The organism is Sphingobacteriales bacterium, from assembly GCA_016711285.1.
Lineage (GTDB): Bacteria > Bacteroidota > Bacteroidia > Chitinophagales > UBA2359 > JADJTG01.
This window is the reverse complement of record JADJTG010000014.1, coordinates 1-461,373: the sequence shown is the minus strand read 5'-3', so window position 1 is coordinate 461,373 and position 461,373 is coordinate 1. Positions and strand designations below refer to the sequence as shown.

Annotated in this window: 356 protein-coding genes, 2 tRNA genes, 35 pseudogenes and 1 CRISPR repeat array (1 of these 394 only partly in view); of the genes and pseudogenes, 214 read left to right on the top strand and 179 right to left on the bottom strand. The window is 41.0% G+C overall.

Annotated features, from left to right (window positions below; translation table 11 throughout):
• The 5 genes from IPL35_14645 to IPL35_14625 form a co-directional block, all read left to right on the top strand.
• Window positions 1–1,099, top strand: partial view of a DUF11 domain-containing protein gene (locus IPL35_14645; protein MBK8444565.1) — the 3' portion only. Its footprint begins 632 nt before the window's first position; only the last 1,099 of its 1,731 coding nucleotides appear in the window; the start codon falls outside the window, past its left edge; the stop codon is at window positions 1,097–1,099.
• 5 nt (window positions 1,100–1,104) lie between these two features.
• On the top strand, window positions 1,105–3,177 hold the full coding sequence (locus IPL35_14640) for a DUF11 domain-containing protein (GenBank protein ID MBK8444564.1): 2,073 nt from the start codon (window positions 1,105–1,107) through the stop codon (window positions 3,175–3,177).
• Between the two features lie 82 nt (window positions 3,178–3,259).
• On the top strand, window positions 3,260–3,613 hold the full coding sequence (locus tag IPL35_14635) for a hypothetical protein (GenBank protein MBK8444563.1): 354 nt from the start codon (window positions 3,260–3,262) through the stop codon (window positions 3,611–3,613).
• On the top strand, window positions 3,610–5,286 hold the full coding sequence (locus tag IPL35_14630; GenBank protein ID MBK8444562.1) for a DUF11 domain-containing protein: 1,677 nt from the start codon (window positions 3,610–3,612) through the stop codon (window positions 5,284–5,286). The genes IPL35_14635 and IPL35_14630 overlap by 4 nt, the downstream gene beginning before the upstream one ends.
• 826 nt (window positions 5,287–6,112) lie before the next feature.
• Window positions 6,113–8,542, top strand: coding sequence for a DUF4968 domain-containing protein (locus IPL35_14625; protein ID MBK8444561.1), 2,430 nt, complete (start codon window positions 6,113–6,115; stop codon window positions 8,540–8,542).
• Between the two features lie 78 nt (window positions 8,543–8,620).
• Here the strand turns inward: IPL35_14625 and rffA are convergent, their stop codons facing one another.
• Window positions 8,621–9,775 (bottom strand): dTDP-4-amino-4,6-dideoxygalactose transaminase, encoded by a 1,155-nt coding sequence (gene rffA / locus IPL35_14620; GenBank protein ID MBK8444560.1) that lies wholly within the window; start codon window positions 9,773–9,775, stop codon window positions 8,621–8,623.
• Between the two features lie 81 nt (window positions 9,776–9,856).
• On the bottom strand, window positions 9,857–10,771 hold the full coding sequence (locus tag IPL35_14615; GenBank protein ID MBK8444559.1) for a hypothetical protein: 915 nt from the start codon (window positions 10,769–10,771) through the stop codon (window positions 9,857–9,859).
• Between the two features lie 167 nt (window positions 10,772–10,938).
• Between IPL35_14615 and IPL35_14610 the strand changes: the two genes are divergently transcribed.
• The 4 genes from IPL35_14610 to tatC all read left to right on the top strand — a co-directional run bounded on the left by IPL35_14610 (window position 10,939) and on the right by tatC (window position 13,877).
• On the top strand, window positions 10,939–11,250 hold the full coding sequence (locus IPL35_14610; protein MBK8444558.1) for a hypothetical protein: 312 nt from the start codon (window positions 10,939–10,941) through the stop codon (window positions 11,248–11,250).
• A gap of 77 nt (window positions 11,251–11,327) precedes the next feature.
• Window positions 11,328–11,681: a hypothetical protein gene (locus tag IPL35_14605; GenBank protein ID MBK8444557.1), complete on the top strand. Its 354-nt coding sequence runs from the start codon at window positions 11,328–11,330 to the stop codon at window positions 11,679–11,681.
• A gap of 48 nt (window positions 11,682–11,729) precedes the next feature.
• Complete coding sequence (locus IPL35_14600) at window positions 11,730–12,863, top strand: glutathionylspermidine synthase family protein (protein ID MBK8444556.1); 1,134 nt, start codon at window positions 11,730–11,732, stop codon at window positions 12,861–12,863.
• 123 nt (window positions 12,864–12,986) lie between these two features.
• Window positions 12,987–13,877 carry a twin-arginine translocase subunit TatC gene (tatC, locus tag IPL35_14595; protein MBK8444555.1) on the top strand — a complete coding sequence of 297 codons (891 nt, stop codon included), beginning with the start codon at window positions 12,987–12,989 and terminating at the stop codon, window positions 13,875–13,877.
• A gap of 48 nt (window positions 13,878–13,925) precedes the next feature.
• On the opposite strand, the gene IPL35_14590 is transcribed toward tatC, so the two are convergent.
• A tRNA-Ile gene (locus IPL35_14590) sits at window positions 13,926–13,999 on the bottom strand.
• 220 nt (window positions 14,000–14,219) lie between these two features.
• Between IPL35_14590 and IPL35_14585 the strand changes: the two genes are divergently transcribed.
• Both IPL35_14585 and IPL35_14580 read left to right on the top strand, forming a co-directional pair.
• Window positions 14,220–14,861 carry a DedA family protein gene (locus IPL35_14585; protein ID MBK8444554.1) on the top strand — a complete coding sequence of 214 codons (642 nt, stop codon included), beginning with the start codon at window positions 14,220–14,222 and terminating at the stop codon, window positions 14,859–14,861.
• 43 nt (window positions 14,862–14,904) lie between these two features.
• Entirely contained in the window at window positions 14,905–15,693 is a 789-nt protein-coding gene (locus IPL35_14580; protein MBK8444553.1) for an enoyl-CoA hydratase/isomerase family protein, read from the top strand.
• 139 nt (window positions 15,694–15,832) lie between these two features.
• On the opposite strand, the gene IPL35_14575 is transcribed toward IPL35_14580, so the two are convergent.
• Window positions 15,833–16,915, bottom strand: coding sequence for a hypothetical protein (locus IPL35_14575; GenBank protein MBK8444552.1), 1,083 nt, complete (start codon window positions 16,913–16,915; stop codon window positions 15,833–15,835).
• A 698-nt stretch (window positions 16,916–17,613) separates the two neighbouring features.
• Here IPL35_14575 and IPL35_14570 point away from each other — a divergent pair.
• The 4 genes and pseudogenes from IPL35_14570 (at window position 17,614) to IPL35_14555 (ending at window position 22,127) form a co-directional block, all read left to right on the top strand.
• Window positions 17,614–18,353 (top strand): annotated as a pseudogene (locus IPL35_14570) (tRNA threonylcarbamoyladenosine dehydratase).
• A 615-nt stretch (window positions 18,354–18,968) separates the two neighbouring features.
• A complete protein-coding gene (locus tag IPL35_14565; protein ID MBK8444551.1) occupies window positions 18,969–19,550 on the top strand; it encodes a hypothetical protein in 582 nt (193 codons plus the stop codon).
• Window positions 19,547–21,373 carry a VCBS repeat-containing protein gene (locus IPL35_14560; protein MBK8444550.1) on the top strand — a complete coding sequence of 609 codons (1,827 nt, stop codon included), beginning with the start codon at window positions 19,547–19,549 and terminating at the stop codon, window positions 21,371–21,373. The genes IPL35_14565 and IPL35_14560 overlap by 4 nt, the downstream gene beginning before the upstream one ends.
• Window positions 21,374–21,410: 37 nt before the next feature.
• Window positions 21,411–22,127, top strand: a complete 717-nt coding sequence (locus IPL35_14555) for a hypothetical protein (GenBank protein ID MBK8444549.1) — start codon at window positions 21,411–21,413, stop codon at window positions 22,125–22,127.
• Window positions 22,128–22,134: 7 nt separating this feature from the next.
• Here the strand turns inward: IPL35_14555 and IPL35_14550 are convergent, their stop codons facing one another.
• Both IPL35_14550 and IPL35_14545 read right to left on the bottom strand, forming a co-directional pair.
• Window positions 22,135–23,472: a hypothetical protein gene (locus IPL35_14550; GenBank protein MBK8444548.1), complete on the bottom strand. Its 1,338-nt coding sequence runs from the start codon at window positions 23,470–23,472 to the stop codon at window positions 22,135–22,137.
• 73 nt (window positions 23,473–23,545) lie between these two features.
• On the bottom strand, window positions 23,546–24,553 hold the full coding sequence (locus tag IPL35_14545; GenBank protein MBK8444547.1) for a carboxypeptidase-like regulatory domain-containing protein: 1,008 nt from the start codon (window positions 24,551–24,553) through the stop codon (window positions 23,546–23,548).
• Between the two features lie 447 nt (window positions 24,554–25,000).
• Here IPL35_14545 and IPL35_14540 point away from each other — a divergent pair, with 447 nt between their 5' ends.
• The 4 genes from IPL35_14540 to IPL35_14525 all read left to right on the top strand — a co-directional run bounded on the left by IPL35_14540 (window position 25,001) and on the right by IPL35_14525 (window position 28,998).
• A complete protein-coding gene (locus tag IPL35_14540) occupies window positions 25,001–25,996 on the top strand; it encodes a hypothetical protein (protein MBK8444546.1) in 996 nt (331 codons plus the stop codon).
• A gap of 122 nt (window positions 25,997–26,118) precedes the next feature.
• Window positions 26,119–26,853, top strand: a complete 735-nt coding sequence (bshB1, locus tag IPL35_14535; GenBank protein MBK8444545.1) for a bacillithiol biosynthesis deacetylase BshB1 — start codon at window positions 26,119–26,121, stop codon at window positions 26,851–26,853.
• A gap of 125 nt (window positions 26,854–26,978) precedes the next feature.
• Window positions 26,979–27,950: an energy transducer TonB gene (locus tag IPL35_14530; GenBank protein ID MBK8444544.1), complete on the top strand. Its 972-nt coding sequence runs from the start codon at window positions 26,979–26,981 to the stop codon at window positions 27,948–27,950.
• Window positions 27,951–28,302: 352 nt separating this feature from the next.
• Window positions 28,303–28,998, top strand: a complete 696-nt coding sequence (locus tag IPL35_14525) for a PorT family protein (protein ID MBK8444543.1) — start codon at window positions 28,303–28,305, stop codon at window positions 28,996–28,998.
• 141 nt (window positions 28,999–29,139) lie between these two features.
• On the opposite strand, the gene IPL35_14520 is transcribed toward IPL35_14525, so the two are convergent.
• From IPL35_14520 to IPL35_14495, 6 genes are all read right to left on the bottom strand, one after another.
• A complete protein-coding gene (locus IPL35_14520; GenBank protein MBK8444542.1) occupies window positions 29,140–33,246 on the bottom strand; it encodes a gliding motility-associated C-terminal domain-containing protein in 4,107 nt (1,368 codons plus the stop codon).
• A 12-nt stretch (window positions 33,247–33,258) separates the two neighbouring features.
• On the bottom strand, window positions 33,259–35,514 hold the full coding sequence (locus IPL35_14515; GenBank protein MBK8444541.1) for a hypothetical protein: 2,256 nt from the start codon (window positions 35,512–35,514) through the stop codon (window positions 33,259–33,261).
• 73 nt (window positions 35,515–35,587) lie between these two features.
• Window positions 35,588–39,031: a hypothetical protein gene (locus IPL35_14510; GenBank protein ID MBK8444540.1), complete on the bottom strand. Its 3,444-nt coding sequence runs from the start codon at window positions 39,029–39,031 to the stop codon at window positions 35,588–35,590.
• A gap of 188 nt (window positions 39,032–39,219) precedes the next feature.
• Window positions 39,220–39,780 carry an HAD-IIIA family hydrolase gene (locus IPL35_14505; protein MBK8444539.1) on the bottom strand — a complete coding sequence of 187 codons (561 nt, stop codon included), beginning with the start codon at window positions 39,778–39,780 and terminating at the stop codon, window positions 39,220–39,222.
• 143 nt (window positions 39,781–39,923) lie between these two features.
• Entirely contained in the window at window positions 39,924–40,988 is a 1,065-nt protein-coding gene (gene aroB / locus IPL35_14500; GenBank protein ID MBK8444538.1) for a 3-dehydroquinate synthase, read from the bottom strand.
• Between the two features lie 5 nt (window positions 40,989–40,993).
• A complete protein-coding gene (locus IPL35_14495) occupies window positions 40,994–41,302 on the bottom strand; it encodes an antibiotic biosynthesis monooxygenase (protein MBK8444537.1) in 309 nt (102 codons plus the stop codon).
• 244 nt (window positions 41,303–41,546) lie between these two features.
• On the opposite strand from IPL35_14495, the gene IPL35_14490 reads away from it, so the two are divergent.
• A complete protein-coding gene (locus tag IPL35_14490; GenBank protein ID MBK8444536.1) occupies window positions 41,547–42,659 on the top strand; it encodes a glycosyltransferase family 4 protein in 1,113 nt (370 codons plus the stop codon).
• A 31-nt stretch (window positions 42,660–42,690) separates the two neighbouring features.
• On the opposite strand, the gene IPL35_14485 is transcribed toward IPL35_14490, so the two are convergent.
• Window positions 42,691–46,194 (bottom strand): gliding motility-associated C-terminal domain-containing protein, encoded by a 3,504-nt coding sequence (locus IPL35_14485; protein ID MBK8444535.1) that lies wholly within the window; start codon window positions 46,192–46,194, stop codon window positions 42,691–42,693.
• Window positions 46,195–46,587: 393 nt separating this feature from the next.
• On the opposite strand from IPL35_14485, the gene IPL35_14480 reads away from it, so the two are divergent.
• Complete coding sequence (locus IPL35_14480; protein MBK8444534.1) at window positions 46,588–47,619, top strand: lamin tail domain-containing protein; 1,032 nt, start codon at window positions 46,588–46,590, stop codon at window positions 47,617–47,619.
• 68 nt (window positions 47,620–47,687) lie between these two features.
• Here IPL35_14480 and IPL35_14475 read toward each other — a convergent pair whose 3' ends face one another.
• Complete coding sequence (locus IPL35_14475; protein MBK8444533.1) at window positions 47,688–49,313, bottom strand: ABC transporter substrate-binding protein; 1,626 nt, start codon at window positions 49,311–49,313, stop codon at window positions 47,688–47,690.
• A 551-nt stretch (window positions 49,314–49,864) separates the two neighbouring features.
• Here IPL35_14475 and crtI point away from each other — a divergent pair.
• The 4 genes from crtI to IPL35_14455 all read left to right on the top strand — a co-directional run bounded on the left by crtI (window position 49,865) and on the right by IPL35_14455 (window position 53,358).
• On the top strand, window positions 49,865–51,340 hold the full coding sequence (crtI, locus tag IPL35_14470; GenBank protein MBK8444532.1) for a phytoene desaturase: 1,476 nt from the start codon (window positions 49,865–49,867) through the stop codon (window positions 51,338–51,340).
• Complete coding sequence (locus IPL35_14465; protein ID MBK8444531.1) at window positions 51,324–52,160, top strand: phytoene/squalene synthase family protein; 837 nt, start codon at window positions 51,324–51,326, stop codon at window positions 52,158–52,160. The genes crtI and IPL35_14465 overlap by 17 nt, the downstream gene beginning before the upstream one ends.
• Window positions 52,161–52,209: 49 nt before the next feature.
• Window positions 52,210–52,674 carry a sterol desaturase family protein gene (locus IPL35_14460; GenBank protein MBK8444530.1) on the top strand — a complete coding sequence of 155 codons (465 nt, stop codon included), beginning with the start codon at window positions 52,210–52,212 and terminating at the stop codon, window positions 52,672–52,674.
• A 270-nt stretch (window positions 52,675–52,944) separates the two neighbouring features.
• Window positions 52,945–53,358: a lycopene cyclase domain-containing protein gene (locus tag IPL35_14455; protein MBK8444529.1), complete on the top strand. Its 414-nt coding sequence runs from the start codon at window positions 52,945–52,947 to the stop codon at window positions 53,356–53,358.
• A 65-nt stretch (window positions 53,359–53,423) separates the two neighbouring features.
• On the opposite strand, the gene IPL35_14450 is transcribed toward IPL35_14455, so the two are convergent.
• Window positions 53,424–54,605 carry a hypothetical protein gene (locus IPL35_14450; protein MBK8444528.1) on the bottom strand — a complete coding sequence of 394 codons (1,182 nt, stop codon included), beginning with the start codon at window positions 54,603–54,605 and terminating at the stop codon, window positions 53,424–53,426.
• A gap of 90 nt (window positions 54,606–54,695) precedes the next feature.
• On the opposite strand from IPL35_14450, the gene aroC reads away from it, so the two are divergent.
• The gene (gene aroC, locus IPL35_14445) at window positions 54,696–55,823 is read left to right on the top strand and encodes a chorismate synthase (protein ID MBK8444527.1); all 1,128 of its coding nucleotides are present in this window, start codon (window positions 54,696–54,698) and stop codon (window positions 55,821–55,823) included.
• 238 nt (window positions 55,824–56,061) lie between these two features.
• On the opposite strand, the gene IPL35_14440 is transcribed toward aroC, so the two are convergent.
• Entirely contained in the window at window positions 56,062–57,612 is a 1,551-nt protein-coding gene (locus tag IPL35_14440; protein MBK8444526.1) for an alpha-amylase, read from the bottom strand.
• Window positions 57,613–57,912: 300 nt separating this feature from the next.
• Here IPL35_14440 and IPL35_14435 point away from each other — a divergent pair, with 300 nt between their 5' ends.
• On the top strand, window positions 57,913–58,518 hold the full coding sequence (locus tag IPL35_14435; protein ID MBK8444525.1) for a bifunctional nuclease family protein: 606 nt from the start codon (window positions 57,913–57,915) through the stop codon (window positions 58,516–58,518).
• A 240-nt stretch (window positions 58,519–58,758) separates the two neighbouring features.
• Window positions 58,759–60,060, top strand: coding sequence for a NupC/NupG family nucleoside CNT transporter (locus tag IPL35_14430; GenBank protein MBK8444524.1), 1,302 nt, complete (start codon window positions 58,759–58,761; stop codon window positions 60,058–60,060).
• 49 nt (window positions 60,061–60,109) lie between these two features.
• On the opposite strand, the gene IPL35_14425 is transcribed toward IPL35_14430, so the two are convergent.
• Window positions 60,110–60,346, bottom strand: a complete 237-nt coding sequence (locus tag IPL35_14425) for a hypothetical protein (GenBank protein ID MBK8444523.1) — start codon at window positions 60,344–60,346, stop codon at window positions 60,110–60,112.
• Between the two features lie 617 nt (window positions 60,347–60,963).
• Complete coding sequence (locus IPL35_14420) at window positions 60,964–61,389, bottom strand: hypothetical protein (GenBank protein ID MBK8444522.1); 426 nt, start codon at window positions 61,387–61,389, stop codon at window positions 60,964–60,966.
• Between the two features lie 123 nt (window positions 61,390–61,512).
• Here IPL35_14420 and IPL35_14415 point away from each other — a divergent pair.
• Window positions 61,513–63,129, top strand: a pseudogene (locus tag IPL35_14415) (peptide chain release factor 3).
• Between the two features lie 85 nt (window positions 63,130–63,214).
• Here the strand turns inward: IPL35_14415 and IPL35_14410 are convergent.
• The 7 genes from IPL35_14410 to IPL35_14380 form a co-directional block, all read right to left on the bottom strand.
• Window positions 63,215–63,865: a hypothetical protein gene (locus IPL35_14410; GenBank protein ID MBK8444521.1), complete on the bottom strand. Its 651-nt coding sequence runs from the start codon at window positions 63,863–63,865 to the stop codon at window positions 63,215–63,217.
• Between the two features lie 243 nt (window positions 63,866–64,108).
• Entirely contained in the window at window positions 64,109–66,421 is a 2,313-nt protein-coding gene (locus tag IPL35_14405; protein MBK8444520.1) for a tetratricopeptide repeat protein, read from the bottom strand.
• The gene (locus IPL35_14400) at window positions 66,414–66,839 is read right to left on the bottom strand and encodes a hypothetical protein (GenBank protein ID MBK8444519.1); all 426 of its coding nucleotides are present in this window, start codon (window positions 66,837–66,839) and stop codon (window positions 66,414–66,416) included. Before IPL35_14400 ends, IPL35_14405 begins: the two co-directional genes overlap by 8 nt.
• 229 nt (window positions 66,840–67,068) lie before the next feature.
• Window positions 67,069–68,094 (bottom strand): uroporphyrinogen decarboxylase, encoded by a 1,026-nt coding sequence (hemE, locus tag IPL35_14395; protein MBK8444518.1) that lies wholly within the window; start codon window positions 68,092–68,094, stop codon window positions 67,069–67,071.
• 57 nt (window positions 68,095–68,151) lie between these two features.
• Window positions 68,152–69,180 (bottom strand): hypothetical protein, encoded by a 1,029-nt coding sequence (locus IPL35_14390; protein ID MBK8444517.1) that lies wholly within the window; start codon window positions 69,178–69,180, stop codon window positions 68,152–68,154.
• 67 nt (window positions 69,181–69,247) lie between these two features.
• Window positions 69,248–69,910: a hypothetical protein gene (locus IPL35_14385; GenBank protein ID MBK8444516.1), complete on the bottom strand. Its 663-nt coding sequence runs from the start codon at window positions 69,908–69,910 to the stop codon at window positions 69,248–69,250.
• A 101-nt stretch (window positions 69,911–70,011) separates the two neighbouring features.
• A complete protein-coding gene (locus tag IPL35_14380; protein MBK8444515.1) occupies window positions 70,012–71,949 on the bottom strand; it encodes an AAA family ATPase in 1,938 nt (645 codons plus the stop codon).
• A gap of 411 nt (window positions 71,950–72,360) precedes the next feature.
• Here IPL35_14380 and IPL35_14375 point away from each other — a divergent pair, with 411 nt between their 5' ends.
• Window positions 72,361–77,769: an alpha-2-macroglobulin family protein gene (locus IPL35_14375; GenBank protein MBK8444514.1), complete on the top strand. Its 5,409-nt coding sequence runs from the start codon at window positions 72,361–72,363 to the stop codon at window positions 77,767–77,769.
• A gap of 100 nt (window positions 77,770–77,869) precedes the next feature.
• On the opposite strand, the gene nhaD is transcribed toward IPL35_14375, so the two are convergent.
• The gene (gene nhaD, locus IPL35_14370; protein MBK8444513.1) at window positions 77,870–79,216 is read right to left on the bottom strand and encodes a sodium:proton antiporter NhaD; all 1,347 of its coding nucleotides are present in this window, start codon (window positions 79,214–79,216) and stop codon (window positions 77,870–77,872) included.
• Between the two features lie 474 nt (window positions 79,217–79,690).
• Here nhaD and gatB point away from each other — a divergent pair, with 474 nt between their 5' ends.
• The 3 genes and pseudogenes from gatB (at window position 79,691) to IPL35_14355 (ending at window position 83,608) form a co-directional block, all read left to right on the top strand.
• Window positions 79,691–81,136 carry an Asp-tRNA(Asn)/Glu-tRNA(Gln) amidotransferase subunit GatB gene (gatB, locus tag IPL35_14365; GenBank protein MBK8444512.1) on the top strand — a complete coding sequence of 482 codons (1,446 nt, stop codon included), beginning with the start codon at window positions 79,691–79,693 and terminating at the stop codon, window positions 81,134–81,136.
• A 96-nt stretch (window positions 81,137–81,232) separates the two neighbouring features.
• A complete protein-coding gene (locus IPL35_14360; GenBank protein ID MBK8444511.1) occupies window positions 81,233–82,270 on the top strand; it encodes an AhpC/TSA family protein in 1,038 nt (345 codons plus the stop codon).
• 55 nt (window positions 82,271–82,325) lie between these two features.
• Window positions 82,326–83,608, top strand: a pseudogene (locus IPL35_14355) (ABC transporter permease).
• 168 nt (window positions 83,609–83,776) lie between these two features.
• On the opposite strand, the gene IPL35_14350 reads toward IPL35_14355, so the two are convergent.
• Both IPL35_14350 and IPL35_14345 read right to left on the bottom strand, forming a co-directional pair.
• Entirely contained in the window at window positions 83,777–84,664 is an 888-nt protein-coding gene (locus tag IPL35_14350; protein ID MBK8444510.1) for an FKBP-type peptidyl-prolyl cis-trans isomerase, read from the bottom strand.
• A gap of 120 nt (window positions 84,665–84,784) precedes the next feature.
• A complete protein-coding gene (locus IPL35_14345) occupies window positions 84,785–85,819 on the bottom strand; it encodes a DHH family phosphoesterase (protein ID MBK8444509.1) in 1,035 nt (344 codons plus the stop codon).
• 190 nt (window positions 85,820–86,009) lie between these two features.
• Between IPL35_14345 and IPL35_14340 the strand changes: the two genes are divergently transcribed.
• The gene (locus tag IPL35_14340; protein ID MBK8444508.1) at window positions 86,010–86,429 is read left to right on the top strand and encodes a nucleoside-diphosphate kinase; all 420 of its coding nucleotides are present in this window, start codon (window positions 86,010–86,012) and stop codon (window positions 86,427–86,429) included.
• 289 nt (window positions 86,430–86,718) lie between these two features.
• On the opposite strand, the gene IPL35_14335 is transcribed toward IPL35_14340, so the two are convergent.
• The 7 genes from IPL35_14335 to IPL35_14305 form a co-directional block, all read right to left on the bottom strand.
• Window positions 86,719–87,549, bottom strand: a complete 831-nt coding sequence (locus IPL35_14335; protein ID MBK8444507.1) for a hypothetical protein — start codon at window positions 87,547–87,549, stop codon at window positions 86,719–86,721.
• Between the two features lie 37 nt (window positions 87,550–87,586).
• Complete coding sequence (locus IPL35_14330; protein MBK8444506.1) at window positions 87,587–88,006, bottom strand: hypothetical protein; 420 nt, start codon at window positions 88,004–88,006, stop codon at window positions 87,587–87,589.
• The gene (locus IPL35_14325; protein MBK8444505.1) at window positions 87,982–88,578 is read right to left on the bottom strand and encodes a hypothetical protein; all 597 of its coding nucleotides are present in this window, start codon (window positions 88,576–88,578) and stop codon (window positions 87,982–87,984) included. Before IPL35_14325 ends, IPL35_14330 begins: the two co-directional genes overlap by 25 nt.
• A gap of 516 nt (window positions 88,579–89,094) precedes the next feature.
• Window positions 89,095–89,625, bottom strand: a complete 531-nt coding sequence (locus IPL35_14320) for a hypothetical protein (GenBank protein MBK8444504.1) — start codon at window positions 89,623–89,625, stop codon at window positions 89,095–89,097.
• A gap of 176 nt (window positions 89,626–89,801) precedes the next feature.
• Window positions 89,802–90,788, bottom strand: a complete 987-nt coding sequence (locus IPL35_14315; GenBank protein MBK8444503.1) for a YitT family protein — start codon at window positions 90,786–90,788, stop codon at window positions 89,802–89,804.
• A 910-nt stretch (window positions 90,789–91,698) separates the two neighbouring features.
• A complete protein-coding gene (locus tag IPL35_14310) occupies window positions 91,699–93,924 on the bottom strand; it encodes a multicopper oxidase domain-containing protein (GenBank protein MBK8444502.1) in 2,226 nt (741 codons plus the stop codon).
• A 73-nt stretch (window positions 93,925–93,997) separates the two neighbouring features.
• Complete coding sequence (locus IPL35_14305) at window positions 93,998–94,864, bottom strand: DUF3347 domain-containing protein (protein MBK8444501.1); 867 nt, start codon at window positions 94,862–94,864, stop codon at window positions 93,998–94,000.
• A gap of 851 nt (window positions 94,865–95,715) precedes the next feature.
• Here IPL35_14305 and IPL35_14300 point away from each other — a divergent pair.
• The 5 genes and pseudogenes from IPL35_14300 (at window position 95,716) to IPL35_14280 (ending at window position 103,643) form a co-directional block, all read left to right on the top strand.
• Window positions 95,716–99,999, top strand: coding sequence for a choice-of-anchor L domain-containing protein (locus tag IPL35_14300; protein ID MBK8444500.1), 4,284 nt, complete (start codon window positions 95,716–95,718; stop codon window positions 99,997–99,999).
• A 331-nt stretch (window positions 100,000–100,330) separates the two neighbouring features.
• Window positions 100,331–100,843 (top strand): annotated as a pseudogene (locus IPL35_14295) (hypothetical protein).
• Window positions 100,834–101,298: pseudogene (locus tag IPL35_14290) on the top strand (hypothetical protein). The pseudogenes IPL35_14295 and IPL35_14290 overlap by 10 nt, the downstream one beginning before the upstream one ends.
• 145 nt (window positions 101,299–101,443) lie before the next feature.
• Window positions 101,444–102,745 (top strand): annotated as a pseudogene (locus IPL35_14285) (hypothetical protein).
• Complete coding sequence (locus IPL35_14280; GenBank protein MBK8444499.1) at window positions 102,723–103,643, top strand: hypothetical protein; 921 nt, start codon at window positions 102,723–102,725, stop codon at window positions 103,641–103,643. The pseudogene IPL35_14285 and the gene IPL35_14280 overlap by 23 nt, the downstream one beginning before the upstream one ends.
• 260 nt (window positions 103,644–103,903) lie before the next feature.
• Here IPL35_14280 and IPL35_14275 read toward each other — a convergent pair.
• The 3 genes and pseudogenes from IPL35_14275 to IPL35_14265 form a co-directional block, all read right to left on the bottom strand.
• Window positions 103,904–106,155, bottom strand: a pseudogene (locus tag IPL35_14275) (type I restriction enzyme HsdR N-terminal domain-containing protein).
• 228 nt (window positions 106,156–106,383) lie between these two features.
• A pseudogene (locus tag IPL35_14270) lies at window positions 106,384–107,288 on the bottom strand (DUF1016 family protein).
• 162 nt (window positions 107,289–107,450) lie between these two features.
• Entirely contained in the window at window positions 107,451–108,974 is a 1,524-nt protein-coding gene (locus IPL35_14265; GenBank protein MBK8444498.1) for a T9SS type A sorting domain-containing protein, read from the bottom strand.
• A 146-nt stretch (window positions 108,975–109,120) separates the two neighbouring features.
• Here IPL35_14265 and IPL35_14260 point away from each other — a divergent pair.
• Window positions 109,121–109,736 (top strand): annotated as a pseudogene (locus tag IPL35_14260) (TIGR04282 family arsenosugar biosynthesis glycosyltransferase).
• Window positions 109,737–109,803: 67 nt separating this feature from the next.
• Here the strand turns inward: IPL35_14260 and IPL35_14255 are convergent.
• Both IPL35_14255 and IPL35_14250 read right to left on the bottom strand, forming a co-directional pair.
• Window positions 109,804–110,169, bottom strand: a complete 366-nt coding sequence (locus IPL35_14255; GenBank protein ID MBK8444497.1) for a hypothetical protein — start codon at window positions 110,167–110,169, stop codon at window positions 109,804–109,806.
• Window positions 110,170–110,272: 103 nt separating this feature from the next.
• The gene (locus IPL35_14250; protein ID MBK8444496.1) at window positions 110,273–111,088 is read right to left on the bottom strand and encodes a hypothetical protein; all 816 of its coding nucleotides are present in this window, start codon (window positions 111,086–111,088) and stop codon (window positions 110,273–110,275) included.
• 246 nt (window positions 111,089–111,334) lie between these two features.
• On the opposite strand from IPL35_14250, the pseudogene IPL35_14245 reads away from it, so the two are divergent.
• Together IPL35_14245 and IPL35_14240 are read left to right on the top strand one after the other, a co-directional pair.
• A pseudogene (locus tag IPL35_14245) lies at window positions 111,335–112,811 on the top strand (magnesium chelatase).
• A 39-nt stretch (window positions 112,812–112,850) separates the two neighbouring features.
• Window positions 112,851–114,626, top strand: coding sequence for a hypothetical protein (locus tag IPL35_14240; protein ID MBK8444495.1), 1,776 nt, complete (start codon window positions 112,851–112,853; stop codon window positions 114,624–114,626).
• Window positions 114,627–114,980: 354 nt separating this feature from the next.
• Here IPL35_14240 and IPL35_14235 read toward each other — a convergent pair whose 3' ends face one another.
• The 5 genes and pseudogenes from IPL35_14235 to IPL35_14215 form a co-directional block, all read right to left on the bottom strand.
• The gene (locus IPL35_14235; GenBank protein MBK8444494.1) at window positions 114,981–115,601 is read right to left on the bottom strand and encodes a hypothetical protein; all 621 of its coding nucleotides are present in this window, start codon (window positions 115,599–115,601) and stop codon (window positions 114,981–114,983) included.
• 163 nt (window positions 115,602–115,764) lie between these two features.
• Window positions 115,765–117,395, bottom strand: a pseudogene (locus tag IPL35_14230) (thrombospondin type 3 repeat-containing protein).
• A gap of 1,426 nt (window positions 117,396–118,821) precedes the next feature.
• On the bottom strand, window positions 118,822–120,051 hold the full coding sequence (locus tag IPL35_14225) for a thrombospondin type 3 repeat-containing protein (protein MBK8444493.1): 1,230 nt from the start codon (window positions 120,049–120,051) through the stop codon (window positions 118,822–118,824).
• 1,542 nt (window positions 120,052–121,593) lie between these two features.
• Window positions 121,594–122,667 (bottom strand): glycosyltransferase family 9 protein, encoded by a 1,074-nt coding sequence (locus IPL35_14220; protein MBK8444492.1) that lies wholly within the window; start codon window positions 122,665–122,667, stop codon window positions 121,594–121,596.
• Window position 122,668: 1 nt separating this feature from the next.
• Complete coding sequence (locus IPL35_14215) at window positions 122,669–123,286, bottom strand: hypothetical protein (protein ID MBK8444491.1); 618 nt, start codon at window positions 123,284–123,286, stop codon at window positions 122,669–122,671.
• Between the two features lie 355 nt (window positions 123,287–123,641).
• On the opposite strand from IPL35_14215, the gene IPL35_14210 reads away from it, so the two are divergent.
• From IPL35_14210 to IPL35_14195, 4 genes are all read left to right on the top strand, one after another.
• The gene (locus IPL35_14210) at window positions 123,642–124,250 is read left to right on the top strand and encodes a hypothetical protein (protein ID MBK8444490.1); all 609 of its coding nucleotides are present in this window, start codon (window positions 123,642–123,644) and stop codon (window positions 124,248–124,250) included.
• Between the two features lie 7 nt (window positions 124,251–124,257).
• Entirely contained in the window at window positions 124,258–125,304 is a 1,047-nt protein-coding gene (locus IPL35_14205; GenBank protein MBK8444489.1) for a hypothetical protein, read from the top strand.
• A gap of 157 nt (window positions 125,305–125,461) precedes the next feature.
• A complete protein-coding gene (locus IPL35_14200) occupies window positions 125,462–126,631 on the top strand; it encodes a glycosyltransferase (GenBank protein ID MBK8444488.1) in 1,170 nt (389 codons plus the stop codon).
• A 31-nt stretch (window positions 126,632–126,662) separates the two neighbouring features.
• Complete coding sequence (locus IPL35_14195) at window positions 126,663–127,868, top strand: bifunctional 3,4-dihydroxy-2-butanone-4-phosphate synthase/GTP cyclohydrolase II (protein ID MBK8444487.1); 1,206 nt, start codon at window positions 126,663–126,665, stop codon at window positions 127,866–127,868.
• A 1,369-nt stretch (window positions 127,869–129,237) separates the two neighbouring features.
• Here the strand turns inward: IPL35_14195 and IPL35_14190 are convergent.
• From IPL35_14190 to IPL35_14175, 4 genes are all read right to left on the bottom strand, one after another.
• Window positions 129,238–129,906, bottom strand: a complete 669-nt coding sequence (locus IPL35_14190; protein ID MBK8444486.1) for an ATP-binding protein — start codon at window positions 129,904–129,906, stop codon at window positions 129,238–129,240.
• A gap of 123 nt (window positions 129,907–130,029) precedes the next feature.
• A complete protein-coding gene (locus IPL35_14185; GenBank protein MBK8444485.1) occupies window positions 130,030–131,580 on the bottom strand; it encodes a T9SS type A sorting domain-containing protein in 1,551 nt (516 codons plus the stop codon).
• A 331-nt stretch (window positions 131,581–131,911) separates the two neighbouring features.
• Window positions 131,912–133,429 (bottom strand): T9SS type A sorting domain-containing protein, encoded by a 1,518-nt coding sequence (locus IPL35_14180; GenBank protein ID MBK8444484.1) that lies wholly within the window; start codon window positions 133,427–133,429, stop codon window positions 131,912–131,914.
• Between the two features lie 226 nt (window positions 133,430–133,655).
• Window positions 133,656–134,798 carry an FAD-binding oxidoreductase gene (locus IPL35_14175; GenBank protein MBK8444483.1) on the bottom strand — a complete coding sequence of 381 codons (1,143 nt, stop codon included), beginning with the start codon at window positions 134,796–134,798 and terminating at the stop codon, window positions 133,656–133,658.
• Between the two features lie 265 nt (window positions 134,799–135,063).
• On the opposite strand from IPL35_14175, the gene IPL35_14170 reads away from it, so the two are divergent.
• Both IPL35_14170 and IPL35_14165 read left to right on the top strand, forming a co-directional pair.
• Window positions 135,064–136,107 (top strand): hypothetical protein, encoded by a 1,044-nt coding sequence (locus IPL35_14170; GenBank protein ID MBK8444482.1) that lies wholly within the window; start codon window positions 135,064–135,066, stop codon window positions 136,105–136,107.
• 280 nt (window positions 136,108–136,387) lie between these two features.
• Window positions 136,388–137,590 (top strand): hypothetical protein, encoded by a 1,203-nt coding sequence (locus tag IPL35_14165; GenBank protein MBK8444481.1) that lies wholly within the window; start codon window positions 136,388–136,390, stop codon window positions 137,588–137,590.
• A gap of 12 nt (window positions 137,591–137,602) precedes the next feature.
• Here the strand turns inward: IPL35_14165 and IPL35_14160 are convergent, their stop codons facing one another.
• The 11 genes and pseudogenes from IPL35_14160 to IPL35_14110 form a co-directional block, all read right to left on the bottom strand.
• Entirely contained in the window at window positions 137,603–138,172 is a 570-nt protein-coding gene (locus IPL35_14160; GenBank protein ID MBK8444480.1) for an aminoacyl-tRNA hydrolase, read from the bottom strand.
• Between the two features lie 69 nt (window positions 138,173–138,241).
• The gene (locus tag IPL35_14155) at window positions 138,242–138,676 is read right to left on the bottom strand and encodes a hotdog fold thioesterase (GenBank protein MBK8444479.1); all 435 of its coding nucleotides are present in this window, start codon (window positions 138,674–138,676) and stop codon (window positions 138,242–138,244) included.
• Window positions 138,677–138,733: 57 nt separating this feature from the next.
• Window positions 138,734–139,474 carry an ABC transporter permease gene (locus tag IPL35_14150; GenBank protein MBK8444478.1) on the bottom strand — a complete coding sequence of 247 codons (741 nt, stop codon included), beginning with the start codon at window positions 139,472–139,474 and terminating at the stop codon, window positions 138,734–138,736.
• A 231-nt stretch (window positions 139,475–139,705) separates the two neighbouring features.
• Complete coding sequence (locus IPL35_14145; GenBank protein MBK8444477.1) at window positions 139,706–140,221, bottom strand: hypothetical protein; 516 nt, start codon at window positions 140,219–140,221, stop codon at window positions 139,706–139,708.
• 116 nt (window positions 140,222–140,337) lie between these two features.
• A complete protein-coding gene (locus tag IPL35_14140) occupies window positions 140,338–141,315 on the bottom strand; it encodes a nitronate monooxygenase (GenBank protein MBK8444476.1) in 978 nt (325 codons plus the stop codon).
• 126 nt (window positions 141,316–141,441) lie between these two features.
• A complete protein-coding gene (locus tag IPL35_14135) occupies window positions 141,442–142,317 on the bottom strand; it encodes a metal ABC transporter permease (protein ID MBK8444475.1) in 876 nt (291 codons plus the stop codon).
• Window positions 142,318–142,349: 32 nt separating this feature from the next.
• A complete protein-coding gene (locus IPL35_14130) occupies window positions 142,350–142,991 on the bottom strand; it encodes a hypothetical protein (protein MBK8444474.1) in 642 nt (213 codons plus the stop codon).
• Window positions 142,992–143,003: 12 nt separating this feature from the next.
• Entirely contained in the window at window positions 143,004–143,720 is a 717-nt protein-coding gene (locus IPL35_14125; GenBank protein ID MBK8444473.1) for a pyridoxine 5'-phosphate synthase, read from the bottom strand.
• A gap of 249 nt (window positions 143,721–143,969) precedes the next feature.
• Window positions 143,970–146,042 (bottom strand): T9SS type A sorting domain-containing protein, encoded by a 2,073-nt coding sequence (locus IPL35_14120; GenBank protein MBK8444472.1) that lies wholly within the window; start codon window positions 146,040–146,042, stop codon window positions 143,970–143,972.
• Between the two features lie 350 nt (window positions 146,043–146,392).
• Window positions 146,393–146,639 (bottom strand): annotated as a pseudogene (locus tag IPL35_14115) (type B 50S ribosomal protein L31).
• A gap of 136 nt (window positions 146,640–146,775) precedes the next feature.
• Window positions 146,776–147,729: a homoserine kinase gene (locus tag IPL35_14110; GenBank protein MBK8444471.1), complete on the bottom strand. Its 954-nt coding sequence runs from the start codon at window positions 147,727–147,729 to the stop codon at window positions 146,776–146,778.
• A gap of 426 nt (window positions 147,730–148,155) precedes the next feature.
• On the opposite strand from IPL35_14110, the gene gyrA reads away from it, so the two are divergent.
• Complete coding sequence (gene gyrA / locus IPL35_14105) at window positions 148,156–150,753, top strand: DNA gyrase subunit A (GenBank protein MBK8444470.1); 2,598 nt, start codon at window positions 148,156–148,158, stop codon at window positions 150,751–150,753.
• Between the two features lie 166 nt (window positions 150,754–150,919).
• On the top strand, window positions 150,920–152,134 hold the full coding sequence (locus IPL35_14100; protein MBK8444469.1) for a tetratricopeptide repeat protein: 1,215 nt from the start codon (window positions 150,920–150,922) through the stop codon (window positions 152,132–152,134).
• Window positions 152,135–152,210: 76 nt separating this feature from the next.
• Here IPL35_14100 and IPL35_14095 read toward each other — a convergent pair whose 3' ends face one another.
• The 9 genes from IPL35_14095 to IPL35_14055 all read right to left on the bottom strand — a co-directional run bounded on the left by IPL35_14095 (window position 152,211) and on the right by IPL35_14055 (window position 159,849).
• The gene (locus tag IPL35_14095) at window positions 152,211–152,888 is read right to left on the bottom strand and encodes a hypothetical protein (GenBank protein MBK8444468.1); all 678 of its coding nucleotides are present in this window, start codon (window positions 152,886–152,888) and stop codon (window positions 152,211–152,213) included.
• A 62-nt stretch (window positions 152,889–152,950) separates the two neighbouring features.
• A complete protein-coding gene (locus tag IPL35_14090) occupies window positions 152,951–153,520 on the bottom strand; it encodes a hypothetical protein (protein ID MBK8444467.1) in 570 nt (189 codons plus the stop codon).
• A 146-nt stretch (window positions 153,521–153,666) separates the two neighbouring features.
• Window positions 153,667–154,332 (bottom strand): hypothetical protein, encoded by a 666-nt coding sequence (locus IPL35_14085; protein ID MBK8444466.1) that lies wholly within the window; start codon window positions 154,330–154,332, stop codon window positions 153,667–153,669.
• A 65-nt stretch (window positions 154,333–154,397) separates the two neighbouring features.
• Window positions 154,398–154,982 (bottom strand): hypothetical protein, encoded by a 585-nt coding sequence (locus IPL35_14080; GenBank protein ID MBK8444465.1) that lies wholly within the window; start codon window positions 154,980–154,982, stop codon window positions 154,398–154,400.
• A 152-nt stretch (window positions 154,983–155,134) separates the two neighbouring features.
• Window positions 155,135–155,812 carry a hypothetical protein gene (locus IPL35_14075; GenBank protein MBK8444464.1) on the bottom strand — a complete coding sequence of 226 codons (678 nt, stop codon included), beginning with the start codon at window positions 155,810–155,812 and terminating at the stop codon, window positions 155,135–155,137.
• Between the two features lie 68 nt (window positions 155,813–155,880).
• The gene (locus IPL35_14070) at window positions 155,881–156,459 is read right to left on the bottom strand and encodes a hypothetical protein (protein ID MBK8444463.1); all 579 of its coding nucleotides are present in this window, start codon (window positions 156,457–156,459) and stop codon (window positions 155,881–155,883) included.
• Between the two features lie 146 nt (window positions 156,460–156,605).
• The gene (locus IPL35_14065) at window positions 156,606–157,190 is read right to left on the bottom strand and encodes a hypothetical protein (GenBank protein ID MBK8444462.1); all 585 of its coding nucleotides are present in this window, start codon (window positions 157,188–157,190) and stop codon (window positions 156,606–156,608) included.
• A gap of 357 nt (window positions 157,191–157,547) precedes the next feature.
• On the bottom strand, window positions 157,548–158,216 hold the full coding sequence (locus IPL35_14060) for a hypothetical protein (protein MBK8444461.1): 669 nt from the start codon (window positions 158,214–158,216) through the stop codon (window positions 157,548–157,550).
• Between the two features lie 229 nt (window positions 158,217–158,445).
• Entirely contained in the window at window positions 158,446–159,849 is a 1,404-nt protein-coding gene (locus IPL35_14055) for an RNA methyltransferase (protein ID MBK8444460.1), read from the bottom strand.
• 201 nt (window positions 159,850–160,050) lie between these two features.
• On the opposite strand from IPL35_14055, the gene IPL35_14050 reads away from it, so the two are divergent.
• The 5 genes from IPL35_14050 to IPL35_14030 all read left to right on the top strand — a co-directional run bounded on the left by IPL35_14050 (window position 160,051) and on the right by IPL35_14030 (window position 163,706).
• On the top strand, window positions 160,051–161,220 hold the full coding sequence (locus IPL35_14050; protein ID MBK8444459.1) for a DUF11 domain-containing protein: 1,170 nt from the start codon (window positions 160,051–160,053) through the stop codon (window positions 161,218–161,220).
• A 92-nt stretch (window positions 161,221–161,312) separates the two neighbouring features.
• A complete protein-coding gene (locus IPL35_14045) occupies window positions 161,313–161,648 on the top strand; it encodes a hypothetical protein (GenBank protein ID MBK8444458.1) in 336 nt (111 codons plus the stop codon).
• Between the two features lie 54 nt (window positions 161,649–161,702).
• Window positions 161,703–162,119: a hypothetical protein gene (locus tag IPL35_14040; GenBank protein ID MBK8444457.1), complete on the top strand. Its 417-nt coding sequence runs from the start codon at window positions 161,703–161,705 to the stop codon at window positions 162,117–162,119.
• Window positions 162,120–162,159: 40 nt separating this feature from the next.
• Window positions 162,160–162,711, top strand: a complete 552-nt coding sequence (locus tag IPL35_14035) for a YceI family protein (protein MBK8444456.1) — start codon at window positions 162,160–162,162, stop codon at window positions 162,709–162,711.
• 116 nt (window positions 162,712–162,827) lie between these two features.
• Entirely contained in the window at window positions 162,828–163,706 is an 879-nt protein-coding gene (locus IPL35_14030) for a hypothetical protein (GenBank protein ID MBK8444455.1), read from the top strand.
• 93 nt (window positions 163,707–163,799) lie between these two features.
• Here IPL35_14030 and IPL35_14025 read toward each other — a convergent pair whose 3' ends face one another.
• A complete protein-coding gene (locus IPL35_14025) occupies window positions 163,800–166,259 on the bottom strand; it encodes a T9SS type A sorting domain-containing protein (protein ID MBK8444454.1) in 2,460 nt (819 codons plus the stop codon).
• 189 nt (window positions 166,260–166,448) lie between these two features.
• Here IPL35_14025 and typA point away from each other — a divergent pair, with 189 nt between their 5' ends.
• Window positions 166,449–168,287, top strand: coding sequence for a translational GTPase TypA (typA, locus tag IPL35_14020; GenBank protein MBK8444453.1), 1,839 nt, complete (start codon window positions 166,449–166,451; stop codon window positions 168,285–168,287).
• A 50-nt stretch (window positions 168,288–168,337) separates the two neighbouring features.
• Here typA and IPL35_14015 read toward each other — a convergent pair whose 3' ends face one another.
• Genes IPL35_14015 through IPL35_14005 form a run of 3 tightly spaced genes read right to left on the bottom strand, consistent with a single transcriptional unit; the run spans window position 168,338 to window position 170,801 of the window.
• Window positions 168,338–168,886 carry a DUF1003 domain-containing protein gene (locus IPL35_14015; GenBank protein ID MBK8444452.1) on the bottom strand — a complete coding sequence of 183 codons (549 nt, stop codon included), beginning with the start codon at window positions 168,884–168,886 and terminating at the stop codon, window positions 168,338–168,340.
• Between the two features lie 38 nt (window positions 168,887–168,924).
• Window positions 168,925–169,665, bottom strand: coding sequence for a sulfite exporter TauE/SafE family protein (locus tag IPL35_14010; GenBank protein MBK8444451.1), 741 nt, complete (start codon window positions 169,663–169,665; stop codon window positions 168,925–168,927).
• A gap of 35 nt (window positions 169,666–169,700) precedes the next feature.
• The gene (locus IPL35_14005) at window positions 169,701–170,801 is read right to left on the bottom strand and encodes a VIT1/CCC1 transporter family protein (protein ID MBK8444450.1); all 1,101 of its coding nucleotides are present in this window, start codon (window positions 170,799–170,801) and stop codon (window positions 169,701–169,703) included.
• A 128-nt stretch (window positions 170,802–170,929) separates the two neighbouring features.
• Here IPL35_14005 and IPL35_14000 point away from each other — a divergent pair.
• A pseudogene (locus tag IPL35_14000) lies at window positions 170,930–172,248 on the top strand (bifunctional folylpolyglutamate synthase/dihydrofolate synthase).
• A gap of 30 nt (window positions 172,249–172,278) precedes the next feature.
• Here the strand turns inward: IPL35_14000 and IPL35_13995 are convergent.
• The 5 genes and pseudogenes from IPL35_13995 to IPL35_13975 form a co-directional block, all read right to left on the bottom strand.
• Window positions 172,279–172,999 (bottom strand): annotated as a pseudogene (locus IPL35_13995) (glycosyltransferase family 2 protein).
• A 12-nt stretch (window positions 173,000–173,011) separates the two neighbouring features.
• Window positions 173,012–174,466 carry a glycosyltransferase family 39 protein gene (locus IPL35_13990; protein MBK8444449.1) on the bottom strand — a complete coding sequence of 485 codons (1,455 nt, stop codon included), beginning with the start codon at window positions 174,464–174,466 and terminating at the stop codon, window positions 173,012–173,014.
• A 57-nt stretch (window positions 174,467–174,523) separates the two neighbouring features.
• Window positions 174,524–174,964, bottom strand: a complete 441-nt coding sequence (locus IPL35_13985) for a hypothetical protein (GenBank protein ID MBK8444448.1) — start codon at window positions 174,962–174,964, stop codon at window positions 174,524–174,526.
• Between the two features lie 82 nt (window positions 174,965–175,046).
• Window positions 175,047–175,970: a hypothetical protein gene (locus IPL35_13980; protein MBK8444447.1), complete on the bottom strand. Its 924-nt coding sequence runs from the start codon at window positions 175,968–175,970 to the stop codon at window positions 175,047–175,049.
• Window positions 175,970–176,188, bottom strand: coding sequence for a hypothetical protein (locus IPL35_13975; GenBank protein ID MBK8444446.1), 219 nt, complete (start codon window positions 176,186–176,188; stop codon window positions 175,970–175,972). The genes IPL35_13980 and IPL35_13975 overlap by 1 nt, the downstream gene beginning before the upstream one ends.
• Window positions 176,189–176,567: 379 nt before the next feature.
• Here IPL35_13975 and queG point away from each other — a divergent pair, with 379 nt between their 5' ends.
• Both queG and IPL35_13965 read left to right on the top strand, forming a co-directional pair.
• Entirely contained in the window at window positions 176,568–177,512 is a 945-nt protein-coding gene (gene queG, locus IPL35_13970; protein ID MBK8444445.1) for a tRNA epoxyqueuosine(34) reductase QueG, read from the top strand.
• A 51-nt stretch (window positions 177,513–177,563) separates the two neighbouring features.
• Window positions 177,564–177,637, top strand: a tRNA-Met gene (locus IPL35_13965).
• Window positions 177,638–177,705: 68 nt separating this feature from the next.
• Here IPL35_13965 and lepB read toward each other — a convergent pair.
• From lepB to IPL35_13950, 3 genes are all read right to left on the bottom strand, one after another.
• Window positions 177,706–178,785: a signal peptidase I gene (lepB, locus tag IPL35_13960; GenBank protein MBK8444444.1), complete on the bottom strand. Its 1,080-nt coding sequence runs from the start codon at window positions 178,783–178,785 to the stop codon at window positions 177,706–177,708.
• 8 nt (window positions 178,786–178,793) lie between these two features.
• The gene (locus IPL35_13955) at window positions 178,794–180,005 is read right to left on the bottom strand and encodes a hypothetical protein (GenBank protein ID MBK8444443.1); all 1,212 of its coding nucleotides are present in this window, start codon (window positions 180,003–180,005) and stop codon (window positions 178,794–178,796) included.
• Between the two features lie 119 nt (window positions 180,006–180,124).
• On the bottom strand, window positions 180,125–180,394 hold the full coding sequence (locus IPL35_13950) for a gliding motility-associated C-terminal domain-containing protein (protein ID MBK8444442.1): 270 nt from the start codon (window positions 180,392–180,394) through the stop codon (window positions 180,125–180,127).
• Here IPL35_13950 and IPL35_13945 point away from each other — a divergent pair.
• Window positions 180,389–180,712 (top strand): hypothetical protein, encoded by a 324-nt coding sequence (locus IPL35_13945; GenBank protein MBK8444441.1) that lies wholly within the window; start codon window positions 180,389–180,391, stop codon window positions 180,710–180,712. The two genes, IPL35_13950 and IPL35_13945, sit on opposite strands and share 6 nt — an antisense overlap.
• A gap of 374 nt (window positions 180,713–181,086) precedes the next feature.
• Here the strand turns inward: IPL35_13945 and IPL35_13940 are convergent, their stop codons facing one another.
• Window positions 181,087–181,476 carry a PKD domain-containing protein gene (locus tag IPL35_13940; GenBank protein MBK8444440.1) on the bottom strand — a complete coding sequence of 130 codons (390 nt, stop codon included), beginning with the start codon at window positions 181,474–181,476 and terminating at the stop codon, window positions 181,087–181,089.
• 252 nt (window positions 181,477–181,728) lie between these two features.
• On the opposite strand from IPL35_13940, the gene IPL35_13935 reads away from it, so the two are divergent.
• The 5 genes from IPL35_13935 (at window position 181,729) to rsmG (ending at window position 186,357) form a co-directional block, all read left to right on the top strand.
• On the top strand, window positions 181,729–182,796 hold the full coding sequence (locus IPL35_13935; protein ID MBK8444439.1) for an alpha/beta hydrolase: 1,068 nt from the start codon (window positions 181,729–181,731) through the stop codon (window positions 182,794–182,796).
• A 98-nt stretch (window positions 182,797–182,894) separates the two neighbouring features.
• Window positions 182,895–183,632: a tRNA pseudouridine(55) synthase TruB gene (truB, locus tag IPL35_13930; GenBank protein MBK8444438.1), complete on the top strand. Its 738-nt coding sequence runs from the start codon at window positions 182,895–182,897 to the stop codon at window positions 183,630–183,632.
• Complete coding sequence (locus tag IPL35_13925) at window positions 183,633–184,568, top strand: bifunctional riboflavin kinase/FAD synthetase (protein MBK8444437.1); 936 nt, start codon at window positions 183,633–183,635, stop codon at window positions 184,566–184,568.
• A gap of 33 nt (window positions 184,569–184,601) precedes the next feature.
• Window positions 184,602–185,738: a glycosyltransferase gene (locus IPL35_13920; GenBank protein ID MBK8444436.1), complete on the top strand. Its 1,137-nt coding sequence runs from the start codon at window positions 184,602–184,604 to the stop codon at window positions 185,736–185,738.
• Window positions 185,731–186,357, top strand: a complete 627-nt coding sequence (gene rsmG, locus IPL35_13915) for a 16S rRNA (guanine(527)-N(7))-methyltransferase RsmG (GenBank protein ID MBK8444435.1) — start codon at window positions 185,731–185,733, stop codon at window positions 186,355–186,357. The genes IPL35_13920 and rsmG overlap by 8 nt, the downstream gene beginning before the upstream one ends.
• Window positions 186,358–186,363: 6 nt before the next feature.
• On the opposite strand, the gene IPL35_13910 is transcribed toward rsmG, so the two are convergent.
• The 3 genes from IPL35_13910 to IPL35_13900 form a co-directional block, all read right to left on the bottom strand.
• Window positions 186,364–187,251: an ABC transporter substrate-binding protein gene (locus tag IPL35_13910; GenBank protein ID MBK8444434.1), complete on the bottom strand. Its 888-nt coding sequence runs from the start codon at window positions 187,249–187,251 to the stop codon at window positions 186,364–186,366.
• Between the two features lie 151 nt (window positions 187,252–187,402).
• Complete coding sequence (locus IPL35_13905; protein MBK8444433.1) at window positions 187,403–187,891, bottom strand: ribonuclease H-like YkuK family protein; 489 nt, start codon at window positions 187,889–187,891, stop codon at window positions 187,403–187,405.
• A gap of 144 nt (window positions 187,892–188,035) precedes the next feature.
• Window positions 188,036–190,366, bottom strand: coding sequence for a TonB-dependent receptor (locus IPL35_13900; protein ID MBK8444432.1), 2,331 nt, complete (start codon window positions 190,364–190,366; stop codon window positions 188,036–188,038).
• A 415-nt stretch (window positions 190,367–190,781) separates the two neighbouring features.
• Between IPL35_13900 and IPL35_13895 the strand changes: the two genes are divergently transcribed.
• On the top strand, window positions 190,782–191,624 hold the full coding sequence (locus IPL35_13895; GenBank protein MBK8444431.1) for a T9SS type A sorting domain-containing protein: 843 nt from the start codon (window positions 190,782–190,784) through the stop codon (window positions 191,622–191,624).
• Between the two features lie 20 nt (window positions 191,625–191,644).
• Here the strand turns inward: IPL35_13895 and IPL35_13890 are convergent, their stop codons facing one another.
• Both IPL35_13890 and IPL35_13885 read right to left on the bottom strand, forming a co-directional pair.
• Window positions 191,645–192,820, bottom strand: a complete 1,176-nt coding sequence (locus IPL35_13890) for a HAMP domain-containing histidine kinase (protein ID MBK8444430.1) — start codon at window positions 192,818–192,820, stop codon at window positions 191,645–191,647.
• Between the two features lie 78 nt (window positions 192,821–192,898).
• A complete protein-coding gene (locus IPL35_13885) occupies window positions 192,899–193,366 on the bottom strand; it encodes an OsmC family protein (protein MBK8444429.1) in 468 nt (155 codons plus the stop codon).
• Between the two features lie 525 nt (window positions 193,367–193,891).
• On the opposite strand from IPL35_13885, the gene IPL35_13880 reads away from it, so the two are divergent.
• The gene (locus IPL35_13880; protein MBK8444428.1) at window positions 193,892–195,709 is read left to right on the top strand and encodes a DUF349 domain-containing protein; all 1,818 of its coding nucleotides are present in this window, start codon (window positions 193,892–193,894) and stop codon (window positions 195,707–195,709) included.
• Window positions 195,710–195,992: 283 nt separating this feature from the next.
• Entirely contained in the window at window positions 195,993–196,793 is an 801-nt protein-coding gene (locus IPL35_13875) for a mechanosensitive ion channel (GenBank protein MBK8444427.1), read from the top strand.
• 174 nt (window positions 196,794–196,967) lie between these two features.
• Here IPL35_13875 and IPL35_13870 read toward each other — a convergent pair whose 3' ends face one another.
• From IPL35_13870 to IPL35_13840, 7 genes are all read right to left on the bottom strand, one after another.
• Window positions 196,968–197,306, bottom strand: coding sequence for a hypothetical protein (locus IPL35_13870; GenBank protein ID MBK8444426.1), 339 nt, complete (start codon window positions 197,304–197,306; stop codon window positions 196,968–196,970).
• The gene (locus tag IPL35_13865) at window positions 197,249–197,554 is read right to left on the bottom strand and encodes a hypothetical protein (protein ID MBK8444425.1); all 306 of its coding nucleotides are present in this window, start codon (window positions 197,552–197,554) and stop codon (window positions 197,249–197,251) included. Before IPL35_13865 ends, IPL35_13870 begins: the two co-directional genes overlap by 58 nt.
• A gap of 30 nt (window positions 197,555–197,584) precedes the next feature.
• The gene (locus IPL35_13860) at window positions 197,585–198,370 is read right to left on the bottom strand and encodes a TerC family protein (protein ID MBK8444424.1); all 786 of its coding nucleotides are present in this window, start codon (window positions 198,368–198,370) and stop codon (window positions 197,585–197,587) included.
• Window positions 198,371–198,455: 85 nt separating this feature from the next.
• Entirely contained in the window at window positions 198,456–199,571 is a 1,116-nt protein-coding gene (locus tag IPL35_13855; protein MBK8444423.1) for an 8-amino-7-oxononanoate synthase, read from the bottom strand.
• 270 nt (window positions 199,572–199,841) lie between these two features.
• Window positions 199,842–202,571 (bottom strand): agmatine deiminase family protein, encoded by a 2,730-nt coding sequence (locus IPL35_13850; protein MBK8444422.1) that lies wholly within the window; start codon window positions 202,569–202,571, stop codon window positions 199,842–199,844.
• Between the two features lie 108 nt (window positions 202,572–202,679).
• Window positions 202,680–203,936: an imidazolonepropionase gene (locus IPL35_13845; GenBank protein ID MBK8444421.1), complete on the bottom strand. Its 1,257-nt coding sequence runs from the start codon at window positions 203,934–203,936 to the stop codon at window positions 202,680–202,682.
• A 100-nt stretch (window positions 203,937–204,036) separates the two neighbouring features.
• Window positions 204,037–205,203 (bottom strand): tetratricopeptide repeat protein, encoded by a 1,167-nt coding sequence (locus tag IPL35_13840; GenBank protein MBK8444420.1) that lies wholly within the window; start codon window positions 205,201–205,203, stop codon window positions 204,037–204,039.
• Window positions 205,204–205,628: 425 nt separating this feature from the next.
• Between IPL35_13840 and IPL35_13835 the strand changes: the two genes are divergently transcribed.
• Together IPL35_13835 and IPL35_13830 are read left to right on the top strand one after the other, a co-directional pair.
• On the top strand, window positions 205,629–206,084 hold the full coding sequence (locus tag IPL35_13835; protein MBK8444419.1) for a hypothetical protein: 456 nt from the start codon (window positions 205,629–205,631) through the stop codon (window positions 206,082–206,084).
• 118 nt (window positions 206,085–206,202) lie between these two features.
• Window positions 206,203–207,615: an OmpA family protein gene (locus tag IPL35_13830; GenBank protein MBK8444418.1), complete on the top strand. Its 1,413-nt coding sequence runs from the start codon at window positions 206,203–206,205 to the stop codon at window positions 207,613–207,615.
• 509 nt (window positions 207,616–208,124) lie between these two features.
• Here IPL35_13830 and IPL35_13825 read toward each other — a convergent pair.
• From IPL35_13825 to IPL35_13805, 5 genes are all read right to left on the bottom strand, one after another.
• Complete coding sequence (locus IPL35_13825) at window positions 208,125–209,531, bottom strand: efflux transporter outer membrane subunit (protein MBK8444417.1); 1,407 nt, start codon at window positions 209,529–209,531, stop codon at window positions 208,125–208,127.
• A gap of 16 nt (window positions 209,532–209,547) precedes the next feature.
• A complete protein-coding gene (locus tag IPL35_13820) occupies window positions 209,548–212,673 on the bottom strand; it encodes an efflux RND transporter permease subunit (GenBank protein MBK8444416.1) in 3,126 nt (1,041 codons plus the stop codon).
• Window positions 212,673–213,875, bottom strand: coding sequence for an efflux RND transporter periplasmic adaptor subunit (locus tag IPL35_13815; GenBank protein ID MBK8444415.1), 1,203 nt, complete (start codon window positions 213,873–213,875; stop codon window positions 212,673–212,675). Before IPL35_13815 ends, IPL35_13820 begins: the two co-directional genes overlap by 1 nt.
• Window positions 213,876–214,357: 482 nt before the next feature.
• Window positions 214,358–215,437, bottom strand: a complete 1,080-nt coding sequence (locus IPL35_13810; GenBank protein ID MBK8444414.1) for an alkene reductase — start codon at window positions 215,435–215,437, stop codon at window positions 214,358–214,360.
• Between the two features lie 19 nt (window positions 215,438–215,456).
• Entirely contained in the window at window positions 215,457–215,813 is a 357-nt protein-coding gene (locus IPL35_13805; protein ID MBK8444413.1) for a DoxX family protein, read from the bottom strand.
• Between the two features lie 99 nt (window positions 215,814–215,912).
• Between IPL35_13805 and IPL35_13800 the strand changes: the two are divergent.
• The 9 genes and pseudogenes from IPL35_13800 (at window position 215,913) to IPL35_13760 (ending at window position 227,478) form a co-directional block, all read left to right on the top strand.
• Window positions 215,913–216,264: pseudogene (locus IPL35_13800) on the top strand (helix-turn-helix transcriptional regulator).
• A 298-nt stretch (window positions 216,265–216,562) separates the two neighbouring features.
• A complete protein-coding gene (locus IPL35_13795) occupies window positions 216,563–217,192 on the top strand; it encodes a DUF4433 domain-containing protein (protein MBK8444412.1) in 630 nt (209 codons plus the stop codon).
• Window positions 217,189–218,223, top strand: coding sequence for a macro domain-containing protein (locus IPL35_13790; protein ID MBK8444411.1), 1,035 nt, complete (start codon window positions 217,189–217,191; stop codon window positions 218,221–218,223). The genes IPL35_13795 and IPL35_13790 overlap by 4 nt, the downstream gene beginning before the upstream one ends.
• A 142-nt stretch (window positions 218,224–218,365) precedes the next feature.
• Window positions 218,366–221,137, top strand: a complete 2,772-nt coding sequence (locus tag IPL35_13785; GenBank protein MBK8444410.1) for a class I SAM-dependent DNA methyltransferase — start codon at window positions 218,366–218,368, stop codon at window positions 221,135–221,137.
• Complete coding sequence (locus tag IPL35_13780) at window positions 221,134–221,277, top strand: hypothetical protein (protein MBK8444409.1); 144 nt, start codon at window positions 221,134–221,136, stop codon at window positions 221,275–221,277. Before IPL35_13785 ends, IPL35_13780 begins: the two co-directional genes overlap by 4 nt.
• Window positions 221,278–221,355: 78 nt before the next feature.
• Complete coding sequence (priA, locus tag IPL35_13775; protein MBK8444408.1) at window positions 221,356–223,812, top strand: primosomal protein N'; 2,457 nt, start codon at window positions 221,356–221,358, stop codon at window positions 223,810–223,812.
• A 664-nt stretch (window positions 223,813–224,476) separates the two neighbouring features.
• Window positions 224,477–226,081, top strand: a complete 1,605-nt coding sequence (locus IPL35_13770) for a CotH kinase family protein (protein ID MBK8444407.1) — start codon at window positions 224,477–224,479, stop codon at window positions 226,079–226,081.
• A gap of 198 nt (window positions 226,082–226,279) precedes the next feature.
• Window positions 226,280–227,113 (top strand): DUF1963 domain-containing protein, encoded by an 834-nt coding sequence (locus IPL35_13765; protein MBK8444406.1) that lies wholly within the window; start codon window positions 226,280–226,282, stop codon window positions 227,111–227,113.
• A 59-nt stretch (window positions 227,114–227,172) separates the two neighbouring features.
• A complete protein-coding gene (locus IPL35_13760; GenBank protein MBK8444405.1) occupies window positions 227,173–227,478 on the top strand; it encodes a hypothetical protein in 306 nt (101 codons plus the stop codon).
• Between the two features lie 175 nt (window positions 227,479–227,653).
• Here IPL35_13760 and IPL35_13755 read toward each other — a convergent pair whose 3' ends face one another.
• From IPL35_13755 to IPL35_13740, 4 genes are all read right to left on the bottom strand, one after another.
• Window positions 227,654–232,834 carry a gliding motility-associated C-terminal domain-containing protein gene (locus IPL35_13755; GenBank protein MBK8444404.1) on the bottom strand — a complete coding sequence of 1,727 codons (5,181 nt, stop codon included), beginning with the start codon at window positions 232,832–232,834 and terminating at the stop codon, window positions 227,654–227,656.
• 294 nt (window positions 232,835–233,128) lie between these two features.
• A complete protein-coding gene (locus tag IPL35_13750; protein MBK8444403.1) occupies window positions 233,129–233,473 on the bottom strand; it encodes a nucleotide pyrophosphohydrolase in 345 nt (114 codons plus the stop codon).
• A gap of 26 nt (window positions 233,474–233,499) precedes the next feature.
• A complete protein-coding gene (locus tag IPL35_13745) occupies window positions 233,500–233,952 on the bottom strand; it encodes a D-tyrosyl-tRNA(Tyr) deacylase (protein ID MBK8444402.1) in 453 nt (150 codons plus the stop codon).
• 110 nt (window positions 233,953–234,062) lie between these two features.
• The gene (locus IPL35_13740) at window positions 234,063–234,857 is read right to left on the bottom strand and encodes an amidohydrolase (protein MBK8444401.1); all 795 of its coding nucleotides are present in this window, start codon (window positions 234,855–234,857) and stop codon (window positions 234,063–234,065) included.
• A gap of 177 nt (window positions 234,858–235,034) precedes the next feature.
• Between IPL35_13740 and IPL35_13735 the strand changes: the two genes are divergently transcribed.
• A complete protein-coding gene (locus tag IPL35_13735) occupies window positions 235,035–236,729 on the top strand; it encodes an N-6 DNA methylase (GenBank protein ID MBK8444400.1) in 1,695 nt (564 codons plus the stop codon).
• A 50-nt stretch (window positions 236,730–236,779) separates the two neighbouring features.
• Window positions 236,780–237,700 carry a restriction endonuclease subunit S gene (locus tag IPL35_13730; GenBank protein MBK8444399.1) on the top strand — a complete coding sequence of 307 codons (921 nt, stop codon included), beginning with the start codon at window positions 236,780–236,782 and terminating at the stop codon, window positions 237,698–237,700.
• Window positions 237,701–237,747: 47 nt separating this feature from the next.
• On the opposite strand, the gene IPL35_13725 is transcribed toward IPL35_13730, so the two are convergent.
• The 3 genes from IPL35_13725 to nusB all read right to left on the bottom strand — a co-directional run bounded on the left by IPL35_13725 (window position 237,748) and on the right by nusB (window position 239,911).
• Window positions 237,748–238,554: a class I SAM-dependent methyltransferase gene (locus tag IPL35_13725; GenBank protein ID MBK8444398.1), complete on the bottom strand. Its 807-nt coding sequence runs from the start codon at window positions 238,552–238,554 to the stop codon at window positions 237,748–237,750.
• A gap of 27 nt (window positions 238,555–238,581) precedes the next feature.
• The gene (gene yajC, locus IPL35_13720; GenBank protein MBK8444397.1) at window positions 238,582–238,914 is read right to left on the bottom strand and encodes a preprotein translocase subunit YajC; all 333 of its coding nucleotides are present in this window, start codon (window positions 238,912–238,914) and stop codon (window positions 238,582–238,584) included.
• A 61-nt stretch (window positions 238,915–238,975) separates the two neighbouring features.
• Entirely contained in the window at window positions 238,976–239,911 is a 936-nt protein-coding gene (gene nusB / locus IPL35_13715; protein MBK8444396.1) for a transcription antitermination factor NusB, read from the bottom strand.
• Window positions 239,912–240,850: 939 nt separating this feature from the next.
• Here nusB and IPL35_13710 point away from each other — a divergent pair.
• A pseudogene (locus IPL35_13710) lies at window positions 240,851–241,159 on the top strand (transposase).
• Window positions 241,160–241,281: 122 nt separating this feature from the next.
• On the opposite strand, the gene IPL35_13705 reads toward IPL35_13710, so the two are convergent.
• The 3 genes from IPL35_13705 to IPL35_13695 form a co-directional block, all read right to left on the bottom strand.
• Window positions 241,282–241,740 (bottom strand): hypothetical protein, encoded by a 459-nt coding sequence (locus tag IPL35_13705; GenBank protein MBK8444395.1) that lies wholly within the window; start codon window positions 241,738–241,740, stop codon window positions 241,282–241,284.
• Window positions 241,741–241,822: 82 nt separating this feature from the next.
• The gene (locus tag IPL35_13700) at window positions 241,823–242,155 is read right to left on the bottom strand and encodes a hypothetical protein (protein ID MBK8444394.1); all 333 of its coding nucleotides are present in this window, start codon (window positions 242,153–242,155) and stop codon (window positions 241,823–241,825) included.
• A 372-nt stretch (window positions 242,156–242,527) separates the two neighbouring features.
• Window positions 242,528–243,499: a M23 family metallopeptidase gene (locus tag IPL35_13695; protein ID MBK8444393.1), complete on the bottom strand. Its 972-nt coding sequence runs from the start codon at window positions 243,497–243,499 to the stop codon at window positions 242,528–242,530.
• Window positions 243,500–243,667: 168 nt separating this feature from the next.
• Here IPL35_13695 and alaS point away from each other — a divergent pair, with 168 nt between their 5' ends.
• Window positions 243,668–246,283 (top strand): alanine--tRNA ligase, encoded by a 2,616-nt coding sequence (gene alaS, locus IPL35_13690; GenBank protein ID MBK8444392.1) that lies wholly within the window; start codon window positions 243,668–243,670, stop codon window positions 246,281–246,283.
• A 127-nt stretch (window positions 246,284–246,410) separates the two neighbouring features.
• Here alaS and IPL35_13685 read toward each other — a convergent pair whose 3' ends face one another.
• Window positions 246,411–246,914, bottom strand: a complete 504-nt coding sequence (locus IPL35_13685) for a DUF1761 domain-containing protein (GenBank protein MBK8444391.1) — start codon at window positions 246,912–246,914, stop codon at window positions 246,411–246,413.
• Between the two features lie 120 nt (window positions 246,915–247,034).
• Between IPL35_13685 and IPL35_13680 the strand changes: the two genes are divergently transcribed.
• Window positions 247,035–247,370, top strand: coding sequence for a MerR family transcriptional regulator (locus tag IPL35_13680; GenBank protein ID MBK8444390.1), 336 nt, complete (start codon window positions 247,035–247,037; stop codon window positions 247,368–247,370).
• Window positions 247,371–247,384: 14 nt separating this feature from the next.
• Here the strand turns inward: IPL35_13680 and IPL35_13675 are convergent, their stop codons facing one another.
• A complete protein-coding gene (locus IPL35_13675; protein ID MBK8444389.1) occupies window positions 247,385–248,560 on the bottom strand; it encodes a glycosyltransferase family 2 protein in 1,176 nt (391 codons plus the stop codon).
• Window positions 248,561–248,729: 169 nt separating this feature from the next.
• Here IPL35_13675 and IPL35_13670 point away from each other — a divergent pair, with 169 nt between their 5' ends.
• From IPL35_13670 to IPL35_13650, 5 genes are all read left to right on the top strand, one after another.
• Window positions 248,730–249,011, top strand: a complete 282-nt coding sequence (locus IPL35_13670; GenBank protein ID MBK8444388.1) for a hypothetical protein — start codon at window positions 248,730–248,732, stop codon at window positions 249,009–249,011.
• Window positions 249,012–249,326: 315 nt separating this feature from the next.
• Window positions 249,327–249,725 carry a response regulator gene (locus IPL35_13665; GenBank protein MBK8444387.1) on the top strand — a complete coding sequence of 133 codons (399 nt, stop codon included), beginning with the start codon at window positions 249,327–249,329 and terminating at the stop codon, window positions 249,723–249,725.
• Entirely contained in the window at window positions 249,718–250,905 is a 1,188-nt protein-coding gene (locus IPL35_13660) for a sugar transferase (protein ID MBK8444386.1), read from the top strand. The genes IPL35_13665 and IPL35_13660 overlap by 8 nt, the downstream gene beginning before the upstream one ends.
• A 27-nt stretch (window positions 250,906–250,932) precedes the next feature.
• Window positions 250,933–252,042, top strand: coding sequence for a glycosyltransferase family 2 protein (locus IPL35_13655; protein MBK8444385.1), 1,110 nt, complete (start codon window positions 250,933–250,935; stop codon window positions 252,040–252,042).
• Window positions 251,966–253,132 carry a glycosyltransferase gene (locus tag IPL35_13650; protein MBK8444384.1) on the top strand — a complete coding sequence of 389 codons (1,167 nt, stop codon included), beginning with the start codon at window positions 251,966–251,968 and terminating at the stop codon, window positions 253,130–253,132. The genes IPL35_13655 and IPL35_13650 overlap by 77 nt, the downstream gene beginning before the upstream one ends.
• A 113-nt stretch (window positions 253,133–253,245) precedes the next feature.
• On the opposite strand, the gene IPL35_13645 is transcribed toward IPL35_13650, so the two are convergent.
• From IPL35_13645 to polA, 5 genes are all read right to left on the bottom strand, one after another.
• Window positions 253,246–254,067 (bottom strand): hypothetical protein, encoded by an 822-nt coding sequence (locus IPL35_13645; GenBank protein MBK8444383.1) that lies wholly within the window; start codon window positions 254,065–254,067, stop codon window positions 253,246–253,248.
• Window positions 254,040–254,513, bottom strand: a complete 474-nt coding sequence (locus IPL35_13640) for a hypothetical protein (GenBank protein ID MBK8444382.1) — start codon at window positions 254,511–254,513, stop codon at window positions 254,040–254,042. The genes IPL35_13645 and IPL35_13640 overlap by 28 nt, the downstream gene beginning before the upstream one ends.
• 337 nt (window positions 254,514–254,850) lie before the next feature.
• Window positions 254,851–255,192 carry a hypothetical protein gene (locus IPL35_13635; GenBank protein MBK8444381.1) on the bottom strand — a complete coding sequence of 114 codons (342 nt, stop codon included), beginning with the start codon at window positions 255,190–255,192 and terminating at the stop codon, window positions 254,851–254,853.
• 27 nt (window positions 255,193–255,219) lie between these two features.
• Complete coding sequence (locus tag IPL35_13630; GenBank protein ID MBK8444380.1) at window positions 255,220–255,630, bottom strand: hypothetical protein; 411 nt, start codon at window positions 255,628–255,630, stop codon at window positions 255,220–255,222.
• Window positions 255,631–256,253: 623 nt separating this feature from the next.
• On the bottom strand, window positions 256,254–259,079 hold the full coding sequence (polA, locus tag IPL35_13625) for a DNA polymerase I (GenBank protein ID MBK8444379.1): 2,826 nt from the start codon (window positions 259,077–259,079) through the stop codon (window positions 256,254–256,256).
• A gap of 333 nt (window positions 259,080–259,412) precedes the next feature.
• On the opposite strand from polA, the gene paaZ reads away from it, so the two are divergent.
• Entirely contained in the window at window positions 259,413–261,464 is a 2,052-nt protein-coding gene (paaZ, locus tag IPL35_13620) for a phenylacetic acid degradation bifunctional protein PaaZ (protein MBK8444378.1), read from the top strand.
• Window positions 261,465–261,645: 181 nt separating this feature from the next.
• The gene (locus tag IPL35_13615) at window positions 261,646–262,053 is read left to right on the top strand and encodes a 6-carboxytetrahydropterin synthase (protein MBK8444377.1); all 408 of its coding nucleotides are present in this window, start codon (window positions 261,646–261,648) and stop codon (window positions 262,051–262,053) included.
• Window positions 262,054–262,135: 82 nt separating this feature from the next.
• Here IPL35_13615 and IPL35_13610 read toward each other — a convergent pair whose 3' ends face one another.
• Window positions 262,136–262,699 (bottom strand): hypothetical protein, encoded by a 564-nt coding sequence (locus tag IPL35_13610; protein ID MBK8444376.1) that lies wholly within the window; start codon window positions 262,697–262,699, stop codon window positions 262,136–262,138.
• A 297-nt stretch (window positions 262,700–262,996) separates the two neighbouring features.
• On the opposite strand from IPL35_13610, the gene IPL35_13605 reads away from it, so the two are divergent.
• Together IPL35_13605 and IPL35_13600 are read left to right on the top strand one after the other, a co-directional pair.
• A complete protein-coding gene (locus tag IPL35_13605; GenBank protein MBK8444375.1) occupies window positions 262,997–264,694 on the top strand; it encodes a DUF262 domain-containing protein in 1,698 nt (565 codons plus the stop codon).
• Between the two features lie 300 nt (window positions 264,695–264,994).
• Complete coding sequence (locus IPL35_13600) at window positions 264,995–265,339, top strand: protein-tyrosine-phosphatase (GenBank protein ID MBK8444374.1); 345 nt, start codon at window positions 264,995–264,997, stop codon at window positions 265,337–265,339.
• Window positions 265,340–265,386: 47 nt separating this feature from the next.
• Here the strand turns inward: IPL35_13600 and IPL35_13595 are convergent, their stop codons facing one another.
• Window positions 265,387–266,724 (bottom strand): hypothetical protein, encoded by a 1,338-nt coding sequence (locus IPL35_13595; GenBank protein ID MBK8444373.1) that lies wholly within the window; start codon window positions 266,722–266,724, stop codon window positions 265,387–265,389.
• A 149-nt stretch (window positions 266,725–266,873) separates the two neighbouring features.
• On the opposite strand from IPL35_13595, the gene IPL35_13590 reads away from it, so the two are divergent.
• The 3 genes from IPL35_13590 (at window position 266,874) to IPL35_13580 (ending at window position 270,258) form a co-directional block, all read left to right on the top strand.
• Window positions 266,874–267,869, top strand: a complete 996-nt coding sequence (locus tag IPL35_13590; protein ID MBK8444372.1) for an XdhC family protein — start codon at window positions 266,874–266,876, stop codon at window positions 267,867–267,869.
• A 226-nt stretch (window positions 267,870–268,095) separates the two neighbouring features.
• Window positions 268,096–268,404: a hypothetical protein gene (locus IPL35_13585; GenBank protein ID MBK8444371.1), complete on the top strand. Its 309-nt coding sequence runs from the start codon at window positions 268,096–268,098 to the stop codon at window positions 268,402–268,404.
• 144 nt (window positions 268,405–268,548) lie between these two features.
• Window positions 268,549–270,258, top strand: coding sequence for an AarF/ABC1/UbiB kinase family protein (locus IPL35_13580; GenBank protein MBK8444370.1), 1,710 nt, complete (start codon window positions 268,549–268,551; stop codon window positions 270,256–270,258).
• A 124-nt stretch (window positions 270,259–270,382) separates the two neighbouring features.
• Here the strand turns inward: IPL35_13580 and IPL35_13575 are convergent, their stop codons facing one another.
• Together IPL35_13575 and yidC are read right to left on the bottom strand one after the other, a co-directional pair.
• Window positions 270,383–273,115: a DUF5011 domain-containing protein gene (locus IPL35_13575; protein ID MBK8444369.1), complete on the bottom strand. Its 2,733-nt coding sequence runs from the start codon at window positions 273,113–273,115 to the stop codon at window positions 270,383–270,385.
• A 186-nt stretch (window positions 273,116–273,301) separates the two neighbouring features.
• The gene (yidC, locus tag IPL35_13570; GenBank protein ID MBK8444368.1) at window positions 273,302–275,113 is read right to left on the bottom strand and encodes a membrane protein insertase YidC; all 1,812 of its coding nucleotides are present in this window, start codon (window positions 275,111–275,113) and stop codon (window positions 273,302–273,304) included.
• A gap of 165 nt (window positions 275,114–275,278) precedes the next feature.
• Between yidC and IPL35_13565 the strand changes: the two genes are divergently transcribed.
• Complete coding sequence (locus IPL35_13565; protein ID MBK8444367.1) at window positions 275,279–275,806, top strand: GNAT family N-acetyltransferase; 528 nt, start codon at window positions 275,279–275,281, stop codon at window positions 275,804–275,806.
• Between the two features lie 78 nt (window positions 275,807–275,884).
• On the opposite strand, the gene IPL35_13560 is transcribed toward IPL35_13565, so the two are convergent.
• The 4 genes from IPL35_13560 to IPL35_13545 form a co-directional block, all read right to left on the bottom strand.
• Window positions 275,885–277,309: a Glu/Leu/Phe/Val dehydrogenase gene (locus tag IPL35_13560; GenBank protein ID MBK8444366.1), complete on the bottom strand. Its 1,425-nt coding sequence runs from the start codon at window positions 277,307–277,309 to the stop codon at window positions 275,885–275,887.
• Window positions 277,310–277,409: 100 nt separating this feature from the next.
• Window positions 277,410–277,715: a hypothetical protein gene (locus tag IPL35_13555; protein ID MBK8444365.1), complete on the bottom strand. Its 306-nt coding sequence runs from the start codon at window positions 277,713–277,715 to the stop codon at window positions 277,410–277,412.
• Window positions 277,712–278,404: a cytochrome c biogenesis protein CcsA gene (gene ccsA, locus IPL35_13550; GenBank protein ID MBK8444364.1), complete on the bottom strand. Its 693-nt coding sequence runs from the start codon at window positions 278,402–278,404 to the stop codon at window positions 277,712–277,714. Before ccsA ends, IPL35_13555 begins: the two co-directional genes overlap by 4 nt.
• A 188-nt stretch (window positions 278,405–278,592) precedes the next feature.
• Complete coding sequence (locus tag IPL35_13545; GenBank protein ID MBK8444363.1) at window positions 278,593–279,249, bottom strand: heme exporter protein CcmB; 657 nt, start codon at window positions 279,247–279,249, stop codon at window positions 278,593–278,595.
• A gap of 119 nt (window positions 279,250–279,368) precedes the next feature.
• On the opposite strand from IPL35_13545, the gene IPL35_13540 reads away from it, so the two are divergent.
• Complete coding sequence (locus IPL35_13540; protein ID MBK8444362.1) at window positions 279,369–280,415, top strand: tetratricopeptide repeat protein; 1,047 nt, start codon at window positions 279,369–279,371, stop codon at window positions 280,413–280,415.
• 18 nt (window positions 280,416–280,433) lie between these two features.
• On the opposite strand, the gene IPL35_13535 is transcribed toward IPL35_13540, so the two are convergent.
• From IPL35_13535 to IPL35_13425, 23 genes and pseudogenes are all read right to left on the bottom strand, one after another.
• A complete protein-coding gene (locus IPL35_13535; GenBank protein ID MBK8444361.1) occupies window positions 280,434–281,126 on the bottom strand; it encodes a DUF4159 domain-containing protein in 693 nt (230 codons plus the stop codon).
• Between the two features lie 136 nt (window positions 281,127–281,262).
• A complete protein-coding gene (locus IPL35_13530; GenBank protein ID MBK8444360.1) occupies window positions 281,263–282,762 on the bottom strand; it encodes a T9SS type A sorting domain-containing protein in 1,500 nt (499 codons plus the stop codon).
• 355 nt (window positions 282,763–283,117) lie between these two features.
• Window positions 283,118–284,188 carry a sensor histidine kinase gene (locus IPL35_13525; GenBank protein ID MBK8444359.1) on the bottom strand — a complete coding sequence of 357 codons (1,071 nt, stop codon included), beginning with the start codon at window positions 284,186–284,188 and terminating at the stop codon, window positions 283,118–283,120.
• Between the two features lie 202 nt (window positions 284,189–284,390).
• Window positions 284,391–284,528, bottom strand: a complete 138-nt coding sequence (locus IPL35_13520) for a hypothetical protein (protein MBK8444358.1) — start codon at window positions 284,526–284,528, stop codon at window positions 284,391–284,393.
• 7 nt (window positions 284,529–284,535) lie between these two features.
• The gene (locus IPL35_13515) at window positions 284,536–284,805 is read right to left on the bottom strand and encodes a hypothetical protein (protein ID MBK8444357.1); all 270 of its coding nucleotides are present in this window, start codon (window positions 284,803–284,805) and stop codon (window positions 284,536–284,538) included.
• Entirely contained in the window at window positions 284,759–285,181 is a 423-nt protein-coding gene (locus IPL35_13510; protein MBK8444356.1) for a hypothetical protein, read from the bottom strand. The genes IPL35_13515 and IPL35_13510 overlap by 47 nt, the downstream gene beginning before the upstream one ends.
• Window positions 285,182–285,305: 124 nt before the next feature.
• Window positions 285,306–286,235 (bottom strand): hypothetical protein, encoded by a 930-nt coding sequence (locus IPL35_13505; GenBank protein ID MBK8444355.1) that lies wholly within the window; start codon window positions 286,233–286,235, stop codon window positions 285,306–285,308.
• A gap of 33 nt (window positions 286,236–286,268) precedes the next feature.
• Entirely contained in the window at window positions 286,269–287,066 is a 798-nt protein-coding gene (locus tag IPL35_13500) for a SusD/RagB family nutrient-binding outer membrane lipoprotein (GenBank protein ID MBK8444354.1), read from the bottom strand.
• Entirely contained in the window at window positions 287,033–287,695 is a 663-nt protein-coding gene (locus tag IPL35_13495) for a SusD/RagB family nutrient-binding outer membrane lipoprotein (protein ID MBK8444353.1), read from the bottom strand. Before IPL35_13495 ends, IPL35_13500 begins: the two co-directional genes overlap by 34 nt.
• Before the next feature lie 20 nt (window positions 287,696–287,715).
• Window positions 287,716–287,931 carry a hypothetical protein gene (locus tag IPL35_13490; protein ID MBK8444352.1) on the bottom strand — a complete coding sequence of 72 codons (216 nt, stop codon included), beginning with the start codon at window positions 287,929–287,931 and terminating at the stop codon, window positions 287,716–287,718.
• Between the two features lie 153 nt (window positions 287,932–288,084).
• Window positions 288,085–288,270 (bottom strand): hypothetical protein, encoded by a 186-nt coding sequence (locus tag IPL35_13485; protein MBK8444351.1) that lies wholly within the window; start codon window positions 288,268–288,270, stop codon window positions 288,085–288,087.
• 144 nt (window positions 288,271–288,414) lie between these two features.
• Window positions 288,415–289,128: a TonB-dependent receptor gene (locus IPL35_13480; protein ID MBK8444350.1), complete on the bottom strand. Its 714-nt coding sequence runs from the start codon at window positions 289,126–289,128 to the stop codon at window positions 288,415–288,417.
• Entirely contained in the window at window positions 289,092–289,328 is a 237-nt protein-coding gene (locus IPL35_13475; GenBank protein MBK8444349.1) for a hypothetical protein, read from the bottom strand. Before IPL35_13475 ends, IPL35_13480 begins: the two co-directional genes overlap by 37 nt.
• On the bottom strand, window positions 289,325–290,056 hold the full coding sequence (locus tag IPL35_13470; protein MBK8444348.1) for a hypothetical protein: 732 nt from the start codon (window positions 290,054–290,056) through the stop codon (window positions 289,325–289,327). Before IPL35_13470 ends, IPL35_13475 begins: the two co-directional genes overlap by 4 nt.
• A gap of 37 nt (window positions 290,057–290,093) precedes the next feature.
• Window positions 290,094–290,339, bottom strand: coding sequence for a TonB-dependent receptor plug domain-containing protein (locus IPL35_13465; protein ID MBK8444347.1), 246 nt, complete (start codon window positions 290,337–290,339; stop codon window positions 290,094–290,096).
• Window positions 290,231–290,803: a carboxypeptidase-like regulatory domain-containing protein gene (locus IPL35_13460; protein MBK8444346.1), complete on the bottom strand. Its 573-nt coding sequence runs from the start codon at window positions 290,801–290,803 to the stop codon at window positions 290,231–290,233. The genes IPL35_13465 and IPL35_13460 overlap by 109 nt, the downstream gene beginning before the upstream one ends.
• Before the next feature lie 513 nt (window positions 290,804–291,316).
• Window positions 291,317–291,775 carry a DUF72 domain-containing protein gene (locus IPL35_13455; protein MBK8444345.1) on the bottom strand — a complete coding sequence of 153 codons (459 nt, stop codon included), beginning with the start codon at window positions 291,773–291,775 and terminating at the stop codon, window positions 291,317–291,319.
• A 347-nt stretch (window positions 291,776–292,122) separates the two neighbouring features.
• A pseudogene (locus IPL35_13450) lies at window positions 292,123–292,334 on the bottom strand (helix-turn-helix transcriptional regulator).
• 368 nt (window positions 292,335–292,702) lie between these two features.
• Window positions 292,703–293,068 (bottom strand): tetratricopeptide repeat protein, encoded by a 366-nt coding sequence (locus tag IPL35_13445; protein MBK8444344.1) that lies wholly within the window; start codon window positions 293,066–293,068, stop codon window positions 292,703–292,705.
• Window positions 293,059–293,319, bottom strand: coding sequence for a hypothetical protein (locus IPL35_13440; protein ID MBK8444343.1), 261 nt, complete (start codon window positions 293,317–293,319; stop codon window positions 293,059–293,061). Before IPL35_13440 ends, IPL35_13445 begins: the two co-directional genes overlap by 10 nt.
• Window positions 293,320–293,713: 394 nt before the next feature.
• The gene (locus IPL35_13435; protein ID MBK8444342.1) at window positions 293,714–293,959 is read right to left on the bottom strand and encodes a glycosyltransferase family 39 protein; all 246 of its coding nucleotides are present in this window, start codon (window positions 293,957–293,959) and stop codon (window positions 293,714–293,716) included.
• A gap of 250 nt (window positions 293,960–294,209) precedes the next feature.
• Window positions 294,210–294,374, bottom strand: a complete 165-nt coding sequence (locus tag IPL35_13430; GenBank protein ID MBK8444341.1) for a hypothetical protein — start codon at window positions 294,372–294,374, stop codon at window positions 294,210–294,212.
• Between the two features lie 191 nt (window positions 294,375–294,565).
• Window positions 294,566–295,567, bottom strand: a pseudogene (locus tag IPL35_13425) (NAD(P)/FAD-dependent oxidoreductase).
• 373 nt (window positions 295,568–295,940) lie between these two features.
• Between IPL35_13425 and IPL35_13420 the strand changes: the two are divergent.
• The 10 genes and pseudogenes from IPL35_13420 to IPL35_13375 all read left to right on the top strand — a co-directional run bounded on the left by IPL35_13420 (window position 295,941) and on the right by IPL35_13375 (window position 305,913).
• Window positions 295,941–296,797, top strand: a pseudogene (locus IPL35_13420) (PD-(D/E)XK nuclease family transposase).
• A 112-nt stretch (window positions 296,798–296,909) separates the two neighbouring features.
• Window positions 296,910–297,782, top strand: a pseudogene (locus tag IPL35_13415) (Rpn family recombination-promoting nuclease/putative transposase).
• A 31-nt stretch (window positions 297,783–297,813) separates the two neighbouring features.
• A pseudogene (locus IPL35_13410) lies at window positions 297,814–298,603 on the top strand (Rpn family recombination-promoting nuclease/putative transposase).
• 76 nt (window positions 298,604–298,679) lie between these two features.
• A pseudogene (locus IPL35_13405) lies at window positions 298,680–299,567 on the top strand (Rpn family recombination-promoting nuclease/putative transposase).
• A gap of 8 nt (window positions 299,568–299,575) precedes the next feature.
• Window positions 299,576–300,506: pseudogene (locus tag IPL35_13400) on the top strand (PD-(D/E)XK nuclease family transposase).
• Window positions 300,503–301,385: pseudogene (locus IPL35_13395) on the top strand (PD-(D/E)XK nuclease family transposase). Before IPL35_13400 ends, IPL35_13395 begins: the two co-directional pseudogenes overlap by 4 nt.
• 65 nt (window positions 301,386–301,450) lie before the next feature.
• Window positions 301,451–302,297 (top strand): annotated as a pseudogene (locus IPL35_13390) (metallophosphoesterase).
• A 301-nt stretch (window positions 302,298–302,598) separates the two neighbouring features.
• Window positions 302,599–303,111, top strand: a complete 513-nt coding sequence (gene xrtK, locus IPL35_13385) for an exosortase K (GenBank protein ID MBK8444340.1) — start codon at window positions 302,599–302,601, stop codon at window positions 303,109–303,111.
• Window positions 303,095–303,454 (top strand): hypothetical protein, encoded by a 360-nt coding sequence (locus IPL35_13380; GenBank protein MBK8444339.1) that lies wholly within the window; start codon window positions 303,095–303,097, stop codon window positions 303,452–303,454. The genes xrtK and IPL35_13380 overlap by 17 nt, the downstream gene beginning before the upstream one ends.
• Window positions 303,454–305,913, top strand: coding sequence for an MSEP-CTERM sorting domain-containing protein (locus IPL35_13375; protein ID MBK8444338.1), 2,460 nt, complete (start codon window positions 303,454–303,456; stop codon window positions 305,911–305,913). The genes IPL35_13380 and IPL35_13375 overlap by 1 nt, the downstream gene beginning before the upstream one ends.
• A 1,365-nt stretch (window positions 305,914–307,278) precedes the next feature.
• Here the strand turns inward: IPL35_13375 and IPL35_13370 are convergent.
• Window positions 307,279–308,313, bottom strand: coding sequence for a hypothetical protein (locus IPL35_13370; protein MBK8444337.1), 1,035 nt, complete (start codon window positions 308,311–308,313; stop codon window positions 307,279–307,281).
• Complete coding sequence (locus IPL35_13365) at window positions 308,247–309,212, bottom strand: hypothetical protein (protein MBK8444336.1); 966 nt, start codon at window positions 309,210–309,212, stop codon at window positions 308,247–308,249. The genes IPL35_13370 and IPL35_13365 overlap by 67 nt, the downstream gene beginning before the upstream one ends.
• 246 nt (window positions 309,213–309,458) lie before the next feature.
• Between IPL35_13365 and queA the strand changes: the two genes are divergently transcribed.
• Complete coding sequence (queA, locus tag IPL35_13360) at window positions 309,459–310,508, top strand: tRNA preQ1(34) S-adenosylmethionine ribosyltransferase-isomerase QueA (GenBank protein MBK8444335.1); 1,050 nt, start codon at window positions 309,459–309,461, stop codon at window positions 310,506–310,508.
• 85 nt (window positions 310,509–310,593) lie between these two features.
• On the opposite strand, the gene IPL35_13355 is transcribed toward queA, so the two are convergent.
• Window positions 310,594–312,012, bottom strand: coding sequence for a T9SS type A sorting domain-containing protein (locus IPL35_13355; GenBank protein ID MBK8444334.1), 1,419 nt, complete (start codon window positions 312,010–312,012; stop codon window positions 310,594–310,596).
• A gap of 509 nt (window positions 312,013–312,521) precedes the next feature.
• On the opposite strand from IPL35_13355, the gene IPL35_13350 reads away from it, so the two are divergent.
• On the top strand, window positions 312,522–313,769 hold the full coding sequence (locus IPL35_13350; protein ID MBK8444333.1) for a peptidase C1: 1,248 nt from the start codon (window positions 312,522–312,524) through the stop codon (window positions 313,767–313,769).
• Between the two features lie 876 nt (window positions 313,770–314,645).
• Here IPL35_13350 and IPL35_13345 read toward each other — a convergent pair.
• From IPL35_13345 to IPL35_13335, 3 genes are all read right to left on the bottom strand, one after another.
• Window positions 314,646–315,227 carry a threonylcarbamoyl-AMP synthase gene (locus IPL35_13345; protein MBK8444332.1) on the bottom strand — a complete coding sequence of 194 codons (582 nt, stop codon included), beginning with the start codon at window positions 315,225–315,227 and terminating at the stop codon, window positions 314,646–314,648.
• A gap of 84 nt (window positions 315,228–315,311) precedes the next feature.
• Window positions 315,312–315,458, bottom strand: a complete 147-nt coding sequence (locus tag IPL35_13340) for a hypothetical protein (GenBank protein ID MBK8444331.1) — start codon at window positions 315,456–315,458, stop codon at window positions 315,312–315,314.
• Complete coding sequence (locus IPL35_13335) at window positions 315,455–315,943, bottom strand: hypothetical protein (protein MBK8444330.1); 489 nt, start codon at window positions 315,941–315,943, stop codon at window positions 315,455–315,457. Before IPL35_13335 ends, IPL35_13340 begins: the two co-directional genes overlap by 4 nt.
• A 275-nt stretch (window positions 315,944–316,218) precedes the next feature.
• Here IPL35_13335 and IPL35_13330 point away from each other — a divergent pair, with 275 nt between their 5' ends.
• The 31 genes and pseudogenes from IPL35_13330 (at window position 316,219) to IPL35_13180 (ending at window position 348,962) form a co-directional block, all read left to right on the top strand.
• Window positions 316,219–316,677, top strand: coding sequence for a sigma-70 family RNA polymerase sigma factor (locus IPL35_13330; GenBank protein ID MBK8444329.1), 459 nt, complete (start codon window positions 316,219–316,221; stop codon window positions 316,675–316,677).
• The gene (locus IPL35_13325) at window positions 316,674–318,101 is read left to right on the top strand and encodes a hypothetical protein (GenBank protein MBK8444328.1); all 1,428 of its coding nucleotides are present in this window, start codon (window positions 316,674–316,676) and stop codon (window positions 318,099–318,101) included. Before IPL35_13330 ends, IPL35_13325 begins: the two co-directional genes overlap by 4 nt.
• Before the next feature lie 133 nt (window positions 318,102–318,234).
• Window positions 318,235–319,236, top strand: a complete 1,002-nt coding sequence (locus IPL35_13320; GenBank protein MBK8444327.1) for a hypothetical protein — start codon at window positions 318,235–318,237, stop codon at window positions 319,234–319,236.
• Window positions 319,237–319,397: 161 nt separating this feature from the next.
• Window positions 319,398–319,856 carry a type I restriction enzyme HsdR N-terminal domain-containing protein gene (locus IPL35_13315; protein ID MBK8444326.1) on the top strand — a complete coding sequence of 153 codons (459 nt, stop codon included), beginning with the start codon at window positions 319,398–319,400 and terminating at the stop codon, window positions 319,854–319,856.
• Window positions 319,857–319,989: 133 nt separating this feature from the next.
• Window positions 319,990–320,715 carry a 2-phosphosulfolactate phosphatase gene (locus tag IPL35_13310; GenBank protein ID MBK8444325.1) on the top strand — a complete coding sequence of 242 codons (726 nt, stop codon included), beginning with the start codon at window positions 319,990–319,992 and terminating at the stop codon, window positions 320,713–320,715.
• Window positions 320,716–320,873: 158 nt separating this feature from the next.
• Entirely contained in the window at window positions 320,874–322,550 is a 1,677-nt protein-coding gene (locus IPL35_13305; GenBank protein ID MBK8444324.1) for an amidinotransferase, read from the top strand.
• Window positions 322,551–322,806: 256 nt separating this feature from the next.
• Window positions 322,807–323,307 carry a hypothetical protein gene (locus IPL35_13300; GenBank protein ID MBK8444323.1) on the top strand — a complete coding sequence of 167 codons (501 nt, stop codon included), beginning with the start codon at window positions 322,807–322,809 and terminating at the stop codon, window positions 323,305–323,307.
• A gap of 88 nt (window positions 323,308–323,395) precedes the next feature.
• Window positions 323,396–323,983 (top strand): hypothetical protein, encoded by a 588-nt coding sequence (locus IPL35_13295; protein MBK8444322.1) that lies wholly within the window; start codon window positions 323,396–323,398, stop codon window positions 323,981–323,983.
• An 82-nt stretch (window positions 323,984–324,065) separates the two neighbouring features.
• A complete protein-coding gene (locus IPL35_13290) occupies window positions 324,066–324,626 on the top strand; it encodes a hypothetical protein (GenBank protein MBK8444321.1) in 561 nt (186 codons plus the stop codon).
• A gap of 210 nt (window positions 324,627–324,836) precedes the next feature.
• On the top strand, window positions 324,837–325,316 hold the full coding sequence (purE, locus tag IPL35_13285) for a 5-(carboxyamino)imidazole ribonucleotide mutase (GenBank protein ID MBK8444320.1): 480 nt from the start codon (window positions 324,837–324,839) through the stop codon (window positions 325,314–325,316).
• A 67-nt stretch (window positions 325,317–325,383) separates the two neighbouring features.
• Window positions 325,384–326,541, top strand: a complete 1,158-nt coding sequence (gene purK, locus IPL35_13280) for a 5-(carboxyamino)imidazole ribonucleotide synthase (protein ID MBK8444319.1) — start codon at window positions 325,384–325,386, stop codon at window positions 326,539–326,541.
• Window positions 326,542–326,565: 24 nt separating this feature from the next.
• Window positions 326,566–327,264 carry a phosphoribosylaminoimidazolesuccinocarboxamide synthase gene (locus IPL35_13275; GenBank protein MBK8444318.1) on the top strand — a complete coding sequence of 233 codons (699 nt, stop codon included), beginning with the start codon at window positions 326,566–326,568 and terminating at the stop codon, window positions 327,262–327,264.
• Between the two features lie 70 nt (window positions 327,265–327,334).
• Complete coding sequence (gene purS, locus IPL35_13270) at window positions 327,335–327,577, top strand: phosphoribosylformylglycinamidine synthase subunit PurS (GenBank protein ID MBK8444317.1); 243 nt, start codon at window positions 327,335–327,337, stop codon at window positions 327,575–327,577.
• The gene (gene purQ / locus IPL35_13265) at window positions 327,574–328,248 is read left to right on the top strand and encodes a phosphoribosylformylglycinamidine synthase subunit PurQ (GenBank protein ID MBK8444316.1); all 675 of its coding nucleotides are present in this window, start codon (window positions 327,574–327,576) and stop codon (window positions 328,246–328,248) included. The genes purS and purQ overlap by 4 nt, the downstream gene beginning before the upstream one ends.
• An 80-nt stretch (window positions 328,249–328,328) precedes the next feature.
• Window positions 328,329–330,588 (top strand): annotated as a pseudogene (gene purL, locus IPL35_13260) (phosphoribosylformylglycinamidine synthase subunit PurL).
• Window positions 330,589–330,658: 70 nt separating this feature from the next.
• Entirely contained in the window at window positions 330,659–332,083 is a 1,425-nt protein-coding gene (locus tag IPL35_13255; GenBank protein MBK8444315.1) for an amidophosphoribosyltransferase, read from the top strand.
• A gap of 99 nt (window positions 332,084–332,182) precedes the next feature.
• On the top strand, window positions 332,183–333,208 hold the full coding sequence (locus tag IPL35_13250) for a phosphoribosylformylglycinamidine cyclo-ligase (protein ID MBK8444314.1): 1,026 nt from the start codon (window positions 332,183–332,185) through the stop codon (window positions 333,206–333,208).
• A gap of 3 nt (window positions 333,209–333,211) precedes the next feature.
• Window positions 333,212–333,824 (top strand): annotated as a pseudogene (purN, locus tag IPL35_13245) (phosphoribosylglycinamide formyltransferase).
• 13 nt (window positions 333,825–333,837) lie between these two features.
• Complete coding sequence (purH, locus tag IPL35_13240) at window positions 333,838–335,364, top strand: bifunctional phosphoribosylaminoimidazolecarboxamide formyltransferase/IMP cyclohydrolase (GenBank protein MBK8444313.1); 1,527 nt, start codon at window positions 333,838–333,840, stop codon at window positions 335,362–335,364.
• A 28-nt stretch (window positions 335,365–335,392) separates the two neighbouring features.
• A complete protein-coding gene (gene purD, locus IPL35_13235) occupies window positions 335,393–336,667 on the top strand; it encodes a phosphoribosylamine--glycine ligase (protein MBK8444312.1) in 1,275 nt (424 codons plus the stop codon).
• 38 nt (window positions 336,668–336,705) lie between these two features.
• Complete coding sequence (gene guaA / locus IPL35_13230; protein ID MBK8444311.1) at window positions 336,706–338,217, top strand: glutamine-hydrolyzing GMP synthase; 1,512 nt, start codon at window positions 336,706–336,708, stop codon at window positions 338,215–338,217.
• Between the two features lie 111 nt (window positions 338,218–338,328).
• Window positions 338,329–339,786 carry an IMP dehydrogenase gene (guaB, locus tag IPL35_13225; GenBank protein ID MBK8444310.1) on the top strand — a complete coding sequence of 486 codons (1,458 nt, stop codon included), beginning with the start codon at window positions 338,329–338,331 and terminating at the stop codon, window positions 339,784–339,786.
• Between the two features lie 28 nt (window positions 339,787–339,814).
• Window positions 339,815–341,266, top strand: coding sequence for an adenylosuccinate lyase (locus tag IPL35_13220; GenBank protein ID MBK8444309.1), 1,452 nt, complete (start codon window positions 339,815–339,817; stop codon window positions 341,264–341,266).
• Between the two features lie 691 nt (window positions 341,267–341,957).
• On the top strand, window positions 341,958–343,244 hold the full coding sequence (locus tag IPL35_13215; protein ID MBK8444308.1) for an adenylosuccinate synthase: 1,287 nt from the start codon (window positions 341,958–341,960) through the stop codon (window positions 343,242–343,244).
• Between the two features lie 224 nt (window positions 343,245–343,468).
• Window positions 343,469–343,867: a hypothetical protein gene (locus IPL35_13210; GenBank protein MBK8444307.1), complete on the top strand. Its 399-nt coding sequence runs from the start codon at window positions 343,469–343,471 to the stop codon at window positions 343,865–343,867.
• Entirely contained in the window at window positions 343,756–344,835 is a 1,080-nt protein-coding gene (locus tag IPL35_13205; protein MBK8444306.1) for a hypothetical protein, read from the top strand. The genes IPL35_13210 and IPL35_13205 overlap by 112 nt, the downstream gene beginning before the upstream one ends.
• A 12-nt stretch (window positions 344,836–344,847) precedes the next feature.
• Window positions 344,848–345,402 (top strand): hypothetical protein, encoded by a 555-nt coding sequence (locus IPL35_13200; GenBank protein ID MBK8444305.1) that lies wholly within the window; start codon window positions 344,848–344,850, stop codon window positions 345,400–345,402.
• A 21-nt stretch (window positions 345,403–345,423) separates the two neighbouring features.
• Window positions 345,424–345,981 (top strand): hypothetical protein, encoded by a 558-nt coding sequence (locus IPL35_13195; GenBank protein MBK8444304.1) that lies wholly within the window; start codon window positions 345,424–345,426, stop codon window positions 345,979–345,981.
• Between the two features lie 11 nt (window positions 345,982–345,992).
• Complete coding sequence (locus IPL35_13190) at window positions 345,993–347,978, top strand: T9SS type A sorting domain-containing protein (GenBank protein ID MBK8444303.1); 1,986 nt, start codon at window positions 345,993–345,995, stop codon at window positions 347,976–347,978.
• A gap of 4 nt (window positions 347,979–347,982) precedes the next feature.
• Window positions 347,983–348,150, top strand: a complete 168-nt coding sequence (locus IPL35_13185; GenBank protein MBK8444302.1) for a hypothetical protein — start codon at window positions 347,983–347,985, stop codon at window positions 348,148–348,150.
• Complete coding sequence (locus IPL35_13180; GenBank protein ID MBK8444301.1) at window positions 348,147–348,962, top strand: gliding motility-associated C-terminal domain-containing protein; 816 nt, start codon at window positions 348,147–348,149, stop codon at window positions 348,960–348,962. The genes IPL35_13185 and IPL35_13180 overlap by 4 nt, the downstream gene beginning before the upstream one ends.
• A 37-nt stretch (window positions 348,963–348,999) precedes the next feature.
• On the opposite strand, the gene IPL35_13175 is transcribed toward IPL35_13180, so the two are convergent.
• From IPL35_13175 to IPL35_13150, 6 genes are all read right to left on the bottom strand, one after another.
• Complete coding sequence (locus IPL35_13175) at window positions 349,000–349,455, bottom strand: hypothetical protein (GenBank protein MBK8444300.1); 456 nt, start codon at window positions 349,453–349,455, stop codon at window positions 349,000–349,002.
• Window positions 349,452–349,739 carry a hypothetical protein gene (locus IPL35_13170; GenBank protein MBK8444299.1) on the bottom strand — a complete coding sequence of 96 codons (288 nt, stop codon included), beginning with the start codon at window positions 349,737–349,739 and terminating at the stop codon, window positions 349,452–349,454. The genes IPL35_13175 and IPL35_13170 overlap by 4 nt, the downstream gene beginning before the upstream one ends.
• 122 nt (window positions 349,740–349,861) lie before the next feature.
• Complete coding sequence (locus IPL35_13165; protein ID MBK8444298.1) at window positions 349,862–350,479, bottom strand: class I SAM-dependent methyltransferase; 618 nt, start codon at window positions 350,477–350,479, stop codon at window positions 349,862–349,864.
• Between the two features lies 1 nt (window position 350,480).
• A complete protein-coding gene (locus IPL35_13160; protein MBK8444297.1) occupies window positions 350,481–351,428 on the bottom strand; it encodes a glycosyltransferase family 2 protein in 948 nt (315 codons plus the stop codon).
• A gap of 223 nt (window positions 351,429–351,651) precedes the next feature.
• A complete protein-coding gene (locus IPL35_13155) occupies window positions 351,652–354,300 on the bottom strand; it encodes a T9SS type A sorting domain-containing protein (GenBank protein MBK8444296.1) in 2,649 nt (882 codons plus the stop codon).
• A gap of 110 nt (window positions 354,301–354,410) precedes the next feature.
• A complete protein-coding gene (locus IPL35_13150) occupies window positions 354,411–355,286 on the bottom strand; it encodes a hydroxymethylglutaryl-CoA lyase (protein ID MBK8444295.1) in 876 nt (291 codons plus the stop codon).
• A 226-nt stretch (window positions 355,287–355,512) separates the two neighbouring features.
• Here IPL35_13150 and IPL35_13145 point away from each other — a divergent pair, with 226 nt between their 5' ends.
• From IPL35_13145 to IPL35_13080, 14 genes and pseudogenes are all read left to right on the top strand, one after another.
• Window positions 355,513–355,845: an MGMT family protein gene (locus tag IPL35_13145; protein MBK8444294.1), complete on the top strand. Its 333-nt coding sequence runs from the start codon at window positions 355,513–355,515 to the stop codon at window positions 355,843–355,845.
• Window positions 355,846–355,926: 81 nt separating this feature from the next.
• The gene (locus IPL35_13140; GenBank protein ID MBK8444293.1) at window positions 355,927–356,298 is read left to right on the top strand and encodes a hypothetical protein; all 372 of its coding nucleotides are present in this window, start codon (window positions 355,927–355,929) and stop codon (window positions 356,296–356,298) included.
• A 158-nt stretch (window positions 356,299–356,456) separates the two neighbouring features.
• Window positions 356,457–357,905 (top strand): L,D-transpeptidase family protein, encoded by a 1,449-nt coding sequence (locus tag IPL35_13135; GenBank protein ID MBK8444292.1) that lies wholly within the window; start codon window positions 356,457–356,459, stop codon window positions 357,903–357,905.
• 108 nt (window positions 357,906–358,013) lie between these two features.
• The gene (locus IPL35_13130) at window positions 358,014–359,165 is read left to right on the top strand and encodes a site-specific DNA-methyltransferase (GenBank protein MBK8444291.1); all 1,152 of its coding nucleotides are present in this window, start codon (window positions 358,014–358,016) and stop codon (window positions 359,163–359,165) included.
• A gap of 941 nt (window positions 359,166–360,106) precedes the next feature.
• Window positions 360,107–362,150: pseudogene (locus IPL35_13125) on the top strand (DUF87 domain-containing protein).
• A gap of 3 nt (window positions 362,151–362,153) precedes the next feature.
• Window positions 362,154–363,239 carry a NurA domain-containing protein gene (locus tag IPL35_13120; GenBank protein ID MBK8444290.1) on the top strand — a complete coding sequence of 362 codons (1,086 nt, stop codon included), beginning with the start codon at window positions 362,154–362,156 and terminating at the stop codon, window positions 363,237–363,239.
• 29 nt (window positions 363,240–363,268) lie between these two features.
• A complete protein-coding gene (locus IPL35_13115) occupies window positions 363,269–363,487 on the top strand; it encodes a hypothetical protein (GenBank protein ID MBK8444289.1) in 219 nt (72 codons plus the stop codon).
• A 324-nt stretch (window positions 363,488–363,811) separates the two neighbouring features.
• Window positions 363,812–366,412 (top strand): annotated as a pseudogene (gene mutS, locus IPL35_13110) (DNA mismatch repair protein MutS).
• A 380-nt stretch (window positions 366,413–366,792) separates the two neighbouring features.
• Window positions 366,793–368,299, top strand: a pseudogene (locus tag IPL35_13105) (F0F1 ATP synthase subunit beta).
• A gap of 243 nt (window positions 368,300–368,542) precedes the next feature.
• Window positions 368,543–368,895 (top strand): annotated as a pseudogene (locus IPL35_13100) (RNA-binding protein).
• Between the two features lie 101 nt (window positions 368,896–368,996).
• The gene (gene atpC / locus IPL35_13095; protein MBK8444288.1) at window positions 368,997–369,260 is read left to right on the top strand and encodes an ATP synthase F1 subunit epsilon; all 264 of its coding nucleotides are present in this window, start codon (window positions 368,997–368,999) and stop codon (window positions 369,258–369,260) included.
• Between the two features lie 158 nt (window positions 369,261–369,418).
• Complete coding sequence (locus IPL35_13090; GenBank protein MBK8444287.1) at window positions 369,419–370,597, top strand: aminotransferase class I/II-fold pyridoxal phosphate-dependent enzyme; 1,179 nt, start codon at window positions 369,419–369,421, stop codon at window positions 370,595–370,597.
• A gap of 1,593 nt (window positions 370,598–372,190) precedes the next feature.
• On the top strand, window positions 372,191–372,394 hold the full coding sequence (locus IPL35_13085) for a hypothetical protein (protein MBK8444286.1): 204 nt from the start codon (window positions 372,191–372,193) through the stop codon (window positions 372,392–372,394).
• A gap of 243 nt (window positions 372,395–372,637) precedes the next feature.
• Window positions 372,638–373,402 (top strand): DUF4145 domain-containing protein, encoded by a 765-nt coding sequence (locus IPL35_13080; protein ID MBK8444285.1) that lies wholly within the window; start codon window positions 372,638–372,640, stop codon window positions 373,400–373,402.
• Between the two features lie 38 nt (window positions 373,403–373,440).
• On the opposite strand, the gene IPL35_13075 is transcribed toward IPL35_13080, so the two are convergent.
• Window positions 373,441–373,782: an IS110 family transposase gene (locus IPL35_13075; protein MBK8444284.1), complete on the bottom strand. Its 342-nt coding sequence runs from the start codon at window positions 373,780–373,782 to the stop codon at window positions 373,441–373,443.
• 76 nt (window positions 373,783–373,858) lie between these two features.
• Between IPL35_13075 and IPL35_13070 the strand changes: the two genes are divergently transcribed.
• Window positions 373,859–374,731 carry a tetratricopeptide repeat protein gene (locus tag IPL35_13070; protein MBK8444283.1) on the top strand — a complete coding sequence of 291 codons (873 nt, stop codon included), beginning with the start codon at window positions 373,859–373,861 and terminating at the stop codon, window positions 374,729–374,731.
• A 293-nt stretch (window positions 374,732–375,024) separates the two neighbouring features.
• Here the strand turns inward: IPL35_13070 and IPL35_13065 are convergent, their stop codons facing one another.
• The gene (locus IPL35_13065) at window positions 375,025–377,415 is read right to left on the bottom strand and encodes a BamA/TamA family outer membrane protein (GenBank protein MBK8444282.1); all 2,391 of its coding nucleotides are present in this window, start codon (window positions 377,413–377,415) and stop codon (window positions 375,025–375,027) included.
• Between the two features lie 98 nt (window positions 377,416–377,513).
• Window positions 377,514–378,128: a YihA family ribosome biogenesis GTP-binding protein gene (locus tag IPL35_13060; GenBank protein ID MBK8444281.1), complete on the bottom strand. Its 615-nt coding sequence runs from the start codon at window positions 378,126–378,128 to the stop codon at window positions 377,514–377,516.
• A 38-nt stretch (window positions 378,129–378,166) separates the two neighbouring features.
• On the opposite strand from IPL35_13060, the gene ubiE reads away from it, so the two are divergent.
• The 5 genes from ubiE (at window position 378,167) to IPL35_13035 (ending at window position 382,408) form a co-directional block, all read left to right on the top strand.
• Window positions 378,167–378,940, top strand: coding sequence for a bifunctional demethylmenaquinone methyltransferase/2-methoxy-6-polyprenyl-1,4-benzoquinol methylase UbiE (gene ubiE, locus IPL35_13055; GenBank protein MBK8444280.1), 774 nt, complete (start codon window positions 378,167–378,169; stop codon window positions 378,938–378,940).
• An 11-nt stretch (window positions 378,941–378,951) separates the two neighbouring features.
• A complete protein-coding gene (locus IPL35_13050) occupies window positions 378,952–379,623 on the top strand; it encodes a PorT family protein (protein ID MBK8444279.1) in 672 nt (223 codons plus the stop codon).
• 169 nt (window positions 379,624–379,792) lie between these two features.
• A complete protein-coding gene (locus IPL35_13045) occupies window positions 379,793–380,299 on the top strand; it encodes a hypothetical protein (GenBank protein MBK8444278.1) in 507 nt (168 codons plus the stop codon).
• The gene (locus tag IPL35_13040) at window positions 380,296–381,045 is read left to right on the top strand and encodes a hypothetical protein (protein ID MBK8444277.1); all 750 of its coding nucleotides are present in this window, start codon (window positions 380,296–380,298) and stop codon (window positions 381,043–381,045) included. Before IPL35_13045 ends, IPL35_13040 begins: the two co-directional genes overlap by 4 nt.
• 238 nt (window positions 381,046–381,283) lie before the next feature.
• Window positions 381,284–382,408 (top strand): glycosyltransferase family 4 protein, encoded by a 1,125-nt coding sequence (locus tag IPL35_13035; protein MBK8444276.1) that lies wholly within the window; start codon window positions 381,284–381,286, stop codon window positions 382,406–382,408.
• Window positions 382,409–382,417: 9 nt separating this feature from the next.
• Here the strand turns inward: IPL35_13035 and IPL35_13030 are convergent, their stop codons facing one another.
• Window positions 382,418–382,969 (bottom strand): hypothetical protein, encoded by a 552-nt coding sequence (locus tag IPL35_13030; protein ID MBK8444275.1) that lies wholly within the window; start codon window positions 382,967–382,969, stop codon window positions 382,418–382,420.
• A gap of 109 nt (window positions 382,970–383,078) precedes the next feature.
• On the bottom strand, window positions 383,079–384,092 hold the full coding sequence (locus tag IPL35_13025) for a Gfo/Idh/MocA family oxidoreductase (GenBank protein ID MBK8444274.1): 1,014 nt from the start codon (window positions 384,090–384,092) through the stop codon (window positions 383,079–383,081).
• 242 nt (window positions 384,093–384,334) lie between these two features.
• Here IPL35_13025 and IPL35_13020 point away from each other — a divergent pair, with 242 nt between their 5' ends.
• Both IPL35_13020 and lptC read left to right on the top strand, forming a co-directional pair.
• A complete protein-coding gene (locus IPL35_13020; GenBank protein MBK8444273.1) occupies window positions 384,335–385,360 on the top strand; it encodes an MCE family protein in 1,026 nt (341 codons plus the stop codon).
• Window positions 385,361–385,540: 180 nt separating this feature from the next.
• Window positions 385,541–387,235, top strand: a complete 1,695-nt coding sequence (gene lptC, locus IPL35_13015) for an LPS export ABC transporter periplasmic protein LptC (protein ID MBK8444272.1) — start codon at window positions 385,541–385,543, stop codon at window positions 387,233–387,235.
• Window positions 387,236–387,324: 89 nt separating this feature from the next.
• Here lptC and IPL35_13010 read toward each other — a convergent pair whose 3' ends face one another.
• The 7 genes and pseudogenes from IPL35_13010 to thrS all read right to left on the bottom strand — a co-directional run bounded on the left by IPL35_13010 (window position 387,325) and on the right by thrS (window position 392,253).
• Entirely contained in the window at window positions 387,325–387,681 is a 357-nt protein-coding gene (locus IPL35_13010) for a hypothetical protein (protein ID MBK8444271.1), read from the bottom strand.
• 63 nt (window positions 387,682–387,744) lie between these two features.
• Window positions 387,745–388,089: a 50S ribosomal protein L20 gene (gene rplT, locus IPL35_13005; GenBank protein MBK8444270.1), complete on the bottom strand. Its 345-nt coding sequence runs from the start codon at window positions 388,087–388,089 to the stop codon at window positions 387,745–387,747.
• Between the two features lie 121 nt (window positions 388,090–388,210).
• Window positions 388,211–388,408, bottom strand: a complete 198-nt coding sequence (rpmI, locus tag IPL35_13000; protein MBK8444269.1) for a 50S ribosomal protein L35 — start codon at window positions 388,406–388,408, stop codon at window positions 388,211–388,213.
• Window positions 388,409–388,507: 99 nt separating this feature from the next.
• Window positions 388,508–389,050: a translation initiation factor IF-3 gene (locus IPL35_12995; protein MBK8444268.1), complete on the bottom strand. Its 543-nt coding sequence runs from the start codon at window positions 389,048–389,050 to the stop codon at window positions 388,508–388,510.
• Window positions 389,051–389,340: 290 nt separating this feature from the next.
• The gene (locus IPL35_12990) at window positions 389,341–389,931 is read right to left on the bottom strand and encodes a hypothetical protein (GenBank protein ID MBK8444267.1); all 591 of its coding nucleotides are present in this window, start codon (window positions 389,929–389,931) and stop codon (window positions 389,341–389,343) included.
• Window positions 389,844–390,317, bottom strand: coding sequence for a hypothetical protein (locus IPL35_12985; GenBank protein MBK8444266.1), 474 nt, complete (start codon window positions 390,315–390,317; stop codon window positions 389,844–389,846). Before IPL35_12985 ends, IPL35_12990 begins: the two co-directional genes overlap by 88 nt.
• 23 nt (window positions 390,318–390,340) lie before the next feature.
• Window positions 390,341–392,253, bottom strand: a pseudogene (gene thrS, locus IPL35_12980) (threonine--tRNA ligase).
• A gap of 287 nt (window positions 392,254–392,540) precedes the next feature.
• Here thrS and IPL35_12975 point away from each other — a divergent pair.
• The 7 genes from IPL35_12975 (at window position 392,541) to nth (ending at window position 404,374) form a co-directional block, all read left to right on the top strand.
• Complete coding sequence (locus IPL35_12975; GenBank protein ID MBK8444265.1) at window positions 392,541–393,482, top strand: hydroxyacid dehydrogenase; 942 nt, start codon at window positions 392,541–392,543, stop codon at window positions 393,480–393,482.
• Window positions 393,483–393,641: 159 nt separating this feature from the next.
• Window positions 393,642–397,427: a TonB-dependent receptor gene (locus IPL35_12970; protein MBK8444264.1), complete on the top strand. Its 3,786-nt coding sequence runs from the start codon at window positions 393,642–393,644 to the stop codon at window positions 397,425–397,427.
• Window positions 397,428–397,477: 50 nt separating this feature from the next.
• The gene (locus IPL35_12965; protein MBK8444263.1) at window positions 397,478–397,945 is read left to right on the top strand and encodes a hypothetical protein; all 468 of its coding nucleotides are present in this window, start codon (window positions 397,478–397,480) and stop codon (window positions 397,943–397,945) included.
• Window positions 397,927–401,613, top strand: a complete 3,687-nt coding sequence (locus tag IPL35_12960; GenBank protein ID MBK8444262.1) for a hypothetical protein — start codon at window positions 397,927–397,929, stop codon at window positions 401,611–401,613. The genes IPL35_12965 and IPL35_12960 overlap by 19 nt, the downstream gene beginning before the upstream one ends.
• Window positions 401,614–401,651: 38 nt before the next feature.
• The gene (locus tag IPL35_12955) at window positions 401,652–402,017 is read left to right on the top strand and encodes a hypothetical protein (protein MBK8444261.1); all 366 of its coding nucleotides are present in this window, start codon (window positions 401,652–401,654) and stop codon (window positions 402,015–402,017) included.
• Window positions 402,018–402,129: 112 nt separating this feature from the next.
• Entirely contained in the window at window positions 402,130–403,185 is a 1,056-nt protein-coding gene (locus IPL35_12950) for a PorV/PorQ family protein (GenBank protein MBK8444260.1), read from the top strand.
• A 553-nt stretch (window positions 403,186–403,738) separates the two neighbouring features.
• Window positions 403,739–404,374, top strand: a complete 636-nt coding sequence (gene nth, locus IPL35_12945; GenBank protein MBK8444259.1) for an endonuclease III — start codon at window positions 403,739–403,741, stop codon at window positions 404,372–404,374.
• A gap of 50 nt (window positions 404,375–404,424) precedes the next feature.
• On the opposite strand, the gene hemH is transcribed toward nth, so the two are convergent.
• Window positions 404,425–405,474: a ferrochelatase gene (hemH, locus tag IPL35_12940; protein ID MBK8444258.1), complete on the bottom strand. Its 1,050-nt coding sequence runs from the start codon at window positions 405,472–405,474 to the stop codon at window positions 404,425–404,427.
• Between the two features lie 115 nt (window positions 405,475–405,589).
• On the opposite strand from hemH, the gene IPL35_12935 reads away from it, so the two are divergent.
• The 22 genes from IPL35_12935 to IPL35_12830 all read left to right on the top strand — a co-directional run bounded on the left by IPL35_12935 (window position 405,590) and on the right by IPL35_12830 (window position 431,994).
• Window positions 405,590–406,888 (top strand): FAD-dependent oxidoreductase, encoded by a 1,299-nt coding sequence (locus IPL35_12935; protein MBK8444257.1) that lies wholly within the window; start codon window positions 405,590–405,592, stop codon window positions 406,886–406,888.
• A gap of 331 nt (window positions 406,889–407,219) precedes the next feature.
• Window positions 407,220–409,460: a hypothetical protein gene (locus IPL35_12930; protein MBK8444256.1), complete on the top strand. Its 2,241-nt coding sequence runs from the start codon at window positions 407,220–407,222 to the stop codon at window positions 409,458–409,460.
• Window positions 409,460–410,146: an acyltransferase gene (locus tag IPL35_12925; GenBank protein MBK8444255.1), complete on the top strand. Its 687-nt coding sequence runs from the start codon at window positions 409,460–409,462 to the stop codon at window positions 410,144–410,146. The genes IPL35_12930 and IPL35_12925 overlap by 1 nt, the downstream gene beginning before the upstream one ends.
• A complete protein-coding gene (locus IPL35_12920) occupies window positions 410,146–410,409 on the top strand; it encodes a hypothetical protein (protein ID MBK8444254.1) in 264 nt (87 codons plus the stop codon). The genes IPL35_12925 and IPL35_12920 overlap by 1 nt, the downstream gene beginning before the upstream one ends.
• Window positions 410,394–411,365 (top strand): glycosyltransferase, encoded by a 972-nt coding sequence (locus IPL35_12915; protein ID MBK8444253.1) that lies wholly within the window; start codon window positions 410,394–410,396, stop codon window positions 411,363–411,365. The genes IPL35_12920 and IPL35_12915 overlap by 16 nt, the downstream gene beginning before the upstream one ends.
• The gene (locus tag IPL35_12910; GenBank protein ID MBK8444252.1) at window positions 411,362–411,598 is read left to right on the top strand and encodes a hypothetical protein; all 237 of its coding nucleotides are present in this window, start codon (window positions 411,362–411,364) and stop codon (window positions 411,596–411,598) included. The genes IPL35_12915 and IPL35_12910 overlap by 4 nt, the downstream gene beginning before the upstream one ends.
• A 23-nt stretch (window positions 411,599–411,621) precedes the next feature.
• On the top strand, window positions 411,622–412,452 hold the full coding sequence (locus IPL35_12905) for a glycosyltransferase family 4 protein (GenBank protein ID MBK8444251.1): 831 nt from the start codon (window positions 411,622–411,624) through the stop codon (window positions 412,450–412,452).
• Window positions 412,453–412,582: 130 nt separating this feature from the next.
• Window positions 412,583–413,797 carry a DUF1972 domain-containing protein gene (locus tag IPL35_12900; GenBank protein MBK8444250.1) on the top strand — a complete coding sequence of 405 codons (1,215 nt, stop codon included), beginning with the start codon at window positions 412,583–412,585 and terminating at the stop codon, window positions 413,795–413,797.
• Between the two features lie 2 nt (window positions 413,798–413,799).
• Complete coding sequence (locus tag IPL35_12895) at window positions 413,800–414,876, top strand: undecaprenyl/decaprenyl-phosphate alpha-N-acetylglucosaminyl 1-phosphate transferase (protein ID MBK8444249.1); 1,077 nt, start codon at window positions 413,800–413,802, stop codon at window positions 414,874–414,876.
• Between the two features lie 75 nt (window positions 414,877–414,951).
• Window positions 414,952–416,307: a sigma-54-dependent Fis family transcriptional regulator gene (locus IPL35_12890; protein MBK8444248.1), complete on the top strand. Its 1,356-nt coding sequence runs from the start codon at window positions 414,952–414,954 to the stop codon at window positions 416,305–416,307.
• A gap of 12 nt (window positions 416,308–416,319) precedes the next feature.
• On the top strand, window positions 416,320–416,868 hold the full coding sequence (locus IPL35_12885) for a heme NO-binding domain-containing protein (protein MBK8444247.1): 549 nt from the start codon (window positions 416,320–416,322) through the stop codon (window positions 416,866–416,868).
• Window positions 416,856–420,194, top strand: a complete 3,339-nt coding sequence (locus IPL35_12880; GenBank protein MBK8444246.1) for a PAS domain S-box protein — start codon at window positions 416,856–416,858, stop codon at window positions 420,192–420,194. The genes IPL35_12885 and IPL35_12880 overlap by 13 nt, the downstream gene beginning before the upstream one ends.
• 146 nt (window positions 420,195–420,340) lie before the next feature.
• Entirely contained in the window at window positions 420,341–421,423 is a 1,083-nt protein-coding gene (locus IPL35_12875) for a VCBS repeat-containing protein (GenBank protein MBK8444245.1), read from the top strand.
• Window positions 421,424–421,987, top strand: coding sequence for a VCBS repeat-containing protein (locus IPL35_12870; protein MBK8444244.1), 564 nt, complete (start codon window positions 421,424–421,426; stop codon window positions 421,985–421,987).
• The gene (locus IPL35_12865) at window positions 421,953–423,788 is read left to right on the top strand and encodes an ASPIC/UnbV domain-containing protein (GenBank protein MBK8444243.1); all 1,836 of its coding nucleotides are present in this window, start codon (window positions 421,953–421,955) and stop codon (window positions 423,786–423,788) included. The genes IPL35_12870 and IPL35_12865 overlap by 35 nt, the downstream gene beginning before the upstream one ends.
• 1,231 nt (window positions 423,789–425,019) lie before the next feature.
• Complete coding sequence (locus IPL35_12860) at window positions 425,020–425,391, top strand: response regulator (GenBank protein ID MBK8444242.1); 372 nt, start codon at window positions 425,020–425,022, stop codon at window positions 425,389–425,391.
• A 4-nt stretch (window positions 425,392–425,395) separates the two neighbouring features.
• On the top strand, window positions 425,396–426,145 hold the full coding sequence (locus IPL35_12855) for a polysaccharide biosynthesis/export family protein (protein ID MBK8444241.1): 750 nt from the start codon (window positions 425,396–425,398) through the stop codon (window positions 426,143–426,145).
• A 29-nt stretch (window positions 426,146–426,174) separates the two neighbouring features.
• A complete protein-coding gene (locus IPL35_12850; protein MBK8444240.1) occupies window positions 426,175–428,370 on the top strand; it encodes a hypothetical protein in 2,196 nt (731 codons plus the stop codon).
• A 5-nt stretch (window positions 428,371–428,375) separates the two neighbouring features.
• Window positions 428,376–429,587: an oligosaccharide flippase family protein gene (locus tag IPL35_12845; GenBank protein ID MBK8444239.1), complete on the top strand. Its 1,212-nt coding sequence runs from the start codon at window positions 428,376–428,378 to the stop codon at window positions 429,585–429,587.
• Window positions 429,563–429,988: a glycosyltransferase gene (locus IPL35_12840; GenBank protein ID MBK8444238.1), complete on the top strand. Its 426-nt coding sequence runs from the start codon at window positions 429,563–429,565 to the stop codon at window positions 429,986–429,988. The genes IPL35_12845 and IPL35_12840 overlap by 25 nt, the downstream gene beginning before the upstream one ends.
• A 38-nt stretch (window positions 429,989–430,026) precedes the next feature.
• Window positions 430,027–430,680, top strand: a complete 654-nt coding sequence (locus tag IPL35_12835) for a glycosyltransferase family 4 protein (GenBank protein ID MBK8444237.1) — start codon at window positions 430,027–430,029, stop codon at window positions 430,678–430,680.
• A gap of 6 nt (window positions 430,681–430,686) precedes the next feature.
• A complete protein-coding gene (locus IPL35_12830; protein MBK8444236.1) occupies window positions 430,687–431,994 on the top strand; it encodes an O-antigen ligase family protein in 1,308 nt (435 codons plus the stop codon).
• 165 nt (window positions 431,995–432,159) lie between these two features.
• Here the strand turns inward: IPL35_12830 and recN are convergent, their stop codons facing one another.
• Window positions 432,160–433,782 carry a DNA repair protein RecN gene (gene recN, locus IPL35_12825; protein MBK8444235.1) on the bottom strand — a complete coding sequence of 541 codons (1,623 nt, stop codon included), beginning with the start codon at window positions 433,780–433,782 and terminating at the stop codon, window positions 432,160–432,162.
• Between the two features lie 344 nt (window positions 433,783–434,126).
• Here recN and IPL35_12820 point away from each other — a divergent pair, with 344 nt between their 5' ends.
• The 20 genes from IPL35_12820 to cmr6 all read left to right on the top strand — a co-directional run bounded on the left by IPL35_12820 (window position 434,127) and on the right by cmr6 (window position 456,395).
• Entirely contained in the window at window positions 434,127–435,185 is a 1,059-nt protein-coding gene (locus IPL35_12820) for a branched-chain amino acid aminotransferase (protein ID MBK8444234.1), read from the top strand.
• Window positions 435,186–435,656: 471 nt separating this feature from the next.
• A complete protein-coding gene (locus IPL35_12815; GenBank protein MBK8444233.1) occupies window positions 435,657–436,232 on the top strand; it encodes a DUF4468 domain-containing protein in 576 nt (191 codons plus the stop codon).
• Between the two features lie 512 nt (window positions 436,233–436,744).
• Complete coding sequence (locus IPL35_12810; protein MBK8444232.1) at window positions 436,745–438,076, top strand: oligosaccharide flippase family protein; 1,332 nt, start codon at window positions 436,745–436,747, stop codon at window positions 438,074–438,076.
• 32 nt (window positions 438,077–438,108) lie between these two features.
• On the top strand, window positions 438,109–439,368 hold the full coding sequence (locus IPL35_12805) for a glycosyltransferase (protein ID MBK8444231.1): 1,260 nt from the start codon (window positions 438,109–438,111) through the stop codon (window positions 439,366–439,368).
• A 261-nt stretch (window positions 439,369–439,629) separates the two neighbouring features.
• On the top strand, window positions 439,630–440,598 hold the full coding sequence (locus tag IPL35_12800) for a glycosyltransferase family 2 protein (protein MBK8444230.1): 969 nt from the start codon (window positions 439,630–439,632) through the stop codon (window positions 440,596–440,598).
• 23 nt (window positions 440,599–440,621) lie between these two features.
• Window positions 440,622–441,548 carry a glycosyltransferase gene (locus tag IPL35_12795; protein ID MBK8444229.1) on the top strand — a complete coding sequence of 309 codons (927 nt, stop codon included), beginning with the start codon at window positions 440,622–440,624 and terminating at the stop codon, window positions 441,546–441,548.
• A gap of 229 nt (window positions 441,549–441,777) precedes the next feature.
• Window positions 441,778–442,443 (top strand): hypothetical protein, encoded by a 666-nt coding sequence (locus IPL35_12790; GenBank protein ID MBK8444228.1) that lies wholly within the window; start codon window positions 441,778–441,780, stop codon window positions 442,441–442,443.
• Window positions 442,440–442,565, top strand: coding sequence for a hypothetical protein (locus tag IPL35_12785; GenBank protein ID MBK8444227.1), 126 nt, complete (start codon window positions 442,440–442,442; stop codon window positions 442,563–442,565). The genes IPL35_12790 and IPL35_12785 overlap by 4 nt, the downstream gene beginning before the upstream one ends.
• Window positions 442,566–442,800: 235 nt before the next feature.
• Window positions 442,801–444,083: direct repeats of the CRISPR family, unit length 35 nt; unit sequence GTTAGAAACTATCCAATTTTAGTGAGGATTGCGAC.
• Window positions 444,084–444,444: 361 nt separating this feature from the next.
• Window positions 444,445–446,118: a DUF4407 domain-containing protein gene (locus IPL35_12780; protein MBK8444226.1), complete on the top strand. Its 1,674-nt coding sequence runs from the start codon at window positions 444,445–444,447 to the stop codon at window positions 446,116–446,118.
• A gap of 133 nt (window positions 446,119–446,251) precedes the next feature.
• Window positions 446,252–446,779: a hypothetical protein gene (locus IPL35_12775; protein ID MBK8444225.1), complete on the top strand. Its 528-nt coding sequence runs from the start codon at window positions 446,252–446,254 to the stop codon at window positions 446,777–446,779.
• 71 nt (window positions 446,780–446,850) lie between these two features.
• Window positions 446,851–447,264 (top strand): hypothetical protein, encoded by a 414-nt coding sequence (locus IPL35_12770; GenBank protein ID MBK8444224.1) that lies wholly within the window; start codon window positions 446,851–446,853, stop codon window positions 447,262–447,264.
• A gap of 165 nt (window positions 447,265–447,429) precedes the next feature.
• Window positions 447,430–448,758: an NYN domain-containing protein gene (locus tag IPL35_12765; protein ID MBK8444223.1), complete on the top strand. Its 1,329-nt coding sequence runs from the start codon at window positions 447,430–447,432 to the stop codon at window positions 448,756–448,758.
• Window positions 448,759–448,827: 69 nt separating this feature from the next.
• Entirely contained in the window at window positions 448,828–450,357 is a 1,530-nt protein-coding gene (locus tag IPL35_12760; GenBank protein ID MBK8444222.1) for a hypothetical protein, read from the top strand.
• Window positions 450,358–450,609: 252 nt separating this feature from the next.
• Window positions 450,610–451,650 carry a hypothetical protein gene (locus IPL35_12755; GenBank protein ID MBK8444221.1) on the top strand — a complete coding sequence of 347 codons (1,041 nt, stop codon included), beginning with the start codon at window positions 450,610–450,612 and terminating at the stop codon, window positions 451,648–451,650.
• Window positions 451,651–451,656: 6 nt separating this feature from the next.
• Complete coding sequence (gene cas10 / locus IPL35_12750) at window positions 451,657–453,141, top strand: type III-B CRISPR-associated protein Cas10/Cmr2 (GenBank protein MBK8444220.1); 1,485 nt, start codon at window positions 451,657–451,659, stop codon at window positions 453,139–453,141.
• Window positions 453,113–453,481 (top strand): hypothetical protein, encoded by a 369-nt coding sequence (locus tag IPL35_12745; GenBank protein ID MBK8444219.1) that lies wholly within the window; start codon window positions 453,113–453,115, stop codon window positions 453,479–453,481. Before cas10 ends, IPL35_12745 begins: the two co-directional genes overlap by 29 nt.
• Window positions 453,468–454,208 (top strand): hypothetical protein, encoded by a 741-nt coding sequence (locus IPL35_12740; protein ID MBK8444218.1) that lies wholly within the window; start codon window positions 453,468–453,470, stop codon window positions 454,206–454,208. Before IPL35_12745 ends, IPL35_12740 begins: the two co-directional genes overlap by 14 nt.
• A gap of 13 nt (window positions 454,209–454,221) precedes the next feature.
• Window positions 454,222–455,028, top strand: a complete 807-nt coding sequence (gene cmr4 / locus IPL35_12735; GenBank protein ID MBK8444217.1) for a type III-B CRISPR module RAMP protein Cmr4 — start codon at window positions 454,222–454,224, stop codon at window positions 455,026–455,028.
• A gap of 3 nt (window positions 455,029–455,031) precedes the next feature.
• Window positions 455,032–455,433: a hypothetical protein gene (locus IPL35_12730; protein MBK8444216.1), complete on the top strand. Its 402-nt coding sequence runs from the start codon at window positions 455,032–455,034 to the stop codon at window positions 455,431–455,433.
• Window positions 455,430–456,395, top strand: coding sequence for a type III-B CRISPR module RAMP protein Cmr6 (cmr6, locus tag IPL35_12725; protein MBK8444215.1), 966 nt, complete (start codon window positions 455,430–455,432; stop codon window positions 456,393–456,395). The genes IPL35_12730 and cmr6 overlap by 4 nt, the downstream gene beginning before the upstream one ends.
• Before the next feature lie 67 nt (window positions 456,396–456,462).
• Here cmr6 and fsa read toward each other — a convergent pair.
• Window positions 456,463–457,122, bottom strand: a pseudogene (gene fsa / locus IPL35_12720) (fructose-6-phosphate aldolase).
• Window positions 457,123–457,189: 67 nt separating this feature from the next.
• Window positions 457,190–458,280 (bottom strand): annotated as a pseudogene (locus IPL35_12715) (M20/M25/M40 family metallo-hydrolase).
• Window positions 458,281–458,612: 332 nt separating this feature from the next.
• Between IPL35_12715 and rpsP the strand changes: the two are divergent.
• Window positions 458,613–459,124 (top strand): annotated as a pseudogene (gene rpsP / locus IPL35_12710) (30S ribosomal protein S16).
• Here the strand turns inward: rpsP and IPL35_12705 are convergent.
• From IPL35_12705 to IPL35_12690, 4 genes are read right to left on the bottom strand one after another with little or no spacing between them, the layout of a single operon-like run.
• Window positions 459,030–459,341: a hypothetical protein gene (locus IPL35_12705; protein ID MBK8444214.1), complete on the bottom strand. Its 312-nt coding sequence runs from the start codon at window positions 459,339–459,341 to the stop codon at window positions 459,030–459,032. The pseudogene rpsP and the gene IPL35_12705 overlap by 95 nt on opposite strands.
• 13 nt (window positions 459,342–459,354) lie before the next feature.
• A complete protein-coding gene (locus IPL35_12700) occupies window positions 459,355–459,843 on the bottom strand; it encodes a hypothetical protein (GenBank protein MBK8444213.1) in 489 nt (162 codons plus the stop codon).
• Complete coding sequence (locus IPL35_12695; protein MBK8444212.1) at window positions 459,840–460,136, bottom strand: hypothetical protein; 297 nt, start codon at window positions 460,134–460,136, stop codon at window positions 459,840–459,842. The genes IPL35_12700 and IPL35_12695 overlap by 4 nt, the downstream gene beginning before the upstream one ends.
• A 46-nt stretch (window positions 460,137–460,182) precedes the next feature.
• Entirely contained in the window at window positions 460,183–460,494 is a 312-nt protein-coding gene (locus IPL35_12690; protein ID MBK8444211.1) for a hypothetical protein, read from the bottom strand.
• Between the two features lie 418 nt (window positions 460,495–460,912).
• Between IPL35_12690 and IPL35_12685 the strand changes: the two genes are divergently transcribed.
• A complete protein-coding gene (locus IPL35_12685; GenBank protein MBK8444210.1) occupies window positions 460,913–461,191 on the top strand; it encodes a hypothetical protein in 279 nt (92 codons plus the stop codon).
• Window positions 461,192–461,373: the final 182 nt, after the last annotated feature.

Genomic DNA, 461,373 nt, shown 5'->3' with positions numbered 1-461,373 from the left:
TCCTACATTGGGTTGTACAGGTGCTGGTATTTGGATACATACTTCGGAGATTACAAGAGGAATAACAACCAATATTATTGGTGGATCCGTATCTGGAAATGGCTCTGGTTCATGTCCTGGTGCAGGTATATATTTTGATGTTTGGGGTGGTTCACATTTAGATATAGTAGGTACAAAATTCGTTGGAAATAGCGATTTAAGTATTTCAGGAAATGAAGGAAGTGCCATATTGATTTTCGATGCTGGTAGTGGTAATCCTACTTTTGATATTGATGATGCAATTTTTGATTCAAATACTAACTCTTCTAATGCCTACATAAAGGCAACAGCTGGTTCGCCAAGTGGAACAGTAGATAATTGTATTTTTAGGAACAATGCAGCTAGCATAGAAGCAGATGCTACTGTGACCTTTACAAGCAATATTTTTGAAAACAGCGGAACAGCCAATACAGGTACTTATGTTAGTAGTACAGTTGTCACTACCGGAGCAGGTGCTTCAACGAATACCACCGCTACTTTTAATTATTCGGGTACAACTTTAGCAAGCTGTAGTGCTGATTGTACTCCGGCTACTGGACCTGGTGTAGGTGCTACTATTACCACCGGTTGTACGGGTGAAGGCGGTATTCTGACTTCTACTTCTACCGGTCAATGGTATTACCAGCAAGGAACAACTGTAACGGCTATTTCAGGAGCTACGGGTACTACGGCAACAATTCCAACCGGACTGGCAGGAGAATATACCATTTTCTATCAAGATGTACCAACAGCGAATGGAACAGACCCTATTATTGGTTTTACGGTAGGCGCGGCTTGTCCGAGTTGCGACCTCCAACTCGTAAAAACAGTGAGCAATGCTACACCCAATGTGGGCGATGTAGTAACCTTTACCATTACCGTCAGCAATGGCGGCACTGCTGATGCCACAGGCATTTCAGTAGAAGATGTATTACCCAACGGCTATACCAATATTACGAATATTTCCGGTGCAGGAGTTTTATCAGGCAGCACCATTACTTGGAGTGGTTTGAGCATTGTTAATGGCAATAGTGCTGTATTAACTTTTGATGCTGAGGTAGTGACTCGGGTGCAGGGGTAAGCTATGTGAATATAGCAGAAGTAATCGCCTCTGACAGTACAGATCCCGACTCTACACCGAATAACAATACAGCTACTTCGGGGGCTATCGGCTCTGTTGAGGCAGATGGCACACAAGATACCACCCCCGGTGATGCTACGGGTGAAGATGATGTGGACGATGCTTTAGTTGCCCCTTTACAATCCGATTTGTCATTGGTAAAATCAGTATCGGCTACCTCTGTAAGTGCCGGCTCTACCATCACTTTTACCATAGCCCTTACCAACAACGGTCCTAGTGATGCTACCAATGTAGATATTCAAGATGTAGTGCCTACGGGTTATTCCAATATAACTGCTATTTCAAATGGCGGTGTTTTAACAGGCTCTACTATTGATTGGTCAAATTTATCTATTGCCAATGGTGCAACGCTCAATTTAACTTTTGATGCAGATGCACAAGCCAGTGGTGATTATGTTAATATCGCTGCTGTAACAGATGCCGACCAGTTTGACCCCGACTCTACTCCAAATAATGTCGCTGATACCGACAGTGACGGTAATATAGGTGCGGCTGCCGGCAATGCGAATGATACTGCCGATGCACAAGATGAGGACGATGCCGATGATGCAAGAATAATTATTGCCGTTAATGCTGACTTGCAGTTAGTAAAAACAGTAAGTACCGCCTCTGCCGCTCCGGGTGATGTTGTTACTTTTACCATTACCGTTTTTAATGGCGGAACAAGTGACGCTACGGGTGTTTCGGTAGAAGATGTAGTACCCAACGGCTATACCAATATTACGAATATTTCCGGTGCAGGAGTTTTATCAGGCAGCACCATTACTTGGAGTGGTTTGAGTATTGCTAATGGTAATAATACTGTATTAACTTTTGATGCTGAGGTAGCGGCTCCGAGCGCAGGAGTAAGCTATGGGAATATTGCAGAAGTAATCGCTTCTGACCAAACAGACCCCGACTCTACACCGAATAATAATACGGCTACTTCGGGAGCTATCGGCTCGGCAGATGCTGACGGCACACAAAATACCACAGCAGGTGATCCTGCCGGTGAAGATGATGTGGACGATGCCTTATTGGAAGTTCCTTTGATTAGCTTGGTAAAAGGCAGTTCATTAGATTTAGGAGCAGATAATTTGGCAACAGTGGGTGATATTATCACTTATACTTATACTGCTACAAATACGGGCAATGTGACATTGACAAGTGTAACATTGACAGAACAGGCGGCGAGTTTTACAGGCACAGGCAGCTTACCAACCCCTGCGTTCACGTCATCTACAATGGGTAGTGTTGCGGGTACTTTATTAGTGGGCGAAAGTGCCACTTATACCGCGACTTATGCCATTACTCAAGCAGATATAGATGCTACATTTGTAGATAACCAAGCGATGGTACAAGGAACATCTCCTGCCAGCGTAGTCGTTGATGATTTGTCGGATTCTAGCAATCCTGCCGATGCAAACGAAACAGGCACACCGAGCGACCCGAACGGCGATGATGCTACGAATACACCTATTCCTGCACCTGCCATATCATTGGTAAAAGGCAGTTCATTAGATTTGGGAGCGGATAATTTGGCAACAGTGGGTGATATTATCACTTATACCTATACTGCCACAAATACAGGCAATGTGACATTGACAAGTGTAACATTGACAGAACAGGCGGCGAGTTTTACAGGCACAGGCAGCTTACCAACACCTGCGTTCACGTCATCTACAATGGGTAGTGTTGCGGGTACTTTATTGGTGGGCGAAAGTGCCACATATACCGCGACTTATGCCATCACGCAAGCGGATATAGATGCTACATTTGTAGATAACCAAGCAATGGTACAAGGAACAGCCCCTGACAATACGGTAGTAGATGATTTGTCGGATTCGAGCAATCCTGCTGATGCAAACGAAACAGGCACACCGAGTGACCCGAACGGCGATGACCCTACCAATACGCCTATTTCTGCACCAGCCATATCATTGGTAAAAGGCAGTTCATTAGATTTAGGAGTGGATAATTTGGCAACAGTGGGCGATATTATCACTTATACCTATACTGCCACAAATACAGGCAAGTGACATTGACAAGTGAACATTGACAGAACAGGGGCGAGTTTACAGGCCAGGCAGCTTACCAACCCCTGCGTTCACGTCATCTACAATGGGTAGTATTGCGGGTACTTTATTGGTGGGCGAAAGTGCCACTTATACCGCGACTTATGCCATTACTCAAGCAGATATAGATGCTACATTTGTAAATAACCAAGCGATGGTAGAAGGAACATCTCCTGCCAGCGTAGTCGTTGATGATTTGTCGGATTCTAGCAATCCTGCCGATGCAAACGAAACAGGCACACCGAGCGACCCGAACGGCGATGACCCTACCAATACACCTATTCCGGCACCTGCCATATCATTGGTAAAAGGCAGTTCATTAGATTTGGGAGCGGATAATTTGGCAACAGTGGGTGATATTATCACTTATACCTATACTGCCACAAATACGGGCAAGTGACATTGACAAGTGTAACATTGACAGAACAGGCGGCAGTTTCAGGCCAGGCAGCTTACCAACCCTGCGTTCGTCATCTACAATGGGTAGTGTTGCGGGTACTTATTGGTGGGCGAAAGTGCCACTTATACCGCACTTATGCCATCACGCAAGCGGATATAGATGCTACATTTGTAGATAACCAAGCGATGGTAGAAGGAACAGCCCCTGATAATACGGTTGTAAATGATTTGTCGGATTCTAGCAATCCTGCTGATGTAAACGAAACAGGCACACCGAATGACCCGAACGGCGATGACCCTACCAATACGCCTATTTCTGCACCAGCCATATCATTGGTAAAAGGCAGTTCATTAGATTTAGGAGCAGATAATTTGGCAACAGTAGGCGATATTATCACTTATACTTATACTGCCACAAATACGGGCAATGTGACATTGACAAGTGTAACATTGACAGAACAGTTGGCGAGTTTTACAGGCACAGGCACTTTGCCAACCCCTGCGTTCACGTCATCTACAATGGGTAGTGTTGCGGGTACTTTATTGGTGGGCGAAAGTGCCACTTATACCGCCACTTATGCCATCACGCAAGCGGATATAGATGCTACATTTGTAGATAACCAAGCAATGGTAGAAGGAACAGCCCCTGACAATACGGTTGTAAATGATTTGTCGGATTCGAGCAACCCTGCCGATGTAAACGAAACAGGCACACCGAGTGACCCGAACGGCGACGATGCTACCAATACACCTATTCCTGCACCAGCCATATCATTGGTAAAAGGCAGTTCATTAGATTTGGGAGCGGATAATGCACCTAATGTAGGTGATATTATTACTTATACCTATACAGCAACGAATACGGGCAACGTGACATTGACAAGTGTAACATTGACAGAACAGGCGGCGAGTTTTACAGGCACAGGCACTTTGCCAACCCCTGCGTTCACGTCATCTACAATGGGTAGTGTTGCGGGTACTTTATTGGTGGGCGAAAGTGCCACATATACCGCGACTTATGCCATTACGCAAGCGGATATAGATGCTACATTTGTAGATAACCAAGCAATGGTAGAAGGAACAGCCCCTGACAATACGGTAGTAGATGATTTGTCGGATTCGAGCAATCCTGCTGATGTAAACGAAACAGGCACACCGAGCGACCCGAACGGCGACGATGCTACGAATACACCTATTCCTGCACCAGTAATGACGGCTACCAAAATTTCTACTTTTATTGATGCCAATGGTGACGGTGACTTGAATCCGGGCGAAACCGTAACTTATACCATTGTACTGACGAATAGCAGTAGTATTGCTGCGCTGAATGTCACTTTTGCAGATGCTATTCCAACCGGAACAACGTATGTAGCCAATAGCTCCACTACTACACAAGGAACTATTGACAACAATGCTACTGGTCCGGCGGCTACTTTGGGCGATGTGGCAGCAGGAGCGAGTGTTACGATTGCTTTTCAGGTTACTGTAAATATTCCGTTTACAAATCCTTCTAACGAAATTGTGAATCAGGGTATTTTTAGTGCAGATAACCATGATGATGTACCTACTGACGACCCAACTGACCCTACCAACCCTCCAGGTCCTAATGGCGACCCCACTATTGACCCTGTGTTGATAATTTGCAATGCCAATAGCGGAACTTGGAATAATTAAAAAACGATAAGTTTTTTTATATAACGTGTTTGTGTAAAAAAGGGCTGCAATTGCAGCCCTTTTTTTATTGCACTTGACTAAAAACAGTAATTGTTTTCAGGTAGGTATAATATCGGTCTCCAAAAATTGGAGCAATCATACTAAAATAATTTATTTGCTGCATATTCATTATAAGGGATATGCACTGAGGTTAGCACACCAAAAAAACACATACATTTTGTCTGATTTTAGTATTGATTTTATTATGTACGAAATTTTTTTCACAAAAAAACGAAAAATCTAAGAGCACCTATCTCTGGCAAAGCAGCACCTACCAAAAAGGTAAGAACACCTACCTGCGAGCAAGGTAGCACCTACCAAAAAGGTAGGAGAACCTACTAAAAAGGTAGGTTCTCCTACCTCTGAGCAAGGTAGCACCTACCAAAAAGGTAGGTGTACCTACCTCCGGCAAAGCATCACCTACTAAAAAGGTAGGTTCTCCTACCTCCGAGCAAGGTAGTACCTACCAAAAAGGTAGGTGTACCCACCTTCGGCAAAGCATCACCTACTAAAAAGGTAGGCGAACCTAAAAAGACGCTCATAACTAAAATAATTTATTAATGTATGTTTATTATACGAGTAGGTATATTAAGATTCTCATACCCAAAATGTACATATATTTTATCTGATTTCAGTATAAAACCTCCTGTTTATCAGATTTTTAGTGTACAACACATATAAGTTTTACTATTTTTCAGTACACTTTTGGCAAAGCCACAAAGATTTTGTTTTTTTGTTGCCGTAATAAAAGATCGTTTTTTTCTGTTCTTTTTAGTTTGCAATAAAAATGAAATCTTTCAACAAAAAACGTTTTTCCTCCAATGAAGCAGCCGGAGCAATTATTGCTTTTCACAAGCAGCCGCAGGGTGTGAGTGGCAGCACCGACAATGGCGTATATTTTGAAATCACCATTTACAGCGATGCCTGTATTCGCTTACAATATCGCCGGCAAGAGCCTCCTGCCGCCGCTTTTTCGTATGCCGTTGCAGGGCAGCCGCAACAACACACCATCTGGCAGCTCCGCGAAACCGCCACACACTATATCATCAGCACTGCACTACTGCAATTGCACCTGCAAAAAGAAGCCCTGCGCTGCACCTTTTATAATGCGGTAGGTACGCTGCTCAACGCCGATGACCCCGCTTTCGGGGTGTCGTGGATAGGCAACGAAGCCACCGTTTACAAAACCCTCCAACCGGAGGAGCGTTTTATCGGATTGGGCGAAAAAACAGGAAATCTGGATCGGCGCGGCTCTGCCTACACACACTGGAACACCGACTATTTCGCCTACCCCGAACACGCCGACCCTTTGTATGTCTCTATTCCTTTTTATATCGGTGTGCATCAAGGCACGCAATACGGCATTTTTGTTGATAAGTCTCAGCGTTCCGTTTTTAATTTTGGAGCATCTAATCACCGCTTCGCCTATTTTGCGGTGCAAGATGATGAAGTAGATTACTATTTTCTGCACGATAATGATGTAGCGGGCATTTTGCGTGCTTACTCCCAACTTACCGGAACTTTGCCTTTGCCGCCGCTTTGGGCTTTGGGTTTTCAGCAATGTCGTTACAGCTATTATCCCGACACAGAAGTGCTCACACTGGCACAAACATTCCGCGATAAGCAAATTCCTGCCGATGTGTTGTATTGCGATATTCATTATATGGACGCTTACAAAGTATTCACCTGGCATCAGCAATATTTTCCGCAGCCCAAAAAAATGATAGCTGCTTTGCGAAAACAAGGTTTTCATCTGACACTCATTTTAGACCCGGGCATAAAAACAGAAGAAGGCTATGAGCCTTACGAAAGCGGCTTGCAGGAAGATGTGTTTATTAAATACCCCGACCAAAGCAATTATTCGGCGAGTGTGTGGCCCGGTGTGTGCTATTTTCCCGATTTTACCAAACCCGACACGCGCCGTTGGTGGGGCAAGCGCGTGGGCAATTTGGTGCAACAAGGCTTGGATAGCTTTTGGAATGATATGAACGAACCCGCTTCGTGGGGGCAATGCACACCCGATTTGCTGGAATTTGATTATGAAGGTGAAGGTGCTACGCACAAGCAAGCGCGGAATATTTATGGTATGCAAATGGCGCGCGCCACTTATGAAGGAGCAGTACAACATCTTAAAGGAAAAAGACCTTTTGTGCTCACCCGCGCCGGTTTTGCGGGCATTCAACGCTATGCAGCCGTATGGACAGGCGACAATGTATCCAACGATGGGCACCTGCTTTTGGGGGTGCGCCTGCTGAATAGTTTGGGCTTGTCGGGGGTGGGCTTCTGCGGAGTGGACATTGGCGGTTTTTGCGGCGATGCCTCACCTGTATTGTTTTCGCGCTGGATTTCTATCGGTGCTTTTTCTCCTTTTTTCCGTTGCCACTCTATGATTAATTCCCGCGACTCCGAGCCTTGGAGTTTTGGCGAAGAAGCTGAAGAAATTGCCCGCAATTATATCGCGCTGCGCTATCGCCTGCTGCCGTATTTGTACAGCCTTTTTTACGAAGCCACACAAAGCGGGCTGCCGCCGATGCGCTCTTTGGCAATTACACATACCCACGATGAGCGCATTTATCAGGGCGATTTTCAACATCAGTTTATGTTCGGCAATTCCTTGCTGATATGCCCCTGCGACAGCCACCAACGTTTTACAAAAGTGTATTTGCCACAGGGCAGCGATTGGTACAGTTTGCACAGCGATGACTACTACACAGGCGGACAGGAAATGATTGTAGAAGCACCCGCCGAGCGTTTGCCGATTTTTGTAAAAGCAGGAGGTATGCTGTTGCTTCAGTCGGTGGTGCAATACACCGCCCAAAAGCCCGAAGACACTTTGGAAATACATGTGTACGATTCGGAGCAAAACAGCGATGATGAAATGCTGTATTATGAAGATGACGGCGAAACATATCAGTATCAAAAAAACGATGAATGTCTGATATGGAAAATAAAATGGAATACCGCCTCAAAAACACTATCTGTACAGGAAAAATTTGTAGGAAACTATACTTCAAAATTCACGAAAGCGAGAGTATATGTACATAGCCGCCAACAGAATATAACAGAAGTGATACACATCAACCGAAAAAAATACACCCTCTTGTCGGGTGATTACTGCTTTGTTCCGCCGGTTTCCAATTTTGACCCTTTCATTCACAACAATTCCAACGGAAATAAAATAGCGGTACGATATGCGGAATTTTCTTTAAAGGAATAAGCGTATTTTCAATATTATCGGATTAAAATAAGATTTTGAACGTCACCGGCGCGGTATTTTTACAAAAAAAACTTCTTTTTATTCGTAAAAAGTTTTGATGGCAGCGATTACCCATTTTTGCTCTTTTGCTTTTAATCCATAAAAAAGCGGCAAGCGCAACAAACGCTCCGAAAACATATCGCTGTAAGGTAAATAGGTAGGAGTGTTGCTGCTTTTTTGTTGTAAATAATAGGGTGAGCTGTGCAGCGATTGGTAATGAAAAACGGCGTGTATCTGCTGTGTTTTCAAATATTGAATAAGGGATTGCCTTTCCTGCACATCATTGCACAGCATATAAAACAGATGCCCGTTGAGTGTAGCGGGCGGTGTGGCTGCTTCGGCAAATTGTACCCCTTTGCGGCGCAAATCTTCCAAAGCTGTTGCATAATTGTTCCAAAGAGCGATGCGCCGAGCTTGTATGCTCTCCAAATGTTCCAACTGCCCCCATAAAAACGCCGCTATCAACTCCGAAGGCAAATAAGAAGAACCTATATCCACCCAAGTATATTTGTCGGTTTCGCCACGAAAAAAAGCGGCGCGGTTTGTTCCCTTTTCACGGATAATTTCGGCGCGTGCCACCAACTGCTCATCGTTGATAACCAATAAACCGCCTTCGCCGGCGATGATATTTTTGGTTTCGTGAAATGAAAAAGCTGCCAAATGCCCGAAACCGCCCAAAGGTTTTCCTTTATAAAAACTTTCAATGGCGTGTGCGGCATCTTCTATCAAATACAGCCGGTATTTTTGCGCCAATGCTTGCAGAGCTTCCATATCGCAAGCCACACCTCCATAATGCACCACTACAATAGCTTTGGTGCGTTCATTAATCAATGCCTCCGCCGATTGGGGGTCTATATTGGGATAGTGCGGCAGACAGTCGGCAAAACGAATGACCGCACCGCGCAGCACGAAAGCGTTGGCGGTGGACACAAACGTGAAAGACGGCATAATGATTTCATCGTCTGCCTGTATATCCAAGAGCAAAGCCGCCATTTCTAAGGCTGCCGTACAAGAGTGGGTGAGGAGGGTTTTGCGAAAATGATAGCGTTGCTCAAAAAAACTTTGACATTGTCTGCTGAAAAAACCATCGCCCGACAAATGCCGCCGCCGCACCGCTTCGCGGATATATTGCAATTCTTTTCCGATAATAAAAGGCTTATTGAAAGGAATTAAAGCAGGGACTGGATTTTTCATTAAAAAATTTTATCTTACAAAAAATATAAGAAGCAAAAATAAGCAAGGGAGTTGCAGCGCACAAAAATAATAAAAAAACGGCTATGGCTGCTCCAATATCGCTATGCCGAAGCCGCTTTTGCCGTATTGATTGCCGTTGTAGAGCATATAGCGACTGCCGCCCATATCAAATACGGAAGGATAACAAATCATTTCGCTGTCCCAAGCAGTTGCCTCCTGCGAAGGCGCAATACCGATGAGGCGGTCTTTGCGCTGCCACGTTTGTCCGTCTTCCGATTCGGCATAGCCGATGCGATACGAAGTGCCGCGCCACGAATACCACATACCATAGCGGTTGTTTTCAAATATCACCGAAGGGCGCGAAAAAGCGTGTGCTTTGGGGGAGGTTTTGAAGCAGGCGGCGGCGCGTTGCCATTGCAAACCATCGGCGGCGGTGGCGTATTTGATGGTATGCACCATATCATTAATAGTAGCACCCCAGCGCAAATGCGAGCCGTACCACATTTGCCAACTGCGGGTGGCAGGCTGATGCAGCACAAAAGGATACGATAAAGAATAGGCATCGGAGCGGTGGCGGTCTAAAATGGGACCTACTTCGGGGCGTTCGAAACGTTGGGCGGAGTCGTTCCATTCGGCATAGCCGATGCTGTTGCGGAAAGGCACATCGCGGCACAGATTCCACCCTAAATAATACAAACGCAACTGCGCCGCCGAATGAGTTACCACGCAACCCATTGAGCAGCCTCTGTCGTCAAATGCTCCCCACGCCTGCGGCGACAACACAGGGCGGCGCGAGCGGTGTAAGAGCTTAAAGTCGGCGGCGGCATCAAAATCGGCGTAATGAATATGCGAGCGTTGCTCCACATCGCGGGCACTGAAAAAAACACGCACCACGCGCTCCGACATCACAAAGGGAAACGGATTGGAGGCGTGCGAGTGCAGCCACTTATTGTCGGCATCAACGGAGAGCAAACGTTTGAGTTTTTTCCAGCGCATTGTTTTTTTTATAAATTTAAGAAGAAAACAACAAAAGCAGTTGATAAAAATAATTCAACCACATTTGAAACTAAATTTTATACAAAAAAGTTATCTATGTACATTTAGAGTTAGTTTTTTATAATTTACAATATCTTGATTTATATTTTTATAACCATATATTTTTAATGAAATTTTACAAATTATTCCGCTTTGCAGTGCCTACGGGTGTGCTGCTTTTTTGTGTACTTTTTTTATCTGCTTGCGGCAGGAAATCCAACGAAGATGTAGTAGCTGTGCCCAACAAAGATGGCTCTATTGAAACACTTTTCCATATAGAACACGCCAATGGCTACGATTTATTGACCACCACTTACAAAATTTGGGTCGCCGGTCAGTTGGATACCCAATACAAACGCACAGATACTTTGCGGCAATTGGGTACAGCTTCGGGCAGCAGCACCCCCAAAGATTATGAATTTTATATTACGGTGCAATAAACCTCACTCATTATTGCAACTTTTTAGGCTTTTATCAAGTTTTTGATTAACATAAAAAAATAGATGATTATACAACAATGAAAAAAAGTAAAATGATAACATTAGTGCTGTTGTCGGCGGTGATGGCTGCCGGCTGCAATCAGCAGGAAAAAACAGCACAACAACGTCCCAAAGTATATATGCGCTCCGACAGTACGGCGGCTTACAGTGGCACGCATCATTCTTCGCCCTTCGGATATTATCTGGCTTTTCGCAGTTTGAGTATGCTGATGGGCAACGGCGGCGGTATGGGCAACGGATATTACAGCAGGGGCATACCCGAAACGGCTAATGTAGGCACTAATGCCGCCAAAATGGGTGCAGTATCGCGCGGCGGTTTTGGACGCACTGCCGGCAGAAGCGGTTTTGGTAGCAGAGGCAGTGGTGCATAAATACAGGTTGATGGTTGATTTTCTTTTTTTTAAATCTAAAAACACACAATGAAACGTATTGCAATACGCCCGCGCCCGCAATGGCAGCAAAAGGTAGAAGATATAGGTTTTGGTTTTCATACGGGTTCTTTGCCCTATTGGACAGAAAACGCTTATTACGAATTTGAACCTTACGAAATAGATCTGCTCGAAGACGCTACGCAAGAATTGTGGGATTTGTGTTTAGAAGCAGTGCAGCGCGTTATTGACCAACAATTATACGACCGTTTTCAGATTCCTGCCGCTTTCCGACCCTATATAGAGCGCACTTGGAACAAAGATGCGCCGATGGTATATGGGCGTTTTGATTTGGCTTATAAAAACGGTGATATAAAACTCTTGGAATTTAATGCCGACACACCTACTTCGCTTTGCGAAGCCTCCATTGTACAGTGGTTTTGGCTGCAAGATATAGCACCACAAAAAGACCAGTTTAATTCCATTCACGAAAAACTCATAGAAACGTGGCAATATTGGAAGGATTTTCTGCACCGCGACACCCTCTATTTTTCGTGCATCAGCGAGCATCTCGAAGATTTTACTACCACCGAATACCTGCGCGATTGCGCCATACAAGCGGGTTTTGATACGCGCTTTATTTGGATTGAAGACATCGGCTGGGAGGCGCGGCAACAACATTTTTTGGATTTGGAAGGCAATGCCGTTAAAAACATTTTCAAATTATATCCTTGGGAATGGTTGATACAGGAGGAGTTTGGGAAAAATATTTTGCTCGACAGCCACGCCGCTTACTGGATAGAACCCGCCTGGAAAATGATTTTGTCCAACAAAGCCATTTTGCCGTTGTTGTGGGAAATGTTTCCCGACCACCCTTTTTTGCTACCCGCTTATCACGAGCCGAACCGCCTGCGGCAATATGCCAAAAAACCTGTTTTGTCGCGCGAGGGGGCGAATATCTCTTTGCACGCCGACAGCAGAATTTTGGAACAAAGCGAAGGCGACTACGGCAAAGAGGGCTACATTTATCAGCAGTTGTTTGAATTGCCTTGTTTCGACGGCAACTATCCGGTTATCGGCAGTTGGGTAGTGGGTGCAAAGGCGGCGGGCATCGGTATTCGGGAAAGCGATGGTTTGATAACCAACGACACTGCGCGTTTTGTGCCGCATTTAATCGATGTTTAATGTGGAGGCGGTGTCGCCTCCTTTTTTTATACCCCAATCATTAAAAATGTCCGGCGATTATTTTTGTGTATATTCTGAATATTCACAAAAGTTTTTGGAACTTTGCGGGCTGCAACTATTTTCATGAAACAGCCTTCTTTATTGAACCAACGCCGCGCCGCACTGCCCAAAGAGGAAAGCGACCAAGAAATGTCGTTTTTTGAGCATTTGGAGGAGTTGCGCTGGCATATTATCAGGGGTTTGGCAGCTATATTGGTGGCTACTATTGCGGCATTTTTGGCAAAATCTTTTGTTTTTGACACGCTCATTTTTGGACCGCTTTCCGACCAATTTTTTACTTATCGCGCTTTGTGTCGTTTGTCGGAGCTTTTGCATTTGGGCGATACTATTTGTATGAAACCCACCCCTTTCACCATCAGCAATTTTGAGATGGCTTCCCAATTTACGCTGCATATACAGGTGTCGGTACTGGCGGGTTTTATTGTTTCGTTTCCATATATTTTGTGGGAGTTGTGGCGATTTTTGCGCCCTGCCCTGCACCCCCACGAACGCCGCTACGCCGAAGGCTTGGTTTTTTATGCTTCGCTGCTGTTTTTTGTAGGAATTCTGTTTGGCTACTACATTATGTCTCCGTTTTCTATCAATTTTCTCGCCACCTACTCCGTCAGCGACAAAGTATCCAATCTCATCGGTTTGTCATCTTATATTTCCCTGCTCAGTACGGTGGTGTTATCGTCGGGCATTATGTTTGAGTTGCCGATGTTGGTGTATTTATTGTCAAAAGCCGGTATTTTAAGCCCCGATATCATGCGCGAATACCGCCGCCATGCGGTAGTGATTATTTTGATGATCTCTGCCATTATCACGCCGCCCGATGTAATGAGTCAGATTTTGGTGTTTATTCCGGTGTATGTGCTGTACGAGGTGAGTATTTTTATTTCGGCGCGCATTGCCGCCGAGCGAATGCGTCAAGAAGCATTGGAAGAGGAGGAATTCAGGCGTTTGCAACAATAAAAAAAGCATTTCGCCTGTTTTGCAGGGAAATGCTTTGAGAAAGGGCGGTGGTCCCACCTGGGCTCGAACCAGGGACCCTCTGATTATGAGTCAGATGCTCTAACCGACTGAGCTATAGGACCGGGCAAGGAAAAACACAGATGTTAAAAACACAACTGTTGCTCACTTGCAGGCACAAAAATAAGACGAAGTTTTTTAAAAGTCTTAAATTTGCTCAAAAAAATTTAGATAATTACTGAGAAGTAAATTTATTTTTATTTAAAAAATTAATTTATAATATTTTAAGAATTAAAATTATTTTATATTTAAAAATATTTCCGATCTTTTTGCATCTGCATTACTATAAAATATATCCAACAATTCATTGATTTTATCCTGCATCTCGACACTTACTTGGAGGCTATTATGCAAGAGTACCAATTACTCACTTACGCTATTTTGTGCCTCATTATCTTTTGCGAAACCGGCTTGGTAATTACTCCTTTTCTGCCCGGAGATTCTTTGTTGTTTGCTGCCGGAGCTATTGTTGCCAAAACAGGTATTTTAAATGTGTGGCTATTAATTGCTTTACTGATTGCGGCGGCTTTTTTGGGAGATAATGTCAATTATTTTTTCGGGCGCACTTTAGGCGAGCGGGTTTTTAAAAAAGATTATTGGTTTTTGAAAAAGAAATATTTGATAGATACCCAAAAATTTTATGAAAAGCACGGCGGCACTACTATTATTTTAGCGCGCTTTGTACCCATTATCCGCACTTTTGCGCCTTTTGTGGCAGGTGTAGGAAAAATGAGCTACGGAAAATACATCACTTATTGTATTTTGGGTGCTACCCTGTGGGTGACAGGACTTACTTCGGCGGGTTATTTTTTCGGCGGTATTCCCTTTGTAAAAGAAAACTTTGAAATAGTAGTGCTGGGTATTGTGGCTACTTCTTTAATTCCGGTGATTATTCAGGCGGGAAGAAAACTGCTTTCCAAAAAATAATTTCTTTTTCTTTTTTAAAAAAACACATCAAATTTATTATAAGATGAGCTACCAGTATATCATTGCAGAAAACGATGCGCAAGGTATTTTCACGATTACCATCAATCAGGAAAAAAAACTCAATGCACTTTCCGCACCTTTGCTCGCCGAGTTGTCGCAAGCCATCGACCACGCCCGCAACGATGCCGCCGTGAAAGCCCTTATCCTCACCGGAGCGGGCAATAAAGCCTTTGTTGCCGGAGCCGATATTACCGAATTTTTGGCTTTAGATGTAGCGGGCGGCAAAGCCTTGGCACAGCGCGGGCAAGATGAGGTTTTTTCTAAAATTGAGCAATTCCCGAAACCCGTCGTGGCGGCAGTAAACGGCTTCGCCTTGGGCGGCGGCTGCGAGTTGGCGATGGCTTGTCATTTGCGTATTGCTTCGCACAACGCCAAATTCGGACAGCCCGAAGTAAAATTGGGGCTTATTCCGGGATACGGCGGCACGCAGCGTTTGGTACAGCTCATCGGCAAAGGCAAAGCGATGGAACTCTTGCTCACCGCCGATATGATAGATGCCGCCGAAGCCCTGCGCTTGGGTTTGGTAAATGCGGTGGCGGCATCTTCCGAAGAACTCTTGCCCGCCTGCAAAAAGATGTTGGAAAAAATCATTGATAAAGCCCCGATTGCTTTGGCTCAAATCATTGATAGTGTCAATGCTCACTTTGATGTGAGCCGCGATGGTTTTGCCGCCGAAGTAGCAGCCTTTGGAAAATGTTTTGGTACGGCGGATTTTAAAGAAGGCGTGACGGCTTTCTTAGAAAAACGCCCTGCGGTGTTCAAAGGCGAATAAAAGTAGTAAAAAAGCAAAGTAATTCTCCTTTAACCTGCTCTCTAATTTTTTCAAATTTGATACACAAAAAACATATTTATTTTACAAAATAATTCATCAATCCCTTACTAATTGCCAGTGTTTTGTAGTTACAAAAAAACTACTTCTCTTGAAGACCACGAAAAAGGTATTCATTCGGCAAATAGTAGGCTTCGCAATTGCATGTTTTCCAAAAATTGCTATTATAGCTACTGAATTGAGGCAGGCTGCTTCTATTTGTGTATGAGTTGGTATTTACCGTATTGGTATAATTTACATCCTCTATAAACAACTCTTGCACTTGAAGTACCTTAGTGTGTTTCTTATCTTTATTATGCTTGTACAATATTTTATTAATAGATTTAAAATATAATAAGTCATCTATTTTATCAATTGCTGCTGCGTTATTTAGTCCGTTGTTTCTAAAAACTAAAATAAATTCTTTCCCTTGCGTGGTAACTTCCGTTTTTAGAGCCTTGCGCGTGGGATTTATATGATTGTCATTGATGCTAAATGTAATTGTGGCATCGGTAGTTTCTATTTTACCTATCAATTCTCCCTTTTGTGAAAAAATTTCTTTATTTCCATTCGCACCTTGTTTTAGGATTAGATTGTGCTTTTTTATGTAATTGAATGGCAGATAATATTCAGGTGGTTTTGGAATGTACGGAAGAAAAGTAATTCCGACACTTCTATGCGCCATAGACTCCTCTATTTTAGTATTTACAAATGATCTATGCTCTTTTTTTCTAAGATTATATTTATTTTTTCCTGTTTTAGATAGATATTCGACTTTACCATCCGAATAATACAACATGGAGTCGTTATTAGCTTGATAACTTCTATAACACGCATCAATTAGCGCAAATTTTTTCTTTTTTGAGTTTGTAGAGATAGAGGCTTCTGCCAGTTCATATATACGAGGTTCGAGATGTATCGTGTCATTCCCTGATAAGTCTCTTTTTACTTTAAATTCAGATTTATACGATACATGATGAAAAAACAAAGTATCAGTTGCCGCAAGGTTATTTATATCTATTTCCTCAATCCTCCCTGCTATATTGGATTCAACGAAAAAATATTTGTTGTTTGAAATTACCTGAACAAATGGAATAGGCTCGTTATTAATATCTGTGATAATAATTTGAGAATATATATCAAATGTATAAGAAAAAAATATGAATACAATAACAAAAGAACGCATAATTTTTAATAAAATTTAATGGATAAAATTAATAAAGGAGACAGGGTTTGTCTTCCTTATTAATAAATATTAATAAATTGGAACCACTACCAATAAATCAAACCTGCATTACACTAACATCCATCGCCAAATGACCAAAATAGTATCGTTATACATTCAAAACTATATGTTCATTGGGGAAATGAATTAGTTCTATAATTGCGAATTTAATCATATTATAGAGAACGTAACACAGCATTTTATCACAATAGGTAGCACAAATATAAAAAGTATATTTTTTAAAAAAATTAGGTTAAAAAATAAAATGTATGATGCATTATCGTGCTGCTATGATGAGGTGCTTATGCCTCTTTTGTTTTAGACGCATAAGTAAAACTTCGGATCTGTTCGCTGAATTGAGTAATAGTAATTTTTTTATAATTGATTATCTATATTTTATAAAATTTTGAAACATTTGATAGGTACTTCTATCACTTGATTAAAATTAGGTTGGATTATTTGATTATTTTTTAACTTTGTACTACCTCCTATTGCAGTACGAATAGGTAGAAAAATATGTTGCAAAAAATATTATACATACTAAAAACCAAAGAAAAAATGTTAAAATCAACAATATTGATGCTTGTGAACTTGTCGTTTTCTTGTAAAAAATTTAAAAACGGAGCAATAGGTCTTTGTCAACAAACATCTACAACCCCGTGAGTATAGCGTGGTTGCAGCGCACCGAACTGCTGATAGGAGCGGAGGCGATAGCAAAATTGCAACAAGCCCGCATCATGGTGGTGGGCTTGGGCGGTATCGGCAGTTATGCCGCCGAATTTTTGGGGCGTGCCGGCGTGGGCAAGCTCATTATTGTTGATGGCGATGTGGTGGAGCAAAGCAATATCAATCGGCAACTGCCCGCTTTGCACTCTACCATCGGGCAGAGCAAAGCCGCGCTGATGGCACAACGCCTTTCCGACATCAATCCTGCCGTAGCGTTGCAGGTGCTGGAGCATTTTATTACCCCCGACGACAGCTACGATTTAGTGCCGCCCGATACGCACTATGTATTGGACTGCATCGACAGCGTAAAACCCAAACTGCGCCTCATCAAAGCCTGTGTGCAAAAGCGTATTCCCATTATCAGTGCGATGGGAGCAGGCGGCAAAACCGACCCCGCCGCCGTGCAAGTGGCGTGGCTGCACCGCACCCGCGATTGCAAATTTGCCCAGCAGGTGCGCAAAGGACTAAAACGTGAAAAAGTGCCCTTGTGGAAAGTGCTCGCCGTATATTCCGATGAGCTGCAACCCCGCGAAGCCCTCCAAATGACAGAGGGCAACCGCTACAAAAAATCTTTTATGGCACTGTTTCCTATATGCCCGCCCTTTTTGGTTTGCGTATGGCTGCCGAAGCGATACGCCGTATTTTGCAAAAAGAGGAAGCAGAGCTTAGTTAGCGGTTTCTTTTATACTAAAATCAGATAAAACCAATAAACACAGTCAATCATTTATTTTGCTGATATTTTTAGAATACAGATTTGACGGATTGAGCGGTTTTTTTATGGATAAAAACCTGTGCTTATCTGCATCCGCTAAATCTATTTTATCTGCGTTCCACATAATTGATCATACAAAAGATGAAATAACCTGAGCTTACAGACGCTGCAAATACGTAGAGAATCAAGAATTTTAGTATCAATTTTCATTCAGCGTGGCTGATATCAGCAATAATATCATTACAGAATAGAAGATTTTTACACACTGTACCATTTAGATGTTTATTTGGTATTATACCATTAAAATGGCTATTTGGCATAGTTTTATAAAGAAGTTGTTTAGAGTTTCATAAATCAGGGAATAAGCGCAGAAAAAAAGGCATAATTAAAAAAATATACTCATTTTGTTAGACCTTTGTGGTTACTAAATCATAAAAAATCAACAAGCAAGCATTCTTTTCTGTTCCTAATTTTAGTTGGAATAGTGTGTTTCAACATTTCAATAATTGGTCAAAATTAGGTTGTTGGCGCAAGGCTTGGGTGAATTTACTCCGATCTAACTGCCAATTTTTAGATATGTCTAATGTTGAATTTGATGGCAGCCATACGCCCGTGAAGCGAGGCGGGCAAGCGGTGGGGTATCAGGGACGAAAAGCCTGCAAAACAAGCAATAGCTTGTATATGTCTGATAAACAGGGGGGTATGCTGGCAATGGCGAGTCCGCAAGAAGGACAACATCACGACTTATACCAAATAGAAGCCCTTTTTAAAGAAGTGTGTGCTATGTTAAAAGAGGCAGGTATCCAGTTAGAGAGGCTGTTTTTAAATGCAGACCCCGGATTTTTTAATAAAGCCTGCGAACAGGAAGGCATCATTGCCAATGTCAAACCCAACCCTAGCAATGGTACTAACAAAAACGAAGAACCCTATCAAGGCGGAACGCACATCTTTGATGAACAGCTTTATAAAAACACGTCGGTCATTGAACACGCAAACGCTTGGATGGACAGTTTTAAAGCCCTCTTAATCCGTTTTGAAACCTCCACCCGAAATTGGACTTCGCTTTCACTAATTGCTTTTATCGCTATTTTTATTCGCAAATTGATCAAAAAAATAAACTCTAAACAACTTCTTTTTAAAAAAACACTACTGTTATGAAATACACACCCTTTTTTACTGCAATTTCGCGGCTGTTAGCTGTATTCCTCTGCTCTTTTGTGGCAATACCTCATCATCTTCATTCGCAGGGACTTTTTGACGATTTCCAGTTTATTGCGCACGATTCTGATGTTAGTGTTCCTTTGCTTGTTGCCGATTTAGAAGGAGACGGCGATGCAGATTTTATTACTGCCACTGCTTTTTTCTTGGATACAGACTATTGGTGCAATATAGTTTGGTATGAAAATTTAGGAGCAGGTGTTTTTGGTACAATGAAAGAACTGTACTCATATCAGGGAGTACCGACCATAAGTATTAGCATTGCAGATATGGATAATGACGGAGATAATGACCTCCTATATAGCAGCGACAACATCTATTGGATAGCCCAATCTGGTTCGCAAGTTTTTGAAGAACTACATTATATAGAAACGGGTACTTATTTTAAAGAATTTTTGCCCATTGATATGGATAATGATAATGATATAGATATTATGCCCGTAAATACATCAGGCGTAAATATGATATGGTTTAGAAATAATCTTTCCGATAACTGGGAATTAGAAATAAAAAACACATTGATGAATCTCGGCAATCATTATATCACGCCTTGTGATTTTGACCAAGACGGCGATGTGGATTTTACTTGTATTGCCCAAACAATGGCAGGACCTGATCTCACTTATAAAAAGTTAATCTATAAAAATAATGGTGCTGGCTCATTGCAGGGCATATATGCAGGCGGCAGTAATTATTCTTATCAAGGGCTAATTTCTACTAATGGAGATATAGATAACGATGGATATACGGATTATATTTGTTCGCATCAGAGTGATGGAAAAATAACATGGCTGCAAAATAACGGATTGGGAAATTGCAATGAAGAAGCAGTTTTATTAATAGAAGCGGGTATAAAACCTATTGCTGCTTTGAGCGATTTAGACGGCGATGAAGATTTAGATTTGTTGCTTAAATCAAATGAGAAAGGCGTGATTTGGTTTCAAAATAAAAATGAAGGTAATTTTGAATGGGTAGAGGAAATCTTTGCGGAACCATTGCAATATATACATACCGTAGATTTGGATAATGATGGAGATAAAGAAGTTATCGGTCTGTATTGGAGCGATAACAACCCACAAATCGGAAATGGTATAGTGTGGTTTGATAATCTCAATACACAGCCTTCAGTAAAAGCATTTGCGTTTTACGACCACAATGCCAACGGGATAAAAGATGAAAATGATTTTTTTGTAGATAACCAACTGTTTACAATTACTCCTGCTGCTTTGGGTTTTTATTCCAATACTGCCGGTGTGAGTCAGTTTTATTTAGAAGAGGGCAACTATACATTGCACTATAATGTTCCCGAAGCATATCATTTAAGTAGCGATTCTACTGATTATCATTTTGAGGTGCTGCCGACAAACAACGCACCTTTGTATTATTATTTTGGTATCACTCCGAATGATACATCAAAATTTTCGCTATCTGCCTTTATTACAGCGTCACCTTTAATCTGTAATAATGAGGTCGCTTATCAAATTATTGTCCGAAACCAATCTGCTTTTCCTTTAGATTCTATCCTGTTGCAATGTAATTACGCTTCAGATTTAATTTTAAGTAGTTCCCTGCCTACAACAGATTCTATTGAAAATAATCAATTGTTTTGGGATGTTTCACAATTACTACCCTTTGAAAGCAAAAGCATTATTGTGAATTTTACTGCCCCTAATTTTAATGCTATGGGGGACACCTTACAAGTTTCTGCTATTCCGTATTTTGTCAATTATGATCAAAACCCCCTTTTAATAGCTCCGAAATAATAGAGGGAAACAGCGATATATATAAAGATATTGTTGTTTGTTCCTACGACCCCAACGACAATCGATTGCAACCACAGGGCAAGGAACAGAGCATTTTACTTTATTGGATGCCTGCCTAAAATATACCATTCGCTTTCAAAATACAGGAAATTTTACCGCAAAGAAGGTAATTATACGAGATACTCTCAGCTATTTATTGGATTGGAATACCTTTGAGCCGCTTACTGCTTCTCATGAATACAGAGTGGAAAGAGATCTGAATAATGGAATTATAAATTTTATATTTGATAATATAAATTTGCCTGACAGCAGTAGCAATGACATTGAAAGTCAAGGTTTCGTGTTTTTTAAAATTTGTCCCTTGGCAGATATACCTGAACATAGTATCGTCAATAATTCCGCCGCCATCTATTTTGATGAAAACCCACCTGTTATTACTAATACCACCAATAATCATTTTGTATCCTCCATTGTAGGTTTTCATTCTTTGCCTATAAACGAGGCTACATCATCAATTCAGGTGTATTTTAACTCCATTAATAAATATATCTACATCGCAGATTTGCCACAGGAAGAAAACTATTTCTATATTTTATACAATGCTATGGGAAAAATCGTACAAAAGGGTCAGTTGGAAAAATATCAGCAGCCGTGTATAGTGGATATAGCAAACTTGCCCACAGCATCTTATTATATTGCTATATATAACAAAAGCTATACTACTGCTTATTATTCAAAAATACTGAAATTTTGATTTTTCACTAATTCAAACTAAACATCAGCGAAATTTTGCCTGCTATATTACTTTTTTCATCGGCAAAATGATAGGCTCCGTAGCGATAAAAAATACCGCCGCCTATGCCAAAATAAGCCACATTGTAAAAATTGAAACGCAATAAATTGCGCATCATCAAACCCGCTTCAAAATAGCCTTTTTCTAAGGTTTTGAAATTAACATCTTCATCTAATACATGGTTGGCGGCATTGCTGAGTGTGCCGAAGGAAATGTTTTGGGATACCTCAATTTCGGGGCGAAAATATTTGCCTTTTACCAAGCGCGTTTCAAAATTGTGGGTGATGAAAATATTGACATAGCGGTCGGATAAAAACTCAAAAGTGCGCATCGTTTGGAAAGAACGCTCTACAAAAAATGGAATGGTAATACTAAAATTGCCGCGATTGAGAAACAAATTGCTGTAAGGTACGCTGCCGTTGATATAACCGCCTTCTATGTGCAGGCGCGTAATACCCAAATATTTGGAACGCAGTGTTTGAGCAATTGCCGCTTCGTATTTGTTATAGGCATATTCGCCCTCTAATACATCTTTTAAGCCCTGTGTGTAGGTAAAATACAAAATAGGATAGGGCGTGCCCAAAGATACGCGCTGCCCGAAAGACTCAATAAAATTTTCTTTGTAAGCATAGCGCAATTGCACCGCCACATCGGTAAAGTGGAAAATATTATCCAAATCCGGCTCGCCCAAATCTGGCTGAAAGCTATAATTATAAGTCGGTATTTTGCGGTTTTGGTTGAGGCTCAGGCGAGCAGTGGCGTATTTCATCAGCCGTATTTTGGTGGCTACTTCTTTTTCTTCTATCAAATCCAAATTGGCGGTGAGGTAATTGCGCAGGTCAATAATAGACCCCGGATAAGCCAGCGTAGTGCGGCTGGCGGCGGGGCGTACATCACTGCTGTAGCGTATTTCGCTTTGATAATCACCTTTTTTGTCCCACAGCCACAATACATTGCCGGCATATTTCCACGCTTTGTCACCAAAACCATATCCGGCTGCTGCTCCTACCGTGAATCGCTTAGAAATTTCTTCGTTGGTACGCAATCTTATTCCTAAGCGATACCCTTCATAGTCGTTTTTTCGTGCCAGATAATTCAAATCCAAATCCAATTTGCCCAAAGGAAAATAACCAAAACTCAGTTTCTGTCCGATTTTTGCCCACTTATCAAATCCGAATTTTTTATTCAGTGCGCCCATTACTTCGTAGGTCTTTTGCTCTTTGGCAGTGAGAGTATCGCGGCGGTGGTGTTTCCAGTAAGTATCATCTTTTTGTGCTGCTCCTTCTTCGAGTACCAAGGTTTCCAAATCAAATTTTTTGGCATCTAATACCGATTAATCTCTACTTTGCTGATGTAGCTGCGTGCGTTGATTTTCATTCCTACTTCTTTGCGGGGATATTTTCAAAAATCACCTCAAAGCCGATTTCTGAAGGAAACCAATAGCCTTGCTCAGTTTTTTGTTGTTTTTGATTCATACGCGCATACACCAAACTTTCGTCAGAAGGCTCGGCAATGATATTTTCTACGGCGTAGCCGTTGCTGTTGATGTATAAAATTCCTTTTAAGCCGTTGAAATTTTTGCCGCGCTGTGGTTCGTAAGTGAGGATATACACCGAATCGCCACTTTGTGTAAAGAGCGTATCTTCTATATTAAAAGCGTATTGTTTGGTGCTGCCCTTGCTGATGGGACTTACATAGTCTTTATCAATGAGCGAGATAAAATCGGTGTAGAGCGTAAATGGCTTGAAGCGCGAAGGAATAATGGCAAAAGCGGGGTCGTTGAAACCCGATACTTTATTGGCAATGACGGTTTCGAGGCGGTGGTCGGGAGCAATGAAGTCGTTGCGCGATACGCTCTCCATCACGAGCAAATGTCGCTCATCGGCGATTTGGCGGGCGCGTTGCACAAATTTTTTCCACAACTTGCTCTCGCGCTTGTGCGGGTCGTTGCCGATTTCTTCGGGAGCTTTGGGGATAAAATCGTAGGTGGTTTTGCTGTAATTTTCGTAGGAGTAAGAATGTAAACGCTCTTGCGGGTCGTTGATATCTTTGTTGCGCAGCACCCTTTTTATAATCAGATTGGCGGGATTGCCGCTGGGCACAATGACGATTTCCTGCAAATTCACTTCGCCGCTTTGTAGTTTGAAATCAATTACTTTTTGGCTCAAATTAATTGTGTCTAAGCGCACTTGCAGCATATTGTAACCGATAAAACTAAAAGTGAGCAATTGTACTCCGCTTGGGATCGCAAATTCTCCGTTGATGTCGGTGCTGGTGCCCACGGTGCGTTTTTCGTCAAATACTACCGTCACAAAAGGCAACAACTCGCCCGTTTCCAAATCAGAAACCCTGCCTTTGATAGCAGTGTTGGTATTTTGAGCCTCCACAGAAAATGTGCCGCATATCGCATACAAAACAACAAAAAAGCAGAAAAAGAACTTTTCTCATATAAAATTTTTAAAAAACAGCCGTAGCACGCAATAAAGTTTGAAAATGATTTTAGATAGACTATCTGAATAAAGAAAAATTTAAGATTGGATTAAAAATTTTATTTTCCGGCAAAAAATAACCTTTATCACAAAAAATACACTCTAATGATTCGCTTGTATTTTTTTAGATATTGTATTTTTTTAAAAAATCCCCGCCAAAGTTATAATAGATATGGCAAATAAAAAGCTAAAAAAGATGTTTAATAATGATATAAAATAAAAAATGTTAAAATTTCTAAAAAAATGCGAACTTTGACCTTGTATGTTCAACATTTTATGTTGGAGTAATCTATACAAAATCAACACAAAACCCTTTTAATTTAAAAACAACAATTCATTCTAAGTATGCAAACCGACAATTCAAAAAATCGCGTTTATTTAATCCTTATCGGTTTATTATTGCTGCTCAACAGCTTTTTGTTGTATAATTATTTTAAAACAAAAGCCCAAAAAACAGAATTGAGTCAGGCATTGGCAACTGTAGAAACCGAAAAAGCAGATTTACAAAAGCAATATGATGAAACCGTGCAGATTTTAGAAACCTATAAAATCAAAAATATTGAATTAGACAGTTCTTTGCTGTCGCTGCAAAGCACCATTGAAAATCAAAAAAATGAAATTGCCAAAATATTGAGCCGCTCTGGTTCTTCCAAAAAGGAATTGGAAGAAGCACGCGGTTTGATAGCTCAACTCAAAAATAGCAGCAGCAATTATATTCAGCAATTAGAGGAATTACGCAAAGAAAATACGGCTCTCAATGAGCAACTGACCGTAAAAGAAGAAGAACGTAAAACATTGATTAGTAAGCAAGAAGAGTTGGTGCAAGAAAAAACGACCCTTACGCAGGAAAAAGAGCAATTAAATCAGGAAAAAACAAAGGTAACACAAGAAAAAGAGCAACTTTCGCAGCGATTTAACCGCGCCGCTGTATTAGATGCCGAAAATGTGAAAGCCGTAGCCGTGAAATATCGCAACAGTGGCAAAGAAGTGGAAACCAAAAATACCAAAAAAGCCGAGCGTATCAAAGTATGCTTTGACTTGTTGCCCAATAAAGCCGCCGATGCCGGGCAAAAAGCGGTTTATTTGCGTATTTTAAGCCCCGAAGGTACAGTAGTTGCCGTTCAATCTTTAGGCTCGGGTACTTTTAAACTCGCCGAAAGCGGTCAGGAGCAGCAATACACCGCCAAGGGTTTGTTGGATTATAACCAAAGCCGCGAAAATTATTGTTTATTTTGGGAACAAGATATGCAATATGACGAAGGAACTTATAGTGCCGAAATTTATCACGAAGGTTTTAAAATTGGTTCTACTACTTTTGAACTCAAAGACGGATTGTTTTAAATAAAAAAACAGGATTTCAGCGAATAAGTAGTGTAGAGCGTCTATTCAAAGATAATATTTTATATCAAAACTTTGCCCGAATAGTCGCTATTTTGGCAAAGTTTTTCTTTTTATTAGAGCAGATGACAGAAAAAATAAAAAAATTAGATATGCTGGCATTTGCCGCCCACCCCGACGACACCGAACTCGCTTGTTGCGGCGTATTGATGGCAGAAATCGCTGCCGGTAAAAAAGTAGGCGTAGCCGATCTGACGCGCGGCGAGTTGGGTACGCGCGGCACAGCAGCCCTGCGCGATATAGAAGCCGCCGAAGCCGCTCGCATTGTGGGTTTGCATGTGCGCGAAAATCTGCAACTTGCCGACGGTTATTTTGAAAATACCGCCGACAATCGCCGCGTACTCATACAAGTGCTGCGCCGCTATCGTCCCGATATAGTACTCGCCAACGCCCTCAGCGACCGCCACCCCGACCATCGGCGCGGTGCACAAATAGTGGCAGATGCCTGTTTTTTTTCGGGTTTGCCCAAAATACCTACTTTTGATGCAAACGGCACACCACAAGCACCCTGGCGACCGCGTTTGGTATTGCATTATATTCAGGATTATTGGATAAAACCTGAAGTTGTTGTAGATATTTCGCCGTTTATGGAGCGAAAAATGCTGGCAATTCGCGCTTTTAAATCACAATTTTATGACCCTGCCTCCGGCGAACCGGAAACTTATATTTCTTCTCCGCAGTTCTTGGAAAATATCATTACCCGCGGTCGTGAACACGGACGCTCTTGTAATTTTGAGTATGCCGAAGGGTTTAATGTAACAAAAATAATGGGCGTAAAAAGCGTTTTTGATGTATATTAAGTCATTTTTTTGATATTTTATGTTAAAAAACAACCTTGAATAATGGCGGGCTAAACTAAATAATATATTTTTACGTTGAAGAAGATCATCATTAAAACGCAACGCCATTTAAAATAAAAAAAATTATGTCCGCCTATACTTATCCTATTCAGGAAGAAAATAATATATCCTTAGAGGCTTCTATCGGTACGATAATATTGCATAGTTTACTTTTGCTGACTTTCTTTTTTTTGTATTTGAGTTCTGAAACAAAATTGAAAGATGAACAGAAAAAAGACGAACAATTGATAACATTACAATTGCTTTCGTCTGGTGGCGGTAAAGGAATGGAAGGTGTAGTTACACAACCCGGTCAGGAGGGCAGCCGTGCCGACAATATCGGTTTTTCTGCTGCTGCCCCTGCCGCGAGCAGCAGTAATAGTGCCTCCAAACCCGCTGGAGCAAAACCCACCGCCTCCTCGGGCAAGGATAATATTCTGAACAGCGATGCCGATGAAGAAAGCCCCGTTATCAAAGGCGGCAACTCCGCTAAAAACAAACCCAAAGTAAGCGATAATAAATCGAATACCACGCGCCCTGCAAAAAACAACAACAATACATCAGCCTCTACCAATAATAATACGTCTAATAAACCACAGCAAATAGACAGTCGTTCGCTCTTCAGCAGCCGCAATGGTCAAAATACCGCAGGAAACGGCAACGGAAACAGCAACAGCGATGTAGATGCAGCAATGCGCGGCGGTGGCACTTCTAACCAAGGCGGTGGCATTGGAGCTAATAATCGTCCTTCCGGTGGCACAGGCAGCGACTATTATTCCGGCAAAGGTGTGAAAGTAGCTTTGGGCGGCAGAAAATTGGTGAGTATTCCGAATATCAACGACAATTCGCAGGTGGAGGGTATCGTAAATGTACTGATAAAAGTGGATAGAAGCGGCAAAGTATTGTCGGCGGAATATGTAACAAAAGGATCTTCTAAATCGGCAACTGTGCTGAAAGATAAAGCCTTAGATGCAGCCCGAAAAGCAAAATTTACACCCCTGGCAGATGCCCCCGAAATTCAAACAGGAACCATTACTTTTACATTTATGGTACAGTAATTTTTTAATGTTATTTATTATTCAGTTTTTTTATTACCTGAATAGTAAGTTCTAATATTAGTATGGGTTTGTTTTAGGTAAATTATAAAACAGCCGGAAAATCTATTGAAAAAACTCCCGCACTTGAATCATATATAGTGGTTTTTGTCGCAATCACCCACCATTTTATATACTTCTATTTTTTATAAAAAAGAAATATAAAGCAGTAAAATATACTTTATCCACTCCCGAAAAATGGACTATCCATTTGTCTGTTGAATAGTACCCCTGAAAAATTCTTAAATAAAATTAACATATTGCAGCAGCAACCACTGTATAAGCTATTGCGTATTTAAATTAAAATATTTTATTTATGAAACATCTATTTTATATCACAGGCGTAATTATCGCTTTTGTATGTCATTGTTCGGTTGCTTATGGCCAGGTTTCGGTGGGTGTGCACACGGGCATCAACAGCAGCAAAATGTTTATTAGAAGCGATGATGACCCGCAGACGGTTGAAAACACTTATTGGAAAACACGTTTTATGGTGGGTATTCCGATAGAAATTGCATTAAGCAAGCATTGGGCATTGCAGCCGGAGTTGAATTATGTGCAAAAAGGCTGGAATTTTAATGCCATGGATACTTTGGGTAATCATGCGGAGATAGACCTTCGCTTTGATTACTTAGAGTTGCCCCTTTTATTAAAATATACAAAACAATGGAAAAAAACACATTTCTATGCCTTTGGCGGTCCCTATTTTTCCTACACTAACCATATCAGAGCAAGTTTGAGTTCTGTTCTCGGAAATCCATCAGAGACAATAAAACCTAAGGATATTCATTTTTCTTCGTATGATGTAGGTTTTTATGCGGGGGTGGGTATCGGCAGAAAAATAGGTATCGGTACGTTGTCGGCAGAAATACGTTATGGACACAGTATTGCCAACATTATGCAGAAAGAATATTCAGACGGTACAAGCATGATGAACAGAAATTTTCAATTTTTAGTTTCTTATCGTATTCCTTTAGGGGTGGGTGTTTTTAAGAAAAACAATAAACAATAAATACTTTTTTTGAAGATTTTTGTATAACAGATATACTCAAATTCATTATCAATAATCAACAAAAACACAATAAAAAACGGTCAAAAAGTGGTTTTACCTTTTGACCGTTTTTTTATTTACAGTTCCTCGCTTTGTATGGCTTTAACGCAACAAAGTCACATTGCCGCGCATTACTTTTTTGTCTTCCTCTCCAAAATATTTGTATTCGGCTACATATACATACACTTCCATTTCCTGTGGCTCGCCATGGAAAGTGCCGTCCCAATAATCATCTAAACTATTGGTTTCAAATACTTTATTTCCCCAACGATTATATATCATCCAGTGAATTTCTACTACATTTTGGTGTATGGGGTGAAATACATCATTGATATTATCACCGTTGGGCGAAAAACCACTCGGGAAGAATAAATGCTGGTTGTCGTTTACAATTACTGTTACAGTTGCATCATCGGTGCAATTGTCGCCATCGCTACCCTGTACTAAAAAGGTGGTTGTAGCGTCCATTGTTACACTGATATTGGTGCCTGTGCCCAGCGAATTTCCGTTGGCATCAAACCATTCGTAGTCGTTAGCTCCGGCGGCACTCAGAATAATGGTTTCGCCGGCATTGACAATGTTGTTGGAGGCAGTGGCTGTCACTGTTGGCAGTGGCGTAATGGTGAGCGTCTGCGTAGCAGTATCAGCCGGACAATCAGGATTCTCATCTTCTACCACATACGACAAAACAAAATTGCCCGAAATATTATTGGGGTCTAAGATGCCGCTATTGATAGAGATTTGGTTACTGTTGATGAGCCAGTATCCGTTGGAATTGTCGGTGGTAAGTGCCGACAAATCAAAGGTGCTGCCCGCACAAAAAGCCGGTGGCGGCGTAAAAGCAGCAAAGGCATTGCAAGCGCAATCTTCTACAGTAAAAGTAACACTTTCGCTCACATTGCCACATTCAGCATTGATAACGGTATAAGTAAGTATAATGTCGGTGCCTTCTGCTACCCCGAAAGCATCTAATACTGTGCCGTTCAGCGTGCCTGCTGTACTGCTCCATGAGCCGCTGTTGTCATTTCCTGTCAAATACAACTGGCTCAAATCAAAGGTAGTATTGTTGCCACTGTTGCAAATGCTGCGCGGGTCGCTGTCTATGGCAATACCGGAACTTGCTACAACTTCCAAAGGCTGCATTTGTGCTATCGGCGGGCAATTGGACAAATCTACCGTGTAAGTAAAATTATAATTTCCGTCTAAACCTTCGGGGTCAAATTGTGTGCCGCCGATGATATTGCTGTTTCCGGCAGTGGTCGTCCACACGCCGCCCGCCGGACTTACGACATAATCGCCCAGATTAAACAAACCCTGCTCACTGCAAATAGGCGAAGGGAAAGGATTTAATATTACTTCTGAAGGGCATTGGGCGCAATTAATAATCAGCACTGAAATTTGTGTATTTGCCGAGCCGCAAATGCCTACTGCGGGCAAGGTATAGCGCAAAGTAATTTCGGTAATTGAAGTATCTATGCCATCAATATCCAAAATGTGAGAGGTGGCATCTAAATAACCCTGCAAACCCGGAGTCAGCACCGACCACGTTCCGCCTGCATCGCCCAATACCAAAGTATCCAATAGAATTTGGGTGTTGCCGTCTGCCGCATCGTTACACAAAATCTGTACATCTGTAACGACACTCGCATCGGGGTCGTTGAATACAATCAGTGGGGTAGTTCCGCTGAGTTCGGCACAGCCTCCCGCTGCCGGAATGGTATAAAAAATATCATAAGTGCCGTCTAAACCACTCAAATCAAAATTTTGCGGGTCGCTGATGAGGTTTGACGGATAGTTGTCGGTAGCCGGAAAAATTTCCCAAAAACCATTGGTAGCGACTCCGGTGGGCAGTTGTTGGGTTAAATCAATCGGGTCTTGGTCGTTGCAAAAACTCGGCAAATTTTCCAATAAAGGCGGGTCGCAACTGATTTCGCAGTTGATAGGAATTTCTACGTCAATGGTTGTTGTTTCACAAGAGCCGTTGGCGGGGGTGGTATAAAACAAAGTTACTTCTGTATCACTCACATTTGCAATACTCAATACATTGTTATTATCTATCGCACCTGCCGAACTTTGCCAAGTGCCGCCTTCATCGCCCAAAAGAATTAAATCCAAATCCAGCACGGAATTGCTGCTGTCGGGGTGGCTGCACAAAGAGCCGGGTACATTGCCAAAAAATGCTGTTGCGGGGCTATAAATATGAAAATCAATGGTGTCGGCAGCATCGGGGCAACTGCCCAAACCTTCTACGGAGTAGATAATTTGCATCACTTCATTTTCATTAGAGTTTGCCAATAGACTATTGACATTAAATGCCTGCGGGTTGGTAATAGAAGCACCGAAAGGTAAAATATACCACGAGCCGCCGTTGGTTGTACTGCCCGCCACTAATTGCTGGGTTAAATTAACGGGAGTATCATTGGTACAGAAAGTAGTATTAAAAGGAGTAAGTGCCACTTGTGGAGCCACGCCGATACCCACCGATATAGAAGTAGCACAATTATCATCAAGTGCATATATCAGTGTAAGTCCATTTACACCACTGATTCCGCTTACATCTAATACATTTCCGTTTAAATATGCTTCATATCCGGCATCGTCAACACTCCATGTACCTGTATTATCCGTACCTACCGCCAAAAGATTCTGCAAATTTAAAATGCTGCTTGGTGCTACATTACACAAAGGTGTAGTGAGCGGATTGAGTTGCGGTGCGGTGATGATTTCCATTTCTATGGTATCGCTCAATACAGGACAATTCGGAATACCGGTTAAAGTATATACTAATTCGTAAGTACCTGCATCTAAGCCACTTATATCAAAAGCCGAAGGAACGATAATTTGTGTATTGGCGGGCAATAAAGTCCACGCACCGCCCACCGTTCCGTTGATTTGCGTATTTAAGTTGATAGTGCCTACGCTGTTGCAAACAGGAGCATCAAAAGGCAATAAATCGGCGGTAGCTGTACATTCGCCAGTAGGCTCGCAATTATAAGGCACCCCATACGAAACCGCACAACTCATTGCATCTAAGGGATATTCAGTGTTGATGATATTGAATATTACTTGTCCGTCACCATCTGCATCTTCAGTATAAATAACGGGTTGTTGTAGTTCATATACATTTCCGCATTGCACCACTGCCGCCGATACCGTACAGCCATCGGCAGAATTAGAAATATCTAAAATTACATCGCCATCGGCTGCCGGATAACGTGTGATGCTCACCGTATCGCTGTTATATGGAACGGTGGGATTTTCAGCACAATAAACATTAAAAACAAAAGTCAGGGTTTCGGAAGCACAGCCGTTAATGGCAGGCGGCTGAAAATTGAGCTGGTTGGTAGTCGATACTACCGTTCCATTCTCATCTACCCACTCTACTGCAGCCAAATTAGTGTTGCTATTGAGTTGTGCCTGTAAATCAATTGCTTCGTTGTCGCATAAAATGGTGTCGCCGACAATAGCAGTTATTTCAGGGCAGTCTATTACCACCGGATTACAAGGAATGGTGAAAGGTAAAGTTGCGGAACAATCTAAATTTACACCATTCGCCAAAGTATTTACCACCACAATATTCACCGAACTGTCGCCTGCCTGCGTCACCGTAATCGGATTTTGAGAAGTAATACTGAAATAATTGCTGCAATTTTCTACTTCGGTTGTCAGCATACAGTCGCTGTTGCTCAGTATGGTGTTGAGGTCGGAAAGTTGTGCTATATCGTAGGAAAATACTTGAATACTATCTGTAAAGAAAGGTGTAGCAGGGTCGGTGGTGCAATATGCCGTTAAATAATAAGTGGTAAAATTATTGCCGTTGCAATTACTTTGGTTGCCGGCATTGATATTCATCGCACTTACATTTAGGGTAGCTGTTGTTCCCAAAATTGCACCACTTGCATCAATCCACTCCAAAGAAGCTAAATTCGCCGGATTATTGATGTTTGCCGATAGGATAACATCGCTGTTTTCGCAGGCGTGAGTGAGATTATCCAGAGTAATGATGGGGCACTGCGGCAAATTGCAGGTTAAGGTGGTATCTATATCAATAATACAGTTTGCTCCGTTGGAAACAGCAATTGTGTTCTGTATGGAAAAAGTGGCTGTCCAACTGCCGTCAGTACCCACCGCCACAGGATTAGTCCCGCTTATTGCAAAATTATTGCAAGTGCTCACTGCCTCCACGCTGCACCCTTCGGGCGAGGGCACAAAACTGATATATTAATCTTGTGGTATCGGGAAAAATACCATTTGAGTAGTGAGCACATCACTCGGCACAACAGCACCTTCGCAATATAGTTCGGCGGTGAGAGGGAGGATAAGCGGATCACAACCACTTACGGTTTCTGTCCAACTCAGTGTAAGAGTATTGCTCAATAGCTGTCCTTGCGCATTGAGCCAACGCACAGAATCGGGTGTCAATGCACCGGTGGGCGTGTCCAGCACCATATTCACTGTTATACTTTCTCCGCTACAAGCTACGCTGTCACTTGGGAACACCAAAGCATCAATGGTAGGGCAAGGCGCGGCAGGACAACTGTAATTTACATCAACTTGTATGGTATCACAGTTAAAAACTACTGCTCCCGACGATTCAAAATATACAGAATAGCTTACGGTGCCGCTTTCTCCGGCAGCTACCGAAACAGGCACACTGCTGATAGCCTGAATGCCGTAATTATCGCAGGAACTGCTCACAGACGGCGGCGCACAGTTTCCTTCGGTGATGGTCAATAAATCATTATCTACATCGGGCGCAATATAATAGGTGAGCGTTGCCGCCAAAATGGGCGAAGAACCAGCGCATTGCAAACCGGCATAAACACTAAGCGTATCTATTTCACAGCCGTTTTTGTCATACAATAAATTATAGGCGGCATCATTTACGATTTCGTTGCTCAGAGCCGCATTGCTGTACCAGCGAATGGTGTCATTGGCAGGAATTTGGTTTTGCGGGTCGCTGAATACCATTTGACTATTATATATCGTTAAATCCACATTGCCTGTATTTTCGCAAATTTGTGCTGTAAGCGATTGTACAGTTGCCGTGGGACAAGAGGCTGCCGGACAACTGTACGGAACAGTTACGCTGACGGTATCGCAGGTAAAAACAGCACCGCCGCCAAAATCATACACATAGCTGACGGCATAAGTGACGCTGCTATTTTCTCCGGCAGCTACCGTCACAGGCACGGGCGTAAGAGCTTCTATCACATAATTATCACAATTGGAAGTTAAAGAAGGCGGCGTACAATTGCCTTGTGTTTCAGTCCAATTGGCGGCAGTAGGCGAAGGAAAAACATAAAAAGTCCAGATGTCGGAAGGTATAGGACTGCTGTTGGTACATTGCACTCCGGCATATACCGAAACGGTATCTATTTCGCAGCCATTGCCGTTATAATTAAGAAAAAAGTTGAGTGGGTCGGAAATTTCTTGTGTCAAAACACTGTTCTGATACCAGCGCACAGTATCATTTACCGGAATTTGTTGGTCGGGATCGCTGATGATGATTAAATTTTCGTAGTTGCTTAAATTGACATTTGTTGTTTGACAAATATTAGCAGTACGCACCGCTTGGCTGGCAGTGGGGCAATTTTCAGAAGGGCAGGCATAATTAACCGCCACATTTTGTGAAAAACAATTTAAACCAGCGTCATCATCATACGTTACCGTGAAGTTTGCTGTTCCGCTTTGCCCTGCCAGTACATCGGTCGGCACATCGGCAGAAGGCGTAATAACATAGTGCGGGCAAGTAGAAGTGAGCGTAGGCGGTACTCCGCAAACGCCATCAACAGCTGTCACTAAACTATTGGAGAAGGGTGGGTAAATGCTGATAGTCAAAGTTCCTGCGGCGATGGGCGTATTTCCGGTGCATTGCAATCCGGCGTATAAAGTAATGGTTTGAGGATTACAGCCATCACCGCTATAAATAGCTTGATAAGTTCCTTCATCAATAGGTACACTCAAAGCGGCATCACTATACCAAGCAAAGGGGTCGGCAGGTACTTGATTATCGGGGTCGTCATAAACAACATTATTTTCTATGGTATTGAAATCAATGCTGTTGGCGGTGGCACAAAAATCTTCGGTAGCGGCTGCAGGAACGGAAACGGTGGGACAATTCTGGACAATCACACAATTGAAGTTTCCGTTTATCGTATTGGTACAAGAAGAAAAATCATCATTTTGCACGGTAAAACTGACAGCACTGTTATCGCCGTTGGTGGAGGAGGTTTGAGAATTAGCCCCTACAATACTAAAATTAGGGCAATCGGGTGTTGCAGTGACAGTGCAACCATTCGGGCTTAGGTTTAAAGTAGCAGTCGGCTGCGGGTAAATGCTGATAGTCAAAGTTCCTGCGGAGATGGGCGTATTTGCTGTACATTGCAATCCGGCATACAAAGTAATGCTTTGAGGATTACAGCCATCACCGTTATAAATAGCTTGATAAGTTCCTTCATCAATAGGTACACTCAAAGCGGCATCACTATACCAAGCAAAGGGTCGGCAGGTACTTGATTATCGGGGTCGTCATAAACAACATTATTTTCTATGGTATTGAAATCAATGCTGTTGGCGGTGGCACAAAATCTTCGGTAGCGGCTGCAGGAACGGAAACAGTGGGACAATTCTGGACAATCACACAATTGAAGTTTCCGTTTATCGTATTGGTACAAGAAGAAAAATCATCATTTTGCACGGTAAAACTGACCGCACTGTTATCGCCGTTGGTGGAGGTGGTTTGAGAATTAGCCCCTACAATACTAAAATTAGGGCAATCGGGTGTTGCAGTGACAGTGCAACCATTCGAACTTAAGTTTAAAGTAGCAGTCGGCTGCGGATACACCATTACAGATACTACATCAGCATTATAAATGACCGTAGGTGCTGTATTGCAATACAAATCAAAAGTATAGTTAAAAGATATGCCGTCACAGCCAATTACGTTGGGAGCAGGAGCCGTTCCTGTAAAATTTGTTCCACTCTGTGTAAGCGTAATAGTATTGCCTGCTCCATCAGTCAAATCTAAATGATGAAAGTTCGTCAGTGTTGAAATAGTTGCACTAAATGAAATAGAACCATTTTCGCACACTTGGGCAGTTGCGTTAGAGGCGTTAATTACAGGACAGGAGCAATCTTCTACTGTTATTTCTACCGTTGCAGACACATTGGTACAAGGAGCAACGGCGGAAGTAGTCGTAAAAGTAAAGGTGTAGTTGCCGGGAGTTACACCAAAGAAATCAAATAAAGCACCTGCATTCGCTGCTCCCGAATTATCGGTATCTGCCCAAGTGCCTGCCGGAACGGGTGTGCCTAATAAAGTATTCAGGTTTAAACCCGTAGTGCCTCCACCGTTGCAAACAGTGGCAGTGGGTGTAGTTACATTTACTTGCGGTGCTTCGTTAATAGCGACTTGTACTTGAGAAGTAGCATCAGTAACACAACTGCCACTGATAGTATAAGTAAAAGTATAATTCCCCGCACTTACATTATTGGGATTAAATGTTCCGGCTGCTGCTGAAAAACCACTTGCGGGCGTAGGTGATGCCGTCCAAGTTCCTCCCACACTTTCACCTGTGATATTATCTGCTAAAATAATATCCGTAGTGCTATTATTACATGCATTTAAAATGCCGTCTGTTCCGGCAGTTTGAGAAGCAGCAACAGCGACTTGAATTTCAAATTGCGTTTCGCAACCCGCCGGTACTGCACCCAAAATAGTATATCTTACTATAAAAGTACCCGTAGCACCATTGGCATTGAAAGTACTTCCGATAATGGAGGCAGCCGTTCCGGTAGGTGATACGATGCTCCAAGTGCCGCTCGTAGTGGTGGAAATAGTAGTAGCTAAAGCCAAGGTACCATCGGCGCAAATATCGTTAAAAGGCTCTAATATATCTACAATAGGGCAGGCGCAGTCATTAACTGTAAGTGTCATACTGACAGGCTTTGTGCTACACACCCCTGAAGGAGTAAACGTAAAAACGTAATTGCCCGCAGTAGCTCCGACAAAGGATACCGCATCTGGGTTGCTCAAGTTGATGGCAGAAGCACCCGAAGTCTGCGACCAAGTTCCGACAGTTCCGACAGGCTGTACATAGCTGCTCATAAAAAAGTTGTTTACTGTATTGCAAACGTCAGGTGGAGAGCCCAAAGTAGGCGCATCTACGGCAGTGATATTAACCTCAGTAAAGCATTGAGAATTTGTGTTATTGACAGAGTAATATCGAATCGTACCCACACCATTCGAAAATAAATTCGGATTATAAATTCCGGTCAGGTTGCCGCCTCCGGGTTCGGTAGGATTAACGACACCTGTTCCATACCAAGCTCCGCCGGCAGGTGTTGCCGTGAGCGTAATATTTCCCGCGTCTTCACAAACTTCTGTAGGGGCATTAATGACAATACTGCTCTGGTCTATTACTTCAATGGTTACGGTGCCGCCACAAGCACTGCAAGTACCCGAAAAACCTTCGTAAGTGTAATTCAAAGTAAAAGTGCCGACCCCTGTTCCGCCCGGGTGGGTATCTCCAGCACTCGGATTTACATCTAATAAATAATCACCGGCTGCATTTTGGTAGATATTAGGATTGCCGCTAAATCCTATCAATGAATTATTGTTGGGTGTAGTGACCAAATTAGATAAAATTACATTAACTGTATTATCACTCAGGCATACCGGCTCAGGGGTATTGAGTACAATCGTCGGATAAATATTTACATTGACAGCAAGGCGCGCGCTTTCGCAAGTGCCGTCATCATAAGCGGCGTATAGCGGCAATACATAAGGTACTATTCCGCTATTCAACTGACTGATAATGCTCGCTGATTGACCATTGAGCCACGATAAAATATTGGGATTTTCGCCACTGAAAGGAAGCGGTGAGCCACCGGTAGCAGCAGCATACCACACAATATCGCCACCAACCGCAGGAATATAAGCACCCGGATCTTGGCAAATGTTAAAAGTATTACTTGCGCTCAAACATACCAAAGCCGATTCGGGACTGTCGGGTACAGGCGGCGCATCAGGAAAATTGATAATCAGAGTATCTTTTACTTCTATCGGACACGAAGGCGGATAATTGACACTTGCCGTAATATAAAAGGTTTGTGGGCTGCCCGTAGTTTTGCTAAAAGTGTGCGTAGTAATATTATCGGCTTCGCCTATTGAGGTGTTGCCATCTCCAAAATCCCAATCTGTGCTGCTATAAACACCACAGGCATCATGTGTAAAAGTATAACTCATTTCCGTACAACTCACAATGGTTTCGTTATCGTGTATGATAGTGGTTCGCTGCGCATTGATACAACTCTCTTGTCCGGGATTAGGAGCACCCGGAGTTTCCAAAGCTGTTTGGTCTATTTGTGCCGTTTGATAGCCGCCGCCACTGCAATCTGTGGCATAAAAAGTTAAGCCGCTGGCACTGCCTGCACCCATAAAAGTACCGCCACTGGCATCACCCCAACTGATGGCACTTACCACGTTGCCCGAAGTGTCTAATACCTGTGCCATATCCCCTGCATTGCGCAATTCTACCAAACTTTCAGCACCTGCATCAGTGGCTTGTGCTTCAGTACCATAGGTGCAATCAGGCGGGGCGGGCAAATTAGGGTTTGCCAACATATAGCTGTACGGAAAAGATAAAATAAAATCGCTGGCATCGGTATCCAAACCTGCACTTGTTCCCAACATAATAAAAGTACCGCAAGGCACACAACTCGTTATATCGTTGTGCGGAAAGCGTAAATGTCCGAAAGCAATACCTTGTCCGGTTACACAATTAGTTTGTCCGCCATTATCGTCATAAATATAGCCGCCAATATCCATATATCCGCAACCCGAAGGGCAATTTACCAAAAGTTCTACAATATCCTCTCCGGTGGCTTGCATATTAATTACTTCATTTACTACAAGTTGTTGGGCAGAGAGCTGATGAAAAGAAAATATTATAGATACACAAAATAAAAATAGCAGGCGGCGCATCATCATAAAAAAATATATTTTAAAAGATAGGTTAAACACAATAAAGAATGGATACGAATATTTTGTAGAAAAAAACATTATCTGCGATATTATCACAGATACGTTCACTGTACGAAATGTTGATAAAACGAGCAAATATACGGTTTTTAATTATGGTATAAATGTCACTTTTTTGCATCATTACAAAATAGGAACTATTGATACGGATTAACGGACAAGGCATAATGCCACAAAGACTCAAATACAGCATCGGCGAGGGGCTGCGGCGTGGCGGGCGGAGTAGTTTGTATCCAAATGCTCTGCATACCCAAGTGTCTGGCAAATTGCAAATCGCGGAGGCTGTCGCCCACCATTGTGCTTTCTTCAAAGCGTATCGCCGGAAATTCGCGCTGTGCCAGCAAAGCCATTCCTATGTGGGGTTTTCGCAGTGCGGCGGTATCATTTTCGGCAAGGGCGGTAGCGGCATACACCGCATCTATCCGCACGCCGTTTTCCAGCAATTGGACACACATTCGCTCGTGAATATCATCAAGAGCCGCCTGACTCATCAGCCCTTTGCCCACACCCTGCTGATTGGTGACAACAATAATGCGCGGAAAAACCCAAGACAAACGTTGCAAAGCGGCGATGGTTTTTTCATAAAAATGAAATTCATTCCAGCTATGTACATAATATTGTGGCGGTTCTTTATTAATAACTCCATCGCGGTCAAGAAAAAGCGTGCGGGCATCATTGTTGTCTGTGCTGTGTGTCATTTATCGCAATTATAAATAAAGTTTTTCAGGGACATTTTTTTGATGCGAAAATAAAAAATAAAAATACAAAAATAAATTGTTATATGATTGTTCTTCAATAAAATAGATGTATGTAAAATGTATTAAATATAAAAAAATGTTATTTAAAAGTAAATTGCATTAAAGGTTTCAATAATAGTTTGCTCCGAAATGCAGCAATCCCATTGCGCTTTTCCCAATTTCTCCAACAAACAAAAATTGAAATACCCGTTTTTATTTTTTTTATCATTTTTCAATAAATCCAACAACTCGGTTTGGGCTGTTGCAGGCAGCGTGTATGTGCCAAACCGTTCCGAAATTTGCTGTTCGAGAGCGTGGCGCACCTCGGGCGAAAACTTCAACACGCGCTCCGATAAATACAACGCTCCGCGCATACCCGCTGCCACTGCTTCGCCGTGTAGCAGAGGGTCGGTATCGTGGCGCAACGAATAACTTTCAAGGGCGTGTCCAAAAGTATGTCCGAAATTGAGGCACTTACGCAATCCTTTTTCAAAAGGGTCGCGCTCCACAATGTTTTGCTTGATTTGTAGCGATTGCGGCAATATATAATCAATGTTTTTTTTCCAATCGCTGTGCAATAAAAAATCTAATTGCTGCGATGACGCAATCAGGGCGTGTTTCAGCATTTCGGCATATCCGTTTTGCCAATGTTTTTCAGGAAGCGTTTGCAAAAATTGTGTGTCAATACACACCGCCTGCGGATTTTGAAACAAGCCGATACTGTTTTTTATGCCGCCGAAATCAATGCCGGTTTTGCCGCCGATAGAGGCATCAGTTTGAGCCAGTAGGCTAGTGGGGATTTGAATAAACCGGATGCCTCGCTTATAAGTAGCTGCTGCAAATGCTCCCAAATCGCCAACTACGCCGCCACCGAGCAGTAGCAGCAAAGCCGAGCGGTCGGCGTGGTGCTGTAATAAATTTTCCCACACGATACGGCAGCTATCCAAAATTTTGTGTGCTTCGCCGGCGGGCATTACGATTACTTGGGCTTGCGGCAAAAGGGCTTGCAGGCGCGGAAAACAATGTTGATGCGTATGTGTGTCGCAGAGACAAAACACCGCAGTTGCCGTATGGAGGGCGAGCAAAGGCGGCAGCGTGTCGGCGATATTGCCGAAATACACCGAATAATCGGCGAGGGCGAGATGACTAATGGGGGGCGGGCGGCGCATTTTTTTTAGGCGGAATGGCTGTTGTCGAAAAATAGTTGTTGCACACTCCACGCTTGAGGCGGGGCGGCAAAATAGGTTTTGGTTTGTGCCCACACGCGCTCAAATAATTCCGAGCGGCGATAATTTTCCAAATCGGCGGCATTGCGCCAATGGCTGTAAGTAAAAAAAACAGTCGGCTCTTGAACATCTTGTAAAATGCTCAGGTGAATACAACCTTCAAAACCCTGAATAAGTGGCTTTGCCTGCTGCATCAACGCTAAAAAATCGGCGATGTCGGCAGCGCGAAACTGCATTTTTACAATTCTTGTCAGCATATAATATAAAATTTTAATACTCGGATTTTGAATGTAAATTAGGGATTTATTTGAAAAAACGAAAACAGCATCGTTTTGTAATATAAAATATCAGATTTTTAAATGCTTACAGATATGTGTTTTTAAGAATCATCTTCATTTTTTATACTAATCATCAATATTTTTATTAAAAAAATTAACAGCTTATCAGTAGTTTTGAGCCGCTATAATAAGCAAGAGTAATTGTTTTAATTTTTTTAATACGTTGAATCTCAAGGTTGTACATCTGTTATACAGTGGTTTGAGCGGAACAGCTTCGGTGGTATTTGCGATGATAGAAGCCGACACTGAGCGGCGCACAAACTGGCATATTATTTTTTATGGTATAGAGGATTTGAGTTTTGCATATCGGCAAAAATGCGAAGCCCTACATATTTCGTATCATTTTTTTAAGAAAGAAAAAATTGGTACTATTGACAGCAGCACGCAACAAAAAATATTCCAGACGCTGCAACAATTGCGTCCCTCGGTGTTGATGTTTCATGGCTCGGCTGTTTTTTTTGCTGCCGCTTGGTATCGCCGCCGCCACGCACCTTGCAAGCTGATAGGGGTGGAGCATCAAGCCAACGACCTCAAAAGGCGCAGCGACTGGTTTATTACTTTGATGATGTTGGCATTGAGCGATGCCGCCGTTTTTTTGAGCCGCGAACACGCCGACAATGTAGCGAAGCGTTTTCCGCGTTTGTATCGCAAATGCCGCACCGCCATTATTCCCAATGGAATTAATACCGATTTTTTTAAACCCGCCGCTTTGCTGTCTGCCCTTGTGCCGCCGCCGATAGTGTTGGGTATGCAGTGCCGCCTCACTTCGCTCAAAGATATTCCTACTATTTTCAAGGCTTTGCTGCTGCTGCGCAATGAAAACTACTACCCGCAGTTGCAGTTTCGTTTGGCGGGCGATGGCGATATGCGCGAAAGTTGGCAGCAAATGGCGGCAGACTGGGGCATCGGCGACAAGGTGGTATTTGAGGGGCTGCTGAATGAGGAGCAACTGCTGGTATTTTTGCAAAACCTCAGCATTTATGTACATTCCACCTTCGGCGAAACGATGAGCATTGCAATTATGCAAGCGCAGGCGGTGGCATTGCCCATAGTGGCGAGCCGCGTAAAAGGTGTCAGTAATGCCCTCAGCGAAGGCGAAACGGCTTTGTTGTTTGAACTGGGCAATGCCGCAGATTTAGCACAACAAATAGATCGTTTGGTAAAAAACGCAACTTTGCGCCGCACGCTCGGCGACCAAGCCCGCCGTCATGCCGAAATTCATCTTTCCTCCCAACAAATGCTGGCGGCATATCGGCATTTAATGAACGAATTATAAGTAAATAATTTTTTTAAAAAAAACTACTTTTTTATCGCATCAAAGTAATATTTCCTTTGCGGATTTCGGGTCTGCCGCGCGGCAATACGGCTTCCACCAAATACACATATACGTCCATTTCTTGCGGCTCGCCTTTATAAGTGCCGTCCCAGCCTGTTTCTAAATTGTCGGTTTCAAAAACTTTTTCACCCCAACGGTTAAAAATTTTCAATACCACACTTTCCAAACCGTAGCCCTGCATTTTGAGCGTATCGTTGAGCATATCGCCATTGGGACTAAAAGCATTTGGCACCCCCAAAGCATATTCATCGCTTACATACAAAGTATCGCAAAAAATATCTTCACATACACTGCCTGCTACATTTACTTTTAAGCACACTACATTGATGCCCACTTGTGTAAATTTATGAATTGGGCTGACTTGTACGGAGGTGTCGCCATCGCCAAAGTCCCAAAAAAAGATACCGTTGGCGGGAGTGCTTTTGTTGGTAAATTGTACTTCCTGATTGACATAAGCCGTATCGGGTACAAAAGTGAAAAAAGCAACCGGCGTAGGCGACACCAACAGTGATTGTTGTACGGTATCGGCGATATTGCAGGTGGTGGAGTCAATGGCGATGAGCTGAATGTTGTAAGTGCCTTCGTTTTCAAAAAAATGACTCACACTTTTTCCTTCCGCACTGCCGCCATCGCTGAAAGTCCACAAATATTGTTGCGCATCGTCCTGAGCAGTAAAAGTGGCATTGTAAGGAGCGCAGCCTTCAGTGGGCGACAAAAACGAAGCATCTGCCATCGGATTTTCGGGAATGGTGAAAGTATAAGCGGCTTCATCGCTGTTGAAACACGGAAAATCGGTGTTGATAACCAGCGAAGCGGTATAAGTGCCAGCCTCTGTGTAGGTATGAGCAGTGGAGTCGCGCTCAAAAGAAAAATTGCCGTCGCCGAAAGTCCAGTAAAGGGTAGGGTAAGAAGAAAGCGAATCCTGAGTGACAGATAAATTATCAAAATTTACGGTATAAGGGTCGCACTTCGCAGGCAACTGATAGCTAAAATCCGTTTGTATAACTTGCGAGCTGTCGGGTACAAATACTTGAGTGGTGATGGTGTCTGCAATGTTGCAAGCATTGGAATCAACGGCAATGAGTGTTACCAAAAAAGTATCGATACTGTTGTAAATATGGGTAGGTGCAACTTCGGTGGAGGTAGTGCCATCGCCCAAATCCCAGAAAAACTGCTGTCCGCGATTGCTCAGATTTTGAAACTGCACCGTAAAAGGCACACAGCCCGTAGGTTGTGGATTGACAAGTGCGGCGGCGTATATGATGTTAGGGTCAAAATTGATTTTTACTGCTCCCAAATTGCAGTTGTCGGAATTGTTGGTAACAGACCACGAGCCGGCAGTGGTCGGAAAATTATCCGTACCCGAACAGCCTGCACATACTGCCTGATAAATGATGCCTTCTTTATTAAAACGGCTCGTGCCGCCATCTACATGCTCGCCACTGCCACTGCCGCCGAAATAAGAGCCATAGAGGAGGTTTTTTGCATTTTCGTCTAACGAAATAAAATACATATCGCTGCCATCGGTGCTGTTTTGTGTGGCATCGCCGGAAAGCGGCATTCCTTGTGTAGTGCCTGTTTCGGGATTGTGGAATATATTGACCTCGCCGCCCCAGCCCGACACATATATCCGCAGACATTCATCTACCAAAAAAGCCGTAGGCGAAATATTGACATCAGTGCTGTTGCTGCTGCCGAAAGTGGTAGAAAAAAGTGTAGCAGTGAGGTTGGTGTTGAATTTATGAATAAATTGTTTGGCATTGGTGTTGCTGAAAACCGAACCGTAAGTGGAGGTTACCTGATAGCTGCCGCGCGTTTGACCAACCGTATAAATATTGTCTTCCTTATCAATTTCTACAAAATAAGCTTGGTCGTAAGCAGTAGTACCCAGAAAAGTGGAATTTAGTAAATTATTGCCATTGCCCGACAGCCGCACCAAAAAACCATCGGCTTGTCCGCCGTTGAAATTGGTATCAAATCCGCTGCTCATCGGAAAATTGCTGCTGCGCGTGCCGCCGCTCACATATACCGAGCCGTCATCGCCGATTTTTAAACCATAAGCAGCATCATCTTCGCTGCCACCCAGATAAGTGCACCACAACAAAGCACTTGCATCTGCATTGAACGCCGCCACTACCGCATCTTGCGCACCGCTTTTATTGCTTTGAAAGGAAAAAGGAGACGTAGGCAAATTATTGGAATTGCTGCAAGTGGCGATATAAATACGATTGTTGGCATCTACGATCACTTCGCCGCGCGAGCGGTCGCCGTAATTATATTCCAAACTCGTAGTGCCGGTGCTGTTCATACCATCGCGGTTGTTGCCGCCAAAGAGCGTAGAACCCACCAAATTATCGCCGTCTTCGCTGAAGATACTGATAAAAATATCGCTTCCCTGCGGATAATCGTAGCCGCCGTTTCCGAAAAAATCCTCAAAAATGGTAACAGGTGCGCCCGCATTAAAAGAAGCGTCATAAGCGGTGGCGGTGGTCGGAAAATTGTTGCTGCCGCTGGTGCCAAATACCACCAACTGCTCATTGTTGTTCACAATTAAGCTATGCGGCATTTCGCCTTCGCTGCCGCCCAAGTAAGTAGAGTACAAAAGCACCGAGCCATCGGAACTGAATTTGGAAATAGCCACATCAAAGCGGTCGCCGCCGGCATCGTTGGCACTGAGGTCGTAAGCACCGACAGTAGTGGGGTAGCCCGCCCCGAAAGCGATACCGCCTGCATACAAATCGCCATCGGCATCGTAGGTGGCGGTGAAGCCCCAGTTGTCGGCAACAGAGCCGGTAAAAGAAGAAAAAATAACTTGCGGGTCAATCACCAAAGGAAATTTTTTGTTGTATTTGCCCGCTATTTCAAAATTTACCACATTGCCGCGCAGCACAAAAGCACAGGGAACTTGTTTTTTTTCTCCTTTGATAACCTGATAAGCGACAGGCTCTTGCTCCACGATTTCATTCACCGAAGTCGTAATTTTGAGTTTGCCGTTTTCAATGCAAATATTGTCTATACCTTCATACAAAAGCTGAATATCGCGAAAATCGCCGCCTTTTTCTACGATAAAATCGTATTTAAGACCAGCACTGTTATTGTTGAAATAAATTTTTGCCTGAATATTTGGATATAAACGCTGATAAGCAACCTGCTCAAACAACGGAACACGGGTTGCCCAGTTTTCTTTGTTGTTTCCTTTAAAATAATTGTGATAAGTCGTCAGCGGCTGCTCTCCCTGAATATTGTTGCTGTTGCTGCCCAAAAAATGAAGGCGGTAGGCGTGTCCTTTTTGGGGTAAGGACTGATGCACAGGAGCGTGCATATCCACTGCCTCCATAAAATTAAATGTCCAACGATTTTTTTCTATAAATAAAGCCCCCTGCGGCACATCGGCGCGATACAGAATATCCGACCGCCATTGTCCTTGATTGGCAACAAAACAGGAAGTAGCAGCACTTGTATCCCAATTTCCCAACAACAAGATTTTCAAGCACCACAAGCAACAATATAGTAATAAATAACGGTGTAATTTATGGGCGTGCATGGAAGAATGAGTAGAGTAAAACAGTATTTTTTTAGATAACTAACGACAGAAATTTTTTTTTGGTATAAAAATAGTTGATTATAAATGAAATAAATAACCGTACTATTATTTTTTTACCTTTTGCGAAGTTACTGCTTTTTTGATACACCACAGTAGGCTTTTGTTGCACATCGCTCAGATGATTTAATATTTTTAACATTTTATTCAAATAATGATATTGTCATAAATCTGTTTTCATTCCGAAAATAATGTAACTTTGTCCTATTATTTTTTTAACATCAACATTTCTTAAAAAAGACATAGAAAAAAATTTTACTGAGTGCCTTGTGTTTTTGCTCAGGTATTGCCGCTTTCGGTCAGTGCAACGAGTTGTTTATTTCGGAGTATGTAGAGGGATATGGCAACAACCGCGCCTTGGAAATTTACAATCCCACCGCCAATCCGGTTGATTTGTCGCAATATTCCGTAGGGCGTTTCAGCAATGGTGCTACCGCTTTTACAGGTATTGCTATTCCGGCGGCTACTTTGGCTCCATATTCGGCATACACTATTGTACTTGATAAGCGCGATGCAGCCGGAACCGGTCTGGAAACTCCCATTTGGAACGGTTATCAAGCAATTGATGCCTGCTTAGACGAACTCACCAACGAGCCGATTCTTGATTCCAATGGCGATACCGTTTATTGTGTGCAATACGATACTTCCGGCGCACCTATCGTAGGTACGGTTTATACTGATTGGTTGGATTTGGAAGGCAGAGGCGATGCCTTTGTATGTCCGGTATATAATACCAACAATGCTATGTATTTTAATGGTGATGATGCCGTAGCTTTAATAAAAGGTACTACCGTAAATAACGATGGCAGCAACCTGTTAGATGTAGTGGGCGTAATCGGAATAGACCCGGGAGAGCAATGGGAAACTGCCGATGGCGTATGGCTCACCAAAGACAAAACTTTGCGCCGCAAAGACAATGTACAAAAAGGAAAACTGTATGTGGCATCAATAGGTGACAACTTCACTGGCGATGAATGGGAAATCTGGGACAAAAATACTTTCACAGGCTTGGGCGAACACGGCTGCACCTGCGACCCTAACTACACCGGTATTGACAATTTCACGAATATCGGCATTGCCATGAACCCGAATCCTGCAATGGACTTCGTGAACATCAGTGCGCCACAAATGATGCTTTCCGTACAGATTATCGGCACCAACGGGCAAGTAGTGATGAACCAAATACTCCATACACAACAGGCGCGTTTGGCATTGAACGATTTGAGTGCGGCTTTATATGTAATAAAAATTAATTTGGAAGACGGCAGAACTGCCACTCAAAAATTATTAGTGCGTTAATCGTTTTTTTTCTTGTTTATAAAAAAATGCGGCTGCCAACGACTCCGAGCGTTCAGCCGCATTTTTTATTACTTTTCTTCCAACTCTATATATTTCATATTCAGCAGATTGAAACCGTTGTCGGGCAATCTTTTTATTTTTTTGGATAAAAAACGCAATACTTCATCATAAAATAAAGGCACTACGGGAGCTTCATATACAATTAAACTATCCATTTTGCGATACAGGCGGCGGCGTATTGTATCGTTGGCTGCTTGCAGGGCTTGTTCGTACAAGGCATCAAAAGCGGCATTGTGAAAGCGGGTATAATTGGGCGGTGCGGGGTTTTTGCTGTAAAAAACGCTCATAAATGTTTCTTCATCGGGATAATCGCCAATCCACGAGGCGCGGAAAAAATTGCTTTCGCCTTTCGCCATTTTTTCGCGCAGATGGGCGGGCGGCAACAATTCAATATGGGTGGTGATACCCACATTAGCCCATTGTTTTTGCATATACACGCACAAATCGGCGTAAGAGGAAGTTGTTTCCAAAGTAATAGGTGGCACTTTGCCGCTGATTGCAGCATCGCGCACCAATTTTTTGGCACGCTCTGGCTGGTAGGTGTAGCCGCTCAACGTGCTGTCGTAGGCGGCGGTGGCATGCGGCAAAAAACCCTGCTCGGCGGCTCTGCCCACCTGATTGCGCAACACGCGCAGCATTTCGCGGCGGTCGATAGCGTAGTTGAGAGCCTGTCGCACCGCACGGATTTGTAGGGGGGAGTGGCTGCCGCTGTCCATTTTTATTCCTAAATATTCGGTGTTGAAATATGGCACGCGGCGCAGCAGAATTTTTTCTTTCCAGCGTTCCTGCAAATTGCCTTCGGGCGTGAGCAATTCATCTTTATAAGAAGCATCAATACCCGACAAATAATCCAAATCGCCTTCAATAAAGCGCAGATAAGCTGTTTTTTTGCTTTCGGTAAAAGAAAAACGAACAGCATCTATATGAGGTAGTGGTATTCCTGCTTTATCTTTTTCCCAGTAATCTTTATTTTTGAGCAAAATCAATGCTTCGTTTTCTTTCCACGCCCTGAAAGCAAATGCGCCGCTGCCAATAGGGTGATGGCGAAAATCTTTGCCGAAATATTGTACAGCTTTTTCGGAAACAATGGAGCAATATTGCATGGTGAGTATGCCTAAGATGGGGCGGAAGGGCTGCAGCAGGCGCAACTGAAAAGTGCTGTCGTTGAGAGCAGTAAAGGGCGCGATGCTGTCTGTTTTTCCGTTGAATACCCACGCACCCGGGGCGGCGAGTTCGGGGCTGATGAGCCGCTTGAAACTGAACACTACATCGTGGGCGGTGAGTACGCGCTCTTCGTCGCTGCCAAAAGCGGGGCAATCGTGAAAACGCACATCGCGGCGCAGGTGGAAGGTGTAAGTGCGCCCGTCTTCGCTGATGTCCCAGCTTTTTGCCACACAGGGTTGCACTTGCGCGTACTCGTCTAATTGCACCAAACCATTGAATACTTGCAGGGCGATATTCATGGTGTTGAGGTCTTTGGCAAAAGCGGGATCTAAGGAATATACGGCAGACGACAAATTCAGGCGAAACACTTTTTGGGGCAGTGGCTTGGCAGGCGCAGCAGGGCGGCACGCCGCAAAAAAAACAGTGAGCAAGCCCGTTGTAATACAAAAACAAAAAAAACGCCCGTACATTATTTTAAGATAGTACATAAAAAGTGTTGATGAAAAAGAGCTAAGTGCCTGACAGTTATATATTTAGATGCTTCGCGGCTTGACAAAGATAGCGTATTTTATCGCCCATATATTCAATAGAATTGCCATTGTTGTTCATTGCCCATATTATCTCCGTATCACCATCATTCAAAATAAAAATGCCGTGTATGATTATACATTATCACAATTATCACATTATGGGCAGTCCCGATCCCTACTACAATGATGATGTCCGTTTTTGTATCTCAAATATACAAGCATTTTTTGGGGAGATAATTTTTCTTTGCTACGCACCACACAAATTTTGTGTGCTGTCGTAAAAAAATAAAACGGCGTAAATTGTAAATGGTATTTGTTTATTCATAAAAAAAACAACAGCAAAATATACACAAACGCGTTGTACTCAGGGTATAAAAATAAATATTTTAAAACAGTGTTAAAAAAATAGAAAGATGAATAAAAACTTTTATTTCAAAACACTGTTTAGCAAGGAAAGTATTCCAATTCATCATTGTATTATCGTTTATTGAATGACTGCTTCCAAAGTCGCCATTATCGGCTCCGGTTTTTCTGCTTTATCTGCTGCCTGCTATTTGGCAAAAGCAGGATATACTGTGGAAATTTTTGAAAAAAACACACAATTCGGAGGGCGGGCGCGGCAGTTGAAAAAAGATGGCTTTACATTTGACATAGGACCCACTTTTTATTGGATGCCTGATGTATTTGATGACTTTTTTGCCGATTTTAGCAAAAAAACTTCAGATTATTACCAACTTCACCGCCTCAATCCTTCTTATGAAGTGTATTTCGGCGAGGGTGAGCAAATCCGTATTGCCGACAACCTGCCGGAGATTCAGGCAACTTTTGAAGCGAAAGAAAAAGGAAGCGCAGCCCGTTTGCAGCGGTTCTTGAGTCAGGCAAAAGACAATTATGATATTGCCATCAAAGATTTGGTGTATCAGCCCGGTGAGCATCTTTTTGAAATCATCAATACCAAAACTGCCGCAAAATTGGGGCTTTTTGTGCGCAGTGTTCAGGGGCAGGTGCGCTCGCAATTCCGTCATGAGCAATTAAGGAAGGTGTTGGAATTTCCGGTACTTTTTCTCGGCGCAAAACCCTCCGATACGCCCGCTTTTTACAATTTTATGAATTACGCCGACTTTGTGCTGGGCACTTGGCATCCGCAGGGTGGTATGTATCAGGTGGTAGAGGCTTTGTTGGCGTTGGCGCGTTCTTTGGGTGTAGTATTGCACGCAGATGCACCCGTTTCCAAAATAGCAACACAAAACCGCCGCGCGCTTGGTATTGAAAGTCAGGGGCATTTTTATCCTTGCGATATTGTATTGAGCGGAGCCGATTATCATCATACCGAACAATTATTGCCCGCCGATTTGCGGCAATATTCGGAGCAATATTGGAACAAAAGAACCTTTGCGCCTTCGGCTTTGCTGTTTTTTGTGGGATTTAGTGAAAAATTGCAAAATGTGGCGCATCATACCTTGTTTTTTGATACCGATTTTGAGGCGCACGCCGCCTGTATTTACGATACACCTGCCCCGCCTTCCGAGCCTCTGTTTTATGCGAGTTTTCCGAGTAAAAGCGATGCCACTTGTGCGCCGCCGCATCAAGAAGCAGGTATTTTTTTGATACCCTTAGCTCCTGCACTTCCCGATTCGGAGGCTTTGAGGCAGCAATATTTTGACAAAATAATGGAACGCCTGCAAGAAAAAACACAACAAAATGTACGCGACCTGATTTTGTTCAGCCAGTCGTATGGAGTCAATGATTTTGTACAGGATTATCATTCCTACAAAGGCAATGCTTACGGATTGGCGAATACTTTGTTGCAAACACATTTTTTACGACCAAAATTAAAAAGCAAAAAAGTAGAGAACCTATATTTTACCGGACAACTCACCGTGCCCGGACCAGGCGTGCCGCCAAGTTTGATTTCTGGAAAAATAGTCAGCGACCTTATTTGTAAATACCATGAAATCTTTGTTTGATACCTCCGGCTTGCAATGCTGTAAATTAGTGACACACACCTACAGCACCTCTTTTTCGTTGGGCATACGGCTGCTGCACCCCGATGTGCGTCCGGCTATTTATGCTATTTATGGTTTTGTGCGCTATGCCGACGAAATTGTGGATACTTTTTTGGAATACGAGCAGGCAACTTTGTTGGAAGAATTTGTGCAGGATTATCACAAAGCATTAGAGCGTGGTATCAGCCTCAATCCCATTCTCAATACATTTCAGGCAGTGGTGCAACAATACGGCTTATATCATTTGGTTGATTCTTTTTTGGAAAGTATGCGCATGGATTTGTATAAAAATGATTACCAAAGCAGTGAGGAATATGAGCGATATATTTACGGCTCGGCTGATGTGGTAGGGCTGATGTGTTTGAAGGCTTTTGTAAAAGGTGATGAGACTGCTTACCAACAGCTGCGTCCCTATGCGATGCGCTTGGGGTCGGCATTTCAGAAGGTGAATTTTTTGCGCGACATCAAAGATGATTACGAAATGCTGAGTCGTTCTTATTTTCCGAATTTACAACAAAACCAATTAGATGAACATAACAAAGCCGACATTATTCGCGATATAGAAAATGATTTTAAAGAAGCCTACAAAGGCATTATAAGATTGCCGGCGGAGGCGCGTTTGGGCGTATATGTGGCATATCGTTATTATTTAAAATTGCTGTATCAATTACAAAAAAAGCCTGCCCAACAAATCCTGCGGCAACGTGTTCGCGTTTCCAATCCCCATAAAATGCTCATTTTGTGCCATTCTTATTTGCGCTATAAAGCCAATTTTTTGTAACTTTAAACTTCTGTTTTTTTTTGAGTTGTAACCGAATTTTACATATATGATGGAGTATCTTCTTTATTTTTTTGTCACGTTGTTCACCTTTGTTGTGATGGAAGGCATTATTTGGTGTACGCATAAATATGTGATGCACGGTTTTTTGTGGTATTTGCACGAAGAACAACACAAACTCGGCTATCCGCCTATTTTTGAAAAAAATGATGCTTTTTTTATCATTTTCGCCATACCCAGTATTGTGTTGTTTTATTATGGCGTGCAGCCTTCGCTCAATTATTTGTTTTTTATCGGGCTTGGTATTTTGTGCTATGGCGCAGCTTATTTTTTAGTGCATGATGTGTTGATTCATCAGCGTTTCAAATGGTTTAAACGAATAAAAAACCCTTATTTGATTGGCTTGCGCAAAGCACACAAAGTGCATCATAAGCATTTGGATAAAGAAGACGGCGAATGTTTTGGTATGCTGAATGTGCCGCGCAAATATTTCAAACAAGCGCAGGGGATTTCGTGATAATGAAAGCATTTACCTACCTCGCCATTGATATAGCCTGTATTGTATTTCCGCTGCTGTTCAGTTTTCACCCGAAGTTTCCTTTTTATCGCCATTGGCGGCAGTTTTTTGCGGCAAATATGGCAGTGGCACTGTTTTTTTTGCTATGGGATATGCTTTTTACATACTTAGGTGTGTGGGGGTTTAATCCTGATTATTTGCTGGGTTGGTATGTATTCAATTTGCCCTTGGAAGAGGTGCTTTTTTTTGTATGTATTCCCTTATGCCTGTGTGTTCAGCTACTATGCCATCAGTCGCTTTGTGCCGATGCGTGCCGAATATTCGTGGCATCGTTGGGTGACAGCGGCTCTGTTGCTCATTACAGTGTTCGGGGCGATTCTATATTTTCCTAAACTTTACACCACGTCCACCTGTGTTTTGGTGGCTTTGCTGTTGTGGTGGGTATGGCGGCAACGCATCAATATGGGTGGTGTTTATCTGGCGTATTTGTTTGTATTTCCGTTTTTTCTGGCGAGCAACGGTATGCTCACCGGCTCCGGCTTGGAGGCTCCTGTCGTGTGGTACAACGATGTCGAAAACATCGGATTACGGCTGCGCACCATTCCCATAGAAGATACACTTTATGGTTTTTTAATGATAGCCCTGAATATTTTGCTGAGTTTTTATGATCATCTGAAAAAATAGAAAAATGTGAGATATTTAAAGAATCATTGCGTTGAAATTGCTGGAAGAATGTTTTTTTTATCATTTTATTGCTCCCCCCACAATACGCGCACTGCTCCCGAAGCATCGCTAAAAAACACTAAAAAATCGCTGCCACCTTCTTTGATACGGTGCTTTTTGCAAATTTGTTCGTTGGTGAGCGGCGCATTTTTTACAATAATATTCGCCTGTTGTATTGCCTGATTTTGTAATAGTTGCGGCAGTTCTTTATAAGTAAGGTGCATTTTTACATGCAAAACAATGCCCATAAAACCCTCCACCGGCGTTTCGCTGCTGTAAAGGTGCGTAAAAGGCGCAATTTTATGAATACCGTAGTGCCGTGCAATACCTCCGAAGTCGCCGCTTTTCATCAGTGCGGGAGCCGGAATATATGCAAATGCCGACAATTCACCGTAGGGCGGCGGCTCGTTGTTTCTCCATTGCAAAGGCACTTGTTTTCCTTCTAATGCCACCGCCCGCAAGCGTAGGGGAGTAGCAGCCTTGTCGTTTTGTTCAAAATCCAGCACAAACAGCAACTCGCGCACTTCCTGCTTCCATTGTATAATATGCACTTCGCAGGTGTGGGGCAGCAAAGAGAGTGCCTGTGAAATATCTAAAAAAGGGGCGGTTTTGAGCAACAAACGGCGGCAGCGTTGTTGCAATACAGGTAGCAGTAGCGGCACATTCGGCGAGCAATGCCGCAAATCCACCACGCGCTTGCCGGTATCATTGCGGCGGGCGGGGTCTAAATAAATACAATCCCATTGCAAAGAAGGGTGGGTTGTGAGAAAATCCTCTAAAGTGCTGTGATGTACGCCGATATGCGGAGTATTTAATATCGTTTTATTATACTCCAGCAATTCGCACAAAAAAGCATCTTGCTCTACATAATCAATATGGCTTGCTGTTTGCGCGGCATAATAAGCATCAATGCCCATACCGCCACTGCCGTCCAATACTTTTCCGTACAGCAAAGCACTTTTATAAGCTGCTGCTTTTTCGGAAGAGGCTTGCTCTGCCGATACTTTTTTAGGAAAAAGCAATTGCAGGTTTTCTGCCCAAGTTGGGAATTTTGCGGCAAATTTTTGTCGCAAATGAATCTGTTCGGCGATGAGTTGTTTGTGCGGCTGCATTTGCAGGGCAGCACTTAACAGGAGTTGGTGCGGCTCGGCGTGGCGATATTCTGCAATCAGGGGCAGCACTTGGCATAAGTCGGCGATGCTTGTCATTTATTTTGCTATCCAAGAGAGGAGGGCAAAAGTAAGCAAAAATACCGCTACATTTGTAGCGCAACACAACAAACGTTTATATTCAGCATCGTGTTCAATACATTTGGTACTCTTTTTCGCATCACTACTTTTGGCGAGTCGCACGGCGCGGGCATCGGTGTGGTGATAGACGGCTGTCCGGCGGGTTTGTATATAGATACAGATTTTTTGCAAGCCGAACTCAACCGCCGCCGCCCTGCTCAATCGGCATTGGTGAGCCAACGCAAAGAAAGCGACCGTTTTCAGATATTGGCAGGGATATATGAAGGAAAAAGTACGGGCGCGCCGCTTGCTTTTTTTATCGCCAACGAAAACGCCCGCCCGCAAGACTACGAACATCTGCAAGCGGCTTTTCGTCCTTCGCACGCCGATTTTACCTATCAGCACAAATATGGCATACGCGACCCGCGCGGCGGCGGACGCTCCTCTGCCCGCGAAACGGCGGCGCGTGTGCTGGGTGGTGCTGTTGCCAAATTATTGCTGAAAAATGCGGGTGTAGAGATAGCGGCGTGGGTGGCACAAGTGGGGGCATTGCACTACAATTTGAACGATGATTTGTGTTTGCCGCAGTCGGCTTCGGTGTGGCGCGATGCGCAGGGGCGGTGGAAGATGGGGGTGTTCAGGGCGGCAATAGCAAGTAATGCGGTGCGTTGCCCCGATGCGGAGCAGGCGGCGGCAATGGAGGCACTGATACGCGAAGTGCGCAAAGCGGGCGATACAGTGGGCGGGGTGGTGCAGTGTTTGGCGGCAAATGTTCCGGCAGGTTGGGGCGAGCCGATGTATGATAAGTTACAGGCGCGTTTGGCGGCGGCGATGTTGGGTATTCACGCAGTGAAAGGCTTTGATTATGGCAGCGGCTTTGCAGGGGCAGCGATGCGCGGCTCGCAACACAACGATATATTTGAAATGAAAGAAGGGCGGGTAACCACGCACAGCAATTTTTCGGGCGGGGTGCAAGGTGGTATCAGCAATGGGGCGGAGTTGCATTTTCGGGTGGCATTTAAGCCGGTGGCTACGCTGATGCGCCCGCAGCCCACTGTGAATACGGCGGGCGAAGCGATAATATTGGAGGGCAAAGGTAGGCACGACCCTTGTGTGTTGCCGCGAGCCGTGCCGGTGGTAGAGGCAATGACGGCGTTGGTATTGGCAGATTTTTATTTGCTGGCGAAACGGCAGTAGGTTTTTATACCAAAATAATTTTTACTGCTGTATATAGCAAAAAGACGAAACACAGATGAAACGGATTCAACAGATAATCGCCGATTTTTTATCGGTGAAAATTCGCTCAATTCGTTAAATCTGTGTTCAAAGATATAGCATTTCAGCAGTAAGATACGCAAGGTACACCTGCTTTTTATCTGATGTTAGTATAAAAATAATTGCTCTATTTTTTCTTTACTCTTTCTTTAAGTAACGCTCAACTTTTCAACAGTTTTTTGGCTTGCTCAATCCATTGTTCGTGTTCGGCTTTTTCGGTAATACCTTTTTCTTTCTTCTCTAATTCATTCCATTGCTGCTTTTTCATTTTTATTAAAGCATCTAAGGTCGTAATTCCGATTTCTTTCAGATAGGTATCATACACTTTTCCGATGCCTTTGATGTCGATGATTTGCAGCGTTTTGGGCTGTTTTGGTTTTGCCGTTTTGGGTTGGGTGGCTTGTTCGGTGGGTGGTGCGGCGGCGAGTTGTGTTCTTTTTTCGCGGTGAGCAGCGGCGCGGCGCACTTTTTCGGCGGCGGGCGGTGTTACGTCTGCTTCGGGGGCATTTTGCCAAGTGCCTCCTGCTTGTGTCTTTTTATCATTTACCGTAATCTCCAAATCTGCCAGCGCATTCATATAATAAATGTAGCCTTCGTATGCCGAAGAGTAGGGACTGAAATACTCATTGACAGTAGTGCCGCCCCAGGGTTTGGTGCAGATATAATAAAAGTGGTCGGAGGTTTGCAGCTTGCCCCACACGTGCAATAAATCCTGATCGCCGGAGGCTTTTACATCATACTCCATACTGTACAATTTGGTAAGGGCTTCGTCTTGCATGGCGTTGCCGTTCCACGAGGAGAGGTCGCGCTGGGCATCAGACCACGAAATGGGGTACAAAATATCATAAATGCCTTTTACACGGTAGTCGCTTGCCACTTCCGACACGGTTTTAAAATCCACATTGCCGTATTTGAGGGCGTGGCGCGGCAGCCACAGCAAGAAATCAAAAATACCGGTTTCTTTTTTCAGATGCTCGCCGATGGTTTCGTAATCCATAAAAATATTCACCACATCGCCTTGCGCTTCGGCGAGCCATTGGGCATATTTTTCGGCGGTGAGTGGGTGGTGCTGCCATTGGGTATCACAAAAACGGAAGCAAATATCGTCCGTGAGTTTGTGGTTGCGCAGGAGCAGCTTCACTTTTTCGGCTCCGGGAGCTTTGTAGAGCATATTCGGATTTCTGCCGTTCAGGTGCCAATCTACGCCTTCGGTGAGCACACCCACATAGCCCAAATCTTCGGCGAGGTTGGAGATACGGTTGGCATAAATAAGTTCGGTATTGCGCAGCACTTTGGGTTTGATGCCGAAATGCTCCATCATTTTATTTTCGTGCAATTTAATTTGGCGCACAAATTCATCAACGGAATACTCCGAAGCCAAAGAATGGTAGTACGTTTCGGCGCAGAGGTCAACGCCGCCACTCGCCACCAATTTTTTAAAAGACTCCAGCACATCGGGGCGGTGGTTTTCCATTTGCTCAATAAGAGTGCCGCTCAACGACAGCGAAAAACGAAATGCTCCGCCGTGTTCTTCAATCATCTGCAACATACGCTCGTTGAGGGGCAGGTAGCAGGTTTCGGAAACGACATCTAAATAATGTTTATTCAGATGGTCGTCTTCATAAAAATGGTCGTAGCCAATATCAAAAAAAGTATAAGGTTTGAGGCGATTGGGTTGGTGGGCACGAAAATGAAAACAAATGGAAGCCATAATAGCAGCGCAACTTTTTGTGGTTGAAATATGAATAGATAAAAGACGCTTTAAAAATAGGTGTTTTTTTATAAAATGCAATCGGTATCAAAAAATATTAAAAATTTAATGTGCCGAAATCTACTTGTCCTTGGGTGGCAGGCTGTTTTTGATGTTCAATTACCGTTCAAAATGGTGTATTAAGATGCAGCGTTGTTCTTTTTTAACAAGAAAATCTTTTTTATCCATCGTGCAGGATAGAGTATATAAAGAATACATGTAATTTTGTGGCAGTATGTCGCTTTAATTTGTTAATGCAGTATGGATACACAAAAAATAGAATTAGAAATTGACCGCCTTTCTCAAAGCCTTACGCAAATGCAGTCGTATGCGGTGGTATTGAGCGAAGTGGAAGGCAGGCGGCGTTTGCCGGTGGTCATTGGGGCTGCCGAAGCCCAGTCTATTGCTATGTCAATGGAAAAAATGTCGCCTTCGCGCCCTTTAACACACGACCTGATGAAAAATGTATTGCAGGAGTTTGGGATAGAACTCAAAGAAGTAATTATCAATAATTTGTTAGACGGCGTTTTTTACGCTCAATTGGTATGCAAAACCAACAATACCTTGCATTATATTGATTCGCGCACTTCCGATGCCTTGGCGTTGGCGGTTCGTTTTCGTTGTCCTATTTATACCTACGAGTCTATTTTGGAGTCGGCGGGTATTACCTTAGAAGGTCAGGGTATGGCAGAAGAAGCCCGCCCTGCCGCAGAAAGCAACCCGCGCAGCAGCATCGACGAGTCGCGTTTGGAGAGCCTCTCCGAAGACCGCCTGCAAGAACTCTTGGAAAAATACCTCAATGAAGAAGCCTACGAGCAAGCCGCCCGTGTGCGCGACGAACTCCACCGCCGCAAAGACGACCGTTGAGTATTTTTTTTACGACATTCAATACAAAATCCGCTAACTACAACTCCGGCACAGGCGCACTGCACCGGAGTTTTTTTTATCGTTTTTTTTAAAAAAACAGACTGTTTTTGCCGAACTGCCGACAATGCCGAGTCATAAAAAAACCTTTTTTTTCATTATTATACTACTAAGGGCTACAAATGCAAAATAAATAGCTATCTTTTGCCTTAAATTATAACATTTTATTTTTTTTAGTATATTATGATGGATATTTTACGCGGTTTTTTGGGCATTGGTGTGCTCACTGCTATTTGCTACTTATTCAGCAACAATCGCCGAGCCATTGACTGGAAATTGGTAGGAGTGGGATTAACGATGCAGTTGATTTTTGCTTTGCTGATTTTGAAAGTGGGTTTTGTACACGATATATTTGATTTTCTTTCGCGGACTTTCGTGAAGCTGATAGATGTATCGCATGCCGGCACCGACTTTTTGTTTGGCGAAATGGCGAAAGTAAAAGAACCTTGGCTGTATGTGTTTGCTATTCAGGTATTGCCGAGTATTATTTTCTTTTCGGCTTTGTCGTCTTTGCTGTATTATTTGGGCGTATTGCAAAAAATTGTATATTTCTTTGCGTGGCTCTTGAGCAAAACGATGAATCAGATTTCAGGCTCCGAGTCGGTATCTACTGCCGCCAATATCTTTTTGGGACAAACAGAAGCCCCTTTGATGATACGCCCTTATCTGAGTGCGCTCACACGCTCCGAAGTATTGTGCATTATGGTAGGCGGTATGGCAAATACTGCGGGCAGCGTATTGGCGGCGTATGTGGGTTTTTTGGGCGGTGCCGACCCCGCTTCGCGCAATTTTTTCGCCCTGCACATGTTGTCGCAATCTATTATGTCGGCACCCGCAGCCATTGTTGCTGCCAAAATATTATATCCCCAAACCGACAATGAGCAGGTGAATAAAGACCTGAGCATTTCAAAAGAAAAAATAGGCAACAACGTATTAGATGCCATTGCCAACGGCACCACAGACGGCTTGAAATTGGCGGTAAATGTGGCGGCGATGCTCATTGTATTTATTGCACTGATGGCGGTACTGAACTACTCAATGGAAAAAATCGGCTACTGGACACACCTCAACGACTGGATAGCTGCTATATCCGATGGTCGCTATCAGGTATTTAATCTCAAAACCATTTTCGGCTATCTGTTTGCTCCTTTGGCGTGGCTTATCGGGGTCAATAGTGTAGATATTTTATCAATGGGGCAGCTCTTGGGCGAAAAAACCATCATCAACGAATTTGTGGCGTATATGTCGCTGGGCAGTATGAAAGCCGCCAATACCATTGTAGAAGAAAAAACCTTGGTAATGGCAACTTATGCTTTGTGCGGCTTCGCCAATTTTTCGTCTATCGGTATTCAAATCGGCGGCATCGGCACTTTAGCCCCCAACCAGCGCGACAATCTTTCTTCCTTGGGCATCAAAGCACTGTTGGGCGGCACTATCGCTTGCTTATATACTGCCACCATTGCAGGTATGTTGTATATTTTGTAATGATAGCCCCTTCCTGATAATTTTTGACCAAATTGGTCAAATACTTCAATCAGGAGTGATAGTACAATCCTTTGCCACAGGCTTCAACGTGCCACAGATTAGGCTCTGACAAAGTCCCGACTTTGCCGGAAGGAGCAAATTGCAGGTGTATAGGAGCAAATTGCACCCTTTGACCCTCGGTGTTGGGGTGCATACCTGCAACGTCCTCGCTTTGACCTGCAATTTCCTCGCTTTGACCCTCGGCGTTGTGGGTGCATACCTGCAACGTCCTCGCTTTGACGTGCAATTTCCTCGCTTTGGCCCTCGGCGTTGTGGGTGCATACCTGCAACGTCCTCGCTTTGACCTGCAATTTCCTCGCTTTGACCCTCGGCGTTGTGGGTGCATACCTGCAACGTCCTCGGTTTGACCTGCAATTTCCTCCCTTTGACCTGCAACGTCCTCGCTTTGACCTGCAAGGTCCTCGCTTTGACCCTCGCCGCCCTCGCTTTTACCCTCGCCGTCCTCGCTTTGACCCTCGCCGCCCTCGCTTTGACCCTCGCCGTCCTCGCTTTGACCCTCGCCGTCCTCGCTTTGACCCTCGCCGTCCTCGCTTTTTACCCTCGCCGTCCTCGCTTTTTACCCTCGCCGTCCTCGCTTTTACCCTCGCCGTCCTCGCTTTGACCTGCAAGGTCCTCGCTTTGACCCTCGCTGTCCTCGCTTTTACCCTCGCCGTCCTCCCTTCAACCCTCGCCGTCCTCCCTTCAACCCTCGCCGCCCTCGCTTTTACCCTCGCCGCCCTCGCTTTTACCCTCGCCGCCCTCGCTTTTACCCTCGCCGCCCTCGCTTTTACCCTCGCCGCCCTCGCTTTTACCCTCGCCGCCCTCACTTTTACCCTCGCTGCCCTCACTTTACCCTCGCCGTCCTCACTTTACCCTCGCCGTCCTCACTTTTACCCTCGCTGTCCTCGCTTTTACCCTCGCCGTCCTCGCTTTTACCCTCGCTGTCCTCGCTTTTACCCTCGCCGTCCTCCCTTTGACCCTCGCCGTCCTCGCTTTGACCCTCGCCGTCCTCGCTTTGACCCTCGCCGTCCTCGCTTTGACCCTCGCCGTCCTCGCTTTTACCCCCGCCGTCCTCGCTTTTACCTCGCCGTCCTCGCTTTTACCCTCGCTGTCCTCGCTTTTACCCTCGCTGTCCTCGCTTTTACCCTCGCCGTCCTCGCTTTTACCCTCGCCGTCCTCGCTTTTACCCTCGCTGTCCTCGCTTTTACCCTCGCTGTCCTCGCTTTTACCCTCGCCGTCCTCCCTTTGACCCTCGCCGTCCTCCCTTTGACCCTCGGCGTTGGGGTGCATACCTGCAAATTGCACCTTCCTACCTGCAATTTGCTCTACATCTACTTTTTTTAAAGTATTTAGATTTTCGCTAACTAATACCTACCTTTGCGGCTTCATTTTTTTTATACCTCCGTACACAATATGTCGTCTTCTGCTACAAAGCTCTCTCAGGAAATCCAACGCCGCCGCACCTTCGGTATCATCAGCCACCCCGATGCCGGAAAAACCACCCTCACCGAAAAACTCCTCCTCTTTGGCGGTGCTATCCAAATTGCGGGCGCGGTGAAATCCAACAAAATCAAAAAATCCGCTACCTCCGACTTTATGGAAATTGAAAAACAACGCGGTATTTCGGTTTCTACTTCGGTGATGTCGTTTGAGTATCACGATGTGCTCGTGAATATTTTGGATACCCCCGGTCACAAAGATTTTGCCGAAGATACCTACCGCACCCTCACCGCCGTAGATAGCGTGATTTTGGTGATTGACTGCGTGAAGGGCGTGGAGGAGCAAACCGAAAAGCTGATGGAGGTGTGCCGCCTGCGCCAAACGCCCGTGATGGTATTCATCAATAAACTCGACCGCGAAGGTAGAGACCCTTTTGATTTGCTCGACGAATTAGAGAAAAACTCAATATCCGCGTGCAGCCTCTGAGCTGGCTATCGGTATTGGGGCTACTTTTAAAGGGGTGTATTTGCTCTACAACCAAACCCTCAATTTGTTTCGCGGAGGCACTACGCGATTGGTAGATGAGGAGGATATGCTGCGGATTCAAGACCTCGACAGCCCCGAATTGGAGCAGGTGATAGACAAACGCCTCGCCGAGCAACTGCGCGAAGATGTGCAGCTGATAGAGGGGGTATATGACCCCTTTGATGCCGAAGCCTACCGGAAGGGCAATCTGGCTCCTGTTTTTTTTGGCAGTGCGGTGAATAATTTCGGCGTACAGGAGCTTTTGGATACCTTCGTAGAACTCGCACCGCCGCCCCTCCACCGCGAAACCGACACCCGCGTAGTAGCTCCCGAAGAAACAAAATTCAGTGGTTTTATTTTTAAAATTCACGCCAACCTCGACCCCAAACACCGCGACCGTATCGCCTTTTTGCGTATCTGTTCGGGTACTTTTGAGCGCAACACTTTTTATTATCATGTGCGCTCAGACAAAGAAATGCGTTTCAGCAATCCGACCAGTTTTATGGCGCAGAGCAAAAATGTAATAGATGAGGCTTTTCCGGGTGATGTGGTGGGGCTGTACGATTCGGGCAATTTCAAAATCGGCGATACCCTCACCGAAGGGGAAAGAATGATGTATCGCGGTGTCCCGTCTTTTCGCCCGAAATTTTTAAAGAACTCATCAATACCAACCCGCTCAAGAGCAAACAACTCCAAAAGGGTATCGAGCAGCTCACTGATGAGGGTGTGGCGCAATTGTTTACTTCGGTGAAGGGAAGCAAAAAAATGGTGGGTACAGTGGGCGAGCTTCAATTTGATGTGATTAAATACCGCCTCGAACACGAATATGGTGCCGACTGCCGCTTTGAACACCTCAATATCGTGAAAGCCTACTGGCTCACCGGCGACAAGGCGCAGTTGGAGGAGTTTTTGCGCATAAAATCGCAATATGTGGCGATGGATAAAGACGGCTTATATGTGTATCTCGCGCCTTCGGCGTATATAATGCAGATGGAGCAGACGAATTTCCCCAAGCTCACTTTTCATCAAAACTCCGATTTTAAAATGGATTATCTCCAACTTTGACAAAGTTAAAAACAACTCCAAACTACTCGTCCAACTTTGTCAAAGTTCCGAAAACTTTGACAAAGTTAAAAGGCTAAAACTAACATTAAGAATATTCTATAATATAATTCTCAATAGCGTTAGCATCTGAATATTGTTCGTGAAAAGATACATATTGCTTTCTGTTTCCAAACCAATCTAATACCTCCTGACGTGCCAAACGGGTTGCTTTTTCTGCCAATAGACTTGAATAAGAAGAGTACTCATAATCTCTGAAATCTTTAACAAAACCGTGCTTTTGCGGATTAAAGTGGATATAATAAACAAGCCGTGTGAAATAAAAATCCGAATCAATTTCTTTTCGCTCAAAAGGAGTTTCCACCAAAGAGCCTGTTCTGCCCATTGTTTTATTGATACTTTGAGTAAAGCTGCTGAAAAGTCGGGCAAATTGTTTGCTTACAATAAAATCAGGGCTGTGTAATCCTTCAGAGGCTCTATTTTTTTGTGTACTTGTATTGGCAAAATTGGTTAGATAAAATGTTTGAAGTGATTTTTGGGGTTTTACACGAATCAGAAAATGGAAGTGATTTTTCAACAGGCAATAAGCAAAAGTATCTACAACCGGAGATAAATAAAGAGCATATTTACTTAAAAAGAAACGATAATTGCGCTCCTGCTTAAAAATATCCTCGCCGTTGATGCCCTTATTATAAATATGATAAAACCTTTCTGCCGCTAATGGTTTGTAATTATTCATATACAAATTTATTTTTTCATTTCCAACTTCAACCCGTCCAACTTTGTCAAAGTTCTGAAAACTTTGACAAAGTTAAAAATAACTTTTTAACTCCAAACTACCCCAGTTTCAACCCGTCCAACTTTGTCAAAGTACAAACTTTGACAAAGTTAAAAACAACTCCAAACTACTCGTCCAACTTTGACAAAGTTTTCAGAACTTTGTCAAAGTTAAAGTGCTGAACTGACGATTAGCAAAACTATTTTATTCGCCATTCAGCAGCTTTTCTATATCTACCCCATTGTATTGTAATACTCGTAGGGCAGTAATTGCATATTGTTGTACCCTATAGTGCTCCGGAAAATTTTGTGCAATTTCAATAGTTTTCCTTGCCAAAGCAATAGATTTTTCCTTGTTGGGAATGGACTGTAAATAAAAAATACTCAGGTTTATTACGGTCATTGCGACATCGGGCAAATACGCTGCGGGGTTCTCTTTGGCAAGGTATCTTCTTATCTGCAAGGCTTCTTCGTATTTTTCTTCTGCCTCTGCCAATTCATTTTTAGCCTGTTGTAAAGCCGCCAAATTGTTCAAAGTCATTGCGACATCGGGCAAATACGCTGCGGGGTTCGTTTGGGCAAGGTATCTTCTTATCTGCAAGGCTTCTTCGTAGTTTTTGAGTGCTGCCGCAAATTCATTTTTAGCCTTTTGTAAAGCCGCCAAATTGTTCAAAGTAGTAGCCATAGCGGGCAAGTAGGCTGCAAGGTTGGCTTCGGCAAGTACTCTATAAATCTGCAAGGCTTCTTCGTAGTTTTTGAGTGCCTCTGCCAATTCATTTTTAACCTGTTGTAAATTAGCCAAATTGTTCAAAGTCATTGCGACATCAGGCAAATATGCTGCGGGGTTCTCTTTAGCAAGTGCTCTTCTTATGTGCAAGGCTTCTTCGTAGTTTTTGAGTGCCGCTGCCAATTCATTTTTAACCTGTTGTAAATTAGCCAAATTGTTCAAAGTCCCAGCCACATAAGGCAAATACGCTGCGGGGTTCTCTTTGGCAAGTGCTCTATACATCTGCAAGGCTTCTTCGTAGTTTTTGAGTGCCGCTGCCAATTCATTTTTATCCGAATGTAAAACCGCCAAATTGTTCAAAGTAGTAGCGACATCAGGCAAATATGCTGCGGGATTCGCTTGGGCAAGGGTTCTTCTTATCTGCAAGGCTTCTTCGTATTTTTCGAGTGCCGCCGCCAATTCATTGTTAGTCTGTTGTAAAGTTGCCAAATTGTTCAAAGTATCCGCCACATTGGGTAAATAGGCTGCGGGGTTGGCTTTGGCAAGGGTTCTTCTTATCAGCAAGGCTTCTTCGTAGTTTTTGAGTGCTGCCGCAAATTCACTTTCAGCATATTGTAAAGCCGCTAAATTGTTCAAAGTAGTAGCTACATCAGGCAAGTAGGCTACGTGGTTGGCTTTAGCAAGATCTCTATAAATCTGCAAGGCTTCTTGTAAAATTGGTTCTGCTTGCTTGAAGTCATTTTTTACTCTGTGTAACTCGCCCAGATTGTTCAAAGTACCAGCCACGTATGGCAAATAGGCTGCGGGGTTGTCTTGGGCAAGGTATCTTCTTATCTGCAAGGCTTCTTCGTCTTTTTCGAGTGCCTCTGCAAATTCATTGTTATCCGAATGTAAAGCCGCCAAATTGTTCAAAGTAGTAGCCACATAAGGCAAATACGCTGCGGGGTTCTCTTTGGCAAGGCTTCTTCTTATCTGCAAGGCTTCTTCGTATTTTTCAAGTGCCGCCGCAAATTCATTTTTATCCGAATGTAAAACCGCCAAATTGTTCAAAGTAGCAGCCACATCGGGCAAATAGGCTGCGGGGTTCTCTTTGGCAAGTGCTCCATACATCTGCAAGGCTTCTTCGTACAAGGGCTGCGCTTCTTTGTAGGAATTGTGTTTTTGTAAAAAGTAAGCATAAGCAAATAGGTTTTCCACATTTTTATCTGCGCGTAGTGATTGCTCAAAATAAGTTATCGTTTTTTCGTATCTGTCGGGCAGGTTAAAATCGGTTGCCGTCAGGCTGGCGAGGATAAGATATTCATTGGCTTTATCTTGCAGGTTTTGTCGGTTTTCGCTTGCTTTTTGGTCTATTTGTTCTTTTTCGCGCAGCAAGTCGTCCAATTCTCTGCCCATTACTTCTGCATCAAAAACGGCGCGGGCTTTCTCAAATTCGCCCGCATTAAAATGCTGTTTCGCCAAGCGCAGGCGTTCCGTGTCGAGCGGTATGCGCTGGAAATCCTCCGCCAATTTGATGACCGATTTTTTGAGAGCCTCTAAATCTGCTTGTTTTTGGCTGCGCTTTTCATCTATGCGGAGTAGCTCTGCCGGAAAATCCGCATCATCGGGGTATCGCGCTATTTTGGCTGTAATCTTTTGGAATTGCTCGTCCAATTCTCTGATGTCCGCCTCAATAGCTTTGTACTGTGCAGCCTCTTTCAGGTTAATAACCGTGGTATCGCCTACAGTAACATTGCCGCCCGCATCAATACGGGCAGTCACGATATTTTTACTATTTTCTATTTTACTCATTTGGGGAGTGGGTATTGTTGTTATCACCAATCACAACATTTCCACCTGCGTGTATCGTGCCTGTCACTACATTTTTGCTGTTGATGATGTTGATGCTTTTGTCCGTCTTTGCCTTTTCTTGCAACTCCTCATACATCGCCTTCAAGTTTTTTTCATTTTCCGGTTGGTCTTCCAAATGCGAGGCAAGGGCGGTGGCTATCTGTTGCTGCTTAATAGGGCTGTCGGGGTTTTTCATCAAATCCTCAATAATTTTTTCATATTTATTGTCCTCCTTCAAAAACAAAGGGCGTATCCAATGTACGGCAGCATCTGTAAAATCCCCGAAAAAATCCTGTACAGATTGCTGCCCTTTGAGTTTTTTGGCAAGATAGCCCACCAAAGTTGTTATCATTACGTTGTTAGCTTCCATCACATTCATTGCTTTTTTATTTGTATCAAAAAAAATATGGTATATCTGCAAAGCTGCACTGTGAAGTGCAGCCCTGCATTGTACAAAGATAACAAAAAATTACGCAATTACTCCAACTTCACCCGCCCAACTTTGTCAAAGTTCGAACTTTGTCAAAGTTAAAAACAATCCCAAACTACCGCAGTTTCAACCCGTCCAACTTTGTCAAAGTTTTCAGAACTTTGACAAAGTTAAAAGGCTAAAAAGTCGTCTGCTGCACCGTATCCACAAAACATTTTACGGCATCTAAGGGAATATCAGGATACAAGCCGTGTCCCAGATTGGCGATATGGCGTGTGCCGCCGTAAGATTGCAGCATCTGTCGGGTCATTTTCTGCACCTCGTCCAAAGGGGCATACAAAGCGCAGGGGTCTAAATTTCCCTGCAAAACCACCCTGTCTCCCACCAAACGGCGGGTTTCGGCAATATCCATCGTCCAGTCCATACCAATAGCGGCGGCGGCGGTTTGTGCGAGGCTGCGGCGGGCGAAGTGGGCATCTTTCGAAAACAAAATCACCGGAGCCAAAGGAGCAAGGGCGGCGGCAATTTGGCGCAAATAGGGCATTGAAAAGGTTTCGTACAATTCCGGCGAAGCCACACCCGCCCACGAATCAAATATCTGAACGGCATCGGCTCCGGCGGCTACCTGCGCTTTGAGGTAGTTGATGCTGGAGTCGGTAATCATCTGCAAAAGCCGCTGCGCCGTTTGCGGCTCGCGATACAGCAGTGCCTTCGCTTTGGAAAAGGTTTTGGAGCCGCTGCCTTCTACCATATAGCAGTAAATGGTGAAAGGTGCGCCGCAAAAACCGAGTAGCGGCACACTGCCGTTGAGGGCGCGTTTGGTGAGGCGAATGGCTTCGAGGGTATAATCAACGGCATCGGCTTCGGCGATGTGCAAGGTGGCGAGGTCGGCGGCAGTAGCAATGGTACGCGGAAATTTGGGTCCTCGGCTTTCCACCATTTCGTAGGGCAAGCCCATTGCTTCGGGAATAACGAGAATATCGGAGAAGATAATAGCGGCATCAACGCCGAGTTCGTCCACCGGCTGCACGGTAACTTCGCAGGCGAGGTCGGGCGTGGTGAGGAGTTCTTTGAAACCACTGAGGCTTTGGCGCAAGGCGCGGTATTGTGGCAATACACGCCCCGCCTGACGCATCAACCACACCGGCACACGCTCGCAAGGCTCGCCGCGCAAAGTACGCAGCAGCAAATCATTTTTTAACATAAAAAATTACGCTGTGAAAAAAACAATATAAAAAAGACAAGGCACCTGCTTTGCCGCTTAAAAATCAAACAGCTTGGAATACTGATTGCCGCTGCTTTTGCCGTGCTGAATGGGCGCATCTAAATCCACTTCGGCACTGCTGGAATTGCCCTGCTGTACCAAGAGGTTTTTGTCGTTGCCCAATAACATGGAAACGCCTTCTTTTTCCCATTTTTCCAACATTTTCATACCTTCTTCTTCAAACACGCCGTTTTGCAAATCAATAGAATCCATAAAATTGCCACTCATTTCCATAAAACGCTCCATTTCACCTATTTTCATTCCTACATCATCGGCAATGGCTTCGAGGGCTTGGTCAAACATCTGGCGTTTGTCGCTATTGCCCGAAATAATATTGATGGCTGATTTCATGGCAGAGTGGCTGGCGCGTATCATGCTGCGCTCCTGTTTTTTCATTTCCACCTGATCTTTGATGTCTTCGAGTAAAATTTCGGAGTTTTCATACATTTTGCTCAACACCCGATACAAGACTTCCATTTTGCGGTAGAGGTCTTCGTAGCGCACATTGCTTTGTTGCAAACGACCGGCTTTGCGGGTTTTGAGTATCATCATACCCTGCTTGTCGGTTTCTTTGGCTTTGTTTGCCATTTGCAAATTGCTGTTGATTTGCAGTTTATTTTGGTTGATGAGGTCTTTGAGTTTGCGCATTTGCCCGCGCAAAGCACCGATTTGTTTATCCATCTTGCCCAAATTACTTTGTAAATCCTCTACATAAGTATTTAAAACGCCGATAGGGTCTATTTGGACAAACAAGCCCGTAATAAAGCGCATAATGCTTTTATAGACATAAAAAACGAGGTTGCGCATTTTGGGGTCAAGTATCATATACACCAAAGCCGCCAAAACCATCAGGATAACGGCGAGATAGAGGGTGTTGGTAGCCAGAGAAATAAGAATCGGCAAGGCTTTGTAGAGCAAATAACCGCCGCCCAGTGCCAGTCCTGCGGCAAAGAGCATACCTGTTTTACCTTCGGGGCGTTCCCAAAAAGATTTAGGTTTTAGATTGTCTGCGAAATCTTGGTTCATGATTGAGAATAAAGAAACGTATTAAAAAGTTGATAAATCGTTGAAAGGGCTTAAAAATAGCTGTTTTTTATGAAAGGTATTGTTTAATTTTTTGAATATCATTATCCATTTGCTGATAGATGTTTTGATAAGATACTTCAAAATTGTTTTTGGTTTGTGCCAGTTTTTGGGTTATGGAGGCGATGTACTGGTCTATTTCATCAACGGCACTTTGGTCGCGTTTCATTTCTTCGGTGAGGCGTTGAATGGTTTCTGCTTTCTGCTGTAAGGCTTGGCGCAAACGCTCCTGCTCCTGACGTTTGCCTTGTACGTCATTTTCGCTTTTGCCTTTGAGGGCTTCGTCAAAGGTGTTTTTTTCTCTTTCCAATATTTGCACATAGTAAGTAGCACTTTCGAGCAATTTGCTCAAGGATATGCCCATTGTAGAGGCGGTAGCGAAAGCACTGCGGTATTTGGTGGCTTCGTCCATCGGTAAGTTTGCCAAAGCCTGCAAAGATTTTTTGTATTCTAAATAGTCAAAACCGTCCAAATTATTGCTTTCGATGGCTTGGAGGAGCGTAGAAGTTATTTTTTCGTCTATTGTGCCGCCGCCCGCAACAGGCGATGCGTTCACTACCGGCGGCTTGGTGTCGTCTGGTTTGGCATCGGCAGTAGTAGGGTTGTCGGCAGTGGGTTTAGCTTCTGTATCATACACAAAAAGACGCTTTAATGCGTTGAGGTCAAATTTCATATTATGATTTTTATTTTTAAAAAAATTCCTTTTTTACATTATTGAATATGTAGTTTTGTATTTTTTGTAAATAGCAGATTTTCGTTTTAAAAACTTTTCTATTAACCCTGCGGCAATGTTTTTTGTTCCTGCTGCTCAAACATTCTTATTTTAGCTACTGCTGCTTTTGGTTCGGGAATATCAGGTTCTTCGAGGGTCATCAGAATTTCTTTGGTCATGTCGGCAATATTCACCACGCGGTCGGCTTGGCGTTGCACACATTCTTCAAATAAGTTGCGGGCTTCGCGGGCATTGCCGAAAGTTTTATGCGGAGTGCGTGCCAATTCATCAAAAATAAAAGACAGTTTTTCTTCGGCATCTGCCGACAAATGATAGTCGGATTTGCCGGCAAAGAGTTTAAAAATATCCATCAACTCCTGTGCAGTATAATGATTAAAGGAAAAAAAGCGGTTGAAGCGGCTTTTTAATCCCGGGTTGGAATTGATAAAAATCTGCATTTCGTCGGGGTAGCCCGCCACAATCACAATGAGGCGGTCGCGGTAGTCTTCCATGCGTTTGAGCAAAGCCTCCACCGCCTCCGATCCGAAATCGCGCTCATCATCGCCTCTATCCAATGCGTAGGCTTCATCAATAAACAACACGCCGTCTATGGCGGCTTTCACTACGGTATCTACTTTGAGAGCTGTTTGCCCTACATAGCCCGCTACCATACCGGCGCGGTCGGTTTCTACCAAATGTCCTTTTTGCAGCACGCCCAACTGCTTATAAATGCGCCCCAGCAAACGGGCGATAGTGGTTTTTCCGGTACCCGGAGGTCCCACAAATACCGTGTGCAGGGAGCGTGCTGCCGTACTCAGCCCCTGTTCGCTGCGTATTTTTTGCACTTTCAGGTAGTTTATCAGCGATTTAATATCCTCTTTAATGTGCTGCAAGCCGATTAATTCGTTCAGTTCCTTCATCACGGCATCCATAGAGTCGTTGTCGGGTACTTCGTTTTGGCGCACACCTTCTATTTTTTGTTTGGGATAGTGGGTTCGCTGCCATATTTCGGCGAGGGTTTTTTCTTCTTCGGCGGTGAGTGTGCCATCGGCTTTGGCGAGCAACTGCGCAAAGCGATACAGGCAGTCGGCGGCTTTTTCGGCAGCGGGGTGTTGCAAACGATTCAGCAATACGGGCAGCAGGTATTCTTTTTCATAATCTTTACTTACCTTAAAAATTTCGCTTTTTTGCACCACCTCTATATTTTGCTGAAATTTCGGATTCTGCACCATCGCATTGATGCGCTGCAAAGAGAGTTTTTCCGCCATATCGCTGCCCTCGTTGAGCCACTCAAACCAATATGCCAAAGCGAAAGGTTCTTTATAGGCGGCTACATTTTTTTCGGTACGCACTGCCGCCAAGTTCTTATAAATCTTGATGCTGTCGTGGAGCAAGACATGGCGTGAGCGATATTGCTCTGCCAACTCGCCGCTGCCTGCACTCACGCTTTGGAGGGCTGCCAAAAAATCCTTGTCGGCATCTAATTCGGCACATAAAGCCGCCGCCATTTCGCCTTCGGTACGCAGCAATTGCAGATAGGCTTCGTCAATGAGGGTGGCATCGGCTTGTTTTTGCAGGGTTTCGGCTTTTTGGATAAAATCGTTGAGGCGCGTATTTTCTTCCATAAATTTTTGCTCCGACACCGCACCGAATAGTTGAGCCAGATGCGTTTGGGTGACGGCAGGTAGAGTGGTAAACGAAGCGAATGTTTTTTCGTCAGTTATTTCGCCCAATTTTTCTAAGTACAAGCGTATTTCTTTGCCGTTTTCCTGATAGTAAAAATATTTATCGGTGAGCAAAAACCCTTTATTCTGTGTGCCTTCAATGGCGATATATGCCAAGATGATGGTTTCGGCAGAAAGTTGGAGCGAAGGAAAATCGGCGGAAAGACGCGGAATGAGGAGTAAAGGCAGGGCATCGCCTTTGAGCAGTTTTTTTTCGCCGAAATCCTCTTCGGTCAAATATTGTTTGATGAGTTTTTCAAATTGAAGCACTGTCATTGCGAAGTGATATATACTTTTTTTTTAAAAACGACATTGAAATAAAATCCGGTCGGTGTACAGTTGATTTTTTTTGTAAAAAAATACTCACACCCGAAGGCAAAGATAACGATAAATTTATCACATCTAAGATTACCCATACAGGTATTTTATTTTCTTGCAAGCGGTATATATTTCTGCTGTATTTTTAGAGCATTTTACATTTTTTTTGTTCAGATTTATGATGTTGCAGCGTTTTATGTTTAAAAAAAATACTTTTACACAGCAATCGTAAAACCTTTATCAATGATTAAATACATCTGTAAAAAATATGTATTATCTTTATAAAAAAATCATTGTACAACAGAAACCAATCCAAGGCATTATTCGTTATTTTTTTCAACGCTCAAATTTTCTAACCTCATTTTTCTTATGAAACCCTTCCATCTTTTGCTGTGTTTTCTCACTGCAAGTCTGTTTTTTTTTCCTGCCTGTAAACAACACCAAGAGCTGCGCATCGTTGCTACCAATTTCAAAAAAGAAATCAGCCCACAACAAAATCTGCGTTTTACCTTCAACCGCGATCTTGCCACCGAAGCGCAAATAGAAAAATGGGACAGCACCGCGTATATTCGCTTTGAGCCACAGGTAAAGGGTGCGTTTCGCTGGGTTTCTGCCAACGAGCTTATTTTTTCGCCCAACGAGGGTTTTCCCGCCTCCACCGATATTGTAGGCACTGCCACCTCCGAAATATTTAAAAACAGCGAAAAACCTTATAAATTGGGAAAAGAAAGCGTGGTGGAATTTCACACGCCTTATTTGCGCTTGGATAATGTGTATTTGCAATGGCGCAAATCAAAAACCGAACCCGGAGCAGTAGCACTGCAAGCGAATTTAGCCTTTAATTACCCGATGCAGCCCGCCGAAGTCGCCGACCATCTGGCTGCCCGCATCGACGACGACAAAATTCCCATTCAGGTTATCAGCGATAATACCAACAAACACATCGTATCCGAAATGCTCAACGCCGACCGGTCGAGCGAACAAGCCGCCGTGCGCATCGAGGTTGCCAAAGGCATCAAAACGCCCGAAGGTCATTACAGAAGTCCCGATAATTTCAGTGCCGAGTTGCCGCTACCCGACAAAAGCCGCATCGACATCAGCTCCATTTACACCGAACACGACGGTATCAACGGCACTTTGTATGTCGTCACTTCGCAGGAAATCAGCAACAGCGATTTGGCAGGTTTGGTGAGCGTCAGTCCCGAAGTGGAGATAAAAGTGCAGCCCTCCATCAACGGATTTACGGTAGAAAGCAACGAGTTTAGCCCGATGACGGACTATGAATTGCGTATCAATGGCAAATTACAGGGCGTGATAGGTGCGCCTTTGGGCAACGACTACAAAAACACGTTTAACTTTGGAAAACCCGAACCCACGCTGCGCTTTACCGAACAGGCGGCGATTTATATGAGCGCACAGGGAAACCGCAATTTGGATATAGATATTATTAATGTACCGAAAATAGTGGTTCAGGTAGTAAAAGTATTTGAAAACAATATTGCCGCTTTTATGCGCAACGGCGAATCATACGATTATTACAGTGCCAACGACTACGATTATTTTGATTTTTCTTACTATGATACGCAAAAATACGGTCAGAACATTTATACCGACACCATCAGCACCGAAAACCTGCCGCTGTATGGTTCGCGCCGCCTTTTACATTTGGATTTTAAAGACAAATTGCCTCAATGGGACGGTTTTTATGTCGTGCGCGTATCGTCTGCCGAACACCTTTGGATTACCGACTCCAAATTAGTTTCCATTTCCGACATCGGACTGATTGCCAAAGCCGACAAAAACAATGTGTATGTTTTTGCCAATTCCATCAAAACAGCCAAATCGCTGGCGGATATAGATGTTTCATTTATCAGCACCAACAACCAAAAACTAACGACCCTCAAAACCGACAGCAAGGGGATTGCAGTGCTGGAAGATGTGGATAAAAAATTCCCGGGTTTTAAAATAGGTATGATTACCGCCAAAAAAGGCGAAGATTACAATTTTTTGTGGTTTGACAATACATTGATAGATGTAGAACGCTTTGAATTAGGCGGAAAATACCCCAACGAAGCGGGCTACGATGCTTTTTTATACGGCGAACGCAACATCTACCGCCCGGGCGAAACGGTACATATAGCGGGCATTGTACGCGACGAAGCAAATCTTGAAAAAATTCCGGCGGATATGCCTGTAAAAATAAAATGGCTCAATCCGGCGGGCAAAGAAATTAAAACGTTGCGCAAAGTACTCAATCAGGAAGGTTCTTTTGATATAAATTTCGCACTGCCCGCCACCGCTGCCACCGGCACTTATCGCGCCGAGTTATACAGTGCCAACGACATTTTGCTCCATACCAAACCCATCAGCGTAGAAGAATTTATGCCGGAGCGCATCAGAGTAAATGTCAATCTGCCCCAAGAGTCGCTCACGATGGCAGACAGCCTCCTCGTTCAAATTGATGCTGCCAATTATTTCGGACCACCCGCCGCCAACAACAAATACGAAGTAGAGGTACAACTGAAACGCGGCAATTTTTCGCCCAAAGGCTACAAAAACTTTATTTTTAAAAACAATAACGAAAGCTATTTGGACAATCTGTTCAGCGAAGGTGCTTGCGATGCACAGGGCAAAGTACTCGAAACTTTTTCGTGGAAACCCGAATTGCAGGATATGGGCTTGCTGAAAGGAAAAGTGTATGCCACCGTATTTGACGAAAGTGCCCGCCCCGTACATCGTTCCAAAGAATTTGAACTTTATACACAAGATGTTTTTTACGGTATTGGCAATCTTGATTATTTCGCTGCCGTGCGCAAGCCGCTGCAAATTCCTCTGATAGCCCTCACCCCGCAGGGAAAACCCACCTCTGCCACCGCCGACCTGCAAGTAATTCGCTACGACTGGAAAAGCAGCGTAGAGCGCAATCAGCGCGGCAATTACAGCTACAACCCGCAGCGCGAAGAAGTGGTGGTGAGCAGCAAAGAAGTGCGCTTCGACGGCGACATTACCGCTGTGTCTTTTACGCCCGAAGTATCCGGCGAATACGAAGTGCGCATACAAAGAAAAGGAGCTAAAAATTATGTATCACAGCGTTTTTATGCTTACAGCTACGGCAATACCCTCAGCACATCTTTTGAAGTAAACCGCGAAGGAACGGTAGAAATAGAGCTGGATAAAGAAAAATATCAGGTGGGTGATGAAGTAAAAGCCTTGCTCAAAACGCCTTTCAGCGGAAAAATGTTGGTGACGGTGGAGCAAAACCGCGTATTGAAGCATTTTTATATAGAAACCGACAAAAAATCTGCCGAAATCAGTTTTGACCTCAGCGATGCCCACGCTCCGAATTGTTTTATCACCGCCACGCTGTTCAAACCGCATATCAACAACGACCTGCCCATGTTTGTGGCGCACGGCTATAAAAATCTCATTGTCAGCAATGCCGAGCAGCAACTTCCTTTGAGCATCAGCACTGCCACGCAAGCGCGCTCCAAACAAAAACACGCCATTGACATACAAACTGCGCCGCGCGCGCAGGTGAGTGTGGCAGTAGTAGATGAAGGTATTTTGGCTCTAAAAAACTACAAAACACCCGACCCTTTGGCATTTTTTGGTGCGCCGCGTGCTTTGGGCGTACAATCTTACGACCTTTACGCGCTGCTCTATCCCGAACTACGCGCCAATTTACTCAGTGGCGGTGACGGCTACGAGGCTGCCGATGCCGACAAACGCCTCAATCCTCTGAGCAACAAACGCATCAAACCGGTGTCGTTTTGGAGTGGGCTGCTCACCGCCGATGCTTCGGGGAAAATACATTATGAAATAGATGTTCCGCAATTTTCGGGCGAGGTGCGCGTGATGGCGGTAGCCGTAAAACAAAACCGCTACGCCGCCGCCGACACCGCCATCACCATCGCCGACCCTATTGTTATCAGCAGTGGTGCGCCGCGTGTGCTGGCTTTCGGCGACACGCTCCGCCTGCCTGTATCTTTGAGCAATACCACCGATAAAGCGACACAAGGCACAGCAAAAATCAGCGTAAAACCACCCCTGATGCTCTTGGGCGAAAGCAGCAAAACCGTGAGTATTCCGGCAAAAGGCAGCAGCAGCACCGAATTTTTGATTTATGCCCAAAACGGCGAAACGGCGGCGGGCAGTTTACAGGTAAGCGTGCAGGCTCTGGGCGAAACTTTTACCGAAAATATAGATTTGCCGGTGCGGGCAGCTACTTCTTTACAGAAAATTGCCGGAAATGGCGCACTGAAAGGAGGTACGCAGCAAAAAAATTCACTCAACACTACCTTTATCCCTGCCAGTGTAAGCGGAAAATTGCTCATCAGCCGCTTGCCTGTGGTAGAATTTGGCAAGCATTTGGAATATGTAGTAACCTATCCTTACGGTTGCGCCGAACAAACGCTGGCAAGTGCGTTTCCGCAAATTTATTATCCCGATTTGGCACAAAAGATATTGCGCAGCAGCAATGCCATCAACGACCCCAATCCGGCTTATAATGTACAGCAAGCGATTTATAAATTGCAAAATATGCAGTTGTATAGCGGAGCTATCAGCTATTGGCAGGGCGGCGAGCAACCCAACTGGTGGGTAACAGCACAAACCTTGCATTTTTGGTACGAAGCACAAAAAGCGGGCTTTGATGTAAGCCGCAACGCAATGGAAACGGCAAAATATTATCTACAAGAGCGTCTTTCCGAAAAAAGCACTCAAAAATACTATTACAACAACAATGAAGTACGCGATATTATGCCCAAAGAAGTGGCTTATTCTTTATTTGTATTGGCTTTGCTCAATGAGCCGAATATCGCCGAAATGAACGCACTGAAAGAAAATACGGAGAAATTGAGTTTAGACAGTCGCTATGTGCTGGCGGCTACTTATCGGTTGGTGGGCGATGTAAAAACCTACAAATCCCTTTTGCCCGAAGCCTTTGCCAGCGAGCAATCTGTGCCGCAGTTGGGAGGTGCTTTGTATTCGCCTACCCGCGATTTGGCGTTGGCTTTGTATGTGCTCGCCTACACCGACCCCACCGGAGCCGAAGCGGGCAGTCTTAGCCGCTTGCTTTCGCAAGAACTCAAAGACAAAGCCTATCTCAACACGCAGGAAATTACATTTAGTTTGCTGGCTTTGGGGCAAATGGCGCGGCTGAACAAAAACAATACGGCTACCGCCGATATTTACGCCAACGGCAAGAAAATAGCGCAATTTACAGGAGAAGATTTGGTACTGAATTACAGCGATATAAAAGCCAATCAGGTAGAAATTCGCAGCAACGGCAATGGTACTTTGTATTATTTCTGGGAAATGCAGGGATTGAGCAACAGCAACATCGTCCCCGAAGCCGACCGCAACCTGAAAATCGTAAAACATTATTACAATCGCTATGGTCAGCCGATAAATCCGTCACAACTGAAACAAAACGACTTGGTGGTGATAGGTTTGGAAGTGGTTTCTTTGCAAAGAGATGCCGTTCCGAATGTAGCCATTACCGATGTGCTGCCCGCTGCCTTTGAAGTAGAAAACCCCCGCCTCAGCGAGTTGCCCGCTTTGGAATGGGCAAAAAACAAAGCTACGCCCGAATCCTTTGATATTCGAGACGACCGCATTTTGTTTTTTGATACCGTCACCAAAGCACCGAAAGCCTATTATTATATGGCGCGGGTGGTATCAAAAGGAACTTTTGCAGCCGGAACTTACAGTGCCGATGCCATGTATAGCGGCGATTATTATTCCACACACGGTGGCGGCATCTTGCGCGTACAATAATGGAAGATATTAAATTTTTTCCATTATTTTAAAATCATTGTTGTTCGATGGTTCATCGGATTGTTGTTGTAGAACCAGAGTTCTACAACAACAATCACCATTAATGCGTCAGTGCATATTGCAGCAAATATACCGCAACGCCGGCAAAATAACCCGCCGCCGCCAACCAAGTAATATGGCGCAAATACCACATAAAATTGATGCGCTCCAAGCCCATCACGGCTACGCCCGCCGCCGAACCGATGATGAGCATACTGCCGCCTGTGCCGGCGCAATACGCCAAAAACTCCCAAAATTTGCCGTCCTGCATAAAATACATACTCGAAGGCACCACATCGTACATACCCATACAAGCCGCCACCAAAGGAACATTATCCAATACCGCCGACAACATACCTATCAATACCAGAATAATATCGTTGTTGCCCACCTGCTGCGCCAGCAATTCTGCCAACTCCTTGAGGGTTCTCACCGACTGCAAGGCTGCCACCGCCATCAATATTCCCAGAAAGAATAACACACTCGGCACATCTACGCGCTCCAAAGCGTGATAAATAGACACTTTCCTTTTATCCTCGTGTGGTTTTTTACGGTGTAAAATATCCACTGTCAGCCACAATACACCCAAACCGAGCATCATACCCATAGAAGGCGGCAGGTGTGTAATAGTTTTAAAAACAGGCACAAACAGCAAGGCGGATATACCTACAAAAAATACAATATAACGTTCAGTAATTGTAGTATGATAAGCGTTTGCGGTGTTTTTTAAATCCAAAGTACCGCGCATAAGTGGCTGAAAACTCATCAAAAATGCGGGCAATGCCATACAAGTCACACTGGGCAAAAACACCATTTTCATAATATTGAAACTAGTAATTTGTCCGCCAATCCATAACATCGTAGTCGTTACATCGCCGATAGGACTCCACGCACCGCCTGCATTAGCCGCGATAATAACCATAGAAGCATACAACAAACGCAAATAGCGGTCGCTGATTAATTTGCTCAACAGCGATACCATTACAATAGCGGTGGTAAGATTATCCAATACTGCCGACAAAAAAAACGTAAGAATAGAAATGATCCAAAGGAGCAGTGTTTTATTGCGCGTAGTAATCTGGTTGGTAATAACATAAAAACCATCGTGTATATCTACGGTTTCTACAATCGTCATTGCCCCCAAAAGAAAAAACAGAATATTGGCAATATCGTAAAAATGATGGACTAATTCGTGTTCAATGAAATGTTTCCAACCCTCTTTTTGTACCATTTCTATGGCTGCTGCCTCTTGTAAAGGAATAGAATGTCCAAAAACAGCTACAATTGCCCACAATAACATTCCGGTCAGCAAAGCCGAAGCGGTTTTATCTATTTTTATGTTGTGTTCAAAGGCAATACAACAATACCCAACAATAAAAATAATTACCAATAATGTAATAACTGACATCAAGTGTTTTTATTTTTATATTTAAAAATCATTGATAATGATATTTTTATAAAAAATAATTATATAAAAAAAAATAAATTATCAAAAAAACAAGGGACAAAGTTAAATAAATAAAATAACTTAAAAGGTAGTATTCAGTATTCATCGCTTTTGATCATTGCAACAAAATTAAGAACTGCCTCCCCATCTCAATAATATTATTTGGCATGATTTTAGCTTCATATATAGTGTTTTGGTTTTAATTGGTTTAGAAAAATGGTTTAGAAAAAAGTTAGCCCAACAACTTCGGTTGAGCAGAAATGTACAGTATTTGTGATAAATTCTGTGTTTTTCGCTTCAAACGCCGCCCTAATTAAAATAGAGCGGCGTTTTTTATGGTTTCTTGAAGATGAACATAAGGCGATTTTTGATTAATTTTATAAAAAAACACAGTACTTTTGCACTGCTTAATCCGCTACGCCGACTTATTGTTGTATGATAGAATTTGAAACGGTTATTGGTTTAGAAGTACATATTCAGCTTCAAACCCAACGGAAAATTTTTGCACCCGATGCCTATCGCTTTGGAGCTGCACCCAATACATTGAGCAGTGCTGTCACTGCCGCCCATCCGGGTACTTTACCTTTTCTCAATCGCCGCGCCGTAGAGTGTGCCGTGCGTTTGGGTACTGCGTTGCAATGCAGCATCAACCGCTATTCTTACTTCGAGCGCAAGCACTATTTTTATCCCGACCTGCCCAAAGGCTACCAAATTACACAAGACCGCCAGCCTATTTGTGTAGGTGGCGAGGTGCAAATCGGAGAAAAAAACGAAACTCCGCGCTCCATTCGTATTCATCATATCCACATGGAAGAAGATGCGGGCAAAAGCCTCCACGACCAACACGACACCGCTTCGTGGATAGACCTAAACCGCGCCGGCGTGCCTTTGCTGGAATTAGTAACCGAACCCGATCTGCGCTCCGGCGAAGAGGCGGCGCAATTTCTCGGCAACCTGCGCAAATTGGTGCTTCGACTGGGCATCAGCGATGCCAATATGGAAGAGGGCAGCCTGCGTTGCGATGCCAATATATCGGTGCGCCGCAAAGGAGATCCCGAATTGGGCAAAAGGGTAGAGGTGAAAAATATCAATTCGCTGCGTTTTTTGCGTAAAGCCATAGAATTTGAACAAACCCGCCAGATTGCTATGGTAGAACAAGGCGTAACGGTGGAGCGGCAAACACGCGGCTATGATGCCGACAAAAATATTACGTTTGCACAACGTTCTAAAGAGTTGGCGCACGACTACCGCTATTTTCCCGAACCCGACCTGCCGCCGGTTATCCTCGACGACGACCTCATCGCTGAATTTACCGCCGATATGCCGGAGTTGGAAGCACAGAGCAGCAGCCGTCTCATACAACAATACGGATTGGGCAACTACGAAGCCGCCCAACTCGCCGAAGATGTGTATTTGCTCCATTATTTTGAACAAACCGCCGCCGCCGACCCTGCTGTTTCGCCGAAAAGTGCGGCAAACTGGCTGCTCAATGCGGTGCGTGCCCTGCTCAACGACCAACAAATTGCGTGGCAGCATTGCCCTTTGTCGCCGCAACATCTGGCTCAGTTGATAGCACTCAGTGAAAGCGGAACTATCAATACCGCCGCCGCCAAAACTGTATTGCTGCCGCAGATGCTCCTGCAACCGCAACTTTCTGCCGAAAAATTAGCACAATCCCTTCATCTCATTATTGAAAATGATGATAACTTTGCAGCTGATTTGGCAGATGAGGTATTAAAAAAGTTTCCAAATGAAGTAAAAGCCTATCAAAACGGTAAAAAACAACTTTTTTCTATGTTTATGGGGCAACTCCTAAAAGCATCACAAGGAAAAATAACCGCAGAAATGGCAGTAAAATTGTTGGAAGCAAAACTTAAATAAAGTATATGATGCAATGTTTTTCTGTCATAATGTTTTTTTAAAACTGATACAATAATTACAACTCAAAAATCAATATCTAACACACAGCACAACAACATGAAATTAATTTATTCTGTCTGCTTATCTGCCATTATGGCCATTATCAGCTGCAATAACGAAATGCCTAAGGGCGGTTTTAAAATTTCGGGCGAAGCCAAAAATTACCCCGAAAACACCCAAGTCGTTTTGCAGGAAATTCGCGGCGCACAACCCGTAGCTTTAGACACTACCACTACCACCAAAGAAGGTACTTTTACTTTTAACGGCAAAGCCAAAGACAAAAGTTTTGCGAGGGTATTGGTAGGTGGCAACGATGCTTTTTTTATTTTGGACAATGCCAAAATCAACGTCAATATTGACCAATCAAATCCGCGTTTATACACCGTTGCGGGTACTTCCGAAAACTCAATATTGCAAAACCTGATGAACGATGTACGCACCAACAAAACAAACCGCGAATACATGACGCAGTTTTTGGATACTGTTAAAAGTCCGCTTTTGGCGTATTATGCGATGCAATTTTTCAATATTCAAGGAGATATGGCGGTGTATGAAAAAGTAGAACAACGCCTGAAAGCAGAAATGCCCAATTCCGAACTCACACAAACACTTTCTAAATTTATCACCGACAGCAAAGCGACGATAGCCGCCCAACAAGCCACCGAAGCCAGTACAGGCACCGGAGCTATGGCACAGGAAATCAAATTACCTTCGCCCGATGGCAAAGAGATGGCACTTTCGCAGTTGCGCGGCAAAGTGGTGTTGTTGGATTTTTGGGCAAGCTGGTGTGGTCCTTGCCGCAAAGAAAATCCCAATGTGGTAAACGCTTACAACAAATACAAAGACAAAGGTTTTGAAGTGTTCAGCGTATCGCTCGACAAAGACAAACAGCGTTGGATAGATGCCATTGAAAAAGACAAACTCGCTTGGAAATGGCATGTTAGCGACCTCCAATTTTGGAATTCTGCACCTGCCCGCGCTTATGGAGTTACTTCTATTCCGGCGAGTTTCCTGATTGACAAAGACGGAAAAATCATCGGCAAAAACTTGCGAGGTCCGCTATTAGATGCCAAACTAAAAGAGATTTTTGGATAATTAATTGTAATTACATCAAATATTTTTTTTGTTTGTAAGTTTGGCATTGTAATAAATGTCGGTAAAAAATTATAAGACTGTCATTCCTATTTTTAAACTTAAAGTTTTTCGCTTGAATTCTACCTCTTTTTATATTGCTCGGCGTATCGCCTTTGGCGGCAGGGCTTCTTTTTCTTCGTTTATCATCAAAATCGCTATTGCGGCAGTGGCTTTGTCTTTGGCGGTGATGATTATTTCAACGGCAATTATTGCGGGCTTTAAAAAGAAATCAGCGATAAAATATTCGGATTTTGGGGGCATATCCGCATCACCAATTTTCAGTCCAACACCTCTTTTGAAAATACCAGCCCGATAGACAAACGACAGGTTTTTTTTCCTTATAAAAACGACATTGAAGGCATTAAAAGTATCCAAACTTTTGCCACCAAACCCGCTATTTTAATGAGCGACACCAACATTGAAGGCATTATACTCAAAGGTGTGGGCAGCGATATGGACTGGAGTTTTTTTAAAAAATACCTCACCGAAGGCGATATTTTTGCCGTAAGCGATACCGGAAAAGTAAACAGCATTTTAATTTCGGATTATACTGCCCGCCGTTTGGGAGTAAAAAGCGGAGATATGTTGCTGGTAAATTTTGTGCAGGAGCAAATGCGCTACCGCAAGCTCAAAATATCGGGAATTTATAAAACGGGGCTGCAAGATTACGATATGCAATTTGCCTTGATTGACATCGGACATATACAACACATCAACGACTGGAACAGGGAGCAGGTGGGGGGCTTTTCGGTGTGGGTAAATAATGTGGACAGCATTGATGCCGTCAATGAACATTTGTATCACAATGTGCTGGGCGCATCGCTCAACAGCAACTCTATCCGCGACCTGCTGCCGAATATTTTTGATTGGATACAACTGCAACAAACCAATGAGCGCATTATATTGGCACTGATGATTTTGGTGGCTATTATCAATATGAGTTCCGCTTTGCTAATTCTGATATTAGAGCGCACGAATATGATTGGTATTTTAAAGGCGTTGGGGGCAGATAACCAAGAAATACGCCGGATTTTTCTTTATACCGCTGCACTGATTATCGGAAATGGCATGTTGCTGGGCAATGCTTTGGCTTTGTTGCTGTATTATATTCAGCAGTATTTCCATATCATCACCTTGCCCGAAGAGTCGTATTATCTGAGTGTGGTGCCTTTGCTCCTCGAATGGAAAACCCTCCTGCTGCTCAATGCAGGCACTTTTGCAATTTGCTGGGCTGCCCTTATATTGCCCACTTACTTGGCGAGTCGCATATCCGTCATCAAAGCTATTCGTTTTGAGTAGTTTGCTGAGAGGTAGCAAACAAACTAAAAATCCTTAGCAGAATTTTTTTAAGAAAACTCCGCTAAGGATTGAATCAAAACCGCTTTTAATCAAGCGATGTTTTTTTTGAAGTGTTGCTCGCCTTTATTGAATTGTTTTTTTTCTATCAAAAAGCGTTCAAAGCCAACTTTATTGTGCTGCTTTTTTAATATCAAGCAACTCTATATCAAATACCAACACCGAATTGGCAGGAATTCCCGGACGAGCCATAGCACCATACGCCAAATGCGAAGGAATAATAAAAGTACCTCTGCCTCCTTTGCCCATTAAAGGAATGGCATCTTCCCAACCCGGAATCACCATATTTTTACCCAAAATAAACTTAAAAGGCTCATTGCGCTTGTGCGAAGAGTCGAACTCGGTACCATCGAGCAAAGTGCCGCGATAATTAACATACACTTCTTCACCGTCTTTGGGTTTGTTGCCGCTGCCTTCGTTGCTGATATTATAAAACACGCCACGTTGTGTTTTTTGCATCGTCAATCCTCTGTTACCTGCATAATTGGCGATGGTTTCGGTTTCTTTTTTCACCAATTCGGGGTCTTTAGGAATGGTAGCTTGGCGCATTTTTTCGGTTTGAGCATCGCGATATTCGCTTTCACTTTTCACATCAACTAATTTGATGGTATATTTGAGTTTATCGCCTGTTTTTAGCGTAACCGGCAAGCGTTTGTCGCCGAAAATCAACTCGGCAGGCACTAAGAGCAAGGCACTGTCGCCCGCGCCCATATTCATCAGGGCTTCGTTCATAGCACCTCTGAACAATTTGTCGGTGAGCTTAAAAGCCATCGGTGAAGAGCGCGTAAAGGAGTTGAAAATCACCGAGTCGGCGGGTGTGGTGTATTTCATAAATACATAAATAAAATCATTGAACTGCGGCTTGCGCCCGCCCTGAGAAGTAAAAATAGTGTATTCCACGCCATTGGCGGCTTTTTGTTTGCCACTGCCGCCGCCATCTGTTTTACAAGCGATAAATGTTGCTACTAAGGTTAGTACTATAAAAGCAATTTTTTTCATACAATATGCGATGAATTAATATGTTTTTGTTTTTTAATTTAGATATTGTTAAAAATAGAATAAATCAACTTTGAATAGAAAGCGGCTGATATATTTTTTTCATACTACCGCCCTGATTTTTTATAAAGGAACGGGATCAGAAGTTTGCAATTGTTCAGCATACAAAGGCAGGAGGTCTTTAAATTTTTGCACCACTGCCTCCAACGACATCAATTTGCTGCGTCCGCCGGCGGCGTTGCGGTGTCCGCCGCCTTCAAAGTGGGTTCGTGCCATTTCATCTACCGAAAAATCGCCTTTGGAGCGTAGCGACAACTTCACCATACCTTCGTTTTCGGTGATGAGTGCCACCAAATAAATACCTTTGATGGAAAGCGGGAAATTGACCAAACCTTCGGTGTCGCCCACGCGATACTGAAAACGCCGGAACACCTCTGCCGGCAAGCTGATAATAGCGGTGCGGTATTCCCACAGCACTTCCATTCGCTCATCAATGGCGTAGCCCCACAAGCGCAGGCGGTCTTCGGAGTAGCTTTCGTAGATGTCGTCTGTGATTTGAAAAGCGTTTGCGCCGCATTTTACCAAAAAAGCCGCCGTTTCGTGTACTTTTGGCGTAATGGAGAATTTAAAACGTCCGGTGTCGGTGAGCAAACCGGCATACAAGCAGTGCGCTATATCGGTATCAACGGCATCGCGTGCGCCGAGCATATCCAAAAAATCAAGCACCAACTCGCAGGTAGAACTCGCCGAAGTATCGCTCAAAACAAAATCCATAGCGGCGGTATCGGGTTGCAGGTGGTGGTCGATGAGTACTTTGAGGGCTTTGCTCTGTGCCAAATACGACTCCATCGTATGTGTGCGATGAAAAGCGTTGTAATCCAAACAAAAAATGAGGTCGCTTTTTTCAATGAGCAATAAACTCTTTGCCAGATTTGCCCCAAATACCAGCACCTCGGTGGCGGCGGGCAGCGACTGCAAAAAATCGGGATATTCCGAAGGCACAATCACCTTTACATCGTGGGCGGCGGGGTGGTTTTTGAGAAAATGATACATTGCCAAAGAACTGCCCAGCGCATCGCCATCAGGGCGGTGGTGGGTAGTAATAACAATGCGCCGTGCCGTATTCAAATATTCCTGTAATGCAGTTATCTTCATCATTTTTTAGCAAACAAAAACACTATTTTTGTTAAAGTTGCGCAAAGATACGCTAACTTTGCCCAGCATTTCAAATCCGAAGCCATGATTTTGAGTATATCGGCATAAAAATGGCTTTGGGGGGCAAAAATGTTGTTTTTTGATAGAAATATTTTTATTTTTTAACACTTATATTGTATATTAAAAAAAAATTATGGCAGGTAACAGAACTTTTACGATGGTAAAACCCGATGCAGTACGCAACAACTACATCGGCGGTATTTTGGCGATGATGAACGAGGGCGGTTTTCGGATAGTGGCGATGAAATATCTGCGCCTGAGCAAAGAGCAGGCGGGAGCATTTTATGCCGTACACAAGGAGCGTCCTTTTTATGGCGAATTGGTGGAGTTTATGTCTTCGGGACCGATTGTGGCGGCGATTTTGGAAAAAGACAATGCCGTAGAAGATTTTCGCACGCTCATCGGAGCTACGAATCCGGCGCAGGCAGCAGAGGGCACTATCCGCAAAAAATACGCCACGAGCATCGGCGAAAATGCCGTACACGGCTCTGACTCTGACGAAAACGCCCGCATCGAAGGCGATTTCTTTTTTAGTAGTTTGGAGCGTTTTTAGGGCGGAGGAGAAATAGATATTTTTCTTTTGCCGCAACACGCAAAAAAGCCCGCCAACTGTGCAGTTGGCGGGCTTTTTGTGTTGGGTGTGTATTTGTTATATAAAAATGCAAATTGGGGTAGTATAATACCATTCAAATATCTATTTGTCATAGTTATTTTACAGATTCAATTCCATTCAAAGTGGCTTATATTATTGCTAATATCAGCAACATCGTTACAGAATAGAACCTTTTTATATTAGATATTTATTTGGTATAAATCGCAAATAAATGCTTATATATACTGTCCTAATTAGTTTTATTTTTGAAAACATTTCCCGTTGCGACACCTCCGATTGAAAAAATTGCTCTATCCGTCAATCCGTTAATTTTAGGTTGTGATTTAGAGGTTAAATATTTTCTTCCTTCAAAAAAAATAGCAAAGTCATTCAAATAGACTATCACTTTACCTCCAAAGCCAAAGAAATTCCGTTTTAGAGGGGTTATTGAATTTACAATTTCTTCAAACCCCCTGTCCCCATTTTCATTATCGTATATCCAGATGTAGTTTAGTTGAGGATTAAATGTGACACCCAATAATCCAAAATCTAAATTTGTCATATATCCGAATTGCCCCCCAATATTAATGTTAAAATTACGAAAACCTGTATTATTAGAGGGAGAGTTTCGGATTTGATATGGGGCGGTTGAAAAATCTATAAAATAAGATTTTACAAATTTTGCTAATTTTTCACTTCCAAATAAACTTAACTTATTATAGCGAAATCCTATCATTATTTGAAATTCATTATCAACAAATGCTATTTTTCTTATATCAAGGCTGTCTTCATTAACATAATTTGCTCCTATAAAAGGATTATATTTAAAAACCGTTGTCAAGGTTTGTAATCTTTCGTCTCTCCCTTTTATCCCCATAAGTGCAATATTCCAGTCTATTGATATTTGACCTGATGAGGAAGATTTTTCTGCAGTGAATTCATATAGATTTCCACCGCCTACACCAGATACAGCAAAGATATTAACCCGCGGGTCATAAAGCATTTTAGCATTTGAAATGTGCTGAGAATATACTTGTACTGTAATCAAAAAGATAATACAGAATGTAAAATATTTTTTCATTATGATATTTTGTATTAGATTAATTATAAATTTAACGTTATCTTTTTTTTCTTAACTTGGTTAACTCTGTAACTATATACTTGTTATTAATTTCCTTTATGATTTTTTTGCTCATTATTCCCCAATCTTCGTATTCAATAGAGATTATTTCTCCTGTATTTATTCCTTTTTTGTATACTTCATCGTAGTCATAACGAGTCATTTCTGTAGTAATTACAGTCGCAGAATAAATATTTTTCCATTCATCGTTTTTTATCGTATATAAATGCAAACAGTGCCAAGAACTTGTCATGTGTTCTCGTAAAAAAGAAATTTCATCTCCGCCATCTCCGTCTAAATCTCCTTCATTGATAAGTATAGACAATCCTAAAGGAGATTTTTTAATAAATAGTGTCTGGATTATGTTATCCGAAGAATTTAGTTTGGTATGAATTATATCTCCATAAGAATAAAGCATCTCAATATCTGGTTTTTTTTTCGGTATATTTTTTTACTTTCTGGTTCAAATAAAACTTCAGATAGCTTTTCTACTCTTCCATCACCGTTAAAGTCGCCTTGAATTGATAGCTCGCTAACAAATTTTCTTGCTAAAAAATAATCTGTTATTTCATCACTTTCGGTTATTATCTTTAATTTATTATCTGATTCTTTAAGAACGATATAGCTTGGGTATATTTTTGAAATCCCACTAATAGTAACTTCTTTTTCAAACTTGCATTCATAAATTCCAGGATTTTGTTCTGCTACATCAATTTTGTTTACATCAATTTTTTGAGAAAAGCTGTTGTTTTTTTTCATAAATAAGTTTTTATCTCTAATACAAGCGTTTTTATTTTTCCTCTCACCATAGTAAAGAACATTTTCACCATATAATTCCGATAGATTATCAAAATTCTTTTTATTTAAATTGTTATTCCATTCTATAATTATCTCTCTTGGTTCATTGATAACAGTTTCTCTGTTATTACATCCGAATACCATAAGCAGAATAATTAAAAAGCAGAGAATATTAAATTTTAGTTGTTCCATTTTTTTATTAATTAAGGGTTTAAACAGCACGATTTTGATTATTCCTTTTATTGCGATACTTTTGTATTGATTTTTTATTGCAAATAATTAAAAATAAATATTTTATAGCTGATAAATTGTGCAATTTTATCAATAAAAAGAAAATAAATTACATTAAACTTTGATAGTTTTATCCAAAATTTGACTACTTAAAAGTACTTTTGAGAGAGGCTTATTATATCTACTGAGTAATACACTCTATAAATATTCCTTTACTTTATTCGAAAGATTTTTTATGTAAATCATGCCAATTGTTTATCCGTTTTGCAAACATATATATATATCAAAAAAACAAACATTTTTCACCCAAAAAATCTGCATTTTTTCCCTCACCACGTCTTTTGAGCGCAAACTAACGCATTTATAAAATCGCAAACGAAAAATGGCGGCAGTAACGGTGCTTTCGGAACAATGACAAAAAAAAGCCTTGAACTGTGCAGTTCAAGGCTTTTTTTGGATAGTTGCTGTATTTGTTGTTTACGACAACAAATCGGTTTGGAGGGCGGTTTTTACTTTTTCCAAAAACGATTTCTCTCCATCGCTGAAGCGTGTGCCGCCGAAGCCCAAGAATCCGCCTTCGGAAGCGGCGTTGGCAACTTTATCGGCGAGCTGAATGATAAAGTTTTTGTAAGCGGTGGCGGTGGCGGCATCTTCTTTGCAGTCCAGCAATTCCTGAACTTTGCTCAAATCCTCAATGGCTACGGCTTGCAGGGCGGCAGCATCTTTGGCGTTGGCAGCTTGCAGGCGTGCTTTAATTTTTTCTTGCTGTGCCGACGCTTGTTCGCGGGCTTCGGAGAAACTGCTGATGACGGGCATCAAAGCGGCAATGAGGGCATTGTCGGCAAATTCGGAGCGCGCCGCCATCGCTGCCTGCGAACTGGCAAACGCCTCTTTCAAAGTGCCAAATAATCCTGAACCATCTGCACCAGACATCGCCGCACCTACCAACATAGGGGCTGTGGTGAGTAAATCCCACTCTTCTTTGCTATATTTTTCTTGTACTGACATAATAAAAACGAAATATTTATTTTTAAAAAAGTTAAACCAAACAGTATTGATGTTTTCGGGTCAAGTCATCAATCTTTTTTTATCTTGAACGGCTGTTTATAAACCCCAAAAGCACCAAAGGCGAGGCAAAGATAGGTAATTTTTCTGCGGTACTTGCACTGAGTTGCTGTTATTATTCAATGTTTGAGGGGTCTTTTTTTTATCATTCCGCCTTTGGTATCTATTACGCTGTTCATAACCACAAAAGCGGTCGGTTCAATTTTTTCAATTTCTGTATTCAGCTTACTGAGTTCAAGTCGTGTAATAACTGTATAAATAATATCCACTTCTTTGATTTCGCCACGTTTGCCATAGCCGCGCTTACCCCTGTAAATAGTTGCGCCGCGCCCCATAGTATGAATAATCATAAGGCGAATTTCTTCGCTGTGCGTTGCAACTATCATTACGCCGATATATTCTTCAATGCCTTCTACAATAAAATCGAGCGTTTTGGAAGCTGCCAAGTAAGTAATCATAGAGTATAAAGCTATCTCTATACTTAATAGATAAGTGGCAGCCAAAAAAATCAAAACGTTGATGACGATAATGATATCGCCAATCGTAGCTCCGAGTTTGCGACTTAAAAAAATGGCAAGCACCTCCGTTCCGTCAATCACCGAGCCTCCCCGAATGGCAAAGCCGATGCCCGCCCCCAAAAAGAACCCGCCAAAAACTGCCACCAATAATTTATCATCGGTTACATTCGGGAAATCCACCGTTGCCAGCACAATTGAAAGCCCGACGATGGAAAGTGTTGTTTTGACGGCAAACTCCCTACCCATTACATGATAGCCGAGTATGATAAACGGGATATTTACCACAATAATTAAAAGATAAAGGGGAATTTCCGTCAATGCGGAAATAAGCAAAGAAATGCCCGTTGCTCCGCCATCTATAAAATGGTTGGTTAAAAGAAAACCTTTAAAGCCAAATGAAGCAGAAAATATACCAATGGTAATGAGTAAAAAATCTTTGATATAACGCTTTAAGGCTATTGTAAATTCTCTGTAGGCTTTGGCAAGCTCAAAGTCAGAATAACGATGTTGCTCTTGATGATTGTTTTTTTCTTTGCGTTTATGTTTGAGAATGGTTTGAACGATTATTTGTGTCCAGAATGGATTCATATATATATAAACAGTTTGTTTTTACATTGATAAATAGGAGCTACAATATTTTTTTCGGCAAAACAGCAGCAATACCTTTCCGCCGTCAAAGAGCTGATTTTTCAAATTTAATTCATTTTTAATTATGAATTTTTTCCTGCTCCTCTTTTTTTACCAAACTGTTTTTTTTACAAGCAGGTTTCAAGTCACAAATGCAACTTTTTGATAAAAAATTATTAGGGCTGTCAAAATTAAACTTAAATTCAACAAATAAATGCAACTCAAGTAATGGACAAGAGAGAAATATTTTTTCAAAGATACGAAATACAAACATTAAAAGAAGCAAGTTTTTTACAAAAGGCAATAGAAAAAAACAGGGAAACACGCATCTGTTGTTAGCGGAGAGTTAGGCGCAACTGCGACCAAAGGAGCGGTTTGAACAAAGCGGAATTAGCGGGCAGAAATGTGCAAATACGCTATCGGAAAAGAAGCGCGGCAAAAGATAAAGGAGGATAAGTTTACGATAAAGTAAGCATTGAATACCGCCCGAAAATAGTGGATGAAAAATAAGAATAGGAGATATAGAAATTGATTTGGTGATAGGGAAAAATCATGAGAAAGCCGCCATACTAACAGCCAATGACAGAGTAACAGGAATGGCTGAAACCGCACTCCTAAATACCAAATTTTCTCAAGAAACCAACCGAAAAATAGTGAAAATATTAATAGATTGGAAACCCTTTTCTCAGACTCCTCAAACAATATTTTCCTAAACATTGCGATTTTAACCTAATCACTGAAAATGATATTAAAGATGAAGAAGACAAATTCAATAACAGACCAAGAAAAATATTCGGCTTTTTATCACCCAATTAATCATATTTGTATTTTTTATAATCTAATAATAAAATAAATTACATTCACCTGTATTTTAATAATTCAAGACCAAACCAAGCCCAAAGCCCATATCACTATCAAAATGAGCCCTAAAACCTGAATTTTTAGTTAAAATATAGCTGAGACCTACCATGTATTCCTGATCTGAATTTACCATAAATGCAGCTCTCAATCTTTCCGAAACAGGAATATCTTCCCGTTTTAATTGTATTCTTAAATTACCATCATGGTATAATTCTGTTTGTAGAATAACAAGCATTGGTAAAGTGTAGGCAATTCCTATGCTAAATTGAGTTCTATTGTCTTTGGTATTTTTTTGCCCAAAGAGGTTTTCTTCAAATTCGTTTTGTGTAATTTGACGATAACGCCAATCAAACCCAACAAAAGGCATTAACCATTGCATTTTTCCGATATATCTGCCAATATGAGTTTCACTTTCATAACCGTGCATTCTGTTGTACCCCAAACGCCATTCTGTACCAAAACTCCAACGTGTGTTTTGGATCATTTCCATACCATCATTTCCATTAGAGGCAAAATCATTTTGAGCCATAAAATGCAGTCGATTACTTTCTCTTTGTAATTGCTTATAAGCCCACGTTTTGTCGGGTAATAACGTGTTTATTGGTTGATTTTCATAACTAAATACACGATTCATACCTGCCATCATGTGATATAGAATATGACAATGAAAGAACCAATCGCCATCAAGATTGGCTTCAAACTCAATGGTATCAGATTCCATTGGCATAATATCCAAAACATTTTTTAGTGGCGCATATTCCCCCTTTCCATTTAAAATTCTAAAGTCATGCCCATGTAAGTGCATTGGATGACGCATCATTGAATTGTTGTAAAGTATAATTCTTACTATTTCTCCTTTTTTAATTAGAATTTTATCGGATTCGTAAAGTACTTTGTTGTTCAAGCTCCATACATAACGATTCATATTTCCGGTTAATTCAAATTTAAATTCTCTCAACGGTGCATCTGTAGAAAGTGAGGTTTTTAAAGGTGATTTCAGCATAGAATAATTGAGTGTTACTATATCTGCATTACTTGTGAAATGGTTTGAAGAAGTACTTTTTATTGCCTTTCTATGACCTGATATTTCAGGGTACATGACTGTATTCATATCCATTTTCTGCAGACTCATATTCATACCCATGTCATTCATTTTTCCATTCATTTTCATCATATTGTTCATCATTTTCATTCCCTCAAAATAGTGTAATCGAGGTAGCGGGTTTGCCAACTGTTTGATACCAGAACCTAAATAAATAGAAGCCGATTTGGTGCGATCTTCTGTGGTGGCTAACAATTCAAAGGACGTATTTTCTGTCGGGATTGTGAGGATAATATCGTAGGTTTCTGAAACACCTATTATCAACCTATCTACTTGCACAGGAAGTACGTCGTTTCCATCATTTGCAACTACTGTAATTTTGCCCCCGGCATAAGTGAGCCAAAAATAGGTAGAAGCTCCTCCATTAGAGACACGCAACCGCACGCTGTCTCCAGCTTGAAATTGCGACATCTGGCTTTCATTTTTACCGTTTATTAGGATTTTATCATAATAAATATCGCTCACATCCATTGCCAACAGGCGTTTCCACTCGTTGGTTAGTTTGGTTTTGAAATAACCTTCTTTTATGGCTTCTGAATAGCTTTGAGTAGCCCCTTTTTTGATTGCAAACCAATCTGTTGCATTATGCAACATTCTGTGTATATTTCTCAGGTTTATAGTCTGTCCATTCCTCAAAATAATGGGGATTGTAGGCAAATCGTCAATACCTTCTCTAAGATAAGGATCGTTTATTCTCTTTTTTAAAATTAAAGATCCATACATGCCTATTTGTTCTTGCAATCCGCTATGACTATGATACCAATGAGTTCCGTTTTGTTTAATAGGAAACCGATAAACATAGGCTGTATTTGGCGCAATAGGCATTTGTGTTAAATAAGGAACCCCATCTTCTTGGTTGGGCACAAACAGCCCATGCCAATGTAAGGAGGTGCTTTCTTTGAGCTGATTATATACATGAATTTCTGCTGTGTCACCTTCTGTAAAGGTAAGTGTAGGCATTGGTATTTGACCATTTACTGCAATGGCTTTTTTTGCCTTTCCGCTAAAATTGACGAGGGAGTCTCTTACATATAGATCATATCGTACTACCTTTTGGGCATATACATTCGATGCCAATAGCAGTAAAACGATTATCGGCAACACTTTTTTACCAATAGTTTTTTGATTATCCATTTTATTAATTTCATTTTCTTCAATATCTAAAATACCAGTATAATCCGTAAGATTATACTGGTATAATGTGAGGTTACTTAATGGTTTCTATTGTTTTGCCACAGGTAAGCATCTGCGAACCAAAGTATGGGTTTCTAATATTATTTTCCTTGCTCAACCAGTTTGCCCCTTTACCATCATTAGCCATTGGACAGTGTTGATAATAAACGGGATTTTCTAGATGGCTAACCTTGACCAAATCATAAAAAGACACCGATAAATTCATAAAAAATTTACGTTGATCTTCTATATTGGCAGTAGTTGAAATTTTTTCGATATTTGACTTTAGATTATCTAATACTTTCATAAAAACCCCATGTTCATCTACTGAAAGTTTCTCCATTTTTACTGTATTGACTGCTTTTAGCAGATCTTTCGCTTTCAATGAAGCTTCACTTTTATCTGTTTTTACCAGCGCATCTTTTAGTGCAAAATAGTTGTCAAAAACCGGTTTTAATTCGTTGACATCTTGTGTTGTTTCTGTCGGCTTATTTAGTATTTCATCGTGATTGTGTATAGAATACCCTTCCACGGTATTTTCTGCTTTCATCGTTTTTGTTTTTTTCTCACGGTCGTATTGGCAACATTCTGGAAGGTTGGCATACACATCATCAGGTGCAAGAAATTTTTCGCTGTCGTAACCTACCAATGCAATGCGTTTCAATATTTCATCTTGATTAATTTTACTTGTATCATAGGTAAGTGTAGCTATTTTGGTATCTTTATTCCAATCTACTTTTGCTATTTTCTTAATATTTCCTGCTTTTTCAATGGTTCTTTCGCACATTCCACAGTTACCATATATTTTTACATTTTCGGTAATAGGGTTTTTGATTTGTGCATTGCACGCTGTGAGGGATAGTAACAAGGCAATTACTATCAATATATTTGTTGATTTCATTTTATTATATTTGAGTTATTAAAATAATTGATTTCAAAGGTAAGTCAATGCTCTCGATTTGACAGATTTACGGCTGTCAAGGAAAAAAATCGGCCTATTTTGGGCGGTAACCAAATAAAGGTAAAACCCGATGAATGAAGGGTTTCTGGATAGAAAAAATTTAATTTACCTCGTATTATTTTTGCTTGTAAAAGTTGAGTAATAAGAGGAATTATAAAGTTAGAGAAATTCGTTGAGCAATGACAATTTGGATTTCCACCTTTACCATTACAGTCTTTTGTGCATTTATCACATTGCCTTTTTTCTTTATTACAGCAGTCTCTTTTCTCCACTTCGGAATCCGGTTGTTTGTGGCATAAAGTTTTAATGTTTTCAGATTTCGTACCACAAGCATAGGTTTTTTGGACAGGTATCAAAAAGAAACCCATTAGCGTAAAAATGACTATATAATAATAGAATCTTCTCACATTTTTGCAACGCAGAATTGTAAATTTTATTTTGTTGAGTATTAATAAACTGAAGTTTTTTTGATTTTTGATTTCAAAGGTGATGATTTTATCACAAAACTTGATTTGAAAAGGTTTATGTATCACACTATCTTGCAACTAAAATACTCATCACTAATTACAAGTGATTTTATGTGTCAGTACTTTATTTATAGTTGCCATATATCTTTATAATTGATATAGATCTGTGAATGTTATAAAAAAAGTAAAATTGCGTAAATATTATGTTTTGTGAAAAAATGTCACTTTATAAACAATTCTTGGTTTTGTAACAGTAATACAGGCAACTTTCAAAGTATTTGCCCTATCTTTATTTTTGATACCAAAAAATAAGCATTTACACACATGAAGTTTTCAAAACATCGCCACATCTTTGTTAGCCTCTTGGGGCTGTTGGTGGCATCAGCAATACCTGTTTGGTTGTGGGGCGGTAATAAACAATATGGTTATGAGATATGTAAAAACGGGGAATATTTATATTTTCAAACCGTGAGCAATGTAGCGGTAGCCGATGAAGATGAATATGTAGCAGGGCAATTATTTGTGCAGTGGAAAAATCAGGGAATTGCTCCTTTTGAGTTTCCTTTGCGCCAAACCAACGAAAGAGCAGAGCCTTTGCTCGCCATTTTCGACCGCTACGAAGTACAAAGCTGTCGTCAGGCTTTTCCGCGCCTCCGCAATTTGTCGTCTGTTTATAAAATACAGTTTTCCGCATCTACTCAGCATATGGCTGATTTTATCCGCGCTTTGGAGGCAAGCGGCTACTTTGAATATGTAGAGCGTGTACCGATGGCGCACACCAATTATACGCCCAACGATATTGCCACACAACAACAATGGTATTTTAATATGATTTCTGCTCCTGCTGCTTGGGATATTTCGCAGGGGAGTGCTGCCATTACAGTAGCCATTGTTGATGATGCCGTGCGCACCACCCACCAAGAACTCGCCCCCAATTTGTGGCAAAATACCGCCGAAATAGCGGGCAACGGCGCAGATGATGACGGCAACGGCTATATAGACGACAAAAGCGGCTGGGATGCTGCCGATAATGACGGCAACCCCAATCCGCCCGCTTCGGCGAGCAACAACAATTTTTCGCACGGCACACACTGCGCCGGCGTAGTGTCGGCACGCACGGATAACGGCTCCGGTATTGCAGCCTTGGGTTTTAATGTACGGCTAATGCCCATTAAATGCAGCCCCGATGCCTCCGCCACTCCCAACAATTTACCCAATGTTGCCGAGGGTATGGAATATGCAATTGCCAACGGTGCCGATGTTATCAATATGTCGTGGTCGTTTTATCCTTTTTCGCTCACTTTGCAGTTTTTGTGTCAGGAAGCGGAAAATGCGGGCATTGTGTTGGTAGGTGCTTCGGGTAACGATGGCACTATTGCCGTTACCTATCCGAGTGCGTACCCCACCGTATTAGGCGTTGGTGCTTCGGATAAATATAATGCCCGAGAAGCCTCGTCCAATTATGGTCCCGTCGTAAAAGCCTTCGCGCCGGGTGAAAATATATACAGTTGTTCGGCTACTTCCGATAATGCTTATACCGCATATAGCGGCACTTCGCCGGCAACTGCGATGGTATCGGCACTGGCGGCACTAATGCGCTCGCACGACCCCAACTTAACGCCCAAAAGAATCAGAAAGTGCATCACGGAAACACTCGACGAAATGAACAGCACTTATATACTCCCCGGACGTATCAATGCAGAAGAAGCACTGAAATGTTTAAATATCCCGCCCTTTGCTTTTTTTATGGCAGATAGCCTGACGGTAGAAAACATCACCATTTGTCCGGGAGCGAGCATCACTTTTCAGGATACTTCTTATGGACCTGATATTAATTCGTGGAACTGGACTTTTGCGGGCGGGCAGCCTGCCGTTTCCAATATTCCTAACCCAACTGTTACTTTCAATACTGCCGGAGATTATAACGTTACGCTCACCGTGAGCAATCCTTATGGCAGCGACAGCCAAACGCTCACCGTACATGTGGCGCAACCGAGTGCGGTGTTGAGCGGCGATACCATCATCATCAACGGAATGGGAACGGAGTTGCAGTTTACTTTTGACGGCACACCGCCTTATTCACTCACCTACAACAACGGAACTTCCAATATCACCATCAACGATATTACCGAAAATCCCTTTTTTCTGCCGCTTAATCCCACCATCACCGCCGCCGATGAAGAGTCGCAGGTATATCAATATACGCTTGTCAGTGCTTCCGATGCCTATTGCGATATGAATATAAGCGGCACGGCTACTGTTACCGTTTTGGATATAGACGCTTGTGTGGATTGCCCTTACGATTATGTGCAAAATACTTTTTTGGGCGGCGGTTGTGTGAGTGCTTTTAATGTCACTTACAAAGGTTCTTCGCAGGGCATAGGGCGTTTTGAAAAAAGCGGCAATTTGGATATAGGCTTTGATAAAGGAATTTATTTGGTGACAGGAAATGCCAATGAGTTGTTGGAAGGACCGAACCAAAGTGGCGGCACTTCGTTCAACGTGCCGCCGACGGGCAACAACTCCTGCTCGCCGGGGAATGCGGGTGCTGACGGTGATTTGGATTTGAACTTGTCGGTGGGTGCGGGTTTATGTACCAACGATGCCGCCGTTTTGGAATTTGATTTTATTCCTTCCACGCCCAATATCAAATTCAACTATGTATTTGCCTCCGAAGAGTATCCTGAATATGTGTGCAGTTCTTTTAATGATGTATTCGGATTTTTTATCAGTGGTCCGGGCATCAGCGGTCCTTATACCGACAATGCCGTTAATATCGCGCTCATTCCCGGCACCAATTTGCCGGTTACTATCAATAATGTAAATTCCTGGGCAAGCGTCAATGGCACACCTCCTGCGGGCAATTGTATAGATACTTATGACGATTTGCATGTACAACTGAATACAGGCGACCCGCAAAGCGAATTTGATGGTTTCACCGTTCCGCTCACGGCGCGTATTTTGGGGCTTACGCCTTGTCAGGTGTATCATATCAAAATAGCGGTAGCCGATGTGAGCGATGAAATTTTGGATTCGGGAGTATTTTTGGAAGCGAAAAGTTTTACAGACGAAGGCAATGCGCCCAATGTGGTAGCCAATGGTTTTTTTGACCAAGGCACTGGTTTATTCTCTACCTATGAAGGCTGCGAATCTGCTTTTTTTGAGTTTTCGCGCCCCGATTTGGAAGATGATGCCGAGCCGATGGAAATTCATTACAGCCTCGAAGGATTAGCCGAAAACGGTGTGGACTACGAACCTCTGTCGGGAACTATCGTCATTCCGGCGGGCGAAGCTACGGCTGTTTTGGAAATACACGCCCTGCAAGACACCGAAACCGAAGGCATTGAAGAAATTATATTAAATATTGATGATATTCAGTGTACTTGCTCTAATTTTCCGGTGTCGGTTATTTTGCTCATCATTGATAATGTGCTGGTAAATGCGGGTGAAGATGTAGAAATTTGCCAAGGCGAGAGCATACAACTCAATGCCACACCTGCCGACAACATCAGCTATATTTGGTCAAATACACCATACCTCAACGATTCTACTATTCATAATCCCGTTGCCACACCTGCGGTTACTACCACCTTCGGCGTACAATCGGTTGATGAACACGGCTGTATGGCTGAAGATAACATGACGGTATTTGTAGTACCGCCGCCTGCTTTGCCCGCCATTGTTACCGACACCACCATCTGCTCCGGCGAAGCCATTGAATACCAAATCAGTGCTTTGTCGCCGGTATGGGGTTATACTTATCAGTGGAGTCCTGCCACCGGCTTAGATGATGCCACTATCCCGAATCCCACCGTCACCTTAGATGCTTCGCGCACCTACACGCTCACCGTCACCAATGCGGCGGGCTGCGATACCACCATCACCGTCAACCTGAACGCCAGCAGTGTGGACGTGGAAACCGCTTTGCCGGATACTGCTTTTTGTGCGGGCAGCAGCTTAGTATTAAGCGGCGAAAACGGCTTTGCACGCTATGTGTGGAGCACGGGCGACACCACCCAAAGCATCACCATTGACGACATCGGCACTTACATACTCACCGTGTATGACGAAAACAACTGCGCCGATACAGCAGTGGCAGCAGTGACGCTTTATCCTTCGCCGGAGGTGAGTATCAACGGAACAGCGGAAATTAATTTGGGCGAAAGCACTACTTTGAGCACCAACAGCACCTATGCACAATATTTGTGGAATGATGGCTCTGCCAATCCCACTTTGGAGGTTTCGCAGGCGGGCACTTATCAGGTGATGGTATCCAATGAATTTGGGTGCAGCGATACGGCAGATTTTACGCTGAACGTAAAAATAGAAGCACCTTTTTATATCCCCACCGCCTTTTCGCCCAACAACGACCAAATGAACGATAATTTTCGTGTATTTGTAGATGCAGCCCGCATCAGCACCGTAGAGCTATATGTATATAACCGTTGGGGCAACCGCGTATTTGGCGAAAAAAGTGCTGCGCCCCTGTGGAACGGAACTTTTGAAGGCAAAGAAGCGGAGGTGGGCGTATATGTTTATTTTGGTACCGTAGAGCTCATCAACGGCGAGCGCATTGATTTCAAAGGAAACGTGACTTTGGTGCGTTGATGCAACTTCTATTTTGTCTGAACCTTGATTTTTGGGATTAGGGGATAGAACGGATTTTATTTTGTTTTTTTACAACTTCTATTTTGTCTGAACCTTGATTTTTAGGATTAGGGGATAGACAGGATTTTTATTTTGTTTTTTTCACAACTTCTATTTTGTCAGAACCTTGATTTTTGGGATTAAGGGATAGGCAGGATTTTTTTGTTGCCCACCACTTTGACAAAGTTCAAAAATTTGTCAAAGTTAAAAAGAGGTAAGTTAGCGGAGTTCAGAAGTAAGTTAGCGGAGTTCAGAAGTAAGTTAGCGGAGTTCAAGTAAGTTAGCGGAGTTCAGAAGTAAGTTAGCGGAGTTCAGAAGTAAGTTAGCGGAGTTCAGAAGTAAGTTAGCGGAGTTCAGAAGTAAGTTAGCGGAGTTCAGAAGTAAGTTAGCGGAGTTCAGAAGTAAGTTAGCGGAGTTCAGAAGTAAGTTAGCGGAGTTCAGAAGTAAGTTAGCGGAGTTCAGAAGTAAGTTAGCGGAGTTCAGAAGTAAGTTAGCGGAGTTCAGAAGTAAGTTAGCGGAGTTCAGAAGTAAGTTAGCGGAGTTCAGAAGTAAGTTAGCGGAGTTCAGAAGTAAGTTAGCGGAGTTCAGAAGTAAGTTAGCGGAGTTCAGAAGTAAGTTAGCGGAGTTCAGAAGTAAGTTAGCGGAGTTCAGAAGTAAGTTAGCGGAGTTCAGAAGTAAGTTAGCGGAGTTCAGAAGTAAGTTAGCGGAGTTCAGTAAGTTAGCGGAGTTCAGAAGTAAGTTAGCGGAGTTCAGAAGTAAGTTAGCGGAGTTCAGAAGTAAGTTAGCGGAGTTCAGAGTAAGTTAGCGGAGTTCAGAAGTAAGTTAGCGGAGTTCAGAAGTAAGTTAGCGGAGTTCAGAAGTAAGTTAGCGGAGTTCAGAAGTAAGTTAGCGGAGTTCAGAAGTAAGTTAGCGGAGTTCAGAAGTAAGTTAGCGGAGTTCAGAAGTAAGTTAGCGGAGTTCAGAAGTAAGTTAGCGGAGTTCAGAAGTAAGTTAGCGGAGTTCAGAAGTAAGTTAGCGGAGTTCAGAAGTAAGTTAGCGGAGTTCAGAAGTAAGTTAGCGGAGTTCAGAAGTAAGTTAGCGGAGTTCAGAAGTAAGTTAGCGGAGTTCAGAAGTAAGTTAGCGGAGTTCAGAAGTAAGTTAGCGGAGTTCAGAAGTAAGTTAGCGGAGTTCAGAAGTAAGTTAGCGGAGTTCAGAAGTAAGTTAGCGGAGTTCAGAAGTAAGTTAGCGGAGTTCAGTAAGTTTAGCGGAGTTCAGAAGTAAGTTAGCGGAGTTCAGAAGTAAGTTAGCGGAGTTCAGAAGTAAGTTAGCGGAGTTCAGAAGTAAGTTAGCGGAGTTCAGAAGTAAGTTAGCGGAGTTCAGAAGTAAGTTAGCGGAGTTCAGAAGTAAGTTAGCGGAGTTCAGAAGTAAGTTAGCGGAGTTCAGAAGTAAGTTAGCGGAGTTCAGAAGTAAGTTAGCGGAGTTCAGAAGTAAGTTAGCGGAGTTCAGAAGTAAGTTAGCGGAGTTCAGAAGTAAGTTAGCGGAGTTCAGAAGTAAGTTAGCGGAGTTCAGAAGTAAGTTAGCGGAGTTCAGAAGTAAGTTAGCGGAGTTCAGAAGTAAGTTAGCGGAGTTCAGAAGTAAGTTAGCGGAGTTCAGAAGTAAGTTAGCGGAGTTCAGAAGTAAGTTAGCGGAGTTCAGAAGTAAGTTAGCGGAGTTCAGAAGTAAGTTAGCGGAGTTCAGAGGTAAGTTAGCGGAGTTCAGAGGTAAGTTAGCGGAGTTCAGAGGTAAGTTAGCGGAGTTCAGAGGTAAGTTAGCGGAGTTCAGAGGTAAGTTAGCGGAGTTCAGAGGTAAGTTAGCGGAGTTCAGAGGTAAGTTAGCGGAGTTCAGAGGTAAGTTAGCGGAGTTCAGAGGTAAGTTAGCGGAGTTCAGAGGTAAGTTAGCGGAGTTCAGAGGTAAGTTAGCGGAGTTCAGAGGTAAGTTAGCGGAGTTCAGAGGTAAGTTAGCGGAGTTCAGAGGTAAGTTAGCGGAGTTCAGAGGTAAGTTAGCGGAGTTCAGAGGTAAGTTAGCGGAGTTCAGAGGTAAGTTAGCGGAGTTCAGAGGTAAGTTAGCGGAGTTCAGAGGTAAGTTAGCGGAGTTCAGAGGTAAGTTAGCGGAGTTCAGAGGTAAGTTAGCGGAGTTCAGAGGTAAGTTAGCGGAGTTCCGAGGTAAGTTAGCGGCGTTCAGAGGTAAGTTAGCGGAGTTCAGAGGTAAGTTAGCGGAGTTCAGAGGTAAGTTAGCGGAGTTCAGAGGTAAGTTAGCGGAGTTCAGAGGTAAGTTAGCGGAGTTCAGAGGTAAGTTAGCGGAGTTCAGAGGTAAGTTAGCGGAGTTCAGAGGTAAGTTAGCGGAGTTCAGAGGTAAGTTAGCGGAGTTCAGAGGTAAGTTAGCGGAGTTCAGAGGTAAGTTAGCGGAGTTCAGAGGTAAGTTAGCGGAGTTCAGAGGTAAGTTAGCGGAGTTCAGAGGTAAGTTAGCGGAGTTCAGAGGTAAGTTAGCGGAGTTCAGAGGTAAGTTAGCGGAGTTCAGAGGTAAGTTAGCGGAGTTCAGAGGTAAGTTAGCGGAGTTCAGAGGTAAGTTAGCGGAGTTCAGAGGTAAGTTAGCGGAGTTCAGAGGTAAGTTAGCGGAGTTCAGAGGTAAGTTAGCGGAGTTCAGAGGTGAGTTAGGGGAGTTCAGAGGTGTTAGCGGAGTTCAGAGGTAAGTTAGCGGAGTTCAGAGGTAAGTTAGCGGAGTTCAGAAGTCAGTTAGCGGAGTTCAGAAGTCAGTTAGCGGAGTTCAGAGGTAAGTTAGCGGAGTTCAGAGGTGAGTTAGCGGAGTTCAGAGGTGAGTTAGCGGAGTTCAGAGGTAAGTTAGCGGAGTTCAGAGGTGAGTTAGCGGAGTTCAGAGGTGAGTTAGCGGAGTTCAGAGGTGAGTTAGCGGAGTTCAGAGGTGAGTTAGCGGAGTTCAGAAGTGAGTTAGTCGAGTTCAGAAGTGAGTTAGTCGAGTTCAGAAGTGAGTTAGTCGAGTTCAGAAGTGAGTTAGTCGAGTTCAGAAGTGAGTTAGTCGAGTTCAGAAGTGAGTTAGTCGAGTTCAGAAGTGAGTTAGTCGAGTTCAGAAGTGAGTTAGTCGAGTTCAGAAGTGAGTTAGCGGAGTTTGGAAGTAAGTTAGCGGAGTTCAGAGGTAAGTTAGCGGAGTTCAGAGGTAAGTTAGCGGAGTTCAGAGGTAAGTTAGCGGAGTTCAGAGGTAAGTTAGCGGAGTTCAGAGGTAAGTTAGCGGAGTTCAGAGGTAAGTTAGCGGAGTTCAGAGGTAAGTTAGCGGAGTTCAGAGGTAAGTTAGCGGAGTTCAGAGGTAAGTTAGCGGAGTTTGGAAGTAAGTTAGCGGAGTTCAGAGGTAAGTTAGCGGAGTTCAGAGGTAAGTTAGCGGAGTTCAGAGGTAAGTTAGCGGAGTTCAGAGGTAAGTTAGCGGAGTTCAGAGGTAAGTTAGCGGAGTTCAGAGGTAAGTTAGCGGAGTTCAGAAGTAAGTTAGCGGAGTTCAGAAGTAAGTTAGCGGAGTTCAGAAGTGAGTTAGTCGAGTTCAGAGGAGAGTTAACCGAGTTCAGAGGTAGGGGGGTACTTATATAGGTGGGGGGGGTACCTAGGTAACTCCCCCCTCAGCTACCCCCTCCAACAACATTTATACATAGATGAGTTATTAATATTTGCCTTATAAATAAGGGGTTTTTACACTCCAACAGGCACTCAAAGTGCTTTTGTTCAAAAAATATCCGGTTTTATGTGGTTTTTTAGTGCCAAATAAAAAAGTAGCTCTTAAACGCCGTAGGTGTGATTTTTTTGTAAAAAACAATGCTCTAAATAAAGATAATATGCTGTTATCTTCTTTATCAGTTAAATAATACTGCTTGCCCCTCTTTTTTAAGTCGCCAACTATCTTGTCCAACACGTTCTGCAATATTCTCTAATACACTTAAAATAGTCTGACTTTCTGGTGTCGTTCCGTTTTTGAGAAGTGGTAAAATTGCTAAAACAATTTCATCAAAATGTGGACTTTTGTTTTCTCTTTCCATTCGTCTCAAATAGCTGATTAAATAATATTTTATCCGAAGCCTTACATCTATATGAGTTGCAAATTTTGTATTTTTCTTGATGGTAAATTTTTCTGTTTTTTCATCATAATCAAACTTGTCAAGTAGAATAGGTGTCAAGTCGGTATATTCTTTTTTCAGTAAGTCTAAGAAGCCAAGTTCTAAGCCTTTAATGATAAGCTCGTCATTGATTTGCTCTAAAGTCGCACCGTTATATTTTGCAATGATTCCTTCAATGGTTTGCATTACAATTTCTGCAATGTCTAACCCTAAGTTGGCTTTCATTATTGCTTTTGGATTGCGAACCTTACGGAAATTAATTATTAATTGTCCTGATAGAACTGTAAAAGGGTTTTGTCTTTTCTTGAAACTTGTCTGCCCGTTTTTTTGTGCAACAGCACCCGCATATTCAAAACCACAACTTTCTGCGGTGTCAATTATTAAGTGCCAAAACTCTGGGTCTTTATGAGCAAAAACAAATGAAAGCCAACGGTCATATTTTAGAACACGATACATTTCTTTAATGCTTTGTGCCATTAGTTGGTTGTATTCATGTTTGCTTTTATCGTGCGCTCCACCTTCTATTGCCTCGTCTTTAAAATCTTGCTCGGTAACTTCCAAGTCAAGCCAAGCGTTCCACATTGCAGATAAATCCAAATAAGGAATTTTCTTTCCATAAGGTGGGTCAGTATAGATATAGTCAACTGTTTCTTTTGGAATAAACTTTAGATTGGTTGCTGTGCCTTTTACAATTTGTGCATTTGAAATAGTTTTATTGTTAATAAAATATTCCATTTCTTTTTTTGCTTCTCTAACTTTTTTATATCTCAATTTAAAAAATTGCATAATATCTAAATTAACTGGTATTGGTGCTATCCTATATCTGTAATATCTAAAAGCAGCCGCATCACCACCACCGTCACCACGAGTTGAAGAAGAATGATAAGTTAAGTTGGCTTTTGTAACTAAACCAGAGAACATTAATAACAAAGTATTCCTAATATTTTCGTTGGACTGTTTGAGAATAATTGATTTAAGAAGTCCCAATTGTGCTGTTTGTTTGTCACTGAATAATTGGTCAACTGTTGACACATCAGAGCCTTTTGGCAAAGGAATTGGTTTGGGTCCTTCATATTTCTTTAGGGCTTTCTTTATTTCGTCATCTGTTTTGGGTTCCTTCTTTAAATATTCTTCTTTTACTTCATTAAATGCTTGAGTTAGGTCAGCTTGCTTTACTGGTGCAATAAGAGACTGAACCAAAAAAACAGCCATTGGATTTAGGTCAATGTTAATTGCACTTCGGCTGTTCATTAATGCTTCAATTGCAGTAATACCACTACCTCCAAAGGGGTCAAGCACTAAATCTCGGACTTACTAAAATTCTTGATGTATTCGGCAACTACATTCCAAGTTTGTTTGGTAAAATAACCGTGCACACCAAAATGTCTTTTGGCTTGTTGTTTTCTTACTGGAATTTCTTCAAGTAGTGGTCTATTGTTGTAATCAAATCCTGTTTTATAAGCAGTTTGAGGTTCATAGACAAAGTTTTTTCCAACCTGAAAACTCGTTGGTGCAAGCAGTAATTCTAAATTTTTCCAATGATTTTCAATGTTTTCTAATTCAAAAAACAGAACAGGTTTATCGGTGTCGGCTGTTCTGAAAACAGAAAATTCTACACCATTGCAAAGCGTAAAATAATTGCTTCTTATTTCGGGGTGTGTAGCATAGCTGTAAACTTGTTCAACATTGTCGTTATTAATTATTTTTTGGTTGGGTGCTTTTGCATCTAAAACCCAAGCAAAATTATTTTCAACTTTCAGGGCATAATCAGGCACGAGGTTTACTGGTCTTTTTTTACTGCCAATTTTCAAAAAAGGGTGTTGGAGTGTTTTGCTCCTGACTATATTTTCTTGTGTGTAGCCAAGTTCTCTTATTATTGGCAGGATTATCACCTCCCTGACACTATCTTCTTTAAAATCAGGGTCATCAGCAATTTTTTTAAAATCTAATTTTCCGAATAATTTCTCTTTTGTTATTGTTATATCTTTCATTGATAGCAAAGGTTTTAGTTTTTTAATTCATTCAATTTTCTTACATTTTCCGTTTCCGCAAATATCCACATATTTCCCCAAACAAAAAAAACACTTTTCTCACCGCCACACCTTTTGAGCGCAAACTAACGCACCTGCAAAGTCGCAAAGTGCGATTTTTATGCAAAATTATCAATACAACAAAAAAAACACAGCGCAAAAGCCTCGCCAGCTAATGGTTGGCTATTATTAGTTGCTAAAATATTTGTTGATTTTATCAGTAATCTCTTGGCTGCTCGGCAGCAGGTTTTGATACGGTTTGGGCAGTTTATCGGTGAGCGTATAAGTGGCAACACCAATAGGCAGTTGTGATGTTTTTAGCGAATACTCCACAATGGTTCTATTTTTTTCTTTGCAGATGATGATGCCAATGCTGTCGTTTTCATTTGGCAATTTGATTTTATCATTCAAAACAGAAAGATAGAATTCCATTTTTCCTTTGTACTCCGGCAAAAATTCGCCTACTTTGAGTTCAATGGCTACAAGACACCGCAACTGACGATGATACAACAAAAGGTCTATAAAATACTCTTTTTCATCTACTTCTAAGCGAAACTGATTGCCCATAAACGTGAATTGATGTCCCATTTCGAGCAAAAAATTTCTTATATTTTGAATGAGTGCATTTTCTAGTTCCCGTTCAGAGTGTTGCTCCGATAATTCCAAAAATCAAAAATATGAAGCACATTCTTCGTCCAACCGAATTTTTTAGTTGCCAAAATATAGAATTTGCGCTCAAGAGAATCATTGCATTTATTCAGAATGACAATCTGTTTGCTCCAACTAATTTCTCCAACCAATGGTTGGAGATTTATATCTGAATGATATTCAGTATAAAACTGTGCCATAAGCCATAAGTTGGTGGTAGAGAATCCGCCCACACCCGGAAATTCCTGTTGCAATTCTTTGGATAAAGCAGGAACAATGGCTTTGCCCCAGCTTTCAGCCTGTTTTTCGGCTATGGATTTACCAATTTCCCAGTATAAGTTGATAAGCAGCACATTCACTGCTTTCAGGGCTTCGTATTGAGCCTGTCTTACTTTTTGCTTAATTTCAGCAATAAAATCCGATTGCTGTATTTTTTCAATACTCATATTGCAAATGGTTATAAGTAATTAAAATGGTTTTTTATAAAAGTCGCAAAGTGCGATTTTTATAAAAATTATCAATACAACAAAAAAAACACAGCGCGAAAGCCTTGCTAGCCTCTGCGCTATGATTTTTTTCAAAAAAGCTCAAAAAAAACTCGCCCAATATCAACGGCTCCACATCAATTTGTGTCCGCCGCGCCAGCCATTATCGCTGCGCACCTCCACCCAATACAAGCCCGTCTGCAAATGCGACAAAGGCAACACCATATCTCTCGCTATGCCGATTTGCAGGAGGGTTTCATTTTCTTCATATACCACCCTGCCCTGTATATCCAATACTATCACCGCCACCCGCAAATTCTCTTTGTTGCTGAGAAGGTGCAAAGTAGGAAGCGTGCCGCCGACAGCCGGATTTGGAAACAGTTCGCTGCTGAATGGTCTGCCTGCTGTCGCCGCCGTCTGCCCTTGTTTGTTTACACAGCCGCCTATCTGTGCCGTAAAATCGCTGCCCTGCTGCGCCCAAAAATTCTGAATGAGTTGTATATAGGCTCCTGCATCGTAGAGTACTGTTGCACCACTGTTGATTTGCTGAGTAGAAGCAATATAATCCGAAACGGTATAAGTTTCATTATTGCCGCTTGCCACATTTCCGCTCAAATTCATATCCACCACACACAACGCAATTTCGCAGGCATCGCCGATGCCGGTTTGGTCGCTATCGAGTTGGTCGGCGTTGGCATCGAGCGGGCAGTTATCGCAATGCGCCAATACGCCGTCATTGTCGGTATCGCTCAAATCAATACCACAGGACACATCGGGCGAAGACCACGAAAAACCCGCATTGGTATTGGCATAATTCACCCAGTTTTGCCATGCTGTGCAATCATTTTGTAGATAAAATTGAAGCCAAGGCAATACCACATTCAGCGCAATCGTGTGCTGATTATCAATAGAAGTATAAGGTCCGTAGCCAAAGCAACTGAAACCTTCTCCAAAATAACAAGAGCCTGCCTCACCGGAACCATCGGTAAACTGACAATGCGTGCCGCCCACTATTTTCAAAAATGTTTTGCAAGCCGAAGCCGTTGCATTATACAAATTGCGCTGGTTGCTGGTATCTGCCACACAATCTTCCACACCTGCCACCACCAAAGAAGGCATCGCCACCGAAGGAGCTACGCTCAACGCCGTAGTGGGCGTGGTGTTGGGAGCTGCTGCCAACGTAAAAATACAATCTACATCGGGGGCAGTTGCCGCTGCCAGATAAGTGCAGCCGCCTCCCATAGAGTGTCCGCCGATAGCAGTTTTTCCGTTGATTTTACCAAAAAAAATAGAGGAAGCATCATTGCCTTTCGCTGTCACCAGCTCCGCGCTCACTTTCAGGTGGTCGGCAAATTGGGTATGGTTGGGCGAAGTGCCGGTATTGGAAGTAGGGAGAGCCACTATAAAACCTTTTGTCGCTAAAAAATCGCTCAAATACGAATACGCCGTAGCATTAATCGTAAAGCCGTGCCCGAAAGCTACCACCGGAAATTGCCCGTCAGCGACCGCTGTATTAGTACCCGCCGTTATCGCCGGATAATACACATTGGTTGTAAAAGTGCTGCCATCATTGCCGATAAAAGTAAAAGTAGTGCTGCCGATGGGATAATTTTGTGCCTGAAGCGCACCAAATTGTACTATTATCAAAAAAAATAGTGCAATTTTTGAAAAAAAACGAGTAAAAAGCTGCATTTTAAGAAAGATATGTTTTTTGAGGTTAAATACTAAAAAAGTGTCAATATTTATTTTTCAAAAATAATGATTATTTTAGAATAAGAATAAATTTTGCTGTTATGAAACGCCTGTTGATAATTTTTGTAAAAAATATGCGCTTGGGAGCAGTAAAAACGCGCTTGGCACAAGGCATCGGTGCGGAGGCAGCTTTGGAAGTGTATCGGTTTTTGCTCCGGCATACGGCAAATATCTGCGCCACTTTAGAAACAAGCATCAAAAAATGGGTGTATTATTCGGATAAAATAGAAAAAAACGACCTTTGGAACGATGCTGTATATGAAAAACATACCCAAAGCGGGGCAGATTTGGGGCAGCGTATGGAAAATGCGTTCAGAGAAGGCTTTGAAGCGGGATTTCAGGAAATTGTCATCATCGGCAGCGATACTTTTGAATTAAACACCGCCGTACTTGCTGCTGCTTTTAAACAACTGCAACAACACGATGCGGTGGTCGGTGCAGCGGCTGACGGCGGCTATTATCTTTTGGGAATCAAGGAGATGAACGCAGGGTTGTTTTGCAACAAACGCTGGAGCAGCGATGAGGTATTGGCGGCAACTTTGGGATTTGAGCGAAAAAAGTGTTACCCTGCTGCCTCTGCTTCACGACATTGACACCCCCGAAGACTGGCAACGGTATCAAATATTATCGGCTGCTTTGCCGCCGCCTTTATCATAAAAAAATGCCCCGCAAGAGCATTGCTTTCTTGCGGGACAAAAGGGTGTTTTTTTTACAGCACAAAAAACTACTTGCGTGGTGCTTTGTGTTCCTGACGTTTTTCTTTCATTTCGGCTTTGCGTTCTTCGCGCATCGCTTCAAACTTTTTAAATTGTTCGGGAGTCAGAATTTGTTTTAATTCGGCTTCAAATTTTTCTTTTACGGCTTGGCGATCGCTTTTGTCGCCTTCTTTGGCAGCGTGGCGGTCGTCTTTAAATTGTTGTTGCAAGGTACGCACTTGCTGTGCCTGTTCTTTGCTCAAACCCAATTCTTCTATCATCATTTGGATTCGTTTTTCGCCATCGGCACGCATAGCGCGTGTGGGGGCTTGTTGAGTTTGTGCCATCAAACTGCTGCTTATCATCAGCAGGAATACAAAAATTACTTTTTTCATAAAAAAATTGATACTGTGTTTTTTAAAATTTACAAATAAAATAATGTCTTTGCGAATAAAGGTAAGCTGTTTTTTATTGCGCTAAATAGATACTATCATATTTTTAGTTATCTATATCTTCTGTGTCGTCAAAATCCATTATCAAAAAACGATGCTTCAGTTGTTCAAATTTAAACATTTTTTCTTTGTCTGCATCTTGCATCATTTTTTTCAAGTCGCCTTTCCATTGTTGAATTTGAGGTTCTACTTCTTTGCGCAATCTTTCTATATCGGCATCGTATTTTTTCACCAACCCCGCACTTTCTTTCACCAAATCATCTTTTTGTTTTTTCAATTTTTCCATCGCCGCTTTGCGCTCGTCGGCATTTTTTAAATCTTTCAGTTGGCGGCGGCTTTGTTTCATTTGGTCGGCTTGGCGGCGAAGCTGCTCAATGAGTTGCTGGTCGCTTTTGGATATGTTGCGATTGAGTTTTTCGCGTTGAGTTTTTACGGTGGGCATCACATTTTTCTGTACATATTCGCGAATTTTTTTGCGCTGTTCGCGGGCTTCGGGGCTTTGGTGTTGTTCTTTGCGCTGTTCGCGTTTTTCTTTCATTTCAGCTTTGCGTTCTTCGCGCAGGCTTTGGTATTTTTCAAATTGCTGAGGGGTCAATATTTTCTTTAATTCAGTTTCATATTTGTCTTTCAGGGCTTGGCGGTCGCTTTTGTCGCCTTCTTTGGCTGCTTGGCGGTCGGTTTTAAGTTGTTGTTGCAGCGTGCGCATTTGCTGTGCCTGTTCTTTGTTCAAACCTAATTGTTTAATCAGGGTTTGAATTTGCTTTTCGCCATCGGCACGCATATCGTGTGCGGGGGCTTGTCGGTTTTGCGCCATTAAAACGGTACTTATCATCAGCAGGAGCGCGAAAATTACTTTCTTCATAAATAAAAATGATATTATGTTTTTAAAATAAAATAATGTTGTTTTGACTAACGACTCATCTTTAAGTTTATTGTGAAACATAAAAAAACAAAACAGAACGTTTTAAATATTTTATTCATAATCAGGTGATTATACTGCAAATATTATTGAATTAAAATTATATCATTTAAACAGGTGTTTCAGCAAACCTATCTCGTTTTTATTTGTTATGTTGTTCGTTGATATTCATTATCCATCACCTCTTTTATGAAACCTGATTTTAATACTTTGGGTGCGCTCAAAGCGAGTGGTTATCGTGCCAAGAGCATCAAACAAGAGCTACGCTCCAATTTGCTCGCCGCCCTTCAACATAAAAAAAACGTCTTTGAAGGTATCATCGGCTACGAACACAGCGTAATTCCTGATTTGGAACGCGCCATTTTGTCGCAGCACAATATATTATTACTCGGCTTGCGTGGGCAGGCAAAAACGCGCATCGCCCGAATGATGGTACATTTATTAGATGAATATGTGCCTTATGTGGCGGGCAGCGAATTGTACGAAGATCCCTTGCAGCCTCTTTTACACAGCACCCGCCAACTGCTCGAAGCACAAGGCGATGCCACTCCCATCGAGTGGCTGCACTGCAGCGAACGCTACAACGAAAAATTAGCCACACCCGATGTATCCGTTGCCGACCTCATCGGCGACATTGACCCCATCAAAGCTGCCAACTTACGTCTGTCTTATGCCGATGAGCGCGTTATTCACTACGGACTTATTCCGCGCTCCAACCGCAGCATTTTCGTTATCAACGAATTGCCCGATTTACAAGCGCGTATTCAAGTGTCTTTATTCAATATTTTGCAGGAAGGAGATATTCAAATTCGAGGTTTTAAAGTGCGTCTGCCTTTGGATATTCAATTTGTATTTACTGCCAATCCCGAAGATTATACCAATCGCGGCAATATAGTGACACCGCTCAAAGACCGCATTGAGAGCCAGATTCTTACCCATTATCCTGTTTCTATTGCGGTGGCGGCACGCATTACCCAACAAGAAGCACATACAATAGCACAAGAGGCGCAGGTAGCGGTAAATGAACGCCTCAAAACAGCTATTGAACAAATTGCTTTTGAAGCCCGCGACAATGAATATGTAGATGCCAAAAGCGGTGTGTCGGCGCGGTTGAGCATTTCGGCGATGGAAAATTTGTACAGTACCGCCGAGCGGCGAGCTTTGCTCAATAGCGAAACACATACACAAGCGCGGTGGAGCGATTTTTGGGGAATTGTTCCTGCTATTACCGGAAAAATAGAATTGGTGTATGAAGGCGAGCAGGAGGGGGCTTTTTTAGTGGCGCAAAGTTTAATCAACAGCAGTCTCAAAAAAACATTCCTCAGTTATTTTCCCGACCCCGAATTATTTAAAAAACGAAAAAAGAAGACCCTTACACGTCCATAGCGGCGTGGTTCGGCGAGGGAAATACCACAGAATTAATGGTGGACGACAGCCACACCGATTATGAAAAAAATTAAAAAACATAGGCGGTTTGCAAACATTCGTACAAAAACTGCACCCCGATACAAGCCTGCACGAGCAATATTTGTTGATGGAACTTTGCTTATTTGGAATGGCGGAATTTTCAAAAATCAATAAAAATATCGTACAGGGCGGCGTACAGTTCAAAGATTTATTGGACAGTATGATAAATTTGCAAAAAGATTTTAATTTTGAAGAATAAATAAAAACCCAAAAAATATTTACCGCTACGCTTGTGTGTGTGTTTCAATATATCAATATATGGATAATTGCTGTTATAGGGTGGCTCATCGGCTATCATCATATAACGGCGCAAAGTTGCAGTGTTGATATTCAGCTTTTTCCTAAAAAAAATACACCGCTGAGTATAAGTTTGCACCCTGTCGCCTTTTATGCTTATCCTGATATTTATTACACACTCGCCTTGCCCGAAGGCACAGATATTACCCGTTGGATTAAAAATATTGCGGCTTACGACAAGCGCGGCAATAAAGTAAAATATCGCCTTTTGGAAGGAAATACGCTGCTTTTTCCGAATACGCCCTCACCTTTGGATTCGGTATATTACGAAATTACGGGCGGCGAAGCAGCAATGACGGCAGCTTTTTATACCGAAAGAGAAAATGTGCTATTTGCTCACCCTTATTTTTTTGTCGGTTTTTTTCAGAATAATCCACAATTGGTGCAATACAATTTACACATTAAAGCACCGGCGGCGGCAACATCTTTTTTATTGGAGCGCAACTGCCGTCAGGGTTCTTTTGACGAAATTGCTCAGGAAAGCATCTGTTTTGCTCCTTTTGACAGCACCACTTTCCGCATTGACGACACACATTTTGAAATTCAGTCTTTTTGCAACGACCCTGCCCTCACCGCTATACGCCTGCAACGCATCATAGAACCTGCGCTCAAAGCCGTCAAAAAATTCGGCGGTGCGGCGGTAGCAGTGCCTTCGTATCGTTTTGTGGTGGTGCAATTACCCGCAGAGCAGGCAGCCAAAGGCGGCAGCGGAGCTTTGTCGTTTGCCGACAACAGCCTAATCGTAGTCCCCGAACTCCATAGCGGGCAAGCCGAAAAAATGTTGTTGCAACAAGTAGCTGCACACGAGTTTTTGCACAATTTTATTCCGCGCCGCCTCCGCAGCGATGCCCTCCGCAGCGATGTTCCTATTGTGCAGCACTCGCAGCATTGGTGGCTCTACGAAGGAGTAACGGAATACTTCAGTTGGTTGGCACTGTGGCAACAGGGGCTGTTGAGCGATGCGCAATTTGAGCAGATGCTGCGCCATAAATTGACCACTTACACCGAAATGCCCGAAGTGCCGCTACTGCGCTACGGCGAACAGCAAGCGGCGGGCGGCGATGCGGCGGCGCGAATGCCTTATTATTTTAAAGGAGCAATAGCAGCTTTTTGTATGGATATTGCACTGCGCGAAACCTCCGGCGGCAAACGCGGCTTACAACACTTACTTTTGGATTTTTGGCATGAAAGAAGTAAAAATGACAGTGTTGTTTATTTTTCGGAGCAATATTTTTTGGATACGCTGGCGCAACAACCCGCTATGGCAGCTTTACAAAAGCCATTGCTGTCAGAAATGCTTCTCAAATCAAAATCAACATTGCCTTACAATAATTTTTTGGAAAAAGTTGGCTGGAATTTTGTAGAAAACGGCAAAGCCACCGTTCATACTTTCGGAAATTTTGATATAGCAGAGGGGAAACGCTATTTTTATTGTACCGATGTAGGGCAAAACACCCTGAATTTGGAAGAAGCTGATGCACTGCTCTCTGTCAATGGCGAAGCTGTAAACGCCCGCAATTACGAACAAATATTGGAGCTGCTTCGTTATCCGCAGGCGGAACAAAGTGTGGAGTTGGAGGTGCTGCGAAAAGGAAAAACACAGCAATTGCGTGGTGTAGCCATGGAGATAGAAGTAAAAATAAACAACGCTCTCCTACAAACCGATAATTTTAGCGAGGCACAATTTCAACTGCGAAAATCCCTGTTAAAACCCTGATAATTATACCAAATAAATAGTAGGGTAGTGTTTTAACAGGGAAGCAAATTGCAGGTATATACCTACAAGTCCGAGCGTTTAAAACAAGCGGTTTAACCTTGATAGGGTTAAACCGCTTGTAAATACAATATTACCGCCACTAAAATAGAGGCGGCAAGATATTATATCGTGCCTAATAATATTTATAAAAGCACTAATTTATATCATTCAAATATCTATTTGGCATAGTTGTTTTACAGATTTAATTCCATTCAAAGTGGCTGATATTAGCAATAATATCAGCCGCATCATTACAAAATGGAAGACTTTATATACTGTGTCATTTAGATATTTATTTATTTGGTATTACTTATCTTATCTGATAACCGTAATTTTTAAGCAAAGGGAGGGGCAGGGAGTAGGACACGCTACGGGTACACAAGGGTCGTTGTCGTTAGGGTCGGTATCGCTGAGTACACCATCATTATCGTTGTCCACAATAGCGGCAGCCACCGTATAAGTTTGTGTTCCGCAAGTAGTAACCACCGTATTTACAATGTTGTTGCTTACAGCATTATTAAATGTCAAATCTCCGTTGTTATTCATCGTCCAAGTATTAGAGTTTACCAACTCAAATGTAACAGTTTGGTCGCTGGTAAAATTAATACTGAACAAAGCCGTACTGCTGCCGGTGGCAAAGTTTTGCACTGCGCCCACATCAGCCGAAGAAAACATTTTGTAATAATAACCATCGCCCCCGTCTATTGCCGGAATAGTGGAGAGATCTTCGCCCAAACTAAGTGCTGTGGACTCCGTGAATCCCGACCAAGCGACAGTAGCTGTAGTAGGGTAACGGATAGTAAACACAGTGCTGTTCCAAAAATTATTGGGAGGCGTAATATAATCCGCTTGGCTCAACAGATTAACTGTGAGTGTTTCATTTTCTAATGAGAGGCAGAAATCAGCTTGCGCTTGTAAGTTCAAATAGCTACTCATTAATAAAATTCCAGCGCATAAAAATCTTTTAATTGTATTCATATAATTGTTATTAAAATGTATAATTGAAAAAAAATGTTTTGCTTACATAAGTGTAAAATTTTTTAATCGCGCTTATATTGATGTTATTTAGATGTATAATTAAAAAATGTTTGCTTGTATATTATGGAAGTTGCTCTTGAATAATAGAGGTAGGGCTATATGAGGGATTTAGAGGGTTCATTAAGATATTATTACTGATGAGGTTTACTTCCGTTTGTGAGCCTGCCAAAACGACCTTTCCGTTTAAATCAACATCTTCTCTGGTATACCCCGTAACGGTATAAGTTTTGGAAAAAAAGGTGTTGCCGGGGGCAATCAATACTTTTGTAGAAATCGGATTTACATCGGTGTTACTGCCTGCCAGTACAAGTTTTTTGTCGCCGTTGGTATTGCCCGCCCTTAATGCAGTTTTATTGTTAGACAAAAGTCGTTGTGCTCCTTGCCCGTAGGTGAGAGTCTCAGGGTCGGTAAAATCAATATTTTGTGTAATATTACTGAGAGAAATGGCGGTAGCTGTCATAACTCCTAAATGATTCCGATGCCTCACCGCAACATAATAATCATCAGATATTACACTAAATATTATCGGCGTATTTCCATCAGTTTCTACTATATCACCATCGCGCTGCAAGAGCACTGCTTTTTTGTCAATAATAACAGAAGGGGTGTTTTTATCGCGTAATTCTACTAATATCCAATCCACTATGGCATCGCTGCCTGTTATATTTAAAATGCTGGTGTCTTCAATAATCTGATTGGCATTATAGTTGAACGGAGTTATATTATAAGGTTGTTGTAGTGGTAGTAATTCTAAGGTGCGAATATTATCGCGCATAAGTCCGGTAGATACAACATAAGCTCCTTGCAAAATTACTTTTGGACTAATACTGACATGGTAAGTATTGTTCGGTTGAGAGCTGCATGCATCGCCTATGCCGTCACCATCTGAGTCTGCTTGGTCATTGTTGGCGGTGTTGGGGCAGTTGTCACACGCATCGCCTATGCCGTCACCATCTGAGTCTGCTTGGTCGTTGTTGGCGATGTTGGGGCAGTTGTCGCACACATTTCCGAGTTATCGCCGTCAGTATTGGCTTGGTCATTGTTGGCGGTGTTGGGGCAATTGTCGCATACATTTCCGAGGTTATCACCGTCAGTATTGGCTTGGTCGTTGTTGGCGGTGTTGGGGCAATTGTCGCATACATTTCCGAGGTTATCACCGTCAGTATTGGCTTGGTCGTTGTTGGCGGTGTTGGGGCAGTTGTCACATATATTTCCGAGGTTGTCGCCGTCAGTATTGGCTTGGTCGTTGTTGGCGATGTTGGGGCAGTTGTCGCACACATTTCCGAGGTTGTCGCCGTCAGTATTGGCTTGGTCGTTGTTGGCGGTGTTGGGGCAGTTGTCACATATATTTCCGAGGTTGTCACCGTCAGCATTGGCTTGGTCGTTGTTGGCGGTATTGGGGCAGTTGTCGCATACATTTCCGAGGTTGTCGCCGTCAGCATTGGCTTGGTCGTTGTTGGCGGTGTTGGGGCAGTTGTCGCACACATTGCCTATGCCATCGCCATCATTATCGGCTTGCGAAGGGTTTGAAATTAAAGGGCAGTTGTCGGAATAGTCTGTTATACCATCATTATCAGCATCTGAAACACAATCATTTAAGCAGGTTGTCAGGTTCAATTTATTATTTACTGCTGTAATTGAAGCGGCAGACCAGTTGATGGAGGGGCTTGCCAAATTAAAACTCGGCGACATAATATAGCCACTGTTAGCACCGTCGTGAGTAACAGTAAAATTATGTCCATTTTCGTGAGAGGTATTATGGCGCACTGCTTGCAGGGTGGCTCCGAGTGTACTCGCAATATCTTCTGTCAAATTATATTTGCCCGATGTACTACAAATACCCGGGTTGGTAATTGCCAAACCCGTATAACTGGAGTTGCCATTATAGGTCAAGTTTCGCCCTGTCAAAAGTTGCCCAATATCATGTGTCTGCGTAAAACCCCCTTGTGAGGCCCACCCCGCAAAACTATTGGCAGCAAATGGAAATGCACCACCTGTCAGTAGTCCTGAAATATCTGTTGTACTTGACCATACAGAGGCAGTGGTGGTTTCAATAAAAAACTCTATCAATTGCCACTCTATGGCATAATTAAAAACGTCGTCAAAATCGCTGGCAACAAGATTATATATAGAAGCCACCCAATCTTGAACATTAGCAGTAGAAGCCGGAACTCCTTTATGATAATGATAGTACAAGGAATCGCAGGCAATAGCCACTTCTGCTACTTTACAACCCAATATGGCTTTTTCATTAGCAGCTAATTGCTCAATAACTTCTTTCTGTGCTTTTTCTGTTTCTTGAGATAAACAACTGATCGTATAATTTTTAATTACGTCTTGTTTGCGATATGTAATATATACATTGTCTGCTAATTTGTCATCAAACCGCTTTGCCGATTCTGTATAATATTCATCACCATTTTCTATCCAAGATGCTACTAACCAATTTTCTCCTATGCTAAAGCGCAATTTGTCGCTGCTATTACTTCTATAATGGTGAACTTGTTGTGATGGCAAATCTTCAATAATTCCCGTATTTGTTTTAATGCGAACAGTCGCTTGCGGACTGACAATAGAGACAGGAATTAATTGAGAGGCTAAGATATTTTTATCACCAATTGTAAAGGAGGTTATGTTTTTATTACTAAATGCCGAATACAACTGAGTAGTAGAGATACTATTTAATTGCACATTAACAAAACAATCACCTAATATACTACTGTCTTTTGAGAACGGATAAGGATAAGACGTATAATCCTGAGCCAACGTGCTTGTAAAACAAAGCAGTAAAACGATGCAATAATATTTGCTTTTCATACCCCATAGCATTTAATTGTTTATAAAAATTGTTAAGTTTGCATATATGCATATATCTTATAAAATCATTATATGCAAAATCAATACCAATTATATGAGTAAAAAAACTAAATGGTATAAAAACAGATATTATTTTTTATATTAAAGTATTGTTAGTCGGATTTAATTGTGATTTTTTTATTTATTTATTGGAGTAATTTGTGTTTTTATACATATTGTAATATAACTATAATTAAATGTGCCTGAGAATAAAAAAATAATTATTTAAAAAATTTTTTTTATTAATTGTTTTAATTTATTCTCAAGGAATTAAAATAGAGTAATATTTTAATACGTTTTGTCTGTTTTTTAATACAATCCATATAATTTGAGTACTTTGAATTGAGGGAAGCAATATTGATTGCTGTGTTGTATAGGGAATGATTTTTTCGTATAGTAAAGGTCGTTTCATGGTGTCATATATCCATAATTCATACAGTTCATCGGTGTTTAACTCATTGAAAATTAAATATTTATTATTGGTATATACGCTTGGAAACATAATATCCGTAGCTGCAAGCTCCGGCATTTCTGTATTTTTATTGCTGCTGCAGACTTGATAACCGACTAATACGTCACTCCCTGATTGTGCCCAAAAACCATCTGTAAGAAAAGTAAGATTCTCACTCAGAAGGCTCAATGTAGCTCCTGTATGAATTTTACTGTTGCAAGAAATCGTACCTATTGCTTCAATAAATACAATATCGTTACTAGCTATTGTAGTAGTAAGGGTTGTGTCGTTTATACAAGTACCTGTGTCGCACACATCACCTATTCCGTCATTATCACTGTCGGTTTGGTTGGTATTGGATAAAGAGGGGCAGTTATCGCAGACATCACCTATTCCGTCATTATCACTGTCGGTTTGGTTGGTATTGGATAAAGAGGGGCAGTTATCGCAGACATTGCCTATTCCGTCATTATCGCTGTCGGTTTGGTTGGTATTGGATAAAGAGGGGCAGTTATCACACACATCACCTATTCCGTCATTATCGCTGTCGGTTTGGTTGGTATTGGATAAAGAGGGGCAGTTGTCGCAGACATCACCTATTCCGTCATTATCGCTATCGGTTTGGTTGGTATTAGATAAAGAGGGGCAGTTGTCGCAGACATTGCCTATTCCGTCATTATCACTGTCGGTTTGGTTGGTATTAGATAAAGAGGGGCAGTTATCGCACACATCACCTATTCCGTCATTATCACTGTCGGTTTGGTTGGTATTGGATAAAGAGGGGCAGTTGTCGTTGGTATCTGCAACACCATCACCATCTGTGTCTGAAACACAAGTAGTCAGGCAAGTTACAGCTGCGAGTTTTGTATTAATAGCAGATACAGATGTAGAAGACCAGGTAGTGGAGGGCGAGGCAATATTAAAAGATGCTGACATAATAAATCCTGAACTTCCATCGTGTTGGGCGGTAAAGTTATGTCCAATTTCGTGCGAGGTGTTGTGACGTGCAGCATTAAGTGTCGCCGATATGGTATAGGGCATATCTTCTATGACGCTGTATTTGAAGTTGCTACATACTCCCGGGGCACTGAAAGCAAAACCTGTGACACCGGTAGAGCCGGAGGAGGTCAGATTACGGGAAGTCCACAATTGTCCCAAATCATTTGTTTGTGTAAATCCGGTAGGTGCCCACCCCGCGAAACTATTAGTCGGAAAAGGGTAGCTGCCGTTGCCATATAACAGAACAGCTACTTCTGTACTCGTTGTCCACGCCGAAGTAGCGGTGGTTTCCAAAAAATATTCTACAATATTAAATTCCAGTGTATAAGTAAAATCTGTATCATAGTCCGTTTCCACCAAATTAATCATCGCCACCAACCAGTTTTGAACATTGGTGCTACTTGCCGGCGAACCTTGGTGTTGTTGATAAAACCCATAATCACTGGCAAGAGCAATATCCACCACTTTGCAGCCGGAAGGCATCATTTGTTGTTTTTCTATAAAATATTGCTGACGCTGTTGTTGAGCTTCCACCGCACAATGTATCGTTTCCTTTGATACACTATATTGTGGTTCATACATTACATATAAGTTGTTATCTGCTTCTTTCAAATAATGCCAAAGTGGTTCTATGTAAAAAACCTTATCCTTCTGCTTTATTTTTCCGGCTAAAAAATTCTCATTCACTGTTAAGGTATAAGAGCCACTATTATCACTCAAGTCTCCGGCTATACAAACAGGGTGGGTGGGAGCATCTTCAATAATGCCGTTATCGGTGGACAATCGTACAACAGTACGTTCGTTTGTTATGTTTTTGTAAACAGGGTAAAAACGAATATTGGGTGTTTCTTCAAAACTTAGAGAAAAAACATCTGTCCTGTTCTTTTTTAAGGCTTCCAAAAAATCGCTAATATCCAACCGATACACCGAAGCGGTTTCAAAGTAATCTTTCAACCCGACCGGAAACTCCTCTTTTTGTGCTTTTATAAAATTATGTTCGGATACAGATTGAGCATAAATATGCAGATCTATACAGAACCAACCCAATAGAATAAAATAAATGTATTTCATAAAGACTCTTATATATAGTGAACAAAAATAATAATTGTCAAATATAAGAAATAAAAACAATAGATAAATTTTTGTAATAGGTTTTTGTATTAATAATTTAAAAACCCGACTAAAATATTTTTACAAAAAAATAGGGTTTATGAATACAAGCCTTTTTATATGATATGGTATAGAAAGATAGGCTTCCAAATACCAGTAAAAAATGTACCCACAAATAAAAACTTGTTATGGATATAAAAAATATTTCAGAAGAAGAGGAGGTAGCGTTGTTTAAATATTTGGCTTCTTTTTTTTAAGAATAAAAAATTTAATATATAACTTCTGAATACAAGATACCTGAAAATAACGTAAAAACCCACTCAAAGACGTTTTAATCGCCTTTTTTGCAAACAAGTATGAAAGGAGGGATAGAGGAAGAAAGTTAAAAAAACGATACTTTTGTTTTTAATAATTAAATATATTATGTTAATAAAAAATAACTAAAATTTATTTTTTATTTTTTTGTAAAATATATTATGTTAATATGTCTTTTACTATACAAAACACATCTTCTACGCTAATTCCTCCCATCATTTTAAAGTTTTTATTGTGTGTTTCCAAATCTGCCTCCGTTTTTTGGAAATTAAACATCGCCATTGTAAAATCAGTAGAGCTTATTAAAACCTTAGAGGTGTTTTTTAGTGGGCGGGTACGATGGTAATCTGTGGGTCCGTATAGCGCGATGAGCGGCACTGCAAGAGCATCAGCAATGTGCATTACACCGGAGTCGTGACAAATAACTAAATTAGAATAATATATAATATTTAAAAGTTCATTAAAATTTGTTTTCCCAACCAAATTTAATGTATTCTCCGGCAAGTCTTTTAAATAGGGTTGGAGCAGGTTCGCATCTCCGTTATCTCCAACTAATACCGTAAATATATTTTCCTCAGAAATCTTTTTTAGCAATTCAATGGTGCTTTGAGGATTCCACATCTTTGCTGTATAGTTTCCGTTAGCCGCCGCAGGTTGTATTATAATATATGTTTTGGGGCGCAACCCAAACAACGACGAGGGGGTGGAAGGTGAAGGCTGCAAATATAAGCGAGTTGTATAAGTGCGCTTGAAGTAAGCGGGATGTATAGCTTGAAGCAAATCATAATTCAGGTCTATCTCATGACGATGCCCTATCGTCGGCACCCATTTCGTAGCGGGCAATAAATGAATACCTGAAAAAAAAAACAATACCTTTTGTGTCAGAGAAATTTTTTCGGGATGATAATGTACTACTCTAAAAGGAATAAACATTAATAATGAACAAAACACACTTAAAGAAGAATAAGCATCAAATGGAAAAATTAAACAATCTATATTTAATTTATTTAAACTAAATATTAACTTTATTTTACTTAATTTAGATTTTTGATTAAAAAAAATTAATTTAAAATTAAAAAATTCATCATTTTCTAAATTATTTTTCAATAAAAAACCATCTTCAACCAATAAAAATAAATTGTTGTGGGGGTATGTTTTTTGGAGTGTGTATAAAAATGGTGTCTTTAAAATATAATTCCCTATGCCAGTGGGGCAGTAAATGGCAATATTCATCTCAGATGCTTTCTCTGCGATTTTGTTGATCTACAAACTGTAAAATCACATTCATCAAATCTTGATGAGCAGCAGACAAACGTTCTAAAGACTCTTTAAGGCTTCTTAAATCAATTGGATCTTTTAAATAAGATGAGGCATAATTCGCCGCTGCCCTTTCATAAGGAGCAGAGATATGGGAACCGTTTATGGAGGGTGTTGAAATATCTCTGTTAACTCCGGCAACAGATTTATGTATATTCATATTATAGGAAGCACCCTGTTTGGGAGGCGAGGCAGGAGGAGGAGGGAAGGCAGTTGAATGAGCATAATTTCCGCTATTATTATTCGGAGAATTAATATCAAAACTGCTATATCCGTAAGGAGTACCCATTGGTGCATTTTGAATGAATATATTACTTTCTCCTTTAAAAAAGAACCCTGGATTTACCGGAAATCTTGTAAAATACGTTGATAAAAATTCTAGTGGGATTGGTGTGTTATCATTTAATAATTGACTCAGAAATTGTGGCGTAATTCCCATGATTTCCGCAAATGCTTTTTTGTTCTTAAAAAGCGTTGTATTTTCGTTTAAATAGTCAAAGGATTCTTTAAACTTTTGTTTGATAACTTCTTTCATAATTACTTAAATTGTATAAAGGCAAAGATAAAGTTAAATTTTTATTTAGCAAAATTAATTTTTAATATTAATGCAAAATAAAGTAAAAATGAAATTTAGTATTTGATTAATACTAAACTTAATAAAAATATTTAACTTTATCAAGTTAATAAAAAGTGTTTAATTAATTGTATTTTTTAATCATCCATTTGCCTATTATTACTCAAAGGATAATTTGAATCCTATATAATAATGTATGTTGTTTATTTATTTGTTTATTTATTTGTTTATAAACAATTGATTTATAATTCATTATAGTATTTTAGTTTATATTTTAGTTTTATTTTAATTTTTAATTTATATTAAATTTAATAAAATGTATAAGCGTTTTTTTACTATTATTTTGCTTTTAAACTTATTTTTAAGTAAAAAAAACTTACTTTATGCTCAATTAACCCATCAAAAAACACAATTCTCTCATCAAGATACGCTACGAGGTTCGCTTTCTGCTTTGCGTTCTTGTTTTGATGTGAAATTTTATGATCTGAATATAGAGGTAAATTTTGAGCAAAGAAGTATTGATGGTTGGTGCAACATAGACTTTATACTATTAAAACCTACTCAGCAAATACAAATAGATTTATTTGCCAATATGCTGATAGATAGTATAAGGTATAATGAGCAACCTTTAGCTTTTATACGTGACGGAAATGCTACTATGATAAACTTTCCAATGCTCTTGTATCCAAAGCAAGCTGTAAATATTCAGGTTTTTTATCGAGGAAGTCCTATTATTGCTAAAAATGCCCCTTGGGACGGCGGCTTTGTATGGAGAAAAGATAAAAATAATCAGGATTGGCTCGGTATTGCTTGCCAAGGCACAGGAGCTAGTTTGTGGTGGCCTAATAAAGATCATTTGAGTGACGAACCCGACAGTATGCGTATAGCAGTTACAGTGCCAGGCGCATTTATCTGCTATTTGTAATGGTAATTTGCGGTCTATTACCCCGATTTCATCTACTCAAAAACGTTTTGAATGGTGGATTTCTTATCCTATTAATAATTATAATGTAACTTTGAATGTGGGAGATTATGCCCACTGGCAGGAGTCTTTTTATTCTGTTTCCGGAGATACTATTGCATTGGATTTTTACCCGCTCCGGCAAAATTTGTCCAAAGCACGCGAACATTTTAAACAAACTTTTGAAATTATCAAATGCTTAGAGGCGACCTGTGGTGCATATCCTTTTCCAAAAGATGGTTTTGCTTTGGTAGAAACCCCCTACTTGGGTATGGAACACCAAGGGGCTGTTGCTTACGGCAACAACTATCAAAAGGGGTATAGTGGTGTGGATTTGTGGGGATTGGGGCTGCCCGAAGATTTTATCATTCTGCACGAAACCGGACACGAGTGGTGGGGTAATAATGTAGGGTGCAGTGATATTGCAGACATGTGGATTCATGAAGCATTTTGTACCTATGCCGAAGGTTTATATATAGAGTGTAAATATGGATATTCGCTGGCTATGGATTACCTGAACGCTCAAAAAAAACGTATTTCCAATGACTCGCCCATATTGGGTGTTTATGGTGTAAACGAAGAAGGTAATGGAGATATGTATGTAAAAGGGGCTTTGTTTTTAAACACTTTGCGTCATATTATTAATAATGATGAACAATGGGATACACTGATAAAAGGGATTCAAACGGAATTTAGATTACAACAAATTGATTATAAAACGCTGTTGGATTATTTTAACCGCAAAACCGGACTTGATTTGAGCAAAATTTTTAAACAATATATAGAGTATCCTTTGCCGCCGCGTTTAGAAAAACGTATTATTAATAAATGTGAAGTTCAAGTGCGCTGGCATAGTGAAGTAAACGGTTTCAGTATGCCGCTTTTATATAATACATCGGATAATGGTCAGTGGAAAAGGGTAGAAGTAGGTACTGAATGGAAAACAATTGTTCTTGATAAGGAATCTGCAAAAAATATTAATTTTGCAGAAAAATTATTGTATTTTCTTTATCATTAATAAAAAAATGCTCAGTGCCTTGATGTTTAAAGTTGATTTTATTTTAAAGTAAATATATTATTATAAGTTATTGATAAATATTGTTTTATAATTATTTAAGTTAAGTTAAAATATAGTTTAATTGTTACCTTTAAAAGTACTTCAAATTACTAACAGAGTGCCTTATCCGCTCAATGATGGTGGCAATATTGCTACTTATTATATGAGTAAGTATCTCTCGCAAAGTGGTTGTGAATTGACGCTTTTTTGCCTGAATACCAAAAAACACTATCAATCTATAGAGCCGTTGCAAGCGTTGGCACAGGAAGTATATGATGTATATGTAGAAGCCCCTATTTCTGTTTTTGGTGCATTTGTGGGCTTGTTTCATAAGATGCCTTATGTTGCTAAACGCTTTTTTACGCCTGAAGCACAACATAAATTACAGCAAATTTTAGCAAAAAATATATTTGATATTGTTCAGTTAGAAGGTGTTTATTTAGCTTTATACCTGCCGCTTATACGAAAATATGCACCCCAATCTAAAATTGTACTGCGTGCACACAACATAGAGTATTTGATATGGAAGCGTTTGTATAACTCTGAAAAAAATTGGTTGCGCAGACAATATCTGTATTTAATTAGCAAGCATATTCAGCGTTTCGAGCAAGAAAACTTTCCTTTGTTTGATGGTATTATTGCGCTGAGTGAAGTAGATGCCGCCCTTATTCATCAAGTAGCCCCCGAAGTGCCTCTTTCCGTTATTCCTTTGGGTATTGACAATGAACAAATTATAGAACCTACAGAACATAGCCGCCACCATATTTGTTTTCTAGGTAGTTTGGAATGGGCTCCCAATGAAGAAGGCGTATTATGGTTTATTCATGAAGTTTGGTATAAAATATTGGAACAAATACCCGATGCACAGTTTGTAATTGCCGGTAAAAATCCGCCAGAGTCTTTGCGTTCCCTCTCAATAAAACAGGTAGAAATGCGTGGTGAAGTGCCTTCGGCGATAGAGTTTGTAAAAGATTTTGATATAATGATAGTGCCTTTGTTGTCAGGCTCCGGTATCCGCGTTAAAATTATAGAGGCGTTTGCTTGGGGAAAATGTGTCGTCAGTACAAATATCGGAGCTGAGGGATTATTAATTACGCCCGATAAACAATTGCTGTTGGCAGATACAGCAGTTGCCTTTGCACAGAAAACAGTGCAGGCATTAAAAGATAAAGAAAAAAGAAAACAAGTGGCATTAGCAGGACAACAATGGGTAAAAGACCATTATCAATGGTCTGAAATAATTAAAAAAGCAATTAAATTTTATAATGAAATAAAATGCAATAACTAATTGATAATCAATATTTTATATTGTTTTATTTATGAATAAATTAAATTCAATAGAAGCTGCTATAGCTGACATAAAGGCAGGTAAAATGATAATTGTGGTAGATGATGAAGATCGTGAAAATGAAGGCGATTTTGTAGCTGCTGCGGAAATGGCAACACCCAGACTTATTAATTTTATGGCTACGCACGGCAGAGGTTTGATTTGTGTGCCTTTGGAAGAAAGTCGTTGTGATGAATTAGACCTAAATTTGATGGTCTCACGAAATACAGCCCTTCATGAAACACCTTTTACAGTATCGGTGGACTTGTTGGGGCACGGTTGCACAACAGGTATTTCGGCGCACGACCGGGCTAAAACTGTATTGGCATTGGCGGATAAAAATACTCTAAAAGAGGATTTAGGCAAACCTGGACATATTTTTCCGCTTCGTGCCCGCAATGGAGGCGTGTTGCGTCGCACTGGTCACACTGAAGCGGCAGTAGATTTGGCGCGTTTAGCTGGACTAAAACCCGCTGGTATTCTTTGCGAAATCTTGAATGAAGATGGTACCATGGCGCGTTTGCCGCAGTTGTTGGAACTGGCAGAAAAGTACGATATGAAAATCATTTCTATCCGTGATTTAGTTGCTTATCGTTTGGCAGAAGAAAAACTGATTCATCGGGAGGTAGAAGTAAAAATGCCTACACAATGGGGCGATTTCCAGTTAATAGCTTATTCCGAAATTACAAGTGGTGCTTTGCATTTGGCATTGGTAAAGGGTTCGTGGACTCCTGATGAGGCGGTATTAGTTCGTGTGCATTCGTCTTGTGTGACGGGAGATATTTTAGGTTCTTTGCGCTGCGATTGCGGTGAGCAGCTACACAGAGCTATGCAACTTATCGAGCGCGAGGGCAAGGGAGTTATTGTCTATATGAATCAGGAGGGGCGAGGTATTGGTCTGTTAAATAAACTTCGCGCCTATCAATTACAGGAAAATGGCAGAGATACAGTAGAAGCCAATTTGGAGCTGGGCTTCAAAAAAGATCAGCGCGATTATGGAATCGGTGCACAAATTTTACGCGATTTAAAGGTGTCTAATATTCGTTTAATGACCAATAATCCGCGCAAAAGGGTAGGGCTGCTTGGATATGGGTTACAAATCGTTGAAAATGTACCCATCGAAGTATTGCCAAATCCCCACAACAAAGAATATTTGCTCACCAAAAGGGATAAACTCAATCACGAAATTTTAAAATAGTAAATTTATAACCCACTCATTTTTAATAATTTAGATAAGAGTGGGTTATTTTTTATTTATATAATTGTATATACAAATGTATATACAGTTATATAAATAAATGTTTGAATTAAAAAGATGAAAGATTATAAAACTGCTCGATTTTTATTTGTTTGATATGCCAGATTAAAATTTAAATCAACTTTTTAATAAATAAAATACCTGCAAGAAGAAGGCTCACTCTTATTTATATTTTATAAAAAATACTGCTTTTAAAAAAAACTAACACTTATAATTATAAAATCAAAACGCGAACCCAGATGAATGAAAGGGCACATTGTGAAGGACGAAATTTTTAATTCTTTATAGCTGCTCCAAAATAAACTCCATCTTCTTTCTTTTAGAAGTAATACCAAAAAATAATAGGATTTTTGTGTTTTAAGAGAATCAAATTTGTTAGATAGCTTTTTTGCGACTTTATACCTATAGGGAAGGGGGATTATCAATAATAACCTATAAATCTTAAAAGAAGGGAGTTTATGTGGATTTTTATTTCAAAATGCTTCCTTTTAATGTGTGGAATTTGCCAGAAAGACATCTTTTTTGGTTTTTTTGCTAAAAAATAAGTGGTTTTGTAAAAAGAAGTTTAAAAAAAAATGTTTGCATTTATATTTACTATGCAAAAATCTTTTAAAAAAGGCTATAATATGTTTTATATCATTAATATTGAACGATATAATATTGAACAAAATAAATACATAAGAGTATCCTGTTTTTTATGTATTTATCAAAAATAATCATTAATATTGAACTATATTGTAAGTGAACAAAAATCAAAACAAAAAATAACTCAACCTCGCAACACATAAGCTGTTGTCGAAAGCTGTCCTGTTTGGGTACATATTCTCGTGTTTTATTTTGAAAAGAAGGAAAGAGACAATTTCTGATTTTTGTACAGCTAACAAAAAATAGGAGAGATGTGAGAATATGCCATAATTTTAGATAGGAACGCAAAGTTTCTTATTTTAAAAAACTATATTCATATTGTTATGATATATAAAATACATTAGAGCTAACCATTGTTTGAAAAATAAAAATACCCTGCCCAAAAAGTAAACATATTTTATCTGATTTCGCATTAGTACTACAAGATTACAGAATATCTTATATCTTGCTAAGTTTGGGGCTTTCTAAAGAGGTGGTATTTCGTTTTATACGAGGAAAAGTTTAAACTTTTTGTTGATGCTTGCAATGCTTGAGCTTTATTATTCCCTTTTGATTGATAAAATCGCATATAAAATATTGATTTTTAATTATTTGTAATAAAAAACAATACGAAAATATCGTCATAAAAGGAATAAAATACTGACTCACATTTATGGGTGTCCCCTTACAAGGCAGGATAAAAAAAGGCATTATTAAGGACAAACTGCGGTGGGGTTTTGCTTTTGAGAACGAGCGCGCCTTCGAGCAGATAATCGGCTAACAAACGGAGTGCATTGCGCTCACTGGTTTTTGCCCATAGCTGAAACTGTTGTTGGTCAATGGGGGTATTATTGGAGAAATGTTGCGGTAAACTGCGCAGAGTTTGATAATATTCATTGCTGCGTACACCCGCATTGAGTTCGCCATTGAGGAGTAGCTCACGCACGAAATCAGGCGGCTCTACACATTTATCTTGTATGCGTATTAAAAGTTCTTCGTGCTGGTGATTTTTATCCAATACATAGTGAGGCTTTTTTTTGCTTTCAGCAATGCTTGTTATCAATATTTTTTTGTTTTGATAGATGATTTCCTCAAATTGTAAAGGAACTGCCGGACGACAGAATGTGGTGGCAGCACGCTCCAGTTCATATTTTTCGCCTTCTGTTTCTACGCCTACAATGTGTCCTTTATCTTCGATGCCCACTACAATCAATCCACCGCGACTGTTGGCAAAAGCTGCAATGGTTTTGGCTATTTTCCAGGGAGAGGCAATGGTAGTTTTAAAATCCAATTGTGTGCCTTCGCCTTTGCGCAGCCAACGCTGAATGAGTTGTATGCCTTTCATTAAAGACAAAGATAAAATTTTTGATTTTAATTGAGGAAAAGGAATTTTATATATTTTTAAAATACCTTTTGTTACAATAAAAAAACGCACGGCAAACAGCCGTGCGTTTTTGATAATCAAAATAAATAAATATTATTTTACCATCAATCTTACGCTCTCTTGACCGTAAGCTGACTGCATTTTTACCAAATACAAACCACTTGTCAATTCACCTGTATTGATTGATACTTGTGTGCCTGTAGTCTCACCTGTGAATAAAGTTTTCACCAAACGACCTTGCATATCAAACAATTCAACGCTTGCTTTGGTAGTTTGCGGTAAGCTGAATTGTACCCACGCCATATCAGCAACAGGGTTAGGCGATACGTTTAATGTGCTAATAGCAGCAATCGCATTTGATGAATGGCTTTTAGCCGCCTTAGAGCCAATTTTTCTGGGTATTTTTTTGTCATTTACTTTCTTTACATCTTTCAGTCCTTCCTGATAAGGAGTAGGACTCAGGAAATTACCCATTTTGGCAACAATACCGCCGGCACTGTCGCAAGCACCGATGAAAGCGGCAAAAGTACAGCCGCTTTTTGCCCAAAATCCGGCTAATAAATCTACAAAAATACCGGCTTCGTGGTCAATGTTTGCACCCGCTTCAATGGTATCGGTAGATTGGATAATATTATTGGCTACATAATCTAAAGTATAGCTTTCTATATAATTTAAAGCCATTGTATCGGGGCAGGTGCAAATGGAAGAAGGTAAGAAGCCGGCAACGTTGAGCATAGAATTAACTGAAGAGCAACCGCCAAAGCCGGTGCTTACATCGGTTACGGTAATGTCAATGATAGAGTCGGCAGTGGAGGTGGCAGCGTCATTCAATACCATCCAAAAAATAAAATAATCGCTGATAGTATCCACCGGCATACCATCTAACTGACGCAGATAACCGTTGTCAATAGAAACATCATAAGCTCCCACACAAGCAATATCGGTAGTGATAGCTACTGGAATAACTATCGAATTAGGAAAACCCAAATCGCCACCGCAGAAAAACGAAAAAGTAGTGTCTATAAAGGGAGTACCGATAGAATCGAACCCTATCCAATCTACCCAAATAAAATCACATTCGTTGAAACAGTCGCTATTGCAAGAGCAGTAGTTTTCGCCTACATTACAAGTAGCATCTCCACAAACGCCGCAGGCTACTCCGCTAATAGTAGTGAGCGTGGGTGTGCCATTGTCTGTTTGTACTACAGGAGCTGTACAATTTGAATTAGTACCTGTAGCTGTGTTGAAAATAAACCATACTGTACCCGTAACTGTTGCTGTAAAATTAATACCTAAGCCGCAGCAATTGCCCGATGCAATAACTGTACCGCCGGTTACTTGTCCGCCCGAAGCCGTGCCGCCTTGAATAACCGTAACAAAAGGTGCGCCACCCCAAGCTCCATTGCCACAAGTACCCGGAGCAGCTAGTTTAATGTTATAAGTACCACCGCTTACTACATCTGAATAATAGATTTCGTGGCACCAAGCCTGATAAGCGGCTTGTACTACTTGGGCATTACAACCCGCTTCGCTTATTGCGCCTTGATCGCTATATGGTCCGGCTGCATATTGTGTACATACTTGTGCCTGAAGCGCACTTATCCACCCAATATAAATGAATAAAAAAGAAAAAATTTTTCTCATGTTTTTTAGCATTTTTTATAATTAAAATGAATTCTAATAAATAATTTGCTTGTTATTATCAGAGTTTGTCTGTTTAAATATCACACATAAACACGCAATAATAAATATTTTATGATAATCAAAAAAATAAATTTTAAAAATGATTGTCAATTTTTGTTTTTTGTCATTTGTAAAAATTGCACACTATTGATTAACATTGTGTTGTGCTAAATCAAAGAGTATCTTTTTTTGTAAAATAGATCTGAAAAATAATACTTGTACTTGAAAAACTAAAATAAAAAAAAGCCCACAGCATTATGCTGTGGGCTTTTAAAAAAGAAGTTAGATTTTTTTATTTTACCATCAATCTTACGCTTTCTTGACCGTAAGCTGATTGCATTTTTACCAAATATAAACCACTTGTCAACTCGCTTGTATTGATTGATACTTGTGTGCCTGTAGTCTCGCCTGTGAATAAAGTTTTCACCAAACGACCTTGGACATCAAACAATTCAACGGTTGCTTTAGTAGCTTGCGGCAAGCTGAATTGTACCCACGCCATATCAGCAGCAGGGTTAGGCGACACGTTTAATGTACCTGCATTTAATTGTACCAAAGCAGAAGCTTTACCTACTAATTTAGCAACTTTTTTAGGTGTTTTCTTTTCAACTGTTGTGTAGTTGCGAACATTTTCATCATAAGCTTTTGGGGTTAAATAGTGAGCCATTTTAGCCACTACACCGCCGGCACTGTCGCAAGCACCGATGAAAGCAGCAAAAGTACAGCCGCTTTTTGCCCAAAATCCCGCCAATAAATCTACAAAAATACCGGCTTCGTGGTCAATGTTTGCACCCGCTTCAATGGTATCGGTAGATTGAATAATATTGTTGGCTACATAGTCTAATTCGGAAGTTTCTACATAGTTTAATACTAAAGTATCTGAGCAAAAACAAACAGAAGAAGGTATAAAGCCGGATACATTGAACATAGTATTGATAGTGCCACAGCCGCCAGGACCGTTGGTAACATCTGTTACGGTGATATCAACCAAAGTATCGGCAGTAGCCGTAGCTGCATCGTTTAATACTACCCAAAATATGGTGTAATCCGGTATAGTCGTTACAGTGCTGCCATCTAATTGGCGCAAAGTGCCCAAATCTGTAGATACATCGTATTCGGTTACACAAGCTAAAGTAGTAGAAATAGCTACCGGCATAATAACAGAGTTTGGAAATCCGAAATCTCCGCCACAATATAAACTTGGAATAGTGTCAAATGCAGGAGAGCCAGAGGCATAAGTAATATAATCTACATAAATAGTAGGGCAAGCGCAATCTGCATCGCAAGAGCAATAATCCTCACCGGCAGCACAAGTGGCATTACCGCATACATCACAAGAAACACCACTAATTGTAGTTACCGTAGGAGTTCCGTTATCCGTTGCTACAGCAGGTGCAGTACAAGAAGCATTCGTACCTGTAGTAGTATTTAAAATAAACCATACAGTTCCTGTAGCAGTAGGAGTAAAGTTTACACCCAAACCACAGCAAGGTCCATTTGCTATTACAGTACCACCTGTTACAGTACCACCTGAAGCTGTACCTCCTTGAATAACAGTAACGTGAGGAGGACCTCCCCAAGCAGTGCTGTTACAAGTACCAGGTGTACCCAACTTAAAATTATAAGTACCACCTGTAACAACAGCAGAATAATAAATTTCATGACACCAAGCCTGATAATCTGCAACAACAGTCTGTCCATTACAGCCTGCTATATCAATTGTACCCTGATTGGTATAAGGACCATATCCGGATGCGTATTGCGTACATACCTGCGATTGTGCGGTATTAAAACCGACAAAAGCAAGCATGAAAAAAAGAAAAATTTTTTTCATTTTTTAAATTTTTAAATTGAAGTGAAACAATTCGTTAGATAGTATTTGCTTGTTATTATCACGAATTGTAGGGCTTCGTTATTTATCACAAGGGTAAAGATAAACTATTAAATAGATTTTGCGGCATTTTATGTCTTAAAAAATACGTTAAAATATATATATTGTCGTAAATAAAAGACCTTTATTTATAGCCTTCTGAAAATCAATCTATTGCAAATGCTGCCAATTGTTGTCCTATGGCACTGCCTAAAGCTATACCCATACCGCCGCAACGAACTCCCACCGACATGAAGGGATTGATACGCTCACAAATGAAAGCCTTCGTATCTCCGAAAGCCATAATCCCTGCCCACCGACTTTCAATTTGAAAAGGTATTTGAGGTATAATAACGTTGTGTAATTTTTCTTCTAAATGTTGCATGATGTATTCTGTAGTCGCCAATTCGGTGGTGGCTTCGCCCTCAAAATCCAAATTGCGCCCGCCACCCAACAGTAAACGACCTTCGTAGTCGCGGAAATAATAAAAACCCTCGTCCATGTGGAAAGTGCCGCTCATCTTCAAATTTTTGATAGGCTTTGTCATCAGCACCTGCCCGCGCCCCGGGCGCAAATTGAGATGAGGCAGCAACTGCTGCGCAAAGGCATTTACACAAATTAATACCTGCCGTCCGGCTTTAAATTCAATATTTGGTGCGGCTGCCGATATAGGGTTGCGCACTTGCACGGCTACCGCTACTCCGAGGTTTTCCAAAGCGAGTACTTCGCTGCCGGTAAGCACCTGCACACCGAGCCTTTGCACATACCCCAGCAAACTGCGCATCATCAGTCCGGTGTCAATCTGCGACTCCAATGGATTCATCACCAAATGCCTGACAGCTTGCGCATTGAAACCGAATTCTGCAATTTTTTCGTCGCACAAATCAAATACTTTTTGCCCAAAAATATCCCGCAATTTTTTATTTATATCATCTATATGCTCCAACGCTGCTGCTGCTTGCTCATCAAGGAGTTCATAACCGCCCTTATTTTGCAAACCTATCGCTGCTACTCCTAAACGCTCTTGAAGTTGTTGCAGCCCCTGCCAACGCTGTGTTATAAGTTGTAAAGAAGCAGCTTCGCCCATTGTTTTGAAATCCGACAGAATTTCGGTGAGGCTGCCAAAACAAGCAAAACCCGCATTTTTGGTGCTGGCTCCGGAGGGCAATATACCGCGCTCCAATACCAATACGCTGCAATGGGGTAGTTGCTCTTTCAGGTTGGCGGCAGCCGATAAGCCCACAATGCCACTGCCTACAATAATAAAGTCGTATTTCAAAAAACTGTTCTGTTCCCAAAAGCTCAACATATCTTATAATTGTTATTTTGCTATTTATGGCATAAATTTACACCGAAGCCTTAAACATTGCTATATCTTTTGCTATTTTTGCTGCAAAATAAAACTGTCAGCAGTAAAATTTATTCCTATCAAAAACGTTATATGACTATCATCTTATATTCGGCAGCAAATTCCTTATTTTAAACTTTACACGCTGCAAACTGTCTTAATGAGCATTAAAGCGACAATAAAACTGCTTATTTATTATTAAAAATCTAATTTTATAAAAAATATTATGTTAAAAAAAATTCTTTTCATATTAACAATTTATTGGTGCGCCGCTACAGCAACGGCTCAAACTGAGGCAGAGAGTATTAAAAATATTACCCCCGAACATTTGGAGCAATTAAAAAAAGAGGAATTTTTATTGAATAAAAAATTTCAGGCAGCAATGAAGCACGAGTTGGAAGTAGAACGTGTAAGTGCCAATTATGATTTAATTCCAGAATTGGTAAAAGCACTGAAAACTGAAGGCTCTTTTTATTATCCGCTCTCCGGCTTGGAGGGTATGTCAATATTATATGCCCCCGACAATAAGTTTCGCATCTTTTCGTGGATGATACCACTCGGCGACCAGCAATTGGATATGATTGGTGTGGACAGCACCGACCGTAATCGCTTGGACGGAATACCCGACAACCGTATTTTGGAAAATGTAACCTACAAATATTTCGGAGCAATACAAATGAACAGCGATTCTCTCAAACTCATTCCTTTGTTCGACAAATCCGAAGAAATCAATCAGCCCGAAGATCAGGTGCTTTCCAACGAAAACTGGTACGGCTGCGTATATTATAAAATAGTAGAAAAAGAATTGCAGGGCGAAAAACATTATGCTTTGCTCGGCTGGGACGGCAATAATGGCAACAGCAACCGCAAAATTATGGAAATCCTGTACTTTGATGCCGATAAAAAACCGGTTTTTGGTGCACCCATCATTGAAGTAGTGCGCGACGATATGCCGCCGGTACTCAAACATCGTCTGTTTTTGCAATACAAAGAAACGGTAGGGGTCACGCTCAATTATTATCCGCAACAAGATCAGATAGTTTTTGATTTCTTGGCACCCGAAGACGAAAAAGCCAAAGGCAATTACGAATTTTATGTACCCGATGGCACTTATCAAGCCTTGCAGTTCAAGGGCGGCTTGTGGAAACACATAGACCGCGTATTTTTAGATACAATGCAGGAAACCCAACTCAATCCAAACCGTCCGGATCAGCTGGATAAGAATAAGAAGAATAAAAAACGAGTCAAATCTAAATATGCCATTGACTAATGGCAGTTCAATAGAAAAAAGATGGAGATATTTTTAAAAAAGCGTTGATAGGTTCTAAAAATCTATCAACGCTTTTTGTATAAATTGAAATAAATATCATACTTGTTATGGGCTAAAAACAATACCATAAAAAATTTTTTTATTAAAAAATAATATTACTTTTGTAGCCTTTATATCCTTTTGTTCTTGTTATGCAGGCTTCCGTTCCGCACCATATCATTTTGGCAGATATAACGATTTATTCAAAGCTCCCGATAGGCGCATCTTGTGGGAACATTCTTTGCAGGCATATCAAGAAAATCGTTATTTGGATTCCTATCGTTTCTTGTTGGAGTATTTGAATGATCCCGACATAAATAATGTTCAAATACAGCCAAGCAGCGATACGAATATCGTTCGTTTTTCTTTTCTTCAGGGCTCTAATATTATCGTGGGGTGGGCAAATCAGGTGCATATTGAAGCTCATTCTGTGTTGGCTGTTATGCCACAGTTGAATATACCCGTACTGCGTTTGCTCTTAGAGAGTAATTATAAACTGCAATTTACTCGCTTTGCTTTGCAGGATAATAATGAAATTGTATTGAAATTCAGTGCTGCCGTTATTGATACTCCCCCCGAAAAGTTGCAAACGGCATTGCGCGAACTTGCGGTGCAGGCGGACAAAAAAACGGATTTGTTTAAAGATAGTTTTGCAGCGTTGCAACATATCCAACAGGTAGAAAAAACACCCATCGGTGATGAGCAAAAAGAATTGCGCTATCAGTTTTTTTGCAGATGGATAGATGAGGCTCTTGCACAGGTCAATCAAATGGATACAGCTAAAAACGCTGCCGAAATTTCGTATCGGCTGCTGACTACTGCCTATCGTATTGATGTATTGCTGTTGCCCGAAGGAAAATTGATGGACGAAATGGAGCAGATACATGCTGCTTTCTTCAATATGCTGTCTGCCAGCGAAACCGAGCGCAATGCCAAAATTATGCAAATCTTTGAGCGACTCCGACTTACACCCAAAGAAAACATCATTAAGAATTTTTATACTACTGTTTCTACGTTTGGCGTATCCGGTGCTTTGTATATAGAAGATGTGGCCTCTTTATTACAACAGGAATTAAGCCTTGCCCAGCGTGCTTTTGATGCAAAAAACGAAGCATTGGCGCGTGTTATTTTGGAATATACCGCTTTGCACCTTTTGTTTTTGTATGCCCTGCCGCCCGTTATTACCGAGGTATTAAAGTTGGTAGTGGAACTGTTGAATTTTTCTTTTTTTAAAACGATGCAGCCTCCACAATATAACTTGGTTCAGGAAAATAACACACTTGATAAAGAAAAAATATTGAACCGCCTCGAAGCTATTAAAAAAACAGGTAGGGAACGCAAAGAAAAAGTATCTGTTCGTAAAGGTTCTTTAGCATTTGACAATACAATAAAGTTGGTAATATCTTTATTGTCGCAAATCAATGATTTATATAGTCCGTCTTAGATAACTCTTTTTTTATTGTTTTGTGTTATAAACATTCATAGCGCGGTCGATGCCGATACTCACGAAAGTTTCTACGGCGGTGATGCTTCTTTCTATATAATCCCCCAAATCGGCTTGTTCGCTTTTGTTCCAGCGGCTCAAGACATAGTCTGCCTGTCTGCCTTTGGGAAAATCATCACCGATGCCGAATTTTAAACGGGCATAATTTTGAGTTTGCAGCAATTCTTCTATACTCTTTAAGCCGTTGTGCCCACCGGCACTGCCATTTTTGCGCAGACGTAATTTGCCGAAAGGTAAAGCCAAATCATCGTGCAATACCAATATCTGCTCGTTTTCCAAAGAAAATTTTTCTTTCCAATAGCGCACCGCCTTGCCACTCAAATTCATATAAGTGGTAGGTTTGATAAGATGCAGGTATTTTCCTTTAAATTTCCACAGCGCATACAGGGCGTGCCTATCTAGCATAAAAGATAATTGCTCGCGGGCAGCAATGCTGTTCAATATATCAAAGCCGATATTATGACGGGTGTGTTCGTATTCATTGCCGATATTACCCAAACCGACTATTAAAAATTTTTCCATTGATGAAAAAAACGGATTGAAAATCTGTAAAAAACAGAGAACAATAACACAAAAATAATTTTATTTGTTTTATTGGGCTTGTTGCTCCACTACTGCTACCGTCAGGCGGCTGATACACAGGAGTTGTTCGTGTGAATTATAAATTTTAATGTCCCAAACGTGCGATTTTTTGCCGATATGAATGGCAGTGGCAACACCGCGTACTACACTGCCTTCGAGAGCAGGGCGCAAATGGTTGGCGTTGATTTCCATACCGAAACATTGTTGGGTTTTGAGGTCAATGCACATAGAGGAGGCGATGCTGCCGAGTGTTTCCGCCAATACCAAAGAAGCTCCTCCGTGCAATACGCGATAGGGCTGCACAGTACGCGCATCTACGGGCATCGTGCCTTCTAAAAAATCATCTCCCACTTCGGTAATCACAATACCAATATGCTCCGACATTGTCTGTTTGCCCATTTGGTTGAGTATCTCAGGCGTTGAGGGGGTTTTCCAAATTTTCATTTATATATAAATAATAATTAAATTAATGAGCTATTGGCTGTAAAAGGAGTTTTTTTATTATAACAACACCTGTGCTATTAAATAGTCGGCAATCAAAATCATAATGCTGCTATATACTACGGCACGAGTACTGGCATCGCCGATGGCTAAAGCACCGCCTTTTACATAATATCCCTGATAACAAGAAATAGAGGTGAGCAAAAAAGCAAAAACAATAGATTTTATGAGCATCATTGTTACATTAAAAGGCTCAAACCAAGAGTGCAAGCCGCGTATGTAGGTTTGCATTACGATGCCATTTGTGACACAGGCAAGCAAGCCGCCCATAATACCCAAAAAAGCCGAAATAATTACTAAAACAGGTGTGATAAATAAGGAGGCGATAATTTTGGGACCCACCAAATACCCGATGCTATTTACGCCCATAATATCTAAGGCATCAATTTGTTCCGAAATACGCATGCTTCCCAACTCCGAAGCCATATTAGACCCTACTTTTCCCGCTAATATCAAACACGAAAAAGTGGGAGCTAACTCTATAATCATGGAATCGCGCACAATGTAGCCCACATAATATTTGGGAATGGTATCTAATTGATAAGCAAATTGGAGTGCCGTAACTGCCCCGATAAACAAAGATACAATGGCAATAATCACCAAAGAACCCACACCGATATTGTTCATTTGCCGCAATGTTTCGCGCCAATACATAAACCATTTTTCGGGGCGCATCAGCATCGTGCGTAGCATCATTACATAGCGTCCGAAATGGTATAGAAATTTATAAACAAAAAGCATCTTTGTACAGGTGGATATTATTATTTTGAATGGAATGTTTTTTTCTGAGATAAAAAAAAATGCTGTTGGGGGCAATTTTTAGGATAACAAAGCAACAAAAATAATGTTTTGTCGGCAAATGTACTGTTTAAATTTTAAGCAAAGCAGCCACCTTCTGCCATTTATTTTGGTGAAGGTGGCTGCCAATAAAATTGTGTTTCAAAAGAGTTGCGCAGAGATAAACGGATAATCTTACTTTCCTTCGCGTTTCAGCGAGTTGGCGGGAGCGGCGGCGGGTTTTCCGGAAGGCGAAGCGGAGGGGAGGCGGCTGCCATTGATAGCCTGAAACGGATTGCTGCCCGTGCCCACACTGCCTTGTACCGAAAGGCTCGCTTCTTTGTTGCTGCGGTTCAGCGACAATTCAAGGCGACCTCTTTTATCCAAATGCGTCAGAATATTATCCAACTGACTCAAAGGCAATGCCAGATGAATCGTGCTATTTTTGTCAAAATCGGCATTGAGTTGTTTGCCCGCCAAACGCGCATTATCATTATAAAAAGACAATTCGCCTTTGCCATTGCCACTCAAAAAAATCTTCGCCAAAGGCTCTCCTTCGTTGGCTTGGCTGAGGGAGTAATATTCTATGGTATAACTTGTAGGTGTGAGGCTGACCACATCGCCGCGCACGGCAAAACTTTTAGTATCCTGCGCTGCTGCACTTATCAAAGGCAACATACAGAGTATAGCTATTGCAAGTATTTTTTTCATTGTTCTTCGTAGAATAATGTTGTTGTTATTTTTTTTAAAAATGAGATAAAACGTCACCGTTTTTTTTGAAACGGCTTTGCAAAGGTATTTACTTTTTTATTAAAATCATTATGTTATTATACGTTTGCTTTCATTTCTTGCACCAACCTTTCCACCACTTTTTGCAGCGGCTCTATGTTGTGTACATGCTCTATGGACGCTCCCGCCACCCATACATTTTTGTAGGTAGCACCGAAAGCCGCTTTTTCGAGGCTTTTCATACCGCGCATAAAGGTGAGCATTTTGGCGTATTTCTTTAAACTTTTGTGGCGGTTGAGTAAGGTTTCTAACCAGTTTTGTTTCGTGCCGATTTCTTTTACATAGTCGGTATTGATAACCGTGCAGGGCGTACCCGACAGTTTGGTCGTTATGGTGATGTCTTTGGCTTTGTAATCTACACAGGCTTGTTTGTAGGCTTGCGTAACAGGGGCTTCGTTGGTGGCAATAAAAATGCTGCCCATCGATACACCTGCTGCGCCCATTTTTATTTTTTCCATAATACCGCTGCCCGTTCCTACACCGCCCGCCGATATAACCGGAACATCAAAGTTCTTTTTCAGCAAGGGAATTAACTCCGCTGCTTTCATATTGCCCAAGTGTCCGCCCGCTTCCGAATTTACGGCAATGAGAGCATCGCAGCCTGCTTTTACTGCTTTTTCGGCGTGCTCGGCATTTACCACATCGCAAAATACCCGCATACCCTGCGGACGACAAGCGTCTATCACTTTTTGCGGATTGCCCAAAGAGGTAATAATAAAATCTACTTTATAATCTATGCAGGTTTGCAGCTGTTCGGGGTAGCGCGGGTTGGAAGGATTGGTGATGAGGTTGATGCCAAAGGGAGCATTGGAATATTGGCGCAACTCCTCCAACGCCTGCCGAAATTCGCGGTCGCTGCGATAATTAAGAGCCGGAATGGCTGCCGTGATACCCGCATCGGTGGCGGCTTTTACCATAGCGGTATTGGATATTAAAAACATCGGTGCTACAATAATCGGATATTGAATATTCAGCATATCGGTTAATGTTGTTCGGAAAGGTGCAGGTGTCGCCATATAGTGCCGTTATAAATCTGTTTTTTTTTATGAAGATAAAATAGTAAAAAGAGAAAAATTAAATATGGTGTATTTAAAGTGTTTATTTTTTTAAAAAAACTCAATTCGTTCATCAACAAAAAAACACTAGGTTTCTTCCGGCGAAACTACTTTTTTTGAGCGTGCAATATGATGAACTTGCAGCACGGCGGCAAATATAATTCCCATGACTACTGTAATGCTGCCCGCCACCGAAGTATCCCACATTTTGGCAAGTCCATATCCTGCCACCGCCGCTATGCTGCCCACGGCTATCGTTATCAGAAACATCAGCGATAATTTATTGGTGAGCAAATAAGCCGTTGCCGGCGGTATTGTCATAAAAGCTACTACCAAAATAGAACCCAGCAACTCAAACGACAACACTGTAGTTGCCGACACTGTACCCATCAGCAAATAATGCCACAAAGTAGTGTTAATACCGATAGAGCTTGCATATTCTGCATCAAAAGTAGTGATAAGTAACTCTTTATAGCCCATTTTGATAAAAATAATCAATGCCGCCAGCAAAGCACCCAAAATCCATACCGCACGCGGACCCATCACATTGCCCTCATATATCCACACATCTATTGGCACAAAAGTCAGTTCGCCGTTCAGTACGCAATCTTGGTCTAAATCCACTTGCCCCGCGAATAAAGACAATAATATAATGCCCACAGCAAATAAAAACGTAAACACCACTCCGATAGAAGCATCTTCTTGTATGCGCAGCCGGCGGTGCAAAAATTCAATCAGAAAAGTACACAACACACCAAATACCATTGCGCCCAGCATTGCCGAAAAAGAAGTGCGCGAGCCACTGACCAAATAGGCTATCACAATACCCGGCAGCACCGCATGCGAAATGGCATCGCCGCTCATCACCATACGGCGTAGCATCAGGTAGCAGCCCAACAAGCCGCAACAAGCCGCCGCTAATGCAGCACTGAGGATAATTAAAAAATCGTGTAAATAAGGCATGAGTTTCTATACTTCATCAAGAACAAAAATGCTTAATTTGTTGCAATTTCCGACATAATTTTTTCAAATTCTTCAAAATATTGCGCCACATGCAAACCATCAGCCAAACTGTGGTGCAACTGAACCGACACCGGCAGACACAAAACAGCAGTATCTGCGGTATTGCTGTGCAGTTTTCCGAAGGCTATTTTGGGTACAGTATCCTGTGCATCGCGGTAGGCGTGTTGCATAGACTGAAAAGCAATCCAGGGCAAAATGGTATAATGAATCATAGACATTACATCGCCATTTTCGTCAAAATTTGCTGCGGGCGTATGAAAAGCAGCCTTTTGTGCCACAAATTGCTCCAAAGAAGGCTGCCTGCTGAGGTGCGAAAAATAAAAACTGCCGTCATCGCGCAATTTCGTCAGTCCCGCATCTAAATAATCGTACTCTCTGATTTCGTTTCCTGCCACCCGTTGCCGAAAAGCCGCCACGCGCTCCGCACTTTTGTTGGAAGCATACACCAATGCCAAACTGAAAGGAAAATTTCTTTTTTTACAAAAATAATAAAAATCTCCGCACGCACCTGTGCCGTGATACTGAAAAAAAGGATTTTGATAAGTACTGAAAAACTCGAAGATAGCGCGGCGATGCCACTGTTGGCGGTCAATGACGATGTAAGGAATATTCATCGTAAGAAAAAACTAAACTAAACAGCGTTTGTACATTTGGATAGTATTTTCCAAGCCATAATACAGCGCATCGGCAATGAGTGCCTGTCCGATAGAAACCTCCAGCAAATGGGGCAGCTGTTGTTTTAGAAAACGCAAATTGCGCAAGTTGAGGTCGTGCCCCGCATTGATGCCCAAGCCGATATGCTCGGCGTGGCGGGCAGCTTCGCGATAGGGAGCTACGGCAATTTCGGACGATAGCGAATCATATTGTTCGGCGTAAGGACCGGTGTAAAACTCCACGCGGTCGGCTCCGGTGCTTTTGGCGGCATCTAAGAGGTGCGGGTCGGTTTCTATAAACAAAGACACCCGACAGCCGTAGCTGTGCAGTTCCGCTACACAATCTTTCAAAAATGCCTGCTGTGCGATGCTGTTCCAGCCAGCGTTGGAAGTGAGTACCTGCGGTGGGTCGGGCACCAAAGTAGCTTGCGCCGGACGCACCTCGCGCAACATATCTAAAAAAGCGCGATCGGGATAGCCCTCTATATTAAATTCTGTGTGCAGTACCGTTTTCAGGGCATACACATCGCTGCGGCGGATATGTCGTTCATCGGGTCGCGGGTGTACGGTGATGCCCTCTGCGCCAAAACGCTCACAATTCAGGGCGGCGGCGATTAAATCGGGTACATTTCCGCCCCGCGCATTGCGCAGCAAAGCTATTTTGTTGATATTTACACTTAAACGGGTCATTTTTTTCTTATTTAAGCATAAAATTAGAAATATCCACTAAAACCGGACAGTTTTTTTCGGAAACTGTTTATCGTTCAATGAAAAATAAAAAAACAAAATGGGTTGTTGTAAATATTTTGTAAATTGCGTATATTTGTAAGGTGGTGAAATTGGTGAGAGGTAGTAATCGTAGCTCGCTTTAATATTAACCGACTTAAAGCGTTTGATTTCTTTCTATATAGACGAAATAACGAAATATTCTTTAAATATTTATTTTTTGATAATTTTTACAGATTGACTGCCTTTCTCGGTACTTATCTTTAAAAGATATGTTGCCGATGTAAAATTTGAAATATCAATTTGATATTTTTCTTTATTTTCTTTTATTGTTTTTAATAATCTACCCTGTAAATCAAAAAATTCTATTTTGTAAATTTGTTTATTGAGCACATCAATATTTAAAATGTTATCAGATGGATTTGGATAAATTCTAAAATTACTATTTATTTCTACTTCATCAATTGAAAGGTAGGTAAATTGAATATAAGGAGATTGATTAAAACAACCATTATTATTAACGACATAATAATACAAGTCTGATGCTGTTGGATAGTAAATTTGGTTTGTAGCACCTGCTATTGGTTGAGTTGTACTACCACTATACCATTGACCTTGACCATCTAAATAGTTTGTAACTTTAAGGTAATTGTCTATTTGGAGAACTAAAGGTTGTGTTGGTTGCGGAATGGCTACATAATATATAAGATTAGAATTTATAAAAGTGTCCGATTGGCAATTTGTGGGATTGTTTTCTGTAATTTTACAAAACAAGGTTTCATAGTTTGTAGGATAAAAACTAAAAGAGGGAATAGTTGTAGTTGATATAGGTGATAGATTAATATACCAAGTGTAAGAAGGATTGTTGAAACCATTACTTGAAACTGTTGCTGTAGCTTGTGTTCCTTGACATACTGTTGTTGCACTTGATGTTAGATTTGCTGATAATTGTACGGTTGGATTAACACTAACGGTTATTGAATTGCTATTTACATTTTGAGAAAGTACACAAAAATCGCTTGAAGTTAATTTACAATAAACCACATCATTATTATTTGGCACGAATGAAAATGTGTTAGAATTAGAACCCACAATATTGTTGTTTACATACCATTGATAAGTAGCGGAGCTACCACCATTTGAAATATTAGTGGAAAAAGTAATAGTTTGTCCTTGACAAATGGTATTACTATTTGTTGAGATATTAATGCTCGGAGTAACTTGAGGAGGAGGTAAACCTCCTAATGAAGTTATCAAAGTGGGTCTTAAAATTAATAAGGCGTTTCTCATTCTATCTTTTTGACCTTGAGTAAATAATTGGTGACAAGCGTAACTCATATAGTTATATGAAAGCATACCAATAGGAGTATTAGTACAAACATTATTTTCATTAATATCACAGTTGTAATTTTCAATAACTGGTGCTGTATCACAGACCATATCTCCATCTGTACTGCAATTATTATTTATTGAACAAACACTATTATATGACCCCTCAAATGTGTGTCTTAAATCAAAAGCGTGTCCAAATTCGTGTGCTACTAAATAAGGATTTGAAATACTTACATCATTACTTTCTATAACTACACCATCAGCAAAGTTATAACCAGATATTGGATAAATTCCAAAACCAGCAATCCAACCTGTTATATTATTTACTAACCATAAATTCAAATAATCTCTATTGTCCCAAAATGCCATATTCGCTAAATCAAAGCGAGAAATGCCAGCGTCATTATCATTCCATTTAACGCCATAGGTAGCATAGGTTGTATCGGCAGAAGCATTTATTCTATTTATACCGTTAGTAGCAGTGCAATTTGGAGTTCTTTGTGCTAAAACAAACTGAATACCAATATCTAACCCACCACTTGACGTATCAGGATAATTTGGAAAAGTTGCCGAATATGCTTGGTTGAGCATAGTGATATAATTCTGAATTTGACTATCCGAAGGATTGTTAATAGTACCAATGGCTTCGCCAGTATGCACAACGTGTACAACAACAGGTATGGTATAAACTGTTGTATTGTTTGTATTTCTATTTGAAGCCAAAGACTGATACATTTTTTGTTGTGCTTCGTTATATTTACTGAAATACTTAACATCTGTATTTTTTAAATGATTATGAATTTCAGTTGAGGCACAAAATTGTGTTTGTGCTTTTACAAAAAAACTTATAAAAAACACTATAAAAGTTAATAACTCTTTTTTCATTAATCTAATATTATAAGTTGCATAATTTGGATAAAACGAAATGCCGTTAAGCCAAAAAAGTAGATTCAAGTGATAAATGCAACTTGTCTTTTGTTGATAATTAAATGTAAATGTACTTGATTCGGGGTTAAGAATCCCAATTTTTTTCTTGGTCTGTTGTTGCGTTTATTTCATATATATATGGAATATTTTTTCTAAAATTAGATAAAAGTCGTAATCTTTCGAAAAATACTGTCTTACAAGTCTATTAAAATTTTTATTTGCTCCTCTTTCCCAGCTGTGATAGGGCTTTGCAAAGAAGTAATCAATTTCTATAATTCATGAGTTTGAAATTTAAGCTACCAAAATAAAAAGAGCCTTTTTTACCAACATAGCAAAAAAGGCTCTTTAAGATGAATAAACCGGATAAAAACTTTTTTTTATTTTTTACCGTATTTTCTATTGAATTTGTCGATACGTCCTGCTGTATCAATAAATTGCATTTTTCCGTAAAGAAGGGTGCGAGGCACTCGAAATCTCCAATTTAATCAAAGGATATTCATTGCCGTCTTCCCATACGATGGTTTCTTTAGTATCCATCGTAGAGCGACCTAAAAAGGAATAATCGCACGAAATGTCCTTAAATATTACCGGACGATAACTTTTGGGGTGTGTATTCTTTTTCATTGTATAATTGCTTTTAAATTTTTGTATCAGAAAACAAACAGCCTACACGAAATATAGGCTGAAATGAGGGCGCAAAAATACACAAATTTGTGTATTTTACAAATTAATTTGCAATAAAGGTAGAAAAAACTGCTTGCTAAATATCCGATAGGGCGGGAGTCGGCAAAATATACGCCCCCTGCGTATTTACTTTTCCGTAATATATTTCGCTGTCAATACCCGTTTGTTCAAAAGCGTTTTGCATTGCTTCGGCGGCGCGTTGGGCAATGGCGGCATCATTGCACAAAGAAAAAACCGAAGGACCGCTGCCCGAAATGCCGCAGTGTAAAGCTCCTGCTGCAAGAGCCGCTTCCTTTACTGCGCCGAACCCGCGAATAAGCGGTGTGCGGTACGGCTCGGCGAGGCGGTCGTGGAGGCTGCTCGCCAACTGTGTGTAGTCAGCGCGGTGGAGAGCATCTACAAAAGCCGCAATATTTCCCATTTGTGCGAGGGTATCGTACATATTAATTTGCTGCGGAATGAGTTGGCGGGCGGTTTTGGTCAGCACCACCAAATCGGGGTGGGAGAGGGCATAATGCAACTGTTCGGGAGCGGGCAGACACACTATATCTAAAGGCTCGCAACTGCGTATCAGCACAATACCGCCGAGTAGCGCGGGAATGGCGTTGTCGCCGTGTACGCTGCCACTGGCAAAGGCTTCGGCTTCCAATACAAAAGGTATCAGTTCTTGTTTTGATAGGGGGGTGCCCAGCAAATGATTATAAGCCAAAGCAGCAGCTACGGCGGTGGCGGCACTGCTGCCCATACCACTGCCCAGCGGCATGTTTTTTTCTATGGCTATATCCACGCCGCGTTGCTCGCGGAGGAATTTTTGCATTGCCAGCACAGCGATGCTGCCCGTATTTTCTGCCGCCGCCCGCGAGAGCTTGCCGCCATCACCTTGCAGCGACACAATACGAACTTCGTTGGTGTTGCTGAAAGAAACCGAAACCACATCACCCGGAGCTTGCAGAGCCATACCCAAAATGTCAAAACCGCAAGTTACATTACCTACCGATGCCGGAGCAAAAGCACATACACGCATTGTCATGATAAATAATATTATGTTAATAATATAAAAATCTATGCTGCAAAGATAATAACTTATTGTATGGATAAAAAGACGGAACAAAGTTCTTTATTGCTAATCTTTAAATATATTTAAAAACAAATAATTAATAAATTCATTAATTTTGAACATACTTTAAAAATGAACAAAATATAAAAAAATTCTAAAAATCAAAAAACGGTATAGAAATTCAAAAGGAGGAGGGGAGAGGTATAAAATAAGAAAAATGAGGGCTTCATTTTTTAGACTATCTGTAAAAAGAACTTTTAAACATAATTCCTGTTCTTTTTCTGTAAGGGTTTTTACTTTAAAAGATGCCTGTGCTATTATTTTTCAAACTCTGCTCTGCTTCTTATTAGATAAAAAAACATTTTTTTTATATCTTTGACCTCCTAATTAATAAACTGAATGTCAGAAGATAAAATTATATCGGTCAATATAGAAGACGAAATGAAGTCCGCCTATATTGATTATTCTATGTCTGTAATTGTATCGCGTGCATTGCCCGATGTACGCGATGGCTTGAAGCCGGTGCATCGCCGCGTATTGTTCGGAATGAACGAACTTTCCGTATATCACAACCGCCCGCACAAAAAGTCGGCGCGTATTGTAGGGGAAATTTTGGGTAAATATCACCCACACGGCGATGCCTCCGTATATGATACAATGGTACGTATGGCACAGGACTGGTCTTTGCGCTATACGCTCGTGGACGGACAGGGAAACTTCGGCTCGGTGGATGGCGACAGCCCCGCCGCTATGCGTTATACCGAAGCCCGTCTCAGTCGCATCGCTGAAGAAATTTTATCAGACATAGACAAAGAAACAGTAGATTTTACGCTCAACTTCGACGACTCGCTCGAAGAACCCAGCGTACTCCCTTCGCGCCTCCCCAATTTGTTGGTAAACGGAGCTTCGGGTATCGCCGTAGGTATGGCTACCAATATGATGCCCCATAACCTCAACGAAATTATAAACGGCATCATCGCCTATATTGACAACGAAGATATATCGCTGATGGAATTGATGCGCCATATTCCGGCTCCTGATTTTCCGACCGGCGGCATTATTTTGGGTGTAGGTGAAATAGCAGAGGCTTACAAAACCGGTCGCGGTCGTGTGGTGCTGCGCGGAAAAGCCGAAATTGAAGAAACTGCCAACGGACGCTCGCGCATCGTAGTAACCGAAATTCCGTATCAGGTAAATAAGGCGCAACTCATTCAAAAAACAGCCGAACTCATCACCGACAAAAAAATAGAAGGTATCAGCGACCTGCGTGACGAAAGCGACCGCGAAGGTATGCGCATTGTGTATGAACTAAAACGCGATGCCGTGCCGAGTGTGGTGCTGAACCAACTGTATAGCTTTACTTCGCTGCAAACCTCTTATGGCATCAACAATATATGTTTGGTGAACGGCAGACCGCGTCAGTTGAGTTTGAAGGAACTTATTTCGTATTTCGTGGATTTTCGGCACGAAGTAGTGATGCGCCGCACCCAATACGAATTGCGTCAGGCTCTTGAAAGAGCACATATTTTGGAGGGTTTTTTGGTGGCTTTAGATGATTTAGATGAAGTAATAGAACTGATTCGCCGCTCGCGCACGCCCGACGAAGCCCGCGAAGCTTTGATGGCAAAGGCTTTTAATCCTACCGAATCTTTGGTATTGGAAATGATGAAAATAGAAGCCAAAGACATTTATTATTTGTCGGAAGCCCAAGCCAAAGCGATTTTGGAAATGCGTCTGCAACGCCTCACCGGATTGGAGCGCGATAAAATACGCAATGAGTATGCCGAGTTGTTGAACCTCATCTCCAATTTAAAAGATATATTGGAGCACCGCCACCTCCGCACCGAGATTATCAAAAAAGAATTGCTGGAACTCAAAAGCAACTACGGTGATGCTCGCCGCACGGAAATCAACTACGAAGATGGCGAAATCTCTATGGAAGATATTATTCCGAATGAGGAGGTAGCAATTACCATTTCGCATTTGGGCTATGTAAAACGTACCCTGCTCGCCGAATACCGCGAACAAAACCGAGGCGGCAAAGGCTCAAAGGGCAGCAACACGCGCGAAGAAGATTTTATTGAAAACATCTTTATTGCCAAAAATCACAACTACTTATTGCTGTTTACAGAGAAAGGACGTTGCTTTTGGATGAAAGCCTATCAGGTGCCGGAAGGTACAAAAATATCCAAAGGGCGCGCCATTCAAAATCTCATCAACCTACCGAATGATGATAAAGTGCTGGCATATATTAATGTAGAGAGCCTGAAAGAAGCGGCTTATTTGCAATCGCATTATATTATTTTCTGTACCAAAAACGGCATTATCAAAAAAACAAGTTTGGAGGATTACTCGCGTCCGCGCCAAAACGGTATCAATGCCATTGCTATCCGCGAAGACGACCGTCTCATCGAGTGCCGCATTACTGATGGCGACAGCGAAATTTTCTTGGCTTCTTCTTCGGGCAAAGCGGCGCGTTTTCACGAAGAAAAAGTGCGTGAAGTGGGCAGAAACAGCATCGGTGTGAAAGGTATGGAAATAGATTCCGACATAGAATCTATTATAGGAATGATTTGCATTGCACAAGCTGACAAAGATAAAACTACAGTGTTGGTGGTATCGGAACGCGGCTATGGAAAACGCTCCGAAGTAGAAGAATACCGCCTCACCAATCGCGGCGCAAAAGGCGTGAAAACTTTGAATGTAACTGAAAAAACAGGCAATTTGATAGCAATGAAAGATGTAACAGCAGGCGATGGCTTGATGATTATCAATAAATCAGGCTTGACAATACGCTTGGCAGTGGACAGTATTTCGGTGCAGGGCAGAGCCACACAGGGCGTGCGCCTCATCAGCTTGCGCGAAGGAGACGAAATAGCAAGCGTGACGCGCATCAAAAGAGGCAGCGATGACGAAGAAGGAGTAAATGAAGAGTTGAGCAACAGCGAAGTGCCACCGACCGAAGCAAACGATAACAATGATAACACCGAAGCATAAAGAATAAGTTGTTTTAAACAAAAATTTAATTATATAGTCAAAAGAAGGTTTGTATAAAATATAGTTATCTCTTTTATTTAATTTATTTTTTATCATTACCTCCATTTCTCTTATAAAGAAAAACTTGTTTTTCATCATTAAAAACACAAAACAATTTTAAAAAACAATGAAAAAAATAATCATTATTTGCTTTGCGTTGTTGATAAGCGGAGCGACTTTTGCCCAAAAAGGGAAAGTGCAAGATGCTTATCTGGCTTATCAGAATTATACGCAATATGGTTTTAATCAAAAGGATTTGATGAAGGCTTATGAGGCTATTGAAGCCGCCGCCGTTCACGAAGAATCAAAAGGAATGTCAAAAACGTGGATGTATCGCGGGTTGATATTTGCACAGTTGAGCAACTTTGAAGATAGTTTGGATATAGCCAAAGGAGCTACCGACAAAGCTTACGAATCATTTGTGAAGGTGGTGGAATTAGAAAAAGTCGACAAAAAGAAATCTAAAACAGACGAAGCCCTACAACAATTGTGCATTATGCAAAGCTCTTTGTACAACAAAGGCAGCCAGTTGTTTCAGAGTAAAAACTACAAAGCGGCATACGGCAACTTCAATAAATCCTTGGAAATCGGTAAAATGGAAGCCTGCAAAGCTCTGAACAAAGATTATGTGGCAGGAGCCGATACCTCCACTTTATACGCCGCCGGCTTGAGTGCTTTTAATGCTGATATGAACAAAGAAGCTGCTGCGATGATGGAGGAATTGGTAAATCTTAATTTTAAAGAATCCTCTATTTACACCATTTTATACGAAGTGTATAAAAAACAAGGAGCTGCCGACAAAGCCAAAGATATATTGGCAAAGGGACGCAAATTGTTTCCCAATGATAAATCTTTGATTATCAATGAAGTAAATGCCAGCTTAGGCGGTGATAACAAAGAAGATGCCATTAAGGTGATGGAAGAGGCGATAAAGGTAGATCCGCAAAATGCCACTTTGCAATTTGCTTTGGGCACTGCCTACGATGCCGCCAAAAACTACACCAAAGCCGCCGCCGCTTACACGCAAGCGATAGCCATTGACCCTAAATACTTTGATGCTTATTATAACTTAGGAACGGTGTATTTTAACCAAGCTGCCGAAAAAACGCAGGAAATGAACAAAAAAGATGCAGAAGGAAAATTGAGCGATGCCGAATACGAAAGCAGTAAAAAGACAGTAAATGACTTTTTCTCGCAGGCTTTGCCGCATTTTGAAAAAGCCCTCACGCTGCAAGCCAACGACTGTAATACGATGCAGGCTCTCAGCCAAATTTATGCTCGCATCAGTGCTATGGACAAAATAGCACCTTTGAAAGAAAAAATTGATGCCAATTGCAAATAGGGTAGAAGGTACTTTTGAACCAAATATCAAACGCCCCCTTTCATCAAATATATCGGTGAGAGGGGGCGTTTTTTATTTATTTTACCACGAAACAATAAGAGCCTGTTTCCCAGTAATCCAATAATTTTAGATTATCTATGCTATGAACATAAGCACTGTCAGGAGAGGCTAAAAACAAATGACGGTTATTATCTCCTCTGTTATTGGTGGAATAGCTTACATAAAGGGGCTGTTTATATCTACATTCTTCATCAATTTCAAATTCCATATCCCCATCGGAAATCAGAGACCCCATGAAAAAATGATATACGCCTTTCTGTTTAGGAATAACACCAAAACGCAAACGGTAGCGGTGTTCCGCTTCATAAAAACTAGGTTTAATATCATACATCACATCGCCGCTACTGAAATAAAAAGGGATCACTTGCCCAATAGATGCAAAGACATCTATTCCTAAACTGATGCCATCTACGTTATTCACATCTATTCTAAACGCTTGAACATATCCTTTAAAATCAAAGTCGTGCAGGTGCCATTTTTCGCCAATGTTGAAGATGTCGGGCAGGGTATCGGAAAAATCAGCATTGAACCAAAGTGTATCGCCCACTACCAAAGTATCGGGGGTGCCTTCGGTGTGGAAAGGTATTTCTATTTCATAGTAACCGTGGCAGTCATTGTCTTTGATGCGGCAACTACAATCGCTAAAAAAAAGGAATAGCGTGAAAAAACAAAATAGAATGATTTTAGTAACCATATTCTTGGAAAAGTTAAAACGGCGTGTTGGCAACTTAGCAAAACACGCCGTTAATACCAAACTTATTTTACCACGAAACAATAAGAGCCTTGTTGCCAATAATCATATCCGGGTGAATCTACTGCATAGATAAAAAGTGAATCCGGCGAATTTAATAATAAATAGCGATTATTATCACCATCATTATTGGTAGAACAATAAATTATCTCTTCTTTTCCTTTGCAATCTGTGTTTAATTGAAGTGGAGATACCAAATCTATAAAACTCCAAAAATTTATATAGAAAACTCCTTTTATTTTTGGAACCAAACCAAATTTTAGTTTATATCGGTGTTCCTTAAATAAATAACTAATATAATGATGAGTAATATTATTACTGAATAAAACAGAATTGACCTTACCTATACCATTTATAATGTCCATCGCATTATTTGGATGTTGTACAATTGACGTATCTATTTTAGATATAATAAAACCACATTGGAAATCAAAATTTTCTAAGTGTAAATAACTGTTTTCATTGGCAAAATCAGTGAGGGTATCCGAAAAATCGGCATAAAACCAAAGCGTATCGCCCACTGCCAAAGTGTCGGGGGTGCCTTCGGTATAAAAAGGCAAAGTGAGCTTATACACAGAAGGACAGTGCTTTATTTTAGTACAGCTTACCGCTATTAAAACACAAAAACATAAACCTATATAATAAATTTTAGTAACCATATTCTTGAAAAGTTAAAACGGCGTGTTGGCAACTTAGCAAAACACGCCGTTAATACCAAAACTTATTTTACTGCAAAACAATAAGAGCCTGTTTCCCAGTAATCCAATAATTTTAGATTATCTATACTATGAACATAAGCACTATCGGGTGAGGCTAAAAACAAATGGCGGTTATTATCTCCTCTGTTATTAGTAGAATAGCTGATAATAAATTGTTGTTTGTATCTACATTCCTCGTCTATATTATATCGGTCGCGATAGTGGTCATCAGAAACCATAGATCCCATAAAAAAATGATATACCCCTTTCTGCTTTGGAATAACACCAAAACGCAAACGGTAGCGATGTTCCGTTTCAGAAAAATCAAATTGAAAATTATAAGAAACTCCGCCATCATTAAAATAAAAAGGATTTATTTTTCCAAGTGCGACGATATGCTCCATTTCAAGATTAATATCGTTCACTAAAGCAGTATCTATTTTAAATAGAAAAAAATAGCCTTTAAAGTTAAAGTCGTGCATGTGCCACTTTTCGCCGATATTGATAACATCGGGCAGGGTATCCGAAAAATCGGCATTGAACCAAAGTGTATCGCCCACTGCCAAAGTGTCGGGGATACCTTCGGTGGAAAAGGGTAGTGCCACCTGATAGTGTTCGTGACAATCCGAATCTTTAAAGCAGGAAGCCAACAACAACAGCGATGATATTATGATTATTCTAATAGCCATATTCTTGAAAAAGTTAAAACGGCGTGTTGGCAACTTAGCAAAACACGCCGTTAATACCAAGTCTCTTATTTTGCCGCAAAACAATAAGACCCCTGTTTCCAGTAACCAACTCCTGACCCGTCCGGAGTTTCTATTGCATGGATAAAAAGTAAATCCGGCGAACCCAATAATAAATAGCGATTATTATCACCATCATTATTGGTAGAACAATAAATTAGCATTTCTTCATTTCCTTTACAATCAGTATTAAAGTCCAAATCATATCCAGTGTCAAGCCAACTAAAAAACCCTATATAAAAAACACCTTTTACCTTGGGAACCAAGCCAAATTTTAGCTTATACCGATGCTCTTGATACAAAAAAAAGATATTATTATAAACAAATCCATTGCTGAACAATACAGATTGAACAGTACCTATACCATTTATAATATCCATAGTATTGATGTTATTATGTTGCGCTACGGTAGAATCTATCTTGGATATTCCAAAACCACATTGGAAATCAAAATTTTCTAAGTGTAAATAACTGTTTTCATTGGCAAAATCAGTGAGGGTATCGGAAAAATCAGCATTGAACCAAAGTGTATCGCCCACTGCCAAAGTGTCGGGCGTGCCTTGGGTGTAAAGAGGCAAAGTTAGCTTATACACAGAAGGACAGTGCTTTATTTTAGTACAGCTTACCGCCATTGCCATTAAAACACAAAAACATAAACCTATATAATAAATTTTAGTAACCATATTCTTGAAAAAGTTAAAACGGCGTGTTGGCAACTTAGCAAAATACGCCGTTAATACCAAACTTATTTTACCACGAAACAATAAGAGCCTGTTTCCCAGTAATCCAATAATTTTAGATTATCTATGCTATGAACATAAGCACTGTCAGGAGAGGCTAAAAACAAATGACGGTTATTATCTCCTCTGTTATTGGTGGAATAGCTTACATAAAGGGGCTGTTTATATCTACATTCTTCATCAATTTCAAATTCCATATCTCCATCGGAAATCAGAGACCCCATTCTAAGATGATAGATACCTTTTTCTTTGGGGATAAGGCCAAAGCGCAGACGGTAGCGGTGTTCTGCTTCAGAAAAATCAAATTGCAACTGATAAGAAACTCCGCCATCATTAAAATAAAAAGGATTTATTTTTCCGAGTGCGACAGTGTATTCCAATGGAATATGGATATCGTGTGCCGAAGTTGTATCTATTTTAAGTAAGCCAAAGGATCCTTTAAAATCAAAGTCGTGCAGGTGCCATTTTTCGCCAATGTTGAAGATGTCGGGCAGAGTATCGGAAAAATCAGCATTGAACCAAAGTGTATCGCCCACTACCAAAGTATCGGGGGTGCCTTCGGTGTGGAAAGGTATTTCTATTTCATAGTAACCGTGGCAGTCATTGTCTTTGATGCGGCAACCACAATCGCTAAAAAAAAGGAACAGCGTGAAAAAACAAAATAGAATGATTTTAGTAGCCATATTCTTGGAAAAGTTAAAACGGAGTGTTGGCAACTTAGCAAAACACGCCGTTAATACCAAAACTTATTTTACTGCAAAACAATAAGACCCCTGTTGCCAGTAATCCTCACTCTTGAGATTATCAAAGCTATATGTATATAAAGAATCAGGCGAAGATAGAAATAAATAGCGATGATTATCTGCATTATTATTGGTGCTATAGTGAAAAAAACCGTTTCTTTCCCTCTACAACACGGGTCTATATTATAACGATCTGATATTGGCAAGATAAAACTTCCGAAAAACAAATGATAAGTTCCCTGCTCCTGGGGTACTACACCGAAACGTACAGCGTAGTGGTGTGTATCAGGGGAGAACTCTGCCTCAAAGTCATTAGAAATACTGCCCGTACTGTAATAAAAAGGAGAAACAGTTCCTTTAATAACCGCTATATCAAAATTACGGGCGGCATCTTTTACCGTATCTTTATCCAAACGAAAGATGCGAAAACTGCTCCTAAAATCAAAGTCGTGCATGTGCCATTTTTCGCCGATATTGATAACATCAGGCAGAGTATCGGAAAAATCGGCGTTGAACCAGAGCGTATCGCCCACTGCCAAAGTGTCGGGCGTGCCTTCGGTATAAAAAGGCAAAGTGAGCTTATACACAGAAGGACAGTGCTTTATTTTAGTACAGCTTACCGCTATTAAAACACAAAAACATAAACCTATATAATAAATTTTAGTAACCATATTCTTGAAAAAGTTAAAACGGCGTGTTGGCAACTTAGCAAAACACGCCGTTAATACCAAACTTATTTTACCACGAAACAATAAGACCCCTGTTTCCAGTAACCAACTCCTGACCCGTCCGGAGTTTCTATTGCCTGGATAAAAAGTGAATCCGGCGAACCCAATAATAAATAGCGATTATTGTCACCATCATTATTGGTAGAACAATAAATTAGCATCTCTTCTTTTCCTTTACAATCAGTATTCAATAGAAGTGGAGATACCAAATCTATTCTACTCCAAAAACTTATATGAAAAACACCTTTTACCTTGGGAACCAAGCCAAATTTTAGCTTATACCGATGCTCTTTATACCAAAAAAAGATATTATTATAGACAGTACCATTGCTGAACAACACAGATTGAATAGTACCTATACCATTTATAATATCTATAGTATTGATGTTATTATATTGTGCTATGGTAGAATCTATCTTTGATATTCCAAAAACACATTGAAAATCAAAATTTTCTAAGTGTAAATAACTGTTTTCATTGGCAAAATCAGTGAGGGTATCCGAAAAATCGGCGTTGAACCAGAGCGTATCGCCCACTGCCAAAGTATCAGGGATGCCTTGGGTGTAAAGAGGCAAAGTTAGCTTATACACAGAAGGACAGTGCTTTATTTTAGTACAGCTTACCGCTATTAAAACACAAAAACATAAACCTATATAATAAATTTTAAAACACAAAAACATAAACCTATATAATAAATTTTAAAACACAAAAACATAAACCTATATAATAAATTTTAAAACACAAAAACATAAACCTATATAATAAATTTTAAAACAAAAAAACATAAACCTATATAATAAATTTTAAAACACAAAAACATAAACCTATATAATAAATTTTAAAACACAAAAACATAAACCTATATAATAAATTTTAGTAGCCATATTCTTGAAAAAGTTAAAACGGCGTGTTGGCAACTTAGCAAAATACGCCGTTAATACCAAAACTTATTTTACCACGAAACAATAAGAGCCTGTTTCCCAGTAATCCAATAATTTTAGATTATCTATGCTATGAACATAAGCACTGTCAGGAGAGGCTAAAAACAAATGACGGTTATTATCTCCTCTGTTATTAGTAGAATAGCTAACCATAAGAGGTTGCTTGTATCTACATTCTTCGTCTATATGATATCCATTATTAAAATAGTAATCATCGGAAATCAGAGACCCCATTCTAAGATGATAGATACCTTTTTCTTTGGGGATAAGGCCAAAGCGCAAACGGTAGCGGTGTTCCGTTTCAGAAAAATCAAATTGCAACTGATAAGAAACTCCGCCATCATTAAAATAAAAAGGATTTATTTTTCCGAGTGCGACAGTGTATTCCAATGGAATATGGATATCGTGTGCCGGAGTTGTATCTATTTTAAATACCAAAAAATAGCCTTTAAAATCAAAGTCGTGCAGGTGCCATTTTTCGCCAATGTTGAAGATGTCGGGCAGGGTATCGGAAAAATCAGCATTGAACCAAAGTGTATCGCCCACTGCCAAAGTGTCGGGCATTCCTTCGGTGGAAAAGGGTAGTGCCACCTGATAGTGTTCGTGACAATCCGAATCTTTGAAGCAGGAAGCCAACAGCAACAGCGATGATATTATGATTATTCTAATAGCCATATTCTTGGAATACCAAACTTATTTTATCACAAAACTCATCATGTTGTAAAAATTTTTTTGATTAAAAAATTAAAACTATCGCTTCTAAAATTAAACTCTTTGCGTCAAAACTCCAAATTTTTAACACTTTAAGAGCAAGTCGGGAGCGTGGTATTGATAGATAAAAAACATTAACTTAACATAATGTTAATTATTTTACAAATTGATTTATAAAAACAAATACAGGTTTTTACTTTAAAATGCGCCAATTGGTAGGGTAATAATTGTTGTAGCGATTGGGCATTAGCTTTAGCCAGCCAAGCGGCAGTCCATTAAATTTTGCCAAAGTCCAGCCGAAATTTTGCGATACATTTTTTAATTCAAAATTTTCTTTTTTTAAATAAGATTGTGCATCTGATATATTTAATTCAATGCTTTGTAATTGATTGTTTATCATAGTATTTAAAGCCAATTCGTGAGATGGAATAAAATCTTTTCCTTTAAATTCGCCCAATAAAATATATTCGCTGCGCGGCATATTGGCGGTGCATATTTTCAAATTTTCATCGTGTAACGGAGTCACGGCAAATATTTGTCCGTTGGGCAACTTTAACCAATTCATCATATATAAAAAGGTGTCCTCTATCCAAGGTGTCAGCATTTCTTTTTCTTTGCTATTTAACATAATATTTTTACTTATTACATTTTTATTTCCTTTGTTTGTCGCTCCGTTTTCGCCCTTTGTTTTGCGAAAAACAGAACAATAAAAACCCTCGCCCGCCACACGATGCGGATAGCAATGATAGTGATAACTTTGCCGGAATTTTACCTCCTCCACCCCCCAATTCACTGCTAAGGATAAGCGCAACGACTCAAAACCTAAATCTAACAAAGCAACTGCATTTTCTTCGTTTTCGCGCTGATTATAAGTGCAGGTGCTGTATATCAAAATACCTCCTTTTTTGACCAAAGGCGCGGCAGCCTGCAAAATACTGCGCTGTCGGGCAGCACAAAACGCCACTGTTTGCGGCGACCATTCTTCCATCGCACTCGCCTGCTTACGAAAAAGCCCCTCGCCCGAACAAGGTGCATCTGCCAACACCACATCAAAACAGCCCCGCATCGCCGCGAAATCGCCCACTTGCTGCTGCGTAATAAAAACATTTTGCCGCCCCCAACGTGCTATATTCTGATACAAAGCTCCTACCCTGTTTTTGATGGCTTCGTTGGCGATGAGCGTACTGTGCGGGTGTATCGCCGAAGCCAATAAAGTAGTTTTCCCGCCGGGCGAAGCACACAAATCTAATACAGACAAAGGCGAACTACAGTCGCTGTGGTGTCGTATAATATGGTCAATGAGCATAGAGGAGGCTTCTTGCACATAATAGGCTCCGGCGTGCCAAAGTGGGTCGTGAGCAAAATTCGGACGCTGCGCCAAATAATAAGCCGACTCGCACCAAGGAACGGCAGCCGCCAAATCAAACAAAAGCGGCGCAACTTTCTGCGGGTTGAGGCGAATGCTCACCGACGAATCCTGCTCCATTACAGCCGCCAATTTCCTGCTCTCCTGCTCCCCTATTTGTTGTTGCATTTGCTCTAAAAAAGCCTTCGGAAGTGTTTTTAATGGGGAGTTTACCTGTTTTTTTTCTTGCAAAATATAGATATTTTAATAAAAAATATAAATTTGAATAAGTAAGATTAATAATTTTTTTTATAACCTTAGCTTCAATTTAGAGATATTTTTGTTCGTAAAATAACATTTTACAAAAACTTTCAATTACTTTCGCAAAAAAATGATGTTTAAACTTTATTTTTAATTGATTTTATCTCTACTTTATACTGAAAATCTAAAAAAATGAAAAAAACAATTGTTATTATTAGTGCCTTTTGTGTACTGTTTATATTAAGTATTGTGTCGGCGTGCAAGCACGACATACCTGAAATTGTGGATATTACGGACACTACGGATAATCCGATAGATACAACGGATAATCCCATTGATACTACCAATACCAACAACGACACACTTGCCATTGATTTGAAACTGACTAAAACTGTCAGCACAAGCACTGTCACTGTGGGGGATAATATTACCTATACTATTAGCATCAGCAACGAAGGCGATACCATCGCAACAGGCATCAAAGTAAAAGATGTGTTGCCCGCCGGACTCGATTATGTGTCTTCGGTGGCGAGCAATGGCACTTATAGCTCCCCTATCGGCGAGTGGTCAATAGGTACTTTGACAAATGGCAGCAATGCCTCTCTTTTAATTACTGCTAAAACTACTGCTGCAGGCACGGTGGTAAATACGGTTCAGGTAGTCGCCGCCGACCAGGAGGATAAAGACTCTACACCCAATAACAGTAGCAGCAGCGAAGACGACCAAGCCTCCGTATCGGTGGTAGTAAACTCGCCTGTGAATACAGACCCCTGCTCCCCCGATTCTGTGTATTTTTCACAACAAGTATTACCACTTCTGTTGGCAAACTGTGCTATGGACGCTTGCCACGATGCTGTTTCGCCAAAAGAAGGTGTGAATTTAACCACTTATGCCAAAGTAATGCAAACAGGCGGTGTCAATGATTTCAGCCCTTTGCAAAGTGAACTCTATGAAGTATTGGTGGAGGATAATCCAAATAATGTTATGCCCCCTCCGCCTTATGCTCCTCTGAGTGCCGACCAAATTCAGCTTATTTATAAATGGATAGCACAAGGTGCGCTCAACCTCACCTGTACCCCTGATACCGATACCTGCCCTACCGATAATATGAGTTTTTCTCAAGACATTGCGCCCATTTTATCATCTAATTGCGGAGCGTGCCATAGCACGGCAGCACACCTGGGTAATGTTATTTTAGATACTTACACGGGTGTAAAATCAAAAGTAGATGAAGGCTCTTTGTTGGGGGCAATTAAGCATCAAAGCGGATTTTCAGCAATGCCACCCAGCGGCACTATGTTGCCTGAATGTGATATTACCAAAATTGAAGCGTGGATTAATCAGGGCGCATTAAATAATTAGTATTTTTATTTATAATAAATTTATTTACAATAAAATATATGAATATTATTCGTTTTACAGCTTGTGTCTTATGCGCAATATTTTTTATTTCCTTGTCAGCTTGCTATTATGATGTAGAGGAGGAATTATATCCCGCAAATACTGATACTACCCAAAATTGCTACTCTGACACTGCTTCATACAGCACGCATGTAGCACCTGTTTTAGCAACTAATTGCTACGGTTGTCATGCTCAAAATTTGGCATTGGGTAATATTGTGGTGGATAGCTATGCCACTGTAAAAGCCTTAGTTGATAATGGCAAACTAAAAGGTTCGGTTAATCACGAAAGCGGATTTTCAGTAATGCCGCCTTCGGGTCAAAAATTAGGAAGTTGTGATTTGGAAAAAATCAACGACTGGATTGCAGGGGGTGCTTTGAATAATTAAAGAAAACTCAGAAAACATTTTTTTATTAATATTAAAAAATCAAAAGAAGAAAAGATGAAAAAAATTATTTTGATTTTGTTGCTGCTCGGAATTTTGGGCGGCACATATTACGGCTATGCCGAATTTAATCGCGAAGCTGTCGATGTGAGCAAAGCCGCTGCCGACCTCAACATCAGCTCTACTGATTTAGTGGCAGCCTACAGCAACGACGAAACCAAAGCTAATACCGACTATCTCAACAAAACCATTGCTGTGCAGGGAACAGTAAAAAATGTGAGCAAAGACGACAAAGGTGTGATTACTTTAGAACTCGGCGACCCTGCCGAAATCAGCAGCGTGAGTTGCCAGATGGACGAGCGGCACAATGAAAGCGCAGCCTCCATTAAACCCGGCGATAATGTAAAAGTCAAAGGCATTTGTACCGGAATGCTCACCGATGTAGTACTGGTACGCTGTGCTCTTGAAAAATAATTTTTCACCTCAAACAAAACAATTTAATCAATTATCTTTTATGAAACGCTTATTCTTGTTAAGCATTGCAATGATTTTTGCAGTAAACAGTGCACAAGCACAACGTTATTTTACCAAAAATGGCACTATTTCTTTCTTTTCCAAATCATCTGCCGAAAACATTGAGGCAGTAAATAAAAAAGTAAGTTGCGTGGTAGATGCCGCCACCGGAAAAATGGAATTTGGAGTATTGATGAAAGCCTTTGAATTCGAAAAAGCCCTGATGCAGGAGCATTTTAATGAAAATTATGTGGAAAGCGACAAATTTCCCAAAGCTACTTTCAAAGGTAAAATTTCCAATATTTCTTCGATAGATTTCCAAAAAGACGGCACTTATCCGGCTGTTATTTCGGGTCAGATGACGATGCACGGCGTTACGAAAGACATTAACGCCAAAGGTACTTTTACTATAAAAGGCGGTAAAGTGAGCGGCAATTCCGAATTTAATTTATTGTTGTCGGAATACGATATTCAAATTCCGGCTTTGGTGAAAGAAAATATTAGCAACAGCATAAAAATTACCGTAGATGTAGCCTTAGAAGCTGCGCCTTAGTTGCTATTGAATATGTTGTTCTGTTTTTTGTTTTTGTAATTATATATCTGCCCTTGTGCTTGGATAAGCGCAAGGGCTTTTTTTATTCATGCTTCTATTTATTTTTATTCATTTTTATGAAACACATTTTACTTGTTTTTACTTTATTAATTACTGCTTTTCAGGCAACTGCACAAGAGGAGGAAGATAGCTTGTTAGATGCCCTCGGACCCGATGAACCCGAAACCGAATATGTAATTTCTGCTTTCAAGTCGCCGCGTGTCATCAATGCCCACTCGATGGAAATGCTTCACAAAGGAGCTTTGGATTTCCGTATTTTGCATCGTTTTTCGGAGTTGAGCGGCGGTGCTTATGAGTTTTTTGGCTTAGATGGAGCTACTATTCGTTTGGGGTTGGACTATGGGATTTCCAAAAATTTCACGGTTGGCGTGGGGCGCAGCAGCTACCGCAAAGAAATAGACGCTTACGCTAAATACCGCCTTGCACACCAATCTAAAGGGAAGCGTGTGTTTCCGGTGTCCGTTATTCTTGTGTCGGGAATAACGTACAATACGCTCAAATGGTCAGAGCCGGAGCGCGAAAATTACTTCACTTCGCGTTTGGCGTATTATCATCAATTAATTGTAGGGCGCAAATTCAGCGATGCTTTTACGCTGCAACTCGCCCCTACCCTCGTGCACCGCAATCTTATCGCCGATACCGAAGACAAACACGATATTTATAGCTTAGGCATCGGAAGTCGCCTGCGCCTGAGTCGCCGCGTAGCCCTCACATTGGACTATTTTTATGTTGCCAACGGCTATGCGGAAAGCGTTTTTTATAATCCGCTTTCCATCGGTTTTGATATCGAAACCGGCGGTCACGTTTTTCAACTGCATTTCAGCAATACCTCCGGTATGAACGAAAGAGCCTTTATCACCGAAACCGCCAACGATTTCACCAAAGGCGACATTCATTTCGGATTTAATATTTCAAGGATTTTTCAAATAAATTAAAAAAACATATTGCCATAATAACAAAAGCGGCGGTCTTTTTCAGACCGCCGCTTTTGTTATTTAAACCGCATAAAAAACAATAGTTCATCACTACTATCTTGAAATCACTAACTTTTCGGTACGGCTGTCCTGCTCGCCTGTGTAGCGGAGGGCATAAATACCATTCGGCAAATCGGCAATAGAAATATTAAAAATGCGGCTGTCGGCATTTTTAACCTGCTTCATCAATTGCCCCGACATATTGTAAATCTCCAATACACCTGTTTCTTCTACCAAGATATTCAAATTATCCTGTGCCGGATTAGGATAAAATTGTAAGGTTTTTGTATTCGGTAGTATATAATTTATATTTTTTATTGTGTTGCGCTGTGTTTTTGCAACAGCAGAACAAGGCTGTATCACGGCATCAAATACTGAAAATGTATCGGCATTTACATAAAAATCAGGGAAAAAGTCTATGTAATTTCCGGCGTTATAAAGCACGGTGTAGGCAGTGCCGCTATATCCAAAATAAACGCTGTTGTAAGCATTGATGACAGAATCCACGCTGACAGTATAAGTGCTGTCGCTCAGATTATCAGAGGGGGTCATTAAATCTATTGTTATTTCGCAGGTAGAGGTCGGCGGGCAGGGCTGATAAGTACCGATGGGAAAAGGAAGAGTAGCCGTAGCGTTGGTTGTTTGAAAATCCAAAGCATTTTGCCCACTGTATGTCCAGTCGGCGGTATCAAAGGTAGCCGTTGGCGTTGCACAATCATTGCGATATGCCCAACCGTCCATATACAACCAAGGCAAGCCGGTAGCAGAAGCATAAGTTATATCGCCAAAAGTATCACTGACTGAGCCTTCACAAAATATTTCAATAGCATCATCACCATTTACGGCTACTGCACCACTGATATAATCAGGAGCAAAACCGAAAAAATCAGCAAAACCGAGGCTATCACTCGCCACATATATAAATGTACCTGCCGCCGCACTCACCGCTGGAAAAGTAAACTCTTGTCCATCGCTACCGCCGCCGTTGTTGGCACTGCCCAAACCGTAAAGGCTCAAATTAGCAATATTTTCTATCACATACAATTCTACAGCTTTGGGTACGCCGCCTGTAAGAGGACCATCAATGATACCTGTCATCAACAAAGGACAAGCAATAGTACCGCCGCCGGAAGATGTGCAAGGCGCGGGTGCGGTGAACAGATTAGAGATAGTAAGCGCACAAGTGGGGTCGGCACTAAATGAAGCACTTACACTGACAGACAAGCCATCGGCGGGCAAATTGGTGAGCGTGACAGTTTGCGGGCTTACGCCAATGGCAAAACTTTGTCCGTTCACTATCAGATTTCCGGTAGTGGGTGCATTGGAATATGATACTATAATATCCTGAGTGTAAGTGAGTGTAGTGCTGTCGCAAGCTCCGGTAGTACCTGCCGCCAAAGAAATAACACTACACACAGCCCCACTATTCGGATAAGTCACTGTAAAGTCGGCGTATATCGGATAATGGTCTGACATAGTGCGGAGTTCATTTTTTAAAGCGTTTGTACCATCTAATACATCACCGTTCATCGGCACACCTTCTTTTCCAAAAGGCGAATACGAATTGGCAACATAAGCAATGTCAGGAATTGAGCCGCCGCCATCTGCATTTTTAGCACTATTATCCATCCAGATAAAATCAAAACGGTCATCTAAGCCGCCGCCCGCACTACTGTTGCCATAGGTGCTGGGTGTATAGTTGGCAGAAATGGGTGATTGTGTAAATGCCGCCGTACAGCAGGAATTTTCACGCGTCCAGGGACCTATTACATCATTGAGATAATTATTGGGGTAATTGGTGGTATTAATGAATTGTCCGTAAGCGGGTTCATATACAGAAGAAGAGGAATTGGTGTAGTTGGCACTGTACATATTAAAATCGCCGCCCACAACAATATTGGCAGAAATGCCTAGATTGTTTTCTATATAATTCATCAAATCAATAGCTCCCACTTCGCGAATATAGGGGTTATCGGCACCGCCTGCTTTATCACCAGCTTTGAGGTGTACGCCGAAACAGTCCAAATAGGTTTTGATACCATGTATCGGCAAATTGGGGTCGTTGAAATAAAGTTTGTAGTGGGCGTGATTGCGCGGACTCAAATTGCCGGCGGCAGTAGTTGTAGTCGGCGGAATAATCGTAGAGGCTTCCAATGTGAGCAAAGCTGTGTTGTAGAAAAACATAATACCCAAATCGCCGCTGTTTTGCGCACTAAACATATTGGTGCGAGCATACGTTTTGCTGCTTTCGTTGTTGAGGCCGGCGAGCAAAGCATTTGCTTTGGTAGCGTCAAAACCTACAAACTCCTCCATAATAATAATATCAGGATTAATGGCGGTGGCAATCAACGAAAAATCGTGTATGCGTGCCGTATCATTTCCTAAAGTATTGTTATTGCTCGGATTAGGAAAATTGAGCAAATTATAGCTCATTACCCGAAAAGTGGCGTTTTGTGATTGCATCGCCATACTACAGAAGCATATCCATACTAATATGCCAAAAAATCTTTTCATACTCTTTTTTTCTTTATTTTATTAGGGGTTTTTAAAAACAAAAACCCTCAAATTTACGACATAGATTGTTCTTATTTTAAGTTTTTTTTTTTTTTTCACCAAAAAGAGTTTTACATTAAAAAAACTGCTACCTTTGCACGCCGAATTCAATACGGTAAATTTTTGTACCGTATTTACTCACAAAATATTATGCAACAGAATATCCGAAACATTGCCATCATTGCCCACGTTGACCACGGAAAAACGACTTTGGTGGATAAAATGCTCATTATGGGCAAACTTTTCAAAGACCACGAACAAGTCGGCGAACTGATTATGGACTCCAACGACTTGGAACGCGAGCGTGGCATTACTATCGTTTCCAAAAACGTTTCGGTTCGTTATAAAGAATATAAAATCAATATTATTGACACACCGGGTCACTCCGATTTCGGTGGGGAGGTGGAGCGTGTACTCAATTTGGCTGACGGCGTTATTTTGCTCGTCGATGCCTTTGAAGGACCGATGCCACAAACCCGTTTTGTATTGTCAAAGGCTTTGGCTTTGGGCAAAAAACCGATAGTAGTGATTAATAAAGTAGATAAAGAAAATTGCGCCCCCGACGAAGTACACGAAAAAGTATTTGATTTGATGTGTACTTTAGATGCTACCGAAGACCAATTGGATTTTCCCTGCTTATACGGCTCTGCCAAACAAGGTTGGATGAATCATTATTGGAAACAAAAAACAGACACTATTGCTCCGCTTTTAGATACCATTATTGAGCATATTCCTGCTCCGAAAGTGTCGGAAGGAACTACTCTAATGCAAATTACTTCTTTGGATTATTCCAATTATATCGGTCGTATTGCGGTGGGGCGTTTGTTCAGAGGTTTGCTCAAAGAACGCCAACAAGTGTTACTCATCAAAAGAGATGGTGCACAACAACGCTGCCAAATCAAGGAATTGTATGTTTTTGAAGGTTTTGGCAAAAAGAAAGTAGAGCAAGTGGAGGCGGGTGAGATTTGTGCATTGGTAGGTTTGGATAATTTTGAAATCGGCGATACCATCAGCGATATTGAAAATCCGGAAGCAATGGCTCCTATTTCTATTGATGAGCCTACGATGAGTATGACTTTTACCATCAACGATTCGCCGTTTTTTGGTAAAGAAGGAAAATTTGTGACTTCGCGCCATATTAAAGAGCGTTTGGATAAAGAATTGGAGCGTAATTTGGCGATGCGTGTGCTTCAAACCGATAGCGCAGACCGTTTTCAGGTATTTGGGCGTGGTGTATTGCACCTTTCTATTTTGATAGAAACTATGCGCCGTGAGGGCTACGAACTCCAAGTAGGACAACCGCAGGTTATCATTAAAGAAATAAAAGGTGTAAGATGTGAGCCGATGGAAGAACTCACAGTGGACGTACCCGAAATGTATGCCGGCAAAGTGATTGATACAGTTACGCGCCGCAAAGGAGAGATGCTCAATATGTTGCTCAAAGGCGACCGCAATATTCTGGAATTTGTTATTCCTTCGCGCGGTATCATCGGCTTGCGCAGCGATTTGCTCAACCTCACTGCCGGCGAAGCTGTGATGTCGCACCGTTTTCAGTCTTTTGAACCCTACAAGGGCGAAATAGAAAAACGAATCAACGGCTCAATGATTTCAAAAGAAACAGGTGATGCCATTGCTTATTCTATGGATAAACTCCAAGACAAAGGTACTTTCTTTATTCACAATGGCGAACCAGTTTATACCGGACAAGTGGTCGGCGAAAACAACCGCCCGGGCGATTTGGTAGTAAATTTGTGCATTACCAAAAAACTCACCAACGTGCGAGCTTCGGGCAGCGATGATAAAGTGCGCCTTGCTCCGCCCAAAAAACATACTTTGGAGGAGGCTTTGGAGTATATTCAAGATGACGAACTTGTGGAAGTAACGCCTACCTCATTGCGCTTACGAAAAATTCACTTAGACGAAAATGAGCGCAAACGCGCTAAAAAAGTTGCCGGTATTGTTATATATGAGGAGGAAGTAGAGCAATAATAGCTTTTTAGTTGGAAAAATTAATAAAAAAGCCCTGAATATTAAAAATATCAGGGCTTTTTTATTAACAACAACTGTTCTTCTATTTCTTTTAGCAGTTCTAATTGCTGCGCCTGACTTTCAAACAGCACTTTGATTTGTTCCTGCAACAATAAATCTATTTTTTGATGCAAAGCTCTGATTTCTAATTCTGCTTTTAAATTAATAAGGTAATCGTTTTCGCTTTGTTTTCTGTCTTTTTCCTCTTGTCGGTTTTGGCTCATCATAATAATAGGTGCTTGCACTGCCGCAATACACGAAAGTATCAAATTCATTAAAATAAAAGGATAAGGGTCAAAGATGCTTTGCAAGGGTGAAATGGTATTGTACAATATCCAAAGCAGCAATACCATAAAAAAACTGATAATAAATCCCCAACTACCCCCAAATTTTGCTACTTTGTCCGAAATCAAGTCGCCTTTAGACAATATTTCTTTGGGAGGGTGCAATAAATTGTCCAAAATAAGTTTTTCATCATCAATCGTTTTATGAACAATTTTTCTCAATTTCTCTAATTGTTCACTTTCTGTTATTAACAGGTTTTTAATATCTTTATCCATTATTAATTATTTTTAGTAAAAAAACAATTTACTGCAAATCAATTTTTTATATATTTTATTAGTTGTACAATAGATGTAAAAACAATAATTATCAGTACCAAATAACGGAATACTATTTCGGAGGTATGCTGCAAAATAATTTTACCGATATAACTCCCTACTATGCTGATGCCAATAAGAAAAGGAATTAAAACCAAGTGTTCTTTTAAAAAATAACCGTTGCTCACATATATGATTGCTCTGCTGCTATCAACTCCCAAATCAATGAGGGCGGAGGTGGCAATAAATATATCTTTCGGCAACTGAAAAGCCGCCAGCGTAAGTCCCCGTATAGCTCCGCCCGTACCCACCAAACCCGCCAATAAACCCGACATCATTCCGCCTATATACAGGTTGGTATTGCTTTTTTTGAGTGTTTTATTAAAATTCAATAATAAATAGACAGAAAGCAATACCAATATCACATTCATCATCAGTTCTAAGGGGCGCGTGGGCAAAAATGCGGTGAGCCAAGCTCCTACTATCACAAACAATACCGCCGGTATGCCCAATTTAAGGACAATATCGCGGTGTATGCCCTGCCGAAATAAAATAATTTTTGATAAATTACTAAAAACGTGGAATACTGCCGTAATGCCCAGCACTGTTTTGAAATCAAAGAACATCGCTGCCACCGGAACAAATAAAATAGAAGAGCCAAAGCCCGATACCGTACCGATAATTTCGGATACAAGTGCCAGCAGGATAAAAAGGTAATATTCCTGAAGTATTTCCACCATTTTCTTTGATATAAATATGGTATAATAAAAAAGAATTAGCCTGCAATGGAAACGCCTATCATTCTGCCAATACCGAAAGTGATAGCTGCCGCTACCAAGCCGAACAATACCTGCCGGAAGCCGGAATACCAAATGCTTTTTCCGGTGAATAAAGTGATGGCAGCACCGATACCGAATAAGCCCAAAGCACTCAGGGAAGCACTGGTCAATACGGCTTTCATACCGCCTGCAAAGAAAAACGGAATAACAGGAATGATAGCTCCTACCGCAAACAGCACAAAAGAAGTAATAGCGGCTTCCATTGCCGAGCCTTGCAGCTCCTCTGTATTAATTCCTAATTCTTCTTGTATCAATACCTGATGCGCTTTTTCTTTGTCGTTGATGATATTTTTAGCCATTTGGCGGGCACTTATTTCATCTATACCTTTTGCCATATATATTAATGCCAGTTCTCTTTCTTCGCCTTCAGGATTATTTTCTAATTCTTCCAACTCCAATTGCATTTGGTTTTCCGAAAGTTCCTGCGAACTCTTTACCGAAATCCACTCGCCCAAAGCCATCGACAAAGCCCCTGCCAGCAAACCCGCCAATCCGGTGAGCAATACTTCTTTTTGCCCGCTGCTTGCTCCTGCAATCCCCATCACCAAACTAAAATTTGATACTAAACCGTCATTACCACCCAAAACCGCCGCACGCAGCGCATTGCCGCCTACGGAGCGATGCCTTTTTTCAAAGCGTACCAGCGTACTGCCCGCTATATCTTTGTGGTTGGCTAAAATGTTTTGCAAAATGCTCACATGCGCCGTATCGGATAAAGAAATATCGCTGTTATAGGTTTTACGCGCACGCAAAACAGAAGATGACAGGCTTTTTTCGGTGTCCATCAATACTCCCAAAATATAATCATTGCCGAAAATTTTACCGATTTGTTTTAATATTTTTGCCCTGCCGGAGGGTGTCGGCATCTTTGAAATATCTATATTGTTCTTTTTCAGAAAAGCTATCGCGTGACTGTTTTCAATGTCACTCATCTCATTAAAAACTTTGGCTACATGCGGGTCATTTTCGGCTTCGGCGAGTGTTTTATACAAAAAACTTGCATCTACTTCGGTCTGTATTTGTTGTAAGTTGCTCATTAAAATAAAAAAATGTTTTTATTTGCTTTTGACAATTCGGTAAAGATATTCAATACTCTATATACAACATTATTTATCTGTTTTTTTATTCAAAAACCACCATTTGTTTTTTTTAAACATAAAAGATTATGGCAGTTGCTTTGCTTTCTTATTCCGATGTTTTGGCTTATCTCTACGCTCAATTGCCGATGTACCACCGTATTGGAGCAGCGGCATACAAAAAAGATTTGACCAATACCCGCGCTCTTTGTACTATACTTGGCGAGCCGCAGCAGTATTTTCCGACCATTCACGTTGCTGGCACTAATGGCAAAGGTTCTGTTTCGCACGCTGTTGCTTCCATGTTGCAGGCGGCGGGCTACAAAGTGGGGCTTTATATTTCGCCGCATTATTTAGATTTTCGCGAGCGCATCAAAATCAATGGCGAATATATCAGCGAAGCGGAGGTAGTGGATTTTGTGCAGCAATATCGCCTTCAGTTTGAAGCCATCGCGCCTTCTTTTTTTGAACTCACCGTAGCAATGGCTTTTGAGCATTTTCGCCGCCACGCCGTAGAGGTAGCGGTGATAGAAACCGGTTTGGGCGGGCGACTCGACTCTACCAACGTCATTACGCCTTTGTTGTCGGTGATTACCAATATCAGCTACGACCACCAGAATATGCTCGGCAATACATTGTCCGAAATAGCTGCCGAAAAAGCGGGCATCATCAAGGCGGGTGTGCCGGTGCTGATAGGCGAGCGACAAGCTGAAACCGAAGTTGTTTTTGTGCGCACTGCCGCCGAAAAAAATGCCCCTCTCCTTTTTGCTGATGAATGTATTGAAATCGTCAATATACAACACGATTTGTCGGCAATGGAGTTGTTTTTTTATGATAAAAAAGAAAAAAACAGAGCCTCCGCACCCTCCGCAGCGATTTGTCGGCTTCGTACCAACAAAAAAACCTCCGCACTACTTTGGCGGCGGTGCATTTATTAAAACCCCACTTTCCGAAATTGTCGTGGCGGGCGGTTAAAAACGGTTTGGCGCGCATCAAACGGAATACAAAACTGATAGGCAGGTGGCAGATGCTGGCAAAAAAACCGCTCCTTATCGCCGACAGTGCACACAATGAAGGAGGTATGGCGGAATTATTGAAACAAGTGGCGCAATTGGATTTTGAGCAATGGCACTGGGTGTATGGCTGTGTGAAGGATAAAGATGTGGCGGGTATTTTGAAGCTGTTGCCCGCACAGGCGCGCTATTATTTTTGCAAACCCGACATTCCGCGCGGTTTGGAGGCAGAACACTTGGCGGCGGCGGCACAGCAAGCGGGCTTGGAGGGCGAAGCCTACACTTCGGTGCAGGCGGCATTGGCGGCGGCACAACAGGCAGCAAAGCCGGAAGATTTTATTTTAGTGGCGGGAAGTATTTTTGTGGTGGCGGAGGTGCTGAGTATAGATTTTTAGATTTTTTTAAAAACATTTACCTCTAAAAAGTCAGCGTTTGAGCATACCATATTTCAAAATGCAGTATAAAGCACGAAAACCATCTTTCCAACCTATTTTTTTGCCTTCGGCGTAGGTGCGTCCATAGTACGAAATGCCCACTTCGTAGATACGAATGTTTGGAATACGCGCCATTTTTGCTGTGACTTCCGGTTCAAAACCGAAGCGTTTTTCTTTAAAACGGATAGACTGGATAATTTCGGTGCGGAACATTTTGTAGCAAGTTTCCATGTCGGTAAGGTTGAGGTTGATGAACATATTTAAAAAACCTGTAAGAAACTTATTGCCGATAGTATGCCAAAAAAACAAAATACGGTGCGGTTTGCCACCCATAAAACGCGAGCCATACACCACATCAGCGAAGCCGCTCAAAATAGGTTTGAGGAGGATATTATATTCTTGGGGGTCGTATTCTAAGTCAGCATCTTGAATGATGAGGATTTCGCCGCTTGCCCTTGGCAATGCCGCTATGCAAGGCAGCCCCTTTTCCTTGATTGCGCTCGTGTTGAAGATATACTAAATTCAAATCGGGATAAGTACGGCTATATGCTTTTACTACCATTTCTGTATTATCCTGCGAAGCATCATTCACTACAATCAGTTCCTTTTTCAACTCACCAATTAAAACAACCTCACGCACTTTGTCTAAAATAGTGGTTATTGTGGCGGCTTCGTTGTAGGCAGGAATGATAATAGAGAGCGTTTTGAACATAGTTTTTATAGATTAATTTTGTTGTAGTTGCTTCTTTATGATATGCAAATAAGGGTATTTTTTTACATATTCAGGCAAAATATATGGGCTATGGTCTTCAAAAGCAGCAATTTTGATACCTTTTTCAGCCAATTTGTTCATATCTTCCTCCGAAATCCACCAATGATACGCACTCAAACCTTCATTATAAAACATCACATCAGTATGTTCATATTCCGGCACATTCATCACTATATTTACATCTGCGGGAAGTTCTTTTTTCAAATTTTGATAAATGGCTTTATTGTGAAGACGAACTTGCATTTGTGGGTTATTTTGGCGATAATTCCACATATCAAAAGGGCGTAATGAAAAAAATAAAGCTATAATAAATGTATATGCCGCCAATATCTTCATATTTTTATGGATAAAAAATTGCAGTATTTCATTGAGCACTAATGCAATAAAAAGCATACCCAAAGGAGCTATTACAAAAAAATAGCTGGGCAGCTTTGTTTTTACTAACAACGAGAAAAACAAAAAAATAAGCGTAAAATAAAATAATACTGAATTAGATAAAGTGCGATTAAAAATGGAGCGTTGATACAGTAGCAGCAACATACCCGGAAAAATCAGCAGCCATAAGTGTTGCCCAAAATAGAGATGAAAGTTATCAAAATAAAATTTAACAGAACCTTCGTGTCCTTCTACTGCGTGCCAAATATGTTGAGTGTTATAAGTAAATTCGTGCTGTGCCTCTTGTGGAAATGCCGAATATATATATATCTGCCAAGGCAGAAAAATAAGCACGCAAATCAAAAGAGCCGCCAATAAGTGCAATAGCTGTTTTTTGTTTTGGTGATGATACCAATCAAACAAAACTTTGATGCCCCAGCCCGAAAATACCAACAATCCCGTGAGCCACTTATTTAAAATAGCACACCCTGCAAAAAAACCGATGAACATTGCCCATTGGAGAGTATTGCGGCGGAGGTATTCGCTGTATGCCCAAATACTCGCCAACACATAAAAACCGAAAGCCACATCATTATGCTCCATTCCGTGATAACCCGAAATCAACTCTAAATGGTAATTGGAAAACCCCAACAGCGCGGCGGCAATGAGTGCAGTGCTTCGTTTGTAGGTAGTCAAAAGAGTAATGCGATACAAAAAAAACACCATCACCGTACCCATCAAAGCACTGGGTAGTCGCATTGCCCACTCCGAAACCCCAAAAATTTTCATACTCAATGCCATTTGCCATAAAAAAAGCGGTTGTTTGTGTAACCAAATATGATTACAACACCACGCTGTATAATCATAGCCCACCGCAGGCAAAGCATTGAGCATTGGCTTAAAAGGATGTACCATCATATTTTTTGCTACCAACGCATGAAAACGCTCGTCCCAGCTATGTAAGAAAGGGTCTAAATGAATAGCAAAGATACGCAGTATAAAACTGATCAACAACAGCACTAATACTATCAAATTTTTTCTTATGGATATACCCATAAAACGGCATAAAGTATAAATAAAGAAGAAGAATTACTCGTCAAAAGTAATAATTTTTAAATTGTCCATATACAAATCTTTACTTCCGCCGTACCGCTCTAATTGCACACACAAGCGGTTCCATTCTTTTTGTGGTATTTTTGCATCAAAATAAAGTGTTTTTTGACTGCCATCATCTAAAAAACGATGTGTTTTAATCCAGTTAGCTTGTATTTCTGTAGAATCCTGATAAAATTTCATCAGAAATAACACCTGCTGCCAGCTATCCCATTCTTTAGAAGGGCAGTTAAAATCTGCCGACACGCGTACCCATTTTTTGATATGCTCGGCAGGCTCTATGCAATAGCGGGCAGTGCTTTTGAGGGTTTCGCTCACTTTAAGTTGCTGTTGATTGGCATAAAAAACGGCATTGGCAGTACTATCTTTATCAAAATTATTTTCGTACAATGTGTTGAGGCTTATCCCGAAATACATATTTATTATCCAATAGTTTTTTATCCTCCTCCGTTGCCTGCCATCTGCCCAACCCGCCAGTAGTAGGCTTTTGATAAATCCATTACCTGAAACCTGAACACTTCAAACCAATTTTTTGCTTTCGTATCCATTCCACCAAAGCACCCAAAGGAAACAAAAGCAAGGGATAATATTGCACCATTGCCCTGCCCGCCGTACCTCCATAATCCCAAACGTCCCAAGCTGTTACGATATAAAAAGCAAGCAATATAAACATATATATCATATAAGTATGAATACGGCGGCGATAAAACAGCAATAAACCTGCAAAGGGTAATATCATCATCGGACAAAAACGCCACCACCCGCAGCGGTAACTCAGCAAATAATCCTGAATATGCGGGTGCAACCAGCTAAATCCTTCTTTTTGGTAACTATATACCAAATATTCCCCTGTTATTGTTTTCCAATACAATATTTGTATGCCGACAACAACCATAACAGACACAGAAAACACTATAACCTTGAGATAATGTTGCTGTATAAATTTTAACCGCTCACCAAATTGTCGGAAATACACAATACCAAAAAGCAAAGGTATTAATACACTGATAATTTCTGTGGGTCGTATCAATGCAGCCAAACCACACAAAAGCCCCAATAGCGAAGCAAAATAAAAAGTGGGGTTTTGGTAAAATATATTGCATACATACAACAATAAAGCATAAATCAAAAATAAAGTATTATGCGTCATTGCTTGGTCAATAGAAGAATAATTCAGATAATTCGTACCGATCACCAATATTAATAATAAAATAGCCACACTTCTATCGTCAAAATAACGCAACAAAACTTTGCGCAGCACCCATAAGCCCAGTATTGCATATACAAACATACCTACTCCTATACAAATTTGATATGGAAACGAAAACCCATCTGCCGGATAGTGCTGCGAGTGACTTGCCCAATAATGCGCTACAAAAAACCAAGGCAGCATCGCTATTGCCTGTCCTGATGCGTATTTCATTACATGGTTACCAGATTATGCAAATAGGCTTGTTCGAAGGCAGGAGACGGATAGTATTTTTGAATAATATCATCACCAAAAGCACAATGGCGGAGGTCCTTATAAATAAAAATAGCGGGCAAATACATATAATAACCTGATACGTCCCAAGACAACGTGGCTTCTGTACGGCTTTGTTTCCATTTGGGATAAAAGAAAAAAGCTATATAGAACATCACGATATAACAAACAGTTAAACTAAATAGACTATATTTTTTCATAATTAATGTGTAAGGGTACAAATTTATTTATTTTCATTTAAATTAAGAAGGTTATGTTTTTGATTAAATCGCAAAAAATATGCTTATATAAATATAAATAACACACATAATAAATACATATAGTAAAATAATAATAAATTTATTTCAGCTACCCCACTGCTTATTATTTTTTAAAATTAACAAGCGCAATTTTTTGATAGTTAGAATTTTTTTGCATTTTGTTCATTTTTAAATTACGTTCAAAATTAATGAAATTAATAAATAAATAATATTTATCTATCTTGATTTATATTTGATTGTATTAAAAATCTATTTATTTGTGCAACACAGCGATTTTATACTCCAACAACGCAGCCAACTTATCAAAACTGAAGCCTATCGGTTGGGGTTTGAATTTGCAGGAATTTCGGAAGCCGGCTTTTTAGAAGAAGAAGCCCCACGCTTGGAGCGTTGGCTGCAACAGGGTATGCACGGAACAATGAATTATATGGAGCGATATTTTGATAAGCGTTTAGACCCGCGCTTATTGGTGGAGGGAGCGCGCTCGGTAATTTCGCTGTCGTATAATTATTATCCCGAACAGGTTTTATATCCTCATACTCAAAATGAATCGCCGCAAATTGCACGCTATGCCTACGGCGAAGATTATCACGATGTCGTCAAACTAAAACTAAAAGCATTACTGGATTTTATCCGAATACATATCGGCGAAATAAACGGCAGGGCTTTTGTAGATTCTGCCCCTGTATTGGAACACGCCTGGGCACGCAAAAGCGGATTAGGCTGGATAGGAAAAAACGCTTTGCTTATCCATAAAAACAGGGGATCTTATTATTTTTTGGCGGAACTTATCTGTGATTTGCCCTTGCAAGCCGATGGAGCAATTAAAGATTATTGCGGTACTTGCACACGTTGCATTGATGCCTGCCCCACACAAGCTATTACACCTTATTGGGTGGACGGCAGCCGCTGCATTTCGTATCTGACCATAGAATTAAAAGATGCTATTCCGGCGGAGTTTGGCGGCAAAACCGACAATTGGGTTTTTGGCTGCGATGTGTGTCAGGAAGTATGCCCCTGGAATCGCTTCGCCCGCCCACACAAAGAAGCTGCTTTTGCCCCTAATTCCGAATTACAACAGATGGGGTACAGCGACTGGGTAGAGCTTACAGCCGAGGTTTTTGGTCGCTTATTTAAAAAATCGGCGGTACGCCGTACCAAATTTGAGGGGCTGCAACGCAATATTTTATTCTGGCAACAGCATAAAAGAAAAAAATATTAAATAAAAGTTTTGTTTTTGAAAAAAGGATTTTAGTTTTGCACACGCAAACGAGGCGGGGTAGCTCAGCCGGTTAGAGCGCAGCACTCATAATGCTGAGGTCGGGAGTTCGAGCCTCCCCCCCGCTACTTTATTGTTTTGCTCAAAAAAAGGATTTTGAATCGGTAAAAAGGTTTAAAATCCTTTTTTTATTTTATTATTGTATGCGCTGCCCTACCCTATTCCACCGTATAGCCTGCGACTGGTAAAAAGTCTTGCCCTGCCTCAAGGACTGCACAATATGAGTGGCTTTGCCGATAAGGTGCGTTTCGGGTACAAAGCCCCAAAAGCGCGAATCAATAGAATTGTGGCGATTATCACCCATTACAAAATAATAATTATAACGGAAAGTATAATGTTGTGCCGGTGCATCATTCACATATACCTGCTCTCCTTCTATTTTTAAAGTATTGCCTTCGTGTTGTGTAATACAAGTGCGATAATAGATGGCGTTCAATGGTGTAAGTGCGATGCTCAGTCCTTTTTTTGGAACAATAAGTGGTCCGTAATAATCACTGTTCCACGAAAAATAGCGTGTATCCTGCGGATATACATCTTCTGTTGATACTCCTTTATCGCGTATGGATTTTTTTATCCACAATACCCCTTCGCTTTTTTGCAGCGAATCGGCTTGTTGCGGCTCTAAAGAAAACTGATAGAAATTGGGTAATCCCACTTTTCTGCCGCCTTCAAGTACGCCGCCTTTAGCTAAACCTTCCCAATGCTGCGGCGGAAAACTGCGGTGCGTCTGCATCAAATACTCAAATTGTCCGAAAGGCGGCAAAGGCTGTTCTTCGCCGTTTATCCACAAATGTGTACCCACAATTTCCAATGTATCGGCGGGCAAAGCCACACAGCGTTTCACAAAAGTTTCGCGGCAATCAATCGGGTTTTCGTGGTCTTTCGGATAATTAAATACCACCACATCATTGCGCTGAACCGAACTCCACGCCGGCAAACGCCAATAAGGAAGTTGCAACCACGACAAATAGGATTTTCCGCCTCCGGCAAAATGATGCTGATGAAAAGGTGAAGCCAAAGGTGTAAAGGGGAAACGCGCACCATATATTAATTTATTTACCAATACATAATCATTTGCCTGTAGAGTTTTACTCATAGATGAAGAAGGTATCCAATACACTTCAAACACAAATACTTTGCTGAATACGGACACTACCAATGCAATTATAACAGCATACAACCATTCACGAGCGTTTTTATAAAATGTTGGCGACATACAGAAATTTATATCTTCGCCTCAAAATTAGAAGTTTTATCCAATTTATACGGCTTTTTTACGTCATCACAGCAGTTTTTACTTTGATAAAAAGCAGCAAACAGTAAAAAAAACAGAGAAGTCGAGCGGTAACGTATCAAAGCACCTACATTGTCCACCATCATACCAATAATACAAAATGAAAGCAGCGCAAAGAGCAATAAGAATGCACGAAAGATTGTCCAGTGAGAGGAGCTTTTATAAAAACAATACAAAACAGCGATAAATAAAACGACATTTTCCAACTGTGTAAATATCATAAAAACACTCCAGCGAGATTGAAAAAATGGCAACAGCCATACATTATACAAAGCATTTATGTTCACCGCCCACCAATTATGATAGTCGCTGCTGAGGCGCAACAAATAAATATCAGTATGCCCCGCATAAGCCTCTACAAAAATCGCTTGTGTATTTATAATTTTTTGCAGAATAATATCGCTGAAAGGCAAATAAGGCAACAAAAACCAAATTAATACGGGCAGCAATACCATTATCCACTTGCTTTGCTTTTGATATGAAGCAAAAAAACAAAAGCGAGCAAGGACACAAGGTGAAAATGCTAAAAGCCATGCCACTAACAAATATACGCGCAACACATACAACAATGCTGCAAATAAAAAAAACAAGAGCCAAGTCCACAAAATACGTTTTTTCAAATACTGCAAAGCATAAAAATTCATTGCCGACAGCAGCAAAAAACAAACACCGTCTTTGTGCAGACCACTTGTCCAGAATATTACAGAAGGTACGCAGGCAATACCCAAAACAATCCATATATAACGTTTGTATTCATCAATTTCAAGGTATTCTTTGAGAAGATGCCACCAATAGATTACTCCCAAAAATGATACAAAAGCGGCAAATAGTGCGTGTACTTCATAGTAGCCGCCCGACAACAAACGATATGCAATATTTAAGCGCAGCATAAAATAATTGGAACTGTCGCGCCATACGCCAATACGGTCTATCAGATTAAGTATTTCTGTATCTTGCGTAACAACGCCATTAGCTCCTAACCACATCCGAAAAAAAAGCCGCCAGTTTCCATCGTGCAAAGTTTCAAAAATGGTATTGGCATTTTTCAAAAATTCCCAAGTATCTCCTCCTCCATAGTATTGTGCATGGAAATAGCCATATAATAAGGCGCAAAATACTTTTAGCGTAAAAAATGCTGCCAATACAACAAAATTAATTTGTGTGTCTAAAAAATGGCAAACGATAAATAATGAACAAGAATATTATATAATACAACACGAACAAATACAAGGCGGTAATATCCCAATCCATACGCTTGAATTTATCTTATTAAAGTGATATTGCCTTCGTAGGTTTGTGCCGTACCATCATCAAACTGGGCAGTGGCATAATACACATATACACCTGCTGCCGCAATAGTTCCATTGCTGTAAGTGCCGTCCCAAATAGCAGCAGCATCGCTGCTTTCGGCAACCTGCGTGCCCCAACGGTCAAATATAAAAACATGAAAAGCGGTGAGGCGGTGCGAAAATCCCTGAAACACATCGTTGAGATGGTCGTTGTTGGGTGTAAAAGCGTTCGGAAAATGCAAATAGGGCGTGAGTACGGAGGAGGAGGTGGTGGGGGCGGAGGAGGAGGCGGAGGCGGTGGTGGCACGGGTATATTCACCTCAATATTAAACACCACGTTGTCGCTGCAACCCCATTCGTTGCCAACCGCAAAGGTAACTGTAGTATCCGCTTGCGGACGGATAGTTTGTTGCCACACAGGTGTATTATCGGTGCTGATACTTTGTATCCAAGTAGAAAAAAAAGTAGTTCCGACAGCACTGCTCGCCGTACCGATGAGTGTAATGCTGTCGCCTTGCTCAATAGTGGCAGTAAGCGGCTGCGCTTGCACCTGCACCTGATCAATGCTCGTAAAAACAGTATCGTAATAATAACACAAGCCCGATTCGTATTGATAAACGATTTCCAATATTTCGCCTGCACCGTAGTCGCCGATGTGCAAAATATTGCTGCTGGTATCCCCATTCACCAAAAAAACTCCACCGTTAGGAAAAGCGTCTAATACAATTTCATCAGTAAGTGCATCTATACAATATACTTCGGCTATTGCATCTATATTTACTGCCACAGGCGTACATTGCTGCACAATACACATACTCGCCGACATACTGCTTGAACACCAATCCAAGGCAACCGCTTGTATTTGCAAAGCCACCTGATCACCGCTGCTTACACCAAACAGAGTATATTCACTTTCCTTGCTTTGTGTATTTTGCTAAGGATTTCCATTGACCGAATAACTGACCTCGTAATACATCGCATTGGCAATATCCGCGCACTCAAAAGTAATGCTGTTGAACCCCGAAAACCCACAACCCAAAAGCGGTGTTGCCAGCTTGGAAAAAACAATAACTTCGGTGCTGTCGGGGGCTGACACACAAGTATCGGCACTCACTGTTAAGATATAAGTACCCGCTTCGCTGACAATCGGATTTTGTTCGGCAGAAGTAAACCCGTTGGGACCTGTCCATAACCAATCCGTGATAGTGCCGCTAAAATTTGCTGCCCCTATCAACTGAATTTCATCACCTTCACAATAAGGACTATTATTGGAAGGAACGGCAATAGGAGCATTTTGACAAAAAATATTAAATATCCATATCAAAATAAAAAATATTGTCTTATCGGTATATCGGTAGAGTAGCATCGAGTTATCTGGATTGAAAACGCAAAAATACAAGATACTTTTGTTAATGAATAAATAAATTCAGTATAGCTTGGCAACAAAATTGCTACATTTTCTTAAAAACAGCTGTCAGTGTTGTGTGCAAAATATAAAAATGCTTGTACATCTCATTTGTCGCACATAAATTTGTAGTGAATTTATTATTTAATCTGCCTTTCAAAAAATTTTATTTTGGTTGTAGAATTATTTACACAAAAAGATGATGAACGTCCGGTATATTTAACCGGAGATTTCAACCATTGGCATACACGGGACGAGCGTTTTCGCATGAAACAAATTGCCAAAGGTCGTTATGCTTTTATTTTTGAAGAAAGCCAAGTTCCCAAATTCCCCCTTGAATATAAATACACCAAAGGCTCTTGGGAAGATGAAGAATTGGCAGAAAACGGACATACCCCGCACAACCGCACTTTAAACAAACACCTCCCCGTTGTGCAGGATTTTGTACCGCGCTGGCGCGGCAGCAAGTACGACTACAAAGTGGATTTGTTGCCGATTGTGGAGGTCATCAGCGATGATTTTGATATTCCAGAATTGCGCCGCAAACGCAGTATTGGTGTATTATTGCCACACGGCTACTACAAAAGCAAACGCAACTATCCGGTACTGTATTTACAAGATGGTCAAAACCTCATTGACCCCAACGCGCCCTACGGCTGCTGGAAAGTGGATCAGCAACTGGCACTGCTCGCCGAAAAAGGCTACGGTGACCTGATTGTGGTTGCCATTGATCACGGCGGCAAAGACCGTATCCGCGAGTATGTACCTTTCAATACAGAACGCTGGGGAATGGGCGAAGGCAAAAAATATGTAAATTTTCTTACCAATACCCTCAAACCCTATATTGACAAACGCTACCGCACCCTGCCCGACCGCCTCAATACCGGTGTGGGCGGCAGTTCTTTGGGCGGGCTTATTTCTATCTATGCCGGTTTGTTGTATCCCGATGTGTTCAGTAAGTTGATGATTTTTTCCCCTTCGCTGTGGCTGGCTTCCAAAATGGAACTTGAAGCGATGCATTACGACGAAAAATTACCCAGTAAAATATACCTTTACGGCGGAGTGAAAGAAAGTAATACAATGGTAGAACAACTTAAACACTTGAAAGTAACACTTGAAAAAAAACGCGTTGATACTGCTAAGTTAAATATCCGACTGGAAATTAATCAAAGAGGCTTGCATAATGAAGCCCGCTGGGGCAAAGAATTTCCCAAAGCTGTGAAATGGTTGTTTGGGTAAAGTATAAAGTATGAAGTAAGATTTATTCTTTATAAAAGATATTTCTATTGCTTATTATAAAATAATTGCTTCGTCATTTTTGACGTATTTTTGCAGCTATGTTTCCAATTTTTGACAAAAAAGATAATATTTCCGAAATACCTGATTTTGCCGCCGGCGTATTGCTGTTGGTAGATAAGCCTTTGGACTGGACTTCTTTTGATGTGGTAAATAAAATACGCTATCAAATGCCGCAGCGCAACATAAAAGTAGGACACGCCGGCACACTTGACCCCAAAGCCACCGGACTTTTGCTGATATGTACCGGAAAACTCACCAAACAAATAGATTTGCTGCAAGCCGAAGATAAGGAATATGAAGGCTCTTTTTGTTTGGGTGCTACAACTCCCTCTTACGACACCGAAACCGCCATTGATGCTACTTTTCCTTACGAAGATCTTTCTGAAGATATATTGCAGCGCACCACCTTACAATTTATCGGCGAGCAAAATCAATTACCTCCTTTGTACTCCGCCATTAAAGTCGGCGGCACAAAACTCTACGAAATTGCCCGCAAAGGAAAAGATATTGAGCGCAGCCCCCGCAAAGTATTCATACAAGATTTTAACATCACCAACAGCAAAAAATTACCCGAGGTAGATTTCTGTGTGCGCTGCTCCAAAGGCACTTATATCCGCAGCCTCGCCCACGATTTCGGTATCGCTCTCCACAGCGGAGCCTATCTGAGCCGCTTGGTGCGCACTCGCTCCGGCAATTTCAACCTCGCCGATGCTTGGCAATTACAGGAACTCGTTGCAATTTTGCAGCAATTCAAACAACAGCTACCAACTTCTTAAATGCTCATTCACCGCAGCCTCGCCCATTTACCTCCTTTTCGCAATGCCGTTCTTACCATCGGCACATTTGATGGCGTACATCGCGGGCATCAACGGCTGCTGCAACACATCCGCCTACAGGCACAACAAGCACAGGGCGAAAGTATTTTGCTCACTTTTCACCCGCACCCGCGCAGCGTGGTCAGTGCCGCACAAGATTTGAAACTGCTCAGTACATTGGAAGAAAAATGCGAACTCCTCTCCCATCAGCATTTAGACCACCTCGTCATCATTCCTTTTACACGCGAGTTTTCCGAGCAAAGCCCCGAAGCCTATATAGAAGATTTTTTGTGGAAAAATTTTAAACCCGCCCGCTTGGTGATCGGCTACGACCACCGCTTTGGAAAAAACCGCACAGGCAATCTGGAATTTTTAAAGCAATATAGCACAAACTTAGGTTTTACGGTTGAAGAAATTCCGGCAAAAACCATTGATAATATCACCGTCAGCTCTACACACATACGCCGCCTTTTGCAGCAAGAGGGAGATGTAAGCACCGCCGCCGACTATCTGGGCTACGATTATGCCCTGCGCGGTATTGTAGTAAAAGGAAAACAACTCGGCAGAAGCATTGGTTTTCCGACCGCCAATGTGTGGGTAGAGGACGAACTCAAACTCATTCCTGCCAATGGCGTATATGTAGTGGAAGTACAAGTGCGTATGCAACACTACCGCGCAGTACTCAATATTGGAACACGCCCCAGTATAGGCGAAGGCAATCCATTACAAATAGAAGCACATATCATTGATTTTGATAGCGATATATATGGAGAAAAAATAGAAATTATTTTCAAAAAACGCTTGCGCAATGAGCAAAAGTTTTCTTCTTTGGCGGCACTTACTGAGCAAATATCTCGCGACAAGGCGGCGGCTCTTGATTTTTTCTTCGGAGCATAAATAAAAAATCACCGCACCTATATAATGATAGCGTTGATGTACGGAGTGTTTGTATTTTCATTGTTGCTGCAAATCGCTTATTATCTATTTTTTGCATATCAATTTTATCGCCTAAAAACGCAACAAAACAAAAATAAGCACGTTAGTAATTTTGCGCTGCCGCTTTCTATCGTCATTTGTGCCAAAAATGCCGCTTCTTTATTACAAAAAAACCTGCCTTTCGTACTAGAGCAAATATATCCCGCCGACTGGGAGGTATTGGTAGTAGATGATGCCTCGCAAGATGAAACCGCCTTTATTTTAAAGGAATTTTCAAAAAAGTATCCACATTTGCACATTGTCCAAAGCGAAGAAAACACACATTTAAAAGGAAAAAAAAATGCACTTGCACAGGGAATTGCGGCAAGTAGTTATGATGCACTTTTACTCACCGATGCCGACTGTGTTCCGGCATCGCCGCAATGGGCTTTAAAAATAGTGCAACCTTTCCAGCAACAAGATATTAATTTAGTGCTGGGTTTCGCGCCTTATTCCGGCAAAAAATCGCTACTTACGGCGTGGGTGCATTACGAAACCCTCCTCACCGCCGTACAATATGGTGCTTGGGCAGCGGCGGGTATGCCCTATATGGGCGTAGGACGCAATATTGCTTACCGAAAAAGTTTTTTTTCGGAACTTATGCTGCAAAAATATCGGCAATTAGTTTCCGGCGATGATGATTTGCTCATCAGCAGCAGCGCAAAGGGAGCTAATACAGCACTCGTGAGTACCGCCGACAGTTTTTGCTACTCCCCTGCCCCACCCGACTTTGCAAGCTGGATACGGCAAAAACGGCGACATCTGAGTACCGCCACCCACTACACCACAGCGCAGCAAATACGTTTGGCGGCTTTTAGTTTTTCGCAATTTTTGTTCTATTTTTCAGCATTTTATATACTTTTAAATAATTCATATATTGAAAAATGGATAGCGGCAGCCGTCTTTTTTAAAATAATTTTCAGCGCAGCAATATTTTACGGCATCGTGCGGGTTTTTAAATTTCCGCCGCTTTCTTGTCTGCAATTCGCTTTTTTTGAAGTGGCGCATCTGCTGTATTATATATTTTTCGCGCCTTTTTATTTTTTAAACAAAAAAATGGTGAAATTTTGTTTTCTTGACGCTTATGGATAAAATATTACACTTCTTTCCGCAACTCAACAGTGCGCAGATAGCGCGTTTTGAGGCTTTGCTACCTCTATATAAGGAATGGAACGAAAAAATAAACGTGATTTCGCGCAACGATATTGATAATTTGTACCTCAAACACGTTTTACATTCGCTGGCGATAGCGAAAAAATTTCAGTTGGCGGCGGGTATGCAGGTTTTAGACATCGGCACGGGCGGCGGCTTTCCGGGTATTCCTTTGGCAATTTATTTTCCGCAGGTGCGCTTTACTTTAGCAGATTCCATTGCCAAAAAAATCCGCGTGACGGGGGCGGTGGCGCAGGCTTTGGAATTGGACAATGTGCAGGCGGTGGCTACCCGCGTGGAGCAATTACCCAAACAACAATACGACTGCATAACGAGCCGCGCCGTAGCTCCTTTGGCGCAGCTGTATGCGTGGAGCCGACACAGTTTGCGGCACTGCCCACAGTCGCCCAACGGCTGGATTTGTCTCAAAGGGGGCGACCTGAGTGCGGAAATTGCCGCCCTGCCGCCTTCGGTATATTTGCAGCAATACCCCCTCCGCCAACTCTTTGCGGGAGAGCCTTTTTTTGAAGAAAAGCAGGTGGTGTATTTCAGGGCGTAGTTTTCCTCACCCCACCAACTCCGTCAATGTGCTGCATAGGGTCTGGGGGGCTGCACTTCTGTCTATTATGCCTACTTTGCGGAGGCTGTGCAACACATTGAGTAGCATTTTGCGCGATACGCGATTGCTACTCGCCCACTCAGTTTGGTTGAACCACGTTTCGGCATCTGTATAACTCAACTGAAATCGCCACGCTATTTGCTCTATCGCCTGCGGGTCGCTCATAAAATCGAGGCATATCCGCGAAATAGTGTCCATAATGTCGGCAACAACATTTAGGTGCTGCTCCAATACCGCTTCGCGGGCTGCTACCACAAAACAAGGCCAAGGTGTAATACATTCGCCAATGCGCCGCACTGCTCCCGATTGAACAAAGGGCTGTGTCATAAATTTTTCCCACAAAAAAGCATCAGCAGTGCCGTTTTCCAAGGCGGCTATACCACCTTTGAGATTGCCTATCTCCAAAAATTGCTGCTCCTGCGGATTCCAGGCGTTGTTTTCGGCATAAATACAACTCATCAGATGCGAACCCGACAATTTGCGACTGATGGCATATATTTTCCCATTGAGTTCATCGGCGTGCTGATACGGCGATTGCGCCCCCGTATGAATGCCCCACACCAAAGGAGTTTTTACAAACAAACGCACAATTTTTGACGGATTGCCGCGCACCAAATCTGCCACGATGCCTTCGGTGAGCGCAACAGCGATATCCAAAGTGCCTTCCCGCAGGGCTTTGCACATAGCTCCGGTGCCGCCGCCGTACTCCTCCCACTCCACTTCGTAGGGTTTATTTTGAAAAATGCCGCGCTCCATTGCTATAAACCAAGGCATATTAAAATGTTCGGGTACGCCGCCGATGCGAATATTGATATTGTTGTTGGATTGGGACATGAATTTTTTTTTGAGAAAGAAACATAAAAATTTTAAAAACGTTGATGTTTTTTCAAAAAATCAGGCATAAATACAAAAAAAGATTTTCAGCAGACTTCGGCGGCAAAGTCTGTTGAAAATCTTTCGGGTATCATTTATCTCTTTTTTTTTATTATACCACCTTATTGGCACAGGACGAGCTTGCGAAAGCATCGGGTTTTGCTTTAAATGCAAAGCCCATTCCTAAAATATAACCCACCGCTTCGCTCAGTGCTTCGTTGGATTTGAACTGCGGATTGGTATTGATGTCAGCGTGGATTTCCATATCTACCTGGTAGGTATCAAATAAATCGCACAACTCATACGCCACACCAATAGAACGCGCCACTTCGGTGAGCATACGTTCTTTGAGGCTCATGTTCTGGCGCACGCTGTCGTTGCTGATAAACATAAAACCGCCTTTGCCTTTGCGCAAAAACACAATAACGGTGGCAAACTCTATTTCGTGGCTATACACCTGCGAGTCTGTACCGATACACACTTTGAGTTCGTTGCCTTTTTCGCGTTCTTCTTCCAAGGTTTTCTTGACGGCTTCTTTCAGGGGAGTCAGTATTCTTTCTCCGTTCAGCCGCCTCCACGATTTAACACTTTCTAATTCCATGTTATTGGCTTGTTTGTTTTAAAGTTGTTATAAAATAACCGCTATTGCGGAAAAATAGTTACAATAACAAACACATCTTATACTCTTTCTTTCAAACAAGCCTTTTTTCAGCGCGCTTTTAAACGCTCTGTTTATTTTGCGGTGCTAAAAATCGTAGGCGTATTTGATGGTAAAAGTGCGTGGTGCTTCTATCAGAGCAGGGCGCAGTGTATAACGATGATTGAAAAGATTATTCACCAATACAGATACTTTTGAATATTCGTTGAGTTGATAAGCAAGACGTATATCGGCTACGATGTCGCCTTTGGTGTAGGTTTTGCGATAATTATTTAATCCCGGAATGAGATTTTGGAATACAATATCTATGGCTTCCATAAAACTGTAGTAGCGCAGTGCGCCGCCCATTACCCAGCGTTTGTAGCTGCCTTCTATATCGGCTTTGGCTGTATGGCGAAAACGATATTTCAATACATTTTTGTCAGGGTTAGATGTGCTTTGTTTTACGGCATCATTGAAAGTTTTAAATTGCGGATTAAGATGAGTGTAACCCAACAATAGAGAAATGGGCACATTTCCGACTCTGCCTTGTCCCATCAAGGATACTTCAAAACCTGTAACGCGCGTATCACCTATATTAAGCGAGCGAAAGCCAATGCCGTCATCATATACTCCAAAAGTAAATTCCATCATATCCTGATACTCCGTATAAAATACAGAAGCATCTGCAATCCCTTTCCATTCACTGATTTGTATGCCTTGTTTTAATCCCAACTCGGCACTGTATCCGGTTTCGGAGTTAAGCGCAGGGCTGGAGAAAATATTGATTTGTCCGATATTTGTTTCTACAAACTTCTCGGCGATGGTCGGGAAGCGATACCCTTGACCAAAAGAAGCACGCAAATAGGTAGCAGCAGCCAAATGATAATTTGCACCTATCCGCACCACCGGTTTGGCTTCTTTATCTTTGGGTGCCTGAGAGTCGGGATTATTTTCGCTGTTTACGCCTGTTATGGCATTCATTTCGTAGCGCGTTCCCAAAGACACATTCCAGCGTTTCCATTTCCAGTCGGCTTGTGCATAAGCTCCCACATTTGACGACATCAGATTTACGTCAGAAGTGTAAAGCTCGGCATCTGTCCAAGTGTACATACCCACAAGACCCGCCGTCACTGTCCAAGTAGTATCCCAGTGTTTTTGCAGTTGCGTTTCGCCATAAAAAATATCGCTCAGGGTGCTTTGGTTGGTGTTGTTTTGCGAACTGCGGTGATAATAACGCCCCAATACTTTCAGACGCATATTGTATTCGGGCATTGTATAAATAAAGAAAGGGTCTAAGTTGAATTGCCGCCCTACGTTGATGTGGTTTTTGACAGACGACCACGAGATATAGTATTCGTCGGGAGTGACAGTATTGTCGGCACCGCCCCAAATGAAGAACGACACGCTTTTACTGGCTTGGGCGTTGAAATTAAGCCCCGCACTCATATAATCGGTAAAGCGGTAGCGGATATTTCCGTTGAGGCGGAGGCGGCGGCGCATTTCCTCACGTCTCCAGCTATCTTCCGTAAACACATTCGTGCCCACTACAAAATCCCATTTGCCACTTTTGCGCGCGTGCAGAAAATCAAAACCGGCGGAGGCGGGAAAACGCTTGTCGGGGTCGGAAACGGTAGTGTCGTTGGACAAGAAGGGAATATCGTTCAGATAAGGCAAACCGCTATATTTCCACCAAATATTATCGTGCTCTTTGGGATACTGCGAAACACTGTTGAAAATAGAAAATTTGGTAATGGGTTTATTGGTGGCGTAGCGGGTGCGTACATTAATAACGCCGTTGAGAGCCGAAGAACCGTACAATGCCGAAGCTGCCCCTTTGATAATTTCTACCTGTGAAATATTTTCCAAAGGAATATAACCCCAATCGGTATAGCCTGCATCGCCCGTTAAAATAGGCATATCATCTACCAACAACAACACGCGGCTGCCCGCCCCATACGAATAGCCACTGCCGCCACGAATATTTGCCTGCCCGTCTATAATATTCACGCCGGGTACTTTTTCCAAAGTCTGGTCAATAGCCGTGGCATTGGTATTTTCTATCAGATTCGGCTTCAGAATATCCATACTGACGGTTACTTCGCTGATGGGTTTTTCATTTTTGGTAGCACTCACCACCACCTCATTGATGGCTATACTTTCTTCTTCCAAATACACATTCAATTCCTTTCGCTCGCCGCCATCTACGCGCACGTCGTATAAAGCGGGTTTGTAACCGGTCATACTCACTTTCAAGGTGGTCTTGCCCGCCGGCAATTTGAGTTCGTAATAGCCGTTTTCGTCAGCAGAGGTGGCCAACATTTTTCCGGCAACTGTGGTAGCAATAGTAGTACCGATGAGCGTTTCATTGGAGTTTTTGTCGTAAACAATACCATACACCACAGCATCTTGCGCTTTTATACTACACCAACTAAGCAAACAAAATAAAAAAAAGGGTAACTTTGACAACATAAGAGCGTATTGCTTATATTTTTTTGATTTTGAAATTATTATATGTATTTTTGCAGTGTAAACAGCTACTTTATTTCAAATATTATTGCAAATAAGGCTTGGTCAGAAAAGGGTTATTTTTGAAAACTTTGCAAAATAGGTATTTTTTGAAAAACAAGTAAATTTTTACGATACAATATATATGATTTTTTATACACTTGCTATACGCAGTATATAGATTAATAAGTTTATAATTTTTATTAAAATCTGTACTAAGGATTTTAATATTGGTATATCAGATTTTTTTAACAAAAAAATGCACAAGGTGAGGTATGGAATAGTGTAATGACGGGGCATTTTTATATTTTTGTATAGTATTATGCAAAAACATCTACTCTCTTGTTTGTTATTTGTTTTATTGGAAACTTGGTGTAATCTGCTGTTGGCAAATACACATTGTCCGGCAGAAGCGGGTGTACCTACTGCTCCTTTTTACACGCATATTTGCAACGACGGCTCCGACAATGAAAAAATGTTGTTGCGTAATGAAATTGCGCTACAAAATTCCAATACTTCACTTTATACTTTCATTGTCAGCAATGATGCCAATGGCGACATTATAGGCACCAGTGATGATGGTATTTTTGATTTCAGCAATAAGGACAACGGAACACCTTATCCCGCCGGAGAATATTGTTTTACGGGATTTGCCTACAATCAAGATGAATTTTATCAGATGATAGAAAACCCCTATGTACAAGCCCTCAATCCCTGTATTGAAGGGCGTATGGCTTTTCAGGATTTTATCGCTTGTGTGCGTGACCACAAAGGAACGGACATTGTAGCATTAGACGACTTACTCAGAGAACTAAACCTTTATGCTGCCATAGCAAAAGTAGATTGGTGCTATGATGTAGTAGAAGACAGTGCAAAATATTGCTTGCAGGTGATTGATTGCGAACAACAAAATACAAGCATATCGCATACAAAAACACCTACCGTTGCTCCCACGGTTCAATTACTCGGCGACCAAAGTCATTTGCTCAATTTTTATACATCTTCGAGTCGTTTGGTGCGTATTCAGGTGAGTGATTTATCGGGGCGTGTATTACTCAAACAGTCTTTTGCATCGCTCGAAGGCAACAACCAACTCAATATTTTTACGGCGCAATGGGAAAGCGGTTTGTATGTTATTAATCTAGAAGCCAATCAGGAATCTCATTTTATGCGCTTATTGGTGCAATAAAAAAACGAATTGTTTTATTATTATGCGCTTACTTGTTTGGGCAATAAAATCCTGAACGAAGTACCTTTTCCCAAAGCAGATTGATGTACAAAAATTTTTCCGTCGTGGTATTCTTCTATAATACGCTTGGATAGCGAAAGCCCCAAACCCCAACCGCGTTTTTTACTGCTGTAACCCGGTTTAAATACCCGCTCAAATTCACTTTTAGAAATACCTTTTCCACTGTCTTTTACATCAATAACGGCGTGTTGGTCGGTTTCGCTCAATGTTACCGAAATAGAGCCTTCGCCGCTTTCCATCGCATCTAAGGCGTTTTTGAGGAGGTTTTCCAACACCCAGTCCAAAAGTGGCGCACTCGCCGGCACCTGAATATCGGAAATCTGCGTCAGGTTATTGGTCATGCGCACTTTTTGTGGAGCACGACGTTCCATATATCTGAATGTTTTGAGCAAAGAGGTGTTGAGCAGTGTGATTTCCATTTTGGGTTTTGAGCCTATTTTGGAAAAACGCTCGGCGATGAGTTCCAAACGGCTCACATCATTTGAAATTTCGGCGGCTATATCGCGGGTGCCGCGCTCGTCGCTCTCGGCAAGCACATCTGTCCACGCCGATAAAGACGACAAAGGTGTTCCGATTTGATGTGCTGTTTCGCGTGCCATACCCACCCACACCTGATTTTGCTCGGCTCGCTTCGCCGACATAAATGCAAAATAGGTAACTACTAAAAAAAGTGTAATAATGCCGAGTTGTACATAAGGATAAATCCGCAACTGCGACAATAATTCAGAATCTTTGTAGTATAAATATTGATGGGTGTTGCTGTCCAAAGCTATCGTCACCGGCTCGTAGGCTTTTTTCATCGAGCGCAATTCCTTTACCAGATAAGCATCATCTTCAATTTTTTTTTCGTCTAAGTTTCGCGTAAATTCACGCAGAACATTGCCCTGCTGGTCGGTGATAATGAGTGGCACAGTGGTATTGTTTTGAATAAAAGCAAACTCAAAACTCAAATCTGTATTCTCATTGGCTTGGATAATCTTTGAATACACCGTTCCTATCATTTCCACTTTTTTGCGCTCCTCCTGCGATAATTTGTTGGCGAGCTGATTATTATAAATAAGCGAAGCAATGACGATGAACAGGGCAAAAATCAATAAGCCGATACGCCAATAAAATTCCTGTCGGTAAATATTCATGCTGCTAAGATGCTGAAAAATCCGTAAAAAATTGTCGTTTTCAATCAATCAACGGAAAACCCAAAAGAATGTTTTTATTTATGCCACTTTTACTGTTGGGCGGTGCAATACCGGAAAATTTACAGAATTGGCAATAAAACACAGTTGGTGTGCTTTTTGGTGGAGTTCGAGGGCTTTTTCTGTCATATCGGCAGTGGCTACCACCACAAAAGGGTGTAGCGTAACTTCCGTAAAATGACCGCCGTTCGTGGCGGTTTCCTGCATAATGCCTGTCGCTGTATCTGCATACTCCAGCACCACCACTCCTGCTTCGGCACACAAGTGCAAATACCACAACAAATGACACGCCGACAAAGAAGCAACCAATAATTCTTCGGGGTTGTGTTTGGCAGCATCGCCGCGAAAGGCAGGGTCAGAAGAACCCAAAATATCCGTTTTATTATCAATAGAAATCGTATGACTTCTTTCATAATTGCGATAGCCGCTTGTTCCCGAACCCACATTACCTGTCCATTGAACAGTGGCTTGATAGTGATGCTTTTTCATATCAAAACAATATAAATTTATTTGCAATTAAATGAATTTGTATGTTTTAATCCATTTTAAAAAAAACAAACCGTTGAAGATGCATAAAATTTCACATCGCAAGCAAGTGTTTATAATTTTCATTATTTAATCTGATGCTGCAATATATCCACAAGATAAATGATAGCTTAAAATCTCGTGCAAATCAGGTATCTCTTTTTTTATAAAAAATTTTGAACTTGCGGAATTAGACTCATTATAGCCTAAAATCATACGGGTTTAAATAGTTTTTTTAAAAAATATTTTACCAAAATATAAAGTATTCTCTATACTTAAAACTTTAGTGTTAATCATCATTTGTTTGTGTTTGTTTTGTGCGTATATAATCACTTCAAATTGTTCAATATTAAAATATGTTCAATATTAATGATAAAAACATATTTTTTATTAATGAAGTTTTTTTTTGCATAAAATATTTTTTACCTAACTTCGCAACTCTTTACTTATTTTTTTCATCACCAACTATTTTTCCGACAACATTTTAGCATGAAGGAGCAACTGATTAGTCAATTAGAGCAACTATTGAAACAAGATGACCTAATTAAAATAGGACGCGAAGTGCGCCATTTACAAGGCAATTACCGCCGTTTACTGCGCGAAACAGCACCTGCCACACCCGCTGCCGCCGATGATAACAATGCCACAGACAGCATTGCCGGCACCGACGACGCACCGCCCGAAGCACTCAACATTGAAACAAGTGCGGAAAATCCTGCACCTGCTGCTGCTCCGAAAAAGACGGCATCTAAAGATATGTTAGATGAGCATTTTGATAATCTCATCAAAGAATATTATCAGAAAGTTGAAATTGCCCGCATCATCAGTGCTACCGAAGAACAAAAAAAATTATTGGCAAAACGCGAACTTCTCCACGAATTGCGCGGATTGGTACAGGAGGCAGAACAAGGAAGAGTAAATTTTGAACAAATGAAAGGACTGCGGCTGCGCTGGAATGAAATAGGGCGCGTTAATGCTCCCGAATACGCCGACACACAATCCGATTTTAATTTTTTGATGGACAAAATGACGCACCATATTCAGGTAATCCGTGAAATGCGCGACATTGACCACCAACGCAATTTAAACAACAAACAGCAAATTATTTCCGCTTTGCAAACTTTGTCTGCTTCGGAAATGCCTTTGCGCGATGTAGAGAAAGAACTCCGCCACTTACAAACACAATGGTACGAAAGTGGGCAAGTACCCATTGATAAAAAAGACGAAATCAATCAAAATTATCGTCATTATGTAGATGGCATTATGCAAAAAATTGACGGTCATTACAGCACCAAACGCGAAGAAATGGGCGATAATCTCAAAAAGAAAGTTGACCTCTGCGATGCCGTTCAAGCGATTTGCGAACGCCCCTTGGAAGGGCAGGAAGCGTGGAAACAAGCGACTGAAGAAATTCAAGCCCTGCAAACACAATGGAAAGAAATCGGCTACTCCACCAACAACGAAGAAGCGTGGGCAGCATTTCGCCAAGTATGCGACACTTTTTACAACAAACGCCGCGAACATTTCGGCGGTATTGACGAAATACGCCGCAACAGTGCCGAAATCAAAAAAACATTGTGCGAAAAAGCGGTGGCTTTGCAGCACAGCCAAGACTGGCAAGCTGCCGGCGACCAGTTTGTTCAACTACAAAAAGAATGGAAAGTTGCTGGTCCTGCGCCGCAAAAAGAGGAAAACGAATTGTGGCAGCGTTTCAGAACTGCCTGTGATGTGTTTTTCAATGCCCGCAAAGAACACAACGAAAGTGTTAGTGTAATTTATGAAGAAAATTTGGCTAAAAAATTGGCTCTGCTCGAGGAAATCAGCAATTACTCCGTTGAAGAAAATGCAGAAACCGCTTTTGACCGCCTCCGCGATTATAACGCTCAATGGAATGAAATCGGTTTTGTGCCTATTAAATCAAAAAAAGAAATAACAAAGCGTTTTCAAGATGTAATTGATGCTAAATTTACTATTGCCAAAGCTTTGCGCACCGGAGCGCGGGCACAACGCCTTGAAGAGCATCTGAACACGATGCGCCAAGACCGCAGCAGCTCACCATCGCAGGAGTATGAACGCCGCGGCAGTAGCCAACGCAATCCGATAGAACAAAAAATTCAGAGCTTGCGCGATGAAATCAGCAATTATGAAAATAATCTCGGATTTTTGAAAGACAACGGAAAACCCAACCCGATTCGCGAGCAAATACAACAAAATATTGAGCGCGCCCGCAACGAAATGAACATTTTGTATCAGCAAATGAACGCAAAAACAGAAAATAACAATACGCCGCCGGAGGCAGCTTTGTAATTTTTTTTACTTCTTTTTTTAAAAAACCGTTTTTGGGAAACACTCAAAAACGGTTTTTTTATTTTTTTTTGCCCCCCTCACTTCTATGTCTTATTCTATCTGTAAAAGTTTATTGCTCAATAGTTTATTGCTATTTGTCTTTGTATAAACCATTTTTTGTACAATTACCGCAATCCGTATTTTTTGTTACTTTTTTATCAAAGTGCCGTCATTAAAATAAAAACGCCTCAACAACAACAGCAATATTTTTTATTACATTATTTAATTTTTTAATCAAATTTTTATGAATTTCAACTTAGACAGTATTTTGCCATTGCTTATTTCTTATGGCGGTAAAATTTTATTAGCATTTTTATTGCTCTTTGTAGGTTTGCGCATTATTAAGTTCATTGTAAAGAGATTGCATAGCTACATGAACAAAAGACAAATTGACGAAACTTTACAGCCATTTTTAATTTCCATTGTTGATGTTTTATTGAAGGTTTCTCTTATTCTCGCTATTGCCTCTACTTTGGGCATACAAACTACTTCGTTTGTTGCTATTTTAGGAGCTGCGGGTTTGGCGGTAGGTTTGGCACTGCAAGGCAGCTTATCCAATTTCGCCGGCGGTGCTTTGCTGCTCATTTTCCGTCCCTTTAAAGTAGGCGATTATATCAAAGCACAGGGTGCAGAAGGTTTTGTGCGTGAAATTCAGGTATTTAATACTATTTTGGAAACAATGGACAATATCCGTATCGTGCAGCCCAATGGTGCTTTGGCAAATGGTCAGATGACAATTGTGTCGGCAAATGATAACATTCGTTTACAAATTCCCGTATCTATTAATTATGGTTCGGATATTCAAAAAGCAAGGGAAGCGATTTTAAACGCTATCAACAAAAATCCAATGGTAATGAAAAATCCGGCGGCTGATGTAGTAGTTAGCTCTTTGAGCGATACTTCTATACAATTGACGGTGCGCCCTTGGTGCAAACCCGGTGACGGACCAGCAGTAGGCGGTAATGTAGCCGAAGCTGCCCGCAAAGCCTTAGATGAAGCACATATCAACGCACCTATTCCGCAACGTGTCATTCATAATGCCTAAAAAAAATATAGCCTATGTTTTAAATTGTTTTTTTTTAATTGAAAAATAAATTTTAATACATAAAAATATAAAAGAAGAAGTTTTGTGTTAATGATTGAGTACCTCTGTTTAAAGGCAGTGTACAAAAAAGCCTCAATGTAAAAATTGAGGCTTTTATTTTTTCAGAAATTAAATTTACTGTTGGGTGCGCCGCGACATCAGCAACTTCCCTTTATAATCGTAGCGAGGGTCGGCACTGTCCGAAAAACTGCTTCCATCTTCACGAAACCACGAAAAACCCGCGCTCAAATCTAAGGTATTGCCGTTCCATCTGCCTTCGCAACTGTTGAGATTGAAGCCCACAGGGTGGTGGTCGTTGAAAGGACGCAACTGAAAATGAATTTCTTTGCCGTCAGCTTTATCCAAGCCGCCCCAGATTTCGCAAGAGTCTTTACGCCCTTTGGTGTCTATTACGGCTACACCATCAAAAAAAGTGGGGCTGCTGCGACTGCGTTTTTTGTGCGGTTTGCCCATTCTCTTCCAGCGTTTTCATCGCTGAGGGGTTCAAATATTTCCAAACTCACCTGATGAGCAACACCGTCCGCATCGGTGCAAGTACCCTGCCACGCTCCCACCAATAGCGGCTGTGCAGCGTCATTGCTGTAAGCCCAGGGGCGGCGCACGGTATCATATTGTTTTTGAGCATAAAAACAACCGTAGCGCGATACCAGCAAAAATGCTATTATCCCTGCCAGCAATCCGAGCGTTTTTCCTTTTTGCATATTTTTCTAAAAAATCCTGTATAAGTCTTTTTATTTTCCTTCTTCTTCATTGAAATCCTTGCCCACATATTTAGATTCTTCATCAAAAGTATCTACCAAATCCACCGGTTTTGAGGAAGAAGGACGCACCCGCATATTGATCATTTCTACGGCTAATCCGAAAAACATCGCAAAATAAGCATAACCTTTGGGTACTTCCTGATGCAAACTTTCGGCTACGAGCATCATTCCTATCATTATCAAAAACGATAATGCCAATATTTTGATGGTGGGGTGACGATTGATAAATTCGCTGATATATCCAGAAAATAGCAGCATAATAAACATAGAAATCACTACCGCCGTAATCATAATCGGCACATTATTGACCAATCCTACCGCCGTAAGTATGGAATCAAAAGAAAAAACAATATCAATAATAATAATCTGAAAAATAACCTGCCCCAAAGTAACCCGCTTGCCGTCTTTTGTCACCATAGGGTCGCCTTCGAGTTTTTGGTGTATTTCGGATACACTCTTTCCAATCAAAAACAAGCCCCCCGCCAATAATATCAAATCGCGCCCGCTCACACCAAATTCGCCCACATAAAACAAGGGTTGTTTCCAATGCGCCAACCAACTGATAAATGACAATAAAATAATCCGAAATACCAGCGCACACATTAATCCGATACTACGCCCTTTGGCTTGTAAATTTTTGGGTAAACGATGCGTAACAATGGATATAAATATGATATTGTCAATCCCCAAAACGATTTCTAAAAAGGTAAGTGTGAGTAAACTTACTAAATTGGTAGAAGTAAAAATTTGATCCATTCGTATATGTATGATTATATTTTTTTCAAGTCAAAAAACATTTTCATTTCCGCCTTAGTTCCAACATTCTATAAGGCTCTTTAGTTTAGTTCGGCAAATGTAGGTTTTTTATCAGATTTTTTATTTCTTCTTCGGAATTAAAACTGTGCAAACTAATGCGTAACCGCTCGCTGCCCTGTGGTACGGTGGGGTATAAAATAGGGCGCACATCAAAGCCCTGCTCCTGCAATGCGTGGGCAGCGGCGCGAGTGGCTTCGTTACCGCCGATAATGTGCGAAATAACCGCCGAATGAACGGCAATAGTGGGCATTTCACGCTGAAATAAATGAATATGTGCCTGTAATTGCTTGCGTGCTTTGTTTAATTCGGGCAGTAGCTCATAAGCCGTTTGTATATGTAATACCTGATGCAAAGGAACGGCGGTGGTATAGATAAAATTGCGACAATAATTAATTAAATATTGGCGTAAAAGTGCCGTGCCCACGATTGCTGCGCCACTGCTGCCCACCGCCTTGCCAAAAGTATGCACCCGCGCCCATACAGCATCTGCCAGCCCCTGCGCCTGTACCCAACCGGCTCCTGCCTCGCCGTAAATACCGTTGGTATGCGCTTCATCTATCACCAACCAAGCTCCGTATTGCTGTGCCAAAGCTACGAGGTCGTGCAGGGGTGCAAAATCTCCGTCCATAGAATACAAAGATTCGGCAACAATGTAAACCTGTCCGCCCTTCAATTTTTGCAACTGCTCTTTCAGTTGCTCCATATCGTTGTGACGAAAGGCGTGGGTATGTGCAAAACTCAGGCGCAAGCCATCACGGATAGAGGCGTGGCAGTATTCGTCGTACAGAATATGGTCGCCGCGCTGCGCCATACACGACATCAGTCCCACATTGGCCTCGAATCCAGAGGAAAAAAGCAAAGCCGCTTCGCTGCCGTGAAAAGCCGCCAATTGTGCTTCGAGGTGTTCGTGGAGACTGCTGTTGCCGCGCAACAAGCGCGAGCCGCCCGCGCCGTTGATGTGCGGGTATCGGTATAATTTTTCCAAAAAACGTGAGCGCAACAATTCGCTGCGTGCCAAGCCCAAATAATCATTAGAGGCAAAATCTGCCAGTGTATTTTCGGGTAGCAAACGCCGCAAAGAGGCATTTTCCGTTCTTTTTGCTAAAGCAGCAGCCAAATGCGGTGGATTGTTGTTCATCATTTTTTTAAAAAAAATTGTACTCTTTTCTGATTTTATCCTGAAGTAAGTCCGTATTTTCAGAAACTGCTTATTTTAAAAAATTTTCGTTCCTATTCAAAATATAAAATATTGAATGGATTTTATCAAAAAAATCTGTAGCACAAGATAAATGCACTACAGATTTTTTTGATATTTTCGCACAATATCAATATGTGTTCTTTTTTGTATTTATATATAAATAAATTTTAAAATCATTTTTTTTGCATAAAAATCAATTTTAATTTTTACTTTTTAAGGCACTATTACTTTTGTAGTTTGCATTACGCCACCCTGCTGCAACACACGACAAATATACAAACCAGAAGGCAAATTTATTTCGTCAAAAGAAAGCAGCGTATTGCCTAATGGCAGTAATTGTTGAGGCAATCGGCGCACTGTTTGTCCTTTTACATCAATTAAATCTATTTGTACTTGCTCCATATCGGCAACCTGATTGATAAGATGCAACAACAAGCGGTTTCCCTGCAAAGGATTGGGCGACAGTGCCAAGCGCAAAGCGGTATTTTCATTTACCTTCTCCATTGTTATAGTAGCGTTGTTATCGGATTTAGGTGTACAGCCGCCGATGTATGCGTGAAAATCACAACCGCTTACGGCTGTAAAACCGTCTTTTAAATCAATCCACTGCCCCGCACTGTATGTTACCATTGCTCCGGCGGCAATGCTGTTGGTGGCGGTAATGCTTTGTGCCGCCAAATGCTCCTCATTTCCGGCAATAGCAGCATTTAAAGTGAGGTCGTTCTCACAAGAAACGGGTGTTCCCGAAATAACAATATCATCAATATAAATCCAATTGCCGTAGCCGTTAATATTCTGAAACTGAATAGTTACCAATTGCCCGTCAAAAGCAGCTAAATTGATGGTTTCGGTTCGCCACTGGCTGCAAGCATTGGGCGAAAATGCAGAAGTGGTATTGGCGGCGGTATTGAGTGTGGCGCAACTTTTGTCGTATAAAGTTTGCGCACTGCCCGCGCAAGGAATTACATTTACTTTCAAGCGGTCGCAATAGGTAGTATTGTATCCGGCATACGCCACATCAAACTGCAACTGAGCATCCTGATAGCCGCTTAAATCCAGCGTAGCCGAAAAATAATCGTTCGCTCCCGAACTGTTGTAATCAAAATTATTGAGCGCAATAGTGCCGCTGCCGCAGGTGATATTGCCTTTCCACGCCCAAGTGATAGTACCCGAAGGATTGCTGATGCTCCAGTTATTGGTATTGGCGGTAAAATCATCGCTAAAAGGCTCTACACCACTCAATACACTCACGGCAGTACTGACGGTTTTTGTACTGCTGCCATTGGCATTAGTGGCAGTGAGCGAAGCACTGAATGTGCCCGAACTGCTGTATGTAACCACCGGATTGGGCAAAGTAGAAGTGGCGGGGGTGCCACCTGTAAACGTCCAATTCCAAGCGGTTGTGCCACAACTCGTTATTTCATTGAATTGTACTGTCGTACCCGGACACACCGAGGTCGCCGATTGCGAAAAATCTACGACAGGCACACCGCTTACATTTTCAATGGTATATTTAAAATAGCCGTTGGGTGCGGTGATAGGGCGCACCTGTGTTTTTCCCGAAACAGCGGTAGCCTCAATATAATAATACACCGAAGTACCCGCGCTTTGTGCCGGAATTTGCGCCTCCCAACGTGCTTCGGCAGCATCAACGAGCGTCATCGGGATAGCAGTATAAGTGCCTCCTGCTGTCGTTTTGTAATAAACATTTGCGCTGCTGATGCCGCTTTCGTGCTGAATAATAGCCTGTACGGTGCGGGCGGTGGTCTCGCAGGTATTATAAAGTCGGGCGGTAGCAATGCGCAAAGGGTCGTTGCTATGTACCACTTTGGTGATGCAGTGGAGTGCGCCGCTCGCCGAAATAATATTGTTGCAGTTGATACCCACTACATTATATCCTGGGAGTTCAGCTTGATAAGTAGCCAAAGCGTCAGCATCGGAAGCGTGATTGTAGATGGGAACCAAAATGGTTTTGTTTAAAAAAATAGAATTGGTGTAGGTACGATAATCGCCGCCCGCATTCGGATATTGCCCACTGGCATCGGGAGGCATCGGCACGCGCACAATGCGATACGGATTGCCAAAAGCAGTGGTGAAATTATTTTGGATATAATCAATATTGGCTTCTATCTGTGGTCCGTCAGAAATACCCGCCGGATACTCGCCAAATAAAATCGTTTCTTCGTCGAGCATCGCCATGTGCATATCAATATGATGAATACCATCGTAAGGCAGCACGTCCATTTTAATATAACGGTCAATGCCCATATACAGGTTTTTGATATTATCAATCTGGGCTTCGGTTTTGGTGGGGTTTTCATCTAAAATCAACTTGGATGAAAAAGCCGTTCCGCAGCCATCTGTTTGGAAATTGCCGCCGGTATCGGTGAGGTCGTAAGGGGCGGCGGTCATGCTGTAAATCGGAATATTGGCATAAGCGGCGATAGCATCGGGCAACACATCATCATCTGGGCGGGGGCGGTTGTAAATCCAATCTACGATATAAGGCGTACTTACATCATTGGCATACACGCTCCAGGGTCCGTAGTCGCGTATCCAAACACTATTAAAAGGCTCTTGCAAAAAATGCACATTGGCAAGGTTGATGCCCGCATTGGTAAGTTGTGTTTGTACAGTAGAAGGATTAGAGCAAATGATATATACGTCCATTTCGTTCACAGCGTATTGCACAATTTGTGTCAAAATATCTGTATAGCTCGTCCAAGTAATACAAAGTGCTTCACCTTCTTCCCATTCGGCGGGTGTGCGCACTGGTGCGGGCGGCGGTGTAGTAATTCCTTTTTGTCCAGCGATATTTGCTAGATAAGCAGGCATTTGTTGTGCTTCTTCGGGGGTGAGCGAAGCGGGTAAATTTTTATTTTGCGCCCTTGCCGCAGGCGACAACAACAAGCAGAGAATAAAGAGAATGTAATACTTTTTCATATTAAAATTAAAATAAGAATGAAAAAAAATAAAGCTATCAGACTTCAATTTTCAACAAATATACAAAATTATATATTTTATTGTTTTTAATATTGCATTTTTTATCATTTACCCCAACCATTCGCTGCCATTTATCAGCACACGGGCAATGGAGGTATCGCCGAAATTATAAGGCAAATATGCCAATGCTGGTATGGGCTTCGTGATGATTACATTACCGCGTTTGCCGCGTGCTATCGTGCCGCACTCGTGTTGTAGCTCCATCGCCGCCGCACCGTTGAGCGTAGCTGCATTAATGGCTTCTTCGGGCAGCATCTTCATTTTAATACAAGCCAGCGACACCACAAAATTCATATTTCCCGTAGGTGAAGTTCCCGGATTGAAATCACTCGCAATGGCGATCGGTACATTGGCTTCCATCAACTGGCGGGCGGGAGCATAGCTCAGTCCCAAAAAGAAAGCACAGGCGGGCAGCAAAGTAGCAAAAGTATCGCTGTTGGCAAGGGCAGCGATGGCAGCTTCGTCCATACATTCCAAATGGTCGGCAGAAATGGCGGCGTTTTCTACGGCTACTTGTACACCGCCTGTAATGCCGAGTTCGTTGGCATGGACTTTAGCTTTAAGACCATATCGGCGAGCGGCTTGCAAAATTTCGTTGCTTTCTTCGGGTGTAAAAAATCCTTTGTCGCAAAAAACATCACAATAATCGGCGAGTTGTTCGGCGGCAATCTGAGGCAGCATTTCTTCTATAATCAGACGAATATAGCCGTTTCGGTTATGGCGATAGGCTTGCGGAAAAGCGTGTGCGCCCAAAAAAGTGGCTTTCACCGGAATCGGTACAGCGGCTTTGAGGCGGCGAATCACACGCAACATTTTCAGTTCGGCATCGGTGCTGAGTCCGTAACCGCTTTTTATTTCAATAGCTCCCGTACCCAGAGCAATGAGGCGGCGCAAGCGGTGCAGAGCCTGTTCAAAAAGTTCGTCTTCGCTCATCGCTTGCAGCTTGCGTGCCGAATTGAGGATACCGCCACCCTTTGCCGCAATATCTTCGTAGCTCATACCCTGTATTTTATACACAAATTCCTCCTCGCGCGTGGCAGCAAACACAATATGCGTGTGCGAGTCGCACCAAGTGGGCAGCACATATCCGCCTTTTGCATCTATTACTGTGTAATAACTCGGCACTGTGGGGTATTGTTCCATACTGCCAAAATCAGCGATGTTGCCGTTTTCAATGAGCAAAAAAGCGTGGTCAATGGAGGGGAGTTGTTTCATTTCAGTGCCGCGCCGTGCCATTTCAAAAGGAGGGTTTTGCTCTACTTGCAGCAGACGGGCGATATTTTTAATAAAAACAGAAGATGACATATCAAATAAAAATATTGCTACAGTATTTTTTGGTAAAGTGGATAAATAAAAACGGGCAGGTTCTTGTTGCAGAACCTGCCCGTTTTTGTATTTTTTTCTATTAATGTTTGTGGTTGTCGTGTACTTCTTCGTGTTTATGTGCCGAAGAATCCGCCATCAGTGCCTCGTATTCCTGCATCAGGCGTTCTAAGCTGTCGGACTGCCCCCCCAAAGCCGACTGATCGGCGGGGTGCTGTTCTAACCACTGCTGATAGGCGGGCGAAGCGCGAAACGCCGAAAAGAGGGTGTCACCGGTATTTTCGAGCAAGTCGGCAGGATTATTACCGAAACGCTCCAAAATTTCGCCAAAAACAGCAGTTGCCTTATCATATTGCCCGCTTTCCATTTGTATTTGTGATTGTGTCCAATAAGCCTCTTCTATATCATCTTCCTTTGCAATAGCGGCTTGTATGGTTTTGTCAGCTTCATCGTATTTTTTCAGTTGCGATAATACCTGCGCTTTTAACACATCTAAATACGGGTCTTCGGGAATGGCGGTTTTCAGGGCTTCAATGGCGGTCATTGCTTTTTCGGGTTGTTCTTTCATAAAATAGATTTCTATGAGCTTCAACTGCAAAGCGTGGTCGTTCGGATAGCTTTTTTTATACACTTCAACGGCTGCATCAAGTGCCGAATCTGATACCATCTGTGCCAAATTCAGACGCATCGCCAAAATAATTTTATCATTTTGCACACTCGGCGGCAGCGAGTCGATGGCACGCAGGGCGGCATCTAATTTTTTGGCGGCGTGCAAGCCGGCGATATACTCTAATTTTGGAAAAGCCTCAATGATGGGGTGTGTAAAAGTAGAATCTTCATTGGCTAAATTGATAATGTACAAACGGCGCAAATTGCTGCTGAAGGTTTCGCTGCTCACATAGCCGTAAAAATCCGTAATTTGAAAATCCTTTTCGCCGGCGGGCTTAAAATTGAGTTCAAAATAATTTACGCCTTCATCCGACAGCAAACGATACATCGCAGTGGTGTCGTTCATCATACGGATAAATTTGTATTTGCCGCCGTTGTTGGCTCCGGTAATCACTTTGCCCAAGCTGAACTCCTGCTCCAAATCCTGACGAAAACCATCTTGATAATAAGCAGGAGCCGATAAACCGTCTGTTACTTTATGATACAAAGCATCAAGGGCTACATAGCTGTCAATGGTGGAGGCATCTTTGTTATTCATCAAATTTTCCAATTCTTTGGCAAATTCATCTGCTTTGTTCACTTTTGAACAAGAAAGTGCCGTTATCAACAATATACCTGCCACCAAAAAAACTTTTAAAAAAAAACGCATAAAATAAAGATATAAAATCAAGAAAATATAGTTTAAAAAAGGGATAATAATTCAACTACCGATTTTACTTTTTTTATTACAAATAAAATTATTTAACATATATATATTATTACAAAACATTAATTTGCAGTAAATATTTTTATAATTTATTTTTATTGTAAAGATAAATCAAAAAGGAAATAAATATTCGTATTCAAATATCCGATAAAAGAGTAATTATAAATAATTTTCTAAGTTTTTGTCAAAAAAACAGCGCAAAGGTACATATTTCAAAACCTTGAAGTAATTTTTTATTATGATTAAACACAAAACAATTAATTTTGTCTATCCTTAAATATTTTTTAAAAAATTATAACATGAAAAATTGTTTGATTTGGCTCTTTGCAGCAGTAATGACTTTGATAAGCATCAGCACTATACAGGCGCAAAACAATACGCAGCCGGTGCGTGCTACAGGTGCGGCGGCACACAAAGGTGTCGGTGTTCTCAGCGCACAAGAACGCGCCGAACGCTATGCCCAGCAACTGCACGCTATGGTAAACCTCAGCGAAACTCAAATAACAGAGGTAGCAAAAATTGGCGAAACCTTTGAAACCCAAATGGACGCATTGCGCCAAAGCGACCTCGCCTCCGATGAAAAAAGAACACGCGGTTTGGCTCTTTCGAATGAAAGAACAACTGCCGCCAAAAAAATCCTCACCGCCGAACAAATTGCCGCTTGGGACAAATGGGAGGCTGATTTGAAAGAAAAAAGAGATGCCCGTATCCGCGAATACAACGCAAAAAACCCGAATAATCCCGTTGGTAATTAAAGGCTAAATATTTTTTGTCCGGCAGCGTTATTCATATTTTATTATCCATTGTTGCTTATACTGATGCGGTATGAGTCGCTTTTTTTTTAAACTTACATTAAAAATATTTTTTCAGTCAATGCAAAAACCCCTTTCATTGCTTATCTTCTTTTGTGTTATTTCGTTTTCGCTTTCGGCGCAAAAGGTAGTGTTTGAAGCAGCTAAAAATTTACCCGGCAAACGTGTGAGCGACATTGCCTTAGAAAGCGGTCGCCGCTTGTGGGTTGCCACCGATAAAGGAGTTGCCTGCCTCACCGAAGGCGCAAAACCACTTTATTTTGTGGACTCCACCGATGCCGCCAAATTCAACGCCAATGTGATAGAAATAGACCGCTACAACCACAAATGGATAGGTACGCAAAAAGGTGAGGTGATAAAAATCAGCAATTTTAGTACCCAAACCTACCAAACCATGAGTGTTTTTGAATCCGACCCGCAGAGTATTGTCAGCTTGTCGGTAGATGAAGAGCAGGTATGGGCGGGTTCTTCGCAGGGCAAAATTGCGGGGTATAATTTTAGCAACCAGAGCAATGTGCCGATAGAAACTTTTTATGTAGGACCTATACACGCCCTATACGCCGAAGGTACGCAGTTGGAATTTGCGGCACGCGGCAACGGCTTGTTCAGAAGCGGAAAAAACTACAAGAACAGTAAATGGAAAGAATACGCCAACATCGCCGAAGCCTACGATATAAAAAAGCGCGGCAATACTTTTTGGGTATTAGGAAAAGATTACAGCGGCGGCACGCTGCTGCTTTCATCAGATGATTTGGAAGACTGGAAAAAACACGATGTATCTTGTTTGCAGGGCGAAAACACACGCCTGTATGAGATTGACTTTGATAATGTCGGTAATTTGTGGATAGGCAGCGGCGCGGGCGTATTGCAATACAATCCGGCTACGGGCAGCTGCAAAATGATTTCACAAAAAAATGTTCCTGCTTTTCCGATGCAAGCCGTACATTCTATCGTGTGGCAAAACGATTCGGTGGTGTGGATAGCATCGCCACAGCAGGGATTGTATCAGATGAAAGTACGCAGCTGGGAAGAGCCGGTGGTGGCGGCAGCGACAGAAATAGAAGAAGAAAAATCTATTCAGCGCAAAAAATCGCTTATTTCTATTAGTGATATTCGCTGCAATGATACTTTGGAGTTGTCTAAACTCATTTTTCGTCCCAACTCCACCGACTTCCTCAATCCGGCAGCCTCCGAAGAAACGCTGGATATTGTATATGAATACTTAGACCAACACCCTGACGAAAATTTGGAATTGTACGGACACACCAACAACCTCAGCGACAACACCGACTTTTTGATGCAGTTGTCGGAACAGCGTGTAGAAGCCGTTAAAAAATATTTGGTAACGAAAGGCATCAAAAAAGGTCGTATTACTACCCTGTCGTTTGGTGGCACCAAGCCCATCATCAGCGAAGGCACTGCCGCCATGCGCGAAATCAACAGGCGGGTAGAACTGATGGTGCGATGTAATTAACGACACCCAACAACAAACACCTTTTTGACAGATTTTTATAGCCCTGTAAGGTTTTTTCGGGAAACTTTACAGGGCTATTTGTTTCCCTTTGCCACCCCAATAAATCTGATACAGAAAACTTGTAAATATTTTGGAGTATTGCGTATATTTGTATTTTATTAAATTATATACGCAATCAAAGAAGAAAAGGCGGGATTTGCAAATAAATCAGTAGTTGTTGATGGACAACAAAGACTCACAACTACGCTAGTTTTTTTAATTGCGTTAAGGGGCACTGAAACCGACCCAATCAAACAGGATTTTATAAATCAGAATTATCTGACTAATAACTCATCTTCTTTTCAAGATAAACTTAAACGGTAATGGTTTTATTGCAACCGTTGATGTATTTTTGTGCAATAGCTATTGTATAGGATAATAGCGATAAATTCAATGACCTTGTTATCAGGTTTTTATCATCAGATATAATATAATGCTAAATCACCAACAGTTGATTAAAAAACACTACCTCAATTTGCTCCGCCGCCCAAAGCTCGATACAAATCTACAACAGCATTTAATTGCCCAAACTGTGCATTCAAATAACTCAACTGCGCATTAAGCTCATTCTCCTGTGAGCGGAGAACTTCCAGATAGTTCGCCAGCCCATAATTTACCAATTCCTGTGAATATTCTGTAGCCAACCGATAGGCATTATACTCCTGCTGCTTAAGTGACATTATTTCCGTTTGCGTTTGATATAATGCTAAAGCATTGGACACATCATTAGCTGCATTTAAAATAGATTTACGATACTGAATATAAGCAATTTGCTTATTGGCTAATGCAACTTCTTTTTGTGTTCTCAATTGCCGCCTATTCCAAATGGGTTGTGTAAGAGAAGCTATGGTATTAATAAAAAACGATTTCACACTAAGTATCCTATCAATATCAATGCTCTGCAAACCCGTATTGGCAGTAATTCTGAGTGAAGGATAAAAATTTGCTTCGGCTACGTTGGTGAGTTCAAAAGCATTAATCAAATCATATTCTGCGGCTCTTATATCTGGTCTGTTTTTTAATAAATCATAAGGCACGCCATACAGCAATTTATTATCAAACGATTGCTGGTCTAAACTTGCCCTTTCTAATTTATGTGGACTTTGATTTAGTAGAATGGACAAAGCATTTTCGCTAATAGTCCTTTGGTTGTTTATTGTAATTAATAGACTTTTGGCATTCAATAAAAGTGCTTCACTTTGTTTTACAGCAACTTCCGTTAATATGCCAGCTTCTTTCAATGCTTTGCTTATTTCTAAAGACTTGGTTCGGGTAGTAATTGTAGATTCCGTGATTTTATACTGTTCGTCCAGCACTAATAATTGATAATACAATTTTGCTACATTACTCACCAATAAAGATTGCTGTGCTTGAGTACTTGCAAAACTGCTTAATAAGGTAGCTTGTGAGGCTCTTTTGGCACTGCTAATTTTTCCCCATACATCTGCTTCCCAGCCTAATGAAAATGGGATGTTATATTGTACAAGATGCCTTCTTTCTCCGAATAACTGTCCAAACTGTGTATTTAGTGACTGTGAACTATACGAAACTTCCGGTGCTACAGTAACCGATGGGAAAAATTGTGATTTGGCTTGTTGATAATAGGCTTGACTTGTCTTAATTCTTTCTACAGCTATTTTTAAATCTAAATTCTCACTAAGTGCTACTTCTATATATTTTTTTAAAAAAGCATCATTAAAGAAATCACTCCAACCAATATCAGCAATAGTTCCAGAATCCTGCTGATACAGTTCCACTCTAAACATATCCGGCTGTACTAATTGTGCTTCATCTCGTGTATATTTTTTACTGACAAAGCACGATTGCAATACAACCGAAAACAATACAAAAAGTAATATTGATATTTTTTTATTCATTCGTCATTCTACTTTTTTATTGATCAAAATGTACAGGTTTTATTTTTTCTTGTAACCATTGGAATAATACAAACAACACTGGAATTACTATCAATCCTAAAATAGTTCCTACCAATAAGCCAACAGCAGCACCTGTACCGATACTTCTATTGCCTGCCGCTCCTATACCAGAGGCGAATACCAAAGGAAGCATACCAAAAATAAATGCAAAAGAAGTCATTAAGATAGGACGCAATCTGGCTTTAGCTGCATTGATAGCGGCTGTAATAATAGGCTCACCATGCCGCCTTCTTTGTACCGCAAATTCTACTATCAAGATGGCATTCTTGGCTAAGAGTCCTACGAGCATCACCAAGGCAATTTGAAAGTAAATATTATTTTCTAATCCGGCTAACCACTGACCCAAAAATGCCCCCATCACACCGAATGGTAATGATAAAATCACTGACAATGGCAACATATAACTTTCGTACTGTGCGGCTAAAATAAAATACACAAACAATACACTTAACATAAATATCAAAAGCGTTTGTGATCCTGCATTTATTTCTTCCCTTGTCAATCCTGTATAATCAATAGAGAAATCACTCGGCAAATTACTACTGGCAACTTCTTGAATGGCAGCAATAGCATTACCTGTACTGAAACCTTCAGCATTTGCTCCTGTAATTTTTACGGAAGTAAATAAGTTATATCGATTCACGGATTGAGGCCCATATACTTTCTTTAATGTTACAAATTGTGTAATTGGTGTCATTTGTCCGGTACGCGTTCTTATATACAATTCATTCAAACTCTGTGGGTCTTTTCTAGCATCTGGTAATGCTTGTACCATCACACGATATTGCTTTCCATATTTAGAAAAATCAGCAGCATAAACGCCACCAATGTATCCTTGCATAACTGATAATACTGTAGAAACGGACACTCCGGCACCTTCTGCTCTAGGTACATCTATTACCATTTCATATTGTGGAAAATTGGTGTTGAAAGAAGTCTGTGCAAATTCTATTTCAGGTCTTTGCATAAGCGCACCCATAAAAGATTGAGCAGTTTCATTGATTTTATCTATTTCATTGCCGGCTTTATCTAACAAAACAAATTCAAATCCTGCATTACTACCAAATCCGGGAACACTCGGTGGACTAAAGAATACAATCCTAGCATCTGCTATCGATCCTGCTACTCCAAATAGTTGTTTGGTAATATTTTCTACACTTTGATTGTTGTCGCCTTTACGGTCATCAAATGGGTCAAGTCGCAAAAATGCTAAACCATTATTGCTACCATTTCCGGAAAAGAAACTTCTACCAGTGGCAATAGTCATTGCTTTTACGCCTTTTATTTTAGAGGATTTTGCTTCTAATTCTTTTAATACGCCATAGGTTCTTTCCATTGATGCACCTGCGGGCAATTCCACATTTACAAATATTATTCCTCTATCTTCATTGGGTACGAAACCGGAAGGCATAGATTTATTAATAAAAAATATAGCCGCTAATGAAATGACAAACAATCCTATAACAATCCATTTTCTATTCACTAAGGTAGTAAATATTGCACCATACTTTTCTGTGATGGTTCCAAAAGCTGTGTTGAATTTGTAGAAGAATTTTTGCAATAAATTCTTCTTTTCATAATCACTATCGGTTTTATGATTTCTTAAAAATAAAGCACTCAACATCGGGCTTAAAGTCAATGCATTGACTGCAGAAATAACAATCGCCACTATCAGCGTAATACCAAACTGCTTATAAAAAACACCCGTCGGACCAGCAATAAAAGTCACCGGAATAAACACCGCTGCCATTACTAAAGTTATGGAAATAATCGCTCCGGAGATTTCGTGCATGGCACTGGTTGTAGCTTGGCGGCTGTCTTGTTTACTATGTTCTAATTTGGCATGAACCGCTTCCACTACTACAATGGCATCATCTACTACTATTCCTATCGCCAGTACTAATGCAAATAGCGTTAATAAGTTCAGTGAAAAACCGAATAGGTTTAAAAAGAAAAATGTACCAATAATAGAAACCGGAACCGCAATAGCCGGAATCAAAGTAGAACGGAAATCTTGCAAGAAAATGAATACCACTAAGAAGACTAAGAGAAATGCTTCTATTAAGGTTATTATTACTTTCGAAATGGAGGCTTCTAAGAATTCATTGGTATCAAAGTTGATGGTATAATTGATTCCTTCCGGCAAATCAAGATTTTTCAAAAAGTCTTTAATGTTATTATTAATTTCTCTGGCATTGGAACCCGGAGTCTGAAATATCCCCATACTTAATGCCGGATGACCTAAATTTTCCCCGACTCCTGCATAGGATAAAGCATCTAACTTCACATCAGCCACATCTTTCAATCGTAATAATTGTCCACTATTTAAGGAGCGAATGACGATATTACCATATTCTTCTTCTGTTGTGTATTTACCTTTATACCTTATGATATATTCGAAAGAGCTACCCACATTACTTCCAATTTGGCCGGCAGCAGCTTCTTTACTTTGTGCATTGATTGCATTGATGACATCACTTGGTTCCAATCCATAATTGGCTAATTTTTCTGGTTTTAACCAAATGCGCATGGCATAGGTTTTCCCTCCAAAAAGACTGGCATCGCCTACACCATTGATTCTTTTAATCTCCGGTACTACATTAATATCTATATAGTTTTGTAAAAAGACTTCATCATAATCTTTATTTGTCGTGTAAAAAGACATATACATCAAGGCACTGGTCTGTTGCTTTTGAGTAACTACTCCACTTCTGGTAACTTCTACAGGTAATAAAGGAGTGGCTCGAGCTACTCTATTTTGCACATTCACAGCAGCAATATCAGCATCTACACCTTGCTTAAAGAAAACTTCTATACTCGCTGAACCATTATTATTGGCAGATGATGTAATATATTCCATTCCCTCTACACCATTAATTTGTTCTTCGATAGGGATGATGACACTTTGAAGAACAGTCATCGCATTAGCACCCGAATAATTTGCAGAGACACGAACAGTAGGCGGAGCAATATCGGGATATTGCGTAATTGGCAAATTATTTAAGCCCAAAATACCCAATATCACTATTAGAATAGATATTACAGAAGAAAGTACCGGTCTTTCGATAAATTGTTTAATCATTAGAGTTTGGGCTTTAGATGATTAATAATACTGTCTGTGGTGGTTAATTGCGCTTTTACTTTCATGCCCGTTTTTAGTGTCCCTACTCCTTGTGCTGCTATTTTATCACCTACTTTTACGCCATCATTGATAATACCCATATTATTAGTTCTTGCAGTGACATTTACCTTTGTAGCCACTACAGAATCACTGACTATTTTATATAAAAACATATTTCCTTGTTGCTCATAAAGTGCTGACTCAGGCACTATCATTGCATTATTGAATTGCTTGGGTATTCGTATTTCTCCAGTATTTCCATTCGTTAAAATACCACTTGGATTGGGGAATGAAACCCTGAACTGAATGCTACCTGTTGTCGGATCTATCTGTCCTGTAACTGTTGTTATTTTCCCTTTTTCGGAATAAATACTTTCATTAGCTAAAAGCAATTCTACCATTGGAAGATTTCGTATTTTATCGCTGACACTTGTACCATCTATATTTCCCAAAAAATCTAAATACTCCGCTTCGTTCATAGAAAAATAAGCATACAATTCTCTGGTGTCTGAAATTTTAGTGATTGGCATAGGGTCAGACGGACCAACTAAAGCCCCTTTCCTGAAATTTATTTTACCCAATATACCGCTAATGGGTGCTTTAATAATAGAATAATCTACACTGGCTGCAGCACTTTTATAATTAGCTTGCGCTTGTTCATAAGCGGCATTTGCTTGACTCAACTGACCATTTGCTCTGAGAAGGTTCGCTTTAGCTGTTTCCAATTGCACATTGGAGATAATACCTTTATCTACTAAGGGTTGTAGCTTATCAACTTCTATACGGGCAGCATTTACATTGGCTTTAGAGGCTTCTATATTAGCACTTGCAGCAGTAATGCCAGACTTAGCAGCAGATGCATTGGGAGCAAGTACATTTGTTTCTAATCTGAAAAGTGCTTGTCCTTGATGAACCTGCTGACCTTCATCAACTAATACTTCCAAAATGTAGCCGTTTATTTTAGCACGGACATCATTGTTATTAGTTCCTTCTATCGTTGTTGGGAAATTTTGATAGGTGGTTATCGTTTTTTGAGTGACTTCTACAGCAGGAATAGACTTCGGCGGTTTTTGCTGTTCTCCTTTTTTACCACAAGCATTTAAGATAAGTATGAGAAGCAGGAAGTATGGGATTGATAAAATCCTTTTATTTAATATTGTCATAGAAAATTAATTAGAAAATCAGCATACAAAAGTTAATAAATAAGCAATTGCAAAGGTAAAATATTACAAACCATTTGTTGTCAGTTTAATTATAATTATACCCTTTCGAATAATAAATCCTTATAATTAAGAATTATGTAGTTGTTTTTTGCTACTGTTAAGCCGTACTCTTTTAAGGGTGCTTCACACTTGGTTACAATTTGTTTCTGGTAATAACTCAGATTAAAATCAATAAGCTGCTGTAAATCTTTCTTGATGATAATTTTGATTTTCTACCTCATCAGCAATTACTACTGCCAAGTCTTCTACAGACAAAATACTTCTATTATTCTCGTCTAAAACAGGATTGCCTTTGCCTGATTACGGTTTAACAATTTTTCAGCCTGCCACAAATATAAATAAAAAGGGCTAACGTTCAATTAAGCACGTAAGCCCCCATTACGCAAAACCGACGTCAGTGGTAGTATTTTATTTTGTGTCGGTTAGCTTAAAAATGGATAATCAATATACCCTTTTTCGCCACCACCAAACATTGTCGCTCTATCGGGTTGGTTTAAAGGTGCATTAAATTCAAAACGCTTTGGCAAATCTGGATTAGCCAAAAACGATACACCAAACGAAATTAGTTTAGCTATGCCTTTTTGTAATTCTACTTCTGCTGTTTCTTTATTGTAAGCTGTATTTGCAATAAGTTTATTCTTTGATAATTTCCCAAATAATTCAATTTCATCGTCTTTTGGATAATGAGCTAACAATGGAAACATTGGACTACGTTTCATAAGCTCAACAAATGCAAAATCCATTTTATTAAGCTCTTGTATTAAATAGGTAAATGTTTCAATTGGGTTATCTGAAATAATTCCTGCATACGGCTGCAAAGGAGAAATCTTAATACCAACTTTGTCGCCACCAATAGTATTAATCAATTCTTGCATCACTTCCAAAATAAAACGACTGCGATTTTCTACGCTTCCTCCGTATTCGTCAGTTCTTTGATTTGCGCTTTCTGCTAAAAATTGGTGGGGTAAATAGCCATTAGCTCCATGTAATTCCACCCCATCAAAACCTGCTTCAATTGCATTTTTAGCTGCTTGTCCGTAGTCTTTTACAATTTGTTTGATTTCTGATGTGGTTAATGCCTTTGGAGTTTCATATTCTTTTGGTCCTTGTGAAGTAAAGTGTTGCATACCACTTATGGCAATCGCCGATGGTGCTACTGGCAAAATTCCTTTTCTATCTATCGAATGCCCTACACGACCGGTATGCCAAAGTTGTGCATATATTAGCCCTCCTTTTTTATGAACGGCTTCTGTTACTTTTTTCCAAGCGTTTATTTGGTCTTGTGTATAAAGCCCTGGTGTCAATGGACTGCCGATTGCTTGTTCAGAAATATTTATGGCTTCTGTAAGAATAAGACCTGCACTGGCTCTTTGTTCATAATAAGTAATTGTTGATTTACCTACTACACCATTTATATTTGCTCTGCTTCTTGTCATAGCAGCCATTACCATTTTGTTTTTTAAGGTTTTATTACCTAATTGTATTGATTTTAATAATTCCATTTTATTTGTTTTTTTGTAATTAATCAATTAATCTACTTTTCAATTCTGGAAAACGTAATGCACTTGTAATCCAAATCAGAGCCTGAATTACAATAATGAAAACAAAGGGTTGGTGTGAAACAAATAATACAGCCATTGCACCGCCCATATATGCTATCATTAACAACGCACCAACCACACCTGTTCTTGGGAATAAAAATAATGCTGTGATTATCAGTTCTAATATTCCAAGACTAATCAAGTTTGAAATACCACCAACACCGTTAGCCATTTCTGCGTTTCCGCCCATCAGTTTAAAAATACCGCTTCCGATAAAAATAAATGATACTAAACCTGTTAGTATCCAAATGATAATATTCTTTGTTTTACTATTCATCTTTTTTTATAAATTTAAAAATCCTTTTGCAAAGATAAATAAGTTACTATATATTTGCTATTTATTACATAAAGAATAGTAGTTACAAAAAGAATAGCAATGAGCAATAAAAGTAAAAATCATAATGACGATTCTTGTAAAATGGCAAGAATGGCAATTCAAGATACGCTTGATATTGTAGGGGGAAAATGGAAGTTGGTCTTAATTTCTGTCTTACGAAATGGTAAAAGGAAATTCAACGAACTCTCAAAAGAAGTCAATATAAGCCCTCGAATTTTATCCAAGGAATTACAAGAATTGGAAGTGAATGGACTTGTCAGTAGAACAGTCTGCAATACTAAACCTGTTACCGTTGAATATGCTTTGACAGAATATAGTGAAACGCTTTCAAGTTGTATTAGCAATGCACAAATGGGGAATGGCTCACCGTAAAAAAGTTATTAAAAAGTAAAGAGTAATTTTCTGTGTCTCTAAAAAAACAACCGCTTGATAAAAACGGATAATAACACCTACGAGAATAATAAGAACGCCGACAGCAGTTTTGCAAAAAACAACTGATGACGGTTTGGAGTGTTCAACCAAAGTGCAGCACTCCCCACCTATTAATAAGAAAATAAATTTGAGAGAAAAAACAAAATCAGTTGTAAATATGCTTGTGAGTTGCTTATATTCGCCTGTCGGCGGTCAGGCTAAGAATAAACTAACAATAGCAAAATAAGAACAAACCAAACATTGAGAATATTTGTGCAATGCCAGATTTAAGTAAAACACGCTTGTTTAGAATGACTCATATTGAGAATATTCCGCATATTCTTCAAAATGGTATCACACATTCAGCTTCGGCAAATGCAAATCCTAATTTTGTTGCTATTGGGGATAATAGTTTGATTGCTACGCGTAATAGTTTTTTATTGAACAATGGCAAGTTGTTAGGAGATTACATTCCCTTTTATTTTGGGTATAGAACGCCAATGCTCTTTGTTATTCAAAAAGGTTTTAATATGGTTACGCCAACTCCCGCAGAAGACATTGTTTATTGTGTTAGTTCTGTTCAAAAAATGATAGATTTGAAATTGGATTTTGTTTTTACAGACGGTCACGCTATTGATGGTTTTACTTCTCAGTACACAAAGGGGGATATTCAAAATATTGATAGTCTAATAGACAAAAATGCTATCAATGCGAAATATTGGAAAGACGAAAATGACCTTGATATAAAACGTAGAAAAGAGGCAGAGTTTTTGGTTTTAGGAGATATTGTATGTGATGGGCTTCTAGGTTATGTCACTTACAATGAAATTGCAAAAAAACGGATAATTGACTTTGGAGCAGATGAATCCAAAGTAGTTGCTAAACCCGAATATTATTTTAAATTATGATACATTACAAAATAGGCAACCTATTAGAAAGCGAAGCTGATGCTTTGGTAAATACCGTAAATACAGTCGGTGTAATGGGAAAAGGCATTGCCTTACAGTTTAAAAATATGTTTCCCAACAACTTCAAACAATATGCCGATGCTTGTAAAAATAAAGAACTAACAATTGGGCAGTTATTAGTAACAGAAGAAAAATCACTATTATTAGGAAAGAAAATTATTATCAATTTCCCTACAAAAACTAATTGGCGATTGCCTTCTGAATATCAATATATTGAAGTGGGATTAAAGGCACTTGTAAACATTATCAAAGAAAAAAACATAAAATCAATAGCCATTCCACCACTTGGTGCAGGAAATGGAGGTTTAAATTGGAACAAAGTCAAGCAGATTTTGGAAAAATATTTGGCAGATATTGATTGCGATATCTATATCTATGAACCAAATGCTATGATACAAGAAGTCATAAAAAAAGAAAGAGTGAAATTAACACCAGCAAGAGCAATGCTACTCTCTGTATTGTATGATTTGGTTCGTAATGGTGAGTTTGTATCAGAGTTTGCCTCAGAAAAAATCGCTTATTTTCTCCAACGTTTTGGGGCGAAAGATGCTTTTAGGTTAGAGTTTCAACCAAATTTTTACGGACCCTATTCAGGCAAAGTAAAACACGTTTTGTATTATTTGAATGGAACTTATATAAAGGGGTACAGTTCAAAGGATAAAAAACCTTTTGAAGACTTGGAGTTAATTCCTGATGCTGAAAGTGATGTAAACCAGTTTTTAGATAAACCTGAAAATGAAAAATACAAAAATATTGTGAAAAAAACTAAATTGTTTTTGGCAGGATTTTATTCATCTTTTGCATTAGAATTGATTTCAACAGTAGATTATATTGTTTCGGAAAAGAAAGCCGATACAGAGGAAAAGATTATCAAAGAATTAGAAAGTTGGAGTGATAGAAAGAAAACATTATTTACCAACCCAAAATATATTCAAATAGCACTGAACAACTTAAATTCACATCTAAACTAAAAAAAGCCCGAACCGCCAACATTGCATTTGTGGCAAGGCGGGCAGAAGTGTTCGTATCAACTTACTACGCAATATCACGGGCGTATTATGGTGCTGGGGCAGGCACAAAATGACAAACAACCCATAACAAACATCAAAAAGAATGACTTTAAGCTGGAACGAAATAAAAGATAGAGCATTAAAATTCTCCAAAGAATGGGCGGACACTTCAAACGAAGAAGCAGATGCAAAACCATTTTTGGTGGAGTTCTTTAATGTGTTTGGTATTACGAGCAAACGTGTTTCTTCTTTTGAACACAGAGTAAAAAAACTAGACGACAAAGACGGTTACATTGACCTGCTTTGGAAAGGAATGATTTTAATTGAAATGAAAAGTCGCGGTAAAAACCTTGACAAAGCCTACCAACAAGCCAAAGACTATTTGCACGGACTGAAAGAACACGAACTACCGAAATTTATTCTGATTTCCGACTTTGAAAACTTCCGATTGTACGACCTCGAAACCTCCCCTGAACCCTCCACAGCAGGAGAATATATTGAATTTAAACTCAATGACCTTGTAACCCACGTTCAGCACTTCGGTTACCTTTTAGGGTATCAAAAAAAAATTTACAAAGAACAAGACCCCGCCAACATAAAAGCAGCCGAGTTGATGGGGAAACTGCACGACAGATTGGAAGAAATTGGCTACACAGGACACCCGTTAGAAGTTTACTTGGTTCGTATTTTGTTTTTATTGTTTGCCGAAGATACCACCATTTTCAACAAACAACAATTTCAAGACTATTTAGAACAACGAACAGCCGAAGACGGCAGCGACCTCGCAGCAAAATTGCAAGAACTTTTTCAGGTGCTCAACACACCCAAAGAAAAGCGTTTTAAAAATCTGGACGAGCAATTGGGCGGCTTTCCTTATGTAAACGGAAAATTGTTTGAAGAAATATTGCCTACCGCAAGTTTTGACCGCAATATGCGGCAAGCCTTATTAAATTGCTGTTATATTGATTGGAGCAAAATTTCGCCCGCTATTTTCGGCTCTATGTTTCAATGTGTAATGAACCCAAAAGAACGCCGAAACTTGGGCGCACACTATACCAGCGAAACCAACATTTTAAAACTTATCAAACCGCTTTTCTTGGACGAGCTTTGGAAAGAATTTGAAAACATAAAAGATAACAAAAACAAACTTCCTGAATTTCATAAAAAATTAAGCACACTCAAATTCCTAGACCCCGCTTGCGGTTGCGGAAACTTCTTGGTTATCACTTACCGCGAGTTGCGCCTCTTAGAGTTTGAAGTGTTGAAAGCTCTCAACAAATCAGGTCAAAAAGTTTTAGATGTCAGCCAAATTCTTTGGATAGATGTTGACCAATTTGCAGGTATTGAATACGAAGAATTTCCTGCCCGAATTGCCGAAGTTGCAATGTGGCTCATTGACCACCAAATGAATATGTTGGTGAGTAGTGAATTTGGACAATACTTTGTGCGTTTACCATTAAAAAAATCGGCAAATATTGTTCACGGAAATGCACTAAGAATTGATTGGGAAAACGTAGTTTCTAAAAACGACCTTTATTTTATTCTTGGAAATCCGCCATTCATAGGAAAGAAAGAACAAAAGCCCGAACAGAAAGCAGATATGGAAATGGTATTTGCAAATATTAAAGGGACAGGAGTTTTAGATTATGTAACAGCTTGGTATATAAAAGCGGCAAAATACATTCAAAACACAAAAATAAAAGTTGCTTTTGTTTCTACAAATTCAATTTGTCAAGGCGAACAAACAGGGTTGTTTTGGGGCTTAATGTTCAATAAATACAAAATCAAAATTCATTTTGCTCACCGAACTTTTAAATGGAGCAATGAAGCTAAAGGAAATGCAGCAGTATATTGTGTGATAATTGGCTTTGCCAACTACGATACTGCAAACAAGAGCATTTTTGAATATGAAGATATTAAAGGCGAAGCCCACGAAATAAAAGTAAAAAATATCAATCCTTTTTTAGTAGAAGGGAAAGACATTACAGTTGAGAACAGAAAATTTCCAATCTGTAAAGTTCCTGAAATGAATTATGGAAGTATGCCAATTGACGAAGGAAATTTAATTTTGACTGATGAAGAAAAAGAAGAAGCATTAAAAAATGAACCTCAAATTATAAGTGCAATTAAAAAATATACAGGTGGCGATGAGTTTATTAATAACAAAAAACGTTGGTGTTTATGGTTGCAGAATATTGAACCGTCTGTTTTAAAAAACTCTAAATTTATCCTTGATAGAATTGAAAAGACTAAGAAATTTAGATTAAGCAGTAATAGAGCAGCTACGAATAAACTTGCTGAAAAACCAATGCTTTTTGGAGAAATACGTCAGCCAGAAACCGAATTTCTGTTAATTCCAAAGGTTTCCTCTGAAAGAAGAAGATATATTCCTATTGGGTTTATTCAACCTGAAAATATTGTTAGCGGTACAGCACTAATAATTCCAAATGCAAATTTGTATTTGTTTGGAGTTTTAACTTCTTTAATGCACAATATTTGGATAAAATACATTTGTGGAAGAATGAAAAGTGATTTTAGATATTCCAAAGACATCGTTTACAATAACTTTCCTTGGCCAGAAAACCCAAGCGACAAACAAGTAAAAGCCATAGAAACAGCCGCACAAAAAGTATTAGATGCGAGGCTTCAATTCCCGAATAGTAGTTTGGCAGATTTATACGACCCTCTCACAATGCCGCCCGCCTTAGTAAAAGCACACAACGAATTGGACAAAGCCGTTGATTTGGCATACCGCCCGCAAGCATTTACGAGCGAAGCCAACCGAATGGAGTTTTTATTTGGATTGTACGAAAAATATACGGCAGACCTCTTTACAAAAGAGAAACCCCAAAAAACTAAAAAAACAACCGCTTGATAAAAACGGATAACAACACACCTACGAGAATAATAAGAACGCCGACAGCAGTTTTGCAAAAAACAACTGATGACGGTTTGGAGTGTTCAACCAAAGTGCAATGCCGCCGCCGCCCCAAAAAAAAACGGCTCAACTTTTGATATACCCCATCAATGCTGCATTTTTACCCTTTTTAAATCATTTTTAGGGTATTTTTGTTCATTAATTATCTTTTATCAATGTACGCCGAAATTATTTTACCGCTTGCTCTGCCGCAAATTTACACTTTTGCCGTTCCTGCCGCTTTGCAGTCGGCGGCACAGGTGGGGTGTAGGGCAGAAGTTCCTTTCGGCAAGCAAAAAGTATATGCAGGCCTCATCGCCCGCCTCTCGCCGCAATTACCCGAAGGCATCAAGCCCAAAGCCATATTGAGCATTTTAGACGAAAAGCCCCTCCTCCACCCCATTCACCTGCAACTGTGGCAGTGGATAGCCAACTACTATATGTGCTCGGTGGGCGAAGTGATGCACGCCGCCCTCCCCGCCGCCTTCAAATTGTCGGGCGAAAGCATCTTATCCGCTAATCCCCTTTTTTCGCACGACCTCAGCCTCCTGAGCGACGACGAATACCTCATCGCCGAAGCCTTGCAGCATCAAGCCGAACTCTCCCCCGAACAAATACGCAGCATTGTCAATAAAAAAAATATTTACCCGCTCATTCGCTCCTTGTTGGATAAAGGCGTGGTGTTGGTGAAAGAAGAATTGCAGGAACTCTACAAGCCCAAAACGGCAACTTTTGTGCGCCTGCAATCGCCTTACTCCCACGACGAAGAGGCACTGCGACAACTGTTTGACGAACTCGCCAAAGCTCCCAAACAATTAGAATTACTGATGGCTTACTGGCAACTCTCCAAAAGCAGCCAACAAAACGACATCGCCAAAAGCAAACTCCTCCAACGCACCGCCGCCTCCGATGCTTCGCTCAAATCTTTGGTAGAAAAAAAAGTATTTGCCCTCACAGAAAAAAAAGTGGACCGACTCGCCGATTCTATATCGGAAAATATCGCTCCTATCAGCTACGAACTCAACGACAGCCAGCAGCGTGCCCTGCAACTCTTACAGCAACATTTAGAAGAAAAAAACATCGCCCTGCTGCACGGTGTTACGTCAAGCGGAAAAACACAAGTATATATAGAATTGCTGCGCCGTACTATTGAGCAAGGCAAACAAGCCCTTTTTTTATTGCCCGAAATTGCACTAACAGCACAAATGATCAGCCGCCTGAAAAAAGTATTCGGCGACAAAGTGGGCATTTATCATTCCAAATTCAACGATGCCGAGCGCGTAGAAATCTGGAACAAAGTATTGAACAAAGAATATCAGATTGTTTTGGGCGCACGCTCGGCTTTGTTTTTGCCTTTTTCGGATTTGGGGCTGATAGTGGTGGACGAAGAACACGACAGTTCTTATAAGCAGTTTGACCCCGCACCGCGCTACCAAGCCCGCGATGTGGCGGTATATATGGGTACTTTGTTTCAATCAAAAGTGCTGCTGGGTTCGGCAAGCCCTTCCATTGAAAGCTACGCCAACGCCGCCTTCGGTCGCTATGGTTTGGTGGAAATGGCAGAACGCTACGGCGGTGTGCAGCCGCCCACTATTGAACTCATAGATTTGTCCTTGGCTTCGGTGCGGCAGCAAATGGTGTCTTTGTTCAGCAAGCCCCTTTTAGATGCCATTAAAGATACTTTGGCGAGCGAGGAGCAGGTGATTTTATTTAAAAACAGGCGCGGCTACGCTCCTTTTATTATGTGCAACGACTGCAACGCCGTACCCAAATGTGCGCGTTGCGATGTGAGCCTCACCTACCACAAAAACAGCCATATCCTCAAATGCCATTATTGCGGCTACCAAATTGCGGGCTTGTCGCAATGCCCCGATTGCGACTCTACCCATTTGCGCGAGCAGGGTTTTGGCACCGAAAAAATAGAAGACGAACTGCAATTGCTCCTGCCCGAAGTGCATTTGGGGCGTTTGGATTTTGATACGGCACAGAGCAAAACCGGTTTTTCAAAAATCATCAGCGACTTCGAGCAGAAAAAAACCCATATCTTGGTAGGTACGCAAATGGTGACAAAGGGCTTGGATTTTGATAATGTGGGATTGGTGGGTATTTTGAGTGCCGACCAACTCATTCATTTTCCGAATTTCAGGGCGGCAGAACGCGCCTTTCAGTTGATGCTTCAGGTGAGCGGCAGGGCAGGCAGGCGCGACAAACAGGGAAAGGTATTGATACAGACCACGCTACCCGCACACCCCTTATTTGAATACCTCCAAAGCGGCGATTTTAAGAATTTTTATATAGAAGAAGTGCGCCAACGCCAGCAATGGCATTATCCGCCCTATACCCGCCTCATCAATATTACCCTCAAACACAAAAACCGCGAACTGCTCAACGATGCTTCTTTTATTTTTGCGGAGGAGTTGCGCCGCGAACTCAAAGATGCCGTTTTGGGACCCATCTCGCCCCTCATCAGCCGTATCCGCAATTTTTATTTGCGCGAAATCACCCTCAAACTCCCCCGCGACCCGCACATCATTCGCACCGGAAAAGCGCACCTCCAAACCACCATGCAGCGCATGCAACAAGACCCCAAATACAAAAGCGTCATCACCCAATTGGATATAGACCCTATGTAATTTCGGACTGATTTTAAAGATAAAATACAGCATTTCTATATTTTTTTGTACTTTCGCGGCACTCCAAAACTACACTCTATGGTGCGCTGCTTGCTGTTGCTCCTGTACTTTGCAGGGTATTTTTCTGCCTGTGCTCAGGTGCAGTTGAATGAAATTTGCTTTCATAATTATTTTCTTTTTGCTGATCAGGACAAAGATTATCCTACTTGGTTAGAACTCTACAACAATAGTGCTGCTGTGGCAAATTTAGAGGGTTTTTATTTGAGCGATAATACCAAACAAGCGCGAAAATGGCGTATTCCCGATGTGCAAATGCAGCCTTACAGCTATCTTATTGTTTTTTTGTCGGGAAAAAACAAATTGGATTGTACCGAAAATAGTGGAATTCCCAACCGTTTTTTACATACCAATTTTAAAATTGATGAAAAAGATACCCTGCTCCTGAGCAATGCGGCGGGCGAAAAAACAGATGCTGTAGGCTTGCGCGAAGTGCGCTTTGGACACGCTTACGGCAGAGTAGGCGACAGCCGAACGATGGGCTGGGCTATTTTTGAAAACCCCACTCCCAAAAAATCCAACAACACCTCCCTGCCCTATCAGTGCTACACCAAAAGCCCCGAAATTATCGGCGAATCGGGGTTTTATCAAAAAAGAAATGTGGGTGATGATAGAGAGCGACCCCGAACAGGACGTGTATTATACCACCGACGGCAGCGAGCCTACCTCGCGCTCAAAACGCTATCAGGAGCCTGTCATTATCAACAGTTCTCAAATGATAAAAGCGGTGGCTTACAGCCGCACCTGCCTGCCCAGTGAAGTGGTGGAGCGCACTTATTTGTTTGAAAAAAAACCAAGCCTTCCGGTGGTGTTTTTAACCGGAAATGTCGGCGATTGGTTCAGCGTGGAGCGCGGCATCTACGAAAAAGGAATGTATGCCGAGCCGCAACCGCCGCACCACGGAGCTAATTTTTGGCAAGATTGGACAATTCCGGTATTTTTTGAGTGGTTGGATGAAAAAGGCGACCTGCGTTTTCATCAGAAAGCAGGAGCAAAAATTCACGGAGCCGGCTCACGGGCTTTTGATATGAAAAGTTTGCAAATAAAAGCACTCGGCGGTTTATACGGCAATAGGTTTAAATTTTCTTTTTTTCCGCAACAAGCCCAAAAATCGTACCGCAATGTATTGCTCAAAAATTCGGGGCAAAATTTTAAACTCTCACATCTCAATGACCCGCTTATACACGAACTCATCGCCCCGCTCGGAACGGTAGATGTACAGCAATATCGTCCGGTAGTGGTATATATCAACGGAAGATACTGGGGTATTCACGACCTGCGCGACAAAGCCGACAAGTATTATTTAGCCGAAAAATACGGCATAAAAGCCAAAAGTGTTGAAATAGTAGAAGGCTGCGGATTGGAAGCGGTAGATGGCACAACGGAGCATTTCAGGGCAATGCGCGATTATATTTTCAACAATGATTTATCGGCTTTGCAGCACTACGAGTGGGTAAAAGCACATTTGAATATTGAAAATTTTTGTGATTATATGATTACCAATCTGTATGTCGTGAACAAAGATTGGCATCAGTCGGGGAATGTGCGGGCGTGGCGCAGCCCCGAATATGACGGCGGCAGGTGGCATTTTTTTCTCACCGACTTGGATATTTCTATGGGGCATATCGGTATGGCTGGCGAAAACAACTTAATGGAAATATTCAATGCCAATTCGCCGCAAGCGAAAATGCTGAAAATGTTGCTTCAAAATCCCGATTTTAAAAAATATTTCACCCAACGCTTCAACGATTTGCTCAACAGCACCTTTGCGCCGGAGCACGTATTGGCGACATTGGAGCGGCTCGCGGCGCAGTTAGAACCCGAAATGCCGCGTCATTGCGGACGATGGGGTATGTCGGTGGTGGAATGGAAAGAAAAATATGTGGGCGAAATCGTCACTTTTGCCAAACTGCGCACCGCCATCATTCGCCGCTACCTGCGCGAACAACTCCTGTTGGGCAGCGAAATAAAAATGGTGAGCAGCGTAGAGCCTCCGGCTTCGGGCAGCATCGCCATCAACACCTATTTTCCGACCCAATATCCTTTTACAGGCATCTATTTCAGTGCTCAAAATATCGACCTCAACGCCTACCCTGCCGAGGGCTACCGCTTTGCTTATTGGGAGCTTGGCAACAGCCGCATCAAAGAAAGCTGCGTTTCTGTTCCGCTGCGCGACAGCTCGGTAGTAAAAGCGCATTTTGAAAAACAATAAAAAAATGCGATACCCACAGACGACTGCGGCGGCTCTGTGAAGTTTGTTTTATATGGTTTATTTTTTATACCAACTTGTAATAGTAGTGCATTTTTCTGCGGGTGATGTATATTTGTATTGATTTTGCGGCAATGTGGGTTTATTTATCAAACAAAATATATTCCTTATTATCAAAATGAAAATTGAAAAATTGAAAAATTGAAAAACGAGTATATAAAAGCACTCAAAGAATTGGAGTGGCAAACAGACTTCAAGAAAGTTGAGGCTTTATTAAAGCCTGCCATAAAAATAAATAAAAAGACTTCAATAGGAGGCAGTCAATTAGGTTTGTCAAGATTTGGAGGCACACCAGACCTGCCCCTCGGAATGGATTGGCCTACATTTGCGGGAAACTCGTTGATTTTTTTGGCGCAAATAAATTTGGAAGAAATTAAAATGTATGATATTGACAATGAGCTTCCTGATAAAGGAATTATATATTTTTTCATACACTCCGACAAACCCGATGCCGAAGAGCAAGTTGTTTCTGACAACAAAAAAAGATACAGGGTGCTTTACTCGGAAAACAATGAACTGAAAAATATTGACTTTCCGAAAGAATTTACCTCTGAATATCATTTTAAGCCGGTACGAATGGAGTTTCAATCTTTTTATACCTTCCCGTCAGGAGAAACTTTAGAAATAGAATCCTTAGAAGAGGAAGACCGAGATAATTCATATATTTTTAATGATGAATATGGTAATCATGAAGGTGAGCAGGTTTTAGGATATACAATGCCGATTCAGTACGATGTTACCTGGGATTGGGCATTTTCGTATTTAGACTTCAAAACGCATAAATCAAATGAGGCTGGTAATGCTAAAATAGATGCTATTCGTCCTGAATTTGTTACGCTTCTTCAAGTTTCTATGGAAAATTTCTATATAGGTTTTGATAGAATTGTAACCGCCATCGGCTATTTTGGAATTACAAAAGATGATTTAAAGAATAAAAATTTTGATAAGGCAATATTAGTTTTTCAAGATACCTAGTAATTACAGCGTATAATAGTGGTTCTGCTGCGGTCGGATACTGAACACTAAGTGCCATCGTGTGCAAACTTTTTAGCTTTGGCAAATTCATTTCTCTGGCACTTTTTGCTGGACTTGCAGGAGCCGGATTTTGGGGAATAAACGGACTTCTAATAGAGTCAGCAAGACTGAATATTAAAACAATTACTATTGTATTTCTGCTTTCAGGGCTTTCATTGCCAATTTGGATAATTTTGACGGAAAATATATTTTCAAAGACATTCACAAACGTTGAATTGGTTAAACAATCTGGGGCAATGTTGTTTTGGATGGCATTAACGACAATTGGAATGTGTTTATCAATCAACCTATCTAAAAAGAGGTAGTTAAAAGTTGCTATAAATCAAGCATTAAAAAAACTACTCGTCAAGGCTGACATCTTTGTAGAAATATAAAACCCTATCCTCCCAAATCCGTTTGTCTGCTCTAAAAAAAACGGGCATAAAGTTCAGTGAGAACTTTTATGCCCGTTTTTTTTATCATTTAAACACTTTTTTAATCTTAGCGCACCAAAGTAATATTTCCGCGTACTATTTTCTCTTTTCCGCTTTCATAATTCGCTTTGATATACAAAGTATAAACGCCCATTTCCGCATCTTTTCCCTCATAAGTACCGTCCCAGTAAAAATCCAACTGATCGTCTTCAAATACGATATTTCCCCAGCGATTGGCTATCAGCACCTGAATGCTGCTCACTTTATTGCTGCCGCTGATACGGAACACATCGTTCATATTATCGCCATTCGGTGAAAACGCACTCGGAACTTCAATATATTCTATTTCGGGAGCAATGGTCTGTGGACAATTGTAAGGGGTGCTTTCTGTTATTGAAAAACAATCGCCTGCATTATAAGTGATTTGCCAGTCGATGCTGCCACTATCGCCGGGCAATACCTGAGAAGGCACTGTGCTGAGTGGCGTAATGACATAATTGCTGCATAAGCCGCTAATGGTAGGCACATTACATTCGTTCACCGTTTCAATAATCTGCGAGCTGTTGTAATCAGGATATACTTGTACATCTATTGTTCCGGCGGCAACTGGTGTAGTGCCACACAATACCGCAACGTATAAAGTTAAATTCTGTATGTCGCAGGCATCGGAGTTGTCGGCACTGAAAGTAGCGGTGTTGAGTACCGTAGTAAGGGCTGCATTGCTGTACCAAGCTATGCCATTTGACAAATTGTCGGGGTCGTCAAAGGTAATTGATGCTTCGGCTGCCGCAAAATCTACCGTCTCGCCATTGCAAAGTGTTGTATCTACACTCGCAGCATTGGTAATTGTAGGGCAAGCAGAGCAATCTATCAATGATATTGTCAATGTTGCATCGTCAGAACAACCGTTATTGTCCACCGTATAAGTGTAAGTGCCCGCTGCATCGGAAGTGGGGTCAAAATTGCCGCTAATGGTAGTACCGACACCATTTGTCCATACACCTCCGCTATCAGGATTTCCCTGCATCAAATCAATCAATGCCACTGTATTGCCGTTAGAGCAGAGGTCTGCTGTACTGTTGTTTCCGGCAGAAGGTGGTGCAATAGCCGTACCCGCACAAGGCACACAAATAGTTCCGTCACTCAGCAATACAACCTCTTCATCATTTAATGTACAAGGATTATTATCATCACAAGGTTGCACCACAGTTTGTCTGCCCACACAGGAAGTAGGTGTACCTGCACAAGGGTTGCACACACTGCCGTCACACGTCAATATGGTTTCTTCGTCATTGATGGTATTGGCATCGTTGTCATTACAAGGTTGAGTGGTCGTTGCGCCTGCTGTGTTACAAGTAATCGGCGTTCCGGCACAAGGCACACAGACCGTTCCATCGCTCACCAATACGGTTTCTTCGTCATTATTGGTACAATCACTATTATCATCACAAGCCTGTACTACCGTGGGGCTGCCCGCACAGGAAGTCGGTGTACCCGCACAAGGGCTGCACACACTGCCGTCACACGTCAATATGGTTTCTTCATCATTGATGGTATTCGCATTGCCGTCATCGCAAGACTGTGTAGTCGTTGCACCTGCTGTGTTGCAAGTAATCGGCGTTCCGGCGCAAGGTATACATACTGTTCCATCGCTCACCAATACGGTTTCTTCGTCATTATTGGTACAATCACTATTATCATCACAAGCCTGTACTACCGTGGGGCTGCCCACACAGGAAGTTGGTGTACCCGCACAAGGGTTGCACACACTGCCGTCACAAGTCAATATGGTTTCTTCGTCATTGATGGTATTGGCATCGTTGTCGTTGCAAGGTTGTGTTGTTGTTGCACCTGCACTATTACACGTAATCGGCGTTCCGGCGCAAGGTACACATACTGTTCCATCGCTCACCAATACGGTTTCTTCGTCATTATTAGTACAATCGTCATTATCATCACAAGACTGCACTACCGTAGGACTGCCCGTACAAGAAGTTGGTGTGCCTGCACAAGGGCTACACACACTGCTGTCACACGTCAATATCGTTTCTTCGTCATTGATGGTATTGGCATCGTTGTCGTCGCAAGGTTGTGTTGTTGTTGCGCCTGCGCTATTGCAAGTAATCGGCGTTCCGGCGCAAGGTACACATACTGTTCCATCACTCACCAATACGGTTTCTTCGTCATTATTAGTACAATCGTCATTATCATCACAAGCCTGCACTACCGTAGGGCTGCCCGCACAGGAAGTAGGTGTACCCGCACAAGGGCTGCACACACTGCCGTCACAAGTCAATATGGTTTCTTCGTCATTGATGGTATTCGCATCGTTGTCGTTGCAAGGTTGTGTTGTTGTTGCACCTGCACTATTACAAGTAATCGGCGTTCCGGCACAAGGTGTACATACTATATTTGTTCCCTGAATTACTTCCTCGGTATCATTTGCGGTACAAGCACTGCCGTCATTGCAGGATTGTGCCACCAAAACAATACCTACACTGTTACAAGTAGCAGATGTTCCGGCGCAAGGGCTGCAAATAATACTATTATCACAAACCAATACTTCTACTTCATCATTTAAAGTGGCAGCATCGCCGTCATCGCAAGCCAGCATTTCGGTAGCACCGCCATTGGCACAGGTAATCGGGGTGCCTGCACAGGGTTCGCACACAATGCTTGTACCCTGAATAACACCTTGTATATCATTATTGGTGCAAGCATCATTATCATTACAAGGCTGATTGACAATAACAATACCCGGAGAAGCACAAGTGGCAGATGTTCCGGCACAAGGGCTACAAACAATGCTGTTATTACATACCAATACTTCTTCCTGATCATTGAGTGTGGCAGCATCGCCGTCATCGCAAGCCAGCATTTCGGTAGCACCGCCATTGGCACAGGTAATCGGGGTGCCTGCACAAGGTTCACACACAATGCTTGTACCCTGAATAATATCTTCCATATCATTGGTGGTGCAATCATCGCCGTCATCGCAGCTTTGTTGTACAATCACTACTCCTGCTCCACTGCAAGTAGCCGGTGTACCGGCACAGGGCGTACAAATTATTGTATTATCACATACCAGCACCTCGGCTTGGTCGTTGAGGGTGGCAGCATCATTGTCATTACAACTTACCATTTCGGTAGCACCGCCATTGGCGCAGGTAATCGGAGTACCCGCGCAGGGTACACACACAATGCTTGTACCCTGAATAATGCTTTCTTCGTCATTAGAAGTACAATCATCGCCATCATCACAACTCTGTTGCACAATCACTACACCCGGACTGCTACAAGTAGCGGCAGTTCCGGCACAAGGTGTACAAATAACGCTGTTATCACAGACCAATACCTCTACCTCATCATTTAAAGTAGCAGCATCACCATCATCGCAAGTAAGAATTTCGGTAGCACCGCCATTGGCGCAGGTAATCGGGGTGCCCGCGCAAGGCTCACAAATGGTAGTAGTGCCCTGAATAATTTGTTGTACGTCATTTTCGGTACAAGCATCGTTATCGTTGCAGGGTTGAGATACTAATGTTATTCCCGCACTGTTGCAGGTAGCAGAAGTACCCGCGCAAGGCGTACATATAATTGTATTATCGCACACCAATACTTCGGCTTCGTCATTTACGGTATTGGCATTGTTGTCATTACAAGCAATTAATTCGGTAGCACCGCCGTTGTCGCAGGTGGTGGGTTCGGTGGCGCAAGCGCAAACGGAACTATCCCAATATTCGTAACCGTTGGAGCAGTCATTATCAGAGCAGCCGCCAGCGGGTTCGGAAGGAATATTGCCGTCGCTTTCGCATACACAAATGGTACTGTTCCATATTTCTGCGCCGTTGCAGTTATCACCGTCATCGTTGCAGGTGATATCGGGTAAAGAATTAGGGTCAAGGGCACATTCGCACAATATACCATCGCCATCTATATCAAAAGTGCTGTCCCATACTTCTTCGCCATTCTCGCAGATATTATCACTACAACCGACGGCAGGTTCTTGCGGTATGGTGTTGGGGTCGGAAACACAAGCGCAATCTACTGTACCATTTCCGTCTAAATCGCCTGTGTTCTGGTCTTCATATACTTCTTCGCCATTACAATTATCGCCGTCATCTGCGCAGGCGGGCGGATAGGGAAAGGGAGCATTGACATTGGTACATTCGCAATCGCTGTTGAGTTGTTCTATACCATTTTGGCAATTCCCGTCATCTGCGCAGGGGTCTATCCATACTACCTGAATGGGGTAGGCATCATAGCAGCCTGATGTTCCCTGACTGACTGCATAATAAGTCAAGTTCAAACCGGGTCCCAAAGAAGGCGTAGGCGATACCAAAGTAGCAGCAGAAGGAGGCAATGCGCTGTAAAATTGTACTGCTCCGCCATCTGTCACCGATAATCCTGCATTATTCAAATCCACATTCGGGCTGACAGAACAATATTTCAAAGTGTCTTTTTGCGCCGTTATTTTGGGTTCTATATTACCACAAGGGCAAGTGTTGAAAGTATTGAAAATGGTAATGGTATAGGTATTAGACATATCCTGACAAGTACCCACTTGTCCCCAACCGCCTGTATCGCCGTCTTCGCTGATAGAGAAAGTAATATCGGTGGTAAAATCGGTAGGAACGGGAGAAAGCGGGCAAAAAGTGAGGGTAAATTGAAAGGCATTAGTGGTAAATGACGTATTACAACCACTGGTAGCCGGAAAACCCCAGTTGTCGGAAGGGTCGCCGTCCACATCAGAGCCTGCTATGGAAGTTCCACCGGTAGAACATTCGCCGGTAGCGGGGTCGTAGCTGCTGCCATCGTCACCGGGACCATCGTAATAATACCCTGCCCCCCCTGTATTACCGCTACAAATACCGGTTACGCCGTTGGGCATATAAATCCAATCGCCACTGGGTCCACTGTCTTCCGACCAGTTGGCGGCGGTGCTGGACGACCAGTTCAAGCCGTGTACCCACGCACAAGACGAGCCGCCGATAAAGGTAAAACGATAACCTACAGTTACAGTTACGGTACCCGAACTGGTAGCAATGATATTGAGGGGTTCGTTGTTGCTGATGGAGCCTGTTGATTGACCGATACCTGCTCCGTAGTTCGTGGGTTCTACATAACCGTTTTGAACCGAAACAATAGAAAGTGTAGCACCTTGCAGGTCGCAGTTTTGCGCTGTCATCTCTTTTGTACCCAAAAGCAACAGAACAAAAAACGACCAAAAGAAGTAAATAAATCTCATATTATAAGGGTGTGTTTTTGTTGAAAGGGCGATAGAATAGCTTGTTTGGCAAAATAAAGCGATAAAAATAATTATATTTTTAGATATACAGATACTTTGAAAAGCGACTTTATAAAAATAAGACAAAAAAAAAGTATGTTTTTGTCTTATAACCCATTCCAAAAATAAAAAAAATTAAATGACAAGTATTCGTCTAAAATTGCTTTATACTTAATAAGTTAATATAAATGATTAATAATCAGATACTTATATTCTTTCACAACTTATAACTGATTATTTACAGCTGCTTATTATTTATTTATCTGATAATTTCGGATTGTTGCGGTGTCTTTGGCGGTCTCTTTGGGTTTTCTTCTCCAAATTGCGTTGCAATGCCTCTGTTAAGTCTATTTTACATTGATTGGCGAGACATATCAACACAAAAAGCACATCTGCCATTTCATCGGGCAGGTTTTTTGCCTCGTCGCTGTTTTTAAATGATTGCTCGCCATAGATACGCGCCATCAGCCGCGCTACTTCGCCGACCTCTTCCATCAAAATGGCGGTATTGGTAAGCTCGTTGAAATAGCGCACTCCTATATTTTTTATCCACTCATCTACTTGTTGTTGGGCGGCGCGCAAAGTAAGTTCTTGGTGCATTTCAGTATTCATTGTACATTTTTTCTTTATTCTCTGTTTTTAGAATCCATCACAATTGTCACGGGACCGTCATTGAGCAATTTTACTTTCATATCTGCTCCAAATTCGCCGCAGGCTACGGGTTTTCCCAAATATTCAGCCACAGTTTTTTTAAACGCTTCGTATAAAGGAATGGCGGTAGCGGGTTTGGCGGCTTTGATGAAAGAAGGGCGATTGCCTTTTTGGGTGGAGGCGTGCAGCGTAAACTGACTGATGAGCAATATGTCGCCGCCGCTATCCTGTACAGAATGGTTCATTTTTCCTTCCTCATCGCCAAAAATACGCAACTGCACTATTTTTTTACTTAAATATTGAATGTCGGCTTCGGTGTCGGCTTCTTCAATGCCGAGCAATACCAACAGGCCTCCGGCAATTTCGCCTTTTATTTTTCCTTCAATGCTCACGGAGGCTTCGCTCACCCTTTGAATAACTGCTCGCATAATAAAAATGATGATGTGATGACGGGATTATTTTTAAAAAAACGGATGTAAAATGCTGTATTTTCTCAACACTTACAAGGATTGAAGGCTTTTTCACAACAAAATATGCTCTATTCGTCTGCTGCAATTGAAAAGGAATCGGCATCTTGCCACGCCGGAAACTCCTCCCGAAAACGCTGCAAAGCCGACCACGACAACTGCGCCTGTACGATGCTGCTCTGGTGCTGTGCTTCGGTGAGGGTATCGCCTCTGAAATCAATAATGGCACTGTCGCCGCTGTGATACACGCCCTTGCCGTCAGTGCCTACGCGATTGACGGCGCACACAAAAGTTTGGTTTTCGATGGCGCGGGCACGCAGCAGGGTGCGCCACGCAAAACGCCGCATCTGAGGCCAATTGGCTACATACAGCAGTAGATCGTAGGGATTGGCGGGTTGGCGACTCCACACCGGAAAACGCAAATCGTAGCATATTTGCGGGCAGATGCGCCAGCCTTTATAAGAAAAAACAACAGCTTGCGTGCCGGCGGTGTAGGTATGGTGTTCGTTGCCCATACGAAAAAGGTGGCGTTTGTTGTAGCTGTGGATATTTCCCTGTTCATCGCAAAAAACAAAGCGATTGTAAAATTTTCCGTTTTCGGCTATAATGAGGCTGCCGCACACGGCGCATTGTTTGGCGGCGGCTTGCGCTTGCAGCCATTGCAGCGACTCGCCCTGAAGTGTTTCGGCACAGGCGGCGGCGTTCATCGTGAAGCCGGTGGCAAACATTTCGGGCAAGATGATAATATCGGCTTCTTGTATTGCCTCTAATTGCAGCGTGAGGGCGGCGCGGTTGGCGGCGGCATTTTCCCAGTGCAAATCACTTTGCACCAAAGCCAAGCGCAGGTCCTTTGTTGTCGGGGGCATATCCATACCATTTTTTTTTAACAGGATAAAGATAGAAAAATTACCAAGATCTTCTATTTATTTTGATACACACCAATATTTATAATCAAAAACAAGAAAAATATTTGTGTCTATATAAAAGAAATAAAAAAATTTCTATTTTACTATATTTGCACAATAAAGAATGACATAATAATTATGCTAAAAATATTAGAAGAAAACGATAAAATATACAGCCATATACGTAAAAAATGGTTAGTTAAAAAGCCGGAAGAAGTTATAAGACAAAATTTTGTTTTACAACTTGTTAATAATTATGGATATTCACTTGAACAAATGTTGGAAGAAGAAAATTTGACAGGTCGGGGTTCAGCACAAGCACGAGCAGATATTGTTATTTATAGACATTTCAATGATATTAAACTCAATAATAATCCTTTAATTATTGTTGAATGTAAAGCTGAAAGTATTATTATTTTTGAAAAAGATTATTTACAAGGCGAATTATATGCACGTATCCATAATGCACCGTTTTTTGTAACTCACAATAATTTAGAAACGAGATTTTGGCGAGTAAAAAAAGATAAATCACCCGGATATAGAGAAGAAATTGAGAATATTCCAACCGCAAGAGCAAATGATAAAGAAATTGAAGAGTTATTTTCTAAACTAAAAGTTTTTAGACAGGGAGAGTTTAGAGATATTTTGAAATCTTGTCATAATATTATTCGTAATAATGAAAAGTTAGACCCAACTATTGCTTTTGACGAAATTGCGAAAATTTTATTTATGAAAGTTTACGCAGAAAGAAATTTAAAAGCAGAAAAAAGTCAAAATATTTTCAGTTTAGATTGGGTAGAAAAAGCAGAAGTTTATACAAAAAATTTTATTTCAAAAACTTTTGATGATACAAAAACAGAATTTGGAAAAAGTGCAATTTTTAAGCCCGACGAAAAAATTAATTTGAATAACACTACAATAAAAGCAATTATTCAAAAATTAGAAAAATACAATTTATCCGAAACATCGGTAGATACAAAAGGAATTGCCTTTGAAAGTTTTTTAAGTGATACTTTTTTGAGAGGAAAATTAGGTCAATTTTTCACACCACGTCCTGTTGTTGAGTTTATGGTTGAAATGATTAATCCACAAGAAAATCAAATAGTTTGCGACCCCGCTTGCGGTAGTGGCGGTTTTCTTATTAAATTTTTTCAAGATGTGCAACAAAAAATATATCAATCGTTAAACGATGAATATTTAAAGATTAAAACAGAAATTGAAAATAATAACAGTTTTTCGGAACAAGAAAAAGATGTTAAAATATTAGAATTATTTACGAAATTAGAGAAAAATAGTGATATAACGAACAAAGATACAAGAGTATTTAATTTAGCAAATAATTGTATTTTTGGAATTGACGCTAACGAACGTGCGGCAAGAACCGCAAAAATGAATATGATTATGCACGGAGACGGACACGGAGGCATACATCATGGCGATGGCTTTTTAAATATTAATGATGCAATTACGGATAATAAATTTGATGTAGTTTTAACAAATCCACCTTTTGGAATGAAAACTACTGATAAAGATATTTTAAAATTATTTCAATTACCTAAAAGCAATAGTATTACAACACAAGTTTTATTTTTAGAACGTTCCATTAATTTATTAAAAGAAAAAGGCAAATTAGCAATAGTTTTGCCAAACGGACTTTTTAATAACCCCAAAGAAGAATTTGTTAGAGAATTTACAGAAAATAATGGATATATATTAGCAACTGTTTCATTACCAAGAGAAACATTTTTGTCAAGTGATGCAGATGTAAACTGTTCTTTATTGTTTTTCAAAAATTCACAAAAGAAGAAGAAACAAATTGGCAAAACCTTTTAAAAATAAAACAAGAATTTGTTTACAACAGTCAACAAACTGAAAGACAAAAATTGAAAGACATCATAGAAATCAAAATTACTCAAAAAGAATATAATTCAAAAGATGAATTTAAACAAGCATCTGATGATTTAAAAACTCAAAAGAAAAATGCAGAAAAGCGAATAAAAGAATTAGATTTACTTGTATTGCAAGAAAGTAGAAAATTAGCAAAAGCTGATTTCAATTATCAAATTTTTATGTATGAAGCCGAAAAGGTTGGTATTACAGCAACAGGCGATGATTGTGAAAACGAATTGATTGAAGTAGCAAAAGTTTATAAACAATTTCTAAATAATGAAACTGTAAAACTTGAAAAAAGTGCAATTGTAGAATACAAAGATTTAACACGTTGGGACGCAAAAAATTATTTATACACATTAACATCTGTATATGAACTAAAAAAACTTAAGAATTATATATATGAACACAGCGAAAAAGTTAAATTATTTGATTTTCCTGATGAAAATTTTGATATTCTTGGAGTTACTAATCGTGAAGGAGTTTATCTTAATTTAACAGAAAAAGGAGAAACATTTAATCAACCATATAAAAAAGTAAGGGCAGGCGAATTGGTGTATAACTCTTATCGTGTTAATGTCGGCTCAATTGGAATTGTTGATGAAGAGTTTGATAATATGTATATTAGTCCGGCTTACGTAGTTTTTGGAGTAAAAGAAGGTTTATTAAATGAATATTTATATTTGGTGCTTTCGTCAGATTGGTTTAATCCGTTTTTACGTGCAGCAACATCTGGTTCAGTTCGTCAAAACTTAACATTTGACTTGCTTGGTGAATTAGAAATTCCATTACCGGATTTAGATAAGCAAAAAGAGATTGTAAATGAATGGATTAACTTAAAAGAACAGCAAAGAAAGTTAAAAGATACTATGTTTGATTTTAAAAACAATCTTTCAAAAACTATTTTAAAATAACTAATTGATAATGAATAAAAAATCAATCAATAACACTATAATAAAACTTATAACTTTTTGGCGGCAGCGATGGAAAACAACATCGGAATTTTATTATCCAAATGGCGGATTCTGTATTTTTTGGGTGCTGTTTCAATAGTATGCCTGAAGCAGTTGTAGGGCGAATAATCCAACTCGCCGAAGTGCTGAATTTCGAGTTGGCTGCGAATTAAGCTGCTGATGATTTCGGACAAGCTGTGATTCCACATGACATATTGCTGTGTGATATTGGCGGTGGGGTCGGCATAAGTTCCGCTCAGGGTTTCTACGATGGCTCCGGTGTTGAAATAGTTGTAGGCGATTTTTTCAAAATTATCGTCAAACATCCACACTACCGGATGAAAATCTACCAATACAAAGCGTCCGTCCGGTTTTAAACAAGTGGCGATAATAGTTGCCCATTTATCCAAATCGGGCAGCCAGCCGATTGTTCCATAACTTGTAAAAACAATATCAAAATTTTGTTGTGTTACATACTGCGGCAAATCGTAGAGGTTGCAGCAAATAAATTCGGCATCGGACTGTGTTTGCAGGGCGATTTCGCGGGCTTTAGCGATGGCTTTATCCGACAAATCCACCCCGACCACCCTTGCACCGAGCCGACTCAGCGAAATGGTATCCTGCCCGAAATGGCATTGCAGGTGCAAGATGCTTTTTCCTTTTATATCGCCGAGCAGGTTCAATTCTATGTCGTTCAAAGAGCTTTTTCCCTGCAAAAAAGCGGGGAGGTCGTAAAATTCAGAGGTTACATGAATGTCGGTTTTTTTGTTCCACGACCGGCGGTTGATGTCGATATAATCTTTTGGAGGCTTCATTTTTGTATGACCAATAATACCCACCAACTAAGAAGCCGCAGGCGTGATGCTGTCGTCTTTGGCGGCGACGGCTTTGCTGAGTTCTGCCGAAAGTGCCGATTTTTCCACCCGTATTTTGGTGCTTACATCTACTTGCAGCACGAGGGTTTGCTCATCTATTTGCTGTACTCTGCCGTGTATGCCGCCTGTTGTCACCACTTTATCACCTTTTTTGAGGTTATTCGTAAATGCTTGCTGCTCCTGCATACGCTTGCTTTGAGGGCGCAGAATAAAAAAATAAAACACAACAAATATGAGTAAAAAAGGGAGTATTTGAATCATTAAACCGCTCGCTCCGGCTTGTAATAAGAACAACAACATCATAAATATTTTTTATATAAAATTTTCAATAAAAAAGGTTACATTTATTCTTCTCTGTGCATCAGCGCAAACCGCGCCCCACTTTTTTTATTTTTCCTTCGCGCTCCAATTCTTTCATCAGCACGTCCAAAATACCGTTCAAAAAATCTTTACTTTTCGGAGTGCTGTATTCTTTTGAAATCTCCACATATTCGTTGATGGATACTTTGGAGGGAATTTCGGGAAAATACAACAATTCGGCGAGTGCTAATTTGAGCAAAATCGTATCTATTTTATTCACGCGCTCCTCCTCCCAGTTTTTATATTTGGGGCTGATGATTTTCTGAAGTGCCTCGTCGTTGAGTGCTACCTGATGAAATAAATGGAGCGTAAAATCTTCCGCTTCTTTGAAATTGAAAGGAAAAATATGCAAAGGACGCGGAAACCCTTCAAAAAATTCGTTGAGCGAAGTAGCAAATTTATTCACCACTACATCGCAGTCATCGTCCCAACAGGTAAAATGCTCGCTTATATTTTCCCAAAAGGTCTCATTTTCCAAAAAAGACCGCTTCAAAATCAGTTTAACGACTTTGTGATGCTCCTCAATGCTGGGATTTTTTTGGTTGATATAAGACACAAAACCCGTTTTGTCGGAAATTTCACCAAATAATTGCTTGATAAAATCGCGGTCGTACAAGCTGCCGAACGAATAAGTTTTAAGGGCTTTCTGATAGGCTTCGTGCTTGAGGATTGCCTCTATATACGGGTTCGCTGCCAGCAAATGCACCGGACGCAAATCGGCTTCGCTCTGCACATTGCGCGACTCCTGCGTGTGGTGATACTGCTGGGCGTAGCCTGCTATCTCGGTGAGCAAATGCAGCAGATATATATACTGTGCAAAAGTATCTCCCACACTTTTTTTAATAACATTGTCGTAAGTTCCCAAAGGAAGCGCGTTGATTTCGTAAGCATATAAAGCTTGGAGAGCTTTTACGCGCAATAGGCGGCGACTGTACATAAATTTTGAAAAGAACGAAAATATATTTTTGTGGTGAGCCGATATGTATCACCTTTTGCCAAAAAAAAGTAATTACCCGATTTGAAAAGTGCAACAAAAATAATGATATTTTTTTAAATACAATTATATATGTTTTTTTGTGTCGCGCCGCAGCACCTATATTTACCATATATAATGTTTCATAAACAACAATTTGCCGATAATTGTGAGGTGTCGGCAGGGAGTGTAAAATAAACCGTGCTAAGTAGATGAACTCAATTATTCCATTTCGGGTGATAGATATTAATATATATTTATAAGGTCATCAATATATTGTAAAATATTGACAATTTGAGTTTTAGTAAATATTTTTGTTTCATTAGTTCCTTGATATGTTGTTCAAATTTTTGTGAAGTAAGTGTCAATAGTTGGCTAAAACGATATAAAACAGCAGGTATATCAGGGCTTTTGATAAAAGAAGGGCGTGGTCGAAAGCCAAAAATAGATATAATAAAAGATAGAGCAACTATTCTTGAATTAGTAAAACAGCACCGCCAAAAAGTATCAACAGCTAAGTTGGAATGGCAATCGGCGACGGAAAAGCGGTAAGTGGAATTACTTTTAGGCGTTTTTTAAAAAGCTTGGGGCAAGATATAAGCAGATAAGAAAACGTTGTAAAAGTAAGCCTGAGTAGTAAATTTATAAGAGTAAGGTAGCAGACTTGCAAGAATTGGAAAGGCTGTCTGAGCAAGGTTTGATAACACTTTTCTATGGCGATGAAAGTCTCAGGTCAATAGTGAGGGCTACGTTCCTTATGGCTGGCAATTTCCTGATGAAACAGTAGCTGTTTGCGTTGAAAAAGGCTATAAAACTAATATTTTTGCACTCATCAGCCGAGCTAATGAGTGTCATTGGGCTATGACCGAGCAGAATATAGATAGTAGTTTTATTGTTCATCAATTAGATAATTTATCGTTCAAAATCAAAAAAAATACCTTTGTAGTATTGGATAATGAAAGTCCTCATCGCTCTAAACTATTTCAGAAAAATATGACTATATGGCAACAAAGGGGGCTTTTTATATTCTTTTTACCAACTTATTCGCCTCATCTAAATATGGTTGAAACAGTATGGCAAAAGTTAAAAACTGAGTGGCTGCTTCCAGAATATTATCTTGAAAAAGATTCCCTTTTTTATGCCAACAATAGGTGTATGGCTAATATTGGTAAGGTTTTAAATATCAATTTTAATCCGTTTAATGCAAACTAAATATGTTCAAGGACTTAGCAACAAATTATTTGTTTGAAATAATTTACAAACAATCACAGTTTTTGGAAATGACATATCCTGTTGCACCGCCGTTGTAAAAAATAATTTATTTAACTTTTGCCTTAGCTGATTCCTTGTAGGGGCAGAAAGTGAAAACAAGTATTTTGTTTTTTCAATATTTTTTCTGCATCACTACAGTACACCACATCGCAATCCATCTTTTTATAAACAATCACTTTGTCTATGCACTCCTTTTGTTTACCTACATAGAGCAAAGTTTGCATTTCTAAATCTGACATAGTGCTATTTAGGTTATAATTAACATTTTGGGCATATACTTCTCTTTCTACACAAGAATCGCTTGAATTTGGCTTATAGTGGAAAGGGTATTCAACGATATTCTCCAAAATTATATTATCATTAAGTTTTGTTTTATATTCCAGTGCATTACAAGAGCAATTTTCAAAAAAGCCACCAATTTCTAAGGATAAAAAAGCAAAAATTCCTAAAACCAGTCCGGCGAAAACAAAAAAAATGGCAAGTATAATTCCGTAAAACCGATTATGATTATAATTGGACATATGTTTTCTTGTATTAATTTTCTATATCAGCGAAAAAATATAAATCATATTCAATAACAACAAATTATTTGCTTGAAATAATTTACAAACAATCACAGTTTTTGGAAATGACATATCCTGTTGCACCGCCGTTGTAAAAAATAATTTCTTTAACTTTTGCCTCAGCTGATTCCTTGTAGGGGCAGAAGGTGAAAACTGCAAAAAGTGCCTCTTGTTTTAAACGTTCGCCATTGCGACAATATTTCATTTCTCCGTCAGAAAAAATTTTCTTATAGATATGCACTTCCTGTGGTTGTTGGGCAGGGTCTAATTTTAGATAACGTTGCAAACTAAATTCTAACCAAGTCATAATATTATTTTGATTAAAATTGGCATTTTTTGCATACATCTTTAGTTCTTTCCTAGCATAAATCATAGATAGAGGTTGCAATTCTATATTTGCAGAAGATTGCCCTGTATAAACTTCTCCCGTAAAATATTTACTGCAATCCTCCTAAAATGAGAATATAGAAGCAAAAATTGCGATTAGCCAATACATTAAAAATATTACAACAAAAATAATGTTTCTATATTTTTTCAATATCATCAGTTTTTTGAGTCAGAAAAATTGTTTAAATATTTAATTGTAATATAAAACATATACTACAAATATTACAGCTTTATTAGAGCATATAATCCGTATCTTTTGTTTTTTCATTTTCAGTATTTAAAAACAATAAAAAAGCGGCTTTGCACCTGATATGCAAAGCCGCTTTTTTCATATATAAAAAATTTATATTGCGTTTACTTAGTCAAAAGATTGATTGAACTTAGATGAAAGTTTAATCATAGTTTGATATTCAGCAGGGCTTAAATCGTTGTAGAAATACATTGCCGGATTTACAGGTTTACCGCCCTTCCACACTTCATAGTGCAGGTGCGGAGCAGTGGATAGTCCGGTATTTCCCACCTTTCCGATTAAGTCTCCGCGCGATATCGTTTGCCCTACTTTTACGTTCACGCTGCTCAGGTGGGCATACAAAGTTTTGAAATTATAACCGTGGTCAATCAGAATATGATTACCATAACCCGAACCCACATCGTTGATACTCACTACTTTTCCTTTGCCGGTGGCATATACCGGAGTGCCGGTAGGTGCGGAAAAATCCAAGCCGCTATGCATGCGGTGTGTTTTGTAAATGGGGTGGATACGAGTTCCAAAACCCGAAGCAATATGTTTGAGACTTTTATTGGAAATAGGCTGCACCGCCGGCATAGAGCGATACAAATCTTCGCGGTTTTTCAGGAGGGTAGCGACCTTGTCATACGACTTAGATTGTACATACACTTGTCGCTTGATTTTGTCTAAATTTTTGCGGGTAGAGAGCAACAAATCGCTGTTGCTAAATCCTTCGAGTTCGCTGTAAGGATTAGACCCCCCGATACCGGCTTCGCGTACCGAAGAAGGGATAGGTTCTGCTTCAAAAATAACGCGATAAAAATTATCGTCTCGGTCTTGTAATTCTGCCAATACTTTATTGGCTAATTTCATTTCTTTATTAATAAACTCATATTGCGACTGCAACAAAACAATTTCGCGTTTGAGTTTCTTTTCTTTCGGAGAATCTATAAATTCAAATGCCAGCACGACTATCAGGAAGGCAAATACCAACACGGCGCACAAGAAACCGAAGGCCTGCCAAAGCCGTGCAGATAAGGGTGTTTGTATTTTTTCATATTGTAGTGTGGAGGGATTATAAAAGTATTTTTCTTTTCTCATGACAAAACATTTTTTTTAGCTAATTTTGCATGCTCAAAAAGGATATTTTCGGCGATTTAAGCATAAAATTTGGTATAAAATTTGCCAAAAATTTCTTCCTTCAATCGCAAAAATATGAAAATATTCTAATAATCTAAAATTTTATTAAAAAAATATCTGATATTCTGTATGAATGCCCAAGAAGTACGCCGTGCTTTTTTACAATTTTTTGCCTCCAAACAACACGCTATTGTACCCTCCGCCCCTATTGTTGTCAAAAATGACCCTACTTTGATGTTCACCAACGCCGGAATGAACCAATTTAAGGACTTTTTTCTCGGAAATCAGGTGCCCACGCATCGCCGCATCGCCGATACCCAAAAGTGCTTGCGAGTTTCGGGCAAACACAACGACTTAGAAGAAGTAGGAGTGGATACTTATCACCACACTATGTTTGAAATGTTGGGCAATTGGTCTTTTGGCGATTATTTTAAAAAGGAGGCTTTGGAGTGGTCGTGGGAATTATTGACAGAAATTTACGGGCTTTCCAAAAACAGACTCTATGTGTCAGTATTCGGCGGCGACGAAAAAGACGGCTTGCCTCCCGACAACGAAGCCCGCGATATATGGCGCACAATGGTAGCCGAAGACCATATTTTATACGGCTCTAAAAAAGATAATTTTTGGGAAATGGGCGATACGGGTCCTTGTGGTCCCTGCTCCGAAATTCATATAGACCTGCGCTCCGATGCCGAACGTGCCGAAATATCCGGCAAAGATTTGGTAAACAACGACCACCCGCAAGTCATTGAAATTTGGAACAATGTATTTATACAATTTGAACGCCTGACTGACGGCTCTTTGTGCCCTCTGCCCGAAAAACACGTAGATACGGGTATGGGTTTTGAGCGTTTGGTGCGTGCCATTCAAGGCAAAAGCTCCAACTACGACACAGACGTATTTACGCCTTTGATTCAGAAAGTAGAGCAACTGACGGCTTTGCGCTATGGCATCAACGAAAAAACCGATATTGCCCTGCGCGTACTCAGCGACCACATTCGCGCCATTTCGCTCACCATTGCCGATGGGCAACTGCCCTCCAACACAGGAGCAGGCTATGTGATACGCCGTATTTTACGCCGCGCCGTGCGCTATTATTACAGCACGCTGCAATACAAAAAACCGTTGCTGCACGCAATGGTAGCTACGCTGGCAGAGCAGTGGAAAGATGTATTTCCCGAACTTTATCAGCAACGCGATTTTGTGGCAAAAGTAATTTTAGAAGAAGAAAATGCTTTCCTGCGTACTTTGGAAGCAGGATTGAAACGCTTCGAACTCTTGGCAAATCAGCCGCATATCAGTGGTGCGGAGGCTTTTGAACTCTACGACACTTTTGGTTTTCCTTTGGATTTGACACTCCTGATGGCTCGCGAAAGTGGTATTTTGGTAGATGAAAAAGGATTTGAGCAGGAAATGAACCGACAAAAAGAACGTTCGCGTGCTGCTACCGCTTTGGAAACGGGCGATTGGGTGGTATTTAATGCCGACAACGAAACTACTTTTGTAGGATACGAACAAAATGAATGTAAAACCGTATTGCTCAAATACCGCAAAGTAAATCTCAAAAAAACCGACTATTACCAATATGTGCTGCGCGAAACACCTTTTTATGCCGAAAGCGGCGGACAAGTGGGCGATATCGGTTATTTGTATTTTGAAGGGGAGCGCGTGGATATTATAGATACACAAAAAGAAAACAACCTCATTCTGCATCTCAGCACACAAAAGCCCGAAATTTTGAACGGCGAAGTACTGGCGGTTATAGACCAATCGCGCCGTGTTGCCACTGCCTCCAACCACAGTGCCACACACTTATTACACGCTGTATTGCGCAATACTTTGGGCACACACGTTCATCAAAAAGGCTCTTTGGTAGCTCCCGATTATCTGCGCTTCGATTTTTCGCATTTTAGCAAAGTGAGCGATGCCGAATTGCAGGAAATAGAGCAACAAATCAATGAAAAAATACGCGAAAATATTCCGGTACAAACCGACTATAAAAATCAGAAAGAAGCAATAGAAAGCGGAGCTATGGCACTTTTTGGCGAAAAATACGGCGATGTGGTGCGTGTAGTGACCATTGACCCCGAATTTTCGCGCGAGTTGTGCGGCGGTACGCATGTAGGAGCTACAGGAGCTATCGGTTTATTTAAGTTTTTATCGGAGTCATCTGTGGCGGCAGGTGTGCGCCGCATAGAAGCCGTCAGCGGAACAGCAGCCATGGAGTACGTCAATCAGCAGTTTGAACTGCTCCAATCGGTAAAAGAAACTTTGAAAAACCCGAAAGACACCCTCAAAGCTGTACAGCAGTTGAGCGAAGAAAACAATACTTTGAAAAAAGAATTGGAAAAATTGTATCAGGAAAAAACGCTGTCTGTAAAAAATACACTCAAAGCCAAAATACAACAAAAAGCAGGCTACAACTTGCTAATAGAGCAGCTTGATGTACCCAATGCCGACAGTGTAAAACAAATTGCTTTCGCACTCAAAAATGAAGTTCCGAATTTGGTGGCAATTTTTGGTGCTGTTACAGAGGGCAAAGCACATTTGACGGTGATGGTAGACGAAGCAGTATTGAGCCAATATCCCGAATGGAATGCCGCCACCGTTGTGCGCAATTTGGCAAAACACATCAGAGGCGGCGGCGGCGGTCAAAATTTCTACGCCACAGCCGGAGGCAGCTATCCCGAAGGATTGGCAGCCGCGCTCGAATCGGCACACGAATTATTTCAGGTGACCTTTTAAATAAATTGCCTTATTGCAAAAAAGCGGATAAACAGTGGGTTTATCCGCTTTTTTTATTTTGATATTTTTTTTCAGCAATTATATCCGCTTAAAAAAAACATACTACATATTATATATATACAGGCTTCTATCTTGACCATTGACAAATTACTCCGCCCATCAGAGCCAAAGTAATTGTCCAATAAGCTACATTTACAAAAATATAAGACCAGCCTTTGCGCTCAAATAAAGCATTAGTACCCAACACCGGCAATATTAAAATAATACCTGTCAATGCCCCATGTATAGCTCCATGTCTAAAAGTACGAAACTCGTTGGCGTATTTTTCAAAAGCCAAGCGTAAATTGTTAATTTCAGTACCAGCAGTGTTCATTTCGCTCTCGTAATTCATCAAAGTCTGATAAAAACCATACTGATGAATGACAATAGTGTGCAGGGCAAACGAAAGAAAGACACTCAATACAAGAGATACGCCAAATATTACTGCCATATTTCCTTGTTTCAAATCTTCTTCGCGCAATCCTGTAACACGCATCCACATGCCGCCCATTACTTTGGGATGATACCATATAAAACCCACCAAAGTAGGTATTAATGCGGCGAGCAACAACACAATAGGATTAGGTGTCATAACATTTATATTTTTTTTTGAAATTGTGAAAAAAAGGAAATTAAGTGTCTTAGCAAAAATAAGGTTTTATTTTTAATAAAACCATGCTATTTTTGTTTGCTAAAAAGCTAACACTCTATTATGCCGCTCAAAGATAAAGAAATAACGAAGTTGTACTATTCAATTGGTGAAGTTGCCGAATTGATGGGAGTAGCACCTTCCCAAATTCGTTTTTGGGAACGTGAATTTGATATTTTAAAACCCAAAAAAAACCGCAAAGGCAATCGTTTATTTGTAGAAGCGGATTTACAAAATCTAAAACTCATTTACCATCTGCTGAAAGAAAAAAGATATACTATTGACGGAGCAAAAAGTGAATTGAAGAGCAAAAAGCAAAAATTAATGGATAAAGTAGAAGTCGTAGATAAATTAGAGCAGATTCGGAATTTTTTAAAAGAAATCCGCGACACTTTATAAAAAAACACACCGCATTAATCGTTGCTGCGTTTTGCTTTTTCCCACAACACACTTTGATTTCCTTTTAAAAAACGAAAAAAGCCGCGCCACACGGCATAATTCATCAGGCAAAAATAATAGGGGATAAAAAATAGTTTAAATTTTATTTTTCTGTGTTCTAAAAATGCACCTGCTGCCGCAAAAAGATAAAAAACCACTTGTGCTGTCAGCAACAACGTAAAAAATGGTGCATAGCCACCGTGCCATACCATATATGCGTTGATAAAAAAGATAAAAGGCAATAAAAAAGGAGCTAAAGTCCAACGAAACAGCCGGTGCGAAATATATTGAAACGACAACACGCCATAGCGAAACGGATTGATGAGTGATTGGAGGCGCAAAGCCGTTTGCCAACCGCCCGCCGCAATACGCACTTTGCGCTTGAACTCCTCCGCCGAAGATGCCGAAGGCGGTTCAACGGCATAAGCGTCCGGCTCATACACCACCCGATAGCCACGCATCGCAATACCAATCGTAAGCACAAAATCCTCAATAATACTATCGGGCGGCACCGGCTGATACAAACTTGTGCGAATGGAAAACAGCTCTCCGGCAGCCCCCACCACAGTATTGAGGTCGGAGTCCCACTGTTTGAGTTTCGACTCATATTTCCAGTAAAAGCCCTCTCCTGCTCCGCTCGCATCATCTGCTTGTCGCTCACGAATACGTTTTTCGCCCGACACCGCCCCCACACCGGCATCGGCATAGTGGCGAGCCATCAGCACCAAAGCCTCTTTATTGAGCAAAGTATTGGCATCGGTAAATACCACAATTTCTGTTTCTGCATACTGCATTATTCGGTGTACGGCAGCGATTTTCCCTTTGCGCTGTGCTTCGTGAAACAAACGAATACGCGGATAACGCGCCACTATTTGTTCGGAGCCGTCCGTAGAGCCATCTGTAACAAAAAATATATGCAATAAATGTGCAGGATACTCCAACTCCAAACAGTTTTGGATTTTTTCTTCCATACAAGCCGCCTCATTATAAGCCGCCACAATGAGTGTGAGCGACGGCAGTTGCTGCTCGCTGTATCCTAAAACTGCCCCCCTCTGCTTGGGAAATAGTTTTACTAATATATATAATGCCACCCCATAACCAACAAATACATACACCACCAATGCAATAAAAAACAACAGTATCAGTACCATGTAACAATTCTTGAAGGAGGGCAAAAATAAGGAAAAATCATCGTCAATATTGACTTATTTATATTATTTCGGCATTCTATCTTTAATTATTTATCAATGTATAGTTTGGCATTTTTATTGCTGCAAAAAACGGAAACAATATCTATCTTATAAATAAAACGTATTTTATATGAAACAGTTAGACGAAGTAAAAGCTCTTTTTTTAAACTCTTTGCCGACCAATATCACTATTGAAGAAGCAGTAGAGATGAATTTATTGAAAGAGGAAACAATGCGAAATTTTTTGATTGTAAATGATATTTTCAAACGCTTGGAAAGCAGAGATGCCAGCTTCTACAATATTTTGTTTGAGTTAGAATCTAAGTATGAACTGTCAGTACGCCAATTAGCCCGTATTTACAATAAAAATCGCCATTTTTTAAAACGCACAGAAAGAAAGCAGCGCAATTAAAAAAATTAGGGAGTTACGGATAATATATTAGACATATAGTGTCCATTATATTTTAAAATAAGCAAAATTTTTTGTTACTTTTTGAGACCATATATGTCTTAATATACGGTAAAAAAGAAATAAACAATTTTGCTTATAACAGGTGGGGTGTATTTTTTAATAAACACTTGTGTATATTTTATTATTCACATTATTTATAAAAAAACATTTTATGCCTGTTTTTATAGCCAAATCATTATAATTCTACTAACTTTGCATCAAAAACACAGCTCTGTACAGTATAATATACATTGGTTTAGCAAAAACCCTTAAAGTATGCGTGAAGTAAAAAGTTCTATTTTATTACTGATGAAAGAAGCCGGATTGCTTCAGCTAACACAATATATACTAAACTCTAAGGGTTATGGAGTAACAGGATTTACTGTCTGCTATCAGGCGCATCAATGGCTGCATCAAGGAAATTTTCCCCGTCTTATCATTATGGATAGTCCGGTTACTTTCAAAGATGAGCCTGATTTTTTTAAAGGAGTTCGTTACAGTGGCATCTATTACAATGTGCCGATATTGGTATGTATGAGTCCGGAGGAGAATATCACGTTGGAACAGGATTTTAAAGACAGAACTACTGATTTTATCAGAAAACCCTTTAATCCTATGGTGTTGCTACAAAAAACAGAAGCGTTATTAACTAGAAACGAATACATATATGCATAACTCTACTACTATTACTACAACTCAGCCCAGTGCTATCAGGATTGAAGATGACGCACTCCAGCAGGTTCAACGCACCATTGTTTGCATCGGCTTGAACAACAGCGATTTGTGCAGTTCAGAGGTAGAAGGTTTGTTGCCTTTCGATTTTCATACTTTAAACAACCGTTTAAAAGTTTATTTTTGGATTGAAAACAAATTGAATACAGAAGAAGATCTGCCTTTTGCCATTATTTGCAGTTTAGATTTTTTGGAGCAAGATAATTTTAAATTGCTTCAAAAAGTAAAAGAAAATCCATTGGGTCGCCACATTCCATTTATTTTGGTAAGTACCCAAAAACGCAAGCAGGTGGATTTAAAATTTCTATTACGACAAGGAATAGATGATTTCTATATTCTTCCTTTGGAGTGGGAATTTTTCAATAAACGCATTGAATTTTTAAGCACCTTTAAGCAACTAGCTGTTTCGTTAAAATCATCTGTAAATACAGTTGCCTCTGCGATTTCCGTCACCAACACCGGAATATTACCGCAAAACAAGCGCACTCCCATACAAATAGGCAAACGTTTGTTTGATATAGTGGTGGCGAGTTCATTGATTTTAGTGCTTTCGCCCGTTTTATTGACAATAGCATTGTTGGTAAAATTAGACTCTCCGGGTCCTGTCATTTATCGCTCCAAACGCGCCGGACGCGACTATAAAGTGTTTGATTTTTATAAATTTCGCTCTATGCGTCAAGGAGCCGACAAAGAATTGAATCAACTCAATCACTTAAACGTGTATTATCAGGAAAATCAGGAAAAAAACAATTCAAAAATTTCTTTTCATAAATTCAACAATGACCCGCGAGTTACTCGCTTGGGCAGCTTTATTCGCCGCACCAGCATTGATGAGTTGCCGCAGTTGTTTAATGTGCTGAAAGGCGATATGAGCATCGTGGGCAACCGACCTTTGCCCTTGTACGAAGCCGAACAACTTACCACTGATTATTATGCCAAACGCTTTTTAGCTCCGGCAGGTATTACAGGTTTGTGGCAGATTTCAAAAGGGCGCAACGAAGGTATGAGTTCTGAAGAGCGTGTACAATTGGATATTGAATATGCCGAAAACTGGTCGTTCAGTACCGACTTAAAAGTGTTGTTGCATACTCCTTTGGCAGCCATACAAAAAAGTTCGGTGTAGTATTATTGTATATTTAGCCACCCTGATATGGAAATCGGAGATTCGAATTCTCAGCATACACCGCTTGTATCTATTATTACACTCAATTATAACAGTGCCGCACTTACTCTTCAGCTATTGGAGTCAGTGCGGCTCTATTGTTCAGTACCCTATGAAATAATTGTAGTGGACAATGCTTCGCGCCCGCACGAAATCCCCAGCGAATGTGAGCAATTTCCGCACACCACTTTGATTTTGAATGATGAAAACAAGGGATTTTCAGGCGGTAATAATGTAGGTATCAAAGCAGCAAAAGGTGAGTTTATTTTTTTGGTAAATAATGATACAGAATTTACGCCTCATTTGGTGGAGCGTTTGTTGGAAACCTTACAGCAAAATCCAAAAATCGGGGTGGTTTGTCCTTTAATCCGCTATTTTGAGCCACGTGATACCATTCAGTTTGTGGGATTTACGAAAGTGCATACCTTTACGGCTCGCAACGAAACACTGGGAAATATGGAAAAAGATGAAGGGCAATATCAGCAATTGCGCCTTTCGCCGTATGCACACGGAGCAGCAATGTTGTTGCCGCGCCACGTTGTAGATGAGGTAGGGTTGATGCCGGAAGATTATTTTTTGTATTATGAAGAGTTGGATTGGAGCGAGCAAATACGCCGCAAAGGTTATGAGATTGCAGTGAACCCGCAGGCAGTTATTTTTCACAAAGAATCGGCGAGTACGGGAAAAGAAAGTCCTTTAAAAACATATTATCTTACCCGCAACCGCATTTTATTTATGCGCCGCAATGCGCCTCTGCGGTATTTTGTATTATTTGCCTTGTTTTTTGCTTTTTTTACCGTCCCTAAATCATTGTTGCGCTATGCGGGCAAAAGACAACATTTACAAGCATTTACAGATGCCATCAAATGGCATTTTCCAAAGAAAACTCCTTTGATTATCGCCCTGTATCTTAGTTATTCTATTTTTTTCAGTACGCTTTTTTTTGATTTTGTTTCGCGCTGCTATGTGGTTCAATTTACTTTGTATTTTTTTGCTCGTATTCAATGTGATAATTATCGCTATGCTGCTATTTCCGTTTGTATGCGGAATGATAGCCGCCTTGCTGCCCAAACGCCGCTTGCCAAACAAAGAAAATAACAGCAGGGCTGATTTTGCGTGTATTATTACAGCCTATCAGCATTTGGACGGCTGCGAGGCATTGGTGCGTTCTTTATTACAACAACCATATCGCAATTTTCATATTTATTTAGTGGCAGATGCCTGCTCTGCCGCCGAGTGCGCGCAACTCAAAGCAGCTCTGCAACAGTATTCGGATTTTTTTACGCTCCTCTCCCCTCCTGCCCCACTCTCTTCAAAATTGCGTTCGCTGCGCTATGGCTTGCAGTCTTTTGTGCGTCTGCACAATTTCACGGTAGTTTTTGACCCCGACAACGAAGCTACACCCGACTTTTTAAACCAGCTCAACCGTTACATTTCGGCAGGCTACGGCGCGGTGCAAGGACGGCGTTGTGCAAAAAACTTAGACAGCAATATTGCAGGCAACGATGCCATCGGCGAAATTTATAAGAACCACATTGAACGCTATATCCCCTTCCAAATAGGCTCGTCGGCAACAATTGCGGGGTCGGGTATGGCAATACGCACAGAGTGGTTTGCGGCGTTTTTGCAACATTTGGAGCATCATTTGAGTTCGGAGGGAAAAATTATTCCGGCGGAGGATAAAATGCTGCAAAATTTTTTGGTACAACAGCAACACATCATCGCATACGCTCCCGAAGCCCTGCTCGCCGACGAAAAAATACGCCGCGCCGAACAAGTGCAACGACAACGCACCCGTTGGCTCTTTGCCTATTTTGAAAATATCCCCTACGCCTTGCGGCATTTTGTAGTGGGTTTTTTCACTTTCAATATCAACCGTTTTGTATTTGGTACTTTTTCTTTGATTTTGCCTTTATTTCTGTTGTTGTCGGCTGCTTTGTTGTTGTTGGTATTAAATATATGGTTGGCTCCTCAGTGGGCACTCGCTATGGCAGCAGCGATTGTAATTTTTGTGTTGAATATTTTTTATTCGCTGTGGTATTGGAATGCCTCCCGCAAAATCTGGTCATCGGTAACGGCATTACCCGTATTTATCGGTCGTCAGGCATTGGCTTTATTCCAAATAAAAAAGGCAAAAAAAGATTTTCTCACCACTCGCCACCAAAACGAAGACCCGACTGCGCTTTGATAAAAAAATAAGGTAGGGTTAAAAAGATCTACCCTACCTTACACATATTATACTTTATAAAAAACAGAATCTTGCTTATAATTGTATGAATAAGTGACATACGTATCTATCTATTATTCATTTTTCACTACTTTCAGTTGATAATCCCCTCTGCCATCTGGATAATAATGGATAATTTTCACATAATATTTCCCATTTTCAAGGTATAACTCTAATTTAGCATTTGTTCCGACACCGCTGTCATCATCTTGCCCTATCAGGTTTTCATTATTTTGCCCATTGCTATACACATATAGAATCACATCGGTAGTACCCAACGTTTCGAGACCATAAACACCCGAATTGGCTATATTCAGTTCAAACATATCTATTTCTTTGTTTTTACTGATACTTCCATTCAATACACTTCCTATTTCCACTTTGGGGTGCGGATGAAAAGGATAAATACTGCCAATAAATTCTTTATCTGTCACGGATAAATCAGTATTCCAATTTGTTGAAAAATTATCTGTGGTTAATCTCTTATCAATAGGATATAGCATAATAGACTGAGCGTCGAAAGCCGTAAAATTAGTTTCTCCTACAGAGTACATTTGAAAAACATTACTTTCCACTTGGCTTTCTGACCACCCCATATTATTAAGATAATACGATTTTACAGCTGCTTTGTTCCAATTAATATTAGCGACAGGGCTTTGATGCTCGTGAACAAGACCCAAAGCATGCCCAAACTCATGTAATACCACCCTATTAATTTCAACTATATCCGTATTATCCTTTAACCAACCAAAATTCATAGTAGGGTTGTTTTGAGAGATGTATGTAGCATTTTTTCCTATATGAGACCAAGAGCCTCTATCTGCCTTAAAAGAAATGCGAATATCTGATTGTGCAAAGTTGCCAAATTTTAAAAAATATTGGCGTATTTTGACCATTGATTAGCCGCACTGATTACCTTAGCCTGAAGACTTGCCGAACCGTCTAAAAATTTAACTTTCAAGGTATCTTTTTGCCAAAAATAACCTTTCAGAGCTACCGCAAAAATAATACTGTCTTTTGCGGCGATTTCTAGCGTATCAACATCTTTTAGAATAACTTTATATTTTCTTTTTTCATCAATCGCGAGATCCGGATAAATTTGCTTCAATTTATTTCCTTTTACCGACAAATCAATTTTTTTATTAAGAACAGGCAGAGTTACAGTATCCGCTAGAGGGGGCAAAGACGACAAAACAGCCTCTCCTCCTCCGGGCGGAGGAATAAATAGCTGCGTACACATTTTTATTGGTTCTTCCGAAGATTCGGTAGTTAGCGTTTTGGGAGAGTCTCCTTCTTCCTGAGTATTTTTACATTCAACAAATGAAAATAAAAATATCCCCACTAATAACGCTTTAAACAGCGGGTGTTCATTAATAAAAAAAGCATAATAAATACAGGTATTTTATGAGAGGATAATTATTGTAAAAATTAATCAACAGGGCAATTCTAATATTGCGTTAATGCCTTTTAGTAATCATAAAAAAGTGTTACAAATAGGGGAGTGAATAATTCTGTAAAATAAACTATCTATTTATTCAATTTTAGTGATTTAGGTTGTTTTTATCCTTTTTACATAGTTTATTATTTTACAGTCTCTTTGTTCCTCATTTACCCTGCTTGCGGCAATACCCGTTGTTGGCAGAAGTAATAATATCTTAAAAACCTCCATTATCTTATATTTAATGTGGAGATTGACGTTTTTCGACTCTGATTGACTTTACCCTATCATTCCAATCACTTTGTATCTCGGGTGTATTTTCATTTAAAGTAATTGGATCACCTTTTTGCCCAAATTCGTAATAAAGTTTAATGTAATAACCTGTACCGACTTTTAGAGAACTTATTGTATTAGGTCTTACTCCAAGTACTCTTCCATAAGTTCCCCAACGACCACCTGTTCTAAATGGCGGTTCATATGGCAAATCATAATCTCCCACATCGAAACGTTGAGAACGAACTCGGTGAAATATATTAACTGGTTGAACGGCTTCCTTATTATAGTGCCAATCTTCATAAAGCATAACACCTAACAAAATTACTTTCAGTATTTAATGGGGGTGTTGAATGCCGCCAAGACCTCCCTGTGTATATTGTATTGATATCGTTATTCTGAATTCAACCTCGTTGCCATCGTCATCTTTAATATATACTCTATGAAGTCCATTGTCATTAATGTCAAAACTTTTTTCTACAACAGCTTTGCCATCTCCAAAACGAAATCTTCCATCGTATTCAGTAGATTCTAATTTTAGTGTAAATTTATCTGTATCACTAAAAGGTCCAATTTGGTACGCCACAGCAGGAGGTCTCCACTCACTCCCATCTTCAGCATCATCTGGGGTGTTTACAATTGAGTATAGAGTGTTATTATAGTAAAGATGAAAACTATATTCTCCATCTTCTCCATCGCTGCGTATCACTTTAACGGAGTCTAAACTAAAAAATGCTTTGTAAGCCATAAAATATTCAAATTAAGGGTTATTACCTACCTTCAGATAAGCCGCTGTGTCGGTATGTATGTTCCGGCATTCAAAAAAACGATATGTAATAAATATGGGAGTTATAAAAAAGTATAGATAGATGATAGCCAATGATACATTTTGATTATTTGATTTTTATACCACAACAACACATTTTAATCAGGTACTTAGTTTTTTATCAATACTTTTTAGGAACTACCCACCTTTTTTAATATTACAAAATTAAATAATCAGCAACTTTAGACAAATTACACTTTTTTAAATTTTAATAATCAGATATATCTTATAAAAAATATTTTATTTTTTTTATAAATCTATATTGCATTAAAAATCAAGATATAAAGTACAAAAAATACTTACAAAAACATATCATTTTCATGATATATTAATTTTATACCTAATGAAATTTTATATAAAAAATCATAAAATTTAGAATATTTGTACTCGTTTGTAAAGTTTTACGGAGTATTTTTTAATAAAAAGGGGCTCAGGTATATTGAAAAAACTGTAAAGAGGAATTTGCACATAAAACAAAGCTACCTGCCTATCTTTAAAGAGCAGATAGGCAGCGCAATTTGTACTTAGTGATGTATCTATTTTTTTTAATGTGCCTCCAACCAATTATTACCGATACCGGTTTCTGCCACAATAGGTACAGACAAAGGCAGAGCTTGCTCCATTGCTTCTTTTACCAAAATGCGCACACTTTCTATTTCGTGACGCGGCACATCTAACAACAACTCATCGTGTACCTGCAAAATAAGCCGTGCCTGCGATTGACTTTGGAGCAGGGTTTCGTGTATGCGTATCATTGCTATTTTTATCATATCGGCGGCACTGCCTTGTATGGGCGCATTGATAGCGTTGCGCTCGGCAAATCCGCGCACCGTAAAATTGCGCGAGTGGAGGTCTTTCAGGTAGCGTCTTCTGCCCAAGATGGTTTCGGCGTAGCCACGCTGCCGCGCCTGCTCAATGGAGTGCTGCATATAGCTCTGTACGCCGGGATATTGTTTAAAATATTCTTCTATCAGCGTTTTGGCTTCGCCGCGCGGAATACCCAAACGCTGTGCCAAACCAAAAGCACTGATGCCATAGATGATGCCAAAATTGACCATTTTGGCTTTGCGCCGCAAGTCGGAACTTACGGCATCTAAGGCTACACCAAATACGCGGGCGGCGGTGGCGGTGTGTATATCCAAATGTTGATGAAAAGCTTCGAGCATTGCCGCATCTTGGCTCAATGCCGCCATCAGACGCAATTCTATTTGGGAGTAGTCGGCAGAGAGCAGCACAAAATCGCTGTTGCGGGGCACAAAGGCTTTGCGCACTTCGCGCCCTTCCTCGGTGCGTATGGGTATATTTTGCAAATTGGGATTGCTGGAAGAAAGGCGACCTGTGGAGGTAACAGCCTGATTGAAACTGCTGTGTACTCTGCCGGTGCGCGGGTGAATGAGGGCGGGCAGTGCATCTACATAGGTGCTCTTGAGTTTTTGCAAAGTGCGATAACGCAATACAGCAGCAGCCACCGGATAAGAAGTTGCCAATTCTTGTAGGGTTTCTTCGTCGGTAGCATATTGTCCGGTTTTTGTTTTTTTGCCCTCGCTCGGAATTTGCATTTTCTGAAACAATATTTCGCCCAATTGCTTTGGCGAATCCATATTAAACGAAACGCCAGCTTGTTCAAATATCTGCTCACGCACCTGCTGCAATTCATCATTGAGTACGGTAGAATAACGCTTCAGAAATTCTACATCAACAGCTACTCCTTCATATTCCATATCTGCCAACACGCGCACTATCGGCATCTCTATTTCTTGATACAATTGCTGCAAAGAGGCTGCCGGAACTTGCTTTTGTAAGTGCTGCAAAAGTTGTAAGGTAATATCGGCATCTTCGGCGGCGTATTCTTTAATCACTTCTTGCGGCACATCGCGCATACTCAATTGATTTTTACCTTTTTTTCCTATTAGATTTTCAATCGGTACGGGCTGATATTGCAGATAGTTTTCGGATAAAATATTGAGGTTATGGCGCATTTCGGGTTCTATCACATAATGCAAAATCATGGTATCCTCCAAATCGCCTTTTACTTCAATATTGTAATTTTTCAGCACCAATATATCGTATTTGATATTTTGCCCTACTTTTTTGATGTTTTCGTTTTCAAAAAAACCTTTAAATTGTTGCAGCAACGACAAAGCTGCGCTGCGCATTATGGGTACGGGTACATAGTAGGCTTCGCCGTTTTTCCACGAAAATGACAAACCCACCAATTCGGCGAGCAAAGCATCGGTGTGGGTGGTTTCGGTATCCATACTTACCAAAGGCTGCTCCACCAACTGCATTATCAAACGGCTGATTTGTGTGGGGCTGTCGATGAGGCAATAATCGTGTGGGGTGTTGTTGATGTTTTTTAGCAAAATGTTTGTTGCTATATTGCTGTTGGCGACAGCTATATCGGCGAATAGCGGTAATTGTCCGGCGGCGGGCGGCGGCACATCAGCGGCGGCGACTTCACCGCCTTTTCCGTTTTTAGATTTTGCAGCCGTGAGGTCTTTTTCGTCCAAAATGCGGCGGGCGAGGGTACGAAACTCCAACTCCGCAAATACCTCTTGCAATTCGCTTTTATTAACAGGCTCTATAATATACGAATCGGGGGCATATTCCACAGGGGCATCAATAACAATGGTCGCCAAACGTTTGGAAATGAGTGCCAATTCTTTGTTTTTTTCCACTTTTTCTTTCACACTGCCCTTGAGCAGGTGCGTATTGGCGAGTAAATTTTCTATATTTCCAAATTCTTTGAGCAATTTGACGGCGGTTTTTTCGCCCACACCCGGAATACCCGGAATATTGTCGGCACTATCACCCATTAAACCCAGCATATCTATCACCTGCGATACTCGCTCTATATCCCAGCGTTGGAGTATTTGCTCCACGCCCAAAATTTCGGAAGGATTGCCGCCGATGGCGGGTTTATAAATAAAAATGTGTTCACTCACTAATTGTCCGAAATCTTTGTCGGGAGTTACCATATACACATCAAAACCATCTTGCTCTGCTTTTTTGGCGAGTGTGCCGATAATATCATCTGCCTCGTAACCTGCTACTTCAATAAAAGGAATATTGAAACCCGCCACAATGCGGCGGATATAAGGGTAAGAAGCAATAATATCTTCGGGCGTGGCTTGGCGATTGGCTTTGTAAAATTCGTGTTCTACGGAACGAAAGCTGCCGCCCGGCGCATCGGCTACAACAGCAAGGTGAGTGGGTTTTTCTTTTTGCAATAAATCCATCAAAGCACTCGTAAACCCGCTTACCGCCGATACATTCATTCCTTTGGAATTCATAAGAGGATTGCGGCTAAAAGCAAAATAAGCCCGAAAGATAAGTGCGTAAGCGTCTAAAAGGTAGAGTGTTTTTTTCATTGACTATCCAGTGATACGTAAAAGATAAAAATAGAAGAAAATAACGTGCCAAGACATTTTGCAAATATCACTTTTTTAAAGTGATTTTAAAATTTATATTACAAGTACAGCGAAAAAAAAACAAATAACTATTTGGTAATAAGATATTTTAAAATCTTATGTCTGTATTTTTTTTCAGATATTAAAAAAATACCCGCTCTACAGGTTGCAGCTTTATTTGTAAAATTTAAAATATCATACCCTTCAATTCCTGCAAGGGGCGGCAAGCTATTTTTCATTCAACCACAAAAAATACTTACCTTTGTCCTGAACTTCTAAGTTGTATTTTCATCTATGCGCCAACTCCAAAATTATATCTGCGGACAATGGGTAAGCGGCAGCGGAAATGCCCAAACCCTCCACAATGCCATCAGTGGCGAAGCCATCGCCACTGCCTCTTCCAACGGCATCGACTTTGATGCTATGTTGCGCTATGCCCGCTCCACCGGCGGCAATGCTTTGCGCAAAATGACTTTTCAACAGCGAGGCTTGATGCTTAAAAGTTTAGCCCTTTATCTTTTTGAGCGCAAAGAAAAATATTATCCTGTCAGCTACCAAACCGGTGCTACACGCGGCGACAGTTGGGTAGATATTGAAGGCGGTATCGGCAATCTTTTTGCTTATGCCAGTTTGCGCCGCGAGTTTGGTGCTGCTGCTCATTATGTAGAAGGCGACCACGCCAAATTATCCAAGCAGGGTTCTTTTATCGGACAACATATTTTAGTGCCTAAGCGCGGTGTGGCAATCCATATCAACGCTTTTAACTTTCCGATTTGGGGTATGTTGGAAAAAATCGCCTGCAACTTGTTAGCCGGTGTGCCTGCTGTGGTAAAACCCGCCACCCTCACTTCTTTTCTCACCGAAACAATGGTACACGACATTGTAGCCTCCGGTATTTTGCCGGAAGGCGCACTGCAACTCATCTGCGGCTCGGCACGCAATTTATTGGATTTCGTGGACTCGCAAGATGTAGTCACCTTTACCGGCTCTGCTGATACCGGACGCAAGCTCAAATCGCACCCGCGCATCATTTCTGAGGCTGTACCTTTTAATATGGAAGCCGACAGCCTCAATTGTTCGGTACTCGGCAGCGATGTGCAGCCCGATATGCCCGAATTTGAGTTGTTTATCAAAGAAGTTCACCGCGAAATATTTACCAAATGTGGGCAAAAATGTACGGCGGTGCGCCGCATTTTAGTGCCTGCCCATTTGATGGAAGATGTACAAACTGCACTTTCGCAGCGTTTGGCAAAAACTGTTATCGGCAATCCCGAACTCAAAGAGGTGCGTATGGGTGCACTGGCGGGTATGGAGCAGCGCGAAGAGGTGCTTTCTAAAGTAAAATTGCTGGCGGAGTATCAGGATATTGTTTTTGGTGACCTACACGCCAATGCACAGGTGCTGGGGGCTGATGCCGAAAAAGGGGCATTTATGGCTCCGATACTGATGCGCAACGACCAACCCTTCCGACATACCGCCGTACATGAAATAGAAGCCTTTGGACCGGTGAGTACGCTTATTCCGTATAGCGGCAACGACGAAGCCATCGAATTGGCGCAAATGGGCAAAGGCTCTTTGTGCAGCTCCATTTGTACGGCAGACGACAACATCGCCCGCGATTATGTGTTGGGGGCGGCTACGCATCATGGTAGAATTTTGGTGCTCAACCGCGAAAGTGCCGCTGAAAGCACCGGACACGGCTCGCCGATGCCTTTGTTAGTGCATGGCGGACCCGGCAGAGCCGGCGGCGGCGAAGAGTTGGGCGGCAAACGCGGCGTGCTACATTATTTACAACGCTGTGCCGTGCAAGGCTCTCCTACTACGCTGACGGCGGTAAGCAGCATTTATCAGCAGGGTGGCAAACAATTTGAAACCCCTGTTCACCCTTTCCGCAAGCATTTTGAAGAATTGGAAATCGGCGAAACCCTCTTTACCCACAAACGCACCATCACCGAAGCGGATATTGTTAATTTTGCAAATGTGAGTTGGGATCATTTCTATGCCCACACCGACCACACTTCGCTCGAAGGCACCGTATTTGAAAAACCCGTAGCTCACGGCTATTTTATTTTGTCGGCGGCAGCAGGTTTGTTTGTTGATGCAAAAAAAGGACCCGTACTGTTGAATTACGGCTTGGAATCGTGTCGTTTTGTGAAGCCCATGTATGCCGGCAACACGATAGGCGTGAAATTGACGGTAAAAGAAAAAATAGACCAAGAGAAAAAAACAGCCGAAGATGTAGCCAAAGGAATCGTTAAATTTTTTGTGGAAGTATATGACGAAACCAACGAAACCGTAGCCATTGCTACCATTTTGACGATGATAAAAAAACTGAAGCAGGACTAAATATATGATACTTTTGACTTTTTGGAGGTTTTGAGCCTCCAAAAAGTTGCTCCTCTTGTATTTTTTAGGTTCTTTTTTAAATAATATGAGCCATCTTTAGCCATATATAAAACGTTTCTATAAAAAAAGAAGCACACACATAAAAACAAATTCTCTTTCAGCTTTATATTTTAAAACAACAATGGTTTATCTTACCCGCCGCGAGCGATTCAACGCCGCACACCGCTTATACAACGTAAAATGGAGCGAAGAAAAAAACCGCGCGGTTTTTGGCAAATGCGCCAATCATAATTTTCACGGACACAACTACGATTTGTATGTGACCGTAAAAGGCACCCCCGACCCCGATACGGGTTTTATCGTAAATGCGCACTGGCTCGGAAAAATCATCAAAGAACAAATCATTGAACCCTTAGACCACAGCAACCTCAACACTGATGTTCCTTTTCTGAAAGATATTTTTCCTTCTACCGAAAATGTAGTCATTGCTATTTGGAAACAACTCGTGCCACACCTCGAAGGCTGCCAACTGCACTGCATCAAATTGGTAGAAACCGAAAATATCTACGCCGAATATTACGGGGAATAAAAAATAGACGATTATTTGCTTTTGAACTTTGACAAAGTTGGGGTGCATACAACAAATGTAGCAGTACCTAACTTTGACAAAGTTAGGGTACGCACAACAAATGCGGCACCGCCCACGCAAAATGCGGCACTGCCCACGCAAAATGCGGCACTGCCCACGCAAAATGCGGCACCGCCCACGCAAAATGCGGCACCGCCCACGCAAAATGCGGCACTGCCCACGCAAAATGCGGCACCGCCCACGCAAAATGCGGCACCGCCCACGACAAATGCGGCACCGCCCACGACAAATGCAGCAGTGCCCACGCAAAATGCGGCACCGCCCACGCAAAATGCGGCACCGCCCACGCAAAATGCGGCACCGCCCACGCAAAATGCGGCACCGCCCACGCAAAATGCGGCACCGCCCACGCAAAATGCGGCACCGCCCACGACAAATGCCGCAGTGCCCACGACAAATGCAGCAGTGCCCACGACAAATGCAGCAGTGCCCACGACAAATGCAGCAGTGCCCACGACAAATGCAGCAGTGCCCACGACAAATGCAACAGTGCCCACGACAAATGCGGCACTGCCCACGACAAATGCAACAGTGCCCACGACAAATGCAACAGTGCCCACGACAAATGCAGCAGTGCCCACGACAAATGCAGCAGTGCCTGAGTATTAATAAAAAAATAAATTTGAGAAAAAAAACAAAATCAGTTATAAATATGCTTGCGAGTTGCGTATATTTACCTGTTGTAATTGGGGAAAACTTTAAAGAAGTTGAGTTCTGAAGCTAACTAAGAATAAAATTTTAGAAAATTAATCAAACAAATAAAGTATTGATTTTCAATAACAAATTTTACGTTAGATAGGATTTTAAAATGAGACAGAAATCAACAATATAAAATCTGTTTTATAACTTTGTTAGTTATAAAAAGAACTATCAACAGAATAATATGGCCGACAAAAATTTAATGACACCGAGTACAGCAAGTCTAAGTGGATTGCTTGGAAACGGGATAACATATAAAGTTCCTATTTTTCAGAGAGACTATTCTTGGAAAATTGATAATTGGACTGATCTGTGGGAAGATATTAAAATTCTTTTAAATACTGGAAAAGACCACTATATGGGGGCTGTTGTTCTTCAAAAAATTGGAGAAAAGCAGTTTTTAGTCATAGACGGACAGCAAAGATTTACAACACTAAGTGTTCTTGCATTAGCTGTCATTAAGAGAATTCAAGATCTAATTAATGGAGGTATTGAGCCAGAAGACAATGCAGAAAGAATAAACGAACTTAGAAGAGGATTTTTAGGGCAAAAAGATCCGGCCTCATTACATTATTCAAGTAAACTTTTTTTAAACGAAAATAACGACCCATTTTACCAAAGAAATTTATTGCAATTAATTTCACCACAAAATGAACGAACTTTAATTGACTCTGATCGTCTTTTATGGCAAGCATTTGACTTCTTTTATAAAAAAATAGGCGAACTTTTTCCAAATGCAACAGGTGCTGAATTAGCAACATTTCTCAGTAAATCAATTGGAGATAAGAATATGTTTATTAAAATTGAAGTAGAAGATGAACTTAGTGCTTATACTTTGTTTGAAACTTTAAATTATCGAGGAGTCGATCTTACTGTTACAGACCTCTTGAAAAACTACTTATTTTCTTTAATTACACCTTCAGACTTAAGAATCGCTAAGGACATCTGGAAAAAAGTAGCAACAAGTGTTGGCATTGAAAAATTTCCTATATTCTTGAGACATTTTTGGATTTCAAGAAAACGATTGGTAAGACAAGAGCAATTGTTCAAAACAATCAGAACAGAAATAAAAACGAATCAGCAAGTTTTTGCTTTACTCAACGATCTAGATAATTATTCGGAAACTTACTTGGCTCTGCAAGATCCTTTCAGTATTATATGGCAAGGTAATAGAGAAAGAATCAAACGTATTCGTGAAATGAAATTATTTGGCGTTAAACAACAATTACCTTTATTAATGGTAGCCAAAGAAAGGTTTACAGATCAAGAATTTGATAAAACATTAAAAGTAATTTCAATATTATCATTTCGTTACAACGTTGTAGGCAGTCGTCAAGCAAACAGAATGGAAGAATTATATAACTCAGTTTCACAAAAGATTTTTAATTCAACGCTAACAACTGCTCAAGGCGTATTCAATGAGATAAGAGAACTTTACATTTCTGATGCAGACTTTAGAAATGACTTTTCTACTCTCGAATTGTATTCTTATGGTAGAAGTAAAAAACTAGCAAGATATATGTTGTTTGAATTAGAAAATAATATGATGCAAGGAGGAAATAGAGACTATGAACTTGATCCTGCAACAATTGAACATATATTGCCTGAAAATGCTGGAGCAAATTGGGATCAAGATTTTCCTCAAACTATTCAAGCTAATTACATCTATAGATTAGGAAATTATACATTACTTGAAGATCATCTTAATAGGGATTGTGAGATATTAACATTTGATCAAAAGAAACCGTTTTATTCAAAAAGTCAATATCAAATGACTAAAGATATAAATTACAATGATTGGAATCCCACAATCTTGGATAATAGACAAAACGAATTAGCAAGAAAAGCAACATCAATTTGGCGTATTCCATATGCTGACTAAAAAACTGCCTATAACAAGGTATTAAATTATATACGCAATAATGTAAAATAGCGATGGGACACACACTATCCATATTTATTTTTGCCCAATTAATACCTAAAACAAATGCTATAATTAACTTTTTTAGCAATTTTATTATTTACATATCATTCAGGATACTAGGTAATTTTCGAAATTAAAAACGAAAAACAACAAAAGACCTCACTTACTACAATAATTTTGAAAATAAATAATAAAAAAATGGGAGATACCAAGATATAGTCCAACCGCTATATCTAATTTTAAAACAACAAAAAAACAATGACAAACAGGCCAAACATACTTGTAGTTTGTGGGCGAAATAAAAAGCGCAGCAGAACAGCCGAACACATTTTTAAAAATGATGCCCGTTTCAATATCCGTACAGCAGGACTCAGCCCAAAAAGTGAAAGAAAAATTTCTGAAAATGATTTAAATTGGGCTGACTTGGTTTTTGTAATGGAAACAAGTCAGCGAGCAAAAATTTGGGAACTCTACAAACATTTAGAACTCCCCAAAATTGAAATTTTAAACATTGCAGATGATTACGAATTTATGGACGAAGAACTTGTCGAAATGCTAACAGATAGAATTAATGAAACTTTGGAAATAGTATATAAAATTTGACAAAGGAACAAGTTCAACACTTGACAAGCAGTTTTTTTTAAAACAAATTAAAACCGATACCCGCGCCCTGCCATATTCCAGCGCAATGCCAAACTCACAAAGTTGCTGCTGAGGGTTTGTTTGGCGGTGTGTTGGCTGCGATGCCACAGCGTAAGGTCTATAAAAAAGTTGTGTTTGGGCATATACGTCATCACCAACTCGCCCATATCTATTTCGAATCTCACGCCTTGCCCGATATAATTACCTTTGCTTTCCAACAAATTACTCTCTGTAAAAATATCGCCGCCATCGTTGATAATCCCCCTGTTTTTGCCATACACAGCGTGCATCATTGTAAATTGTAGTTGCAAGCGATGATGCGGCATATAGCGCACAATACCGAGCCATTCTTTAAAATTAGTGCTCAAAGGGTGCGCCAAAGGTGCATTGTAGTGGCTGTAATTGGTGGCAGCATACAAACCGATATTGAATTTTTTGTGCAGATTGACACTTAAATAATGTGCCGCCAAAAATTTTTTCTCTTTTAAACCATCGCCGTAGCCGCTGAACTGCTGAATGAGCTGTGCATAAATATTGGTATATTGAAAAGCACCAATTTGTGTATTGATTTTGACAAAAGGGTAATTATTCGAAAAATCCGACAACAGCAAAGAGCGTTCTCCTTCGCCGATAAAATTTTTATCCTGTCCCATTTGCACCTGTATGTGGCGCGTCACCGGAAAAGTAATATAGCCGCCCGCCCCGAAAAAATCAACGCCGTCATTTTTAAAAGGCAAAAAACGCCCCTCGTAAGGCACGGCTATCTGCGAAAAAACACGGTCGTTGATATAAAGCGGATAACGCGCTTGATTTTCGGTAAAAAAAGCAGCGATGCCGATTTTGCCGTCAATACAAGCCCGCATTTCCGCGCCGCGCGTATTGATAAAAGGAACTTTGCCACTGCGAAGTCTTTCATAGCCGAGTTGCAAGTGCAGCAAAGGGTTTATTTTTAGGAAACTGCCACCCTTGGAAATACTAAAAAAATCCGCCTGATTTTGATAAAAACGCCGCAAAATAGGCTTTTTAGAGTCCACCGCCCCCGATTCGCTCCATTCGTTGCTGTCTTTGTAGAGGTAGCTGTGGTCGCGGCGGTCGGCGGCAGCAAAAGACAAATCTTCCGAAAATTGCCTCGCTTCGGCATACTGCACCACTGCCTGCCGCAAATATGGTTTCATGGCGGTGTGCAGCACCGTATCCATTTCGCCGCTTTGCAGTTGCAGGCGTTCGGTGATGATATAAGCGCGATGCCCCAAAGGATAATATACGCTTTGTGCCTGCAAAAAGGTATTAAAACAGCAAAGTGTGGCGGCAATGCAAAATGAAATAATATTACGAATTGTTTTCATCAATATTTCTTTAAAATTTCAAAAGAGAATAAACAATTTAGCTGCTTCAAAAATAAACACATTTTGCAACAAGCAACCCGCTATTGTTATTCACAATGATTACTTTTGAATTTATTTTGTTGTATTTCATTTAAAAAAAACAAAAAATAATGTCGGCAATACAAATCTGGGACTTTATTTATGAGCATTTACAGCGTGGCGAAGCTGTTTTTTTGTTGTGGGTACTCCAAAGCGAAGGCAGCTCACCCGGGCGGCAGGGTTTTAAAATGGCGGTAAGCAGTCGGCAATTGCAAGGCACTATCGGCGGCGGTATTATGGAATACAAATTGGCAGAAAAAGCGAGGGCTTTGCTCCAAACACCCGACAAACTCCCCACACAGCCTTTTCTGATGCAGCAATTCCACGACAAAGCGCAGCCCAAAAACCAATCGGGTATGATATGCTCCGGCAGCCAGACGCTTGCTTTTGTGCCGCTTACTGCCTCGCACCTGCCTTTGGTGGTGCAGTTGATACGCCCACATTTGCAGCACCCGCCGCATACAGCTTTACAACTTTCGCCGCAGGGCATTTCGTGGAGCAATGCCGCCACCCCCGAATTTGTTTATCATTCCGACAACGACTGGCATTATTGCGAGCCGCAGACTACGCCGATTGCCGTTCATATTATTGGGGCGGGGCATGTGGGCTTGGCACTATCGCAGGTGCTGCATTTTTTGGGGTTTTATGTAAAAATTTATGACGACCGCCCGCAACTCAACACGCTGGAGCAAAATACTTTCGCCCACGAAAAACACCACGTCAGCGACTATCGGCATATCAAAACCTATTTGAAGCACGTTGCACCCACTGATTTTGTAGTAGTAATGACACTCGGCTATCGCAGCGACAAGGTGGTATTGCAACAACTCCTCCCCCACGCTTATCGCTATTTGGGCGTATTGGGCAGCGAGAAAAAAATAGCGACTTTGCTTCAGGAACTGTCGGAAGAAGGCTACGATGCCGAACAGTTAGCGACTTTGTATGCCCCCATAGGTTTACCCATTTACAGCAGAAGCGCAGAAGAAATAGCCGTGAGCATCGCCGCACAAATCATACAAATCAACAATCGGCATTTGCCCACCGGACGCAGCTATTCAACACAGTAATTTCAAAAAAAATAAAAAGCAATTTTCTTTTTCATATTAAAAAGTTCAAAAATGATGTAATATAAAAGTGTCAGATTGACACTTTTATATTAAAAAAATAATTATGTGTTTTCGTGCAGTTGCCGTAACTTTGCAGTGTCAAAAGAAAACAAAAACAATTTTGACAACAATTGATTAAAGAATTATTTCATCATTAAAAAAATAAAAAAATACAATGGAAGAGTTAATGAAAAAAGTATTGTACACCGGCGTTGGTTTGGTGGCTTCTACTACCGAAAAATTACAAGCAGTAGTAAATGATTTGGTGGACAAAGATAAATTGCACCAAGAAGAAGGCAAACGCATCGTTGATGATTTCGTAAAAAGCACCGAAAGCAAAAAAGATGAGTTTGAAGGCAAAATGAAAGAATTGGTGAACAGCATCGTAAATAAAATGAATTTGGTGCGCCGCGAAGATTTCAACGACTTGTCAAAACGTTTGGAAGAGTTGGAAAGCAAAATGACCAAAGCTGCTAAAAGTGCTACTACTAAATAAGTACAGCTGATTATCAGTGTATAATAAAATGAAAAAGCGTATCGTTTTATACGATACGCTTTTTTTATGCTATTTAGATGATGAAATATATTGCATTTATGATGAGATAAGTAATATATCGGATAAAAAATTATTTTTGCTGATATGTCTTTGGGTCAAACGCTGAAAAACATCAGTCGTGTGCGCGAAATTATCAGAATTTTGCTCAAATACGGCTTTGAAAACGTGGTGGTAAATACGCCTCTGCGCAATTTTGTGTCGGAAAGTCGCCGCCTGCAATGGACACACCACGAGCGTCCGGTATTTGATTTTAGCAGTTGGGAGCGTATTCGTATGGTATTTGAAGAGTTGGGTCCTACTTATGTAAAATTGGGGCAAGTACTGAGCAATCGCTCCGATATTTTGCCCGAAGCTCTGATAGCGGAATTTCAGAAATTACAAAGTCATGTGCCGCCTTTTCCCGCCGACCAAGCCCGCAACATCATAGAAAGTGAGTTGGGCAAAAAAATAGAAGAAGTATTTGCTGATTTTCAAGATGTGCCCATCGGCTCGGCATCTATCGGGCAGGTGCATAAAGCCCGCTTGCGCAGTGGCGAGGCTGTGGTGATAAAAGTACAACGCCCAGGCATCGGCTCTATTGTTGAAAACGACCTCTCTATCCTCAACGAAATCGTCACACGCGGCGAAGCCTATTTTGAGCGTTTCGGCATTACCAACGTAGTAGCGTTGGTGGCGGCTTTTGAGCGTACCATGCAGCGCGAACTCAACTACAGCATAGAAGCGCGCAATATGGATAATTTCAGAAGTTACTACGCCAGCGAAAAAAAATTGCATGTGCCTTTGGTGTATCGCGATTTATCCACTGCCAAAATTTTGTGCATTGAGTTCATTAAAGGTTGCAAAATTACCGACACCGAACAACTCAAACAGTGGCATTTGGATACCGCCAAAGTAGCCGAACATGGTATGGCTTTGTATTTGTCGCAAATATTTGAACATGGTTATTTCCACGCCGACCCCCACCCGGGCAATGTATTGGTAGAGCCTAATGGCGTGATTTGTTTGATAGACTACGGCATGGTGGGCAAACTGAGCAAGCGCGAAAAATATGCTTTGGCGGATATTTTTATCGGCATAGCCCAGCAAGATGCCGTTAAGGTGGCAAACAGTTTGCGGCGTTTGGCGTATGACGACAATGTAAGCGACTTGCGCGTATTGGAAAAAGAAGTAGATGAAATTGTGGAAGATTATGCCCTGCTCAATGTACAGGAAAATAATCTGGCAGAACTCGCCCTGCGCCTACAAAAAGTGATTTATAAAAACAAATTGCAACTACCCGGCTCTATTTTTTTGATTTTGAGAGCTTTGGCAATTCTGGAAGGTATCGGCAAACAAATTCACCCTTATTTTAACATTTATGAATTTGTAAAACCCTACGGCATAAAATTGGTACTGGAACAATACTCACCCGAAAATATCAAAGAAAACCTATGGAGTCGCGTGAGTCAATACGATGCCCTGTTGCGCCGCCTGCCCAACGATATTACCGATATTTTGCGCAAAACCCGCAAAGGTGAACTCGCGTTTCATATCCACCATCAGGGGCATCAGCCCATTTTGCGCGAAGTTAATCGTATTGTCAATCGTTTGATTTTGGCAATGCTGGCAGCGGCTTTTGTGTTGGCTGCCGCCCTCACCTACCGCAGCGAAAACAGCACCCAGCAAGGCGGCATTGTGTCGCTGATGAACCATGTAATGTGGAGTTATTTGTTTTTGGGTATCGCTTTGGTGCTGTTCGTGTGGGTACTCCTTACAATTATGCGCAGTGGCTGGCGCACTTGGGACGATGAATAATGATTAGATTCACATATATACACCACTGCCTGCCACAGCAAACTATAAAACTAAAAAGCAAGAGCCGCCTTTTTTCAAAGGCGGCTCTTGCTTTTTTTTATTCTAAATGAATATGTGATAACGATTATTTAGTCATTACACTTTTCACAATAGAACCACTATCGGTATGAATATGCAAGAAATATTTGCCTTTCGCCAAATCAGTTAAATCAATACTGAAAGCAGCGTTGTTATTTACATTTTTCCGTGTAAAATTGCGAATATTTTTACCCATCATATCAATTACTTCTATGCTCACATCGCGAGTTTCTACATCTTGAATGTTGATTTCAAATACGCCATTGCTCGGATTAGGACCCACTTGAATATTTTGGTTGAGCAATAAATCGTTTAAGCCAATAAAAGGAGATTCGCAATCAACATCATAAGAGCAAGCAGCATTATTACCACCCGGACCTGCTACAACGATATTGCGGTCTTTAGTAGCTTCGTTGCCACTATTGTCGCTTACTTTATAAGTAAGTTTGTAGGTACCCGGAGTAGATTCACAAACTTCGCCTGTTACTACTACCTGTGCGGTTACGTTGCCGTCAATAGCATCAATAGCGGTATAGCCCGGCTCAGTAAATTCTGTATCACAAGTATGGAATATAGTAGCACCGCTTGTAAGCGTAATTACCGGAGCAGTGGTATCTACTACATTTACCACCTGTGTTACGGTAGTAGTGTTGCCGGCAGCATCTGTAACGGTATAAGTAATAGTATAAGTGCCTGCCTCTTCCAAATTTACATCTTCTACACCAGTTACTACTACATCTGCCGATACATCACCATCAACATTATCTATGGCAGTAAAGCCCGGAGCTACAAACTCTGCACCTACGGCTGCTTCAGCTTCAATAGTACCTCCGTCTTCCAGCGTAATTACCGGACCATCAGCATCTTCAGTAATGACCTCTACAGTACGCACTAAATCGGGAGCTTGGTTGCCTGCATTGTCTTCAACGTGATAAGTAAGTGTGTGAGTGCCGGGTACTGCGATATTTACCGTACCTTCTACGGTTACAAAATCAGAAGCAGGGCAACCCAAACCATCATAGCTATCTTCTACAGTTATACCCGGATCTACAAAAGAAGTATTTACCAAAACAGCCATATTAGCCGAACCATTCAAAGTGGCAACAGGAGCTTCGGTATCCAATGCTTGTACCGAAACGGTCAAAGTATCGTTTTTAGAGTTTCCGTCAGAGTCAGAAATCGTAAATATTTCTTCTTCATCAACAGAAGCTGCAGTATAAACAATTTCTCCGGCTACTTGGAGATATTCATCAGTCAAATCGCCATCAGGATAGTCGGTTACGCTCACAAAAGTAGATTCCAAATCAATAGCGCAATCAACTTTTGCATTCAGATTGAAAAGACGGAAAATCTGAGGGCAAGTGCTTAAAGCATTGGTAGGATTTACAATTGAACCAACAGGAACTGCTTGGTATATCATATCATTTATGTTAGATACGTTTCCTACTTCGTCATGACTTTCGAATAAAACAGTACCTGTAAAATTATCTTTTTGATACAGCAAGTGAACATTATCATCCACTCGGCGGGCGATAGCTCCATATACATCATCAGTAGTAGGGCTATTGGTTACATTAAGAGGACCCACCCAAGTCATACCGCCATCGTTTGATTTAATCATATAAATATCACGAAATGGCTCTCCTTGTGAATCCAAAGCACCATCAACTACCGCAGAATAAGAAAGATAAAGTACACCGTTGGCATCAATACCTGCACTTGGCATAGAAACCAAAGCATTGCGGTGTTGTGGGTTTGTCTCATCTTGATATTCACAATCGCCGGTAAAATCCTGCAACACAGTATTGCTGATAATTTCGGGTGCTTCCATGCTGCTGTTCCAATACATCATACCCTGTCCGGTAGAAGAGAAATACCTAGCACCTGCTGTTTCTCCTATTGTAGTTCCTTCTATCCACACACGGCGACCATACCAAACGTGGAGGGTTCCATTATCATCAATCAAATTTTCAAAAGCACCTTCTGAAGCTACCACAGGCAAAATTTCGCCGTTAGAGCCATCAGGGTTGTATGCAATATTACCATTATCTACTAATTGGAAGAAATCCCAGCTATCACCGCCATCTTCAGACCACCACACCACAGGTGAGTAGGTATGTGCTACGATAGCTACTTTATCGCCGTTGGCATCAAGTGCATAAGCATCGCCGCCGAAGATAGAGAACGTTTCAGGATTCATATTAGGCAATTGGAATGCCTCCCAAGTATTACCGTTGTCTTTGGAGCGCAAATAATTCAAACCGCCATTCACATCATAAATAGAAGCATTTAAGCGGCTGGCAATAACGTGAATGGTATTTCCTACCACTGCCGAGCGCGCCCAAGTGCCTCCTGCATCTAAGTTCACTCCTGCTGCATTATTCAAAGAAGTCGAAGTCCATTCAGAGGCTCCTGCATCTTTGTAGGTGAATACCAAACCACTTGCGCCGCTATGAGAAATAGCAAACAAACGACCCGAAGCGGTTTCTCCGATTGAAGGCCAGCCGGTGCGTTCATCTTCAAGGCGTTCTACAGGAAAAGCCCCCACAGTACCGTTTACAACCTGATTAAAAGCTGTTCCACGGCCAGGGTAAGTAGCATCATCTGAGGCAGGAGCAAAAGTCCAAGCTACGGATACAGTACCATTGCCATGATTAATGATGCGCTCCTCAATCGATTCATTAGTTTGCAGGTCATAAATGGTTTCTCCCACTTTAACCTGCCCGTTCATTGCCACTAAGGGCAAAAGCGAGAAAAGGGTAAAAAGTATTTTTTTCATTGTTAAAAAGAAAAGGATAAAATAAAATGAATAAATATTTGTCTTTTAAAAAAACTTGTAACGGCAAGATATACGCACTTAACGAGTATATCAAATAAAGGCTAAAATTAATACTTTTTTTTAAAAGATAGGGTGCGTTTGCAAAAAAATGACATTCATCACACCTGCAATTTACATCAAGTTCTTTTATTTTTTGTTGCTCTGCCGCTTTTGTTGCTCCTGTGCTTGCTCCATCATATCCTGAAGGCGTTTCTGAAAACCGGAGGTTTGTCGGGGTTTTTTCTGATTTTCAGCTAATTGTTTTTTGAGGTCGTCTTCTTTTACCACATATTTTTTCAGATACCATTGTTGTATCATATTCAATAAGTTAAACAATGTGTAATAATACGTCAATGCTGCCGGCAGACTGTTGAAAATGAACAACAAAAATATCGGCATAAAATACATCATTATTTTCATTTGCGCCGCCTGCTGCCCTACATTATCTTTCATACTTTGATACATAGAGAAATAAGTGAGCAATGCCATCAATACGGTAAACAAACTCAGGTGGTCGCCCAAAAACGGAATTTTAAAAGGAAAATTAATAATGGCATCATAGGAAGACAAATCTTTTACCCACAAAAAAGACTCTTGACGCAATTGAATGGAAGAAGGGAAAAAGTTGTACATCGCCAACAAAATAGGCAGCTGAAACAATTGCGGCAAACACCCACCCAAAGGATTTACACCTGCCGAGTTGTAAAGTTTCATTTGTTCCTGTTGTTGTTTTTGCATATCATCGGGGTATTTTTGCTTAATGGCTTCTAATTCGGGGCGCAATACGTTCATTTTTGCCATTGCTATATATGAGCGATAAGTAAATGGCATAATGATGATTTTGATAAATAGCGTGAGCAAAAAGATAATAATGCCGTAGTTGCTGAAGAATTTTTCGAACAAATTAAATACAGGAATGATGAGAAAGCGATTTACCCAGCCAAAAATGCTCCAGCCCAAATTTACCAAATGCTCCAAGCCTATGCCTTTGGAGCGCAAAGTCTGATAGTCGTTGGGACCGATATAAAACTGCATCGGCAGGGTAAAATTCGGAGTTGCCTCATAAGAAACATTCAACAATGTAGCAAAACTCTTAACCGTAAGGCTGTCGGGCGCATCGGCGGCAGGTGTTTGTACTTGCAGCGATTTGAGTTCAAAGTTGAGGGCATCGGCGGGGTTGGCATCTATGAGGGTTTGGTTGAAAAAACGCTGTTTGTGTGCCACCCATTGCACTGTTCCCACATTTTCTTTCAGGTCGTTGCCCGTGTAGCTCAAAGCCTCCACTTCTTCTTCCTTATCGCGGTAATAGGCCGATGTATGGGAACGCTCATCATCTAAAGTACGCTCTTGTTTCAACAACTTTTGATTCCATAATATTTGAATAGGCGCACCGGTACTCATACGGTTATTAAAGCCCACCAAGCGTGTATCGGCTTGCACAATATATTTATTTTTACCTAATTTATAACTTTGTTCTATATAAGAAATACTATCAGCATACAGGCGATATATTAAAGCGGTATCGTTTTTTTCGTGAAGGGTAAATAAGAAATCGTCAGACGAAAACTTATTATTGTTCACAAACATTTCAAAATGCCAGTCGTTGCTGCCTGCCTGTATCAATTGAAGGGGCTGTTTTGCAGCCGTTTTATAATTTTTGAGGGTGGCACTTTCCAACTGCGCCCCTTTGTTGGTAAAAGTAAGTTGCAGCAAGTCGTTTTCCAATACGGCAACAGCAGCTTTTGCGATGCTGTCTTGATGAAAACTCTGCAATAAAGCAGGAGCAGTAGAGGTGGCAGCAAGTGCCGCTGCTGTTGTTGGTGCAGCAACAGCTTGTGCAGTAGTATCGGTAGTAGCTGCGGAGGTGGGTTTTTCAGGTGGCTTGGCAGGGTTAAAATACTGAAACCCTATCAGAATGACCATAATCAAAAAAAACGCCGTGAGAGTATTTCTATCCATTCTTTAATTTGATGTACTATAAAAAAATTGCTGCAAAAGTATAAATTTTAAACACAATCGCCAAAAGTTGATAACAGTAGCAAGCAGAGATTATAAAAAACCTCTACCTATCAATAAAAAAATAAGCATATTTGTTGAAAAAAATAAATATTGTAAGATTTTTTTATGGACGATGAACGATACTTATCTTTTGAAACCGAGCGACTTTTGTTGCGTCCTACCCTGCCGGAAGATGCGCCACTTATCCTCGAAATGCTCAATACTCCCAAATGGTTAGAGTACATCGGCGACCGCCATGTACACAACCTGAACGAAGCAGAAGCCTATATACAAAAAAGAATGTTGCCGCAGCTACAACGTTCAGGCTATTCCAATTATACGCTCATTCTCAAACATACACACACCAAAATCGGGGTATGCGGCTTATACGACCGCGAAGGGCTGGAAGGTATTGATATAGGTTTTGCGCTGCTGCCGCAATACGAGCAACAAGGTTTTGCCTACGAAGCAACGAGCCGAATTTTGAGAGCTGCTTTTGAAAATTTCAATATTACTGTTGTTCAAGCCATCACTACTCACAACAACCACGCCTCTCAACGATTGTTGGAAAAGTTGGGTATGCAATGTATAGGCACTACACGCTTGCCCGATGATGATGAAGAATTATTATTGTACAAATTGATTTTAAAATAACAAAAGAACTGTCGCACACTATAATATAGCGTGCGACAGTTCTTTTGTTGTTCTTTTATAATTTTATACTCCTACCTACTATGGGAATACGCCCAAAGACATATAAGATTGTGCTACTTTATCAATGGCTACATAAAAAGCAGCAGTACGCAAATCTTTCGCTTGCGGGTTGTTTTTCCATACATCGCGGATAGAATGATAAGCATTTATCATTGTTTCTTCCAAACCGGAGTTCACCAAATCAATTTCATCAGCACCTTTGGTGAGGAACATTTTTTGTTCTTTTTCAATGTTTCTGCCAGTGAGTTTTTCTACTTCCGAAATAATTTTGTCGAAGGCGGTTTGTTGGAAGCGTTTGTCCATACGTCCGAAGCGTACATGCGAGAGGTTTTTAAGCCACTCAAAATAAGAAACAGTTACACCACCTGCATTCAGGTACATATCAGGAATCATAATTGCACCTTTCTGCAATAAAATAGCTTCGCCTTCGGGAGTTACGGGACCGTTTGCGCCCTCTGCAATGATTTTTGCTTTGATATTCGGTGCATTTTCGCCGTGAATTTGTTGTTCCAAAGCAGCAGGCAACAAAATATCGCACTGCATTTCGAGGGCTTCGCGGCGATCTTCAAAGTTTTTGGCTTTCGGATAATTCATAATACCGCCTTTGTTTTCTTTGCGATATTTTGCCAAATCTTCTACATCAATACCTTTTTCATTGTAAATAGCACCATCGTACTCAGCTACGGCAACGATAATAGCTCCTGCTTCCTGCAAAAACTTAGCTGCATAATAGCCCACATTTCCCAAACCCTGCACCACTACTTTTTTACCGTCCAAACCGGTGCTGAGTTTGAGTGCTTTCATATCTTCGGCGATATTGCAAGCCTCGCGCAAACCGTAGAAAATACCGCGTCCGGTGGCTTCGGTACGACCGCGCACACCGCCTTGCTCTACGGGTTTTCCGGTTACGCAACCGGCGGCATCTATATCTTCGGGGTGATACGACACATAGGTATCCAAAATCCAAGCCATTTCGCGCTCGCCCGTGCCGTAATCGGGGGCGGGTACATCTACTGCCGGTCCGATAAAACGTTTTCTAATTAACTCGGCAGTATAGCGGCGAGTGATGCGTTCCAATTCTTCTTCGGTATATTCGCGCGGGCTTATTTTTACACCGCCCTTGCCACCACCGAAAGGCACATCTACCAAAGCACATTTGTAGGTCATCAAAGCAGCCAAAGCCATTACTTCGTCTTGGTTTACTTTGGAGCTAAAGCGAATACCGCCTTTGCAGGGAGTTTTGTGGTGGCTGTGCTGCACACGATAGGCTTCTATCACCTGAATACCGCCGCGCATACGCACCGGAAAGCGCATTTGATATACGCTGTTACAGGATTTAATTTGTTGAAGCAGTCCGGGGTCATAGTTCATAATACCCGCTGCTTTGTCAAAGTACAATTCTACACTCTCAAAAAAAGAGTATTTCGATTTGGAGTTGCTCATGCAATGAGAATATTTTTTGTAATTAAATAAATATTTGATGTATTAGGGAATATATATTTATTATGCAGAGAGATACTGAAAAAAGGCAAGTTTCACTCATTTACCATTTATCAGGATTGTTTTTATTGTTTTTCAATTCTTTTTCTATTTGTTTCACCTGACTTTCTATAAAAAGCAAATACAGGGCTATTCCGACAAATAAAAGCAATAAAATAGCCACCACCACATAAATTTTGCCATTGCTGCGCATAATATCTGCCATTTCGGGCTGTTGTTTTAAAGCAGGAGCAGCAGTGGCAAGGCTATCGGCGGCGGAGGTTTGTGCAACGACATAAAGGGTATGCAACAATAATAAGGTACTAAAAATAAATTTTCGGAATGACCAATGTGAAGGTATCAACATCATATAATTTCTTTCATTTTATAGTTAATAAAAGTGAGTCTTGCCCGCAAAGAGGCAAGCCACAAACCTAAAAGTGTCCAGCCTATCACAGCCGGATAAAATACCAAACGCATCGTATAATCTAAATCATACACCACAAATCCACTGTTACCGCCGTTGGCAGGGTGTAATGAGTCGGTAAGGCGCGGCACTACAAACAACAAAGGCAGCATAGCAAAATAAGCGAATATATTATACACTGCCGATATTTTGGCGCGTTTTTCCAAATCAGGAACAGAACGGCGCAATACGTTATAAGCTAAATATATCAAAAGTGCTATCGCCGACATATTTTGTTTTACATCGCCATTCCACCAAGCCCCCCAAGTATATTTAGCCCATAACATACCCGTTGTAAGCCCCAAAATACCAAACAAAATGCCTACATTGGCTGTTTCGGAAGCCAATATATCTTCGGTAGCCTGAGAGCTGCGTAAAAAACGAATACTATGTACTAAGGAAAAAGTAAAAATGATAATCATACCGAACCACATAGGCACGTGGTAGTACAAATTTCTGATGGTTTCGTTCAAAATATCCAAACGCGGCGCAGATATTAGCAACCCCCCGATGATGCTATAACCTATCAACACGAGCGAGAGCCATTTCCAATAGCTTTTATAAAGAGGAGCGGGAAGCGAAGCAACAGCCATAAAAAGGAAGCAGAATAGTGTGTGATTAAAACGAATTACGGTTTATTAAAATAATTAAATAACAAACTATTAACAGCAAAACTGAAAAACGCCGTGGGGTTGCATTGTTTTTCAGCCATCTTTTTGTGTTCAATATCAAAGCCTTTGCTGCCATATAGTCATCTTTTTATAAAAAAATTTTCCGTTGATTAATCCCGCCAAAGATAAGGAAATAAGATAAATGATAGTGAAAATAAAATGACATTAATTGCCAAAAGTATAGATAAATTTTTACTATAATTCAGGTCAGTTTCAGGAGACACGGCTGCCGTACTCAAAGCAATCAACAATGACAACAAAGGAATAATAATAGGAAACGCCAAAATGGGCATCAGAATACTGCTGTTGCCGCCGGCTTTGGCAGCAATGGCAGCCACCAACGTAAAAGTAAGCGAAAAACTTAAAGCCCCCAAAGCAATTGCCGCCACAAATACCCACGGCTGCTGCACCGGAAATCCTAGAAACAGGCTGTAAACGCTCACACCCAAAGCCGCAATAGTACCCAGCAACAGTGTATTATAGACCATTTTGGAAATAATCACCGCTTCGGGGTGCAAAAGTGTATAATAATACAATTGGCGGGCGGCGTGTTCCTGCACAAAACTTTTAGCTACGGCATTAGCCGCCGCAAACAACAAAATAATCCAAAGTACGGTCATCCATGTGGTGGCTTTCATCTGCAAAAAAGCCATATATACCAAAAACACACTACTGCTCACATACAGCAACAAGCCGTTAAGTGCATAGCGTTGTCGCCACTCCAAACGAAAATCTTTGAGCAGCAATATCCATATTTCGTGTAGCAGCGTGCTTTGTAGCATAATAAGGGCAAAGGTAAAAAATGTTTTTCAGAAGTCCGTTAAACTTTGCATAACTTTGTATGTTGTAAAATATACAAAAAAAATTAAGCATTTAATTAAATAAAATGAAATTTTCTTTCGTATTATTGATAGCTGTTGTCTTGCAATGTGCTGCTTGCAAACAGAACTCCGACCCTGCCGCCCACACACCAAACAGCACCGCAGCCGACAGCACCGCAGCTATCGGTGATTCTGCGTTGCTGGCACAAATTCAACGACTGAATACGCAAATCGGAAAAGACAGCAGCAATGCCGAACTTTATTTTATGCGCGGTATGGCACAATGGGAAAATCGCCAATCTGCCGCCGCCCTCGCCGATATGAACAAAGCCATAAACTTAGATGCCACTGCCTCCAAATATTACCTCTCCGCCGCCGATATGCTCCTGCAAATGCGCGACCTCAACACCGCCAACACACTTTTGGAGCGCGGCTTACAACAGTCCCCCGACAAGCCCGAAAAAATCGCTTTTCAGTTGGCACGCAATTATTTTATCCTTAAACAATACGATGAAGCGATGGCAAAAATACATGCCATTCTCAAAGAAAAACCCGAATTTGCCGAAGCTCATTTCCTAAAAGCCTTGATTTACAAGGAAAAAGAAAACACAAACGCAGCCATTTCTGCTCTACAAGATGCAATCAGCATTGATAATAATTACTACGATGCTTATATGCAATTAGGCTTATTGTACAGCGAAAAGAACAACCCTTTGGCAATAAAATATTTTGACAACGCCTTAAAAACAGATACCGCCAGTACCGAAGCGCAGTACGGCAAGGCAATGTTTTATCAGCAACGCAAAGATTATAAACAAGCAAAAAAGATATACCGTTCTATGTTGCGCAGCAGCAGCCAGCACGAAAACGCACTTTACAATTTGGGTTATATTTTATTGGAAGAAGATTCGGTGGAGTTGGCTGAAAAACATTTTGAAATAGCCACCAAAGTAGCTCCTTCCTATGCTGCAGCTTATTATATGCGCGGCTTGTGCGCCGAAACACGCGGCGACACCCGCACAGCTTTGCAATACTACAAACAAGCCCTTACTTTCAAAAATGATTTAGAGCCGGCAGCCGAAGGCGTGAAGCGGTTAGATGTAAAAAATTAATTTTTTAATTAAAAAAAATTAATCGCCACTGCAAACATACTGAATAAGATTAGCTCCCATTTGTAAGGCTTTGAGGCGCACTTCTTTGGGGTCGTTGTGAACTTCGGGGTCTTCCCAACCATCGCCCAAATCACATTCGTAGCTGTAAAAAAGAGCCAGCCGACCCTCTATCAGAATACCGAAGCCCTGTGGTGTTTTGCCGTCGTGTTCGTGGATTTTGGGCAAGCCGTTGTTAAAATTAAATCGCTGATGATAAATCGGGTGCGAAAAAGGGATTTCTATCAACTCTTTATCGGGGAATATTTTTTTTATCGCCGCGCGCGCATATTTGTCCATTCCATAGTTGTCGTCTATATGCAAAAAACCACCCGCTTCTAAATAAGTGCGTAAATTTTCGGCTTCGGTGTCGGAAAATACCACATTTCCGTGTCCGGTCATGTGTACAAAAGGCAAATTGAACAATTCCGCACTACCCGGCTCAATCGTTACAATGTCGGTTTGGATATTACTGTTCAACTGTTCGTTGCAAAATACAACCAAATTGGGCAAACTGCTCGGATTGGCATACCAATCTCCGCCGCCGTTGTATTTGAGCAAACCTATTTTTACGGTGCTGGCTTTATTGTCGCCATCGCCGCCTGCCAAAACAGAAAAAGAGCATATCATCATCAAACCCAAAAGAAAGAGTCCGAAAAAGCGTGTTTTTATCATCAATCAAAGGAAAATTATTACTACTAAAAAAACACTGCAAATATGATGCAAAGTTTTGGGTTTTTGGTGTTAAAAAATACTAATCGCGTATCCGGCGAAAACAAGGTGTGCGGAGAGTGGCACAAATTATATTTTTTTATCTCACCACAGCCTTTGCTGTAAGCATTGTGCCGCGCTCGCCACGCAATTGCACCACATACAAGCCGCTGCCCCACTGCTCCGTTTGCAAGCGCACAACCTGATATCCTGCCCGCAGTTGTACGGTATAATGCATTAATATTCTGCCGTCTGCTGCTGTTACACAGAGCATTGCGTTTTCATCTTCGGGCAGCAAATAATGTAAAAACGTACCCTCTGATGCATCGGTAGGATTGGGACTGACGACCACAGCAGCACCAAAATTCATATCGGCATCATTATTATTGCCTGTTTTTCCGCCGCTGATATCGTCTTTATCGCCACACAATGGATTTTGAGGTATCCACTGCCCACCTGTAAAAATTGTATTCGTTGATGATACATTGGGAAAGTTTATCACAAAAGGCGGAAAAACGGGCGGTATGGGATTTTCTTCAAATACAATATCAAAAGATCCGCTCATCAATTTTTCTTCCTGCGTATTTGCCACCCGTGCGATAGCACGATAGTAGAGCCGAATGGTATCGGAGGCAGTTATTAACGTAGGGCGATGTATAATATAGGCATTTTCGCTATCGCTCCATTCAAATACTTCGCGAGCCTGTTGAAAAATCGGGTCACTACATTCATATAACATAGAAGGAAGTTCGTCAATTGCCATCATTTCTACCCACAGCAATTCATCGGCATCATCAGATAACAAAGCAGTTTTCAGCGCAGCGGCTTCTATCAGGTAGTCGTCATTCTGCAAAAGACTGGCTGGCAGTATATCAATACTAGCATCATATATTGTCGGCTCCCAATAAACGACATCGCAACTTCCATAGCCATCATAAGGAGTATATATATAACAGGTTAATATATCCCACATTCCCGAAAAACAATTTTGAGTATATATTTCAGGAAAAAAGCGTTTTAAATGATAGGTTGCTCCGCTGCAATGGTCAATCAGCAGGATATCGCCAAGAGGGAAAAAATCATAATTTTCCAATACAGCACTTACCGAATTATTTCCGTTGATATTTGGTACATCTATTGTAGTTGGGTCATAGCCGCCCTCCCAAGTAATGCTAAACCCTGCTGCACAATTATCTAAAAATGTAATATACATACTCCATTCATAGTCAGGTTGCATTATGATACTATCTACTTGGAAAGGAGCATCTGCTATCCACACATCAACTGTATCGCTGCTACCTGTTGTAGAATTGATAATAGAATAACAAATTTTATCCGGCAAAATAGCATTTTCGGGCAATGTGTAGGTAGGTATCCCTTCAAAATCACTCAAAAGCACACCGTTATCGCTTACAGGGCAAACTGAAAATGTATTGTACGAGTAGCCTTGATCATTTGACAATAATTGTTGCCGAATTTCGCTATCAAATACAATACCTTTTCTATCACGAAAAATATACAGTGTATCGTCGTTCGCCTGTGCTTGCAAGGCGGCAGATGCCCATAAGAGGCAACAACAAAAAATTAAAAGATTTTTCATAGGATTATATGTGTTTTTATTTTTTAAAAAATATAAATAAAGTGCGAAAATGGTTATTGTGTGCTGAACTCAAAGTAATTTTTTATTTTTTCTTTTATTATTTGGTGGTTTAATATTGTAAATTTTTCAGCATTGGGAATACGATAATGCTGTTATTTTTTTTATCCCTTATTAAAAACTATGATAAATATAACGCAATATTTTAATTCAACAAATAAAAAAATAAATCAATATTAAATAATGAGTGTTGATTACTCCCAAAATACAGCGATAAGTGCTACGCTCCTATTATGTTTTTATTTAATCAATTTTAGTTTGTTCACCACAAAAAATTATTCAACATTAATGACCTTTATTATTTATCAGATTTTTGAAGCATAAAGCCAAAAGTAGAACCTACTCCCAATTTGCTGCGCACCCGTATATGCTGTTGGTGAGCCTCTATAATATGCTTTACGATAGCCAGTCCCAATCCGGTGCCCCCCATCGCCCGCGAGCGGCTTTTATCCACACGATAAAAACGGTCGAACACATGGCTCAAATGCTCTTCACTGATACCGATACCGTCATCAGAAACTTCTATCAAAATATTAGAAGCCATATCATAAAAACCCACTTGCGTAATACCTCCGCCTGCCTTGCCATACTTAATGGAATTATCAATGAGATTGACGAGTACCTGACGTATTTTTTCTTTATCGGCGTGCACCCAATAATGCCCTTCGCAGCCTTTTTTTACAGATAGTTTTATTTTATTGGCATTGGCTTTTATATCCAACATTTCAAAGATTTCTTTGGTGAGCTGGCGAATATCAAAGCGTTGTTTTTCCAATTGATACACGCCGTTTTCGAGCAGGGATATATTTTCCAAATCTTCTATGATATGTATCATGCGCTCAATGTTGTTGTCGGCTTTCAGCAGGTAATCTATATTAATGGCGGGGTCGTGGAGTCCACCGTCAATGAGCGTTTGTACATAGCCCTGAATATTAAAGATGGGGGTTTTGAGTTCGTGCGATACATTGCCGAGAAATTGTTTGCGATAGTTTTCCATCTGTTCGAGGCGCACGATTTGTTCTTCTTTTTTCTCTGCCCATAGCACCACTTCCTCTTCTACTTTTTTATAAATATCCTCGTTCATATTGATATGTAATACGCGCTGTTTTTTGTCTTTATCGTATTTTACTTCGCTGATACTTTTGTAAATAAGTTTGATTTTGCGGTAAATAAATTCTTCGATAGCGGCACGAAATAGCAAAAAAGCCACAGCAAACACAAAAAAGGCGATACCAAAAACCGCCGGCACAGATAGTGCCTCATTGTTGAAAGCAAAGCGGTAAACAAGCAGCAGTATAAAACACAGTGCCGCTATCACGGCAGAAGTGCCTAATGCTACTTCGTTGGGTGTGGGATTTTTGTTGCTCATACTATGTAAGCAATGATTAATTTTTAATGATAAATAGTAAATATAATAACTAATTAAAAATCAATTTTTTATAAAAAAAGTATAAATAAACTCTACTCGGCACTTATTTTTATTTTTCACAAATATTATAACGAAAAAGCCTCTACAAAAAACATGTAGAGGCTTTTAAGTCATCAGTTTATTTATTATACCTTTTTATTTTCTATAAAGGAGTAATGGTATAAGAATTACCTCCGTTGGCAATAGTTACTTTAACAACAGGTTTAAAAGTATTACCTCCATCAGTATCAACATCTGGGTCGGCACTGGTAATAATATTCTCAGATGTTTGTTCGTACATTTGATTTTCAAACAAAGCCGGGTTGTGTAGCAGTGATTGAAATTGGAAATGCAATAGGGTCTCCACTGGTAGGGCGTATATTATTAATATATAGATTTGCCCAGAGATAGTAATCTCCGTCATCTAAACCCTCCAATGTTAAATGTTCAGGGCAGGCACCTGTAGCAGCACCATAAATACCCAAATCATTTTCTTCTACATCAAATACATAAATATCAATATCTACACTATCACACAATTCTGCGGCTGCTCCATCTACCATAACTTCGCCTCCCAATCAAAGTAAGGTCTAATTTGGGCTGTACAGCATTCAGCAATTCAACTGTAAATGACTGGCTTGTATAATTTACATTAGCAGTCCTATTATCACCTATTGAAAGAGTAAAAGTTTCTGTTTCCTCTATTTCATCATCTCCATAAATTTTAAGTTCACCTGCTGCAGAAGTACTATATGCAGGAATAACTATATCATGAGAGAAATCAAAATCAGTTCCTTCCTCTGCTGTACCACCCGTTTGCGATCTATCTATATGAATATCTGCTGCTTGTGGTTTATCTAAAGTAACTACAAAGTTAAATGTCGTATCTTGCTCTACGATAGAAGCAGGCGGATTGAAACTAAGCGTAGCTTTGGCATCACTGGCTTTAATGATACTATATCCGGTATAGTCCTCCTTTTTTTATCACAAGATGTAAATGCCAAAAACAAAAAAGTATAAATAAGGCAAATAGATTATTATATTTCATGGTATGATTATTTTTAAATTAGTAAAATAATTAATCAACGATCTTTTTCAATACCTCATAAAATTCACGCGGGCCTGAACCATCAATATAGTAACCATAGGAAAGATAAAGAATATCTTCTCCATTCACATCATCTAACATTACATAATTAGATGCATCACCGCAAGGGGCATTTGCCATATCATTGGGATTGCTTTCGCAAGTAATCAAATAATCACCTCTGCCTGTTACTGTAAATCCTTCGAATTCAGCAGGATAGCTTGTTTTATTTTCGCTATTAACTACGAAATAGAATTTAGCTTCATCTCCGAAATCTGCGAATTCAAAAGGACCAAAGCCTTCATGCAAATAAGTGGTACTATTTACGGATTTAATGATACGGGTAGATCCATTCCAACCTCCATTATCGACACCTAAACGCCAATAGGTACTTGCTATTACTTCATAAGTACCCGCCAAGCGCGTAGAAACAGCCACGCTGGTACTGGCAGTAGTAGAAGAGTTGGTATGAGACTTACCGGTGCTGGTATGAGATACATAAGTAAGCACCCAGGTATCACCAATATTCAATTGGGTATCATCCGCGGGGATTTCGCTGCCATTAGCAAAAGTTAAACCCTGACGCAGCTCATTATAATCAAAGGTATAAGATAAGATATGGGTTTCTTGATTACTGACCGTCAAAGTTTTCCATAAAACATTAGCAGTTGTACCCGCTGCGCCTTTGAACTGTTTATAAACATCTATAGAAGATGTTTTTACTTCTCCTTGATATACTTTTAAACGAGATTCATAAGTACCTGTACTTCCCACTACATAGTTCATAGAAGAATTAACAGGATCTACTAATCCGCCTTCTACCGCATTTGCTGTCACTAAATCATCTTGTTCTTTATCACAACTTGTAATAAAAATCAAAGAAAACAGCAAGAAAAATATTAAAAATTTATTCTGTTTCATGCTTATAAAAATTGAACGTTAGAAAATTGCGGATTAATTCATCCACCATACTTTAGTTGTTAATAAATTAGGACCTTGGTTTGCAACAGCAGCATCATAATTAGCAGCATTAACAGACTGCTCAATACCCGGATATGTATAACGGGAAGGAATTTCGTTGAGAACCGCTTCAATAGCTGCTTGTAATACCGGATATTGGGTTCTTCTCCATTCAGTCCAAGTTTCAATACCTTGGCAGTATAAGCCTAACCAATTTTGTTCTGCTATTTGTTTTAAACCGTTACCAGCACTATAAGCAACAACAGCCTGACTTAAATAAGCATCTGCATCTCCGCTGGTTAATCCATTGGCTTCAAAAGATGCTCTTATCCCTCCATTGTAGTAATCAGCTGCACTACCGCTAATTAATCCTCTTTGTGCAGCCTCAGCCATCAAAAACTGTAATTCTGAATAAGAAAGGAAATAAGCAGGAGCTTGGGCACGCAAGTAATAATCACCGACAGCAGACACATTCGTATAGTTATAGTCATCATTAGGCACATTTTCAATACCTGCTGGTTTGCCGCGATATTGTCCGGCTTCGTTAGGAGCTACATATATAGGCAAGCGTGGGTCATTTAAAGAAGTAAGCATATTTACCAATACCTCATTCACTTTAAACTCATTTCGTGTGCCAAATACAATAGTTTCAAAAATAGGATTGGCGTTGGGGTCAGCAGACAAATATGCCAACTTAGCTTCATCGCTATTAGAAGCAAACATTTCTCTGGTATTCACCAGCTCTTGTAATTGAGTGGCTACATCTTTTTTCCTGAAATACGCATTAAGCAACGGAATTTTAAAGAGTTAGCGAATTTTTTCCATTTCATATAATCTCCGCCATATACCAAATCAGAAGTAGCCGTGATAGTAGCTCCATCAGCTGTCAATAAAGTATTGGCTTCATCTAACATTTGCAAAACACCGGTATATACATCTTCTTGTTTATCGTATTTAGGAGAAAAAATACCTTCATCTGCTTTCATTGCTTCAGAAAACGGTATATCACCAAATACATCTGTTAATAAAGCGTATCCGTAAGCTTGCAATACTAAAGCAACACCTTGCATATTTTTATTTCCTTCTTCAGTAGCAATTTTTTGCATGCTGCGAGCATCGGATATTACAGATTCATAAATATTCTTCCATACCAAATCAGTAATAACGGTGCCGCGAGGAACATAACGTTCTTCATCATTATATTGTACTTTTGACCAATGTTGTCCCCAACAAGATCCCATATCTCCACCTACAAAAGTGCTATACATAGAGTTGCCCAGTACACGAACGATATCGGCGGTTAATAAACCTGAAGGAACAGAACTAGGCTCATTTGGGTTGTCGTTAATTTCTTCAAAATCTTTATCACAACCAATAGCAAAGAATATAGATAATAATATAAAAAGACTTAACTTTCTCATATAGTTTATTATTTAATAGATTAGAAGTTAAAGTTAACATTGAAGCCTATACTTCTGGCAGAAGGTAATTGGCCAAATTCTTGTCCTTGCTCTGAAAGATCACTGCTAAAACTGGTTTCAGGATCAATATGAGGCGCATTTCTGTATAAGATAGCTAAATTACGTCCTACTAAAGACAAGCTTGCTCCTTGGAAAATTCTCTTTTTAAACCAACTGTTCGGCAATGTATAAGACAATGTAATTTGGCGCAATTTTACAAAAGAAGCATCAAATACTGAACTTTCCGCAATAGCATTTGAATAAGCAGCTTTATTGTATGTTTCTGCGGATACAACTACATCATTTGCTACATAATTAGGTTCGGAGGCAGTTCCGATGTTTTCACACCTTCACCTACGATACCACTCACGACCCAAGAGTGTTTCTTCCAACACACCGGAATAGCGACCCCAAGTTGTAGTCATAGAATAGATATCGCCACCCATTTTGGCATCAATTAAAGTGTACAATTGCCATTTTTTATAACCTAAATCAAATCCGATACCACCTGTCCAGTCCGGTTGTATATTACCCAATACTTTATATTCCGAATCGTATTGAGGAATACCGTTCTCATGAATAATGTTACCATTTGGATCTCTTTTAAAAGCTGGACCTACCAATACGCCATGGCATACCTTCGCGTGCTTCTAAATTAACGTTCCATTGTCCGCCCAAAATCAAGGATTCCAATCTGATAAAGAAACTACTTTATTTTTATTTCTGGCATAATTTACAGTAATATCAAAGTTCAAATCTTTAGTTTTGATTACATTGACACCTAATTGTAATTCTATACCTTTATTGTTTGTTTCCCCTACATTTTGGTATGCTTTAATATAACCAGAAGCAGCCGAAACCTCTACCGGAACGATTAGGTCCTGATTACCTTGATCATAATAAGTAAAATCTACTTTTAAGCGATTTCTAAAAAAGCGCATATCTGTACCAAACTCTGTAGAGACAGTAGTTTCAGAAAACAAATTCGGGTTATTTAAATCAGAAGGGTTATAAGGCAATAATGTAGATCCCCAAGGGTCTTCTCTGAAAGAGTAGGTTTGAATCAATTTATAAGGCTCCAAAATACCCTTAGAACCCGCTTTTGCCCAACTTGCGCGTACTTTCCAAAAACTAAGTACATCTGATTTTATATTAAACAAATCAGTCAGAATACCACTCAAAGATACGGAAGGATAGAAAAATGAATTATTCTCTATAGGCAATACGGATGCCCAGTCATTTCTACCGGTTATATCTAAGAAAATAAGATCGCGGAAACCAAATTGAGCCGATCCAAAAATACTATTAATGGCTTCATCTGTTCTTTTGTTGGTTAAAACGGCAGTAGTTCCTGATTTTACATTTGATAAGTTATAAATACCGGGTAATTCCAACTGGTAACTTCACCTACTATACGGCTTAGTTTTTGACGCATCATATTACCTCCAATATTTAATGTCAAATTAAAATCAGGTGTAACACGACGATCATAAGTAAGCATGATATTACTGTTATTTTCAGTATATCTTCTGTGAATTTCACGATAGTAGCCTTCTTTAAATTCATTACTGCCTTTTGCTTTTTGTTCTGTCATAATAAATTCCAAAAATCGGTTCCTGTTTTTGCAGTAATGCTCAAATAATCATTGATGATATATCTTAAATTAATATTTCCTATTAAATGGTCTTTATCCAATTTATTTAGGTTATTATGCAATGCCCAATAAGGATTATTTTGGAATACGGTATTCCAGTTGATAGGAGTACCTGCGGCGGCAGTTCCTGCGGCAGCTAATGGCAAGTTTTCATAGTCTTTTAATAAAGAGAAATCCACATTACGTCCTGACCATATCATTTGTTGAACAGGGTTTTCATTGGAATAACCGCCAGTTGGTAAATTACCGCTTAACGCCTTAATATAATTAGCAGAGAAGCCTATTTTTAAACGACTCGTAACATTCGCATCAGCACCTACCGTAAAATTATATTTTTTATAATCGGTATTAGGAACCATACCTTTTTGATCACTAAGACCTAAAGACAAACGATATCCTACATACTCATTAGCTCCTGATACACTGAGGTTATTGCTGGTAGTAACACCAGTTTCATAAAAGTCTTTAATATTATCCGGTACTGATACCCAAGGAAGTGGCTTGCCATCTACGGTATAAGAGTTCCATTGAGTAAAAGATAAACCGGCATCTAATGGTGGTCCCCAGCTTTCATCTACACCGCCGTCATCATTTTGTCCGTCAATCCATTCAAAAAAAGTAGGGTCAGGACCCTGACCATAAGAGTTTTGGAAATCAGGCAACACCAAAGGACGCTCAAAAGTAGTAGAGAGTTAAATGTAATACCTAAACCTTTTTGACTGGCTTTACCTTTTTGGTAGTAATTTCAATTACACCATTTGCACCGCGCATACCATATAAGGCTGTTGCAGCGGGTCCTTTTAACACGGTCATGTTTTCAATATCATCAGGATTAATATCAGCTACACCATTGGGTGTATCAAATCCACCGCCGTCGTCACTCGTTCCATAATTTGTATTATCAATAGGAATACCATCAACAACAAATAAAGGATTACTGTCGCCGGTAATAGATGCTGCAACGCTACTACTATACGAGACGAAGAGCCAACAGCACCCGAACTGTTGTTAATTTGTACACCGGCTATTTTACCGCTTAAGGTATTGATTAGATTTGATTCTCTAGCTTTTATCAAATCATCGCCTTTTACTGCCTGTATAGACGATCCAATCGTTTTATCTCTTTTAGAAATACCCAAAGCCGTTACTATTACCTCATCTAAACCGACTGCATCTTCGACGAGTGTAACATTAATACTGTTGTTACCTCCAATTTCTTGCTCAGAAGTGGTATAGCCTAAAAAGCTAAATACCAAAGTTTTTGCATTTTCCGGAACTTTGATGGTATAGTTACCGTCTATGTCGGTAGCCGTGCCCAAAGTAGTTCCTTTTACTACAACATTCACGCCCGGGACCACCATGTTGGTATCATCAACAACAGTACCCGTGATAGTGCGTTGTGCCACTACCTGCACTACAAAAGCACAGCAAGCAGCACCATTAAGTACAATCTTCTCATAAATTTTACTGTTTTTTGAGTTAAGTGTTAGTCTAAAGTTGTGCCAAAGTTAATGTTTTTTTTGAAATTTTGTTTTTTTTAACATTTTTTTTACATCACCAACATTGTTTAACACAGCAAAAAAATGAAAGAATATAATAAAAATATATTTAAAATAAAGAACCTTGTACAGCACTGTCATCTTGCCAAAAATCTAAAAAAGATACAGATATACTGCCATTTTCTTGCAGTTGTTCTATAAAATATTGTGCGCTGTAAGGATTTATTTTTTCTTCGGGCTGGTGGATAAAGAAATAGAGGGTTTGCAATCCGGCGGCTTGCCACTCCACCACGCGCTGCGCCCACGCCCCCAATCGCGCCGACTCGCCGGCTGCACCCCCATTGCCTACAAAGCGCACCATAGCCGTAGATGTGGTGAGTCTGCCGTGGGCTGCCGCCCGCACTCCCGCCGTATCAGTAGTGAGCCACGCTATGCCCGCATTGCGCAGCAGATGCACAGTTTTTTCCTGTTGCTCCTCTGCAAACCACGCCGGATGCCGCAATTCCAACGCCACCGGCAAAGTGGGCGGTATGGCGGATAAATATTGCTCCAGCACCCCCGCCTGATTAGGTGCAAATGTGGGCGGCATCTGCAAAAATGTAGTTCCCAAATGCTCACCGAAAGCCGCCGCCACCTCAAAAAACAAAGCACTCGCCGCCGCACAATTGAGCAACTGCGCCTCGTGGCTGATCGACTGCGGAAATTTGGGGCAAAACGAAAATCTCGGGGTACACTGTGCAACCATTTTTCTATCTGACTCCAGGCGGGCAGCGCGTAGTGCGTGGCGTTGAGTTCTACGGTATTGAAATATCGGCTGTAATGCTCCGAGTAGCGGGCGGCGGGAGTTTTGGGCGGAAACAAAATGCCCTCCACGCTTTGTTGCTCCACACCCCGGACAACCTATATAAATATGTAGCTTCGTTGGGGCAGAAGACTGCGGACGAACGGCTTGCAAAAAAGCAGCATCGGCGGCACGCAAAGGCGGCACACTGAAATCCACCTGCGGCAACTGTTCCAAAGGCAATTTTCCGAAGTCCATAAATGAATTGAATGTTTCTTTTAGATTGGGGCGTGATTCGGTTGGTAAGAGTTTTCAGGTTTTGTAAAGAGAGTAGCTTCACTAATTTTAATTCAGAGCGCAAAGCTCTACAAATTTGCACACAATACAATAGAATCTATCAAAGTATCGCTGCCTGCCTGACACACACACAACCAAAATCAGCGGTTCGTTGTCGTTATCGTTTCATCATTTTAAATTCTAAAATATCAGCAGGTTGGCAATCAATGCTTTACAAATGGATTCCAAAGTGCTAAAACGAATTGCTTTTGCCTTTCCTGTTTTTAAGATAGAAAGGTTGGATAATGTCAAATCAACTCTTTCAGAAAGTTCATTCAGAGAGATTTTACGCTTTGCCATCATCACATCTAAATTCACAATGATTGGCATAGTTTATACTGTTAAATCGTTTTCGTTTTGAATTTCAAGTCCTTTCTTCAATTTATTTTTTGATAAACCTTCGGTAAGTGTTCCTCCAGACCTGAGCACTCCAACTTTGTCAAAGTTAAAAGACTGCTGCATTTGGCGTGCGTACCCCATAAAACACCCCTCCTCCAAGTTTTTTTTACTGTATAGCTTGCAGCAAAGCGGCATCTATCTGCTGCCCCATCGCCTGCGCTTTATCGGCATCGGCTTTGGCTTGCGCTTTGTTGCCGAGCATCAAATGAGCTTTGGCTCTTTCGGCATAATTGCCCCAAATTGCGGCGGTCTGAGGCTGCCGCCCGATCTAAATCCGCCAACGCCAATGCCCGGACGGCTCAAAGATTATAACACAAAGCTCTTTGGTAATAAATTTCAGCCTCTTGCGGCAGCAGGCGTATGCGACTGCTATGGTCTTTGATGGCGGCTTCGTAGTTTTGCATCAGATAGTGCAGCAAGCCGCGGTTCATATAGCCTTTTTCCTGTGTGGAGTCGAGTTCCAAACCTTTGTTCAAATCTTGCAGGGCAGCGGGAAAATTATTTTTCGCCCCATAAATAGCCCCACGACTTACATACAGAGGCGCGTATTCCGGCGACAACTCAATGCCTTTGTTGAAGTCGGTAAAGGCTTTTTCTATATCATTCAGCGAAAAATAAGCCACACCTCTGTCGTTATACACTTTACCGTCTTGTTTTATATCCAAACTTTTATTGAAGTCGACGATAGCTTTGTCGTGACCTTTTTGTCTAAACGGTAGCTGCCGCGACTGTTGTAGGGTGTGGTTAATTTGTCGGGATTGACGGCAATGGCGTGTGTCCAAAGGGTTTCGCTGTTTTTCCACACCTTCATATATTGCGCCGTGCGATAGCCCAGCAGCAGCACATATACTGCAGCAGCAGCCATATATAAGCCCTGCTGCGAAGGGTGGGCACTGATGCCGCGCTCTAAGAGCACCGCAAAAATGAAGAAAATGCCGATATAGGGCGATATAGGTGAAGCGGTCCGTAAAACCCTGCCCCGCACTCAATATCTGCAACATAAACATCACATTGACGAACAACAAACCGAATAGAAAAGGTCTTTTGTCGGATTTCCACAGCCAATAGCAGAGCGCAAAAAATGCCATCATTCCGAAGATACCCAAATAAAAATACGCCGGAATAGGATTTTTATAGCCATACAAAGGGCTCATTTCGTAGGATAAACTGCTTTATCAGATACACACACAGCGTATAAGCTCCCAACACCACGCGCTGCGAAAGGAATAAATTTCGCCGTTTTGCAATACATTGTATTGTTTTAAAATAAATCCACCGCAATTGCCAGCGATACGGCGAAAAAGGATTTTTCAGCGCAAACGGGGGGCTTTTTTGCGCCGGAGCAAATAATCAATGGCGAGCATAGAAAGCGGCAGACTCACCGCTTGTATTTTTGACAAGCCCGCCAAAACCGCCAACAGCAACAGCAGTACATACAAGCCCCATTGCTGCGAGCCTCGCCAAAAACGAGCATAGAGCCACAAACACAATAAATAAAAGAAACCGAACAACACATCTTTGCGCTCCGTGACCCACGCCACCGACTCCACGCGCATCGGTGAATGCAAAAACCAAGCCGAAAACGCCGCCGGGCGGTAAGCCCAAGGCGCAAAACAACAAAAACACCAGCACCGTATTAGCGGTGTGCAATATCCAGTTTTGACGATGAAAATCTTCGCCGCCTTTTTCTATTTTATAGCCCAAAATATGCACATCTACCGCAAATGAAAAAATAGTGAGCGGGTTGTGCAGTTGCCATTGACGTGGCGCGTAAACATCGCTTGCAGATGCTCTTTATCCCATTTATCAAAAACTGGTTTTCTGAACGGTTACATCATCGTCCCAATTCACAAAATCATAACCCAAAATAGGTTTGAACAGCAATAAAGTAATTACTGCCAAAGCAAGTGTCCACGCCCAGATATAAGAGCCTATGGCGGCGGCAGAAGAAGAAGCGGAAGAATGTTGCATACAGAAAAAACAATGAAATACAAGGTAAAAAACAAAACCTTAACAGCGCAAAATATAGGAATATCGTGTATGTTGAAAGCAAATAAAATGAAAAGAGAACAGAAATATAAAAAATACAGCTGCCTCGCTCAAATTTCGGGCAGCGAGGCAGCTGTGTATATTGTTTTTTAAAAAAAGAAAATCAGTTGATGCTAAAATCCCTGCACTCCATTGACGGTGGTGTATTTCAGGGTGAGTTTTGTCAGGATTAATGCGTTTCCACGCCGACTGCACCATCAGCGTAGCCTCACGTGAAAACCACACAAATCGGTTTCAACTTGCCCTCGTAGGTATTGATGTCGCCGATGGCGTAAATACCATCTACGTTGGTGCTGTAATCAACGGTATTCACTTCTATGGCGTTTTTGTTAATGTTTAAACCCCAGTCGGCGATGGGACCCAACTGCGGCGACAAACCAAACAAAGGCACAAAGTGGTCGGTATCGTACCAGCTTTCGCCCTGTTCATCTTGCTTGATAAACACTTGTTTGAGTACGCCGTTGCCTTGCAAATTGACCACTTCGGCGTTGGTGAGAAGTTTTATCTTTCCGTTTTGTGCCAGATGCATCACCTTTTCCACACTGTCGGGTGCGCCTCTAAATTCGGTGCGGCGATGCACAATAGTTACCTCTGAAGCCACGTCTGCCAAAAAAACCGTCCAGTCCAATGCCGAGTCGCCGCCGCCCGCAATCACCACGCGCTTATTGCGATACAATTCGGGGTCTTTGATGATATATTCTACGCCTTTGTCTTCAAAATCGCCAGTTGGCAATGGGTGGTTTGCGAGGTTCGAAGCAGCCCAAGCCGCCCGCAATAGCGATAACCGGAGCAGCGTGGCGTGTTCCGCGATGTGTGGTAACACAAAAGCGTCCGTCTTCCAATTTTTCTATGCGCTCGGCACGTTCGCCCAAAGTAAATCCGGGCTGAAAAGGCGCAATTTGCTGGAGGAGATTTTTTACCAAATCGCCCGCCAGAATTTCAGGAAAACCAGGTATGTCGTAAATGGGTTTTTTGGGATAAATTTCGGTACATTGTCCCCCCGCCGCCGGCAGCGCATCAATGAGGTGACAACGTAATTTTACCAAACCCGCCTCAAATACCGTAAACAAACCGCAGGGACCCGCGCCAATGATGATAATATCCGTTTCTATCATTTTTTTATATAAAAAAGAATGTGGTTGCAAAATGCTATAGCTCTTATACAGAACAATAAAAGACCTCCAACGTTGCACCGGCAGCAGTTGAAAGTCTTTTTTTTTTTATAAAATAATTTTTGATGGCAAAAACAAATGACATCGGTATATCTTTTCGTTATAAACAAAAAGCGGCGCAAAGTTAGCCTTTATTCATCAGATATTCAATTTTATACGGCGAAGTTGTGCAAACTTTCTTTATAGAATCAATATACAAGCATCGTTATTTCCATAAAAAATAATTATGAATGATTTTTTGGATTGCCTATGTTTGCATTGTCGTGAATTATCTATGCAATGGTGCTAAAGAAGTATTAATTAAAAATCTTAAACAATGAAAGCAAAATACATCAACCCTTTTACTGATTTCGGGTTTAAAAAATATTCGGCGAACAAGCCAGCAAGGCTTTGCTCATTGACTTTTAAATGCCCTTTTTGCCCCAAAAACGACAAAGCTGTCGATTTGACTTTCAAAAATACCGGACAATTAGGACAAACCGAAATTGACAGAAAAGCTGTTTATGACATTTACTGCGAAAACGAAAACGGCGAAAAATTCATCGTCGAACTCCAAAAGCCAAACAAAATTTCTTTAAAGAAAGAACCATTTATTATTCCACTTTCCCTATCAGAGAGCAAGCCGAAAAAGGTGAGTGGAATTACAACTTAAAAGCGGTTTATTGTAGTGGTATTTTAGATTTTACCTTTGATGACTATGAAAACGAACCCGAAAAAAGCGAGGTGGTACATACCATCAAACTGAAAAATCAAAACGGAAAAGTTTTTTACGATACGCACTCACTTATATCTACCTCGAAATGCCGAATTTCAAAAGTAAGGAAGAAAACCTAAGCACCCGTTTGGATAAATGGTTGTATTTTATTAAAAATTTAGAGGATTTTCAGGATATTCCGATTTTCAAAAGATGATGTAATTGAAAAGGCTTTTGAAAAAGCTGAGTTGGCGAAATTCAGCCAAACAGAGTTGGACAGCTACGAAAACAGTTTGAAAAGTTATCGCGATTTAAAAAATGTCATTGACACCGCTTTTGATGAGGGAAAGATCGAAGGGAAGATCGAAGGAAAAATTGAAGGAAAGATCGAAGGAAAGGTCGAATTGAGAAATGGAGGAAATGAAGTTGCTAAAAAGCTAAATCAATGGGGCTTTCGACAGACGACATTATCAAACTGACGGGTTGACAAAAATGAAGTCGAAAAGCTATAAAACGGCCTATATCACAAACAACGAAAGTTCAAAACCTAATTTTAGCTAAAGAATAAACAAACAATGAAAGGCAAAATACATCAATCCTCACCGATTTCGGATTTAAAAATATCTTTCTGAACAAGCCGTCTAGCTTTCGTCCATTGACTTTTAAATGCCCCTTTGTCCAAAACGACAAAGTGGTTGATTTGACTTTCAAAATACCGAACAATTAGGACAAACTGAAATTGACAGAAAGCTGCTTTAGACATTTATTGCGAAAAATGAAAACGGCGAAAAATCATCGTCGAACTCCAAAAAGCCAAACAAAATTTCTTTAAAGAAAGAACCTATTATTATTCCACTTTCCTTATCAGAGAGCAGCTTGAAAGAGGGTGAGTGGAATTCACAACTTTAAAGTCGGTTTATTGTATTGGTATTTTAGATTTTACCCTTGATGACTATGAAAACGAACCCGAAAAAGGGAGGTAACAGCATACCATCAAACTGAAAAATCAAACGGAAAGTTTTTACGATAAGCTCACTTATCTGTCCCTGAAAATGCCGAATTTCAAAGGCAAGAAAAACCTACACCGCTTAGATAAATGGTTGTGCTTATTAAAAATTTCGAGGATTTCAGGATATTCCGCTATATTTCAAAGATGATGTAATCTGAAAAGGTTTTTGTGGGCTGAGTTGGCGAAACGTCAGCCAAATAGAGTTGACAAGCACGAAAACAGTTTGAAAAGTTATCGCGATTTAAAAATGTCATTGACTTTCCTGATGAGGGAAAGATCGAAGGAAAGATGGAAGGAAAGGTTGAAGAAAAAATTGAAGTTGCTAAAAAAGCTAAATCAATGGGGCTTTTTCAACAGACGACATTATCAAATTGACGGGTTTGACAAAAAGAAGTGGTCGAAAAGCTATAAAGACGGCATCGCACAACAAAACAACGAAAGTGCAAAAATGTTAATTTTATACCTGTCTAATAGAATAAATAAAATATGAAAGCAAAATACATTAACCCTTTTACTGATTTCGGATTTAAAAATATTCGGCGAACAAGCCGAAAGGCTTTGCTCATTGACTTTTAAATGCCCTTGCTAAAACGACAAAGCTGTTGATTTGACTTTCAAAATACCGAGCAATTAGGGCAAACCGGAAATTGACAGAAAAGCCGTTTATGACATTTACTGCGAAAATGAAAACGGCGAAAAATTCATCGTAGAACTCCAAAAAAGCCAAACAAAATTTCTTTAAAGAAAGAACCATTTATTATTCCACTTTCCCTATCAGAGAGCAAGCCGAAAAAGGTGAGTGGAATTACAACTTAAAAGCGGTTTATTGTATTGGTATTTTAGATTTTACCTTTGATGACTATGAAAACGAACCCGAAAAAAGCGAGGTGGTACATACCATCAAACTGAAAAATCAAAACGGAAAAGTTTTTTACGATAAGCTCACTTATATCTACCTCGAAATGCCGAATTTCAAAAGCAAGGAAGAAAACCTAAGCACCCGTTTAGATAAATGGTTGTATTTTATTAAAAATTTAGAGGATTTTCAGGATATTCCGCAGCTATTTTCAAAAGTTTGAAAAGCTATCGCGATTTAAAAAATGTCATTGACACCGCTTTTGATGAGGGGAAAATGGAGGGAAAAATTGAAGGAAAAATGGAGGGAAAAATTGAGGGAAAAATTGAAGTTGCTAAAAAAGCTAAATCAATGGGGCTTTCGACAGACGACATTATCAAACTGACGGGTTTGACAAAAAATGAAGTCGAAAAGCTATAAAAACGGCATCGCGCAACAAACAACGAAAGTTCAAAAAATGTTAATTTTGTAGCTGTCAAATAGAATAAATGAAACAATGAAAGCAAAATACATCAACTTTTACCGATTTCGGATTTAAAAAATATTCGGCGAACAAGCCAGCAAGGCTTTGCTCATTGACTTTAAATGCCCTTTTTGCCCCAAAACGACAAAGTGGTTGATTTGACTTTCAAAAATACCGAACAATTAGGACAAACCGGGAAATTGACAGAAAAGCTGTTTATGACATTTATTGCGAAAATGAAAACGGCGAAAAATTCATCGTCGAACTCCAAAAAGCCAAACAAAATTTCTTTAAAGAAAGAACCATTTATTATTCCACTTTCCCTATCAGAGAGCAAGCCGAAAGAGGTGAGTGGAATTACAACTTAAAAGCGGTTTATTGTATTGGTATTTTAGATTTTACCTTTGATGACTATGAAAACGAACCCGAAAAAAGACGAGGTGGTGGATACATACCATCAAACTGAAAATCAAAACGGAAAAGTTTTACGATAAGCTCACTATATCTACCTCGAAATGCCGGAATTTCAAAAGTAAGGAAGAAAATCTAAGCACCCGTTTGGATAAATGGTTGCATTTTTATTAAAAATTTAGAGGATTTTCAGGATATTCCGCTATTTTCAAAGATGATGTAATTGAAAAGGCTTTTGAAAAAGCTGAGTTGGCGAAATTCAGCCAAACAGAGTTGGACAGCTATGAAAACAGTTTGAAAAGCTATCGCGATTTAAAAAATGTCATTGACACCGCTTTTGATGAGGGAAAGGTTGAAGGAAACGGTGAAGAAAAAATTGAAGTTGCTAAATAAGCTAAAGCGATGGCGCTTTCAACAGACGATATTATCAAACGGACGGGGTTGACAAAAAAGGAAGTCGAAAAGCGAGAACAACGAAAGTGCAAAAATGTTAATTTTATACCTGTCTAATAGAATAAATAAAATATGAAAGCAAATACATCAACCCTTTTACTGATTTCGGATTTAAAAAAATATTCGGCGAACAAGCCAGGCTTGCTCATTGACTTTTAAATGCCCTTTTGCTAAAACGACAAAGCTGTTGATTTGACTTTCAAAAATACCGAACAATTAGGACAAACCGAAATTGACAGAAAAGCCGTTTATGACATTTACTGCGAAAATGAAAACGGCGAAAAATTCATCGTAGAACTCCAAAAAGCCAAACAAAATTTCTTTAAAGAAAGAACCATTTATTATTCCACTGTCCCTATCAGAGAGCAAGCCGAAAAAAGGTGAGTGGAATTACAACTAAAAGCGGTTTATTGTATTGGTATTTTAGATTTTACATTTGATGACTATGAAAACGAACCCGAAAAAGCGAGGTGGTACATACCATCAAACTGAAAAATCAAAACGGAAAGTTTTACGATAAGCTCACTTATATCTACCTCGAAATGCCGAATTTCAAAAGCAAGGAAGAAAACCTAAGCACCCGTTTAGATAAATGGTTGTATTTTATTAAAAATTTAGAGGATTTTCAGGATATTCCGGGCTATTTTCAAAGATGATGTAATTGAAAAGGCTTTTGAAAAGGCTGAGTTGGCGAAATTCAGCCAAATAGAGTTGGACAGCTACGAAAACAGTTTGAAAAGTTATCGCGATTTAAAAATGTCATTGACACCGCTTTTGATGAGGGAAAGATCGAAGGAAAGATGGAAGGAAAGGTTGAAGAAAAATTGAAGTTGCTAAAAAGCTAAATCAATGGGGCTTTCAACAGACGACATTATCAAACTGACGGGTTTGACAAAAATGAAGTCGAAAAGCTATAAAGACGGCATCGCACAACAAACAACGAAAGTGCAAAAAATGTTAATTTTATACCTGTCTAATAGAATAAATAAAATATGAAAGCAAAATACATCAACCCTTTTACTGATTTCGGATTTAAAAAAATATTCGGCGAACAAGCCAGCAAGGCTTTGCTCATTGACTTTTTAAATGCCCTTTTGCCCCAAAACGACAAAGCTGTTGATTTGACTTTCAAAAATACCGAGCAATTAGGGCAAACCGAAATTGACAGAAAAGCTGTTTATGACATTTACTGCGAAAATGAAAACGGCGAAAAATTCATCGTCGAACTCCAAAAAGCCAAACAAAATTTCTTTAAAGAAAGAACCATTTATTATTCCACTTTCCCTATCAGAGAGCAAGCCGAAAAAGGTGAGTGGAATTACAACTTAAAAGCGGTTTATTGTATTGGTATTTTAGATTTTACCTTTGATGACTATGAAAACGAACCCGAAAAAGCGAGGTGGTACATACCATCAAACTGAAAAATCAAAAAACGGAAAAGTTTTTATGATAAGCTCACTTATATCTACCTCGAAATGCCGAATTTCAAAAGCAAGGAAGAAAATCTAAGCACCAGTTTGGATAAATGGTTGTATTTTATTAAAAATTTAGAGGATTTTCAGGATATTCCGCTATTTTCAAAGATGATGTAATTGAAAAGGCTTTTGAAAAGCTGAGTTGGCGAAATTCAGCCAAACAGAGTTGGACAGCTATGAAAACAGTTTGAAAAGCTATCGCGATTTAAAAAATGTTATTGACACCGCTTTTGATGAGGGAAAGGTTGAAGGAAAAATTGAGGGAAAGATTGAGGGAAAGGTTGAAGGAAAGATTGAAGGAAAAATTGAAGTTGCTAAAAAAGCTAAATCAATGGGGCTTTCGACAGACGATATTATCAAACTGACGGGTTTGACAAAAAATGAAGTCGAAAAGCTATAAAACGGCATCGCACCCGAAAAGTTATCGCAAAACCCTTAGTAGCTTATTTTAGAAAAAAACACACTATGAACAAACGAGAATTTATAAAAAGAATATTTTGGGGATTAACAGGAACAAGTCTTTTCGGTGGTTTGTATGCTTGGCAAATTGAGCCGCTATGGTTGGAGTTTGTGAAAGTAAAAATGCCGATTAAGAACTTGCCCAAAGATTTAGTCGGTAAAACTCTTATGCAAATAAGCGATATTCATATCGGAAGGAGATTTGACTATCATTTTATCATTGATTCTTTTACGAAAGCAAAAAAATTGAACCCCGATTTTGTTGTATATACAGGAGACTATATAAGCACCCATAAAGACGAAGTTCAATATGCGAGTTTAGAAGAAGTATTGAGCAATGCAGTTAAAGGAAAAATTGGAACTATCGGCATTTTGGGTAATCACGACTACGGACGAAATTGGTCACAAAATGCAGTGGCAGACAAAATTTCGGAAATGCTCCTTCGTAACGGCATTTCAGTATTAAGAAACGAAAGCACAGCATTAAAGGGATTAAATTTTATCGGCTTAGACGACTTCTGGGGACTCAACTTCAATCCCGAAAAAGCGATGAATAATTTTGACCCCTCCCAAGCAAACATTGTATTGTGTCATAATCCTGACGTTTGCGACTTAGATGTTTGGGGCAACTACAATAGCTGGATATTGTCAGGGCATACACACGGCGGACAAGTGAAGCCGCCCTTTCTGCCACCGCCGATGCTTCCCGTAAAAAAACAAAAAGTATTCCGCAGGGCAATTTGAGTTAAGCAACGACAGAAAATTGTATATCAACAGAGCATTGGGGCATTTGTGGCAAGTGAGATTCAACGTAAGACCTGAAATAACCATATTTGAGCTGCAAAACGGATAAAAAGCGTGGCTACTGAAAAGGTTCTTTGCACCAAAAAAATTAATACATAAAAATGTACAACAAACTATTTAGCCAACTTTTGACAAAATAAAATCTGCCAGCAACTTTTCATTTTCAGCGAACCTACCCACCAAAAATCAACACGTTCTTTCTGACGACTCATTTTCATAATAACCAAAAAAAATGATATTATATAAAAATCATTGAATAAGTGCCTTACAAAGCAACTAAAAGTGGAAAAATCAATCTATAATTGAAATAGCCATATTACTAACACTGTGCAGACCAACAAAAATATACCATATTATTTGACGGCAGCAGGGCTTTTTATTTTGCTGAAATTTACTTTACGCTTGCTGATAATGACAACCTGATTTTTCTGCTCAAACCAACTGACACACTTGTCGGGTTACTGACCGGCTCGCATTCTGTTTATCTTGCAGACAAGGGATTTTATCACGACCAACTCAATATCCTTATTGACAAATCCTGTTCGGGGTTTAATTACTGGGTTTTATGCTTTCTTGTTTTTACCTATCCGGTAGTAAAATACCTTGATAAACCCTTGCAAAAAACGCTAAGTATTCCGGGTGTTTTTGTTGGTGCTTATTTGCTGACAATTTTTGTAAACACTTCACGGATAACTGCTTCTGTGGTTGTTCAAACTCAGGCGGAAAAATTTTTACCTGTAAAACTACACTCAATTATTCACGAAGCAGTGGGCATCATTATCAACTTTTCATTTCTTATTTTGGCTTATTATCTGACAGAAAACCTTTTAAAACACAAACAACACCATGCGAAACTTACTTAATCCGAAATGGCTTTTCATCATCAACACGCTACCTATTGTAGTGCTGTTTATTCTTTTCTTTGGGCAGTTCAATATTATCAAAACATTATTAGACGAAAATACTATCCAACTTTGGAAATATTTTGGATTGGCATTGGGAATTTTGGGCTTGTTGAATTTTGCTTATGCCGTTTATCTTACATTCAAAAAGCAGAATATTTCTGCTTGGTATTGCTTTGTCGCCCTGTTTTGTTATATTTCATTTATTTATTTATTTAATATTTTTTTCTCAGAAATAATTCCGTTTAGTGTTCCGCGATGGATGATTTCGGGGAATATTTTCATTTACGTTGGCACATTTTAATGCCGACACTTGCCTATTCATTATTTGTTTTGGTTGTGTACTTTACACCTGAAACGAAAGATCACAGAGCCTGGGTAAATTTTTTAATTGCAATGAGTGTCCCTGTTGCGGGTTATTTATTCCCTCTAATCATACTTCCATTACGGCGATTGATCAGTGAGGAATTTATTGTTTTTAATATTTATGCTATGCTGCTGCTGCCAATTATTGCCGCCTTGGTTTTTTTTTTCTTAGTTAGAAGCGTTTTTATTCTTGCAACAAAAAAGGCGGCTATTTGGCAGAAATATCAATTAGCTTGGAAAATTCCCATTGCCATTGTACTTCCGTTGATAGGTTTATTGGTAAACAGCGGGCATTTGTTTAGTGGGTTTAGAGGTTTTATTGAAGGGGTTTTTGGGGACTTTAATAATTCTTGGTTTTATGTTCTTGCCATTGTCAATGGTATTTTGGTTTGCTTACCAAATCTTGACAACAAAATTTACCGACTTCTTTTATTCATCGGAAGAAGCATAACTTTTGCTTATACATTCTATTTCTTTTTGGTGTTTCTGCCATTTCTGCCTTTATCAGTTGTTGCCATCATTGCTATTGGCGCAGGTTTTTTAATGCTTGCACCTTTGTTGCTTTTCGTTGTTCATATCAGCGAGCTTTCGGAGGATTTTCAGTATTTGAAAACCTTTTTTTCAACAAAACAAACTTTCGGAATTTTCTTGATGGGATTTTTGGTAATTCCTGCCCTTATCACTGCAACTTACCTGAAAGACAAAAGCGTTTTGAACGAAACCCTTGCTTATTTATACAGTCCCGATTATTCAAAACAATACAACATAAAAAAAACATCGCTTCAAAAAACACTTAATGTCGTAAAAGGTCATAATACCGGCGGTTTTTTTGGCAGTCGGCAACCTTATTTGTCGGCTTATTTTAATTGGTTGGTGTTAGACAACCTCACATTATCCGACACAAAAATCAATTATATTGAAAAAATATTTTTCGGCAACGCTTCTTCTATTAAAATAATACCCGAAAACATTCGGAACGACAACGTAAAAATTACAAATATAAAATCAAACAGCACTTACGACAAATCCCAAAACGCTTGGAAAAGTTGGGTTGATTTAGAGATAAGCAACAAAAATGAAAACGCTTGGACTTCGGAGTATTCCACAACTATTGATTTGCCGGAGGGCTGCTGGATTAGCGATTATTATTTGTATGTCGGAGACAGAAAAGAGTTTGGTATTTTAGCAGAGAAAAAGTCGGCAATGTGGGTATTTTCAAATATCAGAAATGAAAGAAAAGATCCGGGCATTTTGCATTATATCACAGGTAATAAAGTTGCTTTCAGGGTTTTTCCCTTTACAAAAGATGAAGTGCGGAAAACAGGAATTGAGTTTTTGCACAAAGAACCGATTGAACTAACGATTGACAACAACATTGTTGAATTAGGCAATACAGAAGAAACCACCAACGAAAAAACAGAAACCGAAAATATCATTTACGTTTCAACCCAACAAAAACAAACACTCAAAACCGTTCAGCGCAAACCGTATTTTCATTTTTTAGTTGATGTTTCAAAAGACAAAAACAAGTATTTAGCCGATTTTAAAAACCGAATAGCAACTATTTTAGAAAGCAATCAACTGCCGACTAAAAACGTACAAATCAGTTTTGTAAACAGTTATGTAAATACTTTTCCGTTAGGCGATAATTGGGAGCAAAACTTGCAGGCACAAACTTTTGAGGGTGGCTTTTATTTAGAAAGAGCGATAAACACCACATTGTTTAATGCGTACAAAAATAAAAACGAATTTTACCCCGTAATTGTAGTAGTTACAGACAGTATTAAAAATGCTATTATGGACAAAGATTTTTCCGACTTCAAATTTGCGTTTCCAGAGAGCAATTATTTTTTCAATCTTGATAACAACGGAAATTTGATACCTCATTCTTTGGGTGAAAATCCAAAAGCAGAACGTGAAGTAAAATTTGAATGTATGTTTTGCGAAACAGTTTTGGAATACCAACTTGCCGACAATTCAATCGTTTATTTGCCGGATGATAATGAGCCAAGTATCATTTTAAAGAAAGACGTTTTTGAAACAACAGAAGCAGAAATCAAAGAAAAGAATTGGCAATCTGCTTTGACATTGCAAGCAAAATGGACTTCGCAAATTTTGCACCCTGAAACCTCAGAAAAGGAATGGCTTAATTTGGTGAAATATAGTTTTGTTTCAAAAGTAATGACACCCTTAACTTCTTATTTAGTGGTAGAAAATGAAGCACAAAAAGCCATTTTGAAAAAGAAACAAGAACAGGTTTTGTCAGGCAACAAATCATTAGACCTTGACGAAGACACACGACGAATGAGCGAACCGACTTGGTGGATTTTGGCAATTTTATTCGGGTTGATAATTTGGTACAAACAGGGGCGAAAACAAGCGTGGAGGTATAGATAAAATACGGCTGACGAGAAGAAGGGTACGCAATATCAAATAAAAAAACAAAATACTTGATACCGATTACAAAAAAGCCCTTCAAACTTTTTTATAAAAAAGTTTGAAGGGGCTTTGAAAAATAAATGCGCTGCTATATTTGAAAATATAATTACAGTTTTAAACCATAGCGAACATAATGCAGCGGATCCAAACGGCGCAAATTGAGCGTAAAAGTAATGCGCTCCATAAAAGAATAATCGTTGGCATTATACACATCTTGAATACTTTGCGAGTAAATAAGCGGCACATGTATCTGTAAATGCTCTTTGAACAAAGACACACTCACACCCGCTTCATAGATGCTTTTGTTTTCGGTTGTTTCTTCGCCGCTGCTGGTGGTGGTGCTTTGCGGGTACATTCCCACGTTGGCGAATATTTTTAAAAAGGGCAAAGCCACAAAGGGAATATCGCTCGTTGCGCCGATTGCCGCCACCCACTTATCGTTGCGCCCCACCGGAGTTGCCGTTCTGAAACCCGCCGTGCGGTCGCTCACCTGATTGCGCCATAGCCCGTCCCACTCGTTGCGCCCAATGTACAAATCGTCCATTAAATAATCGTAGCGGCTAAGTCCCGAAAAATCCAACTGCCGAAACAAGCCCTGTTTGGCTTCATTGCCCGCAAAAGCGGTAAACGTATCGTTTTGCAAATATCCTCCCACATAAGCGTGTAGTTTCAGTCCTCTTTTTTTGTTGTAATTGATAAAATAATCCGCTTTCAGATGAGATAATACATATTCTTTGCCCTGCTCTATGCGCACCTGATAACCAAAAGGGCGAATAGCCCTCGCATTGCGGTGCCGATAAGAAAGTGCAATAACCTGCTGCTCGTCAAAATAGTTGAGCGGATAAGTTCTGTATTTGCCACTGTCGGCAGGAGCGAGATTGACATCACCGGAGCGCATATAGTAGTATTCCAGCAAAAAGGTGCGGCTCACTTTGCTGCGTGCGTTTTTGTTTTTCAAAGCCACCTCCACAAAAGGTTTTACTTTGTAATAAGTAATATCCTTCGTATAGCTCGGCGATATACCCAAGTTGCCTTCGGAATAAGTGCCGTAAGCAAAAGACTGAGCCTGCACCCCCACACGCCAGTATTTTACAGGAGACTGCTGCGGCAAACGGGTATAAAAAATATTGGCAAAACCCGTCAATGATTTTGTTTCAGGAGCATACATCGGGCTGAAAGTAAATTCAAGCGGTTTATTGGGCAAAAGGCTGTTGTAGAAACTAATGCCGAACATTGTTTTATTGTGCGTATTGAAACCCAACAAAGGCAGCCAAAACAGTTGAGTGCGGTCGTCGCGCCCCACGCTGCCCACTGCTTTCAGTTTCAAAGGCTCCAAGCGCGGAAAAAGTGCGCCCAAACGATAATGGTTGTTGCTGCGTTTGCTTTCGGCGAGTGTATGCGAAGCATCAATGGTATATTGGTCGTAATCGCCCGAAGGAAACAATACCGCATTTCGCCATAGAAAACCATCGTAAGGCAAAGTAGTTCGATTTTGCCGTCTTTGACAGCCGAAATACTGAAAGGAGCAGCAACATGATGCGCCTTATTGAGCAAAGTAATTTCGTCAAAAGTATCCTTACCAATGCTTTTGGCTTCGCGTTTTACCTTTTTAAAAGCATAATCCACCGGCTCTGTGGTTTTGATATGTTCATCAAAAAACCAGTCGAGATTTTTTTTGCTGTCGTTTTCAAAAATCGCTCTTAAATCTTCGGGATAAGGATGTCCGAAATGCCACACATCGTAATAATGGTGCATCATGGCATCAAATTTTTTTGTTCCGATGTTTTTTTCCAAAGTCTTGAAAATCAGGGCAGTTTTCATATACACCACCAATCCGTAGTTGGTGGGGTCGTAGTTGGCGGCGTGTAGGTCAATGGCTTGCGCTTCATTTTTATACAATTTGATATTGTTGCCGATTTCGTGAATATCGCGCATTTTCAAATGGTCGGGTGTTTTTAATATTTTACCCAAATTTCCCATATTTAAAGTCCCCGCCATATTTTCTTTATCGCTGTATTTTTCATCAAAATATCGATTTTCGTAGTAGGAGTTCATTCCTTCGTCCATCCAGGCGTGTTCGCGCTCATTGCTGCCGAGCAAACCATAAAACCAATTATGCCCCACTTCATGCACAATAACGCGCTCCAAACTCATCGCCGAGCCTGATTTTCCGATAACGGTAATCATCGGATATTCCATACCTGCCCCCGCACTCAAAGCACTTTGTACGGCGGTGGCGTGGCTGTAAGGATATTCGCCTACTTTTTCCGAATAAAATTCAACGGCTTCTTTTACATACTCCGCCCCACGCAGCCACAGGTTGGCTTCAAGGTTGGTAAACATTGCCCAAGCCGCCACTTTTTTCCAGAAGGCAAAACGGCTTCATCTTTGAGCACATGAAAACGTTTGTCGGCAAACCACGCAAAGTCGTGCACATTATCTTGTATATAGTGGAGGGTTTTGGTGCTACCCGCCGAAGCCGGAAAATCGGTGCTACTGTCAAAAGAGGTGCGAGCGGCGGTTGTTGCCGCCAAATCTTCTAAAAACTTCACCTCATCGGCGTTTTGGAGTTCGCCGGTTGCGCCCACCACATAATTGGACGGCAGTGTGATTTTTACATCAAAACTGCCGTATTCGCTGTAAAATTCGCCTTGGTCTAAGTAGGGCATGGCGTGCCAGCCTTTGTGGTCATATACGGCGGGTTTCGGGTACCATTGTGTCATTTGATACGATTGTCCCACATGTCCCAATCGCGACACACTTTCGGGGATTTTCAGAGAAAAAGGCGTTTCTATAAAAGTAGTTTGCCCACTCAACAGCGGTTGCGGCAGCCACACTTTGCAAATATCGGGGTGGGTGGCATCGATTTCGTAGCGAGCCGCCGTTCCGTTGATAGTAAAACTCAAATTATCCACGCCGCCGCGCTGCGAAGGAGGCAGGTAATAAAATTCGGTAGAGCCGCCTTCAAGTTCCTGTTGTGCATAAGCGGTACGCAAACTTTTGTAGGCATTGGGCCACAAATGAAAATAAATATAAGTGAGCGTATCGGGAGAGTTGTTATGGTAACGCAATTTGAGGTGAGCGTCTAAAGTATGCTGTTCATCGTTGAGGGCGCAGCGTATTTCGTAGTTCACTTCTTGCTGAAAATAAGCAGAAGGGCGACCTTTCGGTGTTGTTTGTTGTGCCGATAGCGATTGGAATAAAAAAGCACTTAAACAAACTGCAAAGGTCAGTATTCTTGAATAAAACGGATACATAAAAAAGCCGTAATTTTTTTGCAAAGATATAAAAACTCAATAAAGGGAAGGCGCATATCGGGCATTGTACAAATTTTATCATAGTTTATGCCAATAAAATTGCGCTGCTGTATATCCAAATGGCAACAAATAAAGGTTTTTATATGTTAAAATAAGACTAAGACGAATTAAATATTTTTAAGTCAAAAATTTTATATCAAAAAAAACTAATTTTGCGCATCTAAAAATCAAGGTTATTACATAAATATGAAGTTATCACAATTTAATTTTGAATTACCTAAAGAGCTGATTGCACAATATCCTGCCGAAGCCCGCGATGGGGCTAAGTTGATGGTAGTAAATCGTGCCAAACAAACCATAGAGCATAAAACCTTTAAAGATATTATTCAGTATTTTGATGAAGGGGATATTGTAATAGCCAATAATACGAAAGTGTTTCCGGCGCGTTTGTATGGAAAAAAAGAAAAAACAGGCGCAAAAATCGAGGTTTTTTTGTTGCGCGAACTCAATAAAGACTCGCGCCTGTGGGACGTGTTGGTGGATCCGGCGCGAAAAATACGGGTGGGCAACAAACTGTATTTCGGGGAAGATGACGAAATTGTGGCAGAAGTAGTGGACAATACCACCTCGCGTGGGCGCACCATTCGCTTTTTGTATGAAGGCGATAGCATCGAATTTCGCCGCCAATTGGAAATATTAGGTCACACGCCTTTGCCCAAATACATCAAACGCAAAGATGAAGACAGCGACAAAGAACGCTATCAAACTATTTTTGCTTCGCAAGTGGGCGCAGTGGCAGCACCTACGGCGGGGCTGCATTTCAGCCGCGAACTCCTCACCCGTTTTGATATTAAAGGTGTTGATTTTTTACAACTAACCTTGCATGTCGGTTTGGGTACTTTCCGTTCTATTGATGTAGAAGATTTATCCAAGCACAAAATGGACGCTGAGTATTTCAATATACCCGAAGACATAGCCAAGCGCGTGAATAAAGCCAAAGAAGAAGGGCGGCACGTGTGTGCGGTGGGTACTACCACGATGCGCAGTTTGGAGTCTTCTGTATCTGCCACAGGGCAACTCAAAGCCGCCGAAGGCTGGACGAATTTATTTGTATATCCGCCTTACGATTTTAAAATAGCAAATTGTATGGTCACAAATTTTCATTTGCCCAAAACCAGCCTGATTATTATGGTATCGGCGTTTGCGGGTTATGATTTGATGATGCAGGCTTATGAAGAAGCTATCAAAAATGAATATCGCTTTTTCAGCTACGGCGATGCCATGCTGATTTTATAAGAAACGTCAAAAAAAAACAGTATTTCACACTACTTACACACTTTGAGCGTGTCGGTAGTGTGAAATATGGAGTTTGTTTTTTTATTTAACGAAGGTAGATTTTTTGCCAGATAGTTGTTTTTTGGTATTTCTGCCGCATTTCCGCTATATATATGCCTTTTGGCAAAGCGGTATGGAGTTGTATGGAGTCGCCGTCAGAAAGGGTCTGCTGCCACACTGCCCTGCCGATATTATCAAAAAGGCGCACCTCACAGGGCGTGGGGCTGTGAAAATAAAGTTCGCCGTTGGCGGGGTTCGGAAAAAAAGAAGGGACTTCGCCACTATCGCTGATGGCAGTACCCAAAGCTACTTCGCTGAACAAAAATTTAAAAGCCCCTTCAAACTCACGCGCCCAAAACCACTCCGAATGTTGCCCATCTGCTTTTACAATACTTTGTGCCTCGTTGCCGTAGCCTTTACTCTGCAACAGTTGGTACATCTGCTGCATATCAGGCACCATATCCTCATCGCCTTCGTTGCCGCCGCAGAGCATAAAAATCCGCGTATCCAAATTGTGTTGAGCAGTATCGGCGAGTTGAAAGATATTGTCGGAGAACCAAAAACTCGGCGAAAAAACCCCCGCTTTACCAAACACTTCGGGATATTTTATGGCGGCATAAAAAGAAATCAAACCGCCTAAGGAACTGCCCATCAATGCAGTATTTTCGCGCTGCGGCAGGGTGCGATAATGGTCGTCAATATAAGGTTTTAAAGTATTAACGATAAACTGAATATATTTATCACCATCACCGCCGCCGTAGCTGCTGTGCGGATAAGGTGTATATTCGGCGAGGCGGTTTGTGCCGCCATTATCAATAGCCACCACAATAGCGGTAGCTTCGCCGTTTTGTTCCATTTGTGTCAGCGTTTCATCTACTTCCCATTCTCCGGCAAAAGAAGTAGCCGCATCAAATACATTTTGCCCATCGTGCATATACAACACTGGATAATGGCGATTGAGGTCGGTAGTGTAGTCGGCGGGCAGGTATATCCAAATGCGGCGGTAGCGATTGAGTTGTGGGATATAAAAATCTTCGGCAATGATGCTCACCTGTGCGTTGGCGGTGGAATTGTTGTTGTTGCCGCCCAAATCTTCCCAAGCGGCGATGCTGCTTTCGTAGGTGGCAGTGCCTCCATTGTAGGTGTAGGTGCGATTGGGTAAAAAGCCGCCGCCACTGCTGCCTTCTACTGTTTGCCAAGAGCCGCGCGTAAATTTAAACTCCAAATCAGAAAGTGCAGGCGTGAAAGTAAACGTATAAGAACCGTCCGACTGCGGTGCGAGGATATAGTCGGAGTCGGCGGGATTCCAGCTGTTGAAATTGCCCGCTACATAGATGCTCGCATTGGCGGGCGTATTGGCAGGTATGGAGCTAATATGCAGTGTAAGCTGTGCATTGGCGCGGGGCAGTGCCATAAAAAGCAAAATTCCGAAGCACCGAAACAACGAAAACAGAAAATGTTTCATATTATAAAAAGAGTTGTATGTTTACAAACATACGAAGGATATTGGTTATAACCTGCAAATTGTGATTAGATTTTAAAAAGTCGTGTCATTCGATTTTGATATTTAAAAATATACAAAATCAAAGTTAAAAATCATTAGACTTCTTTCAAAAGCCAATTTTACGAAGAATATTAATAATTCAGACAGCATAATTTTAATAAAATCCGGATTGATTTATATTATTCCTTTTATGGCGATACTTTCGTATTATTTTTTATTACAAATAATTAAAAATCAATATTTTATAACTAACAAATTGTGCGATTTTATCAATCAAAAGGGAATAGTATAGTTCTATTTATACGTACTCATAAAAACACTTAAGGGGCATTTTTTTACCTTATTTTACATTCCTAACATATACAAGGCAGTTATAATTAAAGCATTTGGAACAACAAAAATATTTGCTTATTTTTGAACGTTGAATGTAAAATTCAATATCTATCGTATTTAATTCAATATTTAATTCAATGAAAACAAAACATCTTTTGCTCGGGGCTTCGCTGTTCTTTTTGCAAATAACGCAAGCCCAACAACCCGCCACCGGACAGTTTATTGAGCGTCCGGGCGGATACTACGTCAATACCATTTTGAAAGACATCTCCGGTTTGCAGGAGCAATCGCAGCCGAGTACCCCAAAATCCAAAAAAGTGTTTAAGGCGGTATTGCAACCCGAACAATATCCTACCAAATTAGACGCTTACAAACAAGTGTGGCACAACAAGCCCATTTCGCAAGGAAATACTGGCACTTGTTGGTGTTTTTCTACTACTTCTTTTTATGAAAGTGAAATAAAAAGATTGTCAGGCAAAGAAATAAAATTGTCGGAATTGTATCCTGTGTATTGGGAATATGTAGAGCGGGCACGTTTGTTTGTGCAAAAACGTGGCGAAGTGTATTTGGGCGAGGGCAGCGAAACCAACGCCGTAGCCAAATTGTACAAAAAATACGGTGCTGTTCCTACCGAAGCCTATTCGGGCAAATCCAACGACCAACAACGCTTCCACAACCACGAGCCAATGTTTGCCGAATTTGAAAACTATCTCAAAGGCATCAAAGCCGCCAATGCGTGGAACGAAGCGGAAGTAGTTGCCACAGTGCAAAGTATCCTAAATCATTATATGGGCGAACCGCCGACTTCATTTACTTACAACGGCAAAAAAACCACGCCGCAGGAGTTTTTGAAAAACGACCTCAAACTCAATATGGACGATTATGTGGATATTATGTCGCTGATGCAAGTACCCTACTGGACAAAAGCCGAATATGATGTGCCGGACAACTGGTGGGACAGCGAAGATTACTACAACGTGCCTTTAACCGATTTTGTGAGTTCAGTAAAAAAAGCCATTGACGAGGGCTATTCGCTCAGTATCGGCGGCGATGTATCGGAGCCGGGTATGGGCAATGAGCCGCAAGTAGCTGTAATTCCTACTTTTGATATTCCTTCGCAATATATAGATGAGAGTGCACGGCAGTATCGTTTTACCAACGGCAGCACCACCGACGACCACGCCATGCATGTAGTGGGCTACACCGAAAAAGACGGCAAAACGTGGTTTTTGCTCAAAGATTCCAGTTCCGGCTCGCGCAATTGCGGCGAAACCTGCTCCACTTTCGGCTATTATTTTATGCACGAAGATTTTGTAAAACTCAAAATGATGACTTTCACGGCGCACAAAGATGCCGTAAAAACATTATTGAATAAAGTGCGTTAAAAAAGAACAGGAATACTGCATTTTATAATGATCGGTATTCGTTGAAAATTTACAATTTTTCAAACAAAAGGCGATGCGTCTTTGCAACACAGCAAACGTATCGCCTTTTTTATTTTCAGTAAGTGTTTTGGTTTTTGACAAAGAAAGATACAGGAAAGTTTGAGTTATTAAAAATATTGGATTAATACCAAATAAATATCTAAATGACATAGTGTATAAAGTCTGCTATTCTGTAATGATGTGGGCTGATATTGTTACTAATATCAGCCAATACAAATGAAAATTGAGGCTGTAAAACAACTATGCCAAATAGCTATTTTAATGGTATAAGGGTCACTAATACTAAAATCAGATAAAGTATGCCTATAAAACCAATAAGCACATTTAAAAAGTAAGGCGAGCAATATCTTCCTTTATATTTTTCTTTGCGGCTCTGCGGTTAGTAGCTTTTTTCACCGCTAAGACACTAAGTCGCAAAGTTCTTTTTTATGAAACTTGTAAATCTGCCTGATAAGTACGCAGCAATTAAATTATTCCTTTTATGACGATATTTTCGTATTGTTTTTTTATTGCAAATAATTAAAATCAATATTTTATAACTAACAAATTGTGCGATTTTATCAATCAAAAGGGAATATTTTAGTATAAAATAGCAACTAAGGTGTCATTGAGCCTGCCGAAATACCGAGTAACCTTGTGAAATATTTCGGCAATGGCAACACAAAAACGCATTTTTTGCTCAGGCAAGCCCAATTTTTCAATGAACAAACAGCACTTTTTGAAGTATTTTTTTGTGTAAAAAATGTTCATTTAAAATTACGTTCAAAATTAATGATTTTATGTGAAAAATAAAATCATTATTCCAAACCTCTTTTTTCAATTTCTGAGGATTTCGATATTTCCTTCGGCACTGAGGCGCACGATGCGCGAAGGCAAACCCCGCGGCTCATAATATGCCGACAAATCCGAAACGGTATAATCCACCTGCTTGCGGAGAGCCGCGCTGAGGTCGGCGAAATGAACGGCGGCAGGCTCGCCACTGAAATTGGCAGAGGTAGAAACCAAAGGCGCATCAATCGCCGCTATCAGCTGCTCACAAAAAGGGTGGCGCGCCATACGAATGCCCAAAGAACCGTCTGCCGCTAAAAGATGGTGCGGCAAATGACGAATATGCGGATATATAATAGTAGTAGGCGGCGCATCGGGGTGCAACAATGCCTCTGCCTGCGGCGGCACCGCCCCCACATATCGCAACAGCATCTCGCGCGAGTGCATCAACACCAATAGCGGCTTATTGGCATCACGTCCTTTGATATGATAAATACGCTGAATAGCGGCAGCATTGGTGGCAGCACAGCCCAAACCCCAAACGGTTTCGGTGGGATACAACAAAATACCGCCACTTTGCACTACTATTTGCGCCGCCGCCACTTCTTGTGCCAATATATTGTTTATCATCAAATGTTTTACGTTTTTTTTATAAAAAATTAATTTATAAAAAAGTGATTATCAATAAAATAAATAACAAACAATATTTTTCTATTAAAATGCCAATCCGATAGTAAATGAGGTAGTATAATCCAAAAATTCGAGTTCGCTGGCAGTAGTGAGTGTGCTGGGTTGCCAAATGGTTTGTTTAAAATTTTCATACGTCACCTCAAACTCTGCACCCAAACGCAAAATTTTCAAAAAACGAATATTTGCTCCCAATACCAAGCCTGCTCCGGCAAAAAACCATCATCTTTTAATTGTGCAATAGAATTATCTATATTACTTTTGATACTTTCGTCGCCTTTGAGCGTAAGCGGAACTATAAAACCCGGATAGAGTGTCACTGTTTCGCTTAAAGGAAAATGTTTTTCAATACCGATGATGCCAATAAAATCTTTGCGCTCCGAATCGTAGTCGGTGTTAAGTTGGTCGGCAACCCGAAATTTTACATTATCTGCTCCTACCCCAAAACGCAAAGCCCAATGGTTGGCGTTGAACAAACGTAAATTCAGGCTCACCGACGAACTTCCTTCATAGGTAACATCGGCTACGTTGGCATCGCTTTGCACTTTATCAATAGAAAAAGCACTGATATTGCCAGTAAGACTGAAGTGGTTTTGTGCCCGTAAATTCGCGCTGTTGAGCAACAAAAAGCAAAAAATAAAAATGCAGGTACGTCTCATATCTATAAAATTTTTTTATACCCTTGACCCTGACCGAAACCCAAAAGTTTAAAACAAAGGACAAAAATATACGGAAGTGTAGTTTTAACGCAAATATCCGCGACAAAATTATATATTTATACCAACTCAACAGGCAACATTTTATAAATATTATGTATCTTGTAAGCATCTGTCTGCTTTTACTTTTTCTGTATGGATGAAAAAATGCTCGTACAATCTTGTTTACAAAACAACGAACAAAGTTTAAAAACTTTGTATGAGCGGTATTGTAAAAAATGATGGTGGTATGCCTGCGATATACGCGCAGCCGTGCCGATGCCGAAGATGTATTGCAGGAAGGTTTTATTAAAGTTTTTGACCATTTGTCGCAATTCCGCGGCGAAGGCTCTTTAGAGGGCTGGATACGGCGCATTATGATAACGGCGGCTCTCAAAAAATATCAGAGATTTTATTACCAAAAAGAAATAAACTCTTTGGAAGATGTGCCTTTTGAACCCACACAAAGTGGCGGCGATGTGGTTTCTTTGCTCTCCCTGCAAGAGTTATTGGCTCTTATACAACGACTGCCCGATGGCTACCGTATGGTTTTTAATTTATTTGTGATAGAAGGATATTCGCACGATGAAATCGCCAAAATGCTCCACATCGAAGCCGGAACTTCGCGCTCACAACTCAATAAGGCTCGCCGCCTGCTGCAACAATGGATACTCACCGAACAAAAAATAGCTTTATGACACATAAAGATTCTTTTGATAAAATATGGCACGACCGCTTTCAAGAAGTCGAAACCGAAGTGCCCCACGATATGTGGCAACGTATTAACGACAATCGTAAAAAACAACAACCCAAAAGAGGTTTGTGGAAATTCGGTGTTTTGGCTCTGCTCATCACCGCCGGAAGTTTGGGTATGTGGAGCTACGAACACCACCAAAACTCCACTGCCAAAAGCCTCCCCGAAACAACTGCTGTTTCGGAACATAGTGTTGCTGTGTCAAATGACCACACCACCATCACACCACCACAAAAAAGCACAGTTGCTATTGAGCCGCCTGCTGCAACAACGGCAGTAACCGCATCAATAGAAAAAACATCTGCTATAACGAAGCCAACAGCGATAGTACTCTCAACTGCGGCTGCGCCACACCACCGCAAGCACATACAACAACATAGAGCAGCAGCCATTGCTACGCCGCCTGCCACTATCGCAAATAGTACCTACAAAACAACGGTAGTTTTCTCAACGGCAAAGTATAATAATAATGAAGAGGCTAACAATATTCACACTATCATCGAATTACCTTTGCTGGCATCTTTGTTGGCAAAGAAATTGGATAATCCGGCGGCGGCAGAGCATTTTTTAACCCTCCCCGACAAAAGAAAAGATGATTTTGGCTGCCCGCAAAATATGGGACACAAAAAATGCAGCCGTTGGGAAGCCGAAGTCGTATTTACGCCGCAATGGGCACAACGCCACCTGAAAAGTGAAGGCACTATTAATAACTACACCGAAACCAACTGGAACAATTATATCGCCGAGCGCAAAAACACCGAAAATCCCGAAATTTCATTCACGGCGGGCTTGCGCGGCGGTTATCGTTTTTGCAATGGTATTTCTTTGCGCACCGGTTTGCTGTTCAGCCAAATTCAGGAAACCTTCCGCTACCAAAAAACAGAAGAAGTATCTGTGACTACGCAAACCACCATTACCATCGTACACCCCGACGGCAGCACCACCGTAGAAGTACACAACCAACAAAGTCAAGTAGAAGGCATCAGAGCCATCACCGCCTACAATAAACACCGCTTTTTGGATATTCCTTTGTTGCTGGGTTATGAAACACAATGGGGCAAATGGACTATCAATGCAGAAGCCGGTTTGTGGTACAATATCGGCTATTGGAATCGCGGCAAAATGCTCAATTTTAATGACAGCTTAACACATGATTTTGATGATTTGAAATATTTTGACTCAAGAGGTTCGCACCTGAGCATATCCTTGGGTGCGCAGTTGCAACGCCCTTTACGAAAAAACCTGCTATGGTATGTAGAACCCTTATTGCGTCATCAATTATATTCTATCAACAACAATGGACGCAATCCAATATATCAGAATTATTCCTTCTTTGGAATAGGAGGCGGTATTAAAATGAATTTTTAAAAAATTTTTCAATAACTTTTTTATTAAAAAGCAACATTCCAGCTACTTGTTGTCTCTTATCTACAAGCCCTGAAAATAAAAAAATTGGTCAAGTCGCCATTTACTACCGACACTAATACAAAAATATTAAATTATGTATAAATTATTTATAATCAACATATTATCTCTCATTTTTATTCTATCATCGTGCCGAAAAGACAGCGATACTTTCACATTTTTTGAATTGCCGCAAAACAATGATAGCACTGTTTTTTTATATAGTGGCGATATACAAAATGCCTTTAACAGTTTGGGTGTAAAAAAACAAATATTTTCGTGCAACGCCAATGCAGCAGGCTGCATAACCGGCAATCAGATGACCAGAATTTGTTATGATGCCGATGATTTTGTAAAAGAGGACGGTAACGTGGTTACAGGTGAATTTGAAATAGAATTGATGGAAATTTACAGCCGCGCCGATATGATAATGAGCAATAAACCTACGGTTTCCAATGGACAAATATTGGTTTCGGGCGGCGAGTTGCATATTGCCGCTACTCAAAACGGGCAAGCCCTGCAATTGCGTGCCGGTGCTACTTTAGAAATATCAGCTCCCCAAAAAAACAATAGCTTTGAACCCTTTCAGGTATTTTACGGCGAAACTTTGCCCAACGGCACTGTTAATTGGGATTTGGCAGCAGATAATCCGCCGGTACAAACGGCAGAATTTCAGACAAATGAATATGATTGGCTCATCGCCTATGCCTTTGATTGCCCGAATTTGGGTTGGGTAAATTTGGATTATTTTTATTATCAGGTAGGCTATACCAATTTGACGGATATGAAAATATATGTTCCCGATTCTTGTACTTTGAGCAATACCGCTTTGTTTTTGGTATTCAAAAATTATAATTCTGTATCTCATTTACCCAATTTTTCACCCGAACAACATTATTTCGGCACAGGCGACGGAGCTTATCGTGTGCCGGTGGGCGAAGCAATTACGCTGGTGGCTGTTGCAGAATTTACCGAAGATAATTTTTATGCAGCTTTTAAAGATATTGTTGTTCAAAACAACCACACCGATACCCTGATCTTTGAGCCTTTCCCGCTTTCGCAATTAAAAACAAAATTAGAAGCAGATTTCGGAAACTAAGTATTGATTGATTTGCAGAAGAAAAAAGCCTGAAAAATACTTTCAGGCTTTTTTTATGTGTAAATTTGTAATTTACGGCGTGTCTTTATAAAAAAAGGCACATAAAAGCATCTATTTTTTTCAATAAAAAGCAAAAAGCATTCATCGTATTTTTATCCGCCATGCATTTATATCTGCCCACTTTTGATTTTCAAACAAAAATAATTGAGCAAAAAAATTATGTATATGACATAGTGCGGCGCAAATATGTGGTGGCACTACCCGAAGAAATGGTGCGTCAAAGCTGGATTCATTTTTTGGTGCAGGAGCGTGGTGTTCCCAAATCGCTCATCAATGTAGAAAAAGAATTGCGTGTGCTCGGTATGCGCCGCCGCACAGATTTGGTAGTATTCAACCGCCGTGCCGCACCTTTGGCGATAGTAGAGTGCAAAGCTCCACAATTGCCTATTACGCAAGCCGTTTTTGAACAGATTGCTCGCTACAACCTCACCCTGCAAGTGCCTTTTTTAATTGTAAGCAACGGCTTACGTCATTTTTGTTGCCATATCCACTTGGCGGCGGGCACTTTTGAATATCTGCCCGATGTGCCTCATTTTGATACCATGCAAACATTGAAATAATGTACCGAATATATTCAAATGCAAACAAAAAAATGTTTGCTTCATTTTTTTATGCCTCCTATAAATACTGCTATCTTTGCCGCCGATTTATAAATATATTCAGCCGCATCATTTTTTTTATTACAGATAGCTTATGCCTTTTATTGAAACTTGCCTCTCCCCTGCCCTTATCCATTCTTATTTCCTGCCGCAAAAAAATGTCGTCATTATTGATATTTTGCGTGCCACTTCTACTATCGTCACTGTGCTGGCAGAAGGCGGCAGTGCCGTATTGCCCGTGAGCAGCATTGAAGAATGCCGACAGCAACAAGCCGCCGGATATACCACTGCCGCCGAGCGCGATGGCTCTAAAGTAGCAGGTTTTGATTTCGGCAACTCGCCTTTGGAATATCGCAACAGCAATACAAAAGGGTTGCGTTTGGCTCTTTCTTCTACCAACGGCACACAATGCGTAGAACTTTCAAAAGCCGCACACGGTATCTATTGTGGTGCTTTTCTCAATCTCTCCGCCCTCGCCCTGCATTTGGCACAGCAACAACACGATGTGCTGCTCCTGTGCGCCGGCTGGAAAAACGCGGTAAATGCCGAAGACACCCTCTTTGCCGGTGCACTTGCACAAGCAATTATATCGCAAAATCCTCAATTTCAACGACACCCCCACTGCGACAGCACCCTCATTGCACTCCAATTGTGGCAGCAACTAAATTTTGGAGCATTGATACGGCAATCTTCGCATTTTCACCGTTTGGCACAGACAGAAGTGCGCGCCGACCTCGATTTTTGCCTTCAATGCGATGTATATACCAGTGTTCCGGTGTATGAAGGCGGCGTTTTTGTGGCGGCGGCACCTACTTTTTAAATAAAATATTTCGGTAAAATTTTTAATTTTCCAAACGTTAAAAAATTTATAACTTTGATGTTTTCATGTAGCAGCGAGCTTTTGCTGCTCGCTCCTGCTCTTTTTTTATCCAAAAAATAAAAAGGACACAACGCAAAAAAAACCATTCATAGTACTATATGTCTTCTAAAAAAATTTTTGTCAGCTCCGAAATCGGACATTTGCGCCGTTTGCTCATTCACAGCCCTGATGGCGGTATTGGAAAAATCATACCCGCCAAAGCACAAGACTGGCTGTATGAGGATATTGTGGATTTGATACGCATGCAAGAAGAGTACGATGTATATAAAAAATTATTGCTGGCGTATTTAGACCCTGACGTACTCAAACGTTGGTTTGCTAAAGAAAAAGAAGACCCTCACGAAAACGAACTCTATTTCAGCCACGAAAGCCGTCCTGCATTTTCCAATCCTGCCAGTTCTACTTTTTTGGACTCGGATAAGGTGGTGGAAGTGCAGAAACTTTTGAGTAAAATATTGGAAAATGATGCTGTGCGCAACCAGATTGTATCTATTGTGTGCGGAGCAGAGCGCATTGAACATACCATTCAACAACGCCTCCTCAATGCAGATAAAGAATGGTTGGAATATTTTGAAGAAGTGACACCAAACCAGTTGGCGCAGGTGCTGATAAGCGGCTTCGTGAAATGGAAATTTAATGAAAAAGGCAAAAAACTCAGCCTCAAAAAACGTTTGGAAGAAATGCGTTATTTTGATGCCTGGGTGAACAAAGAAGACCAAGAGCAATGGTCGGAGGGCAAGCATATCGAACGCCAGCTATTTCCGCCCATTCCCAATTTTATATTCACGCGCGATATTTGTATCGTAGTCAATGACCATTTGTTGCTATCCAAGCTCAACAAAAGCGTGCGCCAGCGCGAAAGCATCATTATCAAATACATCGCTTATTACCATTTTTATAAAAATTCGTGGGAAAAAGTGATTGAATTGCCCGAAGACGACCGCTTCTTTTTGTATGACGAAGAAGAATTTCAGCAAAATATCGTCACCATCGAAGGCGGCGATGTGATGATGGTGCACCCCGACCATTTGTTGGTGGGTTGCAGCGAACGCACTACGCCCAACGCCGTCAATAAATTAGTAAAAAAACTCATCGGCGACGATATCGTCAAAAAAGTAACCGCCATCATCATTCCGTCACAGCGCGAAACGATGCACATTGACACGGTTTTTACACAAATAAAACGCAATGCTTGGGTAATATATGGACCCTTCTCCAGCAAATTCAGCGACAGCTACGAGGGTTCGTTGGTACCCACTTTGTTGGACGAGCAAGCCCGCAAAGAATATGAAGATGATGATGTGCGCATTGTGCATTTTTGGAAAGATGAAGAAAGCGGCGACATCAAAAGCCATGAGGATTTTCCGTATATAGAAGACCTCTTTGAACACATCAGCCGCGAAGATTTTGGCTGCACCGAACCGATGGAACTCATCTACTGCGGCGGCTTGAAATATCCGGCGGGGCTGCGCGAGCAATGGACAGATGCCTGCAATATGGTGGCACTGCGAGAGGGCTTGGTGATAGGATACGACCGTAACCACGAAACCGCCCGACAATTTCAGAAATTCGGCTATGCCATTATCCATGCTTCGGAGTTGGTGAATTTGTTAAAAGCCGAATACCTCCAAAATCCCGACTTTGATATAGAGCAAAAACTCAACGAATTAGTGCCCAAAAATGCACTTTTGCTCCTGCCCTCTTCGGAATTGTCAAGAGCACGCGGCGGCTCGCATTGTATGAGTATGCCTTTGCTCAGAGATATGCTGCTCTAAAATTGTCGCCCTAAATTTTATTTTCCCGATTAAAAAAACTCCTTAGCACACCAGCCGCTGCTAAGGAGTTTTTTTTACGGATTGAAGCAAATACTTTATTTTTTTGTACGAAGTTATAGATATATACGTTATAGTGTGGCAAAAGAAAATCGCCCTCATAGTTATAAAATATGAACCAAAGTTACTTTGCAAATAAAAAACAAGTTTTTTTATGAAGTACCTATATAAATGTATCATTATCTATATACTTAATTCTATGTTATTGGTACAAGCACAAAAACAAATAGAATTTAACAATATATTATCAGACGAAAAACTAGTCAGTGTGCAGGTTTCTCTTCCTATTATGTATGATAATACTATCAATTTGAGAACAAAAGAAAGGATTCTATTTTTGAATAACTTAGCAGAATTATATGATAGCGGGAGTGGGATTTTATTTATTACCCCTAATGATGGTAGTGTGGCAAGTGAAAAGAATACGAACTATTTTTTATGGAACGATACAACACTATTTCAATACAAAGTTTATACTATTGGTTTTGATGAATTTGTTGAAATAGCTGTTTTTAAAAAAAATATTTTGAAAAAAAGTATAGATATTATCAGTGATTTTATAACTTTTGAATATCAACAGGGAGTTGATGGGGAAAAATTAAAACATATACACATATTAAATAAATATCTTATTGTGTTAAGTTTTGAAAAGTCAAATAAGCTACTTTATATCCATAATAACACTATAAAAATATACTGATAAAAAACAGAAATCTATACAAATAAGTAAAGCGGTTTGGTTTGTGGTAAGACTTTATTGAATTTGCACTCAAAGAAACTGATTAAATATGAAGCATACTATTTTTTATACGCTGTTAGCCTTGTTATTCACTGTCAGCGTTTCTGCCCAACAAACCATTCAGGCGATAAAACCACTGGTTAAAGATAAAATAGCCATTATAGATGGCGATATTGTTAGAACAAATGTCAATTTTATACAACCTGTACTTTTAATATCACAAAAAGATGTAAAAAAAATATTGCAATTTTCTGACGGTAAAAAAATAACATTGGATGAAAAAAAATGGAGTTTAGATTTCTATGCAGGTGAAGATAGTGTTGGTAGCAATTTTGTTTGGAATGACAGTATTATTGTATGGGCAAATTTGGGCGGAATGAGAGGAACAGATTTAGAATTCAGGTTATATAAATATGATATTAATACTCAAAAAGTAGAACACTTTTTTCCTTTAAGCTATATGAATCTCTATATATTAGACAACGGCATTGAAGCAAAACCAAGGGAGGGTTTATTAAGGCGCATTGTGGTCATCAGTGAAGATTTGATAGCCATTTATTACGGCGATAATTACATAAAACTGCTCCAACTCAAAGATAATGATGTCATTCTACACCAATTTTTAAGTTCGCAATAATGCCATAAAAATTATCCCTGTGCTCTAAACAGCAAATTACAAGAAGGTTTTATTTATCCTTAAAAAAAACATAGCTAATATTATGAATACATTACAATTCAATCATCTTATAGTGATAAATACCTTGTTTGTTTTCTTATTCAACACTTGGCAAGGCGCAGCACAAACCACCCCCGATAAAGCACAAGAAGCCAGTCATATTTTAGATACTTTGAAATTTCAGAATAAGACTTATCTTGTTCTAAAACAAGGTAGTATTGCAATAGATACTTTTTTTATCTCTGATGAATATAAACAATTAAAAGATTCATTCATAGAAAGCAGCGATACTTTTGCTTACATATATGAAGACGTGCATAATATCAATTACAACAGATTTTATTATAATAAAGAAAAAAAAGAATACACAGGTTTAGAAGGGTTTACTTTAGATTATAATAGAACAGAACGTCCTTGGTATAGATCTTATATGAAATTTTCTACTGCAAAATTTAAGGATAAGAATACGTTATTAGTATGGGATGAGTTTAAGCAACAACAACAAGAAATTAACCTGCCCGAATTAAAACGCAGGCGAGAAGAGCTTTTTAAAGAACTGATAGAAGACGAGAAATTTTTAAATGATTTCCAAAACGATAAATAGAAGGATAGGAAGTGGTTTACTGATACGATGAGAACAACATTATGGAATGAATAATACCATCAAATGTCTCGTAAATATCCTATTTTTCGGCAGCCGCTATGTTAAGACAATGTAAAATATATATTAAAAAACGCTAACCTAACAAAAAGCTGCTTTTTTCTTTTTTAGCTTTGCGCCAAAATTCAGCAAGTGGCAACAATCGGCGTACTTATGGGCAGCATTTCGGATTGGGAAACCATGAAGCATTGTTGCGCCATTTTGGACGTTTTCGGCGTAGCCTACGAAAAAGCGGTACTCTCCGCCCATCGTATGCCCGAAGAAATGTTCAGCTATGCCCGCGAAGCCCACACCAAAGGATTAAAGGTGCTGATAGCGGGGGCGGGCGGCGCGGCGCATTTGCCCGGTATGCTGGCTGCCAACACCATTTTGCCCCTTATCGGGGTGCCGATTTTATCCAAAACGCTCGCCGGTATAGACTCGCTGCTCTCTATTGTACAAATGCCGGCGGGTGTGCCAGTAGCAACGGTGGCTATCGGAGTGGCAGGTGCTAAAAATGCCGCACTCTTGGCGATACAGATATTAGCCACCCACGACGACCATTTGGCGCAGCAACTAACGGATTATAAACAACAGCTTCGCCACGAAGCGCAACACAGCAACGAACAATTCAACAATATCAGCAGCTCATAAAAAAAAACAAAAAGGCAGGCGCGTGCGCCTGCCTTTTTGTTTTTTTTTCCGACTATTCAATAAAATTATGACAAGCAAGCACCACATAGAGCATATCGGCATCATCGGCGGCGGACAACTCGGTCGTATGATGGCATTAGCGGCGCGTGCTATGGGCTATCGCATCACCATCCTCGACCCCACTCCGCATTGTCCCTGCGCGCCCCTCGCCGACCGACATATCATCGCCGCTTTTGACGATGTAACTGCCGCCCGCCAATTATTGGAGCATTGCGATATTATCACTTACGAATTTGAAAATGTGTCTGTAAAAGTGGCTCAGGCTTTGGAGGCTAAATTGCCGCAAGGCTGGCGTTTGCTGGAAATTACACAGCACCGTATCAAAGAAAAAAACTGCATTGTACAAGCACATTTGCCCGTTGCTCCCTATCAAACCTTGGAAAACACACAAGACTGGCAGCACTTCGCGGCACAATACGACCAAAATCCTCATAAGGTCATCATCAAAACAGCACAAGGCGGCTACGATGGCAAAGGGCAATATCTCATAGAAAACAGCCCGCAACTCCACACTTGGCTTGCACATACTATGCAGCCGCAACAAGCCTATATCGCTGAAAATTTTGTAGATTTTGAAAAAGAATTATCGGTCATTATCTGCCGCAATGCACAGGGCGAAACCGCCACTTTTGAAGTTGCCGAAAATATACATCGCCATCATATTTTGCATCAGAGTATTGCACCCGCCCGCATAGATGCCGCCCTTCGTCAAAAAGCGCGACACATCGCCGAAGTGCTCGCAACACAGGTGCAGTTAGTAGGTACTTTGGCGATAGAGTTGTTTTTGGTAAATGGCGAATTGTGGGTAAATGAAATGGCTCCGCGCCCACACAATTCCGGTCATTACACCATAGATGCCTGCCTCACTTCTCAATTTGAACAACATATTCGCGCAATATGCGGCTTGCCTTTGGGCAGCACCGAACTCGTGTCGCCTTGTGTGATGCTCAATATTTTGGGCGAAGATATGCCCGCTTTACAACGCCCGCTTATAGGCAAACACAAATTGCATTTATACGAAAAAACCGAAGCACGGGCAGGGCGAAAAATGGGGCATATCAATATTTTAGAAAAAAACACAGAACACGCCATAGCACAGGCTGAGGCACTGCACGGCTCTTTTAAAAATCACACTATCAATCCTGTTTTATACAATTCTCTTTAAAAACATATACATATCTATTATTTTATGCTTTTATACGAAGGCAAAGCCAAGCAACTTTACAGCACCGACACCCCGCAAGTATTGCGCATCGTTTATAAAAACAGTGCCACTGCCTACAATGGTACTAAAAAAGACATCATTGAAGGCAAAGGCGAACTGAATAATTTATTTGCGAGTCACTTTTTTACTTTGTTGCGCAAAAAAGGCATTGAAAGCCATTTTATACGGCAAATATCGCCCACCGAGCAATTAGTACAACAGGTGCAAATTATTCCTTTGGAGGTGATTGTGCGCAATGTGGTGGCAGGTACACTCGCCCGAAGACTCGGCAAACCCGAAGGTGTTGTATTATCCAAAAGCATTATAGAGTTGTGTTATAAAAATGACGAACTCGGCGACCCCCTCCTCAATGACGACCACGTTGAAGTATTGGGTATCGCAACTCCCGACACGCTGCAAGCCATCAAAAAAGAAGCACTTGCCATCAATGATATTTTATGCGATTATTTCAAGCAATACCACTTGGATTTGATTGATTTTAAACTGGAATTCGGCATCAGTTCCGAAGGAACACTTTTGCTCGCTGATGAAATTTCGCCCGATACCTGCCGCTTGTGGGACAGCACCTCCAAGCAAAAATTTGATAAAGATGTATTTCGCCGCGACATCGCCCCTTTGCGCGAAACCTATCAGGCTTTAGCCGAAAAATTAGCTTTGATTTAAAAAAATCATGGCTTATCAGTAAAAATAAAAACGAATTATTTTTTATTATTTATTTGTATTTCTTATTATTATGTATAAAGTAAAAATAAATATATCCTTACGCGAAAATATTTTAGACCCGCAGGGAAAAGCCGTAAACAATGCGCTGCATCAATTGGGCTACGAGGCTGTGGAGCAAGTGCGCGTAGGAAAATACATTGAGTTGTACCTCCAACATACCAACAATTTAGAACAACAAATAGAAAATATGTGCCGTCAGGTATTGGTCAATTCCGTCATTGAAGATTTTCAATATAGCATCGAAAACGTATGAAAATAGCTGTTCTTGTATTTCCCGGGTCAAATTGCGACCAAGATATGTATTTCGCCCTCAGAAATGTGCTGCATTATGAAGCGGAATATGTGTTTCATACCGAAACTTCTTTAGATGGCTTTGATGCCGTTTGTGTGCCGGGGGGATTTTCGTATGGCGATTATTTGCGCTGCGGAGCTATTGCGCGTTTTTCGCCAATTATGCCGGCAGTGATACAATTCGCCGAAAGCGGAAAAACGGTTTTGGGGGTTTGCAACGGATTTCAGATTTTACTCGAAGCGGGTTTGCTCGAAGGAGCTTTGCTGCGCAATGAGCAATTACAGTTTGTTTGCAAAAATACACCCGTAATTGTGGAAAACAACCAAACCCGTTTTACCCAATTATACGCCGCCGCCGAAGTATTGCATTTGCCCATAGCACACGGCGAAGGCAACTATTTTTGCGATGATGCCACTTACCGCCGTTTGCAGCAACGCCGACAAATAGTATTACGCTATCACAACGAAAACCCCAACGGCTCGCTCCACTGCATTGCGGGCATTTGCAATGAGCGCGGCAATGTGTTGGGTATGATGCCCCACCCCGAAAGAGCCGTAGAATCCTTGCTCAACAATACAGACGGCTTGCGGCTTTTGCAGGCGGCATTTTTGGAGGCAGCAGTGCCGGTTTAATTTTTTTTCATCATCAAAGATTAATTTTCTAAGCAATCTATTCATTTTTTTTAATTGAATACCATTTCCATCATTTTACCATGTCGCTTTCTCTTTTTGTTTCCGATATACCACTTTATCCTGCTCCCGAACAAATCCATATACAAAAAATATATACTCAAATGGGTGTGAGCGATGAAGAATACGAACATATCGTGGCACACCTCAACGGCAGACTACCTAATTATACCGAATTGGGTATTTTTTCGGTGCTGTGGTCGGAGCATTGCAGCTACAAGAACACCAAATTACAACTCAAAAAATTCCCCACACAAGGAAAATATGTATTGCAAGGACCCGGCGAAGGTGCAGGCGTTATAGACATTGGCGATAATATGGCGGTCGTATTTAAAATAGAAAGTCATAATCACCCTTCCGCCATTGAGCCGTATCAGGGAGCAGCTACGGGTGTGGGAGGCATTATTCGCGATATTTTTTCAATGGGCGCACGCCCTATCGCCTGCCTCAACTCGCTGCGCTTCGGCGAACTCAACAACGCACGCACGCGCTACCTTTTTGAACAAGTAGTCAAAGGCATTGCGGGCTACGGCAATTGTGTAGGCGTGCCCACCGTTGGCGGCGAAATTTATTTTGATGAGGCATACTCCGGAAATCCACTCGTAAATGTGATGTGTGTGGGGCTATTGCAGCACCAACATTTGCAAAAAGGCATTGCCAAAGGTATTGGAAATGCAGTAATGTATGTAGGGGCAGCCACCGGAAAAGACGGTATCCACGGAGCTACCTTTGCTTCCGAAGAGCTTTCCGAAAAAAGCGAAGCCAAACGCCCTGCCGTACAAATCGGCGACCCTTTTATGGAAAAACTCCTCATTGAAGCCTGCTTGGAGGTCATTCATCACCCTGCTGTGGTGGGTATGCAAGATATGGGCGCAGCAGGATTAAGTTGCTCCTCTGCCGAAATGGCTTCCAAAGGAGATGTAGGTATTGTGCTGAATTTAGACCTCGTTCCACAGCGCGAACAAAACATGAGTGCTTATGAAATGATGTTGTCCGAATCGCAGGAACGTATGTTGCTGGTAGTGAAAAAAGGTGCAGAAGCGGATATTGCGGCGATGTTTCACAAATGGGATTTGTATGCCGTAAAAATCGGAGAAGTAATAGAAGAAAAAGTATTGCGTTTGCTACATCGGAACGAAATAGTGGCAGAAATGCCCGTACACGGCTTGGTAAAAGATGCTCCCGTCTATCAGCGGCAGGGAAAAGCACCCGTTTATTTTGCTCAAAATTGCAATAGCGCCTATATTCCCGATATAGCGGATAACAGTGTTTTTGATATTTGGAAACAACTTCTGGCACAACCCACTATTGCTTCCAAACGCTATGTATTTGAACAATACGATTATATGGTGCAAACCAATACAGTCGGCACATCGGCGAGCAGCGATGCGAGTATTGTGCGTATCAGAGGCACACAAAAAGCTTTGGCTCTCACCGTAGATGGCAATGCCCGCTATGTATATCTCAATCCCGAAATCGGCGGTAAAATCGCCGTAGCCGAGGCGGTGCGCAATATCATTGCTTCGGGGGCTGTGCCTATCGGCGTAAGCGACGGACTAAATTACGGCTCGCCCGAAAATCCCGAAATATTCTGGCAGTTGGAACAATCCGTCAATGGTATGGCGGCGGCGTGCCGTGCTTTTGAAGTGCCTGTTATCGGCGGCAATGTGAGCCTCTACAACGAGCGCAGCAATAGCGGAGCTGTATTGCCTACTCCTATTATTGCGATGGTGGGTTTGATAGAAGATACGACACATATCACCACACAAAAAGTAAAAAATGCAGGCGACAGCTTGTATGTTATCGGCACAACACGACCCGAATTTGGCGGCAGCGAATTACAAAAAATGTTGCAGGGGCATTTGTTCGGAGCTTGCCCGCAGATAGATTTAAACGAAGCCCTTATTATAAATCACTGCCTCACACAAGCCATTCGCCGAGGAATTATCCGTTCGGCGCACGATGTGTCGGAAGGCGGAATAGCGGTGGCACTGGCTGAAAAACTCTTCGGCAGCGGTTTGGGCGCGCAAATAACGATACCTTGCCACAGCACACAAGAGCGTTGTATGCTCTTGTTTTCCGAAAGGCCAAAATCGTTACCTCGTGAGCGTAGCAGCTGAAAACATCGCCGCTTTTGAACAATTATTCGGCGATAAAGCTGCCTGTATCGGGCAGATAAGTACCGATGCCCGCATTGCTTGGTTGCAAGAGCAGGTGGAAGTTGCCGAATTGTATGAAGCGTGGAGCAAAGGCTTGGAACGACAACTACACCCGCAATCATAAAAAATTGATTTTCAATAAATTAATTTGTTCAGTATTTACAATTTTAAAAATATTTATTCCTTAATAAAATATGTTTAAAGAAGAAATAGCAGATGATAAATGGCACGAGGAATGTGGCGTTGTGGGTATATTTAACCACACTGAAGCCGCTAATCTCGCTTTTTTCGGATTAAATGCGCTACAACATCGCGGGCAGGAAGGAGCCGGAATTATGGTATCCGATGGCAATAGCATTTGGGGACATCGCGATTTGGGATTGGTGAATGAGGTTTTTTCACCCAAAAAAATGAAAAAACTCCGCCCTTCCAAGCATGCTATTGGTCATGTGCGCTACTCTACCGCCGGCGGCAATTTAGTGAGTAATGTGCAGCCTTTTGTCATTTATTCGCACGAAGGCTATTTCGCTATTGCCCACAACGGCAATTTTGTAAACGCCCAACAATTGCGCTACGATTTGGAAAATAAAGGAGCTATTTTTCAATCTACTTCTGATACTGAAGTGGTGGCTCACCTCATTCGCCATAGCAAAGCCTCCGGCGATTTGGAGCAAATTGTACAGGCACTCAAACAAGTCGTGGGTGCTTTCTCTTTTGTGATTTTAACCCAGAATGCACTCTATGCAGCAGTAGATAAAAATGGTTTTCGTCCGCTTTCGCTCGGAAAAATCAATGAAGAAACCTTTGTGGTGGCTTCCGAAACCTGTGCTTTTGATGCCATCGGTGCTACTTTTGTGCGTGATATTACGGCAGGTGAAATTATAGAAATTTCGGATAAAGGAATTGTTTCGCAACAATTTACACAGCCCAAACCTTCCAAATGCTCTATGGAATATATCTATTTTGCGCGCCCCGACAGCGATATAGATGGTATTAGTGTATATGAGTCGCGCAAGCGTATGGGCGCACAACTTTGGAAAGATGCGCCCGTTGCAGCAGATGTGGTCATTGGTGTGCCGGAGTCGGGTTCTATTGTGGCGGCGGGTTTGGCGCAGGAAAGCGGCTTGCCCTATGAGCGCGGACTGATAAAAAATCGCTATATCGGGCGTTCTTTTATACAGCCCACCCAAACTATGCGTGAAAAAGCCGTGCAGTTGAAATTGGCAGTAGTAAAAAGTGTAGTGCGGAATAAGCGAGTGATTGTAGTAGATGATTCTATTGTGAGAGGCACTACCAGCCGCCAAATCGTGAAACTCCTGCGCCACGCCGGAGCTAAAGAAGTGCATTTTCGCAGTGCAGCACCGCCCATTCAGTTTCCTTGTTTCTATGGTATCAACACTTCCACAAAAGGCGAACTCATCGCCGCCAACAAAAATTTGGAAGAAATGACCGCTTATATGGAGGTGGACAGTCTGGCTTTTTTGAGTACCGAATCTATGATAAAAGCGATTGACCGCCCCTTAGCCGGAAAACTCAAAGGGCATTGTATTGCTTGCTTTACCGGTATTTATCCGACCAATTTATATAAAGACATGCTCAATTTTCAAGAAAAATGTTAAACGTTTTTTTCGGTATAAAAATATGCGCTATGTGATGAAATAAGCACTTAACGCAAGGTTTATTTTTTTAATATTTTATTCATTATACAGCCATAAAAAATGAAACAGTATAAAGAAGCAGGTGTGGATATTGAAGCGGGATACGAAGTAGTACAACGCATCAAAAAACACACTCAACGCACTGCTGTAAAAGGTGTGACAGGTGCTATCGGCGGCTTTGGGGCTTTGTTTGATTTGAGTGCTTATCATCTGAAAGAACCTGTATTGGTGTCGGGAACGGACGGTGTGGGTACTAAATTAAAAATTGCCTTTGAACTCGACAAGCACGATACCATCGGCATAGATTGTGTAGCGATGTGTGCCAATGATATAATAGTGCAAGGCGCAAAGCCGCTGTTTTTTTTGGATTATTTGGCAGTGGGTAAAAATAACCCCGATGTTATAGAGCAAATCGTAAAAGGCGTGGCTGACGGCTGCCAAATGGCAGGCTGTGCTTTGATTGGCGGCGAAACCGCCGAAATGCCGTCTATGTATGCCAACAACGAATACGACATTGCCGGATTTTGTGTGGGAGCAGCAGAAAAATCGCAACTTATCAACGGCTCGCAGGTGCGGGCAGGCGATGCAGTGCTGGGCATTGCTGCTTCGGGGATTCATTCCAACGGATTTTCGCTGGTGCGCAAAATCATCTCCGCTTGTGGCTTATCCTTGCATAAAAACTATTCCGAATTGCACCCCACACAAACTCTGGGCGAGGTGCTGCTCACGCCTACCTCTGTGTATGTACCTGCTGTTCTGGAATTGTTGCAACAGCTTCCCGTTTTGGCAATGAGCCATATTACGGGCGGCGGCTTTTACGAAAATGTGCCGCGAATGTTTGCTGATACAACAACTTTTGGGGTAGCTTTCGACAAAAATGCGTGGCAAATACCGCCTGTGTTTTTGTGGTTGGCGCAACACGGAAAACTGACTATGCCAGACTGTTTTCAGGTATTTAATATGGGTATTGGGTTGGTGCTCGTGGTGCGTGAGCAGAATACGGAAAAGGCTCTTCGCTGTTTAAACGAATTTTTTCCGGCTTATCGCATCGGAACGGTTATTCCGCAAAACCAATTAACTTTTTAGCTGATGAACGACGTTGTTCCCCCTTTCGTGAACCTCGCTGTTTTTGCTTCCGGCAACGGCAGCAATGCAGTTGCTCTCATCAGAGCGGCACAAAGCGGTATTTTGGCGGCAAAAATAGTGGTGCTGATTTGCGACCGCCCCGCCGCTCCGGTTATTGAAAAAGCAGCCGCCCTTGCCGTGCCGGTATGTGCTGCCCCGCGAAGAATATGCTGATAAAGCTGCCCACGAACAGGCAATTTTAAATATTTTAAGACAACATAAAACCGATTTTATTGCTTTGGCGGGTTATATGCGCTTGTTGGGAACTGTGTTATTGAGGACATTCCCGCAAAAAATTGTCAATATTCACCCTTCTTTATTACCCAAATACAAAGGTTTGAACGCCATTGAACAAGCCGTATCGCAAGGCGACCCCGAATTGGGTGTTACTATTCATTATGTAGATGCCGGAATGGACAGCGGCGAAATTATTGCCCAACAAAAAGTATATATCGCCGACCTCAGCCAACCACTTACCGCTATTGAAGCACAAATTCATCGCATAGAGCACGAATTGTATATCCAAACTTTACAAAAAATATTTTCAACATTTTCTCATTCGTCATCACAACTTTAAAGAAGAAAAAAACATATTTATGCGTGCATTACTAAGCGTTTCGGATAAAACATATCTTTTTGAATTGGCAACGCGCCTGCATCAACTTGGTTTTGAGCTAATTTCTACGGGCGGCACTCAAAAAGCAATTTCGGAGTACGGACTGCCCGTGAAAAACATATCTGAGATTACCCATTTTCCCGAAATATTGGACGGCAGAGTAAAAACCCTGCATCCGGCAGTACACGGCGGTTTGCTGGGGCAGTCTTCGCTTGCGGAGCATGTAGCGCAAATGGAAATGCACCAATTGGAGCGCATTGATGTATTGGCGGTGAATTTATACCCTTTTAAAGAAACCCTGCGCCGCAGCGATGCCGATTTTGAAACCTGTATTGAAAATATAGATATTGGAGGTCCGGCGATGTTGCGCTCTGCTGCCAAAAACTTTCATGATGTCATTGTGTTGTGCGACCCCGCCGATTATCTGCCTGTTTTAGATGATTGGGAGCAACAAAACCTCTCCCTGTCGCAGCGAAAAGCTTTGGCAGCCAAAGTATTTCGCCATTGTGCCGCTTATGATGCCCTCATCGCCGATTTTCTTACACAGGAGCTTTTCCCTGAAAAACTCACCCTCACTTTTGAAAAAACACAGCAACTGCGCTACGGCGAAAATCCGCATCAACAGGCGGCTTTATATCGCCACCCTCTGCACCACCGCACTTCCGGCATTTCCAATGCACTGCAATTACACGGCAAAACCTTATCTTACAATAATTTGCAAGATGCCAACGCCGCCCTGCAATTATTGGCAGAGTTTGATGACGATATAACGGCAGTGGCGGTAAAGCATACCAATCCCTGCGGCGTGGGGCGTGGCAATACGGCGGCGGCGGCGTTTGAACAATGTTATCAAGCCGACCCGCTTTCTATTTTCGGCGGCATTGTCGCTATCAATGCTCCCGTTGATGAAGCCACTGCTTTGCAATTATCGGATATTTTTTTGGAAATAGTCATTGCCCCACAATACAGCGAAACTGCTTTGCATATTTTAAAACAGAAAAAGAATCTGCGCATATTACAAATACAATTGCCTTTGCAACGACAACACACACATATTGCGATGATAGAGGGCGGTTTGTTGGTACAGGAAAGCGACTCCCGCACGGCTGCGCGCGAAGATTTGCGGCAAATGAGCGAAAGTTCAGCTTCGGAGGAGCATATCGCTGCTGCTTTGTTTTTGTGGAAAGTAGTGAAGCATGTAAAATCCAACGCTATTGTGGTAGGCAGTGTCCAACGCACCTATGGCATAGGAGCAGGTCAAATGAACCGCGTGGGGGCGGCGAGTATTGCTTTGGAACAAGCAGGAGCATTAGCACAGGGTGCGGTATTGGTCTCTGATGCCTTTTTGCCGCTGCGCGATACCGTAGATATAGCGGCAAAATACGGTATTCGTACTATTGTGCAAACAGGAGGCTCTATAAAAGATGCCGACAGCATACAAGCTGCCAACGAACACGGTATTGCCTTGCTGTTCACTGATATTCGTCATTTCAAGCATTAATTTTTTTGTTAATTTTTTATATATTATAATGAATATTCTCATCATCGGGCGCGGCGGACGCGAGCATTGTTTGGCGTGGAAATGTCGCCGACACAGTGGCGTACAACAAATTTATGTAGCCAAAGGCAATGATGGTATGTGCGAGGTGGCGCAAATAGTGGATATTGATGAAAATGATATAAGTGCTTTGGCGGAGTTTGCTTTGCAAAACGCCATTGATTTGACAATTGTGGGTACTGAAACACCTTTGGAAAAAGGTATCACCGATGTATTTCGGCAGCACGGATTGCGCATTTTTGCACCCACCCAAGCAGCAGCCCGCATTGAAACGAGCAAGGATTTTGCCAAGCAACTGATGCAACGCGCCCATATCCCTACTGCACAAGCCGCCACTTTTACAGATGCAGCAGCAGCCCGCCAATATGTGTTGCAAAAAGGGGTGCCTGTTGTGATAAAAAATGACGGTTTAGCTGCCGGAAAAGGTGTGGTGGTGGCAATGGACGAAGCCACCGCATTGGAAGCAGTAGATTTGATGTTGCTGCATCAGCAGTTCGGTTCGCAAAAAATATTGATAGAAGAATACTTAGAAGGGGAGGAATTTACTTTGATGTGTTTGGTGAATGGAAGAAATTATATCGCTTTACCGCTTTCGCAAGATCATAAGCGTGCTTATAATGGAGATGTAGGTCCTAATACGGGCGGTATGGGAGCTTATACGCCCGTGCCACAAATTCATTGTACGCAAGAAGCATTGCAAAGGGTTGTAGAGCCTTTGTTACGCCAAATGGAAGAAGATGGTTATCCTTTTTGCGGATTTTTGTATGCCGGATTGATGCAAACAGCCGAAGGCGTGAAAGTAATTGAATTTAATGCTCGCTTTGGTGACCCCGAATGTGAAGTATTATTACCCGCTTTGCGCAATGATTTGGTAGCCGACATATTGGAGCTTCTTGACGGAAAATCCACCACCGCCGCTTCATCTGCACCGCTTTCTACTTTGGGCGTGGTACTCTGTGCCGAAGGCTACCCGCAGCAGCCGCACACAGGTTTTCCTTTACATTTTCCCGCCTCTGAAACGATACAGGTATTTCACGCAGGCAGCAAAAAAGTCGGCGATGCTTATGTTTCCAACGGCGGGCGCGTGGCGGTGATTGTGGCACAGGGCGAAACCTTGCAAACAGCACAGCAAAAAGCATATCAATATATAGAAAACATGCAATTATCCGAACATTTTTTTTACAGAAACGACATTGGGCAAAAGGGAATTGCAGCAGAAAAAAGCAATTTATTTATCCAAACTTAAAAAAAACATTAACCACATCCTTTTTTATATTCTTGAATATGGTACTGATTGTTGATTTTGGCTCGCAATACACTCAACTAATCGCAAGGCGCGTGCGGGAACTGCACATTTATTCCGAAATACACCCTTTTGACCATTTGCCCGAAAATATCGCCGATTTCCGCGCCATTATTTTATCGGGTAGCCCCAATTCGGTACACGCCCCTGAGCCTTATTTGCTCGATATGGCTGCTATTGTCGGAAAAGCCCCCATTTTGGGCATTTGCTACGGCAGTCAGCTCATTGCCCACACGATGCAGGGCAAAGTGCTGCCTTCGGAATTGAGGGAGTACGGGCGCAGCCACATCAATATAGCACCGGAGCACCCACTTTTTGAAGGCGTACCCCAGTCGGCGCAGGTATGGATGTCGCACGGCGACAGCATTATGCAAGTACCCGAAGGCTTTCGGATTATCGCCACCACGCCACAAATCCCCATTGCCGCTTTTGAATACCCCGACCAACAGATATTCGGCTTACAGTTTCACCCCGAAGTGAGCCACACGCCGCAGGGTTTGCTGATGCTGAAAAATTTTCTGTATCGTATCTGCAACATCGCTCCCACCTGGACCCCCCAACACTTTGTAGAAAGCACCATCGCTGCCCTCCAACAGCAAGTGCAAAATGCACAAGTACTCTTGGCATTGAGCGGCGGCGTAGATAGTTCGGTGGCGGCGGCTTTATTGCATCGTGCCATCGGTATGCGCCTACATTGCATTTTTGTAGATAACGGCTTGCTGCGCAAAAACGAATTTGAAGCGGTGCTGCAATCGTATAAAACAATGGGGCTGAACGTAAAAGGAGTAGATGCCAAAGCTGTTTTTTATGAAAACTTAAAAGGAATCTCCGAACCGGAGCGCAAGCGAAAAATAATAGGAAAAACCTTTATTGATATATTTGAAGCCGAAGCCCGCCGCCTGCCCGAAATGAGTTTTTTGGCACAGGGCACCATTTATCCCGATGTGGTAGAATCTTTCGGCAAACACTCTGCCAGCATCAAATCGCACCACAATGTAGGCGGCTTACCCGAAAAAATGCACTTGAAAGTGGTAGAGCCTTTGCGCCTTTTGTTCAAAGATGAAGTACGCAAGGTGGGTGCTTTTTTGCAAGTTCCCCAACCTATTTTGCAGCGTCACCCTTTTCCGGGTCCGGGTTTGGCTATCCGTATTCTGGGCGAGGTGAATGAAGAAAAAGTACAATTATTACAAGAAGCCGATGCTATTTTCATACAAGGTCTGCGCCGCGAAGGACTGTATCACGAAGTATGGCAGGCAGGAGTTATTTTGTTGCCGGTGTATTCGGTGGGTGTTATGGGCGATGAGCGCACCTACGAACAATGTGTAGCACTGCGGGCGGTGTCGAGTGTAGATGGTATGACGGCGGACTGGGTGCCTTTGCCTTACGATTTTTTGGCAAAGGTTTCCAATGATATTATCAACTCTGTAAAAGGCATTAACCGCGTGGTGTACGACATCAGCTCCAAGCCGCCCGCTACCATTGAATGGGAATAGGGCAGCATTAAAATTATAAACACGAACCTGTTTTTTTTATAAATTTCAGCACTTAAAACCATTACTTTAGTTGATTTTCATTCTTTTTGTAAAAATATTTTTTTGATATATATGAGTAAAATTATCCGGCAAGCTCTTACTTTTGACGATGTATTGCTCGTCCCCGATTATTCCGAAATATTGCCGCATCAGGTAAATACCGGCACTTGGCTCACTCGCCACATTCGGTTGCATATTCCCTTGATGAGTGCCGCTATGGATACTGTCACCGAAGCGCGTATGGCAATAGCAATGGCGGGCGAGGGCGGTATCGGCATCATTCACAAAAATATGAGCATGGAGGCACAGGCGCAGGAAGTAGAAAAAGTAAAATTAGCACGCAATGTGATGATAAAAGACCCTTTTCATCTTTCGCAGCATCATTTTGTATATGAAGCCGATGAATTGATGAAACGTTTTGGAATTTCCTCTATTCCCATCACCGAAGGCAGCAAATTGGTCGGTTTGCTCACCGCCCGCGACCTCCGTTTTGAGAGCGACCACCACAAAAAAATATCCGAAGTAATGACCCCGCTTCAAAATCTTATCACTGCCACTGACGTAAGTTTGGACGAAGCGCGGCATATTTTGCTCAAAAACAAAGTAAAACGCCTGCCCCTTGTAGATGCTCACGGCAATTTGAAGGGTTTAATGACAATGAAAGATTTGGAAAAAACGCTGCAATATCCCAATGCCGTAAAAGATAAAGCCGGACGCTTGATAGCGGGGGCGAGTATCGGTGTTACTGCTGATATGGAGCTGAGATTGGAAAAATTAGTAGATGCTGAAGTAGATGTAGTGGTGCTGGATACGGCACACGGGCACTCCGAGGGCGTGATAAGGGCGGTGCAAAATATCAAGAAAAAATACCCCGATTTGCAACTCATTGCTGGTAATGTGGCTACTGCCGCCGCCACTGCCCGCCTCATTGATGCCGGAGCCGATGCCGTAAAAGTAGGTGTGGGACCCGGCTCTATTTGTACCACACGCATTGTGGCAGGTATCGGCGTGCCGCAGGTCAGTGCTATTATGGATTGTGCCGAAGTAGCCAAAGCTCAGGGTGTGCCGCTTATTGCAGATGGCGGTATCAAGTATTCGGGCGATATTGTAAAAGCCATTGCCGCCGGAGCCGATGTGGTGATGCTGGGTAGTTTGCTCGCTGGTTGCGAAGAAAGCCCGGGCGAAGTAGAAATTTTTCAAGGACGACAATACAAAGTATATCGCGGTATGGGTTCTATCGGTGCAATGAATCAGGGGGGCGGCGACCGCTATTTTCAAACACAAAGCAAAAAATTTGTACCCGAAGGCGTAGAAGGGCGCGTGGCTTATAAAGGCAAGGTTGCCGAAAGTGTGTATCAGTTGGTAGGCGGCTTGCGACAAGGTATGGGATATTGCGGAGCAGCCGACATTTCGCAACTCAAAAACGACACTCAATTTATACAAATTACGGCGGCAAGCCTCAAAGAAAGCCACCCGCACAGCATTTATATCACCAAAGAAGCTCCTAATTACAGCCTCAGCCATTCATAAACAAATCTTCAATTTTTATTCGTTTACTATGCCGTCGTCATCTACATTACAATATCAAAATCCACTCACCGAACGCTATGCGAGTGAGGAAATGTTATATAATTTTTCGCCGCAAAAAAAATTCTCTACTTGGCGCAAATTATGGCTCGCACTGGCACAATGCCAACAACAACTCGGTGTTGCCATCAGCGATGAGCAGATTGCTGCTTTGGCGCAAAACACAGAAAATATTGATTTTGAAAAGGCGCGTGCTTATGAAAAAGCATTTCGCCACGATGTAATGGCTCATATTCATACGCTGGGCGATGCCGCTCCGGTAGCACGCCCCATTATACATTTGGGCGCGACGAGTGCTTTTGTGGGCGACAATACCGACCTCATACAAATCCGCGACGGGCTGCACCTCATTCGCCGCCGACTGCTCCACGTCATCGCTGCGCTTGCCGCTTTTGCCCGCACCCACAGCCACTTGCCCACGCTGGGTTTCACACATTATCAACCGGCACAGCTCACCACCGTTGGCAAAAGGGCTACTTTATGGCTGCAAAGTTTGTTGTTGGATTGGGAAGAACTCGAATTTAGAAGCCAGCACCTTCGGTTCAGGGGCGTAAAAGGGACAACAGGAACAGGAGAGAGTTTTAAAAATCTTTTTGACGGCGATTATCAAAAATTATTGCAATTAGACGAAATGATAACGGAGCGTATGGGCTTTGAGAGGCGTTTTGAAGTAAGCGGACAAACTTACGACCGCAAAATCGACAGTTCCATTGCCCAACTGCTCTCCAACATTGCTCAATCGGCGCATAAATTCACCAATGATATTCGTTTACTTGCCAATTTGAAAGAAATAGAAGAGCCTTTTGAAAAAAAACAAATCGGCTCTTCGGCAATGGCTTATAAGCGCAACCCTATGCGCAGCGAGCGGATAGCTTCTTTGGCGAAGTTCGTTATATCGCTCAACGACTCCGCCGCTATGGTTGCCGCCACACAGTGGTTGGAGCGCACGCTCGACGATTCCGCCAACAAACGCCTCACCCTGCCGCAGGCTTTTCTGGCTACCGATGCCCTCCTGATATTGTGGCACAATGTAGCCGAAGGTTTGGTGGTATATCCTAAAATGATGGAACGCCATATCCGCGAAGAACTGCCCTTTATGGCAACCGAGCAAATTTTGATGCAAGCCGTAAAAAACGGCGGCGACCGACAACATTTACACGAAAAAATACGGCTTCACAGCATAGAAGCCGCCAAAAAAGTAAAATGGGAAGGCGAATCCAACGATTTATTGGAGCGCATTATGAATGATGAAGATTTTAAAGGAAAAATAGACGAAGCTGCGCTGTCTGACGTATTAGAGCCTTTGAATTTTGTAGGATTTGCACCCCAACAAACCATAGATTTCCTCGACCATCAGATAGACCCCCTGCTTTCGCAGTATCAATATCTGCTGGGCGGTATGAGCAGCGACCTCAAAGTATAAAAAAAATGGCAGGCACTTGTTCTTTGCTTTCTTAAAAAACGGTTTTACGTTCCATAACCGTATATTTTCACGGTGGCAGACGTAAAATTTCACGTTCCTGACGTGAAATTTCACGGTACGGTCCTGACGTGAAATTTCACGGTAACAGACGTAAATTTTCACGTTCCTGACGTGAACGTTCACGGTGGCAGACGTAAACGTTTACGTTCGGAGGTGCATGGTTTACGTTCTTTACGCCAATTTTTACGTTCCTGACGTGAAATTTCACGGTATCGGGCGTAAAATTTCACGGTGGCAGACGTAAATTTTCACGTTCCTGACGCGAAATTTCACGTTCTCGACGCAAACGTTTACGGTGGCAGACGCAAACGATGCACCTCTAAGCCCGAAATATGGCATAGATGCAATAAAAACGATGGTTTGACAAATATACCTGAGTTGCTCAATCGTGCGGAATAGGGGCTTTTTTAAGTATTTTTTTTTAAAATCTAAAAAAAGAAACTTAACCCAATAAGTAGTTGTATAAAAATACTTCTATATTTAGAAATTGATAATCGGATACTTATGCTAACTAAAAACTAAAAACTAATCACTCACAACTGCTTATAACATACAGCAGCTACATCAAGCATATAATATTATTTTTTTGCCGAATACTTATTTAAAATATTAAAAAAACAAACACAAATCTATGCCAATTTATTCCGTAGTAGGTACGCAGTGGGGCGATGAAGGAAAAGGAAAACTGATTGATGTATTAGCCGACAGTGCAGATTATGTAGTGCGCTATCAGGGCGGCAACAACGCCGGACATACCGTAGTGGTAGGCGACGAAAAATTTGTGCTGCACCTCCTGCCTTCGGGTGTGCTGCACCCCCGCGCCAAATGCCTCATCGCTACCGGTGTAGTGGTGGACATACCCGTGTTGCTCCGCGAAATAGCTACGCTGCAAGCCAAAGGTGTTGCCACCGACCATATTTTTATCAGCGACCGTTGCCACCTTATTATGCCGTATCACATCAAATTAGATGAACTCAAGGAGCAAAGCCACCAAAAAATAGGCACTACCAAACGCGGTATCGGTCCGGCGTATGTGGACAAATACGACCGCTGCGGTATCCGAATGGCGGATTTGTTCAACGACAACATTTTGTATCAAAAAATAAAAGAAAATCTGTCGCACAAAAATCTCATCTTACAACATATCTATCAGGCAGCACCTTTTGATGCAGACCTTTTATTTGAGGAGTACCGACAATATGCCGACTTGCTGCGCGAGCGTGTGATAGATACACGCCTTGAAATGCAAAACGCTTTGCACAATGAAAAAATGATTTTGTGCGAAGGCGCACAGGCTTTGATGTTGGATATTGATTATGGCACTTATCCTTATGTTACTTCATCGTCTCCTACGGTGGGAGCTATTTCGGTGGGCACGGGCATTGCGCCGCAACACATCAAAAGAAGCTACGGCGTAATGAAAGCCTACGCTACACGGGTGGGCGAAGGTGTTTTTGTCACCGAACAGAACAACGACACAGGTGCGTATTTGCGCAACAAAGGAAATGAATACGGTGCTACCACCGGACGAGCACGCCGCATCGGTTGGTTAGATTTGCCTGTGGTGCGCTATGCCTGCCAAATCAATGGGCTTTCTGATGTGGTGATGACCAAAATTGATGTATTGAGTGGTTTGGACGAAATACAAGTGGCTGTGGCATATCGCTGCGGCGGCGACCACCCCACCCGCAATATTCCCGCCGACCTCTCCTACCCCAATGCCGACATCAGTGCCGTATATGAAACCTTTGAAGGCTGGAACGAAGACCTCAGTGCCATCAAAAATTACCACGATTTGCCCCCCGCCTGCCGCCGCTATATCGAATTTATTGAAGATTACCTCCAAACCCCCCTCACGATGATTTCGGTAGGACCGGAGCGCAATCAAAATATTTTTAAAAACGGGTCTATAAAATAAATGCTGTCGTTTTTTTTATAACTTTTTGATTATCAATATCAAAATTTAGCTTCGGTAGCGTTCAATTTATACGCTCGAATTTTTTTTTGCAAAAAAAATTTGGCGTTATGAAAATAACGTGTTAGATTTGGAGTAGAACTCATTAAAAAACGCTCTTTTACTATGAAGCATCTGCTCTACCCCCCCTATTTAGCGTAATTACAACGTTATTTTTATGTGTAGTCTTGAAGGCGCAGCCGCCAACCCAAGAACCGACTGTATTGCCACTTGCTTTTGAATACCCAGATAATACTGTCTTTATCTCGGAGGTGGTTTTTCACGCAGACGAAGCTGTTTTAGTAAACGGGCAGCCTCAAAAAAAATGGATCATTGTGGTAGATGACATTACTACCGAACCTATTTCGGGAATCGATGCTACGGTGGTATGGAAAGACGGTGCTGCCAGCAATCCTGCTGCTTATTGGGGCGGCAAATGCAATGCCATTGTGAGTGCCAAGTTTAATGCGAAACAATGTGGAATGTTGGGATATGCCAATATTTGGGCAAAAGCAACGGTACAGACGGCTTTGATTTGCCGCCGCGCCTACTCAACGACAACTACGAGTACCCACCCACCGAAATGATCCAAGCCTTTGAACAAGGGCGGGTACTGGGTTATGAGGCTTTTGCTTTTGAATGGACTATTGCCGAAAGCGAAGCCGCCTTAGAAACAGCCCCTAAAGCCAAATTTACCACCAAATTCCGCCTCTATGTTACCCGCGATAAGCCGAATGTAGGACAATATTATGGAATTGACAATCCTAATGAACCCGGCAATGGATATTATAATATACACGAAACCTCCATACACCACGCTTGTGTGAGTGCGCATCAGTTATCTACAAAAGATGAGATTGTAGGGACTATTTTTACAAAATATTTCAAAGATTTGAAAGCGAAAGACATTAAAGGAGATCCACTTACTTATTGGGGGAAGGGAGAAGATTCATATTGTACTAATTTAGAAGATTTTTTTAAGTACAATGATGGTACTTGTGGAACTTGGGCTAGATACATGAAAGAAATTTTGCGAATACATAATATTGATGCAGATGAGGTAGATATAGGTGTTGTCAATCCTGCTATAAACCTTATAGAAGAAGAGAAAATTACTAAAAAAATGACTCAAATTATGCTAAATGCGGGCATATCAGGTGTAATTAGTACTGGTAAAACGTCTTTTATGGTAAAAGAGTGGGAAGACAAAGCCAATGGAGAATGTTATGAATTAGGAGATGAATATATTTATGCAAGTGGAGTGGTGGGGATTCCTGCACAAAACAAAGATGACCCATGTTCTATTTTTCGTAATCATGTAGTGCTTCAATATACAACTGCCAATGAAAAACAATTGTTTTTTGACCCCTCCTACGGCGTGGCAAAAGCCCAATTGAATGATTATGAAAACGCAGCTATTAAAGTGGTAAGGGGTGTTCTCTGTAGTATAACATATACAGATTTATCTACGGGAAATTACATTATATCTTATTATATATATATAAGTAAAAACAATACCAATAATACGACAGAGTTAAAATATACCGTAGAATAATAAAAATTTAATATGAAAATATATTTACAACTATTATCACTTTTTGTGTATTCTTTTCTTATTGCACAAGAGAAAATACTGAAAGATTATGTTATCCCCAACGAAAAATTTGACAGCCTTAATAATGTTTGGATAGAAGAACCTGTTCCGTTTGTGGAGGTATATGAAGAAATAATTGATAACAAGCTAACAGGTAAAACCGTTTTTGAATTTTCACCCAAAAAGCAATTAATACTGAACCATCGATTTTTTTGTTCCAGTAAACATACTTTTTATATAGCTTGGAATGATAGTACATTGGTGTATTTTATCCGTTTTGCAAATACTATTTTGGAGTGTAAGACTTATAAATATAGCATAGAGAAGGGAATAGTTGAACCTGTGAGAACAAATTATACAGAACCTCTATTAGGTCCAAGGCCATATAGGAGTGACGGAAGAATTCAGGATATACGAATATTAAGCGGAGATATGATACTAATAGGTGATGAAATTAAACAGTTATCAAGATACCAACGCAAACTACTCTATTTAAAAGATGATAAATTGTATTTGTATGATTTATAAAACAGATATTACGAAAAACACATGAAAAATATTAATTTTTATATAATACTATTTTTAGTTTTTACAAATACCACTATAGCGCAAGAGGTGTCGGGGCAGTATATGTCAGGTTTTATACAAGATGTGGTACTTGATGAAGACAAAAATACACATTTAAAACCTGTTCTTCGGATAGTACAGGTGAGCAGAAATAAAAAAAATAAAATATTACTCACTTTTCCTGATGCATCAAAATTTGTCGTACCCTCATCAAATTATTTGAGTGCCAGTATAGCTCCCAGCGACTCCAATACCGTATATTTCACCCTCAGCGACTCTCTTTTGTTTTCAGCCGCTTTCACAGACAGCCTCCGTAGCGATGTGCTCCTTTCGGTGTATCGCTACAATGCGTCAAAAAAAAGCCTGCAAGCCATCGCCGAAAAAATAATATTGGACAACAGCACCCTGCACGAAGGAAACTTGATAAAGATACGCACCCTGCACGAAGATTTGATAGTGTTGTTATATGGTACTGCGGAACAAACCAAACGCCGCCTTATACAAATTAAAAACAATACTATTGTTATAAAAAACTTATAAAGTATAAAACAATGAAAACTATCACTATACTCATCAGTTGGCTACTGGGGTTTATGCTCAGTGCCCAAACCGCCAGCAATTTAAGTGTGCTTATTACACCCGCTTCCAAATGCGAACAGCAAGGCTGTATAGATATCACCATCAACGGCGGTCATTCACCTTATATGGTAGAGTGGTGGGGCAATACGGTTAGTAACTCAGAAATAGTAGTAAACGGCTCAAGTGATCTGGCAGATTTGTGCAATATTCCGGCGGGCAACTATTGGCTTTATATCACAGATGCTTGGTGCGGTGCTATTTTTACGGTTTTCACCGTACCTGAGCAAAACGCAAGCATAGAGGTGCTTTCTTTACAGCACGTTTCTAAATGCGAGGGCAATATATGCGACGGAGCTATTAGCGTTGCAATAGACGAAGATTTGGTAGGAAAAGACTATGAATTGGAATGGAGTAAGGAAGGAGGAGGTTCGGTTGGTGGTTCATATACAGAAACGGGGATAATGAATTTGTGCCAAGGCACTTACATCGTAGAACTCTATACCGAAAACTACGAATGCCTGATAGATACCAAAAAAATAGAAGTCTGCTGCTGCAAAGGCGATGTTACTCCCAGCATCACCTATCCCAATTGTGATGGATATACCCAAGTATACCCGCTTTTGGAAATAACAGGAGCCACACCAATAGTACCCACCTTAGATAACCCCACCGGCGGCTCTATTAATATTGATGTATCCATACCCGACGATTACACCACTCCCGTAGTATATCAATGGACAGGACCCAACGGCTACACCGCCTCCACACAAGACATCAGCGGCTTGGGTCCCGGCAAATATTGTGTCGTTATTACCACAGGCTGCTCCTACAAAATTAAAAAATGTTATGAGTTGTTTAGTTGCGATTTTATAAAACTTGAGGTCACTGCGGTCGGCACTTCAGGCGATTGCAATGGTTTGGGTACGGCAAGTGCTTCTGCAAGCGGCGGTAAGTCTCCTTATAATTTTATTTGGAGCAATGGCCTGCAAGGTAGTACTATTAATTATTTGTCATCAGGAACTTATACCGTACAAGCTATTGATGCAAACGGGTGTAAAAGCACAAATATAGGCAGCGTAGAGATTAAAAATAATGAAGGCTTATTAACAGCAGATGAAAAATGTGGTATTTATTGTAACGGAAAATTTATAGAGCAAGGAGAGATCACGGAGCAACAAACAGATCCAAACTGTATAGTTACTACTTATTGTACGGGCAATTTGGCACATGTTGGCAATGCAGGCGAGTATGAATTAAAAATGACAAATTTCACATCTTGTGACGCAGCTAAGATTTGTAAAAACGACCCCAATCCAGAAAACCCTCATTTTTTTGGTATAGATGGAATTCCATTGGGGGGAATAACACTTTTTAGTAAAGATATAGATAAACAATGCTTTCGCTGTGCTCAGGTAGATGCTTATTGTGAATTTATTGATGTGGAGCCGCTCAATCCTAATGGTCCCATAAATGTTCGCTTTATTACGGATTTGGTAGTCAATTTGGAGATAAAATTTGATACAATAGGCATTTGTGGTACGAGTGCTTCTATGATTTTAGCTACTTGTGATGGCAAACAAATTACTTTTTGTGATGACGAATTTTGTGCTTGTAAGTGCAATTATTATGAGGGAGCGTTTTTTGAGGATAGCGGAAAAAAATCAATAAACGAAAATACAGACACCAGCTTACATAAAAACAGTAATTTTGTTGTATCTCCTAATCCTTTTAAAGATTACCTAAATATTATAATGGAGTTATCACAAAAAGAACATTTGAACATTACGCTGTATAATTCAATAGGAGAAATGGTATTTTTAATGAAAAAGGAAGTCGAGCAGGGCAGGGGTGTTTTACAAGCAGATTTTAGCAAAATGGTATCAGGTGTTTATTTCCTACATATCAACAACGCACTCAATACCACAATTTTTCAACAGAAACTCATCAAAATTGAATAAAAAGATGTTTAAATTTTTATTAAATGTTCTTTTGTTTTGCGCTATTATTTATCCGTTTGATAATAGTATTGGACAATTTTTTGGAAAATGTTCTTTCTCTTTGACAGTAGATGCTCCTGTACCCGAATGGGCTTTTTTTAAAGTAGAATTGACTGATGATTATAATACGTGACCGACTTATTTAGGTGGTTATTATTTTTCTTTTTGCCTGCTGATAGTTTGCAAACTCCCAATGCTACTTTATATGAAGTGCTGTATGGCGATTCGATTATTTTAGCTCAAACTTATATACCCATTCTTACAGATACAGACACAACATATGAATTTGCGCTAATCCGAGATTGCGACTACAACCTGACCCTAACCCTACATGGTATTCCGTATATTGCTGTTCAGGATAGTGAAATTCCGGTTGGTAAAATTAAACTCTATGACTCTGATATTTTATTACCGAACTTACTTCCAATAGAAGAAGCCATAGCCGCGGGAGCTAGAAGATTTAATGTAGGATTAGATTTTTATAATCTTGAGAAATTTTTTATAGAAAAAGATACTGCCGTACAGGTATGTGAAAGCGCAATATATGAGCTAAATGGGATATATTACAGAGAAAATACTAACATTGTTGATACTACACATCTTCGTAAAAACGCCTGCGATACTATCTATCATTATCAAATTTATTTTAAAGGAACTTGCCCCGACGTTTTCCCCTCTGCTTTTTCGCCCAATGACGATGGCAACAACGACACCTACCGCCCACTGCTGGCAGAGGCGGGCGCACAAGTATCCAGCTATCAACTCAATATCTACAACCGCTACGGGCAGTTGGTCTTTGGCAGCAACGACCCCCACCTCGCCTGGGACGGCACTTTCAATGGCAAGCCGCAGCCTGTCGGGGTGTATCTATTTTATTGCACCTACCAAACCGACCAAAATTCCAAGCATTTCACCGAAAAAGGCAGTATTACCCTGATACGATGAATAATATATTTGTATTTGATTTTTAATAAAAATATCGCTACACCACTCGTGCCGGTGCAAAACGGCGCAACATTTTCAGTGTCACCTCAAAATCTTTTGCCAAAGGTGCTTCTATTTGCAGCGTTTCATCTGTAAGGGGGTGCTGAAATCCGAGTTGCAGGGAGTGGAGGCAGGTGCGTTCCATCAAAGGCTGCTCCTCACCACTGCGGTTCAGGTTAAATCTCCTTTTCATCGCCGACAACAACAAAGGCTTGCCTTTTCCGTACAAAGTATCGCCCACCAAAGGAAAACCCACCGCCCGAAAATGCGCCCGTATCTGATGCTGTCTGCCCGTTTCCAAATCTATTTCCACCAAAGTATGCGCTTTAAAACATTCCAGCACACGGTAGTGCGTCACCGACCTTTTGCCGCTTTGTCGGTTTATTTCCATCAGTCCGCGCTTGGGATTGAGTGCCAAAGGCAAGTCAATCGTGCCGGTGGCGGTGAGCATCACACCTTCGCACAGTGCATGGTATTTTTGGATACCTGACGGCTCTCAAATTGCTTGGATAAAACTTTATGCACCTGCGCTTGCTTGGCAAAACACAAAGCTCCGCTCGTTTCTTTATCCAAACGATGTACCACAAATATTTCGGGATAGCGGCTTTGCAGCATATCACGAACATTGGGCAATTCGGGTTCGTAGCGGTCGGGAATGGTGAGCCAACCCGCCGTTTTGTTCAGCACGAGCAGGCTGTCATCTTCATAAATAATGAGATTGGGATTTTTTACAGACATGTAAATAGTATAAATACAAAAAATGAATACGCCCGAAAACGTTTATTATAAAAAAGGCGAAGATAGTGTAAGTATCCTTCTTTTTGGTAAAAGAAGGCTTGTATTGGGTGTTTTTTTTAAAATCATTTTCGCACCAATATCGTAAATTCATACAAAGGATAGTCGTGGAGCAAAGCCACCCGTGCCGAAAAATGACGTTTGCAGTAGTCAAACCAAAAAGTGGGCGAGGCATAATATAAATAATCGCGCTGCTTGGGCGGGTCGGAGTAAGCGGTGAGTAAATTAAAAGCAAAACCGCGCTTGCTCAAACGCTGCAATTGTGCCAACTCATCGCAAATATATTGCTCCCATTGTGTGGTATTTTGTTGTTGCTTTACGTTCCACACCCCGCTCGCTACTACAAAATCTGCCGCCGTTTCGGGAATTTGTCGGCTGAAAGCAAGTGCCGGGTATTGCTCTTGTGCCGTCTGCAACATCGCCGCCGAAATATCATAGCCGCTATATATAATATCGGTATAAGTCTGCCTTTGCAGCCACTCCCAAAAAGCACCATAGCCGCAGCCGTAATCCAACACCGAAAAATTGCTTTTTTGTGCATCAAAAAGTTGCGCCAACACCGCAAAACGCAACTCCTGCGATGCCGCCCCATTCCAGTCTGCGCCCTGTGGTGTAGTGCCGTGAGCCTGCAATTTGGCAGTATAATAATGATCCGTCTGCTGCAAAATTTCTGTTATTTTCATCTCAAATATAATCTTCCGTTTTTTTCTCCACAAAATACAAAGGACGCTCTTTGACCTGCTCAAAAATTTTTCCGATATAAATACCCGCAATGCCCACCGACACCAAAATTACGCCCGTAGAAAACAACAAAGCTGCCATCAATGAAGTATAACCCGGTGCCGCCCCGCGAATACAATACGCCGCCACCAAATATAGTGCGTACAACACCGAGCCTATGAACAAGAAAAACCCCAAACCGATGCTCAACCGCAGCAGCTTATCCGACTGAGAAGTAATGCCGTCTAATGCGTGTCGCAGCAATTTTGAAAAAGTGTAGCTGCTATTGCCTTCGTAGCGCGGCTGATGCTCAATATCAAGGGTACTGTGCGGAAAACCCAGTGTTTGTACCAACAATAAATAATGTCGGTGTACATCTTTTATTTGCAGAAAAGCCTCAACAGCACGGCGGCTCAACAGTGAATATGCCCCGATTTGTTCGCCTAGCGATTTGGTTTCTGCCAGATAATTGTAAATGCTGAAATAAAGCCGCGCCGTGATGTTTTTAAACCAACCGTGCCGGCGTTCTTGCTTGCGCGTATAAACAATGTCGTAGCCTTCGCGGGCACGTTGCAGCAGCAGCGGAATATAATGAGGCGCATCTTGCAGGTCGCAGTCCATCACAATGATATATTGCCCACGCGCCGTCTGCAGTCCGGCAGTGATGGCGATATGCTGCCCGAAATTGCGGCTCAATTTGATGCCGCGCACCGCATTGCATTGCCGCGCCGCCACTTCTATCGCCTGCCACGAAGCATCGGGACTACCGTCTTCTACCAAAATAATTTCGTACTCCAAACCCAAAGGAGCAAGAGCCTCAACCATTTGCCGCACCAACTCCGATACGATAGCCTGTGCCCGATACACCGGACTCACCACACTTATCATCACCTTTGTTTCGGCTGCTTTCATTCGTTTTGTATCAATAAAAAAGTACTATGTTTTTTTTAAAAAAAACAGCTATATAAGTGCCAAAAATAAACAAGATTGCCTTAGTAAACAATTTTCATTGAAATTGATATGCACGAGAACTATTATTTTGGAACACAGAGTGTCTTTATTTTTTTTAAAATAAAAAAAAACACACTGCTATTTTTAATAACAGTGTGTTTTTATGCAAAAATAAAATTAAAAATTAACGCACCACTATTTTTTGATAAGCAACAGTGCCATTATTCATACTTAAAGTGGCAATATAAATGCCGCTTTGCAACACACCCGCCGGCAAGTTGAAAGTTGCTTGTGAAGCAGCCTCATCTTGTTTCCATTGATGTACTGTTTTTCCTTGAATATCGCTAATGCTCAATACAAAACCCTGCGGCGCATCATTCACTGTAAAGTTGATAACACCATCAGTCGGGTTCGGGTAGGCTTGCAATGAAGTAACCCACAGACCTTTGCTTGCTGCTGTGTTGGTATTGGCAGTATAATTCGGTTTACTTTTTGCCAAAGTAGTCATATCTGTATTGATAGTTGTACCCTGTACCACCACAGCGTCAGCGGGTACATCTAAACTTTTAGCACCGCCACAGCCATCAGGGAATGCTTCAAAGAAACAGCCGCTTTTTGCCCAAAAACCACTCGTAAGACTTACATAGCTGGCAGCACCGCAATCATAAGTGATATTAGCCCCCGAATTGATGATATTGTTTGCCGTGATAACACCGGAACATTCAAAATCAAAAGTTTCGCCACTTACAAAATCATCGGTAGTATTTACATAGTTCAAAGAAGTAGGACAAACCGGAGCGCATACTTCTGCTACCACATCATCTACAAAGAAATGGCTTATATTGCTGGCATTGGTAATCGCTTGAAAACGGATTTCTACTGTTTGTCCGGCATAAGATGTCAAGTCAAAAGTTGCTTGTGCATAGTTCCCCATAGACGTATTGGTACACAACTGATAAGTAGTAACAGTCGTGCCGTTTATTTTTAAATACGCTACATCTCCTGTACAAGTAGTTTGAGTAGTGGTGTATATCAAATAATAATAGGTGAGCGTGGCTGTAGAACCCGCCGGAATAGTAATAGATTGCCAAACTTGTGAGTTTTCATTATTGGCACCGCCCAACCAAGCCGACCAAGCACCGCTATTATAAACGTTGCTGGTATTATCAACGGTTTGAAAACCATTGGAAGAAGATTCCGACCAACCCACATTTGCTCCCGATTCAAAACCGCCATTGGTAATATAATCACTACAAGTAGAAGATGTTGTTGTAAAACTATATACAGTTGACCAAGCACTGGTGCCACAACTGTTAATGGTGCGCACACGCCAGTAATAAATAGTTCCAACACTCAAAGAACTGCCCACAGTATAAGAAGTACCTGTAATACCTGTTCCACTGGCTACTGTGCTGCCAAATGTATTAGAAGTAGATACTTGTACATCGTAAGAAGTGGCACCTGAAACTGCAGTCCATGTCAAAGTAGGAGTAAGTGCAATATTAATGGCTGCATTGGCAGGGCTGCTCAATGCAGGTGCGGCAGGTGCAGTACAAGCCAATGTAGTAAAGCTCCGAATCGTTGACCAAGCACCGGTACCGCAGCTATTTACAGAACGCACACGCCAGTAATAAGTAGTGCTATAAGCAAGTGCGGGCGATACGGTATAAGAAGTATTCGCTCCGCTATAAGAAGCATAAATAGTAGCAAATGTAGAAGATGTAGATACTTGCACTTCATAAGAAGTAGCAGCATTTGTGCCTGTCACTGCACCCCAGCTCAAAGTTGGCGAAAGGGCAACATTGGTGGCGGCATTGGCAGGGCTGCTCAATGCAGGTGCCGCAGGTGCCGCAGTACACGCAGCACCGCAAGCAGTAGAACTCAACAATGAAACACGTACTCCTCCGCTGGCAAACAAAGCCTGCATTCTTGTTTTTTGTCCGGCAGAAAACATATTCATACAAGCATCATCGGTATAGTCCATGTAGTTCATAAACATATCGCTGGAACTACAAGATGTTTGAGGATAAGCAGGGCAGCCGTAATATTCACTAGCTTGATTGGGCGTGTCTGACACCAAATCGCTGCCAGTACAAGCTCCGCCGTCATCACCCCAGATATGATATAAATTCAAATAGTGACCTACTTCGTGCGTAGTAGTACGTCCCTTGTCAAAAGGTGAAGTTGCTGTTCCTGTAGTACCAAAGTACAAATAATGGATTACTACACCATCGGTAGCACTTGGACCTCCCGGAAATTGTGCATAACCCAATAAGCTTGAACCCATATCACAGACCCAAATATTCAAATAACTAGAAGGATCCCAAGCATCTATACCTCCTGAAGAAGTATATTTTACGGCATCATTATCACTGAACGTACCAACTGCGGTAGAAGTGTTGGTGATACCGTCAGTAGCGTTGCCTGAAGGGTCTATGGTAGCCAAACAAAATTCAACCTCTGCATCGGCAGCAATTCCTGTAAAAGCAGAAGGAGTAGAAGAAGCATCTGCATTCAAACGGCGAAAATCTTCATTCAATACGTCTATTTGTGATTGTACTTGTGCGTTGCTGATATTTTCGGTAGAATTTTGATACACAACGTGTACCACCACCGGAATAGTAACAACTGCACGGTCTGCCTTACCGCCTTTTTGTGAATAAGACTCAGTAAAGGCTTCTATTTCTTGCCTTTTTTGTTCATAAAGTGGGTCTTTTTGTTTAATTAGCTCATGATGATGCATGGTGCTGCAACGGTCTTGTGCCCAAGCATTTTGTTGCTGGATAAGAGCTGTAAGCAACAGCAGTAGCACAAGAAAATAGTTTTTAATCATTTCTTTTAGTAAAAGATAATTTTTGAGATAGTTAAAAAATGTAATTTAGTTAGGGGTGCTTGATATTTATCTTATTATTGTTATTTTAAAATTTATCTATCCCTTACAGCTTAGTGAATTACGGAAAAAACTGTTTCGGCTGCTTTCATTGCCGTTAAAAATTCGTCCATATCCAACTGTGTAGGTATATTTTCCTGCTCAAAAAAGCGCAGCAGATTTTCGGTTGCCAAGTTGCCCACCAATTCATCTTTTGCCATCGGGCAGCCCCCAAATCCTTTCATCGCTCCGTCAAAACGGCGACAACCATATTTGTAGGCTATTTCCACTTTTTCGCGCCAGTTGTGAGGTGCGCTGTGCAGGTGCGCGCCAAATTCTATGTGCGGATAATCTTCGGTGAGTATGCCGAATAGTTTGCCGATAAGAGCGGGGTCGGCGGTACCGATGGTATCCGCCAGCGAAATAATATCTGCTCCTATTTCTTCATCTATCCTGTCCACCCAGTGTTCTACGAGGGAATAATCGTAAAAATCGTTATATGGATTACCGAAAGCCATCGACAAATACACCACTAAGTGTTTGCCGTTGATTTCGCAGAGGTTTTTGATTTCTGCCAATACTTGCAAGGATTCTTCAATGCCTTTGTTGGTATTGCGGCGTTGAAAGGTTTCTGACACCGAAAACGGATACCCCAAATAGGTGATTTCGTCACGTTCGCCGGCGAGCGTAGCTCCGCGTGTATTGGCGATAATAGCAAGCAGGCGCGTTTTGGTATCGTCTAAATCTAATTTTTCCAGCACTGCCGCCGTATCCTGCATTTGCGGTATGGCTTGTGCCGATACAAAACTGCCGAAATCCAAAGTATCAAAACCTACTTTGAGCAGTTGATTCAGATAATGCGCCTTTTGTTCGGTCGGGATAAATGTTTTGATGCCCTGCATGGCATCGCGCGGACACTCTATAATTTTTACGGAAGATATTGATGACATATAGGATTTCTATGTTCAATAAAAAAACTGAGGCGGCTTTTATCTATTTATAATTATTATAGACAAAAAATCTCTGTAAAGTAACAATAAAAAAAGGGGAATTAAGGTCTGAGGTGCAAAGTTAGCTAAAAATTTGTGTTCATGAAAACTATGTTTTTGTTATATATATTTCCACTAATAATTAAATCCGGTATTGTTGTTTTTATAAATATTGCTAAATTGCGGTATGAAAGCCGATGCTCATTTTTTTGAACAAGTATATGATATTTGTCGCCTTATCCCAAAAGGGCGCGTAACAAGTTATGGTGCTGTTGCCCGCTGTTTGGGGGCTTCGGCGCGTATGGTGGGCTTTGCCATGAACCACTCGCACACGGCATCGCTGCCGGTGCCCGCCCACCGCGTTGTCAATAGCAAAGGCGTATTGTCGGGTAAGCACCATTTCGGCGAGCCGCAGCGCATGCAACAACTCTTGGAAGCCGAAGGCATCACCGTCATCAACGACCAAGTGGAGCATTTTGACCAACTATTTTGGAATCCGCTCACCGAAATCAATATTTAAGAAGCTCCCCGCGTATTTATTGAAACTTTTTTTATGTTCTTTTCGTTGCTTAGTCTTTGAACTCAATCATTCAAAACACCCATGAAATCCTTACATAAAACTGCTGTTGATATTGTTTCAGAGCGCATTTTAACCGAAGACCGCCGCAAAAATTTACTCACTTTGCTGGCTGTCTCTGCGGGCATTGACATTGCTATGTCTTTTGCCGAAGTTCCGTTTTTGGTAGCTACGGTGGGCGGCGGACTTATTTTAGACGAGATTTTGGAGTATTTTATTTCAAAAGCTATTACTAAGTCGTCTATGAGCGATTTTAAATTGAGCTGGACAGACCGCCTCCTCGGTTTGATACCTATTCCGGGTGTGACGGCGGTAACAGTACGTTGCCTGAAATTGTTGTGGCGCACCAAAAGAGAAAAAAATGCCATCACCACCACCAATATGACTACACCTTAAATATACTCAAAATATTTTTTCTGATTTTTTCAAAAAAAACAAAAAGCGGCTGCTTTTGCTACGGCAAGCAGCCGCTTTTTTTATTCTTCCCTCATCATTTGAACACAAAATTGTTTTCTTCTGTTGGTATTTTAAAAAAATCTGTCTTTTTTAGCGTTATGAAAAGAACATTCCTGCTCGCCGCCCTCTTGGTTTGTGGTGCCTCCGCCTGCAAATACGTCAAAGATACGCCGCTTGGTGCCATCGCCGCCCCGCCGCCACCGCCTTATCTCAGCAAAACCTTTCAGGATTCGGTGCTGCTCCATATCCTCGCCGACAGCACCATCACACAAACAATATTTACTGCCCACCGCGCCGATTCTTTGCAGTCGCAACTGAAGCAGTTGTATGCCCTGCGCCAAAATAATTTGTGCTGGCAGTCGCTGCAAGCTGACAGTGTGCAAATTTCTCAAGTGCCTGCCGTTATAGAGGCTTTGCAAACCGCCTCACAACACGGTTTTGAGCCGGAATGGTATGGCATAGCGGCTTTGCAACAAGCCCAACAAACAGCGAGTGCGCCGCCTGCACAAGGCAAAGAGCAGGAAAAAATAACAGAAAAAATCCGTTTAGATGTTCAAACCTCGGCGGCTCTCTTGCAATACGCCACCGACCTTTCTATGGGACGTATGAAAGTGCCGCGTTGGGATATTCACCCGCAAATGCCGCCCTTGGCACAACAACTCAACGAAACCTTGCAGCAGCACCGCGATTTGAAGGATTTTTTAAACACTTATATCCCCAAACACCCCCTATATACACAGCTATCCGAAGCCATCGCTGCACAAAAAGGAAATGCCGAGATGTTGCAACTCGCCGAACTCAACCGCGAACGCCTCCGTTGGCTGCCCGATAATTTGGGCAATCGCTATGTTTTCGTCAATGCGCCCGAATTTATGCTGCACGTTTTTGAAGGAGAGCAATCAGCTTTAGATATGAAAGTTATCGTAGGCGACCACATCACCCAAACACCTATTTTTAATGCTACTATGGAATACATCGTATTCAGCCCGATATGGAATGTGCCCACGAGCATTGCCCGCGAAGAAATATTGGAATGGGTAGATAAAAATCCGAACTTGCTGTTGGTGAGCGATATGGACGCTTATTATAAAGGTAAAAAAGTAGATATTCACAGCGTAAACTGGCAGGAAGCAAAAAAAGACTGGCGCAACTGGAGTTTTAAACAACAACCCACCGAGCGCAACAGTTTGGGCGATGTAAAATTTATGTTTCCCAACAAACACTCCGTTTATCTGCACGATACGCCCCACAAACAATATTTCAACGATGCGTTTCGTGCGTATAGCTCCGGCTGCGTGCGCATGGAAAAACCGGTAGAATTTGCCGAATATTTACTCAAAGACAACGGCGGCTGGACAAGCGACCGTATTCGCGGGGCAATGGGGCGCAGTGCAGAGCAACACGTCAATCTGAAAAACAAAATTCCGGTATATATTTATTATATCACCAATTTTGTGAATGAAAAAGGCGAACTCCAAAAACGTACCGATATGTATGGCTACGACAAACGCCAATTACCCCTTTTCAAAGAAGCATTTAAAAAATAAAGTGTGTCGGGGGGTGTTAGTGGCAAACCTATTAAAGAAGGTACACGAAAGAAAAAAGTAAACAGACAGAAAATCAAACCGTTTTGAATGAAAAAATATATTTAAAGAATGAAAAAAAACAAAATATTTTATGAAACTGACCTCGGGAAACTACTCCTTACAGACTCTTACAAAGAGTTAAAAGATGGTTCATTGAAAAAATATAAGGGCAAAATAAATCTAATTATCACTTCACCACCGTTTCCATTAAACAACAAGAAAAAATATGGAAACCTTCAAGGTAAGGAATACAAAGAGTGGTTTATCAGTCTTGCTCCAATCTTTGAAGAATTATTAGCTGATGATGGTTCACTTGTTATTGAAATCGGGAATGCTTGGGAATCTGAACGACCTGTACAGTCACTTTTACATTTAGAATGTTTACTTGGGCTTGTTCAAAATTCCAATCTAAGATTGATACAGGAATTTATATGTTACAATCCTTCAAAACTTCCTTCCCCAGCTCAATGGGTAACAGTTAATCGTATTAGGACGGTAGACAGCTATACTCATATATGGTGGCTTGCCAAATCAGACTACCCAAAGGCTGACAATACAAAAGTTTTGCGACCTTACAGCAAGAGTATGAAACAACTTCTCAAAAATCAAAAATATAACTCAGGTAAACGACCTTCGGAACACGTAATTTCTGAAAATGGATTTCTGAAAGATAATGGAGGAAGCATTGCTCATAATTTCTTTGAAATGGAGCCAATTGATGAAAAAAGAGAGGTTAGACTGCCTCACAGTGTTTTGAGCTTTTCAAATACACATTCAAACGATTACTATCTGAAAGCTTGTAGAAAGAATGATATCATTCCTCATCCTGCTAGAATGAATCAAGGGATTGTTAGTTTTTTTATCAATTATCTGACTGATGAAAAGGACTTAGTTTTTGACCCTTTCGCAGGAAGTAATACAACCGGTGCAACAGCCGAAAAGCTTAATAGAAAATGGTTAGCAATGGAAATTGACCGAGAATTTGCAGACCAATCAATTTTCAGATTTGAAGACAAAGAACTTAATGCAGAACTTATACCAAATAAACATCTAAAAGGCACAGTTTGTAAAAAGTTTCCAACCTGTAATGGATTGAATGATAACGTTACTCATATCGTTGATAATATCAGTGACTTTGGCGGAGAGTTCTTCCAGATCTTTGCAAATAATGTTAGCAGTTTTGCCCTTGATGAATCGCCATATCATCTCTGCGGGGTTTAATTCGGGAGAGTAAGGAGGAATAAACAACAGATGAATATTTTAGGAATTACCAATTGTCGGCTGTGGTGAAAAGCACCATTGTCAAGTAGAATTATCTTGAATTCTTCAGGCTTTTGTACGGGAGAGTTTATCTATAAATATTTGAAAGCAGACCGTATTACAGTAAGGCATTTCTAAGGTAAGATTGTCTCCGTTGATGGGGAATAGGCACCAAAGAGATAGAAGTTTTGGAAGCGATGTTGGTAAGCTACGATGGGTTTTACGCCCTTTGCGGTAAGGCATCGTCTTATATTGGGCAATAACCCGACCCTGCTTTCGTCAGCAACATAAATATTTATACACTGGCAGCCTGAAAGACGAAACTCCTTATTTTTAATGCCTTCTAGCGTGTTTGATAAGTTTTTTTAAAAGTATCAACCGCCGCTTCGTCCTTTTGATATGGCTTTTTCTACCCACCTTGAGTTTTGTGCCAAAGTTTCGCTTCAGATACATCCTTACCGTATTGTATTGCTTTTCAATACCCAACTCCGACTTCAGCCACTGCTGTGGCTTCTTTGTAGCTGCGCAACCCATTCTTGGGATCTTTTAGCTTTTGCGATATCCGCTCCTTGTCTGCTGTCTCGAGTTGGCTACGGAAATCACCACCTCTATTGTCCCTGAGCAATCCATCAAGTCCCTGCGATTGGTAAGTAGCTTTCCACCTGTTTATCGAACGCACAGAAGCCCTGACTTGATGGCAAGAAGATGATTGTGGTGGATACCGCTTTGGATATTCATCAACATCTTTATTTTAGAAACGCCCTTCCTTTTGGCTTTTTTATGTAGCTGTTTTAGGTAATCTGCTGACTCTTTTATGATAAGTTCTATGGGTAATGACATAATTACCATACCATAATAACTATGCCAAATAGTTGTTTTAATGGTATTAAAATCCACTTCTAATGCTAGACGTAATAAAAAAAATAACAGACATTGACTTTTTTAAAGAAGGACAAAATGAAGACCTTTTTGTGGGTAGACCTTACTCGATAAACTACAATAAGGCTAATTTACTTATTTCAGATTTTTGGAAACACAAAGTAAAAGGAATACCAAGGTTCTTTTTTGTTGGCATTTTACGACAACCCATTTGAGGAAAATATTCAAGAAGCTTTACTCCTTCGAGTTTTAAACCCTTCTTCACTTCCCACTGACAATAATGTCATTTCGTCAATGATTGAATATTACAAAGACAATCTTAATACATCAGGAAAAAAGAGTGAACTAGACGATTTTACGAGATATGAATTTAGTTTTTCGGGTTTGGAATGCAGAATCTTAGGCGCATTCTACAAGGAGGGTAATTCCTTTGAATTTGGTGCTGACGTGGAAAATTTTTATTCAGCTCACAACTACAAAGTTTTTAAAGCACCCTCGAAAATTTTAGAGCTTATAGTAAATCAAAGAGACAAAGATTTAGTTGCAGGTGGCGAGAACGAATTTGCAATTGGAACTGTACGTTATAGTTCTACTAGAAGGTTTTATGCTTCCGATGATTCAGTAAAAAACGTAAAAGTATTTATCAATCCAGGTGATATGCTTGGCAAAAGGACTGCCCTTTTTGGAATGACTAGAACAGGTAAGTCTAACTCTGTTAAGAAAATAATTGAGGCTTCGGTTGAGATATCAAGGAAATCAAAATATAAATCTTTATCTGTTGCATCAAGTAGCTCCGACAATTTTATGGAGCCAATAGATAAGGATTCAGGTGCACCAAAATTTCCAGTCGGTCAAATAATTTTCGATATCAATGGTGAGTATGCAAATGCCAATTTACAAGATAAAGGCACTGCTATTTTTGACCTATATAAAGACTTGGTAATTCGATACAGCGTATTAGACAAGACCAGTGAAGGCTTCAAAGTTCTAAAGACTAACTTTTATACAGAAATTCAAGCTGGGTTTGAACTGGTAAGAGCTTATATGGTACAAGACACCTCAAATTATATTCAGAGTGTTTGTGCGATTGACTTAAACAAACCTGACGGATATGAAAAACCAATTAAAGACCGAACAAGTGATGAAAAAAATGCCGCTAATTTATATGATAGAAAAACAGCACTTTATAAAGCTTGTCTGTATGCAGCAGGTTTTAAAACAAATCAAAATTGGGTCAAATTCTTTGGGGATGCCGATACAATAAATAACATTATACCAAGTATTAAACCTCATAATGGAATTTCATTTGATGAATGTATAACTTGGTTTACAGCAATCTATGAAGCTACTGTTGATTCAACTTTATCTAATCATTTTACTTCGTATAGGCAAGCCAAAGGCTTTGATTATCTTGATGAAGATATGCGGGCGTTGCTTGTATTTCTTACTCGTAAGTCAACTCCTATCGCTTCCCCAACTCTCTCAGGGTTTAGAAAATTAAGAGCAATAAATAATCTTCACACGTCTACTGTTCAGGAGTCATTTGAAACAGAAATTGTCAAAGCATTGCGTGATGGGAAAATTGTAATCATAGATTTATCACAAGGAGACCCATTAATTCAGAAACTTTATAGTGAAAAAATATGCTCAAGGCTATTTTATGATTCAATGAATAACTTCATTAAGACGAGTCCCAACAATTTCATCCAATTCTATTTTGAAGAGGCTCATAATTTGTTTCCTAAAAAGGACGACAAAGATTTAAGTCAAATTTATAACCGAATTGCTAAGGAAGGTGCAAAATTGAATCTTGGAATGATTTACGCAACACAAGAGGTTAGCTCTATAAGTTCAAACATTCTTAAAAATACTCAAAATTGGTTTATTGCTCATTTAAACAACGAAGATGAAACAAGGGAACTTAAAAAGTATTACGACTTTGAAGATTTTACAGAATCACTAGTTCGTTTTAGTGCTAAAAATGACAAAGGTTTCGTAAGAATGAAAACATATTCAAATCCGTTTGTCGTACCAGTCCAAATAGACCAATTTTTAGCAAACAAGTAAAGTATGTCATACAACAAAACAGGGAACAGGCCATTTGAATTTGCTAGTAAAAGCAACCATATTCATATTATCAAAGACCCAGAAGTTCAGAAGTTTTTAAGCCAACACGAACTTCCCAAAGAGGGTGATGAAATTTCTCTATTTGACCAGTATTTGGTGGATATAGATTATGATGTTGTAGATTCTATAGAATACATTATAGCAGTAGATGGAGGTGATACAACAGTTCCAGTCAAATCAAAATTCCCTTCTTCCACTATAACCTTTTTTCAGTTCGGGGCTAACTTATTGAAAATTTCAGACCTTAAAGAATTGAGGGAGCAACCTTTCATTTCTCCACAATCAATCTCAAAACTGAAAGAATTACAGCGGATAAAATTTACCTTACCGACCAAAAACATTGGTTTAATTGATGAAGATGGCAAAAGAGCAACACTAACCTATTCCGTAAGGAAAGCACTTTACGAATTTTTTAAGCAACACGATTTTTTATCAACTTTGAAATGGTTTCTTTTTGAAGAGTATAAAAAAAATCCGAAATCAGAGAGAGAACTTGCAAGCCACCCAAATAATTCTGCGACAAAGAAAGTGGTTATTGAAAGAGATAAAATCAATTCCGAATATAAAATACAACACGCAGACGGTGATTTGTTTTTGACAGATATTTTTAGGCTTCACGAAGTAGTGGATGAAGATTTAGGTGCAGGAGGTATTGTTGGTTATTTAAGGAACTTGATTGAACATTTCATTCTGATTGCCACCATTAGAGGGCTGTATAAAGTCAAGAAAGATACCTTAAAGGAAGTATTATTTCTAAAGGATGGCCCGTTAGGTTTCTTTGGACAAACTGCGAATATGCACGAGCCTATGCGAGAATTATTGAATCACTTGAATTCTGAATTAAATATCTTTTTAGCAGGAATAGAGAAATCGGGTCCGTTTGTAGAACACGCATTGGAAATTAAAGACAAAATAAAGCAAGGACAGGCGTATTTACTTTCAAACAAGCACATTTACAAGTATATAAAACCGGTGACTCTGACAATCCAGAAGCATATGGACGTTCCTCTTATTATAGCAGCAAAGTAATTTTTAAGTCCAGAGATGAAAGAATTTATGTGGTGACTATTCCTACTGAGAAAAGTGAAGTAGTTCTTAATCCTATTAAGTCGGACTTCAAGCACATTGACATCATAATGAAATACATTGAACGACTAAAAAGTGATATGTATGACAATTCTCTTTTACCAATTGCACTTGCAAATAAACTTGTTTCACTTTCAGACTACCCAAGCTCTATTTTGCTTGAAAAGTTTGCTAAAAATAATGTCAAATAATGGATAGATACACCATAAAAACCACCAATAGGCATTTGACTCAATGGCGGGTTCAGTGGTTAAATCAAGCTTTGTGCATCTATCAAAATTTCTACTTGGTTGACGCAATGAAATGTCTCTACTTCCTCAGTCTTCACAAACATTTACCGTTCAAAAGCTAAAAATCTGCGCTTTATCCGTTTAAGATGTCTCGTCTTTGTTGTGATATTTTTTGAAGCAGGGCATTTTTAAGGATAAAAAAATAAAATCGCCTCTGATTTTTTTCGCAAATTTGCCGAAAGGTTTTTTATGAGCACTGCCGACTCCAAGACAACAACACCCCTGATGCGCCAGTACAACGGCATCAAAGCAAAATATCCCGATGCCATTTTGCTGTTTCGTGTGGGCGATTTTTACGAAACTTTCAGCAGCGATGCTGTAACTGTGGCACAGGTGTTGGGTATTGTACTCACCAAACGCAACAACGGCAATGTGGACGTAGAACTGGCGGGTTTCCCTTATCATGCCTTGGATACTTATTTGCCCAAATTGGTGCGTGCCGGTCATCGGGTGGCTATCTGCGAACAACTCGAAGACCCCGCTCTCGCAAAAACCATCGTCAGGCGCGGTGTCACCGAAATTATCACGCCCGGCATCACTACCAACGACAAACTCTTAGACCACAAAACCAATAACTATGTGGCTGCCGTTTATGCGGGCAATCGTCAGTGGGGCATTGCTTTTGCCGATGTATCTACCGGCGAGCTGATGGCAGCACAGGGCGAAGAGGCTTATATTGAAAAACTTCTTCAGAATTTTCAGGCAGCCGAACTCATTTACCCCAAAAACCAAAAAAAGAAACTCACCGAAAAATGGGGCGAACAATATTATATGTACGGTGTGGAAGAGTGGAGCTTTGGTGATGACTTTACCCGCGAAACGTTACTTAAATATTTTCAGGTGGCTTCGCTGAAAGGTTTTGGCTTGGAAGAAAACGCCCACGAAGCCCTCAACGCCGCCGGAGCAATGCTTCATTATATCGCCGAAACCCAACAACGCCCCAGCACTCATTTTCATACTTTGCGCCGCATTGAGCAGGAGCGTTATGTGTGGCTTGATGCTTTTACCATTCGCAATTTGGAACTGATTGCCAGTGCGCACCCGCAGGGCGTGTCGTTGTTGCAGAGCATTGATCGTACCCTTACGCCGATGGGTGCGCGTATGCTCAAAAAATGGGTATTGCTGCCCTTAAAAGAATTGCCTCCTATACAACAACGTTTGGAGTTGGTTTCTTTTTTTTATGAAAATCCCGAACTAAGCCGGCAAATAGAAGAAAACTTGCGCTTGCTTGGCGATTTGGAACGCCTCAGTGCCAAAGCTCCTTTGCGCAAAATGAACCCCCGCGAAGCCCTCCAACTCAAACGCTCCCTGTTTTTGATGCAACCGATTAAAGAAAGCTGCTTAACGGCACAGTCGGCGGCATTGCAGCGTTTGGGCGAACAACTGAATCTGTGTGTGTCGCTGCGCGAGCGCATTGAGCGCGAAATTCAGGAAGATGCCCCCCTGCAAAGCAACAAGGGCGGTATTATTAAAGATGGTGTGTCGGCAGAATTGGACGAACTGCGCAACATAGCAGCATCGGGCAAAGCGTATTTGTTGCAACTGCAACAACGCGAAATAGAAAAAAGCGGCATTACTTCGCTCAAAATCGGTTTTAATCAGGTGTTCGGCTACTATATAGAAATCACTAACCGCTTCAAAGAGCAAGTGCCGCCGCATTGGATACGCAAACAAACCCTCGCCAACGCCGAGCGTTTTTTGACCGAAGAACTCAAAGAATATGAAAATAAAATCCTCACGGCACAAGAAAAATAGTGCCTTTGGAAATACAGCTTTTTGATGATTTATTGCAGGGCATCGCTGATTATGTGCAGCCTATTCAGCACAATGCCCAGCTGTTGGCACGTTTGGACTGCCTGTTGTCGTTTGCGCGGCTGGCACAAACACAGCAATATTGCAAACCACAATTAGATGACAGTTTGGCGATTGATATTAAAGCAGGGCGACACCCTGTGATAGAGCAAACGCTCAAAACCGGCGATGTGTATGTGCCCAATGATGTATATACAGATGCCGACACACAGCAAATTCTCATTATTACGGGTCCGAATATGTCGGGAAAATCGGCTTTGCTGCGCCAAACCGCCCTGATTACTTTACTGGCACAAATGGGCAGTTTTGTTCCGGCTCAGGCGGCGCAAATCGGATTGGTGGATAAAATATTTACCCGCGTAGGTGCTTCCGACAACATTTCGCTGGGCGAAAGCACTTTTATGGTGGAGATGAACGAAACGGCGAGTATTATGAATAATCTGTCGGAGCGCAGCTTGATTTTGCTCGATGAAATCGGGCGCGGCACGAGTACCTTTGATGGTATTTCTATTGCGTGGAGTTTGGCGGAGTATCTGCATCAGCACCCCAAATATCGCCCGCGCACTTTGTTTGCTACGCACTACCACGAACTCAATGAGTTGGCGGAACGCTGGAAACGCATCAAAAATTTTCACGTTGCCACGCACGAAAGCGACAAAAAGTGATATTTCTGCGCAAATTGAGGAGGGCGGCAGTGAGCACAGTTTTGGTATTCAGGTGGCAAAAATGGCGGGAATGCCCCTCGCTGTGGTGGAGCGTGCCCACGAAATTTTGGCGGAGTTGGAGGCACAATCTTTGGGCAAAGAACTGAAAGGAAAATTACAGCAAATGCCCGCAGTGCAGCAGTTTCAGATGAACCTCTTCAGTGCGGCGGGCGCAGACGACAGCAGCATCGCCGAATGGAAAAAAGCGAAAGAGAAACTCAGCGGCATCAATATCAACGCCCTCACCCCCATCGAAGCCCTCATTCACCTCAACGAATTGCAACAATTATTCAAAAAAGAAAGCAAATAGGAAATGTTGCACTCCACAAATCCTATATATTTAACACAAAAAAACCGAAATTGCGTAAATGATTGCCTTTCAATACTTTTTTATCACTTTCAAAAAAGCAAAATAATACCCACCGCAGCGGAAAACAAATATTTATTTCCAGTAAATTATACTGCTGTATTATACAAAAAATTTCGGTGTGGCTTTTCGGCGGGCGATAATATCTCACTATATATTTTTATCATTAGTTTTTTTATATAAATTAATCAAAAAGCAAAAAAATAAATCTACCTTTGCAGTGCCAAATTAAAAAAGCAATATATATTCATATTTCTTTTGATGTGTTTTTGAGCATTTGACAAGATTGTATTTTTTATTCAATTCTTTATTATATTGATAAAATGGCAAATATAGGTTCTGTAAAACAAGTAATCGGGGCGGTGGTAGATGTGAGTTTTAGTGGTAAAGATACTGGATTACCCAATATCTTAAACGCCCTTGAAATTAAAAAGCCGATGGCTCTAAGCTGATTTTAGAATGTCAGCAACATCTCGGCGAAGACAGTGTGCGCACTATCGCTATGGATAGTACCGATGGTTTGGTGCGCGGTATGAAAGTGGTAGATTTGGGCGAGCCCATCTCTATGCCTGTGGGCGATGCCATCAAAGGACGCTTGTTTAATGTAGTAGGCGAAGCTATTGACGGTATCGGTGCGGTATCCAAACAACGCAGCATGCCTATTCACCGCAAGCCACCTGCCTACGACCAGCTCACCACCGAAGCACAAGTGCTTTTTACGGGTATCAAAGTTATTGACCTCATCGAGCCTTACTCCAAAGGTGGTAAAATCGGTTTGTTTGGCGGTGCGGTGTAGGAAAAACGGTACTGATTATGGAATTAATCAATAACATCGCCAAAGGGTATGCCGGTTTGTCGGTATTTGCCGGTGTGGGTGAGCGTACCCGCGAAGGTAACGACTTGTTGCGCGAGATGATTGAATCCAATGTAATTAAATACGGCGAAGCCTTTAAACACAATTTGGAAGAAAACGGCAGCTGGGATTTGAGCAAAGTGGATAATACAGCTTTGGCACAGTCGCAAGCAACTTTGGTGTTCGGACAAATGAACGAGCCGCCCGGAGCGCGTGCGCGTGTGGCTTTGTCGGGGCTTACCGTAGCCGAATATTTCCGCGATGGCGACAGTGCTCAAGACGGCGGACGCGACATTTTATTCTTTATTGATAATATCTTCCGCTTCACACAAGCCGGCTCTGAAGTATCGGCTTTGTTGGGACGTATGCCTTCGGCGGTGGGCTATCAGCCGACACTCGCTACCGAAATGGGATTGATGCAAGAGCGCATCACCTCCACCAAACGAGGCTCTATCACCTCCGTACAAGCGGTGTATGTGCCTGCCGATGACTTGACCGACCCCGCTCCTGCCACCACCTTCGCCCACTTGGACGCTACTACGGTATTAAGCCGTAAAATTGCCGAGTTGGGTATCTATCCGGTAGATCCTTTGGATTCTACTTCCCGTATCTTAGACCCCAAAGTAGTAGGCGAAGAACATTATCAGTGCGCCCAGCGTGTGAAAATGATTTTGCAACGCTACAAAGAATTGCAGGATATTATCGCTATCTTGGGTATGGACGAGTTGAGCGAAGAAGACAAATTAGTGGTATCGCGTGCACGTCGTGTACAACGCTTCTTATCGCAGCCTTTCCACGTGGCAGAGCAATTTACCGGCTTGAAAGGCGTATTAGTACCTATCGAAGAAACCATTCGCGGATTTAATATGATTATGAATGGCGATGTAGATGAGTATCCTGAAGCGGCTTTCAACTTAGTTGGCACGATTGATGATGCCATTGCAAAAGGCAAGAAAATGCTGGAAGAAAGCAAATAATGTTATTTTTTTTTCTTATACTATACTATATTCAATAATTCAGATTATCTTTACCTATTATTACGTTTCGTGGTTTGGTTTCAAAGAAACGTTGTGATATAAAATACGCTGTATTGTATTGAAAATCAAGGTGCTATTTTAATTTTTGCTAAAAAGCGGACTTTTGTTCGTGTTATGATAACTTTTTATTACGGTATATAATACCTTTCATTTTTTTATTTTTTATCAAATTATTTTTTTCAAGTGACCATTTATGTAAGTAACCTTGATTATGGAATCAGGGATCAACAACTTCAAGAATTGTTTGAACAACGGGAGAAGTAAGCAGTGCTAAAGTAATTACTGATCGCGACACTGGCAGAAGCAAAGGCTTCGGTTTTGTGGAAATGAGCAATGATGACGAAGCGCAGAATTCAATTGATGCGTTGAACGGCTCAGACGTAAACGGACGTGCCATTTCTGTAGTAAAAGCACGCCCACCTCAACCACGCAGCGATTTCGGCGGTGGCGGCGGTGGCGGACCTCGTCGTCAAGGCGGCGGCGGTTTCAATCGCGGCGGCGGCGGTGGCAACGATCGCTACAACAAACGCTATTAATCGGTAGCGGCTAATGTTTTTCAAGGTGATTTTTCCTGATTTTTTTTCAAGTAAACGCTTGAAAATGTTTGTATAGAAAATTAATTAAAAAGTTCTCTGACATGCAATTAGATATTATCACCCCTACGGGTTCCATTTTCAGCGGAGCGGTAAAAAGTGTACAACTTCCGGGTGTTGACGGGTCTTTCGGTATTTTGAATAACCACGCACCACTCATCGCCGCTTTGGGAGAAGGAAAAGTAAAAATTACAACACAAGACCAAATGAATTCCAAAATTATTATGGTAAAAGACGGTTTTGTGGAAGTGCTTAACAATCATATTACCGTTTTGGTGGAGGGTATTGTTACAGAACAGCAAGGATAAAAATATTTTTTCCTACTGATTTTTTTAAAAAGGCAGATTACTTGAAAAAGTATCTGCCTTTTTTGATATAAATTTGTTCGCATTGTTGGAGGTGCTATGGTTTCTTTTAGTCCGCCAACTTTTTTCTATCACTTTCTCCCTTGTTTTTTATTCAAAATATGAATCCGCAGCCCCCTTCCGACTTATCTTATATCCTCAATCATCTGGGCGAAAACCGTCAGGATTATCAAAATGCCGTATCGCCGCCTGTGTTTCAGAGCAGCAACTTTGCTTTTCCGCGTGTAGAAGCTATGCGCGAAGCCCTGCGCGATGAAATGAATTCGCCTTTTTATACGCGCGGTTGCAACCCCACAGTCGCCATATTGCGCCAAAAAATAGCAGCCCTCGAACACGCCGAAGATGCTCTGCTCTTTGCCAGTGGCAGTGCCGCCATTGCCGCCGGAGTGATGAGCCAAGTACGCAGTGGCGACCATATTATTTGTGTAAAAAAACCTTATAGTTGGACGAATAAATTGCTCAATACACTGCTGGCGCGCTTTGATGTGCAATGCACAATGGTGGACGGCACTGATACCGCCAACTTTGAAAAGGCTTTGCAGGAAAACACGCGCCTGATTGTACTCGAAAGCCCCAACTCCCTCACTTTTGAGTTGCAGGATATAGCGGCGGTGGCAACTCTGGCAAAAAAACACGGCGTGCGCACAATAATAGACAACAGTTATTGTTCGCCTTATTACCAAAATCCACTTACACTCGGTATTGATATGGTAGCGCACAGTGCCACCAAATATCTGGCAGGGCACAGCGATGTGGTGATAGGTGCTTTGTGCGGCAGCCGCGAACTAATGAGTCAGGTGTTTTATTCGGAGTATATGACGCTGGGCGGTATTGTGTCGCCGCACGATGCTGCTTTGGTATTGCGCAGTTTGCGCACCCTCCCTTTGCGTATGGAGCGCAGCCACCATACGTTCCTGCTCCTCACCCGCCACCTCGAACAGCACCCCAAAATAGAGCAAGTGTTGTTTCCGTTTTTGGAGAGTTTTGAACAATACGAATTAGCAAAACGCCAAATGCGCGGCTGCGGCGGCTTATTTACAATTGCTTTGAAAGTGGAAACAATGGAGCAGGTGGAGCGATTTTGTAATGCGCTGCAACGCTTTTTATTGGCTTGCTCCTGGGGCGGACACGAGAGTTTGGCATTGCCGGTTTGCGCTTTTACCAACAGTACCAACTACAAAAATAGCGGCTTGCCCTGGAATATGGTGCGCCTGTATGTGGGTTTGGAGGAGGCGGAGGTGCTTATCGCCGATTTGGAGCAAGCCTTGGAGTTGGTGTAGAAAAAAAACATATATTCTTATATTGCCGATTGCTTGAAGGTATCTGCGATACAAAAAACGCAAGCCATGAGGAGCAGTTTTTAACTTTGACAAAGTGCTAAATTTTGTCAAAGTTGGAACGCTCAAGCTCTGAGGAGTGCTTACCGAGCATTGGTGAGTGCTTACCGAGCTTTGAGGAGTGCTTACCGAGCTTTGAGGAGTGCTTACCGAGCTTTGAGGAGTGCTTACCGAGCTTTGAGGAGTGCTTACCGAGCTTTGAGGAGTGCTTACCGAGCTTTGAGGAGTGCTTACCGAGCTTTGAGGAGTGCTTACCGAGCCTTGGGGAGTGCCTACCGAGCATTGGTGCGTGCCTACCGAGCATTGGTGCGTGCCTACCGAGCATTGGTGCGTGCCTACCGAGCATTGGTGCGTGCCTACCGAGCATTGGTGCGTGCCTACCGAGCATTGGTGCGCCTACCGAGCATTGGTGCGTGCCTACCGAGCATTGGTGCGTGCCTACCGAGCATTGGTGCGTGCCTACCGAGCATTGGTGCGTGCCTACCGAGCATTGGTCGTGCCTACCGAGCATTGGTGCGTGCCTACCGAGCATTGGTGCGTGCCTACCGAGCATTGGTGCGTGCCTACCGAGCATTGGTGCGTGCTTACCGAGCATTGGTGCGTGCTTACCGAGCATTGGTGCGTGCCTACCGAGCATTGGTGCGTGCCTACCGAGCATTGGTGCGTGCCTACCGAGCATTGGTGCGTGCCTACCGAGCATTGGTGCGTGCCTACCGAGCATTGGTGCGTGCCTACCGAGCATTGGTGCGTGCCTACCGAGCATTGGTGCGTGCTTACCGAGCATTGGTGCGTGCTTACCGAGCATTGGTGCGTGCTTACCGAGCATTGGTGCGTGCTTACCGAGCATTGGTGCGTGCTTACCGAGCATTGGTGCGTGCTTACCGAGCATTGGTGCGTGCTTACCGAGCATTGGTGCGTGCTTACCGAGCATTGGTGCGTGCTTACCGAGCATTGGTGCGTGCTTACCGAGCATTGGTGCGTGCTTACCGAGCATTGGTGCGTGCTTACCGAGCATTGGTGCGTGCTTACCGAGCATTGGTGCGTGCTTACCGAGCATTGGTGCGTGCTTACCGAGCATTGGTGCGTGCTTACCGAGCATTGGTGCGTGCCTACCGAGCATTGGTGCGTGCTACCGAGCATTGGTGCGTGCCTACCGAGCATTGGTGCGTGCCTACCGAGCATTGGTGCGCCTACCGAGCATTGGTGCGTGCCTACCGAGCATTGGTGCGTGCCTACCGAGCATTGGTGCGTGCCTACCGAGCATTGGTGCGTGCCTACCGAGCATTGGTGCGTGCCTACCGAGCATTGGTGCGTGCCTACCAACCATTGGTGAGTGCCTACCAACCATTGGTGAGTGCCTACCAACCATTGGTGAGTGCCTACCAACCATTGGTGAGTGCCTACCAACCATTGGTGAGTGCCTACCAACCATTGGTGAGTGCCTACCAACCATTGGTGAGTGCCTACCAACCATTGGTGAGTGCCTACCAACCATTGGTGAGTGCCTACCAACCATTGGTGAGTGCCTACCAACCATTGGTGAGTGCCTACCAACCATTGGTGAGTGCCTACCAACCATTGGTGAGTGCCTACCAACCATTGGTGAGTGCCTACCAACCATTGGTGAGTGCCTACCAACCATTGGTGAGTGCCTACCAACCATTGGTGAGTGCCTACCAACCATTGGTGAGTGCCTACCAACCATTGGTGAGTGCCAAATTCCCCCTTTTGAGGGGGTAAGGGGGTGTAAAGAGCAGTTTTTAACTTTGACAAAGTTTCAAATTTTGTCAAAGTTGGAATGCCCAAGCACTGAGGAGCGGCACTCAGCCATTAGTAAGAGAACAAATTTTAGAAAAAAAGCAACATCAGAGATATAAATATACTTATGAGTTGCGTATATTTGCCTATATTGGATTGATATACTAAACTTTGTGCGTATATCTGAATGTTAGCGGCTATTTAATAAAACAATCATATTAAGAAATGGAAACAACAATTTGGACACAACGATTTTTTGACGAAGACTCAAAGTTTGAATGGCCCTGCCCCAACTGCAATAGCAATTCTTTATTTCTTAAAAAAGAAAAACTATTTAACGAAGAGACTGCAAAGTCTAAATTAATGCGACAACAATCTGACGATTGGGAAATTGAATGGATAGAGCTCGTATTTGGCGGACAACTTAATTGTAAAAATTGTGGCGAAGTTGTTTTTTTTACAGGTGTAGGCAACCCAGAACATAATGGTTATGTAGACGAGACAGATTTTGGATCCCCAATAGAACAATATAAAAACTCATTTACACCAACTTTTTTTGAGCCTCATTTAAAAATATTTGTTTTACCAGACAACTGTCCAAAAGACCTAAAGGAAGAAGTCGAAAATTCTTTCAAATTATTTTGGTCTGACTTACTTTCTTGTGCTAATAAAATAAGAGTTTCACTTGAAATCTTAATGAATGAGTTTGGTGTTAAACGCTTTGTGCTAGCAAATGGAAAGCGCAAACCAATTTTTTTGCATAAACGAATTGAAGCTTTTCCAAATCAAGTAGTCAAAGATTATTTACTTGCAATCAAGTGGATTGGAAATACAGGAAGTCATATTGGGGACTTACAAATAATCGACATATTGGATGCATACAGACTTCTTGAGTTCTCATTAAAAAAACTTTATAAAGACGAAGAAAAAGCGTTAAATAAAATTTCAAAAGAAATTATTAAAAGAAAAGGGGCAAGAAAAAAAGTATAAACAGCCGCTAACACGAACTGTGCAAAAAACCAAGAAAATTATTTAGAAATTTCTAAATAATTTTTGCTGTAAGGGGTTTGATTTTTTACTACACCAAAAACCAGTTTTAGGAGCTTGTTGCATACCGCTATGAGGGCTGCTTTTTTGTTTTTTCCTTTCTCTACCAATCGGTCATACAGGGCTTTGCAATGCGGGTTATTTTGTTTGGCATTGAGGACACACATATACAAGGTATGTCGCAGGTGATCGCCTCCTTGTTTGCAGATACGCACCTTGGCTTTTATGCTCGTGCCACTACTAAATTCCTTCGAACTTAATCCTGCATAGCTAATAAGCTGTTTGTAATTTTTGGTATATTTAAATCCTTGCGTTTGTACAATGAGTAGTGACGAACTAGTTAGGCAGTAAGTTAATTGACAGTTTACCTAAATAGAATTTAACAAAAAAACAACTATAATGAAAATATCACATTATATAGAAATTTTATTATTAATCTTTTTTCCTTTGTCAATTTATTCACAAAGTGACAATATTGAATTACAAAAAATGTATGACGAAGACCAAAGTTCAAGAATGGTAAAAGATATAAATTGGACTATATTGACAAAACAAGATAAAGAAAGAGAAAATAGAGTGTATGAACTTATTAAAACAGGACAAATAGTTACAGGTAAAGATTATTACAATTCTGCTATGATTTTCCAACACGGAGAAGACTCAATTGCATATGGAATGGCTGTAAAGCATATGAGAAAAGCCATAGAATTAGATTCTACAATAAACAGATGGCTTTTAGCTGCGGCAATTGATAGAGACTTATTAAGTAGAAATAAACCACAAATTTATGGAACACAGTATTCCAAAACAAATGGAGAAGAATGGAAAAGGTCAAAAATGGATACTACGCAAGTAACTGACAAAGAACGAAAATTTTATAATGTTGAAACACTTTCAGAGCAAATTGAAAAGGTAAGAATTATGAATTTAATACCTATTTCAGAATTTTACACAAAATCTAAAACGATAAGTCAAACAATAAAATTTATAAAATCTGAACATAAAAAAGGAAAAAAATCAAAGTATAATATAAGTGAAAATGGACTTAATAATTTTGGTTATGAATTAATAAATTCAGATAAAGAAAATGAGGCATTGGAAATTTTTACTTTAAATACAATATTGAATCCAAATGGATATAATACATTTGATAGTTTAGGAGAATGTTTACTACTTTTAGGTAAGAAAGAAGAAGGAATTAAAGCATATAAAAAATCATTAGAATTAAATCCTAATAATGAAAATGCAAAGAAAATTATCAATGGGTATTAATAACCTACCGCCAACACGGGCTTTGTGTCAGGCGGGGTGACGTGCAAACTTGGAGTTTTGTGGTAGATTCAAGTGGAGTTCTTCGATTGAACTTTTGTGCTAAAAATCCGCTCCCAGCCAATACCCAAACCGTTGGTGGCAATGTTAAGACTCAGAGTATGCAAAAACTGACATTTCAACGCAACAAGTACGGAAAAAAAATTCTAATTGGCACGGTTCATACTTCAGAATTTGCGGTGGACAACCGACTTTGACTTTGAAGCCAAAATATTTAAGAACTGATAATTACCCCACTAAAAAGGATAGCCGATAGCGAGCGTAGGAATGATATTTTCGCGCCGCCACGTTTTGTTGCCGAAATTGATTTCGTTGAATACCCAACGGCTGCCCAAATCGTAGTAGGGCTTGTAGAAAGGAATAGCCACATCAATGCGAATCAGCGCGTATGGAATATCAATGCGCAAGCCGAAGCCGCCGCCCATCGCTATTTCGTTGTAGAAGCGATTCCAGCGAAAAATACCGCGGGCACGGGTTTCAAATTCATCGGTGCTTTTTTTCAAAATCCAAACATTGCCCGCATCTGCAAAAAACGCTCCTTTGAGATAAAAATACGACCACAAAGGAAAACGATATTCTACGCTGGCTTCTAATTTCATATTACCTACACGGTCGTACTCATTCACCTCCTCCACTTCATTTAAACCAAAAGAGCCGGGTCCCACACTGCGCACCTTAAAAGCCCGCACGCTGTTGGTGCCGCCCAAGCTAAATTGTTTGATAATCGGCAATTCTTCGGCTTGGCTGTTGCCGTAGGGCAGTGCAAAAGCACTATATAGGCGGGCAGCCAACACATTTTCTGTCGAAAAATACCAATATTTGCGCAAATTGCCCTGCAAACGAATATATTGAGAATAATCCAATATATTATCTTTAAACAAGCTGTTGTCTAAACTCGTAAGTGTTTTTACGGCGCGGTCTAACAAATACAGGGAATTGCCCGCCAGCTCTATATCGCCGCGAAACGTCCAAAAATTAGTATTTTTAGATAGGTTCGTTTGCGAGTTGAAATTATAAGTAAATGCGCCACCTACAATAAAACGCGACTCAAAACTACTCAACAAACGAAAATCATTGGTTAGCAACTTAGCAAAATCCTCAGAATAGTTGAAGGTTTGGAAATAATTAAAAACAACAGGTTGCCAGGCAAAATTGGCTCTGCGGCGGTTTTTCCATTCGTAGCCAAAACTCAACTCCGTACCGTTGATGGTATATTGATTGAAGGTATTGCGATAGGTATTGTTCAAATCTATTTTGGTAGAAGGCAGGCGGGAGTGGTCGGCGGCATTTAAAAAAGGTGCGCCCAAAAATTTGGGGAATGTCCATTCGGCATTTGCGGTAATCTCTAAGGAGTTCACGAAGCGTGTGCCATTGAGTGTGGTGGTGTCGTTGCGCAGGTTCAACTCGATACTATTGTATAAACCTGCCGAAAAACGCTCCGCCCCTCCGAGCCAGTTGCGGTTGTGGTAGTTGGTGCTCACGGCTACACCCACCAAACCCTGATTAATGGCAGTAGTACCGCCGTAGCGGTTGCTGGCTTCAATGGTATTGGTGATTTGCTTGCGCTTGGCACTTTGCAACGAAAGTTTTATATCGTAATAATATTTGTCTTTCGCCGCCGCCACGCTGTCCTCCACCTTTGTAAATTGTGGGTCTATAAAAGAAAACACACCCAACTCCAACAGATGACTCAGCGTGCGGTCGTAGATGTCTTTGCGCAGCAAACTGTCGGGGTGCAGATAAATAAAAGGATTGATAGCCTCTATTTTTATGGCAGAAGAAAGCGGCTGACGATAGGTTTTTCCATCGTATTGGTTGGTGATGAGCGTATCGCCGCGCTGGGTGTCTATATCTATGGAAACGTTACGCACCGAATAAGGGCGCAGTTTATAGGCATCTATCAGCTGATACTCTATTTGCAAAGCGTGCGTGCGACCACTGCTATCTAATTCAAATTGCAAATTATCTACGGAATAATCAAAATATCCTTTGTTGAGCAAATATTTACGCACCCGCTCGCGCTCGGCTTGCAGCACCGCCCCCGAAAAAGCCTCTCCTTTTTTTATGAGGCTTTGTTCCCATATCTGGTCATCAAAAATGCTGCTCGCGAGGCTGTCTTGCGGATAAATGACGGCATCAATAATATGGCGGGGCTGTAAATGTACGGTATAAGTGAGCTTTTTGCTTTTTTTGTTCCAAAAACGCACCTTCTCGGAATACTCCACCCGCGAGCCGAAATATCCCTGTTGGTAGAGGTATTTTTCCATATTAAAGGCACTGTGCCCAAAAGCTATGGTATCGGTGAGTACGGGTGCCTCGCCGCCTTTAAATCCCCAGTTGTAAAACCACAATTTGCCACGCACTAAATTTGCCCATTTCTGATTGAGTTTCGGGCGGTGCAGCAGCAACATCTGGTCGCGGAGGGCGGCAGGATTGTCGCTGTATTTGGGGGGGCTCAGTTCTACATTTACACTATGCAAAAAATAAGAGCCTTCAGGTACTTTGCGCGTTACTTTGCACGAAAAAAACAAGCAACAACAAGCACAGAAGAGCCATAGCGACACTAATTGCCGCCGACTACTTCCGATTTTTTTTATCGTATCTCCAAAAAAATATCTCCTACGCATGAGCAGTAGCTAAAGGCATTGTTTTCTTGTGTGTGTATTTTTAAAAAAGCAATTTTATACCTGTTTTTTTCCGCCAAACATCATTCCAATCCGTCATATTAAGCGTCTTCTGATTTGGAAAATTTTTTGTTGATTTGTGTAATAAAATCCAGCAATTCGTCTCGTCCCTGTTTATCTTCGGCAGAAGTGACAAAATAAGGCGGAAATTCGCTCCAGTTTTTGAGCATTGCCGTCTTAAAACGCTGAATACTTTGCTGTATTTCGTTTTTGCTGATTTTGTCGGCTTTGGTGAATATCAGCACAAAAGGCAAGCCCCAAGCTCCTAATTTATCGGCAAATTCCAAATCGGACTGCTGCGGCGGTACGCGGCAATCAATGAGGAGCATCACACATTGAAGTGTGGCACGCTCTTGCAAGTAATAGCGGATAAATTTTTCCCAGTCGGCGCGGTTGGTTTTGGAAGTGCGGGCGTAGCCGTAGCCGGGTAAATCTACCAGATACCAAGCCGTATTCACTTCGTAAAAGTTGATACATTGCGTTTTACCCGGTGTATTGGATACGCGTGCCAAGCCACGCTTTTGCAGGAGCATATTTATCAAAGAGGATTTGCCTACATTGGAACGACCGATAAAGGCATATTCGGGAAATTGTGCCGGCGGACATTTGCGTGCATCGGTAAAACTACCCTTAAAATCGGTTTGGGTGATTTTCATAACGAAAAAAAAATTATAGCCTGATTATTCAAAAAGAAATGACAAAATTAATCTCTTTTCTTACATTTGCCCTTAAATATTATACCGCCTTGCACGCCGAAGAAGTAAAACCATACGAAGAAAGCGGCTCTAAAAAAGAGCAAGTCGCCGAAATGTTTGATAATGTTTCGGGGCATTATGATTTTCTCAATCACTTTTTGTCTTTGGGTATTGATGTGTGGTGGCGCAAAAAAACCATTCGCCAGCTCAAAAATATACAGGTGCGCCGCCTGTTGGACGTAGCCACCGGCACTGCCGACTTAGCCATAGAAGCACTGAGTTTGAAGCCCGAAAAAATTATCGGCATTGATTTGTCGGCAAAAATGCTGGCAATTGGTGCAGAAAAAGTAAAAAAATACAACGGAAAAATAGAGCTGATGCAGGGCGACTCTGAAAATTTGCCCTTCGCCGACCAAAGTTTTGATGCGGTGACGGTGGCTTTTGGGGTGCGCAACTTTGAAAACATAGAAAAAGGTATCGCCGAAATGCAGCGCGTACTGCGAGAGGGCGGAAAATTAGTGGTGCTGGAATTTTCAAAGCCTAAAAATTTTTTTATAAAATTTATTTACAACATATACTTTTTGCACATTTTACCGTTAATAGGAAAAATCATATCAAAAGACCAACGCGCCTACACCTATTTGCCCGAATCGGTGCAAGCATTTCCGGAAGGTGACGCATTTTTGGAAATTTTACAAAAAAACGGATTTAAACACACACAATGTATTGCTCTAACTTTCGGTATCAGTTCTATTTATGTAGGACAAAAATAAGCCTGCTGTTCTTGTTTGCTGCTTTTGCCTTGCAGCCGCTTATCGCACAAAAGAACCTTGAAAAACACGACTACAAAAAAATCTATTTCGGTATTTTGGGTGGTTGGAATACCACACGCTTCAATATAGAACATTCCAAAGATTTTATCCTCAACGACAGTATTAAATTGCTCGAATCGCCCAATACTCCGGGCTTTAATTTGGGGATTATTTCTAATTTTCGCCTCAGCAAACACGCCGATTTGCGCCTGATACCTACTTTGGTGCTGGCAGAAAAAAAATTGCGCTACACCGAAATCGCCAATTCGGGCGACTCCACTTTTGTCAATACCATCGAATCTATTTATTTTGATATTCCCATTGCGTTGAAATACAAATCTGACCGCTTCAACGATAATTATCGTTTTTATGTGATGAGCGGCTTGCGCTTTGATTATGATTTGGCTTCCAACTCCAAAAAACGCCGCGCCAACGACATCGTAAAGCTCGGTCGTTTTGATGTAGCCGCCGAGTTGGGTTTTGGTTTTGAAATTTATTTCCCGATGTTTATTTTCAGCCCCGAAATCAAAATTTCGCGCGGACTGAACAATGTCCACGTGCCTACCGACAATTTGCGCTACTCTGATGTCATCGGCGCATTGCGCTCGCGCACCATCACCATTTCTTTTCAGTTTGAAGGCTAGAAAAAGTGTTTTTTGCTTTTTTTCTTTTCGTAAAATAGAAAGCTGTATGCCATTTTAAAGCAACACGAAAATAATAAGAAATGACAACAGAACAATTTAATTAAAGGTAGAGAAAATTCGCTTTGATAGCTTTTTTGAGGGAGAGCAAGTCAAAAAAGCACTTCAACAAATGCTTGACATACAATTTTATCCTTCCGAATTAAAAGCTCTTGTTTATCAAGAATCAGACGACTTAACCAATACTACAATTGCAGGAATTACCGATATAAAAGTAGGATTGAGAAAGAAAGGAACAATCAATAAAAATTTTGTTGGGATTGCCCAAATAGGCGTGAGTGCAATGACGGAAGGTCAAAATTGGGCAAAACATAAAGGGATTGAATTTGCTAAAAAAGAGGAAAAAGATTTAAGAAAAGACCCTGAAAACGCAATTATATTACTTGCGTGTATATTGGCAAGTAATTATGAACTTTACTTATCAAAAGCATATAAAAGTGATGAAAAAAGTTGTTTAAATTGGAGAAAATGTATTATTGGTTCATATAACTGGTCAGGTCCATCAATGATGGGATTAATAAAAAAGAATAAGACAATAGAGTGGGATACGCTTTCAGCCAAATCAGAAATGCCTACGCAAACCAAAAATTATGTTCCTGAAATAATATCGAGATTATGAAGCATTTTTTATTATTATCATTGGTGCTATTTCTACAATGCACAAATAATCACAAAAACGAATTCGATTATTATTCCATTGAGAAATCACAGCTAAATCACACTTACGGCAGAGTGGGAGGTAGTTTTAACTTTTATAAATTTCAACAATATTATCAATCCATTCAGGTTGATTCCGTTTATCTGGATGAATATCAACAGAATTTTGAGGATTCGGCAATTTATAGGTTACTGTTAAACAATTATTTGGAGAGAGGATATAATACGAAAATCGAATTACTTTCACGAATTGGTCAAATTAACGCCGACTCTTTTAATGATACGAGCATAATTGTTTTGGATATAAATGATTCTATTTCATTAATTAATCTTAGTCCCGAATTTACTATTTATGCTTTGGGTACTTGTTGTTCGCCATATCAAAATTTATTAATAAAGAAATCAGGCGATAGTATAGTTGTTTTTGACGAATTACATCAGGGCAAGTTACTTGGCGTATATATTTCAGAAACAGCAAAAATAAATGGATTATTATTTCAAGGGCAATCTAACGATATTGGTAATTTTGAAAGTCTTAATGGTACTTACAATTACAAATATAAAGTTAATACTGAAGGAATTATCTTCGACAAAATTACTAACGTGAGAAATGGAGAGCCTTTTGACAAAAATGACAAAGATATTTCAGACAAGGATTTTGAAATTAAAAGCGTTTATTTTGAAAATACAAATGAAAGAAATAAATAAAAACGAACCGCCAACAAGGGTTTGCGTCAGGCGGGCTGAAGTGCAAAATTCAACGGTAGTTTTTCAATTAAACTTTAGTAATAATATCGGCTTTTGTGCTTCGATTTCCCGCCCGAACGCAAAGCCCCGAAACGTTGGATTTTTGTTATCTTTCAATTGTGATGTGCAAAAGTAGTGCTTCAAATCCGCTCTTTCTTCAATATGCCAATCGCTGAAGCCCAGCACCGACAAAGGAAATATGAGAAAAGTAGTTTTTCTGCAAAAAATTTCCGGTATCGCCGGAGCCGAAAAATATTATTTTGAGATAATTCCCGAATTGCGCAAGCAGGGCTGGGACGTTTCTTTTTTGGGCATCACCCTATTGCAGGAGCGCGAGCAAACGGCTGCTTTTTATCAGGAACTCCAACAACGCAATATCCCCTATCATATCATTGATACGCCCAACACACTCAATTGGGGGCTGTTGAAAAATATACGCCGCCATTTGGAGGCGGTGCAGCCCGATATTATTCACTGCAATTTGATACACAGCGAATTGTGGGTGTATTTGGTAAACCGTTTGTGGCGGCAAAAAGCCAAAATTATTACGATGGCGCACGGCTTTGATATGGAATATACCAATCGCTACGGCTACAAAGCGGTGCGGCAGTGGGGGTCGGTATATCAAAACATTACGCGTCTGTGTCATCGCACTTTTGACGGCGTAATTTATGTATCCGATGCGCTGCAACAACTCCACGAACAATTAGGAATGACCGCCCGCTATGGCAAGCGCATTTATTTGGGCTTTGATTTTCCGGAGGTACAAGTACCGCCGAAGCAGCACCAGATATGCTGTGTGGCGCGTTTGCTGCTGCTCAAAGGGCATCGCTACTTATTGCGAGCTTTTGTACAGGTATTGGAGCGTTTTCCGAAGCTGCGCCTCAAAATTATCGGCGAAGGCAAGGAGCGGGCGCAGTTGGAGCAAATGTGTGTGGCACTGGGGATTGCGCAGCAGGTAGATTTTTTGGGATTCCGGCAAGATGTATTGCAGCAGGTGGCGGCTTCTCAGGCAAAGGTTTTGTGTTCAGTATCGGAGGGTTTGGGCGTGGTATTGTTGGAGGCTTTGCATGTAAAAACGCCCGTCATTATCTTTGATGTTCCCGCCTGCAATGAAATAATACAACACGGATACAACGGATTTTTAGTGCCTTTTGCCGACGAAACACAGTTGGCGCAGCGTATTATACAAGTGTTGGAACAGCCCCAACTGGCACAACAATTCGGGGACAATGGAATTGAGGTGTTGCGGACGCGCTTTTCAAAGGAAACGATGCTGCGCGAAACGATAGCTTTTTATGAAACGATTTTAAAAAGTGCTTAGAAAAAAATTCTAATCAACTTCACTATCCAAATCTTGCTGAATGATGCGGCGGCGGTTTTTTCTGTCTGTTCTTTGACGCTCGGCTTTATCTTGTGCGGAATATTTGCTTTTATCCCCCAAAAAGTGCATCTGACCTTCTGCCAACCACGAGCCTTGCCGAACCATTATTCCATTCCACAAGCAAGTTTCATCGCCGCAGTTATGCTTTGAATAATCGCCGAAATTGCGGTGTTTTATTTTTTTGTCGCTTAATATTTTTTGTTGGTTGTGGCGAATTTTTTCCCACCACTGATACTCCTCTGCGGTGGTGAGTTCTTGTCCGAGCGTTTCTACTGCAATAAAGGTTTTGGGGTCTTTGAGTTGCAAAAAATCAAAAGTTTTTTTAAAAAACTGATGTGCATATTCTCTGACCTGTATTTTTTCTTCCAGACTAAGTTTTTCGTTTTCTGCGATAGAACGATATAAGCCGAGTACATTGAAATCGGTGTATTTTTTATAATTGTCAATAAAAAACAAATATTCTTTCAATGTGAGTGTATTAAACTTCTGCCCTATTTTCATAAGAATTTTTTTTATTTAAATATGCAATACCCGAGAATGTGTCTGTTTTTTTTAATACTTAAAATCATTTCACATATTTTATCCAACAAAAGCTCCTCCTTTTATTTGTTTACGGAACTGCTACTTTATAAAAATTTTCAATAATTTCTACCACTTTCAAGCCGTCGTAGGCATTGGTCATAATCTGCTCTCTGCCTTTAAGCGTTTGTATAACATTTTCAATTATTTTGTCGTGGTTGCTCATAGAGCCTTCGTAATAGCCGTAGGCATTGGCGGCATTAGAAGGGGGCAAGCCCTCTATATCAAAGCCCGCCGTGCACTGATAATCAATGGTATTGAGGTATTTGCCGCCGATTTTGATGGTGGCATTTTCGGCAAAAATCGTTATAGAGCCTTCCATATTCTGGCGGTAGGCGGCGGTGGTGTAATGGAGTGTGCCCAAAGCAGGAGGGTGTTGTTTGAGGCGAAAAATAAAATGCCCCGTATCTTCAAATTCTATCAAAGACTGATGCGCCACATTCGCCGTTTTTCCGGTTAGCGGCTCTATATCGCCCAGCAAATAATACAACACATCAATAAAGTGGCTAAATTGTGTAAACAGTGTGCCGCCGTCTTGTGCCAAAGTGCCTTTCCACGGCGATCGGCGGTAATATTCGGCGTTGCGATTCCAATAGCAATTGAGCGAAACAGAATAAATTGCACCCAATTTGTGGGTTTCCAACAACTGTTTCACGGCTTGTACGGGCGGATTAAAGCGATTTTGCTTGACGACAAACAAGGGGCAGCCCTGCCGCAAAGCCGTTTGTAACATCGCTTCGCACCATTCTTTTTTGATGCTCATGGGTTTTTCTACCAACACAGGGCGGTGGTGTTGCAGGGCGGCGATGCTCATTTCGTGGTGCGAGCCGTTGGGCGTACACACACACACGAGGTCGGCGGGTATTGCCCAAAATTCTTCCGGCGAAGCACAAGCCTTTCCGCCGTAATCGGCGCATAGGGCTTGCGTTTGGGCAGCCACCACATCGTAGGCAGCCACCAATTCGGCTTCGGGGTGTTGTCGGATATGCAGGGCGTGGCGTTTGCCGATGTAGCCGCAACCGATGATAGCAAAGCGTATTTTCATGCACAATCAATTATGTGTGCTGCAAAGTTGCTAAACTTCATTCGTCTTTTAAAAAATTATTAAAAAAAATAAAAACCTCCGACCGCAATGTATGAGCAATTTTAAGCAATCTTATCGTTGAACTTAGATACTGTAATATTTGTTTGGAAGATAGTTATAAATACTTGTATCAAAATTGATACAAGTAAGTCAGAAAATTTCGGATATTTGCACCCTTATTTTTAAATTTTTTCTATAAAAAAATGGCTATTTCTAACGAAATAAAAGTAGGCGTTTTATCGCTGGCGGGTTTGGTAATTTTATATTTGGGATTTAATTTCTTAAAAGGAAAATCAGTACTGGCTACGCACAACTTTTATACGGTGCTCTTTGATAAAATAGATGGGCTGATGGAGGGCAATCCGGTATTGCTCAATGGTTTTCAGGTAGGCTCGGTGGAAGGTTTGGAGTTGGTGGCAGACGGAAGCGGACGGGTGTCGGCTTCTTTGAGTATTCAAGATGAAGTGCCGCTGCCCAAAGGCGTAGCGGCTCGTATTGTATCCAGCGGCTTGATGGGCGACAAACAGGTGATATTGGTAGCTCCCAAAAATACAACAACCGCCGCCGAAGTTCCTTTGCACCAAAACGGCGACACGCTTATCGGCGAATTGGAAGTGCCCCTGACCACTATGTTGTCGGAGGAAGTGCTGCCCGTAAAAGATAAACTCGCCAAAATGATTGATTCCTTGCAAATCACCGTAAACAGCATTAATCAAACCCTCAACAGCGGTGCTTTGCAAAGCAGCCTCGCCAGCCTACAGACCACTTTGCAATACCTCCAAAAAAGCAGTGCGCAAGTTAATCAGTTGTTGGCGGCACAATCGGGAAAAATAGACGGCATCGTAACTGATGCGGCAGCTATCACCAACAACCTCAAAAACAACAACGACAATATCAACACCATCATTAGCAATGCCCAAAGCACCACACAACGCCTCGCTCAAATAGATGTGCAACCCAGCATTGCAAAACTCAACGGTACGCTTACTCAAGCTGAAAGCACCATCAAACAACTTACCGCCACCATAGAAAAAATCAACTCCGGCGAAGGCTCGGCGGCACTTTTGCTCAACGACCCCAAATTGTACCAAAACATAGAAAAAACCACCCGCGATTTAGATGCGCTTTTTGTAGATATGAAAAACAACCCCAAACGCTATGTACATTTTTCGGTATTTGGGCGTAAAGACAAATCCGCCGCCGGCGAAAACAATGTAAAAGAGGAGTAAATTAAATAATATTTTTGCAAAATTTTTGTTTTTGTAAGAAAATCTCTCTTAAAATTTTTATCAAAAAACTCACTTGTCATAAGTTTTTTTTAAAATAAAATGACTCTTTATGTGTTTTTTATAAAAATAATTGTTCAAAAATCGTGTTTTAGCTCATTATACAAAAAAATCATCTTGCATTTGTTTAAATTTCTTTGTTCTTTTTTTATTTATTGCTGCTGCTTTTCGCTGTATGCACAAAACGAAACCGTTATTGATATTATCAATACCAACTCTTTGGAATATATCAAAAAAGGTGACGAAGAAATTCGCAAACTCATCGGGGCGGTGCAATTACAACAGGGCGACCTGTTTTTTGAGTGCGACAGTGCCTATATCTACGAACGCCGCAACGACATTGAAGCCTTTGGCAATGTACATATCCGCCAAGCCGACTCCGTAAACATTTATGCGCAATATCTCAACTATACCCACGACCGCCAGCGTGCTTACCTCTATGACAAGGTGCGCCTCGTGGACTCCAAAAGTACCATCACTTCCGATACTTTGGAATATGCCATCAACGAACAAAAGGCGGTGTTGTATCAAAAAGTAAAAGTAAACGACCAGCAGGGGCGTTTTTCTGCCGACTCGCTCACTTATTTTGTAAAAAGCAAAGAAGCTATTTTGCACAAAAACGCCAATATGGTTTCTAATGAAGGCTACACACTGCAATCGCCGCGTATGCGCTACAATTCCAATACCCGCGCGGCGGTTTTTGAGGGCGGCGGCGACCTACAACTCAAAGACGGAGCTAAAGTAAAAAGCCAACAAGGGCAATACGATGCCGCAAAAAAAACAATGATATTCCGGCAACAAGTAGAAGTCAATCACCCCGACTACCGCTTGGTGAGCGATTTGCTCAACTACAATATCGCCACCGAAACCGTTGATTTTCAAGGAAACAGCACCATTTATCAAAAAGATGCTACCCTGAGTGGCGAGCGCGGTGTGTATAATCCTGCCACCAAAACCCTGAGCCTCAAAGGAAAAGCCTATTTATCCAAACCGCCGCAAATGATACGTGCCGACAGCCTTTATTTGCAACAAGAAGGCGGCATTGCCTATGCGTATCGGCAGGTAGAACTCAAAGATACTTCTCAGAAAATTACGGTATGGAGCGATTTTGCACGTTTCACCGAAGCCGAAAATGCCCTCTTGAGCAGTGGCAAAGCCCTACTCGCCACCGAAAGTGAAGGCGATACGCTGTGGCTCGCCGCCGACACCATCAGCACGGCACGGCACGGCACCGACAGCACCCGCCGCATTGACGCTTTTCGCAAAGTGCAGATATTTAAAAGCGATTTTCAAGCCGTCTGCGATTCGCTCTCGTTCAGCAGCAGCGATTCGTTGTTTCGCCTCTACGACCTGCCCGCTATTTGGGCAGAGAACACACAATTAAGTGCCGATACCATATTGTTGCAGTTGCGTGGCAAGCACATGGAAAAAGCACTTTTGCGACGCAACGCCATGATGTTGAGTGAAAATTTTAAAGATATTTTTGATCAGGCAGTGGGTGCAGAAATGGATATTGCATTTGAGCGCGACAGTGTACACCAATTGGATATGCGCGGCAGTGCCGAAACCATTTATTTTGCTCAAGATGATGCCAAACGGTTTATCGGCATCAACCATTCCAAAGCCGAGCGTATCAAAGTGGTGATACAACACAATAAACCCGATAAAATTTATTTATACGAAAATCCAAATTCTGTTTTTCACCCGATAAAAGAATATCAAAAAGATACTTTTCGGGTAAATGGCTTTGTATGGCGCAATCGCCAGCGACCGCAGCGCGTGTTTTTTGTACAGTATCGTATTGCGCAACTTTATTAAAAAAATATAGCCGCCGTTTGGCATAAAAAAACCGCCCTAAATAAATAGGGCGGTTTTTTGGAATAAAAGATTTAATTTTTTTGTAACGACTAATGTCCTTTTTTCAAAGCTTCTTTAGCTTTGTCTGCGGCATTATTAGCAGCGTTTTGTGTTTTGTCAATTGCTTTAGCAGCAGCATCTTTAGCGGCATCAACAGCGTTGCCGGCAGCATTAGCAGCAGCCTCTCCTGCACCTTGTACGGCAGCAGCAGCAGAATCAACAGTAGCAGTTGTAGCGGCGGCGGCGGCAGCAGCAGCGGCTTCAGCAGCTTCAGCAGCTTTTTTCACGCTGTCAGCAGCAGCTTCAGCTTTTGCTTTTGCAGCCTCTTCAGCGGCTTTTTGGTCGCCTTGGCAAGCAGATAAGCCTAAAATAGCAACTAAACTTGCAGTAAAAAATAACTTGTTCATTGGTTTTCTGTTTTTAATTGTGTTGGATTATATAAAATAAAATGTGTAAATTGTCAAATAAAATTATTTTACACGATTTACAATCGCTTGGAATGCTTCGGGGTGGTTCATTGCCAAATCAGCCAATACTTTGCGGTTCAAGACGATACCTTTGTCGGCAACAGCTTTAATGAATTTGGAGTAGCTCATACCGCTCAAACGTGCGGCGGCATTGATGCGGATAATCCACAATTCACGAAACGCTCTTTTTTTGGCTTTACGGTCGCGATAGGCATATTGCAAACCTTTTTCAATGGTGTTTTTCGCTACTGTCCATACATTTTTGCGGCGTGCGAAATAACCTTTGGCGAGTTTCAGAAATTTTTTGCGGCGGGCACGAGATGCCACCACATTGACGGAACGAGGCATATTATTTTTTTGTTACGACAAAGCGCGATTGATTATTTCACAATGCTTAGTTGCTGCTTTATCAGGTGAATGATTAATTTTAAAAATATTGTATGGTCTGTGTTAAAAAAACATCAACATATTAAGCACAACCCAACATACGCAAAGCTCTTTTTTCCTCGCTGCTGTGTACCAAGGCAGATTGCCCCAAATTTCTTTTGCGTTTGTTGCTTTTTTTGGTCAAAATATGTCTTTTAAAAGCGTGACTTCTTTTTACTTTTCCTGAAGCTGTTATTTTAAAACGTTTTTTTGCGCTGGAATTGGTCTTTAATTTAGGCATAAAATTTCATTAGTATTAGTAAATCGCCGCAAAGATAGTTTTTCTATCTTTCGCAAGCAAGTAAAGGCAATAATTTTATTTAAAAAAATAATAAACTGATTATTTTTTATTGCCTTTGGGTACAATAAATACAAAAAGTCGTTTGCCTTCTAATTTGGGGGGGTGCTCAGGCGTACCTATTTCGCTGAGTTTGTCAATAAATCTCTGCAACAAATTGCTACCTTGGTCTTTAAACATAATCGCACGTCCTTTATATTGCACATACGCTTTTACTTTGTAGCCTTCCTGCAAAAATTTTTCGGCGTGTTTCGTTTTAAATTCAAGGTCGTGGTCGTCTGTATGTGAAGTAAAACGCACCTCTTTTACCACCGATTTGGCGGCTTTGGCTTTCATTTCTTTTTCTTTCTTCTTTTTTTCATACAGAAATTTCTGAAACTCCACCACACGACACACCGGCGGTGCGGCATTGGGGGATATTTCCACCAAATCCATTTCCAATTTATCGGCGATAGCCAGGGCTTCGCCAAGGCTGTAAATGCCTACTTCCACATTTTCTCCCACCAAACGCACCTGTGACGCTGAAATTTGTCTGTTGATGCGAAATTCGCTCTGTTGTTGCTGACGAGGGCTGTGTCTTAAAATTTTTGCCAAATGATTAAAAACTTGTTTTTGATTGATAAAATATTAATTCAATAAAATGATGATACAAATATACGTTTTCTAATATAATTTTGTTACAATTAAAAATTTTCAGTGCATCCTGTTTTATAAATCAATGCTGTATTTTTGAAAAATATTGAGCTTTTATCTATATAAGATAAGGTCTTGCCGAAGTAGGACAATTAGAAGCCAACTATTAATTTAGCAAAAATTTCAAATAGAATTTCAAATTCTCAATTTAGAACTTTCGCCTGCAATTTGGCAACACCTTGTTAACTACTGACTTTCTTTGAGTCCATTTTTAAATTTATTAATGTCAATACTGTTTCTATTTTTTTATGTTCATCTGTTGAATGTTCAAGTTTAAATCTAAATTCATTTTCTATAAATTTTTCTCTATTTGTGAAATTATGATTTTCTGTTAAATAAATTTCAGTGTCATTTAATATTTTTGTAAAATTTAAATTATAACAAAACATAATTATTCCGGCATAGTTATTATGCCAACTTAAATATCCTTGCAATTGTTTAATTGTTTCTTGTAAAGTTAGTATTCCTTTCCAAATTTTAAGTTCAAATATATGCTCATTAAATCCGTCTTTTGTTCTAATTAAAATATCCGTTTTACCTTTACAGTTTTTGGCTTCTGCATTTCCTCGCCCTTTGAAAGTTATATTTAAAGTTGTAAGTAATCTATCTCTTATATTTTCTTCTGTTAGCGTTTGAAATTGTTCTGGTCGTCTTTGCATATCACAAGTTAAATATCGCAATGATTTTATAAGTCTTTCAAATTGTAATTGGTCAGTATTTTTCCCCCTGATTTGGGTGCTATTTTTCGGCTGTTTAAATTTTGTTTTATCCATTCCTCAAAGTTGTCTGTAGTTGCAAATGCCAAAATTTTATTTTTAAAACAAGCTTCCCTGATTTTAAATATCCCCATTGGTCCAAAGCCACTGTAATAATTTGCTCCACAATCGCGAGAAATAAACCATTCAGTTCCTAATTTTAATGCAATATGAATTATAGCCGGTTCTTCATCTACAAAGCCATGAGATAAAAAAATACTATAAAATTTATTATTCTGCTCTGAAAAACGTTCTAACCCTTCTAAACAATTCCAGATTCCTTTTGAGTCAACAATCTCGTGAAATTCAAAATACATAATTTCACGATAATGTCCACCATTGATTGCCTCTGCAAGTTTATAAGCATTATCAGTATATATTGATATGTCCGTGAAATTATCCATAAGGTTACTGCCAACTGTCTGGCTTATTCTGGAATTTCGGATAACAATAATCGTGCAAAATCTGCCGTGTTCATTGTTCCTACATCGCCTTGTCCGTGTTTGCGCACTGATAATTGTCCACTTTCCGCTTCTTTTTCGCCCAAAATTAGCATATATGGCACTTTTTTAATCTCTGCATCGCGAATTTTTTTACCTATTTTCTCGTTGCGCTCGTCCAATACGGCTCTGATACCCTGTGTTTTGAGTTGATTGGATATGTTTTGGGCAAAATCGCCGAATTTTTCGCTGATGGGCAATATCGCCACTTGCTGCGGTGCCAACCAAGTCGGAAAATTACCTGCGTAGTGTTCAATAAGAATGGATATAAAACGCTCCATAGAGCCAAAAGGTGCGCGGTGAATAATTACCGGACGCGATTTAGTGCCTTCGGCGTTGGTATATTCCAACTGAAAACGCTCCGGCATTACATAATCCACCTGCACGGTGCCGAGCTGCCATTTTCTGCCCAAAGCGTCTTTTACGATAAAATCAATTTTGGGTCCGTAAAAAGCTGCTTCGCCCAAGCCGATAAAATAGTCGAGTTGGACTTCGTCGGCTACGCTTTTGATTTCGGCTTGCGCACGTTCCCACAATTCGGCATCGCCGCCGTATTTGGCATCATTTTCATCACGAAAACTCAAGCGCGTGCTCACCTCCATTCCGAAAGTGGCAAATACATATTGTGTGAGGCTGATAACTTGTTTGATTTCATCTTTCAACTGCTCTACGGTGCAATAAATATGTGCATCGTCTTGTGTAAATCCGCGCACACGGCTCAGTCCGTTGAGTTCGCCGCTTTGCTCATAGCGATACACCGTTCCGAACTCCGCAATACGCAAGGGCAAATCGCGGTAGCTGCGCGGTTTGGAGGCATATATCTGATGATGATGCGGGCAGTTCATCGGTTTGAGCATGTATTCCTCTTCATCTACCTGCATGGGTGCAAATTGTGATTCGGCATAATACGGATAGTGACCGGAAGTTTTGTAGAGTTCCAGATTGCCAATATGTGGCGTGATTACTTCCTGATAGCCTCTTTTGAGTTGTTGGCGGCGCAGGAAATCTTCCAAAGTGCGGCGCAGCAAAGTGCCATTAGGCAACCACACCGGCAAGCCGCCCCCGATTTTGGGCGTAATCAAATAAATTTCTAATTCTTTTCCCAAGCGGCGGTGGTCGCGCTTTTCGGCTTCTTCTAACAGGTGCAAATGCTCGTCTAATTGGGCTTGTTTGGGATAAGTAACACCATACAAGCGGGTCAATTGCTTATTTTTTTCGCTGCCGCGCCAATAAGCTCCCGCAATATTGAGCAGTTTTACGGCTTTGATAAATCCGGTAGAAGGAATATGAGGACCACGACATAAATCCGTAAAATTTCCCTGATGGTAAAATGTAATCTTGCCATCTTCTAGTTCATTGATGAGTTCTATTTTGTACGGGTCATTTTTTTGGGTAAAATATGCCAAGGCATCGGCTTTGCTGATTTCCTGACGGCTGTAGGCATTATTTTGACGGGCGAGTTCGAGCATTTTTTGCTCAATGGCTGCCAAATCTGCCTCGCTGATGGAGTAATCGCCGAAGTCCACATCGTAGTAGAAGCCGTTTTCAATCGGCGGACCTATACCAAACTTAGTACCCGGATACAAACTCTCCAAAGCCTCCGCGAGTAAGTGCGCAGAAGAGTGCCAATAGGTATTTTTACCATCGGCATCGTCAAATTTTAATAATTCAAGGGTGGCATCTGCCGTCAGTGGGCGAAAAGCATCGCGTACTTCACCATTTACACGCGCTGCCAATACTTGCGTGCCAAACCCGCACTAATGCTTTGCGCTATTTCCTAGGGAGTAGTGCCTTGTGGATATTCACGGACTTTGCCGTCTGGGAAACTAATCTTTATCATAAAACTGCTAAAAACCGATACATTAATACCTTTCAATGTCACGGTTTGGATATAATATAGTATTAAAAATATTTCTTATCACAAATAAATAAAAATAAATGCCAAAATTTACAAGTACGAAAAAAAAATTATCTTTTTATAAAATCTTAAAAATGATGTACGCACCTGATAAGATTTTTAAATACAATAAATTCTTCTTTTTTTGAAGCATTTTTGTATTTTCGCACCAATTTTAGTGCAAACATACGAAAATGCCGTCCAAAACTATTAATAAAATTTAGTTTTTAATGCACAAAAAAATATTGATAGCCGAACCCGTACATCCCATTTTAACACAGCGTTTGCAAGCTGTCGGGTATGAGTGTGTACAGGTGTCGCTTACGGCACAGGAATTAAAGCAAGCAATCGGCGAATATGAAGGCATTATCATACGCAGTAAAATCATTATTGACTCCGACCTTATCAATGCCGCCCGTAATTTGCAATGGATAGGGCGCACCGGCTCCGGTATGGAAAATGTAGATACTGTTTATGCCGCTACCAAGGGTATTGCCTGTATCAACTCGCCGGAAGGGAATTGTGATGCTGTTGCGGAACATACCATCGCTTTGATGATAAATTTACTAAAAAACATCACTCGTGCGGGTATGGATATGCGGCAGGGGCAATGGACACGCAGCGAAAATATTGGTACGGAGTTGGGGCATCAGACAGTGGGCTTGTATGGTTACGGACACACGGGCAGTGCAGTAGCACGGCGTTTGGAGGCTTTTGGGTGCAAGGTGTTGGTGTATGATAAATATAAAAGCGGTTTTGGCACGCCGCATATTTCGGAATGTACGCCGCAGCGCATTTTTGAAGAGGCAAACGTGGTGTCTTTGCATGTGCCGCTTACCGATGAAACACATCATTTGGCAAACGAAGCCTGGTTCGCCAGATTTCATCACCCGATAGGTATTTATCAATGTATGCAGAGGAGGGTGACCCAAACAGCCGCTTTGCTGCAAGCCTTAGAGCAGCGTAAAGTGTGGGCTGCCGGATTAGATGTCTTTGAAAATGAAGAGTGGGCTACACTTACCACTCAACAAAAAACAGAATTAGAAACTCTGCGCAAGCGCACTAATGTATGGCTCACACCACATATTGCCGGTGTTACACACGATTCTTATTATAAAATGTCGGCAATATTGGCAGATAAAATAATAGAAAACATAAAACATCAAGATTAAAATTATTCATTTTGTCAGCATTTCGTCATAATTTTTGATGTTGCTTGCAATTCCTTAATAATTAGTTTAATTTTAAGCCGTCTATTAGTTTGACTAATTGGTTTTTTTATAGCGAATAAAACAAATAAAAATAATATAAAAATAAAACAGCTTATAAACATGAGAAAACAATTACTTTTTTGGCTGATAATGCTACTTCCGATGGCATTATGGGCACAAAGCGGGGAAATTCGGGGTACGGTTACAGATGCCGATAACAAAGAAGCTATCCCCTTTGCAACAATAGCCGTAGTAGGAACAACAAAAGGAACAACCACTGACTTTGATGGTAACTACTCCTTAAAATTGACACCCGGACGCTATGACCTCAAAGTAACTTATGTGGGTTATCAAGAAGCCATTGTTACAGGCATTGTATTGAGTGCGGATAAAATCATATTCCAAGATTTTGCCCTCAACTCCAGCACCAAAGAATTAGATGCTGTAGTGGTAACCGCCTATAAAGTGCCTTTGATTGACAAGGACAATACGGCTTCGGGCGGGGCGGTAACACGCGAAGACATTAAAAACATGCCTACTCGTAATGTGGAGTCTATCGCTTCCAAAACGGCGGGTACGTTCCAAGCTGACGAAGGTGCAGCCATCAACGTAAAAGGTGGACGCTCCGAAGGCACAGAGTATTATATTGATGGTATTCGCGTGCGCGGCGGTACGGCACTCCCTGCCAACGCCATCGAGCAACTCAACGTAATTACGGGCGGTATCCCTGCCAAATACGGCGATGCCACCGGCGGTATCATCAGTATTACCACGCGCTCGGCTTCGCAAAAGTTTGGCGGCGGTATGGAGTTCATTACTTCTATGCCTTTCCGACCTTACTACAATCACCTCACCGCTACACTGGCAGGTCCTATTCTGAAAGTGGGCGGCACTGAAAGCAAACGCACTTTATTGGATTTCTTCATCGCCGGCGAAATTATCCGCGACAAAGATGATATGTTGGCAGCTACCGACATTTACCGCGTAAAACAAAGTGTATTAGACTCTTTGAAACAATACCCTTTGTTGCCTTCCAGCACAGGTGTAGGTTTTGTAAAATCCATTGATTATGTTACGCTCAATGATATGGAAAGCAGCGAAGTGCGCGAAAATGTAGAATTGCAGGAAATAAATTTTTCTACCAAATTCAATTTTATTCCGGTTCGCAATTTCAACTTCACTTTTGGCGGTAGCCTCAACTTGGCAGATGGCGGTTTGCAAGAGCGCAACAGAACCTATCGCGATTTTGTGCGCCGCTATGAGCCTTTCAACTGGGAACACAACCCTCAAACACAAGATTTTACTTACCGCTTCTTCGGGCGTTTTTCGCAAGAATTTAATACTTCCCAAGCAGCAGAAGGAGAAGAAAAGAAAGAAGGATTGTTTTCCAATATCTTCTACTCTATTCAAGCCGACTATACAAAAGACAAAGTAACCTGGTTTGACCCTATTCACGAAGACCGCTTTTTTGATTACGGTTATGTAGGTAGTTTTAATACAAGCAGAGCACCTATTTATCAACAAACAACCGTAAATGCCGTAGATGAAATTACCGGAGCACCGATCACCCTCACCGGACGCGGGTTTTTGGGCTATGGCGATAATGGCGTAGCATATACTCCCGGCACCTTGAATCCCGAAGCTGCCAACCAAACATCTTACTACTACCAGTTAGCAGGAGATGACCAGGCTAATTTTTACAATACGCTCAATCAGATTTCATTAAATAATGGCTTAATTAACGGTTCGCGTCCGCCTTCTTTGGAATCTGTATATAGTATGTACTACTTACCTGGTGCTGTGTGGGACGATTATTTAAAATCAGCAGAAGACCAATACCGCTTGAGCTTTAATAGTTCGGTGGACGTAAAAAAACCCGGTGTTTCCGAAAACAAAAAACATTCCATAGAGTTTGGTTTTGAATACGAACAACGCGTAGAAAGAGAATATCGCATGGCTCCGGCGCAATTGTGGGACAGAATGAGAGCATTGGTGAGCCGTCCGGGATTAAAAGATATTGCTTTAGATTTGGATAATCCGATTTTGGTTATCAACGGACAGCGTATTCCTTTATCCGACTACAATCCTGAATTGCACGGTATCTGGAGTGCTTATGATACCATTACATATAATTATGTGCGCACTGCACAAGGCAATAAAATTGATCAGGAAATTCGCAGTCGTTTTGGTTATGGTGATTTAGATTTTGTAAATACAGATGCTTTAGACCCTTCTAAATTATCGTTGGATATGTTTTCGCCCGATGATTTATACGGAACAGGTACTAATAATGTGTTCAGCAGTTTGTATGGTTATGATTATTTAGGCAACAAACTCAGCAAAGACCCTGCTTTTGAAGATTTCTTCAAACGCGATGAAAATGGCTATCTCAGCGGCAAAATCGGAGCATTCCGCCCTATTTATATGGCAGGATATATTCAGGATAAATTTGCTTTCAAAGATTTGATTTTTAACGTGGGCTTGCGCGTGGACAGATACGATGCCAACCAAAAAGTATTAAAAGATATTTACTCCCTCTATGGCGTGCGCACTGCGGGCGAAGTAAGCACCATCAACGGAAATAATATTCAGCACCCCTCTACCATCGGTGGCGACTATGTGGTGTATGTAGATAATGCCGTTAATCCTACCAAAATTGTAGGTTATCGCTCCGGCGACAATTGGTACAATGCCAACGGTACATTTATTAATGATGTGCGTATTTTGGAGCAAAGCGGTCAGTTATTCCCTTATTTATCCAATCCTTTGGATAATGACCCTAAAAATGACATTAAAGATAAAAACTTTGACATCAACACTACATTTAAAGACTATGTACCACAAATAAACCTGATGCCGCGTATCGCTTTCTCGTTCCCTATTTCTGACGTAGCATTGTTTTATGCGCACTACAACGTACTCACACAACGTCCACAAGGTAATAATTTCTTATCGCCTTTGGACTATTATTTCTGGCAAGAAAAAGCAATTGATACCCGCTACGACAACCCGAATCTGAAACCCGAAAAAACGATTGACTATCAATTAGGTTTCAAACAAAAAATCGGCGAACGTTCTGCACTCACCATCGCTGCTTTCTATCGCGAAATGCGCGACATGTTGAATGTAGTACAAGTACAGGGCTATCCCGTAAATTATACCACTTACCGCAATATTGACTTCGGTAACGTAAAAGGAATGGAGTTTACTTATGATTTGCGCCGTAGTGGTCCCGTAAAATTAGTGGCTACCTATACCCTGCAATTTGCTGATGGTACAGGCTCCAGCTCTACTTCGGGTGCTAACTTAGCCAACAACGGTTTGCCGAACTTGCGTGCCATTTTCCCGATGAGCTATGATGCTCGTCATACTTTCAACATCACATTTGACTATCGTTACGGCGAAGGTAAAGATTATACCGGTCCGCGCATCGGCAAATTTGATTTACTCGCCAATACAGGTCTGAATGTTGTTACTTTGTTCCGCTCCGGCACTCCTTATTCACAACAAAAAACAGCTACACCGGAAGGACAATTCGGCATTGCCGGACGTACTACTTTGGAAGGAAATCCTTATGGTTCGCGTATGTCGGGCAATTTCCGTATTGATATGAAATTAGACAGAGATATTAAAATTGCCGATAAAAAAGGTTCGCGCGATGCACGCTATATGAATGTGTATGTGTGGATACAAAACTTATTGGATACCAAAAATGTGTTGAGCGTATATGACTTTACAGGTCGCGGTGATGATGACGGCTATATTGATTCAGTACAAGGGCAAAATGTAGCAGCTACAGCCACTTATACTCAATCTTTTATTGATTTATACAGATTGCGTGTAGATAATCCGTACAATTTTACTTTGCCGCGCAGAGCCAGAGTAGGGGTTTCTTTCTCATTCTAATCTTGCTTGTCATCATTTTTTATATTAAAGAAAATAAAATAAATAATAATATGAAAAAAAATCATTTTATTCACTTTCTCTTTGCTGTTCTGCCGGTGCTTTTAAGTTTTCCGGCAACAGCGCGGGAAAATATTGGCTCCGGAAAAACCGGTAAAAGCGGCGATGTAAAGAAAACAACCATTGATTGCTTGCCCGCCAATTCACAAACAGAGTTGAACATCAACAATGTGCGCACCACTTTGATGACCGGAGGTGATATGTGGTGGAACTTAGATGCTGCCCGCTACGAAGTGCCCAAAGTAGAAAAAGGATCCGGCGGAACTTCGCGCCACTCTTTATTTGCAGGTGCTTTGTGGATAGGCGGTATTGATGCTTTGGGGCAATTAAAAATAGCTGCCCAAACTTATCGCCAAACAGGTAACGACTTTTTCCCGGACCACTCAACAGCAACGGACAAATCACTCAAAGCGATTGTGCCAACTACGATAAATTCTGGGAAGTGCGCGGCTTGGATATAGATGCTTTCCGTACTTTGTATGAAACCAACAACGGTGTTATTTCACAAACACAAGTATCCGAATCACTTTTAAAATGGCCGGGTAAAAACAATCCCTACTTTGACCAATATTACGATTTTTCTTTGCCGGAAGATAAAGACTTAGCTCCTTTCTTCGACCGAGACGGGGATGATATATATGACCCCGTTAATGACGGCGACTATCCGGTATTGGACTCTGAAGTAGAAGGCGTATATGCCGACCAAATGATTTGGTGGGTTTTTAACGACAGAGGCAATGTACACTCCGAAACCGGCGGCGAAGCCATCGGTTTGGAAGTCGGAGCTTTGGCTTTCGCTTTCTCTACGAGTGATGAAATCAACAATATGACTTTTTACAAATATGATGTAAAAAACCTCTCTACCACTCCTATCAACGATGTGTATTTCGGTCAGTGGGTGGATCCGGATTTGGGTAATCATTTAGATGACTTTGTGGGTTGCGATACGCTCACTAGTTTGGGTATTGTGTATAATGGCGATGCCAACGATGAAGGCGCACAAGGCTATGGCGATACTCCGCCAATGTTGGGTGTAGATTTCTTCAGAGGTCCGAAAGACGAAAACGGCAAAGAATTGGGTATGTCATCTTTCTTATACTACAATAACAATTTTGAAGTAACAGGTAACCCCGAAACAGCCGTTCATTTCTACGGTTATTTATCCGGTTTCTGGAAAGATAAAACCCCCTTTACTTATGGCGGCAATGGTAAAAACGGTACAGAGCCTTTCGCTTATATGTTTCCTACCGACCCCGGCACGCCCGCTGGTGATAATGTGTGGTCGGAGTGCAGTGAGGGCAACGAACCCGCCGACCGCCGTTTCTTACAATCGTCAGGTCCTTTCATTCTGAAGCCCGGCGCACGCAACGATATTATTGTGGGCGTAATTTGGGTGCGTGATGGCTTACAACACCCTTGTCCTTCCTTTGACATTCTAAAAACTGCCGACTTAAAGGCACAGGCTCTTTTCAACAGCAATTTCAAACTCAAAGACGGACCCGATGCTCCTTCTATGAGTATCCGCGAGTTGGATAAAGAATTGATATTAACTATTAATAATCCGGTTGGCTCTAATAACTACAACGAAGCCTATCAAGAAACAGATGCTGTATTGGCAGGTCAGGGAAATCCAGACTCTACCTATAATTTTCAAGGTTATCGCATTTATCAGCTTCGCTCGGCGAGTGTTACACCCGACCAATATAGCAACGGTGCCTTTGCCAAAGAAATTTTTACGGTAGATATAAAAGATGGAGTCAAAAAACTCATCAATATTTACTATAATTCCTCTACACAAGCCGATGATGAAAAAATTATGGTAGAAGGAACCGATAATGGTATTCAGCATATTTTTAAAGTAAATAAAGATGAATTTGCACAGGGTAGTTCTGTACTCATCAACCATAAAGAGTATTATTATGCTGTAGTAGCTTATGGCTATAATTCGGTTTCCACTCAACCTTATCTCGAAGGTCGTAAAGGTGCTGACCGTATTTATACTGCCGTTCCGCACATTCCCGATCCCGAATATGGTGGTGTTGCAATAAACAGTACCTTCAATGACGGTCCTGAGGTGACAACCATAAGCGGTTTTGGAAACGGCGGCAATGTATTAGAATTGACCGATGCCTCCATCGCCGAAATTTTAACCAATAATTTTATTGCACAACCTACCTATCAAGGTGGAAGCGGACCGATAGATGTACGCATATATGACCCGCTCCGTGTACCAAGTGCAGATTTCGAATTACATATTGACAATCAGGTTTATGTAAATTATACACAACCAAAATACGGCACTTTACAGCAAAATGCGGACGGTTCTTTCTTATATACACCGAATGCCGGTATTAATACCGACGAAGTAAAAGGAGATTATTTCACCTACGAAATAGCTAACCAATTCGGTACGTTGGAGCGTGCTGCCGTAACCATTCAATTAGCGACCGGTTTTGTAGGAGCAAAAGCTTATGACGATACCGAAATTCTCTATATTGACAAAACCAATGATGCGGTAGGTGAACAGCCGGCACGCCGTGATGTAGATGTATTATTAAATGATTATCCTTTTGGTTCTGATGAATTAGAAATAGTGAGCGTAACCAATGGCGCACGCGGCACTACACAAGTTTTACCCAACAAAAAAATTCGTTATACACGTAAAGATGAATATGCAGGCTACTTTGGTTTCGACCGTTTTACTTATACCATGAAAAACGCCACCGGAGCTATCAGCACCGCTACCGTAACCATCAACTTGATAGATGTGCGCGTACCCAGCGATCCGGAAACCACCAAAGAAGATTTCAAAATCAATGCTGCCGATGACTTTTTCATTGTAGCCGGATTACAGCCAACTACTATCAATCCTTTGGAAAACGACTTAAATGCCCTATTTGGCTCTAGTTCTTTAAATCCTTATTCTACTTGGGAATTGACCAACCTGACTACCGGCGAAGTATATGATTATAACACGCCTATCAATGTTCCAAACGAGCAAGCTATCGGCGGCTGGGAATATGACAGCACAAAATCCGATTTTCAGTTGAATTTCAACCCTCTCGGCTTTATTGTTGATGTTACACAAGTACCTAACCCTGATGAAGGAAATGCTTATTTGACTTCTTCTATTGACTTTACAAATGTTCAAAGCAGATGGCTTTCATTTATTGCCGATCAGGAAGGAGTAGGATTTTTGGGTACAAGAAACTGGATACGCTCCGGTGATAAAAAAGACAAAGACCAAGCCGGCGGCATTGATCCTACTTTTAGCGATTATTATGATTATGACGGCTCTGCTTATTATGCGACTATTTTAGACGGTGGTTTTGCGCCTTATTGCCTCACTGCCAATACGCGCCCCGAAGATGTGGTACGCTACAATACTCAAGTACTGGAATTAGACGGCAGTTTCCTGAATTACCAAGTGATGAGTCCGGCTTGCTCCGACTGCTACGGTTATAATTCAGGCAGCAACGTTCCAAAAAAACCAACCAATACCTTGGGTGACTTGAGAAGCGTGGATATTATAATGACCGATAATCCTGCACTGTGGACACAATGTGTGGTAATAGAAATGGGACGCGATGAAGAAAACAATATTGGCGGAGTACAAAAGAATGGTATGCGTGCCAGTAACTCTTTAAATAAAGACGGCAGCCAAAATACAGCCGAAACAGGTCGTTCGTGGTTTCCGGGTTATGCTATTGATGTAGAAAGCGGGCAACGCCTCAACATCATGTTCTCCGAAAACTCATTTATGCCCGGCGAAAATGGTGCTGATATGATGTTTAACCCTACCAATGTACAGGAAACAACCAATAGCGGCATAAGTGGTGCTAATTATCGTATGGGTGGCGAGCACTTCATTTATATTATGAACACTCGCTACGATGGCGGTGCTGCAACACACGACCTCTTCTCGCAAGGCACTACGGCTGCAAAAAAACAAGTGTATGACCAAGTGATGTGGGCAGGTGCTACTATTTTACAAGAAGGTGAATTCCGCTACAAATCAATGGCGGAAGGCTTGATTCCTTCCGGTGTAAAAATGAAGCTTCGTGTAGCCCGCTCCTATGAAAGTCAGGACGGCACCGCCTTACATATCATTTCAGCACCAAAGGTTTAGCTGCCGAACGCAATAATACCGAAGTTGCCAAAAAAGCAATGGACTTGGTGCGTGTAGTACCTAATCCTTATTATGCTTATTCGGCTTATGAAAACGATAAATTCAACAACAGAGTAAAAATTACCAATTTGCCGCCTCGTGCCATTGTTCGTATTATTGCTCTGGACGGTACATTTATTCGTGAGTTGAAGTTGGACAACTCTAATTTGCAGGACGGAACGGGCGTAGTAACCAAAAATGCCCTAAATGTTGAAAATGCTTTGGAATGGGATATGAAAAACTATAAAAACATACCGGTTGCCGGTGGTATTTATTTGTTCCATATTGAAGCACCGGATAGCGGAGAAGAGCGCGTATTGAAATGGTTTGGTGTAATGCGCGAACTGAATTTGGAAACTTTCTAAAAAAATTATGGCAGAAGATAGCATTGCACGAAAGTGTGTATGCACTTTGTGTGCAATGCTTATTTTTGTCAATAAAGTTTCTTTTTATTAAAAAATGAAAAAAAATAATTCCATGAAATATACAAAAATTACCTTACTATTTTTAAGTCTTTGGGCAGCAGGTGTAGCAGTATATGCAGGTAATGACGACCGTGTGGGGCAAGCCGGTGCAAGTGAATTGTTGATAAATCCCTGGGCACGCAGCTCAGGATTTATGGACGCTTACAGTTCGGGTGTGCGTGGCATAGAAGCTACACGCCTCAATATCGCAGGTTTGGCTTTTACGCGCAAAACTGAAGGTGTTTTGGCATTTACCGATTGGTTAAGCGGTACAGACATTCGGCTGACAGCCGCCGGAATTTCGCAAAGTTTAGGCGAAGGCAGAGGTGTTTTGGGTTTGTCGTTTATGTCTATGAACTTTGGCGAAATAGATGTAGTAACTACCGATGCACCCGATTTTGGAACCGGAGCTACTTTCCGCCCACAATTCACCAACATTGCTTTGGCTTATTCCAAATCATTTTCTAACAGTATCCACGGCGGTATTTTGTTGCATGTCATCAACCACAGCATTGCTGATGTACGCGCTACGGGTGTAGCATTTGATGCCGGTATTCAATATGTAGCAGGTGAAAAAGACCGCGCTAAATTCGGTATTTCTTTGCGCAATGTAGGCTCGCCAATGCGTTTTCGCGGCGACGGTTTGGACTTTACCATCACAGATAATGTAAGCGGCACAGAGTTTACCCTCTCCCAACGTCCCGACGATTACGAATTGCCTTCGCAGTTGAATATCGGCGGCTCGTATGACTTTTTATTGGGCGAAAATTTGCGTTTTACAACTGCAGGTAATTTCAGTTCCAATTCTTTCCGCAGCGACTATTTTTCGGTAGGAGCAGAATTGGCGTTTAAAGAGCAGTTTATGTTGCGTGCCGGTTATCGCATAGAACCCGGACGCAAAAGCGAACCTGTTCCGAATAATAACCTGATGACCGGTTTGGGTGCAGGTGTTTCTATCCAAGTTCCGTTCAAAAAAGAATCTGAAAGCACTTTCGCTTTTGATTATTCTTATCGCGCTACTTCCATCTTTAAAGGTATTCACAGTTTGGGTGTACGCATTGCTTTATAGTAAAAAGCATTTTTTCTACGCCTCACAAAAATATAAAAGGCAGCCATAAAAGGCTGCCTTTTTTTATATACCGAATCTTAAAATGAGCTTTTTAAAAGTTATTGAATAAGGTAAGATGTATAAAGAGATACATAAAGTGTATTTTATAATAGTCATCATTTAAGTGTAGATACTTCTGTCACTATTATCAAAAACAGGTATTTGAAAGGGTTTTAGGGCAAAAAGAAAATAAAAAAACCTCTCGGATGCTCGCCACCGAGAGGTTTACCAAAACTAATTATGAAAAACTACTACTCTACTAATATCTAACACACTACAAAGTATGTGCCAAATAAATAAGTTTTTGTTTATATGTTTTTTGTTTGACTACTTTTTATATAAAAAAATAAAAACATACGATGTACAAATATCAAAAGAACATTGTAAAGATATAAATTATTTTTTATTTTTAAAAAGCTATTAATCATCTACTTGAATAGAAAAAATTTTTATCGATATATTTTTCAATGATATAAAAAACATATTGAAAGTATTATTTTTTTACAGCAAATACATGAAAAACAAATCAAAAATCAATTTTATTAGGGATACTTTAGACCAACTGTATCCTCAACCGCCTATACCTTTGCAACATCACGATGCTTTTACACTATTGGTGGCGGTGGTGCTGTCGGCACAATGTACTGACGAGCGCGTTAATCGTGTAACCCCTGCTTTGTTTGCCCTCGCTCCTACCCCTTCTGCTATGGCGCAGCTTCCTGTGGAGCAAATTCGTGAAATTATTTATCCCTGCGGCTTATCGCCCGCCAAATCCAAACATATCGCTGCCCTTTCGCAGATAATCGTCACTGAACACGGCGGCAATGTACCTCATACTTTTGCGGCACTCGAAGCATTGCCCGGTGTAGGACACAAAACGGCATCGGTGGTAATGTCGCAGGCTTTTGGTGTGCCTGCTTTTCCGGTAGATACCCACATTCATCGTTTAGCGTGGCGATGGGAATTGAGCAACGGCAAAAATGTAGAACAAACCGAAAAGGATTTGAAAGTAGCATTTCCCGAAAATCTGTGGAACAAACTCCATTTACAGATGATTTATTTCGGGCGTGCCTATTGTCCCGCCCGCGCACATCAACCCCAACAATGTCCCATCTGTCGGGTAGTAGGTCGCAAAGAATTATTTGAATAAAGAAAAAATCTATTTTTCAAAAAGTCTCTTTTTTATATAAAATGCGGATTTTAAACAAGTGGTAATTGCTTGGCAATAATTTGTTGCAGAGCCGCCACCCAAGCATCTTGGTCGTTGAGGCTCTCCACCAATTGCACTTTTTCGCCGCCTGCCGCCTTAAATTCGTGGTCGTATTCGGTCTGTATTTCAAAAATGGTTTCCAAACAATCTGCTACAAAAGCCGGACACAGCACCAACAATTTTTTGTTGCCTTTTTTTGCCAGATTTTCTATTATTTCCGAAGTGTAGGGCTGTAGCCAAGGGTCTTTGCCCAAGCGCGACTGGAAACAAACCGTGTATTTTTTTTCGGGTAATTGTAATTTTTGGGCAAGGGTACGCGCGGTGGCATAGCATTGGGCACTGTAACAAAAATGGTTTTTTTCGCTCAAAACGGCGCAACAGTCGGGTGTTTGCAGACAATGGTTGCAGTCGTCTCCTTTGAGGAGCTGGCGTTGGGGCAAGCCGTGAAAACTGAATAAAATATGGTCGTAGCTGTCAATGTGGTGCTGCTCGGCATTGGCGGCAAAGCAAGCTACCATACCTGCATCATCATAAAAACTATTGACGAACTGTATGTCGGGTACTTCCCACCAAGTGCGCACAATGCTCATTACTTTTTCGTGCACTGAACCGCCAGTAGCCGAAGCATATTGAGGAAAAAGCGGCACAACCACTATTTTTTTTACACGGCGGCGGCGCAATTCCAACAAAGCACTTTCAAGCGAAGGATTTTGATAACGCATACCGAGTTCTACAATATATTCGCGCCCGTCTTTGATGTATTGTTGATAATAATTTTGCAATTTCTCTTTCAGCCGCAGCCCATAGTATAAAAGCGGCGAGCCGTTTTCAGTCCAAATTTCTTGATATGATTTAGCAGAATTGGAAGCGCGAAAAGGTACTATCACGCCGCGTACCAACAATTGTCGCGACAACCAAGGTATATCAATTACACGTCCATCGGTAAGAAATTCAATAAGATAACGCTTGACAGAACCTATATCATAACCGTCCGGTGTACCCAAATTTACTAAAAGAATACCTATTTTTTCTCTATTCATATTTTGAAATTTCGTAAAAAAAATATCTGATTAAAAAAATTAAACAACAATTATCTGTGCATCAGCCCGATTTAGGTCTTAGCTTTGCAGCAGAAAAAATCAGATTTTATCAATTATGTCCAAAAACGCTGCAAGTTACCGATTTTTGCCTACATCTGTATTAGGAAATCCACTAAAAAAACAAGCCACTTTGATTGTAGGGGGTGGTATTTCGGGGTTGTTGCTGGCGTATCATCTGCGAAAAAAAGGGGTGGCAGTAAAAATTATGGAGGCAAATGAGCGTGTGGGCGGTTTGCTCAATACGCTGCACACGCCACAGGGTTTGATAGAAACCGCCGCCAACGGCATTTTGTGGAGTCCGGCACTACAAGCCCTTTGCGATGATTTGAAAGTGTCGTTGTTGCCGCCCAATCTTCAACAAAAAAAACGCTATATCGTGCGAGGCGGGCATTTGCAACGTTTTCCTTTGTCGGTGGGCGAAACGGCAGCAGCTCTGTGGAATTTTATCGCGCCTCACCGCGAAAAGCCGCAGACGATGGAGCAGTTCGGGAGTACTTTTTTGGGAATGGGCGCATTGCGGTATCTGTTAGAGCCTGCTTTTGGCGGTATTTATGCAGCTACGGCGCAGGAGTTGAGTTTTCCGTTGGTGCTGCCCTCTTTTGCCAAAGCACTCAATGAGCATCGCTCTTTGGCGTGGGGGCTGTGGCAACAACGCGACAAACAGCAGCAAAAACCGCCGACTTCTGGTACTTGGGGTTTTAAAGGCGGAATGGGCGAATGGGTGCAAGCCTTGTACGAGCATTTGAAAAATGATATAAATCTCAATGCTCCTGTCGGAGATATTCCGGTGAGCAATCGGGAGCAAATAGTGCTGTGTACGCCTGCACCGGCGGCGGCGAATTTACTCAAAAACAGCAGTGCGGCGGCTCTGTTGGAGCAGGTGCAATATGCTTCTATTGTCAGCATTACTTTGTTTTATCCTTTGGCGGCACTGCCGCGCTACAAGGGCGGTTTTGGGTGTTTGGCGGCACGCAGCGAAGGGCTGAACACCTTGGGCATTTTGTTCAACAGCAGTATTTTTGAGCAACGCACCCGAAGCAGCGATATGGTGAGTTTGACGTGTATTTTCAGAGATATGGACGGCACTTTAGCGGCTGCCTCCGATGCCGCTCTGGTACAACGCGCCGAAGCCGACATCACCGCCGTGCTGGGTGCAACACAGCCTTCGGAAGCGGCATACCTCACGCGCTGGCAACACGGCATTCCGATTTACTCACCGACTTTGTATGAGCAGCTGCCGAAGTTGTCGGCGGCACTGGCAAAGGAAACACCCTCGCTGCGCTTATTCGGAAATTATACCGGACACATCGCTATTCGCAATCTCTGTGAGCAAGCGGCACAGGTGGAGTTATAATGTGCGGTAAATTTTGAGTATTTTTTTCGATATTAAAACCGTTTTTTTTCACAAAAGAAATAATTTCCAAAAAAAGGAACAAATAAATATAAAATATAATTTATAAACAATTTATTGTCATATATTTATAATATTGGCAATTATTTTGAATATTCTGTTTATAAAATTTGGATTTTATGAGCAACATTCAAAATGTATTCAAAACGATAGGGTTTATTAATCAGGACACAGCAGACATACACAACCATCATCAACTTGAAGTACAATATATCAACAACAGAGATGGCAGTGTTCGTTGGGTTTAGCCGCTTGGATTAAAACGTCCTTTATTTTGAAATTTTACCATATTCAGGGCTGGAAAGCGGGTGCTTTCAGTTGGCTGCTCAAATTGGTTTTTGCTTTCAATATTCAAAAATGGGTATTCAAACGTGCAATTGTTTTCATCAATCCCCCCCACCATTTTAATCTTAATCTTTTCAATAATAATTGGGCATTATTTACAGGTACTGTGGGTCCGAATCAAAAATATATCCATTACACAGAAGACGAAACAAGAAAGGGTATATTTACCAAAATAGCCATTACTCCACAGGCAATATCTCTTATAAAAAAAGAGAGAGCTGTTTTGCAAAAATTAGCTTCTTCTGACATTAAAAATTTTACTTTTCCCAAACTTCTGCATCAAGATGAGCGTTCGCTGTCGGTATCGGATAAAAAAAGTTATCATTATCGCACTCATACCTTTTCTCCCGAACACGCTAAAGCCCTGTTTTCGCTGAGAAATATAGAACAACGCAATATTTCTTTTGAAGCGTTGGATAATATCTTACACCTCAATGAGCGTTTGACACAACTTCAACAAACAAGAAAAAAAGTTCCTTCAGGCATACTGAAAAAATTGGGTCATTTATTGCATCTTCTTCATAAGCGTTATTTGAATGTGAATTTAGCTCACGGGGATTTTACGCCTTGGAACATGTATGCCGACGAAGCAGGCAAGCTCTATATTTATGATTGGGAATTAGTGAATGGCAACTATCCGGAGGGGTTTGATTTTTTTCATTTTATTATACAAAAAGGTATTCTTTCGGAGCATAAAAATTGGTCTCAAATAAAAAGTGAGATAGAAAGTTATTTGCCCTTTTTTATAAAAAAAAGTGAAACAAACGACTATCTTTCTTTATATCTTTTGATAAATGTATTGTATTATTTGGAAATATACGAAAAACAAACACACTGGCACGCACAAATTTATTGGCTTTTGGACGTGTGGAATACGGCGTTGAGCGATGTATTAGGCAACAGCATGAATCACAGAAAACTTGTTATTCTGGACTTATTTGATTATTTACACGATATTCAATATGCAGGTTTAAAACTCCCCCTGACACAACCTGAAAAATTATCGCTTTTTTCGGATATTGATTTGCTGTTGTCGAAAAATGATACATCTATGCTGCTGAAACACTTCAAAAATCACCCCTTAACAGCAAAAATCAGTGTGCGAAGCGGCATAGCAATGAGCAAAATAATCGTATTAACCCGCGATCATACCGTATTCAGTTTAGATGCTATTCACCAGCTCAAAAGAAAGCATTTAGAGTATATGAATGTACATAATATGATTCAGCACGCACGAACAGATAATGACGGAATACGACATGTCAGCGCAAGAGATACAGACTTGTTTATCGGATTATTCTACGGGCTTAACAATGCCGTTATTCCCGACAAATACAAACAATATAGCACTACAATACGCACTTCGCAAGTGCTGTTGGATAAAGTATTGAACCATCAGATTTCGAGCGGCAAACCGCACCCCAAACAACTTCGAGATATTATAAAAAGCAGACCGGAAAACAGAGGTATATCGGGGCTAAAAAATCGCCTCGCTTATTTTTTGGACACTATCTATAATGTTTTTTCAAATCGCGGGCTGATTATTACTTTTAGCGGAGTGGACGGAGCGGGCAAATCCACCATTATAGAAAAAACAAAATATGAATTGGAAAAAAAATTCAGAAAAAATGTAGTGGTTATCAGGCATCGCCCTTCTTTGTTGCCTATTTTGAGTGCCTGGATAAAAGGCAAAGAAGCAGCAGAAAAAGCCGCCGCCGAACAATTGCCGCGCCAAGGTAAAAACAAAAGTTTTATTGGCTCTTTACTCAGGTTTTCTTATTATTATATAGATTATTTTTTAGGGCAGTTTTATATCTATCTGAAATATGTATTGCAAGGTCAGGTGGTATTATACGACCGCTATTATTTTGATTTTATCAACGACAGTTTGCGCAGCAATATCGTATTACCACAATGGGTTTTTAAAATGGGATACTTTTTGATACTAAAACCACATCTTAATTTCTTTTTATATGCCGACCCCAAAATTATATTGAGCCGAAAAAAAGAATTGGACGAAAACACCATTTCAAAACTAACCCGCGATTACTTGTCTTTATTCTACCAACTCGGCAACCAATGCCCGCATCAGTATCACGCCATTGAAAATGTAACTTTGGATAAAACGGTAGCCTTTATTTCTAATCAAATTCAAGCAAAACTCATCTAATGCGCAGCATCATTGAGCATATCGTCCGTTGGCGGAATCCGCAATTCAGCCTGCACCCTTCGGTGAACACCATCGCTATTATTTCATTTGCAACGACAAATTTTTGGAGTTTGGTGCGCGGTCTGAGGTGGTTTTTTTATGGTAAAAATCCTCAAATGTGCTTGTTGGGTAAAAATGTGCAATGGTTCAATGCGCCAAAAATAAAATTCGGAAAATACCTGAAACTCGGCGACCAAGTTTATATCGGTGCTTTGGGCAAAGAAGGCATAATCATCGGCGACAATACAGGAATTGGTGCTTATAGCAGGGTCGTAGTTTCTACGTCATTGAGTTGTCCGGGCGAGTTTATCAAAATCGGCAACAATGTAGGTATCGGCGAATTTGCTTATTTGGGCGGCGGCGGCGGTCTTGAAATCGGTGATGAATGTATCATCGGTCAATACTTTAGTTGTCACCCCGAAAACCATAACAGCCAAGACCTCTCCCAATCTATTCGTCATCAGGGTATTAGCAGAAAAGGTATAAAAATTGAAAAAAATTGCTGGATAGGCAGTAAAGTTACCATTTTAGACGGTGTAGTGATCGGCGAAGGTAGCATAATCGCCGCCGGTGCGGTAGTTACGGCTTCGTTTCCTGCCTACTCCGTCATCGGGGGTGTTCCCGCTAAACTTCTAAAGTCCAGATAATGAAAAGAATATTAGTATCGGCGTATGCCATTAATCCCTACAAAGGCTCAGAAGACGGTATGGGCTGGAATTTTGTGTTGCAAATAGCGCGTTTTCATAAAGTTTTTGCTATTACCAGAGAAAACAACCGCATACATATAGAAAAATATCAACAAGAGAATCCGAATGATGATTATCAGAATATACAATTTTTGTATTACGACCTCCCCTATTGGCTGCGGTTTTGGAAAAAGGCGGACGAGGTGCGATGTTGTATTACTTGATGTGGCAATACGGCGTGGTGGCATTTATCAAAAAATCAAAGTTGCAATTTGATATTGCGCATAATCTTAATTTTCACAACGACTGGACACCTTCTTTTTTATGGAAACTGAACAAACCTTTTGTATGGGGTCCTGTGGGGCATCATCCTCTTATTCCGGCACAGTATCTTGCTCCCTATCGGTGCAGCTATTGGCTGAAAGACCGCCTGACGTGGTTGGCAAAACAATATTTTTGGAGGTTTTCTTGTAGCCTTTCACGCACCAAAAAAACGGCAGCACATATTTTGTGTATGAACAGTGCCGCCCCAAAAGTACTGCGCCTCAAAACCGACTATTCAATCCTGCCATCGGTGGCTACACAGGACTTCGGGTGGAAAAAAGACCACGAAGACGAATATTTTACCGTCATTTCTGCGGGCAGATTTGTACCCTTAAAAGGCTTTGACCTCAGCATTTCGGCATTTGCCCACCTGACAGCGCAACTACCCCGCGAACAAAAAAACAAGTGCCGGCTTTTGCTCATCGGCAGTGGTGCAGAAGATTCTTTTTTGAAAAAATTGGTCAAAGAGAACAATATAGAAGCTATGGTTTCTTTTGTTCCTTGGATAGAAAGGGAGGAACTGCTGCAAGAATTTAAAACAGCATCGGTATTTTTATTTCCCTCACACGAAGGTGCAGGTATGGTAGTGGCAGAAGCACTATCTTTCGGCTTGCCTGTGGTATGCCTTGACAACGAAGGTCCCGGCGAATTTATCAACTCCGAATGTGGCATTGCCGTTGCACAACAAAAAACATATACCGACACCGTTGTTGCTTTATCTGCTGCCCTGCAATATTTATTTGAGAACCCCCAACACCGCAACGACCTGCGCAAGGCGGCACGACAAAGATTTGAAAGATTTTTTCACTGGGACAGACGCGGCGAACACTTACAAAAAATATATGCAGCAATATGAATAATCCGACATCGCGCCTGTTTGCTTTTCATTTGCTCAACGACCGAAGCGGAAGCCCCAAAGTATTGAGCCAACTATTAAAAATATGGACAAGTTCGGGTGCAAAAAATATTCATCTCTATACCAGTCCGCATCAAAATGGTTTTTTATCCGATATTCAGGGCATTCAGTATCACTGGGGTGGTATCAATTTAAACAAAACCCTTGGTTGCGGCTGCTGTATTATACATTGAGCCAAGCTATATTGATGCTGAAAATGTGGAATAAAATCACAAAAAACGACCTTGTTTATGTCAATACTGTTTTGCCTTTCGGAGCGGCATTATTAGGAAAAATAAAAGGCGCAAAGGTCATTTATCACATACACGAAAGCAGTGTTAGTCCGGCTGTTTTAAAATGGTTTTTATTTGGAATGGTTCGTTTTACCGCCACCGAAATCATCAACGTATCCAAGTATGTACAGCAGCAACACAACATTTGTTCTGTACCCAATCGTATTGTATATAATACCATTGAAGATAGTTATTTAGAAAAATTACTCCCCAAAAAACCGACAGAGCAAGCACAAAATGTATTAATGATTTGCTCACTTAAAGTTTATAAGGGCGTTTTTGAATTTTTACAACTGGCTAAGGATAATCCGCAGTTTTATTTCCGTTTGGTACTGAATGCAAAACAGGAAGATATTAACGATTTTTTTCGCAATTGCGTCATTCCCGACAATCTTCTGATATATCCCGCCCAACAGGATGTACATATTTTTTATCAGTGGGCTGATATTATCGTCAATTTATCAAGACCCGACGGTTGGATAGAAACTTTTGGGCTTACTATCATTGAAGGAATGGCATATAGGCTGCCGGCTGTTGTGCCTCCGGTGGGGGGTATTCTTGAAGTGATAGAAGAAGGCGTAAGCGGCTGTAGTGTGGACTCCAGAAACCGACAGCAACTCAATGAAACTTTGAGATATATTTTACAAAACAACAATCGCTATCAGATGATGAGCGAGGCAGCCAAAAAGCGGTTGGAATTATTTAAAGAAGCCAAAATGCGTGCAGTTTTATCGTATTCTACTCTGATAAATTGAAATCAAGGCAAATCAAAATTTTCCACAATATGGAGTATTAGTATTTTAATAAAAATTATAAATTATTGATAATCAGTAATTTATAATTTTGGCACTACATTAGATTTTATCATTGGTAAATTAGATTGATATGGAGAAGCAGAAACAGGATAAAACAAAACTTGCCATTATAGGCACGGTGGGAGTTCCGTCAAATTACGGCGGCTTCGAAACTTTAACGGAACATCTCATTGAAAACATCGCTGACGAATACGACATCACGGTATATTGTTCGGGCAAAAAATATAAAAAACCCGAGCGAAGTTCTCATTATAAAGGCGCAAAACTCCATTATCTTCCGCTTGATGCCAATGGCGTTCAAAGTATTGCCTACGATACCATTGCGATTTTGCACGCTTTGCTGTTTGCTGATGTGTTGTTGATTTTGGGTGTGGCAGGTGCTTGGATATTGCCTTTTGTGTATTGGTTTACCAACAAAAAAATCATCATTTCTATAGATGGTATCGAGTGGAAAAGAGAAAAGTGGAATTTGCCGGCAAAGTGGTATTTATTTTGGGCAGAAAGTATGGCAGTAAAATATTCGCATATTGACATTTCCGACAACGAAGCCATACAAGATTATACAGCCGCACGATACGGCACTGTGAGCAGAATTATAGAATACGGCGCAGACCATACCTTGCAGGTCGGCATTACTTCACAGGATATACAACAATATCCTTTTCTTACCAATCCTTACGCTTTTAAAGTATGCAGGATAGAACCCGAAAACAATATTCATCTCATTTTAGAAGCCTTCGCCGAAACTTCAACGCTTCCTTTAGTGATAGTAGGAAATTGGGATAAGAGTGCATACGGCATACAACTCAAAGCCGCCTACGGGCATCATTCCAACATTCATATTTTTGACCCCATTTATGATCAACAAAGATTAGATGTACTCAGGAGCAACGCTGCTTTGTATATACATGGACACTCTGCGGGAGGTACGAATCCTTCTTTGGTAGAAGCGATGTTTTTGGGGTTGCCGATTTTGGCTTACGGCGTATCCTACAATCGGGTCACTACCGAGCATCAAGCTCTGTATTTTCGCCATAAAGAAGAACTCATACAGCAGCTACAAAATATTTATACCGTAAAACTCAAATCCATCGGAACAAAAATGCAACAAATTGCACAACGGCGATACACTTGGTCGCTTATTGCACAGAAATACAAAATTTTGATAGCCGAATCGCAGAAAGTCAGTAAAAAACCCGCCGTTGCGCCAGAAATAGCTGCTCTTTCTTACGAAAAATTATTAGAAAAAGGTGCAGCACATCTCAAAACAATGTCAATTTTTTAGTTATGAACCACACTATTTTTTTTACTCCGTTTATCGCACTGATATTGTCGTTGGTGCTGATACCTTTTCTGAGAAAAATTGCTCTAAAAGTTCATCATACCGATAAACCCAATTTTCGCAAAGTGCACACCAACGAAGTGCCGTTGATAGGCGGTATTGCGGTGTATATAAGTACAATTTTATTGGCGAATGCCTTTTTTTCACAACAAGGGCAAGATGCCGACATTGTAAAAAGTATATTTTTTCCCGCCTCTGCTTTGTTATTCACCGGAGTTTTAGACGACCGTTTTGATATAAGAGCGAGCTTGCGGTTAGCGATACAACTGATATTGGCACATTATATATTCAATGTAGGCATTCGCATCGAGTCGTTTTACGGGTTTTTGGGTATTTTTGAATTAGAGATTTGGCAGCAATATCTCATCACGATGCTGGTGATAAGCGGCGTTGTCAATGCTTTTAATTTGGTAGATGGCGTAGATGGTTTGGCAGGTAGTTTGGCGTTGGTAGCAGTCGGTGTATTGGCATTTATTGCATACAGCAACAACTATCAAAATTTTTGTGTTTTGTTTTTAACAATAGGTGGTTCGCTGATAGCATTTTTAAGGTTTAATTTCAGCCGAAACCAAAAAATATTCATGGGCGATGCGGGTTCTATGACTTTGGGCTTTATAATCAGCATTGCGAGCATTGCATTATTACCCACTACTATCAACGACAGCAAATCTACCTGGATACTCACGGGCATTGTTGCTATTTTGATTATTCCGGTTTTAGATGCGTTGCGGGTGTTCAGAAAACGTCTAAAAGCAGGTTTAAGTCCTTTTCATGCCGACAGAACGCATTTGCATCATTTAATTTTATTTTTGGGATTAAAACATAAAAGCATCACTTTGCTTTTAACGAGTGCCACACTTTGTATTATTTTTATTGGTTTTTTGATCAATAGCTGGTCAGGAATAACGTGGGCTATTATCAGTATGATTTTAATTTTTTATATCGGAACTACTGTATTAGAGTTTCATCATAAAATTATTCATTGGAGCAATAAAATTAAAGAAATGGAAACAAAAATATAGCCCTACATTTCCATATTCCAAAAAAGGGAATAATCTTTGTTGATATTTAAAAAAAATATCAACCTTTAGTGCTATATGGCTTCATTTCGAATACATCTTGTGGAAGATGACCCTTGGTATGGACAGATTTTAGTACATTATTTAGGGTTAAATCCTGATTATGACTTAGAATTATTTAGTACGGGCAAAGAGTTACTGAATAACCTGTTCAAAAAACCGGACTTGATTTGTATGGATTTTGGACTGCCCGACATCAGCGGCGACAAACTGCTCAAAGAGATTGTAGCACGCAACAAGCAAATACCGATTGTTGTCATCAGTGCGCAGGAAGAAATCAGTGTGGCAGTGGATTTGCTCAAAGCCGGTGCCAAAGACTACATCATCAAAGATGACCATACCAAAGAGCATCTTTGGAAATCCATCATTCATATCCGCGAAAACCTCACTTTGCGGCAGGAAGTAGAGGAGCTTAAAGAACAATTGGGGCAGAAATTCAGCTTTGAAAATACGATTATCGGGCAAAGCGAAGCAATAAAGAAAACCTTTGCCCTGCTCCAAAAAGCTGTAAATACCAACATCAATGTATCTTTGAGCGGCGAAACAGGTACGGGAAAAGAAGTATATGCCAAAGCCATTCATTTCAACAGCGAAAGAAGAAAAAAGCCTTTTGTCGCCGTTAATATGGGTGCAATACCGAAAGAATTGGCAGAAAGCGAACTCTTTGGGCACGAGAAAGGTGCATTTACCGGAGCTACCCACACCAAAATCGGAAAATTTGAAGAAGCACAGGGTGGAACACTTTTTTTGGACGAAATAGGCGAACTCGAACTCACCCTGCAAAGCAAGCTGTTGCGGGCTGTTCAGGAAAGGGAAATCATCAAAGTAGGCGGCAACAAAGCTGTAAAAGTGGACATACGCCTCATCACCGCCACACACAAAAATCTCGCAGAAGAAGTAAAAGCCGGAAGATTTCGGGAAGATTTGTTTTTCAGGATAGTCGGCTTGCCCATAGAGCTGCCGCCGCTGCGCCAAAGGGATAATGACGTAATTATATTGGCGAAGTATTTTATAGAAGAATACGCAAAAAATAATAAAACCCCATCTTTACAATTGTCGGAAACTGCCAAAACCAAACTCAGAAAATACAATTGGCCCGGCAACGTGCGCGAACTCAAAGCAGTAATAGATTTGGCTTGCGTAATGGCGGGCGATATACAGATAAAAGCCGAAGATTTAACTTTTTACCAAATCGGCGACAACAGAGTTTATAGTGACGAAGAAAAAACGCTAAAAGATTACGAAGTAGAAATTATTACACATTTCTTGAAAAAATACGACCAAAATGTCGTACAGGCAGCCACAAGATTAGATATTGCAAAATCTAAAATTTACAATATGCTGAAAAGTGGAGAAATAAAAATAACACATTAATACAAATAAGGTATGTATGGAATTGTAAATAAATCCATTGAAGAACTTATTGTTCAAAATTACGGTGCAGAAAAATGGGAATTGATTAAAGAAAAAGCCGGAGTAGAAGTAGAATATTTTATCAGTTCACAAAACTACTCTGACGATATCACCTTCACTTTGGCGCAAACCATTGCTACAGAACTGAATCTCAGCCTCTCTGATGTATTAAAAACCTTTGGCGAGTGGTGGATACTGCATACAGGCAAAAATTACTACGGCTATCTTTTGGAAAGCGGCGGCGAAGAATTCGGAATTTTTTTAAAAAATCTGCCTTCTTTTCATAATCGGGTAATGATGATGTATCCAAAACTGACACCGCCCGAATTTCTTGTTTCCAATGTAAAAGAAAATTCACTGCACCTGCATTATATGTCTAAAAGAAAAGGACTTACCGATTTTGTTTATGGGTTGATTTCAGGGTTGGGCAAATTGTTTGCAACAGAAGTTTCAATGCAACACATCAAATCCCTAACCAATGAAACTACCCACGAAATTATATACATAGAATGGAAAAAATAGATACCTGCAACCAACAACTCATTCAAGAAATTTTTCCTTTTTTTCTTGCGCTCGACACCCAACTATGTATCCGACAGCTCGGCAATGCCTTGCATAAAATAAGCGGCGACATTATCGGAGAATCTTTCGACCAGCATTTCGTTATCCAAAGACCCTATCTGGAAGATATTAGTTTTGAAGCCCTCTATCAAAAATCCAACGAAGGTTTTTTTATAAAACACCTACACAGCGGTTTTATTCTGAAAGGCTTGTTTAAAAAAATAAATGACAGCTTCACTTTATATCTTTTAGCCTCGCTGTATGTATATGATATTGAAACGCTGAAACCCTACAAAATTACTATTTCAGATTTCTCACCCTTCGATGTCACGTTTGATTTTATGCACATCATCAAGCAATCAGAAGTACACAGAAACGAACTGAACGACTTGATTTCAAAAATTGACCAGCAATCGAGGATTATAAAAAAAAATAACCAAGAGCTGACCAATGCAAAAACACAACTCGAAAGTATTTTGAATGAAATGACCGATGTGGTGTATTCAATAATACTGCCGAATATGGAAATATTATTTGTCACACCCTCCATCGAAACCGTTTTTGAGATAAAAACCGACGAATTGTTGCGAGATTTCTCTTTGTGGGAAAAAATAATTCTGTCTCAAAATCGGACAATTATTGACGAAATCAATAACCTCCTCAAACAGAAAGGGGCATTTAAAGTAAAATACAAAATAAAAACTGCTTCTGGAAAATCTAAATGGATCAGAAATCAAGGAAAATACATCTACGATGAGCAGCAAAATCCAATCAGAATTGACGGTGTTATTGTAGATAGAACCAAAGAATTTATCGCTCAGGAAAATTTAGACCAAGAAGTCAGATTGCAGGAAGCTCTGATTGATATTGCATCTACTTATATCAATATAGATCCCAAAGATGTAGAAAACGTTATCCATCTTTCTTTGCAAAAAATGTGCTTGTTCGTATCTGCCGACAGAGCCTATATTTTTGATTATGATTTCGCGAAAGGAACAACATCCAACACTTACGAATGGTGTAATGATGGAATTACGGCAGAAAAAGACAACCTGCAAGAAGTACCCATAGAGTATTTTCCGCAGTGGACCAATCAGCACAAAAACGGCGAAGCATTTTATATTCCCGATGTGGACGCGCTGGAAGATGACGGAGAAGGCGGGCTTAAATCTATCCTTGAACCGCAAGGTATTAAAAGTTTAATGACCATTCCGATGATAGATGGCAAAGAACTAATGGGTTTTGTCGGTTTTGATTCGGTAAAAAATCATTATGAATACAGCGAAAAAGAAAAACGACTGCTTTTTTTGTTCGGGCAAATGCTTATTAATATTCGGAACAGGCAAAAATGGGAAAACCAAATCCGATTGCAGGAAGAAAAATACCGCAATATTATCGCCAATATGAATTTGGGCTTATTGGAAGTAGATCTAAACGATGTCGTTATTTATGCCAATCATAGTTTTTGCGAAATGTCGGGCTATTCATTAGCAGAGTTGAAAGGTAAAAAAGCGGCGGAGTTGCTCGTGGTTGAAAATTATAAAAATACCATTCGCGATAAAAACGAAACACGCATCAATTACAACAAATCCGACAGCTACGAAATAGAAGCCATCAACAAAAAAGGCGAAAAATGCTGGTGGTTTATCAGTGGTGCACCCAACTACAACGACAAAGGGCAATTAACGGGCAGCATAGGTATTCATCTCGACATCACAGAACAAAAACGCCTCGAAGCCGAGCTTGCCAAAGCAAAATCTTTTGCCGAAGCCGCTGCCAAAGCCAAAGAGTTATTTTTGGCAAATATGAGCCACGAAATCAGAACGCCCCTGAACGTAATTATCGGTATGATACGACAACTCACCAAAGAAAACTTAAGCACCGAGCAACACTTTTACGTCAAGCAATCCGAAGGTTCAGCCAAACATCTGCTCACCATTTTAAATAATATACTCGACATCGCCAAAATCAATTCGGGCGATATGAAAATCTTTGCCAATACATTCAGTCCCAGTGCTTTGCTTTACAATGTACACTCTATTATGTATTCGCAGGCAATGGAAAAAAACCTCGATTTCAAGCTCAACGTCAGCGCAGATATAAAACCGGCTTTGATAGGCGACGACACCCGACTGCGGCAGGTATTGATTAATTTGGTGGGAAACGCCATCAAATTCACGCATACCGGCAGCATTATGATCAACACAGAAGTATTAGAAGAAGACGCGCAATACCAAACCATCGAATTTGCGGTTTCGGACACCGGCATAGGTATGTCCGAAGATTTTATCACCAGAATTTTTGATAAATTTTCGCAGGAACAGAACGAATCCAACCGAAAATTTGAAGGTACCGGTTTAGGTATGGCTATTTCGCACGATTTAATCCAACTGATGGGCGGAAAAATGGAAGTAAAAAGCCGCAAAAATGAAGGCACTTGCATTCGCTTTGAATTAAAAATGCCCATAGGAAATGCCGAGCAATTGGTTTCCAAAAGCCAGCAAATCAAAGAAGGAGCATTTAAAGGCTACAAAGCTCTTTTGGTGGAAGATAATGAAATGAACCGCTTTATTACCATACAAAGTCTTGATTTTTTAGGTATGGAAACAATAGAGGCAGAAAACGGAAAAATAGCCACTGAATTGGTTCAAAAAAACAATTATGACATTATTTTAATGGATATTCAAATGCCCATAATGGACGGCGTAGAAGCCACAGTCATCATGCGCGAGCAGTTGAACATTAAAACCCCCATTATAGCCCTCACCGCCAATGCCTTTAAACACGACATAGAACTATACCTCAAAAAAGGTATGAACGATTTTATCACCAAACCTTACGATGAACAGGATTTTTTCAGAAAAATTGAACATATATTGAGCCTCGAAATTCACCAGTCCCACTCCTCCTCCTATCAAGATGATAAATCTAATGCTGCTATAAAAGAAAACAAACCCTATGATTTGTCGCAATTACAGAAAATGAGCAGAGGCAATGCAGATTTTGTGGCAAAAATGGTTCAACTTTTTATAGATATAGCAAAAGAAAACAGCGAAATTATACAAGAAAAATTAGAGGTAGCTGATTACCCGATTATTATGAAAATAGCTCATAAAATAAAACCGAGCATTGATCAAATGGGTATCGTATCATTAAAGGATGTCGTCAGAAAAATAGAAAAATACGACTTCAGTATCGGGTCAGCAGAAGAATTTACACATTTTTCGCGCTCACTTATTTCTGAACTAAAAACTGTTATAGCAGCATTAGAAAAAGAGAATTTGTAAAAACCATCGCGATATATCTTAAAAAAAATGGAAAAAAATTCCAAACATTGGAATAATTACAAATATTTTTAATTAATAATTCATTAATAATCAATAACTTAGTATATGGCATAACAATAGATTGCTTCAAGGCTAAAACATAGCTTATGAAACAATTAATTTACTTGTTTTTTGGGGGGCTAATGATAGTTTTGCAAGCCCAATCACAATCTTGTCCATATATAGATTTCAGAAATAATGGCAATGGACAAGCCAACAATTGCCCGAATGTAAATGGAACTCCTTATGCTTCCAACTTTAGCGGCACTCCTTATGCCACCGGTTTCACAGGATTATCTAAAACAGGTAATATCCGCTTTGTATTTGACGGAATTGTCACTGCCCCACCCGCCATTAAAAGTATTTGGATCGGCTCTACCCTTTCCAACGTTGTTGCCGGACCCGCTTCTGTACCCGAATTAGTAAATGGCAATACACGGGTGAGTTATTGTTTCTACGGGCAAAATTTACCTACCGCAGGGTTTTATACCATTGAGTTCGTAAATCCGCAAACTAATGAATTATTCTCTTTGTGTGGTTTCAGCGGCTCATCAAACACCGCCGCCAATCCGCCTGTTATCATCACGCAACCGCAAACTCAATCGGTATGCGAAGGCAATACGCTAACACTTTCGGTAGTAGCACAGGCAGCTTACGGCGGTACTTTAAATTATCAGTGGAAAAAAGAAGGAGTAAATATTGCAGGAGCTACTTCTTCAATTTATACTAAATCAGGCGTACTAAATACAGATGCGGGTAATTATACTTGCTTAATCAGCGAAAATAACGGTACATTTATCCTGTCACAGTCGGCAGTTATCAACGTCATCAATTGCTCGTCAAATACCTATATGGACGCTTGCGGAATGGGAGCATTCACAAACACCAATACCAATAGTTGGAGTTCGGCTTGGGTGGATTACGACAATGATAATTGGGAAGACCTTTATATTTGCGACAAATCAGAAAATGCCCCCAATTCGCTGTATCATAATAGCGGAAATTCAAACTTTCAGCTCGTTTCCGGTTTGATTTCGAGTGTCACATCAAAATCGGTAAACAGTACTTGGGCAGACTACGACCGTGATGGACTCAAAGATGTATATATCACCAATGCCACCGCGCATCGGGTTTTTTGTATAAAAATTTGGGCAGCGGCAATTTTCAAAGAATCACCAATGCAGGTTTAGATGCCAATCCGCAATACGCCCATAGGCGCAGCTTGGTGCGATTTCAATTTAGACGGTTATGTAGATTTGATAGTGACCAATTTTTTTGAAACTCGTTTTCATCAACTTTATAAAAATAATGGCAACGGAACTTTTACTAAAATAGAAAATTCCGCCTTAGCCTTAGAGTCAGAAAAATCTTTAGCCCCCATTCTTTGTGATTATGACAAAGATGGTGATACGGATATTTTTATTCCCAACGGAAATAACCGCCCCAACAGCTTATTTAAAAATATCGGCAATTTTCAGTTTGAAAAAATAACAGCTGCCCCCTTTTCCACAGATGCTTATAATTCGGTGGGTGCTGCCTGGGGCGACTATGACAATGACGGTTGGCACGATTTATTTGTATGCAATGCCTCCAACCAAAATAATAATCTCTACAAAAACAACGGCGATGGCACTTTTATGACTATCACAGGCATTGCACCGGTGCAAGACGGCGGACACAGCCACGGAGCGAATTGGATAGATATAGACAATGACGGCGATGTGGATTTGTTTGTTACCAACGACCAGTCCTAATTTTCTTTATATCAATACAGGAAACGGCACTTTTAACCGGATAATGGACGAGGCTATCGCCACCGATTTGGGACTGGATTGCGGACAGGCGTGGGCAGACCATAATAAAGACGGCAGCCTTGATGTAATGATAAGCACGCACAGCGGACAAGAAGATCATCTTTATTGCGGCAAACCCAACGGGAAACACTGGATAAATATAAAACTCGTGGGCGTAGTAAGCAACCCCGAAGCAATTGGCGCACGCATTGCTGTATTGGCGGGTGGCAAATGGCAATACAGACAAAATCACCCCATTTCAGGACTTGGCAGCCAAAATAGTTTCAGGCAGCATTTTGGCCTTGGCGATGCCACACTCATAGAAAAAATAGAGGTTCTGTGGCCTTCGGGATACAAACAGAGCATCAGCAATATCCAAACAAACCAGTTCATTACACTTACAGAAGAAGCAGCCAATCGCGTCAATGGTTTTGCGTTCAGCGATGATAACAATAATTGCATTTGGAACGAAGGAGAAATGAAATTAGAAGGAATGAATTTTAACCTGTCGCCCGTCAATATTAAATTTAGCAGTGGCTATGCCGGAATTTATAATATAGGAGTAGCAGCAGGCAGTTATTCCGTTCAATTGGAAAGCAACGAATTTTGGAATTTGAACTGTCCGGTCAATATTGATGTATTGGGTAGTAATAATATCTACAATGTAAATTTACCTTTGGTAAAATCTCAAAACGGATACGATTTGAAAATAAACACGGGTACCACCGCCTGGCGCAGGGGCTTCGCGAGTGAATCTGTTGTTCAGTGCTCCAACATTGGTACAGCAGATGCTATCAACTCCCGAATAGAACTCACCTATCCGCAAGGTATTGTGCTCAAAAGTGCGGATATAATGTGGGACGCTCAAATAGGGAATACTTACCTTTGGTATATTGACACGATGAAAGCAGGAGCGTTTTTGAATATCCAACTCCGCGATTCGGTGACATTGGACTTGAAGGTAGGTGATGAAGTGACACTCAGCAGCTATACTACAGCAGATGGTCAGGATTTGAGAATTACAAATAATACTTATGAATTTGCTGCAAATATTGTTGGAGCTATTGACCCCAATGATATACTCGTAACGCCGAGAGGTAAAGGTGCGGAAGGATTTATCGCCAAGGAACAAACCTTGAAATATCATATCAGATTTCAGAATGTGGGCAGCTATTATGCTTCCAGAGTGGTGTTGGAAAACCGCCTGTCGCCTCATCTTGATTGGAGCTCTTTTAAAATAGAGTCGGCGAGCCACGAAGGTTATGACATCAGCATTGATGACAAAGGTATGCTTCGGGTGGTATTCAACAATATAGAATTGCCCGACAGTACCCAAAACGAAGCCGGTAGTCACGGGTTTTTTATTTACAGTATCCGACCGCGATCCGACGTAAAAGGAGGCACAAAAATAGAAAACAGCGTATTGATTTCTTTTGATTACGAAGACCCCCTGATGAGCAATGTAGTAGTTAATACCATAAAATATACAGGAAATTCTGAAAACGGCAGCCTCATTATATTTCCAAACCCTGTTATTGACTATGTAAATATAGCAGGAGATACCGGAAATATGCTGCAAGAAATCCCCCTCTTACACACCATACGCATTGTCAATGGGACAGGTGCGCCGGTGGCAGAAATCAAAAACACCGAAGATTATAAAATAACTGCACATATCGGCATTTTAGATGCAGGTGTTTATTATCTGACAGGCTACGACAAAGAGGGGCATCAATATACAGGAAAAATAGTGAAACAATAAAATAAAACCCATTTAGCGTAATAAAAACGTATTAATTGTTAAGAAGCCGCTGACGCAGAGATGTCTCAGCGGTTATTTAAAAAAAATAGGATAAAACCCATTTAGCGTAATAAAAACGTATTAATTGTTAAGAAGCCGCTGACGCAGAGATGTCTCAGCGGTTATTTTTTTTAAAAAAGTAGCACATATACATCTACGTCGGATTTCTACCGCCCAAAGTGTGTACACATATTTTATCTGCTTCTATGCTGAAATGATTTGTTTGTTGCGTATTGATGAAACATATATGCTGAGGTTCGCCTGCTTTTATCCTATAAACAACAGAACACAGATGAAACAGATGGAGCAGATAAGCACAGATTTTTATCCGTGAAAAACCCGTTCAATCCGTCGAATCCGTGTTCAAAAACGATATTTAAGCCAACAACACCAACATCATAAATTATTTGCCGTAAGTAGTGGTTAGTTTTTAGTGATTAGTTTTTAATTGACATAAATATCTGATTATCAATACTTATTTATTTTACTTATAGGCATATTTTATGCGATTTTAGTATTCGTTATTGCGTTTAGGTAGCCTCACTTAGCTTTTAGGTAGGTGCACCTGCCTTTTAGGTAGGAGGACTTAGCTTTTTCGTAGGTACTCCTACCTTTTTGGTAGGTAGTACCTTGCTTTTTGGTAAGAAGACTTAGCTTTTTCGTAGGTGCACCTACCTTTTTGGTAGGTACTACCTTGCTTTTTGGTAAGAAGACTTAGCTTTTTCGTAGGTGCACCTACCTTTTTGGTAGGTACTACCTTGCTTTTTGGTAGGAAGACTTAATTAATAGTTAGCTGCACCTATATTTTTAGTAGGTGTAGTTAGCTTTTCTGTTTTTTTGTGGAAAAAATTTCGTACATAATGGAATTAATACTAAAATCGGACAAAATGGGTGTACTTTTTTGGTGTGCGAACCTTAGCGTAATTTTATATAATGAGTACGCAGTAAATAAATGATTTCAGTATTGTTATAAAGAAAACAAACAGTACAATTATTATTACAATTCATCAAGTGTTTCCATTATAAGGAACATATATTTAAAATAAAAATACATAAATAATTAAAAATCAAACTATTTTTATTTGGCTTAAATTTGGTATCGCCAATAACAAAGTAATAAAAATACAATAGCATGCAAAAAAATAATAAACCCGTTTTTATTGTTGATGATGATATTTTCCATTTGGAAATCATGAAACAGTTATTGACCGAAGAAGGCATCGAAAACATTCATTCTTTCAACAGCAGCGTTGATTGCCTCCAAGAAATTCACCTCCAGCCCGAAATTGTTTTTTTAGATCATCAAATGGACGTGTATTCGGGCTACGAAACGCTGCGAAAAATAAAAAGGTACAATCCCAATATTTTTGTAGTGATGGTATCTGCTCAGGAAGACATCGGAACGGCAGTGGCTACGCTCAAACACGGCGCATTTGATTACATACAAAAAAATGCCGACTTACATTCCAACATAAAAAATGTGCTGGTAAAAATTAAAGATGTCAAAGAATTGCTCCAATCCCGCAAACCCTCTTTATTGAAAAACATATTCAAGTATCTTTAATTGTATGCGAAGCTATATCATTATTACTATGCTGATGGGTGTTTTGGGGTTGCTTTCTTCTTGCAAAACGAGTAATCTTTTTGTAGATAAACAAGCCGACAATACAGTGGCAGCATTGGACAGTGTTTTTTATAACGACCCTCATTATCAGTATCATATCAGAAAAGACGATAAAATTACCATCAGTGTTTGGGGGCAAGACGACCTCAGCGTGGGTTCTGCTTATGGCATTTACAACTCCAACGAAGTATATGGCAAGTGGCTTTTGGTAGATGCGGCAGGCAATATTGAAATTCCGAAAATCGGTACTTTCTATGTAGAAAAAATGACCCTGATACAGCTCAAAGATACCCTCAAAACGCTTTACAGCGAATGGATACAAGTGCCGGTGGTAGATGTAAAAGTGCTCAACCGCGAAATTACCGTATTGGGCGAAGTGAGAGACCCGCAGGTAATTCTTGTGGATAAAGAAAAAAACACTTTGCTCGAAATGATTGCACGCTGCAAAGGTTTGGAGTTTTATGCCAATCCGAAATTTGTGAAAATATTCCGGCAGATGGGCGAGCACGTGTATGTAGCCAATGTGGATCTCACGCAGTCGGGCGATATGCTCCGGCGTAACATCAACCTATATCCGGGTGATGTGGTGGTGATACCCTCCAAAAAATACAAAGAATTTGATCGGAGAATCTCAACTATTATCCCTTTTTCTACGGCTCTTACTTCGGCAGCTATTTTTATGGGATTATTTTAAATAATAAAAAATTTTAAAATCATTGCTTTATGAGTAGTTCACAATTTGATTTTTTGCGACCTTATCTTCGCGGCTGGTTCATCATTGCAGGAGCAATGATAATGGGCTATCTGCTCGCTGCCAAATATCTGAACTATACTACCCCCACCTACGAAAGTACAGCAAAAATAAAATTAGCCGACCACAACGAAGGCATCGCCAACAGCAATTTGTTCAAAAATCTTGATGTATTTGCCAATACTCAAAAAATTCAGGCAGAAATTGAACTCATAAAATCGCACACCATCATCAAAAAAGCCTTAGAGAAAGTTCCTTTTGAAACGGTATTAACCAGAAAAGGAAATTTAAAAAATACCGAACTTTTTAACGATGCGCCCCTGATGGTATCCAAATTGCAGATAGAAGAAAAATTTTTGGACAAACCTTTTTTGCTTGAGATAAAAGATACCAATCGGCTGATAATTACCAATCCGCAGGGAATAACACAGGAAGCAAACACAAACGATACCATAAAAACAGACAACAGCATTTTTGTCGTTGCTCTGAACAAAGAACTGCTGCGCAAAAGACCCGATTTGCATATAAATGACCAATATTGGGTGGTGTTTTTAAGCGAAGAAAGGTTAATCGCTGAAATTCAAAAAAACTTAGATGTAAGTTCTGTAGATAAAGATGTACCGGTTATCCGTATCAGTTATAAATCTTCGAACCCCGAAAAAGCCGCTTTATTTTCAAATGTTTTAGCTCAAACCTATATAGAAGATTATATCCAAACCAAATACAGCGCGGCAAATATTACGAGTCAGTTTCTTGATGCTCGCATCCATGAAATCAGCAGCAAATTAGTAGGCAGCGAAGCCGCTATTTTGGACTACCGCAAACAGGAAAATATCACGAATATTCAACAAGAAACAGAAACCGATTTGAGAAAAATAGCGCAGATGAAGGTGCAGCAAACCAATTTAAAAATGAGCCTTGATGCCATTAAAGAATTAGAAACATATATGGAAAAAGGACAAGATAATTTTTTGGATTTAGCTCCCAATTTTGAAGCCTTTACCGACCTGCTGTCCACCGAATTGATTAAAAAAATAAAAGAATTACAAGCCGAAAAAAAAGATTTGTTGCTGGAATACACGCCCAAACACGAAAAAGTAATCGCTATTGACCAAAAAATAAAAGATATTTCTTCCTATTTTCACGAAAGCATCAAAAACACACGCAAAAATCTGCAATCTAAATACGACAATTTGGTGTACGACATTGAAGAAGCCGAAAAAGTATTCGTGCGCGTGCCGGAAAAAGAAAAAGTAATGACCCAACTCAACAGAGAGTTTGAGATTTTTCAGCAGTCGTACAATTTTTTGAATCAAAAGAAAATAGAAGCCGATATAGCCAAAGCTGCCAAAGTAGCTTTTCATCGCATTATCACACCTGCCGAAATCAGCACCGTACCTATATCGCCCAACCGCATTATTATCAAGGGTGTTTCTGTGATATTGGGCTTGCTCGGCGGCATTATACTCATATTCCTCATTCATAGTCTGCGGGCAAAAGTCAACGATGTTTCAAGCATTGAATCGCGCTCTATGATACCGCTTATAGCAGCCGTACCGAAACTGAAAAACCAAACCGAAAAAGAAAGATTTTTTCTCACCACACTCACGCAATGGCAAGTAAAAAAAATGCTGCCTCCACAGGGCATCATCAATTTTACGGGCTACCACCCGTCTGAAGGAGCAGCTTTTATTGCCCAACAAACAATTCAGTCGCTTATCAGGCAGGGCAGAAAAATATTAACGGTGGAATTTGGTGAAAACACCGCCGCCGCCGATTATTATACACTCAATACCTTGAACGAACAACATACTTCTATGGTAATAGATGCCGCAAAGATGTCATTTAAAACCACCGAAGCCATTCAGGAAAACATACAACAACAAAGCAAAAATTTTGACCGCACTATCATCAGCAACTCAAACTTTGGCGCACCCTACACCTTAGCTCTGATGGCAATCGCCCAACTGAATGTAGTGTGCATAGATACTCGCCTCACCTCCGCAAAAAGAATAAACGAAGTGGATCTGCTCAAAGAAGAATACGCACTTCCTGCCGTACATTTCGCGCTCAATCGTGTGGGTTATCACCCGAGTTTTTTGAAAGAAACGGTACAAACCGTAATTGGTTTATTTCATTGCATCAAAAAGAATACTACTCAAAAATGAAAGCGATGAATTTACAAAAATATCAGGTATTGGCGGATCAGGCGGTTTTCAGTGGGGCAAATTTTTTACTGACCCTCCTGATTGCCCGTTATTTAGATGCTGCCGCCTTTGGTGTTTATTCTGCCTATATTCTTATGATATATTTGGCGGTGAGTGCTATCGGTGCGTGGAGTATTCAGGTATTTCAGGTTGCGCCCGATATGTCGTCTTCGCGTTATATAAGTTTTGTTTTTTGGTGGCAAATAATTTTAATGATGCTTGTTTTGACAGGAGCAAGTATTTTTTGTAGTCTGTTTGGTATTGCCTGTGCGCCCGCTTTGTTGGTTTTTGCTTTCGGTTTTGTGATAAACGATTTTGGCAGAAAAATACTTTTAGCTTCCAGCAAAACCGCTGCCGCTTTATGGCTTGATGTTATCACTGCGCTTTGTTTGGTGCTCGCATTTTTTACCTTCCGCAGCAAAGCACTCAAAGACATTAACACCATGTTGGGCTATTTTGCGGTTGCATACGCAGTGTCACTGTTCATAATTATTTTTCTATTACAACCTTTTTTTATAAAAATCACCTCCTTCAAACACTATACAACCTTGCACCTCCAAACAGGCAAATGGTTGTTTTTTACGGCTTTGAGCCAATGGTGGGCGGGGAATTTATTTGTAGTAGCGGCGGGCATTTATTTGGGAACGGCAGCATTGGGCGCATTGCGCTTGGCTCAATCTCTTTTTGGGATTTTAAATATATTGCTCCAGTCTTTTGAAAATTATGTGTTGCCGCAAACCGCAAACCGCCTACACCAAAACCCTGCCGAAGGTATGCGCTATCTGCGCAGCGTAAACTATAAATTGGTTTGGATTTTTTTGCCTTTGCTGATACTTACTTTTCTTTTCGCAAAAAAAATATTAATCATTGTCGGCGGCAACGAATATGCCGACTATGGCTATGTGGTGCAAGGGCTGTGTTTGTTGTATGTTTTTATTTTGATAAGCCAACCCATTCGTTTTATTTTCAGGGCTTTACAATTTAACAATCATTTTTTTTATGCCTATCTTCTGAGCTTGGCTTTTGCTTTGGCTTCTTCGCACTGGCTCTTGTCTTCCTTCGGTTTATACGGTGTTATAGTCGGGCTGACGGGTTCACAGGTTATTGTAACAGCTTACTGGATTACTATTTTATATTTTAAAAACATCAGCGTATGGAAATCATTCATATCGTATTAGGAAAAGCCAACCCCGACCGACTCAACGGTGTAAACAAGGTGGTGTACCAGATGGCGAGTGAGCAAACGAAAGCCGGAAAAAAAGTGCAAGTGTGGGGCATCACTGCCAATCCTATACCTGATTATCCTGAAAGAAACTTTAAAACACGCCTGTTTCAGGCAGCGCGATTTCCGTTTGCGGTGGACAAAACACTCAAACAAGCCATTATTGAGCATAAAGAGAAGGCGGTTTTTCATCTGCACGGCGGCTGGATTCCTGTTTTTGGCAGCCTCGCCGGTATTTTTTCTCGTCATCGCATCAAATATGTACTTACGCCGCACGGTGCTTACAACGAAGTGGCTATGCGCCGCAGCAAATTCACCAAAAAATATATTTTCTTCTGTTTGAAAAATATCTTTTAAAAAATGCACACAAAGTACACTCCATCGGTGCAAGCGAAGTGAAGGGTCTCGGCAAATTATCTCCCACTGCCCACTCATTTTTATTGCCTTATGGATTCAATTACAACTATAACGCCACAATAATTCCCAAGCGTTCTTTTTCAGAAAACGAAGCTTTTATTATCGGATTTGTGGGCAGATTAGATGTGTACACAAAAGGGCTGGATTTATTGATGGCTGCCTTTGAGACATTTCAAAAAAAGCAGCCTGCCGCCCGATTATGGATAATTGGCGATGGCGAAGGCAAGGCATATCTTGAAAATTTTATCAAAGAAAAAAAACTGAATAATGTGATATTGTGGGGAAAAAAGTTCGGTCAGGAAAAAGACGAACTCATCAGCCAGATGCACCTATTTTCGCACCCTTCGCGAAATGAAGGGCTGCCAACTGCCGTCTTGGAAGCTGCGGTTTTCGGAGTGCCTGTCATCGTTACGCAAGCCACCAATGTGGCAGAGTATGTGAGCCATTTTGGGTGCGGCATTGCGGTGGCGGATAATAATGTGGCGGAATTGGTTCGGGCAATGCAACAAATTTATGATGATTATGCAAGCACCGATAAAGTTGTACTATATGCCGAAGGGGCAAAAAAAATGTTGAGCGAAATGTTTTCGTGGCACATATTGGTGGACAAATATGATGACTTATACCAATAAAAGAAGATGTATTTAAAGTTTTTAGATAAAAATCATTCCGAATTTTTAAGAAAAACCGACCGTCAGTTGCTCATTATTCTTTTGCTGATGATTGCCTGTTTTTTTACATGGAGTGAAAATATCGCCATCACGAGAGCCATTAAAGTAGTGGGGCGTATGGGAATGTTGTCGGCATCGTGGTATGTGTATCATCGCATTATCCGCTATGGTGCTGCCGATAATCTTAAGTCCAATAATGTATTGTCCGTCATTTTTTATGGTTTATATCTTTTGTTGGGTTTTGCTTCTTTTATGTGGAGTACCAATGTGGGCTACAGTGCTTTGCAGTGGTTTATGACTTCCCAAACTTTGGTATTTTGTTTTTTCTTTGTGAAGAGTTTATATCTGCTTGATGAGTTTTTTCCACATCATACCATAAAATTGTACAACTTATTGGGCAACAGTGCTTTTATACTCATTCTTATTTTTGTGGCGGGTATGTGGCTCAGTCCTGATGTATTTTATCGTATGACGAATGGAGGCGAAGAAGCGCGGCTCGGCGGCTATATGATGAATCCCAACGAACTTGGTATGCTGGCGGGTGTAGGCGTGGCGGGTTTGATGTTTGATATACGCCGAAATCATAAAAAATGGCAAACATTTGCAAAATTAGCCATATTATTTTACGGTTTATATGCTACGGGTTCGCGCTCCTCACTCATTGGAGCTTTGCTCATTATCGCTTTTCATATATTACAATCCGAGCAAAAAAAATTCGCCCTTGTCGCCTTGGTCGCCTTGCTGCTGCTTGCTCCTGTTGCCATCTATAAAGTAGTATTAAAAGACGGCGACCCCGCGCGTATGGAAGAAGTGCTAACGCTCACGGGTCGCTTACCTTTTTGGCAAGCCCTCATCAACGAAGGTTTGGTGCGTGAGCCTTATCTGGGTTTTGGGTTTATGCGGATTGATTATAAGGAATATTTTCAGAGTACGCACACCTACCCCGGCAAAATGACACACAATACCTTTATGCAAGTATTGATGAATCTCGGCTTGGTGGGTATTACGGTGGTGGTGTTCCAGCTGATTTTTACTTTTCGCGGTATTATGAGAGAGAATGCAGAAAAAAAACTGATGCTACTTTGTATTTTCATTCCACTTCTTATCAATTCATTTACGGAGTTTGGCATCTTCGGCGAATCCAACTACAGCATTTTGTTTTATCAAATGATTATTTTATATATTTCATTTCAACCGAATGAGGTATTGACAAAAAAACAGCGTTTTCATTTATTAAAAACGGGCAGAATAGAAAAAGTACCGCTTATATCTTAAAAAAGATAAAGGATTATTTAAAAACATTCCAAGTGTTACATTTTTAAATACAAAAAATTGATTATAAGTGCTTTATAATCTATTCTTATTTATTCAACTATAAAAACAGAAGCATGTGTTTTTTTTAAAAAACCATTGGCTTTAAATTTTATCTAAAAAATCACCTCAACTCACCCCCAACAATTCTTTGGCATTTTCAATGGCACTGCTGCCGGGCGGTATGCCACTGAGCATTTGGGCAATTTCTACGATGCGGTCTTCGGCGGGCAGGCGGCGCACCCGTGTAAAGGTTTTGTCGCTGTGTTTTTCTTTATACACCAACAAATGCTCATTGCCGGCACTCGCAATCTGTGGCAGGTGTGTAATGCACAGCAGTTGGTGGCGTTCGGCTATTTCGCGCAATACGGTGCTTACTTTTTTGGCAACCTCTCCCGAAATTCCCGTATCTATTTCATCAAAAATAAGTGTGGGCAACTCGCTGCTGTCGGCGAGCAGGGCTTGTATGGCGAGCATCAGCCGCGACAATTCGCCGCCGGAGGCTACTTTGCGCAATTCTATCAACTCGCTGCCTTTGTTGGCGGCAAACAGCAAAGACACCACATCTAAGCCGCTTTCGTAAAGTTCGGCTTCGGGCAGCGTTTCCACCTGAATTTGTACACGCGCATCGGGCATCGCCATTGCTGCCAATCGTTCCTGTATTTTTGCTTGCAACAGCACCGCCTGTTGTTGGCGCAATGCAGAGAGTTGTCGGGCTTGTTGGAGCAAAGGCGCATAACATCGTGTTATTTCCTTTTCTATCGCCTGAATTTCGCTACCGGAATGTTGAATGGCGTGTCTTTTTTCGGTTAAATCCGCACAAACGGCTTTGAGGTCGGCAACAGAATCCACGCCGTGCTTGCTCTGAAGGCGTTGCAGCATATCCAAACGCTCTTGTATTTGCTGAGTTTTTTGTGGATTGTATTCCACCGCCTCCTCCAAAGAATCGGCTTCGTGAGCTATTTCTTTCAGTTCAATCAATATACTTTCGAGGCTTTTGGCTATGTTTTCATAATCATCGCCCAAGTTGCGAATGGAGTTGATGTTTTTGAGCAGACGGTTTAATTGACTCAATACCGACATTTCATTGGCAGCGAGGGTATCGGCGAGGTCGAGCATATTTTTTTTGATGCTCTCAACGTGTGTCAGTTGTTTGAGTTGTTGTTGCAGCTGCTCCTGCTCCTGTTCATCATTCAGATGGGCGGCTTCTAATTCCTGTAGTTGAAAATCAATAAAATCGGCTTCGCGCAACAGTTGTGTTTGTTCGCTGCGCAATTGCTCCAAACGGCGGCATTGGCGGCGATATTGTTGGTAGTCGGTGGCAAACTGCTCGCACTGTGGCAGCAGATTGGCAAAGCTATCCAACATATACAACTGATAATCGCTGTTGCTGAGTTGCAGGGTTTGGTGTTGGGCGTGCAAACTGATGAGGCGGTCGGCGATGCGCTTGAGGGTGGCAAGATTGGTGGGCGTATCATTGATAAAAGCGCGGGAGTTCCCCGAAGCCGTAATTTCGCGGCGAATGGTGGTGAGTAGGGCAAAGTCCAAATCCTCCTCTTCAAAAACCGCTTCCAATTGATAGTCGCTGATGTCAAAAGTAGCTTCTACCACACATTTGCCACTGTTGTTGAACAATACAGAAGTATCAGCGCGTTTGCCTAAAATTAAGCCCAAAGCACCCAGCAAAATAGATTTTCCTGCTCCGGTTTCGCCGGTAATAATGGTGAGATGGTCGGAAAAATACAAATCCAACTCTTCTATAAGGGCATAATTTTTTTAAAAAGGCGTTGCAACATAATACGATAAAGGTACTTGATTTTTATAAAATTATCCTACAAAAAATATGCACAAATCTGTTTGAATAACATAAAAAACTTTTTTTGACATACAAAGGTTAAAAAAAATAATTTGATTTTAAAAAAGTATAATGTCGTAGCGCACCTGCTATGTTTTTTTTCCTCAAATACCGATATATTCTATCATTTTAATACAGCCTCTGCCTTTTTTATTAAAATTCAAACATGAAATATTTACAAAAAATCGTATCTTTGTCGCAGATTTTATATTTTTTATAACAATTTAATTGCTCTTTGACTATGCTTATGCCTCCCATTTCCATTCAAAAAACCACCTATTCCCGATTACCGGAAGTTGATATAAATAATGTTCCTTTCGGAAAGGTTTTTTCTGACCACATGTTATATGCGGATTATGATAATGGACAATGGCAAGAGGCGCAGATAGTTCCTTACGGCAATATGGAATTTAGTCCGGCGATGTCTGCTTTGCACTACGGGCAGGCTTTTTTTGAAGGTATGAAAGCTGAAAAAGATGCCGCCGGCAATATCTATTTGTTTCGTCCTTTGGAAAATTTCAAACGCTTCAATCATTCGGCTTGGCGTTTGCAAATGCCCGCACTTCCCGAAGATGTTTTTATGGACGGATTGAGAGAGTTATTGCATTTAGACTCAGATTGGATTCCCACCGGCGAAGGTGCAGCGTTGTATATTCGTCCGGTGATGTTTGCCACCGACCCAATGCTCGGCGTGCGTGCTTCGGATACCTATCGTTTTATTATTATCACTTGTCCAGTAGGTGCTTATTATTCGGGCGGTATCAAAGTATATATAGAAACCGAATACTCCCGCGCTTGCAAAGGCGGTATCGGCTCGGCAAAAGCAGCAGGTAACTACGGCGGTGCTTTGTATCCTACTTATTTGGCAAAGCAAAAAGGCTACGACCAAGTGCTATGGACAGATGCCGACACACATACTTATTTGGAAGAAGCAGGTACGATGAATATCTTTTTTATCATTGATGGCAAAGTGGTTACGCCCGAATTGGACGGCACTATTTTGGAGGGCATCACACGCAAATCTTTGATAGAATTGTTTAAAGATGAAGGCTACAAAGTAGAAGAACGCCCTTTGAGTATCAGCGAGATATTGGAAGCTGCCGATAAAGGCACTTTGCAGGATTGCTTCGGAGCGGGAACTGCCGCCGTGCTGACGCATGTAAGTACTTTGGGCTATAAAGATAAGCTCATTCAGTTGCCGCCAATTGCGGGTCGCCCTTCGGTGGCGATAAAAGAGCGTTTTATCGCTATAAAAAAAGGACAAGCCGCCGACAAATTCGGCTGGATAGAAAAAATATAATTTATACTATAAAATAAACGAATACATAAAAAAACAGTCTTGGCATCTGCACCGCACGGGTTATGTCAAGACTGTTTTTTTTCAGAATCTTTTTTTCAAAAAACTTAATGCCGTTCAAACGACTCATAAGGCTGCTTTTATTATTCAGTAATTTTTCTCAAATTTGTCTGCTTTAATTCTTCTTATTAGACAAGTCAAAAAAGTAAAAATTTTTGCATATAAAAAATTAAGATAAATATTGTTACCTATCTTTTGATACTCAAAATTCTTTATAAAAACTAAAAAAGAACTTACGCTATAGCAAAAACCTAACCATAGCATTAATTTTGTCTTATTACTTAAAAGGTAAATTTTTTGATTTAAAAAAGAAGATTTGAACGCTTCCGAAATAAAATCCCATATTGCTTAATGGGATTTTGGGCAATAATCTAAACTTAAAAATTTACTGCAAAATAAAATTAAAAATAAATCATGAAAAAAATTCTTTATGTATTATTACTAACTGTTTCAGTTACAAATTTGTGTCTTAGCCAAGAAACTGAATTTAAATTTACAAAAGAAGGATTTACAGATTATGTTGTCATAAGTTGCGAAGGAAAAACACAATCTGACTTGTACAAAAAAACTATAGATTGGGTTTCTACAGCTTATAAAAATCCAAAAGAAGTAATAAAAGCACAAATAGAAAATGATTACATTCGTATTGAAGGTTTTAAATCAAATATGTTATGTATAAAATCCTTAGGCATTTTACATTGTTTTGATGTGAGGTATCAAATTGAAATTTCTTTTAAAGATGGAAGGTATAAATTTGATGTAATAAGAGTTGAACAGTATACCGCACCTACTCAATATTTATCAGGTGGCTGGTCTGATTTTCCAATTGATGGAGATATTGGAAAAATTTATTTTAAAGAAAACGGAGAGATTAAGTCAACGTTTAAATCATTCCCATATGCTTTCCATTCAACTTTTAATGGTTTAAATAAGGATTTAGAAAGTTTTTTGAAATCGGAATTAATACCAAGTAAAAAAGATGATTGGTAAAAAACGAACTACTAACAATAGTTTGGAAATGTGTCGGGTTTTGGCTTAATTTGAAGTAGGTTTTGTACCATAAAAGTTAGTGGTTAAGCTAAAATTTAGGTTTCATGAACAGTAAAACGATAATACAAACGATAAAAACAGAAATACAAGACATAGAAAATGGTAATTTACAGACTTCTTTCTCATCAACACTTCGTATTTGTAGGAACTGCCCAAAATTAAGTAATAAGTACTTGAACACATTTATTTATGATTTACTCAAAAAATTATAAATTATTATATCTCAATAGTATATTTTTATTAAAAACAATATAAACTAAATAGGCTCAACTATTTAAGTCAAAAAAGTATAAATTTTTAGATATAAAAAAGACAAGTAACTATTACCTATCTTTTAATACTCAAGACTCTTTTGAAAAACTAAAAAGAACTACCCTGATAGCACAAAATCTAAAATATAACTACAATTTTGTTTTATTACTTATTTGCTCAATGACTACCGAAAAAAAATATTGGATACACTCCAGATGTTGTCTTTATTAGATGGATTGTCGGGTACGTTTTTCGGATTTGCCTGGATGTATTTGCTGTTGAGATGCACGAGCAAAGAAGAATATGCAGCGTGGGTTTTGTTTTTTATGGTGTGCGCCTCCATTGAAGTGGCGCGCTCGGGTATGATACAAAATGCGCTACTCACCTACCTCACTCCTACTGCCGGCACTTCCGAATATGGAGAAATTTCGCGTGCTTCGTGGTATATCAACGGCTTGCTGACAGCTTTGAGCGTTGTAGTGGTGCTTATCTGCGCCGCCATACTTCCGAATTTATGGGCTACTCCCGTGTTGCGTCCGATGTTTTGGGTATATATCATCACCACCATCGCCTTTATGCCATTGTCGCAGTTTAATTACATACAACAAGCCAATATGGATTTTAAGGGAATTTTTTGGGGAAATGTAGTAAGGCGTGGTTTGTTTTTTGTATATATATTGCTTTTGTATATATTTCACTGGAAAGTAAACATGGTGATATTGGCAGCAGTGCAGGCATTTACAACTACCTTAGCGGCAGCACTTTCTTATATGTGGGCGAAGCCTTATTTGAAAATGGCAAAACAAGTGTCCAAGCGTTGGGTGAGTGAATTATTGCATTTCGGCAAATATGTATTCGGCACGAACCTGTGTGCGATGATATTCAAAAATGTAGATAAAATGATTTTGGCAACGGTGAGCCAGTTGTCGGCGGTGAGTGTGTATGATGTAGCCATGCGGATTATTCAGTTGTTAGATGTGCCTTCTATGGCGGCGGCGACAGTGGTGTATCCGCAAAGTGCCAAGTTATCGGCGACCAAAGATGTAAAGGGCATCAAAGAAATGTATGAAAAGTCGGTGGGAGCGATTTTGGCAATGATTTTACCCGCTTTGATTATCGTCATACTTTTTGCCAAGCAAATCGTTATTCTCATTGCCAGCCCCAAATATGTGGATTCTGTGCCTATTTTGTTGTGGAGTTTGCCTTTTTCTATTTTGTACCCGTTTTCGCGGCAGTGCGGCACTATTCTCGACTCCAACGGCAAACCTCATATCAATTTTTTATTTGTACTCACCAGTGCCATTCTTATTACTACAAGTTTACTTATTTTCGTTCCGCTCTACGATATTTATGGCGTAATTATCGGCACATTTATTGCCCAAATTATTATTTTCTGCTACAATCAATATTTTTTACATCGTTTTTATAAAATCAATGCCCTAAATTCCTTTTACTATATTGGGTATTTTTATAAATTGGGTTATCATTATTTAAGTAATTATTTATCTTTACGCTTTAAATCCGCTAAATAAAAAAGAACTGAGAAAATTTTTCTTTTTCCTTGATGTCTTATTCGTCTGTCACGCTTCCGATATTAAAAAATGCAGCTTTCGTCATCGCTCCATTATCGCGTTGGGACGGTTTTTATTCCTCTTCTATTTTTTCTATAGCCAAAGTACTGGCACAGCAGCATAAAGTATTTTATATAGATAATCCTTTTACATTTAAAGATGTAATACGGCATTTCGGCAGCCCTGCCATTCAGCAACGCCGCCAAGCCTTGTTGTTTCGCCGCCCGCTGTATCGTCAAGTGCCGCAATGTCCGCCCAATTTTGTCGCCGTTACTCCACCCAGTGTAGTTCCTTTGAATTTTTTGCCCGAAGGAGTTTTGTACGATAAACTTTCTCAAATCAATGAACAACTTGTGTTTTCGGCGTTGCAGCGGCTTTTGTCGGATTTTGGTATTCAGCATTATATCTTTATCAATTCTTTTAATCCCTTTTATTATCGCCGCTTTCCTGCTTCGCTTGTTCCCGCGCCTTTGCTGCGTATTTATCATTGCAGCGATGATATTAGTCAGGAGGCTTATATTGCACGCCACGGGGTGCGTTTGGAGCGCGAAGCCCTGCGGCAATATCCTTTGGTATTGGCTACTTCGCGGCAACTGTGTCGGCTGTTGGAAGAAAAAGGAGCACGTCGTGCGCATTATTTGCCCAGTGGCGTGAACACAGAGCTTTTTGCGCCGCACCGCACACCGACCGCCGCACCGCCGGAATTGCAACACGAACAACGCCGCGTGATTATTTATACCGGAAATTTGAGTACGCTGCGTTTGGATTACGACCTGCTTATATTTTTGATACAGCAATTGCCCGATTGCCTGTTTGTACTGATTGGCGAAGAGAAAAAAGCCGACGATTCGTTGCGGCAGTATAAAAATGTGAAATTATTAGATGCCAAACCGCAAGCAGCATTGCCCGCCTACTTGCAAGCGGCGCATTGCGCCATTATTCCTTTTCTCAAAAATCGCCTCACCGAAAGCATTTATCCTTTGAAAATAAACGAGTATTTGGCGGCGGGTTTGCCGGTGGTGAGCAGCAATTTTTCGGAGGAAATACTGGATTTTCGGGAGGTAGCAACGCTCGCCGATACGCGGGAGCAATTTTTGGAGGCGGTGCGCCACGCCCTCACCCACAACAGCGAAAAGCAACAACAACTACGCCGCAATATCGCCGCCCTACATTCGTGGCAACAACGGGTACAGCGGCTGTGGGATATTATTGAACTGCATATTAAAAATACGGCGCAGTTATCCGAAACTTAATCTTCCTTTTTTGACCCGCCCTGAAATAATGACACAATAATTAATAATAATTGAAGATATAAAATAAAGGCAATATTAAAACATTGAATGATAATCAACGATATAATAAATTGAAAATAATGCCCTTAACCAATAACTAATCATTCAAAACTAAACACTACCAAATAAAAAGCCTTTCCCTGAATTTCGTCAGAAAAATTTAGCAAATTTGCACCTTTGTACAGAGTTTTCTGCAAAAAACAACGAAAAGATATTAAAAAAATGCCCGCCGCTACTGCTCCTTTGGTTTCCGTCATTGTACCCAATTATCGCCACGCCAACTATTTGGCGCAACGCTTGGACAGTATTTTGGAGCAAAGCACACAAGATATAGAGCTGATAGTATTAGACGATGCCTCACCCGACCACTCGCGCGACATCATCAACGACTATGCGCTGCGTTTTCCCGACAAAATCACCTGCATCTTCAACGAGCACAACAGCGGCAGCCCCTTTAAGCAATGGCAAAAAGGTTTTGAGGCGGCACGCGGCACTTATATCTGGATTGCCGAAAGCGATGATTTTGCACACCCGCTTTTTTTAGAAAAATGCCTCGCCGCCTTCGCCGAACACCCCGAAGCGGGGGTCGTATTTACGCAGTCCTATGCCGTTGATGAGTGCGGCGATATACTGTATTCTTTCAAGGACAAGTATCTGAACAAAATTTTTCCTGAAAATATATGGCTGCGCAATTTTGTGCGGCAGGGTGAAGAATATATTATTTACACTTCTTATTCCAATACCATTCCGAATGCGGGAGCGGTGTTATTTAAAAAATCATGTTTGGGTAGTTTAGACGCTTCTGCTCCTTTTACCGCCTGGAAATTAATGGGCGACTGGCTCTTTTGGATTCAGTTGCTGGCGCATACGCAAGTGGTTTTTATCGCCGAAGAACTCAACTATTTTCGTCAGCACACGCACACCGCCCGCACCACCGCCCTGCGAAACGGCGATTATGTGCGCGAATTTTGCGACATACAAACCTATACCGAAAGGCGTTTTCCGGCGGCGCGGCGCAATCGGGCAAGGGCGCGGTTTTTTATCCTTCATTTTTGGAAAAAAACCCTCCTGCAAGCGCAATTATCACAACGCCAACAATGGTTACTTTTGCGCCATATTGCCGCCTACGACACCAAAGCCGTTTGGCGCATTGTGAAGTCAAAGGTATTTGCAATGGTAAAAAACAAATAGCACTCTTTTAAAAAATCGTATTTTTGCCGCTGCTTTATTTTCACCACCACCACATTTTATACCAGAATTTATATCATAATATGGCTGCCGCTTCGCCTTTGGTTTCGGTTTTAATTTCCAATTACAATTATGCCCCCTTTGTGCAGCAGTGCATAGAGTCGGTGCTGCAACAAACGTATCAAAACACAGAAATTATTGTGTATGATGACGGCTCTACGGACAATTCGGTGGAGGTGATTGAGCGTTTTGGCGATAAAATCATTTTTATTAACCCGAAAAAAAACTTCGGCGCACCTTCGCGGCTCAATCAGATAAATGCTATCAACGAGGCATATCGGCGGAGCAAAGGCGATATTGTATGCCTTTTGGACAGTGATGATTATTTTGCGCCGCAAAAAATAGAAAAAATAGTCGCTGCCTTTGCCGCCAATCCGCGTGCCTCTTTGGTGCAGCACCCGATGCAGGAAGTAAACGGCGAAGGGCTACACCTGCCGCAGTTGCGCCCGCCGCACCTGCTGCCACCCGACATCACCAACGGAAACCTGCTGCCGCATATTCTCCAGCATCACAATCTATTTCGTTTGTTTGCGCTCACGAGCGGCTTATGTGCGAGCCGCACTTTTTTGGAGCAGGTGATGCCTTTGCGCGTACCCGACCGCTACGACGAAACCTGTGTAGATGTGCGCGTGTCGCGCTTGTCGGTGTTTTATGGCGAAACGGTGACGCTCTACGAGCCTTTGGCATATTACCGCATACACGGCAACAACTGGATACACCAACTTCACGACAAAGATTTTTTAGAAAACCACATACAACAGATGTACGACCTTTTCAATGAGTGGCTGCAAGAGCGCGGCTATCCGCCTGTTGATTTAAACAAAAATACCTACCGCAAAAAGAAAGGACTGCTACAGAAGCTGAAAAGTATGCTGTTTTTTTCCAAGAAATAAAAAAATCAAAAAACACATTATTAATAATAGTGGGTTTCATAAAAAAAAATTGCGCCTTAGTGCCTTAGCGGTGAAAAAAAGATACTAACCGCAAAGTCGCAGAGCCGCAAAGAAAAAACAATAATATTGATTAGTTTTATACGCATACTTTATCTGATTTCAGCACCAGTTATTGAAAAACATTTAACTAAAAAACCATTATTCAAAACCAAATACTACCTAATAGCCTATGACTATCCACTTGACTCAAGTATATTTCAACTTAGCTTTGGCACCGCCGCGTATTCCTGCTTTTCGCAGTGCTTTTATTGAGTGGATAGGGCGCGAGTACCCACATTTTCACAACCACCTCCACAGTGCCGACAGCTACCGCTATCGCTACCCCCTCGTGCAATACCGCTCCGAGCAGGGCAGAGCCGGCATAGTAGCCGCACAAGATGCCGCCGCCGCCCTCCAAAACCTCGACCTCAGCAAGCCCTTTGTGATGGACGGCAAAACCACCACTTTGCAAATAGTGGAGCAGCACGAAAGCACCCATATTTTTAGCTACAGCAGCGAAGGGTATTTTTCTTATCGCTTGTGCAATTGGCAAGCCCTCAACCAAGCCAACTACGAATTTTGGCAGGCAACGCCAGACCTCCAAACCCGCATTGCCCGCCTCAACCAAATCCTCAATGCCAACGTGGTGTCCTTGCTCATTGGTTTTGGTGCCAAAAGCGAGCAACGCAGCGAAGCCCGCATTACAGATTTGCGCGGCAGCAGGACTTGCTCGTATCACGGTGTGAAAATAATAGCTTTTGAGATAGATTTTGAGAGCAATATTGCTTTGCCCGTGCCGCTGGGGTTGGGCAAAGCAGTGAGTCACGGCTTTGGCGTGCTGCAAAAAAACTTATAGAATATGGTTTTGAACGCTGGCAAAAATCGGTTTTTGTGAACAATACCGAGCAAAGCAAGCTAATGAAAGAGCTTTTGAAAGAAATTGAAAAAAAAAATTACACAGGAAGATGCTATTGTTAAAAAAACTTTTATACTTTTACATGTGAGCGAGAAGCAGTTGAAGAAAAGTATTTGTGTGGGCGAAAAGGTGATAGACATGGATGTTTTTTTACAGCCTGTTTGGGTGCTTATTTTTTAGCTTAAAAAGGGTTAAAAACACATTGTAAAAATACCTTATTTAAAAGAAATGCCATTTTGGAGTACAGCAAAAATAAGCTTAAAAAATTGATAATCAAATACTTATAATTAAACAAGGGTTAGAAACTATCCAATTTTAGTGAGGATTGCGACTACCAATTGTCTAATCCCAACTCATTCCATATAGTTAGAAACTATCCAATTTTAGTGAGGATTGCGACAATATCTTTCTCGCCTTTTTGTTTCCATGGCTTGTTAGAAACTATCCAATTTTAGTGAGGATTGCGACTTCACATACTTATTGCTCATACTAAGCATATAAGGGTTAGAAACTATCCAATTTTAGTGAGGATTGCGACTGTTGCTTTTCAACATTCACCACGCTCCAATCCGGTTAGAAACTATCCAATTTTAGTGAGGATTGCGACTTAGTAATTTTTGTGTCATTGGGTTGGGTTTGGGTTAGAAACTATCCAATTTTAGTGAGGATTGCGACTGTTCATATGCAGCCACCATCAGTGATTGCCGCGTCGTTAGAAACTATCCAATTTTAGTGAGGATTGCGACAAACTGTAGTAGGATTAGTGCAGCTACCCATGGCGTGTTAGAAACTATCCAATTTTAGTGAGGATTGCGACTTTTTAAGTTAATGATAAAATAATTGATTATACAAGTTAGAAACTATCCAATTTTAGTGAGGATTGCGACAGTCCGGGCTTGTTGTTTTCGTAGTCCGCACTTTTGTTAGAAACTATCCAATTTTAGTGAGGATTGCGACATGAAAATACCTTCCTGTCTTCATCCGATATTTCGTTAGAAACTATCCAATTTTAGTGAGGATTGCGACTTCTCCCTTCAAAATGAAGGTCTCCTTCTTCTAGGGTTAGAAACTATCCAATTTTAGTGAGGATTGCGACAAACCACTTCTGTTGGAACATTTAAGTCTATTTCTTGTTAGAAACTATCCAATTTTAGTGAGGATTGCGACATTATAAACAGACTAAACATAATCTCGACAACTGTGTTAGAAACTATCCAATTTTAGTGAGGATTGCGACTCCAAAGATTACCATTTAATATTAATGATCTGAGAGATTAGAAACTATCCAATTTTAGTGAGGATTGCGACAATGATTTGATTAGCCTTGTTAAAAAAATCTTCTGTTAGAAACTATCCAATTTTAGTGAGGATTGCGACATTTCATTGTATATTATGATTTCCTCATAATAGTTAGAAACTATCCAATTTTAGTGAGGATTGCGACTGTTGGAGGATAAGATTTAAAGCCTCTTCCTCTCGTTAGAAACTATCCAATTTTAGTGAGGATTGCGACTGTAGCGACTGTATTTTCAAGCCACTGTAGTTGTTAGAAACTATCCAATTTTAGTGAGGATTTAATACGTCTTTTACGTTACCGACACCTGCGAGGTGTCGGTAACGTAAAAACGTGAACGTAATATTTAATCTCTCTTAGATAGGATAAAAGATGAACGAACTTATCATTAAAAAACTGCCGCAAAACCAACAATGAAAATTTAAAAAAAATTTTTTTATATTTTTTGAACTTTTATACGTACTAAATTAGTTTAGCATTTTAACTATGAAAAAACAAGCTACTCTTCCCTGTTCGTACTTTGTTTGGTATGGTGCTGCCATCGCACTCCACAGTGCCCAGCCGCCGCCCCGCTGCCTTGCGCCCTGCCAATGATATACCTTTGATTTTTATTTTTTCAAACACTTAAAAAAACTTTTTCTACACTTATGGAAAATAATATTTTCTATGGTTCTGAGGAGTCGTCTGCCATACACTCCGAAGCCAAATCCGCCTCTTCTTCTAATTTTTCTAACCCAAACCCCACCTTTTCTACTATGAATAACGATAATATTGGTTCGTCCCAACCTCAACAACCCCACCACCACACCGATGACCTTTATAGCCATGAAGTACGCAAGCTCGGCGCAATCACTCGCTTTTTGGCTTGGTGTGGCGGCTCCGATTTGAGTATTTTGAGCCGCTGCCCCGAAAGCGTAGTGAATTTTCATTTATCCACCGGGCTTGTCGTTTGCATTGCTGCTTTGTTTGCATCTTTAAGTATGAGCTACGCCTTGCATCATATCTTTTCCGCCTCCCTCAACAACTATCAAATAGGCGCGTTGGCTTTGCTCTGGGGCTTTTTTATCTTCACCTTAGACCGCTACATTGTGTCGGGTGTTGATAAAAATGTACCTTTTGTGCAACAACTCAAAAGTGCAGCACCGCGTATAGCGATTGCCATTATTTTGTCGCTTATCATCAGCAAGCCCATAGAGCTGTATATTTTCGGCAGCCGAATAGATGCACAGGTGCAGCAGAATGAAATGAACAGCAAACAAACACAGCGAACACAAGTGGATAATATATATAGTTTGGATAAAAAACAAAATGACTTACGGCAAGAAGAGGCAAATTTGAACAACTTGCAGGCGGAGGCGCAGGGCGAGCCGAACAGCACCGAATACCTCAGCAAAAAACGCGAATACGAAAATTGCCGCAAAGAATTTGATAATTTGAAAGTGCAAAACAAGGGAGCTATTGAACGCAAAGAAGGCGAACTCAAAACGATTCGTAACAATCCCGAAAACTATACAATGAGCGAAAGCGGAAAAACAATGTTTGTCAATGATGGCTTGCGGGCGCGTGCCAATGCTTTGAAAGCAGATATAGCGGCTCTGAAAAACGAGCTTGGTGTGAAAGAAAAAGCCTGCGGAACGCTGCAAAATGAAATGAACGAAATGAAGCACACCTACCAAACACAGCAAAAGGAGGCGGCAGAACGCCACCAAATTGTGCTGCAAGGCAAGCAAAAAGAGTATGAAATGGCGCGGGCGCAACACGACTCTACCACAGTGAAAGTAGAAAGTATCAATGAGCGGGCTTTTGGATATAATTTGGTGACGCGCATAGAGGCAATGCACGACCTCACTAAGGAAAACCGCACTATGCTCTTTATATCGCTTGCTTTGTGGATATTGTTTTTGATAATAGAGTTGGCTCCGATTTTGGTAAAATTAATGACAGCAACCTCCTATTACGACCGCCTCAAAGCCCACCGCGACCGCGAAATGGACAGCGACCTCGAAAGCAAAAGTCACCAACATAACATCGACCGCAGCTACAACCTCATTCGCTATGAGAGTACGGAAGTGCAGCGTTTGCGCATACACGAAGCGGCAGTGCAGATGCAAGCCTTTAAGAAATATGCCGAACAGATGGAGCAAGCCCAAAGCCACCTGTTGCAGTTGGTGGAACGCTGGATGGAGCAAATGATGCGTACCAAAGACCCCAAAAAGCAGGAATTATTGTTGCAGAAATTAGATAGCTTGATAGAGAGTTATTTCAAAAACTTCGACCAAGCTAAAACTGCTTTTGACAGCGACTACCCGAAATTCAGGTAAGCGGCACAGTGGGCGGCAGAGACAACAAAGGCAGTGCTGCCACCCACTCCAAAGCCCGATTTTTTTTTCAGAGATAACTTATATTTTTCAAATTTATATTTTTTAATTCCTTAAAAAAAATACTATTTTTATTATGAAAGAATTAGAGAACTACCAAACCCAAAAAGATTTGGCACAGGTGCAGCAAAACGCCATAGCCGCCGGCGAGCGTGCCGCGGAACTCCAACAGCGCAGCCAAAGCCGCATACAGGGGTTTATAGACCGCTTGTTTCCTACCTTGCAGCAAAAACACGCCAACAATGTAGCGAAGGAAATTTATAGCAACGAGCTTGCCCTATCGCGGCAGAATAATGAGCATAGCCGCGCCCTGCTACAGCAATATTTAGACAGCAAGTTGCAAGCCGCCGCCGCCGAACTGCGCCACAAACTCAGCCTCTACGAGCTGCGCCAATACGAAGCCCTCCGCCGCGAAGTGCTGGAAGCCATAGAGCGTTGCTACACCGAATTTGACGACTACTTCGCCCGCACCGAAAGTATCAAAAATGAGCGAAATAAGGAGCGTGTGCTCAAAACCTTAGAAAGCATCGCCGACCAAAGCCTCAACCTCCTCGAAAGCAAACTCAACGAAATGGAAGCGATGGTGAATAAAACGCTGCGTTGAGCGAGGCTTTTTGTACCCTTTTTATTATTTTTTTAAACTCTTTTTTTTCAAATACTTTAAACAACCGCTAAATGAATCAACCACATACTTTTGAGGCACTTCTCGAACAACTCCCCCAATTATTAGAAACCCGCCAACAACAACTGTTGCAACTGCGAGCGAGCTTGGAAAAGCTGCGCCAAACACAACTTCCTTCGGGAAGCAAGGCGCAGGGGCAGCAATATGCCGCACAATTTGCAGCCCTACTGCACGATAATTTGTTGCAGCTACACCAGCAGCAGGAGCAAAATATCAGCAATTATCTCGCCCTCGCCGAAGCTATTCTGAAACAAATGCAGGATTTTAAGACGCAATTTGACAAAAACTGGACACAAAGCCTGCATATCCAGAGTGCGAGCTTGCAAGAGCGTAGCCAAAAAACCCTCCTCGAAGCCGCACACCGCTTTTATGAAACCCAACTCGCCGCCCTGCGCCAACACTTGTAACAGTCGGGCATTATATGAACACAGCACCAAAGGGTAAACAAAGTAAAAAATAAACAAATCATTATCAATGTGTTAGAAAAAAATCTGTGATATGCGGCTACAACTTATACAATAAATTTATTATCATTGTAAAAAAATATTTCTTTTTATTGAACCAACTATTTTATGATAGCTCTAACAAACTCCCAACAAACTCCCATTGTTCGCGTAGCCATTTTTATTGACTACGACAATTTTAGCATCAATTTTAAGGAGCATTTTAGCCCCTTCCATGTTACCAAAAGTGTGTGGGCGGCATTAAATGAACTCTTGCTCAAATATTACAAAGAAAATTTTTTGGAGGAGTACGAGCAATTAAAACATGTAGGCACTTGGCTCTGTGTGGCTCCGCACGACAGCACCGAAGGCATTGAAGAAAAACACAATACTTTTGATTATATAGACCGATTGCCGGGCAATATAATGAAATACGGAACGCGGGTATATATTACCTCGCCCGAGGGCAAAAAAGGAACCCGCGAAAAAGGCGTAGATACCGAAATTGTGTGCCAGATGCTGATGGGTGCTTTTCAGGATCATTATGATACAGTTGTTTTGTGCAGCGATGATAACGACTATATCCCTGCGGTAAAGCGCTTGCAAGATGTATTTGGAAAGCCCGTAATTCAGGCGGGTTTTAATTCACGATCCAACTTGCGGGCGATGTGTTATGGGCATATTACATTAGAAGACAAAGAAGATAATTTTTGGCTCTACCTGCGCAATTTATTCTATATATTAGCGGGCGGCGGCGATTTGGAAATGGAAGAAATTGTGGCTATCGCCAAAGCCAATAAGGTGCCTGTGAAAGACAAAAAATTGACTTGGGGAGCTAAATTGAGCGACTATACCAAAGAGTTGGAAAACAAGGCACACATCTATCTCGGCATTGAACTGACGGAGGACATCGAGCCGCCCAAGCACTATATCGGCATTGACCACCACAACGAGCGCGTACATAAAAGAAGTGCACTGGAACAGGTGGCAAAATATTTGGGCATCACCTTAGACCGCCGCCAGCAACTCATCGCCGCCAACGACATGGGCTATATTCCGGCTATGAAAAAACTCAACGCCACCGTCGAAGAAATCGCCGACATTCGCCGCGCCGACCGCGCTGCCCAGGGCATCAGCGAAGCTGACGAGCGAGCAGCCGAAAAAGCCATTGCCACCCACCTCAGCATCAGTCCCAACGGAATGGCAATTATTCGTGCTTTGAGCAATAAATTTGCGCCCATCACCGATGCACTCTACGAACAATACAGCGAACTGCTTATTCATACTGCCGATGAACTCACCTACTACGGCAAGCGAGCGGCAGAATTGGCAAAGGTATATGCCCACCTCATCAAGCAGCGGCAAGCTTATGTGGGTAGTGGCTACTTTGGTATTGCGCGGGGTGTTTTTGCCGAAGCCGACTTATTGCGCATCGTGGAGCACATTGCCGCCGGTTAAAAAATACCGCCGCCGCCAAGCGTGCAAAAGGCTCGACGGCGTTTTTTTCACCATCTATCCTTTAAAAAAATGTATAGCCAACACACCTTTATTTTTCCTTTTAAATGGGAATGTAAAACAAAAAAAACAAACCCATCTTTTTCGGAGCGCACTGATTTGAAATCCTTTCAAAAAGCCCTATTACCTCAAACCGATAGAGCCTTACCTCTTCCCTACTGGGACTCTGAAATTTTTGAAATGAATTCTGCTAATTTTGGAAATTATACTTATTTCTACGATTATGCCCGAAAAGCTCTTTTTTATACCAAAGAAGATAAAGGTATTTTGCGAAAATTCAGCTACAAAATACCACCACACACCCAAAACACCTACGAAATTGTTGTTTGGAAAGAAAAAAACGCCCAAAAAGATACCTATACCTTACAAGTTGAAAAAATAGAACTTTTTGCCTACGGCAGTGGAGTGGCAATACTCGTGTTTTTTCTCAAAAATAACGATTACAGTACTCCCGAAGACATTTTACGCATCAACGAATTTGGTAGGCGTATTTATCCGCAATATACAATAGAGGGAGGAATACAAGCCACAAAAGCCAATTTTTTGGCAGATAGCATCACCTTGAAAATAGGCGAAAAAGTATTAAGTGACTGTTTTGAAGCAGCATATCATTTAGATAAATTTAAACTAAATACTCAAATGCCTTTGCGATTGCCGCATTTTATTATGGGTATTTTGGGCGAAAAATTCAAGGAGCAGGGTAAATTATTATATCAAGGAGAGATTGCCATATCACCCATTATAGATGACAGAATGTTTGTGGTTGCGGTGTATCGTGAAGATGGCTATGCGTGTGAATTGGGGATTTTTGATGATAATGAAAATGCCTACCGTTATGCCAGCAGCGATTTTTGGTATAAATATGTATTTGTGGACAAACAAAGCCCAAGCATCAGAAACCGCTTGATGAAAAACACCGAACTTGAAAAAGCCACCTATGCCCGCTGGGTGGAAGACAAGCAACTTTACGGCATCAGCCGCTATTCGTTTATGGTACTCACGAATCGTAGCAACGACTGGCTACCTGATGTAGTAAATCGCATTTATTTTCCGTTTATATTATTGTGTTTGGTGCAACGCGCTTCTGTTTTGAGGTTTTCGGGGGAGGCAGCATTGGCTTTGAGTGAAAAGAATGATGATAGCAAAAACACCCGTGTTAAACAGGTTTATGAAGAGTATATACATTTTATCAATCAAATTTATTTTAGGGAAATAACGGCGCAGGAGCAAGGCATAGAGCTATACGATAAATTGCAAGAGGTGATGCGTATAGAAAAACACGCCCAAGATTTAGACCGCGAAATAGCCGAGTTTCACCAATATCTGAGCAACCACGAAGCCCTCCGACTGACACAACTGGCAACTTGGTTTTTGCCCGCCACTTTGATTTTTTCCATTGCCGGAATGAACCACTTGCGCGAGGTAGATGCTTCGCAGGGTTTATATTCTCTTTTTTATTGGGATTTTTGGATACCTACTATCCTGAGCATTTTACTAACGGTTTGCGTTTGGCTTTGGTTTAAATATAAAAAACCTAGTTAGTCGAGTTCGGAGATACCCACCCTGTAAAAAAAACTGCTTATTTCTGTACAAAAAAATTCATATAAAATACGGGGGTTTTATTTATTCATTTTTTTAACAACCAAAAATTAAAATCTTATGAATTCAAATTTCAAATTGTCGTTTAAGTTGAAGCAACACAGTCCGCTGATACACTTTCAGCACGAGCAGACAGGAGCCACTCTCCGAGCCACCGAACTAAAACCGAAATTGGACAGATTTATTTTGGAGGAAATGGGGGGCAAAGAAAAAATACCCAAAGCGTGGTTTATCAGAGATACGGAGGCACTGAATTATAAGGTGCGAGTGGAGGCGGAGAACGCAGAAGAACAATTTTTTATATGCAGTGGCACCACTAAAAAAATTGAAAGGAATAAAGAAATTTTGAAAAATAAATTAGGTAAACAAGTTGAGTATTTGCAAGAAACCCAATACTTCGCTGATAATCAATTTTTGACTAAAGAAAAAATAACTGAAACTAAACTTGGAGTAATGCACAGCAGTATCAGCGTTCATATTTTTTCTTTTCATCTTGACTTATTAGAGGTTTTAAAAAAAGACAACCAATTGTTGCTCAAAAAATTCTTTGCCTCTGAAAATTTTGGCACAAGGCAGAGCAAGGGTTTTGGGTGCTTTCAAGCAGCAGAAATAAAAGAGCAAGAGTTGATAGAGTTGTGGAAAACAATACCCCAAATAAAGGGTATATTTTTTAGAAAATTCGGCAACAAAGATCTCAAGGACAATCTGCTGCAAACAATAGCAAAAGATTATTCCCTACTTAAAAGAGGATACAACGGTGAGGAATCTAAATTGTACGAGTATATGTTGTGTAAACCAAAAAAAATAATTTGGGAAAAAACAATCATACAAAAATATTTAAAGTTAGCAACGCAAAATCCTAAGAAGACGGATGCCTGCCCTGAGCCGAATGAAAACTACAAATATGTGCGGGCTTTGTTGGGGCTGGCAGAGCATTTTGAATTTAAAGAATTAAAATTAATTGTAAAAATTAAAGATACCTCAGACGATAAGATAGACCGCTTCAGGTCGCCATTGCGCTATGTGATTTTTGGAAGTAGTATTTTTCTATTGGTTTATGACATTCCTGCAATATTACATACCAAAAAAGACGGAACGGCAAGGAAATTTAAGTTTTCCTTTGAAGGTCGGGAAGGAGCATTTTGTCTTGAAATCCCCAGAGATTTCAATCTTGTAGATTTTATTGAAAAAAAAGCTAATTATGGCAAAAATCTAAAACAAAACAAATCTCAATAATAAAATATGTCACACTACCTCGCCCTCACCATAGGTCCCATCTATAAAACCCTGCTCAAAGCGCACAGCACCCGCGAAATATGGATGTCGAGCTATTTTTTCTCGGTACTGATGGAGTACCTATATGCCGAAGCCAAAAAGTACGGCGATATTATACTGCCCACGCCCCCCACTCAAGCCCCTGCCGATGGTGCGGGCATCTATCCCGATAGGCTCTTGATGATACTAGACGAAAAGCACACGGGCATCAACGCTCGTACAGACATCATCGATCCCGCCTTAAACAAATTGAGCAAGGATATTGATATTTCTTTGCAACACCTGAAAAGCTATGTGCAAATACACCCAATAATATTGAGCGAAGAGCAGTTGAAAAGCATAGATTTTAAAGAAAAAAGCCCTATCCACCGCCTCAATCACCTACTCGACTGTGCCGAACTCAACCCCCACTACGCCCGCAGTGCCGATGCTGCCATAGACGACCTTTTTAATTGGAAAATGGCTGAGGCACTCAACAAAAAAGCATACGGAGTAGGCAGAAAAGGCTTCCCCTCTATCCTTGAAATATCGGCACAGGCGAAATATAATGAATTAGATGCCCCTTTGAAAAAATTATTGAACAGAGATGCTGAAGATGAATTACTAAACATTTGGATAGCCACCCTGCCCACCCACAGTAAATACATCGCTATTTTGCGTGCCGATGGTGATAATTTAGGACAATATATCGGCTCTTTAGGGGAAGATATAAGAGCCATAAAAAATTTATCCCAAAAAATTTCCGACTATTCGGTAGGGCTGTCAGAGGAGATTAACAAGTTTGGTGCTAAGTGCATCTACATCGGTGGCGACGACCTGCTCTGTTTTGCACCCCTGCGCAACCACGAAGGAAAAACTGTGTTTGAACTGATTGATACTATTAACAAAAACTCTCATCAATCTTTTAATGATATAAACGAAAACAACAAAAATAAGCTATCGCTCTCCTTTGGCTTGTCTATCACCTACTACAAATATCCGATGAACGAGGCATTACAGTTGTCTTACTCCTTGCTTTTTGAGAAAGCCAAAAAGGTGTCGGGCAAAAACGCCCTTGCATATCAAGTGCTGCAACACAGCGGGCAAGTGCGCGATATTGAATTGAGTATGGAAAAAGAATTTAGGCATTTCATAAAGCTACTCGACAACTACAAAGACAAGGAACTCCTGCAATCTGTTATCCACAAATTTATGGAAGACGAGGTTACCATCGATGCTTGTTTGAATAGCGAACACCGCCGAACTCGCCTCACCGCTTATTTTGATAATCATTATTTGATGTCAGATAAAATGAAACAAGAACAGGAGGTTTTTGTAGCCGCTGCCCGCGACCTCACCCTGGAACTACACCAAAAGACAGAAAAAAATACCCGCACTTCATTGCAAGTGAATACCATTTTACGAACCCTAAAATTTTTAAAAAATGACGAAGCAATACCTGTTCAAAATTAAACCCTTAGACCGCTATTTTTTTGGTACAGAAAATCGCCGTATGCGGGCTATGAACGAAGAAGAAAAAGAAGCCGAAACCGCCAATTACTTTTTGCACTCCTCTCCTTTTCCTTCGCCTACTACGCTGCTGGGCAGTTTGCGCTACTTTTTTTTAAAAAATGTAGCAGCAGCAGCCGTTTTTAAAGACAATAAAATACAAGATAAAGACCAGGCAGCAGCACTCATCGGGGCAAAGAGTTTTAACCTTAATCAGGAAAATTCCTTCGGAGCGATTCAATCGGTGTCGGAGGTTTTTCTGCTCAATGCGCAGGGAGAAGCATTTTTTTGTGCTGCCTTTTGATGCTTGGAACCATTCATTTGGTTTGAAGCAAATAGACGGCACGGCTATTTACTACCTCAAAGGCTACAACAGCAAGGAACATTATGAGCCACTTTATGGTTCGCAACAAGGAAAAACAGTTGAACACGACAAAATTTTTAAAGAAGCTATCCAGATAGGTAATTTTGCTGCCAATAAAAACCAGCAAGGGGAGGAGGGCTTTTTTAAAACACAATATTATACCTTGGCAAAAGAATGGGCTTTTGGGATAGTGATGAAAACCACAGCAAGCATCGACGATCTCTCCAAAAAGTATTACTTACACATCGGTGGCGACCGCAAATTATTTGAAATAACAGTCACTGAGGCTACCATTGAAAAACCCGACTATCAGGCATACAGCCACCCGAACCTGCATAAATTACTGCTATTGTCGGATACCTTGCTGCCCAAAACAGAGACACAGCCCGCCGCCGACTTTGCCATTGCTTCAACTGCCGAATTCAGGCATTTGCGCAGTAGTATAGAACAAACCCAAAACTACTACAATCGCACCAAACGGGGTGATGCACAGGCTAACCTACAGCCTACCAAAACGCTATACACCGTGCTGCAAAGGGGTTCTGTTTTTTATTTTTCTGAACAAAAAAACTGTGAAGCATTTGCACAATTTTTGAATTTCAATAAGCTGCCTACAGTAGGCTTTAACCGATACATCATCATTTCACCTTCTCAAAAAAACAATTAAAAATTAATCTCTTATGAAATATCATTTTTTCGTATTACGCAGCCTCACCAATATGCATGTGGGCAGTGGTCAATCTTCTTATGGCATTGTGGATAATATTGTGCAGCGCGACCCTCTCACCAACTATCCCATAATTCACAGTTCCAGTATCAAAGGTGCTTTTCGCGTTTGGGCAGAAGCACAAAAAGTAAAGGAAGCAGACATTAACACCATTTTTGGCAATAAAAATAACGGCAACGACGATACCTCCTCCCGTCAACCGGGTTCGCATATTTTTTTCCCTGCCCGCTTACTCAGTTATCCTATGCGCAGCAATATGGCGCACTATTTCAACGTTACTAGCACCGAAATTTTGAAGGAGCTAAACGAAGATTTGCAGCGTTTTAAAGTTGATTTGAATCATATCAAAATACAAACAGATGTAAGCGTAGAAAAAAACAAGCCCATTACAGATGATATCTCCCTGCAAGGTGCTAATATAGAATCGCATCTTATTGTATTACAGCAACAGCAACACAATATCAGCGCAGCCGATATATTGGGCAATAAATTGGTATTGATGCACTCCGATAATTTTAAAGAAATTGTGTCGCGCTTGCCCATTATTTCGCGCAACCACTTAGAAAATGGTATGAGCAAAAACCTCTTTTATGAAGAAGTAGTGCCGCGCCAGAGCTATTTTGGCTTTTTTATAGCGGCAGAACAACTGCACGATATATTCAAAAGCAACGAGCCTATTCAGATAGGAGCAAATGCCACCGTTGGCTATGGTTTCTGCGAACTTAAACAAATTTCTTCACCTCAAAACTCCCAAGCATAACTTATGGACACACGAATCAACGATTTTATTCCTACAGCCATAAAATTATTGGAGGAAGCCGCCAAGCCCAATAACAGTTTGTACGGTATTTATGAAGGAAACGAAATCAAAGGCATTTACGAGAGCTACCTCTCGCAGTTTGGTCCCATGGCGATACAACTCGGTATGCGCAGCACCTTCGCCGTTTATTACAACAATGAAAACAAAGGCGATGGTAACCGAAAGTACATCTTGGAATTGATATACAAAGTAGTATCGTCTAAAACCAGCTATAATCATTGGATTAGAGACATTTTATGCAGCGAACCCAACTTTGCCAAAGAAGAAGAAATATTAGATGCTTCGGTGGCACTCAAAAGAGCCATACGTACCTTTTCTCTCACCTCAAAAAACGATAACTTATGAACACAAACACAAACATCGGCTGGTACTACTACCGCGAATATTTCAACTTAACGAATCTAGATAAAGTTATTATAGATGAAGCGGTAGCTAACTTTGAAAAAAAGAATAAGAATATTACAAACACTCCTTTTGTAGTAGAACCACTTTACAAAGCGAGCAAAGGCTTAATCCTGCTTCGTATGGAAACCACCTACCCTGGCTTGTTGATGGGTGCAGGCTACGCCCACGAAATAAAAGCAGAGGGCGAACTAAAACTCGGACTTAGTTTTGACCACACTACGGGCTTACCCTACCTGCCCGGCAGCAGCGTAAAGGGTATTTTGCGCTCCGCCTTCCCAAAATGGGATAGCGACCCCACTACCCCCGAAAACATCAAACGAGCAAAAAATGAATATATCTATGACTATTTACAAGGGCAAGAAGCCAATTCTGAGCAAAAAAAGCAACAAGTTATTGCTTGGGAACAGTATATTTTTGAAGGAAAAATTTTGAAGCAAAACAACAAAGACAAAGCAATACAAGTGCCTTTGTATGAACGCTTTATTTTTTTAGATGCTTATTTAGAACAGGGCGATGCGGCGGGTAAAATATTGGGTACTGATGCCATTACACCGCATATTCACAAAGACAAAAGCTACGAAGAAGCACTCTTGAAAAATCCTGTACCAGTGGCTTTTTTAAAAATACTACCCGAAGTGATAATTTGCTTTCCGTTTCAAATACCCGAAACGATACCGAAAGAGTTGGAACTTGATGAAGCAAAAATCAGAAATTTGTTTATTAATATCCTCAAAGACTTCGGCGTAGGCGCAAAAACCAATGTAGGTTATGGAAATTTGAAAGATCTGGATGAATCAAAAAAAAATGAAACTACTACTATTCAGCATCGCAAACAAGAGCAAAACCCGAGTATATCAGAGCGTCTAAAAGCACCATCACTGCCACTGTCGGGTAGTCTCTAATGTGCTGCAAAAAAATGGAGTACTGCCTTTTGCGAAATACTTCATCTTTTTTATAAAAAGTGATAGATTAATCCTTCATTTTCTGGGCATCTTCCAAAAATTTCGCCAATCCGATGTCTGTAAGCGGGTGTTTGAGCAAGCCCATAATAGAATCCAAAGGACAAGTAACCACATCAGCACCTACTTCAAAAGAACGAATAATATGAAGCGGGTTGCGAATGGAAGCTGCCAAAATTTCGGTGGCGATGCCGTGAGTGGTATAAATACCCGCAATTTGCTCAATGAGTTGTACGCCGTCCCAGTTGCTGTCGTCAATGCGCCCGATAAAAGGCGACACATAAGTAACCTCGCTTTGGCAGCCAAAATAGCCTGTCCTGCCGAGAAAACAAGCGTACAATTGGTGCGTATGCCCTGCTCCGTAAAAATAGCGAATCGCCTTGATGCCGTCTTTAATCATCGGCACTTTTACGACAATATTATCCGCAATTTCGGCGAGTGTTTCACCTTCGCGCACGATGCCTTCGTAGTCGGTGGCGAGTACTTCTGCACTTACATCGCCGTCACCGAGCAAGTCGGCAATGGTTTTGTAGTGTTGCAATACGGCGCGTTCACCTTTGATGCCCTCTTTCGCCATCAGCGAAGGGTTGGTAGTTACGCCGTCCAAAATACCTAAATCCAGTGCTTGTCGGATATGCGCCACATTGGCAGTATCAATAAAAAATTTCATGAAAAAAATGTTATTTATATGTTAAATTTTACAGGTATATTTTTATTATTCAGCAAATATTTGATTTTTAAAAATACTTAAAATCGTGGCGATACTGAATTTTTAATAAAGTATAATACATCAGTTTAATGGTGTTTTCAATATCATCGCGGTGCGCCATTTCTACGGTGGTGTGCATGTAGCGCAAAGGCAGCGACAACAAAGCCGACACTACACCTTTTCCGCTGTATGCAATAGCATCGGTATCTGTGCCGGTACTCCGCGAAACTGCTTCTCGCTGAAAAGGCAGATTTTGTTCCTGAGCCGTTTCGATGATTAAATTCAACAATTTATTATGTACTGCCGGAGCATACGCCAGCATAGTCCCTTTGCCGCAGGCAAAATCGCCCTTTTCGGTTTTGCTAATCATCGGAGTAGTAGTATCGTGCGCCACATCGGTGACAAGTGCCACATCGGGTTGCAGGTATTGAGCGATCATTTGTGCTCCGCGCAAGCCCACTTCTTCCTGCACCGAATTTACGACATAGAGGCTGTAAGGCAATTTTATCTTGTTTTCGTGCAAAAGCCGCGCCACTTGCGCAATCATAAAGCCGCCAATGCGGTTGTCCACAGCCCTGCCGCAAAAATACCTGCCGCCGTTGAGTTCGGTGAGTTCATCTTGATAAGTGACCACGCAGCCAATATGTACGCCCAAATCTTCCACTTCCTGCCGCGAGTCGCAGCCGCAATCAATGGTGAGGTTGCTCACTTTGGGGCTTTCTTCTTTGGCGGCATCGCGCAAATGAATGGCAGATAACCAAAAACCCCCTCTACTTTTCCTTTGGGCGTATGAATAAACACCCGTTTGGAGGGTGCAATCTGATGATCCATACCGCCATTGCGCAGCACATATATCAAACCATTGTCGCTGATATAATGCACCATCCACGAAATTTCGTCAGCATGTGCTTCTATCACCACTTTATAGTCGTTGTCGGGGTTGATAATGCCGTAAGCAGTACCATAAGCATCGCAGTGTTGCTTTTGCGTATAGCGTTGCATATAATTCAACCAAATTTGCTGCCCTTTCGCCTCGTGGCTGGTAGGCGAAGGATTGTTGAGATATTCGTATAAAAACCGCCGTGCGGCTTCGTCAAAAAATGACAGATTTTTTTTCATCTGAAATTAAAATATAAAAATACAAAGGTAAAGATATGCAAATTAAAGCATAGATTTTGAATTTTAAAAAGCGAAAAGGATTTATTGATATATAAAATAAGCGGCACAGTGATTATTTTGTGTTTTTTAAAAATAATATAAATCTGTGCTTTTAAAGTTAAAATAAAAAATATATCTTTGCGCTCCGAAATTCAGTTACCTGTTCATCAGTTTGGAACTGAAACGTTTATTTATTAAACAATTTTAAAAAAAAAACAATTTTTTATGCGGTTAAATTACGTCTTCAAAGACACGGAAGAAAAAGAAAACCTTTTATCACATTGTAGCCGCCGATGCGCGTTCCCCCCCGCGATGGTGCTTTTATTGAGCGTGTAGGCTATTACAACCCTAACACACAGCCCGCTACTATTGAATTAGATGTAGATGCTGCTTTGCGTTGGTTGCAAATGGCGCACAGCCCACCGATACCGTACAGGCTATTTTGTCTTATACAGGTGTGTTGTACAAAAAACACTTGCAACGTGGTGTGAGCAAAGGTGCTTTGACACAAGAGCAAGCCGATGCCAATTTTTCAAAATTCATCGCCGACAGAAGTGCAAAAATCCAAAACCGTATCCAAACGCTCAAAGATAGCCGTCAGCAGCAATTGGGCAAACAAGATGCTGCCGAAGTAGAAAAACGCAACCAAAGAGCCGCCGAAGCCAAAAAAGCTTTGGAAGTAGCTGCTGCGCCGGTTGAAGAACCTGCCGCTAATATTTTGGAAGTAGCTGCTGCGCCGATTGAAGAACCTGCCGCTGATATTGTTGCCGATACCCCTGCCGAAGAAAGCAGTGCTGCGGAATAGTAGCATTTGGGGATAAAAACAAAATTGTAGTTTTTTTTTCTATAAAAGGAGGCTTCGCTGAATTTCCTGGCGAAGCCTCCTTTTTAACTCTTCTTTCGTTCCACGCCAAGCAGAGCGCAAGTGCATAGCCCGCCGCCGCCAACATCAAAAACGGCAACGCTACATAATCTTGTTGGTAATAAGCCGCCGCCAATGCTGCCAACAATAGCAGCAGCATTGAATATTCTCCTTTATATGCAATAAAAGTACGGTACTGTAAAAACGTAGCCTGTGCTATCACTGCTTTTGGGGTGCGCAAAAGGCGTTTTGATGCCGCGCCAACCCTGCCATACCGCACCCGTATTGTACCACGACAGCCCCAAAAACATCACCGAAAACATCACAAACAAACTCAAAAAAGAACGGCGCGGCTGTGGGTCGCAGCGATACATTTGTGCATAACAAAAGGCATAGAGCAAAGTAGTGACGCTAAAAAAAGAACTAAATTGTAAAATGGGAGCAATGGCAGGTACGAGCGGTTTTAAAAATACCAGCAAAATATTGCATATTGTGAGCAGCCACAGCACTGCAAACAAAGTGCTCCCGCCCAAATGCAAAGTACCTTGTATTTTGTTTTGCCAAGACACTTGTTTATTTTTCCAGAGCGAAGGCAACAATTTCACAAAGTTTTCCGCACCTCCTTTGTTCCAGCGAAATTGCTGCGAACGCAGCGCACTCAATTCGCGGGTAGTTCGGCGGCTACCTGAATATCGGGAACATACCGCATTTGCCAGCCCTGCAACTGAGCGCGATAGCTCAAATCTAAATCTTCGGCGAGGGTATCGCTACTCCAATTGCCGGCTGCGACGATACAACTTTTGCGCCACATACCGGCAGTGCCATTAAAATTAATAAAATGCCCTGCCTCCTGTCTGCCGCTTTGTTCCAAAGTAAAGCAGGCATCTAAGGCAAAGGCAAAACCCGGGGGAGCCACGAAGCAGAGCCATGAGATGCGACCAACGCGTTTGAGCATACCCAATTGCGGGTACTGCTGAAAATAAGGCACAAAGCGCAGCCAATCAGAGCAGGTATAAAATCAGCATCAAAAATAGCGATGAGTTCGCCCTGTGCCGCAGGCAACGCGCCGCCCGCAATGCTCCCGCTTTAAATCCTTTGCGGTGAGGGTGCAGGTGCTCCGGCACAAAACCTCTTTGTAGGAGTTGTGCCGCCTGTTGAGTGCAAAGAGCAGTAGTAAAAATGTCGGTGGAGTCGTCTAAAATTTGGATATGCAGTTTTTCTTTTGGATAATCAAAAGCAGCGATATGTTGCAGGAGTCGTGTCGCCAAAGCACCTTCGTTGTAAATCGGCAATTGAATGGTAATATGCGGCAAAGCTCAGCAAAGGGGGGAGGGAGAAGAAACAGAGGCAGTGCGCGAATAAAATGGCGGGTTAAATGCAATAAAGATAAAGAGTAGATGAAAAATATCATCAAACAGCACACATATAATATAACAACGCCAAGAGCAATTATCATTATCCACATAAAAAAAACAAAGGAACAATATTTTTGATGATGATTAAAAACTATCGGCAGGCTATCTTAAATAATAAATTTTATAAGATTCTGTTACGGCAATGTTAAAACAATCTCTTAGCTTTGTAAAACAATTGTGCGGTTTTTTGAATAAATTTTTATTAAACAATATAAATATGCAAAATCTATTGATAATAAATATAAAACAAATAGTGTTGTTTTTTGTGTGGGCTGCTGGATAAGGTACCTCCATTGCGCAGGCACAATGTTGCGGGGTGAGTAATCAGCATAAAAAACGCTCGGTGTGCCTTGAAAACGACAGCACCAAAGCGGCGTTTATCACCGAACTCAACCAATACGATATGATTGTGGAAGCCACCGTAATTGCCGAAAGCGATACGATTTATCTGAACACCGAAGGCTACGATATATATTATAATCCCGAACGCCCTTATATTTTGCAAACTTTAAAGATACCGTTTATTCAAAGGAAATATAAGCAGCGATACCTTACAAATTTTGACACTTTACAATGGAGCAACGCTGGCAGATAAAAAATTGGGTAAAATGAATCAAAGAAGTTCGGGATCTAAGCAAGTATTTGGATATAAAACAGGCGATACGGAATTTTTATGCTGTATAATACAGAAGAAAACAAAAGCGTATTGCGGCAGGCTCTACACGGGCGCACGGATAAGGTAAAAGAAGGTATAGATATTAACACCTGCTTTGGTCA

Coding starts and splice junctions, on each gene's coding strand:
- IPL35_14635 (MBK8444563.1), top strand. CDS start 3,260: ATGGGTAGTATTGCGGGTACTTTATTGGTGGGCGAAAGTGCCACTTAT.
- IPL35_14625 (MBK8444561.1), top strand. CDS start 6,113: ATGAAATCTTTCAACAAAAAACGTTTTTCCTCCAATGAAGCAGCCGGA.
- rffA (MBK8444560.1), bottom strand. CDS start 9,775: ATGAAAAATCCAGTCCCTGCTTTAATTCCTTTCAATAAGCCTTTTATT.
- IPL35_14615 (MBK8444559.1), bottom strand. CDS start 10,771: ATGCGCTGGAAAAAACTCAAACGTTTGCTCTCCGTTGATGCCGACAAT.
- IPL35_14610 (MBK8444558.1), top strand. CDS start 10,939: ATGAAATTTTACAAATTATTCCGCTTTGCAGTGCCTACGGGTGTGCTG.
- IPL35_14605 (MBK8444557.1), top strand. CDS start 11,328: ATGAAAAAAAGTAAAATGATAACATTAGTGCTGTTGTCGGCGGTGATG.
- IPL35_14600 (MBK8444556.1), top strand. CDS start 11,730: ATGAAACGTATTGCAATACGCCCGCGCCCGCAATGGCAGCAAAAGGTA.
- tatC (MBK8444555.1), top strand. CDS start 12,987: ATGAAACAGCCTTCTTTATTGAACCAACGCCGCGCCGCACTGCCCAAA.
- IPL35_14580 (MBK8444553.1), top strand. CDS start 14,905: ATGAGCTACCAGTATATCATTGCAGAAAACGATGCGCAAGGTATTTTC.
- IPL35_14575 (MBK8444552.1), bottom strand. CDS start 16,915: ATGCGTTCTTTTGTTATTGTATTCATATTTTTTTCTTATACATTTGAT.
- IPL35_14565 (MBK8444551.1), top strand. CDS start 18,969: ATGTCTAATGTTGAATTTGATGGCAGCCATACGCCCGTGAAGCGAGGC.
- IPL35_14560 (MBK8444550.1), top strand. CDS start 19,547: ATGAAATACACACCCTTTTTTACTGCAATTTCGCGGCTGTTAGCTGTA.
- IPL35_14540 (MBK8444546.1), top strand. CDS start 25,001: ATGCAAACCGACAATTCAAAAAATCGCGTTTATTTAATCCTTATCGGT.
- bshB1 (MBK8444545.1), top strand. CDS start 26,119: ATGACAGAAAAAATAAAAAAATTAGATATGCTGGCATTTGCCGCCCAC.
- IPL35_14530 (MBK8444544.1), top strand. CDS start 26,979: ATGTCCGCCTATACTTATCCTATTCAGGAAGAAAATAATATATCCTTA.
- IPL35_14525 (MBK8444543.1), top strand. CDS start 28,303: ATGAAACATCTATTTTATATCACAGGCGTAATTATCGCTTTTGTATGT.
- IPL35_14510 (MBK8444540.1), bottom strand. CDS start 39,031: ATGATGATGCGCCGCCTGCTATTTTTATTTTGTGTATCTATAATATTT.
- IPL35_14505 (MBK8444539.1), bottom strand. CDS start 39,780: ATGACACACAGCACAGACAACAATGATGCCCGCACGCTTTTTCTTGAC.
- aroB (MBK8444538.1), bottom strand. CDS start 40,988: ATGCGCCGCCCGCCCCCCATTAGTCATCTCGCCCTCGCCGATTATTCG.
- IPL35_14495 (MBK8444537.1), bottom strand. CDS start 41,302: ATGCTGACAAGAATTGTAAAAATGCAGTTTCGCGCTGCCGACATCGCC.
- IPL35_14475 (MBK8444533.1), bottom strand. CDS start 49,313: ATGTACGGGCGTTTTTTTTGTTTTTGTATTACAACGGGCTTGCTCACT.
- crtI (MBK8444532.1), top strand. CDS start 49,865: ATGACTGCTTCCAAAGTCGCCATTATCGGCTCCGGTTTTTCTGCTTTA.
- IPL35_14465 (MBK8444531.1), top strand. CDS start 51,324: ATGAAATCTTTGTTTGATACCTCCGGCTTGCAATGCTGTAAATTAGTG.
- IPL35_14460 (MBK8444530.1), top strand. CDS start 52,210: ATGGAGTATCTTCTTTATTTTTTTGTCACGTTGTTCACCTTTGTTGTG.
- IPL35_14450 (MBK8444528.1), bottom strand. CDS start 54,605: ATGACAAGCATCGCCGACTTATGCCAAGTGCTGCCCCTGATTGCAGAA.
- IPL35_14440 (MBK8444526.1), bottom strand. CDS start 57,612: ATGGCTTCCATTTGTTTTCATTTTCGTGCCCACCAACCCAATCGCCTC.
- IPL35_14435 (MBK8444525.1), top strand. CDS start 57,913: ATGGATACACAAAAAATAGAATTAGAAATTGACCGCCTTTCTCAAAGC.
- IPL35_14430 (MBK8444524.1), top strand. CDS start 58,759: ATGATGGATATTTTACGCGGTTTTTTGGGCATTGGTGTGCTCACTGCT.
- IPL35_14420 (MBK8444522.1), bottom strand. CDS start 61,389: ATGCACCCCAACGCCGAGGGTCAAAGGGAGGACGGCGAGGGTCAAAGG.
- IPL35_14410 (MBK8444521.1), bottom strand. CDS start 63,865: ATGAATAATTACAAACCATTAGCGGCAGAAAGGTTTTATCATATTTAT.
- IPL35_14405 (MBK8444520.1), bottom strand. CDS start 66,421: ATGAGTAAAATAGAAAATAGTAAAAATATCGTGACTGCCCGTATTGAT.
- IPL35_14400 (MBK8444519.1), bottom strand. CDS start 66,839: ATGAATGTGATGGAAGCTAACAACGTAATGATAACAACTTTGGTGGGC.
- hemE (MBK8444518.1), bottom strand. CDS start 68,094: ATGTTAAAAAATGATTTGCTGCTGCGTACTTTGCGCGGCGAGCCTTGC.
- IPL35_14390 (MBK8444517.1), bottom strand. CDS start 69,180: ATGAACCAAGATTTCGCAGACAATCTAAAACCTAAATCTTTTTGGGAA.
- IPL35_14385 (MBK8444516.1), bottom strand. CDS start 69,910: ATGAAATTTGACCTCAACGCATTAAAGCGTCTTTTTGTGTATGATACA.
- IPL35_14380 (MBK8444515.1), bottom strand. CDS start 71,949: ATGACAGTGCTTCAATTTGAAAAACTCATCAAACAATATTTGACCGAA.
- IPL35_14375 (MBK8444514.1), top strand. CDS start 72,361: ATGAAACCCTTCCATCTTTTGCTGTGTTTTCTCACTGCAAGTCTGTTT.
- nhaD (MBK8444513.1), bottom strand. CDS start 79,216: ATGTCAGTTATTACATTATTGGTAATTATTTTTATTGTTGGGTATTGT.
- gatB (MBK8444512.1), top strand. CDS start 79,691: ATGATAGAATTTGAAACGGTTATTGGTTTAGAAGTACATATTCAGCTT.
- IPL35_14360 (MBK8444511.1), top strand. CDS start 81,233: ATGAAATTAATTTATTCTGTCTGCTTATCTGCCATTATGGCCATTATC.
- IPL35_14350 (MBK8444510.1), bottom strand. CDS start 84,664: ATGAAAAAAATTGCTTTTATAGTACTAACCTTAGTAGCAACATTTATC.
- IPL35_14345 (MBK8444509.1), bottom strand. CDS start 85,819: ATGATGAAGATAACTGCATTACAGGAATATTTGAATACGGCACGGCGC.
- IPL35_14340 (MBK8444508.1), top strand. CDS start 86,010: ATGGCAGGTAACAGAACTTTTACGATGGTAAAACCCGATGCAGTACGC.
- IPL35_14335 (MBK8444507.1), bottom strand. CDS start 87,549: ATGAAAAAATATTTTACATTCTGTATTATCTTTTTGATTACAGTACAA.
- IPL35_14330 (MBK8444506.1), bottom strand. CDS start 88,006: ATGCTTTATTCTTATGGAGATATAATTCATACCAAACTAAATTCTTCG.
- IPL35_14325 (MBK8444505.1), bottom strand. CDS start 88,578: ATGGAACAACTAAAATTTAATATTCTCTGCTTTTTAATTATTCTGCTT.
- IPL35_14320 (MBK8444504.1), bottom strand. CDS start 89,625: ATGTCAGTACAAGAAAAATATAGCAAAGAAGAGTGGGATTTACTCACC.
- IPL35_14315 (MBK8444503.1), bottom strand. CDS start 90,788: ATGAATCCATTCTGGACACAAATAATCGTTCAAACCATTCTCAAACAT.
- IPL35_14310 (MBK8444502.1), bottom strand. CDS start 93,924: ATGGATAATCAAAAAACTATTGGTAAAAAAGTGTTGCCGATAATCGTT.
- IPL35_14305 (MBK8444501.1), bottom strand. CDS start 94,864: ATGAAATCAACAAATATATTGATAGTAATTGCCTTGTTACTATCCCTC.
- IPL35_14300 (MBK8444500.1), top strand. CDS start 95,716: ATGAAGTTTTCAAAACATCGCCACATCTTTGTTAGCCTCTTGGGGCTG.
- IPL35_14255 (MBK8444497.1), bottom strand. CDS start 110,169: ATGAAAAAAGTAATTTTTGTATTCCTGCTGATGATAAGCAGCAGTTTG.
- IPL35_14250 (MBK8444496.1), bottom strand. CDS start 111,088: ATGAAGAAAGTAATTTTCGCGCTCCTGCTGATGATAAGTACCGTTTTA.
- IPL35_14235 (MBK8444494.1), bottom strand. CDS start 115,601: ATGAGTAGCTATTTGAACTTACAAGCGCAAGCTGATTTCTGCCTCTCA.
- IPL35_14225 (MBK8444493.1), bottom strand. CDS start 120,051: ATGCCCTATACCATATCGGCGACACTTAATGCTGCACGTCACAACACC.
- IPL35_14220 (MBK8444492.1), bottom strand. CDS start 122,667: ATGAATATTGCCATTTACTGCCCCACTGGCATAGGGAATTATATTTTA.
- IPL35_14215 (MBK8444491.1), bottom strand. CDS start 123,286: ATGAAAGAAGTTATCAAACAAAAGTTTAAAGAATCCTTTGACTATTTA.
- IPL35_14210 (MBK8444490.1), top strand. CDS start 123,642: ATGTATAAGCGTTTTTTTACTATTATTTTGCTTTTAAACTTATTTTTA.
- IPL35_14195 (MBK8444487.1), top strand. CDS start 126,663: ATGAATAAATTAAATTCAATAGAAGCTGCTATAGCTGACATAAAGGCA.
- IPL35_14185 (MBK8444485.1), bottom strand. CDS start 131,580: ATGAGAAAAATTTTTTCTTTTTTATTCATTTATATTGGGTGGATAAGT.
- IPL35_14180 (MBK8444484.1), bottom strand. CDS start 133,429: ATGCTTGCTTTTGTCGGTTTTAATACCGCACAATCGCAGGTATGTACG.
- IPL35_14175 (MBK8444483.1), bottom strand. CDS start 134,798: ATGTTGAGCTTTTGGGAACAGAACAGTTTTTTGAAATACGACTTTATT.
- IPL35_14170 (MBK8444482.1), top strand. CDS start 135,064: ATGTTAAAAAAAATTCTTTTCATATTAACAATTTATTGGTGCGCCGCT.
- IPL35_14160 (MBK8444480.1), bottom strand. CDS start 138,172: ATGGAAAAATTTTTAATAGTCGGTTTGGGTAATATCGGCAATGAATAC.
- IPL35_14155 (MBK8444479.1), bottom strand. CDS start 138,676: ATGAAAATTTGGAAAACCCCCTCAACGCCTGAGATACTCAACCAAATG.
- IPL35_14150 (MBK8444478.1), bottom strand. CDS start 139,474: ATGCTTTTTGTTTATAAATTTCTATACCATTTCGGACGCTATGTAATG.
- IPL35_14145 (MBK8444477.1), bottom strand. CDS start 140,221: ATGAAAAAAATACTTGCAATAGCTATACTCTGTATGTTGCCTTTGATA.
- IPL35_14140 (MBK8444476.1), bottom strand. CDS start 141,315: ATGGCGACACCTGCACCTTTCCGAACAACATTAACCGATATGCTGAAT.
- IPL35_14135 (MBK8444475.1), bottom strand. CDS start 142,317: ATGCCTTATTTACACGATTTTTTAATTATCCTCAGTGCTGCATTAGCG.
- IPL35_14130 (MBK8444474.1), bottom strand. CDS start 142,991: ATGAATATTCCTTACATCGTCATTGACCGCCAACAGTGGCATCGCCGC.
- IPL35_14125 (MBK8444473.1), bottom strand. CDS start 143,720: ATGACCCGTTTAAGTGTAAATATCAACAAAATAGCTTTGCTGCGCAAT.
- IPL35_14110 (MBK8444471.1), bottom strand. CDS start 147,729: ATGACAATGCGTGTATGTGCTTTTGCTCCGGCATCGGTAGGTAATGTA.
- gyrA (MBK8444470.1), top strand. CDS start 148,156: ATGTCAGAAGATAAAATTATATCGGTCAATATAGAAGACGAAATGAAG.
- IPL35_14100 (MBK8444469.1), top strand. CDS start 150,920: ATGAAAAAAATAATCATTATTTGCTTTGCGTTGTTGATAAGCGGAGCG.
- IPL35_14095 (MBK8444468.1), bottom strand. CDS start 152,888: ATGGTTACTAAAATCATTCTATTTTGTTTTTTCACGCTATTCCTTTTT.
- IPL35_14085 (MBK8444466.1), bottom strand. CDS start 154,332: ATGGCTATTAGAATAATCATAATATCATCGCTGTTGTTGTTGGCTTCC.
- IPL35_14075 (MBK8444464.1), bottom strand. CDS start 155,812: ATGGCTACTAAAATCATTCTATTTTGTTTTTTCACGCTGTTCCTTTTT.
- IPL35_14060 (MBK8444461.1), bottom strand. CDS start 158,216: ATGGCTATTAGAATAATCATAATATCATCGCTGTTGCTGTTGGCTTCC.
- IPL35_14050 (MBK8444459.1), top strand. CDS start 160,051: ATGAAAAAAACAATTGTTATTATTAGTGCCTTTTGTGTACTGTTTATA.
- IPL35_14040 (MBK8444457.1), top strand. CDS start 161,703: ATGAAAAAAATTATTTTGATTTTGTTGCTGCTCGGAATTTTGGGCGGC.
- IPL35_14035 (MBK8444456.1), top strand. CDS start 162,160: ATGAAACGCTTATTCTTGTTAAGCATTGCAATGATTTTTGCAGTAAAC.
- IPL35_14030 (MBK8444455.1), top strand. CDS start 162,828: ATGAAACACATTTTACTTGTTTTTACTTTATTAATTACTGCTTTTCAG.
- IPL35_14025 (MBK8444454.1), bottom strand. CDS start 166,259: ATGAAAAGATTTTTTGGCATATTAGTATGGATATGCTTCTGTAGTATG.
- typA (MBK8444453.1), top strand. CDS start 166,449: ATGCAACAGAATATCCGAAACATTGCCATCATTGCCCACGTTGACCAC.
- IPL35_14015 (MBK8444452.1), bottom strand. CDS start 168,886: ATGGATAAAGATATTAAAAACCTGTTAATAACAGAAAGTGAACAATTA.
- IPL35_14010 (MBK8444451.1), bottom strand. CDS start 169,665: ATGGTGGAAATACTTCAGGAATATTACCTTTTTATCCTGCTGGCACTT.
- IPL35_14005 (MBK8444450.1), bottom strand. CDS start 170,801: ATGAGCAACTTACAACAAATACAGACCGAAGTAGATGCAAGTTTTTTG.
- IPL35_13985 (MBK8444448.1), bottom strand. CDS start 174,964: ATGTATTTCGGGATAAGCCTCAACACATTGTACGAAAATAATTTTGAT.
- IPL35_13980 (MBK8444447.1), bottom strand. CDS start 175,970: ATGAAATACGCATCAGGACAGGCAATAGCGATGCTGCCTTGGTTTTTT.
- lepB (MBK8444444.1), bottom strand. CDS start 178,785: ATGTCGCCAACATTTTATAAAAACGCTCGTGAATGGTTGTATGCTGTT.
- IPL35_13945 (MBK8444441.1), top strand. CDS start 180,389: ATGCAAATAGGGCGTGAGTACGGAGGAGGAGGTGGTGGGGGCGGAGGA.
- truB (MBK8444438.1), top strand. CDS start 182,895: ATGTTTCCAATTTTTGACAAAAAAGATAATATTTCCGAAATACCTGAT.
- IPL35_13925 (MBK8444437.1), top strand. CDS start 183,633: ATGCTCATTCACCGCAGCCTCGCCCATTTACCTCCTTTTCGCAATGCC.
- rsmG (MBK8444435.1), top strand. CDS start 185,731: ATGGATAAAATATTACACTTCTTTCCGCAACTCAACAGTGCGCAGATA.
- IPL35_13910 (MBK8444434.1), bottom strand. CDS start 187,251: ATGTCCCAATCCAACAACAATATCAATATTCGCATCGGCGGCGTACCC.
- IPL35_13905 (MBK8444433.1), bottom strand. CDS start 187,891: ATGGAATTAGAAAGTGTTAAATCGTGGAGGCGGCTGAACGGAGAAAGA.
- IPL35_13890 (MBK8444430.1), bottom strand. CDS start 192,820: ATGAATATTTACCGACAGGAATTTTATTGGCGTATCGGCTTATTGATT.
- IPL35_13885 (MBK8444429.1), bottom strand. CDS start 193,366: ATGAAAAAGCATCACTATCAAGCCACTGTTCAATGGACAGGTAATGTG.
- IPL35_13880 (MBK8444428.1), top strand. CDS start 193,892: ATGAAGGAGCAACTGATTAGTCAATTAGAGCAACTATTGAAACAAGAT.
- IPL35_13875 (MBK8444427.1), top strand. CDS start 195,993: ATGAATTTCAACTTAGACAGTATTTTGCCATTGCTTATTTCTTATGGC.
- IPL35_13870 (MBK8444426.1), bottom strand. CDS start 197,306: ATGGGCAAACCGCACAAAAAACGCAGTCGCAGCAGCCCCACTTTTTTT.
- IPL35_13865 (MBK8444425.1), bottom strand. CDS start 197,554: ATGCAAAAAGGAAAAACGCTCGGATTGCTGGCAGGGATAATAGCATTT.
- IPL35_13860 (MBK8444424.1), bottom strand. CDS start 198,370: ATGGATCAAATTTTTACTTCTACCAATTTAGTAAGTTTACTCACACTT.
- IPL35_13855 (MBK8444423.1), bottom strand. CDS start 199,571: ATGATGAACAACAATCCACCGCATTTGGCTGCTGCTTTAGCAAAAAGA.
- IPL35_13850 (MBK8444422.1), bottom strand. CDS start 202,571: ATGAAAAAGTATTACATTCTCTTTATTCTCTGCTTGTTGTTGTCGCCT.
- IPL35_13845 (MBK8444421.1), bottom strand. CDS start 203,936: ATGTCATCTTCTGTTTTTATTAAAAATATCGCCCGTCTGCTGCAAGTA.
- IPL35_13835 (MBK8444419.1), top strand. CDS start 205,629: ATGAAAAATTGTTTGATTTGGCTCTTTGCAGCAGTAATGACTTTGATA.
- IPL35_13830 (MBK8444418.1), top strand. CDS start 206,203: ATGCAAAAACCCCTTTCATTGCTTATCTTCTTTTGTGTTATTTCGTTT.
- IPL35_13825 (MBK8444417.1), bottom strand. CDS start 209,531: ATGAATAAAAAAATATCAATATTACTTTTTGTATTGTTTTCGGTTGTA.
- IPL35_13820 (MBK8444416.1), bottom strand. CDS start 212,673: ATGATTAAACAATTTATCGAAAGACCGGTACTTTCTTCTGTAATATCT.
- IPL35_13815 (MBK8444415.1), bottom strand. CDS start 213,875: ATGACAATATTAAATAAAAGGATTTTATCAATCCCATACTTCCTGCTT.
- IPL35_13810 (MBK8444414.1), bottom strand. CDS start 215,437: ATGGAATTATTAAAATCAATACAATTAGGTAATAAAACCTTAAAAAAC.
- IPL35_13805 (MBK8444413.1), bottom strand. CDS start 215,813: ATGAATAGTAAAACAAAGAATATTATCATTTGGATACTAACAGGTTTA.
- IPL35_13795 (MBK8444412.1), top strand. CDS start 216,563: ATGCCAGATTTAAGTAAAACACGCTTGTTTAGAATGACTCATATTGAG.
- IPL35_13790 (MBK8444411.1), top strand. CDS start 217,189: ATGATACATTACAAAATAGGCAACCTATTAGAAAGCGAAGCTGATGCT.
- IPL35_13785 (MBK8444410.1), top strand. CDS start 218,366: ATGACTTTAAGCTGGAACGAAATAAAAGATAGAGCATTAAAATTCTCC.
- priA (MBK8444408.1), top strand. CDS start 221,356: ATGTACGCCGAAATTATTTTACCGCTTGCTCTGCCGCAAATTTACACT.
- IPL35_13770 (MBK8444407.1), top strand. CDS start 224,477: ATGATAGAGAGCGACCCCGAACAGGACGTGTATTATACCACCGACGGC.
- IPL35_13755 (MBK8444404.1), bottom strand. CDS start 232,834: ATGAGATTTATTTACTTCTTTTGGTCGTTTTTTGTTCTGTTGCTTTTG.
- IPL35_13750 (MBK8444403.1), bottom strand. CDS start 233,473: ATGCACCAAGAACTTACTTTGCGCGCCGCCCAACAACAAGTAGATGAG.
- IPL35_13745 (MBK8444402.1), bottom strand. CDS start 233,952: ATGCGAGCAGTTATTCAAAGGGTGAGCGAAGCCTCCGTGAGCATTGAA.
- IPL35_13740 (MBK8444401.1), bottom strand. CDS start 234,857: ATGCCCCCGACAACAAAGGACCTGCGCTTGGCTTTGGTGCAAAGTGAT.
- IPL35_13735 (MBK8444400.1), top strand. CDS start 235,035: ATGCTAAAAATATTAGAAGAAAACGATAAAATATACAGCCATATACGT.
- IPL35_13725 (MBK8444398.1), bottom strand. CDS start 238,554: ATGAAGCCTCCAAAAGATTATATCGACATCAACCGCCGGTCGTGGAAC.
- yajC (MBK8444397.1), bottom strand. CDS start 238,914: ATGTTGTTGTTCTTATTACAAGCCGGAGCGAGCGGTTTAATGATTCAA.
- nusB (MBK8444396.1), bottom strand. CDS start 239,911: ATGTACAGTCGCCGCCTATTGCGCGTAAAAGCTCTCCAAGCTTTATAT.
- IPL35_13705 (MBK8444395.1), bottom strand. CDS start 241,740: ATGTCCAATTATAATCATAATCGGTTTTACGGAATTATACTTGCCATT.
- IPL35_13700 (MBK8444394.1), bottom strand. CDS start 242,155: ATGATTTATGCTAGGAAAGAACTAAAGATGTATGCAAAAAATGCCAAT.
- IPL35_13695 (MBK8444393.1), bottom strand. CDS start 243,499: ATGAGAAAAGAAAAATACTTTTATAATCCCTCCACACTACAATATGAA.
- alaS (MBK8444392.1), top strand. CDS start 243,668: ATGAATGCCCAAGAAGTACGCCGTGCTTTTTTACAATTTTTTGCCTCC.
- IPL35_13685 (MBK8444391.1), bottom strand. CDS start 246,914: ATGACACCTAATCCTATTGTGTTGTTGCTCGCCGCATTAATACCTACT.
- IPL35_13680 (MBK8444390.1), top strand. CDS start 247,035: ATGCCGCTCAAAGATAAAGAAATAACGAAGTTGTACTATTCAATTGGT.
- IPL35_13675 (MBK8444389.1), bottom strand. CDS start 248,560: ATGGTACTGATACTGTTGTTTTTTATTGCATTGGTGGTGTATGTATTT.
- IPL35_13670 (MBK8444388.1), top strand. CDS start 248,730: ATGAAACAGTTAGACGAAGTAAAAGCTCTTTTTTTAAACTCTTTGCCG.
- IPL35_13665 (MBK8444387.1), top strand. CDS start 249,327: ATGCGTGAAGTAAAAAGTTCTATTTTATTACTGATGAAAGAAGCCGGA.
- IPL35_13660 (MBK8444386.1), top strand. CDS start 249,718: ATGCATAACTCTACTACTATTACTACAACTCAGCCCAGTGCTATCAGG.
- IPL35_13655 (MBK8444385.1), top strand. CDS start 250,933: ATGGAAATCGGAGATTCGAATTCTCAGCATACACCGCTTGTATCTATT.
- IPL35_13650 (MBK8444384.1), top strand. CDS start 251,966: ATGCTGCTATTTCCGTTTGTATGCGGAATGATAGCCGCCTTGCTGCCC.
- IPL35_13645 (MBK8444383.1), bottom strand. CDS start 254,067: ATGGTCAAAATACGCCAATATTTTTTAAAATTTGGCAACTTTGCACAA.
- IPL35_13635 (MBK8444381.1), bottom strand. CDS start 255,192: ATGCTTTATGAAGATTGGCACTATAATAAGGAAGCCGTTCAACCAGTT.
- IPL35_13630 (MBK8444380.1), bottom strand. CDS start 255,630: ATGGCTTACAAAGCATTTTTTAGTTTAGACTCCGTTAAAGTGATACGC.
- polA (MBK8444379.1), bottom strand. CDS start 259,079: ATGAAAAAAACACTCTACCTTTTAGACGCTTACGCACTTATCTTTCGG.
- paaZ (MBK8444378.1), top strand. CDS start 259,413: ATGCGCCAACTCCAAAATTATATCTGCGGACAATGGGTAAGCGGCAGC.
- IPL35_13615 (MBK8444377.1), top strand. CDS start 261,646: ATGGTTTATCTTACCCGCCGCGAGCGATTCAACGCCGCACACCGCTTA.
- IPL35_13605 (MBK8444375.1), top strand. CDS start 262,997: ATGGCCGACAAAAATTTAATGACACCGAGTACAGCAAGTCTAAGTGGA.
- IPL35_13600 (MBK8444374.1), top strand. CDS start 264,995: ATGACAAACAGGCCAAACATACTTGTAGTTTGTGGGCGAAATAAAAAG.
- IPL35_13595 (MBK8444373.1), bottom strand. CDS start 266,724: ATGAAAACAATTCGTAATATTATTTCATTTTGCATTGCCGCCACACTT.
- IPL35_13590 (MBK8444372.1), top strand. CDS start 266,874: ATGTCGGCAATACAAATCTGGGACTTTATTTATGAGCATTTACAGCGT.
- IPL35_13585 (MBK8444371.1), top strand. CDS start 268,096: ATGAAAAAAGTATTGTACACCGGCGTTGGTTTGGTGGCTTCTACTACC.
- IPL35_13580 (MBK8444370.1), top strand. CDS start 268,549: ATGTCTTTGGGTCAAACGCTGAAAAACATCAGTCGTGTGCGCGAAATT.
- IPL35_13575 (MBK8444369.1), bottom strand. CDS start 273,115: ATGAAAAAAATACTTTTTACCCTTTTCTCGCTTTTGCCCTTAGTGGCA.
- yidC (MBK8444368.1), bottom strand. CDS start 275,113: ATGGATAGAAATACTCTCACGGCGTTTTTTTTGATTATGGTCATTCTG.
- IPL35_13565 (MBK8444367.1), top strand. CDS start 275,279: ATGGACGATGAACGATACTTATCTTTTGAAACCGAGCGACTTTTGTTG.
- IPL35_13560 (MBK8444366.1), bottom strand. CDS start 277,309: ATGAGCAACTCCAAATCGAAATACTCTTTTTTTGAGAGTGTAGAATTG.
- IPL35_13555 (MBK8444365.1), bottom strand. CDS start 277,715: ATGATGTTGATACCTTCACATTGGTCATTCCGAAAATTTATTTTTAGT.
- ccsA (MBK8444364.1), bottom strand. CDS start 278,404: ATGGCTGTTGCTTCGCTTCCCGCTCCTCTTTATAAAAGCTATTGGAAA.
- IPL35_13540 (MBK8444362.1), top strand. CDS start 279,369: ATGAAATTTTCTTTCGTATTATTGATAGCTGTTGTCTTGCAATGTGCT.
- IPL35_13535 (MBK8444361.1), bottom strand. CDS start 281,126: ATGATAAAAACACGCTTTTTCGGACTCTTTCTTTTGGGTTTGATGATG.
- IPL35_13530 (MBK8444360.1), bottom strand. CDS start 282,762: ATGAAAAATCTTTTAATTTTTTGTTGTTGCCTCTTATGGGCATCTGCC.
- IPL35_13525 (MBK8444359.1), bottom strand. CDS start 284,188: ATGAGCAACAAAAATCCCACACCCAACGAAGTAGCATTAGGCACTTCT.
- IPL35_13520 (MBK8444358.1), bottom strand. CDS start 284,528: ATGTACGAACAAACATCTGAGAATATTATTACCAGTGCCGACCCAGAT.
- IPL35_13505 (MBK8444355.1), bottom strand. CDS start 286,235: ATGAAACAGAATAAATTTTTAATATTTTTCTTGCTGTTTTCTTTGATT.
- IPL35_13495 (MBK8444353.1), bottom strand. CDS start 287,695: ATGAGAAAGTTAAGTCTTTTTATATTATTATCTATATTCTTTGCTATT.
- IPL35_13475 (MBK8444349.1), bottom strand. CDS start 289,328: ATGACAGAACAAAAAGCAAAAGGCAGTAATGAATTTAAAGAAGGCTAC.
- IPL35_13435 (MBK8444342.1), bottom strand. CDS start 293,959: ATGCGCGTGGAGTCGGTGGCGTGGGTCACGGAGCGCAAAGATGTGTTG.
- IPL35_13430 (MBK8444341.1), bottom strand. CDS start 294,374: ATGCAACATTCTTCCGCTTCTTCTTCTGCCGCCGCCATAGGCTCTTAT.
- IPL35_13380 (MBK8444339.1), top strand. CDS start 303,095: ATGCGAAACTTACTTAATCCGAAATGGCTTTTCATCATCAACACGCTA.
- IPL35_13375 (MBK8444338.1), top strand. CDS start 303,454: ATGCCGACACTTGCCTATTCATTATTTGTTTTGGTTGTGTACTTTACA.
- IPL35_13365 (MBK8444336.1), bottom strand. CDS start 309,212: ATGTATCCGTTTTATTCAAGAATACTGACCTTTGCAGTTTGTTTAAGT.
- queA (MBK8444335.1), top strand. CDS start 309,459: ATGAAGTTATCACAATTTAATTTTGAATTACCTAAAGAGCTGATTGCA.
- IPL35_13355 (MBK8444334.1), bottom strand. CDS start 312,012: ATGAAACATTTTCTGTTTTCGTTGTTTCGGTGCTTCGGAATTTTGCTT.
- IPL35_13350 (MBK8444333.1), top strand. CDS start 312,522: ATGAAAACAAAACATCTTTTGCTCGGGGCTTCGCTGTTCTTTTTGCAA.
- IPL35_13345 (MBK8444332.1), bottom strand. CDS start 315,227: ATGATAAACAATATATTGGCACAAGAAGTGGCGGCGGCGCAAATAGTA.
- IPL35_13335 (MBK8444330.1), bottom strand. CDS start 315,943: ATGAGACGTACCTGCATTTTTATTTTTTGCTTTTTGTTGCTCAACAGC.
- IPL35_13330 (MBK8444329.1), top strand. CDS start 316,219: ATGATGGTGGTATGCCTGCGATATACGCGCAGCCGTGCCGATGCCGAA.
- IPL35_13325 (MBK8444328.1), top strand. CDS start 316,674: ATGACACATAAAGATTCTTTTGATAAAATATGGCACGACCGCTTTCAA.
- IPL35_13320 (MBK8444327.1), top strand. CDS start 318,235: ATGTATAAATTATTTATAATCAACATATTATCTCTCATTTTTATTCTA.
- IPL35_13315 (MBK8444326.1), top strand. CDS start 319,398: ATGCATTTATATCTGCCCACTTTTGATTTTCAAACAAAAATAATTGAG.
- IPL35_13310 (MBK8444325.1), top strand. CDS start 319,990: ATGCCTTTTATTGAAACTTGCCTCTCCCCTGCCCTTATCCATTCTTAT.
- IPL35_13305 (MBK8444324.1), top strand. CDS start 320,874: ATGTCTTCTAAAAAAATTTTTGTCAGCTCCGAAATCGGACATTTGCGC.
- IPL35_13300 (MBK8444323.1), top strand. CDS start 322,807: ATGTTATTGGTACAAGCACAAAAACAAATAGAATTTAACAATATATTA.
- IPL35_13295 (MBK8444322.1), top strand. CDS start 323,396: ATGAAGCATACTATTTTTTATACGCTGTTAGCCTTGTTATTCACTGTC.
- IPL35_13290 (MBK8444321.1), top strand. CDS start 324,066: ATGAATACATTACAATTCAATCATCTTATAGTGATAAATACCTTGTTT.
- purE (MBK8444320.1), top strand. CDS start 324,837: ATGGGCAGCATTTCGGATTGGGAAACCATGAAGCATTGTTGCGCCATT.
- purK (MBK8444319.1), top strand. CDS start 325,384: ATGACAAGCAAGCACCACATAGAGCATATCGGCATCATCGGCGGCGGA.
- IPL35_13275 (MBK8444318.1), top strand. CDS start 326,566: ATGCTTTTATACGAAGGCAAAGCCAAGCAACTTTACAGCACCGACACC.
- purS (MBK8444317.1), top strand. CDS start 327,335: ATGTATAAAGTAAAAATAAATATATCCTTACGCGAAAATATTTTAGAC.
- purQ (MBK8444316.1), top strand. CDS start 327,574: ATGAAAATAGCTGTTCTTGTATTTCCCGGGTCAAATTGCGACCAAGAT.
- IPL35_13255 (MBK8444315.1), top strand. CDS start 330,659: ATGTTTAAAGAAGAAATAGCAGATGATAAATGGCACGAGGAATGTGGC.
- IPL35_13250 (MBK8444314.1), top strand. CDS start 332,183: ATGAAACAGTATAAAGAAGCAGGTGTGGATATTGAAGCGGGATACGAA.
- purD (MBK8444312.1), top strand. CDS start 335,393: ATGAATATTCTCATCATCGGGCGCGGCGGACGCGAGCATTGTTTGGCG.
- guaA (MBK8444311.1), top strand. CDS start 336,706: ATGGTACTGATTGTTGATTTTGGCTCGCAATACACTCAACTAATCGCA.
- guaB (MBK8444310.1), top strand. CDS start 338,329: ATGAGTAAAATTATCCGGCAAGCTCTTACTTTTGACGATGTATTGCTC.
- IPL35_13220 (MBK8444309.1), top strand. CDS start 339,815: ATGCCGTCGTCATCTACATTACAATATCAAAATCCACTCACCGAACGC.
- IPL35_13215 (MBK8444308.1), top strand. CDS start 341,958: ATGCCAATTTATTCCGTAGTAGGTACGCAGTGGGGCGATGAAGGAAAA.
- IPL35_13205 (MBK8444306.1), top strand. CDS start 343,756: ATGTGGAATGTTGGGATATGCCAATATTTGGGCAAAAGCAACGGTACA.
- IPL35_13200 (MBK8444305.1), top strand. CDS start 344,848: ATGAAAATATATTTACAACTATTATCACTTTTTGTGTATTCTTTTCTT.
- IPL35_13195 (MBK8444304.1), top strand. CDS start 345,424: ATGAAAAATATTAATTTTTATATAATACTATTTTTAGTTTTTACAAAT.
- IPL35_13190 (MBK8444303.1), top strand. CDS start 345,993: ATGAAAACTATCACTATACTCATCAGTTGGCTACTGGGGTTTATGCTC.
- IPL35_13185 (MBK8444302.1), top strand. CDS start 347,983: ATGTTTAAATTTTTATTAAATGTTCTTTTGTTTTGCGCTATTATTTAT.
- IPL35_13170 (MBK8444299.1), bottom strand. CDS start 349,739: ATGTCTGTAAAAAATCCCAATCTCATTATTTATGAAGATGACAGCCTG.
- IPL35_13165 (MBK8444298.1), bottom strand. CDS start 350,479: ATGAAAATAACAGAAATTTTGCAGCAGACGGATCATTATTATACTGCC.
- IPL35_13160 (MBK8444297.1), bottom strand. CDS start 351,428: ATGAAAGCAGCCGAAACAAAGGTGATGATAAGTGTGGTGAGTCCGGTG.
- IPL35_13155 (MBK8444296.1), bottom strand. CDS start 354,300: ATGATTAAAAACTATTTTCTTGTGCTACTGCTGTTGCTTACAGCTCTT.
- IPL35_13150 (MBK8444295.1), bottom strand. CDS start 355,286: ATGTCATCAATATCTTCCGTAAAAATTATAGAGTGTCCGCGCGATGCC.
- IPL35_13145 (MBK8444294.1), top strand. CDS start 355,513: ATGAAAGCCGATGCTCATTTTTTTGAACAAGTATATGATATTTGTCGC.
- IPL35_13140 (MBK8444293.1), top strand. CDS start 355,927: ATGAAATCCTTACATAAAACTGCTGTTGATATTGTTTCAGAGCGCATT.
- IPL35_13135 (MBK8444292.1), top strand. CDS start 356,457: ATGAAAAGAACATTCCTGCTCGCCGCCCTCTTGGTTTGTGGTGCCTCC.
- IPL35_13130 (MBK8444291.1), top strand. CDS start 358,014: ATGAAAAAAAACAAAATATTTTATGAAACTGACCTCGGGAAACTACTC.
- IPL35_13120 (MBK8444290.1), top strand. CDS start 362,154: ATGTCATACAACAAAACAGGGAACAGGCCATTTGAATTTGCTAGTAAA.
- atpC (MBK8444288.1), top strand. CDS start 368,997: ATGCAATTAGATATTATCACCCCTACGGGTTCCATTTTCAGCGGAGCG.
- IPL35_13090 (MBK8444287.1), top strand. CDS start 369,419: ATGAATCCGCAGCCCCCTTCCGACTTATCTTATATCCTCAATCATCTG.
- IPL35_13080 (MBK8444285.1), top strand. CDS start 372,638: ATGGAAACAACAATTTGGACACAACGATTTTTTGACGAAGACTCAAAG.
- IPL35_13070 (MBK8444283.1), top strand. CDS start 373,859: ATGAAAATATCACATTATATAGAAATTTTATTATTAATCTTTTTTCCT.
- IPL35_13065 (MBK8444282.1), bottom strand. CDS start 377,415: ATGCGTAGGAGATATTTTTTTGGAGATACGATAAAAAAAATCGGAAGT.
- IPL35_13060 (MBK8444281.1), bottom strand. CDS start 378,128: ATGAAAATCACCCAAACCGATTTTAAGGGTAGTTTTACCGATGCACGC.
- ubiE (MBK8444280.1), top strand. CDS start 378,167: ATGACAAAATTAATCTCTTTTCTTACATTTGCCCTTAAATATTATACC.
- IPL35_13045 (MBK8444278.1), top strand. CDS start 379,793: ATGCTTGACATACAATTTTATCCTTCCGAATTAAAAGCTCTTGTTTAT.
- IPL35_13040 (MBK8444277.1), top strand. CDS start 380,296: ATGAAGCATTTTTTATTATTATCATTGGTGCTATTTCTACAATGCACA.
- IPL35_13035 (MBK8444276.1), top strand. CDS start 381,284: ATGAGAAAAGTAGTTTTTCTGCAAAAAATTTCCGGTATCGCCGGAGCC.
- IPL35_13030 (MBK8444275.1), bottom strand. CDS start 382,969: ATGAAAATAGGGCAGAAGTTTAATACACTCACATTGAAAGAATATTTG.
- IPL35_13025 (MBK8444274.1), bottom strand. CDS start 384,092: ATGAAAATACGCTTTGCTATCATCGGTTGCGGCTACATCGGCAAACGC.
- IPL35_13020 (MBK8444273.1), top strand. CDS start 384,335: ATGGCTATTTCTAACGAAATAAAAGTAGGCGTTTTATCGCTGGCGGGT.
- IPL35_13010 (MBK8444271.1), bottom strand. CDS start 387,681: ATGAACAAGTTATTTTTTACTGCAAGTTTAGTTGCTATTTTAGGCTTA.
- rplT (MBK8444270.1), bottom strand. CDS start 388,089: ATGCCTCGTTCCGTCAATGTGGTGGCATCTCGTGCCCGCCGCAAAAAA.
- rpmI (MBK8444269.1), bottom strand. CDS start 388,408: ATGCCTAAATTAAAGACCAATTCCAGCGCAAAAAAACGTTTTAAAATA.
- IPL35_12990 (MBK8444267.1), bottom strand. CDS start 389,931: ATGGATAAAACAAAATTTAAACAGCCGAAAAATAGCACCCAAATCAGG.
- IPL35_12985 (MBK8444266.1), bottom strand. CDS start 390,317: ATGGATAATTTCACGGACATATCAATATATACTGATAATGCTTATAAA.
- IPL35_12975 (MBK8444265.1), top strand. CDS start 392,541: ATGCACAAAAAAATATTGATAGCCGAACCCGTACATCCCATTTTAACA.
- IPL35_12970 (MBK8444264.1), top strand. CDS start 393,642: ATGAGAAAACAATTACTTTTTTGGCTGATAATGCTACTTCCGATGGCA.
- IPL35_12965 (MBK8444263.1), top strand. CDS start 397,478: ATGAAAAAAAATCATTTTATTCACTTTCTCTTTGCTGTTCTGCCGGTG.
- IPL35_12955 (MBK8444261.1), top strand. CDS start 401,652: ATGGACTTGGTGCGTGTAGTACCTAATCCTTATTATGCTTATTCGGCT.
- IPL35_12950 (MBK8444260.1), top strand. CDS start 402,130: ATGAAATATACAAAAATTACCTTACTATTTTTAAGTCTTTGGGCAGCA.
- nth (MBK8444259.1), top strand. CDS start 403,739: ATGAAAAACAAATCAAAAATCAATTTTATTAGGGATACTTTAGACCAA.
- hemH (MBK8444258.1), bottom strand. CDS start 405,474: ATGAATAGAGAAAAAATAGGTATTCTTTTAGTAAATTTGGGTACACCG.
- IPL35_12935 (MBK8444257.1), top strand. CDS start 405,590: ATGTCCAAAAACGCTGCAAGTTACCGATTTTTGCCTACATCTGTATTA.
- IPL35_12925 (MBK8444255.1), top strand. CDS start 409,460: ATGCGCAGCATCATTGAGCATATCGTCCGTTGGCGGAATCCGCAATTC.
- IPL35_12920 (MBK8444254.1), top strand. CDS start 410,146: ATGAAAAGAATATTAGTATCGGCGTATGCCATTAATCCCTACAAAGGC.
- IPL35_12915 (MBK8444253.1), top strand. CDS start 410,394: ATGTTGTATTACTTGATGTGGCAATACGGCGTGGTGGCATTTATCAAA.
- IPL35_12910 (MBK8444252.1), top strand. CDS start 411,362: ATGAATAATCCGACATCGCGCCTGTTTGCTTTTCATTTGCTCAACGAC.
- IPL35_12905 (MBK8444251.1), top strand. CDS start 411,622: ATGTGGAATAAAATCACAAAAAACGACCTTGTTTATGTCAATACTGTT.
- IPL35_12900 (MBK8444250.1), top strand. CDS start 412,583: ATGGAGAAGCAGAAACAGGATAAAACAAAACTTGCCATTATAGGCACG.
- IPL35_12895 (MBK8444249.1), top strand. CDS start 413,800: ATGAACCACACTATTTTTTTTACTCCGTTTATCGCACTGATATTGTCG.
- IPL35_12890 (MBK8444248.1), top strand. CDS start 414,952: ATGGCTTCATTTCGAATACATCTTGTGGAAGATGACCCTTGGTATGGA.
- IPL35_12885 (MBK8444247.1), top strand. CDS start 416,320: ATGTATGGAATTGTAAATAAATCCATTGAAGAACTTATTGTTCAAAAT.
- IPL35_12880 (MBK8444246.1), top strand. CDS start 416,856: ATGGAAAAAATAGATACCTGCAACCAACAACTCATTCAAGAAATTTTT.
- IPL35_12875 (MBK8444245.1), top strand. CDS start 420,341: ATGAAACAATTAATTTACTTGTTTTTTGGGGGGCTAATGATAGTTTTG.
- IPL35_12870 (MBK8444244.1), top strand. CDS start 421,424: ATGCCAATCCGCAATACGCCCATAGGCGCAGCTTGGTGCGATTTCAAT.
- IPL35_12865 (MBK8444243.1), top strand. CDS start 421,953: ATGTGGATTTGTTTGTTACCAACGACCAGTCCTAATTTTCTTTATATC.
- IPL35_12860 (MBK8444242.1), top strand. CDS start 425,020: ATGAAACAGTTATTGACCGAAGAAGGCATCGAAAACATTCATTCTTTC.
- IPL35_12855 (MBK8444241.1), top strand. CDS start 425,396: ATGCGAAGCTATATCATTATTACTATGCTGATGGGTGTTTTGGGGTTG.
- IPL35_12850 (MBK8444240.1), top strand. CDS start 426,175: ATGAGTAGTTCACAATTTGATTTTTTGCGACCTTATCTTCGCGGCTGG.
- IPL35_12845 (MBK8444239.1), top strand. CDS start 428,376: ATGAATTTACAAAAATATCAGGTATTGGCGGATCAGGCGGTTTTCAGT.
- IPL35_12840 (MBK8444238.1), top strand. CDS start 429,563: ATGGAAATCATTCATATCGTATTAGGAAAAGCCAACCCCGACCGACTC.
- IPL35_12830 (MBK8444236.1), top strand. CDS start 430,687: ATGTATTTAAAGTTTTTAGATAAAAATCATTCCGAATTTTTAAGAAAA.
- IPL35_12820 (MBK8444234.1), top strand. CDS start 434,127: ATGCTTATGCCTCCCATTTCCATTCAAAAAACCACCTATTCCCGATTA.
- IPL35_12815 (MBK8444233.1), top strand. CDS start 435,657: ATGAAAAAAATTCTTTATGTATTATTACTAACTGTTTCAGTTACAAAT.
- IPL35_12805 (MBK8444231.1), top strand. CDS start 438,109: ATGTCTTATTCGTCTGTCACGCTTCCGATATTAAAAAATGCAGCTTTC.
- IPL35_12800 (MBK8444230.1), top strand. CDS start 439,630: ATGCCCGCCGCTACTGCTCCTTTGGTTTCCGTCATTGTACCCAATTAT.
- IPL35_12790 (MBK8444228.1), top strand. CDS start 441,778: ATGACTATCCACTTGACTCAAGTATATTTCAACTTAGCTTTGGCACCG.
- IPL35_12780 (MBK8444226.1), top strand. CDS start 444,445: ATGGAAAATAATATTTTCTATGGTTCTGAGGAGTCGTCTGCCATACAC.
- IPL35_12775 (MBK8444225.1), top strand. CDS start 446,252: ATGAAAGAATTAGAGAACTACCAAACCCAAAAAGATTTGGCACAGGTG.
- IPL35_12770 (MBK8444224.1), top strand. CDS start 446,851: ATGAATCAACCACATACTTTTGAGGCACTTCTCGAACAACTCCCCCAA.
- IPL35_12765 (MBK8444223.1), top strand. CDS start 447,430: ATGATAGCTCTAACAAACTCCCAACAAACTCCCATTGTTCGCGTAGCC.
- IPL35_12760 (MBK8444222.1), top strand. CDS start 448,828: ATGTATAGCCAACACACCTTTATTTTTCCTTTTAAATGGGAATGTAAA.
- IPL35_12755 (MBK8444221.1), top strand. CDS start 450,610: ATGGGGGGCAAAGAAAAAATACCCAAAGCGTGGTTTATCAGAGATACG.
- cas10 (MBK8444220.1), top strand. CDS start 451,657: ATGTCACACTACCTCGCCCTCACCATAGGTCCCATCTATAAAACCCTG.
- IPL35_12745 (MBK8444219.1), top strand. CDS start 453,113: ATGACGAAGCAATACCTGTTCAAAATTAAACCCTTAGACCGCTATTTT.
- cmr4 (MBK8444217.1), top strand. CDS start 454,222: ATGAAATATCATTTTTTCGTATTACGCAGCCTCACCAATATGCATGTG.
- IPL35_12730 (MBK8444216.1), top strand. CDS start 455,032: ATGGACACACGAATCAACGATTTTATTCCTACAGCCATAAAATTATTG.
- cmr6 (MBK8444215.1), top strand. CDS start 455,430: ATGAACACAAACACAAACATCGGCTGGTACTACTACCGCGAATATTTC.
- IPL35_12705 (MBK8444214.1), bottom strand. CDS start 459,341: ATGCTGCTGCTATTGTTGGCAGCATTGGCGGCGGCTTATTACCAACAA.
- IPL35_12695 (MBK8444212.1), bottom strand. CDS start 460,136: ATGCTCAAACGCGTTGGTCGCATCTCATGGCTCTGCTTCGTGGCTCCC.